Source organism: Gimesia aquarii, assembly GCF_007748195.1.
Taxonomy (GTDB): domain Bacteria; phylum Planctomycetota; class Planctomycetia; order Planctomycetales; family Planctomycetaceae; genus Gimesia; species Gimesia aquarii.
Map to the genome: position 1 here is coordinate 4035143 of NZ_CP037920.1, position 461373 is coordinate 4496515.

At 44.8% G+C, this 461373-nt stretch carries 339 protein-coding genes, 2 tRNA genes, 2 pseudogenes and 1 riboswitch (1 of these 344 running past the window's edge); of the genes and pseudogenes, 196 read left to right on the forward strand and 147 right to left on the reverse strand.

Annotated elements, in window-relative coordinates; translation table 11 throughout:
* The first annotated feature begins 178 nt into the window (after positions 1-178).
* A complete protein-coding gene (locus V144x_RS15660; protein WP_144986064.1) occupies positions 179-724 on the forward strand; it encodes a hypothetical protein in 546 nt (181 codons plus the stop codon).
* Between the two features lie 299 nt (positions 725-1023).
* On the opposite strand, the gene V144x_RS28915 is transcribed toward V144x_RS15660, so the two are convergent.
* Both V144x_RS28915 and V144x_RS15665 read right to left on the reverse strand, forming a co-directional pair.
* Positions 1024-1320 (reverse strand): H-X9-DG-CTERM domain-containing protein, encoded by a 297-nt coding sequence (locus tag V144x_RS28915; RefSeq protein ID WP_197998972.1) that lies wholly within the window; start codon positions 1318-1320, stop codon positions 1024-1026.
* A complete protein-coding gene (locus V144x_RS15665; protein WP_197998454.1) occupies positions 1266-2024 on the reverse strand; it encodes a DUF1559 domain-containing protein in 759 nt (252 codons plus the stop codon). The genes V144x_RS28915 and V144x_RS15665 overlap by 55 nt, the downstream gene beginning before the upstream one ends.
* A gap of 105 nt (positions 2025-2129) precedes the next feature.
* Positions 2130-2318: riboswitch (cobalamin riboswitch) on the reverse strand.
* 212 nt (positions 2319-2530) lie between these two features.
* On the opposite strand from V144x_RS15665, the gene V144x_RS15670 reads away from it, so the two are divergent.
* Positions 2531-2881 (forward strand): hypothetical protein, encoded by a 351-nt coding sequence (locus tag V144x_RS15670; RefSeq protein ID WP_144986065.1) that lies wholly within the window; start codon positions 2531-2533, stop codon positions 2879-2881.
* A 77-nt stretch (positions 2882-2958) separates the two neighbouring features.
* On the opposite strand, the gene V144x_RS28415 is transcribed toward V144x_RS15670, so the two are convergent.
* Positions 2959-3114: a hypothetical protein gene (locus tag V144x_RS28415; protein ID WP_197998455.1), complete on the reverse strand. Its 156-nt coding sequence runs from the start codon at positions 3112-3114 to the stop codon at positions 2959-2961.
* A 276-nt stretch (positions 3115-3390) separates the two neighbouring features.
* Here V144x_RS28415 and V144x_RS15675 point away from each other — a divergent pair, with 276 nt between their 5' ends.
* From V144x_RS15675 to V144x_RS15705, 7 genes are all read left to right on the forward strand, one after another.
* Positions 3391-4431, forward strand: coding sequence for a DUF1559 domain-containing protein (locus V144x_RS15675; RefSeq protein WP_144986066.1), 1041 nt, complete (start codon positions 3391-3393; stop codon positions 4429-4431).
* 66 nt (positions 4432-4497) lie between these two features.
* Entirely contained in the window at positions 4498-5832 is a 1335-nt protein-coding gene (locus V144x_RS15680; RefSeq protein ID WP_144990943.1) for an outer membrane protein assembly factor BamB family protein, read from the forward strand.
* A gap of 743 nt (positions 5833-6575) precedes the next feature.
* Entirely contained in the window at positions 6576-8123 is a 1548-nt protein-coding gene (locus V144x_RS15685; protein ID WP_144986067.1) for a permease, read from the forward strand.
* A complete protein-coding gene (hflK, locus tag V144x_RS15690; RefSeq protein WP_144986068.1) occupies positions 8120-9982 on the forward strand; it encodes a protease modulator HflK in 1863 nt (620 codons plus the stop codon). The genes V144x_RS15685 and hflK (V144x_RS15690) overlap by 4 nt, the downstream gene beginning before the upstream one ends.
* Positions 9979-11010, forward strand: coding sequence for a protease modulator HflC (hflC, locus tag V144x_RS15695; RefSeq protein WP_144986069.1), 1032 nt, complete (start codon positions 9979-9981; stop codon positions 11008-11010). The genes hflK (V144x_RS15690) and hflC overlap by 4 nt, the downstream gene beginning before the upstream one ends.
* A complete protein-coding gene (gene hflK / locus V144x_RS15700; protein ID WP_144986070.1) occupies positions 11003-12139 on the forward strand; it encodes a protease modulator HflK in 1137 nt (378 codons plus the stop codon). Before hflC ends, hflK (V144x_RS15700) begins: the two co-directional genes overlap by 8 nt.
* On the forward strand, positions 12136-14091 hold the full coding sequence (locus V144x_RS15705; protein ID WP_144986071.1) for a heavy metal translocating P-type ATPase: 1956 nt from the start codon (positions 12136-12138) through the stop codon (positions 14089-14091). The genes hflK (V144x_RS15700) and V144x_RS15705 overlap by 4 nt, the downstream gene beginning before the upstream one ends.
* Here V144x_RS15705 and V144x_RS15710 read toward each other — a convergent pair.
* Together V144x_RS15710 and V144x_RS15715 are read right to left on the reverse strand one after the other, a co-directional pair.
* Positions 14088-14333, reverse strand: coding sequence for a hypothetical protein (locus V144x_RS15710; RefSeq protein ID WP_144986072.1), 246 nt, complete (start codon positions 14331-14333; stop codon positions 14088-14090). The two genes, V144x_RS15705 and V144x_RS15710, sit on opposite strands and share 4 nt — an antisense overlap.
* 87 nt (positions 14334-14420) lie before the next feature.
* On the reverse strand, positions 14421-14672 hold the full coding sequence (locus tag V144x_RS15715; protein WP_144986073.1) for a hypothetical protein: 252 nt from the start codon (positions 14670-14672) through the stop codon (positions 14421-14423).
* Positions 14673-14853: 181 nt separating this feature from the next.
* Here V144x_RS15715 and V144x_RS15720 point away from each other — a divergent pair, with 181 nt between their 5' ends.
* Positions 14854-15561 (forward strand): DUF1559 family PulG-like putative transporter, encoded by a 708-nt coding sequence (locus V144x_RS15720; protein ID WP_197998456.1) that lies wholly within the window; start codon positions 14854-14856, stop codon positions 15559-15561.
* A 47-nt stretch (positions 15562-15608) separates the two neighbouring features.
* Here the strand turns inward: V144x_RS15720 and V144x_RS15725 are convergent, their stop codons facing one another.
* Both V144x_RS15725 and V144x_RS15730 read right to left on the reverse strand, forming a co-directional pair.
* Positions 15609-16544, reverse strand: a complete 936-nt coding sequence (locus V144x_RS15725) for a PepSY-like domain-containing protein (RefSeq protein ID WP_144986075.1) — start codon at positions 16542-16544, stop codon at positions 15609-15611.
* A gap of 43 nt (positions 16545-16587) precedes the next feature.
* Entirely contained in the window at positions 16588-17436 is an 849-nt protein-coding gene (locus V144x_RS15730; protein ID WP_144986076.1) for a nucleoside deaminase, read from the reverse strand.
* 547 nt (positions 17437-17983) lie between these two features.
* On the opposite strand from V144x_RS15730, the gene V144x_RS15735 reads away from it, so the two are divergent.
* Positions 17984-19180 (forward strand): hypothetical protein, encoded by a 1197-nt coding sequence (locus V144x_RS15735; RefSeq protein WP_144986077.1) that lies wholly within the window; start codon positions 17984-17986, stop codon positions 19178-19180.
* A gap of 59 nt (positions 19181-19239) precedes the next feature.
* Here V144x_RS15735 and V144x_RS15740 read toward each other — a convergent pair whose 3' ends face one another.
* Positions 19240-19806, reverse strand: coding sequence for an HdeD family acid-resistance protein (locus tag V144x_RS15740; RefSeq protein ID WP_144986078.1), 567 nt, complete (start codon positions 19804-19806; stop codon positions 19240-19242).
* A 526-nt stretch (positions 19807-20332) separates the two neighbouring features.
* Here V144x_RS15740 and V144x_RS15745 point away from each other — a divergent pair.
* Positions 20333-21304 (forward strand): DUF1559 domain-containing protein, encoded by a 972-nt coding sequence (locus V144x_RS15745; RefSeq protein ID WP_144986079.1) that lies wholly within the window; start codon positions 20333-20335, stop codon positions 21302-21304.
* Positions 21305-21409: 105 nt separating this feature from the next.
* A complete protein-coding gene (locus V144x_RS15750) occupies positions 21410-21847 on the forward strand; it encodes a hypothetical protein (protein WP_144986080.1) in 438 nt (145 codons plus the stop codon).
* Positions 21848-21919: 72 nt separating this feature from the next.
* On the opposite strand, the gene V144x_RS15755 is transcribed toward V144x_RS15750, so the two are convergent.
* The 3 genes from V144x_RS15755 to V144x_RS15765 all read right to left on the reverse strand — a co-directional run bounded on the left by V144x_RS15755 (position 21920) and on the right by V144x_RS15765 (position 24904).
* Positions 21920-22420, reverse strand: a complete 501-nt coding sequence (locus V144x_RS15755; RefSeq protein WP_144986081.1) for a carboxypeptidase regulatory-like domain-containing protein — start codon at positions 22418-22420, stop codon at positions 21920-21922.
* Between the two features lie 4 nt (positions 22421-22424).
* Positions 22425-23384 (reverse strand): DUF1559 domain-containing protein, encoded by a 960-nt coding sequence (locus V144x_RS15760; RefSeq protein WP_144986082.1) that lies wholly within the window; start codon positions 23382-23384, stop codon positions 22425-22427.
* 377 nt (positions 23385-23761) lie between these two features.
* Positions 23762-24904 carry a prolyl oligopeptidase family serine peptidase gene (locus tag V144x_RS15765; protein WP_144986083.1) on the reverse strand — a complete coding sequence of 381 codons (1143 nt, stop codon included), beginning with the start codon at positions 24902-24904 and terminating at the stop codon, positions 23762-23764.
* 225 nt (positions 24905-25129) lie between these two features.
* Between V144x_RS15765 and V144x_RS15770 the strand changes: the two genes are divergently transcribed.
* On the forward strand, positions 25130-26047 hold the full coding sequence (locus V144x_RS15770; RefSeq protein ID WP_144986084.1) for an alpha/beta hydrolase: 918 nt from the start codon (positions 25130-25132) through the stop codon (positions 26045-26047).
* Positions 26048-26150: 103 nt separating this feature from the next.
* Here V144x_RS15770 and V144x_RS15775 read toward each other — a convergent pair whose 3' ends face one another.
* Positions 26151-27668, reverse strand: a complete 1518-nt coding sequence (locus V144x_RS15775; protein ID WP_144986085.1) for a hypothetical protein — start codon at positions 27666-27668, stop codon at positions 26151-26153.
* Between the two features lie 177 nt (positions 27669-27845).
* Between V144x_RS15775 and V144x_RS15780 the strand changes: the two genes are divergently transcribed.
* Positions 27846-29570 (forward strand): FAD-dependent oxidoreductase, encoded by a 1725-nt coding sequence (locus V144x_RS15780; RefSeq protein WP_144986086.1) that lies wholly within the window; start codon positions 27846-27848, stop codon positions 29568-29570.
* Between the two features lie 154 nt (positions 29571-29724).
* Here V144x_RS15780 and V144x_RS15785 read toward each other — a convergent pair whose 3' ends face one another.
* Positions 29725-30852 carry an NAD(P)/FAD-dependent oxidoreductase gene (locus tag V144x_RS15785; protein ID WP_144986087.1) on the reverse strand — a complete coding sequence of 376 codons (1128 nt, stop codon included), beginning with the start codon at positions 30850-30852 and terminating at the stop codon, positions 29725-29727.
* 7 nt (positions 30853-30859) lie between these two features.
* Positions 30860-32203, reverse strand: a complete 1344-nt coding sequence (locus tag V144x_RS15790) for an SAM-dependent methyltransferase (protein ID WP_232102545.1) — start codon at positions 32201-32203, stop codon at positions 30860-30862.
* Positions 32204-32758: 555 nt separating this feature from the next.
* Between V144x_RS15790 and V144x_RS15795 the strand changes: the two genes are divergently transcribed.
* The 12 genes from V144x_RS15795 (at position 32759) to V144x_RS15850 (ending at position 45037) form a co-directional block, all read left to right on the forward strand.
* A complete protein-coding gene (locus V144x_RS15795; RefSeq protein ID WP_144986088.1) occupies positions 32759-34099 on the forward strand; it encodes a DUF1501 domain-containing protein in 1341 nt (446 codons plus the stop codon).
* Between the two features lie 112 nt (positions 34100-34211).
* Positions 34212-36026: a DNA helicase RecQ gene (gene recQ, locus V144x_RS15800; protein WP_144986089.1), complete on the forward strand. Its 1815-nt coding sequence runs from the start codon at positions 34212-34214 to the stop codon at positions 36024-36026.
* 327 nt (positions 36027-36353) lie between these two features.
* Positions 36354-37235: a DUF1559 domain-containing protein gene (locus V144x_RS15805; protein ID WP_144986090.1), complete on the forward strand. Its 882-nt coding sequence runs from the start codon at positions 36354-36356 to the stop codon at positions 37233-37235.
* A gap of 114 nt (positions 37236-37349) precedes the next feature.
* Positions 37350-37844, forward strand: coding sequence for a hypothetical protein (locus tag V144x_RS15810; RefSeq protein WP_144986091.1), 495 nt, complete (start codon positions 37350-37352; stop codon positions 37842-37844).
* 40 nt (positions 37845-37884) lie between these two features.
* A complete protein-coding gene (locus V144x_RS15815) occupies positions 37885-38661 on the forward strand; it encodes a DUF3386 family protein (RefSeq protein ID WP_144986092.1) in 777 nt (258 codons plus the stop codon).
* A gap of 39 nt (positions 38662-38700) precedes the next feature.
* Positions 38701-40362 (forward strand): Kelch repeat-containing protein, encoded by a 1662-nt coding sequence (locus V144x_RS15820; protein WP_197998457.1) that lies wholly within the window; start codon positions 38701-38703, stop codon positions 40360-40362.
* A gap of 120 nt (positions 40363-40482) precedes the next feature.
* Positions 40483-41274 (forward strand): tetratricopeptide repeat protein, encoded by a 792-nt coding sequence (locus V144x_RS15825; protein WP_144986094.1) that lies wholly within the window; start codon positions 40483-40485, stop codon positions 41272-41274.
* A 103-nt stretch (positions 41275-41377) separates the two neighbouring features.
* Complete coding sequence (locus V144x_RS15830) at positions 41378-42715, forward strand: outer membrane protein assembly factor BamB family protein (RefSeq protein WP_144986095.1); 1338 nt, start codon at positions 41378-41380, stop codon at positions 42713-42715.
* A 186-nt stretch (positions 42716-42901) separates the two neighbouring features.
* Positions 42902-43351 carry a GNAT family N-acetyltransferase gene (locus V144x_RS15835; protein WP_144986096.1) on the forward strand — a complete coding sequence of 150 codons (450 nt, stop codon included), beginning with the start codon at positions 42902-42904 and terminating at the stop codon, positions 43349-43351.
* A gap of 185 nt (positions 43352-43536) precedes the next feature.
* The gene (locus V144x_RS15840; protein ID WP_144986097.1) at positions 43537-44100 is read left to right on the forward strand and encodes a hypothetical protein; all 564 of its coding nucleotides are present in this window, start codon (positions 43537-43539) and stop codon (positions 44098-44100) included.
* 200 nt (positions 44101-44300) lie between these two features.
* A complete protein-coding gene (locus V144x_RS15845; RefSeq protein WP_144986098.1) occupies positions 44301-44597 on the forward strand; it encodes an antibiotic biosynthesis monooxygenase family protein in 297 nt (98 codons plus the stop codon).
* Positions 44598-44773: 176 nt separating this feature from the next.
* Complete coding sequence (locus tag V144x_RS15850) at positions 44774-45037, forward strand: TfoX/Sxy family protein (RefSeq protein WP_144986099.1); 264 nt, start codon at positions 44774-44776, stop codon at positions 45035-45037.
* Positions 45038-45168: 131 nt separating this feature from the next.
* Here V144x_RS15850 and V144x_RS15855 read toward each other — a convergent pair whose 3' ends face one another.
* The 5 genes from V144x_RS15855 to V144x_RS15875 form a co-directional block, all read right to left on the reverse strand.
* Positions 45169-68739: a golvesin C-terminal-like domain-containing protein gene (locus V144x_RS15855; protein WP_144986100.1), complete on the reverse strand. Its 23571-nt coding sequence runs from the start codon at positions 68737-68739 to the stop codon at positions 45169-45171.
* A 413-nt stretch (positions 68740-69152) separates the two neighbouring features.
* On the reverse strand, positions 69153-70475 hold the full coding sequence (locus tag V144x_RS15860; protein ID WP_197998458.1) for a PQQ-binding-like beta-propeller repeat protein: 1323 nt from the start codon (positions 70473-70475) through the stop codon (positions 69153-69155).
* Positions 70476-70591: 116 nt separating this feature from the next.
* Complete coding sequence (locus tag V144x_RS15865) at positions 70592-71344, reverse strand: 3-keto-disaccharide hydrolase (protein ID WP_232102546.1); 753 nt, start codon at positions 71342-71344, stop codon at positions 70592-70594.
* Between the two features lie 227 nt (positions 71345-71571).
* Positions 71572-72048 (reverse strand): GNAT family N-acetyltransferase, encoded by a 477-nt coding sequence (locus tag V144x_RS15870; protein WP_144986101.1) that lies wholly within the window; start codon positions 72046-72048, stop codon positions 71572-71574.
* 28 nt (positions 72049-72076) lie between these two features.
* Positions 72077-75139, reverse strand: a complete 3063-nt coding sequence (locus V144x_RS15875) for an outer membrane protein assembly factor BamB family protein (RefSeq protein ID WP_144986102.1) — start codon at positions 75137-75139, stop codon at positions 72077-72079.
* Between the two features lie 893 nt (positions 75140-76032).
* Here V144x_RS15875 and V144x_RS15880 point away from each other — a divergent pair.
* Positions 76033-77223: a serine/threonine protein kinase gene (locus V144x_RS15880; RefSeq protein WP_144986103.1), complete on the forward strand. Its 1191-nt coding sequence runs from the start codon at positions 76033-76035 to the stop codon at positions 77221-77223.
* 44 nt (positions 77224-77267) lie between these two features.
* Here V144x_RS15880 and V144x_RS15885 read toward each other — a convergent pair whose 3' ends face one another.
* The 7 genes from V144x_RS15885 to V144x_RS15915 form a co-directional block, all read right to left on the reverse strand.
* Positions 77268-80159 (reverse strand): serine/threonine-protein kinase, encoded by a 2892-nt coding sequence (locus tag V144x_RS15885; protein ID WP_144986104.1) that lies wholly within the window; start codon positions 80157-80159, stop codon positions 77268-77270.
* Positions 80160-80213: 54 nt separating this feature from the next.
* Positions 80214-80846: a sigma-70 family RNA polymerase sigma factor gene (locus V144x_RS15890; RefSeq protein WP_144986105.1), complete on the reverse strand. Its 633-nt coding sequence runs from the start codon at positions 80844-80846 to the stop codon at positions 80214-80216.
* 205 nt (positions 80847-81051) lie between these two features.
* Entirely contained in the window at positions 81052-82659 is a 1608-nt protein-coding gene (locus V144x_RS15895) for a hypothetical protein (RefSeq protein ID WP_144986106.1), read from the reverse strand.
* A gap of 54 nt (positions 82660-82713) precedes the next feature.
* The gene (locus V144x_RS15900) at positions 82714-84618 is read right to left on the reverse strand and encodes a multiheme c-type cytochrome (protein ID WP_144986107.1); all 1905 of its coding nucleotides are present in this window, start codon (positions 84616-84618) and stop codon (positions 82714-82716) included.
* A gap of 463 nt (positions 84619-85081) precedes the next feature.
* On the reverse strand, positions 85082-86788 hold the full coding sequence (locus tag V144x_RS15905) for an ArnT family glycosyltransferase (RefSeq protein ID WP_197998459.1): 1707 nt from the start codon (positions 86786-86788) through the stop codon (positions 85082-85084).
* Positions 86789-86884: 96 nt separating this feature from the next.
* A complete protein-coding gene (locus tag V144x_RS15910) occupies positions 86885-89626 on the reverse strand; it encodes a cysteine peptidase family C39 domain-containing protein (RefSeq protein ID WP_144986109.1) in 2742 nt (913 codons plus the stop codon).
* A 92-nt stretch (positions 89627-89718) separates the two neighbouring features.
* Complete coding sequence (locus tag V144x_RS15915; protein ID WP_144986110.1) at positions 89719-90114, reverse strand: hypothetical protein; 396 nt, start codon at positions 90112-90114, stop codon at positions 89719-89721.
* A gap of 949 nt (positions 90115-91063) precedes the next feature.
* Here V144x_RS15915 and opgC point away from each other — a divergent pair.
* Complete coding sequence (gene opgC, locus V144x_RS15920) at positions 91064-92203, forward strand: OpgC domain-containing protein (protein ID WP_144986111.1); 1140 nt, start codon at positions 91064-91066, stop codon at positions 92201-92203.
* A 163-nt stretch (positions 92204-92366) separates the two neighbouring features.
* On the opposite strand, the gene V144x_RS15925 is transcribed toward opgC, so the two are convergent.
* Positions 92367-94109, reverse strand: coding sequence for an adenylate/guanylate cyclase domain-containing protein (locus V144x_RS15925; protein ID WP_197998460.1), 1743 nt, complete (start codon positions 94107-94109; stop codon positions 92367-92369).
* Between the two features lie 360 nt (positions 94110-94469).
* Between V144x_RS15925 and V144x_RS15930 the strand changes: the two genes are divergently transcribed.
* The 6 genes from V144x_RS15930 to V144x_RS15955 are packed head-to-tail and all read left to right on the forward strand — an operon-like array spanning position 94470 to position 101324.
* Entirely contained in the window at positions 94470-95642 is a 1173-nt protein-coding gene (locus V144x_RS15930; RefSeq protein WP_144986113.1) for a cytochrome c family protein, read from the forward strand.
* A gap of 41 nt (positions 95643-95683) precedes the next feature.
* On the forward strand, positions 95684-97423 hold the full coding sequence (locus V144x_RS15935; protein WP_144986114.1) for a cyclic nucleotide-binding domain-containing protein: 1740 nt from the start codon (positions 95684-95686) through the stop codon (positions 97421-97423).
* On the forward strand, positions 97420-98244 hold the full coding sequence (locus V144x_RS15940; RefSeq protein ID WP_144986115.1) for a hypothetical protein: 825 nt from the start codon (positions 97420-97422) through the stop codon (positions 98242-98244). The genes V144x_RS15935 and V144x_RS15940 overlap by 4 nt, the downstream gene beginning before the upstream one ends.
* Positions 98241-100367 carry a hypothetical protein gene (locus V144x_RS15945; RefSeq protein ID WP_144986116.1) on the forward strand — a complete coding sequence of 709 codons (2127 nt, stop codon included), beginning with the start codon at positions 98241-98243 and terminating at the stop codon, positions 100365-100367. Before V144x_RS15940 ends, V144x_RS15945 begins: the two co-directional genes overlap by 4 nt.
* A 46-nt stretch (positions 100368-100413) precedes the next feature.
* Positions 100414-101106: a DUF2293 domain-containing protein gene (locus V144x_RS15950; protein ID WP_144986117.1), complete on the forward strand. Its 693-nt coding sequence runs from the start codon at positions 100414-100416 to the stop codon at positions 101104-101106.
* Positions 101103-101324, forward strand: coding sequence for a DUF1653 domain-containing protein (locus tag V144x_RS15955; protein ID WP_197998461.1), 222 nt, complete (start codon positions 101103-101105; stop codon positions 101322-101324). Before V144x_RS15950 ends, V144x_RS15955 begins: the two co-directional genes overlap by 4 nt.
* Before the next feature lie 16 nt (positions 101325-101340).
* Here the strand turns inward: V144x_RS15955 and V144x_RS15960 are convergent, their stop codons facing one another.
* Positions 101341-101523, reverse strand: coding sequence for a CPXCG motif-containing cysteine-rich protein (locus V144x_RS15960; protein ID WP_144986118.1), 183 nt, complete (start codon positions 101521-101523; stop codon positions 101341-101343).
* Between the two features lie 196 nt (positions 101524-101719).
* Here V144x_RS15960 and V144x_RS15965 point away from each other — a divergent pair, with 196 nt between their 5' ends.
* Positions 101720-101941, forward strand: a complete 222-nt coding sequence (locus tag V144x_RS15965) for a hypothetical protein (RefSeq protein WP_144986119.1) — start codon at positions 101720-101722, stop codon at positions 101939-101941.
* An 18-nt stretch (positions 101942-101959) separates the two neighbouring features.
* Here V144x_RS15965 and V144x_RS15970 read toward each other — a convergent pair whose 3' ends face one another.
* Entirely contained in the window at positions 101960-103135 is a 1176-nt protein-coding gene (locus V144x_RS15970) for an NAD(P)-dependent malic enzyme (RefSeq protein ID WP_144986120.1), read from the reverse strand.
* Between the two features lie 24 nt (positions 103136-103159).
* On the reverse strand, positions 103160-104518 hold the full coding sequence (gene gdhA, locus V144x_RS15975) for an NADP-specific glutamate dehydrogenase (RefSeq protein ID WP_144986121.1): 1359 nt from the start codon (positions 104516-104518) through the stop codon (positions 103160-103162).
* 641 nt (positions 104519-105159) lie between these two features.
* Here gdhA and V144x_RS15980 point away from each other — a divergent pair.
* From V144x_RS15980 to V144x_RS16015, 8 genes are all read left to right on the forward strand, one after another.
* A complete protein-coding gene (locus V144x_RS15980) occupies positions 105160-105927 on the forward strand; it encodes a TVP38/TMEM64 family protein (RefSeq protein ID WP_144986122.1) in 768 nt (255 codons plus the stop codon).
* Positions 105928-105989: 62 nt separating this feature from the next.
* Positions 105990-107543 carry a mercuric reductase gene (locus V144x_RS15985; protein ID WP_144990953.1) on the forward strand — a complete coding sequence of 518 codons (1554 nt, stop codon included), beginning with the start codon at positions 105990-105992 and terminating at the stop codon, positions 107541-107543.
* Between the two features lie 53 nt (positions 107544-107596).
* A complete protein-coding gene (locus V144x_RS15990) occupies positions 107597-108262 on the forward strand; it encodes a DUF6796 family protein (protein ID WP_144986123.1) in 666 nt (221 codons plus the stop codon).
* A 51-nt stretch (positions 108263-108313) separates the two neighbouring features.
* Positions 108314-110005, forward strand: coding sequence for an FG-GAP repeat domain-containing protein (locus tag V144x_RS15995; RefSeq protein WP_144986124.1), 1692 nt, complete (start codon positions 108314-108316; stop codon positions 110003-110005).
* A 35-nt stretch (positions 110006-110040) separates the two neighbouring features.
* The gene (locus V144x_RS16000) at positions 110041-110415 is read left to right on the forward strand and encodes a hypothetical protein (protein WP_144986125.1); all 375 of its coding nucleotides are present in this window, start codon (positions 110041-110043) and stop codon (positions 110413-110415) included.
* Positions 110416-110647: 232 nt separating this feature from the next.
* On the forward strand, positions 110648-112048 hold the full coding sequence (locus V144x_RS16005) for a DUF1501 domain-containing protein (protein WP_144986126.1): 1401 nt from the start codon (positions 110648-110650) through the stop codon (positions 112046-112048).
* A gap of 121 nt (positions 112049-112169) precedes the next feature.
* Complete coding sequence (locus V144x_RS16010) at positions 112170-113087, forward strand: alpha/beta hydrolase (RefSeq protein WP_144986127.1); 918 nt, start codon at positions 112170-112172, stop codon at positions 113085-113087.
* 138 nt (positions 113088-113225) lie between these two features.
* Positions 113226-114458, forward strand: a complete 1233-nt coding sequence (locus tag V144x_RS16015; RefSeq protein WP_144986128.1) for a carbohydrate porin — start codon at positions 113226-113228, stop codon at positions 114456-114458.
* Positions 114459-114605: 147 nt separating this feature from the next.
* Here V144x_RS16015 and V144x_RS16020 read toward each other — a convergent pair whose 3' ends face one another.
* Together V144x_RS16020 and V144x_RS16025 are read right to left on the reverse strand one after the other, a co-directional pair.
* Positions 114606-119726: a PVC-type heme-binding CxxCH protein gene (locus V144x_RS16020; RefSeq protein ID WP_144986129.1), complete on the reverse strand. Its 5121-nt coding sequence runs from the start codon at positions 119724-119726 to the stop codon at positions 114606-114608.
* A gap of 215 nt (positions 119727-119941) precedes the next feature.
* Positions 119942-121264, reverse strand: coding sequence for a DUF1501 domain-containing protein (locus V144x_RS16025; RefSeq protein ID WP_144986130.1), 1323 nt, complete (start codon positions 121262-121264; stop codon positions 119942-119944).
* A gap of 183 nt (positions 121265-121447) precedes the next feature.
* On the opposite strand from V144x_RS16025, the gene V144x_RS28420 reads away from it, so the two are divergent.
* Entirely contained in the window at positions 121448-121624 is a 177-nt protein-coding gene (locus tag V144x_RS28420; protein ID WP_197998462.1) for a hypothetical protein, read from the forward strand.
* Positions 121625-122374: 750 nt separating this feature from the next.
* On the opposite strand, the gene V144x_RS16030 is transcribed toward V144x_RS28420, so the two are convergent.
* The 3 genes from V144x_RS16030 to V144x_RS16040 form a co-directional block, all read right to left on the reverse strand.
* A tRNA-Arg gene (locus V144x_RS16030) sits at positions 122375-122448 on the reverse strand.
* 194 nt (positions 122449-122642) lie between these two features.
* On the reverse strand, positions 122643-125963 hold the full coding sequence (locus tag V144x_RS16035; protein WP_197998463.1) for an outer membrane protein assembly factor BamB family protein: 3321 nt from the start codon (positions 125961-125963) through the stop codon (positions 122643-122645).
* Positions 125964-126029: 66 nt separating this feature from the next.
* Positions 126030-127430, reverse strand: coding sequence for a neutral/alkaline non-lysosomal ceramidase N-terminal domain-containing protein (locus V144x_RS16040; RefSeq protein ID WP_144986132.1), 1401 nt, complete (start codon positions 127428-127430; stop codon positions 126030-126032).
* Between the two features lie 554 nt (positions 127431-127984).
* On the opposite strand from V144x_RS16040, the gene V144x_RS16045 reads away from it, so the two are divergent.
* The gene (locus V144x_RS16045; protein ID WP_144986133.1) at positions 127985-128941 is read left to right on the forward strand and encodes an MJ0042-type zinc finger domain-containing protein; all 957 of its coding nucleotides are present in this window, start codon (positions 127985-127987) and stop codon (positions 128939-128941) included.
* A gap of 25 nt (positions 128942-128966) precedes the next feature.
* Here the strand turns inward: V144x_RS16045 and V144x_RS16050 are convergent, their stop codons facing one another.
* Positions 128967-129983, reverse strand: coding sequence for a hypothetical protein (locus V144x_RS16050; RefSeq protein ID WP_144986134.1), 1017 nt, complete (start codon positions 129981-129983; stop codon positions 128967-128969).
* A 198-nt stretch (positions 129984-130181) separates the two neighbouring features.
* The gene (locus tag V144x_RS16055; RefSeq protein WP_144986135.1) at positions 130182-131324 is read right to left on the reverse strand and encodes a hypothetical protein; all 1143 of its coding nucleotides are present in this window, start codon (positions 131322-131324) and stop codon (positions 130182-130184) included.
* A gap of 536 nt (positions 131325-131860) precedes the next feature.
* Between V144x_RS16055 and V144x_RS16060 the strand changes: the two genes are divergently transcribed.
* Both V144x_RS16060 and V144x_RS16065 read left to right on the forward strand, forming a co-directional pair.
* Positions 131861-132802: a dienelactone hydrolase family protein gene (locus V144x_RS16060; protein ID WP_144986136.1), complete on the forward strand. Its 942-nt coding sequence runs from the start codon at positions 131861-131863 to the stop codon at positions 132800-132802.
* A 24-nt stretch (positions 132803-132826) separates the two neighbouring features.
* Positions 132827-133954: a M20 family metallopeptidase gene (locus tag V144x_RS16065; protein ID WP_144986137.1), complete on the forward strand. Its 1128-nt coding sequence runs from the start codon at positions 132827-132829 to the stop codon at positions 133952-133954.
* 10 nt (positions 133955-133964) lie between these two features.
* Here V144x_RS16065 and V144x_RS16070 read toward each other — a convergent pair whose 3' ends face one another.
* The gene (locus V144x_RS16070) at positions 133965-135128 is read right to left on the reverse strand and encodes a hypothetical protein (RefSeq protein WP_144986138.1); all 1164 of its coding nucleotides are present in this window, start codon (positions 135126-135128) and stop codon (positions 133965-133967) included.
* Positions 135129-135453: 325 nt separating this feature from the next.
* Between V144x_RS16070 and V144x_RS16075 the strand changes: the two genes are divergently transcribed.
* Complete coding sequence (locus V144x_RS16075) at positions 135454-135732, forward strand: hypothetical protein (protein ID WP_144986139.1); 279 nt, start codon at positions 135454-135456, stop codon at positions 135730-135732.
* Between the two features lie 106 nt (positions 135733-135838).
* Here V144x_RS16075 and V144x_RS16080 read toward each other — a convergent pair whose 3' ends face one another.
* Positions 135839-137155 carry a Gfo/Idh/MocA family protein gene (locus V144x_RS16080; protein WP_144986140.1) on the reverse strand — a complete coding sequence of 439 codons (1317 nt, stop codon included), beginning with the start codon at positions 137153-137155 and terminating at the stop codon, positions 135839-135841.
* Positions 137156-137481: 326 nt separating this feature from the next.
* Here V144x_RS16080 and V144x_RS16085 point away from each other — a divergent pair, with 326 nt between their 5' ends.
* The gene (locus V144x_RS16085) at positions 137482-139086 is read left to right on the forward strand and encodes an N-acyl-D-amino-acid deacylase family protein (RefSeq protein WP_144986141.1); all 1605 of its coding nucleotides are present in this window, start codon (positions 137482-137484) and stop codon (positions 139084-139086) included.
* Here the strand turns inward: V144x_RS16085 and V144x_RS16090 are convergent.
* The 23 genes from V144x_RS16090 to V144x_RS16200 all read right to left on the reverse strand — a co-directional run bounded on the left by V144x_RS16090 (position 139074) and on the right by V144x_RS16200 (position 166088).
* A complete protein-coding gene (locus V144x_RS16090; RefSeq protein ID WP_144986142.1) occupies positions 139074-139445 on the reverse strand; it encodes a response regulator transcription factor in 372 nt (123 codons plus the stop codon). The two genes, V144x_RS16085 and V144x_RS16090, sit on opposite strands and share 13 nt — an antisense overlap.
* 66 nt (positions 139446-139511) lie before the next feature.
* A complete protein-coding gene (locus V144x_RS16095) occupies positions 139512-140615 on the reverse strand; it encodes an HD domain-containing protein (RefSeq protein ID WP_144986143.1) in 1104 nt (367 codons plus the stop codon).
* Positions 140616-140755: 140 nt separating this feature from the next.
* On the reverse strand, positions 140756-142966 hold the full coding sequence (locus tag V144x_RS16100; protein WP_144986144.1) for a prenyltransferase/squalene oxidase repeat-containing protein: 2211 nt from the start codon (positions 142964-142966) through the stop codon (positions 140756-140758).
* Positions 142967-143118: 152 nt separating this feature from the next.
* Complete coding sequence (locus tag V144x_RS16105) at positions 143119-144543, reverse strand: neutral/alkaline non-lysosomal ceramidase N-terminal domain-containing protein (RefSeq protein ID WP_144986145.1); 1425 nt, start codon at positions 144541-144543, stop codon at positions 143119-143121.
* A 35-nt stretch (positions 144544-144578) separates the two neighbouring features.
* Positions 144579-145337, reverse strand: coding sequence for a HesA/MoeB/ThiF family protein (locus V144x_RS16110; protein ID WP_144986146.1), 759 nt, complete (start codon positions 145335-145337; stop codon positions 144579-144581).
* 50 nt (positions 145338-145387) lie between these two features.
* Positions 145388-145666 (reverse strand): MoaD/ThiS family protein, encoded by a 279-nt coding sequence (locus V144x_RS16115; protein ID WP_144986147.1) that lies wholly within the window; start codon positions 145664-145666, stop codon positions 145388-145390.
* Positions 145667-145678: 12 nt separating this feature from the next.
* Positions 145679-146401 (reverse strand): ABC transporter ATP-binding protein, encoded by a 723-nt coding sequence (locus V144x_RS16120; protein ID WP_144986148.1) that lies wholly within the window; start codon positions 146399-146401, stop codon positions 145679-145681.
* 65 nt (positions 146402-146466) lie between these two features.
* Entirely contained in the window at positions 146467-147411 is a 945-nt protein-coding gene (locus tag V144x_RS16125) for an ABC transporter permease (protein ID WP_144986149.1), read from the reverse strand.
* Positions 147408-148991 (reverse strand): molybdate ABC transporter substrate-binding protein, encoded by a 1584-nt coding sequence (modA, locus tag V144x_RS16130; protein WP_144986150.1) that lies wholly within the window; start codon positions 148989-148991, stop codon positions 147408-147410. Before modA ends, V144x_RS16125 begins: the two co-directional genes overlap by 4 nt.
* Positions 148992-149024: 33 nt before the next feature.
* The gene (locus V144x_RS16135; RefSeq protein ID WP_144986151.1) at positions 149025-149714 is read right to left on the reverse strand and encodes an ABC transporter ATP-binding protein; all 690 of its coding nucleotides are present in this window, start codon (positions 149712-149714) and stop codon (positions 149025-149027) included.
* 10 nt (positions 149715-149724) lie between these two features.
* The gene (locus tag V144x_RS16140; RefSeq protein ID WP_144986152.1) at positions 149725-151005 is read right to left on the reverse strand and encodes an ABC transporter permease; all 1281 of its coding nucleotides are present in this window, start codon (positions 151003-151005) and stop codon (positions 149725-149727) included.
* 60 nt (positions 151006-151065) lie between these two features.
* The gene (locus tag V144x_RS16145) at positions 151066-152328 is read right to left on the reverse strand and encodes a hypothetical protein (RefSeq protein ID WP_144986153.1); all 1263 of its coding nucleotides are present in this window, start codon (positions 152326-152328) and stop codon (positions 151066-151068) included.
* A 412-nt stretch (positions 152329-152740) separates the two neighbouring features.
* The gene (locus tag V144x_RS16150) at positions 152741-153202 is read right to left on the reverse strand and encodes a peptidase associated/transthyretin-like domain-containing protein (protein ID WP_144986154.1); all 462 of its coding nucleotides are present in this window, start codon (positions 153200-153202) and stop codon (positions 152741-152743) included.
* 45 nt (positions 153203-153247) lie between these two features.
* On the reverse strand, positions 153248-154228 hold the full coding sequence (locus V144x_RS16155; RefSeq protein WP_144986155.1) for a DUF1559 domain-containing protein: 981 nt from the start codon (positions 154226-154228) through the stop codon (positions 153248-153250).
* A 537-nt stretch (positions 154229-154765) separates the two neighbouring features.
* A complete protein-coding gene (locus tag V144x_RS16160; RefSeq protein WP_144986156.1) occupies positions 154766-155035 on the reverse strand; it encodes a ribosomal protein L7/L12 in 270 nt (89 codons plus the stop codon).
* 130 nt (positions 155036-155165) lie between these two features.
* A complete protein-coding gene (locus V144x_RS16165; RefSeq protein WP_144986157.1) occupies positions 155166-155393 on the reverse strand; it encodes a hypothetical protein in 228 nt (75 codons plus the stop codon).
* Positions 155394-155884: 491 nt separating this feature from the next.
* Positions 155885-157183 carry a putative sugar nucleotidyl transferase gene (locus tag V144x_RS16170; RefSeq protein WP_144986158.1) on the reverse strand — a complete coding sequence of 433 codons (1299 nt, stop codon included), beginning with the start codon at positions 157181-157183 and terminating at the stop codon, positions 155885-155887.
* A gap of 232 nt (positions 157184-157415) precedes the next feature.
* Positions 157416-158246: a CheR family methyltransferase gene (locus tag V144x_RS16175; RefSeq protein ID WP_232102548.1), complete on the reverse strand. Its 831-nt coding sequence runs from the start codon at positions 158244-158246 to the stop codon at positions 157416-157418.
* Between the two features lie 17 nt (positions 158247-158263).
* On the reverse strand, positions 158264-159307 hold the full coding sequence (locus V144x_RS16180; protein WP_144986160.1) for a protein-glutamate methylesterase/protein-glutamine glutaminase: 1044 nt from the start codon (positions 159305-159307) through the stop codon (positions 158264-158266).
* Positions 159304-159672 (reverse strand): response regulator, encoded by a 369-nt coding sequence (locus V144x_RS16185; protein ID WP_144986161.1) that lies wholly within the window; start codon positions 159670-159672, stop codon positions 159304-159306. Before V144x_RS16185 ends, V144x_RS16180 begins: the two co-directional genes overlap by 4 nt.
* Before the next feature lie 276 nt (positions 159673-159948).
* Positions 159949-162843: a methyl-accepting chemotaxis protein gene (locus tag V144x_RS16190; protein ID WP_144986162.1), complete on the reverse strand. Its 2895-nt coding sequence runs from the start codon at positions 162841-162843 to the stop codon at positions 159949-159951.
* Positions 162844-162888: 45 nt separating this feature from the next.
* Entirely contained in the window at positions 162889-163365 is a 477-nt protein-coding gene (locus tag V144x_RS16195; protein WP_232102549.1) for a chemotaxis protein CheW, read from the reverse strand.
* Positions 163362-166088: a chemotaxis protein CheW gene (locus tag V144x_RS16200; RefSeq protein ID WP_144986163.1), complete on the reverse strand. Its 2727-nt coding sequence runs from the start codon at positions 166086-166088 to the stop codon at positions 163362-163364. The genes V144x_RS16195 and V144x_RS16200 overlap by 4 nt, the downstream gene beginning before the upstream one ends.
* 469 nt (positions 166089-166557) lie before the next feature.
* On the opposite strand from V144x_RS16200, the gene gap reads away from it, so the two are divergent.
* From gap to V144x_RS16230, 6 genes are all read left to right on the forward strand, one after another.
* The gene (gene gap / locus V144x_RS16205; RefSeq protein WP_144986164.1) at positions 166558-167580 is read left to right on the forward strand and encodes a type I glyceraldehyde-3-phosphate dehydrogenase; all 1023 of its coding nucleotides are present in this window, start codon (positions 166558-166560) and stop codon (positions 167578-167580) included.
* Between the two features lie 278 nt (positions 167581-167858).
* Positions 167859-168536: a ribulose-phosphate 3-epimerase gene (rpe, locus tag V144x_RS16210; protein WP_232102550.1), complete on the forward strand. Its 678-nt coding sequence runs from the start codon at positions 167859-167861 to the stop codon at positions 168534-168536.
* 17 nt (positions 168537-168553) lie between these two features.
* Entirely contained in the window at positions 168554-169234 is a 681-nt protein-coding gene (locus tag V144x_RS16215) for a histidine phosphatase family protein (protein WP_144986166.1), read from the forward strand.
* Complete coding sequence (accD, locus tag V144x_RS16220) at positions 169231-170085, forward strand: acetyl-CoA carboxylase, carboxyltransferase subunit beta (RefSeq protein ID WP_144986167.1); 855 nt, start codon at positions 169231-169233, stop codon at positions 170083-170085. Before V144x_RS16215 ends, accD begins: the two co-directional genes overlap by 4 nt.
* Positions 170086-170296: 211 nt before the next feature.
* On the forward strand, positions 170297-171487 hold the full coding sequence (locus tag V144x_RS16225; protein WP_144986168.1) for a serine/threonine protein kinase: 1191 nt from the start codon (positions 170297-170299) through the stop codon (positions 171485-171487).
* A gap of 80 nt (positions 171488-171567) precedes the next feature.
* Positions 171568-173538: an ATP-dependent helicase gene (locus V144x_RS16230; protein ID WP_144986169.1), complete on the forward strand. Its 1971-nt coding sequence runs from the start codon at positions 171568-171570 to the stop codon at positions 173536-173538.
* Positions 173539-173558: 20 nt separating this feature from the next.
* Here V144x_RS16230 and V144x_RS16235 read toward each other — a convergent pair whose 3' ends face one another.
* On the reverse strand, positions 173559-175418 hold the full coding sequence (locus tag V144x_RS16235) for a chloride channel protein (RefSeq protein WP_144990957.1): 1860 nt from the start codon (positions 175416-175418) through the stop codon (positions 173559-173561).
* Between the two features lie 247 nt (positions 175419-175665).
* On the opposite strand from V144x_RS16235, the gene tsaB reads away from it, so the two are divergent.
* The 3 genes from tsaB (at position 175666) to V144x_RS16250 (ending at position 178268) form a co-directional block, all read left to right on the forward strand.
* Positions 175666-176403 carry a tRNA (adenosine(37)-N6)-threonylcarbamoyltransferase complex dimerization subunit type 1 TsaB gene (tsaB, locus tag V144x_RS16240; protein WP_144986170.1) on the forward strand — a complete coding sequence of 246 codons (738 nt, stop codon included), beginning with the start codon at positions 175666-175668 and terminating at the stop codon, positions 176401-176403.
* Between the two features lie 254 nt (positions 176404-176657).
* Entirely contained in the window at positions 176658-176981 is a 324-nt protein-coding gene (locus V144x_RS16245; protein ID WP_144986171.1) for a DUF6793 family protein, read from the forward strand.
* A gap of 60 nt (positions 176982-177041) precedes the next feature.
* The gene (locus tag V144x_RS16250) at positions 177042-178268 is read left to right on the forward strand and encodes an amidohydrolase family protein (RefSeq protein ID WP_144986172.1); all 1227 of its coding nucleotides are present in this window, start codon (positions 177042-177044) and stop codon (positions 178266-178268) included.
* A gap of 96 nt (positions 178269-178364) precedes the next feature.
* Here the strand turns inward: V144x_RS16250 and secD are convergent, their stop codons facing one another.
* From secD to V144x_RS16270, 4 genes are all read right to left on the reverse strand, one after another.
* Entirely contained in the window at positions 178365-181343 is a 2979-nt protein-coding gene (gene secD / locus V144x_RS16255) for a protein translocase subunit SecD (RefSeq protein WP_144986173.1), read from the reverse strand.
* A gap of 120 nt (positions 181344-181463) precedes the next feature.
* Positions 181464-181814 (reverse strand): preprotein translocase subunit YajC, encoded by a 351-nt coding sequence (yajC, locus tag V144x_RS16260; RefSeq protein ID WP_144986174.1) that lies wholly within the window; start codon positions 181812-181814, stop codon positions 181464-181466.
* Between the two features lie 190 nt (positions 181815-182004).
* Positions 182005-183123: a tRNA guanosine(34) transglycosylase Tgt gene (tgt, locus tag V144x_RS16265; protein ID WP_144986175.1), complete on the reverse strand. Its 1119-nt coding sequence runs from the start codon at positions 183121-183123 to the stop codon at positions 182005-182007.
* Between the two features lie 65 nt (positions 183124-183188).
* Positions 183189-184232 (reverse strand): type II secretion system F family protein, encoded by a 1044-nt coding sequence (locus V144x_RS16270; RefSeq protein WP_144986176.1) that lies wholly within the window; start codon positions 184230-184232, stop codon positions 183189-183191.
* A gap of 215 nt (positions 184233-184447) precedes the next feature.
* Here V144x_RS16270 and V144x_RS16275 point away from each other — a divergent pair, with 215 nt between their 5' ends.
* Positions 184448-185245, forward strand: a complete 798-nt coding sequence (locus V144x_RS16275; protein WP_144986177.1) for an enoyl-ACP reductase FabI — start codon at positions 184448-184450, stop codon at positions 185243-185245.
* Positions 185246-185350: 105 nt separating this feature from the next.
* Here V144x_RS16275 and V144x_RS16280 read toward each other — a convergent pair whose 3' ends face one another.
* Positions 185351-185983, reverse strand: a complete 633-nt coding sequence (locus tag V144x_RS16280) for an EF-hand domain-containing protein (RefSeq protein WP_197998465.1) — start codon at positions 185981-185983, stop codon at positions 185351-185353.
* Between the two features lie 340 nt (positions 185984-186323).
* Here V144x_RS16280 and V144x_RS16285 point away from each other — a divergent pair, with 340 nt between their 5' ends.
* Entirely contained in the window at positions 186324-187424 is a 1101-nt protein-coding gene (locus V144x_RS16285) for a glycosyltransferase family 9 protein (protein WP_144986179.1), read from the forward strand.
* A gap of 10 nt (positions 187425-187434) precedes the next feature.
* Here V144x_RS16285 and V144x_RS16290 read toward each other — a convergent pair whose 3' ends face one another.
* The 4 genes from V144x_RS16290 to V144x_RS16305 form a co-directional block, all read right to left on the reverse strand.
* Positions 187435-189135, reverse strand: coding sequence for a serine/threonine protein kinase (locus V144x_RS16290; RefSeq protein ID WP_144986180.1), 1701 nt, complete (start codon positions 189133-189135; stop codon positions 187435-187437).
* A 48-nt stretch (positions 189136-189183) separates the two neighbouring features.
* On the reverse strand, positions 189184-189795 hold the full coding sequence (locus tag V144x_RS16295; protein WP_144986181.1) for a sigma-70 family RNA polymerase sigma factor: 612 nt from the start codon (positions 189793-189795) through the stop codon (positions 189184-189186).
* A 73-nt stretch (positions 189796-189868) separates the two neighbouring features.
* Positions 189869-190720 carry a rhomboid family protein gene (locus V144x_RS16300; RefSeq protein WP_144986182.1) on the reverse strand — a complete coding sequence of 284 codons (852 nt, stop codon included), beginning with the start codon at positions 190718-190720 and terminating at the stop codon, positions 189869-189871.
* Positions 190721-190830: 110 nt separating this feature from the next.
* Complete coding sequence (locus V144x_RS16305) at positions 190831-191700, reverse strand: hypothetical protein (RefSeq protein ID WP_144986183.1); 870 nt, start codon at positions 191698-191700, stop codon at positions 190831-190833.
* A 564-nt stretch (positions 191701-192264) separates the two neighbouring features.
* Here V144x_RS16305 and V144x_RS16310 point away from each other — a divergent pair.
* The 5 genes from V144x_RS16310 (at position 192265) to V144x_RS16330 (ending at position 196478) form a co-directional block, all read left to right on the forward strand.
* Complete coding sequence (locus tag V144x_RS16310) at positions 192265-192711, forward strand: YkgJ family cysteine cluster protein (protein WP_144986184.1); 447 nt, start codon at positions 192265-192267, stop codon at positions 192709-192711.
* A 61-nt stretch (positions 192712-192772) separates the two neighbouring features.
* Complete coding sequence (gene hisS / locus V144x_RS16315; RefSeq protein WP_144986185.1) at positions 192773-194095, forward strand: histidine--tRNA ligase; 1323 nt, start codon at positions 192773-192775, stop codon at positions 194093-194095.
* Between the two features lie 128 nt (positions 194096-194223).
* Positions 194224-194739 carry an HYExAFE family protein gene (locus V144x_RS16320; protein WP_144986186.1) on the forward strand — a complete coding sequence of 172 codons (516 nt, stop codon included), beginning with the start codon at positions 194224-194226 and terminating at the stop codon, positions 194737-194739.
* A gap of 220 nt (positions 194740-194959) precedes the next feature.
* Positions 194960-195151 (forward strand): hypothetical protein, encoded by a 192-nt coding sequence (locus tag V144x_RS16325; RefSeq protein WP_144986187.1) that lies wholly within the window; start codon positions 194960-194962, stop codon positions 195149-195151.
* A 43-nt stretch (positions 195152-195194) separates the two neighbouring features.
* Entirely contained in the window at positions 195195-196478 is a 1284-nt protein-coding gene (locus V144x_RS16330) for a beta-ketoacyl-[acyl-carrier-protein] synthase family protein (RefSeq protein WP_144986188.1), read from the forward strand.
* Positions 196479-196487: 9 nt separating this feature from the next.
* On the opposite strand, the gene V144x_RS16335 is transcribed toward V144x_RS16330, so the two are convergent.
* The 4 genes from V144x_RS16335 to V144x_RS16350 all read right to left on the reverse strand — a co-directional run bounded on the left by V144x_RS16335 (position 196488) and on the right by V144x_RS16350 (position 201057).
* The gene (locus tag V144x_RS16335; RefSeq protein ID WP_144986189.1) at positions 196488-197111 is read right to left on the reverse strand and encodes a hypothetical protein; all 624 of its coding nucleotides are present in this window, start codon (positions 197109-197111) and stop codon (positions 196488-196490) included.
* A gap of 70 nt (positions 197112-197181) precedes the next feature.
* Entirely contained in the window at positions 197182-198840 is a 1659-nt protein-coding gene (locus tag V144x_RS16340) for an HD-GYP domain-containing protein (RefSeq protein ID WP_144986190.1), read from the reverse strand.
* Positions 198841-199395: 555 nt separating this feature from the next.
* Positions 199396-200391 (reverse strand): M50 family metallopeptidase, encoded by a 996-nt coding sequence (locus tag V144x_RS16345; protein ID WP_144986191.1) that lies wholly within the window; start codon positions 200389-200391, stop codon positions 199396-199398.
* 165 nt (positions 200392-200556) lie between these two features.
* Complete coding sequence (locus tag V144x_RS16350) at positions 200557-201057, reverse strand: GAF domain-containing protein (protein WP_144986192.1); 501 nt, start codon at positions 201055-201057, stop codon at positions 200557-200559.
* Between the two features lie 284 nt (positions 201058-201341).
* On the opposite strand from V144x_RS16350, the gene V144x_RS16355 reads away from it, so the two are divergent.
* Together V144x_RS16355 and V144x_RS16360 are read left to right on the forward strand one after the other, a co-directional pair.
* Positions 201342-203828: a hypothetical protein gene (locus tag V144x_RS16355; protein WP_144986193.1), complete on the forward strand. Its 2487-nt coding sequence runs from the start codon at positions 201342-201344 to the stop codon at positions 203826-203828.
* Between the two features lie 375 nt (positions 203829-204203).
* On the forward strand, positions 204204-205856 hold the full coding sequence (locus tag V144x_RS16360) for a hypothetical protein (RefSeq protein ID WP_144986194.1): 1653 nt from the start codon (positions 204204-204206) through the stop codon (positions 205854-205856).
* Between the two features lie 149 nt (positions 205857-206005).
* Here the strand turns inward: V144x_RS16360 and V144x_RS16365 are convergent, their stop codons facing one another.
* The 4 genes from V144x_RS16365 to V144x_RS16375 all read right to left on the reverse strand — a co-directional run bounded on the left by V144x_RS16365 (position 206006) and on the right by V144x_RS16375 (position 211073).
* A complete protein-coding gene (locus V144x_RS16365; RefSeq protein ID WP_144986195.1) occupies positions 206006-206602 on the reverse strand; it encodes a response regulator in 597 nt (198 codons plus the stop codon).
* Positions 206603-206636: 34 nt separating this feature from the next.
* Positions 206637-206798: a hypothetical protein gene (locus V144x_RS28425; protein ID WP_197998467.1), complete on the reverse strand. Its 162-nt coding sequence runs from the start codon at positions 206796-206798 to the stop codon at positions 206637-206639.
* 231 nt (positions 206799-207029) lie between these two features.
* A complete protein-coding gene (locus tag V144x_RS16370; protein WP_144990959.1) occupies positions 207030-208802 on the reverse strand; it encodes an adenylate/guanylate cyclase domain-containing protein in 1773 nt (590 codons plus the stop codon).
* A 48-nt stretch (positions 208803-208850) separates the two neighbouring features.
* Positions 208851-211073 carry a serine/threonine protein kinase gene (locus V144x_RS16375; protein WP_144986196.1) on the reverse strand — a complete coding sequence of 741 codons (2223 nt, stop codon included), beginning with the start codon at positions 211071-211073 and terminating at the stop codon, positions 208851-208853.
* Between the two features lie 493 nt (positions 211074-211566).
* Between V144x_RS16375 and gyrA the strand changes: the two genes are divergently transcribed.
* The 5 genes from gyrA to V144x_RS16400 all read left to right on the forward strand — a co-directional run bounded on the left by gyrA (position 211567) and on the right by V144x_RS16400 (position 219484).
* Positions 211567-214347 carry a DNA gyrase subunit A gene (gene gyrA / locus V144x_RS16380; protein WP_144986197.1) on the forward strand — a complete coding sequence of 927 codons (2781 nt, stop codon included), beginning with the start codon at positions 211567-211569 and terminating at the stop codon, positions 214345-214347.
* Positions 214348-214398: 51 nt separating this feature from the next.
* Positions 214399-215421, forward strand: coding sequence for a dTDP-glucose 4,6-dehydratase (rfbB, locus tag V144x_RS16385; RefSeq protein ID WP_144986198.1), 1023 nt, complete (start codon positions 214399-214401; stop codon positions 215419-215421).
* A 149-nt stretch (positions 215422-215570) separates the two neighbouring features.
* Positions 215571-216881 carry a UDP-glucose dehydrogenase family protein gene (locus V144x_RS16390; protein ID WP_144986199.1) on the forward strand — a complete coding sequence of 437 codons (1311 nt, stop codon included), beginning with the start codon at positions 215571-215573 and terminating at the stop codon, positions 216879-216881.
* Between the two features lie 135 nt (positions 216882-217016).
* Positions 217017-218127 (forward strand): peptide chain release factor 2 gene (gene prfB, locus V144x_RS16395; protein WP_197998468.1). Its coding sequence is split into 2 segments (ribosomal slippage): positions 217017-217085 and positions 217087-218127, totalling 1110 coding nucleotides; the frame shifts between segments, so codons are not numbered across the junction.
* Between the two features lie 52 nt (positions 218128-218179).
* Positions 218180-219484, forward strand: a complete 1305-nt coding sequence (locus V144x_RS16400) for a 3-keto-disaccharide hydrolase (RefSeq protein ID WP_144986201.1) — start codon at positions 218180-218182, stop codon at positions 219482-219484.
* Here V144x_RS16400 and V144x_RS16405 read toward each other — a convergent pair.
* Positions 219456-220265, reverse strand: coding sequence for a hypothetical protein (locus V144x_RS16405; protein ID WP_144986202.1), 810 nt, complete (start codon positions 220263-220265; stop codon positions 219456-219458). The two genes, V144x_RS16400 and V144x_RS16405, sit on opposite strands and share 29 nt — an antisense overlap.
* 242 nt (positions 220266-220507) lie before the next feature.
* On the opposite strand from V144x_RS16405, the gene V144x_RS16410 reads away from it, so the two are divergent.
* The 7 genes from V144x_RS16410 (at position 220508) to V144x_RS16440 (ending at position 234979) form a co-directional block, all read left to right on the forward strand.
* Complete coding sequence (locus V144x_RS16410) at positions 220508-222838, forward strand: serine/threonine protein kinase (protein WP_144986203.1); 2331 nt, start codon at positions 220508-220510, stop codon at positions 222836-222838.
* Between the two features lie 158 nt (positions 222839-222996).
* On the forward strand, positions 222997-223977 hold the full coding sequence (locus V144x_RS16415; protein WP_144986204.1) for an aspartate carbamoyltransferase catalytic subunit: 981 nt from the start codon (positions 222997-222999) through the stop codon (positions 223975-223977).
* Positions 223974-225254, forward strand: a complete 1281-nt coding sequence (locus V144x_RS16420; protein ID WP_144986205.1) for a dihydroorotase — start codon at positions 223974-223976, stop codon at positions 225252-225254. Before V144x_RS16415 ends, V144x_RS16420 begins: the two co-directional genes overlap by 4 nt.
* A gap of 288 nt (positions 225255-225542) precedes the next feature.
* A complete protein-coding gene (locus tag V144x_RS16425; protein ID WP_144986206.1) occupies positions 225543-226382 on the forward strand; it encodes a hypothetical protein in 840 nt (279 codons plus the stop codon).
* Between the two features lie 75 nt (positions 226383-226457).
* Positions 226458-228947, forward strand: a complete 2490-nt coding sequence (locus V144x_RS16430) for a BatA domain-containing protein (RefSeq protein ID WP_144986207.1) — start codon at positions 226458-226460, stop codon at positions 228945-228947.
* Positions 228948-228997: 50 nt separating this feature from the next.
* Positions 228998-231277 carry a hypothetical protein gene (locus V144x_RS16435; RefSeq protein WP_144986208.1) on the forward strand — a complete coding sequence of 760 codons (2280 nt, stop codon included), beginning with the start codon at positions 228998-229000 and terminating at the stop codon, positions 231275-231277.
* Between the two features lie 156 nt (positions 231278-231433).
* The gene (locus V144x_RS16440) at positions 231434-234979 is read left to right on the forward strand and encodes a hypothetical protein (protein ID WP_144986209.1); all 3546 of its coding nucleotides are present in this window, start codon (positions 231434-231436) and stop codon (positions 234977-234979) included.
* A gap of 8 nt (positions 234980-234987) precedes the next feature.
* On the opposite strand, the gene V144x_RS16445 is transcribed toward V144x_RS16440, so the two are convergent.
* Positions 234988-238314 carry a DEAD/DEAH box helicase gene (locus V144x_RS16445; protein WP_144986210.1) on the reverse strand — a complete coding sequence of 1109 codons (3327 nt, stop codon included), beginning with the start codon at positions 238312-238314 and terminating at the stop codon, positions 234988-234990.
* Positions 238315-238818: 504 nt separating this feature from the next.
* Between V144x_RS16445 and V144x_RS16450 the strand changes: the two genes are divergently transcribed.
* The 5 genes from V144x_RS16450 to V144x_RS16470 all read left to right on the forward strand — a co-directional run bounded on the left by V144x_RS16450 (position 238819) and on the right by V144x_RS16470 (position 245483).
* Complete coding sequence (locus V144x_RS16450; RefSeq protein WP_144986211.1) at positions 238819-240063, forward strand: lactate racemase domain-containing protein; 1245 nt, start codon at positions 238819-238821, stop codon at positions 240061-240063.
* An 86-nt stretch (positions 240064-240149) separates the two neighbouring features.
* Entirely contained in the window at positions 240150-240953 is an 804-nt protein-coding gene (locus V144x_RS16455) for an inositol monophosphatase family protein (protein ID WP_144986212.1), read from the forward strand.
* Positions 240954-241089: 136 nt separating this feature from the next.
* The gene (locus V144x_RS16460) at positions 241090-241803 is read left to right on the forward strand and encodes a metal-dependent hydrolase (protein WP_144986213.1); all 714 of its coding nucleotides are present in this window, start codon (positions 241090-241092) and stop codon (positions 241801-241803) included.
* 126 nt (positions 241804-241929) lie between these two features.
* Positions 241930-242784 (forward strand): carbon-nitrogen hydrolase family protein, encoded by an 855-nt coding sequence (locus V144x_RS16465; protein WP_144986214.1) that lies wholly within the window; start codon positions 241930-241932, stop codon positions 242782-242784.
* Positions 242785-243053: 269 nt separating this feature from the next.
* Entirely contained in the window at positions 243054-245483 is a 2430-nt protein-coding gene (locus V144x_RS16470) for a YfhO family protein (RefSeq protein ID WP_144986215.1), read from the forward strand.
* A 73-nt stretch (positions 245484-245556) separates the two neighbouring features.
* Here V144x_RS16470 and V144x_RS16475 read toward each other — a convergent pair whose 3' ends face one another.
* The gene (locus tag V144x_RS16475; RefSeq protein ID WP_144986216.1) at positions 245557-247311 is read right to left on the reverse strand and encodes a hypothetical protein; all 1755 of its coding nucleotides are present in this window, start codon (positions 247309-247311) and stop codon (positions 245557-245559) included.
* Positions 247312-247559: 248 nt separating this feature from the next.
* On the opposite strand from V144x_RS16475, the gene V144x_RS16480 reads away from it, so the two are divergent.
* Both V144x_RS16480 and V144x_RS16485 read left to right on the forward strand, forming a co-directional pair.
* Positions 247560-248291 carry a class I SAM-dependent methyltransferase gene (locus V144x_RS16480; RefSeq protein WP_197998470.1) on the forward strand — a complete coding sequence of 244 codons (732 nt, stop codon included), beginning with the start codon at positions 247560-247562 and terminating at the stop codon, positions 248289-248291.
* A complete protein-coding gene (locus V144x_RS16485) occupies positions 248288-249358 on the forward strand; it encodes a glycosyltransferase family 2 protein (RefSeq protein WP_144986218.1) in 1071 nt (356 codons plus the stop codon). Before V144x_RS16480 ends, V144x_RS16485 begins: the two co-directional genes overlap by 4 nt.
* Positions 249359-249385: 27 nt before the next feature.
* On the opposite strand, the gene V144x_RS16490 is transcribed toward V144x_RS16485, so the two are convergent.
* Complete coding sequence (locus V144x_RS16490) at positions 249386-250705, reverse strand: hypothetical protein (RefSeq protein WP_144986219.1); 1320 nt, start codon at positions 250703-250705, stop codon at positions 249386-249388.
* Positions 250706-251211: 506 nt separating this feature from the next.
* Here V144x_RS16490 and V144x_RS16495 point away from each other — a divergent pair.
* The 4 genes from V144x_RS16495 to V144x_RS16510 all read left to right on the forward strand — a co-directional run bounded on the left by V144x_RS16495 (position 251212) and on the right by V144x_RS16510 (position 256511).
* Positions 251212-254235, forward strand: coding sequence for an outer membrane protein assembly factor BamB family protein (locus tag V144x_RS16495; protein ID WP_144986220.1), 3024 nt, complete (start codon positions 251212-251214; stop codon positions 254233-254235).
* A gap of 124 nt (positions 254236-254359) precedes the next feature.
* Entirely contained in the window at positions 254360-255412 is a 1053-nt protein-coding gene (locus V144x_RS16500) for a hypothetical protein (protein ID WP_144986221.1), read from the forward strand.
* A gap of 435 nt (positions 255413-255847) precedes the next feature.
* Positions 255848-256054 carry a Sec-independent protein translocase subunit TatA/TatB gene (locus V144x_RS16505; protein ID WP_144986222.1) on the forward strand — a complete coding sequence of 69 codons (207 nt, stop codon included), beginning with the start codon at positions 255848-255850 and terminating at the stop codon, positions 256052-256054.
* Between the two features lie 127 nt (positions 256055-256181).
* The gene (locus V144x_RS16510) at positions 256182-256511 is read left to right on the forward strand and encodes a Sec-independent protein translocase subunit TatA/TatB (RefSeq protein ID WP_197998471.1); all 330 of its coding nucleotides are present in this window, start codon (positions 256182-256184) and stop codon (positions 256509-256511) included.
* A gap of 39 nt (positions 256512-256550) precedes the next feature.
* Here V144x_RS16510 and V144x_RS16515 read toward each other — a convergent pair whose 3' ends face one another.
* From V144x_RS16515 to V144x_RS16525, 3 genes are all read right to left on the reverse strand, one after another.
* Positions 256551-258179, reverse strand: a complete 1629-nt coding sequence (locus V144x_RS16515; protein WP_144986223.1) for a hypothetical protein — start codon at positions 258177-258179, stop codon at positions 256551-256553.
* A gap of 419 nt (positions 258180-258598) precedes the next feature.
* Complete coding sequence (locus tag V144x_RS16520) at positions 258599-259246, reverse strand: bifunctional 4-hydroxy-2-oxoglutarate aldolase/2-dehydro-3-deoxy-phosphogluconate aldolase (protein ID WP_144986224.1); 648 nt, start codon at positions 259244-259246, stop codon at positions 258599-258601.
* 46 nt (positions 259247-259292) lie between these two features.
* Positions 259293-259778 (reverse strand): hypothetical protein, encoded by a 486-nt coding sequence (locus tag V144x_RS16525; RefSeq protein ID WP_144986225.1) that lies wholly within the window; start codon positions 259776-259778, stop codon positions 259293-259295.
* Positions 259779-260441: 663 nt separating this feature from the next.
* Here V144x_RS16525 and V144x_RS16530 point away from each other — a divergent pair.
* The 5 genes from V144x_RS16530 to V144x_RS16550 all read left to right on the forward strand — a co-directional run bounded on the left by V144x_RS16530 (position 260442) and on the right by V144x_RS16550 (position 263755).
* Positions 260442-260762 (forward strand): hypothetical protein, encoded by a 321-nt coding sequence (locus tag V144x_RS16530; RefSeq protein WP_144986226.1) that lies wholly within the window; start codon positions 260442-260444, stop codon positions 260760-260762.
* Positions 260763-260981: 219 nt separating this feature from the next.
* Positions 260982-262265, forward strand: coding sequence for an ATP-dependent Clp protease ATP-binding subunit ClpX (gene clpX, locus V144x_RS16535; protein ID WP_144986227.1), 1284 nt, complete (start codon positions 260982-260984; stop codon positions 262263-262265).
* Positions 262266-262364: 99 nt separating this feature from the next.
* Positions 262365-262934 carry an FHA domain-containing protein gene (locus V144x_RS16540; protein WP_144986228.1) on the forward strand — a complete coding sequence of 190 codons (570 nt, stop codon included), beginning with the start codon at positions 262365-262367 and terminating at the stop codon, positions 262932-262934.
* 33 nt (positions 262935-262967) lie between these two features.
* Positions 262968-263354, forward strand: coding sequence for a DUF4440 domain-containing protein (locus tag V144x_RS16545; protein ID WP_144986229.1), 387 nt, complete (start codon positions 262968-262970; stop codon positions 263352-263354).
* Between the two features lie 17 nt (positions 263355-263371).
* Positions 263372-263755 (forward strand): response regulator, encoded by a 384-nt coding sequence (locus V144x_RS16550; protein ID WP_144986230.1) that lies wholly within the window; start codon positions 263372-263374, stop codon positions 263753-263755.
* Between the two features lie 24 nt (positions 263756-263779).
* Here the strand turns inward: V144x_RS16550 and V144x_RS16555 are convergent, their stop codons facing one another.
* From V144x_RS16555 to V144x_RS16580, 6 genes are all read right to left on the reverse strand, one after another.
* The gene (locus tag V144x_RS16555; RefSeq protein WP_144986231.1) at positions 263780-265576 is read right to left on the reverse strand and encodes an aspartate kinase; all 1797 of its coding nucleotides are present in this window, start codon (positions 265574-265576) and stop codon (positions 263780-263782) included.
* A 268-nt stretch (positions 265577-265844) separates the two neighbouring features.
* Positions 265845-266996: an undecaprenyldiphospho-muramoylpentapeptide beta-N-acetylglucosaminyltransferase gene (gene murG, locus V144x_RS16560; protein WP_144986232.1), complete on the reverse strand. Its 1152-nt coding sequence runs from the start codon at positions 266994-266996 to the stop codon at positions 265845-265847.
* Between the two features lie 89 nt (positions 266997-267085).
* Positions 267086-268687, reverse strand: a complete 1602-nt coding sequence (locus V144x_RS16565; protein WP_144986233.1) for an FtsW/RodA/SpoVE family cell cycle protein — start codon at positions 268685-268687, stop codon at positions 267086-267088.
* A 213-nt stretch (positions 268688-268900) separates the two neighbouring features.
* Positions 268901-270007 carry a phospho-N-acetylmuramoyl-pentapeptide-transferase gene (mraY, locus tag V144x_RS16570; RefSeq protein WP_144986234.1) on the reverse strand — a complete coding sequence of 369 codons (1107 nt, stop codon included), beginning with the start codon at positions 270005-270007 and terminating at the stop codon, positions 268901-268903.
* Positions 270008-270302: 295 nt separating this feature from the next.
* A complete protein-coding gene (locus V144x_RS16575) occupies positions 270303-271703 on the reverse strand; it encodes a UDP-N-acetylmuramoyl-tripeptide--D-alanyl-D-alanine ligase (protein WP_144986235.1) in 1401 nt (466 codons plus the stop codon).
* 54 nt (positions 271704-271757) lie between these two features.
* Positions 271758-273176 (reverse strand): UDP-N-acetylmuramoyl-L-alanyl-D-glutamate--2,6-diaminopimelate ligase, encoded by a 1419-nt coding sequence (locus tag V144x_RS16580; RefSeq protein WP_197998472.1) that lies wholly within the window; start codon positions 273174-273176, stop codon positions 271758-271760.
* A gap of 838 nt (positions 273177-274014) precedes the next feature.
* Here V144x_RS16580 and V144x_RS16585 point away from each other — a divergent pair.
* From V144x_RS16585 to V144x_RS16610, 6 genes are all read left to right on the forward strand, one after another.
* Positions 274015-275022 (forward strand): DUF1559 domain-containing protein, encoded by a 1008-nt coding sequence (locus tag V144x_RS16585; RefSeq protein WP_144986237.1) that lies wholly within the window; start codon positions 274015-274017, stop codon positions 275020-275022.
* Between the two features lie 111 nt (positions 275023-275133).
* On the forward strand, positions 275134-275571 hold the full coding sequence (locus V144x_RS16590) for a hypothetical protein (RefSeq protein WP_144986238.1): 438 nt from the start codon (positions 275134-275136) through the stop codon (positions 275569-275571).
* A 110-nt stretch (positions 275572-275681) separates the two neighbouring features.
* The gene (locus V144x_RS16595) at positions 275682-277010 is read left to right on the forward strand and encodes a PhoPQ-activated pathogenicity-related family protein (protein WP_197998473.1); all 1329 of its coding nucleotides are present in this window, start codon (positions 275682-275684) and stop codon (positions 277008-277010) included.
* A gap of 181 nt (positions 277011-277191) precedes the next feature.
* A complete protein-coding gene (locus tag V144x_RS16600; protein WP_144986240.1) occupies positions 277192-277509 on the forward strand; it encodes a BON domain-containing protein in 318 nt (105 codons plus the stop codon).
* Positions 277510-277844: 335 nt separating this feature from the next.
* The gene (gene rimI, locus V144x_RS16605) at positions 277845-278396 is read left to right on the forward strand and encodes a ribosomal protein S18-alanine N-acetyltransferase (RefSeq protein ID WP_144986241.1); all 552 of its coding nucleotides are present in this window, start codon (positions 277845-277847) and stop codon (positions 278394-278396) included.
* A 99-nt stretch (positions 278397-278495) separates the two neighbouring features.
* Positions 278496-281114: an excinuclease ABC subunit UvrA gene (locus V144x_RS16610; protein WP_144986242.1), complete on the forward strand. Its 2619-nt coding sequence runs from the start codon at positions 278496-278498 to the stop codon at positions 281112-281114.
* Between the two features lie 14 nt (positions 281115-281128).
* Here V144x_RS16610 and uvrB read toward each other — a convergent pair whose 3' ends face one another.
* The 4 genes from uvrB to V144x_RS16630 all read right to left on the reverse strand — a co-directional run bounded on the left by uvrB (position 281129) and on the right by V144x_RS16630 (position 287427).
* Positions 281129-283174: an excinuclease ABC subunit UvrB gene (uvrB, locus tag V144x_RS16615; protein ID WP_144986243.1), complete on the reverse strand. Its 2046-nt coding sequence runs from the start codon at positions 283172-283174 to the stop codon at positions 281129-281131.
* 214 nt (positions 283175-283388) lie between these two features.
* Entirely contained in the window at positions 283389-284246 is an 858-nt protein-coding gene (locus V144x_RS16620) for a segregation and condensation protein A (RefSeq protein WP_144986244.1), read from the reverse strand.
* A 257-nt stretch (positions 284247-284503) separates the two neighbouring features.
* Entirely contained in the window at positions 284504-285268 is a 765-nt protein-coding gene (locus tag V144x_RS16625; RefSeq protein ID WP_232098959.1) for a gamma-glutamyl-gamma-aminobutyrate hydrolase family protein, read from the reverse strand.
* 962 nt (positions 285269-286230) lie between these two features.
* Complete coding sequence (locus V144x_RS16630; protein WP_144986246.1) at positions 286231-287427, reverse strand: MFS transporter; 1197 nt, start codon at positions 287425-287427, stop codon at positions 286231-286233.
* 211 nt (positions 287428-287638) lie between these two features.
* Between V144x_RS16630 and tsaE the strand changes: the two genes are divergently transcribed.
* The 16 genes from tsaE to V144x_RS16710 all read left to right on the forward strand — a co-directional run bounded on the left by tsaE (position 287639) and on the right by V144x_RS16710 (position 314032).
* Positions 287639-288133 (forward strand): tRNA (adenosine(37)-N6)-threonylcarbamoyltransferase complex ATPase subunit type 1 TsaE, encoded by a 495-nt coding sequence (tsaE, locus tag V144x_RS16635; protein WP_144986247.1) that lies wholly within the window; start codon positions 287639-287641, stop codon positions 288131-288133.
* Positions 288134-288162: 29 nt separating this feature from the next.
* Complete coding sequence (locus V144x_RS16640) at positions 288163-289167, forward strand: NAD-dependent epimerase/dehydratase family protein (RefSeq protein WP_144986248.1); 1005 nt, start codon at positions 288163-288165, stop codon at positions 289165-289167.
* 113 nt (positions 289168-289280) lie between these two features.
* Positions 289281-289571 (forward strand): hypothetical protein, encoded by a 291-nt coding sequence (locus tag V144x_RS16645; RefSeq protein WP_144986249.1) that lies wholly within the window; start codon positions 289281-289283, stop codon positions 289569-289571.
* Between the two features lie 276 nt (positions 289572-289847).
* Positions 289848-293363 carry a DNA polymerase III subunit alpha gene (gene dnaE / locus V144x_RS16650; protein WP_144986250.1) on the forward strand — a complete coding sequence of 1172 codons (3516 nt, stop codon included), beginning with the start codon at positions 289848-289850 and terminating at the stop codon, positions 293361-293363.
* Positions 293364-293496: 133 nt separating this feature from the next.
* Complete coding sequence (locus V144x_RS16655) at positions 293497-294093, forward strand: hypothetical protein (RefSeq protein WP_144986251.1); 597 nt, start codon at positions 293497-293499, stop codon at positions 294091-294093.
* A gap of 226 nt (positions 294094-294319) precedes the next feature.
* On the forward strand, positions 294320-295378 hold the full coding sequence (gene bioB, locus V144x_RS16660; RefSeq protein ID WP_144986252.1) for a biotin synthase BioB: 1059 nt from the start codon (positions 294320-294322) through the stop codon (positions 295376-295378).
* A gap of 196 nt (positions 295379-295574) precedes the next feature.
* On the forward strand, positions 295575-297728 hold the full coding sequence (locus tag V144x_RS16665) for a terpene cyclase/mutase family protein (RefSeq protein ID WP_144986253.1): 2154 nt from the start codon (positions 295575-295577) through the stop codon (positions 297726-297728).
* Between the two features lie 321 nt (positions 297729-298049).
* Positions 298050-299021 (forward strand): DUF1559 domain-containing protein, encoded by a 972-nt coding sequence (locus tag V144x_RS16670; RefSeq protein ID WP_144986255.1) that lies wholly within the window; start codon positions 298050-298052, stop codon positions 299019-299021.
* A 374-nt stretch (positions 299022-299395) separates the two neighbouring features.
* Positions 299396-302005, forward strand: coding sequence for a peptidase MA family metallohydrolase (locus V144x_RS16675; RefSeq protein ID WP_144986257.1), 2610 nt, complete (start codon positions 299396-299398; stop codon positions 302003-302005).
* Between the two features lie 54 nt (positions 302006-302059).
* Positions 302060-302866 carry a DUF4159 domain-containing protein gene (locus V144x_RS16680; protein WP_144986259.1) on the forward strand — a complete coding sequence of 269 codons (807 nt, stop codon included), beginning with the start codon at positions 302060-302062 and terminating at the stop codon, positions 302864-302866.
* Positions 302867-302908: 42 nt separating this feature from the next.
* Positions 302909-303934: an AAA family ATPase gene (locus tag V144x_RS16685; protein WP_197998474.1), complete on the forward strand. Its 1026-nt coding sequence runs from the start codon at positions 302909-302911 to the stop codon at positions 303932-303934.
* Positions 303935-303945: 11 nt separating this feature from the next.
* Complete coding sequence (locus V144x_RS16690; protein WP_232102551.1) at positions 303946-304869, forward strand: DUF58 domain-containing protein; 924 nt, start codon at positions 303946-303948, stop codon at positions 304867-304869.
* A gap of 28 nt (positions 304870-304897) precedes the next feature.
* Entirely contained in the window at positions 304898-307000 is a 2103-nt protein-coding gene (locus V144x_RS16695; protein WP_144986263.1) for a BatA domain-containing protein, read from the forward strand.
* On the forward strand, positions 306907-310629 hold the full coding sequence (locus V144x_RS16700; protein WP_144986265.1) for a DUF4175 family protein: 3723 nt from the start codon (positions 306907-306909) through the stop codon (positions 310627-310629). The genes V144x_RS16695 and V144x_RS16700 overlap by 94 nt, the downstream gene beginning before the upstream one ends.
* Positions 310626-312965, forward strand: coding sequence for a glutamine amidotransferase (locus V144x_RS16705; RefSeq protein WP_144986267.1), 2340 nt, complete (start codon positions 310626-310628; stop codon positions 312963-312965). Before V144x_RS16700 ends, V144x_RS16705 begins: the two co-directional genes overlap by 4 nt.
* Positions 312965-314032 carry a hypothetical protein gene (locus V144x_RS16710; RefSeq protein WP_144986269.1) on the forward strand — a complete coding sequence of 356 codons (1068 nt, stop codon included), beginning with the start codon at positions 312965-312967 and terminating at the stop codon, positions 314030-314032. Before V144x_RS16705 ends, V144x_RS16710 begins: the two co-directional genes overlap by 1 nt.
* 44 nt (positions 314033-314076) lie before the next feature.
* On the opposite strand, the gene V144x_RS16715 is transcribed toward V144x_RS16710, so the two are convergent.
* The 3 genes from V144x_RS16715 to V144x_RS16725 all read right to left on the reverse strand — a co-directional run bounded on the left by V144x_RS16715 (position 314077) and on the right by V144x_RS16725 (position 318900).
* Complete coding sequence (locus tag V144x_RS16715) at positions 314077-314916, reverse strand: sigma-70 family RNA polymerase sigma factor (protein WP_144986271.1); 840 nt, start codon at positions 314914-314916, stop codon at positions 314077-314079.
* A 482-nt stretch (positions 314917-315398) separates the two neighbouring features.
* A complete protein-coding gene (gene rpsA / locus V144x_RS16720; RefSeq protein ID WP_144986273.1) occupies positions 315399-317243 on the reverse strand; it encodes a 30S ribosomal protein S1 in 1845 nt (614 codons plus the stop codon).
* Positions 317244-317721: 478 nt separating this feature from the next.
* The gene (locus V144x_RS16725) at positions 317722-318900 is read right to left on the reverse strand and encodes an aldose 1-epimerase family protein (RefSeq protein ID WP_144986275.1); all 1179 of its coding nucleotides are present in this window, start codon (positions 318898-318900) and stop codon (positions 317722-317724) included.
* A 335-nt stretch (positions 318901-319235) separates the two neighbouring features.
* Here V144x_RS16725 and V144x_RS16730 point away from each other — a divergent pair, with 335 nt between their 5' ends.
* From V144x_RS16730 to V144x_RS16740, 3 genes are all read left to right on the forward strand, one after another.
* The gene (locus V144x_RS16730) at positions 319236-320078 is read left to right on the forward strand and encodes a glycosyltransferase family 2 protein (RefSeq protein ID WP_144986277.1); all 843 of its coding nucleotides are present in this window, start codon (positions 319236-319238) and stop codon (positions 320076-320078) included.
* A gap of 289 nt (positions 320079-320367) precedes the next feature.
* Positions 320368-322359: an ATP-dependent zinc metalloprotease FtsH gene (ftsH, locus tag V144x_RS16735; protein WP_144986279.1), complete on the forward strand. Its 1992-nt coding sequence runs from the start codon at positions 320368-320370 to the stop codon at positions 322357-322359.
* Positions 322360-322427: 68 nt separating this feature from the next.
* On the forward strand, positions 322428-323666 hold the full coding sequence (locus V144x_RS16740) for a DEAD/DEAH box helicase (protein ID WP_144986281.1): 1239 nt from the start codon (positions 322428-322430) through the stop codon (positions 323664-323666).
* 31 nt (positions 323667-323697) lie between these two features.
* Here V144x_RS16740 and V144x_RS16745 read toward each other — a convergent pair whose 3' ends face one another.
* From V144x_RS16745 to V144x_RS16760, 4 genes are all read right to left on the reverse strand, one after another.
* Entirely contained in the window at positions 323698-324567 is an 870-nt protein-coding gene (locus V144x_RS16745) for an alpha/beta fold hydrolase (RefSeq protein WP_144986283.1), read from the reverse strand.
* Between the two features lie 60 nt (positions 324568-324627).
* Positions 324628-325818 carry an 8-amino-7-oxononanoate synthase gene (bioF, locus tag V144x_RS16750; RefSeq protein ID WP_144986284.1) on the reverse strand — a complete coding sequence of 397 codons (1191 nt, stop codon included), beginning with the start codon at positions 325816-325818 and terminating at the stop codon, positions 324628-324630.
* Between the two features lie 87 nt (positions 325819-325905).
* Positions 325906-327045 carry a M24 family metallopeptidase gene (locus V144x_RS16755; RefSeq protein WP_144986286.1) on the reverse strand — a complete coding sequence of 380 codons (1140 nt, stop codon included), beginning with the start codon at positions 327043-327045 and terminating at the stop codon, positions 325906-325908.
* Positions 327046-327097: 52 nt separating this feature from the next.
* Complete coding sequence (locus tag V144x_RS16760) at positions 327098-328150, reverse strand: thioredoxin-disulfide reductase (RefSeq protein ID WP_144986288.1); 1053 nt, start codon at positions 328148-328150, stop codon at positions 327098-327100.
* 642 nt (positions 328151-328792) lie between these two features.
* Here V144x_RS16760 and panB point away from each other — a divergent pair.
* Positions 328793-329608 (forward strand): 3-methyl-2-oxobutanoate hydroxymethyltransferase, encoded by an 816-nt coding sequence (panB, locus tag V144x_RS16765; RefSeq protein ID WP_144986290.1) that lies wholly within the window; start codon positions 328793-328795, stop codon positions 329606-329608.
* A 44-nt stretch (positions 329609-329652) separates the two neighbouring features.
* On the opposite strand, the gene V144x_RS16770 is transcribed toward panB, so the two are convergent.
* From V144x_RS16770 to V144x_RS16780, 3 genes are all read right to left on the reverse strand, one after another.
* Entirely contained in the window at positions 329653-330408 is a 756-nt protein-coding gene (locus V144x_RS16770; RefSeq protein WP_144986292.1) for a polyprenol monophosphomannose synthase, read from the reverse strand.
* A gap of 33 nt (positions 330409-330441) precedes the next feature.
* A complete protein-coding gene (locus V144x_RS16775; RefSeq protein ID WP_144986294.1) occupies positions 330442-331815 on the reverse strand; it encodes a tetratricopeptide repeat protein in 1374 nt (457 codons plus the stop codon).
* A 1093-nt stretch (positions 331816-332908) separates the two neighbouring features.
* Positions 332909-333421 (reverse strand): hypothetical protein, encoded by a 513-nt coding sequence (locus V144x_RS16780; RefSeq protein WP_144986296.1) that lies wholly within the window; start codon positions 333419-333421, stop codon positions 332909-332911.
* A 25-nt stretch (positions 333422-333446) separates the two neighbouring features.
* Between V144x_RS16780 and V144x_RS16785 the strand changes: the two genes are divergently transcribed.
* From V144x_RS16785 to V144x_RS16800, 4 genes are all read left to right on the forward strand, one after another.
* Positions 333447-333944 carry a HEAT repeat domain-containing protein gene (locus V144x_RS16785; protein ID WP_232098961.1) on the forward strand — a complete coding sequence of 166 codons (498 nt, stop codon included), beginning with the start codon at positions 333447-333449 and terminating at the stop codon, positions 333942-333944.
* 478 nt (positions 333945-334422) lie between these two features.
* Complete coding sequence (locus V144x_RS16790) at positions 334423-334941, forward strand: QcrA and Rieske domain-containing protein (RefSeq protein WP_144986298.1); 519 nt, start codon at positions 334423-334425, stop codon at positions 334939-334941.
* Between the two features lie 72 nt (positions 334942-335013).
* The gene (locus V144x_RS16795; protein WP_144986300.1) at positions 335014-337011 is read left to right on the forward strand and encodes a cytochrome b N-terminal domain-containing protein; all 1998 of its coding nucleotides are present in this window, start codon (positions 335014-335016) and stop codon (positions 337009-337011) included.
* Positions 337012-337403: 392 nt separating this feature from the next.
* Positions 337404-338402, forward strand: coding sequence for a hypothetical protein (locus V144x_RS16800; protein ID WP_144986302.1), 999 nt, complete (start codon positions 337404-337406; stop codon positions 338400-338402).
* A 110-nt stretch (positions 338403-338512) separates the two neighbouring features.
* On the opposite strand, the gene V144x_RS16805 is transcribed toward V144x_RS16800, so the two are convergent.
* The 4 genes from V144x_RS16805 to V144x_RS16820 form a co-directional block, all read right to left on the reverse strand.
* Positions 338513-340141, reverse strand: a complete 1629-nt coding sequence (locus V144x_RS16805) for a S41 family peptidase (RefSeq protein WP_144986304.1) — start codon at positions 340139-340141, stop codon at positions 338513-338515.
* 133 nt (positions 340142-340274) lie between these two features.
* Positions 340275-343331, reverse strand: a complete 3057-nt coding sequence (locus tag V144x_RS16810) for a PVC-type heme-binding CxxCH protein (RefSeq protein WP_144986306.1) — start codon at positions 343329-343331, stop codon at positions 340275-340277.
* A gap of 128 nt (positions 343332-343459) precedes the next feature.
* Entirely contained in the window at positions 343460-344455 is a 996-nt protein-coding gene (locus tag V144x_RS16815; RefSeq protein WP_144986308.1) for a DHH family phosphoesterase, read from the reverse strand.
* Between the two features lie 75 nt (positions 344456-344530).
* The gene (locus V144x_RS16820) at positions 344531-345463 is read right to left on the reverse strand and encodes a bifunctional riboflavin kinase/FAD synthetase (RefSeq protein ID WP_232102552.1); all 933 of its coding nucleotides are present in this window, start codon (positions 345461-345463) and stop codon (positions 344531-344533) included.
* A 275-nt stretch (positions 345464-345738) separates the two neighbouring features.
* Here V144x_RS16820 and V144x_RS16825 point away from each other — a divergent pair, with 275 nt between their 5' ends.
* The 14 genes from V144x_RS16825 (at position 345739) to V144x_RS16890 (ending at position 355568) form a co-directional block, all read left to right on the forward strand.
* Positions 345739-347235 carry a Gfo/Idh/MocA family oxidoreductase gene (locus V144x_RS16825; RefSeq protein ID WP_144986310.1) on the forward strand — a complete coding sequence of 499 codons (1497 nt, stop codon included), beginning with the start codon at positions 345739-345741 and terminating at the stop codon, positions 347233-347235.
* A 114-nt stretch (positions 347236-347349) separates the two neighbouring features.
* Positions 347350-348336, forward strand: coding sequence for a DUF6807 family protein (locus V144x_RS16830; RefSeq protein WP_144986312.1), 987 nt, complete (start codon positions 347350-347352; stop codon positions 348334-348336).
* An 8-nt stretch (positions 348337-348344) separates the two neighbouring features.
* Positions 348345-348728, forward strand: a complete 384-nt coding sequence (locus tag V144x_RS16835; RefSeq protein ID WP_144986314.1) for a CoA-binding protein — start codon at positions 348345-348347, stop codon at positions 348726-348728.
* Between the two features lie 119 nt (positions 348729-348847).
* Entirely contained in the window at positions 348848-349372 is a 525-nt protein-coding gene (locus tag V144x_RS16840) for a UvrB/UvrC motif-containing protein (RefSeq protein ID WP_144986316.1), read from the forward strand.
* A 140-nt stretch (positions 349373-349512) separates the two neighbouring features.
* A tRNA-Leu gene (locus V144x_RS16845) sits at positions 349513-349594 on the forward strand.
* Positions 349595-350478: 884 nt separating this feature from the next.
* The gene (locus tag V144x_RS16850; protein WP_144986318.1) at positions 350479-351501 is read left to right on the forward strand and encodes a tyrosine-type recombinase/integrase; all 1023 of its coding nucleotides are present in this window, start codon (positions 350479-350481) and stop codon (positions 351499-351501) included.
* Position 351502: 1 nt separating this feature from the next.
* Entirely contained in the window at positions 351503-351919 is a 417-nt protein-coding gene (locus V144x_RS16855; RefSeq protein WP_144986320.1) for a hypothetical protein, read from the forward strand.
* Between the two features lie 9 nt (positions 351920-351928).
* Positions 351929-352180 carry a hypothetical protein gene (locus V144x_RS16860; RefSeq protein WP_144986322.1) on the forward strand — a complete coding sequence of 84 codons (252 nt, stop codon included), beginning with the start codon at positions 351929-351931 and terminating at the stop codon, positions 352178-352180.
* 36 nt (positions 352181-352216) lie between these two features.
* Positions 352217-352402 (forward strand): carbon storage regulator, encoded by a 186-nt coding sequence (locus V144x_RS16865; RefSeq protein WP_144986323.1) that lies wholly within the window; start codon positions 352217-352219, stop codon positions 352400-352402.
* 20 nt (positions 352403-352422) lie between these two features.
* Positions 352423-353580 (forward strand): helix-turn-helix domain-containing protein, encoded by a 1158-nt coding sequence (locus V144x_RS16870; RefSeq protein ID WP_144986325.1) that lies wholly within the window; start codon positions 352423-352425, stop codon positions 353578-353580.
* A gap of 80 nt (positions 353581-353660) precedes the next feature.
* Positions 353661-354056 carry a hypothetical protein gene (locus V144x_RS16875; RefSeq protein ID WP_144986327.1) on the forward strand — a complete coding sequence of 132 codons (396 nt, stop codon included), beginning with the start codon at positions 353661-353663 and terminating at the stop codon, positions 354054-354056.
* A gap of 12 nt (positions 354057-354068) precedes the next feature.
* Entirely contained in the window at positions 354069-354743 is a 675-nt protein-coding gene (locus V144x_RS16880) for a DUF4031 domain-containing protein (protein WP_144986329.1), read from the forward strand.
* Positions 354744-354763: 20 nt separating this feature from the next.
* Complete coding sequence (locus V144x_RS16885; protein WP_144986331.1) at positions 354764-355216, forward strand: hypothetical protein; 453 nt, start codon at positions 354764-354766, stop codon at positions 355214-355216.
* A 61-nt stretch (positions 355217-355277) separates the two neighbouring features.
* A complete protein-coding gene (locus V144x_RS16890) occupies positions 355278-355568 on the forward strand; it encodes a hypothetical protein (protein ID WP_144980140.1) in 291 nt (96 codons plus the stop codon).
* Between the two features lie 172 nt (positions 355569-355740).
* Here V144x_RS16890 and V144x_RS16895 read toward each other — a convergent pair whose 3' ends face one another.
* Positions 355741-356109, reverse strand: a complete 369-nt coding sequence (locus V144x_RS16895) for a hypothetical protein (RefSeq protein WP_144986333.1) — start codon at positions 356107-356109, stop codon at positions 355741-355743.
* Between the two features lie 339 nt (positions 356110-356448).
* Here V144x_RS16895 and V144x_RS16900 point away from each other — a divergent pair, with 339 nt between their 5' ends.
* Positions 356449-357240 (forward strand): hypothetical protein, encoded by a 792-nt coding sequence (locus tag V144x_RS16900; RefSeq protein ID WP_144986335.1) that lies wholly within the window; start codon positions 356449-356451, stop codon positions 357238-357240.
* A gap of 355 nt (positions 357241-357595) precedes the next feature.
* On the opposite strand, the gene V144x_RS16905 is transcribed toward V144x_RS16900, so the two are convergent.
* Complete coding sequence (locus V144x_RS16905) at positions 357596-358081, reverse strand: PLAT/LH2 domain-containing protein (protein ID WP_144986337.1); 486 nt, start codon at positions 358079-358081, stop codon at positions 357596-357598.
* Positions 358082-358488: 407 nt separating this feature from the next.
* Positions 358489-358953 carry a hypothetical protein gene (locus V144x_RS16910; protein WP_144986339.1) on the reverse strand — a complete coding sequence of 155 codons (465 nt, stop codon included), beginning with the start codon at positions 358951-358953 and terminating at the stop codon, positions 358489-358491.
* Between the two features lie 410 nt (positions 358954-359363).
* Between V144x_RS16910 and V144x_RS16915 the strand changes: the two genes are divergently transcribed.
* Together V144x_RS16915 and V144x_RS16920 are read left to right on the forward strand one after the other, a co-directional pair.
* Entirely contained in the window at positions 359364-359939 is a 576-nt protein-coding gene (locus tag V144x_RS16915) for a pYEATS domain-containing protein (RefSeq protein ID WP_144986341.1), read from the forward strand.
* Positions 359940-360048: 109 nt separating this feature from the next.
* Positions 360049-360402, forward strand: coding sequence for a DUF2513 domain-containing protein (locus tag V144x_RS16920; protein WP_144986343.1), 354 nt, complete (start codon positions 360049-360051; stop codon positions 360400-360402).
* A 66-nt stretch (positions 360403-360468) separates the two neighbouring features.
* On the opposite strand, the gene V144x_RS16925 is transcribed toward V144x_RS16920, so the two are convergent.
* The 5 genes from V144x_RS16925 to V144x_RS29095 form a co-directional block, all read right to left on the reverse strand.
* Positions 360469-361092: a hypothetical protein gene (locus tag V144x_RS16925; protein ID WP_144986345.1), complete on the reverse strand. Its 624-nt coding sequence runs from the start codon at positions 361090-361092 to the stop codon at positions 360469-360471.
* A gap of 270 nt (positions 361093-361362) precedes the next feature.
* Positions 361363-362529, reverse strand: a complete 1167-nt coding sequence (locus V144x_RS16930; protein ID WP_197998475.1) for a restriction endonuclease — start codon at positions 362527-362529, stop codon at positions 361363-361365.
* 339 nt (positions 362530-362868) lie between these two features.
* Positions 362869-364131: a hypothetical protein gene (locus V144x_RS16935; protein WP_144986349.1), complete on the reverse strand. Its 1263-nt coding sequence runs from the start codon at positions 364129-364131 to the stop codon at positions 362869-362871.
* A gap of 264 nt (positions 364132-364395) precedes the next feature.
* The gene (locus V144x_RS16940) at positions 364396-365670 is read right to left on the reverse strand and encodes a hypothetical protein (RefSeq protein ID WP_144986351.1); all 1275 of its coding nucleotides are present in this window, start codon (positions 365668-365670) and stop codon (positions 364396-364398) included.
* A gap of 913 nt (positions 365671-366583) precedes the next feature.
* Positions 366584-366742, reverse strand: a complete 159-nt coding sequence (locus V144x_RS29095) for a hypothetical protein (RefSeq protein WP_232102553.1) — start codon at positions 366740-366742, stop codon at positions 366584-366586.
* A 229-nt stretch (positions 366743-366971) separates the two neighbouring features.
* Here V144x_RS29095 and V144x_RS16950 point away from each other — a divergent pair, with 229 nt between their 5' ends.
* Positions 366972-367550, forward strand: a complete 579-nt coding sequence (locus tag V144x_RS16950) for an RNA polymerase sigma factor (RefSeq protein ID WP_197998476.1) — start codon at positions 366972-366974, stop codon at positions 367548-367550.
* Between the two features lie 75 nt (positions 367551-367625).
* Positions 367626-371681, forward strand: coding sequence for a WD40 domain-containing protein (locus V144x_RS16955; protein WP_144986355.1), 4056 nt, complete (start codon positions 367626-367628; stop codon positions 371679-371681).
* A 261-nt stretch (positions 371682-371942) separates the two neighbouring features.
* Here V144x_RS16955 and V144x_RS16960 read toward each other — a convergent pair whose 3' ends face one another.
* Positions 371943-372137 carry a hypothetical protein gene (locus tag V144x_RS16960; protein WP_144986356.1) on the reverse strand — a complete coding sequence of 65 codons (195 nt, stop codon included), beginning with the start codon at positions 372135-372137 and terminating at the stop codon, positions 371943-371945.
* A 425-nt stretch (positions 372138-372562) separates the two neighbouring features.
* Here V144x_RS16960 and V144x_RS16965 point away from each other — a divergent pair, with 425 nt between their 5' ends.
* From V144x_RS16965 to V144x_RS16995, 7 genes are all read left to right on the forward strand, one after another.
* Positions 372563-372766: a hypothetical protein gene (locus V144x_RS16965; RefSeq protein ID WP_144986358.1), complete on the forward strand. Its 204-nt coding sequence runs from the start codon at positions 372563-372565 to the stop codon at positions 372764-372766.
* 293 nt (positions 372767-373059) lie between these two features.
* Positions 373060-373431, forward strand: coding sequence for a helix-turn-helix domain-containing protein (locus V144x_RS16970; RefSeq protein ID WP_144986360.1), 372 nt, complete (start codon positions 373060-373062; stop codon positions 373429-373431).
* 263 nt (positions 373432-373694) lie between these two features.
* On the forward strand, positions 373695-374642 hold the full coding sequence (locus tag V144x_RS16975) for a toll/interleukin-1 receptor domain-containing protein (RefSeq protein ID WP_144986362.1): 948 nt from the start codon (positions 373695-373697) through the stop codon (positions 374640-374642).
* A 10-nt stretch (positions 374643-374652) separates the two neighbouring features.
* Positions 374653-375243, forward strand: a complete 591-nt coding sequence (locus V144x_RS16980) for a gamma-glutamylcyclotransferase family protein (RefSeq protein WP_144986364.1) — start codon at positions 374653-374655, stop codon at positions 375241-375243.
* 95 nt (positions 375244-375338) lie between these two features.
* Positions 375339-375821 (forward strand): hypothetical protein, encoded by a 483-nt coding sequence (locus V144x_RS16985; protein ID WP_144986366.1) that lies wholly within the window; start codon positions 375339-375341, stop codon positions 375819-375821.
* A 407-nt stretch (positions 375822-376228) separates the two neighbouring features.
* Positions 376229-378892, forward strand: coding sequence for a tetratricopeptide repeat protein (locus tag V144x_RS16990; protein WP_197998477.1), 2664 nt, complete (start codon positions 376229-376231; stop codon positions 378890-378892).
* A 696-nt stretch (positions 378893-379588) separates the two neighbouring features.
* Positions 379589-379870 carry a DUF7660 family protein gene (locus tag V144x_RS16995; RefSeq protein ID WP_144986370.1) on the forward strand — a complete coding sequence of 94 codons (282 nt, stop codon included), beginning with the start codon at positions 379589-379591 and terminating at the stop codon, positions 379868-379870.
* A 126-nt stretch (positions 379871-379996) separates the two neighbouring features.
* Here V144x_RS16995 and V144x_RS17000 read toward each other — a convergent pair whose 3' ends face one another.
* From V144x_RS17000 to V144x_RS17020, 5 genes are all read right to left on the reverse strand, one after another.
* Entirely contained in the window at positions 379997-380587 is a 591-nt protein-coding gene (locus V144x_RS17000) for a hypothetical protein (RefSeq protein WP_144986372.1), read from the reverse strand.
* Positions 380588-380873: 286 nt separating this feature from the next.
* Complete coding sequence (locus V144x_RS17005; RefSeq protein WP_197998478.1) at positions 380874-382253, reverse strand: tetratricopeptide repeat protein; 1380 nt, start codon at positions 382251-382253, stop codon at positions 380874-380876.
* A 439-nt stretch (positions 382254-382692) separates the two neighbouring features.
* Positions 382693-383445, reverse strand: coding sequence for a hypothetical protein (locus V144x_RS17010; protein WP_197998479.1), 753 nt, complete (start codon positions 383443-383445; stop codon positions 382693-382695).
* Positions 383446-383694: 249 nt separating this feature from the next.
* Positions 383695-383997, reverse strand: a complete 303-nt coding sequence (locus V144x_RS17015) for a hypothetical protein (protein ID WP_144986376.1) — start codon at positions 383995-383997, stop codon at positions 383695-383697.
* Between the two features lie 326 nt (positions 383998-384323).
* On the reverse strand, positions 384324-384521 hold the full coding sequence (locus tag V144x_RS17020; protein WP_144986378.1) for a hypothetical protein: 198 nt from the start codon (positions 384519-384521) through the stop codon (positions 384324-384326).
* A gap of 167 nt (positions 384522-384688) precedes the next feature.
* Here V144x_RS17020 and V144x_RS17025 point away from each other — a divergent pair, with 167 nt between their 5' ends.
* The 11 genes and pseudogenes from V144x_RS17025 to V144x_RS29035 form a co-directional block, all read left to right on the forward strand.
* Complete coding sequence (locus V144x_RS17025) at positions 384689-384949, forward strand: hypothetical protein (protein ID WP_144986380.1); 261 nt, start codon at positions 384689-384691, stop codon at positions 384947-384949.
* Between the two features lie 118 nt (positions 384950-385067).
* The gene (locus V144x_RS17030) at positions 385068-385343 is read left to right on the forward strand and encodes a hypothetical protein (protein ID WP_144986382.1); all 276 of its coding nucleotides are present in this window, start codon (positions 385068-385070) and stop codon (positions 385341-385343) included.
* Entirely contained in the window at positions 385340-385882 is a 543-nt protein-coding gene (locus V144x_RS17035; protein ID WP_144986384.1) for a hypothetical protein, read from the forward strand. Before V144x_RS17030 ends, V144x_RS17035 begins: the two co-directional genes overlap by 4 nt.
* Positions 385860-386522, forward strand: coding sequence for a host-nuclease inhibitor Gam family protein (locus tag V144x_RS17040; protein ID WP_144986386.1), 663 nt, complete (start codon positions 385860-385862; stop codon positions 386520-386522). Before V144x_RS17035 ends, V144x_RS17040 begins: the two co-directional genes overlap by 23 nt.
* 113 nt (positions 386523-386635) lie before the next feature.
* A complete protein-coding gene (locus V144x_RS17045; protein WP_144986388.1) occupies positions 386636-387220 on the forward strand; it encodes a terminase small subunit in 585 nt (194 codons plus the stop codon).
* A 41-nt stretch (positions 387221-387261) separates the two neighbouring features.
* Entirely contained in the window at positions 387262-387471 is a 210-nt protein-coding gene (locus V144x_RS17050; RefSeq protein ID WP_144986390.1) for a hypothetical protein, read from the forward strand.
* Between the two features lie 346 nt (positions 387472-387817).
* Positions 387818-388036 (forward strand): DNA methyltransferase, encoded by a 219-nt coding sequence (locus V144x_RS17060; RefSeq protein ID WP_144986391.1) that lies wholly within the window; start codon positions 387818-387820, stop codon positions 388034-388036.
* A gap of 925 nt (positions 388037-388961) precedes the next feature.
* Positions 388962-389144, forward strand: coding sequence for a hypothetical protein (locus V144x_RS28755; protein ID WP_232102554.1), 183 nt, complete (start codon positions 388962-388964; stop codon positions 389142-389144).
* Positions 389090-389239 (forward strand): annotated as a pseudogene (locus V144x_RS29030) (cadherin repeat domain-containing protein); the annotation flags it as partial. The gene V144x_RS28755 and the pseudogene V144x_RS29030, both read left to right, overlap by 55 nt.
* A 22-nt stretch (positions 389240-389261) precedes the next feature.
* Positions 389262-389747, forward strand: coding sequence for a hypothetical protein (locus tag V144x_RS28760; protein ID WP_232102555.1), 486 nt, complete (start codon positions 389262-389264; stop codon positions 389745-389747).
* 65 nt (positions 389748-389812) lie between these two features.
* A pseudogene (locus V144x_RS29035) lies at positions 389813-390274 on the forward strand (cadherin repeat domain-containing protein); the annotation flags it as partial.
* A gap of 47 nt (positions 390275-390321) precedes the next feature.
* On the opposite strand, the gene V144x_RS28765 reads toward V144x_RS29035, so the two are convergent.
* Positions 390322-390894 (reverse strand): hypothetical protein, encoded by a 573-nt coding sequence (locus tag V144x_RS28765; RefSeq protein WP_232102556.1) that lies wholly within the window; start codon positions 390892-390894, stop codon positions 390322-390324.
* Positions 390895-390938: 44 nt separating this feature from the next.
* On the opposite strand from V144x_RS28765, the gene V144x_RS28770 reads away from it, so the two are divergent.
* The 4 genes from V144x_RS28770 (at position 390939) to V144x_RS28430 (ending at position 396703) form a co-directional block, all read left to right on the forward strand.
* Positions 390939-391124, forward strand: a complete 186-nt coding sequence (locus V144x_RS28770) for a hypothetical protein (protein ID WP_232102557.1) — start codon at positions 390939-390941, stop codon at positions 391122-391124.
* 38 nt (positions 391125-391162) lie between these two features.
* On the forward strand, positions 391163-394420 hold the full coding sequence (locus V144x_RS28775; RefSeq protein WP_232102558.1) for a hypothetical protein: 3258 nt from the start codon (positions 391163-391165) through the stop codon (positions 394418-394420).
* A gap of 59 nt (positions 394421-394479) precedes the next feature.
* The gene (locus V144x_RS17070; protein ID WP_144986395.1) at positions 394480-395238 is read left to right on the forward strand and encodes a DUF1559 family PulG-like putative transporter; all 759 of its coding nucleotides are present in this window, start codon (positions 394480-394482) and stop codon (positions 395236-395238) included.
* A 97-nt stretch (positions 395239-395335) separates the two neighbouring features.
* Positions 395336-396703, forward strand: a complete 1368-nt coding sequence (locus V144x_RS28430; RefSeq protein WP_197998480.1) for a sulfotransferase — start codon at positions 395336-395338, stop codon at positions 396701-396703.
* 235 nt (positions 396704-396938) lie between these two features.
* Here V144x_RS28430 and V144x_RS17080 read toward each other — a convergent pair whose 3' ends face one another.
* On the reverse strand, positions 396939-397667 hold the full coding sequence (locus V144x_RS17080; protein ID WP_144986397.1) for an AraC family transcriptional regulator: 729 nt from the start codon (positions 397665-397667) through the stop codon (positions 396939-396941).
* A gap of 439 nt (positions 397668-398106) precedes the next feature.
* Between V144x_RS17080 and V144x_RS17085 the strand changes: the two genes are divergently transcribed.
* Positions 398107-400155 carry a S9 family peptidase gene (locus V144x_RS17085; RefSeq protein ID WP_144986399.1) on the forward strand — a complete coding sequence of 683 codons (2049 nt, stop codon included), beginning with the start codon at positions 398107-398109 and terminating at the stop codon, positions 400153-400155.
* Between the two features lie 10 nt (positions 400156-400165).
* On the opposite strand, the gene V144x_RS17090 is transcribed toward V144x_RS17085, so the two are convergent.
* The 3 genes from V144x_RS17090 to V144x_RS17100 form a co-directional block, all read right to left on the reverse strand.
* Positions 400166-400561, reverse strand: coding sequence for a VOC family protein (locus V144x_RS17090; RefSeq protein WP_144986401.1), 396 nt, complete (start codon positions 400559-400561; stop codon positions 400166-400168).
* A 247-nt stretch (positions 400562-400808) separates the two neighbouring features.
* Complete coding sequence (locus V144x_RS17095) at positions 400809-401558, reverse strand: DUF6597 domain-containing transcriptional factor (RefSeq protein ID WP_144986403.1); 750 nt, start codon at positions 401556-401558, stop codon at positions 400809-400811.
* Positions 401559-402074: 516 nt separating this feature from the next.
* On the reverse strand, positions 402075-402995 hold the full coding sequence (locus tag V144x_RS17100; protein WP_144986405.1) for a sugar phosphate isomerase/epimerase family protein: 921 nt from the start codon (positions 402993-402995) through the stop codon (positions 402075-402077).
* 380 nt (positions 402996-403375) lie between these two features.
* On the opposite strand from V144x_RS17100, the gene V144x_RS17105 reads away from it, so the two are divergent.
* The 3 genes from V144x_RS17105 to V144x_RS17115 all read left to right on the forward strand — a co-directional run bounded on the left by V144x_RS17105 (position 403376) and on the right by V144x_RS17115 (position 406137).
* Positions 403376-403990 carry a hypothetical protein gene (locus tag V144x_RS17105; protein WP_144986407.1) on the forward strand — a complete coding sequence of 205 codons (615 nt, stop codon included), beginning with the start codon at positions 403376-403378 and terminating at the stop codon, positions 403988-403990.
* A 492-nt stretch (positions 403991-404482) separates the two neighbouring features.
* Positions 404483-405445, forward strand: a complete 963-nt coding sequence (locus V144x_RS17110; RefSeq protein ID WP_144986409.1) for a DUF1559 domain-containing protein — start codon at positions 404483-404485, stop codon at positions 405443-405445.
* A gap of 164 nt (positions 405446-405609) precedes the next feature.
* Positions 405610-406137, forward strand: coding sequence for a carboxypeptidase regulatory-like domain-containing protein (locus tag V144x_RS17115; RefSeq protein WP_144986411.1), 528 nt, complete (start codon positions 405610-405612; stop codon positions 406135-406137).
* Positions 406138-406237: 100 nt separating this feature from the next.
* On the opposite strand, the gene V144x_RS17120 is transcribed toward V144x_RS17115, so the two are convergent.
* Positions 406238-408295, reverse strand: coding sequence for a PEP/pyruvate-binding domain-containing protein (locus tag V144x_RS17120; RefSeq protein ID WP_144986413.1), 2058 nt, complete (start codon positions 408293-408295; stop codon positions 406238-406240).
* Positions 408296-408579: 284 nt separating this feature from the next.
* Here V144x_RS17120 and V144x_RS17125 point away from each other — a divergent pair, with 284 nt between their 5' ends.
* From V144x_RS17125 to V144x_RS17135, 3 genes are all read left to right on the forward strand, one after another.
* A complete protein-coding gene (locus V144x_RS17125) occupies positions 408580-409422 on the forward strand; it encodes a 5'-nucleotidase, lipoprotein e(P4) family (RefSeq protein ID WP_144986415.1) in 843 nt (280 codons plus the stop codon).
* Positions 409423-409709: 287 nt separating this feature from the next.
* Positions 409710-410672, forward strand: a complete 963-nt coding sequence (locus tag V144x_RS17130; RefSeq protein WP_144986418.1) for a DUF1559 domain-containing protein — start codon at positions 409710-409712, stop codon at positions 410670-410672.
* A 152-nt stretch (positions 410673-410824) separates the two neighbouring features.
* Positions 410825-411265: a carboxypeptidase regulatory-like domain-containing protein gene (locus V144x_RS17135; RefSeq protein ID WP_144986420.1), complete on the forward strand. Its 441-nt coding sequence runs from the start codon at positions 410825-410827 to the stop codon at positions 411263-411265.
* 42 nt (positions 411266-411307) lie between these two features.
* Here V144x_RS17135 and V144x_RS17140 read toward each other — a convergent pair whose 3' ends face one another.
* Positions 411308-412399, reverse strand: a complete 1092-nt coding sequence (locus V144x_RS17140; protein ID WP_144986424.1) for an acyltransferase family protein — start codon at positions 412397-412399, stop codon at positions 411308-411310.
* Positions 412400-412853: 454 nt separating this feature from the next.
* Between V144x_RS17140 and V144x_RS17145 the strand changes: the two genes are divergently transcribed.
* Positions 412854-414107, forward strand: coding sequence for a hypothetical protein (locus tag V144x_RS17145; RefSeq protein ID WP_144986425.1), 1254 nt, complete (start codon positions 412854-412856; stop codon positions 414105-414107).
* Between the two features lie 74 nt (positions 414108-414181).
* On the opposite strand, the gene V144x_RS17150 is transcribed toward V144x_RS17145, so the two are convergent.
* The gene (locus V144x_RS17150) at positions 414182-414685 is read right to left on the reverse strand and encodes a hypothetical protein (RefSeq protein ID WP_144986426.1); all 504 of its coding nucleotides are present in this window, start codon (positions 414683-414685) and stop codon (positions 414182-414184) included.
* 321 nt (positions 414686-415006) lie between these two features.
* On the opposite strand from V144x_RS17150, the gene V144x_RS17155 reads away from it, so the two are divergent.
* The 4 genes from V144x_RS17155 (at position 415007) to V144x_RS17170 (ending at position 418939) form a co-directional block, all read left to right on the forward strand.
* Positions 415007-416623, forward strand: a complete 1617-nt coding sequence (locus V144x_RS17155; RefSeq protein ID WP_144986428.1) for a phytoene desaturase family protein — start codon at positions 415007-415009, stop codon at positions 416621-416623.
* 342 nt (positions 416624-416965) lie between these two features.
* Positions 416966-417901, forward strand: coding sequence for a DUF1559 domain-containing protein (locus V144x_RS17160; RefSeq protein ID WP_144986430.1), 936 nt, complete (start codon positions 416966-416968; stop codon positions 417899-417901).
* Between the two features lie 106 nt (positions 417902-418007).
* On the forward strand, positions 418008-418439 hold the full coding sequence (locus V144x_RS17165; protein ID WP_144986431.1) for a DUF4198 domain-containing protein: 432 nt from the start codon (positions 418008-418010) through the stop codon (positions 418437-418439).
* Positions 418440-418555: 116 nt separating this feature from the next.
* Positions 418556-418939 carry a hypothetical protein gene (locus tag V144x_RS17170; protein WP_144986433.1) on the forward strand — a complete coding sequence of 128 codons (384 nt, stop codon included), beginning with the start codon at positions 418556-418558 and terminating at the stop codon, positions 418937-418939.
* 104 nt (positions 418940-419043) lie between these two features.
* Here V144x_RS17170 and V144x_RS17175 read toward each other — a convergent pair whose 3' ends face one another.
* Positions 419044-419772, reverse strand: a complete 729-nt coding sequence (locus V144x_RS17175; RefSeq protein WP_144986435.1) for a hypothetical protein — start codon at positions 419770-419772, stop codon at positions 419044-419046.
* Positions 419773-420070: 298 nt separating this feature from the next.
* Positions 420071-420868 carry a DUF1559 family PulG-like putative transporter gene (locus tag V144x_RS17180; RefSeq protein WP_144986438.1) on the reverse strand — a complete coding sequence of 266 codons (798 nt, stop codon included), beginning with the start codon at positions 420866-420868 and terminating at the stop codon, positions 420071-420073.
* Positions 420869-421769: 901 nt separating this feature from the next.
* Between V144x_RS17180 and V144x_RS17185 the strand changes: the two genes are divergently transcribed.
* On the forward strand, positions 421770-423218 hold the full coding sequence (locus tag V144x_RS17185; RefSeq protein ID WP_144986440.1) for a DUF1598 domain-containing protein: 1449 nt from the start codon (positions 421770-421772) through the stop codon (positions 423216-423218).
* Between the two features lie 177 nt (positions 423219-423395).
* The gene (locus V144x_RS17190) at positions 423396-425198 is read left to right on the forward strand and encodes a sulfatase-like hydrolase/transferase (RefSeq protein WP_144986442.1); all 1803 of its coding nucleotides are present in this window, start codon (positions 423396-423398) and stop codon (positions 425196-425198) included.
* Between the two features lie 33 nt (positions 425199-425231).
* On the opposite strand, the gene hemG is transcribed toward V144x_RS17190, so the two are convergent.
* The 4 genes from hemG to V144x_RS17210 form a co-directional block, all read right to left on the reverse strand.
* Positions 425232-426704: a protoporphyrinogen oxidase gene (hemG, locus tag V144x_RS17195; protein ID WP_144986444.1), complete on the reverse strand. Its 1473-nt coding sequence runs from the start codon at positions 426702-426704 to the stop codon at positions 425232-425234.
* A 48-nt stretch (positions 426705-426752) separates the two neighbouring features.
* Positions 426753-427811, reverse strand: coding sequence for a uroporphyrinogen decarboxylase (gene hemE, locus V144x_RS17200; RefSeq protein ID WP_144986446.1), 1059 nt, complete (start codon positions 427809-427811; stop codon positions 426753-426755).
* Between the two features lie 125 nt (positions 427812-427936).
* The gene (locus tag V144x_RS17205) at positions 427937-428770 is read right to left on the reverse strand and encodes a uroporphyrinogen-III synthase (protein ID WP_144986448.1); all 834 of its coding nucleotides are present in this window, start codon (positions 428768-428770) and stop codon (positions 427937-427939) included.
* Between the two features lie 165 nt (positions 428771-428935).
* Positions 428936-429904: a hypothetical protein gene (locus V144x_RS17210; RefSeq protein ID WP_144986450.1), complete on the reverse strand. Its 969-nt coding sequence runs from the start codon at positions 429902-429904 to the stop codon at positions 428936-428938.
* A 507-nt stretch (positions 429905-430411) separates the two neighbouring features.
* Between V144x_RS17210 and glgB the strand changes: the two genes are divergently transcribed.
* The 3 genes from glgB to V144x_RS17225 all read left to right on the forward strand — a co-directional run bounded on the left by glgB (position 430412) and on the right by V144x_RS17225 (position 435064).
* Complete coding sequence (gene glgB, locus V144x_RS17215) at positions 430412-432316, forward strand: 1,4-alpha-glucan branching protein GlgB (protein WP_390620817.1); 1905 nt, start codon at positions 430412-430414, stop codon at positions 432314-432316.
* Positions 432317-432924: 608 nt separating this feature from the next.
* Complete coding sequence (locus V144x_RS17220; protein WP_197998481.1) at positions 432925-434220, forward strand: DUF1444 family protein; 1296 nt, start codon at positions 432925-432927, stop codon at positions 434218-434220.
* 31 nt (positions 434221-434251) lie between these two features.
* Positions 434252-435064 carry an MBL fold metallo-hydrolase gene (locus V144x_RS17225; protein WP_144986456.1) on the forward strand — a complete coding sequence of 271 codons (813 nt, stop codon included), beginning with the start codon at positions 434252-434254 and terminating at the stop codon, positions 435062-435064.
* A gap of 11 nt (positions 435065-435075) precedes the next feature.
* On the opposite strand, the gene V144x_RS17230 is transcribed toward V144x_RS17225, so the two are convergent.
* A complete protein-coding gene (locus tag V144x_RS17230; protein WP_144986458.1) occupies positions 435076-436440 on the reverse strand; it encodes a LysM peptidoglycan-binding domain-containing protein in 1365 nt (454 codons plus the stop codon).
* Between the two features lie 235 nt (positions 436441-436675).
* Positions 436676-438664, reverse strand: coding sequence for an ExeA family protein (locus tag V144x_RS17235; protein ID WP_144986460.1), 1989 nt, complete (start codon positions 438662-438664; stop codon positions 436676-436678).
* A 626-nt stretch (positions 438665-439290) separates the two neighbouring features.
* On the opposite strand from V144x_RS17235, the gene V144x_RS17240 reads away from it, so the two are divergent.
* The 4 genes from V144x_RS17240 (at position 439291) to V144x_RS17255 (ending at position 444522) form a co-directional block, all read left to right on the forward strand.
* A complete protein-coding gene (locus V144x_RS17240) occupies positions 439291-440256 on the forward strand; it encodes a PhoH family protein (RefSeq protein ID WP_144986462.1) in 966 nt (321 codons plus the stop codon).
* Between the two features lie 52 nt (positions 440257-440308).
* Positions 440309-442630, forward strand: a complete 2322-nt coding sequence (locus V144x_RS17245; protein WP_144986464.1) for an HD family phosphohydrolase — start codon at positions 440309-440311, stop codon at positions 442628-442630.
* 19 nt (positions 442631-442649) lie between these two features.
* Positions 442650-443147, forward strand: coding sequence for an rRNA maturation RNase YbeY (ybeY, locus tag V144x_RS17250; protein WP_144986466.1), 498 nt, complete (start codon positions 442650-442652; stop codon positions 443145-443147).
* A gap of 64 nt (positions 443148-443211) precedes the next feature.
* Positions 443212-444522: a hemolysin family protein gene (locus tag V144x_RS17255; RefSeq protein ID WP_144986468.1), complete on the forward strand. Its 1311-nt coding sequence runs from the start codon at positions 443212-443214 to the stop codon at positions 444520-444522.
* 15 nt (positions 444523-444537) lie between these two features.
* Here V144x_RS17255 and dusB read toward each other — a convergent pair whose 3' ends face one another.
* Positions 444538-445623: a tRNA dihydrouridine synthase DusB gene (gene dusB, locus V144x_RS17260; RefSeq protein WP_232102560.1), complete on the reverse strand. Its 1086-nt coding sequence runs from the start codon at positions 445621-445623 to the stop codon at positions 444538-444540.
* A gap of 301 nt (positions 445624-445924) precedes the next feature.
* On the opposite strand from dusB, the gene V144x_RS17265 reads away from it, so the two are divergent.
* From V144x_RS17265 to xerC, 3 genes are all read left to right on the forward strand, one after another.
* Complete coding sequence (locus tag V144x_RS17265) at positions 445925-447067, forward strand: hypothetical protein (protein ID WP_144986472.1); 1143 nt, start codon at positions 445925-445927, stop codon at positions 447065-447067.
* A gap of 105 nt (positions 447068-447172) precedes the next feature.
* Positions 447173-447403: a hypothetical protein gene (locus V144x_RS17270; protein WP_232098970.1), complete on the forward strand. Its 231-nt coding sequence runs from the start codon at positions 447173-447175 to the stop codon at positions 447401-447403.
* A gap of 81 nt (positions 447404-447484) precedes the next feature.
* Positions 447485-448423: a tyrosine recombinase XerC gene (gene xerC, locus V144x_RS17275; protein WP_197998482.1), complete on the forward strand. Its 939-nt coding sequence runs from the start codon at positions 447485-447487 to the stop codon at positions 448421-448423.
* A gap of 77 nt (positions 448424-448500) precedes the next feature.
* Here the strand turns inward: xerC and V144x_RS17280 are convergent, their stop codons facing one another.
* Together V144x_RS17280 and V144x_RS17285 are read right to left on the reverse strand one after the other, a co-directional pair.
* A complete protein-coding gene (locus tag V144x_RS17280) occupies positions 448501-449433 on the reverse strand; it encodes a Gfo/Idh/MocA family oxidoreductase (protein ID WP_144986474.1) in 933 nt (310 codons plus the stop codon).
* 233 nt (positions 449434-449666) lie between these two features.
* Complete coding sequence (locus V144x_RS17285) at positions 449667-450779, reverse strand: calcium/sodium antiporter (RefSeq protein WP_144986476.1); 1113 nt, start codon at positions 450777-450779, stop codon at positions 449667-449669.
* Between the two features lie 221 nt (positions 450780-451000).
* Here V144x_RS17285 and V144x_RS17290 point away from each other — a divergent pair, with 221 nt between their 5' ends.
* Positions 451001-452275, forward strand: a complete 1275-nt coding sequence (locus tag V144x_RS17290) for an ornithine cyclodeaminase (RefSeq protein WP_144986478.1) — start codon at positions 451001-451003, stop codon at positions 452273-452275.
* A gap of 105 nt (positions 452276-452380) precedes the next feature.
* Positions 452381-452743 (forward strand): cupin domain-containing protein, encoded by a 363-nt coding sequence (locus V144x_RS17295; protein WP_144986480.1) that lies wholly within the window; start codon positions 452381-452383, stop codon positions 452741-452743.
* An 8-nt stretch (positions 452744-452751) separates the two neighbouring features.
* Here the strand turns inward: V144x_RS17295 and V144x_RS17300 are convergent, their stop codons facing one another.
* From V144x_RS17300 to V144x_RS17310, 3 genes are all read right to left on the reverse strand, one after another.
* Positions 452752-453510 (reverse strand): Swt1 family HEPN domain-containing protein, encoded by a 759-nt coding sequence (locus V144x_RS17300; RefSeq protein ID WP_144986482.1) that lies wholly within the window; start codon positions 453508-453510, stop codon positions 452752-452754.
* A 180-nt stretch (positions 453511-453690) separates the two neighbouring features.
* Positions 453691-455148, reverse strand: coding sequence for a DUF1501 domain-containing protein (locus tag V144x_RS17305; RefSeq protein WP_144986484.1), 1458 nt, complete (start codon positions 455146-455148; stop codon positions 453691-453693).
* Between the two features lie 36 nt (positions 455149-455184).
* On the reverse strand, positions 455185-458079 hold the full coding sequence (locus V144x_RS17310) for a PSD1 and planctomycete cytochrome C domain-containing protein (protein WP_144986486.1): 2895 nt from the start codon (positions 458077-458079) through the stop codon (positions 455185-455187).
* A 348-nt stretch (positions 458080-458427) separates the two neighbouring features.
* Here V144x_RS17310 and V144x_RS17315 point away from each other — a divergent pair, with 348 nt between their 5' ends.
* The 3 genes from V144x_RS17315 to pabB form a co-directional block, all read left to right on the forward strand.
* On the forward strand, positions 458428-458772 hold the full coding sequence (locus tag V144x_RS17315; RefSeq protein WP_144986488.1) for a 4a-hydroxytetrahydrobiopterin dehydratase: 345 nt from the start codon (positions 458428-458430) through the stop codon (positions 458770-458772).
* A gap of 37 nt (positions 458773-458809) precedes the next feature.
* Positions 458810-460222 carry a DUF6513 domain-containing protein gene (locus V144x_RS17320; RefSeq protein WP_144986490.1) on the forward strand — a complete coding sequence of 471 codons (1413 nt, stop codon included), beginning with the start codon at positions 458810-458812 and terminating at the stop codon, positions 460220-460222.
* A gap of 101 nt (positions 460223-460323) precedes the next feature.
* Positions 460324-461373, forward strand: partial view of an aminodeoxychorismate synthase component I gene (pabB, locus tag V144x_RS17325; protein WP_144986492.1) — the 5' portion only. It continues 450 nt past the right edge of the window; the window shows 1050 of its 1500 coding nt (coding positions 1-1050); its start codon is at positions 460324-460326; the stop codon falls past the right edge of the window.

Consider the following 461373-nt stretch of genomic DNA (forward strand, 5'->3'; position numbering starts at 1 on the left):
AAACAACGTTTTCTGATTGGGTTGCACAGTGTGAGACTACTTCTTGAATTTTTTTTCTCGGCTGATATCATAATACAGCAACAACGCGTGATATGAAGCATGTGGGTCATCATATCAGAACAAAAATGATCAATTTGCGCGCATTTGTTCCATCGCAGCATGATGTATGAACAAGTCCATGCAATTGAATAACAAGTCATGTATGATTTTCGAAAAGCGAGAATTAACCAAATCTATACAACATTTTATTATACGTGGGTTAGCAATGAGAAGATTTGAGAAGATAACAAAAGCTGAAGTGGTCAACGCACAACGTGCATGGGTAAAAGCCGTAATTGAGCAAGATGTGGAAACACTTCTTGGACTATACGACTTTGGCTCGCCTGATGAGCCGCTACTGTTTAAACCCACCTTAGCTGATGTAATCCGTCTTGATGAGGCAGGAGCGCGCTCCTATTTCGTAGGGGGGAACGCGAACTACCCACACGACGGTGGATTCTTAAACCATGGATGGAAACATGTAGAATTTCAGAGCGCTGCTGGCCCTATCTTGAAGGCTGGCGGCCTGGGCTATAAAGACATGGGGCACTACACTTTTGTTAATGAAGGTGGGGACGCGACCCGCGCTGATTATACCTTCGCATATCATAAGCTAGACGGCAAAGTGTTAATATCTCTTCATCATTCATCACTAACGTGGATACCACCCACTGATTTAGCGTAGAAAGCGTTCAACAAGAAGGTAATCCAATTAGTTAGCGATGTATTTTTTAAAGATACCATTAATAGAATTCAAACTATGCTCAAAAGAGCATTTGAAATACCAAACAAAATTGAGTCAGCTTTTGAAGGCCTGTAATCGCATAACTAGGCGGCTGCACTCGGACAGTTTGTTCCGCGAGTTCAAAGTGGTTTCATTTCTTTATTAACGATATCTATTCAAAATTGCAGAAACAGACTAGGATCACCTCCTTTCAAAGCGTGGACGGTATCTATTGCTGGTTCAATCATTTTTATCACAGCTCAGAATTCGCCAATGACTTCCGCCCCTTTGCGGGATAGCAGAGCGGAGAAAGTCACGATATCGATGTTCTCGGATACAAAACGGACAGAGCCGTCTACCAGCAAGAATTGAGCACCGCCTGTGTGGAAGCTGTGAAACTCTTGTCCGAAATCACAACCGAGCTTTCCAGGTGGATTGGCTGTGCCACCAAAGGTGATGCACGATTGCCATTGCGTATCACCCGGAGACGCGTAGCGACCGTTTACCGGTGCACTCTGGTCAAAAACATTCTTGTGGCCGATCCAGATGGAATGCAGTCCATTAGGCGTTCGCCGACTAAGATCGTGTTCGTGGTTCCATCGGTGACATCTCTCATACGGACACTGGGAGCCCCCAGCAACGGGAACATGCCCCGATAGGCATCTGCCCCCGTACCTCCATAGTTGTTCTGACAGTTGGTTGCTGGGAAGCAGCGAAGTCCTCGTTCTCCCCAGTTTCCTCCGTAGTCAGAGCGTGCGAATCTTTCGGGCGCTGATGTCTGGTCACCGCTAGGCTTGAGCATTTCTGGCGAGGGAACAGATGGGCACAGATAAACCGGCAGAACTGTCTGGCCGATTGGAACGTTGTCGGGGTGAACGTACCATTCATTTTGATTGATCTTCTGGAACAGGTTGGCCTGATCCAGGCCGGGAAGAATGGCCGCTCCCCAACTGAGTGTCAATCCGGTTTGCTTCAGCGCCGGATTGCTGGCATTGGCTGCTGACATAAAGCCCCCGTAGCCTCCCTTGGGAAAGACCCGATGCGTGTCGTGGTAGTTGTGCAGTGCGATTCCGATCTGTTTCAAATTGTTCTTGCACTGCAGGCGGCGTGCTGCTTCACGAGCCTGCTGTACCGCGGGCAACAATAATGCAATCAGTATTGCAATGATGGCAATGACGACTAGCAGTTCGATCAGCGTAAAGCCGGTGGTGAGCGCAGCATGAGCATGACGCCTGAGATGGCGCGGCTTGAGACGAAACATGAAAAAACCTTTCGGCGCAAGGCTTCGGGTCTTCGAGGCTGCCATGGAGACCGACACCGGATCTCAGGAACATAACACCTACTTCCAGATAAGATCGAAGCAGTGCTGGTGCGTTCCTGCCAGGCCGTATTCTGACTCACAAGTCAAACGATCTGACCAGCGCCTTCCCATGAAACGAATTCACAGTGACATCAATGCTGGCGATCTCCTCGCATACAGTGGCGGTCCCGTGCCGGATTCTCACCGGCTTCCTGTTCGATTGGATAATCGAACGCCCGACAGAACATCGCAGCTATGAACTGTATCTCCTGCCAATGGGAAATACAACGATAAAGCCGACTGTGCATCGCGTTTCCCAAACATAACATCACAACGTTCGCCAGGCTACCAAATTACGAAACTCATTAGAATAAGTTTCTTGTATTTGCTGATTCAGAGTGATAGACTTTTTGGCGTAGAGAGTGAGCCCTCATTCGACGGATCAAGTATCGCCGTCAGGTAAATCAATGTTTTCCGGGCTCAATAATACAAAACGGCGTATCGTACGCAGTGTGATCTGCTTGGTTTTGTTATGTGCTTTAGTATTCTCTTTTTTTCCACGTTCCCTGAGCCACCCTGCTGGAATTCAGAAAGACCGGACTGTCCCGTTCCCGTGCCAGAATCGGCCCTGTGGCTGCCAGTCAGCCGGACAGTGCTGGAAGACATGTTGTTGCTTCACCAACCGGGAAAAACTTGTCTGGGCGAGAGCAAATCAGGTAACGCCCCCTGAATGCGTCACGCAGTTGGTACGGGTAGAACCGGTCCAAACGGTTTATGAAACCCGACAGGCTGAAGATTGCTGCGTTAAAAAAACATGAGAGGATTACCGCCAGCAAAGAGTTGCTCCACTCAGAAGAATTCCGCTCATCCTAGCACCTCCAATGCGAAATCATCTTCACAACCAGAGTCCGGTCCTGTGATCGGCCTGTTGATACAAAAGTGCCAAGGGCAAGGGCTCTTTGGGAACAGCATCCCCTGGGCTATTCTTGTCAGGCTCCCGACCAATAATGTCTTTCCCGTTTCCGAATCGAGGATCACTCCAGGCTCGCACAAAACACCTGAATTTTCGTTGGAACCACCAGAGCCTCCTCCTCGGATCAGCTGAGATTTATCTGCCTATTGAAAATAAGATCTATAGTTCTGTGCCCCTCTTGGGCGATAAGTCTGCGCCTCTAGATCCAGGGTTCTACCCACTCTGAATCTACCAGCACAGTCTCATGTGAATAGATCAATTCAACATCCTCCTTCACATTCCAACCCGCTTGTATACGCGAGAGCCTTCCTGCGCCTCGTAACTACAACATTTTACAATAACGAAATCAATCCCATGAAAAAAAACAGTATTCGTACTCAACTGAATTCACTTTCCCAGCAAACCAGTTCGCGGCGTGGATTCACCCTGATTGAACTTCTCGTCGTGATTGCCATCATAGCCATCCTGATTGCCTTACTTTTACCTGCAGTACAACAGGCACGCGAGGCAGCGCGACGTACTCAATGTAAAAATAACCTCAAGCAGTTGGGACTGGCACTACATAACCATCACGATGCGTTTTTGTATTTTCCTTCACAACGTGATCAGGAAGAAGCCCCCGTTGATCCATCAAACCAGTCTTTCTACCGCTGGTCAGCCCTTGCTATGCTGACCCCTTACCTGGATCAGTCCAATATCTACAATCAGCTTGATTTAAAAGCCCCCCTCTACATTTTCAGTGCAGGACCACCACCATCAGTCGTGACGAATCCGGGCCTTTCGGACGTAGTCAAAACCAAAGTGCCTGTTTTTCTTTGCCCTTCTGACACCCATGAAGTCGTCAGCAACGACTGGGGTGCGACAAATTATGTCGCCTGCCAGGGATCAGGACGGGACGGCGGCGCTTACACTGACACAGATGGTGCCTTCTTTATTGACTCACGCACCAAAGCGCGCGATGTAACCGATGGTCTCTCAAATACCGTTTTCTTTTCAGAACACCTGATTGGCAGTGCTGCTCCTGATTCAACACGTGGCGTTGCCAATAATACAACCGACTGGAATCTGGCTTCCGTCTGGAATGCGACGGCCAGTTCAGTAAGCGACTCCTGGTGCCTGGACAACTCTGCCACAGTAACGTTTCAGCGGGGCGAAAAATGGGCCGATGGTTCGGTGAACGATACGGGATACAATCACTTTCGTAATCCCAACTCCCGAATGAACGACTGTTATTCCCGCTTCGCTTCATCCAAGAGTGCCCGCAGTCGTCATATCGGTGGCGTGAACGTATTACTCGGTGATGGCGCGGTGAGGTTCATCAGTGAGAACATCAGCCTTGAAATTTGGCAGGCACTGGCTAGTATTTCGGGAGGGGAAGTCATTGGTGAGTTCTAATCGAACTCATCTTTCCCTCAGATGTTTTCGTTTCAATCACGTTGATCATTAAATCAGGACCTGATGATGAAATATTCTTTTGTTGCACTATTGCTACTCTGTGTTACTTCCTCTCTCCCAGCTGCAGAACAGTGGCGCGGTTTTCTGGGAGCAGACTCCTCGAAGATCACCGCCAATTCCATTCCTACAAACTGGTCTCCGCAGGACAACTTGACCTGGAAATCTGAGATCCCCGGTTATGGACAGTCGAGCCCCGTCATCTGGGGCAACCAGGTATATGTGAGTTCGGTCGAAGGCCCCAACAAGGACAAGCTGCACGTCATCTGTTACAACCTGAAGACAGGGAAACAACTCTGGATTCATACACAGCCTTCGACGTATGCCGAAAAGAACACGGTCTACATCAGCAGGGCTGCTCCGACGCCGGTGCTGGATGAGAAAGGGATTTACGCTTACTTCGAAAGTGGTGATGTCGTCTCTATCTCACATGACGGAAAATTCCAGTGGACCGCCTCTCTGACGGATCGCTATGGGGCGCCGAAAAATAAATTTGGCCTGTCCGCTTCACCAGTGCAGACCAAAGACGCAGTCATCGTCATGATTGACGATGAAGGGCCCTCATATCTGACCGCGCTGAACAAGACCGACGGAAAGGAACTCTGGAAAGCCGACCGTAAGAGCCGCGTCAGTTGGAGTTCGCCAACGCTGGTTCCCGTGGGTGAGACATCGCAGATCGTCTGCAGTTCTGCTGGTAGTCTGGAAGGTTACGATCCTGCGACCGGCAAACTGCTTTGGTCGTTTGACAAAGTAGGGGGCAACAACAAAACCAGCCCTCTATCCACTGGGAATGGCCGCTTTCTGGTGGGTGCTTCTCCAGGTCGCTCCGGGGAGAACGAGCAACTGGCCAAGAAGTCGAACGGCTTATTTCAGGTCGGCCGAGAGGGTGACACATGGAAGCCGGAATTCGTCTGGACCAATTCCAGCCCGGTTCCCTCCTGGGCCACCCCCATCGCACATCAGGGGTATGCCTACTGGGTGAACCGTGCAGGGGTGGTATATTGCCTGGATCTAAAAACCGGCAAGCCCGCCTACACCAACCGCATTCAGGAATCCTGCTGGGCCACTCCGGTTGGATTGGGCGATCACATCTACTTTTTCGGTAAGAACGGCAACACCACAGTGCTTAAAGCCGGAGCCAAATTCGAAGTGGTTGCGGAAAACCGGCTCTGGACCGAAGAGGCACCACCGGTCAATAACATTCCCACCGCGAAAGAGACTGGCCAGCGCCTGCGTTCCGCAGCCATGTTCTCACGACCAACGCTTTACGGCGTCGCACTTGTCAACGACTATCTGCTTGCTCGCACAGGTAGCCAATTGTTCTGTATTCAGAAGAAGAAATAATAGAAACAGTTGTGACTACAGGGCAGTAACCTGTGTTGGTTGCTGCCCTTTTATTTTTTGTCCACTTCATTCTTTGGAATCGCGCCTAAAAAACGCATAAGTAATCGCATGTATGCCTTTGTCTCTGAGATGGACGGCGACAAAGGGTATGTCACGTAAGTTCTTGTCGTGTAATGTCGATAGGGGACTGAGGACACGCATTCAATTCCCGCCGCTTCCATTGTCAATCATGTAAGTCTTTTTTCAGAAACAGTTTATGCATCCTCAGGACTCGGGGTAACATCCCGCATCCTTTTGTTTTGGTGCAAAGAGCGAATTACCAGTCTAAGCTCCTTGGGGTGGTTTCGGCACCAGGTTCGCCGGGCCTCACGTGCCTGCTGCATTACGGCAGCAGCAGTGACATTAGGACTGTGATGGTGGCGATTATGACAGCAGCTTGATGAGCGTAAACCCCGCTAATTGTTGTTGTTTAGTATTTTTTGATCTATGTAAATTTTATTTTTGATTATTCAAAATTAAAAACTTTGAGCACATGAATCAAGCGTGATAATCCCACTTCTGTGAATGTTCTCGAAAAAAACAAACAAAGAGATGGCGTCCTCCGTAGACTGATCGTAGACTGATTGCAATTGTAGATTAATTGCAACCGCGCAAACTGCATTGTCACTGGGTACCTTAACGCCAGCGATTAACCAACTCTTCAGTTAATCACGCTGGCACGCAGTCGATTCGCCGGAAACCTAATGTTTGTCGAAGTACCTACATTCGAAGCTCTAATCGTCACGTTTATCGTTACTGCGATTCGGACGATTCTTGAGGCATCGCCGACTATTCTCGGCGGGGTTGTGGTAGCCGCTTGGTTACGGACTCGCGCGACACCAGAACGAGTCAAAGTCATTTTTCGTGGCGATGGCATCCAGGGTGTGGTTAGGACTGTACTCGTTGCAATGACTGTCCCTGTTTGCTCGATTGGAGTGCTCCCTGTTTTGAGAGAACTGCGTCGTTTGGGGCTCCCGACGAGCAAATTAATCACTCTGGGTCTCGTAGCTCCACTACTTAATCCGATCTCTTTGCTCTACGGATTGACCGTCCTTTCAGTGACACAGTTTCTGATGATTGTTTCCGTGACTTGGGTTCTGGCCATCATTATCAGTGACGTGAGTTCTCGTTTCGCTGTGAGCAGCGAAATCACAGCCGAGGAACCACCCGCGGGCTTGACTGGCGCCACCCGATTGAGAAATCTCCTGATCGCATCAGGCCGCATCGTGACCGGTTGGCCTATGGTCGATTTGTTAATCGTGATTATAGTCTCCTGGTTGATAACGGCTTTCATCCCCTCCGGCTCCTTTGTCGCTATCGCCGACAATTCCAATCGTGGCGGCCCCTTGATCGCTTCTCTACTGGCATTTCCTCAGTATGTCGGTCCGGCTCGCGGGATCATTCAGTGTGCGGCTGTCGAACGGGTTGGTTTGTCCGTCCCAACAGGGTTGGCAATCTATGTCTTTGGAGTTGGTCTTGGTGCTGCGAACATATTTTTGTTAACACGTTGGTATAGTCTTCGTCGCGTGATGGCGGTGGCGATCTCGATGTTTCTCCTCGTTTGCATGGTCGCTTATACCTCAACTGTTGCCCTGCGTTCGTCCACAGCAACTGTTGAAGAGACAACGGGGCTCGATAGTCTAACGCGACCAGAATTTGCGACGATTGACAAAATCGGTGAAGCAGTCAGCGCATCACTTTGGTTTAAAGATCCATTGATGCTGGTGGGAACGTTGGCACTTTGGATTCTCGTCCCAGTCGGTATATTCATTCGAATCGCGAAGATCGGCTATCGCAACGACGATCCGGAGACGGTATCCAGCGCGAATACCGGGCGGATGTCAAAAGCAGTTCCTGCCTCTCAACTCGGAGCAATCGCGATCTGCGGGATGGCGATCTTCTTCTGCCTCTTCACTTATATCTTCGTACCTTCTCCGAGTGAATGCCTTGAAGAGATGCAGACGCTACAGATCGATACGAACATCGCGCTCCGAAGCGGGAATGTCAGTGAAGCACTGGACCGGATCGCTGCCTTGGATTCTCTCGCGGCAAAATTACCCATCAGTTCTGCAGTTTACTTGTCTTTTCCGACCCCATCCCAACGGCAGGCAACGCGCGACTTACGGCTGGTATTATTCAGTACGCGAGCATTCCTTCGAGATGGCGATGTGGACTCAGCGAAAAAGAAAATCCCTGATCTGATGCGACAGCTATCCGCGACAAAAGAGACTTTCGCTGGGAGTTCCTCATGACCAATCAGCATTCGAACAAACCAGAACCCCTGTCAGACGACATCTCGGCTCCAGAATCAGTTCGCTCGTTGAGCGAACCTCCAAGCGTCTCGATACTACGAAACGCATTTTGGTGCGTCGTGATCGCAGCCGGAGCTTCTTTCTTCTATGCATTGAAAATCGAATCAAGCGTGTTTCGCGTCGTCGCATTACAACTCTCCCTTTGTGGTGTGGATCTTTGGGCGGCGATGAACGCCGCTAAGATTCGTAGGCGACTCAGTTCGGCCAACGATGAAGATGTATTGGCTCTGAAGCGTGAATCAACGGCGATTCACTATTTGTTTGTAGCAACACCACTGGTGGCGATTCTCGTGTTGACCGGACTATCAATGGTCGGCCAATTGGTCGAAGTTGCCGTGCCCCGGTCACAAGAACAAGTTATCGGTGGAGCGATTTTGGCGGTGCTGGCGGCAAGTTTATGGACTGTTTTTTCTCGAGTCCTCGAACAGCGATCCCATTCGTCAATATCGCAAGACTCATTGACTCTGCCGGAAGCGCCGGCGGTCCGAGCAGCACTCTCTGAGTCACGTCTCGCTGCGCTTCTGACAGGTGCCACATTGTTGACAGCCACCATTCACCCGCCGATCGAAGGTTGGTTTGCGTGGGGATTAAGTCTTTGGACGATCGCAGTTGCGAGTGAGCACTTGATCCGCCTGTTCGCAGCATGGTTTCAAACCACCACCGTTCAAGGAACGTTCACCGCTCCGATCGACTCGATCCTACGCGAGATTTTTCTGACGACGACCAATCCTGTATCGAAGGCCTTCGATATTGCAGAAGCACGATTTGGCCTTAGTCTCCGTTCGTCATGGACAATCGGGTTCTTTCGACGGTCGGTACTCCCAATTGCGGCAGGATGCCTGCTAATCGTTTGGCTTTCGACTTGTTTCGTCGTTATTCAGCCTCATCAGGCTGGCTTGGAGGAACGCTTCGGTGTCGCGCAGCAGGTACGTTTGAAACCGGGATTACACACGAAGCTGCCTTGGCCGTTCGGAGAAATACGCAGATACCCGGCAGGTATCGTCCAAAGCATGCGGATTGGATTCGAAGAAAAAACTGAGGAGGCCACCGTCTCGGAAGACAAGGACCGAACGTTGTTGTGGACTCAGCCTCATGCACGGGAGTTCTCGCTCGTACTCGGTTCAGAAACTGAGTTGGTTGCGGTCAACGCGATTGTCTACTTCAAGATTGCCGAGGACACCCAGGGATTTCTTGATCATGCCTTTGCCACGTCGAATCCCGAAACAGCTCTTGAATCTCTGGCATATCGTGTACTCATGGAACAAACACGCAGTGCGACACTCGCCGATATGCTCTCTCGTGGGAGGGATCAATTCGCCGAGGACGTTCGCAAGAAGTTAAGCGAATACTCGTCTGCCGAGCGACTGGGATTGGACGTCGTCGATGTTGCGCTCATCAACCTTCATCCTCCGGTGGAAGTGGCGAGCAGTTACCTGGATGTGATCAATGCGGAGCTTGACAGCAACCGCGTGGTTACCGTGGCAAACGGCGAAGCGGCCAAGCAGATCCTGGAGGCGGAACAAGGAAGTAATGGACGACTCGCGGATGCCAAAGTTGACGCTGCCAAACGTGTTTCCGTTGCCGGACAGGAATCCGCTGAATTTATCGCCGTCGGTGAAGCCTTCACTGCAGCACCTGAAACATATCGACTCCGACTCTGGTTCGAAGCATTCGAGCGAGTCCTGTCCGGACGACGCTTGTTTATTGTGGACTCGGAACTTCCCGATGTCATTTTTGATGAACGTTCCGGTTCGGCTGACTCCATGTTGATCGATCCCAAAAAAACAAAAACTCCTTGAGAAGATCTATGAACGACGAACAACAATCCGATACGAGTGACCGGCGTCCAAGAGGTAAAATTACAGTCCTCTTCAATATTAGTGCCGCAGTGATTTTGCTGGCGATTCTGGTCGGCTACGCGTGCTATCTACAAGTTCGTGAAGGGACCGCTGCTGTCGTAACACGCTTTGGCGAGCCGGTCCGGACTATCTTGAAGCCGGGTCCGTACTTTAAGCTTCCCTGGCCGATTGAAGATGTCCGTGTGTTCGACATGCGTAAGCAGATCTTCAACACTCCCTATACTGCCACACTAACTCGTGATCGACGCAATGTGGTCTTGTTGACGTATGTCGTCTGGCGAATTGAGGACCCTCATTTATTCCTGCAGTCGGTCGGCGATGTAACAGCGGCCTCCGCCAAGCTTGACGGGATGGTTACTGCGGCCAAGAACACACTTATGGGTCGCTATGATCTTTCGGCACTCGTCTCCACCGACACGAAACAGATCCAAACGCCCGAGATTGAATCGGCGATTGTGTCAGAAGTGAAACAGACTGCCGCTGAAAAATTTGGAATTGATATTGAGCAGGTCGGCTTTAAGCGGATCGCATATGAACAAGCCAACGTCACTGCTGTGCTGGCGCAGATGCGAGCCGAGCGTGAAGCCGAGGCGAAGCAACTTCGCGCTGAAGGAGATAAGGAATCACGGCGGATCCGTGACAACGCCGCCGTCAAGAGTGAAGAAATTTTGCGCGAAGGTCGGCTTGCCGCCGGTCGAATTCGTGGCGAAGCCGAACGCGAGGCCGCCGAAATTTATGCGAAAGCACATCGCAGCGATCCCGATTTTTATCGCTATTGGCGCTCACTCGAAGCCCTCAAGAAAACGCTTGGTAAGGACGCGACCGTTGTACTCCGTACCAACCAAGGCTTCTTTGACTTATTGTCCGATCCTCCCGAAGCACCCAAGAACAAACCCAAAACAAAACCTAAGACGAATCGGTTGAACCAGTCCAAAGACGTATCAATCAGTGGAGGTGGCAATGAGTGATCAACCACCGGGCTTTAACAGTGATGATTCGGACGTCGATGGTTTTACTCCACCTAGTGTGCCTCCACGTCCTCGACAGACAGACAAATTCTCGATGGCCGAAGGGGTGCGTGCCGGCTCGAAAATGATCGGTTGGCTGGCACTGGGACTGTTCGTTCTGTTCTGGTGTTCGGGCATCACAACGATCGGACCGGGTGAGGTGGGGATGGTGCTGCGATGTGGTCACCTGACGGGAACCTCACCTGCCGATCAAGTACGTCAGCCGGGTTTGCTACTGGCTTTTCCATATCCAATTGACGAAGTGATTCGGGTGCCTGTCAAGCAGGAGCGTGAAATTTCAATCACCGCACTTCGCAATAACATGGAATCGAGTACGAGATCAGGATGGGGCTTGTCTGGTTATGCGCTTTCCGGTAATCAAAACATCATCGAAGCCGACATTACACTGAAGTATCGCATCAGCGATCCGATTGCGTATAAGTTTTCCAATCGAAATCCCGAACGAATTCTACGCGACATCGTTATTGGAACTGCCGCCGAAGTGATCGCGCAATGGCAGGTTGACGATGTATTGCGGCTACAGCGTGAGACAGACATCGGACCTGAAAAGCTTTCGCGTGTCGTACTTATGGACGCGCAGAAGCTCATCGATAAAATGAATCTCGGAGTTGAACTGACGGCGGTTGAGTTTCGTGAAATTCAGCCTCCCGCCGATGTGGCCGACGCATTTCAAGCGGTGCAAAGCGAGCGAATCGCCATTGAAACAAAAAAACGCGAAGCCGAAGGTTACGCGGCTCGCATCGTTCCGGCAGCGGAGGCCGAAAGCAATTCGCTGATCAAAATGGCGACGCGCCGGGCAACGGATCTGCGGACACGAGCAGAAGAAGAGGTCGCGTTATTTAATCGAATTCATGATGAGTATGAGCAGAACCCGGGACTGGTCTGGAATCGATTGCATCTGGAAACAATTGAAGGACTGATGAGAGATGGAAGTCAGTTCCGCTTTGTCGATCCCGGCACTCGACTGGTTCTGACACCCGGCAGTCCTCTGGGAAATCCGTCCAGAGGAGAGACCAAATCAACTGAACCATCCAACAAAACCACTGGCAAGTCGGAGGCTCAACCATGAGTACCGTTGACACTCCGGTCGCAAGACGAATTCAACAAGATCTGGATGCGGGTATGACGCAAGGCGAACGCGTTCGCCTCGGTCTGCGTATCGGAACCGCATTGGCAGCCGGTGTTCTGCTAGCCGCCGCGGCAACCGTTGACTCACTATTTACGGTGGAACAGAGGCCCGTGGCAGAATGCCTGAAGGCAGTCGCCGCGATCCTCGTGTTGCTGCCCATCCTGCGCGAAGCACTCCAGGGACTGCTCACCGGTTCCAGTAATGCTTACAGCGCTCAACTCGTCGCAATCGCTTCGCTGGCCGCACTGTCAGTGGGTGATTTTGTGACCGCAGCCCTGATTCCCATCATCCTCAGCGTAGCTTTCTTTTTAGAAGAACGTAGCGTTCTGGGTGCCCAGGCAGCCATTGAAGGCCTCAAATCGCTGCAGTCCCGGACAGCACGTCGCCTGGATGACCGCGGGATTGAGCACGAAGTCGATACCAACGATCTGCTACACGGTGATCTGGTGGTAGTTCGTCCCGGTGAGACGATTCCCGCTGATGGTGAAGTGACGGAGGGTCATTCGGCCGTCGATCAATCGACCATTACCGGTGAATCCACGCCTCAGGATGTTGGCCCAGGGACCCAGTTGTTCGCTGGAACCATCAATCACAATGGTTTGCTACGGGTCAGGGTGACGAGCGCGGGCAACACGTCAACCCTCGGGAAAATTCTCGACCTTTTGCATGAAGCAGAACAATCCAAAACCGAAGTACTTCGCCTGATTGAGAGTTATGCAAAGTATTTTGTGCTTGGAGTCCTGCTGGTCGCGGGAATCAGCCTGTTCCTCAGCCGCGATCTTTCTCGTGCGATCGCAGTCTTGGTCGTCGGTTGTCCCGGTCCCTTTATCCTCGCGGGCCCGGCTGCAATGGTCGCCGCCTTGGCTGCTGCCACCCGCAAAGGAATCCTGATCAAAAACGCCAAGTTTCTAGAGGCCCTGACGGAAGTCGATTCGGTCATTTTCGATAAGACCGGCACGGTCACCCTGGGTAAACTGCAGGTGCTTTCGCTGGCCGCGCACGAGGTCTCGGAATCGGAACTGCTGGCGGCCGCGGCGCGGTGTGCGAGCGCATCGCAGCACCCCGTTTCGCGCGCAATCACCGCTTATGCTGTGAAAGAACAGCTTCCCGAGACGCATGAGACCTTCGGAGCACAGGAGTTACCAGGTCGCGGTGTGGTTGTAGACACCGAGCAGGGACAGATTCTGCTGGGGCGTCGTGCGTGGCTGGCCGAATCCGGATTTGATCTGCCTGCTGCACCTGAGCATGCGGGACCAATTGTCTGGGTCGCCTCTCGTGATCAGTCGCAGCAGCGGTGTTTGGGAGCCGTTCTCCTCGCCGACTATGCCCGTGAGGATGCCAGGCAGGTCGTTGATGATCTTCGGCAGTTGGGGGTGTTGCGAACCACACTGCTGACGGGAGACCGACAGGAGGTTGCCGGAAAAATTGCCGATGACGTTGGACTTGACAATGTCGTTTCTGAAGTATTGCCGGGACACAAACGTGAAGTCGTGCGTGCCGAGCGTCAGGCAGGTTACCGGGTGATGGTGGTCGGGGATGGTGTCAACGATGCACCGGCTCTGGCAAGCAGTGATATCGGCGTCGCAATGGGGGCGGCTGGTGCCGAAATCGCCCTCCACAGTGCCGACGTTGTATTGATGACCGAGCGACTCGATCGATTGCCATATGCTATCGGTCTGGCGCGACGCACGCGGAAGACGATTCATCGAAATGTGATCGTCGGTGTGGGTCTCACAGTCTTCATGATGGGACTCGCTTCCGCTGGTGCGATCTCCCCGATTGCCGGAGCAGTCGTGCAGAATGTCGGTGAGTTGTTCGTCATTGTGAACAGTGCCGCTCTGCTTCGAGATCCCGCGCGCGCTCCCGATTCCCCGATGCGACAGACTGACTAGCTTCGTGAGGACATACTGATCCGGTAATCTGCCCGAGTTGGCAGGGTCTCTGCCGTTCCTCGATCGGTGAGAACCCACTGGTGAATCGCTGCGGCAAAACGAATGACCTCTCGATGAGCCTTGGGTTCGATCTCCGAAACAAGGTCGCGAAGAATGTTCAACACCTGCAGGATGGCAGCCACCAGTCCATCCGAAAAGTTGGTCCCAACCTGATGCGACGTACTTTCGTCGAAGCGTTTCACCAAAGGCATTCACCTGACAGTCAGGGATGAACTGAATGAATGCCGGGAAGTGCGCGAGTCAATGTTGCTGTTTTGTGTCAGCCGACCTCACGCATAATCTCCACCGCCTACTGTAGATCCCGTTCTGCGAATACCGTCTGCCAGTTTGCCTTTAGTGTTGTACATGATAGCGATCAACGTGTTTCGGCTACCTTCAGGTTTGACTATCGAGTTCTCCGAAATACTATATTTTCTGTTTAATTGTTTTATCCCCCGTGAATCCCCAGCAAAACCAAGAATGTACGTTTTCCCTTGGAAATCCAGCACTAATTCGAATCCCTCCACCGCAACTCTTGTCATTAGATGACGCCTTAGAATAAAAGTCCTGAATCCCGACTTCGTGGATTCAGGATTTTTTTATGAAATGGCTCTGATTCAAACAAGATCTTTCAAATGTTTTCATAGTGATTACAATATAATCAGGACTTAGATGACTCCATATTGCGAACCAAAATCATTTCCTGAACTATATAGTATAGTTATGAAAACCAATTCGAAGAAAAATCGGTACTGGGAGATATTCACGGTCCTGACGATCATTGGAATTCTGTGTCTGCTCTTGATTCCAGAGGTACAACAAGCGACTTCTGGAGGTACTAGAGATCGATTTCGAGATCAAATCAGAAAAATTGGAGCCGCCTTCGCTTATTACCATGCTGAGCATGGCTGTTTCCCACCTGCGGTATTCACGGATCCTGACGGAGCCTCTCAACATAGTTGGCGGGCTTTAATCCTTCCGCAGTTGGAACGATCATTTACACATAAGGAACGAAGATTTGATTATTTGATTGATGAGCCTTGGAACAGTGCGCAAAATGAATCTGTGGCAACCCAGAATCCTGATTTATATCATCGTGAAATTCGATCAGGTCAGGCAGATTCACCAAGCACAACAAAGCTCGTTGCCATCATTGATGATTCTACGTTATGGGGAAAGGGGCATCGTAATCAGCTCCCGCGCTTAGTGAATGATGAAGAGAAGCAAATCTTATTGATTGAAATCCCAAACCCTGATGGGTTATGGAATGAACCGACCGACATCTCTCTAAATGAACTATTCCAGTTGATTGAAAACGGTGTGTTTGCTCACCAAGGCACGCATGCTCTCTTCAACAACGGTGAAGTCACCTGGTTGTCTCCAGATGATATCACCGTGCAGAAGATGCGCATATTGCTCACCGTCAAATAGAAACGTCCGATATGAAGGTCCGTTTGCAGATCAGGCTAGTTACTCGATTATTCGTGATAATCGCGTTTCTTCGAAATCACATGGCCACTTTTTGTGATTACTAAATCATAGGGAAGACCATCGACTAAGACATCAACCTCATAATTGCCATTTCGTGTACCGCTACCGTAAATTACTCCATTAGGAAAGGCTGCTTTGGCAGTGTCGCTGACAACCTGTGGTAGACGTGCCAGACGTTCTGTCTGGTTATCGAGTGTATCTTTAAGAACTTTGCCAGTGGCAGTGAGGCCCACATTATAAACTTCGTTATTCTTGACGATGTTAACATAGTAAGCTGAACGTCCATAACGAGGACCATACAGGTCTTGATAAACATGGACAATCACACCTTGTGGATGTGCTTTTTCGACCGCGGCAAGTACGGCATAAGGCAACTTTCGTACGCTTTCAATGTGCCGCGCCTGTAAGGATGGCGAAATGCTCAGATCTTCATCCTTGTCTGTCGCATCGCGATCATTGCTTAAGATTCTTCCTGATCGCGTTGACTCAACATTGCTTATTCCTTGTGGACTCTTAATTTGAATTTGGTATACACCATCTTCATCGGCCGCCGCGGAGACAACATTACCATTGGGATAAAGCTTCTTGACTGTCGCCCGCACTCTGGCGGGAAGGTTTACAGATTTTGGTGTACTCTTTAGAACCTTTCCCTGACTTTTATTGCTCACCACGCGGCCCGATCGTGTCAATTCCACGAGAAAATGCTTATTGTTGGCATTCACATCAATCTGATAAAGACCATCTTCATCGATGTTTGCAGTCAATACACGTGAGTTCGGGTGTAACGATTCGATGTTCTTCTTAACTGCACTCGGTAACTTATCATAAGTAAGTGCTTCATAAGCAAATGATGCGGAAGCAAGCAGGCCACATACGACAATCGCCAAACCAATATTTCTCATGAATTTTGAATTATTCGTCATTTTTATTCCCTAAAGAGATGTAGGTAGATTCGAAAAACAAAGTCTAATACGTAACTTTGTCTATATTTTTCCAAAGATTAAAAGCGTCTAATGAGTTTGTAGTAGTCGCTTGATAGACACGAAGGCCATTGCTATCACGGTCTTGATAAGGGGTAGCTAGTTCCTCATAAAGATTGAGGTCTGAAAAATCGACCCCTGGTTCAGCCGCATCAAAACGTGTGGCAGAAAAGACAATCGTGTCAATGCGCGCCCAACGAATCGCGGCATAGCACATTGGGCAAGGCTCACAGCTACTATAGATCTCACAATGCGATGTTTCACCAGATTGAGCTAACTTCAAACGAGGATCATCACGTCGAATATCTCCAAGATCAAATACTCCTAACTCGCTGGCAACCGTCCGAATAGCGCTCACTTCAGCATGTGCTGTAGGGTCGATATTTCTGGTCACCTGATTACGACACCGCCAGAAACGAATGACTTGATTTGATGCATCATCGATTTGAACGATGACGGCACCAAACGGACCGCCACCTTCCTTGACTGACTGGTGTGCTTCTTCACAGGCCATCTTGATCCATCGGTTCTCACCGACTTCGATACCGCGGTATTTTTTACCTCGCTTTATATTGTGCTGCTGGCATTGGTATTTGTGACGTAATGAAGAATCGGAATGGGAACATTCGGTACACGGCGGTCTTGTCGATGTGAAAATATAAGACAAGTCAATCGATTGTGGCACTCCCTCATAATCAGTTCCTGAACCGACATACTTAACCGACTTTTGATTAGGAGAAACGACCGTTTGGGATTGAGATTCGTCTACTACCCAATAGATAGATGCAATCGCAATAACCGCCCCGAGTGAGATTGTTGAAATCCATTGCGTCATTATTCTTCTTTTCTTGTTAGCTATAAGGTCTATTCGAAATTAATGATCCAGATAGGTAGCCAGTTCAAAAAAATACCTTGTAATCTGAGAACGAGAGGCTGTTTTCAAGTAGAAGAATAGACATTTTTGACAACTGATATGATTATGTTGATTATCCCAGATGTACTAGCACTGTTTTGAGTGAAGAAAAGACTCTCATCAGATTTTCAATTCAAAGATTTAACTCGTCCGAATCTGAAAGAGAGTGTCGATTATTTCCGGGTGAGCTTGCTGACATAGATTCCGAGATAGAACAGGGAATATCAAAGCCTGAAAGTAGAAATTCCTTTCCTTTGAAGGCGCTTACTCAGAATCACCACGATGCCAGTTGAGATTCGAATTCCACCTTAGTAGCATGAGAGATTAGTAAAAATAAAAAGTTTACAATGCCATAAAGCGTTGATACATTTGAGCAAGCCGATCATCCTCAACTTACTGATACTTTGAACACAAACCCGCTCATTTTCATTCCTTAAATTGATTTTATTCGCCTGGAGTTACCTACACGATGAGATTCTTGACTCGTCTGTCATTTCTGATTCTACTTCTGTCTCATGTCATGCTGATTTCTGGTTGTGGGAAGAGTTCACAAGAGGTTGCCCATACGGAAACCGCACCCGCAAAAAATGAACAGCAGGTCGAATCTGGCGAAGCGCTTTTGAAGAAAGTAGAGCAGGCCATTGAAATTGCCCAGCAACACTATCTTGAATCAGATAAACACTCTCCCTGGGAAATTTACCATGGCATTCTGGCATTTCGACAGGATTATCAAATCAGGCAAAACAATAAAACGGTGAATGCTTTGGATTGGATCTCTTCTGGAGCATACTACGACAACAAACCCTGGTTTCAAAAAACAGAATTTGGTGGTCGCGCACATCGTTATACCAAGGAGAATGCGTTTGAAGGTCACAAAAATCAGTCACTGGCCGTTCTTGCTATGGCGAATGTCCCATTAGACCATCAATTCCAGACACCCGATGGCCCGATTACTGTAGCTGATATTGTGCGTGACGCGCAAAAAGAAATTCAGGAAAATGAAGAAGTAACCTGGTCTCTCTGGGCTCTCGTGCATTACCTGGGGCCCGATGCTACGTGGGTAGATAAAAAAGGAGAAGAGTGGCGCATGGATGATCTGGTCTATATGCAAAACGAAACGCTATCGAATGACTCCGCCTGTGGGGGCACACACGCATTGTTTGCTTTGTCGTATGCCAGAAATACATATAAGAATGCGGGACATCGTCTACGCGGTTACTGGCTGGAAGCCGATCAAACAATTAAACGCTACATTGAAGAAGCCAAAGCGATGCAAAACCTTGATGGTTCTTTTTCGTATGATTACTTCTTTCAAAAAAGTGAAAGCGAGAATTTTCAGGAACGACTGGAAACGACAGGGCATACGCTCGAATTCTTAATGATGGCGTTACCTGATGATCGTCTCAATGAAGAATGGGTTCGCAAAGCCATCTCATTGATGGCAAATGACATCATTGAAAACAAAGACGAACCTGTTGATTATTCTGCTCTCTATCACGCAATTGATGGTTTGGTCATTTATCGAAACCGTATGTCTCCCGATCATACCGCGCAACTGGGAAGTAAAAGTTTCTTGAAAAAAAGCAGTTCGAAAACTGATGTCAAAGTTCTCAAACCCGTAGTACCTGCGACTCCTGAAGCTTCAACACCGCCTCCCGCCCCCTGATTCTCTACCGGGCAAGCCTAAAAAGCAGACTTCAACACGATTAGTGAATTGAAGGCTATTTACTCTTTGGTGGTAGCTGTAGTCTCAATGGTGTCTGATGAACCGGTATTGAGAGGCCCACTCAGATTGATCAGAAAAAATCCGGTCAGTAAAAAGTCAACGCCCATCAGAGTACCAACGGCCCATAAACCTGAGAGTGGCCATTGGCTCCAGATCAGGCCACCAAGCAATAATGAAATGGCTCCACTGAATAGAATCCCGTTGCGTCCATTAGCTGGTGGAACGTTGAAAGCCATTACAATTTTCCAGACACCCTCAAAGATAAAAAACATTGCCATCAGCAATGTCAGAAAAGTCAATCCGAAGACCGGGTGACTAATGATACCGATTCCCCCCAGAACCATAAGAATCCCGAGAATTAAGTGCTGTGTTTTTCCTGGAACATCATCAACTCGCGCACCTTGAATCGCATACAAAATACCTCCGAGCAGCAATAGAAAGCCGATTACAAAGACAACGGCAGTACCCGCAACAAAGGGTGCAATTAAACAAATGACACCAATCACACAAAGTATGATGCCAGTTAATTTGAAGTCTTTTGAGGGAGGGAGTAGGGCATCATTCATTGAATTATCTCGTTTCCTGGACAAGAACTAACTAGTAACATGAACTCAAGCAGCTTTTTGTAGTCGCAAAGAAGAGAAAAGAGGCAGGAAATCAAATCCTATTTCACATTTAGATTTCTCGATAATGAGTACATACATGCTGAGATATACATAACAATCGTTTCAAATTGTTACTAATCACTGCTTCATTTAAAATCACTTCCATCCTGTTCTGCTTAAATAAAAAGCAAAGATGTCTGGTCAATTACCAACCCTCTCTCTTATTCGGAATTCTAAATCTGAGCGCTTCAGAAAAAATGATCAGTTACTTTTTGAACTGAGATTTCACAAAACCCGGGCGTAACGGATTACTCGACTCTCATAATTGGCACACTGCTTGCTTATTTAATCTTGTTATTAAATTTGCCTTCTCTTTACACGGCCTATTCCGGATGACCGTTAAACTTGCGACTTGAACAAATGGTTTCATCCGTCACTGCGAGTATATTTGTTTGTATTTATCTTAATATTATGAAGGAGTATTTCGGTGTTTAATTTGAGTCATCAGAAAAAAGGATTCACACTTATTGAGTTGTTAGTCGTGATCGCAATCATTGCGATTTTAATCGCACTCTTATTACCTGCTGTACAACAAGCAAGAGAAGCAGCTCGGCGTAGTACTTGCAAAAACAACATGAAGCAACTTGGTTTAGCATTGCACAATTATAATGAAACATTCAAAGTGCTACCTTATTCGGTGTCACACTCCGGTTCATGTAGTACCGGTTCTGCTTCTACAGGGAGTACAGTGACGCTCAACCACCGTGGGTTCCTGCTCCTGTTGCCATATTTAGAACAAACAAACTTGTATAACCAATTTAACGCCAGTGTCTCGACAGGTTCCTATAATCCATCAGGTGGAGTCATCGTTGCTCCGGGGGCTGCCGGGAACACCAATGATGAAGTTGTCTCTACGATTGTTCCTTTATTTCACTGTCCGTCAGATTCGACACCTGAAGTCTATACCACGACTTCCAGTACGCATTATTCAATCTCGCCAGGAAATTCGACATTACCAGGTGTTTTTACGAATTACGAATTCAGTACGAACAGCCAGTATACTTCGTGTACGAATTGGGGAGAACTCGGTTTGACTACTCGTCCCATGTTTGGATTTAATGGTTGCGCCAAATTTCGAGATGTGACAGATGGTATGAGCAACACAGTGGCGCTTGTAGAAACAACTCGACTGGTTGCAAACGGCGAAGGAACTGCCTGGGGATTTTCCAAGTGGGTTGGAAACGGAACTAATTTCGCTGGAGCCAACATCAACACCTGGTATTCAACCGGCCCAATTGGAAACCTTGCTTCCTGGTCATATTCCGGGAGTTTACACACCGGTGGTTGTCACGTTCTGATGGGTGACGGAGCAGTCCGGTTTGTGAGTGAAAATATTCATGCTCCCACTCGCGCCCATCTGGCATATATCGCTGATGGAAATGTCGTTGACTTCCCCTGATTCGCGTAGTGTTTTACGAATTTCTCCTGGTCCAACCGGTAACATGTCTGTTTCCGGTTGGATTCCCTCAATCACTTTTTCTCACTTTTATTGGAATCGAAAGAGATGTATTCACGCATCTTATGTATCTTGTTTTTTTCGCTATTAACCGCCTGTGGTACTGAAACCAGACGAGATGACCTGGAAGTCTTCCCCACATGGGGTACAGTAAAAATCAAAGGAAAAACACTACCCGGTGTTTCAGTCGTTTTCTTCCCCGAAGGGGAAACCGGCGGGCAGGGAGGACGAGGAATAACCGATGAATCCGGCCAATTTATTTTGAAATATCAGGATGGGAGAGACGGAGTTCCCGCGGGAAAATACAAAGTGCTGTTTGAATACTTCACGATGCCCGATGGTTCAAATGTTCCTGAAAATGAATTTCCCGCAGATGTCGGAGCGATTAACCAACTACCGCACAAGTTCAGTGATTTTGGAAGCTCTCCGTTTTCGACAACCGTGCCCATTGGTGGAACAGCAGATTTAGAATTTGATCTTAAGTAGATCGAAGGGATGCATTTTATATAAAAACCGCGATCCAATTTAAAACTGGATCGCGGTGACATTGAAGCTCACTTAAGGATTCGTTTTCAAATCGAATGTGAACGAGTTCTCTTCATTTGCTTTCACTTCTGCAGTCAGTCCACTTTTATTTGAATCAGTGTAACGTTTTGGAATCAATGATTTAGGCTCTGGGTTCGTCGGGTTTTTCGGATCAAACTCTGTCGATTCATAACATTCAATCGCTACGAGATGGTGGCCAATTTGAGCGCCATCTCCTGCTTTGATTGTCATGAGCTCAAAAGTTCCATCGGGTTGAATGCCCCCCAGCGCCATTCGTCCCGTTGTACCCCGGTCTTTATTTGGCGTAAATTGAACAGTTCCACTTGTGAGTGGTTTTCCATCAAGGGTAACAGTTCCTTTGACTCTGGCGAGCGGAGGTGTGTCCGTAGGGCCTCCACTACAGCCTGCCAAAATCAGGCATGTAGATAGAAGCAGAAGCGTATTCCACCACTGGATTCGCGCTATTTTGATTCCAAAGCAATCTGCTATTCGTCGGTTTGATGATTTCAGCATGACGTTAATCTCCAATCACTTGGCCATCGGCCATGCTACCGCGATAACGCCAGATATTGATATCAATATTTTCGCTGACAAAAACCACAGTCCCATCGGTATTTAGCATATGCACTCCCCCCACATGAGGTGAGCTAAAAGGGAGTACAGTCCAGTCACTGGTATAAGCCGTTTTAGGAAAGACTTGATTCGGCCCATATCGCATCACTTTGGTCGCTCCGCTGCCTTCAAGCGTAATACCACGCACCCAGGGGCTACAACGATTATCGTAACATGCACCACCAGAACCCCAACCTACATCCGACATGATCGAAGGACGAAATTCTCCATAAATGAAAGTGTTAGAGGAACCATCAGTAATATCCCGCATGCGGGTGCTGCTATTTGGCCAGAATATTCCTCTTTGATTTGCAGGTAGGCTCGTACCAGATGTTAGACGCAGTATTGATCCCGTTGTCGGAGAACCACCGACTCCTAAATAATTTGTAATTGCCTTCCTGGTGTTGGAATTCCAGCCACGATAGCCATGTTCGGAAACAGTGGTATCTCCCGAATAAGAAGGGCAGAGATAAGTGGGAATTATGTTTTCTGATAAAGCAACATTCGCAGGATTGGCGTAGCTGAGACTGAAATCAAACTGATTATAAATCGTAGACATATCCATGTACGGCAAGATCATGACTAACGGTCCCATGCTGTTCAACTGGGGGTTGGCAGAAGAACTTGCCGTAAATGACCATCCGATACTACCTGGAGGAAACCGGGTAAATGTTTCGTGATAATTGTGTAAAGCCAGACCAATTTGCTTAAGGTTATTTTTACACGTCGAACGTCGTGCCGCTTCACGTGCCTGTTGTACAGCAGGTAGTAAAAGCGCGATCAAAATCGCGATAATCGCAATCACAACTAATAATTCAATGAGCGTAAAACCACGTTTACCTCTTGGATGAGGTTTGTTGTCCATCTAGGATTCTCCAGTGATCATGGATGTCAATAAAAGGCAGGATTAACAAGATGCAAGTCTAGTGTCAGCTTACAGCTTTGGACGGATTCATTATGGGGAAGGCTTCAAGGAAGGAATCATTACTTCTAAATAATATTCAGCATAAGGACCAAGAACAATCATTGTTGTGAAGATTTTTTGGCACACTCAATGACAATTCAACGACTTAAAGCCAACTAAGATATTGACGTCGTTCCAGAGATAAAAATGTGTGAAATTCTCTACAATTTTTTACAGAATCGAGAATTTTCCGAATACGCACACATCAAAATAAGTATCAATACCAATTACACTAGTATAAAAACGGCCTCATTTTCCATACTTCAAATCAAATCGCTCTAATTCGCACTCAACTGATTTTGCTTCAGCCAGTATTCGAAGAATTGGTACATTTGCTCATTTGATTCAGGGTTGGGAGCGTGCTTTTCGCGGTTGGTCATCGCGACCCGATTTTTGTAGCCCAAGAATCGATTCACGGCAACAGTATGATTCAACGCCCGCCATTGTTTTGGTTGATCTTCCGAACCACCAGAAACCATAAAGGGTCGAGGAGCCATCAAGGCATGCAACTCATGCAAATCATAGCCTTCCTTAATCAGTTTTTTATAAAGGCCTGTTCTTGGATTTTCTTTGGTCGGCAAACCCCGTTTGCGAAAGTTAGGCCCCGCATATCCCAGATACCAGGGCTCCCAATAATTCACACTGGGTCTGTTTTCATCGAAGACAATCCCGCCATCAGACCAGGCAGCACAAGCGAATTTATCATAGAGGCACGAAGCAAACATCGCCCATTTGCCACCGTAGGAATGACCGACAATTCCAATTCGTTTGGGATCGACTTCTTTACGATTTGCCAGTACATGAAATGCATTCGCAGCCCCATAGGCCAATGCAGACAAAGGCTGAATTTGCGCATTCTCTCTGTCAGGGTAATAGAGAGAGTAATCATGACCGACTGAAAATGTCACGAAGCCGCGTTTTGCCAGTTGATAAGCAAAATCACGATTCTCTCCCTTCAAGCCAACGCCTGTCTCGGGATCATAAAAAACGACGAGAACTGCCGGTGTACTCCGATTCTGTTTTGCACGATCAGGAATTAGCAGATAGCCAGTATTGGGATGTCCTGGTGCAATGTTAAACCTAACTGTGTACTGTGAGAAATTGTCACGGTGTTCCTCTTTCAGATATTCCACTCGAGGGTTCTCATTCACGGGCGGCCACTCACCCATCATCGTGTGCCATGTCTTCAGAATTTCCTGACGGCGCGTTTGCCAGTCTGCAGGTGTTTTGACGAGTCGACCATCATAAAATTTCAATGGAGATTTGTATTTCCCCAGATTCCCTTTAAACTCATCGGGTGGTTCAAAATAGGGAGCAATCTGTTCCCAAAGTGCCTTATTATTCGCTGCTGAAGTTGGGTCCTCTTTTTCACCAGCAAATACGGTTTGTAGCGAGATAATTAAAATCAAGAAACTCGACATTCCGTAAAATCTCAATATGTTCATATATCTAATCTCCGGTGAAAGCTCTCTGCTTACCTGTCTGTTCTGATCTCAATTTGAATTATCATATAATAATCTGTTGATTCGTGAAAAGAAACCACGCAAAATAGATCACTTGAGATAAGTATGTAAATCGATTCTCTCTCAGCAGACCACGGTATTTATTAAACGTTTTTTTTCACCATGTATAAAGGATCTGATGATATGCTGCGCGTTCTGTTTTCCATAATGTTGACATGTAGTTTAGTGACTTCGATAGCCATCGCAGCAGACAAAAAAGGGGCTCCCAAACCGACGTATGCGGATGTTTCATATGGTCCTTATAAGATGAACAAACTGGACTTCTGGGAAGCCAAAGGGAAAGGACCACGTCCATTGTTGGTTTATATTCATGGTGGTGGCTGGATCGGTGGAGACAAAAGTCGTCTTCCTGGTAAGATCCAGACATATCTTGACAAAGGCATTTCTTATGCAGCGGTCAACTATCGCTTGACGGGTGAAGCCCCATTGCCGGCTCCCGTACACGATGCCGCTCGCGCAATTCAATTCTTACGTTCCAAAGCAAAAGAGTGGAATATTAATAAGCAAAAAATTGCGTTGACGGGTGGGAGTGCAGGGGCTTGCACATCAATGTGGTTATTATTGCACGATGATCTGGCTGACCCCAAGGCTAAAGACCCTGTCTTACGTGAATCCACGCGTGTGACTGCGGCTGCCGTTGGAGGTGGGCAGACATCGATTGATCCCAAAGTCATCGAACCCTGGCTGGGTCCCAATGTGTTAAAACATGCTATGATTCATCGCGCCGTTGGCGGTAAGAGCATGGAGGATGTCATGGATAACTATAAAAAACACGAGGCCCTTTACAAAGAGTTTTCCCCTTATAACCATCTTACAGCAGATGATCCGCCCCTCTTAATGACCTATGGCAATAATATGAAACTCCCTTCTGAAAATGCGGGGCATGGAATTCATCATCCCGTGTATGGAGTGAAAATGAAAGAAAAGGCCGATAAGGCCGGCACAGAATGCCATCTTTTGATTCCGGGCGTTTCAACATCAAAACAATACAAAAATGCGAATGAATTTTTGATGGATAAACTCTTAAGCAAAGATTCCTGAGCCAATTCTTTTGGTCATATACCGTTGAGCAATGCGCGAACACAGAGACGAATTAAAATAATTCGTCTCTGTGTTCTTTTTCGCCGGTTCTACCAAAACCATTTCATTGTTGAAACAACTCGGGTGCTAAGCGGGGGTCAGACAAATCCAGTTTGTACATGATTTGATTATAATCGTAACGGGGCGTTTTGACCGGATTTCCTGAAAACAATGTCGTATAAGTCCCTTCGAAGTAGATGAAACGTCCATTGTCCTGTGCAAATATGGAATGTTGTTTTGGATTATAAAAACTGTATTTGTCATGCGTCACAATCTTTCGCGCCCACTTACAAGGACCGAGCGGACTTTCCGCTTCTGAATACCAAATCTCGCCCAGCATAGACGTACCATTCTTTTGAAGCGCGATCATGGTCCACTTGTTTCGATAAGCATTCCAGGCAACAGAACTATTCAAAATTTCGATTTTTTGTTTTGTTTCTATATCAAACAGATTACAAAACCCTTCACTCGCCGAAATTTTGTTCTGTTTGACTAGCTTTTGCTCTAACTCATTGCTCAAAGGAGGCATTTTTTTTCTCCACATGTATTGCAACTGTCCCTGCTTATCACGGTCAACAGCCCATTCCTCTTTCTTTTTCCCTGGTTTCAAATAAGTATAGGTTTCATACACAGACAAATCCTCCAACGCTTCAGGAGTCGCACGCACACGAATTAATGGAAAAGCCAGACCAAATAAGACATAGTCAACCCCTTCCATCCGGTGTAGAACGGGATGCCCGATAGGATAGAGCGGGGCATCAAAATCGAACACCTTCTGTTTCTCAAACTGTTTTAATTCGTCATTAAACTCCACTAATCCACGTTCATATACAGTTAATGGCGGTTTTACTTTAACATATTTGGCAAACAGACGTTCTTCACCTGACTCATCCTTGAGTGTCACTAACGCATCGATCCAGGTTGGCCCTGCGCCAGGCATTTCACAGGTCTTTTTTGCAAAACCGTTTTCATTCAGAAAATAATTCAGATTGACTCCCTGATTGATATCCAGTCCTCCCTGAGTAGGCAATTTTGAAACCGCCCCAGGCACATGAAAATTGCCAAGTGGATAATCGACTCTGTTTGTGTCTCCCCAAAACCAGTAAATCCGATTTTTGAAAACCGAATTCACAACACTGTCTGACCCGAGTACACGACCATTCAATGTCGGTTCTTTCAGAGGGACAGGCTCTCCCACAAGCAGGCTATCACGATAAATCCCCCCACCTGTCACTCGGTAAAGTCGTTGCGCAAGATTAATTCGCTTCATCTGCAAAACCGCTTGGCCACCTGGCTTGACTTCCAGTTTTTTGCCGATCAATCCAAACCCGTCTTTAGGGTATACATAGCCATGACTGCGAATATGGAAATAGACATCCTGATTCATTAACCCAGGCTCATTAATGGCGGCAATACCATTACTATCAGTGACATATTTGATCTGATTCACTGTCTCTAATTCTACCAGTGGAATTCCTCGTTCCGTTTCCACATCAATCACACGAATCTGAAAATACTCCGATGCGATCAGGCGAGAAGAACAACACACCAAACTGAGAAATAAAATAGAATGTCTTAACATCAAAAACCCTTAAAAAAATTCATCATAACCCGACTATGAAAGGAAAGCTTCTCTTCCGCCTGGTGCTGCATTCGGTATACTGAAAGAAGCTTCCCAAGACAATTATTGTATTCGTCTTCAACCATCATAATCTTACCTTGTCCATTAATCTTTTCTTAATCCCCGAAAATGAGTCACATGAAACGACGACAGTTTTTAAGCCAGTGTGGTATCTTTGGTTTTGGAATCTTTAGTCCTATTTTACTTCAAGCTTTACAATCGAGAACCTCTTATGCATCTATCCCCAGGGAACTCAAAGCTGATGTTGTAATCATTGGCAGTGGTCTGGGAGGTTGTGCAGCCGCCCTCGCAGCCTGCCGTAATGGCGCAACGGTAATTTTGACAGAACCCACGGACTGGATTGGAGGTCAGATTTCACAACAGGCTGTGCCTCCCGATGAGCACAAGTGGATTGAATCATTTGGTCGCACAAAATCGTATGCGCAACTGCGAACTCTTATCCGCAGTTATTACAAGCAGCATTATCCATTAACGAGCAAGGCACAACAGATTCCCAATTTGAACCCGGGCAATGGTTCCGTCTCGCGCATCTGTCACGAGCCCAAGGTGGGACTTGCGGCATTGCAATCGATGTTAGCACCTGAAATCAGTCGGGGACGATTGACATTGCTTTTGAATACATCACCCATCAGTGCTAATTACACTGGTGATCAGGTTGAGGCGGTTAAGTGCCACACCTTAGGGTTGAACAAATCAGTTACTTTACACGGAAAATATTTTGTCGACGCCAGCGAAGAAGGGGACTTACTTCCTTTAACGGGAACAGAGTATGCATTAGGGGCAGAGTCACAAAAAGAGACCAATGAACCACACGCACCTGAGCGTGCCAATCCGGCAAACATTCAATCGTTTACACATTGTTTTGCCATAGATCACCTGGAAGGAGAAGACCACACCATCGAGCGGCCCCCAATGTACGGATTCTGGAAGAATCATGTTCCACCATTGACACCGGCCTGGTCAGGCAAAATACTTTCGCTTGATTACTCTTACCCTCGTACCTTAAAACCCAAAACACTGTCATTTGTTCCCAGCGGTAAAGATGCAGTTCTACCAAGAACCAAAACACTGAATCTCTGGCGTTATCGCAGAATGATTGACCGCAACAATTTTATCCCGGGCACTTATGCCAGCGACATTACTGTTGTCAATTGGCCACAGAATGATTACATGCTGGGCAACATCACCGATGTGACTCCCGCCGAGCGAGAGAAGCACTTAAATGCTGCGAAACAACTCAGTCTTTCCTTACTCTATTGGCTTCAAACAGAAGCCCCCAGACCCGATGGTCAGCAAGGCTGGAAAGGGCTACGTCTGCGAAAAGATATTGTGGGTACAGATGACGGACTGGCCAAGTATCCCTACATTCGTGAGTCTCGCCGCATTAAAGCAGAACTGACGATCAAAGAACAAGACCTGACTCTTACAGAACGAACCAAAGTCATGGGTAAAGACCATAAACCGCTCCTGGCAAAACCATTCTCAGACTCGATTGGCATTGGATATTATCACCTGGATCTTCATCCCAGTTCGGGGGGGGACAACTATATCGACATGGCGAGTGTCCCTTTTCAAATTCCACTCGGTGCAATGATTCCTCAACGAATTGAAAACTTAATCCCAGCCTGCAAAAACATTGGCACGACACACATCTCAAATGGCTGCTATCGTCTTCATCCGGTGGAATGGTCGATTGGTGAAGCAGCAGGAGCACTCTGTGCCCAGGCGATCTCCAAAGGTACCACTCCGCGGATGATTCGAAACAACCCGCAACAACTTCAAGATTTTCAGAATCTACTGACAAAGCAGGGAATCGAACTCGAGTGGTCTCAATTAAGCTAGCCTGTATCTAAGTTTATTGCCGCGTCTTCAAGACTGTTTGGACTTCGTATCATTGCTTTGAGACTACTATGACTAAATCAGGCGCAATATAGAGTTGATACTAAATCTCGTACAGGTAAATGATTTTATGAATTTGCAAACTCGCTTTTGGGATTTAGTTGCGAATCAATGGAGGTAAATGTCTTTGCAGGAACCAACGGTCCAGCAGGACTTTCCGAGTGAACCATTGGGAAGCCATTAATTGCCTGCCGAGAAACTGCCGAAGAGCCGCCGGTACGATACTCGTGGCAGGTGTATCAGGCCACTTACCAAATCGATTGATGAGTTTCTCCTGATAGGTAACCAAACAATCTCTGGAATATTGTTGCTGACAATTTTGAATCACATCTGCGGCGATGAGCCCTGATTCCACAGCAGGTCGAATTCCTTCCCCACTTTGCGGGACTGCCAAGCCAGCGGCATCACCGATCAATAACATTCCATCGTCAACGACCTTACGCTTTTGCAAACCATACAGGCGATAGGCATGCCCGCGAAATTTTCCAAGAATCTCTCTGGGAACACGTCTCTGTCGATCCAGAAAATGTGTAAACTTATCTCGAACTGCCGAAAGTTGTTTTTCACCTTCGCGTCCCAGGCCGACATTTAAATAGCCGTCTTTCAGAAAACACCAGCCATAGCCTTTCAAATCGCGACAGAAATAAAGTTCTGGTGTGTCTGGTCTTACCCGACAAAGCTCTTGTTGTTCCAGATTGAGTGGGAATTCCGCTTCTTGCGCTAAGACGACTGATTTTTCAGAGCGGCTTTCTCGATTCAGCCATCGGGCTACCGGACAGAAATGCCCGCCTGCACCAACGACAAATTTTGCGCGCAAACTACCATTGACGATCCATGCATCATTCAGACGCTCAATCGACTTTAACGCTTCTCCTAATCTGGTTCGAGCGCCACAACGTTTGAGCAAATAATCGTCAAACTCACAACGACGAATTCCATAACTGACGATATCCGAGTATTCCGTCTCAACTATCGCACCATCGATAATTCCTGTCCGAAAATGGGTGATAGGCTGGAGAATATGATCTCGGTCATACGATAGTAAATCGATATCGAGCAATTCAGCAACAGCGGGCGTAATCCATCCTGCGCAAATCTTATCGCGCGGAAACGTTGCTTTATCAAGAACAAGTACGTCCAGCCCCGAATCGCGTAAGCCCCATGCACAAGAGGAACCGCCGGGGCCACCCCCGACAATCAGAACATCACAGGATTCCTCAGTCACGGTCGTTTTATCCTCTCATTGTTTCAGATGCGTTATCCTGATACAAACCGGCTCGCGTCCAGGGAATTTCATTATTAATCCCATTCGTAAACACGACCTGAAATAGTTGAAGTGACCCTGCTCGAAAAGCGGCAACAGAAGCTGATAAATAAAGACGCCAGGCACGAATAAAATTATCATCAAACATTTCTGTGACACGGTCTAGGTGCTGCTCATATCTTTGTAACCAATGTTGCAGGGTGAGGGCATAATGCAAACGAATATTTTCGACATCGAGAACGGAAAATTTCTGCGGTTCAAAAATTTGCATCATCTCACTCAGACTGGGAACATGAGCGCCAGGAAAAATGCGTTTGGTGGTCCAGCTGTCCAACACGCGTGGCGAGTTGCAACCAATCGAGTGGATTAAGCCTCGACCATGGACGCTTTGACAACGGGCAATGACTTCACCCAGTTTTTCATAATTTTTCAAACCAACATGCTCCAGCATCCCGACAGAAACAAAAGAGTCATAGCTTCCGGTAATGTTGCGCCAGTCATCTTCAACGAATTCAACCCGATCACTCAAGCCTTCCGCTTTCGCACGCTCACGTGCGTAAACAATTTGTTCGTGAGAAATATTAAACGCTTTCACTTTGGCTCCATAATATTTTGCCATATGCAAAGCCAGGGCTCCCCAGCCACAGCCCGCTTCGACAACAGTATCTCCCGGTTTCAGTCCTACTTTTCGGCATACATGATCCATCTTTGCAATTTGTGCCGATTCCAGAGACATCTCCGGGTCAGAAAAATACGCGCAGGTATAAGCCAATTGCTCGTCAAGCCAGAGTTGATAGAATTCATTTCCGATATCGTAATGGTGATGAATATTCGTTCGAGCAGCATCAATCGTATTGCGTTTGAGCCAGTTAAAACAGCTGCGCATTCTATCTCGATAAAACCGCTTCGTATTAATCGAATTTGTCCCGCGATTCATTTCTTCATTAAACGAAATCAAATCACCTTCAACTTCGATCGTGCCCTGTGAATACCCATCACCAAAATAAAGACTGGGATCGAGCATCAATTTATAGAGGGTACTACGACTATGAATATGTACGCGAACAGAAGGAGTAGAAGTTCTATTAGAGATAATGGATTTATCCCATAAAACCACTTCAATGTCGGGATTTCCTGCCTTCTGCAACATGGTTCGCATGAGCCATTTGTCAAAGGCGGTGGCTTTACTCAAAGTATGTTGAGGATCAGGTGATCCTGGCTGATCGCTCGAAAGAACCGTTTTGCTTTCAGAATTGACAATTTCTCTTGGTTGAGCTTCTTTTGATGCAGAGTCAATTTTTGCTGGATTCACTGCGGGCCTCCCAAGTTAAGATGACCAAATTCTCACTTCTATTAATAACGACTTTCGTTTTTCGCAAATCGTGATTTCATGATGAATTCAATTCTACTCTTCAAACTTGATTGTCTCTTTTATTTTCTCGTTCCTAATTCAAATTTCAAATCATTTTTGACTTTATGATCACTTATCATCAAATTTATAAAAAGTGTTGAATGGAACGAGACTCTGGTACAGGACACTACTTCGCTCAACAAGTTCTGGTTGATGATTAACAAAATGAAGTTTAAGTAGTCGTACTTATCTTTATGATCTGTAAAAGAAGATCTTAGAGATGCGAAAGAAACTCGATATTCACTCTATTTCTCCAGATCTAACTTGATCCCCTAAAATCAATACATTTTGATTTTTTTGAACTTAGGAAGGACTTTGGTAATTTGGGCTTGGATTTACACGAAATGAAGTCTACAATAATACATATCAATGGTTTTTTATCATTGATTTCATACCTGAATGCTCACCTACCGATAACAACACTGTAATCCCGCCATTCCTTGAAAAGGAACATCTATGCTTTCCATATTGGGTCCAGAAACTCAACTTTGTGATCGTGTTTCTCGTCGAGAAATCCTGAAAATCGGCGCACTCGGTTTAGGTGGTCTCACTCTGCCTCAGCTTCTTCAAGCAGAGTCCAATTCAGGACAAAGCAAACGGCAAAAAGCAGTCATCATGATTTACATGTGTGGTGCTCCTTCGCATCAGGACATGTATGATCTGAAAATGGACGCTCCTTCTGAAATCCGTGGTGAATTCCGACCAGTCAACACACAAGTTCCCGGGTTCCAGATTTGTGAGCACCTCCCCAGACTGGGAAAGATCGCTGACAAAATTATTCCACTACGTTCCGTGCACGGATCACCCAACGGGGCACATGATTCGTTCATCTGTTATACAGGTCGAACCACTCGGAATCAGCCAGCCGGTGGCTGGCCCGCCATCGGTTCTGTTGTTTCTAAATTGCAAGGTCCAGCGAATCCTGCGGTGCCACCTTTTGTTGGACTCTCTCCTGATGCCCGCCATCCCCCTTATGGATCTCCCGGACTCCCCGGTTTCCTGGGTGTAAGCCATGCGGCTTTCCGTCCATCCGGTCCCGCGCGAAAGAATATGGTTTTGAATGGCATCGATGCGACACGCTTAGATGACCGTAAACAATTACTGGCTTCCTTTGACCAATTCAAACGCGAAGCGGACTCAAGTGGTTCCATGGTAGGCATGGATGATATGAACGAACAGGTTTTTAATATCCTGACTTCCAATCGCCTGGTCAATGCGCTGGATCTTTCTCAGGAAGACCCAGCTACCAGAGCGCGCTATGGTAAAGGAGATCCCAAGAACTTTGGTGATGGTGCGCCTCGTAATCTTGAGCATTTTCTCATGGCGCGACGTCTGGTCGAAGCGGGGGCAAGGATCGTTACATTGAATTTTGGCCGTTGGGATTTTCACAGCAACAATTTCAGTGGATTAAAAAATACACATCTCCCACTTTTTGACCAGGGATTAGCCACACTGATAGAAGATTTACACGAACGAGGGATGGCAGATGATGTGGCCGTTGTCGCCTGGGGTGAATTTGGGCGGACTCCCAAAATCAATAAAGAAGCAGGCCGCGATCACTGGCCAGCCGTTGGTGGAGGATTACTGGCAGGGGGTGGCTTCAAAACCGGGCAGGTGATTGGCAGTACGGATCGATTGGGAGCGCAAATCGCTGATCGCCCGATCCACTTTGGAGAAGTGTTTGCCACTCTCTATCACCATTTGGGCATCGATTATACTGCCGCCTCAATCCAAGATCTCTCTGGTCGTCCACATTATCTGGTCGATAACTATTCTCCTATGCCAGAAGTCATTTGATTTCTAGTACATCTCTGAAAACCATCCTTTAGCTTTTCATAGTGAACCGCTAGGATATGTGTCAGTTCTTGAAGGTAACTTTACAGACGGCATAGACTCAGCAGGATTAGTGATGGCTAAAACAGGGATGGAAGACGCATTACTGGATATTATACACGAGTATTGGGGTTACACAGAATTTCGTCCTCTCCAGCAAGAAGCGATGACGGCGGTCCTGGAAGGCCGCGATTCTCTGGTCGTACTTCCCACTGGCGGGGGAAAATCACTTTGTTATCAGGCACCTGCACTGTGTATGGACGGGATGGCAGTCGTTGTCAGCCCGCTAATCTCACTTATGAAAGACCAGGTTGACGCACTCCGTGTCTGTGGCATTTCCGCCGCCTACCTTAATAGTTCTCTCGAACAAGAAGAATCCCGACATGCTTTAAGAGAAGTGCGTGCAGGCAACATCAAACTCCTCTATGTTGCTCCCGAACGGCTCATGCTGGAAGGCATGCTCAGCATGCTGGCCGAAATCAAATTGGCATTTATTGTGATCGATGAAGCCCATTGTGTGAGTATGTGGGGGCATGATTTTCGCCCCCACTATCGTGAGCTGCAGGAACTGAAAAGTATCTTTCCAGAATGCGGCATTCATGCCTATACCGCCACGGCAACCGAACAAGTACGATCCGATATCGCAATGCAACTGGGGTTAAATTCGCCGGAGCTGCTCGTCGGTTCGTTTGATCGTCCTAATTTAACTTATTCTGTCGCGCGACGAGCAGACCGATTAGCACAGGTTTGCGAAGTGCTCGACAGACATCCGAATGAGTCCGGAGTCATTTATTGTATCTCCCGCGCCGATGTGGAATCGCTTAGTGAGTCCTTAAATAATGCCGGCTATGAGTCAAGACCGTATCATGCGGGCTTGCCAGATGAAGAACGCGCCGCCAATCAGGAAGCCTTTATTCAAGATCGCGTGGACATTATTGTTGCGACAATCGCATTTGGCATGGGCATTGATAAACCCAATGTACGCTATGTGATTCATGCTGGTTTACCAAAGTCATTGGAAAATTATCAACAGGAAAGTGGCAGGGCAGGGCGGGACGGTCTGGAGGCAGAATGTGTCTTATTCTATTCCGAGCAGGACACTGTGATCTGGAAATTGATTCTGGAAGACCAACCGGACGAATCGAAGGCCACCGCTTTCCAATCACTGCAAGCCATGCAAAATTACTGCCATGCCTTTGACTGTCGTCACCGGTATCTGATGCAGCACTTCGGACAGGATCTCGAGCAGGATTGTGAAACAGGCTGTGATCTCTGTCGGGGTGATTTCCAAAAAGTAGATGATTCAGTAGAAATCGGTCAGAAAATACTCTCTTCTATTTTTCGACAAGATCAAAATTATGGTGCTGCCTACACGGCCGCTGTCCTGAAAGGGTCGAAAGACAAGAAAGTACTCGCCAACAATCACGATCAGCTCAGCACTTATGGTCTACTGAAAAATGAAAGCCTCTCAACCATTCGTAACTGGTTAAGTCAGTTGGTTTCTCAGAAATTTATTACCAAAACGGCCGAATATCAACAGTTACGAATTACTGACTCGGGCTGGCAGTTGTTGCGTGGGGAATCAACTCTGCAATTGATGCGTCCCGCGCAGGCAAGCAAGTCAGAGAAAACAAAACGTTCTAAAAGTCAATTAGCAGATGCGAACTGGGAAGGCGTCGATAAAAGTCTCTTTGAAAAATTGCGGCAACTTCGAAAACAAATCGCCAGTGAAAAAGGTGTGCAACCTTATATGGTCTTTGGCGACACCACATTGCGAGAACTGGCGCGCGACAAACCCAAAACGATCGCGGAATTCCTGGAAATCTGGGGAGTAGGGCAGAAGAAATGTGACGACTTCGGCCAACAGTTCCTGGAATGTATCTCCAAATAACTGGCTTTAATTGCTGATCCGCTTTTTAAGATCAGCAGGATTCCATCCTGCTGTAATGAGTTTTATCCCTGTAGTTTTATGCGATTTCCGCTCGAAATGATTGTTTTCGCTTTTTTTCTCAAAATTTGAACGAGAAATCTTGCAGAGAAGACGATCTATTTATACGATCCTTTTATTGAGATTGAGTTTCAATTTCAATCAGCCAGCCAGCAAAAAGTGGCACTTCTCCATTTGTAGCCAGCCAGCCAGTTTGAATCGGGCACTGAATTGGATCATTTCCAGTTCTAATTTCATTATTCTGGTAATTCCTACAACTCAGGAGAAACTATGTTACCCCGCCATCGCACTAAACGCGCATTCACTCTCATTGAATTACTTGTCGTCATTGCCATCATCGCAATTTTGATCGCTTTATTACTTCCGGCTGTCCAACAGGCCCGTGAAGCAGCCCGCCGCTCTTCCTGCAAGAATAATATGAAGCAAATTGGCCTGGCAATGCATAACTACCATGATGTGCATACCTCACTTCCCATGGGTGGAAATAATCAATTATTTAGCCCTTTTACAGCAATCCTACCCTACCTGGATCAGACCAATTTACAAAACTTGTATGATTTCGATCTCTACTATACGGATCCAGCAAATTTAGATGCACTCAATCGAACCATTACCGTTTACCTCTGCCCTACAATGGTGCTTCCTCGAGCAGTCCCTTTTTTATCCTGTGCAGAACGAGGCGGACCGACCAGTTATGGTGCATCGACAGGAATTCATGATGGACGATCTGGTAACCCAGATGGCATGTTCCCTGGACAAAATCATGCGTCTGTAAAGCCCACGCTTTTTCGAGATGTCACAGATGGATTGTCAAATACGATCATGTGCGGTGAATTTAATTACCGCCTTGAAGACTACTTATGGTCAAGCCATTCTTCATCATGCCCAGGTGACCCTGCAGTTCAAGGCACACCACGTTGGGGAAGTCATCGATGGGGGGGAAGTTATCCTGGAGTTGCCTTAGGACACACAGGTGGTGACTTTAATGTCAATCTTAGTGCGAATCGTTCCACCTGGAGGAGTGACCATATCGGTGGTGCTCACTTCCTGTTAGGAGATGGCGCAGTTCGCTTTGTGAGTGAAAATATTGATGCCGGTACCCTGGATGCGCTTGCTACTAAATCTGGAGGTGAAGTCATCGGTGAATTTTAATGATCTTTCCACAACACTAGTAAACTCTATTATCTAGAATGGTCTGCGGAAGTACTTATATTCTTGCTGAAAGATAAAAAGTACCTCTGCGAAAGCCATGTGAGGATTTTTGAAATGACCCTTATTTTCAAACTATCAATGAAACAAATATTCGCAAACTATATCACCAGACAAATTTTTGTAATCGGATTGCTTTTGTTGAATTGTCTCGGTTGCAGCGGAACAAAAGAAGATCCTCGCGGCGAACGTGTCAGCGTTTCAGGACTTGTCTATTACGATGAAGACCCCTTAACGAGTGCTCGAATTCTCTTTATTTCGGAAACACCTGAAGGAAAAATCAAATCTGCCGGGATCGTAAGTGAAGGCATTTTTCAAATTCCCCAAAAAGGTGGACCTGTAGTCGGTAAAGCTCGAGTGGAAATCTATCCAACCATTCCCGAGATGGAGGAATTTATTGAAATTCAGGAAAAAGCAAAAAAACAAGGCAAGCCATTTAGAGACCCGGCAAGCATAGAAATTCCTGCTACTTATAACAAAAACTCAAAACTGACGGCCATGATCACAAAAGACGGGAAAAACACATTCGAATTTAAGATCGAATCCAAATAGATGCAACATAATTTGTTCATTCACCGCGCGGAGAATTTTCATGAGATTAAAATCATTTTTGCATAGAGAACTGAAACAGTGGAGCTTAGCCGGGCTCATTGTGTTACTGGCATTGTCAGCGACACTACAATGGACACCGGCTGAAGTTGAATCTCAACTGGTTTCAAAACCGAATAAAGCAGAGGCGACAAAGCTCTATCAAAAAGCCAGAGAAGCTCGCGCCGTCTGGCGTGATTTCCCAGGATTCAGTGCCGATGTGACTGTGCTTTATAACGGTAAAAAGACACAGGGAAAACTGACAGCCGATCAAGATTTCCAAGTCAAACTCACTCTGGAGGATGATCAACTACTGGAATGGAGTCTGCCGAAACTGAAATCCGTCATCGGCCATCGCAAGTACCGCCTGCAGAAACCGATCCCCGCCACTTTTGCGGATGATCAAATAGATCATCCACTCGGCCGCTTAGTGAATATCGATGGTAAGCACGTTTCCTTTCGCTTAAATGACGATGTCATGACCGAAGTCCATCGGCGTTCCCCAAAATCATGGTTCACAATTTCCACACTCGATGTCTGGCGCACTAAAGAGGGCTCGGTTCTGCCTCGCGATACTTCAGTGACTTATCGTAACCCTAAGACCGGTGCGATTACGTCCAATCGCAGTAATACCTTTGCTTTTATAAGAATAGGTCATTTTGATTTGCCGGAAACAATGTTGACTGTGGAATGCAGTGAGAACTTTGATAGAAACGTCGGTTCGATCAAGCTGTCAAACCATCGTTTACTCACTCCCACGTCAATCTCGCAAACAAAGTAAATTCAGTTCAACCATAAACCTTAAAACAAGAGTATGATTATGAGACCATTTCAATGGATGACTACAGTCGCCTGTCTGTTGGCGTTATTCGTATCCAATCAGGCCGAGGCACACTTCCTCTGGCTCTTACCGCAAGCGGAAGGCAAAAATAATGCCGCCAAAGTACAGCTCTATTTCGGTGAGGCCGCCGAGCCAGATGATCCCGACTTACTGAAACGGCTCACCAAAATCAAAGTCTGGGAAAAAAGCCCCAATGGCAAACTGCAAACCTATTCCCTGACCGAAGGTGATGATTCCCTATTCATTACTCCTAATCCCAAAGGAGCGGGGAAAGCAGCCTATGGCCTGGATCATATCTATGGCGTCATTTCTCGTGGCGATAGTCAATTCCTCTTGAAGTACTACGCCAAAGCTTTTCCACAAAAAAGCCAGGGAGTCTGGAATAAAATTTCCTGCTCAAAGGAATTACCGTTGGAAATTGTACCGGTCTTAAAAGGAGAAGAAGTCACACTTCAAGTCAACTGGAACGGCAAACCACTGGCAGATGCCGAACTCAAAATCATTGGTCCCAAAACCAGCAGTGAATCTGTTACAGCAGCCACTAACGCTGAGGGCCAATTTCAGACCAAGCTCTCCAACGGTATCTACTCGATCAGAGCAAAACATACTGAACAGAAAAAAGGCGAGCATAACGGTGACAAGTACGATAGTGTCAGGCACTACTCCACACTGACACTACCATATGTTTCGCTGTCAAAGAGCAACAAAACGGCTGCCACAAAATCGACGCCTGCTGAGAAGAGCAAGTTTCCTCAGCTTCCCGATGCCATTTCAAGTTTCGGAGCAGCCGTCAGTGGTGACTATCTTTATGTCTATAGTGGCCACATCGGACGCGCCCATCAACATAGTGCAGAAAATCTTTCACAAAAATTCCAACGTCTGAACCTCAAACACCCCAAAGGATGGGAATCACTGCCTTTGAAAACCCCTCTGCAAGGTTTAGCGATGGCGCCACATGGCGACAGTGTTTATCGCGTCGGAGGCCTCTCTGTCACAAACAAGAAAAAAGAAGAGTCCAAGATGAACTCTCTTCCCACTGTCGAACGCTATTCGCCAGAAAAGAAAACCTGGGAAACAATTCCATCAATGCCTACAGGCCGATCTTCCCATGATTCTGTATTTTTAGGAGATCACTTGTATGTCGTCGGTGGTTGGACTATGCAGAATGGCATCGATTCGATCTGGCAGGAAGATATGGTAGTGCTTGATGCTTCAGCAGAGAATCCACAGTGGAAAGCCATCAAACAACCATTCCAGAGACGTGCCCTGTCTGCAGCCGCACATCAGGGAAAGATTTACGTCATGGGGGGAATCGACTCTGGTGGAGATATCAGTCATGAAGTCGACATTTACTCTCCTGAAACCGGTAATTGGTCCAAAGGACCGGAAATTCCAGGTAGTACGATGAATGGATTCGGGACGACTGCCTGGAGTATCGATGAAAATCTCTATGTCAGTGTTATGGACGGTGGAGTCTATCAGCTCGATCAGAAAAATCAGAAATGGAAAAAAGTAAGTTCTCTTGCCACTCCCCGGTTTTTCCACCGCTTGCTCCCCGATGGCAACGGCGGCTTAATCGCCATCGGTGGTGCTTCCCGTAAAGGACATCTCAAATCGATTGAGCAAGTCAAATTGAATTAAGTGTGAATTTCCGCTTGAAGAGACAAGAGTTCTACTTAGGAGACGCCCCATTTCCAGGAGCTCTTGTCTCTCCTCGTTTTCGGATCAACAATGAAACTCTTTTCTCTGAGTGAATGAGCCATGGACGCACAAAAAACATTGCAAAAAGCAATCTCTCTTTTTAAACAGAGTTTACACTATCAATCACTGGAAGAGCTGACTCAACTGTTGAAAGTCAATCCCGAATATGGCAAAGCCTGGGAATTGAAGGGTTTGATTGAGGACGCAATACACTGGCATAAATCATCAATCAACTCGCTTGAAGCTGCCACAACATTAATTCCGATTTCTGCCTCAGGCCAGTATGTACTGGCTAAAAATTATCGGGAAACGGGAAAGCATTCACTGGCAAGGTCGGTTTTTTCAATCTTATTACAAAGAAAAGATATCCCAGAAACTTTATTATCGGCAATCTCTTCATATCTGGGACAATATCCTGACCTGACTCACTTGGCATTGGAAGCATGCAGAAAAGCTGTTGAGCTCGATCCGGAGTGTGCAGAGTCGTGGTTTGGGGTTGCTTATTTTATGGGGAAAATGGGCTATCCCAGAGAACATGTCGCTAACGTGCTCCGAAAGGTCATCGATATTGATCCTGAGCAGCGACACTATCGGATTGCTCTGGGTAACTTGTTAGAACAAATAGGACAAAGTGAAGAAGCTTATCTTGTAGTCAAAGCAATTCAGAAATCGGTGCTTAACGAAATTCATTGTGCTGATTGTCTGCAAAAACTAATCCGCATATTTTCCTTGGCAGGAGATGACTCTCGTCATGAAATTTGTCTTAAAAAACTCAATTCACTTCAGTCCGTCCAAGAACACTCATCGTCCAAACTAAACGTCGACCGATTTTCGAGCTTCCTGAAAAAATAGGAACGTTTTCTCCGTTTTTTAGATCGTTGTTCTATCAACAATTAGAATTGCATACATTACATATTGGCCATTCGCATTCAACATCGAATGAAGGAATTGAATCGTGTTTAACACTAATCTGAAGCTCGTACTGACTCTTTTTTTTGGTCTGCTCAGTTCACAATTAGAGAGTGCTGAAAACTGGTCTGGTTTCCGTGGTAACGGATCCAATATCTCTAAAGCAAGCAAGCTACCATTAAAATGGTCACCCCAAAAAGGCATACGCTGGAAACAGACAATCCCCGGTTACGGACAATCTTCACCTGTCATTTGGGGAAACCAAGTTTATGTAACTTCGATTGAAGGTCCCCAGCAGGAAACATGCCTGGTGCATGCTTTCGATATTTCTAACGGAAGCCCCATTTGGTCGAAAGAGTTCAACGCCAGCCAAACTAAAAAATCGTCTTCGATGGTTTCTCGTGCTGCCCCGACACCCGTCATAGATGAAAAGAGAGTTTATACCTTCTTTGAAAGTGGAGATGTTGTGGCTTACGCACATTCGGGTTCGGAACTTTGGCGTCGTTCTTTAGTGAAAGACTACGGCAAATTCATCAGTAATCATGGCATTGGCAATTCTCTCGCACAGACAAAGAACCATGTCATCGTACTGACTGCACATGATGGACCTTCTTATTTACTGGCGCTAGACAAGAAGACGGGCGAAACGGTTTGGAAAACAGATCGAGAATCGGGCGTCGCCTGGACTTCACCAGTGATTGCAGATCGTCAAGGAACCCCGGAAGTGATCGTCAGTTCTCGGGGAACTGTAAAAGGCTATCACGGAAACACAGGAAAATTAATGTGGACTCATTCTGGCCTCAGTGGAAACACCATTCCTTCTGCATCAGTCTTTGGCAATTATATTTTAATTGGCGCTGCAATGAGCCGCAGAAATCCGAATGCAGAAAAAGCGAGTGCTTCGAACTGCTGTTTGAAACTTGTCACGGTCGATGGAATACCGGGGTACAAAGTTCTCTGGAAAGCCAAAAAAGCGGTCTCTTATTATTGTACTCCTTTGGCGTATGAAGGCTGTGCTTACTTCGTCAATAAAGTGGGCGTCGTATACTGTCTCGATTTGGAATCTGGCGAGCAACACTATGCACAACGACTCGCTGGTCCCTGCTGGAGTTCACCTCTCGGAGCCGGGGATTACATCTATTTTTTCACGAAAAAAGGACTGACTGATGTAATCCAGAAAGGCCCCGAATTTGACATTCTTGCATCAAACGCGATTTTCTCTAATCCCGATGAAAAATCGTCTCCTGCAAAAGAGAAAACAAATTCAGAAAAACCCCGATCAGGGGGTTATCCTCAATTAGGGCCCACTGTTTATGGAACTGCAGCTGTTGACCAAACTATTCTTATTCGGACTGGAACTGAATTGTATTGCATTGGTCAGTAGTAATTTAAAGTCTAAAAGGGTGTAAATGAACCTGTTCTTTTATGTCAATTCATAAACTGATTGCTCACATTAGATCACAAAACTGGTTAATACATTCTGTCAGTACATAGACAATTGCAAAAACAGAGACTATTTTGCATCTAGAGATGTTACAAAAGACTCTGTTAACTGACTCCGATGTGTGCCATGAACAAGATTACTGTCAGACAGGCCGTTCTAACCGATATTGATGAACTTGTACCTTTATTTGACAGTTACCGCCAGTTTTATGGACGCTCAAGTGATCTTGGAGCTGTAAGTAAATTTCTCTCTGCACGTTTCAATCATGGAGAGTCCGTATTATTCAGCGCCTTTGATGCTGATACACCGGTTGGTTTCACTCAGCTCTACCCAAGTTTTTCCTCGGTTTCACTGGCCAGAATATTTATTCTCAACGATCTCTTCGTCACGACTGAAGGACGTCGAAAAGGAGTTGGTACCCGGCTGCTATCAGCAGCCGTTGATTATGCCAAATCCTTAAATGCAGTTCGTCTCACATTGTCTACAGAGATAACCAACAAGTCTGCTCAAGCTCTATACCAGTCGGCTGGCTGGAAGCAAGACGATCAGTTCTATGTTTACCACTTTGCTTTGTAGAGATTGAACAATCAATCATAATTGGCAATCAAGAAACCAACTTCGTTTTCTTACTGTTTTCGAAGGGCCTGATTAATTGCTCCTATTCTTGAATCATGATTATTTAGTTCCAAGAAATCAGATTCTCGTACGAATATCAAATAGAAATGTGATTGACACATTAATTTGATCGATCAGGAGAAACAATGAAGGGCTACTTTCAATTTCTTTTAACAGGTCTCGTATTAGGTCTCTTCACTGAAGCCGAATTGAAATTGGTCGCTGGAGTCAATCCTCCCGCATTCAAGATAGCACTTTTTGCCTATCCAGTAATTATGACGATATCGTATGCTGGAAGTAAACTGGTTGACCACTTCATTTCTTCAAAGTGGAGAGGGGATATTCTGCACTATATCGCCGCTGGTTTTTTCGGATTGATGGTTGAATGGACTCTATTGGGAAATGGTCCAGGAAGTAATGCACTTCAAATCGGCATGTTCGCGATGTGGACCACATTTTGTTTTGGTCCACGAATCTTGACTCGAAACTCTCCGGTAATCGAAAAGGGCCGTAGAAAATTTGGGAGTGCGTTCCTCATAACAGCCATTCTTTTAACAACGTTTATCTTACTAACCCCTAGTCCCAAGGCAAAAATCGTGATTACTGTATTAGGTTTGAGCGGAACCTATCTTATCTGGTCTCTCTGGTTATTGATTCTTGGCTGGCAAAGCACTCGCTCTAAGCAGTTCCCGAACATTATAATCCAGTAAACTTACTTAGATTTTCTAATCAACAACACCTATTTTGAGATCATTGCAAACAATGCTTGAAGTTGGATTTTCCACCTCGTTATCATTGTTGTTAACTTACCTTACCTATGTGATAAAGCAATCAATTCCGAGCATTACTATATTACATCTGTAAAGTTGAATTTCAGACATATTGAGTACTCATCAGGGGATATTAGGCCATGAGTTTTGTTGCTATTTCAAAAGTAAAATATCCTGATTCACTGAAAGAAGAAATTCACAATATCGGATTACAGATGGTCCCGATTGCCAAACAGCAGCCCGGTTTCATTTCCATTCGATTTCACCAAGCTCATGAATCAAATGTAACAATGATGTATTGGGAATGGGAATCTAAATCGAATCATGATTCATGCATGGCAAGTGACGCCTGGGCAGATATCATGGAACAGTCAAAACCCGTATTTGAAGCTGAAGGCACCAAGTTTTCAATTGAAACCTATGAACGTCTGGCTTAAAAAATCGTCACGAGGTACGTCTTTTCCTTCATTCTTTGCATCTTTAGCCGTCATTAAATGAATGAGAAATACATTTTAACAAGGGCAGGGTAGATCATTACTCTTTATGAATTCCAAATCAAATCTATCCCATGTTGCCACGGTATCAGAACACACAAAGGGATCTCAGCAGAACCATGACACAAAATCGACCGCTCACTGATCTAAAAAATATAGGAAAGAAACTTGCTGAACGTCTTAATGAAATCGGGATTTCTTCTGAGGCGGAGCTACGAAAAGTGGGTGCAATACAAGCACACAAAAAGCTCAAAGCAAAGTATCCTAATGAAACTCTACCTGTCTGTTATTACTTGTACTCATTTGAGGGAGCACTTCATGATCAACACTGGAATGATCTGAGTGTAAAAAGAAAACAGAAACTGAAAGAAAGTATCAGCTGAAAATCATTTTACCAGGTGTCATAGCAGCCACTTCGTTTGCTTTCGAAATTCGCTCGAACTACTTCCATTCCACAAAAAAAGCCCCCTCAAACCGAAGTTCGAGAGGGCTGAAGTTTTTCTCAGTCAGACGACTAGTTCAACAGCGGATTGTCTCCATCGACAATCGAACTGAAGAAGTCATCCACGTCGGACGTGTCTGCCGCTTCTTCGATCACGGGCAGGCGTCTGAGTGACTCACCCAGGGATTCACTCATCAGGTCGTGACCCGCTTCGTCCGCATCCAGGTCGGCATAACCCAGGGTGTGACCGAATTCGTGTAATACCACAGTCAACAGGTCCATGCGACCAAAGGCATCACTCTCTTCGTTCGCAGTCAGACCGCCATTGGCGTCCTCTGTGAACTCACTGTGATCAAAGGGTGTGTCATCCACGAACCAGCCATGACCGGCGGCATTGATGTCGATCATGATGGTCGTACTCGTGGCACCCCCCAGCATCGTGTCCGGCAGATCGGCCAGCACAAAACTGATTGATTGCAGCCGCTCTAACTCAGCTGCGGAAATCCCGGTAGCCGTCCAGTAGCTCAACGCCGCATCACGTACCGAATTCAAATCGGCCTGCGTCAGCACAGGGGCTCCCGAGTTGGCCACACTACTGGTGGCCTGAAGCGGTCCCGTGCGTTCAATGCGAATCGCATCGGCCAGAATCGAACCATCCACGGCCGTATCGTTCAGGGTCACGGTAATCGAACCACCGGCACCGATGGTCACGGTTCCCAGGATCTCCCAGTTTGAACCCTCGGCGTTAAAGTCATTCGGGTCGATACGCTGATTGATGGCAATCGCTCCGCCACCGACTCCCGAACTGGTCACGTCATAGTCCACACCCGTGTCACGCAGTGGATGACCGTCCCAGGTCGCTGAGACCTGATACGTGCCGGCCACCAGACCGGTGAAGTTCCAACTTGCCGTACCGGTCTGCCCGATATTCATTTTCTGAGAATCAAAACCACGGTATGCCACAGCCCCCGATGCGAAGTAGTCGCCCCCGCTCGTGAAGCCGGCATCACCATCGTCAATGATCAGTGAATTGACCGCAGTCGCCGAGACAGTAAAGCTGAAGGGATTCTCATCCGCATCATCGTTGGCAATGGTCAAGGCACCCGATGTCGAAGTCGCTCCATTGAACTCCAGTTCAAACGTCGTCGACTGACCGGCGGCCAGAGCCGTGGTGCCCAGCGCCGTCGAAACCACAAAACCGGCAGGCGGAGTGATGGCTCCTAAATTCAGTGTCGCGGTTCCGGTATTCGTAATCGTAAATGTCTGGAACAACGAACTACCGAAGTTGGAAGTGCCCAGGTCCACACTGCTGGCACCACTGGTCAGATTCGTGGCACCGGCCCGCACTTCAATTTCCGGAGCGGTCAGACCGACGGGAATCAATTCCAGTCGCATGGCGTCCGCGGCCAGATGGCCCGTCGCCCCATCATCGCTCATGGTGACCGTCAGGGTCCCACCGGCGGCAACCTGGAAGTTGCCCAGTTCTTCCCAGTTCGTGCCGTCGGCACTGAAGTCATTCGGAGCAAACCGCTGATCCAGGCTGACCGTAATCGGACCACCGACAATCCCTGAGATCGTGATCTGGGCATTCGGAGCCAGATTACTGTGCTGGAACCAGTGGCTGGCAACCTGATAGGTGCCCGCGCCCAGATTGGTGAACTGCCAGGTCGCTGTATTGACACCCGGCAAATCGCCGCCAATCAGTAAGTCCTGGTCATCCTGGAAGTAGTCGATGTAGGCCACCTGGGCAGTTCTGGTCTCCCAGGGATCACCCGTGTTGGTGTAATCCAAGTCGCCGTTGTCCACAATCATCGAAGCCGAAGCCGATCCGGAAACCATAAAGTTAAACGGATTCGCATCGGTCGAATCCACGCCAAAGGAGACCATACCACTAAAGCTGCCCGACGTGGCGGCGTTCATCTGCAGACTGAAGGTCGTGGAAGCACCCGGAGGCAGATTGGTATTACCCGGAGGGGCCACCATGCTGAAGCCGGCTGGGATATTGATCGGTCCCAGAGCCATGTTGCGTTCACCAAAGTTCGTAATCGTAAAGGTGCGGATGACCGGAGCCCCCACAATCGTTTCTTCAAAATCAACGGCGCCCCCGTCTGCGACTTCCTGTGTGTCCAGACCACTGCCGACTTCCACAACGATCACCGGATCCACGACACGGTAAATTCGGATTTGATCCGCATACACGATGCCGTCCGCATTATCGCTCAGTTGCACACTCAGCGTGTTACTGGTGATCTGCACCGGATCGCCGATGAACTCCCAGAGGATTCCGTCATCCAGGAAGTCATCGCTGCTCGTCCGCTGGTCTACAGCGACCGTGGTCACAGTCGCACCGTTATCAAAGATCGTATAGGGAGCATTCGAAGCAGCCCCCACCCCATTGGTGGTAATGTTGGGATTCACGTACCAGTTCGCTACCACCTGATAACGGCCCGGTTCCACATCGAAGGTCCAGGTCGCCGCATTGGCGCCTGTGCCTCCCTGGAAGAAGTCGCCCGCATACAGAAACTCCGGATCGCCCACAACACCCGGTGTGTGTCCAGTCCAGCTGCCCACCGTCGAGAATTCCGCATCGGTGATCTCGACCGTCATCGGCCTCGCTTCCCCCATTACGGTGAAGTTATAAGGATTTTCGTCTTCATCACCGGTTGTGAAGGAGATCTGACCGAAGGTCGAACCTGTGGTGCCCCCGTCAAACTGGATGGTAAAGGTCACCGAAGACCCGCCATTGAGCGTCACCGGTGTGGTGTCGGTTCCAAAGGGGGAGGTCGGATCAATGCTGAAGCCGGGCGGAAACTCGATCAGGCCGGTAACATCCACGGGATCGGCTGACAGGTTCGTCACGGTAAAGGTCTTGATGATCGGAATGCCCGGCAGGGTGCTGCCGAAGTCGACCACGCCGGTGTCGTCTTCCACGACGTCCCCGTCCACGGTCACCTGAATATCAGGTTCCGGCAGATATTCGATGCGGACCGCATCGGCAATCACACCGTTGGAGAGCGTGAAGTGGTCGCGGGGGAAACTGTTGGCATCGTTGGTCAGTTCCACAGTCAGTGTCCCGCCGATCACGGAGAAGGAGACATCCAGATCGAACCATTGCACACCGTTGGCGTCGACAAAGCTCGACGGGGCAACGGTCTGATCCACGTCGATCGGACCCCCTCCGTTCAGAGTGAAAGGTGCATCATCCACACGGTTGGTGGCCGTTGGTGTGGTCGACCAGGTGGTGGAGACCCGGTAGTTTCCATCGGCCAGACCGGTAAAGGTCCAGGTTGCCGTTTCCGCCCCCGGTTGCGGTGTACTGCCCGGTTGATTGGGGACCGCACCGGAAACATCGCCTTCAAACCCACCGGCCCCGTTATTGACCGCATCCGGGAAGCTCACAAAACCGGCTGTGGCGGAGAAATCGGTATCCCCGTCATCGATGATGATCACATTCGAAACCGAACCCTGTAACAGGATGTTGAAGGTCTCTTCATCCACATCATCGGTGGTAAAGGAGAAGATCCCCGAACGGTCGCCGAAGGTATTCGAATCCATGGTCAGTGTGAACTGAATCGTATTACCGGGAGCAATCGCCTGATTGACCAGGTTGGTTGTGAAGCCGGCTGGCACCACAATGTTGCTGATATTCAGCGGTGCACTACCCTGGTTCGTGATTTCAAAGGTGCGGACCGCATCGGTCAACAGTTCGGTGGCACCGAAGTTGATGCCCCCCTGATGACCGTCCATGATGATCGTCGGCGGGACCGGTGCATCGGTGATATCGCGTAGTTCGATCTCGGGTCCGGCAGAGACACGTTCGATGCGGATTGCATCGGCGGTGATGCGGCCATTGGCCAGATTGGTCAGCATGACGGTCAACGTCCGGCTGTTGATTGTAAATACACCCAGGTTTTCCCAGACCGTGCCATCGGCGGTGAAGTCATCCGGCTCGAGTTGCTGGTTGAGATCGATGGTTCCCAGATCGACGGCGGCGGTGCCGATGTCGGTGCGGGCGCCGTCGAAGATCGTATACGGGGCATCCGTGGCCGCCTGTCCGATGACCGTCGGATTGGTGGAAACAGGCCAGGTGACCGAAATCCGGTAGTCACCCGGTGTCAAACCGTAGAATTCCCAGAAGGCCTGCGCGGGTCCGTTGCCGATCGGAGATTCCTCACGTACCGAATGCACGTCATCTCCAAAACCGATACCATTCGTAATCGCGGCCGTACCCCCCGGATGGAAGGGCCAGTCGCCCCCGAGTGAGAAGCCGAGGTCACCGTCATCGACGATGAAGGCGGGGGTGTCTTCGAAGGGCCGTACGTTTTCAAAGTTCAGGTATTGCACGGTGCCCACCCCGTCGGCGGTCAGGGAGAAACCGGTGTCGATCACTTCCTGGCCTTTGGCGTCGAAGTCGAGTACATCAATGCCCCCGCGGCCGTCAGCCGAACGCAGCACCGGAGGTCCGTCGATCGGGAAGTTGCCGTCCTGGGAGAGCGGATCAATGAAGATGATATCGTTGAACTCACTGCCCACGATGTTTTCCATGAAGCTGGGGTTCGTGTCGGGCTGCTGAGGTTGAATCTGTCTTAGTTCGATGGTGTTGCCACCGAAGACATCCTGTGGGGTGTTGATGATGTCGACATCAAAGATAATGCCCTGGCTGGCGAAGCGGAAGTCGATCGTGTCGTTACCGTGGATGTCGGTAATCACATCCTGGCTACCGCCAGCCCCCGGTTCCATCAGGAAGACATCGTTGCCCCCGTTTTCACTGCCGACGCCGTTACCGCCGCCGTCCAGGTTGTCGTTGCCGAAGCCATCACCGAGGATGTTGTTGTCGTTGTCGCCAGTGATATTGTCGTTGCCATCACCACCGAACACGTTTTCGATGCTGTTGTCGTCATCGCCACCACCGGTGCCGGCCACCAGGCCACCACCAATGTTGGTGGCAGTACCGGCAAACAGGTCGACGGTGACGCCGGTTGTAAAGTCGCGGTAGTCCAGGCTGTCGTTACCGAGGGCCCCGTCGAGCGTACCGGTAAGACCAGCGCCATCACTTACATCGAAGCGATCCTGCTGGTTACCACCGATCAGGTTTTCGAACATAGTGAAGTCAATTCGCTGTTCGGGTGGTGTGGCGATCGCATCTCCGGCTGTGGTCGGACGACCGTTCATCAGATTGGGACGATCGGCAATCAGGAAACCTTCGTCGTTACCGGTAATGCCCCAGTAGTTATTCAGGTCGGGACCCTGCAGTGTATCCACACCCGCGGTACCTTCCACATCGTCGATATTGTCAAAGCCGAGGCTGGCAACACCGGTACCCAGGATGCTGCCGTTGTTTTCGCGGCCCTGGAAGCCGTCAATCGTACCCAGACCGGACAAGGCCACATGCACGACCGGTGTATAACCGCTGTAGTCGAGCAGGTCGAGATCGCCACCTCCGTCGATGAATCCATTGAGTACATTGCTGGCCAGGAAGATAAAGTTGTCTTCCCCGGCATCCCCGTTCAGGCGCGTATCAACGCCGGCAGGCGTGCTGTTCTGGAGAAAGAAATCATCATCGCCGCCAAAGCCGTTGATTGTCACATTGTTCAAGTCTTCCTGTGTGGTCAGATTGACGTTGATTGTATCATTGCCGCCGGTCCCGGTCACGTTCAAGTCATCGATGTTCGCAAACGTGACATCGGTCGAACCTGGTGTACCACTCAGGCCATCGACAGTGGTCGAAGTGACTTCAAACGTGTCCCCTGTGCCATCGCCCGAATCGATGACCGTCAGTGTGTCATTGCCACCTTCCCCGTCGACGGTGATAGCAGCGTGGATGTTGTTGACAGAGTCCAGATTACTAAACATCTGAATCAGGTCATCACCCAGGCCAGCCAGAATGTTGATATCAGTCACCGTTCCTGGTGGAGTCGTCCGCACACGGATCGTGTCGTTGGCCGTATCATCGGCGGCAAACACATCATCGGCATCCAGCTCAATCTGGGTGAGGGTGGTCGCAGAGTCCAATGCGATCAGGTCGATCAGTTCTGCCCCCGTACCGGAGACCACCTGCAGTCCCTGGAAGCCGCTGAAGACCATATTGGTAAAACCGCCGTTAGCCGTGATCTGGGAAACACCGTCTCCCGCGACACCGTCATCATCGATATTCACGGTTGTGGTCAAGGGAGTCGATGAAGCATCGACCCGCAAGCCACCACCGGCGCCGTTGATGCCCACACCTTCCACAGCACCAAAGGAGAGACCCAGATCAATATCGGTTCCCAGTGGGGTCGCTGCGACGATGTTACCACTGCCCAGACTGTCAATGTTGTCCGAGAAGTAGGCCGCATTGTGCGCGGTTGCGAAATTGACGTTGATGGCATCAGTACCATCACCCCCATCGTAGTGAATCGTGATGTCATCGGCATCGTAGGTGGTCGGATTGAACTGATCTTCCAGCAACGTATCGGCAGCATTGTTCAGATGCGAACCGTTTGAGCCGGGAATCGCAGGTGCGGCGGCCTGGAACAGGGGCAGACCACCCGGTGATTCGTTGATGTTGAGTGTTTCATCGTCATTCGATCCGATCACGGTGAACGACAGAATGTCGGCGGCCGCTCCAGAGAAGATATTGCTGGCGTTGACGTCGATCAACAGATTGGTGCCTGCGGCATCCAGTTGTACGTCAATCGTGTCGGCAGCCGCGTCTTCAAAGCCGGAAGCTGCCATGTCCAGGACCAGGTGGAAAGGAACACCACCGCTGTTGACGTTTTCGATGCTGGTGAAATCCACAGTCTGTTCAAGGTCCGGAGCAATAAATCCGAAGGAACCCGAACCGGGGGTCGCCCCCAGTGTGAGGAATGGTGCATTGGCCAGACCGCTGAAGTCGAGGTTGAGTACATCACCGGGTCCCGGTAATATGGGATCGCCACCGTTCACCGTAATCGGTGAACCCGCGGTGGGCAGAATGTTGAAGATATCCGCGTCGTCACCACCGTTGATGGTTGTCTGTGTGGCGTCGACATTGCCCAGCAGGTCGACCGTGGCACCGACGGGATCCGGGTCACCACCACTGGGATCAACGTTGATTTCAATTGTGGTGTTCGCGATCACTTCGCCACCCAGCGAGAGCAGGAAATCATCACCGGCATTCAGAACCACATTGGCTCCCGTTGATTCGACGGTCACGCCAGCGTTAACAGTCAGGTCATCACCGGCTCCTGCGGAATCACCGGCGGTCAGAGTGACTGGTAATGCCCCCGTCACATTGGCGGCGACCGTTAAGGGACTGGCAGCGGAAACATTCACCGATCCCGCACCAGCACTGACACCTACCAGACCATCGACGGTACCAATTTCCAAAGCACCCGTATTGCTGATTTCAATATTGCCATCAGGGGATGCCGCCGCCAGAGTATCGACTGCAGTTTCGATCTCATCGCCGGTGCCGATACCTGTGAAAGCTCGTAAAGCAACCGAACCCGCCGTAATATTGTTGGCCCCAGTGTTGGCATCGCTGATCAATCCTGTGACAGCCGTGACTGTTACATTTCCAGTGGTGGATAGCTGACCCAAAAAGATATTATTGCCTGCTGTTAAATCGATATTACCGCTGCCGGCAGAAATACTACCAAACGTAGCAGACCCAATGCTATTCTCAGCATCAATAATCACATTCCCAGTTGTGGTGACTGGCCCGAGCAGGTTGACGATGTCAGCTTCCACGGTAGTGTTTCCACTCCCCAGATCAAGACCAGTAACCAATCCCACCGAGTCACTATCGGCTTGTCCATCAATAAAAATGTCAGCAGCAAAACCTGTGCCCAGTGAATGGACTTGGATCGAATCATTACCATCACCAGAATTAATCCTAAATGTTGTCGTGGGGTTAATGAAAGTAACACTCTCACCGAAAGTTGAGTCAACATTCGTTTGGCCGCCACCTGCATCGAAGACCTCAATAAAATCGTTGGCACCACTATAGGTCAGAATAACATTGTCGTTTGTGATAGTAGAAGTAATCGGTTCCAAACCAGTATAGGAAATAGTCGCTGTGCCTTCACCATCATAGAGTACACTACCATCGCTATTGTTTACGAAGCGATACTCTACCGTCGTTGCCGTACCATCCAAAATTTCAAGCGTATCACCGGCTCCATCTTCGCCACCGGTCCCCCCATTGAAGATGATGCCGTCGATGGGATCAAACAAACTACCACCGGGATTGATAATACGTAGTGTGTCATCTCCAACCAGACCGTTGAAAGTGAATTGTGTCAGATCAGAAAAATTGAAGACCGGACCTGGCGTTCCATCGGTAACAATTTGAAAGCTGCCGGAATTGGCGCTGGTAGCAGTAATTGTGAGCACGTCGTCATTCCCAGTTCCATTTACCACAACAGGACCATCCAGAGTCAGACTTTCGAATTCATCAAACACAACATCTGCAAATCCACCAGTGGAAGCAATCGTGCCACCATCACTACCCGCTGGAGTAAGTGTTGCTGTTTCTCCTACTGGAGTGACATAAGTCAAACCATCTCCTGGGAGCGCTGTGGGGTCACCACCATTGAGATCGATAATGGTGGTAGAATGCGGGACAACGGTAACGGTGTCGTCTCCTGCATCAAAATCAATATCAAGTGTGCCGATGTTAGCAGTCTCGATAATATCTTGAACTGTCCCTCCGCGGGTGTGTTGCAGATGATCTTCGCCTCCGAGCGCTAGTGTGTTGATCTCAACATGGTCAACCGTATTGCCAGTGGTGGTATCGATATTCAATACCAATGCGCCACCGACAAAGCTGTTTAAAGTATTTCCTGTGAGAGACACATCAGTCAGCGTTACATCTCCGTTAACATCGATCAGGCTAATGCCTTCCTCTTCGTTTCCACTGATAGTGATAGCGTCTGTAGAACCATCGATGACGACCGAACCATCAACACCTTCCACATAAACACCAGCTGTCTGATGTGTGATACCGGGGTTCGTACTGCGGGCAGTGAGGCCATTGATTGTCAGATCACCACCAATGGCAACAGATTCAAAATCTGGGACAGCGGTGAATCCATCTCCAAAGTCCCCATCATCGGCATTGTTATCTTCTAAGATGGTGCGAGTCAGGTCGACGTTACCAAGAATATCAAACAGATGAATTCCAGCATCTTCGTTGGCCTGATAAGTCCCATCGGTATCAGAAAAAGAATCGACAAAAGTGACTTCGATTCCCGCATGCAGGTTGCTGCCTGAAGTCACATTGGTCAAGGTAACATCGAAAGTATCTTCAATTTCGATTCCATTTTCATGATTGCTACTGAAAGAGCCACCATTGATATCAACATTACCGAATATTTCGAATAGCTGTAATCCGTCGCCCCCATTGTTTTCGACAGTCACATTAGTGAAAGTGGCTGAGCCATCAACGAAGTCAATGTGAATACCATCCTCTGCGTTATTGGAATAAGTTCCATTGGTGAATGTGACTACGCTTGCAGGATCTGTAAACGCTTCCACATACACACCGAATTCGTCGTGGCCTTCGATTGTCACAGATTGAACGACACCCGTTGAATCCTGAAACGTGATATTACCTGAGATTCCATTAATAACAACCCCGTCTGTTTGAGATGCAGCCGTTCCTGCTCCATCCGTGTCTCGGATTGTTACACCTTCCGCGATAAAGTTTCCATCGATGTTTCCACCAGAGAAACCGGCCCCTGGCCCGAAGTCATCAGCATTATTGTCTTCTAACGTCGTACGATTGAGCCTCACATCACCGGTTATATCAAAGACTGTAAAACCATCATTCGTGTTTCCGGAATAGTTTCCGTTCGTATCAGTTATTGATCCGGAAAAAGCAATGGCTACCCCAGCACCACCTGGACCACTTAGGCCAAATGGATCAGTTCCATTATTGATAGATGTCACATTTGTCAGATTGGTATCCCCGGCAACACCAAGTAAAATGATGCCGTCAAAGGCATGCCCTTCCACCAGAACAGATTGAACGACGCCCGTTGAGTCCTGGAACGTGGCATTGCCACCGACTCCGCCTACGATAAAAGCCGCTAATTGGTCCGCAGCGCTTCCCGTTCCATCAGAGTCACGTGCTATCACTCCTTCCACAAGCAGGTCACCACCGATCGAATTGAAATTGAGATTGGCAAGTGCCGTAAAGCCTTCTCCTTGTGGATCTCCATCAGCGTTATTGTCTTCCAATAATGTACGAGTTAGTGTGACATTGTTGGTAATGTCTTCTACCAGTATTCCACCGTTGTTGTTGCTTTGATACGTACCATCAATGTCGGTGAAGTTATTGACGTTACTTGCCACCACTCCGATATCGTTGAAAGTCGAGGTTACGTTGGTTAAGAAGACATCCCCTGTCAGGCCTAATAGTAATATTCCAACTCCAGTTGTACCGGTCACCGTGAGGTTTTCAATGGTCGCGGAGGTTGCCGCAGCGGAAACCGTAATCCCATCACCTCCTGGAGGTGTTATGGTGACATCGCCGTCAACTCCAGAAGTACCGCGGAGAGTAATGTCTTTCGTGATTGTCACGTTTTCGGCATACGTTCCTGCATCTCCCGTCTGATCGGTAATATGGACAGTTCCGCCGATAGCGACAGCATCGACACCTTCCTGAATCGTAGCAAAGGCATTGATTCCAATCGTGGCAGCCTGGTTACCAACCGTATTGGGATCAGCGTCGACAATGATGGTCCCGTTCGGGCCAGTAAAGTCGTCATTAACAAAAACTTCAGGTAAAGAGGCAATGGATTGTACAAGTACAACATCGTTTCCATCACCGCCATTGTAATCTATGACGAGCGTCACTCCATTGAACACGAAAGCGGAATCGTCAGGTAAGCCACTAAACTCACCTACAACGGGATCAACGCCATCATTGTTGATGATTGTGAACGAGTCACCAAAAATTGGAATGTGACTACCAGAAAGATTCAATGTCGCGCCGGCACCAATCATAACCGTTCCCGTCACATCAACCTGATCATGTTCGGTTCCAGGAGTCGTTCCATTGATTTCAATATCTAAGCTTCCTGGTGGAATCGTATTCGTGCTGATCGTAATCGGAGCGTAAAATAGATCTTCGTTAGTACCATTGGATACGCTATCCCCATTGATCATCAATACGCCGGTAATCGTGTTGCTAACAATTTGGACAGCACCAATTGTCATCTCATCCAGGCTCGTTAAACCGGCTGAAGTCAAAGCAGCATCTGATACGGAGATGAAGTTATCGATCTGACTGGTAATGACCAAACCAGAAGCATCTACAATCAACGCACCAATGGCTCCCAAAGTTGATTCTGAACCTTCACCATCGACATAAAGATAGAGTGTTTGCCCGGAGGAGAGACCAATGGCATCACCACTGGGAGACTGGTTCTGGAAATCGCCCGTTGAACCATCGATGAGCGCCCCGATGTTCGTAAGCGGTCCACTATTACCCGTTGCTGCTGTCCACAATACAATATCGCCGAAATTGTTTTGAGCATAGATACGGCGTTCGCCATTGATTTCAATAATTCCCCCACCACCGGTCGTTCCAGAATCGGAACCGATTCCTGGAGTCGAGAAGGGGTAGGTGATTAAGGTTTCATTGATCCATGTCTGACCACCGTCATTACTGATGGCATGAAATTGTCCGGTTGCACTTGGGCCTCCCGGGTGGAAATATCCTTCCAAGACGCCGCCACCAAGATTCAGGATGCTGGCGTGGTCACCTGAAGTCAGGCCTGTGGGGCTGGTGATCGCTCCCAAAACTAAATTCGTCCCGTTCCAGGTATAGGTTGCCCGTCGCAGTTCTCCTGCAGAACCTCTCCAGAAGAGAATATTTTCCCCCTGAACCGATTCGACATATCGCAGGTCTTCACCGGGTCCAACATCGAGCTGCGTAAAACTACCGAGATTGATATTATTTAATTCAAAAGTCTCGCCAAGAATATTCAATCCATTCGACAAAATAATACCAGGGCTGAAACCCGGAGCAAGAGTTGCACCATCCGTAACAGTTATCGTTCCCTGAATGTCAGGCGTTCCACTAAGAGTAATTCCACGTCCAACGGTAATATCGCCAATATAAGTCCCTGGTTGAATTTCAATAGTACCGCCATCATCCACTTGATCGATTGCATTTTGAATTCTGTTTCCAGTACTCGGTTCTCCCCCCAGTGCATGCACAATTAAGTCAGACGTATCTGGTTGGAAACCAGGTGCAGTGCCATCGGTGTCAGTACCGCTAGTTAATATTGTCGAGAAGTCAATCTGTCCGTTGGTCTGTCCTAAGCCATCAACCACACCTACAATTCCCGCGGCGATTACGGTATAATCGGCCGTACCCCACCAGTTTCGATTTGCATCGAGATTCGTCTGGGAATCCTGCTGGAAGAAAATCAATGCTTCGTTATTCACAATACTGTTGTCACGTATCACCACGTTTGTGGGAAGATTGGTAACAGCTTTACCAATTCGGATTGCATAGTTAGTTTGGCCAGCTGTGACAGACGCCAGGTTATCGTGGATCGAATTATTTGTAATCTGGACGTTATCTGCAGTTCCACTCACATAGATCACGCCATTCTCACTCGTGCTTCCGCTGATATCGTTTCCACTGATGACAACATTAGATCGATCTACATTAATTCCATCCTGCAATGAATCGATGACCACATTATTAATGATGTAAGTTGTAGTAGTATCTGCACCAATATCGTCGATGACTTTGATCCCGTCATTTAGATTCAGATGATCTAAATCGAGCAGATTTCCTTCGATGGTAATTGCTTCGGAATCGTAGACATAAATGGCTCCGTTTACACTACGAATGTTATTCAATTCGTTAAAACTAATATTACCATTTGATGACTCGGCAAAATTGGCACCATCACCAGCAGTATCAAAGATGTAGTTGTACTGGATCGATGAGTTACTGGTTTGGGCAAGTTGAACTCCTTCATCTCCGGAGGAGTTATGGATGATATTGTATTGAACAACCGCTTGACTCACACCATTGCTGCTGCGAATAAGATCACCGGTTCCGTTTGTAATAACAAGTCCATCCAGAGTGACGTTGTCTGCATCAATCAAAAAGATGCGACTTAGTGCGCCGCCACCATCGATAATGGCTTCAGTTGTCGCATCGGTGTGATCTCGGGTTGAACCACTTCCAGGGCGGGGATCAACGCCCGCTTGAGGTCCTTGAATGGTTACAGATTGGGAAACCGTAATTGTCGACGCCGGACTATAAATTCCCGCAGAAATATTAATCGTAGCTCCATTACCTGCCACATCAATTGCATCTTGAATATCAGCCCCGCCAGTTGCCCCCAAGACACTGACTGTTGTGGCACTACCGGAAACATTCGATGAAATCAGGTCGCCGTCTAATTCAACGGTTGTCGCATTCAAGGCGATTCCAGTCGCGGTGATTGTGACGCCATTGGCGACTTCAATCGTTTCAGCATTAAATTCAATGTTATTACCAGTGTCAAATGAAATCGCAGAGTTAACATTGATTGTATCATTGTCTCCCTCGCCATTGATCGTGAGTGGAGCTGTAAAATTAGCGTCTAATGAATCGATATTGATGATGTCATTGCCGCCACCCGCATTAATGATGAATGATCCAGTTGGATTGAGAAAGCTGACAGACTCGCCAAATGTGGAATCGATTAACGTTCGACCGGCGATACCAGCATCTGAAACAGTAATCGTCTCATTCGCCCCTGAGAAGCTGAAAATACGATCGACGGCAACAACCGTATCAATCACAGGTTCCAAACCGATATAGGTAATCGTCGCAGTGCCTTCACCATCATAGAATACGCTGCCATCACTGTCGTTTACAAAACGATGCTCAACCGTCGTAGCCGTTCCACCCAGAATTTCGAGGGTATCACCAGTTGTTTCACCACCCGTGCCGCCATTAAAGGTGATTCCATTTAAGGGATCAAACAGACCACCAGCGGAATTATTGATCACTAAACGGTCATTACCGTTCAGACCGTTGAAAGTGAAGTCTGTGATACTTGCGAAGTTAACGGTCGGCCCGCCATTTAATTGATAGCTCCCCGAATTCGAATTGGTCGCAGTGATGGTCAACACATCATCACCTGAAGTACCGTTAACAATCAGATTTGCGTTGGCGTCCATTGTCAGGTTTTCGATTTCATCGAAGGACACAGCTTGATATCCGCCTGTTACAGAAATCGTTCCCCCATCTGCACCACTGGGGGTCAGAGTCGTGGTTTGTCCGGCAGGTGTGAGATAGGTCAGGGTATCACCGGGAGATACGGCAGGATCACCACCCACAATATTGAAAGCTGTTGTCAGATTGGGACTGACAGTGATGTCATCTGCTGCACTACTGGTCGCGAGTGAGATACTTTCCATGCCGATAAATCGGAAATCAACTAAGCCCGCACCGTTTACATAGCCTTGTCCAGTTCCTGCATTTGTAATTGCAATGGTATCACCAGTGGTGTCTCCTGAATCATCAAGAATGAGGGTATCGTTCCCTCCCGCAAGATTCACGAAAAGGTCTGTTTCGAAACCATCCAGTGTTCCACCATCGGCGACAGTACCACCGTTGCTGTCGATTTGCAAAACATCATTATCGGCATCGCCAAACACTCTGATATCGAATGTTGGGTCTGAACGAAACGTTCCATTTAATTCAGCGGTAGAACCAACGCCGACATCTGCGTTGTCATTATCCAAGTAAAAGCTGAGTGTGTTGGCAGAATCTACTGTGACTCCGCTTGCCACATTTATGTTATCACCTACATAAAAAGATACAACACCAGATGTACTCGTGATATCCGCATTGACATGAATGTCTTCGCCCGCGGAAGCACTGTCGATCGTATGTAACTGACTGACTAGTGCGCTGATCGCTGAATTCACAGTGATGGCCCCATAGGCTCTGATATTAGCGATACCGCTTGCGGCCGTGGCACCAACCAAACCATCAACGGTTCCAATGGTAAAATCACCGTCATTCCAGATATAAAGATTATCATTTTGCGACGTCACTGCGATGAGATCTACCTGAGTATTTATGTGATCCAATGACTCGCCGATTCTTTGGGCAGCGCGAATCGCGGCGCGATGGGCGGTAATATTGTTATCCGTGCCATTCACATCGGTAATCGCACCCAAAGTTGCGGTTACCGAAACATCACCAGTCGTGACAACCTGTCCCAGAGAAATCACTCGGCCACTCAGATCGATATTGCCGGCACCGGCAGAAATACTCCCATCGGCGGAAAATACGACGGAAATTAAGGTATCAATGTCAACATTACCGGTTGTGGTGACTGCGCCATTCACCCGGACGGACTCTGCATAGATAGTGCTATTACCACTGCCTAAATCAAGACCTCCCGCCAGATCCACCCGGTCATTGTCTGCTTGACCATCGATGGTGATATTGGCATTAAATGTTGCGTCAAATGAATTGACTTCAATGATGTCATTACCACCACCTGAGTTGATGGTGAATGAACCGGTGGGACTGACGAAGCTCACAGACTCACCAAGTGTGGAATCAATGAGTGTTTGACCGGCAGGGCCAGCATCAGATACGGTGATGGTCTCAGCTGCATCTGAGTAGCTGAAAAGACGATCGACGGCGACAACCGTATCAATCACAGGTTCCAAACCGGTATAGGTTATCGTCGCAGTGCCTTCACTATCATAGAATACGCTGCCATCGCTATCGTTTACAAAACGATGCTCAACCGTCGTAGCCGTTCCACCCAGGATTTCGAGCGTATCACCAGTTGTTTCACCACCTGTGCCACCATTAAAGGTGATTCCATTAGCCGGGTCAAATAAACCACTAACCGGGTTATTAATGATGAGCTGATCATCACCTTCCAGACCATTGAATACAAAGTCTGTAACATTAGAGAAATTAACGATTGGGCCGCTATTTAACTGATAGCTCCCCGAATTCGAATTAGTCGCAGTGATGGTCAACACGTCATCTCCGGCAGTGCCATCGACGGCCACACTACCGACCAGTGTCGAGCTTTCAATCTCATCATACACAACATCCTGATAACCGCCGGTAGCAGCGATGGTGCCACCATCCAAGCCAATGGCAGTCAATGTGGAAGTCTGCCCCGCTGGAGTGAGATAGGTCAAGGTGTCACCGGGAGACGTAATTGGATTGCCTCCAGTAATATTGATCGCAGTGGTCATATTTGGTGCGACAGTAATGTCATCTGCACCAGTGCCTGTAAACAATGTTAGATTTTCCAGAAATTCAAATGCGAATTCGGACGCACCTAAACCGGTAACACTTCCACTACCGGACGTGGTGCTGGTGACATGAATCGTATCACCGGTGAGATCGCCAGAGTTATCTATGATTAATGTGTCTTGGTCTGAAAAGCTATGACCTACGAATGAGAATAAGGGCGTTTGAATCCCGTCTGTAGTTCCCCCATCGTTGATGGCGCCACCATTCCCATCAATAATCACCGTATCATTGGTGCCGTTTCCGATCACAGTTATCTTTGTGTCTGCGATCAAAGTTCCGTTTAAATTGGCTACGCTTCCAGATAAATCTACAGCACTTGTGGCAATTACCAAGGTCATAGATGTTGCAGCATTCAATGTTGCACCTGAAGACACAGTCAAGTTATCTCCGGCTTGAATAGTGATATGGCCGAGTACCGAACCTGTACTGGTAATGTTTGCATTGATAGTGGTGTCTCTTCCAGCTGTTAACGTATCTAAGTGACGCAAACTCATATACCTTGCAGAAATATCCTGATTGATAACTGTAGAGCCGTAGTTATATAGAATGATGAAATCATCCGTAGTGATACCACTTAATCCATCCACAATGTCAATGTTTAAATCACCGGTGTTGTAGATAGAAATTTCACCAACAGCCAAAGCTGCTAAAGTATTCACTTGTAACTCAAGATGATCCGCGTGTAAGCCAATGACCCCATTACTACGAAAGGCAACACGATCTGCAGTAATGTTGTTGGTTGCAGCATTGGCGTTAGTAATGGCGCCTGTTGTTGCAGTGACTGTTACTTCACCAGTGGTGGAGACCTGCCCTAATGCTACATCTGTGCCTGCTGTCAAATCAATCCTGCTGGTATCTGCATGAATACTCCCACCAGCAGCAAACAGAATCGACGTTCCCGCATCAATGTTGACGCTACCACTTGTGGTGAAAGCATCATTTACATTGACCGTACCTGTGTCGAAATCGACATCTCCAGAACCGATGTCAACAGTGGTGGTTGTGATCGAATCATCGCTGCCGGCATTCACAGTCAGGTCAGCATCAAAGGTAGTATCCAAGCCATGGATTTCTACGGTATCCCCTCCGATGTTGCTATTGATCGTCAGCGAATTGGTTGGATTTGTAAAAGTAACTGATTCACCTAAAGTTGAATCAATTGTGGACTCGCCATCACCCACATCGCCGTCATCTGAGAGTGTGATAGTTTCATTTCCACCCAGGAAACTGAAAATACGATCTGCGGCGACAACCGTATCAATTACAGGTTCCAAACCGATATAGGTAATCGTCGCAGTGCCTTCACCATCATAGAATACGCTGCCATCACTGTCGTTTACAAAACGATGCTCAACCGTCGTAGCCGTTCCACCCAGAATTTCGAGGGTATCACCAGTTGTTTCACCACCCGTGCCGCCATTAAAGGTGATTCCATTTAAGGGATCAAACAGACCACCAGCGGAATTATTGATCACCAATCGGTCATCACCGTCCAGACCGTTGAAAGCAAAGTCGGTGATGTTCGAGAAGTTAACAATCGGCCCGCTATTTAACTGATAGGTTCCCGAATTTGAATTAGTGGCAGTGATAGTTAACACGTCATTACCAGCGGTGCCGTTAACAATCAGATTTGCGTTGGCGTCCATTGTCAGGTTTTCGATTTCATCGAAGGACACAGCTTGATATCCGCCTGTTACAGAAATCGTTCCCCCATCTGCACCACTGGGGGTCAGAGTCGTGGTTTGTCCTGCAGGTGTGAGATAGGTCAGGGTATCACCGGGTGATACGGCAGGATCACCACCCACAATATTGAAAGCTGTTGTCAGATTGGGACTGACAGTGATATCATCTGCGGCACTACTGGTCGCGAGTGCGATACTTTCCATGCCGATGAATTGGAAATCAACTAAGCCCGCGCCGTTTACATAGCCTTGTCCAGTTCCTGTATTTGTAATTGCAATGGTATCACCAGTGGTGTCTCCTGAATCATCAAGCATGAGGGTATCGTTCCCTCCCGCAAGATTCACGAAAAGGTCTGTTTCGAAACCATCCAGTGTTCCTCCATCGGCGACAGTACCACCGTTGCTGTCGATTTGCAAAACATCATTATCGTCATCGCCAAACACTCTGATATCGAATGTTGGGTCTGAACGAAATGTTCCATTTAATTCAGCAGTAGAACCAACGCCGACATCTGCGTTGTCATTATCCAAGTAAAAATTGAGTGTGTTAGCAGAATCTACCGTGACTCCGCTTGCCACATTTACGTTATCACCAACATAAAAAGATACGACACCGAGTGTGCTTGTCACGTTTGCATTTACATTAAGATCTTCACCAGCAGCAGCACTGTCAATGGTGTGCAACTGAGTGAAACCTGCGAATACTGGGGCATCGACAGTGATTGCACCATAGGCTCGCATATTCAGAAAAGTGCCTGTTGCAGTGGCACCAACCAAACCATCAACGGTTCCAATGGTAAGATCACCGTCATTCCAGATATATAGACCGTTTGCCTGAGTTGAAACGGCAATGGTATCAACTTGTGTATTTAAGTGATCCAATGATTCGCCGATTCTTTGGGCAGCGCGAATCGCGGCGCGATGGGCGGTAATATTGTTATCCGTGCCATTCACATCGGTAATCGCACCCAAAGTCGCGGTTACCGAAACATCACCAGTCGTGACAACCTGTCCCAGAGAGATCACTCGGCCACTCAGATCGATATTGCCGGCACCGGCAGAAATACTCCCATCGGCGGCAAATACGACGGAAATTAAGGTATCAATGTCAACATTACCGGTTGTGGTGACTGCGCCATTCACCCGGACGGACTCTGCATAGATAGTGCTATTACCACTGCCTAAATCAAGACCTCCCGCCAGATCCACCCGGTCATTGTCTGCTTGACCATCGATGGTGATATTGGCATTAAATGTTGCGTCTAATGAATTGACTTCAATGATGTCATTACCACCACCTGAGTTGATGGTGAATGAACCGGTGGGACTGACGAAGCTCACAGACTCACCAAGTGTGGAATCAATGAGTGTTTGACCGGCAGGACCAGCATCAGATACGGTGATGGTCTCAGCTGTATCTGAGTAGCTGAAAATACGATCGACGGCGACAACCGTATCAATTACAGGTTCCAAACCGATATAGGTTATCGTCGCAGTGCCTTCACCATCATAGAATACACTGCCATCGCTATCGTTTACAAAACGATGCTCAACCGTCGTAGCCGTTCCACCCAGGATTTCGAGGGTATCACCAGTTGTTTCACCACCGGTGCCGCCATTAAAGGTGATTCCATTGAAGGGATCAAACAGACCACCAGCGGGATTATTGATCACTAACCGATCATTACCATTCAGACCGTTGAAAGTAAAGTCTGTGATACTTGAGAAGTTAACGGTCGGCCCGCCATTTAACTGATAGCTTCCCGAATTCGAATTGGTCGCAGTGATGGTCAACACATCATCGCCTGAAGTACCGTTAACAATCAGATTTGCGTTGGCGTCCATTGTCAGGTTTTCGATTTCATCGAAGGACACAGCTTGATATCCGCCTGTTACAGAAATCGTTCCTCCATCTGCACCACTGGGGGTCAGAGTCGTGGTTTGTCCTGCAGGTGTGAGATAGGTCAGGGTATCACCGGGAGATACGGCAGGATCACCACCTAACACATTGATTGATGAATTCACACTTGGAGTGATGTTAAATGTGTCAGCATCATCACCGCCGGTGATAGTTGTACCCGTCGCAGAGATCCCCCCCAGTACATCAACCGAGCTGCCTGACAAGTCAGGGTCACCCGTACTGGGATCAACGTTGATATTCACTGTTGTATTCGCTGAGAGAGAAGCAACTGCAGATAGTGTGAAATCGTCGCCGGCATTCAAGGTGATATCGGAGACGGTACTGGTAACATCAGCATTAATAATGAGGTTATCCCCACTGAGTGCGCCGTCTGTCGCCGTCAGAACGACAGATTCGCCTGTCACATTTTGATTCACTGTCAGTGGACTGGCGGTAGTCACTATGACTTCACCATTCACTGCAGAAATACCCGACAGCGAATCGACTGTGCCAATTTCAAGTGCTCCTGTATTGGATATATTAATATCTCCTAAAGCTGAAATTGCAGACAAGGTATTAACGTCAATATCTAAAGTTGCATCAGCAAAGCCAGCGATATTTGTTTCAGCACGCAAAGCGGCACTGTTTGCATTAATGTTACTCGTCTCCGCGGCAGAATTATCAAGAATTGCCCCGGTTAAAGCTGTGATATGAACTTCACCAGTGGTAGTCACATTCGTTAGACCGACGTCAGTTCCCGCAGTGATTTCAATATCAGCTGAACCAGTATTAATGGAACCAGCCACCTGACCGACAAGGCCACCTGCATTCGCGACAAGAGAAGCCACAGTAACATCGTCATAAAAAATGATATTTCCACCTGATGAAACATCGAGCGCGAAATTTCCATCAACCGTAAAGTCAAAAAATACTGCATCACCACCAATATTGTTGATGACTGTATCGGCTCCCAGCGTTACATCGCCATGGAAGGACTGCCAAACAAAACCATTCGTAGTAATACTACCACCATTTAGATTGATTGATTCTGCTGTCAGAAGCAGAAGTTTATCGTTTGCCAAACTCAATGCCGAATTCACGTTTAATGTGTCATCATCGGCTCCACCAACGATACGTAATTCCGCACTATAATTGGCTGCGAGAGAATCGATGTTGATAATGTCATTACCGGCACCAGAATCCAGTAATAAGGCCCCAGTGGGGTTAATAAAAGTCAGCACCTCACCAGCAGTCGAATTGATTGTAGTCTGACCGCTTCCCGCATCGGTAATCGTTACCGTTTCACTGGCACCACTATAGTTTAAAGTGACATTGGTTGCGTTGACTGAAGAGGTAATCGGTTCTAAGCCTGTATAAGTCAGAAAATCAGTCATGGATGCATTCAAGCGAATTCGTCCATCGCTGGCATTATCAAAATGGTAACCCATTGTAGTCAGGCTGCCGCCAGTAAAATTCAAGGCATCATTCCCGCTGGTACCTCCATTGAAAATAACCTGCAGTGGTGTTGTTTGATCGATGCCGGTTAGATCGACTGTTAAGGTATCATCCTGGCCGGGCTCACCATCAATTACCAGCGGTCCCCCCAATGCACTTAACGGCGCGTTGTAAAGTACCTCGCTAGTAGTGTCATCCGATAGGATCACGTTCTCACCAACAAGACGTAACGTGTATTGATCGGCAGTACCATTTGCGGGGAGCGAAATCTGAGGAGTGGAATCTTCGACAACAATTGCCACATCGTTTCCGTCACCACCCTGGTAAGTCAAGAATGCACTCTGTCCGGTAACTCCCAGGAAATCTGTGAATTCATAACCTTCGGAAAGTCTGGTTAGTGTACCATCAAGAAAAAAAGTTCCACTAATCGGATCTGTTCCATCATTTTGAATCAACAGGAACTGATCTCCTTCCAGGGGAGTATAGAAGTCAGAAAGCTTTAAGAACGCATCATTGATCGAAACCACACCATTCACAACCAGCTGATCATAGCTAGTTCCTGCAACGTTTCCCGCAATTTGGAATTCAACACTGTCACCAAAGTCGAGGCTCAAATCGCCGTTGATAATTACCTGAGCAGCGGTATTTCCAGGGACTAACGAGACTTGTTTATTAGCACCAGTCGTTGTTGCATTGACATTTCCGCTATAGGTTCCAGTCGCGATGTGTATCGTACCACCGTCGGCAACATTGTTGATGGCTTCCTGAATTGTTGCAAAGGCATCAAACCCAAATTCAGTAGCTCCTCCAGGGCCATCCGGATCCTGACCAGTAATTGGATTACTGAAATTGTCATCGACATACACTATTGAAGGAAGAGTCGCGCCAAAAGCATAAGCCACACCACTGTCAACAGCGCCAATTGCACCACCGTAGTTGTAAATAGTTTTGGCTGCTCCAACAACGATTGATTCTCCACTAATATCAACACTAGAAGCAAAAAGATTGTTCGCCTGGGCAGCAGGATCAGAAATTTTCTGCTCGGTCGCAGACGCCCATCCACCAGAACCATCATAGATATATACGGCCCCGAGATCATTATCTGCCTGGCGAGCACCTATTACGATATAATCTCCATCAATCGAGGAAGATATTCCAAATTGGTCACCTGACATCGCATCAGAGGCTGTTAAGCGTGTGAGTAGAGTAGGGGTAGCCCAACCAGCCGAACCATCGTAGACATAAGCTGCTCCACCACCTGATTCAAGCCAAGAACCGATGACTGCAATGTTCCCATCAATGGCAACCGACTGACCAAATTGGCCATTATTGGTTGAGGTAAGTTTGACTGTTTCATCCCAGGTATCATCTGAAATATCACCGAGCAAAGTTTGATCATTCCGCTCAAAGATATAAACGGCACCGCTATTACCAGCCAGAGTATCGTCCAGAGGTGTACCCACCAAAATCGTGTTACCATTGATTGTTGCAGATGTCCCAAAATTAGCACCCACAACTGCGTCAGAAGCTGTTAGTGCTGAAACAGTCACAGTACTCCAACTATCATCAGTATCAAAAACGTAAACTGAACCGCTAGCATCCCCACCAATGTCATCAAACCTTGCTGTCACGATGGCCGTGCTGCCACTTATAGAAACATGAGTTCCAAAACCCTCATCATCAGTTCCCGGAGCACCTGTCAGGCTTAATGGTCTGGAAAGACTTTTTGTATGAACCCACACATCATCAGTCAGATTTGCAGGAGTCACACTGGGATCAGTGCGAGTATAGATATAAGCAGAACCATATGTATCCCCGTCGCGTGCAAGTCTAGCACTGATGATGATTGAATCCCCATCGATATCAACTGAGCTACCGAATAGATTGTTATATGGGCCTGAGCGGTTAGTGGGGTCTAAGGGATCTACTGGAACAGGAGAAAGAATCGTTGAATGGAAATCCCAAGTATCGTCTCCTTCGATACCGGGTGTACCAGTATCATTTCGCGAATAAAGATAAACGGCTCCCGCACCAGCGCCATTCGCATTGTTATCAAACACCGCTCCGACCACCATCCAATCACCATCAACGGCGACTGAGTTACCGGTGTTATCAAAACTTCCGGGAGTCACAGCAGGATCAGGAAGCAACTCACTCTGTAAACCAAATGTGGTCAACAGTGTGCGATCTTCCAGAACTTCCGTTGTAGAAATTTGATTGTTGACTGCGGCTTGCCAGCGCCGTCTGATTGTACGTCGTTCACGTGAGCGAAAAGCAGGGCGTTGTTTAATATGAGTGGAGAGCTTCTTGAGCCAGTTTGTAAGTAGCATCCTGTCATTCTTTCATTAGTTAATTGAAGACTCAGAGGAGGTAAATTGCTTCGCCGTTAGGTAGGGTAATTTGATAGTAGGCGCGTTTGCAGTAATATTAGCAAACAAGGGACTGATTCTTCGTTTGCGCAATCTACCTAGTGTTACTTTAACCAGTAAAGCTAACTAAACAGAGACTCTCTTTCCATTGATTTAGACTCATATTCTTCCTTTTTTAACAATTTTACCAAATATTTGATCTTACCCAAAACAGGACTTGACTGCACTAAAACGACTTAATAGACAAAGAAATCAGAAGAAATACGTCCAGATATCGTAGAAGAACATCCAATTTTTTCACCAGATGAAACTGGACTAAGAAAAAATCGATGCATAAAAGAGGGAGGCGTTGGATCAAGCTTTGGACTTTTAAACTACTCGGCCGGTACAGACACCTGGCCGATGCAGACAAGTTCTTCCTGCCGTTTACCGTCTGACTGTTTTCCAATTCTTAGAAACAGCTGACCATCAGAAACTGCAGGGCTGGCGTAGCAATCATCGCCGAGCTTGTTAATGGCGACTTCTTGATAACCATTAGCGTTCGCTTCGAAAACAAACGTGTCCCCTAAAAGATTAGATACATAGATCAATCCGTTGCAGAGAATCGGTGAAGCACTGAAAGAACCACGCATTCGATTTTTCCAGAGCACGTCACCTGTCTCTGTGGACCAGCAGTAGGCAATTCCATCATCTGTAATTCCATAAAGTTGACTGCCATCCACCAACATCGATGGTTCATAGATCTTCGTTTTATCAGACCAGAGCAGTTTACCGTCAGCAGACAAACAGACGGTCTCACGTTTGGGGTAACCGCCACTGGCAAAAATTCGATCCTTCGTCGTGACAATCGTTCCACAAGTCGCTTCAGCCAGACAGGGAGTACTCCAATTAAGTTTTCCCGTCGATGGATCATAGCTGGCGACCTGATCACAACCGCTGATCAGTAATTGATCGCGTCCGCCTACATCTGCAACTACAGGACTTGAATAAGTACTGATTGCAGGGCGAGCGATGCGCCAGGCAATCTTTCCTGATTTCCGATCCAAGGCGGCAATGTAGCCTCCACCACGATTATCCGCGGCAATAATCACGAATGACTTATAAAGCAGTGGTGAAGGGGCGTAGCCAAATTTGGAATTGAAGGCTCCCAATTCTTGCTGCCAAAGTTGCTTGCCCTCTAAATCGAGAGCCGTTGCAATAATCTTACCGGAATTGAAAAAGACGGCATAAATGTGGTCGCCATCACATAAAACGGTTCCATTCGCATTGGTTCCCTTTTTGTGTAATTCCCTCGGTGAAGGAAATCCACCCTCATGAACCACAGACTCCCAACGAACTGTTCCATCGGCACGATTCAAGGCCATGACCATCTGCTGCTGACTTTGGTCATCAGCGGTTGCCAGTAAAACCAGGTCATCAACGACAATAGGAGAACTATGCCCCCGCCCGGGAATGTCTGTTCTCCAGATGATATTCGTTGTTTCATTCCATTGAGTCGGCAATTCTTGATCTGGGGCGATGCCATTCTGCTGAGGTCCACGCCAGCCCGGCCATGCAGTGGAAAGATCAGTCACATCACTTTCATCCAGAGCAATGCCACTTGATTTTACTGAAACTTCTTCCACAGGAGTCGTTTTCGTACACCCGGCAAGGAGCAACATCCCAACTAGAAACAATCGATTACAATATCGCATCATGTAGAGCATCCTCCCTGAACAGCCCCTGTCTGGAATGTTGAACCATCTGTAACACCAGTAAAAATATTCGGCCTCACGCTTAGAACGAGTGCTAATTCTAAGGCGCTGCTTAATTTCTATTTTAATTGTTTCAGAAACACATTGCGAAAACGAATTTCGCCACCATGTGTCTGTAATTGTATGGGGCCAGTCGCATAGATGGGAGTATCTTTTTCGTAATAGTTATCCATTTTCTTATTATCTACGACCAGTTTATCGTTCAAATAAACTGTAACCTTTTCCCCTTTCATGATAATCCGTAGATGGTTCCATTCACCAAATGGCTTGTCAGCATGGACGAGCGGGTATTTACCTTCACCTTTGTTATTGTATAACCCACCTGAACCCAAGTTGGCTTTACGATCCCATTTGCCTCCTTCTTTAGTCGTGTCCCAAATTTGGACCTGTGGAACACCGCGAAGATAGATACCGCTATCCGCTTTCGCAACCGTTTTATAGTCAAGTAATAGTTCAAAATCACCATAATTCTCGGCTGTGGTTAGATAGACGCCATGCCCATCATTTACCAACTCTCCCTTTTCTACAGACCAATGCTTTAGAACGTCTTCCCAGTTCTTTTTCAGCAATGCTTCACGTTCCGCAGCAGGCATCTTCTTGACGGCGAGCGGACTTTTTCCTTTGACTGTGTGAAAATTCATCCCAATCCAGCCGGACAAATCTTTCCCGTTAAATAAAGCCACAAATCCTTCAGGTGGAACATTCTGTTTTTTAGAAGCTTGTTTTTCACCCGCGGTTAAGGTGGATGCACACAGTAACATCAAAACCAAACCTGAGCAGAGGCCTTTTTTCAGATAAAGTGTCGTATTCATAACTCATTCCTGTTGTTGTATGTCAAAAGAAGATTTTACTTGTATTCGGAAACGGTAAACGTGTTATTTACTGTAATTTGAGGATGCCCGAATTACAATGTGTTATTAAGAAAGTGGGGCAAATTTCTCGATTCCGAACTCGAAAGCGAAAATAGAGCAGGGTGATAAGCGGTGTGAATCATTGATCAAGTTCACCTTACTTCAATTCCGTTTCAACAGAAGAGGCACTATCTCTGCACTGCCAATTCCTTGCGGAAGATCACTTTGTCCATACCTTCAGCGTAAAAATCACGAATGCGTGCTTCTTCGTCAAAACCCTTCTTTCGATAGAATTCGCGCACGTATTCAAAATCGGGTGTCCCCGACGTCTCGACCAGCAAAATCCGAGCTGCACGAGCTGACAAAGTTTGTTCCACATAGTGTATCAATTTTTCGCCACGACCTTGCTTCTGGTGACTCGGATGGACGGCTATTAATAAGAGATTCCATGTCCCTTCAGTCATTCGCTCTGGTTCACAGTAGGCAACTCCCACCAGCCCATTGTCGTCGTCGGTAATCCATAACGGCCGTTGATCCCCAGCACTGGTCAACGATTCGACCAACATCTGTCGCAGATCTTCTAACTCATCAGGTGAGAAAAGGCCTACCTCTTCAGCCAAATGAATCAGTGAATCTGTATCTTCAGGTGTGACTGTTCGGATCATTTTTTTAAATGGTTTCGAATTTCAGAAACTAATTAGTCGTTACCGTTTCCAGTGCAAACCATGATTTATTCAAATAGCTGCAACTGCAGGCTGCCGAGGCGTCGGGAACCAGCACAAGACCACCAGCGGGAATAGCGTTGATCCAGCACCCCGGACGGACACCGCCGTAGTTTTCGATTTTTGTATTTTTGTTGAAATCGAAATAGCCAAGCGTGGCGGATCGGAAGAACATCATGTTTTCACAGCTCGCCAGGATGCCGCAACCGTACGAGCGCTTGAAATTAAACGGTTTCGGTTTTCCTGAAAGTAAATCCCAGGCGCCTCCCTGCGCGTATACGGTCTTGCCATTAATGAGCGGACGTGACTTGTAATTGGCTTTGGCCTCCCAGGTTTTTTCTCCGGTGTTGCTGTCAAAGACACTGAGCCTGCCCCCAATTTCTGAAGAGAGCCTGAAGCTTGTTGGTTGATAACTCATCAGCAACGCATTGTTTTCAGGGCTCACAGCGAGCATCGTGCCGTAGATATCCTTACCGTTTTTCCAGAGAACATAACCATCTGTTATACTCAGGCAGATCAATTGACCGGTGGGGTGGTTTCTAGTCTTGGGAAGGGGCTTTCGTTTGGACTCTTTCGTGCGATCAAACTCAGCCAGCGGACGATCGATCAAATAAATCTTATCGTCGGCAATCGCAATCGCATTGTGACGAAACGAGTCTTTGGAATCGTGCTGCCATTTCAGTCGGCCTGTTTTTACATCAAACGCAAACAGTCTGTTTGATTCGGTGAGCTGTTTTTTCATGTCTCCTGTTGTGTGATGATATCGGTAGGCAACAATATGGCTGGGGTCAGCTGCTGAACCGATGATCGCACCATCATGAAAGGCAATGTATCCCCAAGGTTGTTTCACTTCTTCTTTGCTGGAAGCATCCTTGGGTGGGGGAACTTCAAACGTTTTCACCAGTTGCCCTGTAGCAGCATCCACCTGAAAACATTTCTGCTCATGACGTACAAAAACAAAGTTGTCACCCAGGCAATAGTTACTGCCTGTTCCCGACGCCCCCATCAACTCATCGCCATCATAAGCTTTGAGAACCCCTTCGATTTTGAATTGCCATAGCTCGTGGCCGTTAAATGCATCAACGGCGATAATGCCATCGTTACCTTCGTGAAATAGACGTCCGTTTGAGAACAGGGGAGCAGGTCCGCGACCATGCCGGGAAGGAACGACAAAGTCAAAGTCACGATACCAGAGCATGCCTAACTGGCCGTTGACCAGTTTATCGTTACTACAGAGTGAATTTCCTGCATCCGCATATTGGTGTGTCCATTCTCCAGCACCAGGAATTGCTCCACGCAGCTCTGTTTTTAACTCTCCCGGTTTACCGTAACAAATGACACCACCATAAGGTCGTTGTAATCGTCTGGCTTCAGTAAGCGAAAGGGACTTCGTTCCTGCCTTAATTGACCGACTGGATACAATCAGATTGGCAACCTTGTTAGGACAGTTTGTTTGATCGAGCGGACGCTGCAATACAACGACTCGTTTTCCATACAATCCTGCTGCCGTCAAATTTTTACGAGCCATTGCAACCAGCTGCGGATCTGACTCAATAGCAACAACACGCATTTTGGTACGGGTTGCTATTTCATAAGCCAGGGCTCCATCGCCACAACCGATGTCAAAACAGTAGCCGTGATCGACTTTTGATTCACTGAGAATTTCTGCAGCCACGTTTGCTATTTTTGAATTTGAGGGGAAGGGCGTTTTGTGTGCAGTTTTCTCTTGCTGACCTGGAGGTATTGAATTGGGAGAGCCAAACGCATAAATCATACCGCGATCTGTGCTGACGACCAGATTTCCATTGCTCACAGCTAAGCCATAGGCGGTACCTTCCACAGAGGTCGTCCAGAGATTCTTGCCTGAGTTCAAATCTATCAGATCCACAAAACCAGCAGACCCAGAAACAATTTTGTTACCGGCAATAATGATACTGTCACAAGTATGAGCGGCTTTGGCAGACCAGAGTTTCTTAAGGCTTTTCGTTTGAACGAGCTTCCCCTTCCGATCAGGATTTTCGCTATCAATCCATTGATAGCGGGTGATTGTACCTTTATTTGCCAGTACCAGCCCGTCTTTCGTCGCAGCGATTTGACCGCCCCCCGATTTCCCAATGGCCTGACCGTCAGCTGATTTGAAAATCACTCCACTGTTTAAGAAAAGATCGCCGATAACAATCGTATCGCCGCCACCTTCTTTTCTGTTTTTTTGTAGATGAAAATATTCAAATTTCCCTGTGTGGCGATCCATTGACGCAGGGACTGCGCGTCCGGCAGGTACGAGCAGGTGATCTCCAGCAACCGCCAGATATCCCTGTGCGGAGATACCGCTATTGGCATTAGCGCCACCGTGGGGCTGGGGCATATAAATCTGCCCCGAATCTTTGTTAGACCAGATTTGCTCTCCCGTTTTCGCATTTAAAGCATAAAGAAAAATGCCATCACTGGGCCAGATACCGGATGCAAAATAAACAGTATTGCCCCAAACAACAGGTGCCCCGCGCGCTGGCCATTTGGAAATCACACGCTCATTTCCCACAACCATCTTGTCTCCTGGTCCACCTCGGCGTTTCCATAATAACGTTCCATTGTCAACCTGAAGGGCATAAAGATGACCGTCATCACTGGCAACGAACAGTTGATCCTGCCAGACTGCTGGGGCAAATCGAACGGGGCCTTCAGTGTAGAATTCCCAAATCTGTTGACCGGTTTTGAGATCCAGAGCACGTACTTTTCCAGTTACACTGTCACCATGAAAAACGCGTCCCTTGGCTATCACGCAATGATTTGCACGATCATAGGTTAAACGTGTGCTACGTGGCCAGGCAGGTTGAGGTGCATGCTCGGTTTGATGTTTCCAGTGTTGTACAAGTTCCGTCGGCAATTCATCAGCCGTGTATCCACTGCGATTTGCATCTGCTCGATAAGTGGGCCAATCTGCAGCGAACAGGCTCAGACAAGAAGAACTAACTCCTATGACGATCACTGCAATCAAAACCAGATTGAGGGAGATTCGATGATAAACGTATTGCATGATATGTACTTTACTTTTTTCTCACTTATGGTGTAACCACCACAAATCAGCCTCTCATAATTAAGCAGATTTCAGACCAATTATGGAGCTATTTTCAATAGATCACTGTCAAGTAACTAATAATCACTTTTAGTAGTGTTATCTCATGATTGCCTGCATAAAAGTAATCTTAGTCCAACTTAGATTTTCACACAATCTTCAGGAAGAGAGCTATTGGTTCGTTTTGTGTGCCAGAAAACCAACTCTTTTCAACAAACTTATTCAGACGTATTTTCTATCGTTTTATGATGCTGAATGAGAGAAATAAGAAGGGTAATCTATTCCAATCTCCAGGATTCAGTTATTTCTTAATAGAGTGTTAATTGCTAATTCACAAAATGCACGCTTCAGAACGCCTATCGTGTCCTATGTTAGACCGCGCTTCGGCCCCGAATGCGAGCCTTGGACCATTCTGTTTCAAGGCTGATTCCAGCGAACATTGAACAGTGCACAAACAGTCAACTACATCAAAGTAATAATGTCTAGCTACTTATTACCTTTTGAGCCACTTCGGAACAGAAATCAGTTTACAATCATAAAAGCTTAGTGTTTCGGTTTAGGAAACAGCTGTTTTTGGGGTTTTCTACTGATCAATTACTAAAATAAAGCTATTTTGTGTAGCAACAAATGAGCCACTCACGTTATTAAACTTAAGCCTGATTGTAATGTATTAGACACTTTTATCAGTTTATTACGATCTCTATGGCGACGTGAAATGAAATCGACGGTAAAGCATAAAAAGCAGTTTATCCTGACAAGATTTCAAATATTTACTCAATGCTACGCCGTACTAATAGTACAAGCAAGAGTAATGGAATCGTAAACGTTGCCTTGGGATACTTTGAAGGGCCAACATGAATTCTGAACCTCAAAAAACGAAAGGTCACTCTTCTGAGATAGTAACAGAAGGCAATTCACTTGAAACGCTGGCGAGCCAGTTTCTGGATGAATATCGACAGTGGTTGAACCCTTCAATTGAAGATTATGCGATTGCTTATCCTGAATATGCCGAAGCAATCCGTGAAAGCTTTCCCGTGCTGATCACAATGGAGCAATGGAAAGGAAATCGAGAGTCCTCGCGCTTACTATACCCACCACCTGATGAGTTCATTGTTAAACAACTGGGGGATTATCGATTCATTCGTGAAATCAGTCGCAACAAAACATCAATCTCTTACGAAGCAATACAGGGTAGCTCAAATCGTCATGTTGCAGTAAAGATGTTACCCTGGAAGGCAGAAACGATCCCACGTTGGAGGGATCGATTCAAACTTGAGTCCGGTCTGGCATCTCGGCTCAAGCACCCGAATATCATCTCCCTCTATCATGTTGGAGAAGATCAGGGATATTGCTACGCGGTTCTGCAACTAGTGAATGGAGTCAGGTTGGATCAAATCATCCAATATCTGTCAGACGAGAACAAAGAAGTTTCTCATGACAAGCAGACTGAAGCAATTGCGCTCACTTTAACACAAAATAAATGGAATGCATTTGCAGAAATCGGGCTGCAGATAGCCAAAGCCTTACGTTATTCTCATAGCCGAGGAATATTACATTTTAATATCAGCCCGGAAAACATCTTATTAAATCGTGAAAGGCAGAGCTGGCTGGCCAATTTCAGCTTACCACAATTTGCAGATGGATTACTAAAACAACAGTCTGCAAGAGTGTTACTTTACCAGGCCCCTGAACGATTCAAAGATCAGCATAACGAGCAAAGTGACCTCTATTCTCTAGGAATGGTACTCTACGAACTGGCAACACTCTCGCCCGCTTTCAAGATTGATAAGAGAAGTAAACTGATCGATCATATCCTCCACAATGAAGCATTGCGGCCCCGTAAACGAAACGCAAATATTCCAGTAGACTTTGAAACGATCATTTTGAATTGTATCGCAAAATCGCAACAAACACGGTATCGATCAGCAAAAGAACTCAGTGTTGATCTTGTTCGATTTATTAATGGGAGGAATATCAAACTCCGTACAAAGCACCGTCACAATTCCCCCAAAAGTTGGTTTATATTCCGTAAAAATAACCACTAAAACGTTATAAATAGCCTCAGATCATATAACACGGTCACTTAGGGCTAGTATCGCCGAAACGGCGGAGGCTGCTGATCACGCATAGGACGGCGTCTACCACGTGGGGGACGTCTCAGATTTCCGGGACGACGTGGGGCACCTTCTGGTTGTAGTTTCTTGAGAACAGATTTGTATTTTTCAAATTTGTCCCACATCACGATGCTATCTACTTCATTTCCCATTTCTTCATAAATATGAGAGAGTTCCTCTGTTGCATCGCGAAGCTCATAATAAATAAAAGGCGCCTGGGATTGTGTTTTCAATTCTGTTTCCAGAATTTCAACCGCACCCTCCAATAAACTGATTGCTTCTTCTTCGTGTTCTTTTCTATAAAGAATTTTTCCTAACGCAATTTGAAACTTTGCTAACCAGTTTTTATATTCAGCGTATTGAGGAAATTGAACAATGAGTTCTTTTTGTAATCTGATGGCTGCTCTTAACGAAAGCTCAGCTGAATCATGACGTAGACGTACTTCCTCTAAAGTCGCATTCTGTTTTGATAATGCATCTAATACATGAGCCATCTTATTGTGTGCATGGATTAAAGAAATTTTGTACTCAGGAATAGTCGGGTATTCAGAAACCAAACGGCTCGCATGCTGAATTGCTTTTTTTAATTGTGTAAGAAGCGCCTCATTTACTAAGAACGTGGGAACATGTTGAATATCTATTCTTTCATAAGCTTTAACAATGGCCTGACGATAGTCTGCAACATGGGGGTATTCCTGAACCAGATTTTCAAGAATCTGATGCACACGTTCTTGTTTTTTGCTGTCTTCCGACGATTGCGGAAAAGATCGATTTGATATTTGCTCCTGCAGACACAAAGCCAGGAGGTATCGATATTCCGGTTTTGCAGAATTGGAGTGAATCAGCTGTTCAAGAATATCAATCGCTTCTTGTAAACGAGCCTGCTCGTACCCTGACTCATTATCAATCATATGGGGCAGGGGAGTTGCTGATTCTGCTCTGTTTCTCTCAATTTGTTCAGGACGAATTTTCCGAGACATCAAATAGTAAGTACGTGCCAGTTCAAAACGAAGCGAAGCTTGATCCGGTTTTTGAGCCAGCGCGGTTTGCAATATTTGTTCTGCCTTGTGATGAGACTGTTTTGCCTCCTGACGTTGCCCCAGATAGCTATAAACTCGACCAATTTCATTTAAAAGAGTAGCAATCGTAAAGGGATCTGATTTTTCGAGATTCTGCTGATAAAGTGTGAGCGACTTTTGATATGCATCTAACGCAGACTCAAAGTCCCCCAGTCGACGATGAATATCACCGACTTTGTGTTGCGCATTTGCCGCTTTTAGCTCAAACTCATGTTGCTCTCCGGTCGATTCAGCCAACTGCTCATAGAACTGTACCATTCCCGCCAATAAATCAGCCGATTCGCGAGACAAAACTGGTTCTACATAATCGGCAGTTGTATTGTCACTTTTCGAAGAACCAGCGCGACTTGGAACAAATCGGTTAAAGACTCGGTCAAGTGCCTCTGTCGCCAATTGAGAAGACGCTTCAGCACGTTTTCTTTGCTGTCGTTCCTGTTCAAATCCAAAAGCAAAAGAGACTCCCAGCATCATTAACAGGAATAAAGCAAGACTCGATAAGGTTGCAACAGCGGGATTTCTACGACTCCAGCGCCAGAGACGCTCAATGGCAGTCACGCGCCTGGCTCGAATCGGCCGGTTATCAAGAAAACGTTGCAGGTCCTCAGCTAAATCTCTCGCATTCTGATAGCGATGTTTGGGGTTATGTGCAATCGCTTTGAGCACAATCGTTTCCAGATCGCGTGAAATCTCAGGATTAATACGCCTGAGTGGAACAACAGAACCATGTGTAATCCGTTCAATCATTTGGTGCCGACTTGAACGTTCAATGGCGGGATGTTTTGTTAATAATTCATAAAGCGTGATTCCCAGCCCATAAATATCGCTTTGGGAGCAGGTCTCCCCCCGAAACATTTCAGGCGCCATATAGCCCAGAGTACCCACGATATCTGTTGACTGACTGACATCACTCTGTTCGGCTGCACGTGCTAAACCAAAATCTGTGATGCATAATAGGCCATCTCGATCGAGAAGTAGATTTCCCGGTTTAATGTCACGATGCAAGATTCCGCGTTCATGGGCATATTGCAAAGCATTCGCAGCCTGGATTCCCAAAACGGCAATCTTTTGTGGAGTTTTTACATATTCTTCAAAGTCCGCTTCCACGTGATTTTCTGTTTTTGCTTGACCCAGCGTATTTGGATTTGAAAATTTATCTTCCGATTCAGAAGTCTCTATTCCCATCTGCGTTGTCGAATTACCTGCAACATTCAATCTGCTGGATACTTTATCAGCAGCCGTGACAACCATTCTCTGAGCCAGTTCATCGAGCCCGATCCCTTCGATGAGTTGCATTACGTAATAATGAAAGCCATCATTCTCTCCCACACCATAGACGGGCACGATATTTGTGTGATGGAGTGAAGCAGTTAACTCAGCTTCACGACGAAACCGCTTCAACTGTTTTTCTTCGAGTAGTAGATGTCGCGGTAAAAGCTTTAGTGCGACTCGTCGATTGAGCGATTCCTGAACTGCTTCATAAACGACTCCCATACCACCTCGTCCAAGTTCTTGAACGATTCTAAAATCACCGAGTTGCTTTGGTGTGCTTGCCCCTAAAGAAACTTTCCCATTAGAATCACCGACATGTTTTCCACCTTCGAGTGCAATGATAGCGGGAAAATATTCTTGAATTTCATTGGCAAGATCAGGATAACGTTCAACATACTCTGAAATAGATACGCTGGTTCCTTTTCGGAGTTGCGCGATAAACTCCTCAGCAATCTGCTCCAAGTCGGGAAACTCGGACGTAATCTGATCATTGATTGCGTGCTGTGAACGGGATGACATTGCCTGCTGTCCTGTAAATTTTAAATCTCAACCACTCTCATCAAATCAGTCTGACTATTCAATAATACCCGGAATTTGGACGAGAACGGAGCGCAATCTGGTTAATGCACGAAAATATCTCATACTGGCTGCTTTAGGTTCAATTTCCAGTACTTCAGCGGCTTCGAGATTCGACAATTCTTCAAAATGGCGAAGTACTAATATCTCACGATCCATTTCATTCAGACTTTCAAGTGCCTCATGTAACTGAATGGATAACTCTTCCTTGAGTGCTGCCTGACTGGGAGATGACAAATTCCCCAGCAACATATCTGCTATTTGAAATGATGTCGAAGCGGAAAATATTCTGCGTTTTTGCTTCACTTCTCTTCTGACATCGCGTTTTTGTGCTCCCAGGTGACGCCGGTGAACATCGATCAGAGTTTGTCCGACAATTGTACGGAGCCAGATAAAAAATGAAGTTGCCGGATCATTGAGATAATGTTCAATGCGTGTCGCAGCATCGAGGTATGCTTCCTGCAAAATATCATCCGCATCGACTCGACCTAACAGACGTTGATCGATGCGGAAATTCACAATTCCCCAGAGACGATCACGATGCTGGCTGTATTCATCGGCAAGAACTCCTTCCGGATCCTGACGTAACCGTTTGAGAAACTCTTCCGAGTTTTCTTGCTCATCTATCAACAAACAGATCTCCCAGCCGATGTAAGTACCTTCGATATATTATAGTTCCGGCTATTCTAGCTGATTGCCATTAGTAACGACAAGCCGAGACTCTCAGATAAGCTTACTTCGTTTTGTAACGGTTATACCAACGTTGTGAACAGAACACCCTGGGGAGAATCCTTTAACATCATACGTCTGATTGAAGTATGATGCTGGAAGCACTTTAGAACTTCGCAAGAAACTCGATGCGCGCACCGGAACCAACGCCGCGAGATTCCTGTTTGGAGACAAAGCTATCGAGTAGCATAATCCAATGTTGCCCAATCGCTTTCTGATAGCGTATGGCTCCAGCGATAGCACCATCATTGATTCCCTTCGTATTTTTTCGACCACCAATTTCGAAAATGAGTTGCTGGCGGGTCTTATCATAAAACAGTTGGTAGCCGAGACTGGCCCCCGCAGCATCCGTCGCCTGATTACTTAACGGGGCACCATATTGCCCTAAACCAGCTGCGGCATAAAGCAAACCAACTTGCCCTAAAGGTCCCCCTGCCAGTGTTCCTCGTGCGGGAGACGTAAACTCATCGATGGCCAGAAACGCATTGAAATAGACTAGATCAGACGAATGGTGCGGCGTTAGTGAAATCTGACTGAAAAGCAATTCCCCCTGTCCAGACGCCGCAGTTTCTCCTTCATGCGGAAATGACCCTAATACCTGGAATGAAGTATTATAAGTGTTGTGAAATCCATGTAGACGTTGAATGGCACTTAAGCCGAAGGCAGTCATACTGCCAAATTGCTGATTGCTGGAATGAACGGTGGCTACGTCGGCATTCACCGTGCTGACGGCAAGATCTGTCTCAGTGAAAATACCATACATGCGGGAATCCGGATCGCGTACGTTATTATTTCGATTGATCTCCCCCTCAACGTAGACACCCGTAATTCGCATATTCAAAATGCCTCCGCCGTTAACTGTGTTTCGCGTTACGGTAACGGCATCAACCATATCTTCATTAATCAACAATCCCTGCTGAAACGACATCGGCTGTCGACCCACTGAAAACCCAATGTCGTATCTGTGGACATCATAAGGGTCCAGATTGGGAAAAATCTCCCCAAAATCACCTTCAAAAAAGAGTGTTTGGATATCCGCATTCAAACCATCGAGCCATCGACCATCATGGAAGTCATAACCTGTGAACAGCCTGGAAGCCGTTAACTCTTTATCAAGTGAACGCAGCCCTAACAAAATTCGTTCTGTTCCTGAGAGATTCAGTTGTCCGAATAGATCAAGCCGGTTGGCCCATTCTGTAGTATTGGTTCCCGTTCGATTATTAAAATAGTTCAAGCCAGTTCGATAGGTACCGAAGACCCAGATAGAAGGTCGCCAGACCGCACCGGTTGGTATTACGATCCCTTGATTCAAAAATCCAATATCCAGGAATTTTTCGTTTGTCTCGACCAGTAAATTAGGACGATCGGGAATCGGTTGTAACCCGATCGCATACTCATCTAAGGGAGATTCTGATGTGTAGTGTTCTGCACAAATCAATCGCTCACCAAAGTGTGCCAGTGGTTCAGCTGGCGCTGACAAGATTTCTAAAAGCGTCTCACCTAGCTTCCAGTAGAGTGGATCGTGATCATGCACCAGACTCGGATCGTATTCAATACGTTCGGCGAATGGGTTAATATAGGTCTCGCCGTACTTTTCAAGTTCGAGATCTTCTATTTCTTGACTCTCATCTACGGCGGGAGGAAGAAACACTCTGCCTGGTTCTTCGAGATCCTGCGCAACAACGATCCCTGAATACAATAGGATTGTATGCATGAGTAGTAGTCGTAGAGAGCGCTGATGGTTAATTATCATGTCCAGAAATCTGTCTTAGCGAACACAGATTGTTTCTACCTTTTCGTATAAAACCATGTGTCCTTCAACAACGCCATCCGCAATATTTCGGGCGGACATGCCATAATCAAATCCGACATCAGAAATTTCATGAACCAGATTGACCGGCACCATCCCGGCGATCATTTGGATACGAACGGTATAGTTTCCTGGTCCTGTCAACTGCCTGCGTGATAGATGGTATTTTGCCAGTCGGCTACTTCTGGGTGGTATATTCTGCTTTTGCTTTCGTGCTCCCGTGGGACGCCCCAGAACAGTAAAGGGACGCGTCTCTGGCCGAAAATAGGGGAGTGGATCAAGAGAATAGGGAACGTTAAGAACCTGCTCACGTTCTCCTCCACGAATATTGCGTGTGATAAATCTTGATTGCAGCGTAAAGAGCTGTCGATCGAGAGGCACTTTTCCATTATGCACATACAACGAATGTGAATCTCGAATGTCACCATTCGGATCCAGGTCTCCCGATTGAAAGACAAGTCTGCCATTTTGATCCCAGACCATTGTCCTTAAAAAAACAACACGTTCTGCATCGAACCCGGTTGGTACCCCATGTCCCAGCGTGATATTGGAAACAGGAACACAAAACTTCAATCCATAACCGTTTGCTTTTTCAACCTGTATGTCTCCCAGATGATAACCTGCCTGCAAAATTTGCAGCCTCTGTGACGTTGCCTCAGCGAGCAATTCATATTGATCGTTTAAAATGTGCCGTGCCTTGATCCGCATCACCTGATCATCCCAGGGAGGCGGAAAATAAGTTCCCTTGGTTACATGCTTTTCGAAAACAGGTGTTCCCCAACCTCCGGCGTCATCAAAGACGAGCCACTCGCGCATAGTAGCAAGCCCTTCGGCTGTTTTCGGGTCTGAATCTTCCTCACGAACCGCTTTAGGATTATGCGGAAAGAGGCCCCGATGAATGATCGGATAATCAGGACCAATCATCATATGATTTGTATGCTTACGTACTGGTGTCTTCACATTGCCAACGATAGCAGCAGGAGAAAAGCTGTATCCTTTGGGCTCACCTGGTACGGCTCCCATATGACAGTCCTGACAGTTTTCTTTGAACTTCTTAGCGGAAGGAGAATGTTTAAATTCACTGAAGGCGTCTTCTAATCGAAACCCGTTGGGCGCAAAAACATCATGACAACTGCCACAGAAACCAGGCGTAATCAACTGGAAAAACCGATACGCTTTCGCGTGAACTTCACGACCTTTGATATGTGGATTTTCCGTTGTTTTCAAAACACCATACTTATCCGGGTTTGCCAGGACTTCCGCGAGTCCTTCATCACCATTGGGACCATACACGACCTGATTGATGTCTCCACTGACCAGCGCCTGTCGCCCTGCGCCTTTCCCCCAGGCCTGATTAATTCGATGACAGTTGACACAGGTCACTCCTTCACGCGATGAAGGGGGGCGATCAAGGTTACTCATATTAATGGGTTCAGATAACGCCATTCCAATTGGTGTATGGCAACGGATACAAAAATCCCCCAAGGTGCCGTTATTCAGTTTGATGAGTTTATTTGACATCGCATTGAAGACGGGACTTAACTGCGCATACGCGTGAGGTGAGACCGACCATTCTCGATAATGTTGTGGATGACATTTGCCACACTTGGCGGCAGAAGGGAAGGGGTCATCGACAAAGCAGTCAGCATGTGCTTTATCAACGACATAATCAAGCACATCCTGGGGTTTTTTGCTCGTCTCTGTGTTTGTTGAATTCTCAGATCCAAAGAGGCTCACAAAACCTTTGTCTTCTGCCTGAGCATCCTGAAAAGCGAGATTAGGCAGCACGAGTGCGCCAAAGCCCAATACGATCGCTAAATAGCGATAACACCTGGCTTGCTTCTTGCTGGGGAAGGGTTCCATCCCTCTCCTCCTGAAAAACACGGGACGTATTGTCCGCGCATAATGGGACTGAAATTGTGATGTCAGAAGAATCGTTGCAGCAGGCTTAATAGGTATAATCGGAATAAATTAACATTCTGTTAACTAATTAACAGAGTTGATTGGCAAGTATCCAGGAAAAGATGAGCGACAAATTCACCGACTTAATCAGCATTCAACGCAGCCACCCTAATATCTCAACATTGGATCTACCAAGCAGTTGATACCTAAATGAATGCCATTTCATTCGCGCGCAAAGTATTTACTCCATTTCAAGCGCAACTTACTTAGGTAAGTTGGTGGGATAAACCTCGTAAAATAATTATTGATTATTAATTTTTAGACATGAATCTTGTGTCATATTTGTGAAATTTAAATCCTAGTTGAATCTAATGCAGAAAAACCAAAAAAAGACAGAAAATGTCACTAAATGTTACCTGAATCTTTACTCTTTCGCTGGGGGCAGGTAATAGATTTTAATTGCATGACCAATGCTGGTTACCGGTTTGAGGTCTAGAAAGGCGGAACAGTCTATGTCAACAAGATGATGTCTATATCCATGCAAGTGATTCACACTAATGGCATATAGACCACTTGGTAGTTTATCAATGGGTTTAGAAACATACATTTTTTTTATTTGATCATATTCAAGTGGAAGTGGTCTCGCTGATATTCCCATGTCTGACGGGCGCATACAATACATTTCAGCAAATAATGATACATAAACGTCCTCGTGATTGTTCTTATCAATCCAGTTCTTAAGTTCCAGACTAGCCTGCCCCCAGTCAACATTGGCGTCCAGGAGATGCCAATGTCCGTTCTGTGGGCCACCTGAGACTTCATTGAAGTAGGCTAGATAATGTGGATAAATTCGAATACAAGCATAAAGATTTCCAAGGCAGCACAAAATAACACACGCAATCCACCATCTACGTCGAGCTAAATTACTATGAAGTACACAACCAATCCATACATACACAAAGGGAAATGCAGGTAGGAGATATCGGAGATATCTTGAAAATGCGGTTTGACTCATCACAAGTATGGCGATTAAGATTGCAGGAACAAAGACACACCAAGTAGCAGGGATTTTATTTCTATCAACTATCCTATATTGGGTAAAAACAATCGCCATGAAGAAAAGCAGTATTGTTCCGAGTGGTACTTTGACTGCTAGAGCATAATAGTACCACCACCACCAACCTCCCAATTGTTGATGATTATTTACGTAAGACCACCTCGGTTTTTCAAAGTCAGCTTTTTGCAGATCGATGCCATGAATATAATCGGCAGGTAGTGGTATTGGTATAATACCTAGTAATTGATTTTTAAATCTATTACCTGGAGGCAAAACTGATTCATTTGATCCTCTTAATGATTTTGAAACGAAGTCAAAATTTCCTAATTGTTGAAATGAACCGTCAAAGGCATACATTAGATTTAAAACAATAATCGCTACAATAAAAATTGACGCGAGTTGCCAAGCTTCTTTACTACGTTTTCTATTGGCGTTGAAAGAATTTGCTAAAGTCGACACCCAAATAATTAACCACGCTACTGGTAAAATGATACATGTTCCTTTGGCTGAGAGTGCAAACCCAAGGGTCACACCTGCAATCAAAGAAGTATTGAGTACCGGTTTGATGAGCCATTGCCAAAAGGTTAAAGCAGCTAGGATAGACAGTGCAGCAGCTGGAATATCAGGAGTAATAATGGCTGCGTTCCCAATGATATTAGGAGAAAAACACCAAAGGCTCATTGAGAGTAAACCGGCATAGCTATCAAATATTTGGCGCCCAAGAAAAAATATTGCTGTAGCCCCGAGGAGGGTAAATGGCAAGCAGGCGAGTCGTCCAATTCGATAGAGCTGAATTGCTCTTGTCTTATTTGCATCCAAGAATTTGCGACCACATGCAAATTCTCTCCGCTCAGTTTTAGTTGTAGAGTACGGACTCCAGTCTTCCTTTACGTCATCAAGAAACAGTAATGGAAATGCTGCTACTAGATGTACAAGGGGAGGGTTAACTCGATAAAGATCAAATCTGCTAAATCTCCAATGGCTGAGTCCAGCTACCAGATGAGAAACCTCATCAACAGTAGGGCTATAGCTCCAAGCTGCTCCTACAACAAAGAAAGAATGTGCGATAAGCAAAAACGAGAAACAGTATTTAATAAAGTGGCGTCGATCTAATAGAACCAGTTTGATGTATCTTAGCCAAGATAATGAGAGACACATAAATTTTTGAAGTTAACTCTCAATACGTAAAACTGTGGAAGCGGCATCGATAGAGTTTGTTCCTTCAATTTTTACTCTGAGTAACAAAGTTCGTGATGCTCGCATCTGCTCGGGGATATCTAAATTCACTCGTATGACTCCATTTTCAATATGTAACTTTGAATTCAGAGTACTTCCAGAAAATGCAGGTGCGGTAATAGTAATCTTAGGAAGATGCTTTTCGAGACTATTTCTTACACTAAGACTGTGTAATGATAAGCTTGTAGTAGTTTCGCCAGGCTTAATAGACACGACAGTAGGCTTAAAGAAATAGGTAGATTCTCGTGAAATGAAAACAGGCACTTCTGTCTTTTTACTCGTGAATGAATCTTCTATGCTCAGAGTTGATCTTACGCGAGAACTTGAATCCCTCAGCAAACGTTTCAGTTTATCGGTAACCGAGACTTGAGGTGTCATACTTAAAATGTCTGAGGAAATTCGTTTGGGTGTTATGATCATCCAGTCATGACTTGAACTCACACTGATCGTATCAAGAATACGATCATCACCACGAATCGATAATGGTGTTCCAGAAACTAAACTAGCATTACCTGACCACTCGTTATCAGATAATTCAACTTCAATTTTTTCTGGCTTTATCATGAGCCCATTTAAATCAATTTCTTGCACCCCATTGGCACGAATTTCGACGTGTGCTATTGGTTCACCTTGATATCTTGCAGAAAGAAACTTCGAGTGGATACCTCTTCCCCATGCTGATTTTTCAATAATTGCTTCCATGCTTATTGTAGAGTTTGCATCAATGATACATGAAGGGATGCTCGAACTCAGGCAACCACAAGTACCTTTGAACTGATCAAGTAAAACTGGGCGATTTGATCGATTCGAAACACTTAACTCAACATGCAATTTAGGCTTTTCTTGACTTCTTAGAATCGAAAGATCACCTACATTTATAATTGTCTTATCAAATGATACATTTTTTTTTAGCTGGGCAAGATACTCTTCATGAGGCATATCCAACCCTTCACAAATAAGGCAAATTCCATCCATCGATGTCAGAACCTTGTTTGCTTTATCTGCCACTGGAACAACAAATTTAAGAGGATCTACTACGACAAGTTTACCATCTTTCACACGACGCAATAACAGAACATAATGGTTTGCCTTATCATTGATCGCAACAGGAACGATTGCAATTCGTGATTTGTTGAGATACTTCTTATAATCAGCCAAATCAAGGCCTTTTCGGCCAATCACTCGTATACCGTAAGCCGAAAGCACACGTTGAATACGAGAAAGATTGATCCCGCGTTTTCCGACTTTCAGTTCCTGTTGAATTAAATCTGCGTTAGCCTCTATGCCATATAATTGCAATGTAGCAATTGTAACCAGTTGTCCACAACGTTTCTCATGTTGGTGAGAGAGTTCATCATCAGCATAGGAAGATGAACAAAGACAGAGAGAACCAAACAAAAGAATAGATGAAATGATGTTTTTCCGATGTTTCCACCGCAAGAAAATGATAATAATTAAAATAACAAATAAAATTCCGAGATTAATTAAGATTAAATTCTGATTGCGTTTAGGTGGAGATTGTCCCACACGACGCTGGCCAGAATCGTCGAGCAGATTATGATAAGCAAGAAATTTCTGAGTAGCTTCGACGTCATTGGTACTATCATCACCCTCAGTATATATTTTTTTATTTATGTAATCCCGAACCACAGTTCCCTTAGTAAATTTGATGCGAAAATCATTTTCGTTCAAATTCTGATTAAGGGCTTGGTCTGTAAAGTTCATGACAAGTCCGGACTCTTGACGACCTTTAACAAACTTCTCTTTTTTCCCAAATGCTTTAACAAAAATCACTTGGTTCGGTATCAATGACTTTGAATCGGCATAGTAGTACTGAGCAAAATTTGTAAAAGTCATATTTTTAAATTTTGGCCCACCCTCAACTGGACACTCTATACAAGCTCCCCATAAGGATTTGTCGATGCGCCCTGCAACGGGGTCATAGAATATTCGAAATCCATATGGCAGGCCAAAGTGGATGTCCCATAATCCTTCTGTAGTTTGTTGAAAAATGACCTGCTCACCCTCATCCAATCTGAGCTGTAACAGATCGGAAAGCTTCATAATCGGTTCTTCCATCGAGTAGACAAAAGGAGTCACCCAGCCGATTCCACAGTTAACTGCAGTAGACTCCATAAAAGATAGATTATCCTGGATGTACTTGGACTGATTTTGAGGCAAGTCAATGATTCCAGCTGGAGGGCTTGTATAGACACTTTTCCAATTTTTAGGCGGTTGTTGCCAGTCAGGTAATTCTTTAGTTAGATGCTCTAAACGTAACTGCATGAACTGAGATCCGTCATATGCATATTTCATTTCACGATTTGAAAACAGGTTCTTGCCTTCAGGGTCTTTACTTTCAGAAAGAACATCATAAGTTGCGTGAAATTGGCTGTTTGATGATTCAAAGGTGACTTCGGAAGCTGATTGGAACATACCTGGAAAAAGGGATTTTCCAGGATTTGTGTCCTTATCAGAAACATTGACAATCCACTTCGAGCCATCATAGATTACAGTATGGGGCTCTGTTGTCATCTTATACTGAAAGTTTTGAACGTTTTTTTCACTCTGAGCAATAGTATCAATGACTGCATTAATTGACTGCTCTTCTGCAACCACTAAAGTAACTTTCAGAATCGCGATTAGTAAAATAAGAAAGTGGAGATTCCGGATCATACTTTTACCTTCTACTGTTGCTGTATCGCATTCATGCTCAATTTCAAGTAGCTATGACAAAATCAGACCCAGCGCCAGCAGAGTCTGATTTTTCAAATAGCAAACTGACGCAATTTAAAAGTTTTATGTGCATGTTTCTCTACTGTTATGAGGAGTTGGAACAAGTAGATTTTGAAAACATTCACATACTCCTCCTTGACCGAACACTGCTCTAAACCTGCAAGTTTTTTTATTACAACAGAATAACATAGGAGTAGAACCCGTGCACGCAGTACACCAAAAATAACAACCTGACAAAGCACAAGATTCTTGATCTGCCCCTGAACAAGATCCACAAACGAGTCCAGGCTGCCCACCCCTGCCGCTAGTAAGAATACCTGAATCTGTACACGTTCCAGCTCCATCGTCTGGGATACCACAAGATTGACTAGATTCTGGACTTGAACATGCTGGCCCAACAGTGCAATCTGACCAACCACCGGTAGCAAATACGTTTTCCATCTCTGTTGCAGTTAATGGTTCACCCGGGGCAGATGAGCTAAGAACCACTGAATTAAAGATTACGATTGATACAAAAAGAACCGCAGTTAACATAAGAAATCGTGACATGAGCTATCCTCCATAAAATTTTTAATTTGTATCATATATACACATATAATCGGTGCATATCAGATCTGAACAAGCACACATTTATTTTACAATATTTAAAAAACACATCAAGAGTGTATCGTTTCTTTTACATGGATTTCTATATTAATGTATTTAATGCAAATATGACACCTACTGCATTGTCAATAATGTTAATTAATTGATATGGACCAAGCAATTTGACTAGCATCTCCAGGTTGGTCTATATGGCTCTATTAAACTTCCTGTCATGGTGATCTATTTCAAAAAATTCACATAATTAATCTGTTAGGGAACCTGTTAATAGAGGGCCAATTCTCTTTTCGCCATTTTGAATTTCTTTTTTATGATTATTACAACATTAAGTTCGTGAAATACATTAGCAACTAAAATACCGATTTAGAATTCACTCCATAGTGTTTTCAATCTGAGTCCTTCTGGCTATTCAGTTTGAAAAAGAGTAGGCTACTTATTCATAACTCTTCCTAGTTATTTCTCCAACCAATGAGTGTTGAGTAGAATTATTCGAAGTTAACGTTTCGATTATCGCCTCTACCTGCATTTTATCAGGAACGGTATCTCGACAAGTAGGATACAGCATTCACTCCTCTGAGCGATTGGATATTCGATATCCAAGTCGCGAAGACTGTCATATTTCCAGTCTATAATCTATTGCTTACAAATATTGGCTATACCGAGCGTCTGGAAGTGTTGCCGAATTTCGCAGAAGTAAAAATGATTACGCGATACTTTACTGTTGAGAGTTACACAGTCACTAGAAATTTTGAAGGATGATAAAAAGATAATTTTATGGTGCCCTCTGATCTCACTCAGTTGGAAAAATGCTACCATCGCGATCTTAGGATCGATTTTTTTCGGGGACTGGCATTGTTGATGATCTTAATTGATCATGTGGAAAGCATGCTTGGGGAATCGTTTATAAGTCAATTTACTTTACAAGGAGTAGGATCATGTGATGCAGCTGAAGTTTTTGTTTTTTTATCGGGATACCTATATGGGAGAGTCTATAATCGTGTTTATTTAAAAGAAGGTTACAAAGCTTGTGTCAAGAAGTCTTTGTATCGTGGTATCAGGCTCTATTTAGCCACTTTGTTAACTCTCTGCTGTTGTTTGATAGTTAGTATTCCGTTTGCCATATATAATAATCAAATCTCTCAACGGCTGTTTCTATTTCCGCTCATTCAATGGCCTCTTCAGGCTTTCTTGTATTTCTTGGACCTTATCTATGCTCCTTACGGGTTTGAAATCCTACATCTCTATATCATTTTCTTTTTATTTTTGTTCCCGGTACTCTTCTTAATTCTAAAAAAGTCATCCAAGCTGGCATGGTTTTTATCTATTGGACTGTATGTACTGAGTCAATGCTTTAGCTGGTTCACCATTCCAGTACCTTATAGTCAATATAGCCCATTCTATTTTAATCTTTCTTCCTGGCAATTTTTATTTTTTATTGGGATGGTCATTGGTATGAGAACACACTCGCGAAGGCTGACTCTCCTCCAAAATCGGTTTTTAAAAAATATTGCCCTTTTAATTGTTCTATCTATAGTTTATTTCAAATTTACTGAGCAGAAATTTTTATCAGATGAAGTATTGACTTCACCATATTGGTTTATTTTTATGAGAATGGTAAAATCAAAACAAACTCTTGGACCGCTTAGACTGATTAATATTCTGGCACTTGCATATTACATTAACTCTATTACATCAGCACAAGGAAACTTTTGGAAAACGAAGTTAGCATTCCCTTTAGTCTTATGTGGGCAGCATTCATTATTAGTATATTGCTCAGGACTCATTTTTGTGTATGCAACTGTTGTATTATCCAACATGCTGCATCTTGGATCTGAATGGACCTTAGTGCTTCACAGTATAGGAGGTGGATGTTCGATTCTTGTAGCATTAGCTGCTAACCGAAAAACTAAATAAAAACTTGAATTTCTCCAAGAATAGCAGACACTTAGTTTAGCTTGTTCAAACTCTTCTAAACTTAATTTAAAGGCATGTAGCTTACGTTGTAGATTTAAGCATTTAAATAATATCAGCTAAATTACTTCCTTGTTCAAGTGGCATGTCAATCTATTGAAGTCACTTACTTCTCAAGAGAAATAACACCATCCCAATCTGCTGGTGCCTTGTAATTGTTACAAGCAATCTGAAGTAACAAGAAATCTTTGGCACGATCCTTCGGTGGCAAATGCCCTAGCAAATCAAGTGCGCGTTCCCAATCACCATCAATAAATGCCTCGACTGCTGCTTCAAAATCAAGGATATTCTGATTTGAAATTGAGCTTTTCCCTTCAGAAGGCAGTAATTCATAAATGGAAAATGGTGTTTCAAATCCGGCGGGACGAAATATTCCGATATGTCGACAACGTCCTTCCGTTTCAGGAAGCAGGTTGCGCACATCGGAAGCCGTCGGTTCATCGATAAGAATGGGAACGCCAATCTGCTTTGTCATGCCTTCCAGTCGAGATGCCAGATTCACCACAGGACCAAATACACCAACCTTCGCCTGTTCCCTGGTCCCAATTTTTCCAGCAATTGCCTGACCACGGGTGATTCCAATTCCAACTTCAAATCCACTGAGTTCATTTTCCTTAGAACTGTTCGATATTTTAAACATTCTTTGAATGCGCAATGCGGCCAGACAGGCTGGAATCGCACCTTTCGACAAAGGCAGGGGCCAGCCCCAAAATCCGAGTGCACTGTCTCCCTGAAAATCGGCAATCACACCATTCTGACCGCTAATACTCTGAGTCATGACTCCCAAAGCATTTTTTAATCGACCCAGAAAATGATGTAGATTCTTACCAGCCTGCTCTGTCATATGAGAGAATCCTCGCAGATCACAAAATAAAACCGCTGTGTCGGTTTCTGTTGGTTCCAGAGTGTGTTTGGCGTCATCTTTGGAAACCATTTTGATGATGGCGGGTGAAAAGAACTGCTGAATCCCGGAAAACCGGTCTTCCAGCTCATGTACCCGACGAATCGCAGACAGCATTTGGGCCACCAGCTCAACCAGGTTCAAGTCGTCCTGTAAGTCATCCGTCGATAAATATGCCTTAGAAGGTGATTCTTCACCAAAACGACCACAGGTATAAAGACACCACTTCTTATTTGCATCCGTTTTTACCGGCGTACAAAAAGCCCACCGTCCATTTGCCAGTGGTGCTCCCGTTCGGTTCTTCTCCACCTCGATTGCTGTTTCATTTTTCTTCAAGACATCACGTACTAAGGACCTGACAATCGACACACGCCTGAACCCCGGAACCGGCTGCTCCCAATGCACAACACTCCATTTCTTTTCACCGTCGCTCTCGATGATTGCCACGACATCTGCATGGTTCATCACATCTTTGAGTATTTGAGCCGCTTGACTAGCCAGATTATCTTTGTCCTTGCAAAGCCATAATGTTGGCACTAATTTGGAAACGGCCTCGATTCTAAAATCAGTCGTACGCAAGCTGAATTCTGTTAAGATATCGGAATCAGTATCCAGGTCATCCAGGATTTGTAATATCCCTGAGTTCGGCGTTCGATCGACCGATTGGAATTCTGTCGCGCCAATTTGAAATTTCTCTCCGACCGATACACTCAACTCACTGTAATACTGATTGTCGAACCAGATTTGATTCCTGACACTGGGAAAACAGCGAATATTGAGGCGTCTCTGATGCCGTTCGAATTCTGCATGCATCCGTGAAATGGTGGAATCCCAGGGAACTGCGAAGTCGTTCTCCGCACTTCGACCTAACAACAATGTCTTCGAGTCAGGAATATCCCATTCAATCTTTTCACCTGGTCTTGAGCCTGTTGCAATAAGATGCATCATTGTTGAGTTCCGTTTTGTCATTGAATTTCAGATGTGATCCAATATGGGATTGACTTTGATTATCTCTACCTTTTTGATAGAGATATGATCACAAAGCCTAGTATTCAAAACGCATTTTTTGATGAATGGCAACACCCCTTTCTTTAAATAGTCGTGTTTTTTTCTAACAAAAAAGTCAATTTTTCGAGTAGTAAACGGTGATCATCCACCGTTACTTATATGTATGTTGTAAATTTTCCTTTCGATTTACATGTACTCGGCAGGTCGTACAATCCGGCAGTTCTTTGGCGAAAACAGACCACGATAATTGACAAAATTGCTATATCCCTTCTCCTATTTCAGACATAGAAAGTTTCTATAATGAACTGCACTTCATGCAGAATTCGTCGACTCAAACCAATCAATTGTCTGTTTTTGATGATGTTTGTTTGCCTGCTCCTGCAAATTGTTGTATCCACTTTCTCAGAAGAGATGTACGCAACGGAATCAGTGGCCGCAGCAAATGCGGAGAGCAAACAGGCAAAGCCCCAGAAAATCATGGGAGTCACCAATGCAGACTGCAAGAAGTGTCACCCCTCTGAAGTGGCAACCTGGATGAAAACAGTGCATGCGCAATCGCCCGATATGCGGCTCTATAAGTTTGAGGGCAATACAAAGAAGTATGCAACCGCCATGGGAATCACAAGTGCCAGCTTGCTGGCGGATTCCATGTGTGCCGACTGTCACGCCACAAAGGCAGTACGAGACGGTAAGGTGAAAGTCATCTCGGGTGTCTCATGTGAATCATGCCATGGCGCCGCGGGGGGGAATGACGGCTGGCTGAATCGTCATCAGTCTTATCATGCCAGCATGCCGATCCCGCGGGCTGAAGAAACTGCAGAACATCGGGAAGCACGTCTCAAACACTGTGATGAAGCGGGGATGATCCGTTCTTCCAATCTCTATGGTTTATCAAAGGCTTGCATGAAGTGTCATATCATTGGTAATGAGAAGTTAATCGCCGCGGGACACAAATCGGCGAGTGCCTTTGATTTTGCTTCCTGGTCGAGTGGAGAATTGAAACACAACTTTCTGGTTGATAAAACAAAGAACGCAGATGCCCCCACACTCTGGATGGAACGCACCGGCGGAACGGCCGAGAATCGCAAACGGGTCAAATTTGTCGTCGGCACACTGACTCAATTAGAGGCAGCACTGCGTCAACGTGCAGATGCAACGAATCCAGCTGTCATCCCTCAAATTGCTGGTACTGCAGCAGCCGCGAATGCCAAGCTTTCACAAATCAACGCCTTTGCTCCTACACCTGAAGTTCAAAAGGTGACCACGCTGATTACCCCCATTCTGGGAACGCTTTTTGTTCCTCAGCCAAGCGATAAGACAACATATAGCCAGGCAGCAGATCAAGTCGCAGAGCAAGCGAAACTGTTCGCTAAAAATCACAATGGTGCAAAACTGGCTGGACTGGACACAATGATTAACCAATTACCACCACACTTTTCCCAACAATACAAAGAAAAATATCTCAAAAACTAAACCGTCTTTCATTTATCAAGTCACAAACAAGCGCTTACTCTATGTCAGACCCATCCATTTCACGACCACGTCGCTGGGATAAACCCTTCTCACTTGAAGTGGGGAGTGAAGGTGAGATGACTGATGAAATTGTTGATTCGCTTCTGCAATCGCCTCCCTTTTCTCAAATAAATCCTGAAGGTTTTAAAAAATCGTTACCACTTCGTGAAATCATGAAGAATGATTCTCGAATCGTAGGGTATGATGATGGCGATATCATCGTGCGTCGAGGTGACTGGGGAAACTCCGCCTTTTTCGTGCTTTCGGGAACAGTTCGTGTCGATCTGGAACGGAAACAGACATCGTTACCAGATGAAATACTGGGACGTCGCGTCAGCAAGGTAAAAACGTTTTTTGAATCGATTGCTCAACTTTGGAAAAATAACAAACATCCTGAAGTTCGAGAAATTGCTTCAGTTGGTAACAAACCGACGTTCAACACACGTATCTCGCATGGAAAGACTCGAATTTATCTTCAGGAAGTTTCAGCGGTACTCGACAAATACCGGACTGCAAAACTTGAAACAGGCCACTGGTTTGGAGAACTGGCTGCCTTGGGACGAACCAGCCGTGTTGCAACGGTTTTCTCGGAAGGCGTGTCGCAACTTCTCGAAATCCGTTGGCAGGGAATTCGCGATATCCTACGGCATGATCGAAACGGGAGCCTGAAGCAGTATATTGAAGACGTTTTTCGAGAACGCGCTCTCGCTGCATTTTTGCGAACTGATCCTCTGTTTCACGACTGTGAACCTGAATTACTGCAACGGATCGTGGATCAAGTCGAATTTCATTCTTACGGCAACTACGACTCTCACAAGCCATTTAAGGAATTAATAAAAGACGGCGATAACAATACTGATGCGGGAGAACCGGTCATCATTCAAGAAGGGGATTACCCGAACGGCATCGTGATGATTCGCAGTGGCCTGGCAAGAATCAGCAAGCGTCATTACAACGGACGACGTACAGTCGGCTATTTGTCACCCGGCCAGATCTTTGGATTAGACGAAATTCAAGCAGAACTTGAGTCTCTCACTCCGGTAGCCAGTCGCACTCGACTCAGTGCCATCGGCCATTTAAATGCAGTACTCGTTCCCACTCCGCTGGTTGAAGAGATTCTCTTAGATAAGGAGTCTCCTCAAAATATTCAATCAAACAAAATCCCTGACACTGTCCGCACGGCAGACAGTCATACGGTCAAATTAAATGATGACATCCTTCTTAGCCAGCTCGTTGATCACCATTACGTACAAGGGACATCCTTGATGGTGATCAATCTTGATCGTTGTACACGCTGTGATGATTGCGTACGAGCGTGTGCCTCAGCACATGACAATAACCCTCGTTTTGTTCGTCATGGCCCCATACTCAATCAATACATGATTCCCAACGCCTGTCTGCACTGTGTTGACCCCATCTGCATGATTGAATGTCCTACCGCTGCGATTCAACGTGATCTCGATCATGGTGATATCGTCATCAATGAGCAAACCTGTATTGGCTGTGCTCAGTGTGCAAGCAACTGTCCTTTTGATGCCATTCGTATGGTTGATATTCGAGATTCAAAAGGCGAGATCATTGTCGATTCCAAGTCTCACGTCCCACTCACACAGGCTACAAAGTGTGATCTTTGTATTGACCAGAAAAGTGGCCCTGCGTGTGAGCGTGCTTGTCCTCATGATGCTCTGTTCCGTGTTGACATGCATGATGCATCCAAAGTGGAGGAGGTCTTTTCGCCATGAGGAATCTTCTCTTCCAGCAAAGATTTACCGTCGCTGCGTTTGCAATTCTCTCTTTACTCATGATTGCAGGCTATTCTCTCTTTTCTATCACACTCTCAAAAACATCATTTGCCAGCGGAACAATGTTGTTGATCTGTATCTTTATTCTGGCAAGCTATCAGTTACGTAAAACATTCTCGTTTCTATCAATTGGAAGTACCTCTGCCTGGCTTCAGTTTCATATCTTCATCGGACTCTTCTCCTGTTTACTGTTTGCCCTTCATATAAAATTTCGGATTCCCAATGGCTTTTTTGAAACGCTCCTGTTCTTTTCATACCTGACTGTGTTTCTCAGTGGTGTCATCGGATGGTTTTTATCACGTAGCGTACCGTACCGACTCTCATCTCGTGGAGAAGAAGTCATTTTCGAACGCATTCCAATCCATCGACGTAACATACTCGATAAAGTTGAATCATTGGTATTTGACAATCAAGATTCCGCTGCCAGTAAAGCGATTCCTGATTTCTATCAGAAACATTTACAAGCATTTTTTGCAGGTCCCAGTAATCTGATGCGACACATATTGCATTCAGAACGCCATCGACATCACTTATCGCAAAAGATCACGGCGATGAAACCGTTTCTCAATGAGCAGGAACAAATCACAATGCAGCAAATCGTCGAACTGATTCAGCAAAAAGATGATCTCGACTACCAATATGCACTACAAGCGTTACTAAAGCTATGGCTCTTCGTGCATGTGCCATTAACATACTCACTGATTCTCTTTGCATTGTTTCATACCATCGCTGTTTGTGCCTTTGCGAGTACGAGTGGATGACTGAACCGTTACAATCATTCGACTGGAAGAGCAGCAATTATGAACGCCCCAAGGATGGATGGGTTTGTGGGCGTGTCTGTGAGTCAGGCGCGCCTTGCCGGCTCGGTCCCAGTAGTAAAGGTGAATGTCAATTACAAAGCCGTTGCCAACCAGCGGAGAAGGGAGGGCGATATACTTGTACGCGTTCTGTAGTGAATGGCGGTAAGTGTAAAGAAGGCCCCGCTGCTGATGGAACCTGCTGTCAGCCTGAGTCAGACTGCCAGCCGCGACGCAGTCTGCTTGCAAAACGCCGCCTCCTGGGAATTTTCGCAGCGATGATTGCCGGGACATTGTGTCTCATTTCTTTCAACCGCTTCACGGCATCGACTCTACTGACTCCCGGAAAAGTCACCAAATCACATGCCAATCTTGAATCAAATTGTAGTGCCTGCCATACAGCTGCAGAAGGAGGACTCACAACCTGGATTCATACTGCGTTTGACGGAGAAGCAGCACTGAAAGATTCAGCGCTTTGCTTGAAATGCCATACCGAAATGGGTGAGAATGCCCTCTTTGTACATGGAGTCTCGACAGACCGATTAACTGAGATCACAGAACAGATTCAAGCAAAGAGTGAGATTACATCAACACCGTTCGCCTTGAAGTTTGCTGCGTTCACGGGACACCCTGCGACAAACCATCAACTTGCCTGTTCCACCTGTCATCGCGAACATCATGGCAGAGAATCAAGTCTCACACATTTAACGGACCTTCAATGTCAGACATGTCATACCAGGCAATTTGAAAGTTTCGAACACGGTCATCCCTCTTTAGAAGACTATCCTTACGAACGCCGATCACGGATATATTTTGATCATGCGGCACACCTTAATCGTTATTTTGTGAAAGACGAGTTTAAGCGCACGATGCCAAATGGGCAAAAGCCAGCCTCTTGTCGTTCTTGTCATACTCCCGATGCCACAGGTCGCATCATGCTGACGGGGAGCTTTGAAAAGACCTGTGCCAGTTGCCATGAACCTCAAATTGAAGATGTTGAATTTCCAGGCGTTCCATTTTTTGCGATCCCTGTCATCGCTCCCTCCATGATCCAGGGTCAGGGAGAGTGGCCGAACACTCAGGGGACCTTCCAGACCGCCAAGTTACCACAGTTCATGGAATTACTGCTTGCAAATGATCCTCAATATCAAAATGCCATCGAACAACTGGGAGATCTCGATTACCGCAAACTAAATAATACGATACCGGAACATCACGCTGCTGTAGCAGAAATTGCCTGGGCAATTAAAAAATTGCTGTATGACATTACCAATCAAGGTGAAGCGGCATTAAAGCAACGTCTGAAAAACAGAGCGCCAGAATACTTAAACCTCAGCCCTTCGATTATTTCCACGTTATCCCAGGCTCAGCAAATCTGGTTTCCAAATCTGTCTACGGAAATGAAAAACCATCTGGAGAAAAAACCAATCCTGAATGAGCCAAAGGAACAAAATCAAGAACAGCCGTGCACATTACCGGTCAACAAAACGAATGGCTGGCATCTTTCAGAAGCAGATTTTACAATTCGCTATCGCCCCATTGGACATGCTGATCCGCTCATTAAAGGCTGGTTAGATCAAGTCATACAAACGAAAACAGAGTCATTAGATGATTCGAACATGTGGCGTATTTTCTCAAACCCGACTGCTTCCGGAACGGAAGCATCAAATGGCGCGCTGGCGTCAGGTCGCTGCCTTCTCTGCCACTCTGTTGATGAAAATCGGGAAAACGGAACTTCGACAATCAATTGGCTGCCTTTCCGGTCGCATCAATCTGAAGAACAATTCACAAGATTCTCTCATGCACCACATCTTATCACAGATCAAAAAAACAACTGTGTTCGTTGCCATCAGTTTGAGAAGTCTGTAAAAGAGGAACTCCAGACTTTGCAGAGTGATTATTTCACCCGCAATCAAACCAATTTATTCTGGCAGATCAATCGTAATAGCCGGCAAACCTGTACCAGTGGCTTCCAGCCCATCAGTCGACAAACATGTGTTACTTGTCATAATAAAACAACGGCGACACAAAGTTGTTTGAAATGTCATAAATACCATACTCATGATCTCACAGTCACATCAGACTAGAACTTAACACGACAAATCATAATCCGGACAAGGATGTTGAAGGACAATGAGCAACTCTATTTTCTCACCGGGTTCCACACCAGAGACAGTAAAATCTGCTGACGGCAAAGAGGTATCGCCCCCTAAAGGCTGGAATTTACTGCCTCCCGGTGATGCCGCATTGACTCGCCGTGTGAAAGCAGCAGGTGACCACTGGGTCGTTCAGGAGAAGAAGGGCAGAAAAGTCTTCTCTCACGGAGTTTGGGCACCAGCTAGCACTATTAATCAAATTCGCGAAGCATTAGAAGCAGAACGTTCAACAGAACAGTATGCCAAACGTAAAGCCGCAAGCGCCCGCCGACGAGAGAAAATTCAAACGGAATACGTCGATGATTTCTTTCGTGCCGTCTGCACATTTCTTGATTTTCATCCCGATTATAAAGACTTAGCACATCAAATGGCACATGCTATCACCCAACATGCAACGCCCGTCGGAAGTGGTACGGTTGCTCGAACCAAGAGAATCCCGGTTGAGCAGCGAGCTGAAGCAGCCGTCATCGCCTGGATGCGGCACCAGACCACTGCCTACGACATGATGACAATTCCAAGAGTCAATGGGAAACGGCGCGAAATAAGGCGCATGCTGGCGCAACGCTCCAACGAGTTATTGAATCAATATCGTCGAGGTGAATGCGTTTCAGCAGATTGTCCACTTCAACAAGCGATGGCTCAAACATTGGCACAAGAGGAATCGGCATGAAAAACGGACGTTACCAACATTATAAAGGCAACGAATATATTGTGATTGACGTAGCGCGTCACAGTGAGACCGAAGAAGAACTGGTTGTCTATCGACAAGACTATGGCGAGCGAGGACTCTGGGTTCGACCAAAAGAAATGTTTTTGGAAATGGTTGATGTGGAGGGGGAGCAGATCCCTCGTTTTCGGTTTGTTGGACCTGAAGCAGAATCTCATTGACTCTCTTCAGAGGCGATTATTCACCCTCTGCCCAAACCCGAATGGCTCCATCTGGCTCGACTTCGACGTGAACCACATTCGGATGGCAGCAGACCGGACAATCTTCAACATACTCTTGAACGGCTCCCGCCGACATATCGATGGGAATGACGATTTCTTCACCACAGGCATCACAAAGATAAGCTGCTTCTTCCTGCATGGTTTGTCGATCTAATTCTTAACTGAAAGCTGTTTTTTAACGCTACTAGTTACATAAGTGCTGTTTTTTATCACATCTGGCGAACCATTCTATCCCTCAATGTCTCTCTCTGCTAGAATGAAAATAATGACATTTTAACGGACCGACCTAGAGATCGATCAGAGTCGATATATACACCTCACCGGAGAATCGCCAAATGGCTAAGAATAAACAACAAAAAAAAAAGGAGCGCGAACGACGCGTCGCCAAGAAGAAGCTCGCCGCGAGTGCCAAAAAACGCACTCAGGAAAAGTCAACCAGTGAGTCTCAAAAGGGCGTTCTAGACAGATCCAGCCTCATGAAGGCGGCAGTCCCAAAGCCTGACCGTGTTGTGACAAACAAAAAGAGTACGTTCACTCAACGTCGCACTGGCGGTTGAAGCAACGCCACCATTTTTTCAGAACAGACTGGCAGCCTTAGCGACAGCATCAGCCACTTGAGGTGCGACACTCCGATCTAACGGATCGGGTAAGACGCGGTCTGGAGTCGGATCAGTCGTCGCGTCAGCCAGGGCATGCGCCGCAGCAATTTTCATTTCTTCCGTAATCGCAGGAGCGCAAGCATCCAAAGCACCTCGAAAAATTCCCGGAAACGCCAGGACATTATTGATCTGGTTGGGAAAATCACTGCGTCCGGTTCCCACCACGGCTGCACCACCTTGTTTCGCGTCTTCGGGCATAATCTCAGGAATAGGGTTAGCCATCGCCAACACAATCGAATCTTTTGCCATTTTTGAAACGTCATCGACTGAAAGTAAGTTCCCTTTGCTCACGCCGATGAACACATCTGCTCCCACAAGCATTTCCTGTAGTGTCCCCACTCGATCCTTGCGATTCGTATACCGCAACAATTCCTGTTTGTATTCTGCGAGATCAGAACGGTCTTTATGAATTGCCCCCTTTGAATCACACACAACAACATCGTTGACCGACACACAGACTTCTGTACTATGACCAACACATCGCAAGAGACGCGCGATTGCCGTCCCCGCAGCACCAGCTCCATTAATGACGACTTTCAGTTTTGTGAGATCGCGATCTAATACTTTCGCAGCGTTGATCAATGCCGCGAGAAGTACAATCGCCGTTCCGTGCTGATCATCATGAAAAACGGGAATGCCGATCTCCTGTAACCGCCTTTCGATCTCGAAGCACCGGGGAGCCGAGAAATCTTCGAGATTGATTCCACCAAAAACGGGAGCGATTTGTTTGACTGTCGTCACAATTTCGTCAACATGCTGCGTATCTAAACAGATTGGCCAGGCATCGATGTTGGCGAACTCTTTGAATAACAGTGCCTTACCTTCCATAACCGGAATTGCTGCATGCGGACCAATATTTCCCAGCCCGAGTACTGCAGAGCCGTCACTCACTACGGCAACACTATTATGCTTGATCGTCAGCTCGCGCGACTTGCTTTGATCCTTTGCAATGACCTCACATGGTCGTGCGACACCCGGTGTATAAGCCAATGATAAATCATCGCGGTTGCTGATCGGCATCTTTCCCATGACACCAATTTTTCCACGTAACTGTTCATGAACAATAAGACTCCGCTCAAAAAAGTCCGTCATAATTTTAAGAGTTCCTTCAGTTGTTTATACGGCACCGTAAGCGAGCATGGCTTCTGCCACTTTGACAAACCCGGCAATGTTTGCACCATCTACATAGTTGACGATCTCTGACTTCGCTTTGCTGCCATATGTGACACACTGTGCATGAATTTCACGCATAATTGTCTTGAGGCGTTCATCAACTTCTTCACGACTCCAAGAAAGTCTCAAGGCATTCTGACTTTGTTCTAATCCTGATACGGCGACCCCTCCCGCATTCGCAGCTTTAGCTGGAGCATAAAGGATTCCCGCTTTCACAAACGCATGAACCCCCTCTAACTCGGTTGGCATGTTCGCCCCTTCACAAACAGCCTTGACACCATTGGCAAGGAGAGTGCGTGCTTCATCACCACTCACTTCATTCTGCGTGGCACAAGGCATCGCCACATCAACGGGTACACTCCATGGACGTTTTCCTTCGTGAAAACTGGCCGACTTGAATTTCTCTGCATATTCATTTATTCGCCCCCGTCGAACTTCTTTAAGATCTTTAACGAAGGCGATCTTTTCCGCATCAATTCCATCAGGATCGTGAATAAACCCTGACGAATCCGAAAGCGTGAGTACTTTTGCTCCTAACTCAACAGACTTCTCTGCAGCATAAATCGCGACATTACCCGAACCTGAAATCCCCACAGTCTTTCCACGAATGCTCTCGCCGACATGGTTAAACATGTCCTCACAAAAATAGACACAACCATATCCTGTCGCTTCCGTTCGAACCAGACTACCACCAAAGGCAAGTCCTTTACCGGTAAGTGTTCCTACAAATCGATTTTCGAGGCGTTTATACTGACCAAACAAGTAACTAATTTCTCGCGCTCCCACTCCAATATCACCCGCAGGAACGTCTGTGTCTTCGCCAATGTGCCGATGCAATTCCGTCATGAGTGATTGACAGAATCGCATCACTTCGTTGTTACTCTTTCCTTTAGGATTGAAATTCGAGCCTCCCTTGGCACCGCCCATTGGTAACCCGGTGAGACTGTTCTTGAAGGTCTGTTCAAAGCCCAAAAATTTAAGCACACTCTGCGTAACATTTGTGTGAAATCTCATCCCCCCCTTATAGGGGCCGATCGAATTGTTGAATTGCACACGCCACGCTCGGTTGGCCCGGATTCGATTTTGATCGTCTTCCCAGGTGACTCGAAAAATGACAATACGATCTGGTTCCGTCATTCGCTCCAATATTTGCGCTTCCTGGTATTGAGGGTGCTCCAGTACAAAGGGGACAACACTTTCTGCAAATTCACGAACCGCCTGATGAAACTCGGGCTCTCCCGGATTTCGTTTAACTAACCCTGACATAAAATCATCGACACTTTGACAGTTTTCTAATTCCATTTCACTGATCCTTTTGAGTATTTTATGCGGAGTTCGAAATGATTCCGAAAAATGGGACGGCTCAGAGTAGCACAACTTACAAAAGAAATCAAAAACAGATTCTTCTTGATAATAATCACTCTCCTCAGAATTTCTCATGAACGTTGCAGCAAAACTCAGATAGCCATGCTCACTCAATCGAGGAGAAACCTGTGAAACATGCGTCTCGTGTTCAAAAAACGAAATCATACTGAGGGATTCGCTGCAGAATGGACCAGGAGCAGTCTGGTTTTGAACGTGACAAATGGAGATTGGCAGGCCAACCATAGTATTCTGCATTCTCAGAAGAACAATTTCTTTGCAATAGATTTAGTAATTTGAGTTTGAGTTGATTGGTCTTTTTCACTAGAGTTGTCGCAAGAATTGCTGTCCAAGAGACTAGTAGGGGCGAAAATCGAATTTTCAAAGTAGGTCCAGACAGAAGAAAACAAACAAAAACAGGGGATTTTCAATAAATTTGAAGGCGATCAACAGCGAATGAAAAAAACTGACATGTTTTTTGTAAGGAATCTGAGAGTATCCCGACATACTCATAGAACTCACTAAAAGCAGATGTTACATAGGGCCAAGCAGTCCCATTTCAGCAACGAGGAACCAGACCGATGACACAGGAACCAGAGCAACAGGCTTCATCAGGAATCGCAAAGAAACTGGTTGTCTTGCTAGTTGTCGCAGGTCTGATCGTCATCGCCTACACACAATTCGGCAGTGCGCTCACCCTGGAAAGCCTGGCACAGCAGGAATCTCAGCTGATAAGTTTCCAAAAAGAAAACCCCGTTCTGGTCTATGGTGTCGCCTTCTTGATCTATGTTTTGGTGACGGGGCTTTCCTTGCCAGGTGCGGCTGTTTTGACACTTGTGTTTGGCTGGTATTTTGGCCTGTTGCGAGGTTTTCTATTAGTCAGTTTCGCATCCACAGCCGGGGCAACGCTGGCCTTTTTATTAAGTCGGTTCCTGTTTCGCAATGCCATCCAGAAACGATTTGGTGAGCGGCTTGCCAGCTTCAATCAGGCCCTCGAAAAAGAAGGACCTTTTTTTCTCTTCACATTACGACTGATACCCGCAGTTCCTTTTTTTGTGATCAATGCCGTCATGGGTTTGACTCCCATCCGCACCATTACGTTCTGGTGGGTCAGTCAACTGGGCATGTTGGCGGGAACCTTCGTGTATGTGTATGCCGGCTCCAGCGTTCCCAATTTACAAACTCTCGCTGAAAAAGGGATCAACGCCGTCTTTACCCCAAGTCAACTTACCCAAATCATAGTGGCCTTTGTGCTGCTCGGCATTTTTCCTCTCATCGTCAGATTCACTATGAAATTTCTCAATCGATCAAAGGTGCAACCTGAAACTGAAAATGGTGCTGTAACATAAAATCAATCCCGAAGAAGAAATCATTCGATATGAGTACCACAACTTCCCAAAAGAGGAACATGATGAGCGAACACGAATTAGTCCAGCTTTTACCTAAAGATGAGCATAATCAACAACTCGAAGCGAACGTCCATCCGCCAGTCTGGACCAATCCTACACCAGCGGGTAGATACAACCTCGTTGTTATCGGAGCAGGAACAGCTGGTCTTGTCTCTGCCGCGGGTGCGGCAGGCTTGGGCGCACGTGTGGCATTAATCGAACGTGAGTTAATGGGGGGTGATTGTCTGAACGTAGGCTGCGTTCCCTCCAAAGGTGTGATTCGTGCTGCTCGCGTGGCTGCATCCGTTCGCGATGCCAAGCCGTTCGGTGTGAATGTTCCTGAAGGTACCGAGGTCGACTTTGGAAAAGCGATGGAACGCATGCGTCGTCTTCGCGCAAAAATTAGTCCCAATGATTCTGCAGATCGATTCAAGGACTTGGGTATCGATGTATTTTTCGGACAAGGGGCGTTCGTTGATGACAATACGATCACCGTTACACGCGCCGATGGTTCTGTATCACAACTGCAATTTAAGAAAGCAGTCATCGCCGCCGGAGCACGCGCCTCGGCTCCCCCGATTCCCGGTCTCGACTCAGTAGAATATTTAACGAACGAAAATCTCTTCTCACTGACAGAACTTCCCAAACGCTTCGGAATTATAGGCAGTGGTCCGATCGGAAGTGAAATGGCACAGTCGTTTGCCAGATTTGGAAGTGAAGTCTTTCTCTTCGAACGTTCCGAACATATCCTGCCACGTGAAGATTCTGACGCGGCGGCTGTTGTCCAGAAGCAATTCGAGCATGACGGCATCAAGCTGATGTTTAATAGCCAGGATATGCAAATCAGCCGTTCTCAAGATAACAAAATCTGTGTCACGGTGACTCAAAATGGTGAGAAAAGCGACACGATTGTCGATCAATTGCTCGTCGCAGTGGGTCGTGCACCGAATACTGATGGCTTGAATCTGGAAGCGGTGAATGTCAAGTTCGATCGTACCGGTGTTGAAGTGAATGACAATTTGCAGACTTCGAATCCACGTATCTTCGCTGCGGGTGATGTCTGTTCGAAGTATAAATTCACGCACGCCGCAGATTTTCAAGCTCGCATTGTCATCCAGAATGCACTATTCGCTATGGGACCGTTCGGTAAAAAGAAAGCCAGTGATTTGATCATTCCCTGGGCCACGTACACTTCGCCCGAGATAGCACATGTCGGCATGTACGAACATGATGCAAAAGAAGCAGGCGTTGAAATTGACACCTATCTTCAAGAATTCAGCGACGTCGATCGTGCGATCCTGGAAGGCCAGGACGACGGATTCGTCAAAGTCCACACCAAAAAAGGGACAGATCAAATCGTGGGGGCGACCATCGTTGCTGAAAATGCAGGTGATATGATCTCAGAAATCACGGTGGCGATGAATAATGGCCTCGGTCTGTCCAAGATAGGGGGCACGATTCACCCCTATCCCACACAGGCTGAAGCGATTCGCAAGCTAGGCGATCAATATAGCCGAACCCGACTAACCCCTTTTATCAAATCCATGTTTAAGAAATGGCTGTCCTGGACTCGATAATTGACAACTGGGCGAGTCAATCCATTGATTTCAACAGGTTCAAGAACAGTACCATGCAATTAAACCTCAAACTGACAGCCGCATGTGGATTGCTGGCCGCCATCCTGGTAGGGACAGGCGAGTTCTTGATTCACTTTGACCCTCTGGCAAGATTCAGCGAAACCAGCTATGACTTCATGCTGGATACTTCTGAATCGCGGCTGACAGCAGGTCACTTCTTCGCCATGATCGGAATTCCCTTTTATTTCCTTGGTTCGTGGCACATTTATCAGATGCTCCGCCCGGCCAATAACAAACTTGCCTTTGCCGCCTTTCTGATTGCCGCCTATGGTTTCATATTCGGTGCCGTCTGGATGGGTTCTCGTGCCAGTATTGGTTCTCTGGTTCACCACGGTGATCTGATTGAAGGCACAAAGCTGGTCGAGCTGTATCAACTCCGATATGAAACACTGCTGCAAGTCATCCGCATGACCACTTTGGTTTTGTCTGGAATCTACGTCTACCTCGTGTTGACTGGTAAAACGCGCTATCCCAGGTGGATGGCAGCCGTGAACCCGATCGTACTGATTCTTTTGAGTTTTCTGATCTATGCAATCAACAAGAACATTGGTATATACATCATGCCCATTGCATTGAATGTCGCCTTTGCAATCTTCTTCACCTGTTCGCTACTGTTTGGTGATACTCGTCAACGACTGACAAACGAATCACAGAGCTAACTTCCATCAAATGTGTTTCCAAAAGACACAAGACAAATCGGAGCTAACCCAATGAATGAACCTGCAAAAGAAGAGACGGCAAAAGTCGAAGCACCACCAAAGAAAAAGTCGCGTAAAAAATATCTGCTCCTGCTGTTACTCATTCCCTTAGCTGCCGTTTTATTCATCGCAATTCGGTTCAAACTGGATGCAAATATTCCCTATGACGTTTCCACCGCTGGCATCACAATTCCCAAGTTCACGGAATCGGATATCGATTTCACTCACGTTTACAAAAAGGACACCGCAATTCAATCTACCGGGGGCGCGGTGATCAATGTTGACAATCAGGGTGCAGAAGAGCTGTTCCTTGGTGGTGGAGAAGGGCAGTCCGATGTGATCTTTCGATTTGTCGATGGTGCGTTCAAAGACATCACAGCAGAGACGGGATACGAGAAAGAGAGTCAAGAAGCGACCATGAGTGCAATCGCGCTCGACGTCGACGAGAACGGCTTTGATGACTTAATTGTCACAACATCGAGTGACATCTATCTCTATAAGAATGATGGGGGCAAGTTCACGCGGCAGAAGCTCGATGCGAAAATGGCCGAAGACACCACTCCTTTTTCCGTTGCAGTGGCAGACATCAATCGTGACGGCCATTTTGATATGTATGTCTCGGGTTATATTCGCAAGGAATTGATTGAAGGCCTGAATATCTTCAATCAGGAAGGTTATGGCGGCACCAGCGCCTTATTCATTAATAACGGCGATGATACATTCACCGACAAAACCAAAGAATCGGGTTTGTATTACAAGCACAATACATTTCAGGGAGTCTTCATCGATGTGGATCAGGACGGTCTTGAAGACTTAATTGTAGCCCATGATACCGGCCAGGTACGCACCTGGAAGAATCTGGGTAACATGAAGTTTGAGAATATTCCCAACCCGAATTCCGAAGTCTATAGTTATCCTATGGGAATTGCAGTTTCAGACTACGACAACGATGGATTAGTCGACTTCTTTTTCTCGAACACCGGCACCACTGCCCCCGCATTTATGGCAAGCGGTGACCTGCGTGCGGATCAGGTTTACTATCCCAAATGGATCATGTTCCACAATGAAGGCGATTTCAAATTTACTGACTCCGCCGAAAAAGTGAAGCTTGCGGATTATGAATTTTCCTGGGGTGCTGTGTTTGAAGATTTTAATCTCGACGGTCGACCTGATCTGGTTGTCTCAGAAAACTTCGTTGACTTGCCGCCTCACAAAGTCCCCTTCCTGCGGCTGCCGGGACGTTTCATGCTGCAAAATATCACGGGTGAGTTTGCGGCAGTTGGCAAGGAGGCAGGCGTGGTGAATAAACGATATAGCATCTCGCCTGTAACAGCCGACTTCAACCTGGACGGAGTTCCTGATCTCGTACATGTCAATCTGGCAGGAAATTCAAAAGCATTCATCAGTAATCAGGGATCAAAGAACTTGATCAAAGTCCAGCTACCCAATAATGTGCGATCTGTGGGTGCAATGGTCAAGGCTACATTGTCCGATGGTCGCGTTTTACATCGCCCCTTCGTAAAGGGAGAAGGGCTCTGTGCAGACTCCACCCCGATCATCACAATCGGTACCGATGGTGCTGATGTCACCGACGTAGAAGTCAAATTTCTAACGGGTGAAACAGTGAAGGGGGATGTTGGAGAGGCAGGTAGTACGGTTATCATCGCCGCGCCTGCTCCAGTGAAAGAGCCATCAGAAAAATAACAGGTCCAGGTCACAACAAGTATGAGGTGCCGAAGATGATAAGGATCATGTTATTGGGCCTGGTCCTTTTCGGCATGTGGAGTAGTGGAACGCTCTCATGGCGGCAATTCCATTCCGGTGAAGCGTGCCCCATTCTCGATCTGGTTCCTGTTTGTTATCTGGTTTTCACTGGTTATTTGACGATGCTGTGTGCCATCATACTTCGTACCTGGAGACCATTGTTCTATTGGCTCTTTTGGGTAGGACTTTTCATGGTAGGAGTCTTGGCTCTAATCGGTTCTGTTTTCGAATTCATAAAAGGCCCTATCTGTCCTCGCACTTTTGGATGGATACCAATGTGTTACCTGTCATTGGTTTTCAGTCTCTTGATTGCGCTCCTCAATGTACTTGTAACGCGCAGCAAAAAATGATTCTCTCTATCCAATCAAATCCTGACTCCCACTCCTAAAAATGTATCGACCATAAGAATCACAGCACAGCTTGATTCTCTACTTGCGGTGGTGTGAAGACCAGGGTACAATAAAATTTAAGAAAGTTTCGAAATCCAATATGACGGTATTTCAAGACTTTTTCTGATACCGCGTTTGATGAACTCCCACCATGTTTTCTCCTTCCGAAATCCAGTGAGTCAAAGGTATTACCATGAAACCCAGTCAAAGCATCTTTTGTCCCGGTCCCATGTCGCGGCGGAGCTTTTTTGAAGCAGGCTATCTGGCATTAGGCGGGTTAGGTCTGTCGGATCTGCTGCTCAGGCGCGCAATGGCAAAGGCCACAAACACGCAGCCAACCGGCAATGATGATACCGCTGTCATTTTCATTTGGTTACTGGGTGGGCCGAGTCATATGGAAACCTATGATATGAAGCCCGACGCCCCGAGTGATTATCGGGGGCAGTTGAATCCGATTGCAACGAGTGCGCCCGGAATCGATATTTGCGAACTGTTACCCAAACATGCGAAGGTGGCAGATCGGTTTTCGATCATTCGTTCCATTTCACACGAAGATTCGCAACACGCGCGCGGCTCCGTTCGTTTCTTAAGTGGTCGTAAAACACAAAGCGTCAGTCCTATATCAGAATTCCCCACAGTGGGTCCCATCGTTTCCCGGATGCGTGAGCATCGCCGCGTGGGTGTCCCGAATTATGTGGCCAGTTCAGCTCGCGCTTACGGTGGGGGCAGTGCCTATCTAGGTGAATCTGCAATGCCTTTTGTCGTCGGAGGCAACCCGGGTGCATCAGGTTATACTGTGCCAAATCTGTCACTCTCAAACGGCTTAAAAGAGCGACTGGATGATCGCGTGCACTTGTTAAAGTCGTTCGATCACTTTCGCCGAGACGTCGATCTGAAAGGTTCGATGGAATCAATGGATGAAATCAACCAGCAGGCATTGAGCCTGTTGACGAGTGATAAAGCGCGCGAGGCCTTTGACCTGTCACGTGAAAGCGACGCCACTCGTGATCGTTATGGACGCCACAAATGGGGACAACGTGCTTTACTAGCCAGACGCCTGGTGGAAGCCGGCAGCAGTTTTGTGACCATGTATATGAACAATCCGGATGTACCAGGCACACAAAAAAATCGGATTCATGGCAACTGGGATATCCACGCCATCAATGGTGATCTGTATTATGATCTGGGAGTTCGATTGCCTCATTTTGACAGTGCGGTCTCTGCATTGATTGAAGATCTCTATGACCGGGGACTCGACAAAAAAGTGATGCTGATTGTTTCGGGAGAGTTTGGGCGTACTCCACGCATCACCGTCCAACCGGGTACCCGCAGCAAAGTCATGCAACCGGGACGCGATCACTGGCCCGGCGCGATGTCGGTACTGGTTTCAGGCGGTGGGGCTCCCATGGGGCAGGTGATTGGTTCGACTACCTCCAAAGGAGAATACGCCAAAGACAACAAACTCGATCCGAACGATCTCCTCTCGACGATCTATCGATTCCTGGGAATCGACCAACATCACGAGTTCCTCGACCGCAGTGGCCGTCCCATGCCCATTCTTCCCCACGGAACCCCGATCCGGGAACTAAGCTAACCTTTCGAGAAACCACAAACTTGGGTACGCTCTATAGCAGAAAGACTCAACTGCACGCATCATGCAAAAGATGTCGGCACGTTGACAACAAAGATCATGCTTAAACACGGAAAGAGTTTCGATGAAAGCGCGCTACACTCTTAGTCTGCTGTTGTTGATGGTACCGCTCACTGTTCCTGCTCGAAGTTTTGGTGAGGAAGCAATTCAGCGCATCAATGATATTGAATATGCAAAGGTGGGAAACCATGCCTTGTTGTTGGATCTGTATCTACCTCAAGCGAAAACAAAACCGCCGCTCCTGGTCTGGATTCATGGCGGTGCCTGGCGGGCAGGGTCCAAATCCAACATGCCTTTAATGCAGCTCGTTAAAAATGGATTTGCGATTGCCAGCGTCGATTACCGTCTCTCACCTGTGGCAAAATTTCCTGCTCAAATTCATGACATCAAAGCAGCGATCCGTTTCCTGCGAGGCTCGGAATCAAAATATGGTTATAATGCCCGCAAGATCGGAATCCTCGGTTCGTCAGCCGGCGGGCATCTTGTGGCGTTAATGGGTGTGACCAACGGTCACCCACAACTTGAAGGTGATCTCGGTGACTTCGATCAGGAATCTTCGCGTGTCGAAGCGATTGTCGATTATTACGGCCCGACAAATTTCATGACCATTCTCACGCAGTCCACGCCGCACGGACTGAGTGTGCGTGTCCCAGCCTTGCAGCTACTGCTCGGCGATGATCCCCACAATCAACCGAAGTTGGCCCGACTGGCCAGTCCTGTGTTTCATGTCGATGCCAAAGATCCGCCGCTGCTGATCATCCACGGCGATCAGGACCCGCAAGTCCCCATCAATCAATCTCACGAACTGTATGGTGCCTACAAAAAGCACAAAAGAGATGTGACATTCGAAGTCATCCACGGCGGAGCCCATGGCGGTCCGGAATTTTACGACGCCGCTCGAATCAAGCTGGTCGAAGACTTTCTGCGAAAAAATCTTACTGACAAAATAGCCCCTGTAGACAACATCCAGCAGGGCAAATAAAGGAAAACAAGCCGTTTAGCTTAACCCAGTTTCGCTAATCTGCCAGACTGGATCATCCCCATCGAATATGCCGATTAAGGTAGAGAACGCTACATTTTTCTCTGGCATCTCATTTGTAGCGGTAACGGGGAGTGGACAGTGCGGTTTCAAAATATCTTCCAGCAGATTCTCTTGATTCTGGCTTTATCCCTGATTCAGACAGCCGGTCAGGTGTGGGCGCAGGAAGAAACAACAATCGAACCGCCGGAACGAATCGTCACTGAAGATTTCTCGACAGAAGCAACCGACACGCGGCTGCTGAGTCCCTGGCTGAACACCGAAAACGGATTCACCGCAACCCCTGTCTATTTTGGTGAAGTCTTCACCAATGCACATGGCGGAATCGGTACAAAACACGCGACACAATACGAAGGCCTGCTCGATCTTGCGCTCAGCTTTGATTTTCAGAAAATGGAACTCCCGATTCCCGGTCGCGCGACGATCCTGTTTGAAAATACACATGGCCGGGGGCTGAATCCTTATGTCGGTGCCACACAGATCACCAGCAATATTGACTCGCTCGATAATATCACTCAGATCAGCGAACTCTGGTGGGAACTCGATCTGTTTGACGAAGCGGTCACGTTCCGTATCGGCAGGCAGGACTTAAGCACGGAATTTATTAGTATGGAAACAGCCAGTGATTTTATCAACTCCGCATTCGGTCTCTCTCCCTCAGCCGGTCTCCCTTCATTTCCGGCTCCCAGTTCGGCAGCGATGGCAATGATTAATCTTAGTCCCTCTCTCAAATTCAGAACTGGGGTCTGGGATGCATTTCGCACTGATGAAAGGGGGACGTTCTCACAAAATGGTTCGATCCTGTTCATTTCAGAATTCGAATATCGTTATACCATGTCACAAAATCAACTCCCCGGCATCATCTCATTTGGCATGACCTACGAAACTCCGGGTGAGATCCCCGATGGCGTAATCCCCCGCGCGTTCGGTTATTATCTTCAGATCGAACAAATGATATATCGCGAAGCCGACAGCACGGACGACAATCCACAGGGACTTTCCCTCTTCGCTCAACATTATCCTACCAACACCGATGGAAGGTCTCCCTTTCCCGAGATCCCCGAAGATGGTCTCGCCGGCATCGTCTACAGGGGACTGCTCCGCGGCCGTGATGAAGATGTGGCGGGGGCCGGGCTGGGCTGGGTCAAACTCACCGAAGGAGGCACCGACGAGGAGTTCATGGTGGAACTGTTTTACAAAGCAAAAATCAATTCAACGTTGAGCGTTCAACCCGACATCCAATACATCAACACTCCCTCCGGAATCTACCCCAATGCACTCGTAGTCGGCCTCCGTGTTCAACTTGATCTATAAGCCAACACAGCAACAAAAGTTGTGATTGGTTTTTAATCAATGCAAAACAAGGATCTTGATTCGCAGGCTACGGATGAATAATCCATCCGCAGCCTCCTATTCATGATGCCATTTGCAGTAAATCTATTGGTGAAACGCTGATCATGATTAATGATGGTGATGGAATGCTGCGTCTTTTGCGTTTCCACCTGAGAGTACATACGCAAGCAGGTCGAGGATTTGCTCTTTATCCAACGTATTGAGCAGGGCAGCCGGCATAATGGAGACGGGTGAGGAACGTTGAAATTCAATCGAACTCTTCGGAACCTTCTGCTCTTTCACTTGTGGCGGTCCCGTTACAAGCGTCAACGATGATTCATCTTCAGAAACGACGTTCCCGTTGAGACTTCGTCCATCTTCCAAGAGGAGCAGTACTGTTCTGTACTTTTCCTCAATTTTGCGAGAAGGCTCAAGAATTTCCCCCAGGATTGCTTTGGCGTTGTGCTTATGTTTCTTGACGACTTCATCGAGATTGGGGCCAATGGAAAGATTCTTGCCAAGGATGACGCTGTCCTTGTTCAATTTGTGGCACTGTGCACAAGCAAGTTTTGTGAAAAGTTCCTTCCCCCTCGAAAAATTCCGATGTTGTCCCACACGTTTCAAATCTGTTTCCAGGTCAGCCATTTTCCATGGGGTAATTTTAGTAACCTGTTCCGGATTTTTAGCAAGAAACTCCTTAAGATTATTGGTGACATACATGGTGCCACGCATCATCATGTGGTGACCGGGAAACGAGCAGATGTAAGGGTACGCACCTTCTTTCGTCGGAGCGACGAACTCAATGACCTCTTCCTGACCATGGTCAACAAGTTTGCTGGCCCAGAGAATTTCTTTGCTCTCCGGAACAAAACCGACCGAAAATCCGCTGGCTCCCAAAGCAATCGCCTTCAAGCCAACTTCGTCAGCCTTACCCGGATTGACCAGCATGATGTTGTGAGGCATATAATCCGGGTTGGCAAACGTGAGTTTCACCTTCTTACCAGGCTTTACGGTGAGTTTCGGCACGTCATACCTCATGCGTTCACGGACCGTACCAATGCGAATTGTCGTGAGTTCAGGTGTATCACTCAAGATACCTGACTTTTGCGTCGCCGCTTCCTCCGATTCCGCAATCACACCGCCACGCATGGTGCTTTCGACGTTGAACCATAAATGCTTCACCGTGTTCGCGGCAATGCGCGCGTGCGGCTCGGGAGACTTTAAAAGCAACCCCAGTAATTCCAGATTCCGATCGTTGTGTTGCTGATGCAACCAGAGTGCTTCGAGTAAGTGATGCGCATCCTCTTTTTTGTTCGGATCAAACTGTTTGATCCACTCTTTCGTGGCAGCGAGCACTGCATCTGAATCGCGTTCACTCAATTCGACACGGGTGCGATGGCGAATGCCATCGATGGGTGATTTCAGATTGTCGAGTAATGCGGCTATCGGCTCGCCGTCAATGGCGACCGGCTTTTGCAGTGGACGTCCCTTGGCAGTCATTCTGTAAATGCGGCCATGCTTATGATCGCGGTTAGGATCACGCACGTTGTGCTGCATGTGGCCGATGATCACGTTGTGCCAGTCGCAGAAATACAGCGAGCCATCAGGAGCAAAAATCGCATCAGCGGGGCGAAAATTTTTGTCTCCGCTCATCATCAGACCTTTTGATTTGTCTGCCGTTTTGGAGCCATCGGCATTGAGTCGCATGACCGTCAAGTCATCACCGGCAGGCTCTCCCCACACGGTTCCTTCCTTGGCATTTCTTACCAGGTCATAGTGCTTGATGCCCAGAAAGCCAATCACGTTACAGATCAGGAAGTCACCTTGCATTGACTCAGGGAAGTGGGCACTGCTGACTACTTCGCTGGCTGTTACAGGCCGTACTTCTTTCTTCAACAGCTCATGCATTTTGAACCCGGACTTTTCCGGACGAACCTGATACGCGCGGCCGCCGGTACCGTCGGTCGCGTAGTGATAACCCCAGTAGTCAAACGAGATGCCGTGCGGATTCGGTGAATTGACCGCATGCATCGAAATGGTGAACCGCCGCGGATCGAAACGATACATGGCCGACTCAGCGGCCTGCAAAGAAGGTCCCCAGGGGTGTTCGTGGTTATGTACCATGAAAACACCGCTCTGCCAGTAAATCGCACCATCGGGTCCATAGATCAAATTATTCGCAGCGTGATGCGTATCAGAAGAATCGAGGCCTTGCAGCATCACGGTGCGAACATCGGCCACATCGTCGCCATCAGTATCTTTCAGGAACACAAGTTCCGGCGCGGAAGCAACCAGCACACCGCCATTCCAGAACTCAAATCCCAGCGGATTCTGAATTCGGGCAAACTCGGTCACGCGATCCGCTTTGCCATCGTTATTGTCATCATGCACAATCAGCAATGCATCGTCCATCTCTTTCAGAGGTTCCCACTTGGGATAGGTTGGCCAGACAGCGGCCCACAGGCGGCCTTTGGTATCGAACTGCATTTGCACCGGGTTGACTAATTCAGGAAACTGTTTTTCATTGGCGAACAGGCTGACCTCAAACCCATCAGCGACAGCCATATGCTTGATGCCTTCCTCACCACTAATGTAGTTGAGGTTTCCCTCTTTAATCGCACTGGAACTCTTACTGCCTCCACCCACATTCGAAATCACCTTAACCGGCTGTGGTACATTGCTATCATCGACTTTAAATTCCTGACCTTTGGCAACCGCCCAGACACGCGCATCACGATTCATGGTCATCACGTCCAACATCGACAGCTCGTGCTGCAACACCTCGGCGTTGGTTTGATCGTTCGTAAACTTCAGAATGGAACGGCCACCCCAGACATCATTGCCATCACGGGCGCGATAACGGTTATTCCATTTATAATTTTTATCCAATATAGCCGAACGCAGGGGCTCCATCGTGTGCGACGCGGTTACCTGATGACCAGACAGTGCAGAGGAGATGACTTCGGCCAGCTGCTTGTTACCTTCTTCCGTCAGATGAACTCCATTGATTGTCAGAGGCGTGCTCGACTCTTTATACATCTGCAGAGAAGGGTGAAACAGGTCAACATACGCGACTCCCGCTTTTCGGGCTGCGGCTGCGGTGGCTTTGGTGTAGGCCTCAAGTTGTATGTTATGCGCCTTACCGTCAGGCACATTTTTGTTTCCGGTGTCTTCATGGGCAATGGGACTGAATAACACAATCCGCGGAAACGATTTCCCATTTGCTTTTGAACCACGGGTCTTTTTGACAAAATCGATGAGTTTTCTTTGATACTCGCCAGCTTTTTTCACACCTTCAAATGATTCGTTGTAGCCGAAGAATGCGAAGACGACGTCCGCCTTCACATGTCGTAGATATTCGGTAATCGTAGCGGCACCTTTGCTGCGCGGGAACGAATCCACACGATCGCCACTCGCGCTCATGTTACGAAAACGTACCTGTTTACCTTGCAGTTCATTCTGCAACAGCGTTTCCAGCCATCCGTCATGCTGCATCCGATCAGGTAGTCCATTGCCGACAATGGCAACGACGTCACCTTTCTGAAAGGCAAAGGGAATCGGATCACGGTAGTTTGCCGGCACGTCAAAAAGTGTAGGGTCAGCGGCCTGACTGTATGACTTCGAACCGACTGACTTCGAAGTCGACTTATAAGGGACACCCGGTTTTCCATTGAAGGTTAGATAATTCTTCTTTCCACTGTTCTTGACGTCAATCTCCATAGTAAATGGAGCGGCCACTTTCGTCAGCCGGAACACCGGTTTGCGATTCGCATCCAACAGCGTCAGCGTGAAATCTTCCAAGCGGCCTTCAAATCCACTACGGTTCCAGATACCCACCTTTTCCACGTCGACAGCCCGACCGAGATCAACTTCCCACCAAGGGTTCCTGGTCCCCGCATTGGCAGTATGAGTCTGTCCCCCTTTACCCCAATCAGAGCTTTTATTGCCATCCAACGCCTTGGCAGCGACTCCTGGTCCCATTGTGCTTGACTGCGTCGCCTTGCCGTCCTTCGCAATATTTTTTCCACCGCTGATGACTTCGACTTCCGCCAGCGTTAGAATGCGTTTATTGCCCGGCAGTTCGATGCGAACAAATTGTGCCGGCTTACCAGTTACAAGTTTTGCCTTTGAATTTGATTTCTTTTTTGCCTTCGCAGCGTTCTTTTTTCGAGAGGATTTCTTTTTGGAGTCTGTTCTTTTGGTGTTGTGGTTGGCAGGAATCGGGCTCGTATAGCCGGCATACGCTTCCGGTTTGATCCCATGCGCGTAAGTCCCGAAGCCAAATGTATTCGGCTCAAACGGCCCGACAAAAGCAACGTTGGCGTCCGCCTTGATCGCGTCTTCCATTCCCAGCGCCCAGAAACAGGCGTTGACCAGCATTCGACGGTATCCCTCATTCAACAGATCTTCAGGTGTCCCATACAATGTTGTAAATACGCGTCCCTTCTTACCCGATTTTGAGGTATATGTTCGCGTCCACTCCGAAGGCATCGGCGGCTTTGTCTTGTCGGCAGGAGAATCCGGCTTCATACCGTTCAAAGGCTGGGCCATGGTTAATACTTCACCATCGGTAGGCTTGCCGACATAACCGCCCGCCTGCACCCAGATGTCTTTCACACCACGCAAAATCGGATGTGTCTGCTTGCCGTCAATGATTGTGATGCGCGTGCTCTGCTTATGGTTGGTTCCATAGTGCCCCACCCAGGTCTGTCCCAGCACCTGGTGTCCAAAACCCTTCTCGTAGTCCTTGTCTTTACTGTTATAGGAATATTCTGAAAAAGGAGCACTAGCGGGCATATTGAACGCGTGCGTCGCGGTCCGCATGCCAACCACCGGACCACCGCGTTTGAGGTAATCATCGAAATGCTGCATCTGTTCTTTGGGTAGATTCTGAAACCGCAGAAACACAACCGCAAGGTCCGCCGTCTTGAGCGCTTCCATGCCAGGAATATTGGAGTTGCCTGCTACGATTTCGCCTGTTTTCGGATCTATGTTAAACAGCACGGTACACTTGAAACCGTGATGCTTCGCCAAAATTCGCGCGAGTGCGGGCAGCGATTCCTCAGAGCGGTATTCATGATCGCCTGCGAGGAAAACAATGTGCTTTCCTTTCCCGACTCCCTCAGTCCCTTCAAAAACCAGTGGTGCTGCGCTGGCGAAGTTGGCAATAAAGAGTGATAAGCACAGAGAAGCGGTCCAACAGGCGGATTTCATTGAAGAGTCTGCAATGAGGCTGAGATATTGTTTCATTGTTCGAGCATAATCCGTAAAAAAGAGCGAGGTGTATCGGAGTGTAAGTTGTGTAGATACTACCAGTTTAGTTACGCACCAGGGCAGAAGCTAGGGTTTCGCTTCCGATCCGCCAAAAAAAGAAGGGCATTCAGAAAAGCAGAGCAGAAGGAAAGCGATTTAGAACGGAAACAGTTCTAGTCTCAGAAACCGAACCAGTGGGATGACATCACGTTTCAGATCAATTCGGTAATCAAATCCCGGCGTTCCAGAATATACCGGGGCCTGCCGCTATGATCCGGGAACGTTGTGGCTGGGTCGATGCCCAGATGGCGATACAGCATCGCCAGCACATTTTCAGGACGATAGGGGGCGTCCGCCGGTGTGCCACCTTTATCATCGGAAGCGCCAATCACCTGACCGGTTTTGATTCCGCCCCCCGCCAGGGCAACGCTCATTACGCGTCCCCAATGGTCGCGACCGGCATTCTTATTGAATTTCGGAGTCCGGCCAAATTCGCCCATAGCAACCACCATCACTTTTTTGTCGAGACCACGTTCATGCAGGTCTTCCACGAGTGCTGCAAACGCACGGTCATAAGGGACGCCCTTTTCCCGCATGCGTTTGACCAGATCGCGATGATCGTCCCAACTGGGGCCGGTCACGCGCACGGAAGCCACCGTCACACCATGCTCTACCAAACGGCGTGCGAGCAAAATATTCTGGCCAAAAGCGGTCCTGCCATAGCGGTCGCGTGTGTTCTGATCTTCCTGAGACAGATCGAAAGCTTTGCGGGCTGCATCACCTGCCACCATCTCGAAGGCTTCTTTTGTGTATTGATCAATGGCATCGCCGACGCCTTTGTTATCAATAATTTCGCGAGTGGCGTCGAAGCCCTTAAGCAATGACTGGCGATCCCGCATGCGCTCTGCGGTCAGACCGCGTAACAGAGTCAGGTTGGGGACCTCGAAGTTATTGGCATCCGCATCACGGGCCGTGATGAAGGGATTAAACCCCTTACCCAACCAGGCGGCGCGACCAAAACGCATATCGCGTGGCAAAGAGACATACGCCGGAATTCCCTCTGCATTACTGCCACGGACTCGGGAGGTAATACAACCGAGACTCGGCATCTCGTTATCATTGTTTTGCCGATCGCGCAGATAATAACCGGTTTGGGTCAAATGGCTGCTCGTGCGATGACTGCCGGAGTTGTGATGAATCGAACGGATAATCGCCATTTTATCGAGTACCCGCGCTTGCGCTTCCATGAACTCGCTGAACTGCACACCAGGAACCACTGTGTTGATGGGACTGAGCGGCCCCCGATAATCAGAAGGCGCGTTCGGCTTGGGATCATAGGTTTCATGCTGCGTCGGCCCACCCGCCAGTTCCAGAAAGATGATCGCCGTATCCTGCTTTGAATGTCCCCGTTCCACAGCATGTGCCTTGAGACGAAGAATGTCGGGAAGAGAAAGGCCCATCAAGCCGGTCAAACCCGCTTTCACAACAGACCGTCGTGAGATGCCATCGCAAAATTCGGTAGTGCGTCGAGACATTCCTGCTCCTTTCCCTGGTGAGAGCGGCGGGATTGATGCGGGGTCAGCAATCATTGCCTAAAGGTGGGACCATTACATATCTACGTTTATCAATATAACTAAATCGGCACCACACATCAACACTTGTTAATATATCTAGGCAAAATTCCCAAGATTTTGCATCTAGATGTACCATGAAACATAATGCCCCCAAAAGTCACAGACCTCGTAGGTGTCGACCCGCCTCACGACATCCCCACCGATTCACATCCACATCGGCAACACGCAAAACCATCCGCATGCCTCAACGCAAACACGTCAACCCCGCGGGCTGACACATGGATCAGCCTCTACATTGATCACCGATCACCAATGCGTTAGAAATATTCGTAGGGGTCGACCCATGTGTCGACCCGCCGCGCGACATCCCCACTGATTCACACCCACATCGGCACCACGTAATACCATCAGCATGCATCAATACAGACACATCAACCCCGCGGGCTGACACGTGGGTCAGCCCCTACGATATTTTTTATCCGGATACTTAGGTCCTCCTCTGTTTTTGCAGTTCCCGATGTTCATCGGAGGGTGGTTCGTTGCGGTCGTGTATAATGTGAGGGAACGTTTTCTTTAAAGGGATCTTCCCTGGTTGAAAGATCTAGTCCCACTGGAGCGTGTGGTTTAAGTGCTGGGCCAGCGTTGTTTTTCGAATTTAAAATGAGAGCTGTGATTATGGTTTGTTGGATTTTGGTTGACTCGGTATTTCTCTTAATTGCAACACGATCGCTTCAAGCAGATTTGCGCAGTTTTGTCTCGGATATGGTAAAACGACATGTTAAAAAGCTCTATTTTTTGTTGAAAATGATCCGAAACGGGTTCTTCCATACTGCACATCCTGAAGTGGTTTTGGTGGCGGTCTCTGAAATTTGTCTCTTTCCAGGGGTTTTTATGGTGCTGAGAATTTCAGGGGAGCAAAACTTCATCGGCGAAATTTCACTGCCTCGCGCGCGCGACGCAGAAATTAAGAGTTTCGAAAACGGGAGCCCCCCGTCAAGACGAAGATCGACACTTTTTTTGAGGGGAGGAGGGCAGATGAGCCCTGTGATCACTTGCGGATCACTGAAGAAATACGCCCGAGTGGATTCGAACCACTGACCTACGGATTAGAAGTCCGTTGCTCTATCCAGCTGAGCTACGGGCGCAAAAGTAATAGCTTGACACTCATGCGGTCAGGTCAGTTCACTCTGGAACCCGCCTTGACCGGAAAGGGATTTTAACTTGAAAGTGTTTTCATTCTCAAGACTTATGACTCAGAATGCTTGATCTGATTTCAAAAAAAATCGCATCTTGTAGAGAGAGATTACCAATTGATGAAGATCCACGACTTCAAATGAATCTATTTTGCAGGATTGACTTGATTTTCAGGTGTCACTGCCGTCTGAGCATCGCGAAGTTGTTTGACATCGATGGGATCGTCGGTCGTCCATTGGCTCACTTCCGGCATATGCACCATGCCAAAGGAAGTCTGCAGAGGATAATTACAAATGCAGCCGGTTGAAAAGCAGGGGATGCTTAACAGACCGTTCGCGGCCACAAGGCTGTTGCTGCAACCTGAGCGTAGATTACGGAGACTGAATTCTTTCTTCTGATCCATATCGACATAGGCGGCACAATTGTTTCTCAAAAATAACAGGTTTTGATTTCCGACCGTGTAATTACAGCCGCTACGTTTGAAGAGCGGTTTTTTCGAAATCTGCTTGCCTGTGAACAGATCGTACTTGACGCCTGCCTGATTAATAAAAGAATCGTCATACAGCAGTAACGGTTGCAAGCCGATTGGTTTTTCCCAGACTTTTTTACCAGTCGTGGCATTCAGGGCTTGCATCTCTTTTAATTTTCCCGTGTAGAGCAATTGAGATTTTTCAGAAAAGGCAGACCAATCATCATAAGGACGAATCGCCAATGGGCCGCGGCCTGTCATGACCCGATGACCATATTCACGTTTGAATTTCCACTTGAGAGTTCCGTGCTTTGGATCGAGGGCCAACACTTCCGATGTGAACGTCTCGGGGGCGGTGCCGCGACGTTTCATTTGATCGGCTTTTAGGGGGGAGATGGAATCGGTACAGAACACCAAATCATTACCAAGGACCAGAGAATGAATGTTAAATCGTTCTTTCGCCACAATCGACCAGAGCTGTTTTCCCGATTTTCGGTCAAAGGCAACAATCGTTTTGGCATCCCACAATCCGGTTTCAATCGCAGGATGACTGTGCCCTTTGGGAAGATCGAATCCAATGGCAACCAGAATCAGAGGATCGTCTACACGTACATCGACCACACCCGGCACTCCTGTCAATTTCGGATCGAGCTTGCAGGGAAGTGTTTTGATGATCGAACCATCTTCGGGATTGAGGATGACACATTCAGAATTCCTGCCGACAATGATTGCATGAGGCAGCGTTGCAAAACGAACAACTGTTGTTCCGGTATCAAAGTTCCACAACAGTCGACCGGTGTAAGCGTCGATCGCTGTCAGGCGTTTGGCACGATCGTCGAAGGCGACCAGCCGGCCGCCACCAACTTGTGGTTTGACGCCTCGACCATAGTCTTTGAACTTATGGAACCCATAACCGGGTCCATCTCCATACCATAAAATTCCCAGGGGGGCTTTGACGAGTTGATCGCGAGAGAAATAAGACCGAGCGGCATCAGAACATTCGTGAGTCCAGTCAGACGAACCGGGCAGGGCTCCCTTGCGCTGCAGAACGACCAGATCGTTCTGTCGCTGAACTTTCCAATGTGCTTTGTCGAGACTGGATGTCATCTTTTCTATCAACGTCTGGTTGGCATCATTCACCTTCAGGCAGGCGACGCCCCCGTAAGGACGAACCGATTTGAGCTTCTGAGGCAGCGCGACTGCATTCTTCGCAGCAGGTGTCGGATCAATGACCAGATCGGCCAGATAGTGAGGCAATGGAAAGGTGTCGGGGTCGGCGTGAATGATCTGGACTTCCCCGTTATAAACGCCGACGTCGTGGAACTTTTTCCGCAACCTCTTAACAAGCTCGATGTCGTCCTCGATCACAATGGTCCGAACACTGGCGACCTGCCGCAATGCATCTGGCAGCGATTCGGACTCTATACCACGTATTACAATATAACCCGCTATTAGAGGACCCTCAGAACCCACTTTGATAGAACTTGCATCTAGATATTCAAAAGCAAGCTGGATATCTTCAGCTGAAATTCTCGGTAATGGTACATGCGCCTGCTTCAGCCACTTGTGTTTCTGTGGCTCGGTCTGAAAGCAGTGCAGATATCCGTTGAGACAGGAAACAATCAAACGTTGATTGGCAACGATCAGCGAACCAACGGGCTGAGTCAGTTTGTGTTGCCAGATGACTTTGGCCGACTTTTGATCTTTGGCTATTTTTGCTGCAAATAAGGTTTTACCAACATGAGCGTACAATGTGTTTCCGGCTTTAATGATCGAATGGGTCTCATCTTTCCCCAAACCGGTATCCAGTTTCCAAAGCAAAGGGGCTTCCCACTTGGCTGGTTTGACGGTCTGCGCGCCATGTTTTTTCTCATACAAACTTTTCGTAGCTTGAGACAAATCGTACGCGTAGACCACTCCCTTATCGACACCGTAACAAATCCCTTGATCATACACAGAGCGAAAGCTGCAGCCAGGCATACTCTTATAGGCATCAAAGGGACCCTCAAACTGATCTCGTTTGAGCGTGCTCCAGGATTTTGGCGCATCCTTGCCGGCATCGACCCAGCGATTACCGACCTCGCGACCGTCTGCCAAGTTGACAACACCGGAATGACCGACCAGAAGATAATCTCCCGCGGCTATCACCCGAGAGTCACCATTGCGATAACCTTGCACAAAGTAGTGCATCTTGCCGGTCTCGGGATCAATCCGTGCCGGCATGGACCGACCATTGGGAACCACCAGCATCTGATTGGCAATCAGACAGTAACCTTGAGGCGAGAGACCTGCTTCGTGCAGATAATTATGATCGATGCGTACGTTTTTCAAGTATTGAATTCTCTGGTTAATCCATTTTCGTTTTCCCGTTTTGATATCAACGGCACTCAAATACGTTCCCATGGAGGGCCAGATTCCGGCACCGAAGAAAACCACTCCCTCTTTCACTACAGGAGCTCCTCGAATGGGCCAATACGAAATTAATCGATCGTTACCCAGATGCCAGCGTTCCTGATGAGTATCGGGAGCGCCTTTGATTTTCCAACGTAATTTACCATCAGCAAGATTCAGACAATATAGAAAGCCATCATCCGAACCAAATATTACATTTTGATCCGAAACAATGGGAGCAAATCGGGCCGGACCGTTCGTGTAAAACTTCCAGCGTTGATCGCCCGTTTTGGCATCATACGAGGTGAGACTTCCTTCCAAAGGTGATCCCACCAGAATATGGTTACCAACTGCTACCGGTTCATAGGCGAAATCGAACTGCAGACGTTCTTCGTTTGGCCAGGCCACCTGATAAGCAGGCAACCTGCGCGACCAACCGGGGTATAATTTTTCTGGTAGTACTTCTGATGTGACACCGGTCCGCTCAATGTTGCCTCGCCACATCGGCCAATCGGCGGCTTCTGTATTTCCACTACCACCGCTCAACACACATAGGAGCAGACAACAGTAAGTGATATAAATAAATGTTTTTCTTTGACACAACATAATATACTTTCGCAAGCAAATCGCCTGTTTATTGAAACTTAACGTGGGGAGACCGCAGTTCAAAACTTACTGAGCCTCTTTGACAAGTTCGTGTATGCGACGCATCAGAATATCTTCGGTGCCTTTTGACCAGGGACCGGGTTGATTGTAATAGATCATCGAAAAGTCATATTCGTATCCACCTTCGGCCCGCATGCGCTCTGAGGCAACATAACCAAAAATATCATTGGCATAAGCGGTGATCCAAACCAGATCACTTTTGATTTCTTTCTTTAGACGAAGTGCATAATCGACGACGACTTCTCCCCCCAGAAAGATCATGGTTAATTGATTACCAAATTTCCAGACTTGTATCGGAGCAGGGTAGGTTTCAGGAAGATGTCCTTTTTGCTTATAAATCGCCAGCATATTCTCTGCATGTTTTTTGACTTGCTCTCGTTTATTTCCGAGTGCTTTTTTCAATTGTGCTTCTGTGGGACGCTCAATGGGAAGGTTGGCAACACCATAGGATGTCTTGATTGGAGAATTGATTTCCTGCATGGGCTGTTTCAAAAGACGAGAGACTTCCAGAGCAATTGCTCGTCCATGACCAATGGCCAGATCTTTGGCGACATTCTTATTACCTCGTATGGGATTCTGATCCGCACCACAACCGATGGTACAAATTGCGGTGACATCGCCATGCTGTTCTTCAATGTATTTTGCCGCATAGCCAGCCCAGTCACCATTCAACCGATTGTAATCACTACCGAAAGTCGTACAGTGACAGGCATAATTGAAAACGACCCCTCGCAGTTTTCCTGAGTCATCGGTAACTTTAATCAACGGTAGACTATGATCAACGGGTCCTTCTGGATTGAATCCAAACCCGCTCCACTTGCCATTCTTCAACATGCGACGGTTTTGGGCAAAGCTTACTTTACCGGAAATGACCGACATCTTTCCAGGGCGAAGATCCTGAATGGCTCTTCCTACAGATTCTACGATTTGTGTTTCGACCATATCCCAATATTTTTGTGAAGCCTGCTTTTGCTCACTCGTCATCGGAGTTGAAAAGATATTCGATAAGCCTTCGACCGGGTGAGGAGCGGTATGGGAGTGGGTACTACAAACCACCAATTGATCGCGGTTCATTCCATACTCTTTTTTCACCTTTCCGGCAACGCGATCAACAAAACTCCCCGCAAAGCCAATGGAATCAATGGAAACCAGCGAACAGATTTTTCTGTCTGAAGTTTTGATGGCAACTGCACGAATATAAAGAGGCTCATCAATGCCTTCATAAACTACAGCACGGTTTCCATAACCAGAAAGCCTCAATGGGACTTCGGGAGTAATTTCCGTCTTTGCAAAACCAAAAGAAAATGTTGTTTCTGCAGCTGTAAGAGTTCGCTGTGTAGAGAAACTGGATCCCAAGAGGAGAAACAGAACAGGAAATGGTAGGAATCTTTGAATTATCAAAAGCATTACATGAGCCTGGAAAAGTGGTCAATCTTTATAGCCAAGTATTGTTTTCATTATGACATAAACAATCATCGATGTGAACTAGTCCTCACTGTATTGGGTCCTGCATCTTGATTTTTCTTAGTATTTTTTCTGATTCTGCTGCTCTTTATTTGATAGCCTCTCATTACAAGCCCTCCTTTGCCTGAAGTTTGATCTTAAGTTATTGACCAAAAAACAAAGCCCATCAAATTGATACTGTCGCGCCAGAAACAGATACCATTCAACGGGCTTTGTTATGGTATTGATCCTGCAGCGTTCCGATTTTGTTTTCTTTTTTGAAATTTTTTTCATTCATGACAGGTATCGTTTCTTTCGATCCTGATTCTGCTAATGGAAAGTGTGAATTTTATAATTGATTTTCTGGTATGTATTGTGTTTTTATTACCCTATGGATAACAATATAAACTACTGGTTGGTGAATCAGCATCAACAACCCTCATGCAATATCCTTCCTCTGATCCCCTTAAAGATTTAGAATTACTTACATCAAGATTTGATACTGGGAGTTAAAAGTCGTGTCGGGACTAACAGTCACTTGCCCTCACTGCCAGACAAAAGTCAGGCTCAAAAGCTCTAAAATGCTCGGCAAAAAGGTCAATTGTCGAAGTTGTGAAACCCCTTTTGTGCTTAAAGCAGATGGCCAAAAGAAATCCCAATCAGCTCGTAGACCCAAAAGCGAGGATCTCGAAGAGAGCGGTGCGAATTCCTATGATCCCGAACGGATTCGAGCACGTCGTTTAAAAAAACGTAAAAGTACCTCAGGGTCAAAGAGTGTTGCAAAAGACTCCTCTTCAAAAAAATCAAAGTCATCAAAAAAGTCCGACTCTCAGATACCACTTCCTCTCCTTATTGGCGGCTGTGTTCTGGGCCTGTGTGTCACAGCAGGCCTGATCTACTTTGTCTATTCAATGGGAAGTTCGTTGAATTCTGGCGCAACAGCCAAGAAAAAAGCGGCAGCGCCGGTTAAATTTGCCAAATTTGAACCGGAAGTAGGTGATTTTGGTTGTGAATACCCAGAGGGATGGACCGTGAAAAATGGTGGAGGAAAAGGGGGAGTTCAAAGCTGGGCACAATTCCTTTCTCCAGATGAAAGCACCAAAATATCAATTCGAGGAAATATGACAGGAGCAGCTTTGGGAGGCGCTGGCATCTCTATGACACAAGGTGCTGATGCTGATGAGATTGAACCTCCCGTTGTGGATATTCATCGTTTAATGAAAATCAAATTTTCCGATGATTACCCAAACTATGAAGAAATCGGGGCTCATCAATTATTCAAAACCAAAATGGGGGATACTTGCTCATCTATCTTTACCACCAAAACGATGTTTGGAGGGAAACAGAAAGGCTACCGTGTTACCTTGCTTACAGGGAGAGTCCAGTTTAATTTGATTTGCCTTTGTGACGAAGGGCTATTTGAACAAATGCGTCCCACTTTTGATAAGGTCGTTCAAACCATTCATGAAAAATAAGGCTGAGCTAGAAATCGCTCGTTTTTCATCCCCAATGCCAAGCGAAGCGTTTTTTGAAATGATGATAATACAGGCCAATCATACGCAGCGCAACAATTTCCAGATACAGAATGATCCCCATCATAATGATAATTCCCACGACACCTAATTGCATGGCCGTAATTGTGGTAAAAATCTGAAAAACAGCCGTGATAAAAATAGCACCTGCCGTGAAGAAATAAGCAGCCATTGATCGGAAGATTGTTATGATCATTAAATCAATTCGAAAGACGGTTTCAAATCCACCCACGGCGACGCATAACGCAAGAATGGGCCAGAAAAACAGTCCCGCACAATAGAGAAAAACGAACACACCAAGATGAAAAAGCGGTAAAAAATCAGCAAGTTCCTGAGGAATGAGATTGGGTACACCGCCACCAGCCATATCTTCAACATAGAAATAAATCGCGAATCCCAAATAAAGATAAGCTGGTAAATGGACTAGCAACCAAGTCCCCGCCCATTTGAGCATTGGAATGAAATAGCCTTCTTCCGGGCTTAGCTCTGGTAATTCTTTGCGTCCAGATGTCGCTTCGTAGATTACACTAAATCGATAATTACTATACCACCCCAGGATGATGATATAGCCAAATAATCCAAATCGCCCCCCATAAGGTAATACCAGATCTCGTAAACAGAGCAGGATCCAGATAAAAACAAATGTGAACAAATTCGCGGGATCTAACAGAAAGAGGAATGTCTCTTTCAAATCCTGGACATAATTATTCGTCTTTTTTCGGGTGACTGGGCCATCTTCGTCTCCCTGATATTTTTCTGCCTTGACCATCGGCTTTCTGACAACCCGCCGAATGGATTTTGATTTAGCCTCCAGTTCAACAGCATCATCTAACAGTTTGGAAAAATCATCGTCATTGTGATCCGTTTCTGGCTCTGGAATTGTGATCGTTTCACCACACTCTTTGCAACGCATACGCTTACCGGCTGCTTCATCACGAACCTTATACTTCTTTGCACAAATATCACAGCTTACTTTGATGGTCATTCTGGTTGCCTACAATGGAAAATGAAACAGAAATCATGTGCTCCCGATTTCAACGTGTTGTTATTCCAGTCGGATCAATCTTTTACCATTTTTTTATAGAGAATGTGAGTCTACCATCATGTTTTTGTTTAAATATTCGACTCTGTAACGATCAAAAATATTACAGTTCTAGATAAAGAATATTATTGGCTTTCGTTTTCAGCGATGGAGTGTTTGTAGACAGATTGAGAGCTGCCTAATTAGATAACATGCTCGAAGCGATGTTAAGAAAACAACACAAATTACAACAACGGAACACCAAAAGGTTATTGAAGAATTATCAACGAAAGAACGAGATAACAACCAACTTAGTGCTATGACAGGAAATACTGACGTCGAAGCAAAAGTTAAAAACTTGCTCGAGTTGTCAGAAAAGAGTGCGATCCAAGGAAAGTTATCATCAATTTCTCCAACCCTCTCTACCAATTTAACAGCATTTGATAGATGTGAGATAAAACCAAATAAGACACCAAGAATAAGAAGAGGTGCTGCTAGTTTTGCACTATCTTCATTGATAGAAAGCCCGAGCACGGAAATCGATCTGGATTTACCAGAGAGCTTACGATCTATCCATAATAAAGCAGCAGATGGTGTCAACGTTTTTATATCTTCCCAATAGATTTGAGCATTTGATTTCCGGCTAAATATTTTTAGATCGTTACTTTCCAGAATCTTGTCAGGAAAGATTACTTTTCTAGATAGAATATTTATGGTCATTTTGACAGGACGAGGATGATGCTTATTTCTATTAGTAAATTGAATGATTTCTTTTCCAATTGTCATGCTTTCACTTAGCCTAGAAAATTGAATCTCTTCATTCGCTATCTTTTGAATTTTGTCTTGATACTGGGAGAGTTTGATGTTTTCCTCCTGCAATGCAAATAAAAGTTTTTGATTTTTTTTGCTAATGTCAGTACCTGCGAATATTGATTCTTCCGCATCTCCAAAAATGGTATCTGCCTTAGATTCAATTAAAATGTCAGTCATATAACAGGTGCTAAGTTTATACTTTAATACATTTAAGCTTTCTTCCGGAACAAGTTTCGCCATTGCGAATGGTAAGCCAAGTTCACTACGAATTTTGTGGTGGTGATCAATTTGTGCAAGGGCTTTTGCAGTATCCCTACTTGGATCTCTGGACATACTTAGGAAATAAATCAGATCTTTTACATCTGCACGAGCAGCTAAAAGCTCATGCGTATCTGGAACTTGTGGTGCTACTGCAAAAACAAGAGTGGCGGCACAAATCCCCAAGTAAGTCCTATGAATAAATCGTAGTTGTCTCAGATGTTCTTCGGTCATAGCTATCCACTTCTCATTCCGCTCATGTGACCTTTTGGGTATGAGTCACATTATTAAAAGTAGGGTTTGTCTTGTGATAACTACATTTAAATCTTGATCTGTGAATAACCATATATTATGAGTTAATTATTCACCACACTCAATGGTTGTTGATTTATATATCATCCCCAATTCAGCCTGTCTTAGAACTCTATTACCAATTGAGTGTGTCTTGTGACATACGAACTATTTCCGTTATTGCGACTCTTTCTTCACACATGCATTAGCAAAACGATTATTCTACTTCAAACCGGTCTACGATTTTTCTATGTCACATAAATTTAGAAAAGCAGGTTTCCTGCAATGGTTGAGAGCCGAAACAAGCATTTTCAGATGACCAATAAATGTAAATTCATCAAAGACAACAGGAAAAGTGAAGATGAATCAGATCTAATAGTATATTCAGAGTAATTTACTTTAACATAAAGGTTTCAGAGGGTATAAAAGAGATGATTAATCATTCAAAATTGATTGTTTCACTCTACGGAGTATGACTAATGGCAGCCTTGGATTTTCAGGACAAGTTATTGCGGTGTTTAGGTGGTGAATGGCCCAAACCACCTGCACTGAGTGTCATTTCACGAAAAACCATTCAAAAGCAAGGCTATCGTATTGAGTCGCTCACCTATGAGGTGGAGCCTGGCGACGCGATTCCCGCCATGCTTCTGATTCCCGATACGGTATCTCCAGCCCATCCTGCACCGGCTGTTGCTGTCTGGCATCAACATGCAGGTCAGTATCATTTAGGGAAAAGTGAACCTGCTGGTTTAGCAGGGAATCCAATGCATCATACAGGTGCCGCATTGGCTAAAGAGGGATTTGTCGTTTTATGCCCTGATGCCCTTTGCTTTGAAGAGCGCCAGGATCCCAGTAAAAGACTAAAGGCCGGTCACTATGAACGGCATGAATTTCTGCGATATGTTGTCGCTGGCAAATGTATGGCCTGGAAAAATATACTCGACATGAAACGGGCGATTGACTTTCTTCAAAGCCGGCCAGAAGTCATCGACGAAAATATTGGCTGTTATGGACACTCAATGGGTTCAACACATACCTGGCTAGTCGGTCCCTGGGAGAAGAGAATCAAATGCCTGGTCGGAAACTGTTGCCTACCCACTTATCGTGGGATTCATCGAGAGCACATGCTGCATTGCTTTCCAAATTTTATCCCAGGAATTTATGAATTCGGTGATACTCCGGATATTGCCGCTCTCATTGCTCCTCGGCCGCTACATTTGAACTTTGGTGAATTAGATGGGGGTAGTCCCATCGAAGATGTGCGGGACGGTGTAAAAATAATTGCAAACAATTATGCGACCATGCATGCAAAAAAGAATTTCACTTATTATATTGAAGAGGGGGCCGGGCATGTGCTCTCTCCTAAAATGTGGGAAAAGACCCTGTCACACTTTCAACATCATCTGAAGTCTCAATCATAAATATTTCGACTCTGGAAATCATAAATGGATGCTCTCAAATATACGAAAGAACTTGTTGCGTTTGAATCAACGAGTTGTTACTCCAATCTGGAAGTCAGTGATTATGTGGAATCGACTCTCAAAGAACTGGGATTTGACATCGAGCGTCTGGAATTTAACGACCCCAATGGCATTCGCAAAGCGAACATCATCGGACGTAAAGGAACAGGCAAGGGCGGTCTAGCCTATTTCGCTCATACGGATGTGGTTCCCGCTGATCCCTGGTTTACTGATGAGTTCACTCCTTTTACCCCGACTTTAAAGGAAGATAAACTTTACGGTCGGGGAAGTTGTGATATGAAAGGCTCCATCGCTTGCATGTTGTCGGCAGCGAAACAGTATGCCGACCGTCCTTTGAAACAGCCACTCTATATTACATGTACCGCTGATGAAGAAGTTGGATATCATGGTGCACGGAATGTGGCCGAAAAATCATCCATGTACCAGGAAATGATTGAAGGTGAGAGTCATGGAATCATTGGTGAACCCACACGACTGGAAGTTGTTTACGCACACAAGGGAACCTATGGTTTCCAGGTGATTTCACATGGTCGGGCGGCGCACTCAAGCCTGAGTACTGGTATTAATGCCAATCTGGCAATGATCCCGTTTCTCGTAGAGATGAAAGCACTCTACGAGGAATGCATGTCAGACCCTCGCTGGCAGAATCAGGAATTTGATCCTCCCACCAATGGCTGGAACATCGGAATTAATGACAGAACGGCCGCAGTCAATATTACGCCGCCACAAAGTATCTGCACAGTTTACTTCAGACCAATGCCAGGACAGGATCCAGAAGAACTGGTAACACGTGCGCGAAGTGCTGCTGAAAAATGTGGAGTAGAATTCCAGTTCAAATGTGGAGGCCAACCGGTCTATACTGACCCCCATTCCCCATTCGTGAATGAAGTGCTGAAGATCGCGGGTACCGAACGCGCAAAAACAGTTTCTTATGGAACGGATGGCAGCATGTTTCACGAACTGAAAAACATCGTTGTGTTTGGCCCGGGAGATATTGGACAAGCTCACACCCACGATGAATTCATTGAATTAGGTCAGTTGGAACAAGGGACCCATAAATTTGGTGCATTGATTGAGCACTACTGTTTGTAGATTTTGCTTTTTAAGGTTGATCAGCAGGTTTTGGATTATTAAAAAGCTCAGGATCAAATGGATCTTCCGGTTTGGGTTGAACCATTTCTTCGATTTCCGCATCTGTTAATTTCTTTGGCTCAAAACCGGAAATTAAAGAAATGTCTCCTTTTAAAGCAGCAGGAGCAGCTTCCAGCTTTGCCTGTTTCACAGCTGACTTACCCCAATTAGGGTCCAGAAGATTCTTTTTCGCCTGACCGTGTCGACGTGCTGCACGACGTGCTAAACGCTCCGCCCGCAATTCGTCTTGCTGGATGCGATCAGCCACAACTTCTGACACCCATTTTTGGAGAAGCTGCTTCTGTTTCCGTGCAGCATGTCCGGAAAATACGACCATGCCACGTTGGGGGTGTTCTTTCTCTGGCTTCACCAGTAACTGACTACGAGTAGGATCATCTAAATCAATCCACCGCAGCACTTCTGCTAGATTTCTTTCTGCATGAATTCTGTGATTTCCATAGCGTCTACTAATCTGAGTCAGGCGAAATTGTGATTTTGTAGCACTACCATGACAATTCGCATTACCACATTTATTTGAAAGAATGGGTTGGATTTTTCGAACAAATATCGCTGATTGCTCCCGCGAGATTCCTGTTAATGAAGTTGCTTCCTCAGAGCGTTCCGCCTGTTTTTTTAGTATCTTCTCCTGGATTTTTTGGTTTACCGTTAGTCGATTCGTGGATGAATCTCTCATCAATCTCTGTAACATTAATTGTGGCTCGGATCGTTTTGGCTCAAGCCTGATTGCGTCCTTCAACTCAATCTTGGCTTCCTCGTATAACTTGTTTGTAATACACCAGCGAGCCAGATTGAGATGCGTATTTGCTGTTGGAAATTTCATCGATTTCCTCTGCTTCAAATAGATCTCATGCAGGTTCTTCGCTTCAAAGACTATATCTTCATAGGGAACCAGTAGACTTCCAGAGGGGTTTTTCACCAAATATCCACCTGCACCTTCACTGATGTGACCAGAGAGCATCCGACCACTTTTCATCAACAAAAGCGTAACTCCACTGGCTTGTGGTTTCTCTTCTGCAAAAACCAACCAAGCATCACTAAGACTTGCCAAAACCAGGCAAAAAGGGACCAGACTCCAAAAGAACTGGTAAGTGAAATGATATGGTAAATTCTTCATATTAAATTGAATAACAGGTACTTAAGGAGATATTGAGAAACCGAAGCCAAATCAGGCGATTTGACTTAAGTAAATGAGCTAACGTGACTTAAAATAATTGTGGTAGAAATGAGGTTGATTGAGGTGGGAGAGAGTCATTCTTAAGAAATGACATAATAAATTCTTACTTTTAGGTCAAGACAAGTTTTGTTGACTGGCACTATTGAATATCGCAACTGAATACGACAGTGAAAGCTGACAGGTTGATTTCAGTTAGGAAGAAGCCAAAATAGATTTTGATTTCTATCTTGAAAATCAAATTACTTATATCTTTTAGGATGACTTCATGAGCGATGAATGCCAAAGCTTTGAACAATTTCTAGGCCGGGAAATTGTAGTAGATCTTTCCAGCCTGTATGTGATTGCGGGAACTTTGGTCGGGCAGGACCAGCACTATCTCATCCTGGAGAATGCTGATGTGCACGATTTAAGAGACACTGCTACAACCCGTGAATTGTATGTGCATGAGATAGGGCTACATGGACTGGCTGCGAATCGGAGCAGGGCATTGGTTTCCAGAACCGAAGTCGTCTCGCTTTCCGCACTGGACGATATTATTCATTGAATACTGACACTTAAACTTCGAATTAAAAGCTCAAAAACAAAAACCCCGCAGAACAAATTGCCCTGCGGGGATTATAATTTAACGAATTGATTCAACTACTGCCAAACTAAAGCGACCAACCATCTCGGTAGTCACGTGTCAAAAACTTATTGGCTTCTGGAGCATTCGTGAATTCCATTTTTTTAGGATCCCATTCAAGCTTCTTACCAGCACGAATGGCAACATTCCCTAACAACGTCGTTTCGGTTAAACGGCTTGCATAGTTGAAGTTGGACATGGCAGGATCTCCACCTTTGCAAGCAACTACAAATTCTTCAAAGTGACCGGGCGAACGCGGTAGACTTTGCTCAGGTTTTTTGAAGTCCTTGAATTTGTCTTTTGGTAACAGCACATATTCTGCGCCATAGTCATCTGGTGTGTATAGGTTTCCTTCATCACCAACTAAGACAACTCCACTAGATTTCATTTTCTCACCCATTAGAAGTTCTTCAGGTGGCTTGTTACCGCCGTCGTACCATGTCAATTTCAACGGAACAAGATCGCCACGCTGACCGAATTCATAAGTAATCTTTGTCGATTTCGGATAGGTTTCGTTCTCGATCATCCCTTCCTGTTCTGCTTCCACAGTCAGCGGATCATAAAGATCAAGCGCCATCACATGCATGTTCATCGTGTGACAAGCCATATCTCCCAAAGCACCAGTTCCAAAATCGAGCCAGCCGCGCCATTCAAACGGATGATAAAGCGTACTGAATTCACGATAGGGAGCAGGTCCCAGGAAGAGATCCCAGTGGATATGTCTTGGAACGGGTTCTCCTTCTGGTGGACGATCTACACCTTTTCCCCAAACCGGACGGTTCGTCCAAACATGAGCTTCGCGTACATTACCCAACACACCCGAGCGAATCACTTCCACCGCTTCACGAAATCCATTTTTAGCAGTACCCTGATTCCCCATTTGTGTCGCTACCTTATGTTTGTTGGCAACTTCGCGCATCATGCGGGCTTCATGAACTGACCAGGTTAATGGCTTTTGTGTAAAACAGTGCTTGCCTTTTTTCATCGCCATAATGCTTGCAGGAGCATGTGAATGGTCGGGAGTACTAACAGTGACTGCGTCAATCTGATCTCCCATTTCGGTAATCATTTCCCGATAATCATTAAACTTTTTGGCTTTGGGATAACGAGCAGCCGATTTTGCCAGACGCTTATCATCAATATCACAAATGGCAATCAAGTTACCATGCTTCGCAGCACTTGCAGAATCACTTGAACCTTTACCACCGATACCAACTGATGCGAAATTGAGTCGCTCAAGGGGTGATTTTTCTTCTGCAAGCAGGCTCTGACCACCCACCCAAAATGCAGCACCTAGTGCCGATGATTGCTTAATAAACTCGCGGCGAGTTGAACGTTGACTCATGAAGTGCTCCTGTTTGAAAGTTCTAGAGTATTCTTGTTACGCCATTTTACTTTTGTCGGTTAAAACATTTCACAACTTTTACGAATATTACATCAGAAAAGTCTTATTTATTGTAGTTTCTGCAGGAAGGAATGAAAACAGAATAACAGGTGAAATGAGAATCATCGTCAAATCACAAGATCTGGGATGACTTAATAAGGAGCTCTAAATTATTTTGAATTATTACTCCAATGAGGCTTTTCTCCCGGTCATAAAAACGTCAAAGTAAATTAGTCTTCCAGCGCATCCTTCCTGCAATACTCCTCAAACCAAATGCCAGATGACTCATGAACACCAACGATTCCCTTTCTCAAGATCCAGATTTTGATGTACTCATCCAAGGTGGTACTGTAATTGACGGTACTCGGGCCCCACGATACCGTGCAGATATCGGCATCAAAGCAGACAAAATTATAGCAATTGGAAATCTGGAACATGCTTCCGGTTCACATTCAATTGATGCCCGGAATAAAATTGTCGCCCCTGGCTTTGTGGACGTGCATAATCATTCCGATAGCTGGTTACTCAACACCCCCAACTTTATCTCTAAAACATCACAGGGATTCACAACAGAAGTCATTATGGCTGATGGAATTTCTTATGCACCTGTAGATCGATGCACGGCTGAAGACTGGATTTACTATTTGCAATCTCTGGATGGTCTATTCCCCGAAGAATACACTGGGTGGGAATCGCTACATGAATACATGAGCCTGATTGATGGCAAAAATGTTCAGAATGTAATGACACATCTCCCTTATGCAAATTTGCGTTCGATGGCATGTGGCTTTGGTCGCCAAAGAGTTGATGACTTTCAAATGAAACAAATTTGCTGTGAAGTCATTAAAGGGATGGAAGCAGGTGCTGTGGGGATCTCAACAGGTCTCGATTATATCGCTCAATGTTTTTCCACAACTGAAGAAATCATAGAGGCCTGTCAGGCCATGTCGAAATATGATGGTCTCTATGTTTCTCATGTAAGATATAAAAAGACTTTAATTCCAGCGATCAAAGAAGCAGTGGAGATTGGGAAAAGAGCAGGGGTGAAAGTTCATATTTCACACTTAAAAGGACAACATCCAGGGCAAGCGGAAGAAGCATTAGAGTATATCGACAAAATAGCACGACATGAAGTTGATATTTCGTTTGATGTTTACCCTTATCAACCAGGTTCCACAATGCTGCATTTTTTACTGCCTTATGAAGTATGGGAAGCAGGACCGCTCCAGGCAGTAGAAAAACTCAAGCAACCGGAATTGCAACAGCGCTTTCGGTACGGACTGGATAATTATTTATTAGATATCTCGGCCATTCAGATTGCCTGGGTTCGCAGTGAAAAAAACAAACATCATCAAGGAAAGTCACTAAGCCAATATGTGGAAGAGTCGGGACTCTCACAAGAAGAAGCTCTGGTCAACCTTTTGATAGAAGAAGAAATGGCAGTACTTTTAGTATTCAACATGGGCGATGATCGACTGGTCGACCCTGTTCTACAACACGATTTATATATGATGGGAACAGATGGAATCTATATGGAAGGGGGAATTATTCACCCTCGCCAATTTGGTTCTGCCCCACGATTGCTGGGTCCCTGTGTCAGAGACCATCATCTATTCTCACTCGAAGATGCCGTTTATAAACTATCGGGAGCGGCAGCCCACAGGTTTGGTCTCGGTAAGCGAAGCCAATTAAAAGAAGGTTATTTCGCTGACGTCGTTATCTTCGATCCACTCACCGTTCAGGATCACGCCACCTATCAGGATCCACAGCAATTTTCATCGGGAATCAGCCATGTGATATCTAATGGAACTCCCATCGTTCAGGACAATTCTCCGCTCACGATTGAGACAGAAACACTTCCCGGACGTTATTTGAAGTATCAACCTAAATAAGGTTTTAATCGAGAAACCGTTTCAGGGTTCTCATATTCGTTCTTACCAAATCCGTACTCCGCGCCAGCTTCAACTGCTTCATCCTGATACTCGGGGTAATTTGAAACAAGCATAAAATAACTTGATTTGATTTCAGGTAAACTCTTTATTTTCCGGATTAATTCAATTCCATCACTATAATCTGCATCCAATTTTCGGTTCACCGTAACGAGGTCATAGGGATTTTGTTTTAACTTTTCCAATGTATCTGCTTCAACGTCAGATTGATCTATTTCAACATCAAAATGACTTGTCAAAAAATGGACTAATGAATTGGTATCTGGTACACACTGGCCTACACTCAGCACACGTTTCGTCATCGAGTTAATCCTAAATAATTTTTGAGTAATTCCAAAGAATCCATAGACAAAACCGGTTTCTCCGACCTAACCGCAAAGTCGAGAGACTTCACGAATTGAATCTAGCGCATCATCAAGATCCGGTACTTCCACTCCAGGCAGACGCCCGGCTTGATCACATTCTTCCAGCAACAAGAGATCTTCATAGTTTTCATTCGCCATTAATCGTCTTCTGGCACGAGCACCAATTGTTCCTGCTTTTATTGCATGAGCGTCCATATGGTGTTGTATGAGCCAGGCTGTTCGCTCCGAAATAAAGCCATCCAATGCTTCTAATCCCGCTTCAACATGGTTCTGAGCATCAATTGCTTTTCCAACATCATGTAACAAAGCCGCTAATTGAAATTCTTCATCGTAAGGTTGTTCGTCGTAGGCCAGATCATAAACCTGTAAACTGTGATACAGTGCATCTCCTTCCGGATGATATTTACGTGATTGTTTCACACCTGCCAACGGAATCAACAACATACGATAAATTTGAAAGCGGTCTATATTCTGTTCTACCTCTGCTAACCGTTGATCCAGGTCGATGCCGGGATACTCCTTCAATAGAAACTGTTCAAATTCTGGCAACGTTGCTCGTTCGATTTGTTTACCGGTAATCGAACACTTAAAACCGTAACTTGCCCGCTCAGTTGGGTAGAGTGTCAGTTCGACTGCATATTGATCCTGGATATGAATATGAGTAAAAATACGCTCTTCACCATGCTTTTTAACAGTTTTATGTTCTACACGATAGTCTATGCCTTCATCGTCAAGTTGTGCTGTCACAGCCTCGCAACTGTGTGAAAACACATGCAGGTCAATGTCAGATCCCTGACGAATATGCCCCGTCAAAGTACTTCCGATGATTTTGGGACGGTAGGCATTCAATAACCGCATATATCTCAACGCTTGCAGGCGCATCGAAAGTAGATTCTGAGTACGGGTGTCTCCTTCAAACGTGCAGGCGAACCGCTGAATTTCATCTCGTATTTCGCGATTGCTTGGGAGGTCGGCAGGCTTAACCCAACCTTGGCACACTTTCCTGGCGGCTTTCATTTTGGCCCGATAATACTCAGTCTCCTGACGGGAATACATCAGTCGTGCCGCTTCGAATACAATCTGGCGGCGTAATTTGCTGGTGTTCATTAAAAACCGGTGAACTTCCTCACCGTCGAAACGAAAAAAAGGGAGAGCGATGCATGATCCATAGACAATCCCAGATCATCGCTCATCAAGATTTTAGTCTCATTGATTTGAAAAACAACTTCGCTTTACTTCAAAATCAATCACTTTGCTTCAGCAACTTGTTTCTGTTTCCATTCGTTATACAGAATACTACTGCGAAAACGGCTAAAACCAGGACCAGCTCCTACACTCGCTGGTTTCGCCCCCAGATCATATTGTCGTGCTGCGACTTTCGAATCCTCTGAAAGTTCCCAGTCTTCGGGTCGATACCGATGGTTAAAGGAATTATTGGAGCGACGTAATACAAACGAAATCGTCTCTTCTAACGAAGTTTTTTCTTTATTTCCCCAAAAACGATCCCAACTTTTCGCATTAGTAATACTTGTGTCCGCCTTACCATTCATTCCGAGCCATTTATCGACATCATAGACATTTCCGTCACCTTCAAATGACCGACTTTCTTTCGATGATTTCTGTGATAAAAGTGAGAGTCCCAAGTTTTCAACCTTATATGCAGTATGGTCACTCATGATATGAATATCTTTGACAAACCGCTCGAAATTGAAAGCTTCTAAACCCTGAATTGTACAATGCGAAAGGTTAAGATTAATACTGCCTCCGACAGTCTTTCCAGAACTTTTGAGCACAGAGAAAATTTTCCTTGAAAAAAGGACTGAATCATCAACTGTTAATGTCTGTTTTCCGGTGCCTTCTATTTCAAACGCAGCGCGTCCCCCTACAAAAAAACAATTCGTAAACGAAGAATCGGTGGGGGATAAGATCTGAATTGCAGCCATCCCTTTGTTATTCTGTTCGGAGATGGAACAATTCAACATTCTCAGATTTCCACCATTTACAACCACGGCTGCCCAGGGAATTTCTTTCCCAACTTCTGGTGGATCAAACTGAAATGAGATACCTTCGATTGCGAGTGTTCCCTTTGAAACACGAATAATATGTCTCACATTTGGATCACGTTCGGGACGGGCTCGCAATCCTAATTTATTGCGTCCTCTGGAATAGACAAAAACAGGGTCATAACCAAAACCAGCTTCGATTGTCAAATCCTTATCAATTTCGACATGAGGGATGCGAAATGGACCATCGCCATTAACGCGGATTAGATCTCCTGATTTTGAATCTTTAACAGCTTCTGAAAGTGAAGCATATTCAGGCTTCTTATCCTGAGTGAAGATTTGAAATTTCTTTTCAGGCTCCCCATTCAACATACGAGATATATCACTTCCCAGGTTCGCTTTCCGCAAGAAAAGAATGGCAAAAGAAGTGTCGGCAAGTTTGCCACGTGAATTTTCCCAACTCCCATCCTCTTTCTGTGTTTTGATGAGTACATTCGCGCCTTTTGAAAACCAATCCGTGTTTCCCAATTTTTCCAAACCTAACAATACGCCCACACGCTCCGTCGACCAGAGAAAATAGCGGGCTGAAGAAGTACTGATTCCTGCGGCATACTTACCGGCCATTTCCAGTCCTTTGGCAAAAATCGGATCGGAGATCAACGTTTCTCCTTCCTTTTGAGTTTCTGCTCTGGACTCTCCTTCTTCCTCTTCCTGTTTTTGCATAGATTTAATTTTGGAAGCGCGAGCTACTGTCAGACAAAATAACCCTGCGAGCGTCATTGAATTCCTGGAAGGTTCTGCCTTTTCTTCAGTGGGAAGACGATAGGACCACCCACCATCTTCGTTTTGAGTTTCAACAAAACGTCTGGCAACCCCGATCATCGATTCTTCGATATCAATATTGGATCGGGAGGCAGTCCATAAACCTAACACAGCAAACTGAGTACAACTATTATCTCCCGGTGACGTCCCCAGTTTGGGACGTGCTCTCGGATTATTAAGAGTACTTGATGCGACTATCGGACAAGAATAGCTCCAACCTCCCGTCGTTGTCTGACCGGCAATCAGACGCGCTGCATACCTTCGAATCATCGTCTTGTCTTCCCGGTCGCCGATACGGGAAAGTAATAATGTTGCCAGTGCGAGATCGTATGTCGATTTTAGTTTTTCTGACTCTTTAAGAATAAATAGTCTGCCTTTTTGGATAAGTGGATCATTGACTGGTACCCCGTTCTCCAGCAAAGCAAGCGTACAAAGCGCAGTAATTCCGACCGGATGTCCTTCATATTCCCAGCTTCCATCATCTTGCTGCTGTGACTTTAGGAACTCCACACCTTTTAAGCGAGACTCAGTCACTTCTTGGGCTGTTTGTGCCTGCACTCCAGAAGTCAGCACGACCAGTGAGATGACAATCATCAAAAGAGATACGATGTTTTTTAAAGCGCGTCGTAACATTAAAATCTACTCCAGGCGAAAACGAACAGACCTTTTGATCTCGAATTCTTAAATACTAATTTACCTATTGTAAATATGAGGTTTAGTAAAGAAAACGCAAAAAACTGTTAATTTAGATAAAAGTACTACCTAATAGTTGTGGTCGGGCTAATTTATTTGGCTGCTTTGCGGGCTTGCTTTGTCAACTCAACAATTTTGGAGACCACACGTTTTTCCACGGAACCAGTAAAGGGACCAGGATACGAGGTATAAGTCATAGCCCCACCTCCTTCATAGCCTCCCTCTTTCAAAACGCGAAGGCTTGGTAGATACCCAAATACATTATTGGAATAGCCGGCAACCCAAATGATTGGTTCGACATTCTCGACAGCCACCAAATCTGTCTTCAGATCTTTTTGCAGACGAAGTGAGTAATCTACGACTGTTTCACCACAAATCGCGACCAATGTTAAATCTGATCCAAATTGTATGACCTGTAAGGGAAATGCATAGCGTGTTTGAATCCCTCCACGCTCTTCTAGCTGGGCTAATAGACGATCTGCGTGACTCTTTTCATATTTATTTCCCCGTTCCTTCTGTTTCAGCAGTTCTTCACGAGTGGGAGGAGTCGCAAATTCCAGTACCACATCATCCATAGCCACTCCCAACGGGCCATGAATCGTTCGTGGTTGACGCACAGACAAAGCCACCTCAACTGCATTTGCAAGCGCTCGTCCATGTTGTTTGGCCAAATCTAAAGTTCGACGCGGGTAGGGATTTTGATCGCCACCACAACCCATCATAAATAAAGCCACCATCCCCGGATGATCAGCTTCGAGATACTCCTGAGCGAAGCCTGCATAATCACCACAAAACTGATAAAAACTGAGTGTCGTATTATGACACGCATATCCAAAAAGCGCTGCCATAATTGAACCATCAGTCCGTCTGACACTCAATACTGGTACTCGTTGATCGACGGGCCCTTGAGGATGGGGGCTATTTCTCACTCCTTTAGAAGTTGGCAAACGTCGATTCATAGCGAATCCTGCTCGACCATACGAATAATTCAAAGTGACTGGTTCAAGATTTGGTAACGTTTTACCTATGGTTGCGATGATTTTCTTGACTAAAGCTTGAGTATATTCTCGTGCTTCAGCCCCACGATCCCCTCCCAAACCTCGACGTGTTGCTTTTCCTTCACGCAATTCGGGACCGCAGTGTGTATGAGAAGCATTCATCAATAAAGCTGCCGCAGGGACTTTGAATTCGGACTCTAACCGAGCTGCGATAGGATCCCTTAACGCGGGTGTAATTCCAATCAGATCCGTAGTAACAATTACCATTTTTTGCCCGTTCATATCTTCAATAATCAGGACTTTAGCAAAAAGGTCATGAACTTTGCCTTCAGAGGGTTTATTACGGGCGGCATACCCTGACATCCACATCGATTTTTCGGGTGTAATCACAACAGATGTCGCGGCTGCCCGCCACTCGGTTTTCTGTGTTGACTCAGCAGACTGTAACAGGTCCTGAGTACCAAAGAAACAACCAGTGATCAGGACAACAACAGTCAATCGTCTCCAAAACCTTTTCATAAGATCCCCCCCAGGGTCGTTCACTTAAGCGAATTTTATACATCTATTTTTTTACAAACAGAACATTCGGATCGACGCAAAATACGATTACGACGGAATGTCATATCACGTAAATCAAACATTAATAACTGGTTTGTCAGGGGTTGCCCCAAACCAGAAAGCAGCTTAATGGCCTCCATCGCAGCCATACAACCCACTGTTCCTGAAACAGCACCAAAGACTGGAAACTCTCGTTTCCAAGCCGGTGGATCATCTGGATACAAACATGCTAAACATCCTGTTTGGCCAGGCACAAATGTTGTCAGTTGTGCTTCCAAGTCATACATGGCACATTCTATCAATGGCTTATTTTGTATCACTGATTGCTGATTCATCGCATAGCGTTCAGGGAACAGGGGGGCACAATCTACGATCAAGTCTACTTGATCAACGATTTCCTCTGCATTCTTTTCAGAAATATTCTCCGGAATCGCTTCGACTTCTAAACGAGGATTCAGTTCTTTCAGCCGTCGTTCCGCCGATTCGACGCGTGGTTTCCCTAACCAGTCATGCGTCATTAACAATTGGCGATTTAAATCGCTCGGCTTTACATTTCCCGCATGAGCAATAACTAATTTACCCACTCCTGCTGCTGCTAACTCATATGCGACCACACTTCCCAAGCCTCCACAACGTGAGACGAGAACTGATGAGTTCTTTAATTTTTCCTGACCAAGTTCACCAAATCCCGGTACCCAGATTTGCCATTCGTATACTGCTCGCTCTTCATCTGTCAGGGGAGAGAAACCAGACATTGCATCTCCAATCGCGCCTTATGAATTAAGTGATGAAAACAGGTTTATGATTAACCGCCTGAAATTGGTGAAAGGATTGTTACGACCTGATCAGGTTGTAAAGTCAATGATTCACTCCATAATACCTGCTGGTCGGCAACAAATAACAGAATCGATGGATGGAGTTCTCCGGAATCAGGGAACAACATTGATTTCAGATTTGATTCATGTTTTTCTGAAACTTGTTTGACAAGCTCCTGCAAAGTACATCCATCCTTTACTTGAAAGTCTTCGCGACTCTGTCCAACAGCTTTTTTAACTTGTGCCGTGTATTCCACAACAATGTTCATCTTAATCAGCTTTCAATTCGGCAAATTCTCTGGGGCAGGATTCGATTGCTGATGCTGTTTAGTAGTGAGTTCCGATAACTCACCTATGTTTTGAGACGAAAGGTGTTGAATCACACCATCAGCAAGTTGTAACTTAAGATCTCCTAATCGATCAGACTCAGATAAATTGTGAGTAATATGCAGTGTTGTCACACGCGTCATATGTTGAACATCATTGAGTAGCTTACACATTTCCGCACGTGTTGATTCATCTAATGCGCTTAATGGCTCATCGAGACACAATATCGCAGGCTTAGGAGCAAGTGCGCGTCCGAGTGAAACGCGTTGTGTTTCTCCTCCACTTAAACCCACTGGGGTACGATTCAACAATTGAGTAATACCTAATAGACTTGCCAGTTCTTCGACACGATCATCAATCTTTTGTTTGCTCCATTTTCGTAATTCTAATGCAAACGCCAGATTATCTCTCACTGTCATCGTATGAAACAAAACACCATCCTGGGGGACATAACCAATTTCACGTTCAGCCGGTTTTGCGTGAGTGACAAGTTTTCCATTGAGATGGATCGTTCCGGAAATCACTTTTTTTAAACCGCAGATGGTTTCCAAAATTGTAGTTTTTCCACAACCCGTCTTACCCATTAAAACGGCATATTTTCCATGTGGAACCTCAAAGCTAATATCTTTCAGATTGAAATCGCCAACTTGTACACAGAGTTTGTCTACGCGAATCATAACTCTTCTAATCAGATACAAAGTATCCCGACCACCGGCCTCTCATCACTTTATATTTTCAAATGCTAAATGCCCGCACCACGAGTCAAACCAAACATTCTGGCAATAACTAACACGATTAAAGCAGAAACAACCATAATGAGCGAAGCAGCAACGGCTCCTTCAATATTACCAACAGTGAGTTCTAAAAATACGGTCGTCGGCAGAACTTCTGTTTTCATACGTGTGGCACCCGAAAAAATCAGAATCGGTCCGAACTCTCCCAGAGAACGAGCCCAGGCAAGCGTCGCAGCCGCCAACAACCCTCGATATGCCTGGGGAAAGACAACACGCCAAAACGCTTGCCCACGATTACAACCAAGTGTCAGTGCCACCTGTTCATAACGCGGTCCTATTTGATCAAATGTTACTCTCATTGTTCTGACCGCAAAAGCACAGGCGACCATAAATTGAGCCAAAATCACACTGGGTATTTCGTAAGTGACTCCAATGGGTGTCCCAAAAATCAGTTTTGTCATTTTACGAATCGCGTCATCGAGAGAGTCGCCCGGGGTGAGATAGATTTCTTTGCCAAATCTAGCTTCTGAAATCGATTTCATCAAATCATTCACCCATTCAAATCGAGGAACCTCAACTTGAAACAAAATCAATAAACACAAACCGATCACGAGAGGAGGTAACACGATGGGAATATCCAAAACGGCGTCAATAAATGTTTTGCCCCAAAAATTGTGACGCGACATTAAATATCCAATTGGAACAGAAACCCAGAGAGAAAGAATAGTTGTGATGGAACATGAGACCAGACTAAGCCAAATCGCATACCGAATTTCTGGCTCAGCAAATGCGCCCCAGATATGATCAGGAGTGGTGTAGGTCGTCTCAGCCAACAACATTGACACAATCAACAAGATATAAATCCCGCTGATTGCAATAAAAATGAAATAGAAGGGAATATCAGAGCGCAACTTGAACGTCTTTGAATGATCGTCAGATAACTTCTTAGTCATAGCGACTCCGGAGTAATACGCCAACGAAACCCTTTAGATTCAAACATGGCGCGAGAAGATTCCGAAGTTAATTGATCGACTAAACGCTGCATCAAGTTGGGATATTTTGTGGAGTTCAAGATTGCAATCGGCTGCTCTGCCATTGGTCGTCCCTCTTTGATTTCGACGACATCCAGCTTATCAGAGACCTTGGAAATGTTAGCACGGTAAACAATAGCTGCATCTAAAGAACCGGTTCTCAACTGATTGACCAGTAGATCAGCTGTTGGCGTGTTTGTTTTCACATTAGGTTGAATCGCATCATAAAGACTTTTGTCTTTGAGTCGGAGTGGCCCTAATAATTTTTTCGTCAATGCTCCGAGTGCACTTTGCTCATGATGAGCGATGCCCACTTTGAGATTTTCACTGGCCAAATCGTAGACAGACTTAATTTTTTTAGGATTTCCTTTTTCGACGATCAGAATCATATCTGTTTCTGAAACGGTCAATGGCAGGGAAAACTGAGGTTGAACCTGTACCATGTAAGATGTATCACAGGCAAAATAAGCATCGGGGCGCTGACCACTGTTAATTTGCCCTACTAAGATTCCACAACCATTATAAACTACATTGATTGAGACACCTTCACGCTTTTCAAATTCCTTTAAGGTATCCTGTATTGCCAATCGGTTGACACCTCCGCTAAATAAAAGAATTTCAGGGTGTGGCTCCCAAGCATCGCCTTTTACAGTCTGATATCCCATATCGGAGAATTGTTTCTGCCCTTTTTCCTTTGCCTGTAGATATCGAGCGAACATTAATGCCTGCTGAGGTTTTTTAGAGGAAGTTAAAACACCAACAGTTACGTTTTTTACTGCCTGAGAAAGCTCAGGAACTTCAACGATCTCCGCTTGATCACCATGTTGATTCACTGTTGCATCCCAGACAATTCCGGCATCGACAGTTCCTATCAGGATATCGTTCGCCACTTCAGACACGGTTGGCTTAAAAACTCGTGCAGACTTTGAAATGCCATCCCACTTGTTGGATTTTTCTAATATCTTTTTTGTCAGTTTTCCAACCGATGCTGCATCGGGATTTGCCAAGGCGAAAGTCACTCCTTCTTTTGTCAGATCATCGAGTGACTTGATGTTTTGGGGGTTGCCTTTTTTGACCATAATTACCGGATGTAACTTCGCAACAGGAATCGCTTCTTTGACAAGATCTTTTTCACGGGCAATATCGATATAACTGGTATCTGCCGCTAGATACAAGTCTCCCGTTTTTGCAACTCGCAAGTTACTCAACAATGTACCAGAACCACCATATTGCAATTTAACAGGCACACCATATTCTTCTTCCGCAAATTGTGCTGCAGTAGCTGCCACCGGAGGTTTGATTCCTGCAGCACAGTACATAAGCAGTGACTCATCATCAGTATTTTCTGATGACTGTTCTGGAGAAGCATAAAAGAGTAGCCCCAGCATGAATATCAAAAGAATAAAAGACCCGCCCACAAGCACCAACCCATTATTGAGTTTTCCGCCTGGAAATGTGTATCGATCTATAGAATTCGAGTTCTGACTGCGTAATTGCTTCATTACGTCTTCCAACAAATATAAACTGGTTTTCTCTTAAGAAGTCATCAATGTTTCGGTTTCTTCACTGGGAATCAGTCGGCCTTCTTTGATCCCCAGTACTTTTTGAGCAGACTTTACAGCCTGATCATCATGTGTGACCATCAACACACATCCGCCATCTTTTGTAAACTGATTTAAGGCATCGAGTACAATTTCGGAATTTTCCGAGTCCAGGTTTCCTGTGGGCTCATCAGCCAGCAAGACTTTAGGTTGATGGAACAAGGCTCTTGCCAACGCAACACGTTGTTTTTCCCCCGTACTCAATTCAGCAGGTGTATGGTGTAAACGATGTTCCAGACCAAAATGTGAGATCAATTCAGTAGCATGTTCTTTTGCCTGCGGGAAGCGGGTCGCTAATGCAGGAGTCAGAACGTTATCGAGCACATTAAAATAGGGAACCAGGTGAAACTGCTGAAAAACAAACCCGATATGAGTTGAGCGAAACCGGGCTCTTTCATCATTGGATAATTCATAGGGATTGGTGCCTTCGATTAATACACGACCTGAATCAGGACTCAATAATCCTCCCACCATTAAAAGCAAAGTTGACTTTCCACAACCACTGGGCCCTTTTATCGCAAGAAACTCACCGGCATCAACTGTCAGACTGATCCCATCAACGGCTCGTACTTGTTCCGCACTGGATTTGAATGACTTTGATAACTCTATTAATTCTAATAGCATACTGCTTCGATTACCCTTCTTGCAGAATTGTGGCAGGGTCCACTCTTGTTGCCAACAATGCGGGTACCCAACTGGAAAGACTCGCCAGAATTGGCGCAAAGACCAAGCTGAGTAGTAACCACCGCCCTGAAAACAGCACCTCTTCGGGATTGACTGATGCTGGCAAATTTCCCCAAGTTACGCCAATACCATATCCAACAAAGTATCCAATTAATGCGCCAACGAGACCAATCACAAATGCTTTGATGATAAAAATCCCAAAGACTTGGACAGACCGCAAACCAAGTGCACGCAGTACGCCAATCTCGGTTGAGCGTCGTCTCACATTTTCTAATGACAGAAACCCAATCCAGGCGCCGCACCCCAGCACCACTAAGGGAACAAGCACTGCCGCAAAATCGGCATGACGCTTAATCATCTGTAAACGATTCGTTTCTTCCTGTTTAAACGCTGCCACCGCACTCGCATGTGCCTGATTCCGAGCTTCTGCCCTCGCAAGAGCAGGAGGGCCTCTTTCAATGATCTGCGTTCCAGGAAGGATTTTCCCAATTTCATCACGAATCTGGGCAACTCGATCCTTCGCTTTACAATTGCATTCTAACGCTAGAATAGCATTTACCAGGTTTTGCATACCCAGCAGTTCTTGCGCCTCTTCAAGATTGATCCAAACAGTACTATCATCCGCCGTGCCACGCTCCGGATAACATTGAGTCACTTTGAAGTTCTTTCCCATAAGTTGAGTCTGATCACCAGGCTTCAGGCCTAACTTCTTCTGTATCTGATAGCCCATCACCATCGTACCTTTAGGAACTAGTTGCTGAAGCGGTTTTTTGAGAGCACGATGCAAAAGTGGCACTTCACCCCGCGTTCCGGTTAAAATGACGTCACACTTTTTTTCAGGCCAGGTTATTTTTTTAGCGACCATTGGTAGCAGGTGATTAACGGTTACTATCTTTGACTCAGCCAGCACTTTCACGTTTTCTTCTGGCATTGATCCCGAGACAATCCCCGTGAGATAAAACTCATTTAAATCCTGATTCGCCGGCAGAATCAGAATATTAAATCCTAATCCTTTAGTAATTTTCCGCATCGCATCTTCGAGTTCAGCACCAGCCTGTTTGACATCCTTCGCTTTCTGTTCCAGGATAAACGTTGTCTGAATTTCATCTGCTTGCAATAGTGTTAAAGATGCTATTAAACAAGCAACAGCAACTACAACCGAAGCTAATCCCAACAAAAAATTGATCTTGCGATGCTGCATTTCTTGAATGATGAGTCGGAATAAAGACATAACCGAGATTCTTTTCACTTATCAGGAATTGGAGATACCAAAACAGCTAAATAGAAAAAATTATTTTCGAGCCATCATGAAATAGCTTGCTCCTAAAACGAGCAAGATCATCAATGAAACTATGATTAACAAATTCTGCATGAGTGAGTTGCTCTGAGTCTTTTCAACAGAATCAGATTGGATTGTACTCATTTTTTCCGTGTGATCAGAAGGTAGAGGTGAGGTTGTATTGCCAGTCGCTTCGCCCGTTAATGAACTTTGAGGGTCTTTTATTTGGGTATTTTCAGACTGAGCATTTTCCTCATTCGAACCATTTTTGAGCATATTAGATGATTTCACGGATTCGGCCTTTTTATTTGTCTCACCAGAAAATCCAATCAGTCCTGTTAAAGGAGGTAGCTCTTTTTCATCTTGTGTCGTTGGAGATACCAGTTTTTCCCAATTCACGGCCATCAGTAAATCTGTTCCCGGGTTTTGATCTTTCACTTGGCATGTGCAAGGTCCCGTTAAATCTCGACACGCCTGTTCAATGGTCCCAGCATTGATTCCCTTACCAATCAAAGCATATAAAACTCGTCCTCGTCCAAACACAGGAAAGGCCATCGGCTCCTCTTTGAAATCTTTCAAATCATTTTCGGTGGCCAGCAACATTTTAGTGAAATAGGCTTCCGCAGAATCTTCACGTGAGCATTTTTCGACACTAAATTTCAACTTCAAACTATCTGGAGAAACGCTGACTAAACCTTGCTCGATATCAGCCTCTTCAATTTCAGGCAGTTTCAGAGTTTTTTCCATTCGCTTGAGTTCTTTGCTCAATAGCTCAAAAGCCGCTTTATCTTTTTCAGAATTGCCACTTTCCAGGAATACCCAAACAGCAGTTTGACCATCGATCAGTTGTTTTGCGACATTTTGTCGCAGAGGAGAATTAATTAATCGAACAAGATTTTCTTCAGTCAATTCTCCGGAAAGGAAACCCTCTGGAACAGGAGCGGGCAGGGGAGTGCGTACTACCATTAACGGCAAAGTTTCTGACTTTTGCTTTTTCCAGAGTTCAACATCTTTCGGATCCGGTTTCGAGTCTAAATTAACCAATTGAAGCTCAGCGTTGGCTGACTTTTGAGTGATTGCACCTTCTTTATTAAATAGTGAAACTATTTTTTGATGCTCTGGGCTGAGAGAACCGCGATAGAAAACAACAACGCTATATTTATCAGCGGGCCAACGTTCCAATGCATAACGAAAAACGGGAACTGAACAAGCCCAGATCACTGTTGCTGTCAAGAGAACACTAAGGACAGCCAGGGTTGCTATGAACCATCGCATGAATAAACCTTTCGAGGAGGGAAAGTATCGTCGGGCGGGTTGATGAACTTATCGAGTTTCTGTGATCAGCTAACCACAAATCCCGAAACACAATTCAGTTAATACTATGATGACATAATGTTATCTAATTGTGAAGAAAGGATGATTTCAATAGCAAAGTTTTATTTGAAGTGATTGAGAGTCAAAAAAAGACACTTTTGTCACTTTACCCACCCTCACTCAAATACACATGTTTACACCATCTCTCAAAACAAAGATAGTCATTGTTTAGAGCTACTTTCGAGAAGGCAATCAATAACCTAAATAGAGATGCCCTCTCGAAACGTCGCTGGCTAGAAGTCGGTTGAATGCAAATCAAAGAAAGCAAAGTGTCAAATTTCGCTCTGCAATTTTTTTAATCATTTCTTGCTGGTCAATTCTTGCTGGTCAATTTAAGGTCAACAGGTTTGCCAGGAGCAATAGTCGCCTTTAATTGGGAGTGGTCATAATCAGAATATTTACGAGGAAGCTGTTCCGTCGCCGGTGATTCAATCGGTGGTGTGGTATCTCCCTCAGGTACAGGAGACCCATCTGGCATCAATCGGTAGCTCACGGTGACTCGATAATTTCCAGCCGGAAGTCCTTCTCCACCTCGACTATAAATCACATTAAACTCTCCTCCCTCTTTTGTCCTAGCTTCTCCTCCCACTCCTGGTGTACTTTCCACAGGGATAAAGTGGAGATCGGCATTCGCCAATGGCTTTTCATTCAACGAAACCGTCCCCATCACAGCAGTTAACTCTGGCCCCGGATCCTGAGTCCCACAGCCAATCAGGAAACATAAAAAAATGATCAACACAACAGGCAAGAACGGGGCACACTTATTCGTCTCCATAAAGCACCTCTTACTTATTTTGAAAACTTAACTGAAATCAGAAATTTAAGGTACTTCTACAACGAAACCATCTGACATTGTTCCCAATCGTCTCAACAAAGTAAGATCTGTATTTTCAGAGATAAACCGGACGGCTCCATCACCGAATCCAAAATGTGCGCCGCCAGTATGCAAGCTTCCTACCTGTCCCCAGCTATTCAAATTTCCCACAGATGGTTTCGTCGCCCCTGTAGGAACATCCCAAACATTGATTCCCGGATCTACATCTCCACCAGTCGTTACCCACCCTCGCATCCCCCAGGCAGGTGGCTCTCCATTCGCAACAGTGCGGGTTGTTTCGCAAACCATAATCGTATTAGAACTGCCGTCTTTAATATCACTTATTTTTGCCCTGCTGTTTTCGCCGAAGATTTTCCTCGCAGTAACAGCCTGACCTGCCCAGATATTACAAGAAATTGTCTGATCCGCACTTAATTCATAATTGGTTTTTGCGGGACCTGGCGCTACTGAAGTTCCATAAGGCGCTCCCGTTCCCAAATGAGTGGTTCCATCATCGGAAGGACAGAGAAAGACATCTAAGAGAATAATCATTTCGTCTGCATTATCAGCAGGATTTCCTGCTAATGGAACTCCACTTCCCCCATAACTGCAACAGTAACCTGTATTCTGGGCACTATTAGCCGTAGCCTGATTAATTTGATTGTAGAGTGGAGCCTGATCCAGGAACGGAAGCAATAAAGACAAACCATTTTTATTATGCGTCGTTCGTCCTACTCTTTGTGCCGCTGTAGTAGTACACCATCCGTAATTGATCCCCGCCGGTGGAAACACGCGATGCGTTTCATGATAGTTGTGCAGCGCCAATGAAATCTGTTTCACCTTATTCTTACAACTGGCGCGCCGGGCAGCTTCGCGGGCTTGTTGCACTGCAGGAAGCAAAAGCGCAATTAAGATTGCGATAATAGCAATCACCACAAGTAACTCAATTAATGTAAAACCGAGTCGTCGAGAGGGGCCTGGTCTCATGAATCTCTCCTCGTACTAAATTTAATAGATAAGATAAATCTTGATAATATGACACTTGGCGCTGGTCTTAGTAAAACACCTCATCAAATTTATACAAAAGTAAAAATGTCGAATTTAAATTAAGATTAAATCTATAAATATCAATTAATTCATCTAACTCATAAACAAGATAATTAATATACATAAGTATTAATTATAAAGTATATAAAGTTATACAGTACAATCAACTTTTTTCACCCCGAATTAATTTTAATTACTAATAAATGCGGATAATTGAACGCCAATCATATTATGAACCAGAAGCCTCTTGCCTCTAAAGCATGCACATTCACAAATGAGGAATTGGAATGTGCGCGAGAACCAAATCAGGGCATGACGTAAGAATGCTCAAGATTATGCTGAGTTCACATTGATGAAATCGGCTCAACATGGGAAAGAAAAAGCAAAGTAAAAAAGAACGAGCAGTGCTCTGCAACTTTGCTTTAATTGAGTACCGAGGGCTGAGAGTAAGATAGTGATCACGAAAAAGTAAGCAGATCACACTAAAGAAATGAAAATCAGTGCTGTAGCGGTAAGAACAAATAAGAGCATCGAGGCACAACCGGACTTCATCGTGATGTTATATTTCAAAATCAATTCTTCGATAGCCTCTTTGGACTCCTTCAAACCAGCGCCGGTAGACTCCCGATAGACTTTGATCGCCTCAATTTTCTTTCCTTCCCTGAGCGACTGTACAATCCGCTCAACGACTTCAGAATGATTGCTCATTTCTTCTGAATTGGACTGGTCGTGACTTGAATCTTCCATTTTAAAGATCTCTCAGAAAAGAACGATGATCACAGTAAACCATTAACCGTTTTACCATTTAACGTGATTGCAGTTCAAGAAATCATTAACAGATTTATCAACTTCACTCTTTTATAGAAACTTCGTTCCTTTAAGAAGCAATAGCACAGCCTGAACTGCGATGGCCCCTTTTTTGCAAATCCCCTTCTAGTCTCTGACTGCAAACACTCGACATCAGAGTTTTCATCTCATCAAGAGATACTTCCTGTAAATTGATATTCAATTCCAGTAACCGATCAACAACGGCATTGATGAGTTCAATGCTATTAGAAGCTGGTGATAAACCATCGCTCAATTCATCCATGACCTGATCTGTCATAACTTTACTTCCTTCTAAATTTCTTGACTTTTTCATGTTGCGATTCACAGCATCGAGCCTCAAAGTTCGTGTATGGCTGTGGCTTCCCTTCAGCGGAAAAGCTTTATTCATTAAAAGCTATTGAATCGCAATGACTGTTCCAAACTGACAGAAAAAAATCGATTCACAATTTTCATTACCATAAACGCTTTTATAATCAGCGTCTGGGAGCACGACTTACATTGGTAAAACTCACAATAGCTCTCTAGCCATTCAGCGAGTGTCCTAAAATCGCGACATTTTTACATCAAGATGATAACTATTACGAAACCATGAGTTTCATCGTTTTTTAGCTAAAGTCTTGACTTATTGCTTGTTTGTTTTCCCATAATAACAGACAACTCAAGTCTACATTGAGTTCGCAGCCGATACTGGTCTAAGCATCAATTGCCCTCCAAGAATCCAAACAAATCTATGCCCGAATGACTCCAAAGCAATATCGTCTAAAGAATTCAACGGTTGAGGGCAGGGCGTGAAGAGCGTTTCTGATCCCACCACTCTATTGCCTGCTCACGTTCCTCTATTGTTTCCTCGAGAAGAGAAGCCAAAAGTTTTCGCTGAGCAGCACTCAGAGCTAATCCTCTCCGTTTCATTGTGTGGTCTGCGAGTTCGAAGAGCATCAAAATGTCAATTTGACTATCGATTCGCCCAAACCAAAATCGCGAAAACGAAGGAATATGTTTAGGTAGTAATTCTCCAACAGGGAGCACCATCGACATCACACCAACTGACGTCCCTGTATTAAACAAGCTGTTCAATCCTGTCTTAGCATGATCACCAATATAACAGCCTACCTTAACCGCATTTGTTTCTACAGGAATGCCTGCTAAAGGCACCTTGACTTCCGAGTAATCGTTTTTGAGATCACTATTACTGGTTTGTGCTCCCAAATTGACCCAAGGACAAATATATGAATGCCCTAAAAAGCCATCATGGTATTTGTTTACGTATCCATGCACGATTGTCTGTTCAATTTCTCCGCCAAGTCGACAGTGCGGACCGGCTGTTGTTCCTGCTTTGATATTTGCCCGAAAGAGTTGAGTTCCTTCCCCTATAAAAGCAGGTCCTTCAATACGGGTAAATGCCTGAATTTTGGCATCGTGATCAATCACAATTGGTCCCGTACGTGTGTCAAGAACTACGAAAGGATCAATCTCTGCAGACGAAGACAACCTCACTAAGTCAGGTTGCCCCACAATGGTTAAATTCTTCGCATCCCCATGATATTGGTCAGTTGATAAGTTCAATGAATAATCGGCTTGTATCTGGCGATGATTTTGGTTCACTAGATCCCAAGGATAATTAAGTTCTACCCCCGTTACCTCAACCTTCTTTCTTGTTGATGCGATCTTTTTGATGGCATCGTCCCAGGCAGTCGTTGTCAGCAGAGCAGACTCTTCTGGTTCCAATAGTAAATACGCAACAGATTCTCCCATTATCCCAACAGTCTCAGAAGAAACGTGAGAAAGCTGGTTGATTTCCTCGTTTGTGGGAAGCCAACGACCATTAATCAACAGGGTTGAACCTTCACTTAACCAAATCGCATCATTGATTTGGGCATCAGGAAACTGCTCTCTGTAGACTTCAACGAGAGCAGGACGAATTAAGACACCCCACTCGTCGACCTGAGTCGATTTTAATAATCGCTCTCGAGAAGTGTACTGTCCACACAACAATTCAAACACCGGTCTCATTAAAGAAATCGGAGAGAATTGGAGAGCGGAATTATCCTCAAATATGGCAAGCCGCATTACCTTGCACTTCCCTGTGCCAAATCAGCATTAAAATAGTGATTTAAGTTCCCAAACAAACAACGGGTTAAAATGTCGTTTTTGCTCGCGCAGAAGTCATATCATAAATATCTAAATGAGAAAAGGGGGGTTCAAATTTGAAAGACATTAATAAAAAACGCCCTGAAATTCAGGGCGTTTTAGAACGTAAGTTAAGAAATCTATTATTTTTTGTATTTTGGACATGAACTGCTTAGTTTGTCACAGTCCGTCCTGCCAATGAATAGATCGCCGACTGGCACTCAGACATCTTGGCATACCTATCCGAAATTCCTAATACGGTTTCTGCGGCTCCTAGTAACAAAGTACCTGAAGAATTCATCTGGTTACTAATGCGATCTAATATATCCTTCTTCACATCAGGCTCAAAATAGATTAAAACGTTTCGGCAAAATACAATGTCAAACATTCCCAAATGCTGGAAATCTTCCAGGAGATTTAAATGCTTCCATTGCATACTAATCCCAGGATCTGCTTTGATCTTCCAGCCTTGTTCATTTTGTTCAAAATATTTCATCAAAAGCTGAACTGGTAAACCCCGCTGAACTTCGAATTGGGAATACACTCCCGTTTCGGCTCGATCCAACGCTTTTGAACACAAATCTGTTCCCACGATTTGAATATTCCAATCAGCTAGTTCCGGAAAGTGCTCCCGCAAGGTCATAACTATGCTGTATGATTCCTGACCATTAGAACAAGCAGAACTCCAGATTCTTAATTTCTGTGTCGCTCTTCGCTCAGCGATTAGATTTGGCAATATCTCGTTTTTGAGTTCATCAAAAGGACGTCTATCACGAAAGAAAGATGACTCGTTCGTTGTCATCGCTTCCATCACGTCTTTTTCCAGAGTTTTGTCTAACCGACTTCTCAAACTGAGTACAAGATCTTCAATGCCGTTCATTCCATGGGATTGTGCCAGAGGAATCAGGCGTGCTTCCAACAAGTACTCTTTATTCTCACCAAGAGAAAGTCCTGTTGTTTCCAATAAAAAATTTGTAATATATTTATAATCTTCGGGAGACACGAGATCACCACTTTCTATTAAGAACAAAGTCGGACGAGTTCAGGAGCAATATTCCTGAGAGGTAAAACCTGATTGGCAATTCCTGCATTTGCAATTGCACCGGGCATTCCCCAAACAACACTACTCTGTTCATCTTGTACGATAATATAACCTTGACGCTCACTAATTGATTGCGCTCCTTCAATGCCATCGTCTCCCATTCCTGTCAACATCACTGCCAGTACGGAACTGCCATACCATTTTGCTGCCGAAGCATACAAAGGGTTAACAGAAGGCCGGCAGAAATGTTCGGGAGCATCTTGATTCAAACGAATCACCATTCGATCATCTTGTTTATCAACCACCATATGAAAATCGCCAGGAGCGATATAAATACGGCCTCTTTCTATCAGTTCTCCATCTACGGCTTCTGCTGTAGGTCGCTTTGTTTCACGTTCAATATGCTCAGCCAACGTCTTTGTAAACAAAGGTGGCATATGCTGCGCAATTAATATCGGTAATGAAAAATTTGCTGGTATTGCAGATAACACCGATTTGAGTGCATTGGGACCACCTGTACTTGACCCAATGACCAACACCATCGGAGTCTTTATAGGCTGCTTTACAACTTTTGTTGAATGGCTGATCTCACGTGACTGAGAAGTTTGATTACTTCCAGCCAAAGCCTTTATCAAAGGAATCAAAGTTCGTGCAACTTGCTCAATCGCCTCTGACGCATTTGTCGCAACTGGTTTCTGAACACAACCTGCTGCTCCCAAATCAAGTGCCTGCAAAGTCACTTCGGCTCCTTCACGTGTCAGAGCACTAGCCATAATGACCGGAATATCAGGATAATCCTGTTTGAGTTGTTTCAAACAGGCAATCCCATCCATGACAGGCATTTCCACGTCGAGAACAATCACATCAGCCTGGTTTTTACCAAGCCAGGTGAGTGCCGTCTGCCCATGCATCGCAGTACCAACAACCTCAATGTCACGATCAGAATTGACCGCTTGAGTCATTAATCCTCGAATCACAGCAGAGTCGTCGACCAAAAGAACTTTGATGATCGACTGGCTCACAGAACACCCGTTTCTTCCAATTTGTCACGAACAATGTCTTCTGTAAACGGTTTCATAATATACTCGTTCGCACCTGCCTGCATGGCCTGCACGATTTGAGGCATATCATTTTCCGTTGTACACATCACAACAATTGGTTGTTTGGCGCGATCATCGGCCCTGAGAGCTGTTAAAAATTCCATGCCATCCATAATTGGCATATTCCAATCCAGCAATACTGCATCCAGATCAGGATTCGCTCTGGCTACTTCCAGAGCCTGCTTGCCATCTTCTGCTTCCAGCACTTCGAGTCCAAGAGTCCCCATCATGCGGCGTCCTACAAGCCGGACTGCCCTGGAATCATCAACAAGTAATATCGTTTTCATTTTCACCGGTCTCCCAGTTGTAAAATAATTATTATTAATCTCCATCACCTCAGAGTTCACTGAAGCAAATGGTTTTTCAATCTATCTTCAGAAGTCTAGAACACGATTGAGAGGGAAAAGCGATCAAACCCTGATTTCCTTCAATTTCATCTGTTTTGAGTTCTATCCCTCAATAAATCGACAAATTTCCCAGAAAAAACCGCCATGCCAAACAGGGAAATGTAAACTTATGTTCAACACGGCGGTAATTAGTTATCGAAATACGAGCTAGCCAGCTTAGATTGCTCTCATACGTTTCAGGAATGCGGCTGCGGCTTCGTCGAGCTTCACAGATTCCTGTGTTAACCCTTGTGCGGCAGTCTGCATATCATTGGCAGCGGTTCCGCTATCGGTTGCTGCCTGAGATACGCCTGAAATGTTATTTGTTACTTCAGCTGTACCACGAGCGGCTTCAGCAACATTGCGTGAGATCTCATTGGTCGCTGCCGTCTGTTCTTCAACAGCACTCGCGATGGTTGTTGAGATTTCATTGATCTTGCCAATGCTATCGCCAATGGAACCAATAGCTGTGACAGCGACATTTGTCGAGCCTTGAATCGCATTGATTTTTTCGCTGATCTCTTCCGTAGCACGAGCTGTCTGACGAGCCAGTTCTTTGACTTCATTCGCAACCACCGCAAACCCTTTTCCGGCTTCTCCGGCACGAGCGGCCTCGATAGTTGCATTCAAAGCGAGTAAGTTCGTCTGTTGAGCAATCGAAGTAATTACTTTGACTACCTGTCCAATCTCGCTACTGGCATCACCAAGTTCTTTAATCGTGTTATTCGTGCTTTCCGCTTCGTTCACAGCCTGAGACGTCATATGCGACTGCTCTTGTACGTGACGAGCAATTTCGCTGATCGAGGCACTTAATTCTTCTGCCGCCGAAGAAACCGTTTCCACATTCCGAGTTGCTTCTTCACTGGCTGCGGCGACAACCTGCGACTGGCGTGCGGTATTGTCAGCCATATCGGACAGACTCTTCGAGCTGACTTCCATTTCAGTAGCAGAGGAAGTCACCACTCCCACAATGCCCTGAATTTCAGATTCAAAATCATCTGCCAATTTCACTTGATCTGTAATGACAGACCAGGAAATCATAGGGCCAATATAATTATTGTCTTTATCCAAGATCGCAGTCGCTAAAAGATCAAGCGTATGTTCTCCCAGCTTGATTTTCGCACGATGCGGCATATTCGAAGGATCTGCCAGCAAACGCCTTTGCATTTCCGGATTCTTATGGAAGATATCAATGCTCTGTCCCACCAGCTGATCCACCGGTTTTGGTAACAGGTGCTCGATCTCTTTTAATTGCTTATAGGAAGCAGGATTCATATAAACAAGCTCAAAGTCCTTATTTGCTAACAGAACATTGATCGGGATGGTATCCATCATATTCTGAACGCGAGCCATCTCATTTTCGAGTCTAAGTTTTTCTGTGATCACTTCCCAGGTCACCATCGGACCAATGTAATTCCCATCCTTATCGGTTACAGCGCTGACCAACAGATCCAGTTTTTCGGGACCGACTTCAATCACAGCTCGTGAGGGAAGATTGGACGGATCCCCCAAAATCCCCCTTTGATAGGCAGGGTTTTTGTGGAAGATATCAATATTCTGGCCCACGAGATTTTCTGCTTTGACAGGTAAGAACTGCTGCAGAGCACTCAATTGTTTAACTGAAGCCGGGTTGACGTAGGTAATTTCCAAATCTGTATTCGCCAGCATCACATTGACGGGAATATTTTCCATCATGTTCTGAACACGAACCATTTCACTTTCGAGTCTAAGTTTTTCTGTGATCACTTCCCAGGTCACCATCGGACCAATGTATTTTCCTTCTCCATCAGTTACCGGACTGACCAGTAAGTCCAGTTTTTCGGGACCAACTTGTATCGTTGCCCGCGAAGGAAGATTAGATGGATCATTCAGAATCCCTCTCTGGTAGGCAGGATCCTTATGGAAAATATCAATATTTTGACCAACAAGATTTTCTACTTTAACAGGTAAAAACTGTTCAAGGCTCTTTAATTTTTCAACCGAGGCTGGGTTGACATAGGTAATTTCCAAATCTGTATTCGCCAGCATGACATTGACGGGAATATTATCCATCATGCTCTGAACGCGTTCCGCCGCTTCTTCGGTCGATTTTCTGGTAGTCACATTTTCCCAAACGATGATTGTTCCTGCAGCGGTACCATTTGAAGAATTGGCTTGAGTCAGATTAAGCTCAATATGTTGCTCACCTAATTGGGCAGTGATCGACTTTCCACTAGTAGCGCCTTGAATTGCGGATTGCAGTTCGGGAATTTTCTGAAACAGTTGATTAATTGTTCCACCCACAAGTTGTTGAGGTCCAACTCCCAATTCAGTACTGAGCCCCTCAATCAACTCTTGTCCTTTTTGGTTCAGGTAAGTAACCGTCCCCTCCGTGTTCAAAAACAGAGTGGCTTGGGGACTGTGTTCCACAATCCCATAAAACTGCTCAAGATTTTGCGACTGTTCAGTAGCCGCGCTCTGATCTGTATTTTGTACTGAATCAATCGACATATCACTATTCTCCTTGGGATTTTTGATCTGCTCTTCAGACCTTGATGGTAGTTCGGTTTGTAGTTGGGTTTGAATCTCTGAGGACTCGGGAGTTTCTTGAACAGACTCCTCATCTTCAAAGTTGGCTCTCTCTGAGCCTGATACAACCGCCGATTGAAGCTGTTTTGCGCGACTAGAGTCTTTGGCACCTTCAATCATGATTGTTGCAACTGCTTCGAGTGCCTGACGCCAGCACTCTTCCAGCTCTTCGTTCCATGCCTCTTCAGCAAACTCGGCCAATACACTAAGTAAAGTACTCGTAACTGGTGGATAATCATCATCCTGGACTCCCATGTCTCCATGTTGTTTCCCAAGATTTTTCAAGACCTTGGTTAACGCTTCAGGAGTCTCGAGAGATTTCAATACAAGCACAAGTGCCTGTATCAACTTACCACGCTGCTCTGAAAAATCAGTATGGGTAAAGTATCGCAACAAATCTGGATAATCTTCGAACAGCTTTTCATAAAATCGCTCTGCCAACTGATCAGCACGAGGTGCCACCAGTTCAAACGATTCTCGGAGTGCAGTAACATTTAAATCCACGGGAATGGCCCTTAAAAATCAGCCGAATAAAAAATTGAGTATGACTCATTCAAAATTCAAAATTGTTTCCACATCTAGAATGACAAACAGGCCTTCTTCCAATTGAAAAACACCAATCGTGACAGACCGCCAATGCGGATCCAGTGTTCTGGGAACCGGTTCCATCGAGCGTCCTGAAACATTGATTACATCCCCCACTTCATCTACCAGCAGGCTGAATGACTCTTCTCCCATCCGAGTCACGACATTCATGGAATTATCGTCTTCCAGATCAGGCAAACCCAATCGTTTTCTCAAACTGACTGCTGTAACAATCTGCCCTCGAAGATTTAAAAGTCCTTTAATCTCAGCTCTTGAAAGAGGTGTGGGAGAAATGACTTGTTCGGTAAGTACTTCCTGGACCATGTTGACTGGCACGCCGAGTAACTGGCCATCAACCCGGAACGAAACGTACTGGTTTGAATAATCGAGTTGCGATTCCATTCCGTGACTTGAATCGGTTTCCATTTCCGCTGTGCTCATGCATTTACTCCTGCGTCTACTGCCATTTGGGCAAAGCAACCATCCAAACAAGAAATCAGTTCATGCGAATTGAATTTAACCAGAAACTGATCAAATCCAACATCTGCCGCTCTTGACTGGTTAGCAGAACTATTTGAAGACGTTAAAGCGAGGGTGCTAATATTTTTGGTAGTCTCCTGACCTTTGAGCCATTCACAAAATTCAAAGCCATCCATCATGGGTAAATCGATATCTGTGATTACTGCGTGAAACTGTGAATCTCTTTCCAAAAGCTCCATCGCACTAATACAGCTATCACTGGTTACAACTGAATAGCCTTCGGTCTCGAGAGCTGTTGCCACTAACTGGCGGAAGAACATGGAATCATCAACCACTAACACTCGAAACGTTTTTTTGTCTTCCACACTCTCAAACCAGTTTGGTGTAGAACGTGTAACATAATACTGTGTATCAATGACATCGATCGCATTTTTAGCAATGATTGCTGTTCCCAGGACTCCTGGTCGATCTGACTGCATACGAATTACAAATTGTTCATCAATAATGTCTTTAATTTCATTGACCATGAGCCCCATTGATCGATTGTTATCTGAGAACACAATTACCGGCTGTGGATCAATTGGCTCGCCACCTCCGTATCCAGTTCCTTCCACAGAGAGCAGTGGAAGTAGGTCCTCACGATATTGAACAACCTTTTGGCCACCATTGTGTTCGATACTAGCCTGTGGAAATTCTTCCAGACGTGCAACCAGCGAGAGTGGAACCGCCATTGTCTCATCTTCCCCAACACTGAAGAGCAGCATGCTGATTGTATCACTATCAGCACCTGTATTTGCCTCTTCCGCGGTCGATTGAGAATGGGCAGCACTACCACCACATTTATTAAAGATCCCACCTACATCCAGAATCATCACAACACTGCCATCTCCTAGAATTGTGGTGCCTTGGTAAAGCCCAATGTTTTTTAAGAGTCGACCTACAGGCTTGACTACAATTTCTTCGGTGTCAAAAATCCGGGACACAATAAGTCCAAACTGATCTTCGCCCACCTGAACTACAACGATGTTTGTATCATCCAAATCATCGTCGTCTAATTTCGTCTCTTCGAGACCAAGTACTTCGTTTAAATGGACCAGAGGCAGCAATCGATCACGTAAACGGAAGACCTCTTTATTGTGAATAGTTTCGATTTTCTCACGATCTTCAGCAGACAAACGAACCAGTTCAACGACCCCCAACTGAGGTATCGCGAACGGCTGTCCGCCACTCTCTAATACCAGGGCAGAGACAATCGCCAACGTCAGAGGAATTTTGATTCGGACCACAGTCCCTTTTCCAATTTTGGAAGAGAGATCAACGGTTCCCCCAATTTTTTCGATCTGGGTGCGAACAACGTCCATTCCAACACCACGACCAGAAACAGAACTGATTTTTTCAGCTGTTGAAAAACCAGCATGAAAAATCATTGAATAGATATGACTATCCGAAACACTATTAGCATCTGCTTCATTAATTAATCCCTGAGCGATAGCTTTTGCCAAAACCTTATCTCGGCTGATGCCTGCACCATCGTCCTGGATTTCAATAATAACGTGACCACCTTCGTGATACGCATTTAAATGAATCGTTCCAGATTCTGACTTTCCATTTGCTTTACGTTCTTCCGGTGATTCAATTCCATGATCGGCTGAATTCCTGACCATGTGAGTCAGAGGGTCCTTGATGGCATCCAAAACCGTTCGGTCCAACTCGGTTTCGGCCCCAGTCATGACCAATTCGATATGCTTATTTGTAACTTGCGATAAGTCGCGAACTAAACGGGGTAACTTGTTCCATGCATTCCCAATCGGCTGCATGCGTGTTTTCATGACCCCTTCCTGCAAATCTGTCGTTACTCGATTTAAGAGTGTGATCGGAGCCGCATATTTGGACTCTTCATCACCGCGTGCCAATTGCAACAATTGATTCCTTGTTAAAACTAATTCACCAACCAAGTTCATCAAGCTATCAACAACGTTGACGTTCACACGAATCGATAGATCTGCGACACTGACCTTTGATGATTTTGCAGCTGCATCTCCTTCAGAAGTTGATGATGGGGTTGCAGCAGGCGTTGGAGGCGGAGTCGGAGGAGGTACAGGAGTTTCTGATTCAGTCTCAGCTTCTATTTCAGAACTGGGGGAGACAGATTCGGTAACCTGTTCTTCTGATGAAACACCTTCAGTTCCTGCTGCTTCTGCCTGTGAGGTTTCGGAAGATTCTGTTGAATTCGATTCTGTATCGGCAGACGATGATGGCTCAGGCTCAGATTGTTCTTGACCAGAAGAACTGTCTGAAGATCCAGAAGCACATTTTGCTAATTGATCCAACATATCAATTAACGCGGAATTGTCTGTTGTTGGTTCTTCACCAGTGGCTTCAAGACCTTCCAGCAGTGATTTGATCTGATCTATACCCTCGAGTACTAATGAGATTGCACCAGGGGAAATATCCAGTAACCCTTCTCGCATCTTACCAAGGACATTCTCGGCGGAATGGGCCACAGACCCCAAATTGGTAAGACCTAGAAACCCACATGTCCCTTTAATCGTGTGGATCGTACGAAAGATACTGGCAATCAGATCAGCATTTTGAGGATCTTTTTCCAGTTCAACGATTTCTGAGTCTAATTGCCCTAAATTTTCCCAGCTTTCTGCCAAGAATTCCTGCAGAATATCGTCCATCAGCCCGTCCTGGTGATAAGGGAACGAAAAGTGAATTATGAAAATTTGGAGAAGAGATTTAAGTCACTAATTTATAAGATCTTATCAACAAGATTTTATATACAGACAACCAATACATTCCCCGTAATTGGGAGCATTCTCCTCAGATACACTATCGTCACTTCTGTTGAACCCCCTTGAGGTTGGATTACTGTTAGACTTAGAGGGAGGGGAATCCTCTTGAAAAAAAGTTGTCACAAAACACATGCGAACACTGACTTTCTCTCAAAATGTCAAATCGTTAAGAAAATTCAGTTATTAAGAAGCTGAAGCGACTCATTGCGTTCGGTTGTGTGAGTCTGTCTCGCCTATTACAATCCACCCCGGTTGAAAGACATCCGGTAACCGCAATCAGACCACTCGGAATTGTTTTCCTTCGTGGTTACCGTCAACAATAAATATATATTATTTGAAGTAAGGAGTTTGTACTGTGGCTGCAGTAAAGGTTGGTATCAATGGTTTTGGACGCATTGGTCGTATTACATTTAGAGCACTTGCGGCTCGTCCCGAGGAATTTGAAGTCGTTGCCATTAACGACTTGGGAGACCCCAAAAAACTGGCGCTACTTTTAAAATACGATAGTGTTCAAGGACGCTTCCCGGGGACAGTCGACGTTGAAGGAAACACACTGATTGTTAACGGCAAAAAAGTCCAGGTCTGTGCAGAACGCGACCCTCGTAAGCTCCCCTGGAAAGAGCTAGGAGTTGAAGTCGCGCTAGAGTCAACAGGTTTCTTCACCAATCGGGAATCAGATGATAAACCAGGCTATGACAGCCACCTCACTGCAGGTGCTCGAAAAGTAGTCATTTCTGCTCCTGCTAAAGATGCTCCTGACCTGACAGTAGTATTCGGCGTTAACGATGATCAATTAAATGCTGATCATATATGTGTTTCCAATGCCAGTTGTACGACAAACTGCCTCGCTCCCATGGCAAAAGTCATTCATGAGAACTTTGGAATTGAGCATGGACTTATGACGACAGTCCATGCTTACACAAACGACCAAAGGGTTTCAGATCAACTTCATGCCGACCCGCTAAGAGCTCGAGCTGCTGGAATCAATATTATTCCAACAACGACAGGTGCTGCTAAAGCGGTTGGGCTTGTACTGCCAGAATTGAATGGAAAACTAACGGGTCTCAGCCTTCGAGTCCCTGTCCCTGTTGGTAGTATTACTGATTTAGTCGTAACTTTAAGTAAAGATGCGACTGCAGAAGATGTGAACGCAGCTATGAAAGCTGCAGCAGAGGGCCCACTTAAAGGAATCCTCGAATATAATACTGACCCGATTGTCTCCAGCGATATTGTTGGTAATCCTCACAGCTCAATCTTTGATGCTACCTGGACCACTCAAATTGGTGGAAATATGATCAAGGTATTAAGCTGGTACGACAATGAATATGGTTATTCAAATCGAACTGCCGATATGATTGCTCGTCTAGCACAACTATAGCCATGCGATGTTAATATTGCCTGACATTTATGGTATGTAATCAAAATTCAGCCGAGGTGGTACGCATCTCGGCTGTTTTTCCACACTAGAAAAAGTGTACATTCAACCATACTTTAAAACTTTCGACTAGACGTTGCCTTAAAAGATCGTCAAAATACCTCGCTTATATTATGATGTCGCTTATCCAGATACGAAGTATCAAGCCCAACAAAGATTCAACGACTTAGAATTGAAGACCATTCCCAGATTCTATGACTTATTTCGACATAAATAATAAATTGAAATCTCAGTTGCCAGTGATTGCCCCTTCAATGCTAAAGTGTGATTTCGGGAATCTACAAAGAGAAATTACGCTTTTAGAAACGGCTGAAGCACAGGTACTCCATTGGGATGTAATGGATGGGCATTTTGTCCCCAATCTTTCCTACGGGGCTCTATTGATCGAACGTGTCAGACCTTTGACTAAAATGTTCTTCGATGCTCATTTGATGATCAGCAACCCCGAAAAGTATATTGATGATTACATCGCTGCCGGTTGCAATTCCATTACGATACACATTGAGGCAGTTCCGAACCCTAATGATTTATTGCAACATCTCGACAAATCTGGCGTACTACCAGGACTGGCAATCAATCCAAAGACTCCAGTGAATGTAATAGAACCTTTTCTCGAATTATGTGGGTTAGTCCTTGTGATGAGCGTCGAGCCTGGGTTTGGTGGCCAGTCATTCATAAACTCAAGCCTGCAAAAAATAAAACAGCTCAAAAAAATGATCTCCGAAGACACCATACTTTCCGTCGATGGAGGAATCGGAATGGATACGATTGCAAAAACAGCCCATGCTGGCGCAAATTATTTTGTTGTCGGAAGCGCGATATTTAACCAGAGCGATTATTCGATTGCCGTTAGTGAACTGGTGCAAAAGGCCAGGAACGAAACGGCTTCCTTTACATAACATAGAGACTAAAAACAATGCCAACAGTGGTACTTATCCGTCCTGGTTGTACTGACTTTGATCGAGATGAGCGGATTCAAGGAACCTTGGACCTTCCCCTGAACGAAAAAGGGGAAGAACAAGTTAAAAATCTCGTGTCGAAAATTGAAGATTTTGGTATTGAGACCATCATTACCTCTTCTTCTGAACCCGCACTTTCAACATCTGCACAATTAGGTGAGAATCTCGGCGTCCCTGTAAAAGAGAAAGCAGGATTGAAGAACCTAAATCAAGGGCTCTGGCAAGGTCTCGAGTATGAAGAAGTTCGCCGAAAATACCCCAAACTATTCAAACAGTGGGCTGAATCTCCAGAAACGGTATGTCCTCCTGAAGGTGAATTGGCATCAGAGGCTGTTAAGCGGGTCCAAAAAACACTTCAGAAGTACTTAAAAAAGAAACAAAACTTTGCGATTGTCGCTTCAGAGCCTCTGGCTTCAATTATTTCCAACGTCTTACGAAATAATAAAGAAGAACAGATCTCATTTGAGCATAATGGGCGATCTTGTCAGGATGAATTATTTGAAATTCTTGAATCACCCCCGAAAAAAAGTGATTTAACACAAGTAAGCTCTGACGATCAATCACTACAGAAGGGGGCGCATGAAGATAACGAACCTCCATTACAAAAAGTGGCAGTTCGAGGAGGCCAAATAAAATGAGTTCTACGCCCAAATCTAACATCGATTCATGGTTAAGCCATTCTTCTCGCCCAAAGCGAGGCGTTCCAGAAGGTTTATGGTTACGCTGTACTTCTTGTAACGCAACGGTCTTCAGAAAGCAGGTTGAACAAGGATTGGGACTTTGCCCTGAATGCGACCATCATTTTTATATTTCTGCCTATACCCGTATCCAACAACTACTTGATCCAGATAGTTTTGAAGAATGGTTTACAAATTTAACTGCAGGTGACCCATTAGAATTTGCAGATAAGAATAAAACATACAAAGATCGACTCGTTATTGAACAGAAGAAAACGGGAATGAAAGATGCCTGTGTCGTAGGGCGCGGATATATGCGAGGCCGCCCCCTTGTCGTTGGTATCACAGACTCCTCTTTCATCATGGGTAGTATGGGTTCTGTTGTAGGAGAAAAACTGACTCGAGCAATCGAAAACGCGACTGAATTGAAACTTCCACTGATTATTATTAGTGGCTCTGGAGGAGGCGCACGAATGCACGAGGGAATTTTCTCTTTAATGCAAATGGGTAAAGTCTCGGCAGCATTAGGACGTTATCAGGAAAAGGGCGGGTTATTCATCTCGGTATTAACAAACCCGACAATGGGCGGCGTTGCTGCCAGCTTCGCTTCTCTGGGAGATATTGTCGTTGCTGAGCCAAAGGCTCTAGTAGGCTTTGCCGGCCCGCGTGTTGTACAAGCGACGGTAAAAATGACGCTTCCCGACGGTTTTCAAACTAGTGAATTTCTGCTTGAACATGGATTTGTTGATCGGATTATCTCCAGACCCCGACTTCGATCTGAATTGGCACGCCTCATCGATTACTGCGTCTGATTTGAAGTGGAAACTCGCTTTATTTTGAAATAATGCTCTAGGCTATCACCAATCTGGTGAAACTTCAGGTTTAGAATCCAGCGCTTTTGGTAGCGCCCGCTTTGCGTCTGCTTACGAAGCCAATTATACTATCTGTGTTGGGCTGATTAATTTCTTATGAGCTTAGGATTCAGAATGATCCTGAATCCACTCCTTGCTTTCTGGTGGATGCATGAATTTTCTTAATCGATTCTTTTCAAAAGAGCCCAAAATACCACGCGTCAATATTAAAAAACGCTTTGAGTTGATTGGACGCGTAGGGCAGGGAAGCATGTCCAAAGTATGGCGGGCCAGAGACTCACAATCCGGAAGAGTTGTGGCTCTTAAAGTATTGCATAAACAAAAAACATTAGAGCTCGAATCCCGTTTTGTCGGACTTAATAAACCAAAAGAAGGAGAAATTGCTGTTCAGCTGAATCATCCTCATATTGTTAAAACTTTTGAGCATGGTCTTACAACCGAAGGTGAACAATTCCTGGTTATGGAATTCGTTGAAGGCTATAGCCTTAGTTTTTTGGTAGAAGCACAAAATGAGGATATGCGTACGAATTGCCTGAAATATATGATTCAGCTCGGAGAGGCCATTAAGCATTTCCATGAAGAAAACTGGATTCATAGGGATATCTGTCCGCGAAATATTCTGGTAAGTAATGACCACGAATTAAAGCTGATTGACTTTGGATTAGTTGTTCCGAATACAGGTCCCTTTCTCCAACCAGGAAACCGCACGGGAACTGCAGCCTACATGGCTCCAGAACTCATCAAACGCCAAAAAACAAGCCAGAAAATAGATATCTTCTCATACTCAGTAACATGTTACGAGATGCTCACTAAAAGATTACCTTGGGAAGCAGCAGAAACACTGGACGCAGTTCTACAACACATCAACACTCCACCAGAAAGTATTCAACAACTTCTGCCGAATCTCAATCCACAGGTGGCAGATGCGATCATGAAAGGACTGGAGCTCTATCCGCAAGATCGCTGGCAAACCATTGAAGATATGTTAAAACCTCTGAGAGCCGCATTAAAGGTAAATCAAAAACTTGTTGAGTCAAAGACAACTCCATCACTTCAGGCCGATCACTCAACTCCAAAAACTTCTTCAAAACCCAAAAGAAAAAGAAGCGTTTCTGACAAACCAACTCATAGAGCAAATCGGCGCCGTAAATCTAAGAAGAAAAATAAAACTTCTGATTCTTTTGATTTGCGTCAGGATCAAACACCCCCAGAAGTAGAATCACCGGTACTCTCAGATCGACAAGAACAACAAGCTCAGGATCCCGCTGTAAAATCCAATCGTCCACCAAAGAAAAAAACTTCTTCCAAACCTATTCCTAAAAATCCTGACGAGACTATCTGAAATCATCTCATCTAAAATTGATAATTACACGATGATATAGATTTAGTATTTGTTTCATATTTTACCAATTGATCAAGTTCATGCCCCTTTCTCCCAGTTCGAACCAATCTCAGCATTTGTTATCACTTAATGCAGCCCAACGTGAAGCAGCCACAACACTCTTAGGACCGCTTCTCGTTTTAGCAGGAGCAGGTACTGGAAAAACCAGAGTGATTACTTATCGCATGGTAGAGCTCATTCGAAATGGTGTTTCGCCGGACAAAATACTCTCTGTTACATTCACGAATAAAGCGGCGCGCGAAATGCAGGAGCGGACAGCAGATCTATTGGGAAAAAGACCGTCCGCCAAGCCCTTTATTTCTACATTCCATTCGCTCTGTGTTCGTATTCTGAGAGAAGAAATTTCCCTGCTGGGCTACCCTCAAAAGTTTGTAATTTATGACCGGGGAGATCAAGAATCTGCGGCACGTTCTGCATTAAGAGATATACGGGTCACTGACAAAAGCCTACGTCCTGGTGATCTTCTTACGCGTATCAGCGGCTGGAAAATGTCTAATGTTACACCAGAAGAAGCAACGAACTATACCGAAAATGACTTTGACTTTCTGGCCGCAATGGCATATCGAAAATATCAGACCAAACTGCGATCAAGCGGCGCTGTAGACTTTGATGATTTGTTAATGTTGACGAATGAACTTTTTTCGAAGTTTCCCGAAGTGCTGGAAAGAAGCCAGGGTAAGTTCGAGTATGTTCAAATTGATGAGTATCAAGATACAAATCTCTCCCAATTCAATCTGATTCGTGCACTTGTAAAGCCGCATCAAAACTTATGCGTTGTCGGCGATGACGACCAATCTATTTATGGTTGGCGTGGAGCTGAAGTACGGCATATTCTTGGTTTTCAACAACAGTTCCCTGGTGCAAGTGTAGTACGACTTGAAAACAACTATCGTTGTACAGACAAAATTATAGATCTTGCCAATCGTCTTGTTTCCCATAATCGTGATCGACACAAAAAACAATTAATCGCACATAAAAAACAGGGTTCACCCGTTCGATTTCTCGAACTATCTGATGAACTAACCGAAGCAGAAAAAGTGGTTGGTGAAATTCGATATCTGCACGAATCTCAAGATATTCCCTTACGTGATTTTGCGATTCTCTTTCGTACGAATGAACAACCGAGAGTTTTTGAAACAGAATTTCGTCGTACCAATGTACGTTATCAACTTATTGGTAGTCAGTCATTTTTTGATCGTCGTGAGATTCGCGATTTATTAGCATACCTGAAAACACTAGCATTCCCGCATGATGAACTATCCATGCTAAGAATTATTAATACTCCTGCACGTGGAATTGGAAATAGTACAATCGAAAAACTCGTGAACCAATCTGTGAAAGGAGGAAGTCACTTTTGGGACACAGTCGCCTCAGCACAAAAAACGAATGAACTCAGCAGTCGTGCTAGTACGGCTTTGGATGGATTTCATAATCTGCTAAAACAATTTCGTTCACGCTTAAATCGAAAACCCGATGATCTTGCAGTAATCATGCAAGACTTAATTAAAGAGATTGATTATGAATCAGAAATAAAAAAACAATACAAAACATCAGAGCAGCAACAGGCAAGAATCGTCGTTCTGGAACAATTTATTGAATCAATCAAAGAATACTGTCAGCGAACCAGTGATCCAACCCCAATCGGTTTTCTAGAAGAAACGGCATTGGGAGACCGAGACAATTTGAACGAAAAAGAAGATCAGCTGGCACAAGATGCGGTCAAGTTGATGACTTTGCATAGTGCCAAGGGACTTGAATTTCCGCGGGTTTATTTGGTCGGTATGGAAGAAGGCCTGTTGCCGCATAAACGCTCAGTAGAGGGAACTGATTCTGAGATTGCAGAAGAAAGACGGGTCGCCTATGTCGGCATCACTCGTGCCCAAGACTACTTGACCTTAAGTCGCGCTGCCACACGAACCAAGTGGGGAAAAAAGCAACCCACACTTCCATCTCGATTTCTATTTGAAATGCAAAGCACCGAGGAAGATTGAAGGACTTTCAGACGTGCTCTCTAATTAGAATTCTCTACATGGGCCCGTTTATGTTTTATTAATTGCTGGTTGTAATAACCAATCATTTCTTTACGAGTGAGCATTCCCAGCAGAATTCCGGGGTCATTCTGATCTACAACAGGTAATGCCTCGACATTGATCGCAGTAAATCGTTGTAAAGCTGTATTCAAATCATCATCAGGGCTGATCTTCGCAAAATCGGGTTTCATGATATCACGTGCCAGAGCCAACTTCCAAATCGTCTCATCATACAAGTAAGCCCGTACATCATCCTCAGAAAAAATTCCGACCATTTTCCCGTCCTTGTCAATCACAGGAAAATAATGTTGCTGTGTTCCAGCTAGGGAATGTACGATTTCATCCAATGATTTGGATTCAGGAATTAACTGTATCTTTCTTCCTGGATCAAATACGTCCGAAATGCGACTACCTTCAAGAACATCAACTAGAAAGTCCCCACGATGCGCGGGTGAGTCAAGTCGACTGGGATACTGCTTTTGATACAGATGCACTTTCTGGCAGAGTACAAAACACAATGTTGACGCGAGCATGGTCGGTAATAGCAGGGCATAATTCCCAGTAATTTCAGAAACCATAATAATCGTCGATATCGGTGCATGCGCAGCCCCGGCAAAGAATCCAGCCATTCCAACAAGACCAAATGCTTCTGGTTGTGTGATTAAATCAGGCCAAAGCTGCTGAAAAAAGAGGCCCGTTGCCGTACCTACACAACCACCAATAATCATCGATGGGCCAAAAACGCCTCCAGAGCCTCCTGATCCAATCGTCAACGATGTCGTAAATATTTTCACAAAGGCAATAGAGAGCAAGAGGGGAATCCCCAAACTTTTTGCTGAAGTCAATGCATCTTGGAGAAAACCATATCCCGTTGATAGAACTGCTAATGCACGCACATCCTTGCCGTAAAGATAATACATCCCAATACCAACCAACCCAGTTAAAAAGGCCCCGATCGCTGGTCTAAACATAGGCTTAATTGGTAATTTTTTGAATAACCCGGCCGTGCCATAAAATGTCTTAACGTAAAATGCCGCAGAGAGGCTAAGGATAATTGACAAAATCGTGTAGGGAATTAATTCTCCGTGAGAATCAACACTATGATGTAAGCCATTACCAAAAAGAGGTAAAAATTGGAGGTCCGCCGGTAATGAAAGGCAATAGACGGAGTAAGCAATAATAGAAGACATCGCTGCAGGAACGATGACATCAGACTCGAAATCAGCGTCACTATAGAGAATCTCTGCGGCGAATAACGCTCCCGCCAGAGGAGCACGAAAAATCGCTCCAATACCTGCACCGACTCCCGCCGCCAGTAAAATCCTACGATCGCGTTCTGAAAGCTTTAAAGCGGATGCTACCCATGAACCAAAACCAGCACCGATTTGCGCAATTGGTCCTTCGCGTCCGCCAGACCCTCCTGTTCCCAAAGTCAGCGCGGAAGCAATCGTTTTGACAATCGGAACACGGAGAGGAATCATTCCACGTTTCGTATGAAAGGCGTCAATCGCAGCGTCTGTTCCATGGCCTTCTGCTTCCGGAGCAAAATTGTAGACGATAACCCCTGAAGCCAATCCTCCTAAGGTAATGATCAGTAACACTAACCAAGGCGAAAAGATTGCCTCGTTTCCTTCGGTTTCAAATATAGTATGTTCGCCGATTGTTTGTGGATCATCAAAGCCGGCAATAGAAACAAGAGAATAATGTTCGACAAACTGAATCAGGGCATCGAAGGTGATTGCCCCAAGACCTGCCACAATTCCAATCAGACAGGAAAGAACAAACCATTTGCCACTGGTTCTCAGATCAAAGAATTTGAGTAGTGAACTCAATTTTTTAATAGGTATCATTTTTAATTTACAATAAAACCAGACGTTATTGTCGTGAGGAAATTCCTAAGAATACTGAAGAAAATTGTATTGTTTCACCTTTAGAAGTGCAGGCTTGATCAAGTCTTCGTGATTTTTTATTTTTCAGACTCAGCTATACAGTCTATTAGCGACTTGGCGACTTCAAAGGAGTTTGTCATACTTTACAGGGTTTTAACGGAGTTGCATCTCCATTTCGATATATTTTATTTGAGTCAACGTGGAAATTTCCCAGTTTTATTTAGGTATCGAAACATCAGAACGAAGCGGATCAATTGCGATCCTCAGTTCTGCCCAGCAAATTGTGCAAAATAAATTACAGCAACAGGGACGAAAACACGCGCAAACTCTGGTCGCTGAAGTAAAAAAACTATTAAATCAACTGGAATTAAGTCCTGACCAAATTACCGGCATTGGTGTGAGCATAGGACCTGGCAGCTTTACGGGATTGAGAATTGGCGCCACTTTCGCAAAAACATTCGGATACGTAACCGGTTGTCCCGTAATCGGAATTGATACATTTGAGGCAATTGCCCTGAATTGCCCGCCTGAAATTAGTGAAACCTATGTGATATCCAATGCACAACGAGGCGATCTTTTTGTTGGCAAGTATGTAAAAATCTCAGAATATCAGTGGCAAAGAAGTTCTGAGATTGCATTATGGGAGATTGACAGGTTTTGCCATAGTCTAAAACCAAGAGATACCATCAACGGTCCTGGAATCGAGTTACTCCAGACATCATTGCTACCAGAGTGTCGGATACTACAGCCAGAATATAGAAATCCGACTGCATCAAAAATCTCGCTGATTACAGCTCAAATCCTACAGAAATCTCAGCCTGCAGAATATGCTTCCCTCAATGAGGTATGGGATCTAACCCCTTTTTATCTGAGGAAAAGTGCGGCCGAAGAAAAATGGGACGCCCGGCAAAAAAATGACAACGAAAATTATAAATAAACCCTGTCTCTCCAATATGATCTGTGATAAATAGCACGAAAAACAGTTAATAAATTGAGATTTCTCATTTTCTCGAAACAATTTCAAGAACACACTCTCACACCGAATCTTCGTTGGCTATAATATGAGATAAGAAAATGTTCGATTTCAGACTTACGAGTTTATATACTACCATGACAAACTTGCGAGAGTCTTCTTTTGCTCGTCACTCGTTACCTTTTCACTTTTTCCATTCTTCAGACTGGAGTTGAATTATGGCTCTTTATGAGATTGAAACAAACGCTCATATCATGGTGGGTTGGGCAAATACTCAAGAGGAAGCGGAAAATGCTGCTCAAGAGAATTATCCCGAAGATGAGATTCTGAGGGTCACTCGCCGTCCTCGTGATATGTGGGTCATTTCAAAGCGTCTGCTAGGTATTGAAGGGCACACTGAACCTTGTGATATGGCTCGTGAATGTCTTTTCCGTGCCTCAGGTGATAAAGTACATGCCATTAGACTTTATATGCGAGACACAGGGTCTGATCTGCATGAGGCACAACTGGCAATCGAAACCAATATGTCAGTTGGTTGGTAGCCTCCCAGACTAATTCTCAACTTAATACTACACTAGCAAAAGTGGATTGACTTCAATTCAATGATCATACAAGGAACTCTTGTCAGTTCTTCAGGCACAGGGAACAACCAAATTCGAATCGAAGACGATCGGATTGTTGAGGTAGGCTCAAACCTGGGTATAGCAGATTTCTCTTTTTCAGAGCATTGCCTCATTTTTGCTGGCATGGGTGACATCCATATCCATGCCCGAGATGATATTGGCGAATCTCAAACCTATAAAGAAGATTTTTGTACCGCAAGTGCTGCAGCAATTAATGGTGGTGTTGTACATGTTGCTGACATGCCCAATAATCCTGTTCCTCCTATCACAGATGAAAGCTACCGAGAAAAGGTACTACATCTGGAAAAACGAAATCCTACAATTCATTTCACGCTTTATGCAGGCATCGGACCGGGAACGAAACCACTCTCGTTTGCAGTTCCTTATAAAGCGTATATGGGCCCCAGCGTTGGAGATCTTTATTTCAAGACTCTGGAGCAACTTGATGAAACCCTTTCTCATTATCGTGGCGCTAACGTAAGCTTTCATTGTGAAGATCCTGTTTTACTAGAAGAACATGCTGCTGCAGCCACACATGAAGAGAGAAGACCTCCGGAATGTGAAGTTTCCGCGACACGATTCGCTCTCCAAATGATTGAAAAGTATGATCTCAAAGGAAAATTATGCCATTATTCTGTAGGTGAAGGGTTACCATTAATTCGGGAAGCGAGAAGCCGTGGCGTAAATGTCACCTGTGAAGTAACCCCCCATCATTTGTATTTTGATCAATCTGATCTAACTGATCAAAACCGTGGGAAAATGCAAATGAATCCACCATTGCGTACCATTTCAGATCGTCAGGCGATGCTGGATGCACTTCGTGATGGGACTCTAGATTATCTCGCTACCGACCATGCTCCCCACACTCTGGACGAAAACGAGCAGGGGGTTTCAGGACAACCTCACCTGGATACTTACGGTGCGTTTGTGACCTGGCTGATACTCGATCAAAAATTCTCCCCACAGCAAGCGGCTAGCTTTTGTTCTGAAAACCCCGGAAACTTTGTAAATCCTTACGTTGCTCCCAAGAAGTTCGGAAAAATCGAAGCTGGATATACAGCAAGCCTGACTGTGCTCAACATGAAAGAGCCGATTACAATCCAGCGCGAGGACATGAAAACCAAATGCGGTTGGTCTCCTTTTGAAGGAATCACATTCCCCGGTTCCGTCGAATCAGTCTTTGTAGAAGGCCAAAAAGTACGCTGAGACCACCTATTTAAAGAGGCGTAAAAAAAGCGACCCTGACTATAATCTCAGGCTCGCCTTTTTGATGTTTCCTGGTGAATTATTTCTTTCTCGCAATCAGCTCTTACTAACGCTTGTTTGCCGTTCACTTTGCTGAGTTGCACGTGCAGTTGCACTTCCAGGACGATTCATCAGCCAGACTAATACAGGGCTAGCGATGAAAATAGAGCTGTAAGTACCAACAATCACACCCAAGACAAGACAGTAAGCAAAGCCATGAATTCCTTCACCACCTATGGCGTATAGAATCAAGACTACGATTAAGGTTGTGATTGAAGTAAGCAAGGTTCGTGACATTGTTTGATTTAAACTGGTATTTACCATCGTAGTTGTCAGAGCAGGGTTCTTGCCGCGTACTTCTCGAATACGGTCGAAAACCACAATGGTGTCATTTAATGAATAACCAACAATTGTCAGAAACGCTGCAATCATAGGCAGGTTAATTTTAAAATCATTCAAACCCATTAGAAGTCCTAATTGAGTATGGCTCAAATAAGCTCCCAACGCCACCAATCCTAAAACGACAAGCACATCATGAATTAAAGCAACAACTGCCGCGAGACCAAATGTAATTCGTTGGAATCGAAACCAGATATAGGCTACAATCGCGACCAAACTGATCAACATAGCCAGGATTGCAGACTCCTGCATCTCACTCGCCACAGAACTGTCAAAGCTATTAACTTCGTCTAGAATCGCTGTGGTTGCCATTACCTCTTGCATTGCGACTAAGGCCGTTTTTAAATCATTAACCAATAAATCCGGACCGGCTTGAGCCATCATCTTTTTAAAACGATTTGATTCGGCTGTTGTATCACCTTCTTTTGAATCGGAAGAGACTCCACTCAACTGAATCTCAGGAATTCGCTCATACTTTTCAGAACCATCGGCATTCTCGATGGATGCAATGGCTTCTTTCAGATACGTTTCGACAGTTGATGTTTTCAGATCACCACTAAAAGTAAGTTCAACTTCTGAACCCGCTGGAGAATTCTCACTACCTTCCAGCTTCTTGATTTCTCCGAAATCCATCGTCACTTTTCGTAACTTTTGAGCAGAAGCTTCAAATGCTTTATCTAGCTTTGTTCTAATTGAGTCCGTTGCTTTGGTACCCTCATTTTCGGTATCAGCATCATTTAAGGTAGTTCGTAAACGGAAATATCGTCCTTCAGAGCCAGGGTCATTTGATAGTTGCAATTGTTCGAGTGTGAGACTATTCCCAAACTCTTTTTGTAGTAATCCTCGAATGGTGTCAATTTCCTGTTTATCTTCAAACTCAAATGTCACCATTGTCCCGCCGGTAAAATCAATATCAAAATTTTCTTTACCTCGCGAGGAGACAACGACCATTCCAATCAAGATCAGCAGCACTGAGAAAAAAGCTGCAATCTTTCTTTTGTTGATAAAATCAATATTTGTATTTCCGACTATACTCATCATCTTCAGATCGCTAATCCATCGCTTTCGCTCAAAAACATCAAAAATGAGACGACCGACATAGAGAGCAGTAAACATACTCATCACAATCCCGATAAAGAGCGTGACGGCGAATCCCCGTACCTGATCTGTACCGATAATATATAACACGACTGCCACAATCAGCGTGGTCAGGTTGGCATCGATAATCGTAGTGAAAGCTCGCGCGAAACCATTATTAATTGCCATTCTTAAACTTGATCCTCGAGATTTCTCTTCTCGGATTCGTTCAAAAATCAATACGTTGGCATCGACGGCCATACCAATGGTTAATACAAGGCCTGCCAGACCAGGTAGTGTAAATGTCGCGTCGATGAACGACATGCAGCCCATCACCAGTAACAAGTTCAAAGTCAGGCAGATATTGGCTACGACACCAGCAAACCGATAGTAAATCAGCATGAATACAATAACGGCAATTGCAGCAATAATAATTGCCTGTTTTCCCTTCTCCTGAACATCACTTCCGAGGAGAGGACTAATGGAAAATTCGGAGACAGGTTCTGGTTTTAAAGGAACCTCCAATGCCCCCGCATTTAAAACATTTAAGAGAGAAGAGATTTCTTTCTGAGTAAAGCGACCGGTAATTTGACCTTCAGAACCAATCGTAGTGATTAAACGTGGTGCAGACTGGACTTTACCATCCAATAGCACAGCTAAATGCCGGTGGAATCCATCCTTACTGGGACGATTTTTGGATGTTAGCTGACTAAAAAGAGTGCCTCCTCGCGCGTTAAATGTAAATGCGACTGCAGGGGCACCATTCTGATCAGTTGACTGTCGCGCACGCACCAAATATTTTCCTGTGACACGTCGGTCTTCATTTGGTTCAATAATGACCAGTACTTCTTCACCTTGAGTACCGTCTTCTCGCGTTATCGGACGAGAAACCATCTGGTCTTCGGTATATGAGTCATCGCCATTAACTTCACGCCAGCTGGCAATCACACGTCCCTGGCCATCGCGAATATCTTTTCTGGGACTCTCTAATGCACGCGCGACAATAGAAGCATGATCACGTCGATTCGCCACGATATCAAATTCGAGACTTCCCAAACGTGTAATGAGTGATTTAATCCGTTGAACATCTTCCGTGTCTGCTCCTGGAACAATCACTTCGATCCGGTTTTGTCCCACTTTGCGGACTGTCACTTCTTCCGTACCAGAAGGATTAATACGACGTCCAATGGCTCCCACCATTTGATCCATTACATCATTCGAAAGTTCTTTTTCACTTCCGGCTTCGTCGACTTCGAAAACCATGTTTGAACCACCGGCAAGGTCGATTCCCAGCCGAATCGCATTGCGCCAATCATTACCATTGGCAATCTGCCAAATGAAGGGAGTAGCAGCAATGACAGCCGTAAATAGTACCAGGCCAATTTTCCGGGAGAATTCCTTCAGTTTGAGAGCACGTGCGATAATGACTCCCAAGATGAAAGGTAAAACAAACACGACAAAAATAACGAGCAAGATATACCATCCTGATACTTTTGATGTCGCATTATCGGCTACTTCCGCAGCAATTAGTCCTGCTGAGTGGAAATCAATCCCTGTCATTCAATTAGTCCCAAAACTATGCTTTTTTATATGGGCCGATTCACTCGGCAATGAAGGTTTAAACTGGCGTTTACTGCGCCAGATACTGAATCTCTAAAAGTTTTATTAGATACTGTAAAGCTATTTTGAATCTTTTTTATCTTCTTCATAAAGTCCTTGAATTGCACTTCGACGGACTTTCAGACGCGAATTATCATCTATTTTTATCACCACTTCCTGTTCATTGTCTGAAATACTGGCAATCGTACCAATAATTCCCCCAATGGTCACGACACGGTCATTTTTCTTCAATTCACCTAACGCCTTCTCGCGACGAGCTCGTTCTTTTTGCTGAGGACGAAACATAATCAGGTAAAAGAAGATCACAATGGCAATGATGGGTAAAAATTGGATGATCTGAGGAGGAGCGGGGGCATCTTTCGCAGGTGCTTCTTCGGCCAATAAATATAACGTAGTAAGTAATAAATTCATTTCGTTCTCGTCCAAGGCTGCAAATGAATCCCCTTAAAGCAATGTGAATTAAGCACTTAAGGAAACACACATTTAAACATGCAAGTTAATACATATACTATTCTAAATTATGCTCATCCAACAACTGAGCCGAAATCGGCCCAAACCTAAACAAATTCAGGAGTTATCAAACAGTGTTGCAAGCTGTATCTTAGAAAGATGCGTTCCAACGGGCAAGGTGAACCGCCCTAAACTCCTCAACTTGATCATTGAGGATTGCCTGTCGGAAGTCTCGCAGTAATTTTTGATAAAAGGCAATATTGTGGAGGGAGATCAAAATTGGCCCGAGCATCTCTCGTGACATAAATAAATGTCGCAAATAAGCGCGACTATAATTCTGTGATCCTGGTGAATCGCATTCTGGGTCCAAAGGGCTCGGATCTCTCGCATGTATTTGATTGCGCAAATTAACGCGTCCCTGGCTGGTAAATGCCATTCCATTCCGCCCATTTCTAGTAGGCATAACACAATCAAATAAATCAACACCACGTATAATTGCCTCAATCAGGTCAGAAGGGCGTCCTACCCCCATCAGATAACGAGGTTTTTCAATGGGCAACATCGGAGTCGTAAAATCAAGCGTAGAATACATATCCTCAGGTTTCTCTCCTACACTCAAGCCTCCAATAGCGTATCCAGGAAATCCCAGAGGAAGCAATCCAGCAGCAGATCGTTCCCGCATCTTCTGGTCAGTTCCTCCTTGCACGATCCCAAACAGGGCCTGATCATCACGTTTCTGTGCATCTCGGCACCTTGCTGCCCAATTTGTGGTTCGGTCTACGGCCTCCAACATTTTTTCAGAAGGAACATCATGCGGGGGACATTCATCAAGACACATAATACAATCTGCACCGAGTTGTTCTTGTATTTTCACCGCTTTTTCCGGTGATAATTCAAATAGACTACCATCAATATGTGAACGAAACACAACTTGGTTATCATCCATTTTTGTGAGTTGTGCCAGACTGAAGACCTGGAAGCCACCACTGTCAGTCAGAATTGGCCCATCCCAGTTCATAAACTCGTGCAGCCCTCCCATCTCTTCAACGATCTCTGCCCCGGGACGTAATGCCAAATGGTATGTATTTGATAATACCTGCTGGGTTCCCACCTGTTTTAGTTGCTCTGGCAATAGGCCTTTTACCGATGCTAAAGTTCCCACAGGCATAAAAGCTGGAGTATCCACAATTCCGTGGGGCGTATGCCAGCGTCCCACTCGTGCTGAAGTTTTTGAATCGCTATGAATCAGTTCAAAATGAAAATGGGACACTTTTACTTTTCTAATCGGTACTAAATACGGTTGATGACACTAGAGATAAACAAGTAGCTAATAGCTCAGATATTGTTTAAGGCGTCGTTGAGTATTCCCAAATACCAAAAAGCGATCCTGAATACAACAAAGATGATAAAAGCGGCCACAAGAGCCCAGATGAGCCAACCTAAAACTGCCGCTAATGTTGCCAGGCTGCGCTGTGCATCTTCCTGAAAACGGGGACTCAATCGCTCCAGAGTTTCAGGAACAGTTCCCGATGTTTCACCCACATTGACCATATGAATATATTCATCTGTAAATAGTCTCGTTTCTGCTAATGCATCTGTGAGGTGCTCTCCATCATTAACAGCACCATTGACGCGTGGTATTTCCCGAATAAATGCCCCATTTCCGGTTGCTTTCAGGCTGGAATCCAATGAATCAAGAATATTCATACCAGCTTGTTGAGTGAGTGCAAATGCCCAGGAAAATCGTGCAATCGCAAATGATCGCATACATCCCCCCAATACCGGAATTTTAAGAAACAAGCTGTGAAAATATTGTTTGCCTCCGAACAGGCGGTCCATGATTTGATATGCTACAAACAACGCAAAAATTGATCCGAACGTACATGTCAACCAAATCATAGCTCCGCTGGGGCCAGATAACCCCAACCCCAAAACATCAATGGGTGCTCCACCTTGTCCGCTAGCGAGAAGTCCTAAGATAAGAATCATCAAGGCAATCACCAAGATTGCAACGACAAATTGAAAAACAGGCCAGGCGATAAGCCTTGTAAAGTTTTTTCGCATTTGAAGAAGATGATCGTAATGCTCAGCAAGTGCTTTCAACACTTCAGGGAGGCCACCACTTTGCTCGGCAACGCTCACCATATTGACCAGTAATTCGGGATAATAATTCCCCTGTTTTCTCATTGCCGAAGTCACATCCATACCCGATTTCAATTCCGTTGCGATATCACGAATAGACTGCTGCAAACGACGGTCTCCCATCTTTTTCGCTGCTAATTCAAACGATTTTGTGATCGATACTCCAGATTCCAACATCGTACTGAGCGATCGACACAAAAGAGCCAACGATTTCAAGGAAACTCGTGACTGAAACATGAATCCCACCTTCAGAGAACTATTGAGAATTTTCAGGTCGTCAGATATCTTCCGACATAACATTCATTATTGCGAATTGCCACTTCTCTGAGAGTGACAATCTATTCCACATTGCGAAAAAAAATGAAATTTGTCAGAGTAAATGACGTGTATTGAGGCTAACACGCTGGATATACCGGTTTTGTTTATATTTATTTATCTCGGAAGTAAGATTGATGGACTTTTTGGAATTAGCAGGCAAACGAATTCTTATTTTTGGAGTAGCCAACCGAAAAAGCGTTGCATATCAGGCAGGGAAAGTTCTGGAAGAAGCTGGAGCTGAAGTGATCTATATTGTGCGGTCTGAAACACGAAAAGAATCATTAAAGAGCTTATTAAAGCAGGCACCGATTTATGTCTGCGATGTCGAACGTCAGCAGGAAATCGATCAATTACATTCCGAAATCAGCCAAAAATACGACGCCATTCATGGTTTGGTACACTCGATTGCATTTGCCGATTATTCAGCAGGCTGGCTTCCCTTTCATCAGACACCCCGAAGTGCTTTTTTACAGGCGGTAGATATTTCCTGCTTTTCTCTCATCGCACTTTCAAATGCATTTAGTAAGCTCATTGAGCCAGAACAGGGGAGCGTCGTTACGGTCTCAATTTCGACGACTCGTATGGCTGCAGAAAATTATGGTTACATGGCTCCGGTTAAAGCAGCTTTAGATTCCTCTGTTTGTTTTCTTTCAAAATCGTTTTCCAATTTTTCGAAAGTTCGCTTTAATGCCGTCTGTCCAGGATTACTCAAAACATCGGCATCAGCAGGAATCCCTGGATATGTCGACAGCTATTTATTTGCAGAAAAGGCAACACTTCGTAAAGAAGCCGTGCAAACAAAGGAAGTAGCCGATACCATTGCATTCTTAATGAGCCCGCGTTCCTCAGGCATTACATCCCAGGGAATTGTCATTGATGCAGGAATGGGCACAAATTATTTTGATAGAGAAATCGTAGCGGAAGATACCTAGTATTGCAGAAAAAAGCCGACTGAATCAGATTCAGTCGGCTTTTTTGTTCACATCACTGAGCTACCAATGTAACCAAAGTAATGTTTCAGTGACCTGTCATCACTCTCAATTTTTCTTGTTTTTTCTTCCTGCTTTTCCTTTCGCTCTATTACCGGCTGCCCCTTTAGGACGATTCTTCATCATTTCTGCTCTCGCAGCCTGCCGTTCTGATTCGTCTAGTTTTCCATCACCATTTTTATCAAACTTCTTTATGAATTGCTCTCGAGTCATTCCACCACGACGACGGCCTTGCTGATTCCCCAGAGACTTACGAGCAGCAGCCCGCTCGGCTTCACTTAACTTCCCATCACCATCTTTGTCGAATTTTTTAACCATTTCTTCACGACTCATACGTGGCCCCTTTTGGCCCATTTTTCCTCGTGCAGCTTTTGCTGCCGCACGTTCTGATTCGTCTAATTTTCCATCACCGTTCTTATCAAATTTTTTGATCATTTCTTCACGGTTAAAACCTGGTTTGCCTTTCCCCTTGCCACCAGCCCCCTTAGCTGATTTCCCTTTACCACGTGCCTCTCTCGCAGCGGTGCGTTCTTCCTCGTTTAACTTTCCATCGCCATCTTTATCAAATTTTTTGAGTATTTGTTCACGATTGGGGCGTTCTCCCTTTTTACCTTCTTCAGCTTGAGTCGCTGAAGTCCCAGTTAAAACAGCAACTCCCAAGACAAATGTTGATATCTGCATTAGTCTTACTCTCATTAAGATAACTCCTCGTTCACACTTAAGGGTCAAGGGATCATTCCCATTTCTGATTCACTTCACTAAGAGATCAAACTCACATGAAAATCATTGGTTTCGCAGTTTCTCAAAAAAAAGTGAATTTGTTGCTTAACTACATAGCAATTGGAAAGAAATTCAGGCGATTCAACTAGAAAAATGCCTATTTTTAAGCTGAAGAATTTAAAATATGGGAAACGAAATAAAAAGCTGATATTGCCTCAATTCCTATTCTCCCACTATCATGCCGCACTTGATAATAAGGTAGCCTCAAACAAAATCAAAATAGTAGCTCAATTCAAACACGATGAGTTCAAAGTATTCCATCTCGCAACTAAATAAAATTGAAGCCAAACGCATTTGCGTGATTAAGCCTAGTGCGCTGGGTGATGTTGTACAGACCCTTCCTATTTTGTCAGTACTCAGCGAACGATTTCCTGATTCAGAGATTTCATGGGTCATTCGCGACAGTTTTGCTAATCTGATCGAAGGGCATCCAAATATTGACCATGTGATTCCCTTTAGTCGGCACAGCTCCGTTCGCTACTGGTGGCGTTTTTTGAAAGAACTTAAACAACGCCAGTTTGATCTAGTACTTGATCTTCAAGGCTTATTGAGAACCGGAATTATGACAGCTTCTACATGTGCTCCATGGAGAATTGGAATCGAAGCAGCGCGCGAAGGTTCGCACTTAGCCTACAACCTGACCATCCCTGATACAGGGCGACTTGTCCCCGCTTATTTAAAATATTGGCGCGTAGCCGATGCTTTAGGATTCGGTGAAACTCAACGACAAACTGGCCTTATTCTTAGCAATGAAGATACTACCTGGGCAAAAAGTAAACTCGATCGCAAGAACAATCTGGTTCCGATCCTCGCCATTCATGCTGGTGCCCAATGGATCACAAAACGCTGGCCACCAGAGAGCTTTGCAGCCGTAGGTGCAAAAGCGATCCGTCGCTTTCGCTGCAATGTGGTTCTTGTGGGGACAGCTGATGAACGGCCACTGACCAGTCAAATTCAGCAACTTTTGCATAAGTTTGTACCCACAGGTCGTATCATCAACCTGGCAGGAGAAACTACACTTAAGCAGTTGGCCGCCGTACTCACAGAATCTGATTTTCTACTCACAAACGATTCTGGTCCCATGCACCTTGCCGCAGGACTGGGAACTCCAGTAACCGGAATCTTCACTTGCACAAGTTCGCTCCGCTCAGGACCTCCTGGTGATCAACACGAACTAGTCTCAACCAATGTGGAGTGTGCTGGCAGCTATAATAAACGTTGCCCTAAACGAGGCCCTCAAAACTTGTGCTGTATGGAAGAACTGGAAATCAGCCGAGTCTGGCAGGCTTTATTTCGATTGATTTCCAAACACACTTCTCAAAAATCAGGGAAAGCAGCTTAATTGCTTTCATCTATCTTTCTGGACGACGAAGTTCATAGTACCGGCTCAATACTCTGACACGAAAAATCTGATATGCAGTAATCGTTCCTAATATTGCCAAAACAACTGCATAAATCACAGGATATTGCCACAACTCTGTTAATTCTGATCTGAGAAATACAAGTATGGCGAAGGCAAGCATTGAAAGTGTGGTTGTGAAAAAGACTAATCTGACATAGAAAAACAGTCCTGCAGCCACGATCAACATCGGATATCCGATTAATAAGATTCCAATAGGAGAATCAACTAAAATCAATAAACCGGTTAATAAAGAAACATCTGCTGCAGCCCAGCAAAAACGGACTTTTCCCTTATTTTTCAGATGATCTAATCCCCACTGAAAGAATAGAGCTAAAATTCCCCACAGACAAAAAATTGTCATAATTTTGAAATGATAATTGAAATCGGTTCCCTGTGTTGAATATACGGTTTGAATAATTCCAGCTGACAAAACAATAGCAGACAACCGAGAAGCTAAAGCTGGTTGCCTGCGAAACCAGCGCTGAAATTTCTGCTTGAATCCAGCTGGTTGAGCCTGAATTGGTTCCCCAGCCATAAAACGCTCTAATTCATCGGCTAATTCTGAAGCGGCTTGATAACGTAATTCCGGATCTTTCTCTAAACATTTCAGACAGATCAATTCCAATTGATGAGGAATTTTGGCATTTAGAGTGTGGGGTAGAGGGGGTTCACCTTCGATGACATACACTAAAGAATCTAATGGGGTATTTTGTTTGAAAGGAGAGACGTTTGTCAAAAGTTCATAAAGTATAATGCCTAGACAAAAAATATCACTACGAGCAGAAATGTTGGCTAACTGACCCGCAGCCTGTTCTGGTGACATATAACTGGGAGTTCCTACAATCATGCCACTTTGTGTTTGGATTTCACTGGATGAGTTTTCCTGTAGGAGATCAAATACCTTTGCAAGCCCAAAATCGGTTACATATGCCGCACCGTTCTCATCAATTAATATATTTGAAGGCTTTAAATCACGATGAATGATCTCTTTGGAATGTAGATAGTGAACTGCGCTAGAAACCTGCTGCATCAATGATGCAATCTGATAAAATTGATCATGTGACGTTTCTGATTTTGGTTTTAGTTGTATGTTTGCTAATGAGCTTCCTGATATATAGTCCATTGTAAAATAATGTTGTCCCAAATATTGCCCGACTTCGTGGATGGCAACAATATTGGAATGCTGTAGTCTACCCGCTGCTTGCGCTTCCAGATAAAATCGGCGTACTTCCTCTTCCGATGCAAACTGATGACTTAAAATGGTCTTCAAGGCAACGATACGGTTTAAATCTTTCTGACGTGCTTTATAGACTACCCCCATACCACCACGACCAAGTTCTTCCAGGAGTTCATAGTTCCCGAACTCGGTGATCGGTTGAGGGACAGACGGTTTAAGATTCGGACTGGAAAATAAGAGCGTGGGGTCTTCTGGCCGTGAAGTTTGATTTTGTTGACTGGAATTTTCGCTATCGGGAGCTAAACACTCCAGTGAATCCAGGCAGGCCATTAACTTTTTTAATTCCGGATTGACTGCTTGTAGACTATGACAACTTTCCTGATCTTTGGCTTGTAAATACTCGAGATATTGATTCAATAACTCAACTACGTGTTCCGATTGATGTTCTTGCTCATTCGCCACGGGATCTAACATTCTCTCTAATTCAAAACCAGCCTGTAGCAATTCAGGTGAGTAAAAAGTTTAGACGCTTTCTAAATGTTCTTGCAACCGATTTAGTGCACGTAGCCAAAGCATTTGAACCGCTCCCGGGCTACGATTCATTCTTTCAGCGACTTGCTTAAATGAAAGTCTCTGCAAATTTCGTAACATTATTACTTCCTGATAATCTGTGGGAAGCTGTGACACTGCATCAGCCATCAAAAGTTCCTGCTCACGATTTAACAGAATTCGACTTGGAGTTTCTGTTTCGTCTTTCAACTCCCATCCATGTTGGCCTGAGTCATCAGAATTCCCACCAGCCTGATCAATCGAAACTTCTCGACTGACATTGCGTTTGGCGGCTCCCTGGTATTTTCGGGCGAAGTCCAGTGTATTGTGGTTCAAGATGCCTCTTAACCAACCCAGCCATTCGGCCTCTGTTTGCCCTTTAAAACGCGCAAGTCCCTGATGCGCTTCCAATAATGTTTGTTGCACTAAATCGGAAGCATCAAATTTTGTACGCATCCAACCTTCTATTTGAGCACGCGCGATCAAAGAAACATAAGCACGGCATTTTTGCAGCAATTCATTTTCTGCAGAGCAATCCCCTGATCTTGCTCGCTGAATCAAATCTTCTATTTGTGATTGAGCCATGCGTGATCCCTGGAGTCAATTCAATCTGCAACCCACTATCTCTTTGAGGTAGATAGAAATTTGCTGGAACAGGTCATCGTTTCTTGTACTTGCTGCTGGCCTCTTTGAGTAATGCACGCTCTTGATCGGTCAAACTTGCTTCACCTTCGCGGCTGATCTTTTCGAGAATTGCATCCACTTTTTCATCTAATCTGGCTTTTGACAAATTAGTATCAGGCTCGGAGTAGACACGTAACTTACTCTTTTTGACAGAGCGTTTCAATTTTAATTGATTCCATTTGGTATTGAAATTACTCGACAAGTTCCAGCCAAAGTATTTATAAGCAATGCCAAATGCAGCACCACCTAAGTGTGCGACATGAGCAACACCATCTCCCCCTGGATTAAGAACCCCAAAGACATCAACAAGCGCGTAAAGTACAGCTAACCAGCGCAATTCAATGGGTAAAATAAACATCAACAGCACGGTCATGCGAGGAAAATACATGGCTGTCAGAAACACAACAGCCATCACACCACCAGAGGCTCCAATAACGGGTGCGCCGCTGATGGCAATATGACAAATACCACTGATCACAACGCCAATCAAATAAAACACCAAGAACTCACGTGATCCCAAGATGGGTTCAATTGAGCGTCCAAACATCCAGAGCACAAACATATTAAAGAAAATATGCCCCAAACCACTCAGAGAGTGACAGAAGCCATAAGTTACAAATCGCCAGATTTGGAAGGAAGCAAAAATAGACTCTCGGTCTAAAGCCAGAAATTCTATAACACGAGGAGAATTCCATTCTACAAGAAACACAACGACATTAGCGATAATCAAATACTTGATGGCCCAGCCACCAGAAGCCATTCTGAAAGAATTGAAACTTCCCCCACCGCTTTCATGCCGCAGATAATCCCGGCTCTCAATCCCCATTGTCGAATCGATCCTTGCTTGACATCACTTAATTTACAGCGTTCCGAGAGCAAACGCCCACCTTCCATGCTATTGAGGAGCAGCCATTCAGGCAACTCACAGGATGATTATCATTTTTTAGTCGGTAACTGCTTGGTAAGCTCAGTGACTTCTTTTATCAAATCCTGCTGTGTTGTATAGACTCTTAATAGATCGCGTCTCAGCTTATCGGTTTCCTGAAATTCCTGGTTTCGAATTTGTTCTTCTTCTTCTAATCCTGCAACCAATCCTATTCTTAATTCGATTGGAAGAGCCTGCTCCTGAGGTGCGTTCTCAGAACCAATCAGCTCACTAACTCTGGCATCCAGTCGTTCTTTTGCAGCCGCTAATAATCGATTCAAATCCTGAATGCGATCTTGTTTTCTTTTGAGTTGTTGCTCGCGTTCGACTAAATCATCTCGCAAAGTTACCAATGTAGAAATATAATTGGGAGGTACGAGTGCCCGTAATCGCCAACCACCATTCTTCCAAGTCGCTACTTCACCAGACTGAGGAGGAGCGATAGGAATAAGTTGCGCCCTGTTGGCTTCCAGAGCACTCACTCGAAATGCTCCCACATAGGCAACTCCATTGGGCTTACTTTGATCTGGTTGGAACGCAAAAATGATGGGTTGTGCAGCCGGATTATCACCCTGTTGGGCGCCACCTAATCCCTGATTTCCACCAATATTGACCTGAATCGCACCTGACGCATCAACAGTCACGTTGGCATCCCAGTAGCGATCCCAGCCTAGCATCAAACGAGTTAATTCACCTCGAAGTGCTTTGCTTTCTGCTTCTTTAGCTTCAATTTCTGCTTCATTCTTTTGAATTTGCTCTGCGTTTTTTTCAACCGCTTTCAACCAACTGCCGCGGACATCCAGCATCTTTGATGTCAACAACACAGCTCCTACAGCCGCGGCAGCAACGAGCCAAACAAACACTACTCCAGATTTATGCATTTTCTTGAAACCTTGTTGAAAGCACACGAGTGACTAATGCCTCGTAGTACTATCTTGCGAATGGAACTTTTTTAATTTTTTTGTGTCTTCTCTGTTTCAACACAAGACTATCTAAAGAATAGAATACGAAAGCCATCTTATTGTTACATCGACCTGATGTAACAATAAGAACGAAAATAAATCTAATAGAATTAGTGATTCTCTTGATCTAAGTTCAGAAAAAACACAGCAAAAAGAAGTCTAAAAGTCTATCATACTATTATTTAATGATAAGTCCCTCTACAAATCAGGGTCAAGGAGAAACCGGGATTATACACCCTATCCTTACTGGATAATCGGCAAAATCGATAAATATGAATCATAAAACTGGTCCTGATACAGACTCTGAACAGTATCCCATTGATAACATCACCTGAAATCGATTATTGATTCTCATTGAAAAGCCAGATTTTCTGTACTTCGATTGAGTGCAATTTCTGGTGAAATTTCCTATAAAATACCCAGATTCTGCTCAGGTTTGGTTGAGATCAGGCCATTAGTTTTTAATTCATCAAGGATACGAGAATGTCAACGGTCAAAGTAAAACGATCTGACCTCAAACCCGGAGAAGTTTTATGCAGCTATTGTACAGCGCGCTGTTGTCGCTATTTTGCTTTACCGATCGAAACTCCTGAAAACTGGGAAGATTTTGATCACATGCGTTGGTATATCATGCATGGTCACTGTGCAATTTTTGTCGATGAGGATTCCTGGTTCTTAATGGTCTATGGAGATTGTAAATACCTTCTACCCGATCATCGATGTGGGAACTACGAAGACCGACCAAAGATCTGTCGCTCTTACACGACAGATGACTGTGAATATGACAATGACGGAACTTATGATCGTTTATTTGAAACTCCAGAGCAAATTTGGGAATATGCCCACGCAGTGCTGCCTCCGCGTAAGAAGAAACGAAAAAAATCTCAAGAACGTGTGCACTCTCAAAAGCTTCCCGTTGTCAATGTTTAGTAATTGTTCCACAAAGTTTCCTGATGCACGAAGTAACAACGATCAAAGTCTGTAGAAAACTGTGAAAAAAGATCTAATCGAACCACGGACACTCAACGGATTTCGGGATTATCTTCCCGCTGCCATGATTCCGAGAGAGCAACTGATTGAAACGGCAAAGTCAGTATATCGAAGTTATGGCTTTAGCCCGATTGATACACCTGCGCTGGAATATAAAGAAATTCTCGCGGGAAAGGGCGGAGCAGAATCAGACAAACAGATGTTCCAATTTCAACAGGGAAAGCGCGATGTTGCGATGCGTTTTGACCTGACGGTCCCTTTCGCCCGCTTTGCCGCACAAAATATCAATGAATTAGGGATCCCCTTTAAACGCTATCATGTCGGAACAGTCTGGCGGGGCGAGCGACCGCAAAAAGGACGTTATCGTGAATTTGTGCAATGTGACTTCGATACGATCGGGACAACTTCTAACTCTGCTGACATTGAAACCTTATTCATTATCCATGATCTGATGGTTCGAATCGGTTTTTCGGATTTCACGATCCGTATTAACAACCGTATGATTTTAAATGGCCTGCTTGAAACTCTGAAGCTTGAATCACAATCGACAGAAATCCTAAGAGCCCTCGACAAGCTTCCAAAAATCGGTTCTGACGCTGTTATGGTTGAAATGAGAGAGCAGGGTAATCTCACTCAAGAACAAGCTGAAAAAATAATTTCCCTCACCACAGTTCAGGGTTCGACTGCCGAAATCCTGAATACTCTGGAACAGCAACTTTCGGGAAACGCCTGTGGAGAGCAGGGAGTGCAATATCTTCGCGAATTATTTCAATCGGTAGAACGCGCAGGTATTTCTAATGAACGAGTTATCTTAGACCCTTCGATTGCTCGAGGCCTGGATTATTACACAGGCACAATTTATGAGACATTTCTGAATCAATTACCGGAAATCGGAAGTGTTTGCTCCGGCGGACGCTATGATAATCTCGCTGAGCGTTTCACAACGCAAGAGTTACCTGGTGTCGGAGCCAGCTTGGGTCTAGACCGTTTATTGGCTGCAATGCAGGAACTAAAACTGTTAGACGAGATTTCCACTCCCGCTCCGATTTTATTCACGCAAATGGACCAGAAATATACTTCTGAGTACTTGCGGCTGGCACGTGAACTACGACTGAATGGTTTGAATGTTGAAGTCTATCCCGACACGAAAGCAATCAAAAAACAGTTCAAGTATGCGAATCGCCATGGATTCAAAATCGTAATTACCGCGGGAGCGAATGAATTCGATAATCAAGAATGGCAAGTGAAAGAGATGCTGACAGGAACTCAAACCGCTGTGAAAGAAGACGATCTCTTAGAATTCGTCACCCAACTTCTGTCATAAATAAAAGCTCTCATTTTTAAAGAAGCCGAACTCTTAATTCCCAGGCCACTATAGACCTTTACACCATCCCTCTATACAATAATCATACGATCAGATACCTAGCTTCATATAGAGGAGATCTGAGTTACATGGTACTACGCAGAAACCACTATGACGCCGCTTTTGAAGAATACTTACGTGCATCAAAGACTCCTTATGTAGCCGTTGACGAAAAACGCAGAGCATTAGTTCAAGACTCATCGATTAAGTCTCTAGATTTTATTGTTTATGCGAACCAGGGGCCAAATTTATTAATCGACGTCAAAGGGAGAACCGAAATTTTTGCAGATCAGCACAAAAAACGCCGCTGGGAAAACTGGGCCACAATTGAAGACATTCGGGGGCTTCAACAATGGCAGCAACTTTTTGGTGAGGGTTTTCGTTCTGGTTTTGTTTTTGCTTATGAGCTCCCTATTGATTCTTTTTCCAATAATCTGGAAAGACTTTTTGCTTTTAAAGAACGTCTTTATGCCTTCTATCTTGTTATGATAGATGAATATTGCCTAAAAATGAGACCGCGATCACGTAGTTGGCAGACTGTTTTTCTTCATCAACAGGACTTTCACGAAATGCGACAACCTGTAGATGCGCTCATTCGAGTCTGAAAATCTTACCATTTCTCAGGATAATGCTTTAAGATTCATGAAACAGTCTGAATCAGCTTTGCCAGCTTATAAAGATGCATCAGTTTTCACTGCGGATTCTTACAAGAAGGGTCTTTTCCTAATGCAGTTCTCATGAAAGACTGATATAATTACTAAGCTGAAAAGTATTCATCCTAACTTTGACTTGTCGATTTCAACTTTCATGCTGAGATTTCATAACATGATGAAATTATTGCCTGTTGTGTGCTCTGGAACATTCTTATTTTCCGTAACCACAGCCCTTGCGCAAGAAGAAGAGCGAAAAAGTGGTGTCGTTCAACAATCTCAGACATCTATCTTTGAGTATCTTCTCATTGCGGTCTTATTTGGGTTAGCTTTATTTGCCATCTGTCGAACCAGCCATCGTTCCTGATTACATCCTATCCCTTTATCAACAACATGTTGTTTCAGTTCTAATGCGACCAAAGTTATCGGATATTGAGCGTTCTCCCCGCAAGGTCGTGATTACAGGTATCGGTTTGATTACTCCTTATGGAGTTGATCGGGAGTCATCCTGGCAAAAACTCCTCACAGGCCACTCCACAACACGTCTGTTAGACGATTTATCAAAACAGCTTGATCACCCCATCGTCGGTAGTGTCATCCCGGAACATCCACTTTCGTCCACTTCATTTTCAAGTAAGCATCCTTTTCTGAAAGAACCTTCTATTACCTTAGCACTGAGGGCAACAGAAGAAGCAATCCTGGATGCCGGCTTGAATCTGGATCAGATGCCTAAAGAATCAATCGGATGTGTAATCGGCTCCAGCAAAGGGGGGATGGCCAGTTTTGCACAAATTTCTCATTTACCACGTATGGATCCGGAAAATGCACTACAAGTTCCGGATTCATTCTGGTTGCAGTGCTTTCCCAATGCAGCCAGTCAATCTGTGGCAGCACACTTTGATTTAAGAGGGGCTGCCTTATCACCTGTTTCCGCATGTGCTACCGGATTTTCGAGCGTAATGAGAGCAGCAGAATTAATACGTGATGGCGTCTGTGATACAGTATTTGCCGGAAGCACAGATGCTTCCTTGGTACCAACAGTCCTAAGTTCGTTTCAGCGCATGGGAACTTTAGCTAAAGATTTTCAATGCCCCCAAAAAGCCTGTAAGCCCTATGATCGCAGGCGAAATGGATTTGTCGTCGGTGAAGGCGCGGGAATTCTCGTACTAGAATCGCTGGAACATGCGTTAAATCGAAACGCGATGCCCTATGCCGAATGGTTAGCAGGAGCTTGTGGTTCTGACTCGACACATTTGATGCAATTCGATCCTACTGCAGAAAGCCTCGCAAAACTGATTTCTGGACTGCTGCACCGAACCAACATATCTCCATCTGAAATCGATTACGTCAACTTGCATGGTACAGGAACTCAGATCAACGATCTCTATGAAACACGTGCGATTCACACTGCGATGGGTTCTTTCTCTAAGAAGATCAGCTGTTCCAGCTTAAAAGGCGGAATGGGACATTTACTGGGGGCTGCCGGAAGTGTGGAATTAGGATTCACATTGCTGGCAATGCGGGACAGTCTCGTCCCCCCGACAATTAATCTAGAAGAACCTGATCCACAGTGTGACCTGAATTATACGCCATTCACAGCCGAGTCCAAAGAAATTAAGACCGCACTGAAACTCTCCTTCGGTTTCGGTGGGCATCTTGTTGCAGGAATCGTACGAAAGTGGGAGCGTTCCTGATCATGCAGTCTATGGTGTAAATCGAGCTGATTTCACAAAATCTCGAAACTCTTTCTCAACTTTCATTAATTGGTCACGCGGACCTGTTAATTTGAGATAAAAGTCTCTGGGACTTCGAGGAATCGCAACTCCAATCATTCTCATTCCCGATTCACTTGAAGACTCAACACCGATTCCGGAATCATACGTACCTCTTAAATCCAGCCAGATGACGTCCGTATTGTCTACTCGAATCGTTTCCTGTGTCGGAGTTTCTCCTGGAGGCAACTGAAACTGACCTCGCCACCTCTGTAAATTGGCATCAATGCCCCCGCCAACAGACGAAAGAGTTAATTTGACTTTGTCTCCCGCCTTTGGAATTCTAAAACTGGCTGATATTAAGCCTTGTTGCGCAGGAGATAAGGGAACTTCTTCCCATCCTTCAGGTATGTGAAATTGAATTCCGTCATATTCTTTCTTTCCAGCCACTTGAGTCTTAGCCATGCTCGGTTTTGGTTGTTCCAGATGAAGCGGTTCAGCTTCGGGGACTGGCAAATCAGAATTTGATTCAGAAGAATCGGAATGGCAACCGTAAAAAAACAATATCACCGATAGCTGAAAAAAAACAACTAATAGAAACTGTCGAGAACTCATCTTCACTTTAAACTCCCAATGCTGTACGGAGAACACAATTTTTGAATTCCGTTAATTGGAGTTTAGTCTATCAATTGAGGCACAGTTCATCCAGACTTGAAGTATCATCGTTATACTTTTGTGAAAGGTAGATGATTTCATCCCGAATCTCAAAGTAAGCATCAATTACATCTGGGTCCCATTGGAATCCTTTGCCTTCTTTGAATATCGACTCGAGTTTTTCCAGAGGCATTCCGTTTCGGTAAGGACGGTCACTACCCATTGCATCATAAGCATCTGCTACAGCAATGATACGCGCCATCAGCGGAATATCTTTTCCTTTAAGCTTGTCTGGGTATCCAAGTCCATTGATTTGCTCATGATGATTTCGAACACCAGGCAGAATATTCTGCAATTTTTTAATCCCTGATAATATTTTATAACCAATCATGGGATGTTCTTGAATTTGAGCAAACTCTTTGTCTGTCAGTTTCCCTTCCTTGCGAAGAATTCCATCATCAACTCCAATTTTGCCAATATCATGCAATAGACCAGAGAGATAGATATCCTGCAAAAAATCACCAGAGTATCCTAACCGTTTGGCTAATTGCTGAGCAATTAAAGCAACTCGCTCACTATGACCCCTCGTGTAAGGATCTTTGGCATCCAGAGTCGAAATAAAGGATTTGACAAAACTCAATGTCAACTCTTCCTGTTGAGCAAAGAGATCAACGTTTCTCAAGTGAGTTCCTAAAAACGAAGCAATCGAATTTAAAAGGCTGGCCTGGATCGTTCCATATTCTTCACTATTGAGCAAATTACAACTTAAAATCCAACCATATGAGTTAGTACCATCTGAAATGGGAACTAATACCAAGTTTTTGAGTTCCGGAAACTCAAGTGAAAGCAATGAACTTTCTACCTGATTGATCACCAATGGTTGATTCCAATTATGACCGTCAAACTGAGCAACAAGGCGCGCTAAATTTAACTCATCAAAATCGACTTTACTGTCTGCCATAAATTGAGACGTGCACTCTTGCCCTTCAAACCAGATCACGTTGGTCTCTGCTTCGATCAAATTTCCGATTCGATCCAAACATAGTGTTCCCAGTTGTTCTGGACTTTCAGATATTTTTAAATGCTGTGCTACTTCGTGTAATAGGCTGATTTCCTCGAATGTCTCATCCAGACATTCTGACAGATTATCGACTTCCTCATTCAAATCACCAAGCTGTTGTTCCTCTTCAATATGAAGGATCGCAAGGCTTAGCAGAGCATGTAACGATTTAATGTCCAAGACCCTTTGCAATTCGATCCAGGAATCTAATTCTTCGATAGCCCATTCTCTTTCAACAGCCGCTAATACCATTTCAGTTAGCTTGCGTTTTTCTTTAGAAAAGACAAAACCAGCGGCTGTAATTTTATGAAAATCATCTTTAATCAATGGAAATATAAAATGGGAAACTCCATTCGTACTTTCAGTCAGCGTTAACCCATCCACATTTTTGATTTCGTTCAAAACATCTTTAGGAAAGAAAGGGAGAGCCTGGGTGCTTGTTTTGTCCAAAATCATCCCCGTTTTTGAATCAAAACAGAACATCGTCAGACCGGTTAGTTCTGAAATTCGCTTCATATTGCTGATAGCAAGCTCAATCTTTGCGTCGATTTGCAAGTCGAGCTCGCACACACCACTATGTTTGCTGAAGTTAGATAACTTCTTTAATGAATCAGTCGTTCCTAAAACCATGAGGCTACTCTCTACTTTCTAAAGGAATTTTCCCAATAAAAAGTTAGTTCGTAGTCTTGAGTTCGCAAACAAGATTTCTCAATCTGCACTTAAATAACTCATTCTTAACTCAAATTAGCCATTTTTTTGCCCCAAACACATTGAATTTGCCCACAAGTTCATAGAAAAAACATAGTGAACATCGAGCTAAGTATCTGAATTAAAATAAAGATAATAACATAGTCGTGATTAGCTGTTTTATTCATCCCAAGCATAGATATGCACATAAGGCTTTTTTATAAAAATACTTAAAGCATAACGATCAGAAAAATCAAGTATATGAATTGCTTAGTTGGGATCGGTGCTCTGTTCACTACGAATTTAGCACTCAAAATGAGAGGCAGACGTATGAGAGTCAGTCTGTATGGATTATTAGAGATAATCCGAATTAACAGCCAGAAGTGTAATAGATTTCGCAAACCTCAAAATAAGATAGGGTGAGCGTGCTGAACTATCCAATTCGATAACAGGAAATCAATACCCGTCGGCAGATCAGAGATACTGGGGGTTCTGATTTTAAGGATCAGAATCAGTCTTACGATATCGAGCACTCACTTGATTTAACTGTTGTCTCTCTTTTGGAGTCAATGATTCCAATCCAAATTCATGTACTTTATGCAGCAATAAATCAAGTTGTTTTTCAGCATTTAAGTTTTTTTCTCGTTCACGTTGTTCTTTCTGAAGCTTTCTTTTTTTCCGCCACTGCTGAAAAAATCCTACCTTTTTCTCACTCATATGACTGCTTGATCGCTCTAAACTTGTATAACCCTGTGAAAAATCATAACCGAAGGTAGAATCATCATATGCATCCTGACTGGAAGCCGTTGAAAACTCTAACAAGTTAAGCATCAATAATAATGCGCTAAAAAAGACGACCCACACAGCCAAGCTACAAAGGCCTATGACCATTCCAAGCCCGCCAATCCAGAAGCTCACATTAAGCAAAACCATATGTACCACTGTTTCATCAAAGCGGCGTGATAGAATGATCTGTAAAATTTTTCCTCCATCCAGAGGAAGCACGGGGATCAAATTGATCAATAAAAGAAGCCAATTAATACTAAACATCATCAACAATACTGCTTGTCCAAGATTCTTATCCAGATTGATGTTAGGCAATTTAAATGGATTCAAAGATTGTGATAATTCACCAGACCAGATTACTGCTGGAATTGTAATGGCGCAGAGTAGCAAATTAACGATTGGGCCACCCAAAATTGTCATAACCTGGGCAGTAGTGGCATGAGCGGGATTACAGGAAACAAGCCCACCTAATGGCCATAATACAATCTGATCGGCTTCTCCGCCGGTCATTCGACAGGCCACAACATGCCCCATCTCATGTAGAAAGACACTCAAAAAAAGGATGCTAAATAAAGCAAAGCCTAAACCCAACGAATAATGAGCCCAAAAAACCAGTAGTAAAACAGGTAAAAAAATACTGACACGAACCTGGGCTAGAAACCAAGTCCCCATCGGAAATGACCAGTGTAATGGGTTCGAACGACTCATCTTACAAAAACCTGAGGAATGTGAACCATATATCGCACATATTACGGAAAGCAGAGCCCGTGTTACAACTACAGTATTCCCGGCTCATACCAGTATGATACACAGCAAGTCAACTCTTGAGAATTCCACTCTTTTTCTTTAGTAAATCATAAACAATTTAGTAGGTTAAAACATCCCTAAATATTTTTTCTCACCAATTCCTTCAGCAATTTTCTTTAGACTCTCCCACTCGATATCTCCAATCTGATGAGCGCAAGTAGTTGAAATTGCTAAGACTCCAACCACTTGATCGTTTTCAAAAATTGGTACAGCATATGATTGTTGTGCACCAAACTTTTTAAGCCATTCAGAAGACCCTTGGAGTCCGGGGCTCTGTAGTGTCCCAATTGCAGGTTTTCTCTCAACAACGGCTTTTACAATTCCTAAGCCAGTATTTTCCAACGAAACCTGTTTTGTAAAAGAACTAAATTGTTTACGTACTTGTTCATCCATCTCAGCTACTGCTCGAAACCCTATTTGAATTAGCTGCCCCTGATTATCACAGTGCCATAGACCTATGGCCCTACCTTTTAAAAGGTCCATGATTCGATCCAAAACAGGTGCGAACGTTTTTTCTTGAAATGCTTGCTCAATCTGTGTCAGTATCTCATCAATCTGTTCTTGCATCTACATTTTACTCCTTCGAAACATTTGATTTCGCACTGACAACACTCTGTTTTCGTATCGCAATATATCTGCTTTAACCAAAGAAGCTAGCCAGCTCCTGGATAATCCTTGAACAAAAGGCTATATAGCGTATACAATATATCTAGCAGTCTTAATTTAAGTACTTATTAATACATTTCTCGGTGTAATCATATAAAGAAACGTTCAACGTCCCAATCTACTGATTTCTCACTGTTTAACATATTCTATACTCTGAAAATTTCAACATATCGGACTACTTGATTATGGATCTTCCTACTTGTCCCTCTTGTGGTGCATCAGTTCTTGATGAAGACGCGGCAGATTGCCCTTTTTGTGGTGCCGCCATGTCTACGTCTTCTGCTTCAGGAAAGCCGAGTGGAACTAAGCAGCCATCCCAAGAACCTTCCAATAAGAAAGCTCCAGCAAACAAACGGACAAAACGTGAAACAGTCGTCGACGATGATCCTTTCGACTTGGAACGACAACAACAAACAACAAAAGTGATTCCCTTATTGCGAAAGCCTGTTAAAGGTAAAATGTTTCGTGTAGTGTGCCCAATGTGCGACACGCCTGGATTTGCATCTTCCAAAGTCGTTGGAAAAGAAGTCAAGTGTCGTAACTCAGAATGCTTAGCTCCTGTATTCCAGGTTCCTAATCCAGACACGAAAGATCAAAAGTCAACTGAGCAGGAAAAACCCAAGGAAAAGAAAAAGTCTAAACTACCTCTCGTCGCTGTTGTGTTAGTGGCTGTTGTGTTATTGGGCGGTGGATATTACTACTTAACTCGTGTTCCCGATGGTTCAGAATTGAGTAAGCCTTTTGATCACTCAGCTCTTAAAGATGCATCCAGGAAATCATTCAGCACTCCCACCAATAACAAAACGAATTCTCCTGATACCGATTCTAGTCTTAAAATTGGATCGAGCAAAACGTCTCCAAAGCCTCAGAAATCTACACAAGCAGTTCAAAAAGAAGCGTTGGAGATGATTATTGAGCTTTCTCGTGCTAGAAAAAATCGAAGTAAGCCATATAGTAGGCGATTAGCGGCTGAAGCTTATGCACTCTCTGGCGATATTAAATCTTCTCAGGAACAGATCGACTACATTGATCGGGTTAGTCCACCGCTGCCTTTTTATAAAATTTTCCCTCTGATCGAAATTGGCTGGCTTCAGTTAAAAGAAAAAGATAGCTCTGGCTTGAAAACAACGCTGGATCAAACAGAGCAGCTTTCAAAACGAATTCCCGAATATGGAGGGAGAGACACTCTTGACCTTGTTGCACGACTTGCGGCATTCTGGATTGCTGCAGGCAAAGAAGATCTGGCTGAGACCTTAATAAAAAAATATCAAAAAAAGGATAGCCTGGCGCAACTGTCAGCTTATCTGCAGGTCGCTCATGAAACGAACCGATATAATTTTGAGTCTTTGATCGACCTGTACCAAGAATGGAATTCTCCACAATGGGTAGCAGTCACCTTAATTCTCATCACCAAAGGTTATCCACAAGAAGCTTTAAACTGGGCTGCACTTGCACCTGAACCTATCGCTCGAACAGAAGCGGTGACAGAATGGGCTTTATCTCAAGTAACAAGGGCTGTCAGTCAAAAGCAGAAACCAGAGACATCTCTTATTCAACCTGCTGAAACGAAGCTATCTTCAACTGGAAGCGCGTTTATGTACGCGATATGCGCACAAAAATTAATCTCATTGAACTTACCCAAACCAGCTGAGATTTATTTGGAAAAATCAAAATCATTTCTTACGAGTACACCAGTACCTGCCCCCATAGAATTGGGAAATATCAAAGCTGTAAACGATCTAGTTCTCCCTCTGGCAGCCCCTTTAAAAATGTTGGCTGAGACAAATTTGCAAATCGCCAGTGTCGAATCTAAATTAGGACAAAAGGTAGAAGCAACAAAATTCCTTAACAATGCTGTACAATCAATTCGTGCGATTGCACCAAGTGTTGAAGCTGTTCAAAGTAAGATAAATGAAACATCGAACTTTAATTTTAAAGATCAAATCAAAGAAGCTCTTAATCTAAGTAGTAATGATCGGGTCAGAAGAGGGATCAACGAGTACCGTAAACAATTGCGAAATTTAAAATCTGCTGCAGAAAACAGGCTCGCTCTTTTAGTTCAACTTCTTTCGCAAGCATCTCGATCCCAATTAGCATCGGATGCCTGGAAAATTGCTTTGGAAAGCCATGAGGCAACAAACTTAAATCTCAAAGACGCACTTTTGCAGTCCAGCTTGCCTGCTGTCATGATCCAGTCTGTGGATCAGAGTAACAATGAGTTAGTTGCACAGATCAAAAAGACTTTAAATGACAGTGTTCCTGGATTATCCAAAGAGGATTTGCTGATTCAACAGGTTAGCTCTCTGGTAAAAAATGGGAGACCAGAGCAAGCGGCACATGAAATTAATCAGTCAGATTTGAAAAAGGCATGGAAAGCACAGCTATCTCTGCAGTTATTATCGATTTTGATGAATGAAAGCCAATTCGAACAAGCAATTCAGTTTATTACTGCTCTTAAAGATCCGATCTTGCGCGAAGACATGTTGAATACGCTTAGTGCCGTTGCCGTCATTGAGGGGCATATCTCTGTTATTGAAAAACTTCTAGGGAGTAACCTTTATAGCCCAACTGAAAAGATCTCGGGATATCTCGGGCTAATCTGCGGTATTCGAGCTCTTCCAAATGAGCAGACAAGTACATCAACACCAAAGGTACAACCGAAAAACTTGTAAACTTTTATGTAAATCAATTGTCCTGTAAATTATGCCTTAGTTCTGTTTTTTCCTTACTAGTTGGCAAACATCAGTAACTATTCCAAAGAACCCCCGCCGAACTTTATATCTAGGCATTTCAAAGTTCCAAAGCAGATCATGTGAACATAAGAACCCATCCCTGAATTTACCAAACATACTGAATTTTGATTTCAACGATTTCAGACTTTAGCTATTTCTTCAACCAGAGTTCCCTATTCAACATTTTCATTATAAACTAACATCTTCAAATTGTAGTTTTTGAATTATAAACTGGTTTAAATTCAAGTTGATTCAAACCCAAAACACTAATCTCAGATCCCAATGATCCCCAGAAATACATCATGGAGGAAATGTATGAGCCGCATTGCTCATTTTGCTTTTATCCTGTCAATTGGATTCCTGATCCCCAAAGCAGTGATAGCTGAAAACGCTTCTGCCCCTAACATCTCTCTTGTTCAAATCAATGCAGATGGCATGATTGCAGACCTTAAATATCTGGTTCTGGATTTAGCTAAAGACAAGAAAGGGTGGAACAATCTTGATGAAATCCTTCCGACTTTCCTTGATGGAATCGACAAAAAACGCCCTATGAGAATCGACATCTTGCTTGGGGAAAACCAACAGGAACGTTATCGATTAATTCTTCCTATCAGTAATTTAAAACACTTTCGTAATAACCTTGAAGTTTTTGAGATCACGTCAAAAAAACAAAGAAATGGTCCTTACAAATTGGGTAATCTTTTTCAAGGATTTATGAAGTACTTGCAAGATATCAAGTATGTTGTAATTTCTGAAAAACTTTCAGAAGTGCAAGAGATCACGGATCCGCTCAAAAGAGTTCAAGAGCTCTTGAACAAAAAATATGACTTCAGTGCTTTAATCACAAATGAAAAAGAAGGAGTCGATGCGCGTAAAAAAACGATGGATAATACGCGTAAGCAGTTACTTGCTGCCATCAAGAAAAAACGAGACGAAACAGAAAGTGCATATGAACTAAGAAAGTTAGCCTTCACTCACCAGATGGATGAAGTCGAGAGGCTGTTTGCAGAATCAGAGAAAATGGTCATTGGCTGGACGACTGATTCGACAAAGAATGAAGGGCGCCTTGATTTTTCATTAAAGGCCATTGAAGGCACTTCTCTGAACGACAGCATCCAACAGTTTGCCAAAAAGCCCAGCTATTTTGCCAATGTTCCGGTGAAGCAAGACGGAATTCTCAATGGCAGAATCAATCATCCACTGGATGAAATGAGAAAAGAAAACATTACTGCTTTTTATAAATTGCTTCTTCCCACTCTGAAAGAACGTATTACAAAAAACGAAAAGCTGTCAAAAGAACAAAAGACCGCTGCTACTAAAGTTTCTGAACTCGTCATTCAGATGCTTGATGCAGGCAAAGAAACATCACTCATCGATGGATTCATTGATACTAATCCTGTAACAGACGGAAAAAACGAACTTCTGGGAGGAATTCGATCGAAAGATGGAGCTAAACTCAGAGAGATTGTTGAACTTCTTCCTAAAGTACTCACTGATCAAACGGTTGAACTCGATGTTGTCAAGGAAGACTCTCTGAGCGTTCACAAAATCAATATCAAAGAACAATACCAAGATGGATTTGATGAACTGTTTGGGGCAGGGGAGGCTTTATATGTGGGAAGTACTCCCGATGCACTCTGGATGGCCGCCGGACCTAATGCAATCGAACGCATCAAAGCAGCTACCAAGCTAGTGAGTGAAGCTCCTCCAGAATCGATTAATCCCAATGTCATTGAACTGAATGTGAAAACACTTCCCTGGTTAAAAATGATCAACAAACTCCGGGGCAAGAAAGGGAATCAAGAGATGCGTGAGATTGCGTTAAAATCTCTGATGGACACTGATGACACTTTCACCTTTGTCATGAAAAAAGAAGAGGATTCTATTGATGGCAAAGCGAAATTGGATAAAGGAATTCTAAGATTCATCGGCAATCTCATTGCCAAGTTCTCAAAAGAAACCCTGTAATAGCTATTTTTCAGAAACGAACGTAGATTAATTCAAGCTTAATATGCTAATTGGGATATGTGTTAGTGAGTATGCAAATTTAATTTCATACTCACTAACATTTAGATTCAATTCAGAAGTTCTTTTTGTGATCCCCAAGAAACGAAGAACTAGTCCCAATCTTCCATAATTTCTTGCAGTTGTTCTTCTTCGATTTGATCAATAGAAAGATCTGCTAATTGGTCTTCAACCGAATTAGGATTCATGTTTACTGCACGGCGCTCAATTGGTTGTTCTTCAGTTTTTTGCTTAGTCGCAGTTATTGGTGCCAGGCTCGGTCTCTTAGATGAATGAGGAGAATTCGCCCCCTGAAAACCATCAGGTTGAGTGAATTTTCGTACCTTCTCCAGAAACTCTGTCTTGGAAAAACTGGTTTTGATGATGTAATCGTTTGCTCCACCATGAATAGCAGCAATCACTGTTTCCTTACTTGCATCGGATGTCAGCATGATAATTTTTGTCTGACTAAGCGTTGGATGTGAACGAAAAGCCTTCAGCGTTTGAAGTCCATCCCAAACGGCCATTTGCACGTCAACAATCGCAACATCCGGAGGGTATTCTAAAGCTTTATAAAATCCCTCAGAACCATCGCTGGCTACAGAAACAATGTACTCTCTACGTAAAAATGAAACCATCAAATTTCGAAAGAGAGGATCATCATCAATGACCAAAACACGCGGTGTTGATTTTTCAGAAGCCTGTAGCATGAGAGGAGCCTACTTCCAAACAAAACATTTCAATTTAAGACTTAGCAGAAGGAGCAATAGAATCAAAAACTTCGTTTAGAACAACCAGCATCTCTTGAGAACGATGATCCAATTCAACATGATCAGGAATCATATCATGATCATCAGTTTCTGATACTTCCAAATCTGGTTCTACGAGTATTTCTGTATTGCTCATAAATATTCTCTCAGTTATTCTGACCATCCCAAACTAGAAGAGGTCAAATCACAAATGTATCCAAGTGATGTCCGTTGATTAAAAATAGGTCAGCTTTAAACAGATGACCTGTCTTTCTAGCAAAAATTGCCTGGTAAGGGGTTTCTTAATAGAGCCATTCCCCACAAACAATAAAACCGGAACAGCAAGACCAATTAAACAAATCCTGAATTTCTAAATGACTTGACCACCCTATTTGCTGTCAAACCTGATAGTGCCATCCCAATCAGCCGGAGCGATTCTATTATTTCGAGTAATCTGCTGTGCGAGAAAATCCTGTGCACGGTCAGAGGGAGGAATTTCGTGCAGTAATCGAAACGATTCTTCCCAGTTCCCTTGAATAAAAGAATTTACAGCTGTTTCGTAACATGCAATTTGTTCATCACTGAGTGAGTCTAAATTTGCTTCTGATGGAAGAAGCTCACTAACGATGACAGGCTTTTCCATCCCATAAGGTAAAATTTTAGCCAGTTTTCGAACCCGACCTTCCTGCCGATCCAGCTTGGTCCTTACAATTTGTGCCGTTGTCTCATCCATTAAAACCGGAACATGCAAGTGTTTCGTCAAACCTTCCAGACGGCTGGCCAGATTAACTACAGGCCCAAAAACCGTCACCTTCACCTGATCGCTCGTACCAATCTTCCCAGCGACTGCCTTTCCATGGGCGATTCCAATTCCCATACGAAAATCAGCAAGTGGGTGATCGACTTGCAAATTGATCTGCTCAAAGGCAGCTCGAATCGCCAATGCAGCGCGGCAGGCATCAAGCGGCGCCAGTTCTGAAGAGAAGGGCCACCCCCAGAATCCTAATGCAGCATCACCTTGAAAATCGCCAGTTACTCCCCCAAAGTCCAAAATATGTGAGGTCATAATCCCCAAAGCTTGACTGACCCTGTCTAGCAAACCAATTAAATCTCCCGAGGAATCTTCCGCATGTTGGCTGAAACCTCTTAAGTCACAAAACAAAACCGTCACATCACATTCCCTGGGTTCAAGGATGTCAGTATCAAGATTATCTCCGATGGCAGAGAGAATCGGTGGTGCAAAGAATTGTCTTAAACCTGCCTGCTGTCGTTCCAATTGATTAAGCCTGCGTACAGACTTAATGATCGAAGCAACAAGCTCTGTAAATTTCACATCCGCCTGGAGGTCAATTCCACTGGCTCCCTGAGGAACGGCAACTTGATAAGGGTGATTTAATTCTCCGGCAACATAGAGCCCCCAGTTTCCAGACTCACCTTCTTCAATCGGAGTACAAAAAGCCCAGTCAAATTCTGCGACGGCTGTATAATCTTCTTGTTGCTCCACTTCATCTCTGGCTGCCCAGACATGTAAAACAGTCCGTTTACTTCTTTTCACAGCTTCCAGTACTAGTCTCCCGCTCGGCCGAAAACTCCCCTGCGTTTGGCGTCGTCTTTCCCAAAAAGGTACTTCAACTCGATTTTCATCATTTAACCGCACCACGGCTACAGCCTCCGCGTGTTTTACTCCAGATAATAACATGGTCACTAAACGATGAAATAAGTCCGCATCATTTCTCGCGTCCATAATTAACTCGGGTAAATGAGCCAAAACATCGATTCTTTGATCGGCATCACGATACTTGACTTTAAGCAGTTCGTTTGGTTTGAATGTGACCTCTTCCAATGGCGATTCGCGCGGTGATGAAAAGCTGGAAGCAGAATCAACCAATTGAAAAGTTGTGGAACCAATTACGAAAGAGTTGCCAGGCTCAAGAAGAAACTCATCAGATTCTTCTCCAAATGAGTAAATATGATTCTCAGCTGTCGCTATTTTTTTTACGAAAATCTGCTTTTGCTGCACTGTCAAAAGCGCATGTTTACGGGAAATTCGGTCATCCCAGAGCACTTGAATATCGGCATCACCCGATCGGCCCAACACAAGCTCTTGGCCGATCTCGAGACTGAACTTATTAGACTGCAGATAATTCGATCCATATACCATTAATTCCAACAAAAAAGTCTCCCAATGTTAACGACAGCCTACTCTTTCTTATTCACGATGCTGATTAGGCCAACTGGATGACGAAGTGGAACCCTGATCTGTTCGTTTCCCAGACTGTTGACGCGCCCAATCCCAGGCACGCCGTTCAGTTAAAACTCTCATCACAAAATACCAGACAGTAAATACTAAAAGACAACTGGTTGCCAGTACAATCAAACCATATTGGATCAACCAACTTCTCATTTCTGCCACAGGACGCAGCGCCATACTACGACGCTCCTGAACGACTGCGGTCCAACCCGTCATTCCAATTGGTGAGAATGCTGCCAACCAGACGTTATCTTGATCATCAGTTGAAAGCACTGCTTCTACGGGATCATGATAGTCACTGATCATTGCCGATAATGGATCAGTTTGATCCTTTTCCTGTACCGATTTAAATGATTGTAATTTATTAAAATGATTCTCTTTGAGGACTAAACGGTCCACCTGGTCACGACTCATTTTTCGCAAATTATTTGTAGTCATTCTCGGGTGAGCTAACATTTTTCCGTCTCGATTGTCTATCAACGCGATTTTTCGATCCCCACTATTTTCTGAATCCCCCCGTATACTTTCATCATAGCTTGACAATAATTGGTCGAGATGTGTAGTTCTAGCTAAGACTCCCAACACTTTATTTTTTTGCAAATTCCAAATCGGAACGGCTATAGCCACCATCCATTGATTTGTCGCCTCGCTCTTGAAAACTTGACAAATATACGGTTCAGTGATTGGTTGAATTGATTTAGGAGCGTTTCCTTTTTCATACTCTTTACCATGCCCGTGAAAATAATCTCGATAGGAAAAGTTCTTGCCAATGGTAGGTCCCAGCGGATCTCGCCAGATTTGCTTTCCTTCGGCGTTCGTAAGAAACCAACTGGTATCTTTTTCAAGTTCTAGCTCCGACCGTTTCTCATCAACAATTGCTTTAGCATCCTTAAGATAATCTCCCACCACCGAATATGTTTTTTCATTTTCCAAATTAGAACGCAACAATGTTTTACGAGATAGCTCTTCAAGTTCGTCTTGACGGTCCTGAAGATCCCGCGCTACGTTTTGTGACAATAAACTCGCCGCAATGGAATCACTTTTTAAAGCTCGTTCTGTCAGATTTTCTCGAAATCTATTTTCCATTTGACTTACCGCTGCACCTGCAACGGGTATGAGTCCCAGTATTAATAATAAAGGGCCAATTACGCCTAACGCAATGAGTGGCCTTCTCGCGCGATGTTGTTCTCTTTGCAGCATATTTGTCAGCACTGCCTGTGCGTTGGGATACCGCTTTTTGGGATCGGTCTCAAGACACCGGTCGACGATCTCAATTAAACGTCGATCGACACCAGAAACCTTTCGATGCTCAGCAGGACGAGAAGAAGTTCGTATTAATTCTCGATATGCTTCCAGTTTTGCTTCGAGTGAATCCAACTTCCGAATTGACAGTTCATTCTCAGAGGTACGGTAGGGAGCCTTTCCACATAACATATGATATAGCAAAGCCCCCAAAGCATACACATCCCAGCGAGAATCGGGTATTGCCTCTAAGTCGGCTTGTTCGGGTGCCATGTAAAATAGTGTTCCGAGAGAGGGGCTTTGCTCATCTGAAAGACGAGATTGCCCGAAATCACATAATCTTGGTTCAAAATTCGCATCAAGAAGAACATTGGCTGGTTTGAGATCACAATGCAAAATGCCACGACCATGTGCGTGCACCAGCGCAAGCAAAACGGTTTTCGCAATACGAACCGCTTCAGAGACAGGAATCGGACCAGAATCTAAAAAAGATGATAGAGAACCATTTTCAAGGTATTCCATCATGTAATACGGGGGATCACTGTTCCAACCAACTCCCTGAAGGCTGATGATATGTCGGGATGTATATAACTCAGCAAGTTTTTCTACTTCGCGATTCAAGAGCGACCAGTCTAGACCGCGTCGATTGGTATAAAACTTAATTGCAACATACTTACCCGTGTTTTCCTCCTGAGCAAGCCAGACCGACCCATAAGATCCTTCTCCCAAAGAGCGAATGATTATATAGCCTGGTATTTTTGCTGGTAAGGAAAGCCCATCTTTACTTAAATTCGCAGCATGTGATCTTTCTTCAAGAGATTGTTTCAAAGTTTTACTGTTAGAATCTACTTTACTTGGCTCAACCCCCTGTTCATTAACCTCCACAGGTTGTTGATCCTCAGCGAGTGGCATATCCTCTTGAGATTCTGATTGATTCATAGAAAAGTATCTTTATTGCAATGCTGCCAATCAGAGGAATTCCCATCTCTGATGTCACTTGTTAGTACGACTCTGTACTAGCTCTATTCTATGCAAAGCACGAACGAGCCTCAACAATTAAAATCAGAACGTAACTTATTGATTTTCAAGGTATTTCTCCCTGTAAACCTGGTAAAATTCAGCCCCTGAGTTAGTTGTGAATTTATTGAAATTTCGATACAATTTTGTGAAGGTTTTGAGACTTAAATTCTGTCGTAATTTATGAGATTTTCAGTCTCTGTTTTGCCGAAATCAGCTTGCTCTCAAGAGAGTATTATCAATTAAACAGTAAGGAAACCGGAATTCATTTAACAAAAACCGAATCGTTTCCTCATCATCGGAACTGGCTCATTATATATCTTTTCTGACTACCAACCGTATTGGCAGTTCAAGTCACGAGTCAAATTCAAATACACAGATTATCAGTAGTTATATTCCTTAAGGAGAACAAGGATTGGCTAGCGACAACGGCGAAGAATCAAATACTTCAGAGAACATCAAATACCTAGACATTCAAGATGAGATGCGTGACAGCTATCTCACTTACGCTATGAGTGTGATTATCAGTCGCGCGCTGCCTGACGCACGCGACGGTCTGAAACCATCACAGCGTCGTATTCTTGTAGCGATGAACGATTTAAATTTGGGATCCAATTCATCTCGGGTAAAATGCGCAAAGATTTCTGGTGATACCAGTGGTAACTACCACCCACATGGTGATGGTTCTATCTACCCAACCCTTGTCCGTCTAGGACAAGAGTGGGTCATGCGAAACGTCTTGATTGATAAACAAGGAAACTTCGGCTCACTCGCAGGTTTGCCTCCTGCTGCGATGCGTTACACTGAAGCCAGGCTTGCCCCAGTTGCTGCTGAAATGCTGGACGACATTAATCGCAACACGGTCGATTTCGTGCCTACATATGACCAACGAAACAATGAACCCGTCGTGCTGCCTGCTAAATTTCCCAATCTACTGGTCAATGGATCCAGCGGAATCGCCGTCGGAATGGCGACAAGTATTCCCCCACAGAACATGGGAGAAGTCTGTGATGCCGTTACTCTATTGATTGATAATCCTGATGCGACCGTCGACGATATTCTGCAAGTCATGCCAGGTCCCGACTTCCCCACTGGTGGCGTTATTTGTGGACGTTACGGAATTCGGAAAGGTTATGCCACTGGCCGATCTACAATTACGCTTCGTGCTCGAACACATTTCGAAACGGAAAAACAATCTGACGTGATCGTTGTTACTGAAATTCCCTATATGGAAACTCGTGACCGGATCAGGGAAAAACTCGAAACGTTAGTCCGAGATGACCGAGTCAAAGGGATCTCACGGATTGTCGATTTGACAGATCGAAATGTTCCTCCCTGGAAAGTTCATCTTCAGATCATTCTCAAACGGGATGCCGACAAGGAAGTTGTGCTGGCTCAACTCTTTAAGTTTTCTCCTCTTCAAAGCACATTCAGCATTATTTTATTGGCGCTGGTAGGAAACCGTCCTGAAACACTGTCCGTCAAAGAATTACTACAACAATTTATCATACACCGGATAGACGTCATTCGGCGGCGTACCGAATTCCTGCTTGCAGAAGCCCGTAAGCGAAAGCACACCGTCGAGGGGTTAATGATAGCCCAAATTGATATCGACGAAGTGATCAAGACCATTCGAAATTCTCCCAGCAGAGCCGAAGCCAAAATCAGTCTGCAGGGGATGCAGGTTGATGGCAAACTGATTGAACGGGCTCTTGGCGAAGAAGGGTTTAAAGAATATCAAAATGAACAGGGAGTTCATGAATATTATTCTCTTTCCGCCAATCAGGCTGAAGCAATTGTGTCGATGCAACTAGGTTCTTTGGCAAATCTGGAGCGAGAAAAACTAAGTGATGAGCATAAAGAGTTGCTGAAAGCCATTTCAGGATACTTATATCTTCTCTCTGACGAAGATCACATCCGAGCGGTGATTCATGATGACATGCTCCAACTCAAGCAGAAGTACGCCGACAAACGCCGGACTGATATTTCTGATGAAGAGCTGACAGACGTCAATCGTGACGATCTGATTGCAGAAGAACCTATGGTTGTGACGCTCTCACAGCGAGGCTACATCAAACGAACTCAATTGAATACCTACCAGGCGCAAAATCGAGGCGGGAAAGGAGTCAAAGGTGCCAAAACCGATGATGAAGATCCGATTCAGCATCTGTTTGTTGCCAGTACACATTCCTATCTTTTGTTTATCACAAATCGAGGCCGTGTCTATTGGCAAAAAGTATATGATTTACCATTGCAAGGTCGCACAGCCAAGGGAAGAGCATTGGTAAACTTGCTCACTCTCCAGGAAGATGAGACAGTCTCAAATTGTGTTGCGGTACGTGAGTTTGATGAAGAACGCTTCCTGGTTATGGCAACTCGAAATGGAATTATCAAAAAATCACCACTTTCCGCTTATAGCCGTCCCCAACGTGGGGGCATCATTGCAATCAAACTCGATGAAGAAGACGAACTCGTTGAAGCACTAATTGTTTCCCCCGGAGAGGATTTGTTACTCGCCACTTCTGACGGTATGTCGATTCGATTCGCTCAATCTGATGCGCGGAGTATGGGACGCAACACTCGCGGTGTTAAAGGAATCAAGCTCTCCAAAACAGGGCACGTCATTGGAATGGTGATTGCGGACCCGGATGCTTGCCTATTAACAGTTTGTGAAAACGGCTTCGGCAAGCGGACTCCATTTGGCTTCATTCCCGATAATTCAGACTCGGAAGAGGAATCGACAGAACCGATTGAAGATGATATCACTGAAATGGAGGGAGACGTCTCTGAATCCGATATAGAAGAAGGCTCTGAGGATGAAACTGAAACTCGAAGTGGTATGCAATACCGCCGACAAAAGCGAGGAGGTAAAGGTGTCCGAGACATTCGCACCTCTAAGCGAAATGGACAAGCTGTTGACATTATTCCTGTTGCCGAAGACGATGAAGTCCTTATGGTAACCAGTAGTGGAAAAATCCAGCGAGTTCGAGGACGCGAAATAAGCCAGGTGGGTCGAAATACACAAGGGGTACGTGTCATCAAACTTGACGACAATGACAAGCTCGTTTCTTTAGCCCGAATTCCAGCAGAAATCGTCGACGCTCCTGAAAACGGTGCACCAGCCAATTCAGAATCACCAACTGAAATTCCTGAGGCTGACCAGAATCCCGAGAATGATTCTAAATCTAGCCAGTGATCGCTTCGGAGTAGAAACAAATCTGGTTAATCAGATATGAGAGAGTTTTAAATGAACCAAATATTAGTCACTGGCGGGTGTGGATTTATCGGATCAAATTTTATTCGATACCAACTCTCAGAGTATCCTGATATTTCAATTACAAATCTCGATAAGTTAACTTATGCCGGTAATTTAGAGAACTTGAAAGAGTTTGAGTCTGACTCTCGCTACAACTTTACAAGGGGAGATATAGCAGATCGTGATTTTGTGAACTCTCTTTTGAGCTCAACGCATTTTGATGCGGTAGTTAATTTTGCAGCAGAATCACATGTAGACCGTAGCATTCTTGATTCAGGCCCCTTTATTCAAACCAACATTGTAGGAACTCAGGTTCTGCTAGATGCATTTCGCAGACAAGACATCAATCGATTCATCCAGGTTTCTACTGATGAAGTTTATGGCAGCTTGGGAGCAGAGGGATTCTTTACTGAGGAGACTCCCATAGCCCCTAATAGCCCTTATTCTGCTTCCAAAGCTGCAGCAGATTTACTGGTTCGGAGTTATATCAAAACATTTCAAATTCCAGCGATCATCACTCGTTGCTCAAATAATTATGGCCCTTATCAATTTCCAGAAAAGCTGATTCCGCTCTTCATTTCCAACGCGATGGAAGACAAATCAGTGCCTGTATATGGGGAAGGCACAAATGTTCGTGACTGGATTCATGTACTTGACCATTGTCGTGGGATTGATGCTGCCTTAAGAAGAGGATCTGTTGGCGAAGTTTACAATTTCGGCGGAAATTCAGAGATGCAGAATATCAAAATCACGAAATTGTTACTCGGTTTACTGGAAAAGTCTGAAACTTTGATCAAATACGTCACAGACCGTCCAGGCCATGATCTACGTTACGCGATCGATTGTCGTAAAGCGGAATCAGAATTAGGCTGGAAACCAGAGATAGAATTTCAATCTGGCTTAGCAGCCACGATTAAATGGTATCAAAATAATCAGGAATGGGTTAATCGAATTCGTTCTGGTGACTATCTGAAATTTTACGATCAACAATACGGAAATCGTTTAGATACCTAGTCATTTTGTGTCATAAAATATTTGACCTAAGTTATTCAGGTCCCTATCAAACCGACTTACTTTAAACAAACTTGAATGCAACACTCCGAAATTATCAAAGAGTCTAACACACATCGATAGTGAATCTATCTCTAAACCTCGAGAGCATTATGAAAATTGCAGTCATTGGCACAGGATATGTAGGCTTAGTGACGGGAACATGTTTTTCTGAGAGTGGAAACCATGTTACTTGTATTGACATCAACGAAAAAAAAATTCAGCAGCTCAAATCGGGTATAATTCCGATCTATGAACCAGGGCTGGAAGAAATGGTCAAGCGTAATATCAAAGCGCGGCGTTTGTTTTTTACGACAAGTTATGAAGAATCAATCCCTGATGCAAAATGTATATTCATCGCAGTCGGAACTCCTCAAGGTTCAGATGGCTCTGCAAATCTGGAGAGTCTCTGGAAGGTGGCTGAAGCATTAGCTCTTCATTTGTCTGAAGAAGCGATCGTCGTGATTAAAAGCACGGTCCCTGTCGGTACTAATCGTAAATTAGCAGAACTACTCGAATCTTTGACGGGAAGAGTCGTTGATGTAGCTTCCAACCCTGAATTTCTAAAAGAAGGAACTGCCATTGATGATTTTTCCAAGCCTGACCGAGTGGTCGTTGGTGTTTCTCGCCCGGAAGTCTCAGCAACATTACATGAGCTCTATCAACCGTTTTTGCGCACAGAGCACCCATTCCTCTCAATGGAACTAGAAAGTGCAGAAATGACCAAATACGTCGCAAACTGTATGCTGGCGACGAAAATCAGCTTCATTAATGAGATGGCTAATCTGTGTGAGCGTGTTGGCGCAGATATCAATCAGGTACGGAGGGGAATAGGACATGACCAGAGAATTGGGTTTTCGTTTCTGTTTCCAGGTGTCGGTTATGGTGGGTCCTGTTTCCCAAAAGACGTCTCAGCTCTGATTTCGGTCGCTCAAAACCAGAATATGGAGCCAACAATACTAAATGCTGTAGATCAGGTAAATGTCGCACAGAAAAAAGTGTTGTTTAAAAAAATCAGCGATTATTTTAAAGGAGATTTGGAAGGAAAGACCGTTGCACTCTGGGGACTCGCTTTCAAACCCAAAACAGATGACATCAGAGAAGCTCCCTCTTTGGTCCTGATTGACGAATTATTGCAAGCAGGTGTTAAGCTGAAAGTACATGACCCAGTTGCTATGGAGAATGTCAAAGCTCAATATGGAAATAAACTTTCTTATTTTGATCATCATTACGATACTCTGGAGGGAGCCGATGCGTTAGCCATCGTCACTGAATGGAATGAGTTCCGACATGCTGATTTTGATTACGTCCTTCACAGGTTATCAACTCCCGTTATTTTTGATGGTCGAAATCTTTACGATCCGCAAAAAATGAAACAAAAAGGAATTGATTACTTTGGAATTGGGCTCAGTTCTGTAAAGTAAGCGCGTTCCTTGATCTCAGTCAACAGGTTGCTGGCAGATAGAATCATAAAACTTTATAATCTGTCTTGGCTTAACCAATCAAAAAATTAATTTCTTATACCAAATCAAATTGCAATATACTGAAAGTACCAAGTTATGGACCATGAACTCAAAGATAAATGTAATGGAATTATTGATCGCATTGTAAAACTACGAGACTCTCTTTGACTATGAAGCGAAAAAGAAACACGCATCCGAGATTAACGAACTCATGGGGGCAGCCGGTTTTTGGGATAATCAGGAGAAAGCTCAAGCATTAGTAAACGAAATGCAACAACTTCAACTACTGGTCAAGCCATTGACAGAACTGGTTACTGGCGCTGGTGATCTTGAGGTCCTATTGGAATTTATTGAAGAAGAAGGTAGTGAAGAGAGTATCCCAGAACTCTCTGCCACAGCAGACAAATTATCTAATTTACTAGATCAACTTGAACTTCAAGCAATGATGTCGGCACCGGAAGATGGTTCTGCCACTTATCTCAGTATCCAAGCAGGAGAAGGGGGAACCGATTCTTCGGACTGGGCAGAGATGTTATTGCGGATGTACTTGCGTTGGTGTGAACGAAGGGGGTTCAAGGTAGAGCTACTCGATCGATCTGATGCAGAAGAAGCAGGCATTCGAAGTGCAACGATCCGTATCGAAGGGGATTACGCATATGGCTACCTGAAAGGAGAAACAGGAAACCACCGTTTAATTCGAATCAGCCCTTTTGATTCAGCAGGAAGGCGTCATACTTCTTTTGCAGCCGTTGATGTCTCTCCTGATATGGGTGAAATCGCGGAAGTTGAAATCAACTGGGACCAAGATGTCAGAGAAGACACGTATCGTGCCAGCGGAGCAGGGGGACAACATATTAATAAAACAGATTCAGCTATCCGCTTAACCCATCTGGCAACAGGCGTTGTTGTGCAATGCCAGAACAATCGGAGCCAACATAAAAATCGAGCTGAAGCACGTAAAATGTTAAAAGCGAAATTATTCAAGATCGAAGAAGAAAAGCGGGATGCTGAACTTGCTGCTAAACGGGGAGGAAAATCCAAAATCGGATTTGGAGGCCAAACTGTTCGCAATTATGTTTTACATCCGGAACAATATGTAAAGGACGCTCGAACCGGATACAAAGCTGGCAACCCTGGGCCCATTCTGGATGGTGATCTGGACGGATTTCTGGAATCATTCCTTCGGTGGGGAATGTCAGGGGACTAAAATCAAAATCAGAAGTATCCCCATTTTCATTGTCAAATACTGGGAGCACATCATGCCACGGCATACGATCAAATTCGTAGTTTTCATTGCCTTAGTTCCATTTATATTGGCAGGTTGCCTGAAATTAGAATCGCCTTCTCCTCCTGCAAAATCAAACGCAGAACCACAGGCTGGCGAAGTTCCTATTTCTCAGAAATCAGAAAAAACGACTGAACCTGCCAGTGATGAGATCCCTGAAACAGGACTCACAGCTGAAGAAATTGAAGCGGGCTGGATTGCACTATTTGATGGACACAGTTTATTTGGCTGGAAAGCGAATAATGATGTTAACTGGCGAGTTGAAAAAGGGATCATTAAGGCAGATACAGGAAAACCAGGATTATTACTGACAACCACGCCTTTCGCCGACTATGAATTGAGATTCGATTTTCGATTAACCCCCGAAACAAATAGCGGTGTCTTCCTTAGAACGATATTTGATCCTAAAGATCCTGGCAAAGATTGCTACGAACTCAATCTTTGTGATCAATTAACAGAATATCCTACCGGTAGTCTGGTCGGACGTAGTAAGATTAAGAAGCCAGTACTTCCTAGTGTGGAATGGCAATCTTTTGTCGTACGTTTGGAAGGTCCAAAAATTCAAGCTTCACTTAATGGGAAAGAAATTCTTAATTTTAAAGATACTTCAGAGCAGCAGCGTAAGATCGGTTTCATCGGTCTACAAAAAAATGAAGGCCCCATTGAGTTTCGAAATATCTATTTAAAGCCACTTCGCATGTCAACAATCTTTAATGGTGTCGATCTCGCAGGCTGGCGTGTTGTTCCGGGATCGAAAAGTAAGTTTGAAGTCGTCGATAGTACCATTCACGTTACTGCCGAAAAACAAGGATATTTAGAAACAGAGGAAACCTGGGATAACTTTCTCTTTCAAGCAACCGCCAAGTCAAATGGTACATCGTTGAATAGTGGCTACTTTTTTCGAGCAATCAAAGGCTCTGAAAGTGGCATGGCAAATGGATACGAGGTTCAGATCCATAATGGAATTAAAGATAAAGACCGAACCAAACCAGAAAATGCTGGGACGGGAGCAATTTTTAGAAGAACAGAGGCCCGGCGCGTTGTCTCAAATGATCATGAGTGGTTTACCACAACTCTTGCCGCTTATGGCTCTCATATCGCCGTTTGGGTAGATGGATATCAAGTAACGGATTGGGAAGATACGAGAAAGCCAGACGAAAATCCCCGAAAGGGACTTCGCTTAAAAGCGGGACATATCAGCCTGCAAGGCCATGATCCTACCACAGACTTAAACTTTAAAAATCTTAAAGTCAGTTCACTGCCTGCGGAGTCGTCTTAATCTTCAATACGCGCGTGATTGCCTGAAACAGTGACTGCTCAGGTCCTACTTTACATACAACCATTTTAATACCGTGTTGATTGGCAGCCATAACGGTCTCAGGATGGGCCAGCCCCATTACGCCTATCATTTTGGGTAGGGAGTCTTGCACAATCAACTCATCCATGACTAATTCCCATGGATCTAAATCAATAATCAACAATTCCACATTGTCATTCTGATCCTCTTTCGCAATTTTTCCTCCCCAGGAAACGATTAACTCCTCCAACATCGCTTTATAGTAACAGTCACCCGAATTCAATTTGATCAATGGAGAAACTCCATCGATATCTAATCTGAACTGTTCAAAAAAAGTCTCCGATTGAAAAACTTCATCACGTCCTGCTGTTAGAGGTAGTACGATTGCCTTTCCATGGACAATATCCCACTCTTGCCGAATCCGTACGTGAGCGCTGCGCGCGGGAACACGAACACTGAGAGGCCATTCTGTTCTAGTTCTTCCATCTGATTCACACCAGACTCCATAACAACAAATAAAACGACTGATTGGAAAACGGCTGATGAGCCCTCCCAATTCATCCGAATCGAACTCATCTGGCCAGTTTTGACAGATAATGATTAATGCAGGAGCTTCTAATTCCTCAGAGATGGTGTTTATCTTCTTACTATGAAAAAGTCGTGCTTCAGAACAAATTTCATTAAGAGAATCTAAAACAGCCCTCATTTCGAGAGTCTGATAGTCACCAACGATCAGCACACTCTCCTGTTCAGAATAATTCATGAGTCAAAACTTCTTGTTTAATTCACTAGAGAGAGGATAATTGCAGCTTACCTTATACCCCAGATTACCAGTTTTAGAAAAGATCTCTCTGTTATTTTCACGTTGCTAGCCACAGATAGATCGCTCTTGCGAAATTTACTATTTTTTGTCATAAATAGGCCCGATTTCACCTTAATAATGTGTAATCAGATCGACGACAGAAAATAATGAATTGCCTGTCATTGCTTCTTTAGAATTTTTATGTGAAAAAGGACTCATTCACATTGTTGGAACCTCCTTCCAAAGAGTTAATACAGCGATTAACAAAGCTAAAGCTCTGCACGCCCACTGATTTGAAGCGTTGTCGACGTAGAGTAAAAAAACTAGCAAGAGGTATTCCTGCTTTTGATTCTGTCTGGATTGATGCACTTGTCCAGGCACAGAAAATCACTCCTTTCCAGGCACGCACTTTAGAGTCTGGGAATCCGGAACAACTGGCAATTGGGCCTTATCTGCTCATCTCTGAATTAGGTCATAGCCACAAATCCAGTACTTATATTGCTAATGTTCCAGAGAGTACAGAGCGCTGCGTCTTAAAAATCACCAGACCACAGTCAGATAATCTTGATCTCCTCCAACAAAATGCTCAGAAATTATTACAAAGCTTGAAAGGCTTAGATCATCCTTCTCTGGTATATCCTCGCATCATAAAACAGCTCCAAGACAAAATTGTCATTGTGAGCCGATATGTCCCATCCGCAACTGTATCTGAACTACTCATTCGAAGAGGGCGGTTTCCTGTACCTGTCGTGCTCGCGATCGGAGCCCAGCTACTGGATGCTTTAGTATCATTAGAAAAACGAAAAGTTGTTCACAGTGACATTCGCCCTTGGAATGTGCGATTGAGCTCAAATGGAATTGCCACCTTAGTTGATACAGGTATTGAATCAATTCTTTCTCCTGAACTCACTATCCATGCCTCATTACCCCCTCGTTGTTACGATGGTATCGCCCCTGAATTAATTGGCACCGGCCACTTCCCGAATTACCAAAGTGATATTTATGCGCTTGGATGTCTGCTCTGGGAACTATTGGCTGGCCGCCCCCCATTTACCACCGGTGATCCACTAGCGAAACTTGCCTGTCATCAAACGAAAACGATACCAGATATTCGCTCCTGGGCTCCCGAGACTCCAGATTCACTAGCTGAAGCCTTACTGAAATTGACTGCTTCCAACCCAGAACAACGACCTTCGAGCATACAGGAAGCACAAAAAAACTGGCCTACTCAATCAACAGCGAGTCATAAAATATTAACGAGTTTTCACTCTTCATTTGATGCTCAAGCGGTCCCATCATCAGCGAATTCCAAACTACATAAAACAGCACCTCTGTCAATCGTAGCTGCTTTAATTTTCGTGCTCTCAGGACTGTCATTGACACTTTTGAATGAAGGGGCACGTAACCAGTTCCTCAAAATCACTTCACACGTTTCGCTCAAGAAACAAGACACGATTGAACCTCAAAAATCAATGGCTACAAAGAATCAAAATCAGCTAACAAGATCTGTAGCTTCCCAACTCCGATTGATCCCTCCTCCTAACGAACAGGGAATCATTCTACTTGATTCTTCCACTCCCTATGAACCGACAAAAATTACAACTGTAGGATCTCTGATAATTAGAGGCCCCGCAAAAAAACCTGCCATCATAAACATCAGTGAAGAAGCATTGACTATTGTTGCAGAACAATTGATGCTGGAAAATGTAATTCTCATTGATCTATCAGAAAATTCCTCTTCAAAAAAGCAAGTGACAAAAGATGCCCCTCATCCTTCACTTTTAAACGTCACAGTTCAAAGCCTGACTCTGAAATCTTGTTTTTTTACACAATTGAATCATGAACAGATAAAAGGTCGCAAAATTGAACGTGATGCCCTTTATTGGAAGCTCATAGATCCTCAGCAACAAAATGGAAGTCAGTTGGAAATTCAAAATTCTATGTTTGCTGTTCCGGGACATGCCATTCATTTGACACAGACACCACAAAACCTTTCTCTGATAAATTGTCTGAATATCACGTCGAGATCAACTTTTTACTTGGAACACCCACCAGAAATCGATCATCAGCTCAATTTAAACTTACGACAGCTTACTCTGAGAGATACCGGGCCACTCATTCTCTTTAATTGGAATGATGCCAAGATCATTCCGGGAGCAATACAGATAGAAGCTAAAGATTGTGTCTTTGATTTAGCACAGGCTGCATTATTTCAGGTAGTCGGATTTAAGCCACCTGAAAACTGGCTTTCTTCAATAAGCTTAATTGGGGAAGGTTCTGTTGCTTCCTCAGAAATTCGGATTGCGGGCTGGAAGAAAGCAAAAGATCTGGCTTTAGAGGAATTTGATGCTTCAAAAATGCAAATTGATGGGCTCTCTACAGGGAAATTTCAATATCTTGCCCCTCTCAGCCTTAACCCTGAAAACTCGATGATTACCGAAGCACAAGTCCCACGGAAATCTGCATTGCCTCCAGGTATTCAGGTGGAAAAGTTTCCAGATTTCATTTCTCCATTACAAACTCTTAAAAACTAAGAGTCTGTCTGAAATATCTCTGAGTGAACTCCTTGAAGGGAGCAGGGGGGATTGGTAATATTTGTTCCAACCCTGAGTAAACGACACGATCGGAGTGCGTCAATTTTATTTGTCTACGGCCCGATTTGGAAACGCACACACTCAAACCTGATGTGACTATGAATATCGATCATGAGTACCGAACAGACATTTCAAACGGCTGGACCCGTAAGCATATTTTAGGATTGCAGGACCTTTCTAAAGACGAACTCAATATTATCCTTAATCAGGCATCAGAGTTTAAACGTTTAGCCGCGATTGGTGAAACCAAACTCACTCCCTTATCAGGTACTGTTGTAGCTAACTTATTCTTTGAACCCTCAACGAGAACTCGGGTGAGTTTTGGGCTCGCGGCTAAACGACTGAGCGCAGATACTGTCGACTTTTCCTCTTCAGGAAGCAGTCTGTCTAAAGGGGAAAGCTTCGTCGACACTGCCAAAACAATCGAAGCAATGGGCGTCTCTTATGTTGTCGTCAGACATAAAACCCCCGGTGCCCCGCAACTGCTGGCTCAACACCTCGATGCAAATATTCTAAATGCAGGAGATGGTACTCACGAACATCCGACTCAAGCATTGCTTGATATTTTCACAATTCGGGAGCATTTCGGCAAAATTGAAGGACTTACAGTGACTCTGGTCGGCGATATTCTTCACAGTAGAGTCGCACGTTCAAACATTTGGGGACTTAAAAAACTAGGCGCGCATGTCATTGTTTGCGGACCAACAACTCTCATTCCCAGTGACATCTCTAATCTGGGTGTTGAAGTTTCAAATAATCTTGATGATGTCATCAGTAGAACTGACTGCCTGAATTTACTAAGGATCCAGTTTGAGCGACAGCGAGGACATTATTTCCCATCCATACGTGAATATGCACATCTATTCGGCATGAATAAACAAAGAATCAACAAAGCAAAAGAGGATGTCCTCATCCTGGCACCAGGCCCTATTAACCGAGGTGTTGAAATCACTCCTGATGTAGCCGATGGCCCCCATTCAGTCATTTTGGGACAAGTCAGTAATGGCTTAATCATCCGCATGGCTTGTCTTTATCTTCTTCATTTACAGCGGACTGCTTCCATGGGAATACCAGGATGAAATCAATTCTCATCAAAAATGGCCATATCATCGATCCATCGCAAAAGCTTGATCAACAGGGAAATTTGCTGATTGAAGACGGCAAAATCAAAGGTCTTTGTGATGAAACAACAACTGCCGATGAAGTCATCGATGCTTCTGGTCTTATTGTAAGTCCAGGTTTCATTGATATTCATGTTTCATTGTGTGAACCTGGTTTTGAAGAAGATGAGACAATCGAAAGCGGCACTGCAGCCGCTTTAGTTGGAGGCGTCACTTCACTGGGTTGTATGCCCAATACCTCTCCCGTTGTGGATGATCGTTCTTCTGCCGAATTCATTCTCCTTCAAGCTGCCCGCGCTGCCAATTGTCATGTCTTTCCCCTGGGTGCTGTCACCAAAAATCACGAAGGGAAAGAACTCGCCGAAATCGGTCAACTTGTAGCCGGCAAAGCGGTTGGATTCACAGATGCAGATAGACCAATTGAAAATGCAGAGATCATGCGATGTGCTTTGCAATATACACGCATGTTTGATCGCCCGATTCTCAATCGTGCCCAGGTCCCTGAATTGGCCGAGAAAGGACAAATGCATGAAGGGTTCCATTCAACTGTGCTGGGATTGAAAGGAATTCCCGCGGCTGCAGAAGAAATTATGGTGAATCGCGATATTGCCCTCGCTGAACTGACTCGCGGGCGTATTCATCTGATGTGCATTTCCACAGAAAACAGCGTGTCACAAATTCGACGAGCCAAACAAAAAGGTATTCATGTAACCTCAGATGTAACCCCTCATCATTTGGCCCTAACAGATCAGATGCTGGAGACATATGACCCCAATTATAAAGTTCTGCCTCCACTTCGTTCACAGGAACACATTGATGCCCTGATTGAAGGATTAAAAGATGGTACCATCGATGCCATCTGTTCAGACCACACTCCCCATGCTTCTGAGAAAAAGACCGATGAAATTATAGGAGCAGACTTTGGAATCATCGGCTTGGAAACCTTACTTCCAGTTTGTTTACAGAGTCTCATTACACCGGGACATTTAACGTGGTCAGAATTGATCAGTAAATTGACTTGCGGCCCAGCAAAAATCTTAGGACTCTCAAAGGGTACACTCGCAGAGAGCGCTGATGCGGATATCACGTTGATCAACCCTAATATCAAATATCAGTTAGACGCTGCAAGACTCAGATCATCCAGTCAGAATTCCCCATTTCTGGGGAAAGAGCTACAAGGCAGGGCAGAAATGGTCCTTGTTGCCGGTGAAATCCGGTACTGTGCTGAAAAATAATAATCTTCGCCACACAAAATGATCGAAGTTGACGTTCCTCTCTATATGTCCGACAATATAAATAGATTAATCTAAACCATTCTGACAGCTCTCTTTACTTTCTTTGGCCTAAATAAGTCAGCATTTAACTATTTATTAAAAGATTCCATTTTTGCGTCGAGTGAGAGATACAATAGTGAAAGATGCAATACACAAATTTGCTTATGATTTGAATTGATAAAGCTTGAACTAAAACCAGATAATAAAGGATCCCATACCTTTTTTCATGACGGGACGAAAAAATTGACTATGCCAAACAGATCATTGAATTATTATATTCAACTCAAAAACAGTAGTGCCCCCATCATATTGTTATCAATCACAATCTTGTTACTAAATGGCTGTGGATCTGAAACATATGAGCAAAGACTAAAGGAAACAGCCAAGTATTTTGAATATGTTGACATGCGGAATCAGGCATTATCTGGAAACTGGTCTTCGCCAACGGTTAAAATGAGGACACCAATTGAGTTCATTCAGCTTGAAGCACCTATGAACGCACCTGCGACTGCTTCTGAAGAAACTACTCCAGAAGAAAGTCAACCAGACCCAATAGAAATTGTCGACACCAGACAACCGGATTATATTGATCTTGAATTACCTGGTCTGGAAGGTGCGTGGCATGTCGAAGTTCCTGTTGATTTGGATAGTGAAAGTGTTGACAGTCCCGCCTATCTTTATGTTCTTAGCAATCATTATCTGATAAGTGAAAAGCTCATGGATGAAGCATCTAACTTTCACAATGATGTATTAGGGGCAGTCGCCGGTACATTTAACCAATTCATAAATCCAGAGGAATTTACCTCTGAACGATTTCCTCAAGGAAAGGGTTATACCGAAGCCAAAAGCTTTCTAGTGAGTACGTTCGAACCAGAAACACAAATTGAAGGCGTCGATTACCAGATTCGGATTTATTTGGCCGAATCTGGAAAAAATCAAGTTGTGATCCTGCTTGTCATACCTAAAAATATATCGCGTGGATCAAAATTGAATGAGCATATGGACTACAGCCTTGAAACCGTCGATATCACATCACTTCAAAACCGAAGGGGTGGACAGAATTCATCATCAGGGCGGTCTAGTTTTTAACCTGAGTCACGAATTTCGCTCACTGTAACCGGAATAAAGTATATTTCTGATCTGAAGATTGAATTAACTGGATAGATGTCATTAATTCACCCTGGTTTATTATTTGGAATCGCTCTCGCAATCATCCCGGTCATTTTGCATTTCCTGCTTCGCTCTAAACCTAAGAAAATCATTTTTCCTGCTTTAGCTTTACTCCAACGCCGTAAAATCCAAAACTCGCGTAGACTGAAATTACGGCACTTGTGGTTATTGTTACTAAGAATACTGATCATTATCGCAATTGTGATTGCACTGGCCAGACCTTCACTTCCACCTGCCAACTATAGTTTTTCAACATACGAATTGGTGATGCTGATAACCATCATCGTTATCGCACTACTGTCATATGCTGGCCTAATCCGATATTTTCAACAACACTCTGTCTCTCAACAAACTATGAATACTCATCGGACTTATTTGCGAGGTGGAGTCGGATTAGCGACCTTTTTGTTGTTGTTATTATTTGTTTTATGGCCATATCAGCGTCGAATTTTTGCAGAAATATCAGAGCCGTTACCTGCTGTTTCAGAGAACATTCCTGTCACAGCCATCTTTCTGTTTGATACCAGTCTCAGTATGGATTACCGACAGGAAAATCAATCTCGCCTGGATCAAGCAAAAGAAATTGCTGGCCAACACCTAAGCAATTTGCCAGCACAAAGTAGAGTTTCAGTGCTAAGCAGCAGCAGCGAAGATATCTCACCCTACCAATCAGACTTATCAGCAGTTCAATCCAGAATCAAAGCCCTCAAAACATCTGCCTATTCATTATTCCTGGACAATCGTTTGCGCACAGCAATCAACCGCCAGGAAGATGATTTAAAACGTAGCCAAAATGAGCAGACAGGGTCACAAACAGAATCGTCTGGGTCAAGTCAATATGTACGAGAAATTTATCTATATACAGATCTAGCACGATCTGCTTGGAGCAGTCAGCCTTCTCAATTAATGAAACAGCAACTGGAAAAACTGAAGTGGCTGGGTATTTATATCATTGATGTCGGTGTCACCAACCCACAGAACATTGGCATTTCACAAATTCGGCTCTCCCGCGAGTCAATTACACTCGGAAATTCTGTAACTTTAAAAACAGAAATTGTTTCTTCCGGAATCACCTCAGAGAATACGATCCTCGAATTATTCACTCAAAATGAAAAAGGACAATTGATCAAACGCGATCAACGACCACTCTCAACAATCTCTTCTTCTGCAGAGAATAGAGAAAATGCTAATAACCCTGGCTTAAATCGAGGATCTCAACTGGAAATGAGCCTTTCGAACATTGATCAGCCAGTGACTCAGGGGGAATTACGCATCACATCGTCAGACCCATATCTGCCAGATGACGTTCGTTTTTTTACGATCGTAGCAGAACCACCACCTCATATTTTGATTGTCAGTCCAGATCAAAACTCTGCACGTTTATGGAGTGACGTACTGGCACCTGAAAAACTCGTTGCTTTGAAAAAAAATCGATACCTCTGCAAAGTTGCTTCTCTTAATGAAGTCGAATCTATTCCACTTGAGGATTTTGCAGCTGTCTATTTAATCAATGTATCGAGTTTATCAGCAACAAGCTGGCAACAGTTGACAAAATATGCTCAAAAAGGAGGTGGCGTTTGCTTTATCTTAGGAAGTGACGGAAATTCGCCAGAGTCTATGATCGTCTCCTTCAATTCAGAAGCAGCTCAGAAATTACTTCCCATGGAATTACTGGGATCTCTGAAATTCATTCCACCTGAATTTTTAGATCTGGAAAACAATCAACATTCACTATTCTCTTATTTCCAAAATCTGGGTGGGACGGGAGAACTTGCTTCCATGGAAGTCTCTCGGTTCTGGCGTGTCAATCCGACTAAGCGAGGACAGGTAATTGCACACTATACTGACTCCCGACATTCCCCAGCACTTGTTGAACAGTCTCTGGGAAGAGGAAAAGTAGTCGTATTAACAACCGGCATTGACGCAAAAGGCTGGAGTCAGTTTTTGTTTGCACGCTGGTCTTATCTGGCTTTCGCCGATCAACTGACCCGATATCTGTTACACACAAGATCCAATCGCACAAACTACCTTGCCGGTGAAGTAGCCAGTTATCAATGGCCTGTATCTGCGAATCCCCCGGTTTCATTTTTACTAAGAACTCCCGATTTAAAGCAACTTCCAATTACAGTCGAACAAGGAAAGTCATCAGTGTTAATTCCTAACACAACGGCTGTGGGTCATTATCAACTTATTAACAACTCCAATAATCAAACTCGTCTAGCAACCGGATTCAGTGTCAATGTGTCTGCCAGAGAAAGTAATTTTCAACCGATCTCCGTTGAAGAACTCAACCAGTTTTTGGGAGTCGAACGTTATAGCCTCTCACGTGATATGGAAGGGCTTAAACGAACCATTCGTAGTGAACGTCTAGGTGTGGAAATTTTTCCTATGTTGGCGGCGTTACTTCTGATCATTTTCTGTCTGGAACATTTTACTGCAAACTATTTTTATGCTATTGACCAATCTACAGAAGCTTCTTCCTGAAATATAAAAAGTATAATTTCTATAAATTTATCATTCACTTCAAAAATGCTATGAAACCAATCTTTGAACCAATCTGGTCCTGGCCGACGATGATTCTGATCATCATCGCGTTGATCTTACTGGTTCTCCAAACATATCCCAAACGAGTCAAACACTTATCTCCCGTACTTCGTCGATCATTGATAGCGATGCGGTTACTTACAGTATTGATGCTCGTATTTATGTTGTTGCGTCCCGCAATCGAGTTGACAGATAAATCAAAAAAACAGTCATGGCTTTATATCCTGGCAGATGCCAGCCGTAGCATGCAGACTGCCGATGGTCCAGGCAGCACAACACGACGAAACGAATTAGTAAAAACTCTGAATTCTGTAAATAAACTATTTGAAAACATGGACCCCAATATTGGCATCAAGAGATTTAACTTTTCCAAAGAGCTTATGCCAGTTGAAGAATTTACTGAAGAGTCTAACGGAGAACAAACCGCCATTGGTTATTCACTGGAAACCATTGCGACTCAGTTACAACAGGAACATCTTGTCGGACTCCTGTTGCTTTCAGATGGAGCAGAGCGGGCACTCCCTCCATACGACATTGATGTGAGATCGCGAGCCAGTTTTTTTGGTGATTCAGGGATTCCGATTTATACAATTGGCTTTGGATCATCAAGCCTGCAAGATACGACATTGGATTTGGTTTTGGAAAGTCTGGTTATCGATCCACTCGTTTTCGAAAAAAAAACTACACCAATCAGCGTGAAAGTTCGTAGTCTGGGCGCTGCCAATCGTGATCTGACAGTTCGGCTTTTGGTGGAAGATCGCACTGGCAAGAAAATTGGTGAAGCTGGCAAAATGATACCTGCTCCCGCCTACAGCAATTCCCGTGTCGCAACACAAATTCACCCTACCCAGAATAATGAACTCAGTACAGTTGAACTTTTTTGGACGCCTGAAATTCCAGGAGAATATAAAATTGCTGTTGAAGTCGTCCCTTTGGAAGGAGAAATCAAGCAAACAAATAACCGCCTGGAAACCATTGTTACCGTTCAAAAGGGCGGCATACAAGTTGTCTACTTTGATTCACTCCGCCCGGAACAAAAATTCATTCGCTCCTTAAACGACCCCAAAATTCAACTCGATTATATTCCTCTCGGAAGCGGCTTTTCTGATAATCAAAAAAAATTGCGTTCAGAGCTAGTAGATTTGTCAAAGTACGATGTCTTTATCATCGGAGATGTTCCAGCCGATCTGTTAGGGGCTGATGTCATCAAACAGATTGCTGACCGACTCGATAAAGGAGCGGGGCTGCTGACAACCGGTGGTTACCATAGTTTCGGACCAGGTGGTTATGCGAATACACCGTTAGACAATTTTATTCCTGTGGAAATGCGCCCCAGTGAAAAGCAAGCTGGCAACGATATTGCAAAAGATCTACATTATTTCCAGGATCTAAAAATGGTACCGACAGCTCTTGGGCTCAGACGTTATGTGATGCAACTGGATAGTTCTGATGCCAATAATCAGCAAAAATGGAATTCATTGGCTCCATTGAAAGGAGCCAATCGACTAAGGAAAAAGCATGATCTGGTTGAAGTTCTGGCACAATCGGCAGGAAACGAAGCGGTACCACTTCTATTTGCTTATGAAGTCGGACAGACGCGAATCATGGCTTTTGCCGGCGATACTACATTTCAATGGTTTCTCTCAGGCAATCGGACTGAGCATGAACGATTCTGGCGTCAGATGATACTTTGGTTAGCACATAAAGAAAATGATTCTGGTCAGACCGTTTGGGCACGTGTCTCTCCCAGAAACTTCTCACCGGGAGCCAACGTCCCCATCCAATTTGGAGCGCGAGATACCGAAGGGAATCCCATTTCTGATGTCAACTTCACAGTTCAAGTGAAGAATCCCTCAGACAAATTCAGCAAAGTAGAATCAACTAGTACGGGAGACTCGACAGTTACCACTTTTTCTCTCACTGAAGAGCCAGGCGACTATTGGGTCACGGTGCATGCAGAAAAAAATGGGGTCTCACTCGGATTTGATGCGACAACACGATTCATCGTTGATCCACGTGATCTCGAAATGGATAATCCAGCAGCCGATTATTCATTATTGGAAACAATCTCTTCGCTTTCCGGAGGGAGTTCGCTTCCCCCCGAAGAACTGGCAAGTTTCTTGACCCGAATGAATAAAGAGAAATCATGGAATAACAGTCTGGTAAGATACAGGCGGATATCACTTTGGGACAATTGGTTCTTCTTGGCTTTATTTGTGGTACTTCTTACCACAGAGTGGTTTTTAAGAAAAAATAAAGGTTTGGTTTAAGCTATTTTTGTAGATTTGTCTATAAATCACCCCGAAAAATCAGGAAAAGCGATTCCAGATAAAAAAACAGGAACATTAATTCCATTGCCCGCGTCGATCATCCTATAATAGTTATGGGAGAACACAAAGCAGTATTTACAAATCAGCAGGCTTTCCATGTCAACGGCATCCAAATCACCTCAATCGACGGAACATCGTACAGAGCACTATGCAAAGTTCGATGAGTATGTGGATTACCAGATTTCAAAAACCAGTTCCAATATCAAAGCCAATGACCTGCTCACAACTGCTGTTGGAATTTCCACAATCCTACTGGGCTATTTGCTGGTGTTTGTTGTATTCGACCATTGGTTTATTAAAGGAGGGTTTGGATATCTCCCTCGATTATTAATGCTTTCAGGTGTTGTACTGGCCTGTCTCGGCTGGGCAGTTTGGAAACTCGTCCTTCCGTATTTCAAAAAAGTCACCCAGCTCTATTCTGCACATTCTCTGGAACAGACTTCTGATGAAATGGAAGGCTCACTGCTGAGTTTGGTTGATCTAAAAAAATCGGAACGCCCTGTTAATCCAGCAATTATCAATTCTTTAGAGAAAAAAGCGGCACTGACACTTTCCAAAACTGATACTGACCAAGCTATCGACCGTCGTCCCTTAATGAGACTCTCTTATGCTCTCTTAGGCGTTGTAACACTATTATGCTTCTACGCCTTGTTTTCACCCAAAGAAATCTGGCCCTCACTTTCAGCGGCAATGTCGTTTTCTACTCAACGAGAATTTGCCACTCAAACTCAAATCAATTCTGTAACGCCAGGTAATACAGAGGTCCTCTCTGGTAGCCAGTTAGAAGTAATTGTTGATCTACGTGGCGAAGTTCCTGAAAAGGTGACGCTCTTCTACACATCAAACGATCAAGGCAGTGTCGATGAGCCGGTTACATTGCGTTCGATGGATGATACCTTAAAACGTTATCAAGGAGTAATTGTTGGTGTAAACGGGCGAGGTATCAGACAGGAATTAACCTATCACATCGAAGCTGGTGATGCCGTTTCTGAAGATTTTCAGGTAAAAGTCATTCAGCCTCCTTCTGCTACCGTTCATTCTGTTCGCTATGAATATCCTAAATACATGGAGCTTTCCTCAGTTGAACAACCGGGAGGCGCCATTGATGCCTGGGAAGGCACAAAAGTTACAGTTGATGCAACAACGAATATGCCAATCAGTTCCTTTGAAGTTCTTTTCTCAGATGAAGAAAACTCGAAGTCTCTACTGGAAGAATTCAAAATAGAAAAAACAATCAAGGACAATAGAATTACGGCGTCCTGGAAACTAAAATTACGTGCTGACGGTAGCTTTCCTAACTTTTACCAGATTAAATGTCGCAATGAGGCAGGCCAAACCACGCTTTCACCTACTGTTTATCCACTGGTAATACGTCCTGATTTACCCCCCGAAATCTCGTTGCTATCTCCAAAACGGGATTTAAAGATGCCAGCAAACGGCACGATTCCAATCTCAGTCATCGCCGAGGATCCCGATTTTAAAATCAGGTATCTCAATCTACGTGTAGATAAGGAACAAATTCGTGTACTCGATAAAACATTATTTGAAGGAGCCGAAAAGCGCGTCGACCTGGCTCATGACTTTGCGTTAAAACCTTTGAGACTTACTCCTGGAAAAACAGTCTTTTTATGGGTTGAAGCCCGCGATAATAAACAACCTTCAGGCAATCGTAAAAATACGCCGAAAATAAAAGTTGAAATCCTGGAACCTGTTTCAAAAGAAGAAGCGCAAAAGCAGCTGCAGGAACAAAAACAAGAGGCATCTCAAGAAAATAAAAAACAGAGTCCGAATCAAAAAAATCAAACGGAAAAGGGAAAAGGTGGAGACCCTCAATCGGGCAAAGGTTCTTCCTCTAAGATGAAGTCAGGGCAATCCGAAGGAAGCAAATCGAAAAAGGGCACTGAAGAAGGAAACAAATCCAAACAAGGAACTGACCAGGACAACCAAGATAAAAAAGAAAAGCAACAGTCAGATTCTGAAAATCCACAAAAATCAAATGAGCCATCAACAAAACAAAACAATCAAAAATCGGAAGATAAAAAAGGATTAGACAGTACTGGTAAAGACGATCAGGAAGCGATCAAAAAGATTCTGGAACAATTGAAGAAAGAAGGAAAACAACCTGATTCAGATTCAAAACCAGAACAACCTGATTCAGAAAAAAAAGATTCAAAGAATCCATCTTCTGACCCAAATACACAGGATCAAAATTCGTCAAAACAAACTCAAACACCAAATCAATCGCCTTCAAAGTCTTCTGATCACTCTAAAGGAACGCCCGACGCCAAAGGTTCCGAAAATAAGAACTCCAGTGCACAACCTTCATCAAAAGGTAATGAGCCTGATAATGACCCCAAAACTAAACCGAATCAAAAGCAATCTGACCAGCCTCTGAAAGGGAAAAAAGAACCGGCTCCCCCCTCTGACAATGCAATGAAAAGTAAATCGGATGGCAACACGAAAGGGAAAGCCACTCCGAACCATGACCCCGATGCCAAACCGGAAAAAAGCAGCAACGATATTCAACGTGACCCGAAAGAGAAGCCTGCTCTTCGTCCTGGTAAAAAAGATAATCCTGATTCCCCAAAAAACAAACGGGATTCGCAGACTCCCAAAGATAATACATCACCAGGAAAAGCGTCTCCCTCTTCTGAAAATAAACCTCAGAAGGGAATGAGGAAGCCTGAGAATTCGAATCAAAATCCATCTCCTTCCAAGGAGCAAAAACAATCGAACGGGACTGATAATAAGAAAAAACAAGATCAAGTCGATGGTGCTAATACCCCACCCAAAGGCAAGAACAAACCCACGGAACAAAAATCAAAACGTCCTCAGGACGGAGAAAATGGAAATAGCTCTCAAAATGATCAGGGACAAAAAGGGAGCAAACAACCAGGTAAAGGCGACTCTACAGGACAAAAGGGGAATCAAGAACAAGGAGCTCAAAAAAATTCATCTGATTCTAAACAGTCAATGAACAATCAAAAAAATTCTCAAGGAAAGGGCTCATCCCAGAAAAACAATAAATCAGGTTCTGGTAAGAAAGGCGCAGACTCGAAAGGCAAGGGAGGGGCATCACAGGGAAAAGGCCAATCGAAGCCAGGTGCAAAACCAGGGCAAGGATCCAGTGTAGGTTCTAAAACAGATAATCCTCAAGGTAGCAGTGCCACCAGTGGAGGACAAGCATCTGGCGATGGCAATGAAAAAACAGGGTCAGGTAACGATTCCAGTCTCCCTGAGGCTGAAGATGCCAATTTGGAGTATGGTAAAGAAGCAGCCAACTTAGTCTTAAAACGTATTAAAGATGAACTAAAGCGGAAAGAAGTCAACCAGGAATTACTAGACGAATTAGGTTGGTCGAAAGAAGAAATGAAGCGTTTTTCTGAACGCTTACAAAAACAACTTCAAAGTCCGGACACAAAACAACAGACTCCAGAATCTCTCGCTCGAAAACGCCAATTTGAAGAGATGTTAAAATCACTGAAACCAGCATCACGTGCCGCACAGCGAAATCGCACAAGTACTCGAAAGCAAACCAACGATAGTCTTGGCCCCCGCAGACTACCAGTGCCTGAGGAATACCGCGAAGCGTACGAAGCATTTACACGAGGGCTGTCCGAAAAACAATCGTCTGGTAAGTAACGTTAGCATTAAGACAAGAGCAGCTCGAGATCATCACTCGACAGATTCTTAAGTACACTCTGATTTTCTTCGAGTATCGCATCTGCCAATTCACGTTTCTGTTGCTGCAATTCCGTAATTTTTTCTTCAACCGTATTACGGCAAATCAGCTTATAAGCAAAGACACGTTTCGTTTGCCCCACACGATGTGCACGGTCTATGGCCTGTGTTTCTACAGCTGGGTTCCACCAGGGGTCTAGAATGAAAACATAATCCGCGGCAGTCAAATTCAATCCAAGGCCACCCGCCTTCAGACTGATCAGAAATATGCCACATTCTTTATCAGTCTGGAATCGCTCAACTCGTTCTTTACGATCACGGGTTTGACCGTCTAAATACTCATAAACGATCTCTTTCTGATCTAAATGTTCCTGCACAATGGAAAGCATGCTGGTAAATTGAGAAAACACAAGGGCCTTATGTCCCTCTTCAATCAATTCTTCCAGATGTGGTATTAAAACATCCATTTTTGCTGAAGCATCCATGGCTTCACCACGTTCAAGCAGGGCTGGGTGACAAGCCGCTTGTCTCAAACGCAATAATGCTTCGAGAACGTGTATTTTGGTCTTGCCAAGCCCCTTTGATTCGACCATCCCTAAAATTGAGTCACGATAGTGTTGTCTCAACTCGTCATAAAGTCGAGATTGCTCTTCGCCCATATCACAATACAGGGTTTGTTCAACCTTCTCAGGTAGTTCGTTGGCAACTTGTTCCTTCGTCCGCCGTAATATGAAGGGGCGTAATGCATTCCCCAACATGACTCGCGAATTCTTGTCCTCAATATCACTCGTGTAGGTTTTGAAGACGGAACTACGTCCTAACATCCCCGGATTGAGAAACTCAAAGATCGACCAAAGATCACCTAAATGATTTTCAACAGGAGTACCACTTAATGCAAGCCTATGTTTTGCTTTCAGCAGGCGCGATGCTTTCGCGACTTGTGATCCTGAGTTTTTAATCATTTGAGCTTCATCAAGGACAGCATAATCAAATTGAATATCCTTGATGAGTGTTACATCTCGACGCATCGTACCATAAGTCGTTAATACTAAATCATAATCAGGTAATTGCTCGATGATTTTACTACGATCACCGCCCGAATATTCAATGACTTTAAGAGAAGGTGTAAATTTACCCGCTTCCTGTAGCCAGTTGAACATCAGAGATTTTGGTACAACAGCCAAAGATGGTAAATGTTCTTCGCGAGTCTCTTTACGTCTCAGCAGCAATGCAAGTAATTGAACCGTTTTCCCCAGGCCCATATCATCAGCCAAGCAGCCACCAAAATGAAAATCCTGTAAAAACTGTAACCATCCTAAACCTTCAAGTTGATATTTTCTTAAATCACCTTTAAATCCATCAGGCTCGTCTTCGATCAAAATTCCTGAAAATGAGCGAATCTTTTCCCGGAACTCATCGAAAACTTCATCTGTTTCTACAAACTCTTGTGCATTCAGAAGGGCATCCAGTAAAGCGACCTGATTAGGTGCAAAACGGAGGTGATCTTCATCGGTAACAGCGAGTCCAGCCAGAATTCCATATTGCTCAATCCACTCTTCAGGAAGAATTCCAAGTGATCCATCATCAAGTCGAATAGAAGTATCGCCGCGGGCCAATGCAGAAAGTAATTCAGGAAAGAGAACGGTCTGGCCTTCAAAATCAATGTCAGCATGTAATTCAAACCAATCTATTCCAGACTGTACTTTGAATTGCATGGCTGAGGGTTGATGAACCTGCTTACCATCAGCACGAACCGCCCAACCTTCTTTAATTAATTCACGAACCGCATTCCCCAAGTCCCGCGCCGCAATTTCGACATCACGGCCTTGAATACGACGATCCAAGAGCCTGCGAAAACCACTGTCTTGCAATAAAGTCCAGGCCTTCGATTCCAATTCTCGATTACGTAGTATGCATCGTTTTTCTTCCCTATCAACGATGGCCCATTGTGTACTGGCTCCTGAAACCAAATGTTCCAGATAATTAAAGTGAATTTCGCCATAAAGGCGGTCCTGTTGCCAACGTTTTTTTTGCGGAGAATGAATTAATAACTCTGGTAATGGTTCACAGGTAATCTCTTCAAGATGTAATTCTTCAGGTAACTGCAACCGAGGTAAAACGGGCATATCTAATAAGCGATCTACCAGTTCCTGCTGTTCTCCATCCTCCACTTCAATAGTCTCGTTTAACTGGATCATTTTGATCCATGGAAACGCATCGTAATCTTCCAACGGAGTAATTCGATCGTGTGTTAATACCAAACCACCTGGAACAATCAATCTTGCTGCAGAAATCTTTAAAATTTCCTCTTCACGTTTTAAGTGGCCTTGCAGCCTCCAGGTTGACTCTTTTCGGTTCCGTTCGACCCCCATACAAAATTCCCAGGAATTTTCTGCGTCCCAGATCAGAGAATCAACATCATCAGGCTGACGGTCCAGATATCGAACGTGACCAGTTCCACACATGAGAGGTAAAATCAATTCACATAATTCATAGGGAACCCGATATCGAAATGCTGCAATCTGGGTTTCTGTTTGCTGAGCCCGCCAATTTGTCCTTTCGGGGGTTCCTCCAGATAGGTAAGCAAGAATCCGACGGTCGTCTTCATGTTCGACTTCCTGCAACTGACCAGCCTTCAGCTTGAGTGGCTTCAGCTTACCCCATTGACCATTTGCACGCCGCTGTCGCTGTGAAGTTTGGACTACAAGTTGCCCTGACTCCAGACTTTCTTCCACATCAATCTCATAAAAGATTTCGCGTTCCTGTTGAGTTGTTTTCGAAAGTACGGGTGCCAGCGCAAATTCGTTTTTGAGATCGACGAGGCGGGTTTCCCATTCGCGCAGCCGGGGCTTAGCAGAAACTGCTGTTGATTGACTGTCGCCTGATTTGGTCTTTCTGGAACGAGGGCTCCCCAATTCAAACTCAGCAGGCATGGAGAAATCGAAATCTTCGTCTCCCTCATCAAATGAGAGTGGAGCATTTTCGATAATGAAAGGAGGTATGTATCCAGGTTTGACAGTACCTGTCAAATATCCCGCATCATCCACAGCAAGAATCGATGCCCAAAGATGTTTGCAGACATTAAACTTTTGAAACTGGTCGCAAGTACAATACGTTTTCAAATTACCATCGTCACGTGATAATTGCGTCTGATATTCGACACCATCACGAACAACAGCAAATATATGATCGGCAGTAATTCGAGTTAACTCAACTCGTTCTGCTTCGATATATGCTGCTCCTCGAAAACGTATATCTGCGCGAAATTGATTTTCCAGCAGTTCTGCTAACGTCATGGACGGCCTCCTGCCTGATCCCAAAACGCAACTCGCATAATGGAAACACTCCCATTTATTTGCATAAGTCAGTCCTGAGTATATTCTGGACCAACGAATTTATCGGTCTGAACACAATGATTTTGATCTCTCGACTTCAACAAAAAAGCCAAAATGGCTCAGTTTAGAAATGAGAGCGTAAGCTCTCAAATCATATCTACAGCGCATCCTACGAGGTTACTAGATCGACGCTACTTTTGACCAGTCTATCTGGTAAGTTTTCTTATGAATTTTTGACTTCCATCAAAAAAGTGATGTGAACATTCTATTTCAATCAAGAGTCTCGCAAGTTCATTCCCATGAGACTGGTTTAACCACAGTCAGTGTGATATTACGACTTTCCTGGAACGAGGGGGAGCACGATTCACTTTTTACAAAAAATATTTATATAATAGTTTTCGTTGTCCCACCAGAATATGAAGAACAAATGACCTTAAATAGACTCGTCTGAAAGTAATTTTCTTAATGAAAAACGTCCATAATACTCTTACACAACAGGAAGTGATTCAATGGTTCGAGTCCCATATTCCTGTTGAAGATTATAGAAATAAAAGCATTCTGCTTATTGTTCCCGATGCGACCCGAACCGCGCCGTTGCCTCTTTTGTTTTCTACCTTCCATCGAATTCTCAGCCCGGTTGCAAAACAGATCGACGTTTTGGTTGCACTCGGTACTCACCCTCCGATGCCAGAGGAAGACATTTGCCAGTTATTGGGAATTTCTGAAAACGAGCGGGAATCAAAATACAAGAATGTAGGGCTTTTCAATCATGAGTGGGACCAACCTGATAAACTCACCCAGATCGGAACGCTCACAAAAGAACAAACGTCTGCTATTTCTGAGGGACTTCTGGAAATGGATGTCCCTGTCACCATTAATTCTCGTATTAAGGATTATGATATCCTACAAATTATGGGGCCAGTATTCCCTCATGAAGTAGTCGGATTCTCTGGGGGAAGCAAATATTTCTTCCCGGGCATTTCCGGTCCCGATCTGCTGAATTTCTTCCATTGGTTGGGAGCCTTGATCACGAATGTGGGAATTATTGGAGTCAAGCAGACTCCTGTTCGACAGGTCGTAAACCTCTCTGCTGCAATGATTCCAAATGACAAGCGTTGTATTACATTTGTAGTAGCACCGGATAGCTCCCTTTATGGTCTGTTTTATGGTACCCCTGAATCTGCCTGGGAATCTGCTGCAGATTTATCTGGTCAGATTCATATCAAACGCAAGCCCCAGCCTTTCAAACAAGTTCTTTCCTGTGCGCCACTGATGTATGATGAATTATGGGTTGCCGGAAAGTGTATGTACAAGTTGGAACCCGTTGTTGCAGATCAAGGAGAATTGATTATATACGCTCCTCATATGAAAGAGATCTCAATTACACATGGGACATTGATCGAAAAAGTTGGTTATCATGTTCGTGACTACTTTACGAAACAATGGAATCAGTTTAAGGATATTCCCTGGGGGATATTAGCTCATTCCACTCACGTGAGAGGAACTGGATCATTTGAGGGCGGTATAGAACACCCTCGAGTACAAGTTACATTGGCATCACAAATTCCACCCGAAATTTGCGAAAAAATTAACCTTGGTTACCGAGATCCGAAAAGTATTGATGTGGAATCGTTTGCAAACCGTGAAAAAGAAGGTATTCTGCTGGTTCGAAAAGCAGGGGAGCACCTTTATCGCCTGGAGAACGAGTAGGGAATTTCTAGACCTTCAGCTTACGTTCATTGGTTTCCAACTGATGATCAGCCTCATATTTAAAAAATTAATACGAAAACAATATCATGAATACACACTCTGAAAGCTTTGAATTAAAAGCACGACTCGAATTAGCTTTATCCGCCTCTGAAAAAGCCAGAAGCTTAATTCTCAAATACTATCAATCTCCCGATCTCAGAGTAGACCGCAAAAGCGATGATTCACCTGTCACAATCGCTGATCGCGGTGCAGAGGAATTACTAAGGGAAGAAATCACTCGAGCTTTCCCAGAAGACAGCATTTTGGGAGAAGAACTCCCTCCAGTAGAAGGCACGAACGAGTTCAAATGGATTCTTGACCCCATTGACGGCACAAAACCATTCACTCAGGGTGTCCCTCTATTTGGAACGCTCATGGGCTTAGAGGAAAACGGGAAACTCGTTCTCGGCGTGTGTCGTTTCCCTGCACTCGATGAAGTTGTGTATGCAATTAAAGGATCTGGGGCGTGGTGGAAAATTAGAGACTTAGAACCACGACAGGCAAAAGTTTCTGAAAAATCGCAACTCTCTGAATCTGTGTTTTGCACAACAACCATGACCCGTTGGAAAAAAATCGGTAAACAAAATGCATATGAGGATCTTTGCCGAAATTCTTACTTGGCTCGTGGGTGGGGAGACTGTTATGGTCATATGCTGGTCGCGACCGGGAGAGCTGAGGTCATGGTCGACCCTGTTTTAAGCCCATGGGATGCTGCTGCTTTGGTTCCGATTCTAGAAGAAGCGGGGGGACACTGGATCGACTTTGATGGAAATCCTTCCATCTACACAGGGAATGGAATGGCTGTGAATGCTGCTTTAAAAAACGAAGTTTTGCGGATCATTTCGCAATAAGCTAGCATTTTTGGTCTATTAACACCTGAAATTGAAGTTCCATTGATCCGATTTAGCATTCTTTGCTACCATCCTCTTCATAAAGATCTTGCTTCACAGAAACCAGAATTGTACCGCAGCTTCAGGGAAGATAAGTATGGCCGGTTACAAGGAACATATCAGTGTTAGTGGAATGCTAGGCATTGGATATGGAACAATCGCCTCTCTACTATTAGGCTTCACACCCGCTCAGGGAATATTAGCAGGCGTCCTCACCTGGATTGGCGGGATGCTACCAGATCTGGATTCTGAAACAGGACGACCTGTAAGAGAACTTTTTGGTTTGACTGCAGCCATTGCCTCATTTGTGGCAATGCGCAGTATGGTTCGAATCGGAGCCGACCCTGATGCTGCTCTGTTGGCAGCAGCGATTACTTATGCGGCGGTACGATATGGTGCTTCTGCCTTAATGGCGAAATTTGCCGTTCATCGAGGAATGTTTCATAGTCTTCCCGCTCTAATTATTGCAGGCGAAGCAGTTTTCCTGGCATACACTAGTGAATCTTATGCAGTAAAATTTTTAATGGCCGGGGGTGTCTGCCTGGGCTTCTTTTCTCATCTTGTGCTGGACGAAGTCTATAGTGTTGAGCGCAAGGGGGCGAAAATCCGTCTGAAAAAATCTGCAGGAACCGCGATAAAATGGTTTGGAAAAGGACTCTTTGGGAATGCTGTCGCTTATGCGATTCTATTTACTCTCACATATATTACCTTAGTTGAATCAGGTATACTCATCCCGCCACAACAAGTCGCGCCTACAGAAAACTCAAAACCTATCCAACAAGCATCCCCCTTTGAGTTCATGCGTCGATAACGAATTTTCTTGTAATTGAGTGAAGACAATAGCGACTCAGAATTCGACTCTCTATAATCAATACATTGACATGTTGGATATTTAGTCCCTGCAATCGCTTGTTGGATCTTTCAGGAATTGGTGTCTATGAAAATTGCTGGCATTCAAATGAATGTTTCTTTGATGGAAAAGGAACAAAATCTAAATCGTGTGATTGAAAAAATGAACGAAACCGCGTCCCAGGGAGCCAACCTTACCGTGTTCCCGGAATGCGCATTAACCGGTTACTGTTTCGCCAGTTTAGAAGAAGCCATCCCTTATGCGGAACCAATACCTGGTCCATCTACACAAAAATTACAACAGGTTTGCCGTGAATTAGATCATTCTATCGTGATTGGTATGATTGAACTGACAGAAAAAAAACAGGGGGTTTATAACGCTGCTGTTCTCATCACACCAGAGGGAGTCTTAGGGAATTATCGGAAAATTCATCTGCCATTTCTCGGAGTTGATCGATTTGCTACTCCCGGAGATCGTGAATTCGATGTCTACAAGCACCCTCAAGCAATCATCGGCCTCAATATCTGCTACGATAGTGCCTTTCCAGAATCATCCAGAGTCATGTCTCTTTTGGGAGCCGATTTGATCACCCTTCCGACAAACTGGCCTTCCGGAGCTGAATGTATGGCAGAACATGGAATCAATATGCGCGCAATGGAGAATGGAATTTATTATTGTGCCATCAATCGGGTCGGTTTGGAGCGCGGGTTTCAATTTATCGGCAAGAGCAGCATTTGCGCTCCTTCCGGCGAGAGTTTAGTTCGCGCTTCCGGTACAGATGAAGAAATCCTGTATGCTACCATTGATCCTGCGATTGCTCGTAATAAAAGAGTCGATCGTGTACCGGATTTGCATGTGATTGACCGTCTCGCAGACAGACGGCCTGAAATGTATGAGAAGATTATCGAACCGCATGGCTTACACCCTCCCGGTCGTAATTGAAAATCACTCAAATTTAGGTTAAGTGATTGTATTTGATCCCAAACCAATATCAGTTGTAATCATTTTTTGGCACAATCTATGCTGTTGATAACGTGACTTGAGTAAAAATCAACCGCATCATGTTTATCTCTTTACTGTTCTAAAGAAGAAGAAACCAGCTTCAATGTTTCTGATTCAAAGCGGTTTCGTGCTTGATTGTATCAGTTACTTAACACCTGATCGCATTTCTTTGCTGACAACGGTTTTAATTAATTTTGAGAGTAATCCACATGAATTCCAAACTGTTTCAAAATGCAATAGCAGCTTTGGTACTTGCTCTCATTTCCGGACTTTGCTTTCAAACATTGTTCATTAACCCAAGTGATGTTCTCGTAGGATCGCAAGATAACGGCCATAACGATACGACAAACACCTTCATTGCATTAAAAAACTATCAAAAAGACTCGATTGAACGACAACAACATATTCCGTATTGGAATCCTTACTCCTTACTGGGAGTTCCTGTTCTAGGAAATCCTCAAACATCGCTATTTTATCCAGGCAACTGGATATTCTTTTTTACAAATGCGCTATCCACAATGAGTTGGGTTCTCATATTTCATCACTGGTGGGCCGGGTGGGGTACCTATCTACTCACTCGAAAATATCAGTTGAACTTTTTCAGTTCTTTATTATCAGGAATCATCTTTCTGGCAGCGCCCTACTTTGTCGCCAAAACGGGAGAGGGCCATTTCACATCGATCACTCAAATTGCCTGGTTCCCTTGGATTTTTTATGGCTATGAACTTTTGATCGAAGGTCGCAAAAAAGCACCTGCTGTCATGGCTATTTTTATCGCTCTTGCTTTTTTCTGCGGACATGTTCAAGAAGTTTACTACCTGCTTCTCTTTTTGACAGCTTCCATCGTGATCGAATCTGTAATCGCTTTCTTTCAGAAAAATAGGAAAGTCGATTCTGATCAACTCGTTCATGATCAAATCAAACCTGAGAAGAGTAGTATTTCCTATTCAGCCGGTAGCTTACTCAAGAGTTGGCTAATCACCGGAATTTTAACAGTCGGGCTGGTCGCCATTGATCTGGTACCAGTTTATATTTACACCCAGCAAGCGGTCAGAGCCAGTGGTATTGATGCCATAGCGTTGAAAAGCGGGAGTCTTTCCCTTCCAAGCTTGTTACAGTTACTGGATCCCTTTGTATGGGGAGGACCAGATCACTACAGGGGGCCAGGTGGATATTATTGGGAAGCGGTTTGTTATTTTGGTTGTCTGCCTTTGTTACTCGCGTGCGTAGGAATATTGACTTCGATCCGAAACCGAACTGTTCTTCGATTGTTTTTGATTGGTTTGACTTCGTTCTTGTTGGCATTCGGCCCTCATTTGCCATTCTATACATTGCTATATGACATCGTTCCCGGATTTTCCATGTTCCGAATGCCTGCGCGGTTACTGTGGATCTGCTCGCTAATCATTGCCTTGCTGGCAGGTTTTGGCTGTGAATCAATTATGTCGTTATCCCTTAATACTGTTAAAAAGAGATACAGAATTCTCTCTTTAATTGGCTTGGTCACCACCTCACTTCTCTTATTCTATCTGAATTATTCATCGCAAGGTGTCATTTCTTTTGAAGTTGCCCCTCAACAAGTATTTAAGATACAACTCATCTCATTTTTCGTTGCTGTTCTAACGCTTTCAATCGCAGTTTTTTCAGGATCTTTCTCACATAAATCAGCCATCTGTGGATCTCTATTGCTTTGTGTTGTTGCTACAGGTGAACTTACTCTCCATAGCAATCATATTTTAAGAACAATTCCACAATCATCGTTTCGAGCAGAAACAAAAATCACGAAGTTCTTGAAAGCAAATCTGGGACAACACAGAGTCCTCGTCGGCCAAAAGCTATTGAGTGATCGAGAAGCATGGGATAACCAGATACTCAAAGTTCAAGGATATGAACCAGTACCTCTTGTACGTCTTGGGTTGTTGGCGGCGGCGGCCTTTTCTCAACCGGATGCTGCACTGATGATGGCGGGATATAGTAAGCCACAACTTTCTACAGCTCGCAAACCAATCTTAGATCTCATGAGCGTGAAATACGCTGTTTTGGAAACTGAGAAATCTATTGAAATCGATGGCTGGAAAGTCGTGGATCAAGGATCCATCCCTGAGGAGTTTGCTTTGCGAGATTCCGAACCAGCCACATTACCGTACCTCATTCTCGAAAACGTGAATCCATTACCAAGAGCATATTTAATTGGAAATACCGAAACCTTAAATCCCAATGAACCAAGTAAACAAATCGTCGAAACCATCACAAAACTACAGCCGAAGAATGAAGTATTCCTGCAAGCTGATATCCTGCCCCAAGTCAAACGACAATCCTATAAAGCAGCTACGATTAAGAGTGCAAGCCCTGATCACCTGGAAATACAGGCTGAATTAGGTGCACCAGGCTATCTGATTCTCTCCGACATTTATTACCCGGGCTGGTCTGCACATGTCAAAGAAAAAACAATTCCGGTTTTGCCTGCAAATTTTTCATTGCGAGCGATTCCTCTTCCAGCCGGTATTCATGTGGTTCAGCTCTCATTCACTCCGCCAGGATTCAAGATTGGTCGCGTCATTTCGCTGACCACTCTCGCTGTGATACTCATCTTATTGCTGATGTCTTCACGTTCGTCCAAAGAGGTTAAGCCGAACTAATGCTGTTAGTCTTTGAGAAATCATCAGAACAAATATGATAAAAGTTGTGTTACTGCAAACATGGTTTCTTTGACTAGTTGGACTGATTTGCCTGCTTCTTTTTTTTCTGTTGTCGATAGTACTCTTTAACTTGTGCCTCGGTAGGAAGATTTCCAACTCCTGCAAATCTCCCGATAGGGCGCTCAATTTTATGAACCAGATATCTCCCTGAACGAAAAACAACGGGATGCGACCAGGGATAAGCACCTTTCAGACTGACGGGATAATCTGTAGGTGTCGTTTGTTTTGGGTCAGGTGATACAGCTAAAGCCATTTGTCGATTAAAACCGCTATCGATCAGATCAGTGACAACATATTTCTGTTGGCTTTCATTCACGGCCTTATAAAGTTCGTTGCGATGATTAGGGCAAAAAATCAAAACGGAATCAAAAAAGACAAATCGGGTAGCTGGTCTGACAGCAAGCTCAGGGTATAAATAAACCAGCGTACTGTTGTAACAGTGCAATTGCCCATCCTTTAAATTTTGTGATTGCAGAAATTGTTTTACAGCATCCAGATCTTTCCAGTCCACTTGCACTAACAGAGCTAGCTGTGACTTTAATTCCGCATTGCTGGAGTTCAATAAACAAGTTTTCCACAACATCATGCGATTTGGTTTGAATCCAGGGAATGATAAGACAACCATCATCAGAAAGAATGCCAATCCACTTTTCCATCCCCAGTTAAGCGCCTCATTCTGATATCGATTGTCTAAATATCCTCCAATAAGGGTGATTGCTAATAAGAGAGAAGGAGGATGCACATAATCAAACAAATGTTGAAAAGCAAAAGATTGCACGACCCAGCCTAAATACAATAAAGCCAACAATACTGAATCTCGCTTCCCAGATTCAACGAGAGTATCACGTTCGGAGTTACCTCTATATTTCCAATAGTCCCTGATAGCTATCAAAGCGAGAGGCACAGCAATTAGATGCAGAAAAACCCAGGGGTAAAATCGGTATAAAAATTGAGCAAATCGTAAAGGTTCCCATCCTGCTTTACGCGCTGCGACATACTCCGGATTCCATTCAGTAAAGGTCTCATAAAACGCAGGCCAGGCGCCATTCTGCCACATCCAGTAACTTCCTGCTGCTCCCAAAGCTAAGCCGCCCAACAGTAAACCAGAAAAATCGATCAGCATTTTTTTAGGTTGTCGTATTATGAACAGTGATCCAATCCAAACACATAAGGCTGGTACTGCTACAAAGGGCTTGATCCAAAAAGCGGTTGCCCACAAGAGACCTTCCAGGAAAGCCCATCCCCATACAGATGCGAACGAACGCTTACCTGCTGTCTGTCTATTCTCAATGAGTTGATCGCTTTGTCTACGTCTTAACCGCACCGCAGCCAAAGCGGGAAAGAGAATCAATGTATCTCGCTGAAAGTGAGACCATTCTGAGATCGAAAAGTAAAATGAAAATAAAGCAATACCGATCCAAATCATGCCGGTCGTAGAGAGTTGGTTTCGACGATTCCACAACATCAAAAGCAAGGCACTACCGCTGAAAATGATCAAATCTACAATCCGAATCGCGTCAGAACTCATCCCAACTAAAGAACGAACCAGCATGTGTAACCATACGATTCCCGGCAGATTCGTCTCAAACATATCTTTGTATAACACCCCATCATTAAGAGCCATTTGCGCTTGAAGGTCATATAAGACGACATCTGTTGCTAAAGGCATCCTGATAAATAATGGAACATTCAAGATCAGAATCAGAAAAAAAATAATAAGAGCAACCCAGGTTAAGCCTGTGATTTGCCGGGCAGGCTGGCTTTCCACAATCAATACTCCACATATTTACACATATTACTGCTGTCATGAGAACCAGATGGAGCCAATACTATAGACGGCATAAACACTATAGGTAAAATAAATCCTTGTAGATTGGATGAAAAACTGCCATTTTTGTAGAGAAACAGGAAGAGTTGTCCTATTTGCACTGTTATGCTGGGCTTAGTAGGCCATTTTTGTAGTCAGAGATCTTATTACGATTTTATTTTAAAACCCATAACGAAAACAGAAGAATTGTGGATCCCGGACATCTCACTGAACTTATTGAATTAGAAGAGAATTATTGGTGGCACGTTGCTAAACGTAAGTTGGTAACTGAAATTCTAACCTCCGAATTTCCCGCTCCCGGCTTAATTATCGAAGGGGGAATTGGTTCTGCACGTAACTTACTGGAATTCAGCCAACTAGGATACGAAGTGACTGGATTTGACCTCATGGAAGATGCAGTAGAACATGGGCGTTCGCGTGGATTAAACAATCTCTTCGTACACGAACTCAGTCAACCTTGGCCCGTTCCTCCGGCCACTGCAAAAGCGGTGCTTCTGTTAGATGTCATGGAGCATATGGAGAACCCGGTTCAGTTATTAAAAAATGCCAAGGAAACATTAGCCTACAATGGTGGGATCATAATTACAGTCCCCGCTTACCCCATGCTCTATTCGGACTGGGACCGAAAATTGGGACATTTCCGACGCTACACAAAATCAAAATTTCGTGAACATACTGAGCAAGCAGGTTTGAAAGTAAAATGGTTGACATACTGGAATTCGTTTACTTTACCCGCTGCCATAGCGATTAGAGGAAAAGATAAGATTCTGAAACGTACTGATGATTCTCCTCCACGCTTTGCCAGAGTTTCACGATTTACAAACGCCTGTCTGAAATCGTGTGCCAATATTGAACGTAAACTAATTCATTCGACAGGAGTTCCATTTGGCCTTTCACTGGTAGGAGTATTGGTCAAATGAAAGAATGTAATCATGAACATTCTCATTCTGTGAGGAGACCGATTGCAGATGCTCTGATTTCGGTTGTTCTACCTGTGTTTAATGAGCAGGATGTGCTACCGCAATTACTACAAGCTGTTGAAGATTCATTACAAACAGCAGGATGTCAATATGAAATTATCTTTGTTAACGATGGATCGTCCGACAAAAGTGGAATCATTCTTGATGATCTTGCAGAATTAAATTCCCGTGTCAGAGTCGTCCATTTCGCTAAAAATTTTGGACATCAGGCAGCAGTTCAGGCGGGTTTGTTGCACACAACCGGTGATGCCATTGTGATTATGGACTCTGATATGCAAGATTGTCCCAAGGCCATCGTTGACTTTATCATGCATTGGCAAGCGGGCTATGATGTTGTTTATGCGGTGCGTACAGAACGAAAAGAGAATATTGTAAAACGTTGGGCGTTCCAAACTTTCCATAAAATTCTGAATCTGATTTCCAGTACTCCCATTCCACGCGATGCTGGCAATTTTGGTTTAATTGACTGTAAAGTAGCCATTCAAATCGCACAACTACACGATCGAGATCGCTACTTTCCCGGACTCCGATCCTGGGTTGGTTATCGTCAAATAGGTGTTACGGTAGAACGCCTGGCCCGTTATGACGAAAATCCTCGCGTGTCTTTTATTCAACTGTGCCGCTTAGCAAAAACCGCTATTTTTTCTTTTTCTTTTTTACCACTTACGATTTTTTATGTGATCGCTGCCTTATCAGCTGTTGTCTGTATCGGACTGATTTCCTTTGTGCTTTATCATAAGCTATTCACTGAGTTAGCAATTCCTGGCTGGGCTTCGACTACAATTACCGCATCATTTTTCGGTGCACTGAATGCATTAGGAATTGGAATTCTCGGTGAATATGTCACCCGAATTTATGACCAGGTAAGAGCCCGGCCGATGTTCATTGTTGGGTCTAAAACCAATTTTGACTCACCTGAAATCGAAGCGCCACTACTAGCCAAACTAGAAAAAAATCAAATCACTAAAGAAGATGACGCTCTTGATGCTGCCGAGAATTTTTCTTAGCAAACTTATTCAAGATCAACCGAAGATTTATTGAGTCGTCGGTTTCACAATGCTGACTGAATCTTGAAAACGTGAAGTGGGCTTTTCGCTACTATGTTGATGCCGATCCACGTCTTTGTTCTGGGTAGTATGTAAGAGCCGTGGACGAAAGACAACCATGAGCAGCATCGGTAAGTACCACAGCAAATAAACGCTTCCTTGTTGAGGATACCACAACAGCGTCGCAATAATGATAGCCGTCGAATGTGACATGAGATGGGCTAAATTCTTTCGACGCGGCCAAATCGTCAGACAGGCAATTAAGAGTACAAAACCAATAAAGACGGGAATACGATAAGCCGATTCATAATCCCCCCAGAATCCGGGAATTTTTTGTCCTCCCTCAAATTTGAGAACTGACCAGTCGATCGAACCAATTGTTTGTTTAGTAAATGAAAAGCGATCAACAGATGTCAGGATAAGACTACCTAATAAGATAATACCAACAACACTCCCGGACAAAGCAAAGCGTTTGAATCCATTTTTCCAATAAAAGCTGGCCCACAAAGGTAAAAGAAATACGGGAAAAAACATGGCGCCACATGCCAGCCCCATAAAAATGCCCGATAGAATGGGTTTCTGGTAGGTCACAAACGCCCAAACCAGTAACGCAGCGGGCAGCACATGATTAGCTTTACTTACATCATATGCAGTACATGGCAACAAAAGATAAAGTAATGCCATCGCCAGTCCCAATTGAGTATCGGAAAAATGAACCTTTCCCATAATAATCAATCCCACCACGACAAAGGCATGCGCCAGAAACGCCATAATGCGTGCTGCCAAAGTGGATGCATCCAGTCCGTTAACCATGGCAGTTGAAAGTGGAACAACAGGCGTCGCTAATAAACGAGCAGTTGGCCCGGCTTCAGGAGTTTTTTGTATTTGAGTTTTTGTGACATCTTGCATACTCAATAAATTATCTGCCTGCTTTACGGTTTGAATGGTTTCCGGTGCAGGGATTTCCGTAAAGACGCGAATCATCAAAAAGGTGAATATTGAAATACACAGAAAAGCCATTCCGAAACTATTCAGATTCTGTTCACCACGCGGCCTGCGTTGAAAAAAACAATCAACACTCATCCGAACCACAAATAACCCGGTTCCCACAAACAACCAGACATTCCCCAATATAGGATTGGTACCGACAAACAACAGACCTGGAGAAATCGAAAGCAACAACAATAAGTCTAAATTGCGCAAGGACAGGATACGATCAAATCGGAAAAAGACCGCGATCGACAGCAACAAGGATAAATAGAACCATGTTGCTTCACTGACAAAATAATCGGGTAAGATGTGATCCATACGTGAATACCGCCAGTGATTAGAATTGATCACCAGTCGAAACGATTCGTTGTTTGAGCGTCAAACAGGTCCCCTTGTTTTTACCCAAACTTTTACACCTATTCCAAGATTGATCTTTGAAATCAATGTTTAATCTTGATTAGAGGATTATTCTGCACTCATTGTTCAAAGATTTGAAAATTATAACCAGTCGATTAATCGCATTTTTCTCAAGTTGGTAAAGATTCTGAACGCAATACGAACCATTCGTACACATCAACAACACACTCCTCCGATTTCAATCATTAGCCTATCAATTCAATATAGAAAAGCTCGCATGATTTGCTTCATAAATTACATTTGATAAACTCACATAAGAATACTGGTTTTTAAATAATTCTGTTTGATGTTTGAATTCAATACTGAGATGATAAAAAACATATCAACGTCATTGGATCTGAGATTCCAACTCTAAATAGAAATGATTCTCACAGCTTATTACTCCACAAGACCTGCAGAGGAATCAAATGATGAATCGAAACAAAACATACACACTGTTTCTCATCTACTGTTTGTGTTTAGTGATTCATACTCCACTCCTGGCACAAACCCCGAAAAATAAGCATACCGTTTCCTCCGATACTGATGCCTCTCTCAAAAAATTGAAATCGAATAAAGGACTGTGTGTCGTTCTGGGACTACCTCAGGCAGATAAAGCGTCCTTCGTTGTCGAATTAGTTCAGAATACCAATTTACAAGTTTATTTTCAGTCAGAGTCACAAGCAGAAGTGGCGCAAGTCCGCCGCTTGTCAGATGAAGTGGGACTATTAGGTCAACGTATTTTTGCTGATCGGGGAACGAAGAATGCCATTGCTCTGGCCAGTAATCTGGCTGATGTGATTTTCGTACAAAAAACCGCGGGAAATTGGGACTCTAAGACTGAACTCTTACGTGTCTTACGACCTCAGGGGATCGCTTTTTTATCGGACTCCAAAATAACAAAGCCAGTTCCCAAAGGAAATGATTATTGGGATCACCCCTATCATCGTCCCGATAACAACCCTCAATCGACTGATCAAAATGCGCGATCTCCTTACCGCACCCAATTTCTGGCAAATCCCAAATTTTCGCCAATGCCTGAAATATCCGTTGCAGCCGGAGGAAAAGTTTATAAAGCATTCGGACACATTGCGCATAAACAAAATCAAAACGCCATCTTAAACACTTTAATGTGCATCAATGCCTACAATGGAACCATTCTCTGGAAACGTAAGCTGCCAGAAGGTTTCATGATTCACCGTAATACTATGATCGGAACCGAAGATGCCTTGTATATGGCTGATAATGAATCCTGTAAAATCATTGATAGTGAAACGGGAAAGATCCGAGATGAAATCGTCATTGATGAGAAGATGGCCGATGGTCCTGTCTGGAAATGGATGGGTATGCAGGATGGTACACTGTATGCATTGATTGGCAATAAAGAGGTTCAGGTAGACACTAAAAAATCTGCTAGACGTGGATTAGGACACTGGCCTTGGGGGATGTGGAAAGGGCATGATTATTCAAACCCTAAAAACGCGTTTGGTTTTGGTCGCACTTTTGTTGCCATCAATCCAGCCAACAAAAAAGTTCTTTGGCATATTCGTGAAAAAGACTATATCGACAGCCGCGGCGTCTGTATGAAAAATGACAATATTTATTACTACTGTCCAGACAAATTTCTAGCCTGTCTCAACATCAAAAATGGAAAACAAGTCTGGAAAAATGATGATAAAAAGCTGTTGGCTTCAATTGGCTCAAATCAAAAAGCGCAACATTATGTCACAGGCTACGCAACGACCACCTACTTGAAATGCAGTGACGACTATCTGTTTTTTGCAGGACCACAGCGATTACATCTCGTAACAGCATCCGCCGCTGATGGTTATTGGTTGTGGGAAAAAGAGCATGGAAATCTCCAATTAGTTTTGCGTGACGACGGCATTTACGCTGCTGGTCCTAAAGAAACAGGTATGAAACTAGACTATGCAACCGGAGAGAAAATCGCTTCATTACCAACCCGCCGGGCTTGTACTCGAGCTACAGGAAGTGTCGACAGCATCTTTTTCCGTACTAGTGGAGGAACTGTTCGCCTGGAAACGGACTCACATACTGCCCAACATATTGCCCCTATGCGGCCTCCCTGTCAGGATGGAGTCATCGTTTCTAATGGCCTGTTATACTGGGGTCCCTGGATGTGCGGTTGCCAGTTGTCTCTTTATGGACACATTTGCTTGGGTCCTGAAAAGAATTCCTCTGCGCCATCCACTCAAACTCCTCCACGAAGAGTGACTTATACAAGTGAACTGTCAGATGTCGAACCGCTATCAGTCCACAATGATGACTGGCCTGTTTTTCGTGGTGACAATCGGCAATCTTCCACGACGAAAGCTCCTATTCCGAAGAAATCAAAACTTGCCTGGACAGCACAAGTAACAAAGTCCTCATTACCTACGGCCCCTACTGTCGCAGGAGAGATGATTTTTGTGGGCGACCGGAATGGCGTTATCAGTGCATTTGATATGCAGGGTAAACTGATCTGGAAACGATATACCGGAGGCGCTATTTATTATCCACCGACCGTCAACAACCACCGCCTTTTTGTTGGTTCAGCTGATGGGCGAGTTTATGCATATGAAGCGAAAACAGGAAAACCTCTCTGGTCTTTTCGAGTGGCACCGCATCAACGGCTGATTCCTGTTTATGGTAAATTGATTTCAACCTGGCCTGTTGCTGGTGGCGTCGTCGTTCAAGACGATACGGTTTACGCTGTAGCAGGAATTGCGCATTTTGATGGCACGCATGTCGTTGCTTTAAATTCAATTACTGGTGAATTGAAACAGGAAAATAATTCCTCAGGTGCATTATCACAAGAAGTAAATAGTGGGATCAGTCTGCAGGGAAGCTTATACATCGAGGAAGATGAACTCAGGTTCCTGGCAGGGGGCGTCTATGAAACAGCCCGTTATGACCTGAAAACATTAACGTGTCTCAATTCTCCCAGTACTGAAGTTCGATCACAGTATCGAACTGCATTTTATCCCTACTACCCTGGTTACGGTAAATACCTGTCGATTGAACACATGTTAAAAGACCGACGGGAACTGGTCCATGACGCCAGTTATGAAGGGAGTGTTTTTACCAATCTTACCTTAAAAGAAGCTCTTCCCCCTGGTGCCCCCAAAGCGAAAAAAGAAGCAGCTCGCTGGTTAAGTATGCGTGCTCGACGAACAGGGCAAGCTTACAAACGTAAAAATCTCTGGGAAGATCAGAAACAACGCCGTTTTACCAGTTTTATTGTCTCTCCTGAAACAATCCTGGTAGCTGGTCATCCGGATTCAAAACCAGACTCACCTTTCCTGACAGCCATCAATATTAATGAAGGTACAGATCTCTGGACCCACAAGCTACCAGCTTTGGCAGTGAAGGGGGGAACTGCGATCGATTCCGAAGGAAGAATGATTGTCTCATTGGAAAATGGGCAACTCTGTTGTTTTCACAAAGAATGACTCCTATTTGGTATCAATGTTTAAAAATGACTTTCTGCTGAAATGAAAATCAGGTACTTTAGAAAAGACGAAATGATCGCGTCCTCATAAAGCCTCAATTTTGATTCACTGAAGTTTGATACCAATGACAGCCCGTACCCAATTTTATCTGCTCGGAAATAACAGCCATCTGTCTGATAGCTTGAATAAACTCTCTGATTACAATTGTAATAAACTCGAAAATCAAACTCTCGAAAGCCTTCAACCGGATGAGACCGTTTCCCTCTTTGAAGAAACCTCTTCAGAATATGTCGGATTTATAGAGCGACCAGAGTTAATTGATCAGACCCAACTCAATCAGATCAAAAACTTTGAGTTAAAAAGAGATCAGACAGGAGCCTGCTTTCTTCCTTTCAGTTCTGCAGAACTTTTTACACAATCATATGAAATTCTCTCTCCAATAGCAGTGCTTCTTGCTATGAATCCTTTTCAGCACGCAATCGTGCTGATACATAAATCGACATTTTTAAGTTTGAAAGAAATACCCAACTCTGAAGACCTTCTTTGGCATTCATTGATTCTCATGGCGGAAGCAGGAATTAAAAATCAGCTGATTGCTGCCCCAGCTCTCAATGTAGGTAGAAAGTTACAAATTCCTTTACCTCAGTTAGCTCCAGATTATCCTGGTCATGATCGCGACTGGTTGCTTCATTTGATACGCGATTATCAACCTGCTCAGGACTTGCCGTCGGTTTCTTCTCAAGCGGACGCAATCGCTCTGAAAGCTGGATTACTCTGCATCCACGACTATCTTGAGGAAAGTCATCAGCTCTCACAATCAGTTGAGCACGAGGGTCCACACCGCTCGGGAGATTATTGGCATCACATAATGCACCGTCGTGAACCCGATTACTCCAATGCTAAGTATTGGAGCAGGGCTGTGGGTCATCACCCCTTACATGTGGTCTTACCTGAAGCTGTAGAGCCTCTGTTTGATCAGTTCCATAGCCCGGCTGTTGCTAACTGGAAAAACCAGTTATTGCAAAGTGAACGCTGGTCTCTCAATTCCTTTGTTGATTGTTGTGCTGAATGTGAATCAAATCAGAATTTGGAACTGAACGACTTGGCTCAAAATATTCAATGGATCGAAATGCAACTCCTGCTGCAGAAAACATCCCTAGATGCCACAACAGGTTAAGTTCAAGCGAGAATTCAGATATTTTGAGAGTCTTAATGCGGAAATACTTCCGTTTTTTTCAATGATTGCTGTTCAGAATGACAAATCACAGGAATTGCATAGCTAAATTCTGTTGACAGCCACGTTTGCGCGGTTATGATTTATGTACTTACCGCTCAATCCTCCTGCGACTCCTGCGGGCAAACCGAGTGGATATCCATCCATGGGATTTCCTTCGAGATATATTTTCGCAGGGACTATCAGACAGGAATGACAACATTCCTTTTGATCTATTCCTCAGCATCGGCAGAGCATACCTTTTCAGGAATATCCCATTTATCTGGTATTCATTTTATCGGTGACGTCTTTGTCAATTACCATTTCACTGAAAAAACCTGGTTGCTCGAGTAGATGTCAATACTCGATGATTTCACCATAGTTAATGGGATAATTAGTATGTTTGGCTTTCCTGGCTGGATTGAAATTACGATCATTTTAGGAATCATCTTGCTCCTGTTTGGTAAGCGTTTACCTGGAGCTATGAATTCTCTCGGAAAAAGCATCGTAGAGTTCAAAAAAGGTGCACGGGAAGTTTCAGAAGAAGATGAAAAACCTTCTAAAATGGAGGCCCCAGACTCTGAACAGGACAATCAGTCAAGCTAAAATATCAAACAGAATGATAATGACACTGAACTCTTATTAATCGCATTGGAAAAGAAACAAGGCTCAAAGGGCTCGATCTTTTTGGTAAAGAAATCCCTGAAACCTTATTATAAAAAGAGGTGAAACAATGTTTCAAACTATCACACACATAACTACCGTTCCTGCGATTTTTGGAATGCCCGGTGGATATGAGATGATCATCGTCGGAATTATTGCGCTTCTCTTATTCGGTAAACGCTTACCGGAAGTGGCACGTAGCCTGGGGAAGGGGATTGTGGAATTTAAGAAAGGCGTCAGCGGAATTGAAGATGAGGTAAATCAAGCCTCTTACTCACAATCACAGACAGAAACACCTCGACCTACGCCTGAGGAACATTCAGAGGAATTTACCGCGCCTAAATTTGAAGTGCCCACATCAGAACCAACTACTGAGAAGAATTCCGAACAGCAGTCATAAGCATTACCAGCTTTTAATGCTAAACCAAATCAGTCTGAATTAATAGGGGGCTTTACTGCTCATCACTTCGACATCAACAATTCGTCCTGAGGGCTTCGTTAAGTCAACAATGATGGGTTGAGGTGTAACTACTTCGGAGAGATTTCCGGCTGCATCGCGTGCAACGACCTGTAGATAAAACTTGGATGGATTACCTTGCTTAACAGACCAGGTAAACCGTCCTAAATCTTCCTGCCATTCTACAATGGGCTCCCATGGTCCCTGTGGTTGAGTAGAAAAATTGATAGAGATCGGTTTTTCGGCCGGATTCAATTCGTTTACTGTCCAGGAAATGGTTACTTTGTTTCCTTCCCCACCCAGTCCCTGTTTTACTGGATTTAATTTGATTGTGGGGGCAGTTCGATCAACGGCAACCACAACATCGGGCTTTTCACCGGACTTGGGTAGGGCATCTGCCAGTCCGACACCACTGCGAACACGCAGCGCAAATCCATAAACTCCGTCATGAGGAACCTCCACAAGAAATGGGCTCTTCTTGTCGGGATCTTCTCCATACTTATACCACTTTAGACCATTATCTTCTGTAATATAAAGTTCCACTGCCCCCACTCCGGAAGGTCCTACTTCATCAATTTGAAAACCGATCTGAAAATTTGTAGCGTTCACTATCTGCTTTCGTTCAGAAGACCATTTCTTCTCTTTTACGGGATATCGATTTTTAGCATACAGCGGTCGTTTCTCCGGATCATCGGCGACATATTGTCCTTTGATCTGGTCAGGAATTGACTGCCCTCCAAGTGATGGTTCAGTCGATCCATCATTTTTAGGAAAGACATTGGGAAGTTGTTGATTTGCAAGTGGCGTTTGATTCTCAAACGAATCCGGCTGGCTCGTCTGTAATGGCTGGGGCACATCAGAATAGGGAGTCAACGCTTCTGGTTTCGAAAATCCTGAACTACCCTGGGCAATTGGTTGATTAAAATCAGGCACATCTTGTTTAGGTTTTGGTACTGTACGGCTCGCAGCAGCTACTACACGGATCTGTTTTTGACTGGTCCCTACATTTGCAGCCCTGTCTTTGATTGATCCCCTCACCGCGACCACACCGCCTTGGGAAATAGACCAGGTTGTTTGACCTTTACTATGCGGAGCCACAATCACACGTTGCCAGTTCTGACTGCCATTTTGAGCATATTCGAGAACCAGTTTTGTTGGATCAAGATATTTATCGGTTGCGTTCCAAACGAGTTGTACTTTTCCGGGAGAAACCTGCCTCAAATCCAAATCTAACTGGGGAGGCGTGGTATCGATTACAACACGTAATCCTGGTTCAAAAACTCTCCCTGAAGGATGAAGCTGATTATTGGAATCCAGAGTTCTGACTGAAAACCAGTATTCTCCATCCTGAGTCGCCTCGAATGGAAACTTTCGAGCGGTAGGCGCTACGGATTTCATATGATTCCAAGTCACCCCCCGATCGGTAGAAACATAGAGCCGGATTTCTCGAGCCCCCAAGCGTTCTATCTCAGCTTGATCATAGTGGTAGGGAATTCGAAACTGAGTCTTACTGGTATAGACGGGCGTGGAAGAAACTGCTGCTGCCTGGGTTATAAAAGGAAAAAATCCATAGACCCAGCAACTGACCGCCAGTAATGTCACTCGTCTCATGCCAAAACACCTCCCTACCTGGACAACATAAATAATAAAATGATCCAGGCTTGGAGCCCCTCCTGAGAAGTTGGAAATCAGTCAATAGCCAATGCGAACGGATACGAGAGCCTGCACTCCCATAAGCCGGAACTCGGGCGAGTAAACGGAATATCGACTATCTAGGCATATCGTCAAATGAGTTCTTATGACTTGAGAGGATCTTTCTGGTTAAATCAGTAGGGTAGTTGGAGGTAATTTTCCCTGTATTGAGTAACAGCAAGGTCAAGATGACACAAACGATTCAGCAGAATACAAGTTCTTTAGCAGTTTCTACTGAATGTCTAATACTTAGAACAATAAACACCATCTATAAATACATTTACGAAGAAATACACAACCTAATAAATGTCAGCATCACACAAGATAGTATTTACCGACTAGATTTTGCGTATCTCTTTGATCTTATTCATGTATTCAGTAGTTAAATTCTGAATTCCCTCCAGGTCTCCTGCTTCAACCATCTGTTTTGTGACAAGGGAACTTCCTAAACCAACTGCACATGCTCCTGCCTGGAGATAGGCCGGTATTGTTTCTAAATCGACTCCTCCAGTAGGCATCAGTGGAATTTGTGGCAGAGGACCATGTAATGCTTTGAGATATTCAGGCCCCCCCACAAACGCCGGAAAGATTTTAATAATGTCAGCACCCGCTTCCCAGGCAGTGAGTGCTTCTGTCGGAGTTAAAGCCCCTGTCATAATCAATTTGTCGTAACGATTACATAACTCAATGACATCAGTGTTAACTGTAGGAGTTACAATAAACTCCGCTCCGGCAAGAATTGCAGCACGAGCTGTCTCTGAATCAAGCACAGTCCCTGCACCTAAGAGAATCCGGTCTCCTAACTCCTGCTTCACCTGAGACAGAATATCGAGAACTCCGGGCACCGTAAAAGTTACTTCGATCACATCCAAACCACCAGCATAGACTGCTTTTGAGACATCAACCAGTAACTCACCTGATTTTGCACGAATAATGGCAACGGCACCACGATCAATAACCTGAGAGAAAGCCGTGTGTCGACTCATAAAATGCTTACCTTTTTTTATTAACGAAAACGTCGATATTAATCAGTTATGTTTGAAAGGAAAATTGCTCAGCAAACTCTAAGATCCATAAGTCCACCAAGTCCTGAAATGACTGCATATCAACTTCAGCGATGAATTGATAATGAGAACGATTATAAGTCTCTTTATTTCGGATTGTTGCCTTAGCAACCAATTCAATGATATGAGTATCCGTAAATGGTCTGACTACCATTTCCAAACGGCTATAAAGACTTTGCGCCCTTTGCTTCGATCCGATGCTGACATCATCACGAGTGATTCTTGATCCCCAGCCATCTTCTTCCATTAGTGTTTTAAATTGGAATCCGGGAAAATGATCGGTTAGTTTCTTCAGACAATCATCAATGTGGTCTGTTAGTTCCAGTCGGTATTTCAAATGCAGATTCCGAAATTCTTCTTCCGTCATCTTCTTGCCGACTTCTTGTTGTAATTCTTCATCTTTGGCTGCACGCCCTTTATTGATGGCATGCTGAAGACGTTTATTAAAGTCCATCCAAAATCCTCAGTAAAATTGAGCGTATGCTGCTGGTTCGATTGTCACAAACTCTACTCAGAAGGCATGAATCATGGTAGTTCAAGAATCGATCATAAAAATGAGCAGTCGGGGATGCAAGGTATGCTACTACTTGCATGTCAATTCTGTCAGTCTGTTATGAATCAGCTAATTAAATTAATAGTCCGATTTTGTGCTTCGGTAACATCAACAATGTAAGCTTTACTTTTTTCAGGGTCCGAAAGTACATTTCTCGCTAATATGAAACCAATTCACATTTTTTCTATTTTCTGTGAGATGATCACTCATCAACGAACTTGATTTAAGTGATTTTCAACGGAATCCAGTTGTTTTTACCGTATCCCATGCAAAAATAATTTATTATGTCAACACCAAATCAGATGCTGGCAATCTTTGTATTACATCATATTTTACGAATTTTTGGCGCGAGATATGCTAAATATTCCCGTATACTAATACAAGTCTTTAATATTCAGGAGGACTTGCCTCAAACTTGACTGTACCCAATAATTAACGATATGCCAGAAATGAGATTGGGATCAACAGTGGGGTAAGTTCAAAAGAGGATTGTTTTCGTAGCGAAACAATTTAGGGATTCGTATTAGGAAAGGCAGGGAGAAAATACTTTCTGCTCACTTTAAAGTGATTCAGCTTAATTTAACTCTAGGAAATTTATCAGGAAAACAAAAGCTATTCAAGGAACTCTTTGAAGGTCAGGTTCTTGGGTGGATTTTAGCGGCTTTCATTATCAGTTTTTTGATTTGGTTGACCGTAAGGATCGTAGGGCGTTTTCGGGAAAATGAGGATCGTCATGTTGATACATCTGAATTACTTCTACAATTCTCAGAAATGCGCCGAGAAGGTGACCTCACCGACGACGAATTCCGATCCATCAAAAAACGGCTTACTGACCTGCCCGATAAAGGTCTCAAAGAAAATGAAGCTACTGATCAAACTGATTAGTCCGATTAGAAAATTTGGACTGTTAGAATCTTATTATTCTTAATTGATTATCAAATGATCGTAAATTTACTCAATTGCCTCTTGTTAAATTAAAGTAGATTCAACCTTTAGATTCATGTCGCAAGTTTTTTTACATATCAAGTGATTTGCACGGAGGCAGAATCAAAACTCACTGGACGTTGAACGCCATTATTTAGATGACACCGTTGAAGGGAAGCTATGCCCACCGGACGAGATATCACCTCTGGAAAACGTAATTCTTCTGGGAAGAAAAATGCAAATTGTTCTTTTTGTAGAAAAAGTTATCGCGAAGTTGGCCCCTTAGTAGAGGGTCCTGACAACGCGTACATCTGCGGAGAATGTATTGAAGTATGTCAATCAATACTGGAACAAGAGCATCGACGTAGAGGAACTACAAAGAAACTCTTTAAGAATGTTCCTACACCTCGCGAAATTGTAACTCACCTGAATGATTACGTCATTGGTCAGGAACGAGCCAAAAAAATCATGGCTGTTGCTGTGCACAATCATTATAAAAGACTCATGCATGCCGAAGATGATAGTTCGGAAGTCGAACTTGATAAATCCAATATCCTCCTGATTGGACCAACAGGATCCGGGAAGACATTGCTGGCAAAAAGCTTGGCGCGTTATCTCCAAGTTCCCTTTGCGATCGGAGATGCAACAACCCTTACGGAAGCTGGCTATGTTGGTGAAGATGTCGAAAACCTTTTATTGAAATTATTACATGCTGCTGACTTTGATGTTGAAGCGGCACAAAGAGGAATTCTGTTCATCGACGAGATCGATAAGATCGGAAAAACGAGTCAGAACGTCTCGATTACACGCGATGTTTCAGGTGAAGGGGTCCAGCAGGCTTTACTTAAGATGCTGGAAGGAACAGTTGCCAACGTTCCTCCACAAGGAGGACGTAAACACCCAGAGCAGCAATATATTCAATTAGACACGACCAATATTCTCTTTATCTGTGGCGGGACGTTTGTAGGCCTGGAAGATATTGTAGGTAAACGTCTTGGTCGAAAAACGATCGGCTTTGGTCAGTCTGGCCAACAGAAAGAGCAAGAAAAAACGAAAAACGAATTACTTGCTCACGCATCAGTCGATGATGTCTTAGAGTTCGGGCTGATACCAGAACTTCTTGGACGTCTTCCCGTACTATCATCATTGGCCCAACTTGGCGAGGATGATCTGGTTAAGGTATTAACTGAGCCTAAAAACTCACTCGTGAAGCAGTTCCATAAATTCTTTGAGATGGAAAATGCAAAACTCGAATTCACTGATGCGGCTCTTCATGAAATCGCATGTATTGCTCAAAAGAAGAATACAGGGGCTCGTGGTTTACGTAGTGTTATCGAACAGGCAATGTTCGATATTATGTTTGAGCTTCCCGAACAGGAACCAGGTAAAAAATATGTTGTCACACCTGAAGTTATCCAGGGAACAGAACAGTTATTCCCCACGGATGATTCAGCAGCCGCATAGACTTCCAGCCACCCAGTCCCTATAATTCAATACGAGAAATGATCACATTTCCCGCCGAAGTCTTTATCTTCGGCGGGTTTTCTTACTTGTGGCTGAGTCATGAAAATTCGACTGAACGTCCAAAATCCCTCAAAAAAAACCAAACCAATCACACTCACAAAAAACACGCTTATTGGGAGAGCATCTGATTGTGATTTGAAGCTAAATTCCGATCTAGTCAGTCGTTATCACTGTAAAATTTTTCTGACTGATTCAGTTGCTTTACTGCATGACCTGGGCAGTTCAAATGGTACCTTTATAGACGGAAAAAAACTCACCCCCAAACGTGACACTAAATTGTCTTCGGGCAGTCTACTGTCCATCGCCGATGTAAGTTTTCGGATTGAGTATGATTCACAGGAATTCCTTGAAGTAGGATCAACAATTCATTTAAATAGTCTTGATGAACTTACTTCAGATAATCCACTCGTTTCAGTTTCTGATGACGTTGTTCCCATCGATTCACCTGCGGAAATTTCACTCCCCGAAAATCACACGCATCCAGATCAGAAGAAACCGAAGGACACTGTTACGATTGAAGATTATTCTCCCGATGATCAGACAGAGGAAAACAAAAAGACAATTCAATTTCCCGAAATTGACCTGACCGACAATATGGAACAAGATTGACACAACTTAATCTTTTTTTAACGGGATTCATTCATGTCAGATAATGATGTTCAACAGCTCTTGAAATTAAATAAACAATTACTTGATGCCATTGATCACAAAGACTGGAATACTTATACCGCCCTTTGTGATGAAGAATTGACATCGTTTGAACCAGAATCGGAAGGGCATTTAATTTCCGGAATGGATTTTCACCGTTTTTACTTTGAGATGAACCCTACGGGGAGACCGAGGCAATCCACAATCAGTTCCCCCATGGTTTCCATTATGGGTGACGTTGCACTCGTAACCTTCGTTCGAATCGTCCAGGCCATCGATGAGCATGGCCTTGATTCAAGTTCTGCTTTTGAAGAAACACGTATTTGGCAAAAACAGAATGATGAATGGCAGCATGTTCATTTTCACCGATCAATCGTATAAAGATTTCACGTTAAAAAATGAATGAACCCACGCAAACACCTCAAATTGTCATTCTTTGCTCAGACATGCTTTTTCTAAGCAAGATCACAGGAGTTGCAAAACATCTGGATCTCTCGTTTTGTACTGTCCTCAGTGCTAAAAGGGCTTCAGAATCGATTATTGAAGGAACAAGACAACTACTACTGGTAGATCTCAACCAGCCTGACCTGAACTGGCAACAACTTGCATCAATTCATGATCGTTATTCAAATGTGGTCAGCATTGCGTTCGGACCACATGTGGATACAGAGGGTCTTGAAAAAGCTAAAGCAGCAGGGTGTACTCAAGTATTGCCACGCAGTCAATTTTCTGCACAGCTTCCTCAGCTCTTGCAAACAGCACTTTCAGTAGAAACAGACTAGCATCACTGTTGACGCATCAGGGAGTTATGTCAATTTGAATTTTTTTAACAGTCCCTCATAAGCCTTTTCACCATGCTTAAGATCGACAACTGCGCTAATGCGGGTTTCGCTGGTGTTAATCATCTGAATATTGATATTAGATTCTGCCAGTGCATAAAACATGGATTGTCCCACGCCCGTATGACTGCGAAGTCCAATCCCAACAACAGAAAGCTTCGCAATTTCCGCTTCATGGCTGACTTCTGCCTCACCCCATTCAGAAAGTAGAGGCTCTACCAATTCCAGGCTTTTTTCCAAAGAGGTTCTAGGAACTGTAAATGACAAGTGTGCCTGCTCTTCCTCACCCATATTCTGCACGATCATATCGACAGACACGCCTCCCTCGGCCACAACAGAAAACAGTCTTGAGCAGATCCCTGGACTATCTGGTAAATTTCTGACCGTCACGCGAGACTGACTTTGATCAAGTAATACCTCGCTGACGACGATATCTTCCATATTGGCTAACTGATCGATGATTTCCTGCTCTAACTGCGACATTTTTTGTACTTGTATTTCAGTATCAGAATCATCTGATTGCTTCTCGTTAGTAGCAAATTCATAACTTGGGAGGCGATTAAGCTCAAAGCCGTTATGAATGACTTGTACTGCTTCTTCACACTGGTTTCGATCTACGAGAACGGTCACTTTAATTTCGCTGGTGGTAATCATGCCAACATTAATGTCGGCATCGGCCAGGATTGAGAACATACGACTAGCTACACCATAATTATTCCGCATTCCGCTACCAACAATCGAAACCTTAGAAAGGTTTGTCCCATGTTGAATCTTTCCTGCACCGATTACATCAATCGCTTCACTGGCAGCAGTCAGGGTTTCAGCCAGATCGGACTGAGGAACGGTAAAAGATACACGAGCCACTCCACCTGTTCCCACATCCTGAACGATCATGTCCAGACTGATCTTCCGTTCTGCCATGCGGGTAAAAATACTGCTCATGATACCAGGCTCATCAGGAATGTCGGTCAAACTGACTCTGACTTCATCTCGAACAAAAGCAATTCCTGTGACTACTGGTGCCTCTGCAAGTGGTTGGATAGCGATCAAAGTTCCCTCACAGTCTGAGAATGAGGGGCGTACCTTCAATGGGACTTTATATTTTTTAGCAAATTCGATAGACCGTGAATGCATCACCCCAGCTCCCAAACTTGCCAGTTCGAGCATTTCGTCGTACGAAATGCTGTCCACTTTGTGAGCTTCTGGGACAATGCGCGGGTCTGTTGTGAAAACTCCTTCAACATCAGTATAGATCTCACACATATCAGCATCCAGCACAGCGGCTAACGCTGTTGCCGTTGTATCACTTCCACCTCGCCCGAGCGTGGTAATGTTCCAATCTTTATCTCTTCCCTGAAAACCGGCGGCAATGACAATCTTACCTTCGTTGAGTGCTGTTCGCATTCTATCTGTCGAAATCGAGATAATTCGCGCCTTCGTATGTGAGGAATCAGTCACGACACCAATTTGTGAGCCAGTCAGACTAATTGCTTCTCCTCCGAGCTTGTGAATCGCCATAGCCATTAATGCGACAGATTCCTGTTCGCCAGTCGAAAGTAGCATGTCCATTTCACGCGGAGTAGGGTCATCTGTAATTTCAGCGGCTAGCCTGACAAGCTCGTCGGTCTTCTTTCCGCGCGCACTCACGACCATGACCACCTGATGTCCTGCCTGATGCATGTCAGTGGCACGCTGAGCCGCAGCTTGAATCTTGCTAGTATCGGCTACACTTGTTCCACCAAATTTCTGGACAATCAGTGACACGTTTCTTCTCCGTTTCTTTTTTTTAAAAAAACTCGTTTTAACAGCGGGACAACCAGAGTGTCCCTGATAACAATTAACATACAGCTCATTCGACTAAGTTAACGAACCTAGAAAAGGTAACAAATGGCCTCGTCTTCGTGAATCATTAGCGTTTTCGGATTCCATAAAACATTGAAAACCGCATCGAAAGTTCGGTTTTCTCTGTTAGGAGACACGTTGATTTAGTCTTAGTTCTTTCTCAGAACAAAAAAATGAACAAATAAACACATTACCTGGCAATCAATTTTATCACCTCGTCCGCAACATGCCGTGCAGCACCTGGAATTGAGATTTCCTGCATCGACTGCCTCATTTGTCTTCTACGTTCATCCTCCTCCAGTAAAGCAGTTATCGTCTCTCCCAGCAATCTGACAGTGCTATCAGATTCCTTAGACTGCAATGCGATAGTCGCTGCACCCCGGTCTGCATAAAATCGAGCGTTTTTGAGCTGATGATCCCCAATGGAACCCGGAAAGGGAATAAGGACCGTAGGACACCCCACACTTGCCAATTCTGCAAGTGTGGTTGCTCCTGCTCGGGAGATTACCAGGTCAGCTTGCAGATACCAGTTTTTCAGGTCATTAAAGAAGGGCTGAACCGTGACTTTGAGATTTGGATGCCTCTCTCGCAACAGCTCATATTTTTGCTCAATATTTGAAAAATCAAGTATGCCTGTTTGATGAACCATATGAAGTGGACCGCTTATCTTGTCCAAATACTCTTCCAACATTGAGATTACTGCAGCATTGACCGCAGTGGCTCCCTGACTGCCTCCTAAGACCAGAATCGAAGTTTTATCAGATGGTGTTGTACTTTTTTCTTTCTGGGAAACTGCTTGAACAATTTCCTTTCTGATTGGATTTCCAGTAAATACAATCTCAGGAATCACAGTTTTTCGAGTCATTTTGATTTCAAATGGCGTCTCTGCAAAAGAGGTACAAACCAGGTTTGAAAGTGGAAATAAAAATCGATTGGCTCTTCCTGGTACGGTATTCTGCTCCAGTAAGACAATGGGAATCTTGAGACGCGATGCTGCCAATACAACTGGTACACTGGCAAAACCTCCCAAGCCAATCACGACTGCCGGCTTTTCTCGTATTAAGAAACGACGCGTCCGAAAGAACGCACGGCTATTATTCCACAGAAAACGAAAGGGAGCTCGTTTTAAATCACTCGTTGAGGAAGAAGGTAGGGGAAGATGCTGGTATCCAGAACTTTTAATGATTTGTTGCTCGACTGATCGATTGGAACCAACAAACGTAATTCGACATTGGCCGAGAGCAACCAACTGCTCAGCGACAGCAATTCCCGGAAGCAAATGACCGCCTGTTCCGCCACCTGCAAAAACGATCGATTTCGTATCTGAAATGGTTTCGGCCATGGTACTGAGGAATCACTGCTGAAGATACTTTTAAAGTTCAAAGACTGATTGAAAGTGACAGCATAGAGGAATTCCACTTAGTTTCCCAGTCAAGCCTCCTCTTCATCTTCGTACTCTTCATCTTCGTACTCTTCGTCTTCGTACTCTTCGTCTTCGTACTCTTCGTCTTCGTACTCTTCGTCTTCGGACTCTTCATCTTCGGACTCTTCATCTTCGTACTCTTCATCTTCGTACTCTTCATCTTCGTACTCTTCATCTTCGGACTCTTCATCTTCGGACTCTTCATCTTCGGACTCTTCATCTTCGGACTCTTCATCTTCGGACTCTTCATCTTCGGACTCTTCATCTTCGGACTCTTCATCTTCGGACTCTTCGTCTTCGGACTCTTCGTCTTCGTACTCTTCGTCTTCGTACTCTTCGTCTTCGTACTCTTCATCTTCGGACTCTTCGTCTTCGGACTCTTCATCTTCGGACTCTTCAGCCTCATAGATTGGCGATATCATGGCGAGTTCTGAGATCGCTGCCTCTGCTGACAATGAGCTGTCTTCATCTTCACTGATGGTATCGATGAGTAACTCATCTTCCCCAGTTGATCGCGTCAAGCTGACAATAATACCCAAAGAGAGCAGGCTCACCATCAAATTCGTTCCGCCATAACTAATCAAAGGATGCGATATTCCTTTTGGAGGTACCATGGCTGTCACAACCGAAACATTGATAATCGCCTGCAAAACTAACTGTAGTAACAGTGTGAATCCCACAACATAAGCAAATGATTTCTGATTTTGTGACCTTAAAATATTGTAACCAGCAAGAAACAATCCTAACCAAAGTCCGACAATCCCAAGTGTTCCAATCAAACCAAGCTCTTCACCTGCTACCGAAAACACAAAATCAGTGTTGGCTTCTGGTAGGAAGCTCAATTTTTGAGCACCTTTCCCTAAACCAGATCCAGTCACTCCACCGGTTCCTAAAGCCATGAGAGACTGTTTGACTTGATAGGGAGCCGATTGCCAATTGGTCCAGGTATCAAGAAATCCACTGATACGTTTTAACTGATAGGGACGCAATGCGACTAAGACTCCCAATACGGGAATAGCACACAGCCCTCCCACAACAAAGTTGCGCAGAGGCCACCCTCCCAAAAATAACGCGATTGTGACGCCACCAACCAGGAAAAGTGAAGTTCCCAAATCGGGTTGTTTCAACACAAGCGGTATAACAATTGCGAGAGGAACCAGTAAAAAGACCGTGCCTTTAATCCAATGCTTTAGAACTCTCCTGCGCTGAACCATAAGGCGTACAGTCAGAAGGGGCAGCGCAATTTTAGCAAGTTCAGAAGGTTGCAGTGAGATCGGTCCAAATCTCAGCCAGCGTTGTGCACCATTCACGCGCGTCCCAATTCCCGGCACAAGCACGAGTGCTAACAACGCAACTGTGACCCAAAAGAGAAGGGGGGCCCGATCATACCAGAAACGAGCGGGCAGATAAGAAGCAATCGAAGCAACAATGGCGGCAATCGTCAGAAACGTTAAATGCTTTGATAAGTAAACCTGCTCAAATTCAGTCGGCCAGGACGTAATACTGGCGCTGTGCACCATGAGCACACCCAACCCCAACAGCGCACATGCCATTGAGATAAAAAGACTGCGATCATGTTCTGGATTTGATAAAAGCGAAGCCGACTTCATGTTGAATATCTCATTGCTCTTTGCGGATGGATATCAATAAAATCGACTTTCAATCTGATTTAGCCGCAGCCGTAAGCCCTTTGGTAATTCACGATTGAGAAACATTCAGTGACCAGATGAATTAGCTGACAGAATCGTGATAACAGGCCTTTTCCCAATCATGTCGAATTTCCTGACTGGTAGAAACCGTATTATCAACAAACTACTTCAGGTTTACGTTGCAATCTTCAGGCTAGCAATCGCGATAATGGCCAGTAATGCTGAACAAATCCAAAAACGAACCACGATTTTCATTTCATGATGTCCTTTGAATAAAAAATGATTGTGCAAAGGACTACAGGCAAGTATGCGGTTTCCTGTTCTCCGAAACCAGAACACCTGCAAGATGACGCTTAATGTTTCAGCAACAAATACCCCACCAGCAATCACTAACAATGCCTCCTGGCGAATGACGAGCGCCGCGAATCCCAACAACGCTCCCAGAGGCAGCGAACCGGTATCTCCCATGAAAACCTGAGCCGGATAGCAATTGAACCATAGGAAACCAAGAACCGCACCGACGGCGGCTCCCAAAATAATGCTCATTTCTCCAGCACCAGGAATGTAAGGTACTTGTACATATTCAGCCATCACTTTATGACCGGCCAGGTAGGTTAGTCCGGCAAATGCGGAACCAGCAAAAACCATACAACCACTGGCCAGCCCGTCCAAGCCATCAGTGAGATTCACAGCATTGGAACTTCCCACCAGCACTAACACTGCCCAGGGGACAAAGAATATACCCAGGTAAAAAGTGAGCCGAGTCACAGGCATAATCAAGTCTAAACCAGAAGTTAAACTGGAATTGCTAAACCAGATTCCTGTCCCTATCAAGCAGGCAAGCACAATTTGAACAACCAACTTCTGCCGTGGTGTTAATCCATTCCGGTTAGTACTGAGTTTGATCCAATCATCATAAGCCCCCAATAATGCGAAACCAGTAGCTGTAAAGATCCCCAACTGTACGTATCGATTTGAAAGATCCGCCCAAAGCAATGCCGAGATCAGGATGGATCCAATAATAAAAATTCCCCCCATTGTCGGAGTCGCATTTTTAGAGGCATGGATTTCATTAAGCCTGGCAGAAGCACTATCGACCCGTTCGCGAAAGCGTTTTTCCAGCCATCGAATTGCGATAGGGCCTAGCAGTATGGCAATTAAAAAAGAAGAGATGCTGGCTAATGCAATCCGCGCAGTAAGAAAGACGCGCGAATCACCCGTTGAAACCACTTCAAGTTGTTCTAACAAAGGAGAAAATGTCTTCAACAACCAGATTATCATGAAGTAATTTTCTCGTCGCCTACTAGTTCACAGGAAAAGATCTAAGGGTCGATTTCAAACTTAGCAGTCTAATTAATCCGGCACGGACTCACTACCCCTTATTGTCGTAACTTCTCAAAAAAAAGAGAGACCGGACGCCGAGACCCCATATCTCGACGCCCGGAAATGATTTCATCATGCTACAGCAGTGGAGTGATCGACCCAATGAATCACATATTTCCTTTGCTGATTTGTCCGCCGAAACGAACGCACTTAGGATTCCCGCAAACCCAAAGTACATGATGAAATCACAATGTTAGACACATGATATTTTTTCTTCCCTCAATGTAGCCTGCTGTTTGAGACTTTCAATGAGTCGTTCCATTCGCATGCTACGAGAGCCTTTTATTAAAACAACATCTCCCGGCTCTAACCGAGAGTAAAATTCCTTTTGTATTTCACTGACATCTGCCGCTTGTAACACTTGATCTTGAGAGAGAGTTCCAGAAATTGCCCCTTTTGCTACTGCTTCTGCCTGTTTTCCACAAACGAAAAGTAAATCAATTCCTGATGAAGCGATCAACTCACCTATTTCCTGATGATACCTGTTTGATTCAGCCCCCAATTCAAGCATGTCGCCCATTACAACAATTCGCTTACCCGTACCAGTCCAATCCTGAATCACCTGACAAGCTGCTTTCATCGATACCGGGCTCGAGTTATAAGAATCATCAATGATCGTCCAGGGGCCGATTTGTTCGATATGACAACGGCCCTGAACTGTAGTAAATTGACGAATTCCTTCAACTAGATCTTGGTTTGATAATCCAAACTCTTTCGCGACAGCAATGGCAAACAGAGCAGGGTAGACAAAATGTTTGCCAAGTACTGGCATGAAGAACTCAGTTCCTTCTACCTTAAACGAAACTCCCTCGCTTGTTTGCCGGAGGGATGCCACACGGATATCATTCAACTCACTGAGCCCAATCTTCAATGTACGCGCTGAAGACTTAGAAATTAAACAGGAAGCAAAAGGATCGTCCCCATTTAATATCGCCAAGCCATTTTCAGGTAACTGTTCGAAGAGCTCTCCTTTAGCTTCTGCCGTTCGATCCAGACTGCCAAAGTGCTCCAGATGGGAAGGGCCAATCCCAGTGATCACCCCTATTTCTGGTCTGGAAAGTTCGGCTAAAGCTCGGATTTCCCCCTGATGCGAAGCCCCCAACTCCAGAACCGCATATGCGTGATCAGAATTAATTTGTGCAATACTCAAGGGTACGCCAAATTCATTATTATAATTCGCAGGACTTTGAATGCCTTTCAAGAAAGGTGACAAAGCCGTATGAATCATAGTACGTGTTGTCGTTTTCCCAACGCTTCCCGTCACTCCGATTACGATTAATTGTTGTTGACTACGATACCAACTCGCGAACTGCTCAAAAGCCCGGTTAACATCATCAACATAAATGAATGGCTGTTGTAGTTTTTCTGGTTCACATCCCTGTTTTACGACGCAAGCTCGAGCACCTTGCTCTAATGCGTTTGAAACAAATTGATGACCATCCTGACGTTTGCCTTGGATCGCAAAGAATAAATCTCCTCTCTTAATTCTTCGCGAGTCGATCGAAAGCCCCTCAACATCGGACATCATCAGATCGGGACATATAAACTTCCCCTGTATAACCTGACTAATTTTGCTGAGTGACACACGATCCATGCTATTTTTTCTCGGTTTTAAAACAATTAATAAATGGTAGTTCTTAAGAAGGCTTTAAGCGGGAATCTTATCTGATTTCCTGGAGTGTAAATTTCCAAAATAATTCTCTACAACTAAACGGTCACTGAATGGTATCTTGCAATCTCCGATAATCTGTTCACATTCATGCCCTTTACCGGCAATCAATACCAAATCTCTCTCGCAGGCAATTTCCAAAGCCCGATATATGGCCTCTTTTCGGTCCACAATCAATTCTGGTGTTACTCCTGTCTCGCTAAAGCCTGTAGCAATCGCCTGCATAATTTGTTCTGGATCTTCACTTCGCGGATTATCACTCGTAATGATTGCCAAATCTGCTTCGCTTCCAGCCAAACCCAATAAGCCACGTTTTGAGCTGTCACGATCTCCGCCAGCTCCAAATACACAGATAACGCGTCGATCACAAACTTGCTTTGCCGAACGAATGGCGTGCCTTAAAGCATCATCGGTATGTGCATAATCAATCAGAACTGAAAACGTCTGGCCACAATTGACCTGTTCCATCCTTCCAGGAACAGATCCAAGGTTGCTAATACCCTCTGCAATTTCGGTTAAAGATAAACCTAATACCAGACAGACAGCTGCCGCTGCCAAACAATTAGAAATATTATGAGTTCCTATCAAATTCGTAATGACAGGAGCTCGAGACCCATTATACAAAATTTCAAACTTGGACTGCTTATCTGATTCCTGAAGTTGAGATGCGGTTACATCCGCGACATTTTCAATGGCATAGGTCAACAATGTTTTTGATTCATTCACGTTCGATAAGAATGAATGGCAGACAGGATCATCTAAATTTAAGACAACCGTTCCATCCCGTTTGACATGCTGAATAATTTTTGACTTACATGCAGCATAATTATCCATGTTTTGATGATAATCAAAGTGATCCTGCGTCACGTTGGTTATCACACCAACCGAAAGCTCTGTGCCTGCTAGCCGGCTTTGATCTAAAGCATGGCTGGAAACTTCCATCACTGCATGTGTTGCATTGTTCTTAACCATCTCTGAGAAAAGATGAGATAGCTCTTGCGCATCCGGAGTCGTTAAAGGTGCAGGGCGTGATGAAACACTATCATGATACTCTACCGTTCCCAGCAAACCGGTCTTTCGTTGCGTACTTTGCAAAATTGCTCTGACCAACCAGGAGACGGTTGTTTTGCCGTTTGTTCCAGTCACTCCCACAGTCTGCAATTGCTGCGAAGGTGAACCTGCTAATTCAGAACAGACAAGTGCATAAGCTTTGCGTACATCATTAACAATACACTGTGGGACCTGAAGTCCAGTCAACGGACGCCCTGTGAGTACAGCCTTAGCACCATTCTTCAGTGCTTCGGGAATAAATTTCTCTGCATGTTGCCTTGTTCCTGAAATGACAGCAAAGATATCACCTGGTTTACAGAGACGACTATCAGATTGAATTGAAGTCACACAAATATCTGCACAATCTACAAAACTAGCTGAAGGAAGCAGGGCTCTTAAACTAACAACCACTGATCCTGAGGATAAGCTGAGCGATGAAGACGGCATGGAAGTGAGGTAAGAACCATGCATTTCAGGGAAACCAATTAATTAAAAGGCGAGATGGCTGAAAGAAACTTCGTTGACTAAATTGATTGTTAAAAAATAAAAGCCGGAATCGGCATTGGAGAGAACAAACTTAGATGTGATCAGAATGCTGCTTTCTGAAAACGAAGGGCATTCTCTTAATTCCTTGAATATCGTCAACCCTGGATATCCAAAAAATGTGGTTTTCAAATCTTCCTTGTAATTATTACAGAGACTAACAGGAGTCACTCAACCGGGAAAATTGCGAACACTACTAGATTCAATGTCCCTGCAAAATCAAGTAAAACCTTACGGTTCTATACAGTAAATATCCTCATTTTCAAAGCCGAACTAAGAACACTACAGGTATGAATAATCAAGGCGTCCTCATTGAATCTTTACTATTTCACGCGATTATACTTAAGAATTAATATTAGTATTTTTACCTATTTAGTAAATAATACTATAGATAACGAAGTAGTACCTCGATATGCTATTTCTTATCAGATGTTTAAAGTCCCATCTCCAAAAAGTATCTGATTCTCAGGCCATTTAGGCTGATTGTTTCAAAATGCGAGTTCTCGTTAGCAAATCCTGCCAAGTCCGGCATTGGGTTTGCGATACATTTAGATAGATAGGAAAACTGTGTGGAGAAAGTCTTCGTACACCAACTTTCCCCTTTCTCAATGATCTCATTTCAATCTGTTAAAGGATAGAGAAGATGCAAAGGCACTCACGATTGAAAAAAGGCTTCACTCTGATTGAACTACTTGTTGTCATCGCAATTATCGCTATTTTAATTGCCCTTTTGTTACCGGCAGTCCAACAGGCCAGAGAAGCAGCCAGAAGGTCTACCTGTAAAAACAATTTGAAACAGCTTGGCCTGGCGTTTCACAACTACCATGACACTCACCGCTGTTTCCCTTTCGCCTGGTTTTTAGACCCTACGAACCCGGCCAATATTAAGGCAGGTGGTTACGGTGTCATGCTACTTCCGCTCATAGATCAGGCCCCTCTCTATAATCAGTGGAACTCCTCGTATCCTGCAATTAACGAATTCGCAGCCATTCCAGAAGTCCAACAAAATTTATCAGTAATTGCTACACCACTCCCCGTATTCATGTGTCCGTCCACACCAGAAGCGTCAGTGCATGACTACACCCTGGCCCCAGCTTTTCCTTTCAGCTGGACTGCCGCTCGTACTGACTATTGCCCTGCATCTGGTGTCCGTGGTACTTATTCTTCTCTTGCCTACACTGGGCATCCTGCAGCTGCGAGCCGTAGCGGAATGCTGAATTTTGTAGGACTAGATACATCCGGCTCACCCGGAGACTCTGTCACTAGAATTCGCGATATCGTTGACGGCTCCTCTAATACTATTTTGCTCGGAGAGAGAGTAGGAGGAACGAATATCTACAGCGGCCAAACAATTAGCCCCACTTTATCAGTAGCCTTGGGCCCAAGTAACGGTGGTGCCTGGGGAGACTTCCTGAACGGCGAACATTGGTATCAAGGATCCCTGCGAGATGGGACTGACGGAGGCAGTGGAGGACCTTGTGCCATCAATTGCAGTAATGCAAGAAGCACTGGTTTCTTGAGCTTCCATGTAGGCGGTGCACATTTTCTGCTAGGAGATGGTGCAGTCCGTTTCATTAGCCAAAATGTGGATGCTTACACATTTGCATCACTTACCACCCGGGCAGGTGGCGAAGTGGTTGGAGAATTTTAATTCTCGAAACCTTTCTTAAGTTAATCGTTTGCCGGCAGTACATCACAGAGATACTGCCGGCTTTTAATCCCCTCTTTCAAACACTCTATACGATTCTGAGAGTGCGTGACGATGATACGACTGATTTTATCTCTGGTTTTGACTACATTCTTACTTCTTTCCTGCAAAAGTCCTGAAGAACCTTTCACAAAAAAGACCTATCCTGTTAAAGGGAAAATCATGGTCGATGGAAAGGAACCTGACTTCCCCCTTCAGATCACCTGCCACAATACTGGCGAAATCGACACGGAACATCCCACTGCCTCTGGAAGTATCTCCAAGCGAGGTGGTACATTCGAACTTTCAACTTATACTACCGGTGATGGAATCCCTCCAGGTGACTATGTTTTAACATTCGTCTGGAAGAAATTTGATGTAATGTCGCGTAGTTATACCGGCCCCGATAAACTCAATAAGCGCTACGACGAACCTGAAAAATCGGATATTAAGTTTTCTGTCGTCGAAGGAAAGCCAACCGATCTCGGGATCATTGAATTAACGACAAAATAGCTAGGCTCCTTCTCTACTAGTTAACCAGATAAGAAAAACGACCAGTCATTAGGATTTAAACGGTCCTAAAATAATATCATTAACACAACTTCTAGATTGAGATGATTACTATGTTCTTACGAGTCGTTACAAGCCTGTTGGTAATCACACTCTGCACATCATTCATTTCGGCAGAGAGTTCCAATATTCCCGCGTCATTGAGAGATGCCAAGGAGATTCCTGAAGCATTTTTCAAATATATCGAACGAGAAGAACCAGAGTATAAGTGGGAAATTCACGATTCATTTTCTCATGAGGGCGTTACCGCTTATCCCGTCGAATTGACATCTCAAACCTGGCAGGGAATCACCTGGAAGCACTGGTTGTATATCTTTGAACCGGATGACGTTCGCATCAACAGCAAGGTTTTATTGTTCGTAACAGGTGGCAGTAATGGATCTCGTCCGAATGAAAAACGACTCAAGCCCGCATTTTTGCTGGCAAAAGCAACTGGTGCCCGAATCGCTTTACTCACACAGGTTCCCAATCAGCCTCTATTCGATGGCAAGAAGGAAGATGATCTGATTACAGAAACCTGGTTGCGTTATCTGAAAACCGGCGACGAAAACTGGCCACTGCTGTTCCCTATGGCTAAGAGCGCAGTGAAAGCCATGGATGCGATTCAGGAAATCGCCTTAGAGAAACGAAACCTTGCAATCGACGGTTTTGTCATTACAGGGGCGTCCAAACGCGGATGGACAAGTTGGCTAACCCCGGTTGTAGACAAGCGAATCATCGCTACTGCGCCAATCGTCATTGACACACTCAATTTCCGCAAGCAGATGAAGCATCAAATTGCGACCTGGGGCAAATACAGCGAACAAATCATCGATTACACAAGTAAAGGACTGATCGTAGAAGGCAAAGAAAATGCCCGAGAAAAACACCTCCGCCTGATGATGGACCCTTACACCTATCGACAACAGATCAAAATCCCCAAATTGCTCGTGAATGGCACCAATGACCCATACTGGGTGGTTGATGCCATGCGTTTTTACTGGTCAGATCTGGTCGGACCCAAATATATCCTCCAGGTTCCCAACGCCGGTCATGGCCTAGGGGATGGAGTCGAGTATGCCCTGCAGACAATCGGCGCGTTTTTCATTCATGCTGCCACAGGAAAAGAACTTCCTGCTATCAAATGGGATAACACCAACGAATATGAATTAAAACTGACATGTATCAATAAACCAGCGCAGGTCCGAGTCTGGAGCGCCTACTCAGAAGACAAAGATTTCCGCGACGCAGAATGGACCTCCAAAGAAGTGAGCCCAGAAGACAATGTATATCTAGCTAAAATAAGCAAACCTGAAAAAGGTCATGTCGCCTATTACATGGAAGCAGTCTACTCAATAGGTCAAATCCCTTTTTCATTATGTACTATCACAACATCTAAATAACCCACTCTTCCCCAATTCTTTATTTCCATTAACGGAGGCTCTTTTTAAAAATAATCAGAGAAGATTTCTTTTTCGATCTATTAGTTTTGTTTTTGAATGTTAAGATAATGTGTAGAGGTTGTTAGCCTCTCGGAAGAAACTGATAGAAGGAACGTATTTTAGTGGTGAAAGGAACAGCCACATGAAGAAGAAATCCCTCGCCCCCTCTTCAAAAGTCATGCCCCCCAAAACCGCTGCAGATCGGACCTCCGCACTACAGCTAAGTGATCCTCATTCTCTGGAATGCGAGATCCAACATGCATTGGCACTGGATTCCGATGTTTGTCTGAATTCCCTAGTAGTCCGTCGCACTAAAAACGGAGTCTGCCTCGAAGGAGTTCTGGAATTTGATGATGAATGTCCAGATATCTGCAAGAGAGTTCGAGCTCTCACCGGAGTTGAAGAGGTTATTAATCATTTACTGGTTAAAAAGCGTATGCCTCTCCCTCCCAAAGGGTAAAACTCATCGTTGAATTCTCAACTGTGGTTCTGTAATCAGGTTGAATCTTACGTGAGTCTCTTCAGCACCTTGAGAGCTGTTAATCAATTGTTATTTTGACAAAAATTGAAAATTCCTCTGTGCGCCGATTGTCACATCTGATAAGTTTCGCGAATCTACTTCGCTGTTTTAGGTGTCCTCAATACATTGAAACACATCCTCAACCGTAACATCCTTTTCGGACGCCCAAATTAAATTTTTTACTTCTATACCTGACCATTGCAATAATTCATGAAGAATTCAGCAACTGTTAAAGGTACAAATTGAAGCACTTATCAGTAGCAAGGAAGGCCACTATGAGTCTCAATAAACATTCTAATCAGGATCTCATGGTTCAAATTCGCTGGCTGATCCGGAGGGATATGCCAGAGGTTCTTCAAATCGAGCAGGAAAGTTTTGAGTATACCTGGACCGAAGAGTATTTTCTCAGCTGCTTGAGACAAAGAAACTGTATTGGGATGGTGGCAGAATATAATCACCAGATTGTAGGATTCATGATTTATGAACTTCATAAGTCGATGATTCAGGTATTGAATTTTGCTGTTGCACCTGAATATAGGCAACAGGGCATCGGTCGCCAAATGGTCCAACGGGTGATTGATAAACTTTCTCAACAACGTCGCCGAGAAATTACACTCGAAGTCCGAGAAACCAACCTTGAAGCGCAACTGTTTTTCCGTAAGATGGATTTTCGTGCTGTCTCTGTATTACGAAATTACTTTGAAGATGCGGAAGAAGACGCCTACGTTTTGCAATACCGCTTAGAACGTTCAGAACAGGATTTCGCCCCAGGGCTCTCACCCAAAAATCGAATCAGTAATTATCTCGACGCTTCAGATGCCGCTTGAATTGATTAACAAAAGCGCGTTCAACAAATCCATAGCGATATTTGATCCATTCATTGGCATTAAACTCTAAAAAAAGACGTTTTCCCCGAATTCGGGCTAATGGCAAAACAGTCACCACGCGAATCTTCTTCCATTCAACCAACATCAATGATTCAATTGCGTGGCATTCGGGTCCATAACCTGAAAAGTATCGACCTGGATCTTCCCTTAAATCAGCTGACTGTCATCTGTGGAGTCAGTGGCTCAGGCAAAACCAGCCTTGCGTTTGATACGCTTTACGCTGAAGGCCAAAGGCGTTACATCGAAACGCTCTCCACATCTGCCCGGCAGCACCTCAATCAGCTCCCTAAACCCGATGCTGATCACATCGACCACATCCCACCTGCCATCGCACTCAAACAAAACACTCGGAAGTATTCTACGGCTAAAGCTATCGAACCGACTGTCGCAACCGAGTCAGGCATTCATCACTATCTGCGTTTACTTTATACATCGCTCGGCAAGATCTGTTGTCCCGATTGTCAACTGCCCGTGAATCCTCAATCTCCTGAATCTGTCTTTGCATTCATAAAAACTCTTCCAGCTGGTACCCGATATCAAATTGGGTTCCCTATTACCAAGACAGCGGAACGGTCGACAGCTGAGGTTGTTGAAGATTTAACTCGCGAGGGGCTTACACGTGTTATTATCAATCACGAAACTGTGAACTTGTCAGACAGCTTCACTCATGTCGATGAGGAATGGGATGATTTTTTGGTCGTTCTTGACCGCCTGAATACCAAAAGCCTCGACGAGCAACGTGTCTTGGACAGCCTGGAAATCGCGTTTCAGGAATCTTCTGGACTCGCGACGATACTAGTTGAACAAACGGAACTAGTGCAGTCCGATATTGGGTTCCCCTTTATTATCGATCAGAAAACATGGTTTCGATTTGACTTCTCAACGGAATTAATCTGCCCTCAATGCAGTAAACAGTTTATTTTTCCCGAGCCACAGCTTTTCAATTTTTACAGCCCGACAGGAGCCTGTCCGCTTTGTCAAGGATCGGGGGTTGTTTCAGATCCCCAAGCTCATCCCAAAACAACTAAGATCTGTTCAGCCTGCAATGGGAGTCGGTTGAATGAATCAGCACTTGCAGTACACGTACAAAATTCCCATCTCGATCAACTTTGCCAACACTCGATTCTGGAACTTGTTGACTGGTTTCAAAACCTGATTCAGAGCTTAAGTGCTCCCATTCAACAGAGCCTGTCACCCATATTCCGTGAGATCAAGGACCGTTTAGCCCTGTTAAACGAATTGGGAGTCAGCTATCTCACCTTAAACAGATCGGTCCGAACCCTCTCTGGCGGAGAGAGTCAACGAATCACATTGGCATCTGTTTTATCCTCGAGCCTTGTAAATACGCTTTATGTACTAGACGAACCTTCGTCAGGACTCCATCCTGCCGATAATGATCGCGTGATTTCTGTGCTTCACAAACTACGTGACTTAAAAAATACCCTCGTTGTAGTGGAGCATGATGCAGAATTCATAAGAACTGCCGATCACATCGTGGAATTGGGTCCTGCTGCGGGCAAAGCAGGGGGGGAAGTTGTTTTTGAAGGTGGATATAAGAAGTTAATCGCAACTACAGCTACACCTACAAGTAATTTCCTGAATACTCCCTCAATCAAAACTTTGAAATCGGCTCCCAGAAATGAAGCGTCCCAATGCCTCACACTCTATGATGTCACTCAAAATAATCTCAAAAACCTGACCGTTTCATTCCCTTTGGGGCAATTATCCGTAGTCACAGGTATCAGCGGTAGTGGAAAAAGTAGTCTGATTGAGCAAACATTGTTTCCTGTGCTCTCTGACATGATGACCGAATCCACAACTGCTGAGACATTTTCATTCTGCCAATCAATTAAGGGCGTTGAACAAATTGATGAAGTGATTTTACTTGATCAAGCTCACGTCGGTCAAACATCACGTAGCATACCGGCGACGTATCTCAATCTGTTCGATGATATCAGGGCTGTTTTTGCCCAAACAGCCGACGCGAAATTACGTAACCTCTCCCCAAAACACTTCAGTTTTAATAGCAAAAACGGTGGCCGCTGCCCCGAATGCAAAGGAACTGGATTGATAGACATCGATTTACAATTTCTGGGTGACCTCACGATGGTCTGCCAGGAATGTCATGGTAAGCGTTATCAACGAGAATTGCTGGAAATCAAATACCGTAAACTTAATATCGCCGAAGTGTTAGCCTTAACCGTTGATGAAGCCTTCCCTTTTTTCAGAGGCCAAGTGGCTTTACAGAAGAAGCTAAAACAACTGAAAGATGTGGGTCTGGGCTATCTCCCGTTAGGGCAACCGGTATCTTCGCTCTCTGGTGGTGAATGCCAACGCTTGAAACTGGCGGCCTATTTAACCACAACGAGCCGCAACAAAACGCTGTTTCTGATGAATGAACCCACGTGTGGCTTGCACCCCCTTGATGTGAAACATGTATTGAACTGCTTTGAACATTTACTGTCGGCAGGACACTCCTTCATTGTCATTGAACATAATCTGCAGGTCGTCTCAAATGCTGACCATATCATTGACCTTGGACCAGGAGCCGGAGAGCAGGGAGGGAGTATTGTCGTTACAGGAACGCCTAGTGAAGTTGCTTTACACCCGACATCTTATACTGGAATGGCGCTCAAACAACTGACGACTACGAATTGAAAACACGATTCATGTTATTTTCTACGTCGCTGCCGTTTTCTTTTTTTTCCGCCGCGCGATGCTTTCCCTTTTTTAGGTCTACCCGATGATCCACCTTGATTCTTAAGATCGTCTATCCGATCGCGTAACAACGCAGCCCGCTCAAACTCCAGTTGATCTGCGGCTTCCAACATTTCTTTTTCCAATTCACCCAAAAATTCTTGCGTGATGTACTCTGACTCATCTGAAAAACCCACAGACTCACGAACGAACTGCCGCGCTTCTACTTCTTCTTCAATTCCCCGTTTGATCGCCTTTTTAATGGTCTCTGGTGTAATCCCGTGCTCTAGATTATACTCTTGCTGAATTTTGCGACGTCGTTCTGTTTCGTCAATGGCATTCTGCATGCTGTTTGTGACTCGATCAGCATACAAAATCACTTCTGCATTAACATGCCTGGCAGAGCGACCAATGGTTTGGACCAGACTGGTTTCACTTCGTAAAAATCCTTCCTTATCTGCATCTAATATAGCAACCAGAGAAACTTCGGGAATATCTAATCCTTCCCGTAAGAGATTGATACCTACAACGACATCATATTGTTTTTCTCGTAGCCCTCTCAAAATTTCGACACGTTCGAATGCATCCAATTCGGAATGCAACCAGGCACAACGAATTCCTTCTTCCTGAAAATATGAAGAAAGATCTTCAGCAAGCCGCTTTGTGAGTGTGGTTACCAAGACACGTTCCTGTACTGCGACGCGTTTGAGAATTTCTTCTTTCAAATGAGGTACCTGACCACGTGCAGGAACGATTCTTATTGCAGGATCAATCAATCCTGTGGGACGAATCACCTGTTGGATCACTTCACCTTCAACACGTTCTAACTCCCAATCACCGGGTGTTGCTGAAACAAAGATTGTCTGCTTGCGGCGTGAATTCCACTCATCGAACGTCAGGGGACGGTTATCCAGTGCCATCGGTAGACGAAAACCATGCTCCACAAGATTGGTCTTTCGCGAACGGTCGCCCGCAAACATGGCGCGAACTTGAGAAACGGTCACATGCGATTCATCTACAAACAAAAGGAAGTCTTCAGGAAAAAAGTCCAGTAATGTATCTGGCGGTGACCCTGGTTTCCTGCCTGCTAATGCACGACTGTAATTTTCAATCCCGGGACAAAAGCCAACTTCCTCCAACAACTCCATATCGTAGCGCGTTCGTGCACTGAGCCGTTGTGATTCCAGCAATTTGCCTTCATTCTGCAATACCTTGAGGCGTTCATCCAATTCGTTCTGAATCTCATTGAGCGCCGACTCAATTCGCTCTTGTGGCAAAACAAAATGCTTGGCTGGATAAATATATGCTTCATTGACTGTTCTGAGCACTTCCCCCGTCAAGGGGTCAATGACAGCTAAATTTTCGATTTCGTCTCCCCAGAACTCGACCCGATATGCAAATTCTTCATAAGCGGGCCAACATTCGACTACATCTCCACGAACACGAAACTTTGCCCGTGATAGTTCAACATTGTTTCGGTCGTACTGAATATCAATCAGCTTACGCAGCATTTCATCACGGTCGATCTCAACACCGACTCGGAGGGGGATCATCATTTCCAGATAGTCTTTGGGGGACCCCAAGCCATATATGCAACTCACACTGGCAACGACAATGACATCCCGTCGACTCACCAGTGCACTGGTCGCTAATAAGCGCAGGCGGTCTATTTCGTCATTGATCGATGCATCTTTCTCGATATAAATATCCCGCTGAGGAATATACGCTTCCGGTTGATAGTAATCATAGTAACTCACAAAATACGTGACAGCGTTATTCGGAAAGAACTCCTTGAACTCTGAATATAACTGAGCCGCTAGAGTTTTGTTATGAGAGAGAATCAAAGCGGGCCGCCCCAACTCTGCGATCACATTCGCCATTGTGAATGTTTTCCCCGATCCAGTGACGCCCAGTAGAACTTGTTCTGCTTTTCCCTGCTGAATACCTTTAACCAGACCTTCAATGGCACGGGGCTGATCGCCAGAAGGTTGAAAGTCACTTTGAAGCTGAAACACAGACATGGTCACTAAATCCTTTGGCCCTGCAAATAGCAGAAGGCGCTCTCTGGCGCGGAGGTAGTACAGGGATGTAAGCAGCTATTGTAAAGAATAGACGCCCCTCAAGGAAAGGGACCAAAGGAGCAGGGAAAACAGCTAACGATCTTCAGAGATGAAAAAATCGGAATCGCTTGATGCAACACGTGTCCTGTTTTGGCACCTGATCACTCAATATGATTCAGTCTTCCGCGGCAGGTTCATCCAATGAATTTTCCTCTTTGGACGTAACCTCGCCTGGCTGATCTGCTTCTTCAGTGAGTGTTTCTGACTCTGAAGGATTCAAGCCTTCTTCCGTATCATCCTCTTCAGGCAGAGGAGGCATAATCCAGATTTCGCCATATTCTATCGGCTGTTCAGCTCGAAACTGATGATGCCGCAGCAACTCCAGAATGGCCAGAAAGATACCAATGATGCGACTGCGAAGTTTCTCACCTTCAAAGAAATCACTAAACGCAAGGCGACCTTGTTCACGCACTTTTTCACCGATCCGTTCAACATACGTTGAAATCGGTGTATCATCATAGGTGATACTGGATTCTTCTTCGACTTCCTTACGCTTCACAACCCGAGCTAAGGCACTTACCAGATCCCATAGTTCAACTTCTTTAATCAAATCTTCTGAAGGATCTTTACCCGTTTTGGGGCGTTCATCGGATAACCGCGGATAATGCTCCTGCCATTCAGCGGCATGCTCTTCCAAAGCCGTAGCGGCATCTTTGAATTTTTTATACTCAAGTAACTGCTGGATCAAATCACTGCGTGGATCATCGATGACTTCTGCGATTTCTTCTTCTTCCGCGCGGGGCAGAATCATCCGACTTTTAATCTCAGTTAACGTGCTGGCCATTACGATAAAATCGCCGACCAAATCCAAATCAATTAATTCCAAGACATCAAGAAACTCATTAAATGATGCCGTGATGGAAGCAATCGGGAAATCAAGAATGTCGAGTTCATTGCGGCGAATCAAATATAACAGCAGATCCAATGGACCACTGTATATATTGAGATCGACCCGGTATTGAGCAGTCGTCATAGCGAAATTTCAGGCTCTGTTAGCTGTCGCATTTTCTACGGCTTATCGATAAACCGTTTTCAATCATTAAGTTACAACGAATTGAAAACGTAACATAGTGAATCGTCGGGAGTCACTATCTTCAATCCAACATTATCGTTATCGTCAGATTAACTGTCACAAATTCAAAGATTCCCCCTGTGAGACTCAGAAATAAAAAATCGGCAAGTCGTTATGACTTGCCGATTTTAAACGCAACAACTCCAGATCACACAAAGCTAAGCAGCTCTGCGGACAGGCATCTGGAGAATCTGTGGTTCCGGCTCTTCACAGGCAGCCAGGAAGTTCTCGAAGACCTGCATATCCAATGCAGAAGAAGAATGATTTTGTGGATGCCATTGCACACCCACGCAGAACCAATCTTCATCTGGAATTTCAATTGCTTCAATAACTCCGTCCGGGGCCGTCGCTGAAACAATAAACATCTTTGAAATGTAATTGACAGCCATATGATGCTGACTGTTTACTCGAATTTCACCAGGTCCATACATTTTATCAACACGTGTGCCTGGGACAATATCAATAATATGTCTTAAGTTTGCTTCAACACCATCTCGGTGATACATAGCACCAGGAACATCCTCTGTCACATGTTGATGCAATGTCCCCCCACAGAGCACGTTCATCAATTGCATTCCAGAACCGATTGCCAATAGAGGTAATTTCATTTCCATAGCGATGGTACAAATTCTGCGATCGAAATCTTCACGACGAAGTGGCATAGCACGTGAAGCAGGGTGCTTTTCAAACCCCAGTCGAATCGGGTCCAGATCTAAAGCACAGCCAGAAAGAACCAGACCATCAAGCTGGTTCAAGAATTGTTTTAAATCATCATCGTCAGACAAAGGCGGAATCATCATGGGAATTCCGCCAGCATTTGTGATCGAATCATAATAGCCGGTGTAAAACCAGCTGATTGCCTGGGCTTCTTTTTGTTCGGGGCGAAAGTCTCCAGTGATTCCGATTAAAGGTTTTTTAGACATTGGTTCCATCCTTCACTTCTATGCACATCCTGTGCGGTAAATATTTCCATGGAGACAACGGAAAGTCCCCATTCAAAAAAACCGGAGGAAGCGAATGACGTAGAATCGCAAAGAAGTGCGTTCGAGCGGATGAAAATCCCCCCATCGAACGAATAGAAAAATAGAATCCATTCTCTCTTCTAGCGGTCCGTTCCTTCGGTCCGATTGTCACTGAATCATACCAGTAACCTCAAATGTTTGTTGATTCAATCATTTCAAATCATTTGAGTGAGCGAATCTTAGTAACCTCAAATCAGGCTGTCCAGCGAATCGATTATTTTGAGCGAATATTTTCCCATTGTCGATTTCGACCACCATATCTTGTGTCAGGTTGACCTGGATGAATTTCATTTTGATGGTTCATCAAAAAAATTCTAGATAATGGTTTCGATGAGTAGTCGGAAATCGCAGAAAATAATATGGAATTGACCATATATTGACTTCATGGGAAATATCGTTTTGTGTGAATTAATCCTAAAAAATGAGGCATTTATGTTTAGCTTGACCCTATGGCGACGCAACTTAAACTGCGCAATCTGCGTCGCGCGCGTGGAAAAGATTTCTGGGTAGTGCATAAATCTATCCGTGTGATTCTTATCACTACAAAATCAGTCAGACAATTGAAAATTTGGAAGGAATCATACGATTTAGTAGTCATAGATTCTCAATATTCAGCTGCTATCAAACGTTATCATTCCTGTCTGATAAGTATTTGACAACAGATGAACTGGTTTTCGAATCACATTCACAACATATTACCCTTGAAGTTACTATCCACACATAAATGTCTTCCGTAATTAAAAGAAAATGAATCAATCAAGAACAAAATCGAATTCTAGTAGATATCACCTCAATAAGAGAGATGAAAAATTGACCCTACAAAAATAATTCTGATCGTGGAATCATATTGAGACATAAATCAATCAAGCCGTCTCGATGGCTTCGGTTTTTGATTCCGTTTTTGAGGTCAGAGAAGGTAATAGCACCGCACCGATCGTCGCCAGGATAAGACAAGGGATAATGGCATGAAACGCTTTATGGGGAATCCCCAACGCCACAAAATGACTCGTAATCTTTGCTTGAATCATACCGCCTCCCCCCCAGGCCATTCCCATTGTAATTGCTGATGCCACACCGCCTCCCTTAGGAAACAGTTGATGGGAATAGGAAACCATCGCCGGACTGGTCCCCCATAAAATCAGACCACTGGGAATTAAGAGCAGGGTCATCAACCAGGTAGGACAACCTTCCCAGCCAAGTACAAACATCAAGGGAATCCCCAACAGCGGACATCCTATCATGAAGGCTTTTTCATGCCCCGACTTGAAACGAAACGCCATTAACAGCATTCCTGCGCTGGCAGAAAACAGGAACACTGATTGGACCATGCCGATCTCAAATGCCGACGCATCATGATTTTTGAGTATGAATGAAATCAACTTATCCATCGCCATGTTCGGCACCAGGCGTAAAGAACAAACCATGAACAAAAACAGTGCTAACAAGACTCTCCCCTCCAGCATCTGGGAGAGAGACTGTGCGGGTGCTTTGCGATCTCGCTCGAAAAGTTCCGCTGGCGGCTTTCCCAATTGATACAGGAATAGTATCAGACCAGAATATAGTGGCGCGAGTATCCAGACACTGGCTAGACCCCATATCGAAACAATAGAACCACAGATAATGGGCCCTAGAGCCAGTCCCATCGCTCCCCCAAACATAAACAGTGAGAGACTGCGGGTGCGACGTTCTGGAATTAATGAACCTGCTACAACCGCTGCTTCAGGATGAAAGGAACCGATTCCAATTCCTCCCAGCAAAAGTGCGACACATAACACAAACACACTGTTTGCTGGCCCCACCATAGGCATCATAACAGCACCCAAAACAGGCCCGATCCACAAGATGGATTTAATGGGATAACGATCACGAATGTATCCAAATACAGGTTGCGCTAAAGAGGAGGCTAATGCATGAATTGTTAAGACAATGAACAGTGAATTTTCTGTTAAGGAATGCACCCGTTCCAGCTCACCCCACAAAGGTCCCACGACGATTGCTGATGCGTCAACAATGATATGCGTGAGTGTGAGACAAATCAGACAACGATAGGCGTGAGACATTTTCAGTGATATTTTCAAGGCGGGAATTCAGAAACAGATGAGGCTTCATTCTACAGGACGAGACAGTAAAATGGGAATCAGGTTCATGGAACTCTCTGATTCTTTTTGAGACATTTTCAGATTTTGACTTGTATTGTGATTTCTCCCTGAAAAAGCTATATCTGCACTCTCATATGATTTGAACGTCAATAAATTCACGAAAGACTTTTTGTTGAACACAACTGCAGAGTGGATCTTTAAATCAGCAAGCGAATCTGAGACCCAACGTCTGGGAGTCATGCTCGCAAAGCAACTGGAACCGGGTGCGGTGATCGCCTTAAATGGCAACCTGGGCGCAGGCAAAACACGCCTGGTACAAGCGATTGCTACAGCTCTGGGAGTCAATCCCAATGAAGTAAACAGCCCCACATTTGTTCTGATTCAGGAATATCAAGGGGAGCTGCCGCTCTACCACTTCGATACGTATCGTTTGAAAGATACTGATGAATTTTTAGAATTGGGAGCAGATGATCTCCTGTATGCAGATGGGGTTTGTCTGATCGAATGGGCCGATAAAGTTGCTGAGGTCTTGCCCCGTGATCTTATTCAAATCAAAATTGAACATACATCGGAAACAGCACGAACGTTTTATTTCCAGGGGCAGGGGCCGCGTTCAGTCAAAATTGTAACCGCATTGCAACAAGCGAACGATTCCCCAACCGAGTAAATATTCTAATCTGAGGCAAGATGCCAGTTATGATTGTAGAATCTCAAGAAAAGCTGTTAGTCACTGGCGGCACAGGGCTTGTTGGCAGTAGTGTCATTCAACGCGCTCGTACTGCAGGTATTACAACTGTCGCACTCGTTCGTTCCGCATCAAAAGCTTCATATCTTAAAGAGGTGGGTGCAGAAGTGATTGAAGCGGATCTCACAGACAAAAAATCGCTGGACGATATACTTCGTGGTGTGACGATTGTCGTCCATACTGCTGCTAAAGTTGGTGACTGGGGCAGTATTGATGAATACCGCAAAACAAATGTTGTCGGATTCGGGCATTTATTGTCTGCACTTCAAGAACAAAGTCTCATCAAACATTTGATTCATATCAGTTCGCTGGGAGTTTACGAGGCGCGCGATCATTACGGCACAGATGAGACAGAACCTCCGCATGCATCTGGCATCGATGCCTACACTCTCAGCAAGATCGAATCAGAAGAACTTCTAAAACAACAATCCATCCCGTTCACGATATTACGACCCGGCTTTATCTATGGCCCGCGTGACCGTACTGTATTACCTCGCATCTTAGAGCGTTTGAAATCAGGGCAGTTTGCTTATCTCGGTTCACCCGAGCAATTAATGAACAATACATACGTAGAACATCTGGTAGATGCTATTTTTCTGGCATTCTCAAACGAAGATGCGATAGGTCAAACATATAACATCACAGATGTAACACTGGCCAGCAAACGAGAATTTATCTCCACCATTGCAAGACTGGCTGAATATAAAGAGCCGAACAAAGTCGTTCCACTCCCGGTTGCACGCAATCTGGCTCGGATTCTGGAACGTCTCTGGAGATTCTTAGGCAAAAAACAGGCACCGATTCTCTCTCAAGCTCGGATTAAATTCCTGGGTCTGAACCTCGATTTCAGCACACAAAAAGCACAATCCGAACTGAACTACCATCCCAGTAAAACCTTTCAGGAAGCAATAAAAGAGACGATTGACTGGTTTCACCAAAATCAAAAAATCCCCTAATCGACTTGAATCTGATGAAGTCTGATGAAGTCTATATGAATTAACGATCCCATCAAAACGGAAGCCTAAAAGGCATTTGACCCCGATCACTTGTGGTGGATACAATACCAGATATGGAAAGTGAAACTACTCCACAACAAGCGCGAACTCAATTTGAACAGCAGGCAGCGCCCCCAAAGCGGTCATGGCGACGTTATCTGATCAGTTCACTGATTCAAGTAACGATCTTGTTAACACTGTATGTGCTTTCCATCGGGCCTTTCTTCTGGCAATGGTTCGCTTCATATAACTCAATGGGTTCTCCTTTCTTCGCTGCATTCTACATGCCCCTTTTGTTTGTCTGTGAATATGTGCCCCCGATTTCTGATGGGGTAAACTGGTATATCAATCTCTGGATTGGTTGATTCCAGACTCTTCGACCCCACCGTAACCAAAACGGCTTTTTTGGATTCAAGCTCGCGTTGAAAGAGTTTCATCTCTGATCCGACATCAATCATCACACATATCAAAAACAAAAATCTCAAAGTGACTGGGTTGATTGACAAATGAGATAATCCAAATACACTCATTAGTAGGGAAGCTGATGAAGAATTCTCTCCAGCTTCCAATATCAAAATCTCTCACAGCTCAAGCTGATTACTGCCTGGATGGCATCCAAATAGACGGGAGCACGGAATACTATGAGCGACCCACGCCCTTTTGCTCATTTGCATTGTCATACGCACTTTAGCATGCTGGATGGCGCCAGCCGCATACCGGAAATGGTAAGCAAAGTCAAAGAAGCCGGTATGAATTCGCTTGCGATCACAGATCATGGCAATTTATACGGAGCCATGGACTTTTATCAGCAATGCCGCAGTCAGGAAATCAACCCCATCTTAGGGTTGGAAGCTTACATTGCACCGCGCAGCCGCTTTGAAAAAGGGGCCTCGCGAATGAAGGAAGCCAGCTTTCATCTGACATTGCTGGCACAAAACCGTAAGGGATTCGAAAATCTGATCAAGCTCTCTTCCACCTCCTATCTCGAAGGCTTTTATTATAAACCTCGCATCGATAAGGAAATCCTGGAAGCACATAGCGAAGGTCTGATTCTGCTTACGGGGTGTGCAGCCGGTGAACTATCGCACCATATTCTTGGTGAAGATTGGGAAGAGGCGGAAAAGCTATGCGCCTGGTATGAGAAAGTATTTGGTGACCGCGTTTATATGGAAATTCAGAATGCGGGTCTGGAAATTCAAAGACAGTGCCTGGAAGGAACCGTCGATCTGGCCAATAAAATGGGCCTGCCCTTAGTCGCTTCTAATGATGCCCATTACGTAGATCAAAAGGATGCTTTCGCGCAAGATGTGCTTTTGTGTGTCAGCACGCGTTCTGTCGTCAGCGATGAAAAACGAATGAAAATGACTGGCGATCAATTTTTCGTCCGTACTCAGGATGAAATGTATGACGCATTTCCAGGTTTGGAACACGCGGTCGCACGCACTCAGGAACTGGCTGATCGAGTCGACATTCAGATGTCTGACAAAAAGTACTATCCGGTCTTTCAACCACCTGACGAAATGACTGACACACAATACTTGCGAAAACTGTGTGAAGAACGCTTACCATTAAAATATGGTGATGAGCTGACGCAGGAACATTGGGATCGCCTCGACCTCGAATTAGGCGTGATCGAACAAATGGGCTACGACAGTTACTTTCTAATTGTATGGGATTTCGTGCAATTTGCAGAAAGTGAAAAAATCCCTTGTACTGCGCGTGGTTCAGCCTGTGGTGCGATTGTGGCATACCTGCTGGGTATGTCACAAGTCTGCCCTCTGAAATATGACTTGCTGTTTGAACGATTCCTTGATCCCAGTCGAAGCGAGCCACCAGATATCGACATCGATTTCTGCCGTGACCGACGCCAGTTGGTCATCGATTATACGAAGCAGAAATACGGCGAGCACAGTGTAGCGCAAATTGGAACATTTGGTACGCTCAAAGCAAAAGCCGCCATTCGAGATGTAGGCCGCGCGCTGGGAGTTCCACTGGCGCGTGTCAATGAAATTGCAAAAATGATTCCGGAAACACTGGGAATCAAACTCAAAGATGCACTGAAGGAAAGTCCTGATCTGCAAGCCGCCTATGATCAGGACCCAGATATTAAACAGCTGCTGGATCTGGCTATGCAACTTGAGGGGTTGAGCCGTAGTGCCGGTACGCATGCCGCGGGAGTCGTAGTCGCCGATTTACCACTGTCCGAAGTAGTTCCACTCCAAATGATCACCGGGAAGACTGATATCATTACTCAGTGGGATGGCCCCACCGTGGAATCAGTGGGCCTGCTCAAAATGGACTTCCTGGGGTTACGCAACCTGACGATCCTCGACAAAGCCGTTCAAAACGTCAAAAAACATTGCAACATCGACATTGATCCACACAAACTTCCGCTGGATGATAAAAAAACATTCGCGTTATTACAGCGGGGAGAAACCAAAGGTATCTTCCAGTTGGAAAGTGGCGGCATGCGCGACTTGCTGACAAAAATGAAGCCGGACAAGTTCGAAGACATTATTGCTACTTCTGCCTTGTATCGCCCCGGTCCGCTGGAAGGGGGCATGGTGATGCAATATGTTGATGTCAAGAATGACCGCATTCCGATTCCGAAAGTACATCCTGTTGTAGATGAAATTCTCAATGAAACCTACGGTGTGATGGTTTACCAGGAACAGGTCATGCGGATCCTGAACCGAGTCGGGGGAATCGAACTTTCTGCTGCGTATCGTTGTATTAAAGCGATTAGCAAGAAAAAACTAAAAACCATCGCCGAATTCAAAGACCAGTACATTAGCGGCGCCAAAGAACGAGGAGTCGATGAACAACTGGCGGTCGATCTGTTTGACATGATCGAAAAATTTGCCGGCTATGGATTTAACAAATCACATTCGACCGCTTATGGAGGCGTGGCCTATGCAACCGCTTACCTCAAAGCACATTATCCGAAGGAGTTCATGGCTGCATTGCTTTCATGTGGTATGGAGAGCCATGAACGGATCAACGAACATGTCGATGATTGCCGTCGCATGAAACTTGAAGTATTGCCGCCTGATATTAATCGATCTGATGTCGAATTTAGTGTGGATGGTGAAAAAATTCGCTTTGGCATGGGTGCGATCAAAGGCGTTGGCGAACAAGCTCTGGAAGAGGTTGTTAAAGAAAGAGAAGAAAACGGACCTTTCACAAGTATTTTTAATCTCTGTGAACGCGTTGATCCTAAAACACTAAATAAAAGTATGCTTGAAATTCTGATCAAAGCGGGCGCACTCGACAGTCTGGGAGGCCATCAGGCTCAGTTGATGCTTACAGTCGAACGCGCTGTGCAATCAGCGATCAATATTCACCGTGATCGGGCCCGCGGACAAAAGAGTCTGTTTGATGATGATCCTGTCGATGATGAAGTTGAATCCAGTGATAACGCATTACTACCAGAAGCGGAAGAGTGGCCGCGAGCCCAGAAACTGGCCGCAGAAAAAGAAGTTTTCGGTTTTTACCTTACATCACATCCATTGGCTGAGGTGGGAGATACCCTTACCAAATATGCACAACATAAGACCAATGAACTGTCTGAAATGGAAGATCGCGAAGAAGTCATCTTAGCAGGTATGATTTCTTCGATTAAAAATGCGGCCACCAAAAAAGCCAGCAAGAACGGTCATACACGTTATGTTAACTTTGACTTGGAAGACCCCCATGGTTTAGTACGTTGCATCATGTGGCCAGAACAATTTGCCCGCGTGGGCGAAAAGGTCAAACTGGAAGAGATGGTAATCATCAAAGGGAAAATTGATAAACGAGGCAGAGAGCCCAATGTGGTTGTCGATCAGCTCTTTACTTTGAATGATGCCCGAAAACAGTTTACAGACCGCTTGGCGATTAACTTCAAACGAGGCGTCCATACCCGCCAGGATATGGTCAATGTGCACGATATTTTATCTCAATTTCCTGGCCAGACTGAAGTCATTCTGGTAGTCGACTCCGTCGATCAGGAAAAATCAGACACACAGTTACGCTACGTCTTGAATCCTCCCGGAAATCTACGTGTTTCCTGTAGTCAGGAGTTTGAATCGCAGCTCTCAGCCGTGATTGGAGAGAGCCACATTCACTTCCATACAACAAACAAGAAAAAAAGCATGAATGGAAGTATTGGCCGGTAGCTCTTTTGCAGCGACATTCCTAAATAAACTGCCAGATCCCTGATTTTTTGCGGAATCCAACTGTTCTTACAAGCCGAATATAAGATATAGTTATATTGTTGTTTGGTGAACAGAACCTAACAGGACGTTTGGAATGAGAAAAACTGGTATCATATTCGTAATTTTGATGGGAATCTCCATGTTGATCCTGTCAAAAACGCGGAATTCTGATCAGAACCGGTCTAAGAAAAGCTTGCGTGCTGCTCAGCTCACATTGCAACAGATTCCCGCGCGCATCAAATCCCGTCCATCAGTGGCTCGCACAGTCACATCAACCAAAACTGATACATCACCTGCTTTAGATGAGACAGTTCCATCTGCTTCTTTTCAAGGTTTATCAACAGACGAAATCCTTGCCAAACTCGTAGGTCAATGGGAACAAACGAAGAGCAATAGCAAACGGATTCTCACAATCAAAGAAAATGGGGCTGCGACAATGGTGATTCAACCTCAGGGAATCTGGAAAACGATCCTGGGGAATCAAATTACTATTGATATCGAATGGAGCCTCAACGAGGGCACTCTGACGTTACGCACTGTCGGTGGAAAACCGGAAAATAAGCTGGAATATATCAATCAAGTCTGGGGAGATAAATTTACCCGGAAAATTCATTCGATTGAAGATAAAATGTTCACTCTTCGAGATGACGAAGGTGATGTCAGCCAGAAATGGGTCAGAACTTCATACTGAGCCAATATAGACAATTCCCGTACACCGCTCCAATTCCAGCCGCCCGACTCACTTGTACTCTCCCCCATTTCGCCTATCATAGTGGCAATACGTGTCCTAAACACGGTATGCATTCTGATGTACCCACTGGATATGTTAATATGGATTCAACTTCGTATCACTAAAAATCGTGTGGAACCACACGGCTGATAATAAATTGCTTCTCCTACTTCGAAAGATGGCTTCGATGAATGTTCAGGTTAATTCGTCTCTTTCCCGCTGGCAGACTCTGGCTGACCAGGTTTTGTCCGGTTACCAGATAACCCGCTCCGAAGGTTTGGAAATATTAAATGCGTCTGATGACGAATTATTGGAAATGCTGGCAGCAACTTTTCGGATTCGAAAGCAATATTTCGGGAAACAGGTACAGCTCTATTACCTTAAAAACGCCAAAAGTGGTCTCTGTCCCGAAGATTGTGGTTATTGTTCACAGGCGCGTGGCTCACAAGCAGAGATCCCCAAGTACCGAATGCTGAACGAAGAAAAGTTGATGGATGGAGCCAAAGCCGCTGATGAAGCCAAAGCGGGAACTTACTGCATTGTTGCCAGTGGACGCGGCCCGACTGACAAAGAAGTAGAACACGTGGCTTCCGTCGTTGAGAAAATCAAGTCCACTTATGACTTGCGTATTTGCTGCTGTCTGGGGCTGTTAAACGAAGATCAGGCTCAACGTCTTCAGCAGGCAGGCGTGAATCGCATCAATCATAATCTCAACACCAGCCGCGACTATTATGACAAAATCTGTTCGACACATACCTATGAAGACCGTATACAAACACTAAAAGTCGCCCGTGATGCAGGTATGGAACTCTGTAGTGGACTCATTGTGGGAATGGGCGAAACTCCCGAAGATATCGTCGACACGACATTCGAACTGCGTAATTTGGAGCCTAAGTCAATTCCGGTGAATTTCCTGAACTCGATTGAAGGTACTTCACTCGAAGCAGTCGATGAACTTGATCCTCGCTATTGCCTGAAGGCGCTCTGTCTCTTCAGAATGGCCAACCCGGCCTCAGAAATTCGAATCGCCGGTGGTAGAGAAGTTAATCTGCGTTCTATGCAGGCCATGGGCTTATATGCAGCAAACTCGATATTTGTGAGCGATTATCTTACCACGAAAGGCCAGTCTGCAGATGCGGACTACGAAATGATTGCCGACCTCGGTTTCGAAGTCATCATTTCTGGCCACGAGGTGGAAGCCGGTAGCGAACCTCCCAAACTCGCTGCCCAAAGCGAATCCTGTTAACTTAACAGGTCCAGGTAAAGTTCCCGTTTCTTTCTAATCTCAAACCCCTTATGAGGATTGAGGTTGTACGAAAACCAATACATCTCTAAGATCCTGGTTTCGAAATGGGGTGCGCATAGACTCTCAGCTCTTGCTGAAAAATACCCCAAATTCAAGGAATGGAATCCTTTGTAAATCAAGTCAGGGAGCACCTGAAATGAATTCAGGCAGACTAAGAGCCAGCGACCTTACCGGTAGCACGGCGGACGGCCACCAAACGCCCACCTTCAAAATTTTTCCCAGTACGGAAGCCGCTCCTTTTGATCACCCAGAAAATCTGCTGAAAGGTATTGCGCGATCTCGAGACTATCTCCTTTCACTACAACATGATGATGGATATTGGGTCGGAGAATTGGAAGGTGACTCGATCCTGGAATCGGAATACATTCTACTCTTGGCGTTTCTGGGAAAACAAAACTCTGAGGATGCAATACAAGCTGCAAACCATTTGATGGATACACAAATGCCTGAAGGCGGTTGGAACATGTATCCGGAAGGTCCCATCGAAATCAGTGCTTCGGTCAAAGCCTATTTTGCACTCAAGCTGACAGGACATTCGCCAGAAGCAGATTATATGCAACGTGCCTGCAGCGCGATCCTTGCAGCGGGAGGAGTCGAAGCCGTCAATAGTTTTACCCGCTATTATCTCGCTTTGCTGGGAGTGATTCCCTATGCAGCATGCCCGGCAGTCCCACCAGAACTGATGCTGATTCCACGTTGGATGCCTTTTAATATTTTTGAGATGTCGGCCTGGTCACGCACGATTCTGGTCCCGCTTAGTATTCTATGGGCTTATCGTCCTTCGATTTCACTCGCACCAGAGCAGGGGATTACCGAGTTGTTTACAGGTAATCCTGGAGAATATCCAAAGTTCATGCCAAAGTCGGAAGCCCTCGATTCGCTCAAACAAAAAACCTGGATCAACTGGCATCGGGTATTCCAGTTCGTAGATCAGGGAATCAAAGTTATAGAAAATTGGGGAATCAAACCACTTCGCAACAAAGCCGTCAACAAAGCCCATCAATGGATGAAGGCCCGTTTCGAATTGAGCGATGGACTGGGCGCGATTTTTCCGCCTATTATCTGGACTGTGATTGCGTTGAAATGCCTGGGAGAAGAAGAGACCAGTCCTGATATCCAGCGTGCATTACGCGAGTTGAAAAAACTACAGATTCGCGAGGGAGATCGCATCCGCCTGCAACCCTGCAAATCCCCTGTCTGGGATACTGCTCTCAGTACCATCGCCTTGCGGGAAGCGGGAGTTTCTAATCGACATCCAGCAATTCGAAAATGTGTTACATGGTTGCTTTCTCAGGAAGCCAAACAACCGGGAGACTGGATTAACTCCAGCCAATCAAAAACTCCCGGTGGTTGGTATTTTGAATTTAATAATGAGTTTTACCCCGATGTGGATGATACAGCCATGGTCATCATGGCACTCCGCCGCTGTATGCCTAAAACATTAAAGAATGATCGTTGGCTGACCGACTTTCTGGTAACACCGGAATGGAATCCCTATGACGAAAATACAAACACCGAAGCCATTATTACCGGGCGAAGTGAGTCCCGGGAGCAAGCCTACGCTGATCTGGATCTCTTACAGCCAATGATTAGTGCCATCCAACGTGGGGTCCACTGGATTTTGGGTATGCAAAATAAAGATGGAGGCTGGGGGGCTTTTGATCGCGATAATAACCGGGAATTGTTCACACAGGTTCCTTTCGCTGACCATAATGCAATGGTCGATCCCAGTACCGCCGATCTAACGGCGCGTGTTCTGGAAGCCTTTGCTGATGTTCAACTCCCCATCGGACACCCTGCCTCTCAAAGCGCGATCGAATATGTATGGAGCGAACAGGAAGAGGACCATTGCTGGTATGGCCGCTGGGGTGTCAATTATTTATATGGAACCTGGCAAGCCATTACAGGACTGACTCAAATAGGAATTCCTGAAGATGACCCTCGGATCGTCCGTGCTGTGGGATGGATCAAGTCAAAACAGCAACCATCGGGTGGCTGGGGTGAAACAGCAGACAGCTATGCAGACCCTTCCTTACGCGGGCAGGGAACTGTCACGCCTTCACAGACTGCCTGGGCTTTAATGGGATTAATGGCAGCCGGTGAAATTGATTCCGCGGCGGTAAGACGTGGCATCCACTTTTTAATCGATGCGCAAAATGAAGATGGAAACTGGGACGAAGAACCATTTACAGGAACCGGATTTCCCAAAGTGTTCTATCTCAAATATCACCTCTATCGCACTTACTTTCCTTTGATGGCACTGGCTCGATTCGAGCGTTTACGACGCTGATTTCTCTCTACAGTCTCTGCCTTTTTTTAGTAGTGTTTTTTCTTATGCACAGAACGTCACGTTCGTGCAAAAAACGAAACATTCACAAATTTTTAATAAAAAAACACCCTATAAAAAAGGGTTAAAAGGCAACTTACTACACACAACAGCACTACGAAAAAAATATTTTTAGTTTTTTTTAAACTAAGTTTATTCCGTTCTTGTTTCCTCTTCATGACAGGTGTAATTTCTGGCCTGCTCGAACTCACTCTTGATTCTAAAGAGTAGCTGTAAGCTTTTTCGCAGGCACCCTCTAAACCCATAGTTTCACTGGAGTCTTAAATGAAGAGATGTACTGGAACCTCTAAGCGCGGGTTCACGCTAATCGAACTACTTGTCGTCATTGCAATCATCGCGATTCTGATTGCATTACTTCTCCCGGCAGTGCAGCAGGCTAGAGAAGCAGCCCGCCGTTCAAACTGCAAAAACAATTTGAAGCAAATTGGATTGGCTCTCCACAACTACCACGAAACATTTAGTATCTTCCCTCCGGGATATGTAGGTACTGGTGCTGCTGCTCAGAATCCAAATCTGATTGCCTGGTCAGCCATGATTTTGCCATTCATTGATCAAGCCCCTTTGTATAACCAAATTAGTTCTACCATGTTCCACAATCCTGGTACAGGTGGGTGGTTGACTGTAGCGAATGTAACTCCTGATAACGCAGCAACGACACAGGCAAAGACAATTATCCCATTTTATAACTGTCCATCAGACCCTATGGGCGGACGAAACACGGATCGTCCTAGTCCAGCTCCCGGAAACCACTCTTGGGGTAAATCAAATTATCCAGCAGTGAGAAATTCAGTTTACTGGAATACAACCCCATCAACACCTGTGGCTGCGACTGTTCAAGCGTCTTTTGGAAACAGTGACAGGACAGTACGTTTTCGCGATATGACAGATGGTACAAGTAACATTATCATGGTTGGTGAGAGAGCAACACTCGACTCTACCAATCCAGTCATTAATCGAACTGGAGCAATTTGGGTTGGTTTTCATGTTGATGGAGATGTTAATACGAATGACCTGAATTCGATTTCTGGTACAGCATCCAGCGCTAACAGCTCTGGTCCTTTAACAGCTGAACTTATCAATCAAGCAGGTGAAAATGCAATGAGTAGTCCACATGTGGGTGGATGCCACTTCTTGATGGGTGACGGAAAAGTTCGATTCATCAGTGAAAACATCAACGGTGACACCTACACTTGGCTTGCCGGTATTAACGATGGTCGTGTCATTGGTGAATTCTAATGCAAAACTGACACTTTAAACTTTGTTCCAGCTAAATTTTAGCATCTGAACAAAAATCACAAACAGGCAGAATCTCAACACGCAACCCGTTGAGATTTCTGCCTGTTTTGTTTTGATCTTAGCGTGAAATGCAATCTGTAAGTGTAATCCAAATCCCTCCCAATAAAACTCTTCTTGCACACATCAAGGATATCAGATATGGTTCCCTGTTGGCTCACACTCATGATCTACAGCAAGCGTCCTTAAAATTGAGTCAAAACAAATTCTTCAGTGCCATTGGATTGGAGTTGTTTTCCACCCTCTCTCTGTAGAATACTGATTTCAATGTACGCGAATGAATTTCGCCGATTGAACGTTCCCATGGAAGGGCGCATATGCAAAGAGTGCAGAGTTTACGATTCTGGATTGATTACACCATTCCACTTCTGCACCAGCTTTCTACTTATAAACTCCGTCCCCTCTGTCAACTTCTGTTATCACTTTGTTTGATCGTTGCCTACTCTGCAATCCCTGGATTTTCTTACGCCTCAGAGATTGAGAGTTGCGAACGATTATTAATTACTGGCCAATATGAAAAATGCATTGCAACCGCTAAAACTGCCATCACCCAAAAAGCATATGGCTCAGAATGGCCTGCACTCAAAGCACAAGCTGAGCTAGCCGTTGGACAATACGTTGAAGCCAGACAAACAATTGATGCCGGCCTCAAACGCTATTCCTGGAGCCTGCCACTTAGACTGTTAGCTTATGAAATCTATCGATTGAATAATCAACACGATGAGGCCTTCGTGTTCTTAAACAGCATGCATGAACTCGCCAATCGCTCTGCCTGGCGTTATACCGACGCCGATAGCCTGGTCGCATTGGGACAAGCTTCATTATTGAAAAATGTTGATCCGGGAGAAGTGCTTGAGTCATTTTACGATCGTGCGATCAAAGAATATCCTACTCATCGAAATGCGTATCTGGCCAGTGGGAGCCTGGCATTAGCTAAGAACGACTTTGTTTTGGCACAAGAAACATTTCAAACGGCATTGAAACACATTCCTAATGACGCCGACCTTCTATTTGGTCTGGCGATGTCAATACAACGTTCAAATCCGGAACGTTCACAAAAACTACTCATTCAGGTACTCAACTCAAATCCTAACCATATCCCCACACAGCTACATCAAGTTTCCCAGTTGATTCACTCTGAACAATACGATGACGCTAAAAAGCAACTGGATCAAATTTTGTTAATCAACCGACATCTGGCAGAGGCTTGGTCCTATCTGACAATTATCGCCCATCTGGAAAATCAATCTGATGCTGAAACCGCTTATTACTGGCAGGCATTAAGTCACCACGATCAAAATCCCGAAGTCGACTATCTCATTGGAAAAAAGCTATCTGAACACTATCGGTTTCAAGAAGGAGCCGCATATCAACGTCAGGCTCTTGAGAAAGACTCGAATTTCCTTCCAGCGCGGATCCAATTGGCACAAGACGAACTTCGTCTGGGAAAAGAAGTCAGTGGTTGGGAGCATGCACTGCAAGCCCATCAACAAGATGGGTACGATACAACGACGTTCAACCTGCTGGAACTGAAAGACCAATTGGCAAAATTCAAAACACTGGAAGATGATTATTTTGTCATCCGTATGGAATCGAAAGAAGCTGACGTCTACGGCCAGGAGGTCATCAAGCTCTTACACGAAGCGCGAGAAGTACTTTGCCAAAAATATGATTTCAAACTCAAAGATAAAATCACCGTCGAAATCTTTCCCGATCCCGACGATTTTGCCGTACGTACATTTGGAATGCCTGCCGTCTCCGGCTATCTGGGGGTCTGCTTCGGAAAAGTGATCACCGCGAACAGCCCTGCGTCTCAGTCAGAGAACCCCACTAACTGGCAGTCTGTCTTATGGCATGAATTCTGTCATGTTGTTACTTTAGAACTTACAAAAAACAAAATGCCGCGCTGGATCAGTGAAGGCATTTCTGTTTATGAAGAACGGCAAAAAAATCCCCGTTGGGGTGAGACCATGATTCCTGAATACCGGGAGATGATTCTCAAAGGGGAAGCTACACCAATAAGTGAATTAAGCAGTGCGTTTCTAAGCCCCAAAAGCGGCATGCACATTCAGTTCGCATACTATCAATCCTCGATTGTTGTTGAATACCTGATCGAACAATTCGGATTTGAAGCCTTAAAACAAATTTTAAATGATCTACGTGTTGGAATTCCCATTAATGTCTCCATTGAACGACGTACAAAGACTCTGGGAGAGCTGGAACAGGAATTCGCGATCTACATAAAAGAGAAGGCCCGGAATTTTGGGCCTTCTATCGATTGGTCAGAACAGAATTTGACTGCTCTGATGAGTGATGATACACAGCGATTTGAGGAATGGATTCGCCAACACCCCCATCACTTCAAAGGTCTCATGGCATATGCTCAGGTACTTGAAGAAGAGAATCGACTGAAAGAACTTGAAGTGGTATTGAGGAAACTGATTCAACTCTATCCTCACTATACGGGATCAGATAATGCCAGTGAGAAATTGGCGAAACTCTTTAGACAACAAAAACGTTTTGATCAGGAACAGAAATTTCTTGAGCAATACGCGAAAATTGATCCCAATGCCCTGAATGTCTTTCATCGACTCAGTGAACTGTATCAGAGGTCGAAAAACTGGCCCGCAGTTTACAAAACAGCCCAACAGGCGCACGCAATCAATCCACTCTACCAAGAATCTCAACAGGCGCTTGCTAAAGCCTGTATCGAACTGAAACGACAGCAGGAAGCCATCAACGCTTATCGCGCCATTTTGGTGCTCAATCCGCACAATAAGGCAGAAGCTCATTATCAACTTGCCCGTTTACTGAAACAAAATGATTTCCAACTGGCAAAACGACACACACTCATTGCACTCGAAGAGGCTCCTCGTTTCCGAAAGGCGCATCAACTATTACTCGAACTGACAACGAACAAACCTTAAAACCATGAATACAGGTTTTGATATGGACTAATCAGACTCAAGGAGGAGCCGACCATGAGAACAAGTTTGATTTCATCAGCAGTGATCTGCGTGTCATTGATCGTGGTTACGATCTGCATTGGACAATACAGTCCGTCAATTCCCTCGGAACGAGGTGGAGTTCCGGACTGGAAAAATGACTCGGAATTCAAACATGATGTCTTCACATTTGTCCGAATCAGATATAACTCACATCAAGGCTGGCGACGCTGGGCTACCGATTACCCCGATAGTGATCTCAATTTCTCTTATCGTTTGCAGCAACTCACTTCCATGAAAGTCGACCCACAAGGACGCATTCTGGAATTGAGCGATGAAGAACTATTCGATTACCCCTTCATCTATATGATTGAACCCGGCTCTCTGGAATTCACAGAAGAAGAAGTGACCGCCCTCAGACGTTATTTAACCAACGGAGGGTTCATGATGGTCGACGACTTCTGGGGTGAAGCGGAATGGGATAACTTCGCATTGGAAATGAAACGCGTTTTCCCAGAACGAGACCTGGTAGATATTCCGCTGGAGCATCCGATTTTTCACTGCGTCTATGATCTTAAAGAAAAACCACAGGTTCCCAGTATTGGTGTAGCACAGTGGGGACGTTCTGAGGGAATCACCTGGGAACGGGAAGATGCGAAAGAAGTTCATTATCGCGGCTTATTCGACGACCAAGGTCGTCTGATGACCGTTGTTTGCCACAATACTGATCTGGGTGATGGCTGGGAAAGAGAAGGGGAGGACAAATGGTATTTCCAAGAATTTTCGGAAAAGAAAGCCTACCCCCTGGGAATTAATATCGTCTTTTATGCAATGACACATTGAATGCAGCGCACGTCATTTTATCGTTTTTTCAGGAGCTGAATCGTGAACTTGAAACTTGTCACCCCTGAGGGCCGCAGTGAAGAAGAGCGCATTTTCGAAATGCTGCAGAATAGTCGTCAACAGATCGACTCAGAAATTTCCAAAGCGGTCATCGGACAAAAAGAAATCATTGATCAACTTCTGATTGCTTTATTTGCAGGAGGACACTGTCTCATTACAGGAGCCCCCGGACTTGCCAAAACATTACTGGTGAATTCACTGGCTCAGGTATTCAAATTGAAATCACAACGCATTCAGTTCACACCAGACCTGATGCCTGCAGACATCACGGGCACAGAAATTTTAGCTGCAGATTCTCAAGACGAACAAGGATTGAAATTCGTCAAAGGACCTGTCTTTACCAATATCCTTTTAGCCGATGAAATCAACCGGACACCTCCTAAAACTCAAGCAGCTTTATTAGAAGCAATGCAGGAAAAACAAGTCACGGTCACCGGCGTCAAGTACGAACTGGATAAACCCTTTTTTGTACTGGCAACACAAAACCCAATCGAAATGGAGGGCACCTACCCGCTACCCGAAGCGCAGCTGGACCGTTTTATGTTTAATCTGGTCATCGACTATCTTTCGGAGGATGACGAAGTCGCCGTGGTCACTCAAACCACGGCCCGCGATTCTGAACCGATTGTCCCTCTCTTCACGGGCCATGACATTCAACAGTTTCATCAATTTGTCCGCGACGTTCCGGTTGCTGAAGAGATTGTGCGTTATGCAGTTCAACTCTGTGCCGCTTCTCGTCCTCATCAGCCGGGCACTCCTGACTTTGTGAATGAATGGGTCAACTGGGGTGCTGGACTGCGAGCTGCGCAAAGCTTGATTCTCGGAGCCAAAGCACGCGCGGTCTTACGGGGTCGAGTGCACGTCACAATGGAAGACATTCAGGCGTTATTGGCGCCCGTCCTCAGACACCGCATCCTGATCAATTATCGTGCTGAAGCGGAAGGAATTACCGTCGAACAGATCGTTCAGCAATTGATTGAATCTACGAAAAGGCCTGTTGAAGCATGAGTCCATATTCAATGAAACAAGGATCCCCTCACAAAAAGAATCAGAATCAGCGATTCGCATCCCAGCGCATTGACCCAGCCTGTTTAATGCGCATCAAATCTTTAGAACTAAGAGCCAAATCGGTTGTGGAAGGATCCTGGAATGGTTTACATCGCAGTCCTTACCACGGGTTTTCGGTAGAATTCACTGAATACCGAGAGTACTCACCCGGTGATGATCCCCGCCACATCGACTGGAAACTGGCAGCCCGATCGAATCAGCACTTTATCAAACGCTACGAAGAAGAAACGAATCTATGCTGTCATATGCTGCTCGATTTAAGTTCGTCCATGCAATTCCACAGTCTGGGTTATTCCAAAGCGGATTATGCCAAAACCCTGGTCGCGACGTTTGCTTATTTTCTTTCAACTCAACGTGATGCGAGTGGTCTGATTATCTTTGATGAACAGGTCGAATCGGTTGTGCCTGCGCGTTTTACCCGCGGACAGCTGAGAAGAATCCTGATTGAACTGGAACGACCTCCACAGGGATCGCATACCAATTTTATCTCTCCGTTAAAACATGCAGTGGAAACCATCAAGAAACGGGGGTTGGTCGTGTTAGTCTCCGACCTGCTTTCTCCCACTGAGGAGTTAAGTACACACCTGGGATATCTGCGTGCCAAAGGCCATGAGGTTGCTTTGTTTCAAATCCTTGATCCGGCTGAGCTTCATTTTGACTTCAGTGAAACCGCGATTTTTGAAGATCTGGAATCAGGAGACCATATGGCCCTGAATCCGAAAGCAGCTCAGGCAAATTATCAGCAGCAAATGGACCAACATTTGGAAGAAATTCAAACGATTTGTCGACAGCAAGGAGTGCATTACCACAAGTTGACGACGGACACGCCGCTGGAGTCGGGTTTATCCAGTTTTCTAACCGATCGCGTCGCATGAAAGTAATTTAATAATAGAGGAAGTACCGTTGAGTTTTTTGACCCCACTCTATTTATTTGGAATCATAGCCGTCGGCTTACCGATCTTATTGCATCTGGTCAGACATCAACCTAAAAATGTCTTTCAATTCAGCACGCTCCGCTTCCTGGAACACAAGCCCCCTCAGACGAACCGCAAAAACAAAATTGAACACTGGCTACTATTACTGCTTCGGGCTGTCGCCGTAATGTTATTGGTCGCCGCTTTTGCACGTCCCTTTTTCAAAAGCAAGGATCTCGAGCTGACTGCGAATTCCACAACTCAGCAAACTATTTTGTTGATCGATACGAGTTCCAGCATGCGGCGGGAAACACTTTGGAACGCAGCTTTAGAAAAAGCCAAAAACATCATTCAACAAGCGGGGAAGAATCAAATCGCAATCTACACCTTTGATTCGAAGCTGACTCCTGTTAAAGGTCTTAATGAAACAAAACAGCTAAAAACTCATCAGTCTCGTAAATTCGATCAGGAGCGGCTCACAAAGTTAACCCCTGGATGGAATTCAACAAATCTTGGTAAGGCTTTGACTGAAATTGCTGCGATCTTACAGCAGCAGGCCGCTTCCGATCCAGCAAAAACCTCTCTGCAAAACAGCACGATTGAACTGATCACTGATTTCCAGGCAGGTTCTCAAATTAATTCACTTAATAGTTTCTCATGGCCAGAGGAACTCAAAGTTCGTTTACATCGACTGTCAGTCAAAGAAACAAGTAATGCCGGTTTACAATTGCTCGCATTGAATGAGTCATCCGAGGCGACTGTGCGCATCGTCAATGCCGCCGATTCCAAAGCGGAGCAATTTACACTCACCTGCCAGGGGAAAGAGAGTACATCGAAACAAGTTTATGTTCCCCGAGGTCAATCACGCGTGGTCGAGATACCGACACAAGAAGAAATGGAGCATGTCAAAGAAATTGTTCTCAGTGGCGATGAGCACGATTTCGATAATACGCTTTATCTTCAACCAGGTACAAAAACAAAATTGAATGTCGTGCATTACGCCACACCCGAAACCAGCGACACTCAATCTCCTGATTTTTTTGCCAAACGGGCGTTTCCTTCCACCAAATCGCGAGAAGTTCATTATCTCACAGTCGGCCCTGATTCACCCAAAATTCTGATTTCTTCGACCAAGATTCATCTGATGATACTCAGCCGCCAACTATCACAGTCTGAAACCAGTCTGGTGAAACAGTATCTGCAACAAGGTGGAATCGTGCTCTGTTCTTTACATGATGAGAGCGCCAGCCAAACGTTAAAATCATTACTTCCGTTCCCACAAAAAATAACCAGAAAAGTGACAGTTGCTCCCGCCGAAGTAAATGGCTACGCACTACTCACGAACATTCACTTTGATCATCCCACTTTTCAAATGTTTCAGGCTCCTGAATTCTCAGACTTTACAAAACTGAAGTTCTGGAAGTATCAACGACTGAGCTTGCCAGACAGTATACCACATCAGGTTCTCGCGCGCTTCGATCATGACAATCCTGCGATTCTGAATATTCCAAGTGGAGAAGGGCAGTTGATCGTCATGACATTTGGTTGGACTCCCCAGGAAAGTCAGTTCGCACTCTCTACCAAATTTGTGCCGATGATGAATGCGATTCTGGCTCAGAATGCAAAGCTAGTCGAAGTTCCTTCACAATTCACAGTCGACGATAATTTCAAATTGCCGAACATCAAACAACTCACAAAAATCACTAACCTCAACTCATCCCCCATTAAGTTAGCTATCGGCAAAACCGACCTTGAAGAAAACATTCAACCGGGTCTCTATGAGGTCATGGTCGAACACGAAAACATGCCAGCACAAAAGTTTGCGGTCAATCTGGCAATTGACGAAAGCAAAACCGCCCCACTAGCAATGGAAAAGCTGGAAGCATTGGGAGTCAAGTTCCTTAAACCTGGTGAAACCACCGAAGCAGAGTCAAAGTCTTTCGATATTCGACGTCAGGCACTCATACGAGAACTGGAACAAAAACAAAAAATCTGGCGTTGGCTGATCATTGTCGCTCTCGCAATGCTTTGTCTGGAAACCTTGCTGGCGAAATGGATCGCCAGTCCTACTTCAGCGACACGAAAGGCGTAAATATGGGCCTTCCCGATCTCATACAACAACTTAATCAAGTCGTGTTTCGTTATGAGGCCAGTCGAAAATTGAAACGGCTGACACTGATTTGGCTGGCTGCCAGCGGCCTGACGATACTCGCATGTCTCTTTCTCAAACCGATTTCCTCGCAGCAAGACCAACTCTTTTTATTGGCTGTACTGCTTGGGATTCCATTTTTAGCTGCGATAGGAACACTTTTTTCTCGGGTTCACAAACTCCTTTCGCCCGCCAACAGACATAAAGTTGCAACATTAATAGAACGAACTTATCCAGACCTCGATACCAGTCTGCTGGCTACATTGGAATTGGAAAACGCGATGAATGAAGTTCGCCCGACATTTCTACAACATCGCCTGGTTCAACAAGTCATCGAACACGGGACTCACCACGATTGGCGACAAACCATCTCCAACCGCAAGTTATTTCTGCAAAGTACCGCTCATGTACTCTGTTTCATAGCCTGGTTTATTGGTTGCCTCAGTTGCTGGTCCTACCTGAAAGCAGCGCCTCTGCCAAAAGAAACCCCACTCGCGACTGCCTTAGTTAACAAACAGTATCTGGTCGAAATCAAACCGGGAACAACAGAGCTTGAAAAAGATCATCCTTTGTTGATCACTGCCCGTTTTACAGGAGAAACTCCCGAAACGGCAACCTTGCGAATCGTCTCAACTTCAGATGAACCCCAAACCATCCCATTGGACAAGCATCTGGACGATCCTGTATTTGCGGTCCGACTGCCTATGATTACTCATGATCTTTCCTATGTCGTCCAGGCAGATTCCTGGGAATCAGAAACCTATCAGGTCAAAGTCTTTGTTCTGCCTGAACTGGTTCAACTGGATACGGTGATTAACGCTCCTGACTATACAGGACGACCCACGCAAAAAATGGAAGACGCGTTACAAATGAGTGCGATCGTCGGTTCGTCAATTGAGTTACAGGCTCGTTTTAACAAACCAGTGCAAACCGCGTTACTCGAATCAGAAAATCAGCAACCGCTTCCGCTGAAAGTCAGCTCAGATGGCATGTCAGCCCGAATCAGAATCATCGCAGAGAATAACCAGTCCTGGAATCTGCGTTTGATCGATTCTCAATCACGCGAAAATCGAACACCACCTTATATTGATCTGGTGGTCGTTCCCAACCTGCCTCCCGAAATCAAGGTCACATTTCCAGCCCGGGATACGCGTGTCTCTCCACTGGAAGAAGCGTTAATTCAAGGTAGTGTCAGTGATGATTTTGGTCTGCAACAAGTGAGTCTCGTCTATACAATTCCCGGACAAACAGCGCAGACTCTCTCGCTACGTGAAACAACAAAGCCTGTTTTAGAATTTGTCGCAGAACATCTGCTCTCTATGGAACGCCTCCAGGTCCAGCCAGACACTTTAATTTCGTATTACCTCTTTGCAGAAGATATTGCCCCTGATGGTAACACGCGCAAGGTACTCAGTGATATGTACTTCATGGAAGTTCGCCACTTTGAGGAAATCTTCAGAGAAGGCCGATCTGCGAGTAGCTCATCACAATCAAAAAAGTCTGGAGGGAATGCAAAGCAGGTAGAAAAACTGGCGGAACAACAAAAACAAATCATCAATGCGACCTGGAAAATTATTCGAAGGGAAATCAAATCCACAGTCTCTGATCAATTCAACAAAGATGTATCGACGGTTCAGGAAGCTCAACAGGCATTAGTTGCCAGTGTTTTAAAACTGGGTTCAAAGATTAAATCGCATAAGTCCAAAGTAATCATCGATTCTGTCGTCCAAAAAATGCAGGAAACCGTCTCGATTCTCGATTCAGTCAATCAATCTCGCAATGTTGAACAACTCACGGCTGCCCTCAATACAGAACAGTCAAGTTACCAATTATTGTTGAAACTGAGAGCAAGAGAACATCGTGTTTCACAAAACAAAAATGGTGGAGGCAGTAAAGGAGGAGGTAGCAGTCGCTCTCAACAGCAAATGCAACAACTTGAGTTGACCAACAAGAAACAACGTTACGAAACAGAAAACCAGGCGTCTCAAGCTCAAGCAGCACAACCTGATCGCGAAGCATTACAAATTCTCAATCGACTCAGAGAACTTGCACAACGTCAAAAAGATCTGAATGAACAATTGAAAGCGTTATCTGATAAAAAGCGGCTCGCAAAAAATGACCAGGAACGAGAAGAAATCGAACGGCAACTCAAGCGACTTAGAGAGCGTCAACGGGAATTGCTCCGTAATACCGACGAAGTGGCCCAAAAAATGGATCAGTCGAAAAAAGCCTCTTCCGCAAAATCGAGACGCGAACTTGAACAAACGCGTTCTCACTTACAACAAAGCTCAGAAGCACTGAAAAAAGGACAGGTCTCCCGCGCACTCAATTCAGGCACCAGAGCACAACAACAATTGGATCAACTCAAAAATGAATTCCGCAAAAAAACAGCCAACCAATTTGCAGATGCAATGCGTTCCCTGAATAAGCAGGCAGAACAGCTTAATGAGAAGCAAAAAGAAATCAGCCAGGCACTCAACAAACAACAGCAGTTAACGCAGCCAGAAAAAAAACGTTCATTACGTAAAAATAAAGGGCAGCAGGCACTGGCCGACAAATTACACGAACAGGAATCCGATCTGAAAAATCTTGTCGAGCAAATGAAGAAAATCGTTCAGGAATCAGAAAAATCAGAGCCTTTACTTTCGAAACATCTTTATGATGCGATTCGGAAAACCAGACCTTATCGTCCTGCAGATTCCTTAAAAAATGCAGCCAACTTTCTGAAAGAGGGTGCCTCTGAACGTGCACAGCAGGCGGAACAACGTGCCGCAGAGGGAATTGAGGCAATGAAACAGGGAATCGAAGTTGCTGCTGAAAGCGTTTTAGGAAATGACCTGGAATCTCTTAAACGGGCGAGAGAGGCAATCAAAGCACTCTCATCAGAAATGAAGAACGAACAAAAGCTGGCTGGCAACCCGAATTCACAAAACCAGCGCACCGCTTCTTCACCAAAAGCCACACCCTCTGGTAGCCCAAAAACTCCTACAGATAAACAATCGAATTCCTCAAAGCCGGGACAGCAAAAGCAGGCTGGTTCGCCTTCCGGTCAGGGTAAATCTCCTGTGCAACTCGCTTCTGCACAAAAGGGAAAAGGGCAGAGTTCTGGATCAAAACCGGGAGTTTCACAATCATCAACATCAAAGGCAGGTCCGAAATCACTGAAAAGCGCTAAGGGAAAACCCAAAGGTGGCTCGGGTGGCAGTCAGGGAGGTCCTGGAGGTCAAACAACCGGGCCAATTACAGGTAATCAATTTCGAAAGTGGTCTGACCGTATGCGGGATGTGGAGGAAATGGTAGGCGATCCCGATCTCCGCAGTAAAGTGGCTCAGATTCGAGAACGTGCACAAAGTATGCGTGAGGAATTTAAACGACACTCTAAAGTACCGAAGGGAGACCTGGTTAATGCGCAAATCCTGGAACCGCTGGCTGAACTTCAAAAAATATTGTCCAACGAAATCATTAAACGAGGCGCGCAAACAACGTTGGCACCAATCGACGGTGACCCGGTACCGGAAAAATACTCCGATCTGGTCCGTCGCTATTATGAAGAATTAGGGAGTGGAAAATGAATTGTTTGGCCCAAATACAATTCGCTGCACCTCATTGGACCACAATTGCAGTCGTCACAATCATCGCTGGTCTGGCTCTCGTGTTTTTTGCGTATCGATCTCTCACGTTAAAACGCTCTCTGGCGAGTGCTGCGATATGCTTGAAAATCTTCGGTATCGCAATTCTTTCAATTGCCTTGACCGAACCACTCTGGAGTGGCACACATGTCCAACCCGGTACCAATTTGTTTGCCGTAGTAGTCGACAATAGTCAAAGTCTGCAAATCAAAGATCCGAAAACGAGGCAGCCACGCCTGGAGCAAGTCAAACAATTACTCACTTCATCACACCCGGCTCAAAAGAACAATCTCCCAGAATGGCTCATCAATCTGGAACAGAATTTTTCCGTTCGGAAATATTCAGTCAATGCATATACAAAAGCGATACCAGAACTGCAACACCTTCAATTTGATGGTTCAATAACAAATCTTGTTTCAGGACTCAACGAATTAAATCAACGTTATACCAAGTTACCGTTAGCGGGTATCCTGTTGATGACCGATGGAATTTCCGCTGAGGAAATCAGTCGTCTGGAAACATCCGTCCCCATCTATCCGATTGTGATTGGAAGCACTTTACCAGCCATTGATCTTGCCATCACAAACACAGCAATCAGTTATTCACCTTTTGAAGATGCGCCGATTCGAATTCTCGCAGACCTCTCTGCGAGTCAGTGTCAGAATCAACAAATAAAAGTAGAACTACAGGACGAATCTGGTAAAACTGTCGAAACCGTGACGCGCGAGGTTAATCAGCAGGAACAACAGTTTCAAATTCGATTTCAGATCCGTCCTGAAGAAACCGGTATTGCCTTTTATCAACTCAAAGCCACTCTTAGCGCACCACAAAGTGCAGAAGTGACGCTTGCCAATAATCATCGCATGTTGAAAATTGATCGCGGTCGTAAAGCACATCGGGTGCTCTATGTCTCTGGTCGTCCTAACTGGGAATTCAAATTCCTCCGACGCGCGATTGAAGAAGATGAACTTATTAATCTCGTGGGCCTGATTCGTATCGCAAAAAAAGAAACCAAATTTGACTTTCGCAGTCGAGACGGAGAAGAAGGCAATGCTTTATTTCGAGGCTTTGATCAAGACAATGAATCCGATCTCGAACGCTATGATCAGCCTGTTTTCGTACGAATCAACACGAAATCGCCTCACGAATTGCAAGATGGTTTCCCCAAAACAGAAGAAGAACTCTTTCAGTATGAATCGATCATCATTGATGATTTGGAAGCGGCTTTCTTTTCGCACGATCAAATAGAGCTGATTACTCGATTTGTTTCAGAGCGAGGAGGTGGACTGTTGATGCTGGGCGGACAAGAGTCGTTTCAAAAGGGTGGTTATCATAAAACTGATCTCGCTCGCCTCTTACCCATTTATTTCCCACAAAGAAAAACTGCTGCCATCGAAACGGAATATCAATTTTCACTGACCCGCGACGGTTGGCTTCAACCCTGGACGCGGCATCATAAGAATGAGCAAGAGGAACACAAACGTCTGGCCGAGATGCCACCATTCAAAACGATCAATCGTGTCGATACCACAAAACCCGCTGCAACTCTGGTTGCAGAATTGAAAAGCTCACAAACCGATGCACAGCCGGCTATAGCCACTCAACGCTATGGCCGGGGGCGTGTCGCAGCGGTAATGGTTGGTGACCTCTGGCGGTGGCGACTGAAAGAAGATTCCCAGTCTCCCCAACTCAACAAATCCTGGCGACAGCTATTACGCTGGATGACAACCGATGTGCTGGAGCCCATTGATTTACAGGTTGAGAACAATCCGAGTGGAAATAAAGGTACAAAAATCAGAGTCTTCGTCCGCGATCCTCAGTTTCAGAAGCGTAGTGACTATCAAGTGCAACTGGAAATCACAACGCCTCAAAAAGAACGGATCAAGCTGATTGCCGACCCCGTCAACGACAAACCTGGAGAATACCAGTCGGTTTATCTCCCCTCTCAATCAGGCGGGTATCATATTTCAGCTACTGTGACCGCCCCCGACTCGAAAACCAAAACGATTCAAGGTGGTTGGGTGCATGATCCGCAAAGTATTGAATTTCGTACGATTCAACCGAATCTTGAACTACTACAACAACTCGCCACACAATCAAAGGGTGAAGTGATCCCGGCTGACAAGTTATCACAGTTTGTCAGTACACTCGATCAACGTCATATTCCTGTTACAGCAGAGGTAGTAACTCCCCTCTGGCATCATCCCTGGGTCCTGTTGCTTGTACTTGGCTGCCTGTTTGGTGAATGGTCTTTACGACGATGGAAAGGATTACCCTGATGCAATATCGATGTCTGTACAGATTACTATCGGGAATCATCAGCACATTGTTACTCTGTAACTTTGAACTTGCCCGTTCTGAAGCGGCCGTTCCCAGCGAGAACAAAGAACGTATTCTGATCGTCGTCGGTGCAACCGGTCAGGAAAAATATGAGCAGCAGTTCGCGAGTTGGGTTGCGCGTTGGAAAGAAATCGCATCCCATAAAAGAGCAGAAGTATCAGTCATAGGTGAAAGCATCGATGCGCGATGTTCCGACCTGAAATTGTTGCAGAAGGAACTACAGCGTGAAACAGACAACACAACAGCTACCTGGTTGATCTTAATCGGGCATGGTACATTCGATGGAAAAACGGCGCGATTTAACTTAAGAGGACCTGATGTCACTGCCGAGCAGTTAAGCGAATTCTGTGAACCCGTTAAACATCCCCTGGCAGTGATTAACTGCTTTTCTGCCAGTGGCCCCTTTATAGAAGCACTTTCGGCAGACAAACGTGTGATCATTACTGCAACCAAGAACGGACATGAATTCTACTTTTCTCGCTTTGGTGGCTTTCTTGCTGAGACAAGTACTCAAGAGCAAACCGACCTGGATCACGATGGCCAGGTCTCTCTGCTGGAAGCTTATTTGTCGGCTTGTCGTGCTACAAACGCGTATTATCTGCAGAAAGGAGAGTTAGCCACCGAACACGCATTGCTGGATGATAATGCCGATCGAAGTGGAACACGCGGCGATCAATATCAGGGGCTGGTTAAGATCCCCGATCTGAATTCGAATACAGCGACTTTAGCAGATGGCCACAGAGCTCATCAATTCATCCTGTTCTCTACTCAGAAAGTAGAACTGCTTTCCGGAGAACAAAAACGAAAACGAGATGAACTGGAAATTCAAATTCTGGAATTGAAACAACGCAAAGCGTCATTTTCCAGTCTGAATGAATACTACCTGACTCTGGAACCGTTAATGGTTCAGCTGTCACAGATCTACCGTCAGCTTGACCAACAGAAAAGACCTGTGATTTATGATCCTCTGGTCATTCCCGCCAATGCAAAAAAGACCGGAAAATAACCGGTCTTTTTGCTGATTGATGTATCTATTGGATTATCAGAGAATTATTCCCCGGTAATTTCCTTAGCTAATTTTTTGAGTGCTTCGCTTTCAATCTGACGCACACGTTCTCGGGTCAGCCCCAATGTCTGGCCGATCTCCTTAAGTGTTTTTGGTTCGTCGCCATCCAACCCAAAACGCATGCGTAGAATATTGGCTTCGCGATCGGGAATTTCTTTCAACAAACGAAAAACGTGCTTAAGGTTGTCATTCTCAACCAACTCATCATCGGGACCTTTCAATCGCTCATCGGGAATCATCTCTCCGAGCGACCAGCCAGCGTCCTGTTGTTCTGATTGTGGTGAAGAGTTATAAAGCTGAATCGCTTTCTTAACAATCTTCAACTTTTTCGGAGGCAGATCTAATTCTTTTGCGACTTCTTCCGTAGTGGGAGTTCGATCAAGCGAATCTTGAAGCTGCGCCGTCGCGCGTCGCCATTTGGTGAGCAACTCAACCATGTAAGCGGGAATACGAATTGTTTTCGCAGAATTCACAAGTGCCCGCTTGATTGATTGTTTAATCCAGTAGCTGGCATACGTACTGAACCGGGTCCCCATATCGGGGTCGAAACCTTCTACGGCTCGTAACAATCCAAGATTACCTTCTTCAATCAGATCTTGAAGCGGTAACCCTTTACCGGCATAAGCACGGGCAATATTAACGACCAACCGCAAATTCGCACGCACCATCCGGTCGCGGGCCTCTTTATCGCCACTTTCAATACGACGAGAAAGATCTCTTTCTTCATCTGCTGAGAGCAGGGCGGTTTCGTTAATTTCTTTGAGGTATGTTTCTAACGGATTCTGTACGGCTGAAGAGGAGCGCCGTCGAGCAGTTTTCTGCATGGAAAACCTGTTATCTATTTGTTGTTAGCAAATGGAAAAGCCGAAAGATTTCCGTGGCTTCCCATTAAATTGCAGATGTTCGCGGGAACTCGTTTCCTCTCGATACGATGTCTCTCACAGAATGCAGGCAGGTATATATACCTTGCACTCTGTAGAACTCTTATCGGCAAAGAATGACTAGTTCCTGAACTTCGTATGGAAAAGCAGGGCAGTGAAAGAGGAATCTGCGGAAAGTGTGTCGGTTGTAACGAATGAATAGATTTCGAATGCTAAAATCCAGCTGTTATTATAGTTTCGGAGATTTCTCACTCCCAGGCATTGCATCAATGGCAGTTGATATGCGTCTCAAAAACGAACAGGGGAACATATCTATAGAAAACGTCTGTCACAATCGATTTGGAGTTTTAAAAAAAGCGGTGGCCACTGATGACCACCGCTTTCGTATTTCTCAAACTGTAAATCGAGATTCAATTTACAGGGAACTATTCCGTCTGTTCTTCAGCCTCAGCTTCTTCAGCCGGGGCCTCGTCAGCAGGAGCTTCCGTTGGCATTGAGAACAAAGGAGCATCGCCTCCAGTTCCCCCCATCAATTCCTTACGAGGTGCAACAGCTGCTGCCTCTCCACCTTCTGCTGAATCGGCCTCTTCTTCAATTGGTTCTTCGAGTTTGCGGCTCAAGCCGATCTTTCGATCATCCGTATCGACACGCAGGATTTTGACGTCCAGTGTTTCACCCACTTTGACGATATCCTCCGGATTTTCCACTTTCTGATCTGAGAGTTCTGAAATATGTAACAGACCTTCCAGTTCTTCTTCCAATTCTACGAAGACACCAAAGTTGGTGATCTTGGTAACCACACCCTGAACAATCGCACCTGGCTGGTACTTTTCCGGGATGTCTGTTTCCCAAGGGTCGGAGGCAAGTTGTTTTAGCCCCAAGGCAATTCGTTTACGCTCTTCATCAACGGAAATGACCAGACACTCGATCTCGTCGCCTTTTTTCATCACTTCACTGGCATGGGAAATCTTTCGCGTCCAGGACATATCACTGACATGTAACAATCCGTCGACACCTTCTTCGAGCTCGATGAAAGCACCATAGTTGGTCAGGTTCCGAACCGTTCCTTTGACCTTGGCACCCTCTGGGTACTTCTTAGTGACTTCGTCCCATGGGTTGGACTGAGTCTGCTTCATTCCAAGCGAGATTTCCTGTTTGTCTTTGTTGACTCCCAGGACAACCACTTCGACTTCATCGCCAATATTGACCAGTTCACTGGGGTGATTGATGCGTTTCGTCCAGGACATTTCACTAATATGAACCAGACCTTCAATCCCATCTTCCAGTTTCACGAACGCACCGTATGACATGACGTTGACGACATGACCGATGACTTTCGTTCCAACGGGATATTTAGACTCAACCAACTCCCAGGGGCTTGGTGTTTTTTGCTTCAGTCCCAGAGCAATTTTTTCTTTTTCGCGATCAACGCTCAAGATCATGACTTCGACTTCGTCATCAATCTTGACAATTTCAGTGGGATGATTAATACGTCCCCAACTCATGTCGGTAATGTGTAATAAACCGTCAATACCACCCAAGTCAACGAAGGCACCAAAGTCGGCGATATTTTTAACGACACCTTTAACGACTTGGGCTTCTTCAATTTTGCTGAGTAAATCCTGTTTGAGTTTTTCGCGTTTTTCTTCGATGAGTTTACGACGGGAAACAACGATATTGCGTCTTGCTTCATCAATCTTAAGAATGACGCACTCAATGGTACGACCAATGTAGTTGGCAATATCAGAGGGACGGCGAATATCAACCTGGCTGGCTGGCAGGAAGACGTTTACGCCGATGTTAATGAGCAAACCACCTTTAATTTTACGAACAACTGTTCCGGAAACGACATCGCCTTCAGCATGTGTCGCGATGACTTTTTCCCACTCACGAATACGATCCGCTTTCCGCTTGGAAAGCATCGTCAATCCGAATTCGTCTTCTACTTCTTCAAGCAGAACTTGTACCTTATCACCGGCCTTGGGAACTTCCTCTTCCTCAGACCATTCATCGATATGGACAACGCCTTCACTTTTAAATCCGATATCGACAAGAACTTCTTCACCTTCGACACTTAAAATCACACCGTCAATGATTTGATTTACGTCATAAGCACAGGAGACGGAGGCATAGATATCGTCCAGAACCCAGTCCGCTTCATCGCCTTCTACATCACCCTCAGTCTCAACATCAGACATGATCCCTGCAAATGCAGCATCAAGGTCGTCATCAGAAACATTAAACTCTCGAATTAAATTACGATCAACCATACTAAAATAAATCCAAACACGCTTAAAAATTTCGAAGATGAATTCTTACGAGAATATCAACAGTATTTCGTGAGTTAGCGAAACTGGGGTTCGGCGTTCCCGCTCCAACACCATTATGGCGTCTCTTTAACGACGGCTCAGAGGAGCCACGCTCACAGAATCAGACTTGTGAGAATTTGGCCGAATTTGCGATCTAACAATCCAAAACAATGCAAAGAGAATGAGAATATCTCTTGCAACATTCCAGTGAATATCAACTTCTCCAAAACCAATTGCCTCACTTCGCGGATAACGCCCAACGCGTTATTCTATGCACCAAGGAGGTCAGTCCAGCAAATATATCAGAATGATTTGATTTAATTCCAGCCATATACATGGCTTAAAGTCATGAAATCAGTGAATTCTTCTATATTTCATCTATTTGGGCCCTGATCATTGATCTGGCCGGAAAAAGAACTCGCAAGGTGTCAATCAATCATTAAGAAAACTGCGCATGAGGCTCATCATGGATTATCGACGCGCTTTTTTCACTTAACTTCGTGATTTTTTGCCGTATCTCATCAACCGAATCTGAATTATTTAAAATGGAAATCTGGATTTCTGTTTGATAGCTACTTCCAGGACCGAGATTTCTCAACCGACCTTGCTCTCGTTCAATCGCCCTGAAGTTAGGAAAGTTGATGCCTGGTTCCAATCCGGTCACATAACCGGCCGACTCCGTTTGAGTATTTTTCCAGAGCGTAAAATAGGGTAAATCGACCTGCTTAAAATTCACCAAAAAACCCAAGCCACCCTTTTTATCGCAAAGCATGGCAGGAGTGTACCCGTTATCATCACAGATTGGCTTAAAATAGTATGCCTGCTCAGCATAATCGGGAGTTGGCCCTAAATAGGTATTAAAGTCGGTAATTCCTTCTGCGGCACGGGAATCACGGGGCGCCATCTCAGCAAAAGGGATTTCAAATTGCGCCCCCGCTTCCAGAAAAGGTGAACCAATATTAATGTGATACAACAACTCTGATTCTGCTGTGACGGGTCCCAGATTCGTCACCCTGTCATGAATTGCAAATTCAGCCGATCCTAATTGTGTTTCCAATGTCGATTCCAGCAAAAAGTGACTGCCGAATAACATTCCTTCCTCCATCTTGCCTGTAATTCTGATCCAACCACCATCCCTGGGGTCAAGTTCCACGCTCACATAATGAGCGGGGGTATTGGCAATACGTCCATGTAAGGTTAAGTCAGATTCAATGGGATTCCCGGCAGTATCCTGTCCAGGAGGACCATTGGAAATCAGGCCACACCGACAAACCAACTCATTGAATCCACTGAGCCACCCCAGTCCCCCCCGTTCTGAAAGGTTGATAAAAGCGGGATTCACGGGAGCTTTCACAGGAGAGTCCCATCCCAGGGGAATCTCCTGATAGCTGCCTTTCCAGACTCCCATACCCCGTGTTGGTAACAGGGAAAGTCTCAGCGCTCCGTTATCAATTTCGATAAGATCAACGCCGTCTGACTGTCCACCGTGCATTTGTTTTTTGTGAATCGACCAGTTTGGATCTTCTGAAAATTCGGAGTGACTCTCTGCATTTAGCAGAACTTCTTCGATCCAGGTTTGAGTATTAATATCAGTGAACAGGACTTGCTTTGCTTCCATGATCTTACCTTCGTTCTAGCCTGGCCTCTATCCAGGTTGATTGTAGCGTCTCCAGGACTGTTTGGACCTCGTATCATCGCTTTGGAGCCGCTATGGTTAAATTGGACGCGATATAGAATATCAGTATATTTAAAATATCCGGTATGACCGAATTATATTGAAATATCAATCTGACAGTCTGGATAATGTAAACCGGTTTGTTCCTCTTGGCCAGCGATGAAAGCCAAAACGAATCAGAAACTCCTCTTGCAGTTGGGATTTACGACATATAATACAGAAAGTATTACTCAAATCCAAAACCATGTCCTTATAGTTTCATCACGGATTTCCACTCAATGACACCAGTTCCTCAACCGGACGAACACGGTTATCCTTACACGACTGAATGGTATGATTCCTTGAAAGCTTCACTGGGAGAAGCCGGTTGTCGTCAACTTGGCTTTTATCCCATTCCGGAAGGCTTTCTGCTTTCCGTTGTGATTCCCATTTTCAATGAGAGCAAAACCGTAGAAAATCTGATTGATCAGGTGAGAGCAGTTCCCATTCGCAAAGAATTGGTACTCGTCGACGATGGTAGCACCGATGGAACTCGTGAGATTTTGAAACGGCTGGAAGAACAAAACAAGTCTCAAGAAGATTCACAAAATCAAATCCGTGTGATTTTTCACGAAGTGAACCAGGGAAAAGGAGCCGCTGTTCGGACTGGGTTTCTGGAAGCGCAAGGTGATGTCATGATCATTCAGGATGCCGATCTTGAATACGATCCTTCAGAATACCCGCGTTTATTACAACCGATCATCGAAGGCAAAGCAGACGTTGTCTATGGCAGCCGCTTTCTGGGGGATCAGCCCCACCGTGTGCTCTATTACTGGCATTTCCTGGGAAACAAGTTTCTGACGACGCTCTCGAATTGTTTTACAAATCTCAATCTCACCGATATGGAAACTTGCTACAAGCTTTTCAAAAAAGAAGTCATTAAGGAGATCGCTCCCGGTCTTTGCCAGAATCGATTCGGAATTGAACCGGAAATCACAGCAAAAGTGGCACGGCGCCAGTGCCGCATATTTGAAATGTCGATCAGTTATGATGGTCGCACATACGATCAGGGGAAAAAAATTGGCTGGCGAGACGGAGTGAAGGCACTGTGGTGCATTGTGCGATATGGATTGAAAGATTAGTTAGATATCCAAATACCATGCAATAACATCCCATCTGCGAAGTACTTATTTTGCCGATTGCTTATCTGATCCTTTCTAAAAACAGGCTTCCAAGCATTGCCTGAAGGGCTGATTTTCTCATAGAATCAGCAACATGTTATCGAAACAAAGAAATAAACATACGTATCCTTCAAGTCTGCGATGTCGAATTCCCAACGACAGGCAGATTCAAAGTGAACACCACATCATGCTTAATGCATTAATCAGCAATCAGAATCATTAAGATCTCAGTCAACGAACGGAAATACATATGGACTCTCCTTCGGAGAACCCACAAAACGAACCTCCCAAAGGCAAAGCCCCCCAAAAGCAATCAGGCAAAGAAAACCAGGGCACTCCCTCGACGGGCCCCTGGTTAATCATCCTGCTGATTCTGGTGATTGGCAGCCTGATCATGATGAAAACCTCGCCGGGAAATATCGGCTCGAAGGTGGACTACAGTTTTTTCATTTCAGAACTCAAACGTGGAAATGTCGATTCTGTAGATTTTCATGGCGACATTCTGACCGGCAAATGGAAGATTCGTCCTGATAATCCTGATGAGAAAAAGAAGGGCGAAAAACTGGAAGCGGAATTCAATACTGTTTTGCCTTCACTCCCCGTCGAAGATCGCGATCTCGTTCCGGAATTACTCAAACAGAAAGTCACCTTCAAAGCTGAAAGTACCAACGTCGGGATAGGTACGTATATCCTGCCCTGGTTAATTGGCCCGCTGTTGATTATTGGTTTCTTCTGGTTCATGCTCAGGCGCTCTGCAGATCCAATGGGCTCAGGCATGCTCGGCAATTTTACTAAGAGCCCCGCGAAGCGCTTCAGACCGTCGGAAGAACAGACGACCTTCGACGATGTCGCCGCAATGGAACAGGCAAAAGGAGAGTTAGAGGAAGTCGTCGAATTCCTGAAAACACCAGCCAAATTCCAGCGATTGGGTGCACAGATCCCAAAGGGTGTGTTACTGATGGGCTCGCCAGGAACTGGTAAGACCTTATTAGCCCGTGCCACTGCCGGTGAAGCAGGAGTCCCCTTTTATTCGATTAACGGTTCCGAATTCATCCAGATGTTTGTAGGAGTTGGTGCAAGCCGCGTGCGGGACTTATTCCGAACCGCCAAGGAAAATGCCCCCTGCATTATTTTCGTTGATGAAATCGACGCTGTGGGACGGATTCGAGGAGCTGGACTGGGAGGTGGTCATGATGAACGTGAACAGACTTTAAATCAAATGCTAAGTGAGATGGATGGGTTTCAGCAAAATGAAGCCGTCATCGTCATCGCAGCTACCAACCGACCTGATGTTCTGGATCCTGCATTACTACGTCCCGGGCGCTTTGATCGACATATTACCGTGGACCGCCCTACGAAAGATGGTCGCGAAGCGATCTTGAAAGTTCATTCACGAAAAATCCCTCTGTCTGACGATGTCGATCTGAATAAAATTGCCTCCGGGACAATTGGTTTTTCGGGTGCTGATTTGAAAAACCTCGTCAATGAGGCAGCGCTTTCAGCGACGCGTTTGAATAAAGATCAAGTCGACATGGAAGATTTTGACAATGCCCAGGATCGTGTTTTGATGGGGCCAAGACGAGAAGAAATTCTCAGTGAAAAAGAGCGGGAAATGACTGCGTACCACGAGGCTGGCCATGCCTTACTAGCGTGGTTACTCCCAGAAATTGATCCTGTTCACAAAGTAACCGTCATCCCCAGGGGCAGGGCGCTTGGGGTTACTCAATTACTCCCCGATGAAGAACGTTATAATATCGGAGAGAAGCAAATTCACTCACAGTTGGCATTCATGTTGGGAGGTCGGGCAGCAGAAAGAATTGTGTTCGGTGAGCATACAGCTGGTGCATCGGATGATATCAAACGGGCAACCCAGATCACACGTAAAATGGTAGGGCAATGGGGCATGAGTGACGTCATTGGTCCTGTCGCGTTTCGCCATTCGGATGAAAACCCGTTCCTTGGAAAAGAGATGAAATCTCAAGGGGAATGCAGTGAAGAAACAGCCCATGTAATCGACCAGGAAATGCAGCGATTTTTAAATGCTGCCGATGATCTGGCTGAAAAAATGTTAACGGAAAATCGGGAGAAACTTGATCTGCTGGCAAAAGCACTCGTAGAAAAAGAGGCCATTGACAGCAATGACATCAAGGAATTGATTGGAACTTCGGTTCGTGAGCAAGCTAGCATTGACAATGCAAATCAAATAAGCAGTCTCAATGCTGATGAAGATCAATCAGAGTAACCAGCTCGTCCTTAATGCCTCTTATATGAGATCGATACTTCTCCTGCTACAGCAGGAATGAATTGGAAATGCCGAAAGAAAAGAAAAAGAAGACTCGATTTGATCAACTGGGATTGAATCACGAATTATTACAAAACCTCACCCAGGCAGGGTATGAAACACCGAGCCCGATTCAGGCTGAATTGATTCCGGTTGCGGTCACAGGTCAGGATTGTATTGGACAGGCCAGAACGGGAACGGGGAAAACAGCCGCCTTTTCGTTGCCCGTGCTGCAGCAAATTGATCTGAGACGTCCGGGAGCACAAGCATTAGTCCTGGCTCCCACGCGAGAGTTGAGTGAACAGGTTGCCGCTGAGATACGTAAGCTCTGCCCCGACAAATCGTTGAACCTTGCGGTGCTTGTGGGAGGTAAGCCACTCCGTCCTCAGGAAAATCAATTGAAGAAGGGCGCCCAAATCGTAGTCGGTACACCGGGACGTGTGATTGACCATATTAACCGTGGCAATCTGAAATTGAATACGCTCAATTTTGTTATTCTCGATGAAGCAGATCGCATGCTGGATATCGGCTTTCGTCCTGATATCGAAAAGATCCTCCGGAAATGCCCTGAAAAACGACAAACACTGTTGCTTTCCGCAACTTTGCCTCCACCTGTAGAACGTCTGGCGAAACGTTATATGCAAGAGCCGGTTATGATTGACCTCTCGGAAGATCGTGTCAGCGTGGAGTCGATCGACCAGTATTACATCACCGTCGATCCGAATCGTAAAGTCAAACTGCTCACTCGGCTTCTATTTCAAGAACGCCCCAAACAAACGATTGTCTTTACTCGTACCAAACGGGGTGCTGATAAACTAGATCGTATCTTTTCCAAAAAACTCAAAGCGGTTGCCGCCATTCATGGTGATCTCCCACAGTCCAAACGAGATCGCGTCCTCAAGAAGTTCCGCGAAGGAAAAATTCGTTTGTTAATTGCTACCGATGTGATGGGGCGCGGTATCGATGTCAGTGGCATCTCGCATATCATCAACTACGATATACCGGAATTTAATGATGATTATGTGCATCGCATTGGACGCGTCGGACGATTGTCATCCGATGAAAAGGGTGCCGCGTTTACTTTTGTCGCACCAGACGAAGGCGACCAGTTGACCAATATCGAAAATCGAATCAATCATATGATTTCTGAGTTTCGGGTTGATGATTTTGAAGCTTATAAACCAAAACAACCCCGCAAAACTGTCGAAAAAGTAGCACACCTCGGCAACACGGGACACTTAATCAACCCCGACTTCGGCGAATTCTGAGCATCGCACGATCAAGAAAAGATTGCTTCAGTTATTTTAGAAACTGTTCAATGCGTGGTAACATGATTTCGTGCGCGTCTTCGAACACATAATGCCCGGCGTCGGAAATTCGTAACGTTTCTGCATTAGGAAATCGTCGTTCAAATTCGTCCAGGAAGTTGGTGGTAAAACACCAATCCCGCTCCCCCCAGATTAAGAGCATCGGATGGTTTTGAAATTGCTGCAAACCTTCTTCCACATGCAACAGTGTCTGATAACTGGGATGCGATGGCTTTAATGGGATGTCTTTGACAAATTGATCGACTGCGATGCGATTCTGCCAGGAATCATAGGGCCCTAAGAAACCGGTTTTGACTTCGTCCGTCATCCGTTCCCGCTTTTCGACCGCCATTGAGACTGCAGCTCCTGAAAACAGATTCAATCCTCGCACTCCACAACTTCCCAAGATTGGTATCCGACAAACGGCAATACGCAAAGGGATTTCCTGAGAGCGGAAGGCAGCTGTATTCATTAACACAAAACGTTGAAACCGTTCGGGCAGATCAACGGCAGCCCCCATGCCGATTGCGCCTCCCCAGTCGTGGGCAAACAAGGTAATGTCCTGGAGATCCAGTTCCTGAATCAGCGTTTTCAAATTATTGATGTGTGATTCCAGTTTGTAGGCATAGTCCTGCGGTTTATCAGACAATCCACAACCGATATGATCGACGGCTATCACGCGATAGTGCGCAGAGAGCTGCTTCACCAAACGTCGCCAGGCAAAACTCCAGGTCGGGTTCCCATGCACCATCAACAGCGGTTGACCTTGCCCCTCGTCCAGATAATGGTATTGATGCCCGTCTATCTCCAACCAATGCGAAGCGAAAGGATATTCATTTTTGATCTGATCACGAAAATTCATGCGGAGTTCTTTTGTACGTCTTTGATGCCACCAGGTTCATGAGATTCTAATTTGCATACCTTATCGAGATTCCACATTCCTGGCGAGTGAACGATCCAGGGCTTTTAAAAAGCCTTTGAGATCATCTCGTTGATGGGCACAGGTGATCGAAACTCTCAGTCGTGATGTCCCTTGCGGAACCGTGGGCGGCCTGATCGCCCCTACCAGGAAACCGGATTCTTGTAGTTCTGCCGCAATTTTCATAGTCAGGTCGGGATCCTTCAGGATGATTGGAATGATCGGGCCGGATGAAGGAGGGACAGAAACTGACGGACGTTGCTGCAACTCTCTGCGTAGAAACGTCGACTGTTCATGGAGTAAACGCCGTCGATCTGGTTCTGACTGAATAATCTCAAGTGCCTTACAGGCTGCTGCACAAATCGAAGGGGGCAGGGCGGTCGAATAGATTTGCGTTCGTACTCGATTCCAAAGCCAGTCGATCAGAGAACAAGGCCCCGCTACAAACCCGCCCATCGTCCCGACCGCTTTACTGAGCGTACCAATCCGAACCGTCACGCGTTCTTCCACCCCCAGTTCCTCAGCCAGACCTCTGCCGGATCCCCCCCAGACTCCCGTCGCATGAGCTTCATCCAGCATTAATGTAGCGTTGAATTCTTCAGCTAAATCGCAGAGTGAAACTAAAGGTGCCAGACTTCCATCCATGCTGAAGACAGAATCAGTAATAATAATTTTTTTTCCGTCACCAGATGTCTTTTCCAGTTCCCGTTTCAGTTTCTCTAATTGATCATGACGATACACACGCAGCCTGGCACCAGATAACCGACAGCCGTCAATTAAACTCGCATGGTTCAGCCGATCGCAAAAGATCGTATCTTCCTGATTGGCAAACGCTGAGATGATCCCCAAATTGGCTGCATAGCCACTGGGAAACAGAATCGCCTCGTCCGTCCCTTCAAAACGAGCCAACTGGTTTTCAAGCTGTGCATGCCATTCGGTACGACCACTCACGAGCGCACTGGCACGTGTGCCCACTCCCATTTCTGGTAAGACTGCGGCAGCGGCGGCGATCACACGTTCGTCATGTGAAAGATTAAGATAGTCATTGCTGGAGAAATTAATCAGCTCACGACCTTCCAACAGGCAACGCCCGTCAGCCAGCGGGTGGAATGTTCTGCGGGAGCGAAACAGACCAGCAGCACGGATCTCCCGTAACTCATTATCAATCCATTCGGGAACTTCTGGAGAAGACATGATTACGAAAGCCTGACTATCACAAACATAGCGATAAAAAACGCGGCCGATTTCCCTAACTGAATCTGGAAACTTAGAGTTCGCACGTTATGTCAGGGAAATCACATGATTACTTAAACGCTCAAATCCGTCTTCTGTGATCAGATAATTGTGCTCAATTCTCATTCCCCCAATCCCTTCGACATAGACACCAGGTTCCAGTGTCACCACATCACCGGCCAAAAGAGTGTCGGTGCTCTCAGGAACCTGAATCGGTGCTTCCGGATGTCCCAGTCCCAGTCCATGACCGGCGTGATGTTGAAAGTTGTCGCGATATCCGGCATCCCAGAGGGGCGCTGCTGTTGCAGCATGCACGTCGGCACATTTTGTGCCTGCTTTGAGTGCTGACTCGCCTGCCTGCATCGCTGCCTGACAAAGCGAGAATAGTTTTTGCTGGTCTGCACTTGGCTCACCGACGCTGATGGTATTCGTGAAGTCACTGCGGTAACCGTGAACCACAACTGAGTAGTCCAGCACAAACAAATCGCCATGCTCTAATACGTGCGGTGACGGTAGTCCCCCCGCTTTGGGAACTGCGGCATTACAGGCGCGGAAGTCTCCGTAAATGGCTACTGGCATACCCGCTGCCTGGACTACCGCTGCCTGGACTTTACGGAACACGTCGAATTCACTTTTACCTGCTTCCACAATCTCTCGTGCACAAGCATGACCGGCATCACAGGCCTGCATAGCCAATTTTAATAAGGCGATCTCATCGGCGTGTTTCTGCCGCCGTAATTGACGTAAGATGCTACCGAGTTCAAGAGTGGCATCGGTTTGTGTAATTTCGAGTTCGTGTAACGCGCCTACGGGTAACCACTCGGCTTCAACAGCACCTGCACGACCTTTTAACTGTGGTACGACCGACTTCAACGCCTTAAATAAAGCATGATCACGATTCTCAACTGAGTGTTTATGATCGTACCATTGCTCAATCGCTTCGTGATCGACATAGAATTCCGCGGCAGCAGAACGCAGGGTGAAATTATCGCCAATTAAAGTGACACCCTTGTCTCGATCCAGCAATAATAAGGCCCGTTCTCCGCGTGAGAAACTAAAAGGTTGTACCAAAAAATTTGACAAGTACAGTACGTGACGGGGATCAGCGATTAAGATCCACTGCAGGTGATCGGGAACCGCTTCCCATAATCGCTTCTGGCGTGCCAAACAGCCTTCTTTAGACAGCATTTCTTTTATGTCCTTTAACGGAAATCAATGATATGAGAGGCCAACGACGACTTTAATCGAACCCTTTGTCAACAAGCCAACGTTCTGCATCCAGCGCCGCCATACAACCACTGCCAGCAGCTGTGATCGCTTGCTTGTAATGATCATCGGCCACATCGCCAGCGGCAAACACACCATCCACGTTTGTATTGGTACGGAAAGGAACCTTCCACTGGATATACCCTTTGTCGTTCGTCTCAATCTGACCTTTCAGAAAGTTGATATTAGGAGTATGACCAATGGCAGCAAAATAACCGGTGGCATCCAACTCTTCTGTCTGGTTTTCATCCAACGTACTTCTGATCCGTACGCCGGTCACACCCTTTTCATCATCTCCTAACACTTCATCAATGACCGAATTCCATTTCACTTCGATCTTCTCATTGGCTAAGGCACGGTCTGCCATAATTTTGCTGGCACGAAATTCATCGCGACGATGGACGAGATATACCTTGGAAGCAAACTTCGTTAGGAACGTACCTTCTTCCATGGCGCTGTCGCCACCACCGACGACAACTAATGGCTGATTCCGAAAACGAGGCATCGCTCCATCACAGACCGCACAAGCCGAAACGCCCATATTCTTGAAACGTTCTTCTGAATCGAGCCCCAGATAATTGGCCCGTGCTCCTGTGGCGATGATCACCGTCAAAGCTTCCACTGTTTCGCCATTCGCGGGAGTTATTTTGAAAGGATGCGAGGAAAAATCAACATCGACGATATCATCGGTGACCACCTTTGTTCCGAAATTGATCGCTTGCTGACGCATCAATTCCATCAGCTCTGGTCCACTGACCCCTTCACCCAAATGGGGTGCCATGTATTTTCGTTTGGATTCGTCTATGGAGTCATCCAGATAGGCGTTTAGATTTCCATTAGGGAATCCCGGGTAATTTTCAACTTCCGTCGTTAGAGCCAACTGACCTAAAGGCAGTGTTCCTTGTAAACGATTTTCTTCTGTTACAGCCCCTTCAAAGCAAAGGGGTTCCAGATTGGCTCTGGATGTGTAAATACAAGCGGCCCAACCAGCGGGCCCAGATCCGATCACGACGACTTTTTCCGGCACGTTCACTCACCTCCTGATATCGAGATTCTCTGACTGAAATGATTTGAAACAAATTTTCAGTAACGGGAGAATTGCCAGTAGCATGGATTATTGAAACACGAGCAACAAACACATTGGTGTGCTCGACAATCCTACTGAAGTAGCGTGAGGAATTCCAGAAGGTGGGATGACTCGTTTCTGAGCAGAACTGGAAATTAGGGAAATAAAAAAGGTGCTTCGAATCACGTGAATGACTGAAGCACCTTTTCTGTGCTGAATGGAGCAAGTGCGGGCCAACGCTTGCCACCATCGCTGTTAATACCTAAAAGCATAAGCCGTACCAATCGAAAATAATTGTGCAAAAAATACTCTAAGCCATTCATTATTAAACACTTAGTATATAATTAAGATTATGTGAAGAAGATCATCGCTAAAGAACATGTATTACTATGCAACATATGTTGCATTATCATACGATGCAAAATACTACACATTCTCCCCTCCACATGATTTTAAAGAAAAGCAGACACCAGTCTTGCGAATTCAGACTTAGTTTTCATATGGTGGAACCCTAAACGATGCAGAGATGTCTACAATAGTAATCTATTATTGATCTGGTCTGGCTAGATGCCCAAACCTGCTGAGAGTTTTAAGGAGAGTTCCGTGTCGAATGCTTCCCCAGCACGGCCCAAAAAGTTTACCGTTCCCCAGTTTCTAGCAACCAAGGAAAAAAAGCAGAAGATTTCCATGCTGACTGCCTATGATTTTCTGTCAGCTAAAATTCTGGATGAAGCCGGATTAGACTGCCTTTTAGTAGGCGACACTTTGGGAATGGTCGTCCAGGGAAAAAGCACAACACTGCCCGTGACAGTCGATGAAATGATCTATCATGGTGAAATCGTTTCGCGTGCTGTTCAACGGGCGCTGATCATTGTGGACATGCCTTTTATGTCATTTCATGTCTCACCTTCACAGGCGTTGGAAAATGCGGGGCGGATTTTGAAAGAGACAGGTGCCGACGCCGTGAAGCTGGAAGGAGGCGTCAATCAGGTCAAAACGATCGAAACCATCGTTTCTGCGGACATCCCTGTCATGGCTCATCTGGGTCTGAAACCCCAGTCAGTTCGTGCCCTGGGTGGTATGGGAAAAATTCAACGCGATGAAGACGACCTGATCGCTGACGCTCTGGCAGTCGAAAGAGCAGGGGCCTTTGGGATTATTCTTGAAATGATTACCGCCCCCATCGCCAAAAAGATTACAGATACCGTCACGATTCCCACGATTGGCATTGGTTCCGGGCCAGGCTGTGACGGACAAGTATTGGTGACGCCTGATATGTTAGGTATGAATGCTGATTTTCATCCACGATTTTTGAAAAAATATGCGGATCTCACAACAGTTATGACGAATGCTGCTCAAGCCTACGCAAAGGAAGTACGCGAAGGTCAATTTCCCGATGAGTCACACAGCCATACCTGAGCAAGCCTTAAGAAATGCTCTACTGTGATGAACCAGAGCGAAAGTCAGTCAGAAGACTGAAGTGTACGAACCCGTTTCCCGAAACAGTTTTCGATTCCAAGCACAAACATCACCCATAAAGCTGAAAATGCCTCACCCAGGTTAATCTTAGAGCTTCCGAACCGACGTTCTTCGAACGTGAAGGGGACTTCCTCAAAAGTACAGCCGACACGACGGCAGCGATAAAGGATCTCTTCCTGAAATGCATAGCCCTTGGCCCTCAAGAGAGAAAAATCGATCTCGGCCAGTTTTGAGACCCGATAACAACGAAAACTCCCACTGCAGTCCCGAGATTTCAAACGGAGTAACAAACGGGCGTACCAATTGATGGCACCACTCATGAAATAGCGTTTCGGCCCCCAGCCTTCAATTTCCCCACCGGGGACATATCGAGAGCCAATTGCGACATCAGCATTTTTGGTCGCTTCTACCAGCGCGGGCATGTAACGGGGAGGATGACTAAAGTCAGCATCCAGATTCAAAACCAGATCATATTGATTTTCGATCGCATATTGAAAACCAGCGACGGTCGCCGTACCTAAGCCCAGTTTTCCACTGCGGTGGATGGAATGGATCCGTTGATCGCTTTTTTTCAGTTCTTTGGCAAACTCTCCCGTCCCATCGGGGGAATTGTCGTCAATCACTAAGATCGCAGCATAAGGCAGATGTTCGTGAATCTCCGGAATGAGCAATTCCAGGTTTTCTCGTTCATTATACGTACAGAGTGTCACTAATAATCTGGGAGAATCAGAGTCTGTCATCAGTTATTTCAGGCCCAAAGAAAAACGTCTCAATTATTGAGGAGGAATCAACGCAGGCGGTTGTTGACTTTTAGCAGGCTCTGGCAAAGGAATCAATGGTGCGCCAGGAGTCTTTGCATCTTCAGGTAGAGGAGGTAGAGACTGGTTATTAATCTGGGGTAACTTCGATGAAGGAGGGGGTGGCAGTGATAGTTTTTGCTGTGGCAGCGTTTTTGTAATTGGCGCAGACCGAGATGATCCAGGCGGATTCTGTTTCTTAGAGGACTGATTCGACTCAAATGCAGGCGGACGAGTTTGCGTTGGATTGACAACAAACCCCGATTGACTCCCTTTTTTCTGAATCGTTTTTTGATTTCCTGCACCGAAATTGGGATCCAGAAATGCCAGAAAATGATTGCCACGACCAGCCAGACGAACACCGGTCTTTAAAACATCTCTTGCCTGTTCCGCCTGACCGTCAAAATATAACACGACTCCAAAGATGAAGAGTCTTTCAGGATCACGAATGTCTTCTTTGACCCATTCTGCAACCTGATGTAGCATCGAATCTTTGGCGATCACATTATCTGGACCAAAAAGATTGCTCAAACTTTCTCCTGTGAGCGGCCATTTCGGATCCAGGGCCAATCCTTGTTTAAATTCATAAGCGGCCCGGTCATACTGTTTTAATGCAACCAGCGCGAATCCTTTTTTAAAGTGGGGAGTCGGTAGATCCTTCGTCAATGAAGCTGCCAGCTTATATCGATCGTAGGCTCTTCGATAATCCTGTTTTTTGAAATACTCATCGCCTTTCACCAAATTACGCAGACTTAACTCGCGTGCATGAGGAGTGGAAGGAATGATGTATTTCTTGATTGTCTTGGTAGGTTTGGGAAGATAATTGGGATCTTCCCAACGTGCTAAATCATCGTTGAGTGCATTATTTAAAGGCAAATTACTCGCTGCACCCGGATTCGTCAGCTGTGGGTGTGCTGGCAATGTGGGCAACGTGCCTGGCACATTACTATAAGGATAAACGGCCGGTGGCGAGAAACCCTGTCCAGGAAGTATCGGATAAAAACCATTCAATGAATAGTTACCGGAGAATAAGACCGGGTTGCCTGCAATGAACGCATCCGTGCTGTAGTATCCAAAACGGTTATAAAAGTAGGGTCCCCATGGATTACCATAATAGGCATTGCCGGAAAACGAAAAATTGAAATCGACGTTTCCTGAACTTCCCCCAAACGAAAACCCAGGGCTGGGCCAAGTGCGACCGTAATAGCGTGGATAAGAATGCCTGTGATGGTGGCGCGAATGATGGTAATGACCATGTCGCCCTTGTGAAGCATTCGGCCTTTGCGCAGAAGCCTGATCGGATAGACCCGAGAAAAGACAAGCTGTGCACAATGTGAGGATATACCGCATTTGTTTTCTCCTGAAGGCCCAGCTATTACTTACAATTGCATTATGCACGCTGAATTCCCTAAAAGCAAGGACTTGTTGAATTGATACAGCGATAAACGGCCTTGCATTAAAGATGAGAGTGCCACTTCACAAAGGCCTTGTGATTCTCAAAAACAGCACAGATTCGTTCCCACACTCAAATCTGATTTTCAGGTCAGAGAAACTCGCAGGAAAAGGATAAAAAATAGTTACGATTGATCCAGATTATGATTACCAGCAAAGTTGAAATGGGAATCAGGTAGCTTAGAGAAGCTTTTTTGCCCTTATATTCGACCTTGGCACTGAGGTTTATGCCGTAAGTCATCTAACAAAAACAGCTGTCAGGAACGGGTTGCTCATTACATTAGGCACAGCCAAAACTATCAAGTCCAGTTCTCCTCTTCAAACTCAAACCACCCATTTTCACAGGTTTCGAAGGGCATTTCTATTCTGAAACCATCGTAAATCCTGCTCAGCTTAACTAACCGTTACGACACACATAATCCGATGCAAAAATGACGTAACCTTTTTATCTGATAATGACTTGAGACATTCAAGCGATTATTCCAGCACGCCGATAGATTGTAGCAGTCGCAATGAGAATTCGCGTCTGAATGATCACAAGGAAAACAATTCAGCTGTGAATTAGGTCGATGTTCGCGAGAGTATCAACCGCAAACGGAATAACTATTGTAAAGGGATTGTTAACGAACAATCTTTTAGACTCAAGCCAGCGCGAGTTGAGGTATTCAACTTGGACCGAAAGTAGTCTCAAAGGGAACAAAACAAGATTCGCGCAATAATCACAATGGTGTGACATAAGAGGCACATCAATCTGTCTATGATGGTCAGAAAACGACCCAAGAAGGAGACGCTGTTCTATGAAATGGATTAGTCTGTTAAGTGCATTTGTTGTGGCATTAGGGATGAATGCCGTTGCACAAGCAGATCTTTTTGACCTTTCGCTTAATCGCGGGGCTGCAAAGAGCTGTGAATGTGCCTCGACATGTCAACCCGAGTGTTGTAAACCCACTATTACAAAACCATGCGAGCCTAACGTTTATACTTACCAACGTCAGTGCTCATCAATTAAACCACCTTGCTGTGGCGAAACTGGTCCCGCCTGCTGTAAGCCTGCACGTAGGCTCCGCGGTTGGTTCAAAAAACGCTGCTGTAATTCAGGATCAAGCTGCAACTCAGGAAACTGCAACAACGGTTGTGCTCCCAAAGCATGTGCCGCACCAGCTCCAAAAGCTTGCTGTGCTCCTGCTCCTAAAGCATGTGCCGCACCAGCTCCAAAAGCCTGCTGTGCTCCTGCTCCTAAAGCATGTGCCGCACCAGCTCCAAAAGCCTGCTGTGCTCCTGCTCCTAAAGCATGTGCCGCACCAGCTCCAAAAGCTTGCTGTGCTCCTGCTCCTAAAGCATGTGCCGCACCAGCTCCAAAGGCTTGCTGTGCTCCTGCTCCAAAAGCATGCACACCAGCTCCAAAGGCCTGCTGTGCTCCTGCTCCCAAGAGCTGCTGCCCAGCTCCCAAGACTTGTGCTGCACCAGCTGCAAACAACTGCTGCAACGACAAGCCTTGCTGCAACGCAGATCCTTGCGAAATCGCAGAATTGATCTACCAGTCTCAAACAGCTTGCTATGCTAAGCACCGTCGCAAAGCAATCCACAAGCTGGGTGACAAGTTCAACTGTGAGTGCAATCCTGAAATCATGTGTGCTTTCATCTACGCTTTGAACGACGCTGACGAACGTGTTCGTGCTAAAGCTGCTGATGAAATCGGCGACCAGCTTCGTAAGAACAACTGCTGCTGCTCACCACAATTAACAGCTGCACTGACTTGTGCTCTGGGTGACTGCGACAAGAAAGTTGTTCGTGAAGCAACTCAGGCTCTGGAACTCTGCGGATACGAAGTTGTTGAAGGTTGCTGTGACAAACCTTGCTGCCACACTGGATGTGCTCCTAGCGGATGCTCTCCTTCAGCAGCACCAGCTCCTGCTCCAACCTCAGATCCTAAGGCTTACTTCCCCAGCCGTTTTCAAGACCAAAAACAGTCTCGTCGACGTCTGAGTGGAAACAGCCTGTCTAACTTGTTCGGTCTGATTGACTAATTATCAATCAAATCCAGTTAGATAACCATGAACTCTTAAACGGCTCTCCTTTACAAAAAGGGGAGCCGTTTTTTTTGTTGTCCTTGAGAAATCAAGAAACCAGCATTGAATTCCTTTTATTTTGGACAGTATAATCCGATTACTTGATACCAAAGTCTTAAAGATATGAAAACATTAGACTTAAAATAATATACTCGTAATCTCTGTTATGATCTGTTACCATAAAGACATCCCTCCAACCGACACTCATTGTGTCAAAGCGTGCAGTTTAGAAACATATATTGTAAGTTCCCTCCTGATTCACAAGTCGACACCCCAAAAAATCCTGCCTGGCCAATTACTGCTAAGTATAACTGTGAAAAATGAAGCAAATATAAACGTAACCCTATGAAGACACTTGTTGTTTGATTTAGAAATCGAAATGCTACACTCCGAAAACTAGTCAACAATCGCCTTTTCAGATTTGAAGGTTCTCACAATGCGACGTCGAAAATTCCTCAAATACTGCACTAGTGTTTTAAGTTCTATCTATGCCATTATCCTGGCTGTGCCGGCGCTAGGCTTTTTGTTTTCGACGCTTAAACGAGGACAGCAGGAAAAGGCGACCTATGAGCTGGCCAAGCTGAATGATCTGGAGCCTGGAGTTCCCCAACGCTTTACAATCATCGATCGGCGAGTCGATGCCTGGACGAAATATCCTTCGGGTCCGATTGGATCGGTTTGGATCAGTAAAAATGAAGATGAATCAATCACCGCCTTTTCGTCAACCTGTCCTCATTTAGGATGTGTGGTTGATTACGTACCCGGAGATAAAGTCTTTTTCTGTCCCTGCCATGCGGCCACGTTTGAATCGAACGGCAGCATCGTCAGTGGTCCTCAGCCTCGTGGAATGGATGAATTAAACGCGTCGATCAAGACGATACGCGGCGAAAAATGGATTGTTGTGGAATACGAAAAATTCGAAACGGGAATTGCAGAAAAAGTTTCGATAAGTTAGCGCAGTGTCATTTACCTCAAACCATGACAACGTAGATGTAATCATTTAAATTTCCCATAGGGAGATCATACAGTGCTGCCAGAAAAAACCAAAAAGTGGATCGATGAACGAACCGGATACAAGAATTTCTTGCATGCGATCTTCTTATTAAATTTTCCCACCAAAAGGCGCTCTCGCTGGCAATTTATCTGGGGGGGAGCTCTGGTATTGATGATGCTGGTCGAAATTGTCACCGGCACCTTATTAATGACTGTCTATAGCCCTTCTGAAGCAGCAGCCTGGGGCAGTGTGCATTACATTGAAACCCAGGTCAACCTGGGCTGGTTTGTACGAGGACTGCATCATTACACCGCACATATGATGATCGTCGCTATCATTGTGCAGATCTTTCTAGTGATTGTTTCAGCCGGTTATCGCAAGCCGAAAGAATTTATTTACTGGACCAGTCTATTAATTGGCGGGGTCATTGTGGGGTTGACGATTACCGGAAACCCGCTTCCCTGGGATCAGAAAGGTTACTGGTCTTATCAAATTGAAACGGGCATTGCAGGTACCATGCCCGGTATCGGCTCGACGTTGCGCTCTTTGGTTGTTGGTGGGAGCGAATTTGGAAACCTCACGCTAACGCGACTTTATACAATTCATGTAATCGTTCTACCAGTGATCGCAATTTTGCTGTTTACCATTCACATGGCATTGATCCGCCGAGAACGTCTGAGAACCGCAAAGATCAAAGAAGCCGCCGATGACCCCGATGTCGATTTCGAACTGGATGAAGATGATCCCTTAAAAGATGAAATTACGCAGCCCTACTGGCCTTATCAAACAACAAGAACCCTGGTATTAACCTTGTTTCTGATCGGTATCGTCATCATTCAAATGATGACTTATCCCACTCTTAAAAACCAGCATGTCAACACTGAGTTGCTTGAATGGGAGGCCGACCTACACCCAAGTGAGATCAAACTCGAAGCGCCTGCTGACAGCGCGTTGCCGTTTGTAGCACGACCTGAATGGTTTGTAAGATTTCTATTTGAACTCAGACATATGGTCCCCAAGGATCTCGAAGTCTTAGTCACGGCTGTTTTACCGGGCGTGTTACTCGCGATACTGGTTCTGGTTCCCTTTTATGAAAAAGTTTTAGGTGAAAAGTGGGGGCAGCGTCTGGCTATTGCCGTTTATGTGGGTGGCATACTTATCATCTCGGGTATTAGCTGGTATGGGATTCAAACGGAGCGTAGTGCTCCCGATTATGCCTTGAATCGCTCGCAGGAAATTGCCTATGCTGCGCGTGCATCCTGGTTGGCCAGTGAGAACGGCGTTCCTCCTGAGGGGCCGGCTTCTTTACTGCGGAATGACCCGAAATCAATGGGACCGCTCATTTTTGCGCGCCATTGTGGAATCTGTCACACATGGAATGGCCATGATGGAACAGGACACTTTATCATGGAAATGAAAGACGGTAAAAAAGTTAAAGCCACTCCCCGTGCTTCAGATCTTGCGGGATTTGCGACAACCAAATGGATCGCCGAGTTCCTCACCAACCCGAGAGACCCCAAATTCTTCGGTCATGTTGGTTCTCTAAAAGGAGGAGATGCGATTCTGAATGGCGATATGAGCGATTGGGCCGACAGCTATGTCGGACCGGAAGGCATACTCTCAAAAGCAGATATTGAAGCCGTCTCAGCACTCCTGGCGCGCGAAGCAAATCGGAGAGACTATGAACCTGTCAGTGAGGCTGTCATCAAACGGGGTATTTCTGTTTTCAGTGGTCAGAATTTCAAAGGCAAAGATGGCAAAGTCGTCGATTTTGATGGCTATTGTGCGCAATGCCACGCCATGAAAGCCGGAGATCCCGACGATGAAGGAGGAGGTGCCGCACCTGACTTCAATGGTTATGGATCGGCCAAATGGCTCTCTGAGTTCATTCGCAGCCCGGGTGCAGAAAAGTTCTATGGTGATAAAAACGTCATGCCTGCCTTTGAAGAATCCAAACTTTCCAAACACGACTTAAACTTGCTTGTCAACTGGATGCGTGGAGAATGGCAACGACCGACAACGGATAAGTAATCACTTCGATTATTTTAACCTGTAAAAAGCCTGGCGCTTTCAAAATATCGATCGAGCATGAGTGTAGTTGTTTTCTGATTATTTCAGCCTTTCCTGGATCTGAAAGATCTGATTACCATAGATTACGTAATAATTACCTGAATTTCGAAACCCACTCATTCAACTTGAGGTAAGCATTCTGAGTTGAGATGATCTCAATTCTTTTTTAAGAGTTGGTAGCCTCGTGTTCATTTCAGTTAAGTAATATCTGACTTATTTGAAATTCTTCCTTCTCAATTAATCGAGACGGAACAGAAAACAGCTCTCATTCGCACCAGAGAAATTGGTAGATCGAATAGGGTTATGAGGAGTGTGCAATATTGAAACGTTCAGGGTTGATGATGAGTCACGCTATGACTAAATGTTGTAACATACGCCAGATTGGTTTTGCGCTCTTGTTGCTCATATTTTTGACGAGTCAATCGAAGATTGCCTGTTCTCAAGTTAAAGCATCAGAATCTGAGTCAACGAACAATAACTCACACTTGAAGTATTTTGGTTTTACTCTCATTGATGTCGGCTGGGATGATCCGACCGATAAAAATCACAAGACCAACTATATTGATGAAGTAGCACCATTTTGTAATGTCGCAGACATGCTGGTAGTGTCTCCAGATGAGAGTATCATCCCCCGTTTACAACTATTTTCCAAACACCGGGTGAAGGCGATCTTACATCTTCATGAACTGTTTTTTCAAAGAGCGGGAAACAACGCGCCCAGTGGTGCCGCATTCGATTTACGAAAAGACTATCGTCAACGCTGGGACAAATGGATTGCCGTGAATGAATTAAAAAAGAACCACTCTCTGATGCAAGCTCTTTATATCGGCGAAGAGCCTACCTGGAACGGAATTACGTTCGAAGAACTATCGGCTGCCTGCGACTATATTAAATCGTCACTCCCTCAATCGGCTGAGACTGCCATTCTGGTCGTTGAAGCCTATCCGGCAATCAAGGATTTGAAAGTTCCTCAATCAGTGGACTGGCTGGGATTTGATCATTACTTCATCAAATCACCTGCTACCAGTCAGAAGCTAAAAAATGAGTTAGCCTTATTGAAATCAAAGCGAAGCAGCCTTCATCAGCGAATTGTTCTTATCCCGGATGCCCATTTTATTCCTCAGATTCATACTCATTTTGGTGTCAAAGAAACGGATATGAAAGCAATTGCCACTGCCTATTACCAGATGGCCTGTGCAGATACCGACATCGTCGCACTCTTAGCCTACTTTTGGCCTGGTGGATTTGACAGTCCACACGCGAAAGGAACCCGCAACCTGAACTCCCAGGTGATTGATGAGTACAAGAGAATCGGACGAGAAATCACTAACAAAACATCTTCATCAAAATAACCTGTATTTTACCGCGGCAACGGCTCAACAAACAGATGTCTCAATCAAAAGGATCGTTTTTCGATTCCCAAAAACAACTCTCACAAATAAACGGTCTTTTACAGAAGGGTTTACGAACGTGGGATGAGTGTCGCCTCGGATTTTGTTTTCTGTTCTTCGGTATTCTTGCGCAGCTGTTTCAAAGCAGCATTGAGTATGGGGTCCTGGGTTTTTGTAAATTCATCATGCGTTGCCTTCACTTTGACATCAGGCTGAACACCTACAGAATCGATCGGCTTTGCGTTCACATCAAGGGCGATCCAACGCGGTAGATTCACAATGATGCCCGCACCTGCGTTGAGCTGCCGGGGATTTCCACTGGATCCGGCTGTCCGATCCCCCATGGTTGTTACGTTAGGACATTGTGCCAGCATCAGCACAAATGCCTCAGCGGAACTCATCGTTTTCTCACCTTGTAAAACAATAACAGGCCCACGGTAATACCAATTCTGATTCGGTGCGAAGGTGCGTTTCTGTCTGGTTCCTAAGTCGCTTTGCTGATCACCATTTCGATACTGATGCATCGCATAAACTCTGGGACGATCGACAAAGAAGCCTGCCAGCTTCGCGCCTAAAGGCTCTGATCCACCACCATTGGCGCGCAGATCTAAAATCAGGCCTCTCGTTCCCTTCATTTCTTTCAGAACCGTTTCGAAATCCTTGAAGAGTGACTCATTTACCAGATTATCAACTGCGATATAGCCAATACCGTCTTTAGTCTGTCCCCATCTCAGTCCCTTTCTACGATCGAATGAACCTAAGAGATGCGCGGCTGCGGCGGGACTGGCATTAAAGAATCGCTCGCGGTTAAAGCCTTGGGCATAGTTACCATCCACTTTCACATAAACATGCAGATCTTTTAAATGTTTGAGCATTTCATTGAGAATCTGAGCCAGTTCACGATTGCTCTTTGCTTTCGTTGCAAGTGGCCGGTATTTCTTCCGCAGGCTCTTCCAGTCAACATCTGGCTTGATCAGGAACATGGCATACTCGCGATCAAATGCGTTCCATACTGTGTCGAAAATCTCTAATGCCCCACCATCCTTCAATGGGGTCGCGACGGGGAGTGTCCGCTGCCGAAACGCATCAACATATTTCACCTCATTTTTTCCCGTATCGATCACATAGAATCGTCGCGAACCTTCTTTGGTTTCCAGATCGAAAATAATCGATTCTCTGAGTGGGATCACTGGTCTCCCTTTGTTGTGCCAGCTTGATCGCATCTTAAAATTCGCTAGTACTTTTGCCTGTTCAACGAGGGTCACATCACCTTGTTCCCCAACAGTATCAGATGGAAACAGGTTTCCAACAAGTGCCGGATGAAAACGCATCCATATGCTTGTGATATGCTCCCCCTTACCAGCACCAGCCGACAGAACATCGCCTGGCTTATCGGGAAATACAGCAGCCCAAAGTACGTTCGTGCCGTGACATCCAAAAACAACCTGCGAGGTCCCCAGCTTGATTTCAAAATCGTCCGCCAGTTTGTAGTGAAAGGATTTCAGACTCCAAACATCCTGTTGACCTGAAGTCCAGTTATAGGCACGGAATTGCTTCGAATAATCTAGATTCGCGGTGTATTTCTTACCAAGATCTTCGGCTACGGCAGTTACCGTTAAGAAGGTCAGTAATAATCCGAAAATCGAAAGATATTTCAGAGATCGCCAGACCAGTTGCAGGCTGAGAGCGCTTGTCACCATGAAACCACATCCTCGCAACAGAAAATTGAATATTCACTATCAGATCTTCCCGATGGTATCCTCTTCGCTAGAGCATTACCAATCTTGAGAAAAAAGAAGGATCTTTATCAAGCCCGGTTTCCTCACTCCTCTCTCAAGGACTCTGAATTTCTACTCCTGCCGGTAACTTCACCTGCGAATTACCAGCAAGATAGGCAATCAAATCTGCCAGTTGCTGATTGCTCAGCTTTTCCAATTGTCCCTCTGGCATGAGTGAGAGATTTGACTGAGTCATCTCCTCAATCTGTTGCCGATCGAATACGAATTGTTCGTTCTGTGTTTGCAAGGTCAATTGTTGATCTGTCTTTCTGACTACAGTACCGTTCAACACGCGACCATCTTCCAAAGCAAGCACCACCATCTCATAGCCTTTGGGAATCAGGGCAGAAGGATCAACCATGTTTTCTAACAGATAATCCATATTCGTCCGGTTGGCACCCGTCAGATCTGGACCAATTGTGCCCCCGTTTCCGAAGAGACGATGACATTTCGCACACGTTTTTTCGTACAAGGCCCGTCCCTTTGTGCGATCTGCCTGCTGCAATCGCTCTACGGTTAATAGAGTTTTATAATTTTCAATTTGTGCGCGTTTCTTTTCGGGAGTCTCTCGGGTCTGTCCCCAGACCTGATTCAATTTGTCGACAACTTCCTTATTGCGAAAGTTGCGTAGCTGTCGCACATGGAATGCTGAGACATCCTCTTGAGGGATCTGTTTTTTATCGATGGCAGTCAGCAAAAGCAGCACGTATTCTTTTCGGCTGCAAACTGTGTCCAATAGTGCCTCACGGCCTTCCTTTTTAATCCCTCGATAACGTGTCAGCATGCGCTGAATCGTCAGCGGATCATAAAACTTCGACAAACCACGAATTGCCAATGCCTGCAACTCCGTGACATTCACTGACTGCTGGATGACAGGTAATAAATCTTTATCCTGCGAACTGTTTAACAAGGTCTCTAAAGCCTGATATCGACTTTTCATGGAACGATTCGAATCGACGGCAATCTTCTTGAGGACATCCATTGTCTGGCCATCACCGAAAATGACAGACAACTCTGTAACGAGCGCCTGTAAATCCTGGGAGTCTGTTTTTGAGACCTGTTGTTTTAAAGTCTGCCAATTTTCTGGTGCCTGCGCTTTGAGTCGTCCTTGCAGTGCGGCCTGAATTCCAGTCAACAGATCCTGTTGGGCAACGGGATCCTTGCTATTAATGGTCAGTTGAACCAGCTTCCTGACATATTCGGGATGCTGATCGATGTCTTCCGTCAATCGACGCGCTACCAGTTGACGAATCAAAGGGCGGGTGGAATGATTGAGAAACTGTAATGCGGAATCACTTGCACTCATCACCGATGGTTCGATTCCATACCAGAGCATCAGCGTGAAATTACGATCTGCTGTCTCTTGATGATTCTGATCGAGACCCGCGGCGATCTCCCAGCAATCCTGGGGAGAGAGAGACTGTAAAGCTGATGCGAGATAGAGCCTTACTAAACCAGAAGATTCCTGTTTTGCCAACTTCGCAAAACGTTTGACTGCTGCGGGAGATATTTTTTGATCATCTACCAGTAACCGAATTGCCCAGAGCCGTACGTGCTCATCAGGGTCGTTCAACTGTTGTTCCAGCCAGAAATCATTCACTTGATTCATGCAATATAAAGCCCACATTGCTCGCAGCCGCCGGGAAACCTCTTTTGATGTCTTATAAATCTTCAATAACTCTGCCTTAGGCTGGCTCCAACTCGCGACGGTCCCAGCGCGCTCAGTTAAAATTCTTCGCGCATGCCTGACATACCAGTCATTCGGATGCAGTTGCAGTTTGACCAATTCGCTATTCGAGAGTTGATTCAGATCAAGCTGCTTCGGTGGAGTCACATCCCCATAGGAAATCTTATAGATGCGGCCGCTGGTGCGGTGCACACCATCATGATCATGGCACTCTCCCAAGTCGGCCCAGTCAGTCAGATAAACACTGCCATCAGGACCATATTTAAGTTCGATGCCCCGAAACCAGTCTGACCCGGTTAACAGAAAATCGGGACGATGAGTGCCGACGTAACCGGAGCCTTCGCGCTCCAGCGCATCATTGTTAACACGGTGCCCGTGTGTGTTACACATGAAGATGGAGTTACGATATTTCTGTGGCCAGTTATCTCCCAAATAAATCATGCCACCACAGTGGCTATGGCCGCCACCCAGCTTACCGTGAACTCCGGAGGTATCTCGCGAATCGGTCCATTTGCCTGAGGAACTATCCCAATGGTCGTGGTCGGCACACTTCGTCATTAATTCATAAACGTACGTATTAGGATCGCTGCCATGACCCGACATCCGAATATAGTGAGAACCGGGAATCATATGCCATAAATGACCATTCACATTATTCGTGAAAAACATCTGCCCATATTCATCATAATCAAAACCCCAAGGGTTTGTGGTTCCGGAACTGACCTCTTCCACAGTTTTGCGAACCGGATGAAAGCGCCAGATACCCGCATGAATCAGGGTTCTTCGAGAAGGGTCGGTTTCGGGAGTTCCCACCAGCGAGGTATAGGTAATTCCGTGTCGCCCATACAACCAGCCATCAGGCCCCCACGTCAGACCGCTGACAATATTATGCCTGACCTGCTTATAGTTCCAACCATCGAGTAACACTTGAGGCTTCCCATCAGGTACATCATCGTGGTTTTTATCCTCGAAATAGAGGAGTTCACCGCGACATAACGCCCAGACTCCATGGGAACCGACGGTGAGACTCGTAAGAGGTCCTGGTCCTTTCCAGAAAACTTTTCGCCGATCCTGTTTTCCATCGCCGTTGGTATCTTCCAGAATGATAATTCGATCGAAGAACTGGTCCTGATACTTACCGTGTGCTTCGTAACTGAAACATTCTGCAACCCACACGCGTCCACGGTCATCAATATCAAAACCGATGGGTTGATGCACGTCAGGTTCACTGGCAAACAGCGTAACCTTGAAGCCATCGGGAACGGTCATATTCTTAACGGTTTGCTCAGGAGAGGTCGCGATGTCTTTGGGATCTTGCGTATTTTTGATCGGAAATTCATCAGCAGAGAGTGAAAGTTGAATACCGGACAAAAGCAAACATGCAAGAAGAGAGGCATAGCATCGGTGTGGGTCGTTGAAGCGCATCAATCACCTTTTGTGGCAGGAATGAAAAGACGAAAATAACGGACTATGATTAATGCTATAGTAGACCGAGGGCAAGGGCAATCAAATCGCAGCGTAGATAGCCAATAAATTCAGACAAATACGGCCAACTAATTGTCGCTGGCGTCAAACATTTCCCGGAATTTCCCCAACACTTTTGTGACGGCTGAAGTAAGCGGGCCGTTTAACATCGCTCCAGAAGCTTGTCGATGTCCGCCCCCTCCAAATGATTCGGCGATTTTGGAAATATCCCAAGTGGTGCGGCTTCGAAAACTGATTTTCACCTGACGACTGCGTTGCTCAACGGCAATAAAAGCGGCCTGAGTTCCTGCTAACGTGAGGCAATAGTTAACTAATCCCTCTGTATCCACCGGTGTGGTTCCGGTTTCGCTGAAGTCTTCACAACTGACAACCGTATAAGCCAGCAAGCCATCAAAATCGGTTTGCACTTTACCAAGCACTCGCCCCATCAGTTTTAATTGAGGTAAACTATTCTGCTCATAAAGTAGTTCATAAATCTGATGCGGCTCAGCCCCGGCGGAAATCAGATCGCTGACGATTTGCATGGTATAACTGGTAGTCGAAGGAAAACGGAACCAGCCGGTATCTGTCGCAATCGCCGCATAAATCAGGGTCGCAATCTCGGGAGTCAGCGTACACTTCAGAGCTTTGCCCAAATCATAAATCAGACAGCCTGTGGCAGGGGAGTTGATATCCTTAAATTCCTCGGCGCCCATTGTATCGGAACTGACATGATGATCGATCACCACTTTTTTTGATTCAGTTTTGCGATAAAAATTCGCCAGACCCGGTAATTGTGACCAGGCACTGGTGTCGAGAATCATGTGCAATTCAGCCCATTCGAAATCTTCGGCAGTCACACCATCACCGACATAACGTACTTCGTGTTCTCCGATCAGAAATTCCAGACTCTGGGGGTGCACCGAGGGATTGATAATCCGTACTTCTTTCCCCAATTGCTTGAGAAAACCAGCCAATGCTAATTCTGACCCCAGAGCGTCTGCATCAGGTCGGACATGACAGGAAAGGAGAATTTTCTGATGCGTTTCGATTAGTTCACAAAGGGGACTCCAGTTAATGCTCATTCATGATTCCTGCTCAGATTGTTCCTGCGATTTTTTATTTCTGGTTCCGCTTTGTATTGAGTTCATCTTAGAGGATTATTGAGCAGGCTTCCATTGATGGGCTTGTTTTTTTGCTGTTTCAACATCAATCGCCAATTGTGATTTGAGCGTTTCGACGTCAGAAAAGGTTTCCGTTTCCCTCAGCTTCTCCAGAAATTCGACCTTGAGATTTTGATCATAGATCTCTTCTGAAAAACCAATCAAATAGACTTCTACCTTCTTCTCAGACTTCTCGAATGTCGGATTCGTGCCAATATGAATCGCCGCGGGATAGCGATCTTCTCCTACAATTCCAAACCCGCAATAAACTCCCTCTCCAGGAAGCAAGGTTGATACCTCAGACAGGTTAGCGGTCGGAAAACCTAAAAGTCTTCCCCGTTCCTCACCATGAATCACTCTCCCGTTTACCTGATAAAGTCGGCCCAGCATTTCGGTTGCCAGCGTGAGATTCCCCGACTGAATTGCGTTACGAACTTCGGAAGAAGAAATCATCCGTCCATCACATACATCAGGTTCAACCACTTCGAAAGAGAGATCCGCACGCGCACATAATTGCTGTAGCAAGCTCACATCCCCGGATCGATCTTTACCGAAATAAAAGTTGGGACCTTCCACCAAGCCCTTTGCTTTTAATTGATCAATTAAAACCTGTTGAAAGAACTCTTCCGGACTGAGGCTGAGCAAAGCATGATCAGTGGGGTAGGCAATGACAAAATCGACCCCCAGGCTCTGCAAGATTGCAGCACGCTCTTCGATTCCCATTAATTCGGGTGGTGCAAATTCAGGTCTGAGAAGATCGATCGGATGCGGATCAAATGTAAAGACGATTGCAGGCAGATTTTGAGCGCGCGCCTGTTGGATCAGTGTTTGAATGATCAATTGGTGCCCTCGATGCACACCATCAAAATTACCAATTGAGAGTATTCCCCCCAGACAGGCATCGAAACCGTTTAATCCTCGTATTAACACCACTTAACCCAACAATATCTTGTCTTTATTTAGAAATTCATGCTGACTGGAAATCATATCTGGCAGTTTCTATTGAATCGACAACAATTCAGAAAATGTAGAGTCTTAAGTACCATCTGGTCTTCATTATTGCTACTATTATTGACAGAGGAAGTCATTTCCTCCATACCCGCTTCGCATCAGTGAGAATTCACCTGAAACAGTGAAAGCAAACAATATCGTCCTGATGCCCTCCAGTAGCACACCCACTTTATTAAATAACGGGAGATAACGAAATGGACCACAACCCTCTCAATCGCCGAGATTTCCTGAAAACTTCGGGAACCACAGCCGTCGCCGCCAGTACCATCGCCGGATTGGCAACCGCACCTGCATTCGGAGCCGCCAACAGTAACGAAGCTATTCGCATTGGATTTATTGGTCCCGGTGGACGTGGGTTTGGCGCACATGTGAAGAAGCTGGTCCAGTTAAAGAAGGACGGCATGAACATTGACCTGGTCGCTGTTTCTGATGTCTATTCAGAACACCGCGATCGCACAGCCAACTACATCAAAAAGGAGCTGGGCAATGATGTGAATGCCTATGTCGATTATCGCGACATGCTCGAAAAAGAAAAGCTGGATGCGGTGGCGATTGGAACTCCCGACCACTGGCACGCCAAGCAGACCATCGATGCCATGAACGCCGGCCTCAACGTCTATTGTGAAAAACCAATGACGAAGAAAGTCGAAGAAGCACTGGCTGTCGTTGATACCTGGAAAAAGACAGGCAAGATCATGCAGGTTGGTGTGCAGTCCACCAGTCTTCCCGTTTGGGATGATGTCCGGGCACGACTCCAGGACGGGCAGCTCGGTAAAGTATTACAGTTCCAGACCGAATACTTCCGCAACTCATCCATGGGTCAGTGGCGGTACTACGCTCTGAAAAAAGAGATGAATCCGAAAAACATTAATTGGGATCTCTGGCTTGGTACGAAAGACGGATTGGCCGAACATCAACCGTTTGACCGCGCTGTCTATGCTCAATGGCGTCGTTTCTGGCCTTTCGGATCGGGCATGTATACCGACCTTTTCGTTCACAGAACCACGGCGATGTTAAAAGCCACCGGACTGAGATTTCCTGGCCGCGTTGTCGGAGCAGGGGGGCTCTTCCTGGAATATGATGGAAGAGATGTGCCTGATGTCGCTACAGTGGCAGCCGACTTCAACGAAGGTGTCCAGGGGCTGATCAACGCCACCATGTGTAATCAGGAGACCCGCATTCAGCAGGTCATTCGTGGCCATCATGGTTCGTTTGTCTTTGGAAACGGCGAAGGATTCGACGGGTACGATTTCGTTCCTGAACGACCACAAGTCACACGAGACAGTTCGTTGAAAAAACAACGTATCGATGTCGCACAGGTCAAAGACACCACCTATAACCACTTCAAAAACTGGATTGAAGCGATGGAGGCGAATGACCAAAGTAAGTGTAACAATCCCCCCGATCTTGGAGCAGCCGCGATTGCGATTGTTAACCTGGGCTCCAGCAGTTATCGCGACGGGAAAGTGTTCCACTTCGATCCCGATTCACGCAAGATTTCCGATGGCGATGGAAGCTGGGCGAAAAAATGGGAAGCCATGTCAAAAGCACGGCAAAAGCCAAAACACATTCCCGGCTGGAAAGCCGGCGATAAAGGAAGCCTTTTGGAAGAGCCCAAATACATGGCACTTGCAGGTCCGTGGATCGATGGCAAACCACCTAAAGCGGACCCCAACTCCAACGCGGGTTAATTCTCTCGCTTGATTCTTCAATTCCCGCTTTCCTCACTGGAATGCGGGAATTTTTTCACGTATAACTTGTTTCAAGTACAATCAAAATTCACCTTTTGTCCTATGGATCTCATCATGAAGCGTTTTTCTGTCGCTCTTGTAGCGTTGATGGCAATCTTGACTTCCCTTACTTCTGTTAATGCAGGAGAAAAGACTGGTTTTACCTGGAAAGATCACCCCGAGAAAAAAGTGGCCGATCTCTATTACAACGGAAACCCGGTTCTACAATACGTCTATCCTTACGATGATTCATCGGCAGAAAAAATTCATGATACATACAAAGTGTTTCATCACGTCTACGGACCCGGTAGCAAAGCGATTATTACCAAAGGCCCCGGTGGAAAATTCACTCATCACCGCGGGCTCTATGTAGGCTGGAATAAAACATTTTTTGATGGAAAACAACTCGATTTCTGGCACTGCAAGAACGGGGCTCATCTCCGACATGCCGAAATGATTGAAATGGCTGGCGGACCTGACTCGGGAACCATGACTTCTGAAATTCATTGGAACGATGCCAAAGGCAAACCAGTCATTGAAGAAACCCGTAAAGTCACTGTCACCCCCATCAAAGTCTCGACTTCAAAAGATCCTGCCTGGCAGATTGACTGGCAGACCACACTCAAGAGTAAACGTGGTGAAATTAAACTCGATGGCGACCGTCAGCATGCCGGTTTTCAGTTCCGGGCTGCACAAGCAGTTGCCGAAGCCAACAACGCCACTTACGTTCGTCCAGAGGGATTCCCTCAGCAGCCAGCTCCGTTTCAGGTTTCGGACAAAAAAGATCCCAACGGTCATATCAATCTCGGCTGGTTTGCCATGACCTATGAAATTGATGGCAAACGCTACAATGTCGAATATTTTGAAGATCCCAGTGTTCCCAAGCCCTCGCGCTATTCGGAACGCCCTTATGGTCGCTTTGGTGCTTTCTTCAATACAAAGTTCGATGAAAGCAAGCCACTGGAAATGAAGTATCGAGTCATCGTCAGTGAAGGGAAGACGCCGAGTCAGGCTGAAATCCAAAAGCGTTACGATCAGTTTGTTGCTTACCTCAAAAAATAGGACTCAGCATGAGTAAACCCACCGTCGCTATTATTGGAGCCAGCACGGACCGACAAAAATATGGAAACAAGGCGGTCCGTGCTTATCTGAAGCAGGGCTATGACGTTTACCCGGTCCATCCCCGGGAAACAACCATTGAGAGTTTACCAGTTTACCCTACTCTGGAAGAAGTGCCTGTCGAAGATCTGGATCGAATCAGCGTTTATGTTCCCCCCGAAATCGGGATGTCGCTGCTGGAATCAATCCGCGAGAAAGGGGCCAACGAAATCTGGTTCAATCCGGGCAGTGAGAGTCCTGAGCTGCTCGCACGCGCCACTGAACTGGGTGTGAATGTCATTCAGGCTTGCAGTATTATGGATATCGGCGAATCGCCTTCTGCAATGCATGAATAACGCAAAACAGGAATCGCGATTGAGGAAGACTACCGGTTTGTATAGAATGGTAGCAGATGATTTGAGATTTTCTTCATAAAACTTCATCGATTCAACTGATTCTCCATAAAGTTCACACCATGAAAAAATGTAAAGTCTGTAATAAACCAGCCGTGTATCACCTGACCGAAATCCAAAACGGAGAGGCACAGGCGCTGCACTTTTGTGAAGACCATTTTCAGGAATACATCAGTGGTCAGGCTCCCCAGGATGAGTGGGAGCCTCAAGACGAAGCCACACTCATCGAACTGAATTCACAAGATTTGGAACTGGATGAAGAACTCGAATGCCCCAATTGTGGAATTACATTTCAAGAATTCCGCAGTGAAGGGCGGTTAGGCTGTCCACACGATTATATCGCCTTTAGAGAACCACTGATTCAACTCCTCGAAAACATTCACGGCGAACGTGAACATATCGGCAAATTCCCCAAGCGGGCGCCGACTTCGAGTCAGCAGCAATACGACCTGATTAAATTACGCCGCGAATTGACAGCGGCGATTGTGGAAGAAAATTACGAAAAAGCGGCTGCACTAAGAGATCAGATCTCCAAACTCGAAGAAGAAGAGCAAAACGAACTCGAATCTGATAGTTCGGCAGAATAATCACGGTGCGCTTGCAGCAAATCTAAGTCGAAAAACCAAAAACATTTCAGAAACAATCTGAAAATCAGACATTTTTCTCGCGATCGATTTGTATCAGCTCAGAAAAATCGTTAGTATTCCAGCAGAAGCGAAAACCATCCGGGGATGTGGTGGAATTGGCAGACACGCTAGATTTAGGATCTAGTGCCGCGAGGCGTGCAGGTTCAAGTCCTGTCATCCCCAATCACTTTACTGGATTGATTTTACAACGTGGGTCAAAAACTCATGGTATAGAATTAATCTAGTAACACGAAATCTAATCAGTTCTACTCATATTCTGCATGGTTATTGGTATGTATCACGCTCCTTCCAATAGCTCGGCCGTCTTTTAAATCAGTAAAAAACAGTCTTTAATTATGCTGGTTGTTGGGTGTCCGTAAGGCCCCAGATTTTTTGGTGATTCTTGCTAAACAATAGGCCAAGCAGCATAATTGACCTGGCGGGCAACTCCGTTTGCGGGGTTGCCTGTTTTTTATGTGCCGACCTCAATGAAATCTTGGTAGAACAAACAGCCCCGGTCTTCCAAAACTCAGGGCTGTTTGCTTTTAGGAGGTTATCTCCTACAGCGATGATTTATTACTCCTATCGTCTCCTCTTCTGTGCACCTCTGCATAAAAGTGACACATTCACAAAGTGAGACTGATTTTTTTAGTGATCGTGTTGACAAACCTTTTGCAGCCGCTATTATCGTTCTCGCCTATTTTGTTTCAAGAATCACCACGCAAACCTTGTTGGTTTGCTGACCACAATTTAGAAATGTGATTTGACTCGCATTTTTTGTCGTGGGTGGTGATTGTTATATTATTACGATCAACCGCCCAACTCCTGTGATTCTTGAGGAGTTTAGGCCGGCAGAACATGCGAGGTTTTTTATGCGCTGCTTCCCACTGATGCGCGTATATATCTGGCTGCCCTTGGTGAAACCCCACTTCTCACCAAGGGCAGTTCTGCGCAGCCTGCTTGCCGAATCATTTGAGCCCGGTTGGTCACCAGCGATGAGAGTCGATGGAGTGTGATTCATTCACGGGAGAAAATCATCGCTGTCTGATTTGCTAGAGGAGTAAATCATGCAGCTTGAGAAAGACCAGATTTTTTGGTCTGTCTACAAGGATATGTATCTGCAACGTCTGCAGATCCGCGATAATAATCAGGTTTATATTGATAACGTTCGCCGTGTTCTAGAACGGTTTACAAGATACTGTAATCTGGTCACGCGTTTTTTGAGCGAAATCACGGTACAGGACCTGGAACATTATCTCAAAATACGCAAAGGCGAGAAATGCCGTGGAAAATTACTAAGTAATGTCACGTTAAACAACGACCTCCAAGCGCTCAATAGTTGTTTGGGCGCTGCAGGTCCCATCGAACCGCGTGGGCCCGGACGCGGTAATTACGGATTTCTTGATTTTCCGCCTTATATCGAAATGCTGTCGGTCGATGAAACGGAACCGAAAGTCGTCACAGAGCAGCAGATCCAAAAATTCAGCGAGGCAGCCAGCTTTGCACGATCTCCCCAAATCGAGGGATGTACGCCAGCGGAGTTTTGGCGGGCCGCACTTCTGCTGGGAATGATCACAGGGTTGCGTCGACGTGGATTACTGCTGATTGAGCGTCCTTCTGATGAAATGCTGATCGAAAAACGTGAGTTGTTTCTGTCCGCGAAACATCACAAGACGCGGAACTCGCTTCGGATACCGCTAGGATCGGCAGAAGTCGTGAACATGCTGGCAAAACTGCCCTCACAGAAAGGGGAACCGCTTTTGCCCTGGAGGCGTTCGACCGGAGAACCGCTTTCCGCGCAACACTTCAGTAATACGATGGCGAAGATTCAGCGAGAGGCCGGAATTGCAGAAGGGGATCGCGTGAAAACAAAAAACCTGCGTTCCACTACGGCCACGATTATTGCAGAAGAATTCAACGATGACCTCGCACGGAAACGGCTGGGTCATTCCCCCAATTCCAAATCAACGCTCCTGGTCAACTACAAGGCGAAACGAGTTTCCGATTTGGATCGGGTGGCAAGCGAAAAGCTGGGGGAATTGGTCCTCCCTCATGTCACTTCTCCCATTTTAAAAGTATTTGGAACATGAAATGAAAAACCACGACGCGAAAGCCGTTCTGCTTTTTGTCACATGTATTAACCTGGTTAGCTCATCAATTTCCTGCATGTGGCCGCGTCGTGTTTCAACCAACGTAGGCACGTTGTCCCTAACTAACCGCCCGTCGATCGAGGATTCGGTCGGCGGGCGTATTGCGTTTGTATGTTTCTTTTTCAAAGGAGAAGTCATGAAAACATTCAACGTTTTACTGTGCCGGAAAACAGATCTCGAAAACGAAAAAACATTTACGGAACTTGAAGATCTGAAAACTGTCGAAATCAAAGCCATGAATTATGAAGCCGCTGTCATGATCGTTCATCAGGAACACAGTCCTGATGGCTGGGCGATCCTGACTTGTGAAGAACAGCATTTTGTCGAGGGCGCTCAAAAATTTGTGGTTACTGAATGAGGTCATGCGATGGCTGATTTACTTGCAATCGAATTTTACAGAAAAAAACGGGCAAAAGCTCTGAAAGCCGTTCAGGAATTCAACTCGCATCATTCCCCTGGTACGGAAGTCTTTTATTGGTCCGAGGGACGCGATCTCAACGCGGATCCGGACGGACTGAGTAAGACGACATGGAAAGCGATCGCGTTTCTCGAAGTGGCGGCCGTCTTTGTTGAAGGCGAAAAATGGCCGGTCCCGCTCTCACGAATCGAAGTTGTTTGAAAATGATTTTTATCAACCATTTGAAAGGAGTCTCTCATGTTAGTTTTAAGTCGCAAACTGCAAGAAAAAATCAAAATTGGTGACGACATTTACATCCAAATATTAAAAACCGGACCGGGGGCCGTGCGGGTGGGAATCGAAGCGCCGGTAGATGTTCCCATCGTACGCGATGAACTGAATCATGAATCGACGGAAGAGGAACCGAAACCACAAGTCGCGTAATGTGAACAGGACGTTCAAAAATGACGGATCAAAAAGAACAAGGTTGCCTCAATTTTACACGAGGTAACAAGATTCATATTTTGAGAGAGATCGCGCCCTTGTTGCCCCATTATCGCATGACGCGCGTTCTCCGAGCCGTTGATGCATGGCAATGGAAAAACGCTCGCAACGAAAATTACTTCACATTCTCGTATCGCCAGATCGCCGAGTTTGAAGGAATGAGTGTCCCGACGGTCCGACGCGGTATTGCCGATCTGATCAAATACGATCTCTTAATCAAACACGAAGCTGTCACCAGTTATGGCCAGCAGCCCAATGCGTATAAGATCGCCTGGTCAATCCTTGATGCCGTTGTGAACGATGGTGAGCCGTTATTGCTCGATCTGGACGAAATCACTGGCGACGAAACTGAAACTCCAGCTCCTGATCTGGATCAAAAATCGTCGCAAGTCCTTAAAGTAGGGGGTGATCAATTTGATCACCCCCCTGATCACGACGCCCCCCCAGAATCGGCGCAAGTCGTTAATGTAGGGGGTGATCATTCTGATCACCCCCCTGATCAATTTGATCAGGCCTCCTTATACCCATTAATTAATATTAATCCACCACCCTCCCATAAAGCGCTCGTAACAATTACGCCGGAGCGGGTGGTGGTGGAAAAAGAATTGCGTTTGATGGGTGTGGGACTCGCGTCCAAAGCCATTGAAACGGCCCTGGGCCGTGGCTGTTCACTCGATGATGTGCTGCAGCTGATTGAATACGCGCGATCGAAGCCAGACGCGTATGGGCCCGGCGCGCTCAAAAACCGGGTTTGTGAGGCCTTGCCCGGTGAAGATCCCTCACAAGGCTGGCCTCGGGAATCTGATGAATTTCTCAAGCAGCAACGGCAGGCCGTAGCACAGAAGGAAGGCAGCCAGGCTTCGCGGAAAACGGCAGAACGCGAAGCAAAACGAAAAGCGAATCAACGCGCCCAGCAAGAGCTGGAGCGTGAATACGGCCCCCAGCTGGACCGATTGAAACGAGACGAGCTCCTCGACTTCGTGAAAGCTCATTGTGAACCGGTCATTGTCCGGGCTCTGGCCCAAAATCCGGATGTTCATCGTTCACCCGGTTTCTATCGCGTCACATTGCTGGAGGCACTTCGAGACCAGGCAACCGGAATGCCTGGTGAAGTTTAATCCGCGATCGCTGAGGGAATGGCGATCGCGGAATCCTTTTTCAACCGATACGAATTGGATTTTTTAATTTAGGAGAGTTCATGGCCACGTTAAACATCAAAAAGGAATATCCGGGAGAAATCAAAACCATTACATCTTCCGAAGGTGAAGTCTTTATCCAAGTCAAAGATCTCATTGCATTTTCCCGACATCTGGAAATCGAAAGTCAAAAGATGACTGAGGGATTTCAAAACGTTGAGTACAAACGGCAAGCCTACGTCTACCAACAGGTTCATTGCAACTACGCATTAACGTTGGAAAAGATCGAAAGCGTTCAAAAACGTAAGTGGTCACAAAATAAAAAGAAACACGACCTAAATAATAGTTCCGGGTCGGTGTATAGGCCAACGCCATTCAAAGAAATGTTAATTCCAATTCTGGTACTTCTCTTTCTCTTGATCGCACTTGGAACTCTCGCTGATCTCATGTTTTCTTAGGACGCGAATCTCATGTCACAAGTTCAACTCGACTTTTTTAATACCCCCGACGAGCCTGCTTTGAATTCTGTTTATGTGGATCCGATGTTAGGCTGTGCCAGAAATCCTAACTGGCGATACGACGAAGCGTGCCACATGTTTGTGGATCCGGAAACGTCTCTCGATGTACTACATGATTTCGCAACTCGCATCGGATTAATGAGAGACTGGTTTCAAAATCAATCTACAATTCCTCACTACGATTTGACAAATTCAAAACGTCGCCTGGCTATCAAAAAAGGCGCAGTTAGTGTCGATCATCGATTTACGAATGCGAAGCTCAAAGCCTGGCGTTTACCTGGGATTTCGTTTTCGATCACAACCGATCAGACCCGGATGAAACGCAAAGACGTAACCCGTCGCCTCGGTTGGCACGATTTACAGCCAGACACGTTGCTGAAGGCCTGCGTGAAATGCATGGGACTGAAACGTGGGGAAAAACGGGAAGTCATTTGTGTGATCCGTGTCGTTTCCGTCTGCAAGGAACCGTTGAGCAAACTAATTTTTGATCGTGATTATGGAAATCAGGAAGCGACGCGTGAAGGCTTTCCGGAAATGACAGGTGAAGAGTTTGTCGCCATGTTTTGTAAAAAGATGCGTGTCGTTCCATCAACCAAAGTCACACGCATTGAGTTTTCTTACGTTTGAATGAAAGGAGTAGTGATTCAATGTTTTTTAGTTCTAAAAAAATAGATGCTCCGGTTCCGTTTGGGGTTCTAGACATCTCTCCAGTTTCAGAAGTTGATCGTCTGACGTTGGATGAAGGACTCGCCATTCTGGTGACTCCTAAAGCTATGTCTCCCGATTCAATTGAAGATTTCAGTGAGTGGTTATTCGTCTATATGGAACGCAAAGAACGACAGAACCGTCGTGACTGTCGTCTGGTGATGAGGCAACGACGACGTCGAACAGTCAGACACGAAGGACTTGGAGATAAATTCTATTTTCTCAATTATCCCATGTTCGATGGTCAGTCCATCCAGGAAAAGTTGGAAGAAAAACTTCGAATTCTTAAAGAGCAACGAACTTGTTTTGATGAAGCGATTGCGTTGACTGAAAAATTGATTCATGAAAAGGAGATCGCTGACAAAGTGAATTCTTCTCCGTTCATTTACAAATAATGTCTTGGAAAAGACTGTTTACCAGACAACATTTTAAACTCAGTTTAGAAAGGTTAAAGAGATGCAATTACTCCCACCAAAGGAAGGCACCTGCCCTGTATGTGCTGTCGATCATGAACCTGAAATGCCGCACAATCAGCAATCGCTCTACTATCAATATCGGTTCAAATTGGTGAGAGGTCGATGGCCAACATGGGCAGACGCAATTGCACATTGCGATGACGAAATGCGTGTTTACTGGAAAGAACAACTCGTGAAACTTGGGCATTGGAGTGAGCCAGAGGATGGAGATCCGATAGCTGATCCTCCTGAAGAGTCGTTTCGACAAGTCGTTGAGAACAATTCGGAATAATGTCTGGTAAAAGGTTGTTTCCCACCCATCATTTTTAATCATATTAAGAAAGTCAGAGTTATGGCTTTACTGGAAAACGCTCAGGCTGAGCGACCTGAGAACTCAACACGCGGTCGTTAAGTAAGCGCCGCGAACTCTTTACGCGGTTGAAGAATCCCGCTCCAGGATCTAATTAAGTCTTCTCTGGGCGTAGTTTATTAATGATGTACCGTATCGTAAATTGAATCAGGGCATGAATGACACCGATCGTCAAAATTTCAATAACACCTTTGTGTACTTCCCCGCGTGAAATGGCCACCGTTCCTGGATTATGAAGATGCAGCGCAATCATTGGGAGCCAGAAGAAAAATGCGATCAACCCGTTCCAAATAGGAGACGCTACGAAACCAAGGACAGCTAGAAACATTAAGAGAAATATAAACGCCGCCAGCATCGCATATGGCACGCCAGCTAAGCCTACTGGCAAGTGGGTGATTATCGTGTAGATAAGTGCCGTCGTTGCAAGCACCCATAGCAAATGAATTTTGTGAAATGTATTCATTCTTTGAGCCAAACTTTTTACTAATGTAAAAATTCTACATAAAGTAATAGATACAACTCATATGCTCTTAGCAAATAACAATCGTACTGAATTGAAATGACGCGTCAACAGACTGTTCCACTCATTAGTGTCTGGTAAAAGGTAATTTACCGGACAAACTATCCGGACAAACTATAAAGAATAGTGAGATACAATTTGAATCGAGCTCAGCCAGATTGCTTATTCGTCGCTTGACATTTAGTTTCGAGAATATACAGAATCACAAAAAAAGAATATTTGTCTCAATGAGGTGAGGCTGCTTATTAAGATTCCTTACTTTTCCGGCCACAGGAACAGCTTATGATTTCATTTTCGCAAGATACAATCATTAACGCCATTTCTACTCATCTTGATTCAATCCAATCGCTGTTAAATTGGGTCTTGTTGATTGCAATTCCGCTAGCATGGGCTGGTATTCATGGTTCAACAACAATTAAGACGAGTGTAATTGAAGTCCAAAGAAAATATGCATTCTATTTTGCTGGAGCATGCTTTCTCCTTGTGAATATTGCCATTCTCGTAATGTTTCTTCGTCTTGCGGATTTGGTAGAAATGCTGGATAACGCCCACGTTGTTAAAGGAATATCTGAGATGGCATTACATTCATGGGCACTAAATCCTTTTAGCTTTTACGGTACAGATTTTGTATCACGACTACAGAGTTGTGCTGGATTTGGATTACTTATTGCCTGTTGGTGGATATGCTTCACCGCACTCTCGACTCTAAGCGATGACAAAAAGAGTATTCAGTTCAATTTAATTGTATGGGTACTACTTATGCTAGGGCTAGCAGCAATGGGGGCAGTACAAATGGTTTTCAGTTCCATACTGGATCGTGTGAGTAATGTCGACATGAATTTATATGAAATACTTCAATCGACTGTTAGTGAAAGGTCACTTGCAGTTTTTGCAGGTGTTGGGGTCGGAGGCGGCATCTACTCGATTGCAATGAGTCTGAAGAAACAATTGACAGATATAAGTTCAAAGCAATCGTCGGAATCGACTAAAAAGACGCTTATTTCAAACTCTGCTACAGTACCAACGAAACAATCAATCGATGATACGAGTAAATTTCGAGAGGAAAGAAAGTAGTTCTTCAAGAGTCTCCAATCGTAAATCAAAGTGGCAAATTTGGCAAAATATGTTCGTATGATTTATTATTGCCGGTCAAGATGGTTGAATCTCTTTTTTGACTCGAAGACATATATTTCCTGGTCACTTATCTTTTATGGGATCACTGTGATATGACCGGGTAACGCTAATTACCCGGTCACTGTTCATATAGCTTTGCTAGAATACTATCTGTATGGCTCACATTATCTAGTCATCATACAGTAATCGCTTATGCCACAAGCTAACTGAAAATCTCTTAATTGAGTCGATAAACTATGGAGTATAATAAGAATTTTTTTATTCACAATTTTGTTCTATAGCAATCATAGTATTATCAATCATATTCGTATTCAGAATGGTTAGGGTCGAACGCACTGGTTGGTGGTGAATCATCATCACGATCCCGTGATAAAGATTTATTTAATTTGTAGACCGGAACTGCATTACCATTTGCGTCTGATCGATCAGTGCTCAGCCAATGTTGAGGATCCCATTGAAGTCTAGACCATTGGACATCGACATTGCCCTGCATGTTAACAGTCTTGATGGTAATAGCTGAAGGTAACCATGCATCGTTTCCGTAGATCTGGAGATAGAAGTACTCAATATCGTTAGTACGGTATCTGCGGGTCGGAAGAAACGTAAACGTGTCCGTACGCCCTCGTTCACGATCGTCTCTGTTTGGGTTGTCGAGGTTGAAGTTCTCAATACGCTCTCCACCTGAATTATATACCTTCAGTCTAACAGTGTCGTCAGTATTAGCACTTGGTACAGTGGACGTAGCAATAGCAATTTGATATTCAGCGACCCTGGTCGTCATGTCATTATCTCCAACAATCAAAGGGGAAAACTAGGCGACATTGATAGGATGTCCAACGAGAAGAAAGACTATTTGGTTGTGACAAACTCGCAAGACACGTGCTCAAGAGAACATTGTACGCAATTCTACATAGAGCTCAAGCGTATAAACACTTAATCAGTCATTATTTGTAGATTTAAAATCCTAGCTTTTTAGTCGGAGATTTCTCTTTTCCCAGCCAAAGTAGAATCGATTGGTTCAAATTAGAACGTGTTGGATGAACTCAGTTTATATCAGACCCCGCAAAGCAGACGTTGGGAATTTGACCATCAAAATAACTGGTGTTTTATTCCTCTACTAACCGTACCTGTAAACGAGCACCAAATAAATGAGACTAGGTAATAGCAATTACCCGGTTATCCCGAAAATCAATCTCGTACTGGTCCCGAAATTTTTGCACGGTGTTTGTGGTTTTTATACTTATTTTGGAGTTCCTTTAGGTCATTCTGGAGTTGTTCAATATCACTTGCTTGCTTATCAATTTTCTTTTGCATTTCATCTAGTATTTCCTTAAGCTCGCTACGCTCGTAAACACCAAATGACTGTTTTTGTGCCAATTTTATTGCACCGTCGCGAGCATGTGTCACGGTAGGATGTGGTTTTGCATTTTCGTGTGGTGTGAAGTGTGACGGAATTACATCGGCTCTATACTTTTTTGCCCCATCCTTTACAGGGTAATATCCATAAACACGGACAACTGGATATAGCACACGATAACTCGTAATTAATTCTTCTTTCTCACTTCCAGTTGGGGCTTGAGATTGTGCATGAGCCATAGTGACAAGGACTACAATTAGACTGATCGTTGCGAATTGAGAAATCTTTGGGTTCATAATTAACTCGCTCCATTTTGAAAATGTGGTATAGAAAGAAGGTAGTTTGAAATTCGCTATATAAGTGCATACATGGTATTGTACAAAAAGATGATTTCAAGAAGCACTTGCAATATTCATGTTCCCAATCATATGGTTGCGAAATAATCGATGCTTCAACAATTAGTAAGTCGGAATCCGGTGTATCAAACAATTATTGATCGTGTAACGATGTTTTACTGGACACTTTCTTTGGCAAGGTCTCAATACTAAAAAGTGTCCGGTAAATAATGTTTTACCGGACACTTTTATGCTTTAGGTAAATAGAGTTGTTATCTTGACAATTGATCTTCCTATGACATGTATTGAAAAGAAAATCAATATTTCAATACAGTTTCAGAATAATTAAAAAGTTTGTTTCGAGGAAAATCATGAAAGATTGGATACCGTTAATAACGGAACTGATTTGGCCAACTTTAATTGGATTTCTTATTTGGTGGAATAAAAAATGGTTTGTAGAATTTCTCGATATCATAAAGAAACGGGTAGAAGAAGGAGGAGAAATTCAGCTTGGGCCAGCAGGGTTCTCAGTTGGGAATGCCCCTCTTCTTCCAGCCAGCGTAAATCCCGATGATATGATAGACGATGGTTCCGAGCTTGAGAACTCACAAGACACCATCCCTGATGAACCTAGTTCCAATGCTATTGCTGATAAGATTTTACTTTCTCATAGAACTGCTTTCTGGAAAATAAAGAATGGTAGAGCTTATTACAAAATATTCATAACAACACACGCGGATAATCAGGAGACGAAGTCTAAAATACAAAAAGTCGTATATCATCTCCATCCAACATTTAAGAATCCTAGACGAGTGATATCGTCTGAAGAAAATGACTTTCTTCTTAAGACGAATGGCTGGGGAGAGTTTGTGGTAAGAGCTGAGGTTTATTTAGAAGATATAGACGAACCAGTAAAGCTCAATAGATACATTGATTTAAATCCCTAGAGTATGGAATACCGTCTAAAATATCACTGTTTTATACAAAACTATGACTCATGAAAAGTGTCCGGGTAACGGCTGTTACCAGGACAATTGAACTTTGAAAGGAAAAATAGTGAAACGTGACATGGAGCTCATCCGAGAACTTATGCTTCAGCTGGAATCAGAAAAGTTACCTCTTCTTAGTGAACCGATCAAAGACTGGAATGTCGATCAGGTAAAGTACCACAAGCGTCTGATACTAGATTCAAAATATGCGGAAGGAAAAAACCTCAGTACTTTTGAGCTCGAAGAATATCAATTGACTCGATTGACTAGCAAAGGTCATGATTTTGTTGATGCAGCTAGGGACAAAAATGTTTGGAAAACTTCCCTAAATAAAGTAATTGAAATGGGCGGAGGTGTTACGATCGCGATTTTACATGACTATCTTGTCGCAACCATAAAAAAGAATTTGGGGCTTCCCTAACACTATGCGATATAGACGAAGTTCCACGAAAAAACTCAAAGTGTCCGGGTAATGAGCATTACCCGGTCACTCTTGCACTGCTCTAGTTGGATCTGTAGGCTTGAATTTTCCAAAAAATAAAAGAGAGAAGGAATCAGATTCCGCTTTCACAACTATACTATCTAAACTTTGCCTCGAAAAAGTAATTGGTTTTTCTGAAAAAGCAAAATAAGCATAATCAACCGATTCAAATTCACCTGCAAAGGAAACTAGGTACTCATTGTCTTTTGATCGTGGTCCAATTTCTTTAATTCCATATTTTGAACGGATACCCGTTACACCTTTGCTATTTTTTGATCCACCATCATAATTAAACCATGCGGCGGCCGCTCTTCCATCCAAAGGAATCGATTTTAGTATAGAAGTAATCTCTTGCCCCTCTTTCCTAGCATCGTCTACAACTTTTTTCAGTTTAGAATCAACCTTTGCTTCTTCAACTCTTCTACGAATTTCATCATCTATATCGAATAACCCTTTAATACCAAAAAAAGCTCCGAGAAGGAGCATAAAAAAACTTCCGGAGAAGATAATCCACCCTTTACTAGCTAAAAGTTGACCATGCGTGTAGTCAACTTTTGAAATTTTTTCTTCTAGAACTTTCACACGATCAAGGATGGTATCAATATATTGGTTTTCAGTTTCAGAGTTCATATTTATTTTCCTTGTAAGAATTTTTCGTATTATTTATATAAACGTACTCATCAAAATAATATTCAAATGACCGGGTAATAGCCATTACCCGGTAAATATTTTAGAGGGTGTCTTTTAAAGGTCGCTCAAAAACGCATTTGAGAAAATGTTTGAGTTTATCGGATGAGTGCAAGAGTAACACCCAAAATCACCGGGTTGCCGCCAGCGATTCTCAGTTGACAATTCGGCCCGGACTGCAACTCCGGTGCATGGTGTTGTTATACTGCCCCGTTAGTCCATTGAGTTGAAGTATACCGGATTTCCGTCCCACCGTTCGAATAACTTGTGGTCCGCATGGAAGTAGACCGTGTCATTGTATTCCGATTTTGAACGCGTGGCGCGCATTACATTGTCGGCATTGAGATTTTCTATTGACGTCGCAGTAGTGTCCGGAACAACGGTACCGACTTGTCCGTCGCCATCGATGTGTTTGGATGGAAGATACATCAGTAGGGCTGCGTTCTTTGTTTCCTTGAGAATAATCGCAAAGCTGATGAGTGTGCAGTTATAGCCCCAACTGGCATAGACGATTTGCTCGTTATCGTGATCCGTGAGTAGCGATGATACGTGGGATTGCGTGACAAGTTGTGATTTGTCACGAAGGATTCGAGTAGATGCTGTATTGCACCATCTCTGAACATCACCCGAAGTCGCAAGCGTGATTCGCTGTTGCTGGCGATCCGCGAACTTCTTCGCGCTTGGCAGAAACCGTGACGTCGTAACGAACAGGCCGCGATTCGCCCTCTCGTCCTCAACGACAGCACTAAGGGCGGCGACGGCCTCTAGATTGATTGCGCGACTCTCTGCATACCGCTTCGCTTGAACCAACGTTGTCACATCTCCGATTGCGTCTTTGTGATAGAGACGCAAGTCGACGCCACCATCTCCAGATCCCGGTCCGAGTGTGGAGAGGTAGCCGTTATTTCGAAATACAGAATCCAGCAGTCTTTCAAAATCGCGATGGTGTAAATCACGAAGACGTTCAGGCTTGGCTTGAAAGTACTCAAACAGTTCTTCGTAGAGGTCTCCATAGTCTTCCGCGACAAGTTTGCAAATCCATTGCCACTCGAAGAATTGCTGGTAGTGGGGAATGAGTTCATCGTTCGATGGGTAGAAGCACGCGGTAACGTGGTCGTGTAGCTCGAAGTAGAATCCGGTATCATCGAAGAGTTCCGTGAACTCGTCTTCGAGTGCTGAGTCCGCATAGCCATTGATGATTTCAAAAAGAGGCCCTTCATATGTCATCACCAAGACGCACGGAATCTGGGTAGGTTCCATGTCAAAATGGGTCACCCAGTCGGTGAACGACGAGTCGTACCACAGGTCGCGTTCAGTCGCCCAATCAACAATGAGCTTTCGCAGATCTTCGAGTTTCTGTGTGAGTTCTGCGTCTGTCATTACAGCATAACTTGAATTAGACTGAATTATTTCGGTATAAACCATTAAGGGTAGAATTAGTGAAATTCTGTTTAAACAGAGATGAATTGTCAAGATAAAATTGAGGAAGTTGCTATGATCAAAGGAATTAGGTTGAATGACTTGAATTGGGAAAAGCGGAATTCTGAACGGCGATCTAAACTCATTCTCACGCCCTTCTCAATATGATTTAAATTAGTGTCTGGGTAATAAGAGTTACCCAGACATCAGCCTGTGATCTCACAAAGGAATAATGACCGGGTAACAGCTATTACCCGGACAATTTAAATAGTCAACAGGAGAATAAATGGGGCAGCTTCATCAACGAAGTGTGATGCGACGTAGCCTCGGAGTTACCTGCCAGAGTTCCCTGTCGTTTTTGACCATGTATAGTCTGCCATTTGCGAAAGCCAATTTCTTGCGTTCCGGACTAGTGTTGAGCACATCGTGAGGACTATGCTCGTCAAGAGGATTACGTATTCTCCATACGTGACCATTTTCAAGAGCGACATAAGGTTTGTTATTGTCATCTACTGCGATGCTTGTTGCAGAATATGGAAGCGAGTAACGTATTTTTCTCGGTTTGGCTTGCCAAAATTGTGTCCCATTCTTAATTCTGTAAACTTTATTCCGGTAATTGGCAGCCACGTGTGTAGTGCCAGGATTAGCTATTAACTTGAAATCATCTACGTTTTTTTTGCCTCCCCATCGAAATAGTTTTTCATTATCGACAATCATGTAAAGTCGATTAGTGTGAAGAATGGACTTCCTACCATTTGGTGCTGGGATTCGAATTATTTGAGGTTTTACTTGAAAAAATTGGTTTCCACGCTTAACCATGTAGACCTTTCCATTAATTCCCGTTAACTGTTTTTCTTCCTTAGTCCATTTTTTGCCAGAATCGAAGATCGGTGTTGGCACTCCGTTCTTGAACTGCCACATCTGATACTTTTCCTTTACCATCAAGAGTCGATCTCCTCCGTTATAAAGGACCTTCTGTTCTTCAGATGAATCAATCGTTACCATTTCATTACCACCAGTATATCGTAGTACTTCCGAACCGTCTCTTAGCAAGTAAACAGCTTCATTCGTGCCAACAATACTAAGCTTTTCGGCAGTTTTGGGCACTCCACTGGTAGAAAGTCGGTAAACCACAAAGAAAATCCATGAACGGGGTGTTTCGGAATAAACATATTTATTGCCTTCTCGATGCTTCACCCAAATTTGACCGTACGTATAAGGTTTTTCTCTACTGATATCGACTCCCACCTCCTTTGCTTCTTGGTCAATTCGATCTACGTCTTTTTTAAAGTCTTTACTCACACGCTTTATGGTTTCCATCCATAACGGGTTTCCATCTCTATCTGTAGCACCCATTGCCCCTAAACAAATCTCTGCTGTAGCGCGTGCTCCGTCTCTAGCATGAATTGTGCGTGAAAATCCCACATAGTAGTTGGGGTATCGATCCCGAATTCGCTGCTTTCCTTGTTTTTCTTTTTTACGATTGTAATCGCGGACTTCATCGGCGAAACCATTGGGAATAATCGTAAAAACAAAAAGCATCGTAAAAATAAATCGCAACATGGCATGATCCTTATGTTAAGATGATTTCTACTTTTTTAGTAGATAAATTTTGTCCTCAAGAAAAAGTAAAATGAAAAGTGTCTGGGAACGACTGTAACCCGGTCATAATCAAAAGATCGCATAAAAAGTGACCGGATAGAAATAGTTACCCGGACACTTAGAATACTTGAGAGATTTGAGATGGAATCGAATTATTCGTTCTAATCAATAGATAAAGTTCCCATTCTTGTTCGCCATGTATGTAGACAACTTGTCAACATGGTATTACTTCAGCTCTGCGTGATTACCAACAATATGGTGAATGAAATATCCAATCCATTTTTCTTCAATAGTTCGGCCAGGGATTGGTTTCAACTGATTCTCGATTGATCCTTCGGGGAATTGAAGGTCAATGATTGCCTTCGGTCCACATGGCGGCAAATTTTTCCAGACTTGTAAGAGGCGACGATGAAACTCTTTATATCCCTCTTCATTTGGAGGATTTCCTACAACGTGATGGAAGATAAACCCAATCCATTTTGCCTCGTTTGACCTACCAGGAATGTCTTTGAGTTGTTCCGCTAAAGATCCTTCTGGGAATTTGAGTTCTTTAATCGCTGAATTGCCTATGGGCGGTTTTTCTTTCCAAACGTTTTTGAGGCGACGATGAAATTCTTTGTATCCCTTTTCATTTGGAGGATTTCCCACAATATGATGAATCAGATATCCAATCCACTTAGCTTCAATTGACCGTCCCCGAATTGGCTGAAGCTGATTTTTAATACTACCGCGAGGAAACTGTAGTTCAATAATGGCAGGCCTTCCTACAGCAACGGGATTTTGCCACGATTGTACTAATCTTCGGTGGAATTCAACGTACCCATCACTTTTCGTGACGCCTAATGAAACACAGTGAGGTGCTTTTTCATATGCCTCTACTTCAAGTTTATTGTTTCGATAATTCTGATTTGACCGTTTGTATTCTTTGAAGTACTGATATCCAAAATTGGAAAGTGATTTCCTAAATCGCTCATATTGGCGAGAGTGCATTAATTCGTGCGACATTAAGTCACAAACGTCCTCATCACTATGTTCGCCTTTCTGCCAGCGCGTATAAATATCGTAACCATACGTTTGCGCATCAGACTCTGTGTCTGTTAGGCGTACTTTGAATTTCGCCGCTGCCCATTCGTCAAGTGTTGGTGTTCCCCAATGGACGGTTACGCGATCAACTAAGTCATCATAAAAAGGGCGAAGTTTGTGCTTAATATTTGCAGGAAGTGCTTCACCAGTAGACGATCGTTTGGCCATGATCTTTGCGGCAGTCACATAGGCGACTCGCCCAGCTTCACCCCAGAGCTCTTCTGAAGCATTGGGTGGATTGAGATTGCGAATTTTTTCCCAAACGTCTTTTATTTCTCTCCCAGCATTTTCGAGTTCCCTCTGAAAGTCGTTTGCTGTAGGAGGCTTGGTTGGAATTCTCGGTGGCTTAATTCGGATAAGTTGGGCGTTGGTGGTTATAGGTACGGATAGAAAAAGAAAAATCAATACATAGCGCATGGTAGTTCTCCAAAGTATTAGGTGTTACTGTAATCAAACAATTAGACACATAGTTATTGAACTATTTACGATCTAATTTATAGTTGAGTAAATCCAAATAAATCATTGAATTTGATTCCATTTGAAAGAATTCTTTACATAACAAAATGAGAATTTGTTACCTCTGTTTTCCTGAATTATCATTCAAGGTACGTACCAATTCCCCAGTTTTGAAGTTAAGGGGGAAACCTGAAAATCAGAAATTAGATGTAATTGAAAGTAATTCAAAAGTATTAACATCAAAAAAATGATCTTGATATTTATTAAATGCATTTCTGGGGCATCAAGCGGACAGCCATTCCAAATTTTATTGTAGAAAAAATAAAATTAGCATCGATGGGTCATTATTTACCGCTACAAAATATTTTGTTTCGTGAGATACAGTTGTTCGATGAAGAATCTAAGAAGCAAGAGATTCAGTTGTACGATCACCAAGGCAATTTCTGCATCCTAGTGTTGACCTAGTTCCCTTAACCATATCCCTCTGAATTATGGAAACATTTCGACTTTGGATTTTTTTTAGAGAGAGTGATAAATAACGAAAAACAATTTACTATTGAGCAGATCATTCCGATTTTTTTGTGATGCGAAATTCGAACTGGATCGTGGCGAGACGATTGGTCTAGACAATAAAAATTGGAAATGAACGATCAATACGTAACGAATACGTCGGAGTTCGTACCGATCGGCCACACCGATGATCCCAGGGGCATAGACTTTATATCCGTCCGGCTGTTTCATGGGAAACGATTCAGTTCGTTGACGACGTCAATAACTTAATCGTGAGAGTCTGGACTGGTGGACTTTCTTCATCAACTTGACTTTAAAATTATTCTGATTAGTAAATCGATAGACTATGTGAATTTTGAAACATTCAACGAACGAGTTGGAGAGGAATTTCTAAACCAGTAGTAGTTTTCCCGCGTGTTCGAGGTTCGAAATCAAATCGACCAGTGGCGGCTGGATTATAAAGAAAACCGCCCACATAGCTCACTATGAAACCAAACCCCTGTGTAGTCTGCGAAAAATTCATCCCTGGCGCGCCAGGGATGAATTTACCTTGGATTTCTAGCATTCCAACTGGTACAGAGTTGGGTGCAAGTTCAAGTCAAAATAAGATATTTAGGGAAATGATGGACTTATATGATTGAACTACGTAGGAGATTTAATAGAGTAAAAGTATATAAATATACCTCAGGTCTATGTGTTCAAATGAATTTGGTTACATCTTTGATTTTCCCATCTTAAGAAGGCAGCACAAATTGACTGCACAAAGTTCGTTCCAGGACCTTCTAAACCAACTTCAGAGAGGCGATCAAGATGCAGCAACAAAGATATACGAACGCTATGCACAGCAATTGATTGCAAAAGCTCGCATCCATCTCGGTACACGTTTACAAAACAAAGTGGATGCTGAAGATTTAGTGCAATCGGTATACCGCAGCTTTTTTCACCGCTTTGCCCAAGGACAATATGAGTTGGAGAACTGGGAGAGTTTGTGGGGGTTGCTGATATTAATCACACTCCGAAAGTGTGGTAGAAAAATCAATCATTTTTATGCAAACAAACGTGATATCAATCGGGAAATAGAACCAAATATTGGAACAGAGGAATCAGCAAGACACTGGGAAGCGATCGCACGAGAGCCCACACCAGAAGAAGCAGCAGTGTTAACTGAAACTATGGAGCAATTTTTGGAAACATTTAATCCCAGACAGAGAAATATGATTACTCTTTTCCTCCAAGGATATACGCAACAAGAAATTAGCAGTCAAGTGGGTTGCAGCGAAAGAACTGTGCGCCGTGTTCTCGACCTAGCACGAATAGAACTGAATACTTGAGGAGGATTGAATCTCGTTCCATCTAGGATTACTTGGCTTTGGATGAAGATGTCTTATGTTAAAGGTTGATCTCCTATGAATTCGCAATTACGACAGGGACATATTTCTGTGGTAGACCAGAAAACGGTGGAGAAAATTGTTGAACGATTCGAAGTTGCCTGGCAAACGGCTACTCCTCCTGCTATAGAAGATTTTGTTCCTGAAACCGGACATTTACGAACTGTAGTGATCATTGAACTAGTCCATTCTGATCTTGATTTTCGCATTAAAGCGGGTGAACGAGTTCGTATTGAAGAATACTTCAATCGATTTCCCGAACTTCACAAAGACAAAGAAACGTTCTGTGAGTTGGTTGAAGCAGAATATCACATTAGACAACGACAGGAGCCATTGCTGAACCCCTCAGAATACTGGGCACGATTTTCTGAACAGCATCAACTCCTTCGACAGATCTTTCCAGATCAAGTGATAGTTGCAGCAACAGGTCACTCTTTTAATTCTTCACCGTCTCTTAAAGAAGAGACGACGAATCCACCTAAAACAAGGAGAGATCCAGCAGACATTCAAGGCAAACAGTTCGGGGATTATGTCCTGATTGATGAAATTGCACGGGGTGGAATGGGGGTCGTTTTCAAAGCCGAGCAAAAAAGGCTTAATCGTGTTGTAGCCTTGAAGATGATTCTGGCTGGACAATTAGCAACAGAACATGACATCAACCGTTTTCAACAGGAAGCGGAAGCGGCAGCCAAGTTGGAACACCCCAATATTGTACCAATCTATGAAGTGGGTGAACATCATCAACGACATTACTTCTCGATGGGGTTGATTGAAGGGAATAGCCTGGCAGATCAACTCAAAGAAAGCCCATTGCCATCGGAAGAAGCAACTCGTATTTTGATCGCTGTTACTGAAGCGGTTGCGTATGGTCATGATCAAGGGATCGTTCATCGTGATTTGAAGCCTGATAATATTTTAATGGACAAAAACGGGCAACCTCGTGTGACAGATTTTGGGTTAGCTAAATCACTTGGCGAATCTAGTGGGATGTCAGTCACGGGACAAATCATGGGAACTCCTAGCTATATGCCTCCCGAACAGGCGAGAGGAGATCATAGTGCCATTAATCAACTTTCAGATGTTTATTCACTCGGTGCAGTTCTCTATGCTACATTAACAGGTCGGCCTCCCTTCCAGGCTGCGAATGCCATGGACACCCTCAAGCAAGTTCTTGAACAAGAACCAGTTTCACCTCGTCAACTGAACCCGGCAGTCGATGCGGATCTTGAAACCGTTTGTTTGAAATGTCTGTCGAAAGAAAAGGCAGGACGGTATCAGTCAGCAAATGCCTTAGTAAAGGAACTAGGGAGATATCAAAATGGAAGACCCATTAAGGCTAGACCTATTGGAATAGGCACACGTTTCGGGCGGTGGTGTAAACGTAACCCGATAGTGGCTGGATTGAGTACAGCTCTGGCTGTTTCTCTGGTGATTGGTACTATAACATCAGCCCTTTTCGCCGTAAAAATGAACAGAAGCGCGATTGAAGCAAGAAAAGCAAGTCAAGAAGCAGCTGAAATGTCTGAACAGCGACGTATTGCACTTGTTAATGCAGAAGAGGCAATAAAGAAAGAGCGACGAACAGCTGAAACTGAACGTAAAGCACGACAAAAAGCGGACCAGTTATTGTATGCTAGTCAGGTTAGAACGTCCCAACGCCTTTTGAAAGAAACACATATTTCAGCAGCCAGAAACATACTGATGGCAACGAGCCCGACCTTACGGAGCTGGGAGTACTCTTATCTCTACAGTATGTTAGATGTGAGCAAGCAGACACTCCAGGGACATCTCTCTAAAGTCATCAGTGTCGCCTTCAGTCCGGATGGAACGCGCATCGTCAGTGGTAGTTGGGACAACACAGTGAAGATTTGGGATGCCACGCAGGGTCAGGAAATACGCACACTCAAGGGACATAAAGGCAGAGTCAACAGTGCCACATTCAGTCCGGATGGAACACGCATTGTTAGTGGCAGTAATGACAACACGGTGAAAATCTGGGATGCCGCGCAGGGCCAGGAAATACGCACACTCAAGGGGCATACCTCTGGGGTCACCAGAGTCGCCTTCAGCCCGGATGGAGCACGCATCGTCAGTAGCAGTTTTGACCACACTGTCAAAATCTGGGATGCCACGCAGGGCCAGGAATTGATCACAATTCGAGGACATTCTAAATATGTCACCAGTGTTGCTTTCAATCCGGATGGAACACGCATTGTTAGTGGCAGTAATGACAACACGGTGAAAATCTGGGATGCCGCGCAGGGCCAGGAAATACGCACACTCAAGGGGCATACCTCTACGGTCAGCAGTGTCGCCTTCAGCCCGGACGGAACGCGCATCGTCAGTGGTAGTCACGACAACACGGGCATAATTTGGGATACCAAACAAGGTCGGGAGTTGATCACACTCAAGGGACATACAGATAGTGTGACCAGTATCGCCTTCAGCCCAGATGGAACGCGAATAGTCAGTGGCAGCTGGGATTTCACCATGAAAATCTGGAATGCCGCGCAGGGCCAGGAAATACGCACACTCAAGGGGCATACCTCTTCGGTCAGTAGTGTCGCCTTCAGTCCGGATGGAACGCGCATCGTCAGTGGCAGCCGGGACAACACGGTGAAGATTTGGGATGCCACGCAGGGTCAGGAAATACGCACACTCAAGGGACACACAGACAGAGTCACCAGTGTCGCCTTCAGTCCGGATGGAACACGTATTGTCAGTGGTAGTGGAGACAAAACGGTGAAAATCTGGGATGCCGCGCAGGGCCAGGAAATACACACACTCAAGGGGCATACCTCTTCGGTCAGTAGTGTCGCCTTCAGTCCGGATGGAACGCGCATCGTCAGTGGTAGCTGGGACAACACGGTGAAGATTTGGGATGCCATGCAGGACCAGGAGTTGATTACACTCAAGGGACACACAGACAGAGTCACCAGTGTCGCCTTCAGTTCGGATGGAACGCGCATCGTCAGTGGCAGTAATGACAACACGGTGAAAATCTGGGATGCCGCGCAGGGCCAGGAAATACGCACACTCAAGGGGCATACCTCTGGGGTTCGCAGCGTCGCCTTCAGCCCGGACGGAGCACGCATCGTCAGTGGCAGTGGAGACAAAACGGTGAGAATCTGGGATGCCACGCAGGGCCAGGAATTGGTCACACTTCGAGGGCATTCTAAATATGTCACCAGTGTTGCTTTCAATCCGGATGGAACACGCATCATTGTTGGCAGTTACGACAGCACAATGAAAATCTGGGATGCCAGGCATGGTCGGGAGTTACTCACACTCCGGGGGCATTCCTCTGGGGTCAGCAGTGTCGCCTTCAGTTCGGATGGCGCGCGCATCGTCAGTGGCAGTTTAGACAAAACGGTGAAAATCTGGGATGCCACGCAGGGCCAGGAGTTGCTTACATTCCAGTGGTATAGCTCTGGGGTCAGCAGTGTCGCCTTCAGCCCGGATGAAGTACGCATTGTCAGTGGTGGTGGAGACAACACGGTGAAAATCTGGGATGCCGCGCAGGGCCAGGAAATACGCACACTCAAGGGGCATACTTCTGGTTTCAGCAGTGTCAGATTCAATTCGGATAGAGCACGCATCGTCAGTGATAGTAATGACAAAACGTTGAAGGATACACCGTCAGTCGTTCTCGCCCGTGAAAGAGGATTAAATCTCAAGATACCTAGCTACAATGGAATACGAATGGGTATCTCACTGGATAAGATGAAGAATGAATTAACGAAGCAAGGCATCAAATATGGAAACTTTTTCACGTATAAAGATGGCAAAGGTTTTGTTGTATCTAATACTAGTTTTCGGTTCACATCTAGCAACAAACTCTTTCAGATATATGTGTTCGGCCCAAGCATGAAAATCCAAGGTGGACTTAAATTGCAATCTTCGACAATTAAAGAGTTTGAAACATTTCTAGGAGTTCGCAGTACAAAAACAAAAGCACCAAATGGACACGAGTTCCATCACACAATAATTGGTGATACAGCAGAGCTTATTCTGATCTCTCGAAATGATACTCCAGAGATAGTTTCTTATATTATGTTGACGATTCGAAACTGAAAGTCTGATTAATCATTTGAACTGGTGCCATAGCTTTGACGTTACTCTTACCTTTGTTCGATATACACAAACGTTTTGTTTAATGCGTTTTTAAACGACTCTTTTAAAAGAAACTCTATAAAATATTGACCGGGGTAACTGATGTTACCCGGTCACTTTATCATTAATAGGTGGCGCCATTCACGCGATACGATTTCATTTAAACCCTAATTGACGTCTCTCAGGGCAGATTGCGATCGTATTGGCAAAATCAATGTACAATTAATGAACATCCTTGATCGACGGGGATTCATTGACTGGTTGCCGTGGATACCGTCTCTTCAAATCGTCGATCAATGGCATCAACGTTTTTCTTGCGAGCCCTCGAATTGAGATATTCTCTTTTGCCGCGTAACGACATAGCGGCCACCAGTCATCCCGATCAAGCTCAATCGTAATTGTTTTTTTTCTTCTCATAATCCAACTGCCCTTGACTTTTTTAAACGAGTTAATGCGAAATTGTAACTGCGAAAAGAAACTGGTGTAGAATGATGGATCGCATGAAACGCCAGTCATTTTCAGAGAGCGGTAGGGCATGGATGAATTACCGCTCTTTATATCATTTCTTAATCAGGCAAGGAAGCCGAATCAATACTCGAATAAACTCCCTCTCAAGCCACTTGATGGTAAGACAACCTATCCCACTGCATTTCTGACAATTGTATTTTCCCTACGTGGGTTCCGGACATGATCGATGAAGGTGCGCCAGCTCCTGATGACGGATCGCTCTTTTCTTTAATGAGTACGCTCCACATTGGCAAGAGGGGCCTCAACGGAAACAGGTTTCGTCGTCTTATTTGCTCTGATCTATCCCGGATTGAAATTGTTGAAAGGAATCAAATATGAAAAGCCACAGCTCAAATGATCGTCCAGCAGATAAATTACCGGGAGCTGATCCCGTCGTTCAGTCTAATGAAGATCTCGACAAGGCTTTGAATGAGCTGTCATACCTGGACGAGTTTGATCAGTCGACCAATGAAACTTGCACCAGGTACATCGAGCAACTCGAGCAGGAATCTGAGCAACAAAATAATGGTTTTGATTGAGGGAGAGAAGAAAAGCAATTCGTTTCCACTCAGCTCGGTAAGCGTTTAAGATCAGCCAGCCAAGTACAAGCCCGGCTAAAAAATTCGCGGGTCCTCCTGCGGGGGCCCCGGGGTCGCGCGCGGTTCCCTAATCGCAATTTTTTGGTCTCAAAACGCAATTTTAAGTCACTTCTTCTTCTTCCTATTAAATTGATAGGCAAAAAATCAGAAAAGCGATCGTCCAAAAAAGTCGCATCAAAACGCACCACCTCAAAAACGAAATAAACACCTAAAAAACAGGCTCCAGTGAAAAAATGGAGCCGGTCAAATGTATCATTGGATTTACTGTCGCTGCCGAACGGTGGGACGTGAGCGACAAGGCGATTCGGAACTGGATCAAAAAAGGACTTCCGGTTAGCGGATCTCAACGAAGGAGAGTTTTCGATGTTTCTGAGTGTGATGCGTGGGTGGCATCTTATCGCGATGAGATGCTGATCAGTCGGGAAGAATACGAGTTGTTTGCCGCAGAATGTGTGATCGAGGCCCGCGACCAGATGTTGACACTACCAAAGGAAATGCGGCGGCATCTCTGCAAAAAGTGTCAGTCAAAAGTGAAAGAGATGCAAACAATGATTGAGCAGACATTGCAGCGGTTATCTGAAATCGAAGAGGGACCGAAAAAATGATCGCTCATACTTCTCATCCCATACCGAACCACGTGGATGATGACGAGACGCCGTTTCATTTTGAGGGCGTTTACCAAGATTGACCGGGTAACCGTAATTGCTCAGTCATTTTTCTTTGAAAAGCGATAGTTGCAATATACTGGCCAAATATTCATAATTAATTAGTCAGAGAACTCTGGAATCGTTGTTCAAAATATACTGATTGCAATCACATGATTTAGGTGGTCTTTCAATTAGTAAATCGAAATGAGGTGTTATTTCTGATGAAAGTTTTTTTCAGTCACTCAAGTCGAGACAAATCGCTAGTTCGTGAGATAAAGAATCACTTTCCTGACCACTTTTCTGTTTGGATCGATGAAAAAGAACTCTTAATTGGAAGAGATTTATCTCAGAGTATTAAAAATGCGATCAGTTCTGATGAGGTAGATTTTGTAGTTCTTTTTCTGAGCACCTATGCCCTTTCTTCAAATTGGGTGGAGCAAGAACTCAAATGGGCTCTTGAACGTGAAAAAGTGTTAAAACGTACTTTTGTCATACCTGTTTTATTAGAAGACATATTATCGAGCGTTGAACCGCCTGAAATTCAAGATCACCTTTGCCTATCTTGCTTCGATCAGAGTGAAAGCTTTGTCAAGTATTTTGCTAACCATCTTTATGAAAAAATAGTACAGCTCCATTTCAGTGAAATGGCCGACCGAAAAGTTGAATTGAAATCAAAGATTGAACTTAAATGTTTGGATGGTCTATACCATATGCGAAGCTATGATGAGATCTACAATTTAGCAATTAAATTAGTTGATGGCGCTAAAAGTCATATTTACTCTACGGCATTTGGTGGCGGCAAGTATGAAGGCCGAGCTGAATTTATTGAGAGTCTTGCTAAAGCAGGGGCGCGTAACGTTCATCATAAAGTAGTGTATTCAAATCGCCTATCGATAGCTCGTAATCGAAGTATGCTAGATCGTAAACAGGCATTCGAGAAAATGGGGGCAAGTGAATTTATTCAATTCGCTCTTGCAGAACCATGGGGAGCAGATTTCTTAATAGTTGATAATTGTCATGTTCATCTATCGTACCATCAGCCAGCTGGTGATGCTTTACAAGCTGGTTTAGAGATAACCAATACTCCCAATGGTGTCAAAGCGATAAGTGAATGGTTTGAAAAAGTTGTCTGGAATGACAATGGTGTAGATTTCGGTGCACTTCTCTAAGGAAAAATTGATGGCTCAATTTTTGTTTGTGTATGGTAGCTTGATTGGTTCAGATAGCGAATGTCTAATTGGTCCCTCATTAAGCCGCGTGCCAGCACGCGTGATTGGTTTACAGCGAGGATGGTTCTTACCTATTCCAGAAGATTGTGATATGGGACTAGGTGTAGTTTTTCAAAAAGACTCTACGTGCAACGGGGTTGTGTTAGAAATTAATTCTAAGACTATTTCAGAAGCCGATGAACGTGAGATTCAACACGGTTATTCGCGTGTGCAGATTCCATCTGATACGATAATTGCATCTAACCGATCTTACAATAGAGATGACAAGGTCTGGGCATATATCACTAACAATGCTCAAAATCCTTCAAATATGAACCCGATTGCCCAATCTTATATTGACGTTGTGCTTAGTGGCTGTATTGAGATCAGTAAAAAATTCGCGAAAGAGTTTGTCGAAACAACGCATGGATGGGAGTTTCCTTGGATTGATGATCGTCAGATGCCAAGATACCGTCGTGCGATATCGACAAATGCTGAACAGGTAGACGAATTATTGGAGCAAGTTATTCCAACGGAATTCGCTCGTCGACGGGTGATTTAAAAAGAAATTGGTCATAGCTTCCAAATATCAGACTTACTTTGCTGTGACTGATTAAAAAAACCAATCTTCTTATGTACGTTTACGGATTATCAAAAATGAAATGGAAAGAATGGTTAGATAAATGGAGTATGTCCAGCGTAAAGCTCAGTGCTGGATTTGCAGAACTGGAATTTAGTCCCAAAGATCCAGATAGGGATGCTGCGTGGGAGTTATATATCGAATTGTTAACACGCGTCACAACACAGCATGTACTACCAGAACACAACGAGGAAAAAACAGCTCTGACTAGTATTTATAAGTTGTTTGGCTTGACCCGTGAAACACTAAAAAACCAAGGTCGACAATGTAACGAGTTTACAAAAATAGCAATTCCAGTTCTTAATCAGGTTGTTCGACCATTCACATCGAAGTGGTATAGGAAGTCTTTGGATGGAGCCTTTGAAGATGAGGTGATTTCTCAAGAGTTCCATGTGGAGTTGGCAGATATTCAAATACAACTGCGTAAATACACTAAGATGCTCGCAGATATGGCTAATGTCGAGGATCTAACTGAATTGGATGATACACACAATAAGTAAATGACTGGTAAAGTTAAAGCAGTAGCCTTACACAGCTGTAATTCAGTGTGTAGGAAACGAGCATTTTCCGGTCATTGAGTGTTAGTCGGATCGTTGATTTATGGCCGGGTAAATGATGTTACCCGGTCATCATTATAAATGAGGTTAAGAAATCCGGTGCGGAGTGAGTAAAGCAGAATTGAATTTGTTTGTCGCCGATCGTCTTGCCGCTTTGGCCGACCCATTTGCCTAGTTGTAAATTGTTAGACTAAAACAATCGTTCTCTCCTGAAGAACCTCATTTTTGTTTCATAACTTATAACTCAACAATGGATACTTGCCTCCTACTTCTACTGTTTGTATACTAGTGTACTAAACTCTTTCTGTAATTTTATGACTCCCGTTCTATTGCTAGAATCCAGGCGAACAATGAAGCCACGTATTTTCATTTCTGCTGTCTCTTCGGAGTTTCTTGAAATCCGTAAGCAGGTCGCGCTTATTCTGTCGGGCTTGGGGTACGAACCGGTTGTGCAAGAGCTTTTCACGACGGCATCGGGTGATCTGCGCGAGATGCACAAAACAAAAATCGACAGTTGCGGTGGTTTGGTTCAAATTGTGGGTGATGCCTACGGCTATGAGCCGCCGAATCCAGATCCTGAGTTTGGTCGTTGCTCATTCACGCAGTTTGAATATTTTTATGCAAAGCAACAGAAGAAAGAGGTCTGGGTCATTCACGCGCAACAGGGATGCAGTACGAGCGCAAAAGTATCACAACTTGATTTGCCTGCCCCGGAAGAAAACCTTTCAAACGAACAGGCAATCACGTATCAGAAAGAACGGCGAGATTTACAAATTGCCTATCGTAAGCGGTTGGAAGCGGAAGGGCAAATTATGCATGCGGTGAATTCGGATGACGGTCTGGCTTTAAAGCTTAACAGTTTGAAGGATGAACTGGCACGATTAACAATCGCATTCAAATCTTGGCAGAAATGGGTAGCAACCACATTGGGAGCAGTTGTGCTGATGTTGATAGCAGGAGGAATGTATTTCATTAAGTCAATGGACGATGCGAGGAAGCACTGGAGCGACTCAAATAATAAAATTGCAGGGACGATTACCGATGCGATCAAGAAAGAATGGGATATCGAGGATTACCGTACAGGATTAATGGTTGCCGCCGGTCGGACGTATACACAGGCGTTAGAAAAAGTCGAAACGATTGAAGACTGGAAAGAGAAGCGAGACGCAAAAAAGCGGATCGAAGCGGAACACAAAGCACGGCTCGAACAACTCCATTCGACGATTAAGATGATTCAAGCAGATTATCTTGCGGGGCGCGTTTCAGAAATCACACGTGAGTTCGACCGAATTGTTGCCAATAAAGCACAGGGTGGATTAGATGCCGCTCTCGAATACTTCGATTCAGAGCAGGAAGCAAAAGTACTGGCACGAGCGGAGGCGAAAAGCAAAGAACAACAGACGGAATTAATGCCATTATTGCGTGCCGCCGATGGACATTACCTGAAGGGGAATTTATCAGAATCGATTCGTCTTTGTGAGGCAATATTGAAAATTCATCCCGGTTGGAATGACGTGTGGCATCTTGGTTACTTGGCTAATTTAGAACTCACAACAAAATTTCTCTCAAGCCGTGGTCCACAAGCGGCTCGCACGCATGCAGAAAAATCATACCACTACTCTATTTTATTCGTAAAATATGAGCCGAAAAATCAAACGGCACAGCGAGACCTCTCTACTGCGCACAACATTCTGGGGGACATTTTTCTAAAAGAGGGAAATCTTCCCGAAGTACGAACGCAGTATGAGCAAAGCCTCGCGATCCGCGAGAAGTTAGCGAACGAAGACAAAACCAATGCAAATGCACAGCGAGAACTCGCTGTTGCGTACGACAAGCTGGGGACTATTTTTCTGGAAGAAGGGAATCTACCAAAAACACGAAAGCAGAATGAGAAAGCTCTCACGATCTTCGAGAGATTAGCGGTTGCTGACAAAACCAATGCAGATGCACAGCGAGACCTCTCTGTTGCTTACAACAATCTGGGAAACATTTTTCTGAAAGAGGGAAATCTTTCTGAAGCACGAAGACAGTATGAGCAAAGCCTCGCGATCAGCGAGAAATTAGCGTCCGCCGACAAGACCGATGCACAGGCCCAACGCGACCTCGCTGTTTCGTACGACAAGCTGGGGGATATTTTCCTGAAAGAGGGCAACACTCCGGAAGCACGAAGACAGTATGAGCAAAGCCTCATAATAGTCAAGAACTTAGCGTCCGCCGACAAGACCGATGCAGGTGCCCAACGCGACCTCTCTGTGTCGTACAACAAGCTGGGGGATATTTTCCTGCAAGAGGGGAACATTCCGGAAGCACGAAGACAGTATGAGCAAAGCCTCACAATCAGCAAGGAGTTAGCGTCCGCCGACAAGACCGATGCACAGGCCCAACGCGACCTCTCTGTTTCGTACAACAAGCTGGGTGATATTTTCCTGCAAGAGGGGAACCTTCCGGAAGCACGAAGACAGTATGAGCAAAGCCTCACAATACGCAAGGAGTTAGCGTCCGCCGACAAGACCAATGCACAGGCCCAACGCGACCTCTCTGTTTCATACGACAAGCTGGGGGATATTTTCCTGCAAGAGGGGAACCTTTCGGAAGCACGAAGACAGTATGGGCAAAGCCTCACAATTGCCAAGGAGTTAACGTCCGCCGACAAGACCAATGCACAGGCCCAACGCGACCTCTCTGTTTCGTACAACAAGCTGGGGAATATTTTCCTGCAAGAGGGGAACCTTTCGGAAGCACGAAGACAGTATGGGCAAAGCCTCACAATTGCCAAGGAGTTAGCGTCCGCCGACAAGACCAATGCTCAAACGCAGATTGATTTGATGATTTCAAACTACAAGCTAGGAAATCTTCTTACGAAATCGGAAGAAACACGGGAAGCAGGAGTGGTTCATTTCCAGGCCGGACTTGATATTTTACTAAAGCTGGAAAAATCAAATCAGCTAAAGCCGAATAGGAAATCCAATATTAAGATTCTTGAAGAACTAATCAAGAAACACACCAAAGAATAAACAGCATTTAAAATTATGACCGGGTAACACGTATTTCCCAGACAATATAATAAACGAGTTTTAAAAATCCAAAAAAAATAATGGAAACAGAAAGAAAGGATTGACGTTAGGTGCACGATGCATAACTGTTTTTTATCATTTATCCTCGTATTCGCGATCGGCTGTAGTCCAGGTAGTCCAGATTTTCATGGTGCACTCAATTTTAGAAATCATTCTACGCAGCCAATCTATGTCGAGTCAGTCGAAGGTTTCGGCTTTAATTACTCCGTTGGATACATGGTGCCAGATTCAAGAAGATTTAATTGTTGTTACAATATTTCTGAGCTTCCGAGCAGTTGCAAAATTACTTATTGGCCACTGCGAAAAACCCCTGAAGACATATTCATTGAAATCAAAGGCAAAAGAAAAACTGTCGATGTTGATCTTAAAGAATTGAAAAAACATAAAATTGAAAGGTTAAACTTTCATTTTACGAATAAAGAAAAATGGGTTGTTGATTCTTCGGCAGAATCTATGAAATGACACCCGTTCAAATAATGTCCAGGTAAATCACGTTACCCGGTCATTGTGCTTTTCTATGGCCCAGGTAACATTAAAATTGTCTCGGTAATTATTGTTACCCGGTCATTAGATCTGTTTTTTGCTTAATAATTTTCACTTCACTTTAAATCACAGTTTTTCTTGCCAAGGTTAGCTATGAAGGAAGTTCAAGAAATTCTAGAAAATGTAACAGACGAAAAAACCTTTCTTAAATTCGTACATGCTCTTATTGCTGATCGTGAACCTCACGAAGGCAAATCTATAGATGAAGTAGGTTTTACAGAAGATTGGGCAAACAATACAATTTTTCAATTCCTTGAAGGAGCTGTGTCTTGGGCAGAAGATTCAGAATTTGGCGTCACGCAAGATCCATGCCTAGCTCAGAATAATTGGAAGCAATTTGCAGTATTTCTCTATTGCGGCAAAGTCTATGAATGATTGTTTTAGATCACTAATCTTTAAAAGAGCAATGTCCTGGTAACGGCTGTTACTCAGACATCAGAAAACAGCAAGTGTCAGGTAAATGACTATTTACTGGATACTTTTGACATTGTTCGGTTGAAATCAGGTGTTACATTCGACATGACACGAGATACCTAGATCATGCAACGCGCGAACCACATTGAACGCGTCTGAACGGACGACATTCGGAATGACGAATGCGCCAGAGCGGAATAGGCCGAGCAAATCGGACGATGATTTGTCGCAGATCGGTTTGATTTCGGTGATGGCAGCGGTTTTCGATACACCATCAGGGATTTCAGTTACGCGAACAGCGTTGTCGTCAGTATCGGTATCGATAAATGATTCATATTCGTCGGTGAGCCAATCAATGGCGGTATCAAATACACCTTCGATTTCAGTGTGTACCTCGTGATCCCATGTCGTTAAAGCTGGAGCCTGCGAGACATGACAGAGGAAATATGAGAAGTAGTTGTCGGAACCGAAGCAAATCCAATCAGGATACGTTGTTCGATTGCAATCGGCCATCTTGTGGATGTTGGCAAATGGCAGTGTCAATCCATCCGAAAATGAGTACAGTGGTCGAAGAGTATCTGGAACGATGGCGACATCTGTTGACGGCGAGATTGGAATCGACACACCGAACTCACGCTCGATTTGTGCAACAAGCATTGCGAATGGGGAATCTACCATCAGGTTATCTTAGCCACATAACTTGAATTAGACTGAATTATTTCGGTATGACCCATTAAGGGTAGAATTAATGAAATTTTGTTTAAACAGGGATGAATTTTCAAGAGAAAATTGAGGATGATGCTATGATCGAAGGAATTAGGTTGAATGATTCGAATCGGGAAAAGCAGAATTCTGAATGGCGATCTAAACTCATTCTTACACCCTTCTCAATATGATTTAAATTAGTGTCCGGGTAATACACATTACCCGGTAACTATGTACGCCAATTCATCAAAACGAACTTTTATTTCGAGAGCTTTTCTGGTTTCTTTCTATGATATGGTTTTCCTGCAAGATATAGCTCTAACCTCTCTTCAAAATCCCGCTTGTCGGCACTTTCATTTAGCATTTTTAGTAGCATTTTTTGATACTTTACTGCCTGTTCGAAGTCACCAGACTCGGCATAAGCTGCAGCTAAAGTGTCAATAAAATTTGGCTCTTTCCAATCCGAGAATTCACACGCTTTTTTTCCGGCTTCGACAGCCTTTTTACCATCACGATATTTAATATCAGGACAGGTTGCCCACAACCAAGCTAAACCATTGTAACCATCAGGTCGTTGAGGATGGAGTCGAACTGATTTATTATAGTCTAGTAAAGCTTCTTTATACGCTCCTTTTAAGTCCCAGGAGTTGCCACGATGAACAATTATTACTACATCAAAGGGATCAAGACGCATAGCAACTGTTTGATCTTTAATCGATTTGTCGTATTTACCTAATTTTGACCATGTGTTGCCTCGAGCGTTGTATGCGAGCATAAATTTTGGATCGAGTTGAATTGACTTGCTAAAGTCTTTAATGGCTTTATTGTATTTACCAATCTTTGACCAGGCGATACCACGATTGTAATGGGCATAGGCATCTTTCGAATCGAGTTGAATAGACATAGTATAGTCTTTAAGGGCCTTGTCGTAATCACCTTTCGTGAACCAGGTCATACCACGTTGATGGTAGGCTGGTGAATACTTAGGATCAAGTTCAATCGATTTGTTGTAGTCTTTAAGTGCGCGATCATAAGCAGGAGTGTAGCGGGCTCCTTTGGAATAATTGGCGTTGCCTCGATAATAGTATGTCATTGGGTTTTTGGGATAGAGTCGAATGGCATCATTGAAGTGCATGATGGCTGTGTCATATTCTCTTCTTGAAAGCCATAGCAAGCCTTCATAATGATAGGCTAGTGAACTATATGGATTGAGCCGAGTTGCCCAGGCGAAGTCATTAATAGCATTGCTAATAGCTTTGCTGCTTTCTTTTTGTTCGGACCAGACGATTCCCCGATTCATATAAGCCCAAGAACTAAGTAGGTTTTGGGTCTTGAGGTAATCGGTATAATATGAGATGGCATCATCGAGGGGAATTACATGCGATTTCTTGATCCACCCCGCTCCCACTAGCAATAGATCACCATCGATCTTGGAAACTATAAGTGGAAAAAGAATCTCCTCTGCAGGTATCTTAGTATCGTCTTTAACGCCTTTTATAAATTTCGCCTCAATCTTAGGCATAAATTTCTTGCCAATCCATTCTTCGGCTGAGATGGTTGACAAATTGAGAAACAGACATACAACAACGATTAGATAGAGCACTGAGATTAATTTTGTATGTTTAATACGTCTTAGCATGTGAATATTTTCCATTTATAAAATAAATCAATCTTGCACTTTATCTCTTCACTGTATTCGCTTTTAACAAGCTAAATTCAAAATGCTTTGATTGTATTAATCAACACACTTGAGCACAATCGTCTATTATTATGCAATTCTTATTTGAATATTATTGTTCGGGATATTATGCGATTACTAGAAACTTAGCCGTTACTTAAGATTATCTAAAACAACGAAGGTGACCGGGTAACAACTATTACCCGGTTACTTTTTGTTGAGAGATGGTGAGCACCACCGTGTCGAACTGTCTGGGTAACGTGCGTTACCCAGTCATTATTTTAGAGTGTGTCAATTTCGGATTACGTCAAGATTCGCAGGGACGCTACGAATGGATATCGACAACTAATCCAAGTCGATCAGCAATTCCTTTGAGTTTTTTGTTATGACACTATTTGTCTTACCATTCAGTGTCAGGTTGATGCAGATCTAACCCTCCGATATGTGAAGTTTGAATGTAGTCTTTAGGTGGCGTTGGTAAATCAGCAATACAGTTCTCAGAGCAAGCGTGAACCAGTAATGGAACAACATCAGAACCGATCCTCAGGGATATCCAGACTTGCCGAACCGAGTTTTTGTCCAACGGGCTAGAACATACGCTACAACCAGGTGGTAAGTAGCTACTGTGAATCTGGGGTAAACTTGGAAACGGTGGTCGGTATTTGTAGTTTCCGTATAGAGCACGTGTACTGATCGTACTTTTTTTAAGATTTTTACATCGTCGAATCTCATACGGGAACCAGTGTAGGCGATAAGACGTGTATGGTGAGAACTCTTCGAGTGACTCCATCTCACCAATCTCAGGTGGAATTCGCACTAGACTACTTCCATATAGAATGAAATGTTTTACAACTTTGAGTTTCGCGATACTGGCAGGGAGGATGCAAATTTGAGCCCACTCATGAGGTTTCATTTCAGGACCGGGTGAGAACTCGGTTCGCCCGTCTCGCGCGGCGACGTCAATTAGCTCATTGAGGCGATACCAACCATCGCATTCAGTGTCCTGCTCTTCAGTGTGAATGTAGAGTTCTGGCCATACGGAATCGTTATATTGTGTGTCTAAGCAATTGCAAGCAGGTCGCTCGACCGTATTAGCTGATGCTTCTTTCGCCCAGAGATTCTTCAATAACGGAAATTTTTTGAAAGGGAACATTTGGGGTGACTACTCCGGCAAAATAAGCTTCTCTATTTAGTTAGCGACATCTCTTTTTGTTCTCCGACATAGCTTAATGATATGAGGCAGCAACAACATTTCAAGATGTAACATTTTTTATAATAACTAGTTACACCTAGTCATCTGCTGATTCGAATAACCAAAAAGTCATGATTACTCGTTCCTACAAACAAAAATGACCAGATAACGTAAGTTTCCTAGTCAGGTTGAGCACCTTGATATGTTTCATCATTGTGAGATTGGAACGACCAACTCACCATTTATTCCAAAGTCGGGCTTTCCCTGAGATCCTGGCACCCAACCTGCATCCAAAGCGCTCACTATTAATCCTTTGATTGTTTGGGGTGTTACTTTTCTTTTCTGGCCATCTGGCGTGCCATCGTGGTAGTCAAAGGACGAACGTAGTTTTTGGCCTTTCACATCATCTTGTTCAATTATCACGTCAATCACCAAGTCATTGCCTGTTACCATCCAACGGTAAGAGACGCCATTCACCGTGATAGTTCTTGAGTTTTTTTTAGGTAGGGTCATTCACCTGTCTTTCTTCAAGAAACATAACTTTCTTATTCACCTGCATAGACTTGCTCGTATATGAAGCTCCACAGGCTTCATTTCATGCATAGATGCTGTATATGTTACTTGGCCTGAATTACATTTCAAGGCGTATCTTCTTTGGGTTTGAGCAATTACAGCAAGTCATCTGCAGACATTAGAAACAGAAGTGACCGGGTAATAACTGTTACCTGGTCACTATTCATTAATGGATAGTCCCAACCACACGAGCATATTTTGATCTCGTATTAATACTCAATGCTATACAGAGCCATTCTGGACCTAATGTGATCGTATTGGTGAAATTAATGAATATCGTCGATCGACGGGGATGCATTGATTGGTTGTCGCGGAAACTTCCGTTTGGCTTCCTGGATCAACGGCATCAATTGCTCTTTCGCAATTCCGCGAATGGATCGTTTCTCTTTGGCTGCATAACGACTTAACGGCAACCACTCATCAGTATTGAGTTCTACTTGGACAATCTTCCTGTTTCTCTTCATAATCTGCCCTTGACTTTTGCGAGTTGTACAATCCTTAATTTAAAACGCAATCGAAAAGCCGGAGCCGAACCATGGAGCGGAGAAGCGACGGTTAATTTCAGAGCGGTAGCGCAGGGAAGCAATACCGCTTTTATATCATTTCTCAGCATGGCAAGGAAGCCAGATCGATGCTCGACAAACTCCCTTTCAAAGCGCTTGACGGTAAGAAAACGTATCTCACTGCATTTCTTACCATTGTCTTTTCCCTAAGCGGAATGCTACTTGGTGAAATTGAGACAGCCGAAGCGATCAAGCTATTACTGGCCGCCTTCGGCCTCGTGGGGATTGGTCACAAATTAGAAAAGAGTGCTCCGATTCAAATGGTGTTTGGAGAAATCGAACCAACTGAGGAGAGATATCACGATCCTCGTCAGTCTTTAGACGACTGATCAATGGGCGGTCTATTAAGAATCATCGCAACCCTTTTGGAGCTGTTGTTTTTCTGGACTAAGAGAAAGCACAGCGACGAAAACGAGCGGCTGGAAGAAGTGGAAAGGATTCAACGCAATGCGACCAAGCGAGACGAACAAGCGGTTCAATCACAGTTTCACCGTATGCGTTCTCGTGGTCGCATTACTAACGATCGTTAGTGGTTGTAATTTGGTGGATCGTTTCAAACGTAAACCGGAAACCCAAGTGATCGCGGTACCAGACAAAATGGTTCCGGATATGCTCGATCAAGGTGAGCCAGCTCCGTATGACGGTTGGCTCTTTTCGGATTCCCTTTTTAATGAGTACGCTCCCTACTGGCAAAAGGGACCTTACGGGAGCGACCACAAATGATGGCCATTTCCCCGGATCCAAACCGACCGGAATCCAAAGTTTTCGATTCCATTTCGATGCTTTTACTTTGGATCTTCGCTTTCCTGATCCTTTTATTGACACTGCCTGGTTGTCAGTCAGACGATCAAAAACAACAGTATCGCCCCTTTTACAATCCCCCTTCAAAACGAGCCCAGCCGTCGGAAAAGATCCGGAAACCGATCCAGGGAGCTGCGGACCGTGTCGATGAGGTATTGGAGAAAACTCCGGTGCCGGCCGTTGCTGGAATTCTGGCAAACGATGCACTCGACATGATAAAGAAAGTTGAAACGATTACGGTTCAAGAACCCGATCCGGAAGTCGTCGAAATCATCGAACCGAAACCGGATCCATTGTATGAGGTTCCGAAAGATTCAAGCGATTCGGATCAGGTGATTGAGGATGAAACAGAATCAAACAGTGGAACTGTTTTTCTCGTCTTTATTGCTTTGATGGCGTTGATCTATCTTGGTTTCAAATTGTTGAAAGGATTCAAACGTGAAAAGCCTCAACGCCAATGATCGACCCGCTGCGGAATTGCTGGGAGCGGATCCCGTCATTCAGACGGAGGAAGATCTCAACAAGGCTTTAAACGAGCTCTCATTTCTGAACGCCTTTGATCAGTCAGTCAACGCGACTTGCACCCGGTATATCGAGAAACTCAAACAGGAGTCTGAGCAACGCAAATATGTTTTGATTGATGATCAAGATCCTGTCACTATCACAAGTCGTAGAGAGCTGCTTCACGAGCGAGTGAACGAGTATTGCAAAGCAAATCGATCGAGCTTGATGGAGGGTAAGAAGAAAACCAAATCGTTTCCACACGGTTCGGTGAGCTTCAAAGATCAGCCCGCCAAGGTGGAGTATCGATCTGGTCTGAAAGAAGCGGACAGTCTCGGTCTCTTAGATAAGCTGATGCAGTCAACATTGGTTGAACAGATCGTTGCCTGGTTGAATGCGATCTGTATCTTTGGCAAGAACAAAGAGGCGCGCTTGCTATCCGAAGTTGTCGAACTCAAACCGAAGCTCAGTGTTTCGAAGATCAAAAAAGCATTCGAAGAAAAACGTTTGACGGCAGATCATTTGAAACAACTCGGCCTGAAATATTCTAAAGGCAAAGAGCAGCTGACGATCAAGCCAGCTGAGTACGAGCCAGGTTAAAAAAAATCTCGGGTCCTCCTGAGGGGGCCCGGGGCCGCGCGCGGTTCCCTAATCGCACTTTTTTGGTTTCAAAATGAAATTTTAAGTGACTTCTTCTTCTTCCGATTAAATTGATGGGCAAAAAATCAGCAAAGCGATCGTCCAAAAGAGCCACTTCAAAACGCACCACCTCAAAAACGAAAAAAACAGCTAAAAAACAGGCTCCAGTGAAAAAAACGGAGCCGGTCAAATGTGTCATTGGATTCACTGCTGCTGCCGAACGATGGGACGTTAGCGACAAGACGATCCAGAACTGGATCAAAAAGGGACTTCCGGTTAGTGGAACTCAACGAAAGCGAGTTTTCGACGTTTCTGAGTGTGATGCGTGGGTGGCATCTTATCGCGATGAGAAAGCAGACAGAGAATCCCAGAAGCTCAACGAAGAACTCAAAAAAGAGAAGCTGCTCCAGGAGAAATTGAAGCGAAAGGATCTGGAGCGTAAAGATTTAATCGCAGATGAAAAACTGATCAGTCGGGAAGAATACGAGTTGTTTGCTGCGGAATGTGTGATCGAGGCCCGCGACCAGATGTTGACACTACCAAAGGAGATGCGGCGGCATCTCTGCAAAAAGTGTCAGTCAAAAGTGAAAGAGATGCAAACAATGATTGAGCAGGCATTGCAGCGGTTATCTGAAATCGAAGAGGGACCGAAAAAATGATCGCGCAAACTCCCAATCCCTTAAACGAAGGAGATGGACCAATGGCCGAACAGATTAACAAGTCTGACAAAAAGGGTCCGGTAAATCATAAAAAACCGCGTCGTGGAGATGCTTGTCCGAACAAAAAATGTACGGGGAAACTAAGCAGCTACTCACAATCACGTACAGCAAGTGGCAGGATTTATTTTCTTTCCTGCGCTCGTTGTAATTTCAAACCTAAAAACAATAAAGAGTTCAAAAAGTTCGTATAACGTTTTTGCTCAAATCAAGTAAGACGCTATATCGAAATCAAAGCAGCACTACCGCTCAGCTGTCTGCGTGTATTTAATCACGTCCGAGCCAAAAAGAGTAATGGCACACTCAAAACTTATGCCAAGTAGTTGAAACCATTCCTGGAACAGTTTAAGGATCGCAAATTTACCAAGATTGAACCGTCTGAGGTTGAGGAGTACTTTGATGACATCAATCTCAAATCTGGCGGAGGATTCTGTTTCAAAGGTTTGATTAGTTGTGACAAGGGCAGGGGAGCTCGTTCTCCGCATAAAGGATATTTTAACTACCAATGCGAATACATACCGTGGGGAACCAAGGGAGCTGATGCAGCGACTGGTTCAATGTGCGCCGACCGGCGGAATCACCCTGGATCCGTTTTGCGGATCCGGAACGACATTAGTGGCCTCCGCTTTGGAAGGTCACCAGGCAATCGGTTTTGAAGCCTCTGAAGAATATCGTGAAATTTCCGCTCGACAGATCGAAGCTGCTCAACGGGGAAAATTATTAAAATTCGAACGCAAGATCACAGTTGAATTTTCATAGAAGAAATCAAAAGGCAAACTGCAAGACAGTGAACATAAGAAAAGTACCCCAGCCGATATATGTGGTGAAAAATGCCATGTGACTAGATTTAGGATCTAGTGCCGCGAGGCGTGCAGGTTCAAGTCCTGTCATCCCCAATGAACGATTCGAAAAAGACTTAGGGCTTTTTGCCCTGAGTCTTTTTTTGTGTGCAGCTCTTCTGGTGTAACCATAGTGTAACGGGATTGTGTCGACGTTGCTGTGTAATTAATGGACTTTTCGAGGGCAATAATTAATTTGGAAATAGTGCTTGTCGAATTCAAAAGTCTCTTCAAAAACCGTTTGGTTTACAACTTAGACACCTTCATAATAGTCGTTCATTTTTATCAGTAATGCTTTTAACCATACTCTCTCCTTTTTGAAAAAAGTGAAATATCAGCGAACAAATTACTTCCAAATACCTCTCTATATATAATGGATTTTTGATTTTTACTGTTATTATATTTGTGATAAATATGCAGATTATTTACGAAACTCATCTTGAGTTTGAGGGTTTTGCCTTTTATCCTTTTTCTTCACACAAAAACACGCAGGCACACGATAATGTATTGTGTTTATTGAAATGCTTCACTTCTTCTACTCAAGGACGAGCCACTTCAATTTTAGTTGCATTATCACCTTTCTGTCACTTTGACAAACAATGAATTGAAAGATTCAGTAGAAAGGCTGAATTCCTGAAGGTGCGTCTCTTCAATTAAAAAGAGGCACTTCTAAGGAGTAAGGTACGCGCAAAGCTTTTCTACTTTTAGCCTGAATAGCAGCACTGAAGGACTACGTGCCATGGTACTAAAAGACTGGTTATATTCGTTACGTCACTCATTTAGATATGGTTCCCCCGTTCGTTCTCGTCGCTCAAGCCGACGCAGAAAGAAGCACACATTTCAATATGTCGCTTCAATTGAAAAGCTCGAACAACGTCAGCTACTCAGTGGTACCAACGATGCCCCCCAATTCGATGATGCTGGAACAGGCTATGCCTGGAATGCGGATGAAAATACCGCGATTGGAACGGTTGTGGGAACAGTCGCTGCCGTTGATCCGGACGGGGATACCTTTACGTTCGCGCTGACATCCAGCACCGATAAGTTTTCGATAAACGATACAACAGGGGCCATCACGCTGATTGCCGCCCTGGATTATGAAACCAGTCAGTCTGAATCATTTGGAGTTCAGGCAACAGACTCTCATGGGAATAGCGCCTCCACAACAGGTGTTGTTTCTGTTGGAGATATATCTGAATCGTCGGGCAGTGGCTCTGCATCAGGCTCAAGCAGTGGTTCCGCATCAGGTAGTTCTTCCACATCTGGGAGTAGCTCAGCGTCAGGTAGTGGCTCTTCCTCATCAAGTAGTTCGAATTCAGCCAGCGGTTCCAGTTCCACGAGTGGATCCAGCTCCACCAGTGGTTCAACATCAGGCAGCACGTCTAGCTCAGGTGGTAGCTCTAGTTCGACAAGTGGTTCCTCGTCCGGAAGTAGCTCAACGAGTGGCTCCGCCTCTACCTCTGGCAGCAACTCTTCGTCAGGCGGCTCATCCTCTTCGGGAAGCAGTTCTGCATCGGGTAGTTCTACAATGTCAGGCAGTAATTCTTCATCAGGAGGCGGCAGTTCTTCTTCTGGAAGTGGTTCATCAGGTAGTGGAAGCTCCTCGTCCAGTGGTTCTGGCTATGTTGTAGAAGAAACGCCCCAGTTCAGCACGAACTATCAGGGGGAAGGCTACTATTACTGGAAAGTTTCTGAAAATGCCGCGATTGGCACTGTAGTTGGAACTGTGAAAGCCGTTGATCTTCAAGATCAGGCAATTACGTTCTCTCTGACATCAGGCAGTGAAACGTTCTCGATTGATTCCGTCACAGGTGAAGTGACATTAATTGCTCCTCTGGATTATGCCACAGCGATGTACCTCACCTTCACTGTGCAAGCCACTGACACAGATGGAAATACAGCCAACGCACAGGTAGACGTGGTTCTGGAACAGACTCAGCAAGCACCGCAATTTGGACAAACGACAAATTACATCACCGTTGCGGAAGACACTGCTGTGGGCTCAGTCATTGGAACCCTCCAGGCAACAGACGCCCAGGGCGATGCGATTACCTATGAAGTTACGTATGGTGGAGAAACCTTTGCCATTGATGCGATAACGGGAGCGATCACATTGCTGGCAGCGCTCGACTATGAAACTAGCGGTTTTGATCTCTTTTCCGTTCAAGCCACAGACACAAACGGAAACAGCTCCACGATCTGGACTCAGGTAACTATTGATGATGTCGAGAATGAGCCGAACAATAACAGCTCAGGTTCAGGAAGCGGTTCGTCCTCTGCTTCCAGTAGTGGATCATCGTCATCAAGTAATTCGACATCCAGTAGCACTTCTGGTTCTGCATCCACATCTGGAAGCAGCTCAAGCTCAGGCAGCTCTTCCAGTTCAACCAGTGGTTCCACATCGGGTAGTACGTCCGGTTCGTCCTCTGCTTCTGGTAGTGGATCATCGTCATCTAGTAGTTCAACATCCAGTAGCACTTCTGGTTCTGCATCCACATCTGGAAGCAGCTCAAGCTCAGGCAGCTCTTCCAGTTCAACCAGTGGTTCCACATCGGGTAGTACGTCCGGTTCGTCCTCTGCTTCCGGTAGTGGATCATCGTCATCTAGTAGTTCAACATCCAGTAGCACTTCTGGTTCTGCATCCACGTCTGGAAGTAGCTCAAGCTCAGGCAGTTCTTCCAGTTCAACCAGTGGTTCCACATCGGGTAGTACGTCCGGTTCGTCCTCTACTTCCGGTAGTGGATCATCGTCATCTAGTAGTTCAACATCCAGTAGCACCTCTGGTTCTGCATCTACATCTGGCAGTGCCTCAAGTTCAACGAGTGGATCAATATCAGGAAGTTCGTCTGGCTCTGGCGGTGGTTCAGCTTCATCAAGCGGATCTTCGTCAGGGGGGAGTGGTTCTTCAGGCGGTGATACTTCCAGCTCAGGAAGTGGATCTGGCTCCTCCAGCGGATCAAATTCGACGAGTGGTTCGGCGTCGGGAGAAGATCCTTATGCTGATTTAGTAGATGCTTATAATGCAGGAGTAGCAGCCGCAACGGATATGCTAGAACAAGAGGAAACAGCAGCATGGGATGATTATCATAATTCAACTAATGGTAGCATTAACGATTACAAAAATGTTACTGACAATTTACAAAGCACATATGATTCCGCTATAGCATCAGCAGAGTCAGCATACTCAACAAGTATAGATTCAATAGCTACCAACCTGGACGGTTTTATCGATACAGCACTACAGGGGGCAATTTCAGATCTTGAAGATGCTTCTAATACGCTTGATGCTGCATTAGATCAGATTGCAATAGATCATCCAACAATTGCTGCTGAAAAAAACATAGGTAGTGGTTCTACCTCATCGAGTGGATCAACATCGGGGTCATCATCAGGTAGCGGATCAGGATCATCTAGCACAACCACTTCTGGCAGTGCATCAAGTTCTACCAGCAATTCTACGTCAGGCAGTACTTCTAGTTCCGCTTCATCCTCAGGGAGCAGTTCATCCCCGACGAGTGGATCCACTTCCTCTTCGGGGAGTACTTCGGGTTCAAGCAATGGCTCAGCTTCATCAAGTGGGGCCTCATCGGGAAGCAGTAGCACATCCTACTCAGGGAGTGGGTCGGGATCTTCAAGTGGGTCGAATTCTGGCAATAATACCAACCCACTTCCACCTGATTATTTAAGTGAGGCGATCACAGTAAATCAAGATGGATCATATGTATTAGCATCAACTGGTGATACATATAAAGATGGAGCGGCGGCGGCTTGGATCGATTATATTAACGGGAATCATCCTGCACTGAGCAACCAGGCATCTACCATCGATTCAATAAATTCTGATTATGAAAATGAATCCAGTAATAATAATGATTCCTATGTTAATTCAATTTTGAATGCGAATACTACTTATTCGGATGCTGTTAATTCAGCAAATGCATCATATTCTCAAGGGATAATTTCAGTATTTGGCACTTACTTTAGTGACTTAGGGACAGCAGTTAACAATTACAATTCTGCATCAAGTCAAGCTCATGACACGTGGGTGACAACTACTATTGCTGCAGCCAAAGCATACATCAGTACCGTTGGTTCTGCTTGGGGAACTTATCAAACGACAGTCGTTCAAGCAGCTATTGATGCCAAAAGCCAGATGGAGCAGGCAATTTTCGCTTACCAAGACTGGTATCAGAATGAGCCATATCCTCACGGATATAGTGGGACAGATGCCGATGGAGATGGAATTTATGAGATCCCCGGTGGACCAGATTTGGTACCAGGAAAACAACATGATCTAGCTGTCACGATTGCAACTATTGATCTAGATTTACAGACTAAATATGCGAATGCATCTTATACTTACGCAATCGCAAAATGGGATGCCTGGTTAACTTATCTGACAGATACCACTCATGCTAACAAAGAGTACAACATAGGAATTACTAATGCAGAAAAAGACTATAAGCTTGCAGCAGACAGAGCAGCAACGGATTTTAAAAAATCATTAGTCACTTTGGAAGAGTCACGAGATAAGGCGATAACCAACGCCAACACTGCATACATCATTGATTTAGCTACTGCAACCAAGAATTTATTGGCTGCTCAGTCGTTGACAAATGGGACACGTTCTATCGATACAAACAATGCAGCATCAGCTCGACTTCAGGCCGAAATTAGTTTACGCCAGTCTTTCTTAAACGCAGAGAGTTCTGCCTGGTATCAATCTCAGCTTAATAACTCAAGTTTATCAACTGCTGACGCATCAGATAGAGAAGCATGGGAAAATGAAATTACAAACGCAACACTTGGCATGTCTAGTTCCGTATTGGGGATTTCAACTTCGGTAAACAATTCCATGATTAGTGCTGTGACCAATGCTGCATCATCAGTTGCTGGCATCATTCTAACTTATACCCAAAGTACAACAAATGCGGATCGCAATCTTGAGAACGGAACTACTACCGCCGCCGCCAGCCTGATAAACGGTTTGCTTGGTGCAGATAATTCCTATGCTAGTAAAGTCATCTCAGCCAGTGCTGCCTGGGCTAACACATTAGAAGGATTAAAAGCCAACTTCATAATTGGACAAGCAAATATTGTCACTATCAATGAAAAACAAAAAGAAGCTCTGGCACGTGATGAAAAAATAAAAACGGCCCAAGAATATCTCGATCAAGTCACCAACGAAACAAGTTCGCCTGATTATTATCTGGATGGTAATAATTATCAGGATGCATTTAACTTTGTTCCTGAAGCATATTATTATGATGCTGGATTGTATTTAGATTTCGGTGCCCCTTTAGGGTCTCGTGTTGAAGATGCTCAAACTCTAATTTCTCAATTAGAAGGAGGGGCATCGGGAAGTGGCTCGACATCCAGCAGTGGCTCAACTCCCGGTAGTTCTTCTAGCTCGGGTAGCGGCTCTGCTTCTGGAGAAGGTTCTACGTCATCCAGTGGGAGTTCATCTACTAGCTCGTCCTCCCCAGAAGAAGGTGATTCAACTAATTATACTCCTGATGAACAACAATTGTTAGATACTGAAGGCTTATCAGATCGACAGAGAGAGGGAATCAGGAGACTAATAGACGTAATCCGTTCTACGGCTTCCCAGCAGACTCCAGATGACCCCGAATGGGTAGGTTACGAAGTAAACCCAGGTAACGGAGAACATGAAAGTATCTCTGGAACCTGTGGACGTTTCAAAACTTTGTTCGACCAGGAAATAGAAAAATATAAACTGTCAGAGAAAGAAAGATTAGAAGGACTCGAACAAAGCTTGAAACAAAAGGAACAGGAAATACTGAGGGAGCGACGACGTGGTAATACCAGTAATGATCTCCAAGGCGTTAGAGACGAACTAGCTAGGGTTCAGACTTCACTCAACTTAGTGAATGGGAGACCCTTTCATTATTACAGTATTGCCTTACTAGAAATCGACTGGTCAGTGCCTAAGAATGCTCCCGTGGATGCAACGGGGCATGTAGCGATTGTGATTAGAACCGCTGCATTGGGAATTATTGGTTATGTGGATGGTGGAGCTGAAATTGGATCCAGACAAGGCAACATTGGAGGGGAGGGCAATATATTCTTTCCTGAGGATATAGACCCCAATGTACTTTTACCATTGGGAGACGAGAAAGCTCTTTACGATGCTAATAAGTTTTGGCAAGATAAATTCAAAGAGGAGAGACAAAAAAGAATGCAAGATGCTTTAGATGCTGGATGGCAACCCGCAGGGCCTGGAGCCATGCCACCAGGAGTCGAGCCATTCACTGACCTCTGGGACTGGATCTTTGGATATTGAACATTTGAGTGCTCCGCTGATAAAGACTTCGATCTTAACAGGAATTGAAAGTTGCTATAATGAAAATATACTCAAAAGGGATAGCAGTATTCTTAATACTGTTATTGATAGTTTTGGGGGCATACTACCAATTTACAAAAAGACCGGATTACCCGACTAAATGGCGTAGTGAAGGAACGCAGCTTGGTAAACTATCCCAGATCAGTATGGCATTGGACCTCTATAGCCAGAAATATGGAACATTACCTCCTGCTTATACCGTTGATAAGGAGGGGAATAGACTGCACAGCTGGAGAACACTTCTTTTGCCATATTACGGTGAACCATACAAATCTCTCTATGAAAAAATTGACCTCTCAAAGCCATGGAACAGTCCGGAAAATTCAAAAATCAGCACTGATATTTATTATGTGGGGAAAGATCGCTGGAATCCGAAAGGAGCATCTCATCTGGCAATAGTGGGACCAGAATCTGCATGGAATAATTTGAAGTTTAAGAATACAGAAAATGGTGGAGAAAAAAATAATTCTTTTCTATTGATCGTTGAAATTGAGAATAGTGAGATACATTGGTCGGAACCTCAAGATCTTGAGCTCGATCAGATTGAAGAGAGTAAAACGAGGAAACCTTTAATTAAAGGAGTAGGAATCAAATTTAAAAATGGCAGACTGATAATAGAAGAAACGTATCACTTTCTTGATTTGAAAGAATTAAAAAAACAGGCCACCTTTAAAAAAACAATTTTGAAACCTTCTCAAAAAAATAGACTCGACCGAGAAAAAAACGTTCCAGAGCAGCAAAATATTGAAGTCTTATAAATCGTGTGTCAATATGGTCACTGACACACCGCTGGTAAGCCTGGCTGCAAACGTATTTCTAAGTTATTAATCGAGTTCAATTGAAAATAATACACCAATGACGCAAACATCCAAGATCATCCTCGGTATGGGAACAGGCCGGTGCGGAACACTTTCTCTGGCAGAAATTCTAAACGGCCAGCCAAACACGCATGTCACGCATGAAGAGGCTCCTTTGTTACCGTGGGACCATGAACCGAATAGTGGAATCATCGCCAAGAGATTTGCCCGTATGCGACGGAAACGGAATGCGGAGTTTGTAGGGGATATTGCTTCGTTTTACCTGCCGTATGTAGATGAGATTATAGAAACAGAACCAGATGTTCGGATTATCTGTCTGAAACGAGATAAGGATTCTGTTGTTAAAAGTTTCTGTCGCTGGCTTGATCAGGTGCATCCACTTCCCACCAATCATTGGGCGAAAGAACTGCCACCGGGCTGGCATTATGAGCCGAACTGGTCACGCATTTTTCCCAAGTATAACATCCAAAGTCGGGAAGCAGGCATCGCCCGTTACTGGGATGAGTACAACGAGCGAGCAGAAACACTCGCTAAAGAATTTCCTGATCAACTGAGAATTGTGGATGTGGAACAACTGAACGATGAAGCAGGGATTCGCGAATTGCTGACCTTCGTGGGAATCCCAAAAGACCAGCAGGTTAATCATGCGGGATTACATACACACAAATCAAGCAAGACTCTCACTCAAAAAGCAGCCCCCCGTGCCTCGGCTCATCCGATGGACCCCAAAAAGTGTGTTGTATTGGTTCCTTATTCTGGCAGTATCGTTCCACAGTGTGAACAGTCCCTCAAAGAATTGGAACGTCGAGGATATGTAGTACGTCGTATCAGAGGTTACGCAGCCATTGATCAGGGGCGCAATCAACTGGCAACCAATGCGTTAAAAGATGGCTTTGAAGAGACGATGTGGATTGATTCTGACATCGGCTTCTTTCCCGATGCCATTGAAAAACTGAGAAAGCACAATCTGCCGATTTCCTGTGGTATCTATCCCAAAAAAGGCAAGCGGGAATTGGCCTGTCATGTATTGCCAGGCACACCGAAGATGGTGTTCGGTAATGGTGGGGGGCTGATTGAGATCTTATATGCGGGAACCGGCTTTCTGCATATCCGCCGGGAGGTTTACCGAAAGATTCAGGAAGAATTGAAACTTCCCATGTGTAACGAACGCTTCGGCGAGACAATGATTCCTTTTTTTCATCCGATGCTCTATCAGCGTGACGATGGCTATGACTATCTGGCGGAAGATTATTCCTTCTGCCAGCGCGCCCGCGCCTGTGGCTATCAGATCATGGCAGACACCACCGTCCGACTCTGGCACGTTGGTACCTACGCCTACGGCTGGGAAGACGCTGGCAAAGAACCAGAGCGCTTCGGCTCTTTTACACTGAATTTTAATCAGTAGGTCAGTAGTACTCTTAGATCTGTTAATCAGTTCTTTGACGCCGTGTGGTTTGAAATCGATCATCTTAAACTGGGAAATAGTGTTTATGATGGCATGTTAAAAAGCAACACCTACCGAATCTCTTTTCGCATTGGGAGACAGCGGTATAAAAGATACACACGATGTCGTCACTGCCTGTGGGATTTTGGGTCATCAGGCAGAACCTTACCCATATCTTTATCCGATTTGCCTACTGCTATTCCTGATTCCTGAACGCGGAAGGAGTCACACTGGTCGCGTTTCTGAAGGCTCGAGTAAATGCGCTGTGATCGTAGAAGCCGCAAGCGACTGCGATCTCAGCAACGGTTTTGTTTGTGTCACGCAGCATTCGCGAAGCGGCGGCAATTCGAATTCTGGTGATGAGTTGAGTCGGGGTCAGTCCAAAAATTCGCTTTGTAAATCGTGTGAGTTGCTGTGGAGTCAGGTCTGACTTCTCAGCCAGTGTAGAGGGTGTGACTCCATTGGATAGCGATCTTTCAAAATCATCCAATACCCGCGCAAAACCTTCCGGAATTTCTTCAGTTTGCACGGGTACGCGGACATCACGTGAAAACCCTATGATGCCGACAATTTGGCCCTCGCCATTCGGAATCGGTAACTTGGTTGTCACGCACCAAACCGGTTCGTGCCGACTGTTCCACTGCATTTCGAGATGCTCAAGCAACGGTTGACCGGTCCGCAGCACTTCCTCATCCTGTTCAGAAGGAACATTTCCGAAGTTGCCCTGACAGAGATCACGGGGCCTCTTTCCAATGGCGTCAGCCTTGCTATTTAGCCCATGACGATTCACCAACGATTCGTTTACCGTTACATAGCGACCGGCGGCATCTTTTACAAAGAAGGCGACATCGGGGGCAGAATCAAAAAGAGCTGATAGAATGGTCACATCGATGGAGGCAAGATTGTTTCCAGGTGTGTGCGTCATTGGTTTGGTTGCTTCTGTGCGCCGTTTCGTTCTAATGTGACTGTTTGGTCCTAGACTGAAAAGTTTTCCTCTGGTACGCTGAGAACACGTAAACCAAATTATGAGAAAAAACAACCATCCCGAAAGTCATCCAATCATACGCTGAGGATGCTGCATGATGTAAACGGAATCAGGTACTATGAAAATAATTCGCATCGTTGCAGATCGCGTTGAATTCCCACTAAAGAAGGATCTTACAAGTGGTCTGGAGGAAAGTCTATCTCAGTTTTGACAGCACAATCATTGGCGTCGAAACCGACACACGACTGGCCGTGCAACATCACGCTGCAAATCAATACAGCAACTTGAAGTAATGACAACTTAGATTTGACTTGCAAGCATCCAGAAACCACCAAACACTAAACAACAATCCCTACCCCAGCAATCACTGAAAATCAACATGAATTATTTCTTTACTTTTACCATTCTTTCCGTGGCAGTTGTAATCCAGGTTGTCGCTGGAATCGCCGAAGGTCAGACTCAAACTCCAAGGTGGCAGGAGGGAGCCAGTGAGCGACTCCGCGCCATTTATGATCGCGGCGAATTTCGCGCTCCGAAAGTCGAGGCCGAGTGGCTTCCCGATAGTTCCGGATACAAGCTGCGCGAAACAGATCCGGACACGAAAAAACGCGTTGTGGCTCTCTATGATGTTCGCTCCGGAGCACGCAGCATTGTCGACAATGCAAAGCCGGAAAAGTTACGATCCCCGGACGGCCGACGCATCCTGGAAACACACAATCGAAAAATCTTCGTGAGTGACGTCGATCGCAATCAACGAACACTGCTAACAGAGGACGTCGGCGATCGCGACATTTCTTTTCGCGATCTTCGCTGGAGTCCGAGTGGCAAATACGTTTCGTTTGTTGAGATTGACCGAACTGAAGTCAGGCAACGATCTGTTCTGGTGCCCGGTGATCCGACATATCCACGTGTCGCTCAAAATCGATTTGCTAGAGTGGGCGGCAAACTGAATTCACTTCGCGTTGGAATCGCTGACTCAGCCGGCGAAAAAGTCCGTTGGCTGCCAATCGAAGTTCCCGAGGAGGGTTTCTATCTAGGCCAAGTCGATTGGATTGGCAATTCCGACGAATTGTTGATTGAAAAGATGAGTCGTTTCCGTGATAAACGTGAATTCTGGATCGCTTCAGTCGATGGAGAACTCACTCGGATCTACGGCGAAGTCAACGATGCCTGGGCCATCGGCAGCCATAGGATTAATTCCGGGGCGAGATGGATTCGTGATGGCGAAGCGTTCATTTTTATCAGCGAGAAGGACGGCTGGCGACACGCGTGGCTGTGTTCGCGTGATGGAAAGCAGGAAACAAAACTCACACACGGTGAATTTGATCTGATCAATCGGGCTCACGTCGATGAGGCTGGCGGTTGGTATTACTTCTACGCCTCACCCGACAATGCGACACAGAAGTATCTCTACCGAGTCCCACTGGACGGTACTGGAAATTTGGAACGAATTTCACCAAAGGATCAGCCGGGCACGCACGACTATGAAATTTCGCCTGATGCGAAATGGGCCATTCATACCTATTCCCGTTTGAATACGCCGCCCAGTGTCGAGGTGGTCGAATTACCCGAACACAAGGTCATTCGCGTCATCAATGAGAATAGCCAACTGCGGACAAAGATGAAGCAAATGGTGCCACGACCGTCCGAATTTGTTCAGATCGATATCGGCGACGGTGTGGTCATGGACGCAGTGATCACGAAGCCAAGTGATTTTGACGAATCGAAAAAGTACCCCCTCTTCGTCTACGTTTATGGCGAACCTTATTTGCAGACGGTTCTCGATAAGTGGGGTGCTGCGCAGATTGATTTTCACCGCGTCGTCGCGGACACCGGATACATTGTAGTCTCTATCGACAACCGCGGCACGGCAGCACCAAAAGGTGCCGCGTGGCGACGTTCTGTATTTGGTAGTCTGGGCCCGCTGTCCACTGAAGATCAGGCTGCCGCTCTGAAGAAGCTTGCGGAAATGGAACCGTACATCGATTTGAATCGAGTCGGTATCTGGGGTTGGAGCGGGGGCGGCTCCAACACGTTAAACGCCATGTTTCGCAAGCCGGATGTCTACCACGTGGGCATCGCAGTCGTACCCAAGCCACAACCGTGGCTCTACAACGCCTGGTTCCAGGAAATCTATATGCGGACTCGCGAAGTTAACCCGGAAGGCTACAAGCGATCCGCACCTATCAACTTCGCCGAAGGCCTGAAGGGCAAGCTGTTGATCGTCACCGGATCAGGCGAAACGAACACTCACATTCAAATCATCGAAGGGCTCGTTGATCGGCTAATCGAACTTGGCAAGCCATTCGACTATATGGTGTATCCCAACCGCGACCACGGTCTTCGTGAAGGACCAGGGTCTGTCGTGCATGTGCGAATGCTGATCCTCCGACATCTGATCGAAAATTTACCGCGTGGCCCGCGATAAAGATTATGAACTACTTGGTTACTTCGGAGCAGATTTCGACCAAAAAGCCATTGATATCACGGACATAAGATACCGTTTGTCCCCACGGCTTTTCTGCCGGTGGGGCCACAGGCGTGGCTCCGTTCTTGACCGCTTTTTCGTAGGCAGTTGCTACGTCATCTGTGACAAAACCGATTTCAACGGCCTGCGCCGGTCCTTCCGATTGAGGCTCAATAAAGTTGATCCCCGCAGACTTTGCCTGGGAATAAGACACAAATCCCAGCACTGTAGTGCCAGTGTTCAACTCACAGTATCCTTTGTCCCCCTCGACACTTAAGAACTTTCTTTCAAGTCCAAATGCCGTCTCGAAAAATTCCAGTGTTTTCTCGACATCCCTAACGTAGAACAGCATATATCCGAGTTTCATTGTACTCCTTCTTTCAGTTTCTTGGGTTGTGTTGTTCGATGTAGCATGGCTTTCGTAGTCGCGGCATCCGGCAGTTACGCACAGGAAAGCTGCTCCGATTACCGCTGTCAGGCATATGTTGCATCCACAGAATTTCATCCGATTCCCTTATTTTGCAACCGGATTATCTCTGTAGATTCAGCATTCGCTCATTATCGCATCACCCAGCAAACGGGTATTGGAAAAATGGAACATGTCAGAAAAGAATTCAGCGAGCAGCTAATTCAGTTGGTGTTAAGCCGGTTAAACTGCGGCATTCGGTGACCATATGGGCCTGGTCATAGTAGCCAACGTTCAACGCAGCAAATGACCAATTTGCTTGCTTAGCAGTTTCGACATGAGCAAGCAATTGCTGCAAACGAACGATGCGTCCAAAGCATTTCGCTCCCACTCCCACATGCTGTCGAAATAGTCGATTAAGATGCTGTCGACTCGTGCCGACCTCGTTGGCAATCGCTCCGATACGTTTATGCCCTTGCTCAATCATCGAAACAGCAATTTGAACTCGTTTATCTACAGGTAAAGTTTCTGCTAAACGGTCGAGCAAGGCGGATTCAAGTTGATGAATCCTACCCGAGAGCGTAGTCTCATTGCGGAGCCGGTCGGCCAGCCTGGTCATCCGCCACTCTCGGGGGAGTTCGCATTGCAAATCGGTGACCTCATCTGCAGCAAAATTGAGAAATGGAACAGCTCCTCCAGGTCGAAATCGTACTGCGACTAAACAAACAGAGTCTGTAATCTGGAACAGCAGTGGCCTGGTCATCGTCCCAACGACTTTTCCTTCACAACTGCTACTCGGCGATAAGTCGAAGATAAAGTCGATACAACCATCGGGCAGAATGCGACGCGTAACAGGTGCGATATGAGCGGGAGCTAGTGAACTCCAAAAGCAATCGACGTAAGGACGTAAAGCTTTTGCGGGCAATTGTTCTTTATATCTTTCTTGTATGTAGTCCATAACGAATTGATTATAACAAAAAACGTGTCACATCAAACGACCTGAATGTTTTTTCGGTCGCAAGCATTGTGCAGCGGTCAAAGACTACGAAAAACGAAACCTAAGAAACTGCACAGGATTCATCGCCCGAAGGCAGTCTGCCACCTCCGGCTGTCGAATGTTCGCAGAAGATACGGAAGGCAGCTGCGTAGCTATTCGTGTACTCCAACCCCTTTTAGTGCATTATGTTCGTCATGTGTTGCTGCTGTAGAGGCATTAAGATCCCAATGTAGTCTGGCACAGATGTACTAATTCAGGCCTTGTTTAGACCAATCGTAGCAGCGCGAATCGAAACCAGTACCAATTAAAGAATAATGAGCCAGACACTCGAAGTCTTCCGACAGCTCAGGAGCATACATGACGATCAGTCAACACAATGTCGCCAAGTTTGAGCTTCCGTCTCGTGCCGGGTTAAAGCCCGAAGCAAAAAGTGGACGATTTGCGGCACAGAACGGAAGGTACTGCCCATCGTTTGCGTCAGGATTGTGTCTTGAGGCCAAAGACGCGATCCATGTTGGCGGAGATTTCTTTCAGACGCTCAAGATCGCCGCCGGCTACTTCCGCTGCCGCCCAGCCGGAGTATTTGATCTCTGCAAGCGCCTTTCGAACATCGGCCCAGTCCAGATCGCCTGCGCCGATCTTTGTAAACTTGCTCATTTCGCGAGAGAAGCCTTTCAGGTCAAGCTTGACGATCCGTTTATTGAGCTGGCGAATCCAGTCACCCATGCTGCCATACTTCCAGTGATTCCCAATGTCGAACTGCATGCCAACCCAGGGAGAATCGAATTCGTCAATGTACTTCACAAACTTGTCCGCAGTCTGAGTGTGGTCACCGTCGTGGTCATAGCAGAACTGGTTCCAGACATTTTCGACCAGGATATGAATGCCGAGTTCTGCTGCCAGCGGCACTGCCTTTGAGATATTCTCGACTGATCGCTTCCAGATTTCTTCTTCGGGACCATCGCTTCCTCGGCCCACGACAAGCAGAACTGAGTTCCCACCGACGGCATGAGTCTGGCGAAGGGCTTCCTGCAAACTGGCCAGTGCTTTTGCACGCACTGCAGGATCTGGATCTGTGTGGCGAACATTCCAGTGCCCGGCATTGACCGACCCGTCTACTGGAAGTCCCGTCGCTTTGATGGCGGCTCGCACTTCTGCGACGTCGATTCCCGGACAATTTAATTCGATCCCGTCGAACCCGGCTTCCTTTGCAATCGCAAATTTTTCTTCGAGTGTTTTACCAGATCGAACCATCCCAATCTTGAGAGTCTTATACAGGCGACCATTGAGATAGCCATCTTTATGCTCCGCCCCTCGTACAAGCGATGGGCCGGAAACAGCAGCTGTTGCCGCTATCAGTACAAACTGGCGACGAGAAAGTAAATTTGATGTAATCATGATGTACTCCTTGATGAGTTCTCGTGTTTCGTTCATTTTTAGTTTGATGGCGAGATTATTGGAATGCCCGCGCCCATTCCTCATGATATTGTAACAGGCTGAACAAGAACATGACACTGAGAATGGATAATGGTACGAAAAGAGTCGACGAACTCGATTCGGGATTCAGTATCGCGAAGCATGACGATTCAGGTCCAGTCATCTCCAAATCCATTTCAAAAGCACGGATGTCTTACAGGCATCTGTACTTTTTTGTATTTATGATGTCTAAATGAGTTATAATCATCGTCAAAAGCGATTTGCCCAGCATCTGAGATAATAGCGAAATGGTTTCAACAGTACATTGACATGAGATCTTGTAGAAAGAAGAAGTACAAACCATGCAGAGCAGCATTCGAAAAGAAATTGAGCGTCTGACGACCAATTCAGCTACCCGCAGAGCCGATCTTCTACAATCCGCGCATCGTAAGTTACATATGAAGAAGATCTTGTCAATTATCTCAGGCATCCTGGCCCTTGGTTCCGCCGGTGCCATTACCACAGCACTCGTAGCGACATTAGGGGATCGAGGTCTTGAAATTGTGGCCGCGATCATTGCCGCACTGTCAGGCACGATTACCCTCGTCATATCCGCTTACTTTAGTGAGGAAGACGTCGCCAGCATGTTTACCGGTTCGTCAAAGTACTTAGCGCTCCGCGAGAATGTTTACCGTCTTGTGATTCACCCCACAATTACTGAAGAAGAACGATTTACCATTTTAACCGAACTACAAAAAGAGTACGCGGAGCTTGACGAGTCATACTCTCGTTTCTTTTCAAATTATGGCAGTTTCACCGGCAGTGAAGCGATCAGCTTCGGTACGGAGGATTATCAATACTCATCCATGAGACCTATGCCGCAACTGAATATCATTGATCCGAAATTACTTGAAGCAGAACAACGAGAACTTGAACGGGTACGGAACGAACTTGATCAGATGAAGGACGCCACCTGAGAGAAAATGTGCTAAGTAAAAAAACTGATCGTGAGTACTTGCAGCATGATTTCATCACTCCAAAGGCAATTCCCATCGCTGCTGCATTAATCCCTTTCAGCCACTCAGATTACTCCCAATGCTGATGGAGACTTTACTGTACTCCCTTAAGAGAACCCTGTTCATTACACCCATTTGCATAGACCGCTGGTTCTCTTCCTCATTTGTTTCAGCTTCTGTATTCTCATTAGCCTAAACCCCAACAAAACATAGTGTTTACCTCCAAAATGAAGTAGGGGGGTTTTACCTCGTCTCTGCTACCAATTTCTTCGATTCGATCAGGATTGATCTCTATTTTCACCTCTGAACAAAGCACGTAAACAATTGTCGTTATTGACTATATACCAAAACTCATTTATATTAATATAGTTAATTAATAAACAGCGCTATATTTCACCAAAGTTATATTTAATTACGTATGCCATCATTTTTATCTTTTTAAGGAGAATTGGAATGGAACAGGAACGACCTTCAAAAAAACGAAGAGGATTTACCCTCATTGAATTACTTGTGGTGATTGCGATCATTGCCATTTTGATTGCCCTCTTACTTCCCGCGGTTCAGCAGGCACGTGAAGCAGCCAGACGAAGTACCTGTAAAAACCAATTAAAACAGCTGGGATTAGCACTCCATAATTACCACGACACGCACAGTGTCTTCCCTCCAGGCCAAGTAGCAAGTGGGGATTGTGGTTCAAGTCCCAACCCACCACTCACTGCAATGAACATGAATGGGTTAGTTTTACTTCTTCCTTACTTAGATCAGGCAGCACTTTACTCTAATCTGGATTTCAATCTCGCCTTTGATGATTATTCTTCAAGTGGTATCCCGCTTTCGGGAGGCAATGCAACCACAAATGCCAACCAGGTGAATCGAGTCATGACCATCTTTAGTTGTCCTACTGATCCAGGCCCTGGAGGTTCATCCACAAGTACTACTTATAATTTACCTGGTGGAACTCCGGAACATAGAACAAATTATGATTTTATTTCTATCAGACTACATACAGAATGTAATAAATGGGCAACACGATCACTCACAACCAGATTCATGTTTGAAGATGGTAGTAAATGTCGTATTCGAGATATTAAGGATGGAGCAAGTAACACAGCCATGATGACTGAAACCAGAAAATCATGTTGTGGTAATGGAAATAATGCGAGTTGGGCCGGTCGTGGTTGGGTACAAATCGGACTCTCATTGGGACAATCACCACCAAACAATACCATTCGTAGTGGAATTGATTTTAAACCACGTTTGGGTGACTGGGGTTGGACAGGCAGTTGGCACGTCGGTGGATTGCACGTATTAATGGCAGATGGCGCAGTGATTTTTCTCAGTGAAAATAGCGATGTCAGTATTCGAAGGAATCTTGATCGAATTGCTGATGGAAATGTTCTCGGCGAATTCCGCTAACAGAGACTTCGTATAGCCATTCAATCATTCTTGTGAATCTATTCGTCTCAGAACAATTCATCGTAAATTTTTTCAGATCAATCAACTGTTTCAGTTACTGCCCGAAGAACCAATTGTCTTCTTCGGGCATTTTTAGTTTGAATCACTCTCAGGAGCCTCATTATATGAATTTTCCATTATCACTGTTAAAAATGCGAATACAAACCTTCTATCAGTTTCTTCTCATTGCCTTGATCGGCGTAGGTATTTCAGGTTGTAGTGGAGGTTCAGAGACTCCGAAGGTCTTTTCTGAACTCGTCACCGCTAAGGGAAAAATCACATTAGATGATGCGCCATTGTCTGCCGCTACCATCACATTTATCCCTCAAGAGGGAGAAGCAGACATTCGGATGGCATCTGCCATCACAGACAACTCAGGTATTTTTGAATTAATTACGCCCATTGCCAATGTGAGTCCTGAGGAAACAAAGGGAATCGCTCCGGGTAACTACAAAGTCATCATCAGCAAAGTATTGATGCCAGACGGATCTGTTGTACCTCCTGAAACCACAGAAGCAGATGCCATGGCAGAAGGAGCCAAAGAATCATTGCCTGCCAAATATAGTAATTTTGAAAACACGAAGTTAACTGTAGAAGTGGAACAAAGTACCGATCCGAATCTGACTTATGATTTCGAATTAAAATCAAAGTAACGCAAAAATATCTCACAAAATCACAGAACTCCAAGCCTCTGATGTTCCAGAGACATCAGGGGCTTGTGAATTCGTAGAGTGAATCACGATTATGGTGAGTTTAAGATGACTGATCGTGTTCAAGAATGCGAACGACTTGATGATACGTGTCGACTTCGATCAAATCGCCTGTTTTGATTTTCCTGGTTGCCTGTTGTGTCCCGATTAAGGCTGGTTTCCGTAACTCACGAGCCAGAATCGCCGCATGACAGGCAATCCCACCATCATCGGTCACAATGGCCCCACACCGCTCTAACAAAGGCATCAATGCCGGACTGGATTGAATTGAAACTAAAACTTCATCGGGTTCCATTGTCTGTCCCATTGCGTCCAAGCTCAGAACTACGTGGGCACGTCCTCGAAAAACCCCTGGCCAGGCCACCTGACCTGTTAACTCATGGGAATGACTCGCAGGCTGGAGCTGCCTTTGTTTTGCCAGTCGTGTCAGTAAGTAACCTGTTTGTGAGACGAGATGAAATGTCTCCTGATCTTCAATGACTTGAAAAATAGATCGATCGCCCGCCTCGACGGCGGCTAAACGAGACTCTAATAAATCCCGCGTCACTAATCCGTTTTTCAGCTCACTCCAGACGATCAGCTCGCAAGCCCGTTCAGGTTTGGAAAAACCAAGCGTTTTCGCAGTTTTGATCGCCAACGGTTCGAGGATTCTTCGCTCGATCACCGGGTAGAACGTATGCGAGCGAATCTCCTCTGAAAGCGCTTGCACCTCGGGATCTTGAATTTGGTTTGATTCGATGTAGATCAAAACCCAGGCAGGAAAGACCGTCGTGTGCTGAGCGATATCGGCAAAAAAATCTTCAATCTCCTGCAAACTGTCAAATCCTTCAAGCCCTCGATCAATTCGTGCATACCCCTGGTCGTAGAGGCCTAATGCATGCTTTAAAATCTCGATCAGATGAGCCCGCTCATTTTGTAACAGATTGCCGATGTGCTCCATATAGGCATCGAGTGACTTTTTCGCATAAAAGAGATTGAACAGTCCCGTATCATCCTGAATTAACAATGTTTCGTTCAAATGTGTACCTAAGGTTTTGTCAGCATGTTTTGAATCAAGCCAAAAGGGTAGGACTGTCGCCGCCAGCAAAAAAAACGGGCGACGAACAAGAAATTGCCATTCCTGGGACTCATCAATCAGTGTTTGATCATATTCATTCGCCAGAGTGGTAATGGGCCGTGCCTGCAATATCTGAAACGCACCATCTTCAATCGCCCATTCCGTATCGATGGGATGCCCGTAATGATCGTGCAAGCGAGCCAGTATCTTTGAATATTCGATCACTTGCTGGCTGGTGATTTTCGGCTTTGTTCCTCGACCATCCAGGTCCTGCCATTTCGGTTTTGAATGATCGCTCCCCATCCACAAAGCCTCTTTCTGATCACCGACAATGGATTCGAGGATTTCATTTGAATGACGCGCAACCACAAACTGGTCTGGGACAATTCTCCCGGAAACGATGGCTTCTCCCAGCCCCAAACAGGCCTCGATCAATTGAATGTCCGGCTCTTGTGTGACAGGATGCACTGAAAATCCAATACCGGAAATTTCACTGGCGATCATTTTTTGAACGACGACGGCCACAGAAATTTGCCCCGCTGCATATCCATGAGTGGCACCATACGACAAAGCCGATTGACTAAACAGAGAAAGCCAGCAACTTCGGATGTTCTCTACGATCTTGTCAGGCGTGACGTCTAAAAACGTTTCTAATTGTCCAGCCCAGGCACTGGTAGCGCTATCCTCACAGGTGGCGCTGGAACGCACAGAAACTCGACCTGCCTGAAGCGTTTGCTCCGCTTTGTTAATTGCTTCAATTACTTCGTCAGGAATCGCTGCAACTTCAAGGGCGGAGTGAATCTGTTGATTCGCTTGAGCTAAATCAATCTTTCCTGCATTCAGAGTTTGAATGGTATCAACGATAATTTGTTTCAGATCGCCCTGAGAAATGAACTTCTGAAACGCAAAACTGGTTACTACAAAACCGGGAGGGACAGGGGCCTTGGCACACATCAGCTCACCCAACGAAGCACCTTTCCCGCCTGCCTCAAAAACATGAGAGGAATTCAGTTCAGATAACGGACAGGTATATCGACTTGCCATGACTCAACCTTCACTTAGTTCAGGGACTCTGATTTTTGTGTCTGACTTGCTGAAAATGATTCAGAATGGCCCGTCCCATAGAATAACGAAATAGTTCCGCAAAGGCTAACAGTAATAGATAAGATCTATCAGCACCAACACGACCAGCACGGAGCCGGATAGTTCAGACATCAATTGACAATGAGAATTCAAAAGCGTATTTAGTTTTGTTCAAGAATCATAAACACCCCAGTTTCTTAAAAGGTTCAATTATCAGACGCCGCCAGCTCATACGGGAGCCCCTCATGCAGAAATCGGTTTTACTCTTATTATTGTTCGGTTTGCAGACGTTAAGTGTCTATGCGGAAGAGCCAACGGCTTCCTCACCCAAAACTTATCAGGGACTCGACGCGACACTCTGGATGCAAACCTCTGTGGAACATGATGTCGCCTGTGTTCAGGCTTATCGACTCGCAACCATGCAATCAATCAAAGCTCTGAGAGATCCCTGCTGGACTGCGGCAGTGGAGCAAACAGCAGGCTACGCGCAGCTTCCTCCTGCAGTGATTCTCGACCTTGATGAAACGGTACTCAACAACGCAGCTTTTATGGCACGGCTCGTCAAACGAGACAAAGACTGGGATGAAGACCTGTGGAGCCAATGGGTCAGAGAAAAAAAGTCAAAAGCGATTCCCGGGGTTAAAGAGTTCCTCAACCGTTTGATTCAAAACAACGTAGCGATTTTCTTCATTACGAATCGCGACTATCGATTGGAAACTCCGACCGTGGAAAACCTGTCCCGCGTGCTTGGCATGAAGATCAACCAATCGCAGGTACTCTGCCAAAACGAAAAACCAGATTGGACCTGGAATAAAACCTCACGCCGCGCCTTCGTCACACGTGATCATAGAATCCTGCTGCTGCTGGGCGATGACTTCAACGACTTCACCTACCAGGGAAAACTTCCACCCCCAGAACGCATCACACAGGGTGAACGCTTTAAAAGTTATTGGGGCAGAAGATGGATCCTCCTGCCGAACCCGGTCTACGGCGACTGGGAAAAAGCCTTCTATCATTACGACGGTGCGCTGCCTGCTGCAAAAAAGCTCCACTTGAAATTTGAAGCACTCGAATCCAACAACAATTGATTCGTTAGTAATTGCACTGGGGCAGTGCCTCTCTATCAAGTAACATTTTGTTTCTTAATGTTCATAAATATTTAACAATTAATTACATTTATTAATTTATAGTATTGACTACCAATTATCGGTAGTAATAATTATTTGAGATAGTTTATAAATCTATATTAATAGATCTATCTACCTATTTTATTAGTATTTAAATCTCTCAACACGCGCCCTGGTTGAATAAATACAAACACTTCATCTCTTTCAAATTCCAGTTTATCTATTCTCGTTGAAAGGCAGGCACACTCATGCGCACACAAAGACTACGAAAACACGGTTTTACGCTGATTGAGTTATTAGTGGTGATTGCGATCATCGCTATCTTGATCGCTCTACTCTTACCAGCGGTCCAACAAGCGCGAGAAGCGGCTCGCCGCAGTACCTGCAAAAACAATCTGAAACAAATTGGGTTGGCATTACACAATTATCATGATACTCATCGAGTATTTCCTCCGGCGACGATTAATGCGGGACTCTCTTATTGCGATAGAGTTCATGGCGTAGGTAATACACTCTTAAATCATACTTGTTATCAAATGATTCTACCATTCATCGACCAGGCTCCATTGTACAATCAATTTAACTGGGCAATTTCTAGTGGTCAGGCTAATCATGGTACTGAATGCACAGGTGCACCGACAGCGTCTCCCTCGAATCAATATTCAGTTGTCACTTCCAATTTACCTGTCTTTTTATGCCCTTCTGACCCGGGGACACAGCAGAACTCAAGCACATCTGGTCCATATCATGCCACCCCGGGTTGGCGCACCAGCTATGGTGTCGCGAATTATACTACTGGCGGTGCTGCCGGAAGCTGGAAAGCAAACAACAGCACACTCAAAGGCACGATGGGCCCCAATGGTGCAGCTCAATTTCGCGACATAAAAGACGGCTCAAGCAACACAATGATTTTGTGTGAAACACAGTTGAATAAAACTTCAACAAGTTATGGCCCCTATTGGAACACGGCTACCCACACGTTCTTTGTTATGCCAGGGGTGAATAATTATACGCTCAATCACGACTGGGATGGTGCGACGACAAGTAGTGTCAAGCAATACGCATGGGGCGCCGGAAGCTTCCATGTGGGTGGAGGACATATTCTCATGGCCGATGGTGCCGTTCGCTTCCTCAGTGAAAATGCGGATCGTGTTGCCGTTGTTCAAGCATTGGTTTCAATCGGAGGCGGTGAAGTTCTTCCGGAATTTTAACCAATGAGCCTCTAACAATCTTTGGCAGTTTTAGAGTTTACCGTGATGACATTGTGTCATCACGGTGTTTTGAAATGATCAATGTGGATTCTCCTATTGTCTCCACCATCTCTGCGATGTAAGTCGTTTTCGTTTTTAGCGCAGGCAATCTCATGAAAACAAATCCATTCTCACTTCATCTAAGTCAAGTTTATTTATTGATTGTTCTCGTAAGTCTCTCAGGCTGTATGGGAGATGGGTCCGAGCCAATACCCGAGCTTGCTGAAGTCACTGGTGTGATAACCCTGGATGGAAAACCAATCAAAGCAGCCAATGTAACCTTTGAGCCTGAGAGTGCCGGAGAAAATGGTAGACGCCGCGCTTCAAGTGGAACCACGGAAAAAGATGGAACCTACAAACTACAATACAATCCCAACGCATTGGGAGCGACTTTAGGCAAACATAAAGTAACAATCATGAAAATGTCGGATAACCCTGATGAAGCAGGCAAGCACTTGGTTCCACCTAAATACAACGATAGCAGTACTTCTGGATTAACTGCTGAAGTCACTCAGGGCGAAAATAAGTTCGACTTCGATTTAAAGTCAAAATAAAATCTCTAATGACATTGCAAAACCAAGCCACTCAGTTCTTGATCACAGTCTGGCTGTTTCCTTAACGGGAACTTTTGCTTCGGTTGGCTCAACGGCTCCCACATAATGGCTGCTACGCAGTAGAAACCGTTTTTCTACCACGTTCCACATAAATATCGCCCCAATCAATGTGATGCTGACAGCGGAAGAGAGGAAGTACCAGGGTCGCCCTGTAAACCAACCCGAATTCAACAAAAGTTGAATCACCGGGAAGTGCAAGATATACACGCCGTAGGAAAAATCTCCATACTTGCCGAAATTTCCTGCGTACAGAAACAGACCAAAAAAGAGAACTAATATCGCCAGTGCAAAAGGTTGCAGGAGGGGCAGGGCAAATTGAAAGTGGATTAGACACACCGCAACCGCCGCAGTTACAAAGTATCTCACATGGCGTTCAAAAAAAGGTAGGTAATAAAACAAACACGCCCCCGCCATGAAATACGAGAGTTGCCCCGGCAATTGACGTCCCAGCCGTTCGTAAAAATTGACCCCAGTCTGAACTGCTGCGAAAGTCATTAGTTCTGCGTACGCCACCGAGAGACAGTAAATCAAAATGAGTAGAGGAAGTCGGGGAAATTTGCGAAAGCAATACACGAACAGCGGCACAGCCAGATAAAACATGACCTCAATTTTGAGCGTCCACAGTGCTCCATTGACGGCTGACAACTTGTTCGCTTCAAACACCCCAGGTAAATTCGGCTGCAAGAAATTCAGAAACGTGAGGTTCGCAACCACGTACTTGAGCCATACCAGAGAAAAATAGTCTTGAATGGGCTGCCGGCTCACGATAACAAAACTGATCGCACACAACATGATAACCGTGCAATATGCGGGATAAATCCGCCGCACGCGTTTACTGGCATAAGAAGTTAGAGAAGAAGATCGCTCGTAACTCATCACGATCAAAAAGCCACTCACCACAAAAAACGCCTGAACTGCAACTTGTGCAGACAACATCCCTGCCAGTCCTCGTAGTTGCTCAAAACCCGAAAGCTCATAAGCATGTACCAGGCAGACAGCCATCGCCAACAACAATCGCAACAGATCGAAGTTATTCTGTTTCAAGCGAGGGTGATCGAGAGGCAGTAATTCCATTTCCTGTCCCGAGTTTTGAACGTCTTTATTAAACAAATCACGCCCAAACTGTCGCGAACAAAGGGAATCCTGTCAAGATGGGATATGAGACAATGGGGAAAGGGTTGCCTTGTATCAACAAGTTTCAGCAAAGTAAATGCTTACGATAGAGTTGTACTACCCATCGATAACAATATCGAGGTGCATTTGATACTTTCAGCCTTCATCCTTCTTAGGCAAATGCCCTCTAACGGGACTGTCTTTTGCAACCATCGGGAAAGCAACTTAAGGTAATTAAATATTAAAATCAGATGTTTTGCTTCCTTTTTTGTTGATTCGTGTAGAAAATTCATTTTCACAATCGCAATATAAAGTTGAAACGATGATCTGGTAGGAACTCATTAAGCAACACTCGCTGGTTACACTTAATTATGCCTGCTTTGTTCATGTCACTATAGAGAGGAAATACATTCAAATGCATCAACTGAAATTTCTGAATCAAAGCAGCCTCTTCTCACTTCTCTTTCACCGAGTGATTCAGACAGCGTTTCTTGTCACACTGATTGGCACTGGTTGCACGGATCAGCCAGAGAAAACGAACACGAGTACTGAAAAACAAAAGCAAGAAACTCAAGTAGACTCTCAGATAGACGTAGGCTCTCGGATCGCCGAAATAAAGAAACAGTGGCAAAAACTGAAAGGTGAGATACGAACTGCATCAGCACAGTCCAAAGAAGATCTTCAAACAGAGTTGAACCGTCTCAACACAGAATGGAAATCGTTACTGGAAGACCAACAGAAATTATACAAAGAACAATATGATTCAGCGGGAAAGGACCTGTTGGAGCATTGGAAAAAAATGAAAGAGTCAAAAGAGGCTGCCAAAGCGAATCTTTCGAAGGACATCGATCGCCTTCGTAGCGAATGGAACGACTCTTTTTTAAGTTTAAAAGAAAGCTATAGCGAACAAATTCAAAAACTTCGTGATGAGTTGACTGTATTAGAAAAACAAGCGGCAGAAAACAAAGAAAAAATAACCAAAAAATTAATAGAGAAAAGAGCCACCATCCGCCAGCGGTATACAGAAGAAGTCAAACAACTTCGTCAGGGATATGAAAATTTCCTTGACTCTTTAGCTGAAGAAATTTCCCGTTTGAAGTCCCAGGCCAAAACCGCTTCAACAGAAACAAAAGCAAACTTAATGGATCAAATCGATCAACTGAATGCGCAATCCAACAAGCAATATGAAGAATTAAGAACTCACACTCAGGAGATTAACAAGAGGTCGCATGCCTATTTCGATCAGACGGTACAAATGATTCAAAAATCGAATAAAGGCGCCTCCGAGAAATTGAAATCGGAACTGGGCAAAATCGCCCAGTCTACAACTGACTTCAATACCAAAATGATTTCTCAGACAGAAGCATTTATGGCGAAGCTGGATCAACAGATCTCCAATCTGGAAACACGTATCACAGAAGCAAAATCAGAAACGAAAACAGGGCTTCAAAATCGGCAGAGTGAACTACAGACACAACGCAAGCAATTACAAAAAGAACTGACTGCTGAATATGAATCTGCCATGCTCACCATGCAGAAGGAAATGGACCAGCTTAAAGCAGAAGCGGAAACCGCATCTGGAAAAACCAAAAAGCAATTAATCAAAGGCATTGACTACCTGCAGACCCAGCTTGAGATGCTAAAGCAAAAACTGGAAAACAAGCAATAACCTGAATGTCACCAGAATTAATCCTGAAGCAGTTTCAGTAACCAGGAGAAATTAATTTACGTTACACTATTAAATCACTGCTTCGGTTGTGGGACCCGAAATCGTTCCAGCGGATCAAACTCACCCTTATTAAATAACGTTTTTGTGTAAGGTGTAGTGGAAGGCTTCTGGTAAGACACAGTAACCGAAACGATTTTCACATGTGTCGGTATCTCTTCCCGATCAATCAGTGTTTTGATTTCTAGCGGGACAGATTTATCATGTTTGATCATGAATTTTGTAAATAACTCTTGATCGTTCTCACTAATCACACTTTTGTAAGCAGCAGCATTCTTTTGAGAAGGTGAATCCATAGATGCTACAAAGATGGAAATCATACTCATCAACAAATTGACTATGAACATGGTGAAATACGAAGTCGAATTGTCCTTAGTCTCCAACAGGCCATTTTCGACTTGAGCCCGACGGAAATCAAAATCGCAAAAAAGACATTCTTCTGCTTCCCGCTCGATGTCTGCTTTACAACAGGGACATGTCTGGTAGATTAACCTCTGATCTTCGCTATAAATTTCGCTCATCTAAGATCTCCCCTGATTGATGAGGTATTGAGTTTTCCGTCTCGATCAATGGCCCATGGGGTTATTTTATAAAATCAAAATTAGTCAAACAATCGCATTTTCCATGAATGTCACAGGAATTCATTTTTTCATAAAATCGTCAAAAAGTGGACAAAATCAGAGTGACCGGGGTTCGCAGGAAGCTAACCGATTTGCCTGTGATGCCGCATTCCCACGATTCCTTTTGAAATCTTGACCTCACTCACTGGCACTACTTCATCATCTCTTCATAATACTACCAGCAATCAAAACGAATTCACTTCACTTCCGGGAACAGCATCAATGTATGATTGTGTGATCGTAGGGGCAGGGCATAATGGGCTCGTCTGTGCGCATCAATTGGCGCGAAAGGGCTGGAAGGTGCTCATACTCGAACGACGCGATCTGGTCGGCGGCGCGTGTGTCACTGAAGAACTCTGGCCCGGCTTCAAGGTTTCAACGGCTTCCTATCTGGTCAGCCTGCTGCTACCGGAGATTGAACAGGAAATGCAGCTTGCCCGCTATGGCTATCGGGTGCTGCCGCGGAATCCCTCTTCGTTCACACCACGAGCCGATGGAAAATCGCTGCTGCTGGGACCGGGCCTCAAGCAGAACCAGGAACAGATCGCACAATTCAGTCAGCGCGACGCAGAGCAGTATCCCCGTTATGAAGCAATGCTGCAAAAAATTGCGGAATGCCTGGAACCGGCGTTAATGCAGACGCCCCCCGATCTGCTGCCTCTGCCAGCCAGTTGGCGTTCGGTCGGTTTCAGTAAAAAACTTCGCGATACTAAAACCGCATACCATTTGCATCAATCATTAAAACAACTGGGCGAGACCATTCCGGAAGCGATTGAACTCCTCACTGGCGCAGCGCTGCCCATTCTCAATCGCTGGTTTGAATCCGACATTCTCAAAGCAACGCTGGCGACCGATGCGATCATCGGCACCTTTCAACCACCGTCCGCACCAGGAACCGCGTATGTGTTACTACATCATGTCATGGGTTCGGCGGGTGGAGCACGGGGCGTCTGGGGTTATGTCGAAGGGGGCATGGGAGCCTTAAGTCAAGCGATGGCAGCATCGGCACGAGATGCGGGTGTCGAAATCCGAACCGGTGTAACGGTCGAGCAAATTTTAATCGCTGATCAGAATACGACAGGCGTCAGACTTTCGAATGGGGAGACCATCCAAACACGCTGTGTCGCTTCTAACGCAGACGCACATGTGACGTTTGAAAAATTGATCCCAGCCGAAACGCTGCCGGAGTCATTTCAAGATGCAGTCAGCCGCATTGACTATAGCAGTGCCAGCATGAAGATCAACCTCGCAGTGAGTGAGCTCCCCGATTTTACTTGCATGCCCGGAAATCAGGAACCGGGTCCACAACATCGCGGCACCATTCACATCGGTGCGACTTGCGAAGAAATTGAACGGGCTTATGACGATGCAAAGTATGGTCACCCCTCACAAAAACCGATCATCGAAATGACGATCCCTACTTCTGTTGACAACACGTTAGCACCTCCGGGAAATCATATCTTGTCACTGTTTGTGCAATACGCGCCCTACAAACTGGCCAATGGCAACTGGGACGAACTCAAGGAAGACTTCGCCGATCGTTGCATTGAGCGCATCGCGGAGTTCGCACCGAACTTACCGTCATCAATTCTACATCGCCAAGTGATTTCGCCCCTTGATCTGGAGAGAACTTTCAGCCTGACTGGTGGTAATATTTTCCAGGGTGCGATGCCCGCTCATCAATTGTACAACCTGCGTCCCGTCCCCGGTTGGAGCGATTACCGCACACCAATTCGAGGCCTCTACCTCTGCGGCAGTGCCGCACATCCTGGTGGAGGTGTGATGGGCGCCTGCGGCCGCAATGCCGCGCGTGAGATTCTTCGCGAGGGAAAATTCTAAGATCATACCAGTACCGTTCAAACTGAAACTGAGACACATCACCACGTTACATCCTCACACATTCAGGTACCAAAACTCAACATGCGAACATATCAACGCATCTGTATGTAATGGTTTTCCCTAACATATTTTGTTTACATGTCTTAAGTTCAAATAAAAGCACAATTGTTTCTGAGAATTAATCTTGATAGAGATCTCTTCTTCGAAATAATGAATGCCAGTGTAGTGATTTATCAGACTATCTGTATAGAACTATGCTCTCTCAATTTGTGATCAACTTAGTTGATCATTCCATCTCAATAACGCAATTAGCGGAAGTTTTATCTTTCGAAAGGCACACTCATGCGTTTAAAACATTCACGAAAGTACGGGTTCACACTCATTGAACTCTTGGTCGTCATCGCCATCATTGCGATTTTAATTGCGCTGCTCTTACCGGCGGTGCAACAGGCGCGCGAAGCAGCACGCCGCAGTACCTGTAAAAATAACTTGAAGCAAATGGGATTAGCGTTGCACAACTACCACGAGACTCATCGTGTTTTCCCACCGGCAACGATCAATGCGGGCTTTAGAGATTGTGATGACGTGCATGGCTCCGGTGAGATTTTGAATCACACCTGCTATCAAATGCTCTTGCCGTTTATCGACCAGGCGAATCTATATAACCTCTTTGACTGGAGCCTTCCGAGTGGGCAGGGTACGTACTCTACTTGCCCCAGTACCGCCCCCACGTCGGATCAGTATTCAGTGGTGACTTCTCCAGTGCCTCTTTTTCTATGCCCCTCGGATCCAGGGAGCCCCAAAAGAGATACCACACACCCAGTCTACTATGCCAGGTTTGGCTGGCGAACCAGTTATGCGGTTGCCCATTATGCAACAGGCGGTTTTGGTGGTAGTTGGGGAGCCAACTCAGATATACGCAAAGGAACCTTAGGACCTAATGGTGCAGCTCGGATTGGGGATATTATTGATGGCTCAAGTAATACAATGGTGCTGTGTGAATCACAGTTGATTAAAGCCAGGGATGATTATGGACCATTCTGGAATGTGGCGACCCATACATTTTTTAATCGGCCCGGAGTTGTCGGCTATACGTTTAACTTTGATCATACTAATGGAAAGCAAAATGCCTGGGGCGCGGGTAGTTTTCACGTTGGTGGCGCACATATTCTTCTGGCAGATGGATCTGTGCGGTTCATCAGCGAAAATGTCGATCGGGCTGGTGTTGTTGCAGCGCTGATTTCCATCAGAGGCGGAGAAATTTTACCGGAATTTTAATCGGTATTGACATTGTTCATCTGAAAATCATGGCGTCTCAAATGAATTAATGCCATACTCCCGGTGTGTACCTAATTACTTTCAAGTGAAGAAGACAGCTCATTTCATGAAAACAAAAGCAAGTTCATTCAACTCAGTGTATGTCCTATTCTTTTTAATCAGCTTCTCTGGCTGCCTGGGAGATGGAGCTGACCCATTACCCGACCTTTATGAAGTCACAGGCGTCATCACTCTGGATGGACAACCATTGGGTAATGCCAAAGTCGTTTTTGAACCTGAAGCAGTCAGAGAAAAAGCACGCAGACGTGCCTCCAGCGCAACGACGAAAGCAGATGGTTCTTACAGATTATATTACAATCCCAAAGCCGCTGGCGCAACCAGTGGAAAACATCAAGTAACCATCTTCAAGCTGCCGGATGATAATGAGGAACCGAGTGATGAGCAGTCGATCCCTGCAAAATACAATGAGAAAACAGAACTCACTGCCGATGTGACCGAAGGAGACAACACGATCAATTTTGACCTGAAATCGAACTAGTCTGTATCCAGGTTGATTGTCGCGTCTTCAGGAATGTTTGGTCCTATTATTATTTCTTTGAAGCCGCTATGGTTAAATGGGACGCAATTTAGAAATCGTGTACAATCAGGATCAATATGAAGAAGTCATCGTTCAAAGAATATTTGATCTTTTTTACTGCGGTCTTTGTGCTCTCACTGCCCATCTTCCTCGCATACTATTATCAACATCACCCCGATCGGACCGTGACCGAACTGGAATCAACGGTGGCCTCTATTCCATTAGGTATTTCTGCGGCAGAAGCAGACGCCTTCTTCGGGACACAACCTGACAGCGTCTCCCAGATGAAAGGCGTCCTGGCGAACCCCACGATGATGCTCGAAGCTTCAAACCAATCGGCAGCAAAACAAGGTTCCATTCAATCCTACTCGTTAAGAACCTGGAAGCAGAACGATGTGCATGCGACTGTTGCCATTGATGAATCCGGTAAAGTTGCCGGTCGCTGGACATGGGTTGAATAAGAAGCCTCTCAGTTAAATGCTTACTGTTGAGATATCGTTTTTGGGCGGCTGAAAAGAGAGAGAAGAATCACGAAGTATTCTCCGCATGATGCTCTGCGTTAGCTTCAGAAGGCGGGGAGCCCTTCCACCAGCCGCATGCGAATCGGTTCGAATTTGGGATGTCCGAGGAGACCGGGGAAACCGCCACATTCCAGAATTGCAGTCCGCAGATAGCCCATGAAATCGGTTGACATTGAATTGACACTTTCGGGGCGTCGATAGCCAGTCCATTCAAAGTTGCAGACCAGGGGCAGCCACTCTCCGGCATTCAATCCGTAAGGCGGCCCGCCAGAGATATCGTCCTTGTGATAACCGTCGGGCGCAAACGTAAAAATAAATTCCGACTCGGCATCATCCTCCTGATGGGCATCGAAATCATCCATGATGTATTCCAGTAATTTCGGACTGCAGTTTTCGACGCAGACACCATCACAGAATTCCTTTGCGCCGGTGATTTCTAAACCGTCCCAGAAGTCAACATGAGTGTAGTCATCGAGATCGATAAACGAAATCCCACCAATCACATCCCACAACTGTTTCAGCACGGCAGGAATTGTGCGGCGTGTATGCGCTTCAAGCTGTGCCATCCGGTCTGCTTGCCCCTGATCCGGATCTAAAATCAGCGACTTCACTGGATAATCGATGTCAGCAAGCCGGTACTCAAGCGTGACCAACGCAGCGCGACACGTTTGCAAAGCCAGATCAACTTTCCGCGGAAGTAAATCCACAGTATTTTGAGCGGCTGCAAATTCTTGATGACAGCGGATGATTTCGGAAATCGTCGCCATAGACATTCTCAACTTCTGACTGAATATCGAATCGAATATTTCCTGTAAGATATCACAATGGTTTCGAATTCGGCAAAACAGGAAACAGCAGAATCTAAAAAATCCCATCCTTTCGTTTCGGTCTAGTTTGAACTTTCTTATATCAAATCAATTAAGAAAGCAAACGTGATCAAGGCTTTTATTCATAAGCGTAGATTGTGAGCTGATTTGTTGAGCAGTGGTTGTATTGAATTGGGGATGAGCTTTGATTGCGACTAATAGCTGTCGAATACAATAAACCAGGATATTTGTTCAAAAAAGCCCCTTAATAGTCATCTTCTGTAATTCTCTCTCCGCCATCCGGCGTACTAATCGATTTCAGAATTTGGGGGTCGATATCCTTACTTAATGACTTACCACTTCCATCAGCAAAGATGACATTTACTGCTTTGAATGGACTTCCGAATTGATCAGGTCCCCCTTTGAGTCCTTTGGCAGGATCCCGAAAATTAGAGGTTGAACCCCAGGCAGGAAAATTTGAGTTAATTTCGCCTAACATGATTGTCGCTGTCATACCATCAGCGGCCGATATCTCATCCAAGCTGTAAGACTTATTAATCCCCATCAAGCGCGAATTAGCAGTGTAGTGAGTGAGTGCATATTCTTTTGCATCAGTTTTTATGTCTCCCACGACAGGATTAATAAAAACGAGGATGTTGGTTCTAAAAACGTTTTGATTATCAGGATCATTCCATGATTTATCATAATGGATCTGTTTTGATAGTTCGACTTCATCAATAAACGGCAGGATCGTCGTCATCCAACCATGTAAAGGATACCCTGCTTGGTTTGTTGATGCTCCTACTGGTAAATTCGATTGTGCACCAGAACTATAATTAACAACCGCTCTACCAATGTTTTTGAGATTATGAAATGATCTCCATTCCGGAGATGATGCAGACCTTCTACGTATTTTTTCTTTGTCTAAATAAGAAATGTATATAGGGAATCCTTGTATCACAACCACAACTATTAATAGGATCATGACGATGTGGCCAACAAAATAAATTTTTGTTTTGGGGTACTTTTTGGGTTCTGGAGGGAAATCAGCAGAATAATTCATTGCAGACTGACTTTCAAATGAAATTGAACGATTGCACTTTGAAAGACAATCGCAAATAAATTGATAATTCAGCAGCCCGCCAATTCATTTATAGTTTTGTGAATGATTGGAAGATCAATACAGAATTTTGATCGTCATGTTAAATTATACTCATTAAACGTTATGTTGTCCAAAAAATATTTGTGATGCCTCAGCAAACAATCGTCATCAGTAAAAAAAGAGAAATGATTAATCTCAAAATTGTTTAGCTAATTCTATTACAGTTGAGTACATGGAACATGTCTATTCTCGTTCGTCTCCATCCGTATGATTTAGAAAATGCTAAGTGAAGTATTTTCTTTGATTTGCTGTTTGCAAAATGCAGGTAGCATTTCTCAGCGAATATTAAGTTTAGACAAGATGGTCAAATTTACTTTTGCGCAGTTTTGTCTGAGTTATGGTAGTTCTGGTGTCGTTGTTTGTGATTGGAGAGCCTTTCGTGGTCGTGAAAAAGGGGAACAGGTTTGACATGAGCAGTCATACACAAAACGTCAAAATTCTGCCTAACTGTCTGACTTCGCTTGAGATCGGGGTTTGCTGTCGAAAACGGATCAGATTTGTAGGGTTTCAATTCTTCACCTGTATCTGTGAGTGAACTTAATTTCCAACGCGCGCGAGCCACTTGGCAGGGATCTTAGGCATCGATTTGGGCCGATCAAGATATCTATTTCGCAGTAGTACACAGTTTGAATGGGGTTGGATTTGTTCCCTATCATTCCGTGAATCTCTGAGTTATCGCCCTTGAAATGAACAAAAAAACTGACTTTGCTCGTGACAGATTGCTAGAATAACGATAGTCGTGAGCAAACGTTTGCAGACAAAACATTGCGGGCAGCAATCAGCGGGCAGAAAGAAGTGATTGATGAATGAGTCCCCTCAAAAAATAGTGAAAAGCAACACGTCTGTTCTTTGCACTGTTCCCGTGGTGTTATTTCTATTTCTGGTCACCTGTGTCGGTTCGCCGCTCTCAGCGCAGGTGAATGGTGGCGGGAATAATAATGGGAATAACAACAATAATCAGAACAATCAAAATCAAAACGCGGGGGGCATTACCATTGATGCAGCCGGTGTAATTTCTGCGCCGTTCCGTGTGGCCAAAAACAGTAAGCAATTGAATCATCGGCGGCTCGAAGCGCTGGCGGCTGAGAACCTCTCGTCGGATCTGAATCAGAAATCGGACTTTCGAAAAATCTCACTCGTCAAACTCGAACGGACGTGCCGTGAACTCAAGGAGAAAAACCAACCGATTCCACCCGAGGTTCAATACCTGGCGGGTCTGTGGCGGATTGATTATCTGTTTGTGGATCAGGAACACAACGATCTGATCATTGCCGGTCCCGCAGAAGGCTTTGCGCCCAATACGCAGAATCGCATGGTGGGAGTCGAATCGGGCAGGCCTCCTCTGCGGCTCGATGATTTAGTGGTGGCCTTCAAATCACAGGAGCGGGGGTTGATCACAGGTTGTTCGTTTGACGCGAAGCGGGAAAATCTGGCACGGATGAATGAGTATATTCGTCGCACCAATGGCGCTTCCTCAACGGCTACCGCTGTCACACGCTTCAAAACGATGGCGAAGATTCTGGGAATGCAGGATGTCTCTGTCACTGGTGTACCCGCCGGCTCGAATTATGCACGGGTGCTCGTTGAAGCCGACTATATGTTGAAACGAATTTCGATTGGGTTGGAGCCTTCAGGCATTCGTGAGATCAAAAGCCATCTGGCAACGCTCCGCGGGGGCGGCAACAGCACTCAACGCTGGTGGTTTACGCCGTTGTACGATGCGTTTACCACCACAGCCAACCGCGATGCATTTACTTTTTCGGGTCAGCGGTTGCAAATGATGTCGCAGGAAGAATTCGTCAACCAGGCGGGTCAACGCTCCGACGCCGCTCACACTCGACTTTCAACGACCAGGTACGCACAACAGTTTACAAAGTACTTTGCGAAACTGGCCGATCAGCACCCGACCTTCGCGGAACTGCAATCGATTACCGATTTAACGGTTCTGGCTGCGTTGATCAACAAGGAACGACTGCAACAGCAGGTTGGCTGGGATCACCGTTTCTTTTCCAGTGAGATGGATTATCTTGTTCCTCAGGGAAACATTCCCAAACAGGTACCGACTGCAATGAATTATAAAAAAGCCAGTCGACTGATGATCTGTCTGGTAGGGGGAGGAGTGACTGTGAACGCACGGGGTGTTGTCAATCAGACAGAGTTTCTGACATCCCGAGACAACACACTCCATCAGAAAAAAAACGCAGCCATTCAGCGCCGGGGAGAAAACACAACACGCTGGTGGTGGGATTGACGGGTGATTTCTAATACTGTCTACTGGTAAATGTGGTTTGTTTTCGTTGAAGATGGATTTGCACTGTCGGGCCAGCCGACAGTGGCACCCACGATGGTAGTAAAGTTAAATTATCATTGATTGATTACACTTTAGTTCATTTTTTTCTCTGATCTTAAAAGGAAACTGATTTTCATCATGAGACGTTCGCGCTTGCTGAATTTTGTGTGCTGTTTCATTCTGGCTCTCGTTTTTTCATCTGGTCAACTTCTGCAGGCTGCTGACTCGCCGAATGTGTTGCTGATCATGACTGACGATCAAGGCTGGGGAGATATCCGGTCGCATGACAATCCTTTAATCAACACACCGAATCAGGATCTGCTGGCAAAGCAGGGGGCACGCTTTGATCGGTTTTATGTCTCTCCCGTTTGTGCGCCGACGCGTGCTGCGTTAATGACGGGTCGATACAGTCTACGCACCGGCGTGCATGGCGTGACACGCGGTTTTGAAAACATGCGGGCTGAAGAAATCACGATTGCCGAGGTTTTGAAATCCGAAGAGTATGCAACAGGCGCGTTTGGGAAGTGGCACAATGGTCGTCACTACCCCATGCATCCGAACGGGCAAGGCTTCGAGGAGTTCTTCGGTTTTTGTGGCGGTCACTGGAACAGTTATTTTGATACCAACCTCGAACACAATAAACGACCGGTTGAAACCAAAGGCTACATCACCGATGTCTTGACGGACAAAGCGATTGAATTCATCAAACAAAATCAAAAGAAGCCATTCTTCTGTTATGTGCCTTACAATGCCCCACATTCGCCGTGGATTGTGCCAGAAAAATATTGGAAGAAATATGCAAACAAAGGTCTGGATGACAGAGCCCGCTGTGCTTATGCGATGGTGGAAAGTGTCGATGACAACCTGGGACGCTTGATGCAGACTCTGGATGATCTTGATTTGAGCAAGAACACCATTGTACTCTTTCTGACAGACAATGGGCCGAACAGTAATCGGTATAATGGTGGCATGCGGGGCCGCAAAGGTTCGATTCATGAAGGGGGAATTCGCGTTCCACTATTTGTGCGCTATCCGGGCAAAATCAAGCCGGGAACCGTCGTCAAGCAGATCGCCGGACATATTGATATTTTTCCCACTCTACTGGATTTCTGCGATTTTGATGCGGCTCCTGGCATTCCCCTTGACGGAAAAAGTCTGGTGCCGCTACTGACGAATGAGTCGGCAGAAGACTGGCCGGAACGTATGATCTTCACAGATCGACTCTTTCGTAATTCGATTCCCGGAACGGAACTACCCGTAGGATCGGTTCGCACCGATCGTTGGCGGGCCGCTTACGAACGAAACCGCAAATGGAGCCTGTATGACATGCAGGCTGACCCGGGACAGAAAAAAGATGTTGCGAAAGCGCATCCGCAAGTCTTGAAACAATTGAAGGTAGCCTATGCTGACTGGTTTAAGGATGTTTCGAGTGCAGGGTTTGAGCCCATTCCGATTCCCGTGGGACATCCTCAAGAAAACATGACCTCGGTTCCCGCGAACGAATCGTTTCTGAAACCGGAAGGCGGGCAGGGGATTAACTATAGTGGTAAAGGCCATAACGGCTATGCGAACAGTTGGATTGAAGACTGGACCGATCCCAATGCAGCCGCGGTGTGGCATCTGGATGTATTAACCCCCGGAACTTACACGCTGACTTTGAAATACACGTGTGCTGAAAAAGATGCCGGCTGTCAAATCCAAACCAAGATCGGAGACCAAACACTGACGGCTACGATTTCAAAACCACACGCCCCACCCAAAATTGGTAATCAGGACCGTGTGGAACAATCCGATAACTACATGCGAAAAACCTGGGCGACCATTGAACTGGGAACCGTTGCATTACAAAAAGGACGCTATGACCTCACATTAACGGGGCTTAAGAAAACGGGTACAAAAATGATTGATGTGAAGGGAATCGAAATCGCGCGCGGTCAATGAAAAAACATCGATTCATTTTCGTCACAGCAACAATTATGAGTTGAACGAAGAGAACAATCTCTCTGCGGCCTGTTCCGCACTAAGGATACAATCGGGAATGCCAACGCCGCGATAAGCGTTGCCCGCTAATTCCAGAGCCGGGTAGTTTGCCGCCTGTTGTTCGATTTGTTCGACCAGTTCAAGATGCCCCAAATGATATTGTGGCATGGATTGATTATGCCTGAGTAATTTTGAAAAGAGCGGATCGCCGGTGACGCCTAGAATGTCTTCTAATTCGGTTCGGACAATTGTTTTTAACTCCTCGTCGGAATACTCCAGCATCTCTGGCTGCATCGCGCCGCCGACGAATGTGCGAAGTTGCACACAACCTTCAGGAGCACGACCTGGGAACTTTCGACTGGCGAATGCGACGGCAAATATCTTGCGTTGTTCGGCTGCGGGAATCACAAGACCATACGCGTTCAACGGATGTCGAATGTCTTCAAGTCGATGGACGCTTAACATGATTGCTGTCGAAGCGTATTCGATTTTGTTCAATAATTGGGATAGCTCGGGTGCAAAGTGATCTGTCATCTTTGCGGTGTGGGGCGCTGCGGTTGTAAAGATCACGGCATCGAACTGTTGTGTTTGCGGGGGAGCATTTGATTCTTCCACAGTCACCTCGTAGCCCGCTGGCTGTGAAGGGGAGACCTTAGTGACACGATGACCATACAAAACAGAACCACGCTCGGAGAGTCTTTCAGCCAGTTTGTGAGTCAACGTCTGCATGCCTCCACGGAACGCAGCGAATAATCCGTAACGCGCGCCGGTGGCATCGCCCGATTTTGTTTCTCGTTTCTGTTTGCGAATCGCTTTAATCAAACTACGCTGGTCGCGTTCCATATCCAGAAAGCGAGGCAGGGTGGCACGTAAACTTAACTTCTCTGGATCGGAAGTATAAATTCCCGCGACCAGAGGCTGAATCAATCGAGTCAACGCTTCCTGTCCGAAACGACGTTTGACAAAATCGGCCAGGCTTTCATCATCCTGATCTAATCCCGAGGGGCTCTGCCGGCGAGGAATCAAATATTCCAGCCCCATGCGTAACTTTCCTAATGGGCTCAATAGCGGGGTCTTAACCATAGGTCCGATGCGAGAGGGCGTCATCAACTCAAATCCCAATGGAACCGGAACGGGTTTGCCGTCTTTTAGAATCAAAGCGCCTCGATATCGGGGGTTGGTCTTAATCAGCTCCTCTTCCAGTCCCAGCCGTTTACAAAGTTCGATCGCCGCCGGTTTATTGGTGATAAACATGTCGGCGCCGGTGTCGATCAGATAGTCTTTCTGATCAATCGTGCCGATCCAACCTCCGGCGGCTGGTTGGGATTCAAAGACCGTGATCTCAATTGACTGCCCGTGCTCATCAGCAAGTTCCAACAAGCGATGTGCGGCAGACAAACCGGTAATGCCTCCCCCGACGATCGCGACTCGTTTGGATTGTGCTGAATGTGGAGGAGGTTGATTCATAAGTTTAGTCGATTAAAACACACGTTGCGGGGAGAAAATGAAAGCTTCTTACCTGCCCCCTAATTCGTGAACGATTTCTACGAGTGCTTTCACATGGTCGGGGTTCATATCCGGCATCACACCATGGCCGAGGTTAAAGATATGTCCGTTACGACCGGCGGCCGCATCGAGCACAGACTTTGCTTTTTCCTTGAGTACCGGAATATCCGCATACAGGGAAATTGGATCAAGATTTCCTTGAACGGCAACATCCTCGCCCAGGATCTCCCAGGCGTCTTTGAGATTGATCCTCCAATCGACACCAAATACCTGACCGCCCGTTTGACGTTGTAACGGCAGTAACGCTGGATTGCCGGTGAGGAAATTAATCACGGGTGCATCGTCTTGAACGCCGGCGACCAGTTTCGCTGTGTAGGGTAGGACATATTTCTGATAGTCTTCCGGAGAGAGACATCCTGCCCAGCTATCAAATATTTGAACGGCCTGACAACCAGCTTCGATTTGCCGCCGGAGATAGATCACAAGGTTATCAACAAAGCGGGTCATTAACGCATGCCAGGCTCCCGGGTCGTTATACATCATCTGCTTGGTACGGCGGTAGTTCTTGGAACTTCCCCCTTCGATGGCATAGCTGGCTAACGTAAATGGACATCCTGCAAAACCGAGCAGGGGAATATCAGCGGGCAAATCGGCCCGAATCAGTTTGACTGCCTCAAAGACAAAATCGAGGCAGTTCATGTCAGCGATATCCGTCAGTCGATCCACCTGCGAAGCTTCTTCAATGGGATTATGAATGACGGGGCCTTCCCCTTTGAGATACTCCAAATTCAGGCCCATCGGTTCCAGAATCGGAAGTAAGTCGGCAAAGAGAATCGCAGCATCAACGCCCAGAACTCGCTGGGCAGTGAGTGTGACTTCCGCAGCCAGAGCAGGGGTTTTACACAGCTCAATAAAGGTCGTTTTACTGCGAACTGCCATGTATTCAGGCAGGTAGCGCCCCGCCTGTCGCATGATCCAAATTGGAGTGGTATCTACGGGCTCGCGGCGAACCGCCTTCATAAAACGACTATTTTGATAACTGGCAGTCTCAGCCATTTCGGAATTCATTTTTGATTCTTTCAGCTACGATTTTGATGAATGATCGTTGTGAGACTTATTTTAGCAGGAATTGAAGAGGACTGAAATTCTGGAGGGACCGGTTTCCCGGAAACAATACGATGCGGAATCGCAAATCAACGTTTTTTGGCTAAAATTTCAGGAGCCGCTTGAAGTGCGTCTTTTACCAGGGGCCCCATTTTCGGGGGACTGGCTTCAAAATCGACCGATAGGCCTGCCTGTTGTAATGCTTCCGAACAGGCGGGACCGACTGAGGCAATCATTGTGTGTGAAGCGGCTTGCAGCCATTTTTCAGCGGACTGTTCCACTTCCGCGATCTGTAAAACATGCGAGATCTGTTGCGCGCTGGTAAACATCAACACGTCGAATTCTGCTTGAATCGTGGCATGAACTGCGTTGCGTAAACCGCTTAAATCCTGTGGTAGAGCCCAGCGATAGACTGGCACTGGCAGCACTCGTGCCCCACGTGTGTGCAACTCATCGTAAAAATCCTGGACCGGTTTCCCATATTCTTGAATGGCAATCCGCTTGTCCGTCACTGAAAACCCCTGCTGATCCCAAATCGAGAGAATGTCATGCCAGGTATTCGGTTCGGGAGCTGTATAATGAATGGGGACTTCCCATTTTCGCAAAACGACTGTCGGTTTTGGCCCGCGGACAGTAACTGTTATATTTCGTAATGCTTCCAGAAACTGTTCACGTGGATAATCTACTTCCACTGCGTTCAGCAAGGCAGAGGCTCCGACACCCGTTAAAAAAACAATGACATCGATCTCATTTCGAAATAATTTTTCGCAGAATGCCTTTACATGCTCATTATTTTCCAATGGAATTTCATCCATCGAATGTACGAGCGTTGGGACTGCCTGATTTCGTTCAATTAAGGCCCGCATCGCTTCGCTCTTCCGACTTTCGAAACTGCAAACGCGTATTCCTGAAGTATTCATCATTAATAAATCACCGTAGATAAAATGACCAACTGCTATAAAACTCAATTATAGATCGTTCAGAATTAACGGTGAATGGTGACAAGTAGGATTTATATCAGAGAACTCTGATTCCGTGGTTTTGAACAGAAATGTGTTCCAGCAAGGCAGGGCAATGAGCGGTCTCGTTTATTTATCGGATTCTATACGAAAACCGATTAACCACTTTTGAAAATCAGGATCAATCTCGGAGAGGTCAGAGACATTTAATACTTGCTGCAATGTCTGCAAACCGGATTGGTCTAATTCTGAGTTTGTGCGTAGCTTCCTGTAGAAAGGAGACAGGAGCCGCTTTTCCTGAAGGTAAAGACTGAAATAACGAGCATGTGCATAGGTCAGCGCTTCCCGTTCTTTTCCAATTCTGATTTGTTGAACTAACGTCTTTAAAGTTGGTAATTGCCCACGGTCTAAAGCCGATAAGAGAATTTGAACGCGCCAATTTGAACTACCCAGCAGTTGATTTTCCGATTCTGAAAATTCACATTGTTCGTGCAATGATGCCAATCCTTCATCAAACCACTCTGGCATGTTGGGAAAATCGATCTCGGCTAACGCATGAGTCAGTTCATGAGCTAACGTTCCGCTTCCCGTTGTCAGATTGAGAATGATGCGCATTTCTTCCGAATGGAAATAACCATAGTATGAACCGACTTTTCTCCGATCCAAATCAAAAGCCACCTGCTGGTAACGGTCCTGGCTGGAAAGTGCAATGATGGTGATGGGACGATCGGGCTTACGATCAAAATACCAAACATTCAACGCATATTGCGTTGGCAGGATTGTTTTTCGATAGAGTGCATCCAGAGTTTGAGTGTCATAATCTCCCATCAGGACGTAAGGAGCCCTGACTAAGGTATTAATGGGAATCGAAATCTTTTCCTGTACCTGCTTTGCTCGCGTTTCACATTCTGCCTGAAACAGCTTCTCCGGATCTGCTGTTTTGATCTGTGGTGCTGAAGAATACGTTTCTGGCGCACCGAGGTGGACCGCATTCGAGGAGGCCCTTCCTTCCTGAACTCCAGAAAAAGTCAGGAAATAAAAGCCTGTCACCAGAACGAACGGTCCCGCGATCAACAGAGCACTACGATAAATAGACAAAACAGAATCCTTAACTGAACCTCAATTACAATGTTTGCAATATGATCAGGAACATAGGTTTACAAAAATTAGGTCAGTGAATTATAGTTCGCGATCACTCGTATCACTTGAGTAAAGCTTAACGGATTTTCGATATTCACCCATGTTGCAGTAGACTGAGGCGATTAATTCAATCTGATCACCCTTATTTATGTAGCCGTAATAATAGCTACAACTAGAATAGTTTGACACGCTTTCCCGCAATCAAGCAGATGTGAGACTAGTCTGCGGGATCTTTTCATGGCCGGAAAACCGCATTAAGGAAGAGTAACAATCTGGCCGAAATCTTGTTATAACAAGCTTACTATATCTATTTGCGCTACATAGTTTGCTTGTCAATTCACATAAACGGATGGTGAAATATAAACTTCAATGGGTCATTCTTCACATTTTGAAACAAGTCGCGATCGGCCTAAGACCCCTTGGCGATTAGAGGGTCAACAAAACCAGGCCCAGGCCAGACGACCACTGTTTACATCCGCGGAACTTCATGCACTTAAGACTGGAATGCACTGCACTATGTATAATTCAATGGGAGCACACCTTGACGAGGTCGATGGTGTTAAGGGAACTCGGTTTGCTGTCTGGGCTCCCAATGCGAGAGAAGTGTGTGTGATTAGTGATAAAAATCACTGGAAACATGGCGAGCACTATTTAAATTCCAGTGATGCTGGTGTGTGGTCCGGATTCGTTCCCAACATGAGTGAAGGGGAAGCTTACAAATATAGCTTGCGTGGCCAGAATGGAGAGTTCTTCGAAAAAAGTGATCCTTACGCGTTTTACTCTGAACTCCGTCCCAAGACGGCATCGATCGTTTACAATCTTGAGAATTTTCCCTGGCAGGACCAACAGTGGTTAGAGAAGCGAGAAAAGACCAACTGGCACGATCAACCCATTACGATTTATGAAATTCATCCGGGTTCCTGGAAACGCCCCAAGGACGGCCGTCAGTTTTATACTTATCGCGAACTAGCCAAAGAACTCGTCGAGTATGTGCATCAAATGGGATACACCCATATTCAACTGATGCCGATTACTGAGCATCCCTTTGATGGTTCCTGGGGTTATCAAACCACGGGCTATTATTCACCGACGAGTCGTTTTGGAACTCCCCATGATCTGATGTACTTTATTGATTACTGTCATCAATCAGATATTGGTGTGCTCTTTGACTGGGTTCCCGGCCATTTCCCTACAGATGGACATTCTCTAGGCCGTTTCGATGGTACCTGCCTCTACGAGCATGCAGATCCCAGAAAGGGCTTTCACCCGGATTGGGGGACCTACATCTTTAACTATGGGCGCAATGAAGTATGCGACTTTCTATTGTCGAGCGCTCACTTCTGGATCGATAAGTATCACTTCGACGGTCTTCGCGTTGACGCAGTTGCTTCCATGCTCTACCTGGACTATTCACGCGAAGAAGGGGAATGGCTGCCAAACTCCAGTGGGGGACGTGAAAACCTGGAAGCAATTGAATTCCTGAAAAATGCAAACACCAGCTTGCATGGAGCGTATCCCGGAATCCTGACGATCGCGGAAGAATCGACTTCCTGGGGCGGCGTTTCTCACCCCGTTTATAACGGAGGCTTAGGATTCAATATGAAATGGGATATGGGGTGGATGAACGATACCCTTCGTTATATGCACTTCGATCCCATCTACCGCTCACACCATCAGGGAGAGCTCTCCTTTAGAATGATTTATGCGTTTACTGAGAATTTTGTTTTACCTCTCTCTCATGATGAAGTTGTGCATGGAAAACGTTCGTTGCTGTCACAAATGCCAGGTGACATGTGGCAGCAGTTTGCAAATTTACGTCTGCTCTATGGCTATCAATATACCATGCCTGGTAAAAAACTACTGTTTATGGGAGGCGAACTCGCTCAGTGGCATGAATGGAATCACGATAGCGAACTAGACTGGAATTTAATTGGAAACGAAAATCACGATGGAATACGTCGGCTGGTTGGTGACTTAAATCAACTTTATCGAACAGAAAAATCCCTGTATGAAACCGATTTCACTCCGGAAGGTTTTTCCTGGATTCAGTGTGATGATTCCATTAACAGTGTGTTTGCGTTTCAAAGAAAATCGACCGATGATCATGAACATGTGATCGTCATCGGTAATTTTACTCCTGTCCCACGAGAAGGGTATCGTATTGGAGTCCCCATAGCCGGGTTCTATAATGAAATCATCAACAGTGATGCCAAAATCTACGGTGGTTCGAATATCGGAAACGCGGGGGGAGTCTATAGCGAAAAGATTAATAGCCATGGCTTGGACTACAGTATCACGCTCAATCTACCACCACTTGGCCTCTTGATCATGAAGCCGGTTTCAGCAAAAAAAGAACCGCCCCAGGAATAAAGCCTGCTCTCTAAACCGTACTAGATTGAGAGCAAAGTAGAATTTACTGAAAAGTAAAAAATAGACTGGAAAACGCCTACAGTCGGTTTTATGATGGCTCTAGCAAAACTTTTCTGCAGCCTTTAGAACTGTAAAAAAGGACGCCGCTGAGTGTATAGGCGCTCGCCCAAACAATCCCAACAAGGGAAAGTTCGGCTATACTCCCCAGCAGCGTATCCTTTGGTGAAGTTCAAGTCAGATAAGTAACGATACTCTTTGTTCTTATCTGTATTTATCTCTTAAGCAAACTTCGTACCAGCAAACAATTCATCCTGAACAAAAAATCGTAAACTGCTGAAGTCAAATCTTTTACGATAATAAATTTAACATTCTAAAACACAGTTCAGTCGAGTTATTTGATGGATTGCCCTACCGACAGGCATTTCTCTGCCTAGATGGAAGGCAGCCTTTTTGAATATACCTGTCTAGTTTTTCAGATAGAGTTGTTTGGGTATATCGTCTATTATTGTGTCGTTGGGAGGCACAACTCGAAGTATCAAAAGTTGAATACTGTCTCCGCTACATCCGCCTATTCCCTAATCAGAGTTATTCTCGAACTGGTGGTGGCTTTGTCTGAATTGCATTTAAATCAATGGGCCAGCTATACAGGGCCCGCTAACTGGTATTCGCTCTCTTATCCTTCAGATTGGATCAGGGAAGAGAAGGAGGGAATTCTTCAACTTAGTCCCGCTGATGGAAACGCTACATTAACAATCAGCTGTCATTGGAAATCTGTACTTCCACGACCACAATATGATGCTGAATTGCAAATTGATTTCGATCAATTATTTGTAAAACATCGAAACATAGAGAATCGAGGCCCTCTTGCGATAGAACATGATTCTGTAAGCTATTCGGGTGAAGCAATCATCCAAAAGAGTGATTCCTGGTGGAAAGAATTACTGAGATGGGCTCCCTTTTCGCAAAATAACTGGCACCATTGGAAATTGTGGCTGATTAGAGAACATTCAATTCAGATGGTAGTCACCTTTTTTCACGATCCTGAATTACAAGAAGATCTCTATGAGACCATACAACTCATTTTACACTCGATACAACTCTCTTTAGATCCAGCGAACCCACCAGAGTTATTTGCCAATGAAGTTTTACATTTCGCCCAGAAAAAATTTCCTCTAATGTCATCTCAGCTCATACCCGGATTTCGATTAAAATTTGGCGAATCTGAAATCAATTTGACAAATTTCTATCGCTCTTATCTGACAACCCCCGAATATTTTGAAAAGAATATTACGACGGCTCTAGCAACGATTCTGCAAATCAACGAATGGGGAGAGGCACAGACAGACCCCGAACTATCGCAGATTCAAGACCGGATCATGCCAATTTTATTACCAAAAGAGTCTTGGGAATGTCATTTTCCGAACTTTGTTGGTGAACCTTGGGTTGCCAATCTCACTATCATGTATGTCGTCGACGAATCGAATGCATATTGGTATATTCACGATAAGCTCCTCAGAAAATGGAATATCAGTCGCGATGAGCTACACCAAATTGCATTGAATAATCTGGATCGGTATTTTGATCATAATCAGATTGAATTGATCTGTATGTCAAAAGAAGATGGTCCTAATATGATAATTCAAAGTAAACCTGACGCCTATAATGCATCGCAGGTGTTGAGTAAAACATTTTACCAGCAGGCTCGAAAATTTCTGGGTAGTGAATTTTTAGCGGGAGTCCCCAATCGTGACTTTTTGCTTGCGCTCAGCTTGAGTCAGTCACATATTATTGAACAAATTCAGCACAATATCGCAAATGATTATTTAACTATGGACCACCCCCTCACAGATCAATTACTGGTTGTCACTGCGGATGGAGTTAGCGAATATTGTGGCATAAGCTGACCTTCTCCGTTTCAAAAGTGATCAAAGAGTAATGCAACAGGAATCAAATTTATTTTCACAGAGACTTGGTGAATTCATCACATTAGGTACTGGGACCAGTGTTGGAATTCCTATAGTGGGCTGCGACTGTGAAGTGTGTACTTCTTCAAATCCCAAAAACCAACGAGGACGCACCTCGGTTTATGTCGGAGCACCTGAAGGGGGGTTTTTGATCGATACGCCCCCCGAGTTGCGTTTGCAACTTCTTAGAGAGAAGATTCCCTGGGTACATGCGGTCCTTTACACCCATAGCCATGCAGATCACATCTTTGGCTTAGACGATGTCAGGATCAGCGGATATCGGTTGGAAAAATCGATCATGCTTCACTGCGAAGAGACTGTGGAACAACAGATCCGCCGTTCGTTTAATTATGCTTTTGAAATGCCAACGCATAACCTGCATCATATGTCACGTCCCCAGCTTGAGTTTCAAAGGGTAGAAACAAAAGCATTTGATTTGCTTGGTCTCAGAATCCAACCATTTCGCCTGATGCATGGAACATTACCGATCTTGGGGTATCGAATCAACGACATTGCATTTTGCACCGATGTCAGTGAGATTCCTGAAGAAAGCTGGCAGTATCTGGAAGGGCTCGACGTTCTGATCATTGATGCTCTAAGAATTAAACCACACCCGACACATTTTAACCTTGAACAAAGCATGGAAGTGGTAGAGCAGGTAAAACCCAAACGGGCTTACTTTACGCACATCTCGCATTCTCTGGAACATGAAGAAACCAATCACAACTTACCAGACCATGTAGAGCTGGCTTTTGATGGACTTTCACTGCCTCTCAATGGTTGAGATGTCTGTTCTTAAGGTAACTGAAGCTTCATGCCTGGCCGAATATAGTCCGCATTTTTCAGCTTCTCTTTATTCTTCAGATAGATTTGAAACGCCGCAGATCGTTTGCCATATAATCGAAGAGCAATCGACTCCAGAGTATCACCTTTTTTGATAGTATAAGTATAGGAATTTACCCTGTTTCCAGTTTGCTTCTTTTTCTCTGGAGATTCGTCAAACACCCCGTCTATAATTTGTTTCACGTTCTCAGGTTGAACTTGTGATAAGGACTGCCCCAGCTTCGTTTCCTGTTTTGAGTTTCGAGAACTTGTCCGCGGTGTTAAAGGAGAACGTGGAACCGGAATAAACTTTCGATAGTTATCTGGAATCGTTTTCGTTCTTTGCAGGTTACCACCAAATTTGTCGGATTTCAGTGTATCCTCAAGTCGTTTTAAATTTTTCTTATGATCTAAATCTTTGAGTGTATTTTTGTTCTGCGAATTTGAGAGTGACTCAATTAATCCTTCAAACTGTACCGATGAAGAACCTTGTTTCAAAGTGGGTTGAGAGACCATCTGTCCTATAGTCCGCTTACCAGCTTTAGCAGATGTACCATTGAATGTTTGACTGTTGGCTGACTGTGGCTTTGACTCAGATGATCCATAGACAGGGATCCGCAACTTCATTCCTTCTCGAATATCATTGGGACTTCGCAGACGGTCGCGATTCAAATTGAATATTTCTCGATATTTTTTGCTGCTTCCCAAATAGCGAATCGCAATCTCTGAGAGTGTTTCTCCCGACTTGACTGTATGAATTCGAATGCTTGGTCGATTAGGTTCCTGTGGTCTTGATTCAGGTTTTTGCTGTGAAGGATTGACTTCCCAGGCATTGTTATGTTGAGGTTTGAAATTCTCAGAACCTGAATGAATCGAATCAGAAATCGAACCCTGGGAAGTCGGTTGCATTCTCTCTTGCTGAGGGTTTGGTTCAAAGACGGAATCTTCGGAGCTTGAATTTGAAAATTGCTCCTTGGGAAGATCGATCTCTTTTAGAAAATCAGGCATTTCTGCCCAACGTTCCGCATTTGAAATCTTTTTAGATGTCATATGGGAAACGGTTGGAGTAGAAACACTAGAATCAGAATGTGAGCGCTGATTATCATCAATCCCAGATAAAGTTTGTTCACTTCCTAATAATGTATTTTGGTTTTCCTTACTTTGGCTATCGAAATAAGGAGTGCGGTCTTTGTCGGCAATTTGCTCATCCAGATAATGCGGATCATTGAGTTCTGGAATCTGCACAGTCTTGTCATTATCCTGTCGCAAACAGAATGCACCCACGAAACCAAGTACTAATAGTGCTAATGCCAAACCTACTTTTTTATCTTGATGCATTTGAACCTCGCCTCGAATGTAACGCTTTGTAATTATGCGTATCGGGCGAAGATCTTCAAAAGAAAATCAGAAAATCAGAAGAAATGCTTAGCGCGCGTAGATACTCTCTTTAGTATCATACTTGAGTCGATCATGATGAAAATACGGCGAACGATCAGAACAAAGTCGCGAATTGATCGTTTTGTATGAGTTTTAAGGCTTATAGAACTAACGCCTGTTTTCTTACGGCTTGGAGCTAATCGTGGTTTTGCTTGCGCCGTAGTCGACTGAACAAATTCTTGTATTGCCCGAATGCAGGACCTTTCAGATGAGAAGTTCCCGATTTCTGGCGGCTGGAACTTGGTCCAGAATCCAAACGAAAAGTCGGACCAGAAGTCTGGTCAACTTTTTCTTCATTGATAGCAAACTCGTCTTGTGATGCTGTTATTTCCGTTTCACTCGAATCATCTCCATCAGGGCTAACAACATCATAATCAAGCTGGTCCACTTCAGATTTTTCTGACTCCACTGTCGTTTTATAGTTGCGGAATTCATTTAGGGCATCCAGTAAGCCTTTTCGTGTTTCGGAGCAAACCTCATAAACCTGTGCAGCTAATATCTCTTCAAATGAATTATCTCCTGCAGATAGTTCTTCTGCTAAGGCTTCATAAACGTTTTGATCTACTGATTTTGGCTGGTCGTCATAGAATACAATGGAACCTTTTTCAGATTCTTTTTCCGCTTCCTCAAGATGAGGAATCATTTCATCAATCAAACCAACAGGGTTTGAAGATTCCACTACTTCATTTTGATTAGATTCTATGGGAGAAGCTTCATTCGGCTCCTCTCTTGAATCATGATTTTTTGAAGCAATTGACTGAGCAGAATCATGAAATTGAGGGGGTTTTAATTGTAAGGGTTTACGTGAAGCTGGTAGTTTGTTTTGTTGCGTCTCAAGGGGAAGTGTCGCAGGATCGATTCCAGCATCGATGGCAGCATAGCGATCAATGATCTCTACAAACTCGCCTGTCGCTTCTACTGGAGTGTTTTCATTTTTATCAATCAGTGCCTCGTGATTATTATCGGTCCGTTCTTTAAAATCATCACATACTAACTCAACCTCAGATTGAGGCATTTTAAGATTAGTATTGCATGGCATCGCTGCCTCTGAATCACCCCCAATTTCGATTGCTTCCATTTCATTACCTAATGAAAACAGATCTGCTGAATCCCAGTCAGAGTCATCTGAGGTTAATTCTGTTTCTGTCGGTGTAGATTCAACGAGTTGATTCAACCGATCTTCCATCAAAGTATCAATTTCATGTTCATCAGAGAGGGCATCAGGTATTTTATCACCTGAATTCTCAGAACATTCCTCTTTCCGCAACTCTTCTAAGGGAGTTGAGGATGGTAGAGGGTCATTCCAATGTAATGGTAGTTGCTGAAGATCTGAAAATGCTTCACGTGCGATGCTTTCGTTAACAATTGATGAATCATGAACATAAGCCAGCATTAAACAATGATCGCAGATTTGATTCAGACAGCGTGGCAACCCATCACTAACATGAGTAATAAATTTAATCGCATCCTCTGTGAAAAATGAACGCGTTTCAGTTGTCACACGTTTAATTCGATACTCGATATACTCTTCTGATTCCTGTCGGGTCATCCGATCCAGAAACACCTGACATCCGATTCTTTGATTTAACGAAGAAAGGGCAGGTTGAATCAGTGTTTCTTCCAGGTCAGTCTGTCCACTGAGAATCAACTGCAACGCCGGCTTACCATCAATGGAAATGTCTGATAGTACACGTAGCTCTTCCAAAAATGGAGCATGTAAGAGATGTGCTTCATCGACAATCAACAATAAAGGCTGAAGATGAGCTAAATAGGAAGATCGAACTTCTGCTGTCAAAGCAAGCCGTAACTCTTGCTCACTGACTTTTTCATAACAGTCTGTCAAACTATAAAGTAATGTCTGCAGTAGTGCACGCACTGTAGGAAAATTACAATGCTCGATAAATTGAATTTGAAACTGGTTTTCCAGGCGAGAACTTAATTGTCTGCAAATGGCAGTTTTTCCCGTTCCTGCATCTCCAGTTAGAATTGTAATTCCATTCAAACTGGAAACTGTAACCAACAATTCATCAATCACATGTTTATGTTCTGCTGCTTCAAAAAAACAATCTGCGGAGGGTGAAACGGTAAAGGGTCGATCCGTGAACCCAAAATTTGTTTCGTACATTTCCAATGGCCTTAAAGCGTTTATTTCATCAGTCTCATTAGGAGACTGGATAATTCTAACCAGAAAAGATAGACAGAACCTTCAGCGTGTCACTTATTTAAGATTGATGCTGTATCCTATGAACAATTCATCGAACAGGTTACAGCCACATCTTGAGAATTACCAATACAATCGACAGTATCCAAGCAGGGTCCCTCAGGTGCATTACCCAAACGCTAGATCTTGACATTAACAAACGACAATAAATCAGAGAATTCCGTTTAAAGAAGATAGGTAGTCTTGCTGTCAATACACTGCATCTTGAACCCCGGGAAATCACAGTTCCAGTTATGACTTGTCAAAACGGTTAAGATCTTTGACATTAAATTGATTCTATAAGCCTATATTTATTATAAACTTACAACAAAACATAACTTAATGGCAAACTCTCTCCTTTCTCTTACTGTTTTGCTGGAGTAGACTTATTAAAATGTGTGAGAAACTAAATTCCTACCCTGGATTTCAGTCTGACATTAATTAAAGTTTACACTGATTTCAGCATAGCGAAATTCAAAATTTCATGTCATTATTTTCATCTTTGTTATTTTTTTGTTTCTTTATTTTAAGAGGTACATATAGTATTTCTGATGTCAGAAGCCACACTTTCTTTTTCAGATCCTGACCATATTCCAATCCTCCTGGGGACTCATGATTGTCACATCAGGCAAATTCAGGATGCACTAGACGTAAATGTCGTTCATCGGGGAGATGAGCTTCGAATTATCGGCGATGATTCTGACCTGCAAAGATCACTCCGAATCTTCTCGGAACTCAAAGCGATCATCGAAAACACGGGGCAACTCAAAACTGAGCAAGTTGAGACCGCACTTACTAACGGTAGCCCTGTAAGCAAACAAATCAAACAAAGTCCGATTGCCACTCCTTCTTCCATAGATCTTTTCGAAAAAACGAAAAAAGTACATCCAAGAACACCGGGGCAATCTGAGTATATTAAATCCATTGGAGAACACGATCTTGTATTCTGTACAGGTCCTGCTGGCTGTGGAAAAACATTCCTGGCAGTCGCGATGGCCATTCACGCCTTAAGAACCGAACAAGTTCGTAAAATTGTACTGGTTCGACCTGCCGTTGAAGCGGGAGAAAAATTAGGGTTCCTGCCTGGCGATATGTTGGCAAAAGTCAATCCTTTCTTACGCCCCCTCCTGGATGCATTAGGAAGCTTGCTCGATTATGAGCAAGTCAATCGTTATATGGATAATGATATTGTCGAAGTTGTGCCCTTAGCTTTTATGCGCGGACGAACCCTCGATAATACCTTTATCATTATGGATGAAGCACAAAACACAACAATCACCCAGATGAAGATGTTCTTAACAAGGATGGGGATGGGATCGAAAATCGTGGTAACTGGAGATACTTCACAAATTGACTTACCTCCCGATGTTTCCTGTGGCATGACCGACGCTATGAATCGCTTGCGAAACATTAAAGGTGTAGGAACAGTGCAATTAAAAAATGAAGATATTGTCAGACACAGATTAGTTGGTGAAATTGTAAAAGCTTACCAAAACGAAGATTCGTTGGGGCACTAATCTTCATTCAAATTCCTTTTTTCTAAAACCATTCTCATTTCAGGTCGTATCAATGGCTTTTTTTGGTTCTAAAAAATCCCGAACTGCACTTGCTGCCAGTTTGCGCGATTCTTCCAAATTAAGTTCGAGGCTGCGCGACTTACTGAGTGATCGAGGCACGTTCTCGCGATTAGCTGCTTGCCTGTTAGCGATTGCAATCTTAATGATTGCCGTAGAAAGCTGGAAAGCTCCTTTTCCTTACCGTCTCGGAATGTTCTCTGAACACGGAATTCTAGCCAATACATCATTCAAAATCGCGAATCCCATTGAAACTGATCGGGAACGAACGCAAAAAGAATCTGCTGTACCCTATTCGTTCAATCAGCAGCCAGAAATGATCGAAAAGCTACCATTGCTGCTCAGAGAAGACCTGATCGCGATTGCGAAAGCAAAATCTTTAGAAGATTTGGATATTGATACAAGAGCTGAACTAGGGTTAGCTTCATCCAGGCGCTTGGAACAATTTATCGATCAGTTTCCTGAAGAGTCAGAACAGACATTCGCAGAGCTAAAATCAGTTGTCAGTAGCCTTGATTCCAATGATACAAAAAAAATTGATGAAATTGTCGATGATTTTAAAAAGTTAATCTCACCACTTCTGACTTACGGTATAGTAAATGAAAACGATCTCACGAAAAATGAGATTCGTGCTGACGATGCCATTGCGATCATTAATGAAAGTAATGATTCACGACGCATAGTAACCACATTTGACATTCGCCTCACGAATCAACTTTCTGAAAATGGTGTCATTGGTAGAGAGTGGAAAAAGTATCCCAAACTAGCTCCTATTTCTGCAATCCTTTCGCACTGGCTCCTCTTTCAAGCACCAACAACGCTCGTCTATGACGCAACAAAAACATTAGACCAGCGAAAACAGGCTCGTATGCAGGTAGCTGAAATTTTCGATACATTTCAACGGGGAACGATTCTAGTTGAACCGGGTCAAATGATTGAAGATACACAGCTCGCTTTACTGCGTGCAGAATATGAAGCCAAAGAACTGACCGTTCCAACATATGAACGCGTTATTCGAATCACTGTTATTTTTCTCATGCTTGTCGTTCTCGCTGTCTTAAATGGATACCACCTGTTACACAACAAAAAAGATGTGGCAACAACCGTTAGCCGTTTAAGTATTTATTTGAGCGTGATTATATTAACGGTCTTTCTGGGACGTTTGCTTTCTTATGATCCCTGGCGTGCTGAAGTCCTGCCTCTGATCGTCACAGTGATGGTTTTTGCTATCGTTTATGACCAAACGATGGCAATCTTGACCGCCTTGTCTCTTTCACTCATCCTCTGTCTCTCAACAGGGGCATCTTTGGGACATTTCGTAGTCTTAATGAGTGTTTCAGCAATCGCTGTCACTTCACTGACGACAGTCTCTTCTCGATCTACATTGATCAAAATCGGTTTTGGAATGGGGTTTACCTATTTCCTGGTTTACTGGGGAATTAATCTGATTTACAAGCAGAACCTCTCCAACGGATTTTTTGATCAACGCGTTCTGTGGGAAAGTCTACAAGGAGCAGGGTGGTGTCTGGCAGCAGGATATCTTGTAGCCGGCAGTCTGCCATTCATTGAATCATTGTTTGGAGTTGTGACAGACATCAGTTTGCTGGAAATGAGCGATGTTTCACATCCTTTGCTGCAGGAATTAGTTCGTCGAGCCCCGGGAACTTACAACCACTCCATCTCCGTCGCTACGATTGGAGAAGCTGCTGCAGATAAAATCGGTGCAAATGGGCTTTTAGTACGTGTCGCCGCGTACTATCACGACATAGGAAAAATGTTGAAGCCACAATATTTCATCGAAAATATGGTTGTCGGCAGTGAAAGTCTGCACGACAATCTGGCACCAGCGATGAGTACGTTGATCATTATCGGACACGTTAAAGATGGTGTCGACCTGGCACGTCAACACAATCTGCCTCAACCTTTAATCGACTTTATTGAGCAACACCACGGCACAACTCTTGTTGAATACTTTTTCCGGGAGGCAGAAAAGCAGGCCGATCTAAGCCCGGACCATAAGACAGACGCCGAAGAATCTTCATTTCGTTACCCCGGTCCACAACCACAGACTCGAGAAGCAGGTGTGATGATGCTGGCAGACGCCGTCGAAAGTGCCAGCCGTACGCTAAGCGACCCTACACCCAAGCGAATCAAATCTTTGGTACATTCCCTGGTAATGAAGCGTCTCTTGGATGGACAGTTCAATGAATGCTCATTAACGTTAAGTGAAATCAATATTGTTGAAGATTCCCTGGTGAAATCCCTCATCGGCATTTATCATGGTCGTATTAAATATCCGGAAGAGCGTTCTGCATAACCACCGGTAGATTCCCTGCATGAATACACCAGACTTATTTCAAATCAGAATCAAAAATTCACAAACTCAATTAGCAGTTGATGAAGCACTTATCCAGGAAGTTTCCAGTTATCTTCTCAAATCGGAAAAAGTAACTTTTGCTGATATCAGTCTGGCAATTGTCGATAATCCTATGATCCGAGAATTGAATCAACAATACCTCGAACACGATTATGATACAGATGTTTTGAGCTTTTTATTAGAATGCCAAATCGATCCCAGCAAACAAGAAGCTGACTTACGAGGCGCTGGAAAGACGATAGAAGGAGAGATTATTGTCTCAGCGGAAATGGCTGTTTCGATGTCAGAAGTATATCATTGGTCTGCCGATCATGAATTATTACTTTATATTATTCATGGCTTACTACATTTATGTGGCTATGATGACTTATCAGACGAAGAAATCCTGCTAATGCGAACGAAAGAACAACAGATTTTAAATCACTGGGGGCTTACAATACCTCGACGGGAAGAGTGAGAAATGCTAATTTTTTCATTATCACTCATTTTTGCTCCTTAAATTTTGACTATTTGCTCAATTTATGATCTCCCTGATTTTTACGGCTTTAATTTTATTCACACTGTTCTCGGGTTTGTTAGTTTTCTCACTTAGAGACTTTTCGCGAAGCCGATTAGAGGCGCTCTGTGAAGAAGCAAATGTGCCGAGTCGATTCAGCGAAATTCTGAGATCCCATCCGACTATCCTGCTAGCCGCTGATTTCTCTTATCTCGCCGGCATTATATTCATCTCAGTTATTCTCACCAGATACTATATTGAAATACCGAATGAATTCAGTTCCATTCCAGCAGGAATTCTATTTGTCATTCAAATGATCCTGGAATTAGTAATAGGGGCATTACTATTAATGACCATTCCCTGGACACTTGCACGAATTACGGGAGAACGATTCCTGCAAATATTTTGGCCGATCATTCGCTGGTTACCTTTTTTCCTTACGCCTCTGATTTGGGCATCCTGGAAGATTGATGAACTTTCACATCGATTGGCTGGTAAAGAAGAGGCAAAAAATGGTCGAGAAGCCAATATTAGTGAAGAAATCCTGACTGTTGTCGAAGAAGGAGAGCGTGGAGGAATTCTGGAAACGGGTGCCGGTAAAATGATTCAACGCGTCATGGAATTACAAGACGAAGATGTGGCAGCCATTATGACGCAGCGAATGGATATGGAGTATATCTCCGTCAATGCTACTCTTGATGAAGCCTTGTTAAAGTTTATAGATGCAGGCCATTCACGAATACCGGTCATTGGCGAGTCAACCGACGACATTGTAGGTATTCTGTATGCAAGAGAATTACTAAAACAATACTCAAACAATAACCAACAATCTAATTCACCTGAGCAACTTACCATTCAGAATCTCATGTTCCAGCCATTCTATATTCCAGAAACAACGGGTATAGATTCCCTGTTACAAACAATGCAGAAAGAGCATGTGCATATGGCAATCGTCATTGACGAATATGGGGGTGTTGCAGGCTTGGTCACAATGGAAGACGTTCTTGAAGAAATTGTCGGCGATATTGTTGATGAGTTTGATGAAGAAGAAGAGCAGATGATTTTCGATCTTGGAAATGACGTCATTGAAGTTGATGCTCGGGTTCATATCGATGATTTAAATGAGCAATTTAGCTATAATCTGCCTGAGGAAAAAGACTTTGACACAATTGGAGGTTTTGTGATTACTCATGTTGGCAAAGTTCCTCATGCTGGCGAGTCTCTTACCTGGCAACAATTACGAATCGATGTACTCGAGTCTGATGAGCGAAAAATCAGCAAACTTCGTATCGAAGTAGACCATTCTCTTGTAGAAGAAATCGACGCAGACACATAAAGACAAAGTCACATCTCACCAACGTTCAACAGGCCCCCCGGGAACAGGGATATGCATCTCTGGTAGAGTTCCATCTCGGGAACCAGACACCGGACCTTTTGCAGCAATTTTTTTGATCGCAGCATTAAAAGCATGCAAATTCTGCGCACACTGAAATTCATGACGCAATGCTGGTTTCACTCGCATCGACTTCAAATACCAGTGTCCCATTTTGCGAAACATCGGAAGAGCCCGTTCCTCTGTCGTCATCTCCAGCAAATAATGAAACTGTCGTAATAACAGTTCCAATCGTTCATTAAAATTACCTGGAGGAGCACACTCTCCTGTGTTCTCCCATTGGACCAGTTGACGAAAAATCCATGGATTCGCGAGTGCACCTCGACCAATTGAAACGCCTGCACAACCAGTCGTTTTCAGCATATTATCTGCATCTGCAATGCTCGTAACGTCTCCATTACCAATCACGGGAATCGATTCAACAGCTTCCACAACTTGTCGAATCCCTTCGTGATTCACTGAACCACGAAAACCTTGCTCGCGCGTTCGACCATGGATGGCAACTGCAACAACCCCTACTTGTTCAAACTCTCTGGCAAAGAAGGGGGCAGTCAAATTTCTGTCGTCCCAGCCCAGGCGCATCTTGACAGTCACAGGAATTTTCACCGCTTCAACCACCGACTTCACTAACGATACCGTCTCATCTGGACGACACATCATGCTGGCACCAGCTCCTCCTTTGACAATTCGATTGACAGGGCACCCCATATTAATATCAATCGAATCCACGCCTCGTTCTTCCAGTAATTGCGCCGCGTCGCGCATCTGTATTGGTTCATTGCCAAAGATCTGCACAGCAAACGGAGTGTCTTCAGGGCATGTTTGAATGAGCTGAAGTGTCTTGGCACTTCCTTCCAGTAACCCGCGGGCATTGACAAGATCTGTTGTTGCTAAACCAACGCCTCCCAATTCGCGAACAATGCGCCGGAAAGGTAAATTTGTATATCCTGCCAGAGGGGAGAGCAAATAACGCGATTCCAATTGCAGTGAACCATAGCAGACAGGTGGTCGCGGATCAGGTTGTGGAGGCAAAGACGGTTTCATTAGTACTTTGAACATAAAAAACGTAATTTAAGTTTTCAACTACATATTATCAGGCAATTTCTGGGAGGAAAATAGTGTCAGTTATCAAATCAACGATCTCTGTGTTGCTAAATATACTTGATTTACCTCAAAAGTGAAAATAGGCGGAATACCTAAACATTTCTCATTGAAGTTTCTCTATCGATTATGCCGATAAGGACGATATCGATTCTTTCTGGCTTCATCCAATGGGAACCGTCTGGTGCTGACTCGTATTTTTATATTGTTAATTTGTTTATCCAATATGACGGGGTGTGTCATCATGCAGACCTCTGTCACCAATCCCAATCCTAAGCTAAAAACAGTCGCGATCGTCCCATTTTTTAATCTAAGCCAGGAACCAGACGTAGATGGTAGACGTTTTGCACTCGCTTATTATTCCGAATTACAAAAAGTACCCGGATTTCAAGTGTTACCTTTGGGCGTCTCCGAAGTAGCGATGGTGGAACACCAACTACAAATGAACAATCCGGACGATGTTCTCAAACTGGCTCAAGTTCTTAATGTTGATGCAGTTGTGATCGGTGCCGTCACCGATTATTCCCCCTACTATCCACCACGAATTGGTATGCAGGTTTCATGGTACTCACCTCATGCTCAGGAATTTATACCTGGATTTCCTTTACTCGTTGAAGAGCGTCATGCCAAGAAATCAACCTTAAATGAACTGTTTTATTTAGATCGACTTATGGCGAAAGAGACTAGAAAAGCTAAACATGCAATGAAACGAGAGGAAAGACAAGCCTCTCACATGGAACGTAAAGCAGTCAAACAGGATAAAAAAATACAGCGAAAAATGCAGAAGCTACCTTGCCCCGATGGCTGCCCTCCAGAAGAGAACCTGGCTCCGCCCACATTAGAAACCGTCTTTAGAGGCCAGTCTTCTGAAACCGTTCATCCATGGGCTTATAATAACTCAAATACGAGAGTGATTCAGGCTTACGCACAGGCCAATCAGGGAGCACAAGCGACCAATGCCATCATTCAAGTTCCCATGAACACGACACCTCAATTGAAAACAAAACAGGAACAGAGACCGGTTATTGCTCCTAAACCACCAATTCCTCCACCAGCGCATGTAACACAGAAAGATTCTTCGGATGTGAATCAATTAGAAGAATACTGTCCGCCAGAAGCATCTTCTGAACAAGCTGGCTTCGACCCACGTCAACCTTTTATGTCTTACACGAGGCTCTTTGATGGGTCTGACGCTGCCTTAGTCGCTCATTTACGAGATTACCTGGAAGTCAGCGGAGATCGCCGTAGTGGTGGTTGGGAAGCGTATTTACACCGAAGTGAGGACTTTATTCGGTTTACATCACATTTAATGATTTTAGAGATGTTAACGTTACATGGTGGTCAAGCTAAGCATCAGATCATCTTCAAAGTTAGAAAATACCGATAATCCGATAGCTCGATAGCCGATATTAACTATTGCGGTTAAACGAGCGCTCCCACTCAACCCAGTCTATGACTCAAGTGCTCTGATGAAAAACAAAGGACTGCTATCGTGAAACAACAAATGAATGTCGTCGCATTAGTCAAAGATTCAGAACGCTATGTGTTTCTATATGACGATGCCAGCTCTTCCCAAATGTTACAAACATTGGGACAATATGCTGCTGATAAGGAATTGAGTTTCACCTGGTATGATGCAGCGGTGATGAGTCAAAAAGTAAGAAAATTAAGACGGGAAGCAGAGCTGGAAGAGCAATCAGGACGTTTACGAAAAACAGCCTGAAACTCTATCATCGCATTCTAACGCAAAGAGACCTGTCGCCCTAAACGAAGCTCATCAATCAAGAATCGATTTTTAACTCTTATGATCTCTTCGCAATCTATCAGGTCAATTGAACTGCATGATGCAATTGACAGCTTCCTGCGATATCTACAAATTGAGCGTAATGCATCTGACTTGACACTCAAATCATATGCGGAAGATCTGGACAGTCTCATCGAATACCTTACTGAATATGAAGGCGCACTTTTATCGCCCGATCGTATTGGGATCAGTGAACTGCGTCGCTTTGTCGCTTACTTGCATGAATGTCAATATGAGCGAACCACGATTGCCAGACGCTTAGCCTGCCTCAGAAGTTTTTTCAAGTATTGCTGCCGCGAGGGTTATACAAAAACAAATCCGGCCAAACCATTGCGAACACCACGTACCGGAAGAAAATTACCCCATTTCTTGACAACAGACCAGATTGCATCTTTATTGGAAGCTCCTCCGGCTAATAACAAAATGGGTCTCCGAGACCGCGCCATTTTTGAAACTCTCTATTCTGCAGGCTTGCGTGTTTCCGAATTGGTAAGCCTCAATATCAGTGACTGGGACCAACAATCCAATGTGATTCGTGTTCTGGGTAAAGGGCGAAAAGAGCGTATTGCTCCAATTGGAAGTTTTGCCGACAAAGCGTTAAAACGTTGGTTAGAAGAAAGGGAATCGAAACCGGAGGCACACCCGGATGCTGACGCACTTTTTCTGAATCGTCTTAAAACTCGTATTACGACTCGTAGTGTAGGACGCATGCTGGAAAAATATCTGCTCCAAACCGGACTGGACAAAAAAACGAGCCCACATACGTTAAGACACAGTTTTGCAACTCATCTACTGGATGGTGGTGCAGACCTAAGAAGCGTACAAGAATTGTTAGGGCATAAAAGCTTAACGACCACACAAATCTATACACACGTAAGTACGAAACGATTACGCGAAACTTACGAAAAATCTCACCCACATGCACAACGCTCAAAATAGAAGCTCTTCTTTTGAATCTGACAAATAAAAGTTTTAGTTTGCCATATTCTTGTCGATGAATGAAATGGATCTGCCATTTAGTCTCGCTCACTAGCAGTTTCAAATTTAAGCGGTACTCCCTCTTTTAAGCTGTTACGTGAAAGCTTAACAAGTTGAATTGCCTGGCAAACATCATTGATATTGGCTACCGGTATAATACCTCCAATAACACGGCGGCAAAAATGATCCAACATCACTTCTAATTCTCGACGATCACTTTTCAGTGACTCGGTAATTGAGGATGATTCATCTTCCCAATGAATCTCATCAGGAGAATGAAACTCAGCCTTTCCATTTCGACATGCAATCTGATGCCTGGGAAAGTAAGATTCTGATTCTCGCTGTTCCGATTTTATTTTTATCACTGCGAAACGTTCGGAAGTTGATACGGGATCCGGCAAAAAATCAACCTTAATTTGTCGATAATCCTCTGACAGATCACTCGAATCGGAATGAAAAGTAGTATGAACTTGAACTGGTTTCGTACGCATGACATAACAACACCAGTCAAATAATCCGACCAGAAAATCGGTCTCATTTTTCTGCCCAGGAATTTCGACTTCCTGGTCTACACCAGGGCAACAGGTCTCGATTTGAATTGAATTCGGATTTCCTAAACGAGTCACTGCTAATTCAAAAAAACGACTCGTTGCCTGTGAATAGCGCCGGCTGAATTCAGGCATCAAAGTCACCAGTTGCTCTGTTGCCCTGGCGTGAATCAATTCCAATAATTCAAGTTCTTCTCCTAGACTGCCCGCAATATAAACGGGTCGATTCTGCTGACTAAGTATTTTGAGAGGATAATGGTCCATCCAATCTGAGTGTAACAAAAGAAATGCATCCAATGGATATCGCGAGACGAGAGAACCGATTCCTGAAGCAACAGCTGCGTCCCAATGCTCAGCAGCCTGTTCTGCGCGACTACGAACCGGATCGAATACCGCCTTGATTTGGATTCTCTGATCCATCATCCGCAGTACAGGTTCATAGCGCTGTTCCCAATATGGGCCAAGTCCTATTATTCCAATTCTGACCATATTAGGAGCATTACTGAAATTGGGAACAATGTAAAAGAAAATGACATTCAGTGAGAGAAATAACTTAACCCGACAACTAAGTCATTGATCCCACAGAAACGGTTGGGACCTTGCTATCATATTCTTAAATTGGTCTTCGAATCAAGTCTTTACTTTGAATAGAAAGACTAATGGCCAAACCAAAACGTGGCAATGAGTAGATAACTCACATACATTGTCAATAAGATCAAGCCACTCAGAGGAGAGATCTGTTTTCGTCTCCAGGAGAGTCCCAACATTGCTAGAATTAATAAAATGACGACAGGCCCATCCAGCAAGACGGTCTGTTTTGGGATCGGCAAAGGCTGAATTAACGCACATGTGGCGATCACCATCGTTATATTCAGGACATTGGCCCCAATAATATTTCCTGTACCTAGTGCACCATGCCCTTTAATAATGGAAAGAACTGAGATCGTGTATTCTGGTAAAGAAGTTCCCACAGCAAGGATTGTCAATCCAATGAGTAGCTCAGAGACTTCGAAATACCGCGCCACTTGTACTGCATTAGTTACCAATAGTTTGCTCCCCAAAATGACCAAACAGGCACCACAGAAAAATGCAGATACTAACTTGAAATAATAAATTATCACGTTTTCGACTTGTGGTGGTTTTTCCTGATCTTCACCAAAATCATGACGTGAACTTAATGCAACTCTCAGAGTAAACAGAATATATGCGGCCAGGACACAGAGTAGAAGTGCTGCTTGCCAGCGCGCTATGGCAAATTCTGCAGGTACTCCGTTTTGAGTTATAGCGTCTCCGGTTGAAAAGAGACTAAACAGCCAGACCATTACTCCTGAGAACAGCATGAAGGATCCCGGCCCGACAATCGTGAAGCGGGAAACCGGAATCCCACTCTCCGTTTTTCGTTTCCTCGCCAGAAATCCATTCAGGAGTGCACAAGAACCAATTATCAAACCGATATTACATAAACAAGATCCCAAAGCATTACCAACTGCCAGATCTCCTTTTCCGGAAAAAGTACTGGTAACTGAGACCATTAATTCGGGAAACGTGGTTGACATGCTGACAATGGTCGCACCAATAATGACGGGAGGTACGCGAGTCAATCTGGCAATCTCAACTGCACTATCAGTAAAGAGATCACCTCCCTTTGTAATGCTGAGCATGCCCAATGCGATAAATAACAGGCTGATCAGAATGGAAGCAGGTGCGTCTAAGCCGATTATTAATCTTAAAAACTCAATTGGTTCAACAGCCATTGACAATAATTGCAAACTCCTGCTCCTGTTTCATTTCAAAGTTGTCGTTTCTTATGCGTCTGCAAAATATAAAAAGTAAGTAAATAATATGATAGGGATGGCAGCAAACATTATTTTCAGAGTACTATTTTGATCAATAAATTGTAAAATATTAAGGCAAGAAACCATGTCTCGTTTTCAAGACCTGACTTAACTCTTTCATTTCAATTGGTCACCCCAGCAAGGATGGACAACCTATGAACCATTCACCTGATCATAAGCCAGATAATCAATCTGCAGCTGCAGACGCGATCAGCGAAGAAATCGAAATACAAGGGCATATTATTGATAGCTTATTACTGCCGAAGATTCTTGATGAAATTACAGTTTTGGGAGGCGATTTTTCCATCAATGACATTTCAATCGGTCAGTTACGAACGGATAGTAGCCACGCCCAGGTAAAGGTTTCTGCAAAAGACGAAGAGACTTTGCAGAAGATATTAACCCAAATCGCACAACATGGAGCAGTTCCTGTACAGAAACATGACTGTATTTTAGAATCCGCCGATATGGATGGTGCCTTCCCGGAAGGATTCTATTGCACAACAAATCAGAAAACAGAAATTCGCATTGACGGAAACTGGACCTCTGTTGATTTACAGGAAATGGACTGTGGCATTATTGTCAGTCCCGATCGACAAACGGCGCATTGCCTGCCTATGTCTGATGTGCAAAAAGGCCAACTGGTTGTCACTGGCTATCAGGGAATCAGAATTCTACCCACAGCACGAAGTTCACCACAAAACTCTGGCTTTTCTTTCATGCATAGTACAGTCTCAAGTGAAAAACCTAAAGGAGTTACTGTCAGGGAAATCGCATCGGAAATGCGGCGTGCCAGAGAAGGGGAGGGAAAGATCCTGATTGTTGCAGGTCCCGCAGTCGTTCATACCGGCAGCAGAGACTACTTCAGTCAACTGATCAGTGAGGGCTACGTCAATTTACTGTTTGCTGGAAATGCACTTGCCACGCATGATATCGAAGAGTCCTTTTACGGAACCAGTCTCGGTATTTCAATTGAACATGGAAGTTCAACCGAAGAAGGGCATGAGCATCACTTACGGTCCATTAACCGTATACGCCGTTTGGGTAGCATTAAAAATGCAGTTGACAAAGGCGTATTGAATTCCGGAATTATGTATGAGTGTGTCAAAAAAGATGTGACCTTCCTGTTGGCAGGTAGTATTCGCGATGATGGACCTTTACCGGATGTAATTACTGACTCCGTAGAGGCGCAACGCAAAATGCGCGAGTTGGTGCAGGGGGTATCATTCTGCTTGATGATTGCCACAACACTCCATTCCATTGCTGTTGGTAATCTATTACCCGCCAGCGTGAAAGTAGTTTGTGTTGATATTAATCCGGCAACTGTCACAAAACTGGCCGATCGTGGAACTTTTCAGACCATTGGTCTGGTGACGGATGTCGAGCCTTTTTTAAGAGTCTTACTGGATGAAATCAATAAATCCGAGTGAATGTTTTCTTTGATGAATCAGTCGCTATAATAGTAATTATAGAATATCTGAAAAATATTCTCCCTTTAAAAGAATCACACAATACACCACATCGGGAATAATTCGATGACGGAATCGACAAAGAAAAAATATCATCTCGCTGATTTTTCTCAAATAGAAGGCACGTCATGCCCCTGTGGTACCGCACGACGCGCTTTTGCTGATGTACCTGAGTTTCCTGGTACCTTACATGTGACAGAAATATCAGAGACTGCGGAACTGCATTATCATCGAAAGCTAACAGAAACCTATTACTTCCTTGAATGTGGCGAAGATGCCCAGATGCAATTGGACGATGAACTGATTCCAGTCAAAGCCGGTATGTCAATCGTCATACCGCCGGGAGTGCGTCATCGGGCCATTGGAACGATGAAAATCATCAATATCGTCTTCCCCAAATTTGATCCGGAAGATGAATGGCTCGACTAATATTTGAGTCAGGCAAGATTGTTCTCGTTACAATAAGGGCATGACTCACCGTAGATGACTTTCCCACAGTTGGTACATTCATGCGCACCATGTGTGGGACGATCAGGAGTCACCCACCGTTGATATGCCAAAAAGGCGAAGACAATCCCGACAAAACCAGCAAAAAATATTGCAGGCGCTTCAGTACCATAAGAATTGATAATGACAAAAATGGTGGCAAGAGCACAAATCAAAAATATGATCGCATCCCGTACTCGATCACGTTGATGGTCACTGGAGTCATAGATATTTTTGCCTTGCTGCTGCAATATTTGACCCAACAATTTATCGCGTTCGCTTTTTAGCTGTTTTGCTTCATCAGTGGCTCCTACGGCCGATAATAACCGGGAAGCAGTATCAAGAATCCGCAGAGTATCTTGCGTTTTTATCTGGCTTTGATGCGCCCAGCGATTTCGATATTCTCTAAGTTCACCAACATAACTTCTCTCCAGTGGAGTCAAGCGATTGCGAAAGACACTATTCCAATGGTCCCACAAGATTAAGAGAGTTGAATGGGCATCCCATCGAATGGCATCACCCGATGGTTGAGATGTAATTGGAGAATTCCGAAAACTCTCTTTAGCGCGATCAATCCAATCATCTTGATAAACGGCTTTCATTTCCTGCTCAATGATGGGAAAAAGTCCGCTACCAAGTAAATCAAGAGTCAATTTAATACGTTCGTTATCACCGGCCACAAATTCCCCCTTAAATCGCCTTGAACGCACAATCAATCTTTAAAATGAAAATAGCATCTGCAAGATACCAATGTGCATTAACAATGCTTCCTTATTTTTTAGATAAGGTCAAGCTCTGCTATGTGATAAATCACTCAAAGCTGCGGATTTCTATGTGTATAAGCACAAAGAAACGGCTTAGTTGGAAAATAATATGATTCAGCCGTTCAATTAGGCGATAAGCTCATCAACGACTTTTCCATGAACATCAGTCAAGCGAAAGTCTCTCCCTGCAAAACGGTAAGTCAAACGTTCGTGATCAAAACCGAGTAACTTGAGTACTGTGGCCTGCAAGTCATGGACGTGAACTTTGTTTTCAACGGCTGCAAAACCAAACTCATCAGTGGCACCATAAGCCTGACCACCTTTAACACCTCCCCCAGCCAGCCATACAGTAAAACCATGATTATTGTGGTCGCGTCCATTCATCTTGCCAGCATTCGCGCCAGGAGTCGGTAACTCCACTACAGGGGTTCTTCCAAACTCTCCACCACACATGACGATCGTATCTTGTAAAAGCCCTCTCTGCTTCAGGTCTTTCAATAAAGCCGCAATCGGCCGGGCACATTGATTGGCTAAATTCCGATGGCCTTTTTCAATTTCATCATGATTGTCCCAGGGTTGACCTGCTCCATGCCAGAGTTGGACATAGCGCACACCTCGTTCTACTAACCTGCGTGCAATCATCAATTGTCGCGCGTGAACTCCAGTGCCATACATTTCATGGATGTGTTTTGGCTCTTGTTTAATATCAAAAACATCAGAGGCCTGCATCTGCATTCGATAAGCTAATTCGAATGATTGAATTCGGGATTCCAATGCGGATTCCTGAGATCGTACCGACTGATGCTTCCGGTTTAAGGCCTGCAGCAAGTCAAGCTGCAGGCGCTGTTCTGGCAATGAAAGTTTTTTGTTTTTAATATTCGCAATCAGTTTTTCGATATCAGAATGTTTTGTGTCGATATGAGTGCCCTGATAGGCGCCGGGCAAAAATGCGGATCGCCAGTTAGCAGACTCCGTAATTGGATAACCTCCAGGACACATCACCACAAACCCGGGAAGATTCTGGTTTTCTGTTCCCAAACCATAAGTAACCCAGGCCCCCATACTTGGACGTGGCTGAATGAGATCTCCACAATTCATCATCATCAACGAAGGTTCGTGATTAGGCACATTTGTGTACATCGATCGCACAAATGCAATATCATCCACGCATTCTCCCAACTCCGAAAAAAGCTCGCTCACCTCCAGGCCACTCTCTCCATACTTTTTAAACTTAAAAGGAGAAGGCAGGGCGGCACCAGTTTTTCGCTCGGTACGGAGATTTTTACTCGGCAGCATCTTACCAGCATATTTTGCTAACGCTGGTTTCGGATCGAACGTATCAACTTGCGAGGCACCACCATTCAAAAAAATGTGAATAATATGTTTTGCTTTTGCAGGAAAATGCGATTTTTTGGGAGCCATCGGTGACTGGTGGTCTGGTGCCGCATTCGCTTCCTCCAACAAACCCTGTGAAGCCATTAACGAGGCCAGTCCCATTGATCCAAATCCAGTACCACAGCGCTGCAACATTTGCCGCCGCGTGATAATTGGATCGCAATTAAAATGTCGAATCGCCTCAGCCATCAGAACAGGCTCCTACTATCATTGATATTTTTCACATTAGTCTACAAACATGAATTCATTGGACGTACAAAGCACTTGAGTATACTTTTCCCATCCACTCATTCGAGCGGGTGTCTTAATCTGATCTCGATGATGTTTTAAGAATGCCTTACCGAGATCATTTTCCTCACCTGATGGTTTCCGTTGGAAGACACGTTGATAGAGTTTTTCGATCGCAGAATCAACCCCTTTATCAGCGGCCATTTTTTCCAGACTTAAATCTTTGACTAACAATCCAGACTGCTCAATTACCAGGGGACTATTCAATGCAAACAAAGCTTGTTGTGGAACTGTTGTAAATGGTCGTTGTGCGGTACTTGATTCCACATTAGCAAAATCAAATGTACGAAATATATTCGGCAGGTTATTACGATCCACAAAACCGTAAACGGTACGTCGTGGGTGCGTGGGAATCCGGTCAATCAGGTAACTTTTACCTCCCTGTTCCTCAGAGAGTTGTCCTGAGACTAATAAAAGTGAATCTCGCATCGCTTCAAAGTCGAGTCGCTGTGGAGATCGTTTCCAAAGTAAACGATTATCGGCATCAATCAAGTTTGCCTGTCGGTTTTCCTGGTAACCCTGTTGATATGTTGCTGACATCATAATTGTCTTGTGAAGCGACTTGATAGACCAGCCTTCTTCCATAAATCGATATGCTAGATAATCTAATAATTCTGGATGAGTGGGTGGATCACTTCTGACACCGAAATTGCTGGGAGTTCTCACGATTCCCTGTCCAAAATGATGCATCCAAACCCGATTAACAAAAACTCGGGCCGTTAATGGATTATCCCGAGAAGCAATCGCCTCTGATAATTCCAGACGACCACTTCCTTTCTGAAATGGTTTTCGATCTTCTCCAGCCAAAATCCTGAAAAATTGACGCGGCGTTTTTTCACCACGTCGACCGGGATTCCCTCGTAAATGGACATGTGAAGTGATCGGCTTGTCCTTGTCATAAACCACCATCGCTCGTGGAGGTGCGCCCGGGGATGTTACATCCAATGTCTGAATATTCTTCTGAAATTGCCGAACTTTATTTCTTTGAGCCCGATTAAATCCTGCCTGAACAAGATTGTCACTCACTGCAGTCGGTGATTCTGGGTGATATAAAATTTGACGAATTTCTTCTGCATCTTTGTCAGCAAGTTTATCAGGTAATTTCGCTTTCGCCTTTTTGGCTGTCTCAAGCGTATTGAGCCACTGCTGTTCCACTTCTTTAAAAACGTTACCATAAATTCGACATACATCATAAATTGATTGTGGTGGGTTGTTTTTCAATGCATGTACAATCAAACGGTTGAATCTTTTTTCTGGCAGCGTTTCCCCTTCTTGACTAGCTAATTTTTGGATGACTTCAGAGGCACCGACTGGATAATTTTCTTTTTTGACTGAAACGAATGCCATCCAAGGTGAAAAGACAGCGCGGTATGATTTTGCTTTGCGTTTCAGAAAAGCTTGCCAGAGAGCCACGTATCCTCGGTGAGGTGCCTCTTTCTCATATTGAGGCTTTTCATTCGCCAGTTTTTCTTTTTCTACAATTGCTTGTAACACATCTGCTACTGTCAAACGTGCCTTCGCTCTGAATTTTTCCGATTCTTCATGTATGAAATCATCTAATTTTTTCTGGCGTTTTGCTCGTTCCGCCTGATATTTTTTGTGTGCTTTTTCCGACTTCGGTTTTCCGATTAATGGTAAATCTTTTTCTTCCGGCTCATAGCTACTAAAGAAAACTCCATACAATGAATAATAATCCTTGATCGGAACAGGATCAAATTTGTGATCGTGACAGCGAGCACAGGAGGCAGTCAAACCCAATAAACCTCGGGAGACAAGATCAATGCGGTCATCGATGATATCGTGTATGTTCCCTCGATAACGACGACCCACGGTCAGGAAACCAAGTGCAGCCAGTGAACGATCATCTCCTTTGCGATCCAGCTGATCTGCCGCTAATTGTTCTTGAATGAAACGATCATAAGGGAGATCTTCATTGAAAGCGCGAATGACATAATCTCGATAAGTATAGGAATACGGGTAGCGACGCTCTGATGTAAAAACATAGCCCTTGGTATCTGCATAACGAGCAACATCCAGCCAATGTCTCCCCCAACGTTCTCCATAGCGTGGTGAGGCCAACAGGCGATCAACCAGCCTTTCATAAGCATCTGGAGATTGATCATTCACAAAAGCTTCTACTTCTTGAAAGGTAGGAGGTAAGCCTGTTAAATCAACCGATGCTCTTCGAATCAATTTCCTTCGATCAAGGCGCGGGGAAAGCGATAGACCTTTTTCTTCCAAACGTGAAATCACAAAAAGGTCTACCGGAGAAGAAACCCTTTCTTGGTTCTTCACTTTGGGTAATTCAGGGTTTCTCACAGGACGAAACGCCCAATGACTTTTGGACAATGTCGCAAAATCATAAGTCCCATTCGCAGGAACCGCTTTGGGATCTTTATCAGAAAATGGCCAAGGTGTTCCCATTTTGACCCAACGAGTCAAAGCGGCTATTTCACGAGAAGGCATTTTCCCATCAGGAGGCATCTGGCTGTCGTCATCATGATATTGGATCACCTGGATAATTCTACTTTTGAGTGGGTCTCCTGGAATCACGGCTTTACCGCTGTCACTGCCTTTCATCATCCAGGCATGGGAATCCAGTCGTAAGCTGGCTTCCTGCTTTTTAGGGCCATGACAAGCATAACAGCGTTTTACTAAAACAGGGCGAATTTCCTTTTCGAAAAACTCAATTTGATCAGCAGGAATTTTATTGGCTGCTTCGAGTAAAGACATCGCTGGAAATGCCAATAGCACAAAGATGATCAAGTGACAAACAGTTTTGACCACGTGAGATGACAACAAAGGATGAAACAGGATCAAAGGCCGCTTCATTTTCCAGTTCTTTCTCGGTTAGATGAAATTTGTGGAGGGACCAAGGGGTGGGAGAAGGTCTAACACTTCAATCAATTTTAAAATGACAAAACCTACATTGTTGTTATTTTACTCTACTATCGGCTCAAAAGGTAGTCAGTTTTTGCATTTAAGTCTTGTGGAGCATCGCTTTAGGACTTTTCAGACTCACATCGATACTTAAGAATGTTATGAAATTGAAACCCGCTCTACCCATAGAATTTACTCCTGGGAGTGCATTAAAGTTTCGCTATAGTTACTATCGGACTAAAAGTGACATGGTGCTTCGATATTGTCCCCATCAATTCAAGCAGAATCATTGAGGTAAGCATGACAGAAGATCAGATTTTATCAGAAGAACAGATACAAGAGTTTTTGAACACTCATTCCGAATGGGAACTCCGAGATGGTTGGATTAGACGAAAGTATTCAACTCCCGGTTGGGCTCATACGCTCATGCTGGTGAATACCATAGGTTATCTGGCAGAAGCAGGGTGGCATCATCCAGATTTAAGTGTTGGCTATGCTGCCGTAACCGTCAAACTACAAACACACCGAGTGAAAGCAATCACAACCAAAGACACGGAATTGGCGAAAAAAATTGAGGAAACAGTGACCTGGTTACCAGACGATGCAGCAGCCCTTGATGGTTTCCCCAAAAACTGGGTTCGCTAGTAGATAAACAGTTATAAGACTTCAAGAGAGACCAACTATGAAACAGGAACGCATCCTGTTTGTGACGGGCAAGCTGGCTGAATATTCATTGCGCGAAGTATTGGAAAAACTTGCCCCTCAGGTTGGTTTTGAATTTGAGGTCATTGTGTTGAATGTCCAGGTTGCTGCTTTGATGCACGTTCCTCTGGTCAAACGCAGACTAACAGTTCCTGACGGCATCAACTGGGTCATGCTGCCTGGTATGTGTAAAGGTGATCTTCAAGTTCTCATTGACCACTTTGGAATTCCGTTCAAAAGGGGCCCCAAGGACCACTTCGACCTGCCCGAATATTTTGGACAAGAGGGGAAGGCACCAAAAGATCTGTCTCAATACGATATCGAAATCTTAGCCGAAATCAATCATGCCCCACTGATGTCGAATGAAGAAATCCTGCAACAGGCAGAACATTACCGACAAAATGGAGCCGATCTGATCGATGTAGGTTGTATCCCCGGAGAAAGCACAAAACGCGCTGGAGAGATCGTACGGATGCTGGTTGATTCAGGATACCGCGTCTCCATCGACAGTTTTGATCGAGCAGAAGTAGAAGCGGCTGTTGGTAATGGAGCCGAACTCATCCTCAGTTGTAATCAAACTAATCTCGACTGGGTTTCAAAACTGGGAACTGAAGTCGTTGCCATCCCGAATCTTCCCAGTGATTTCGATTCTCTGTGTACCATCGTTGATCAATTGGTTCGATCTGACACTCCCTTTCGAATAGATCCAATTCTGGAACCAATTGGCTTTGGGTTCACAACATCCCTGGAACGTTACTACAGGGCAAGAAAAGAATTTCCTGATTTTGAAATCATGATGGGTATCGGAAATTTAACTGAACTGACAGAAGTAGACACGGCGGGAATCAATGTTCTACTTGCCGCTCTCTGTCAGGAACTTCAAATTCATAGCGTGCTTGCTACCGAAGTGATCAACTGGGCCTGCAGCGCCATCCGAGAATTTGACTACGCGAGACGACTCATCAAATATGCCATCGAAAACAAAAGCTTGCCGAAACACATTCATTACCAGCTTGTTATGTTGCGAGATGCCAAGCTTAACGAAAGAGGATCTGATGCATTAAGTAATCTTGCCCAAAATATCCGTGACCCGAATTACCGGATCTTTGCTGAGGAGAACCAACTACACGTCATGAATCGTGACGGATACTGGAAAGGAACTGACCCTTATGAACTATTTGATCAGTTTTTAGAGGCCAATCCTAAAGGGTTAGATGCTTCGCATGCGTTTTACCTGGGTTACGAAATGTGTAAAGCAGTAACTGCTTTAACATTGGGAAAGCAATATCAACAAGATCAGCCATTAAACTGGGGTTTTCTATCACAAGAGGAAGTCAGTGCCAATGAACGCAGACGAAAACAGGGCGAAGAGCCACAATGTGGACCTCGCTGATGATTCCTTAACCACCTGGCTCATGTTATACTGAGGCCTTCCATTGCGTCTCGCTCTAACGCGCACGCATCACGTTTTTCACTGTGAATCATGATAAAGTAATGTCGGGAAACATATCTCAGGATTTCTCTCATCAATCCCTGGAGCAGGGAGGGCAAGTCGCAAGCCAGCTTCCTCTCGTGGAAGAACTGACTCCGTATCCAGATGTAGAACAGATCTTTCTTGAATTTGCAGGTGATGACAGCCTCTTACTTTTGGAAAGTGCACGTCAAACCTCATCACAAGGACAGTTCTCCTATTTGATGTGTAACCCACTCACACGCATTCAAATCCAAAATACTCACTATTCCGCTGATCCTTTTGAATCGTTTCGAGACGTTTATACTCAAAATCTTGTGGAATCGATTCCTGGACTTCCACCGTTCCAAGGAGGCTTTGCAGGCTTACTTTCCTACGAGTTGGGACAAAGCTGGGAGAACTTCGCCCGTGCCTCCCACGATGAGTTTCAACTCCCGGACTTGGCTGTCGGTTTTTACGACTGGGTGATCGCCTGGGATCATAATCAGCATCGGGCATGGCTCATCGTCCAAGGTTTCGATCAAAGTCTGCAAACACAAGATCTTAATCTTGCTGCAGAACGGCTGAAGTCACTTAAAACAAGAATTGATACTTCCAACTTTAATCAACACGACCGATTGGCCGCACTCTCACAAAGTGCTTTTTTGCATGCAAATAAACTGCCTCTTAATCAACTTTCTCCTGTTTATCCTGTTGAACGGAACGAAGAGATACTGAGTAACTTCAGTAAAACACAATTCCTGAAACAGATCGAACAGATCATTGAATACATCTATGCTGGCGATATTTTTCAGGCAAATTTTTCGCAACGCCTGCTGAGCCGCAGCACAGGACATCCTGCTGAACTTTATCTGAATTTACGCTCAAAAAATGCGGCTCCGTTTGCAGGTTATTTTGGTTGGGATGACTGGGCCGTTGTCAGTGCTTCACCTGAAAGATTCCTGAATGTCTCACACCAAGAAGTGGAAACGCGCCCCATTAAAGGCACTCGTCGTAGAAAATTCATGCCGGAAGCAGATTTATTGACACGTGATGAACTACGTGAAAGCGAAAAAGATCATGCTGAGAATGTA

Excerpts from the sequence above, each read along its gene's own strand:
- V144x_RS15660 (WP_144986064.1), top strand. The coding sequence starts at position 179 with ATGCAATTGAATAACAAGTCATGTATGATTTTCGAAAAGCGAGAATTA.
- V144x_RS15665 (WP_197998454.1), bottom strand. The coding sequence starts at position 2,024 with ATGTTTCGTCTCAAGCCGCGCCATCTCAGGCGTCATGCTCATGCTGCG.
- V144x_RS15670 (WP_144986065.1), top strand. The coding sequence starts at position 2,531 with ATGTTTTCCGGGCTCAATAATACAAAACGGCGTATCGTACGCAGTGTG.
- V144x_RS15675 (WP_144986066.1), top strand. The coding sequence starts at position 3,391 with ATGAAAAAAAACAGTATTCGTACTCAACTGAATTCACTTTCCCAGCAA.
- V144x_RS15680 (WP_144990943.1), top strand. The coding sequence starts at position 4,498 with ATGAAATATTCTTTTGTTGCACTATTGCTACTCTGTGTTACTTCCTCT.
- V144x_RS15685 (WP_144986067.1), top strand. The coding sequence starts at position 6,576 with ATGTTTGTCGAAGTACCTACATTCGAAGCTCTAATCGTCACGTTTATC.
- hflK (WP_144986068.1), top strand. The coding sequence starts at position 8,120 with ATGACCAATCAGCATTCGAACAAACCAGAACCCCTGTCAGACGACATC.
- hflK (WP_144986070.1), top strand. The coding sequence starts at position 11,003 with ATGAGTGATCAACCACCGGGCTTTAACAGTGATGATTCGGACGTCGAT.
- V144x_RS15705 (WP_144986071.1), top strand. The coding sequence starts at position 12,136 with ATGAGTACCGTTGACACTCCGGTCGCAAGACGAATTCAACAAGATCTG.
- V144x_RS15715 (WP_144986073.1), bottom strand. The coding sequence starts at position 14,672 with ATGACAAGAGTTGCGGTGGAGGGATTCGAATTAGTGCTGGATTTCCAA.
- V144x_RS15720 (WP_197998456.1), top strand. The coding sequence starts at position 14,854 with ATGAAAACCAATTCGAAGAAAAATCGGTACTGGGAGATATTCACGGTC.
- V144x_RS15725 (WP_144986075.1), bottom strand. The coding sequence starts at position 16,544 with ATGACGAATAATTCAAAATTCATGAGAAATATTGGTTTGGCGATTGTC.
- V144x_RS15730 (WP_144986076.1), bottom strand. The coding sequence starts at position 17,436 with ATGACGCAATGGATTTCAACAATCTCACTCGGGGCGGTTATTGCGATT.
- V144x_RS15735 (WP_144986077.1), top strand. The coding sequence starts at position 17,984 with ATGAGATTCTTGACTCGTCTGTCATTTCTGATTCTACTTCTGTCTCAT.
- V144x_RS15740 (WP_144986078.1), bottom strand. The coding sequence starts at position 19,806 with ATGAATGATGCCCTACTCCCTCCCTCAAAAGACTTCAAATTAACTGGC.
- V144x_RS15750 (WP_144986080.1), top strand. The coding sequence starts at position 21,410 with ATGTATTCACGCATCTTATGTATCTTGTTTTTTTCGCTATTAACCGCC.
- V144x_RS15755 (WP_144986081.1), bottom strand. The coding sequence starts at position 22,420 with ATGCTGAAATCATCAAACCGACGAATAGCAGATTGCTTTGGAATCAAA.
- V144x_RS15760 (WP_144986082.1), bottom strand. The coding sequence starts at position 23,384 with ATGGACAACAAACCTCATCCAAGAGGTAAACGTGGTTTTACGCTCATT.
- V144x_RS15765 (WP_144986083.1), bottom strand. The coding sequence starts at position 24,904 with ATGTCGAGTTTCTTGATTTTAATTATCTCGCTACAAACCGTATTTGCT.
- V144x_RS15770 (WP_144986084.1), top strand. The coding sequence starts at position 25,130 with ATGCTGCGCGTTCTGTTTTCCATAATGTTGACATGTAGTTTAGTGACT.
- V144x_RS15775 (WP_144986085.1), bottom strand. The coding sequence starts at position 27,668 with ATGTTAAGACATTCTATTTTATTTCTCAGTTTGGTGTGTTGTTCTTCT.
- V144x_RS15780 (WP_144986086.1), top strand. The coding sequence starts at position 27,846 with ATGAAACGACGACAGTTTTTAAGCCAGTGTGGTATCTTTGGTTTTGGA.
- V144x_RS15795 (WP_144986088.1), top strand. The coding sequence starts at position 32,759 with ATGCTTTCCATATTGGGTCCAGAAACTCAACTTTGTGATCGTGTTTCT.
- recQ (WP_144986089.1), top strand. The coding sequence starts at position 34,212 with ATGGCTAAAACAGGGATGGAAGACGCATTACTGGATATTATACACGAG.
- V144x_RS15805 (WP_144986090.1), top strand. The coding sequence starts at position 36,354 with ATGTTACCCCGCCATCGCACTAAACGCGCATTCACTCTCATTGAATTA.
- V144x_RS15810 (WP_144986091.1), top strand. The coding sequence starts at position 37,350 with ATGACCCTTATTTTCAAACTATCAATGAAACAAATATTCGCAAACTAT.
- V144x_RS15815 (WP_144986092.1), top strand. The coding sequence starts at position 37,885 with ATGAGATTAAAATCATTTTTGCATAGAGAACTGAAACAGTGGAGCTTA.
- V144x_RS15820 (WP_197998457.1), top strand. The coding sequence starts at position 38,701 with ATGAGACCATTTCAATGGATGACTACAGTCGCCTGTCTGTTGGCGTTA.
- V144x_RS15825 (WP_144986094.1), top strand. The coding sequence starts at position 40,483 with ATGGACGCACAAAAAACATTGCAAAAAGCAATCTCTCTTTTTAAACAG.
- V144x_RS15835 (WP_144986096.1), top strand. The coding sequence starts at position 42,902 with ATGAACAAGATTACTGTCAGACAGGCCGTTCTAACCGATATTGATGAA.
- V144x_RS15840 (WP_144986097.1), top strand. The coding sequence starts at position 43,537 with ATGAAGGGCTACTTTCAATTTCTTTTAACAGGTCTCGTATTAGGTCTC.
- V144x_RS15845 (WP_144986098.1), top strand. The coding sequence starts at position 44,301 with ATGAGTTTTGTTGCTATTTCAAAAGTAAAATATCCTGATTCACTGAAA.
- V144x_RS15850 (WP_144986099.1), top strand. The coding sequence starts at position 44,774 with ATGACACAAAATCGACCGCTCACTGATCTAAAAAATATAGGAAAGAAA.
- V144x_RS15855 (WP_144986100.1), bottom strand. The coding sequence starts at position 68,739 with ATGCTACTTACAAACTGGCTCAAGAAGCTCTCCACTCATATTAAACAA.
- V144x_RS15860 (WP_197998458.1), bottom strand. The coding sequence starts at position 70,475 with ATGATGCGATATTGTAATCGATTGTTTCTAGTTGGGATGTTGCTCCTT.
- V144x_RS15865 (WP_232102546.1), bottom strand. The coding sequence starts at position 71,344 with ATGAATACGACACTTTATCTGAAAAAAGGCCTCTGCTCAGGTTTGGTT.
- V144x_RS15870 (WP_144986101.1), bottom strand. The coding sequence starts at position 72,048 with ATGATCCGAACAGTCACACCTGAAGATACAGATTCACTGATTCATTTG.
- V144x_RS15875 (WP_144986102.1), bottom strand. The coding sequence starts at position 75,139 with ATGCAATACGTTTATCATCGAATCTCCCTCAATCTGGTTTTGATTGCA.
- V144x_RS15880 (WP_144986103.1), top strand. The coding sequence starts at position 76,033 with ATGAATTCTGAACCTCAAAAAACGAAAGGTCACTCTTCTGAGATAGTA.
- V144x_RS15885 (WP_144986104.1), bottom strand. The coding sequence starts at position 80,159 with ATGTCATCCCGTTCACAGCACGCAATCAATGATCAGATTACGTCCGAG.
- V144x_RS15895 (WP_144986106.1), bottom strand. The coding sequence starts at position 82,659 with ATGCATACAATCCTATTGTATTCAGGGATCGTTGTTGCGCAGGATCTC.
- V144x_RS15900 (WP_144986107.1), bottom strand. The coding sequence starts at position 84,618 with ATGGAACCCTTCCCCAGCAAGAAGCAAGCCAGGTGTTATCGCTATTTA.
- V144x_RS15910 (WP_144986109.1), bottom strand. The coding sequence starts at position 89,626 with ATGATCCGGAATCTCCACTTTCTTATTTTACTAATCGCGATTCTGAAA.
- opgC (WP_144986111.1), top strand. The coding sequence starts at position 91,064 with ATGGTGCCCTCTGATCTCACTCAGTTGGAAAAATGCTACCATCGCGAT.
- V144x_RS15925 (WP_197998460.1), bottom strand. The coding sequence starts at position 94,109 with ATGATGCATCTTATTGCAACAGGCTCAAGACCAGGTGAAAAGATTGAA.
- V144x_RS15930 (WP_144986113.1), top strand. The coding sequence starts at position 94,470 with ATGAACTGCACTTCATGCAGAATTCGTCGACTCAAACCAATCAATTGT.
- V144x_RS15935 (WP_144986114.1), top strand. The coding sequence starts at position 95,684 with ATGTCAGACCCATCCATTTCACGACCACGTCGCTGGGATAAACCCTTC.
- V144x_RS15940 (WP_144986115.1), top strand. The coding sequence starts at position 97,420 with ATGAGGAATCTTCTCTTCCAGCAAAGATTTACCGTCGCTGCGTTTGCA.
- V144x_RS15945 (WP_144986116.1), top strand. The coding sequence starts at position 98,241 with ATGACTGAACCGTTACAATCATTCGACTGGAAGAGCAGCAATTATGAA.
- V144x_RS15950 (WP_144986117.1), top strand. The coding sequence starts at position 100,414 with ATGAGCAACTCTATTTTCTCACCGGGTTCCACACCAGAGACAGTAAAA.
- V144x_RS15955 (WP_197998461.1), top strand. The coding sequence starts at position 101,103 with ATGAAAAACGGACGTTACCAACATTATAAAGGCAACGAATATATTGTG.
- V144x_RS15960 (WP_144986118.1), bottom strand. The coding sequence starts at position 101,523 with ATGCAGGAAGAAGCAGCTTATCTTTGTGATGCCTGTGGTGAAGAAATC.
- V144x_RS15965 (WP_144986119.1), top strand. The coding sequence starts at position 101,720 with ATGGCTAAGAATAAACAACAAAAAAAAAAGGAGCGCGAACGACGCGTC.
- V144x_RS15970 (WP_144986120.1), bottom strand. The coding sequence starts at position 103,135 with ATGACGGACTTTTTTGAGCGGAGTCTTATTGTTCATGAACAGTTACGT.
- gdhA (WP_144986121.1), bottom strand. The coding sequence starts at position 104,518 with ATGGAATTAGAAAACTGTCAAAGTGTCGATGATTTTATGTCAGGGTTA.
- V144x_RS15980 (WP_144986122.1), top strand. The coding sequence starts at position 105,160 with ATGACACAGGAACCAGAGCAACAGGCTTCATCAGGAATCGCAAAGAAA.
- V144x_RS15985 (WP_144990953.1), top strand. The coding sequence starts at position 105,990 with ATGAGCGAACACGAATTAGTCCAGCTTTTACCTAAAGATGAGCATAAT.
- V144x_RS15990 (WP_144986123.1), top strand. The coding sequence starts at position 107,597 with ATGCAATTAAACCTCAAACTGACAGCCGCATGTGGATTGCTGGCCGCC.
- V144x_RS15995 (WP_144986124.1), top strand. The coding sequence starts at position 108,314 with ATGAATGAACCTGCAAAAGAAGAGACGGCAAAAGTCGAAGCACCACCA.
- V144x_RS16000 (WP_144986125.1), top strand. The coding sequence starts at position 110,041 with ATGATAAGGATCATGTTATTGGGCCTGGTCCTTTTCGGCATGTGGAGT.
- V144x_RS16005 (WP_144986126.1), top strand. The coding sequence starts at position 110,648 with ATGAAACCCAGTCAAAGCATCTTTTGTCCCGGTCCCATGTCGCGGCGG.
- V144x_RS16010 (WP_144986127.1), top strand. The coding sequence starts at position 112,170 with ATGAAAGCGCGCTACACTCTTAGTCTGCTGTTGTTGATGGTACCGCTC.
- V144x_RS16020 (WP_144986129.1), bottom strand. The coding sequence starts at position 119,726 with ATGAAACAATATCTCAGCCTCATTGCAGACTCTTCAATGAAATCCGCC.
- V144x_RS16025 (WP_144986130.1), bottom strand. The coding sequence starts at position 121,264 with ATGTCTCGACGCACTACCGAATTTTGCGATGGCATCTCACGACGGTCT.
- V144x_RS28420 (WP_197998462.1), top strand. The coding sequence starts at position 121,448 with ATGCCCCCAAAAGTCACAGACCTCGTAGGTGTCGACCCGCCTCACGAC.
- V144x_RS16035 (WP_197998463.1), bottom strand. The coding sequence starts at position 125,963 with ATGTTGTGTCAAAGAAAAACATTTATTTATATCACTTACTGTTGTCTG.
- V144x_RS16040 (WP_144986132.1), bottom strand. The coding sequence starts at position 127,430 with ATGCTTTTGATAATTCAAAGATTCCTACCATTTCCTGTTCTGTTTCTC.
- V144x_RS16050 (WP_144986134.1), bottom strand. The coding sequence starts at position 129,983 with ATGACCATCAAAGTAAGCTGTGATATTTGTGCAAAGAAGTATAAGGTT.
- V144x_RS16055 (WP_144986135.1), bottom strand. The coding sequence starts at position 131,324 with ATGACCGAAGAACATCTGAGACAACTACGATTTATTCATAGGACTTAC.
- V144x_RS16060 (WP_144986136.1), top strand. The coding sequence starts at position 131,861 with ATGGCAGCCTTGGATTTTCAGGACAAGTTATTGCGGTGTTTAGGTGGT.
- V144x_RS16065 (WP_144986137.1), top strand. The coding sequence starts at position 132,827 with ATGGATGCTCTCAAATATACGAAAGAACTTGTTGCGTTTGAATCAACG.
- V144x_RS16070 (WP_144986138.1), bottom strand. The coding sequence starts at position 135,128 with ATGAAGAATTTACCATATCATTTCACTTACCAGTTCTTTTGGAGTCTG.
- V144x_RS16075 (WP_144986139.1), top strand. The coding sequence starts at position 135,454 with ATGAGCGATGAATGCCAAAGCTTTGAACAATTTCTAGGCCGGGAAATT.
- V144x_RS16080 (WP_144986140.1), bottom strand. The coding sequence starts at position 137,155 with ATGAGTCAACGTTCAACTCGCCGCGAGTTTATTAAGCAATCATCGGCA.
- V144x_RS16085 (WP_144986141.1), top strand. The coding sequence starts at position 137,482 with ATGAACACCAACGATTCCCTTTCTCAAGATCCAGATTTTGATGTACTC.
- V144x_RS16090 (WP_144986142.1), bottom strand. The coding sequence starts at position 139,445 with ATGACGAAACGTGTGCTGAGTGTAGGCCAGTGTGTACCAGATACCAAT.
- V144x_RS16095 (WP_144986143.1), bottom strand. The coding sequence starts at position 140,615 with ATGAACACCAGCAAATTACGCCGCCAGATTGTATTCGAAGCGGCACGA.
- V144x_RS16100 (WP_144986144.1), bottom strand. The coding sequence starts at position 142,966 with ATGTTACGACGCGCTTTAAAAAACATCGTATCTCTTTTGATGATTGTC.
- V144x_RS16105 (WP_144986145.1), bottom strand. The coding sequence starts at position 144,543 with ATGAAAAGGTTTTGGAGACGATTGACTGTTGTTGTCCTGATCACTGGT.
- V144x_RS16110 (WP_144986146.1), bottom strand. The coding sequence starts at position 145,337 with ATGTCTGGTTTCTCTCCCCTGACAGATGAAGAGCGAGCAGTATACGAA.
- V144x_RS16115 (WP_144986147.1), bottom strand. The coding sequence starts at position 145,666 with ATGAACATTGTTGTGGAATACACGGCACAAGTTAAAAAAGCTGTTGGA.
- V144x_RS16120 (WP_144986148.1), bottom strand. The coding sequence starts at position 146,401 with ATGATTCGCGTAGACAAACTCTGTGTACAAGTTGGCGATTTCAATCTG.
- V144x_RS16125 (WP_144986149.1), bottom strand. The coding sequence starts at position 147,411 with ATGACTAAGAAGTTATCTGACGATCATTCAAAGACGTTCAAGTTGCGC.
- modA (WP_144986150.1), bottom strand. The coding sequence starts at position 148,991 with ATGAAGCAATTACGCAGTCAGAACTCGAATTCTATAGATCGATACACA.
- V144x_RS16135 (WP_144986151.1), bottom strand. The coding sequence starts at position 149,714 with ATGCTATTAGAATTAATAGAGTTATCAAAGTCATTCAAATCCAGTGCG.
- V144x_RS16140 (WP_144986152.1), bottom strand. The coding sequence starts at position 151,005 with ATGTCTTTATTCCGACTCATCATTCAAGAAATGCAGCATCGCAAGATC.
- V144x_RS16145 (WP_144986153.1), bottom strand. The coding sequence starts at position 152,328 with ATGCGATGGTTCATAGCAACCCTGGCTGTCCTTAGTGTTCTCTTGACA.
- V144x_RS16150 (WP_144986154.1), bottom strand. The coding sequence starts at position 153,202 with ATGGAGACGAATAAGTGTGCCCCGTTCTTGCCTGTTGTGTTGATCATT.
- V144x_RS16155 (WP_144986155.1), bottom strand. The coding sequence starts at position 154,228 with ATGAGACCAGGCCCCTCTCGACGACTCGGTTTTACATTAATTGAGTTA.
- V144x_RS16160 (WP_144986156.1), bottom strand. The coding sequence starts at position 155,035 with ATGGAAGATTCAAGTCACGACCAGTCCAATTCAGAAGAAATGAGCAAT.
- V144x_RS16165 (WP_144986157.1), bottom strand. The coding sequence starts at position 155,393 with ATGACAGATCAGGTCATGGATGAATTGAGCGATGGTTTATCACCAGCT.
- V144x_RS16170 (WP_144986158.1), bottom strand. The coding sequence starts at position 157,183 with ATGCGGCTTGCCATATTTGAGGATAATTCCGCTCTCCAATTCTCTCCG.
- V144x_RS16185 (WP_144986161.1), bottom strand. The coding sequence starts at position 159,672 with ATGAAAACGATATTACTTGTTGATGATTCCAGGGCAGTCCGGCTTGTA.
- V144x_RS16195 (WP_232102549.1), bottom strand. The coding sequence starts at position 163,365 with ATGAGCACAGCGGAAATGGAAACCGATTCAAGTCACGGAATGGAATCG.
- V144x_RS16200 (WP_144986163.1), bottom strand. The coding sequence starts at position 166,088 with ATGGACGATATTCTGCAGGAATTCTTGGCAGAAAGCTGGGAAAATTTA.
- V144x_RS16215 (WP_144986166.1), top strand. The coding sequence starts at position 168,554 with ATGCCAACAGTGGTACTTATCCGTCCTGGTTGTACTGACTTTGATCGA.
- accD (WP_144986167.1), top strand. The coding sequence starts at position 169,231 with ATGAGTTCTACGCCCAAATCTAACATCGATTCATGGTTAAGCCATTCT.
- V144x_RS16225 (WP_144986168.1), top strand. The coding sequence starts at position 170,297 with ATGAATTTTCTTAATCGATTCTTTTCAAAAGAGCCCAAAATACCACGC.
- V144x_RS16230 (WP_144986169.1), top strand. The coding sequence starts at position 171,568 with ATGCCCCTTTCTCCCAGTTCGAACCAATCTCAGCATTTGTTATCACTT.
- V144x_RS16245 (WP_144986171.1), top strand. The coding sequence starts at position 176,658 with ATGGCTCTTTATGAGATTGAAACAAACGCTCATATCATGGTGGGTTGG.
- V144x_RS16250 (WP_144986172.1), top strand. The coding sequence starts at position 177,042 with ATGATCATACAAGGAACTCTTGTCAGTTCTTCAGGCACAGGGAACAAC.
- secD (WP_144986173.1), bottom strand. The coding sequence starts at position 181,343 with ATGACAGGGATTGATTTCCACTCAGCAGGACTAATTGCTGCGGAAGTA.
- yajC (WP_144986174.1), bottom strand. The coding sequence starts at position 181,814 with ATGAATTTATTACTTACTACGTTATATTTATTGGCCGAAGAAGCACCT.
- V144x_RS16270 (WP_144986176.1), bottom strand. The coding sequence starts at position 184,232 with ATGTTTCAGTCACGAGTTTCCTTGAAATCGTTGGCTCTTTTGTGTCGA.
- V144x_RS16275 (WP_144986177.1), top strand. The coding sequence starts at position 184,448 with ATGGACTTTTTGGAATTAGCAGGCAAACGAATTCTTATTTTTGGAGTA.
- V144x_RS16280 (WP_197998465.1), bottom strand. The coding sequence starts at position 185,983 with ATGCAGATATCAACATTTGTCTTGGGAGTTGCTGTTTTAACTGGGACT.
- V144x_RS16285 (WP_144986179.1), top strand. The coding sequence starts at position 186,324 with ATGAGTTCAAAGTATTCCATCTCGCAACTAAATAAAATTGAAGCCAAA.
- V144x_RS16290 (WP_144986180.1), bottom strand. The coding sequence starts at position 189,135 with ATGTTAGATCCCGTGGCGAATGAGCAAGAACATCAATCGGAACACGTA.
- V144x_RS16295 (WP_144986181.1), bottom strand. The coding sequence starts at position 189,795 with ATGGCTCAATCACAAATAGAAGATTTGATTCAGCGAGCAAGATCAGGG.
- V144x_RS16300 (WP_144986182.1), bottom strand. The coding sequence starts at position 190,720 with ATGGGGATTGAGAGCCGGGATTATCTGCGGCATGAAAGCGGTGGGGGA.
- V144x_RS16305 (WP_144986183.1), bottom strand. The coding sequence starts at position 191,700 with ATGCATAAATCTGGAGTAGTGTTTGTTTGGCTCGTTGCTGCCGCGGCT.
- V144x_RS16310 (WP_144986184.1), top strand. The coding sequence starts at position 192,265 with ATGTCAACGGTCAAAGTAAAACGATCTGACCTCAAACCCGGAGAAGTT.
- V144x_RS16320 (WP_144986186.1), top strand. The coding sequence starts at position 194,224 with ATGGTACTACGCAGAAACCACTATGACGCCGCTTTTGAAGAATACTTA.
- V144x_RS16325 (WP_144986187.1), top strand. The coding sequence starts at position 194,960 with ATGATGAAATTATTGCCTGTTGTGTGCTCTGGAACATTCTTATTTTCC.
- V144x_RS16330 (WP_144986188.1), top strand. The coding sequence starts at position 195,195 with ATGCGACCAAAGTTATCGGATATTGAGCGTTCTCCCCGCAAGGTCGTG.
- V144x_RS16335 (WP_144986189.1), bottom strand. The coding sequence starts at position 197,111 with ATGAGTTCTCGACAGTTTCTATTAGTTGTTTTTTTTCAGCTATCGGTG.
- V144x_RS16340 (WP_144986190.1), bottom strand. The coding sequence starts at position 198,840 with ATGGTTTTAGGAACGACTGATTCATTAAAGAAGTTATCTAACTTCAGC.
- V144x_RS16345 (WP_144986191.1), bottom strand. The coding sequence starts at position 200,391 with ATGAGTCGTTCGAACCCATTACACTGGTCATTTCCGATGGGGACTTGG.
- V144x_RS16350 (WP_144986192.1), bottom strand. The coding sequence starts at position 201,057 with ATGCAAGAACAGATTGATGAGATACTGACACAGATTGAGCAAGCATTT.
- V144x_RS16355 (WP_144986193.1), top strand. The coding sequence starts at position 201,342 with ATGGATCTTCCTACTTGTCCCTCTTGTGGTGCATCAGTTCTTGATGAA.
- V144x_RS16360 (WP_144986194.1), top strand. The coding sequence starts at position 204,204 with ATGAGCCGCATTGCTCATTTTGCTTTTATCCTGTCAATTGGATTCCTG.
- V144x_RS16365 (WP_144986195.1), bottom strand. The coding sequence starts at position 206,602 with ATGCTACAGGCTTCTGAAAAATCAACACCGCGTGTTTTGGTCATTGAT.
- V144x_RS28425 (WP_197998467.1), bottom strand. The coding sequence starts at position 206,798 with ATGAGCAATACAGAAATACTCGTAGAACCAGATTTGGAAGTATCAGAA.
- V144x_RS16370 (WP_144990959.1), bottom strand. The coding sequence starts at position 208,802 with ATGGTATATGGATCGAATTATCTGCAGTCTAATAAGTTCAGTCTCGAG.
- V144x_RS16375 (WP_144986196.1), bottom strand. The coding sequence starts at position 211,073 with ATGAATCAATCAGAATCTCAAGAGGATATGCCACTCGCTGAGGATCAA.
- rfbB (WP_144986198.1), top strand. The coding sequence starts at position 214,399 with ATGAACCAAATATTAGTCACTGGCGGGTGTGGATTTATCGGATCAAAT.
- V144x_RS16390 (WP_144986199.1), top strand. The coding sequence starts at position 215,571 with ATGAAAATTGCAGTCATTGGCACAGGATATGTAGGCTTAGTGACGGGA.
- V144x_RS16400 (WP_144986201.1), top strand. The coding sequence starts at position 218,180 with ATGCCACGGCATACGATCAAATTCGTAGTTTTCATTGCCTTAGTTCCA.
- V144x_RS16405 (WP_144986202.1), bottom strand. The coding sequence starts at position 220,265 with ATGAATTATTCTGAACAGGAGAGTGTGCTGATCGTTGGTGACTATCAG.
- V144x_RS16415 (WP_144986204.1), top strand. The coding sequence starts at position 222,997 with ATGAATATCGATCATGAGTACCGAACAGACATTTCAAACGGCTGGACC.
- V144x_RS16420 (WP_144986205.1), top strand. The coding sequence starts at position 223,974 with ATGAAATCAATTCTCATCAAAAATGGCCATATCATCGATCCATCGCAA.
- V144x_RS16425 (WP_144986206.1), top strand. The coding sequence starts at position 225,543 with ATGCCAAACAGATCATTGAATTATTATATTCAACTCAAAAACAGTAGT.
- V144x_RS16430 (WP_144986207.1), top strand. The coding sequence starts at position 226,458 with ATGTCATTAATTCACCCTGGTTTATTATTTGGAATCGCTCTCGCAATC.
- V144x_RS16435 (WP_144986208.1), top strand. The coding sequence starts at position 228,998 with ATGAAACCAATCTTTGAACCAATCTGGTCCTGGCCGACGATGATTCTG.
- V144x_RS16440 (WP_144986209.1), top strand. The coding sequence starts at position 231,434 with ATGTCAACGGCATCCAAATCACCTCAATCGACGGAACATCGTACAGAG.
- V144x_RS16445 (WP_144986210.1), bottom strand. The coding sequence starts at position 238,314 with ATGACGTTAGCAGAACTGCTGGAAAATCAATTTCGCGCAGATATACGT.
- V144x_RS16450 (WP_144986211.1), top strand. The coding sequence starts at position 238,819 with ATGAAAAACGTCCATAATACTCTTACACAACAGGAAGTGATTCAATGG.
- V144x_RS16455 (WP_144986212.1), top strand. The coding sequence starts at position 240,150 with ATGAATACACACTCTGAAAGCTTTGAATTAAAAGCACGACTCGAATTA.
- V144x_RS16460 (WP_144986213.1), top strand. The coding sequence starts at position 241,090 with ATGGCCGGTTACAAGGAACATATCAGTGTTAGTGGAATGCTAGGCATT.
- V144x_RS16465 (WP_144986214.1), top strand. The coding sequence starts at position 241,930 with ATGAAAATTGCTGGCATTCAAATGAATGTTTCTTTGATGGAAAAGGAA.
- V144x_RS16470 (WP_144986215.1), top strand. The coding sequence starts at position 243,054 with ATGAATTCCAAACTGTTTCAAAATGCAATAGCAGCTTTGGTACTTGCT.
- V144x_RS16485 (WP_144986218.1), top strand. The coding sequence starts at position 248,288 with ATGAAAGAATGTAATCATGAACATTCTCATTCTGTGAGGAGACCGATT.
- V144x_RS16490 (WP_144986219.1), bottom strand. The coding sequence starts at position 250,705 with ATGGATCACATCTTACCCGATTATTTTGTCAGTGAAGCAACATGGTTC.
- V144x_RS16495 (WP_144986220.1), top strand. The coding sequence starts at position 251,212 with ATGATGAATCGAAACAAAACATACACACTGTTTCTCATCTACTGTTTG.
- V144x_RS16500 (WP_144986221.1), top strand. The coding sequence starts at position 254,360 with ATGACAGCCCGTACCCAATTTTATCTGCTCGGAAATAACAGCCATCTG.
- V144x_RS16505 (WP_144986222.1), top strand. The coding sequence starts at position 255,848 with ATGTTTGGCTTTCCTGGCTGGATTGAAATTACGATCATTTTAGGAATC.
- V144x_RS16510 (WP_197998471.1), top strand. The coding sequence starts at position 256,182 with ATGTTTCAAACTATCACACACATAACTACCGTTCCTGCGATTTTTGGA.
- V144x_RS16515 (WP_144986223.1), bottom strand. The coding sequence starts at position 258,179 with ATGAGACGAGTGACATTACTGGCGGTCAGTTGCTGGGTCTATGGATTT.
- V144x_RS16520 (WP_144986224.1), bottom strand. The coding sequence starts at position 259,246 with ATGAGTCGACACACGGCTTTCTCTCAGGTTATTGATCGTGGTGCCGTT.
- V144x_RS16525 (WP_144986225.1), bottom strand. The coding sequence starts at position 259,778 with ATGGACTTTAATAAACGTCTTCAGCATGCCATCAATAAAGGGCGTGCA.
- clpX (WP_144986227.1), top strand. The coding sequence starts at position 260,982 with ATGCCCACCGGACGAGATATCACCTCTGGAAAACGTAATTCTTCTGGG.
- V144x_RS16540 (WP_144986228.1), top strand. The coding sequence starts at position 262,365 with ATGAAAATTCGACTGAACGTCCAAAATCCCTCAAAAAAAACCAAACCA.
- V144x_RS16545 (WP_144986229.1), top strand. The coding sequence starts at position 262,968 with ATGTCAGATAATGATGTTCAACAGCTCTTGAAATTAAATAAACAATTA.
- V144x_RS16550 (WP_144986230.1), top strand. The coding sequence starts at position 263,372 with ATGAATGAACCCACGCAAACACCTCAAATTGTCATTCTTTGCTCAGAC.
- murG (WP_144986232.1), bottom strand. The coding sequence starts at position 266,996 with ATGGCCGAAACCATTTCAGATACGAAATCGATCGTTTTTGCAGGTGGC.
- V144x_RS16565 (WP_144986233.1), bottom strand. The coding sequence starts at position 268,687 with ATGAAGTCGGCTTCGCTTTTATCAAATCCAGAACATGATCGCAGTCTT.
- mraY (WP_144986234.1), bottom strand. The coding sequence starts at position 270,007 with ATGATAATCTGGTTGTTGAAGACATTTTCTCCTTTGTTAGAACAACTT.
- V144x_RS16575 (WP_144986235.1), bottom strand. The coding sequence starts at position 271,703 with ATGGATCGTGTGTCACTCAGCAAAATTAGTCAGGTTATACAGGGGAAG.
- V144x_RS16585 (WP_144986237.1), top strand. The coding sequence starts at position 274,015 with ATGCAAAGGCACTCACGATTGAAAAAAGGCTTCACTCTGATTGAACTA.
- V144x_RS16590 (WP_144986238.1), top strand. The coding sequence starts at position 275,134 with ATGATACGACTGATTTTATCTCTGGTTTTGACTACATTCTTACTTCTT.
- V144x_RS16595 (WP_197998473.1), top strand. The coding sequence starts at position 275,682 with ATGTTCTTACGAGTCGTTACAAGCCTGTTGGTAATCACACTCTGCACA.
- V144x_RS16600 (WP_144986240.1), top strand. The coding sequence starts at position 277,192 with ATGAAGAAGAAATCCCTCGCCCCCTCTTCAAAAGTCATGCCCCCCAAA.
- rimI (WP_144986241.1), top strand. The coding sequence starts at position 277,845 with ATGAGTCTCAATAAACATTCTAATCAGGATCTCATGGTTCAAATTCGC.
- V144x_RS16610 (WP_144986242.1), top strand. The coding sequence starts at position 278,496 with ATGGCAAAACAGTCACCACGCGAATCTTCTTCCATTCAACCAACATCA.
- uvrB (WP_144986243.1), bottom strand. The coding sequence starts at position 283,174 with ATGTCTGTGTTTCAGCTTCAAAGTGACTTTCAACCTTCTGGCGATCAG.
- V144x_RS16620 (WP_144986244.1), bottom strand. The coding sequence starts at position 284,246 with ATGACGACTGCTCAATACCGGGTCGATCTCAATATATACAGTGGTCCA.
- V144x_RS16625 (WP_232098959.1), bottom strand. The coding sequence starts at position 285,268 with ATGTCTAAAAAACCTTTAATCGGAATCACTGGAGACTTTCGCCCCGAA.
- V144x_RS16630 (WP_144986246.1), bottom strand. The coding sequence starts at position 287,427 with ATGTCTCACGCCTATCGTTGTCTGATTTGTCTCACACTCACGCATATC.
- V144x_RS16640 (WP_144986248.1), top strand. The coding sequence starts at position 288,163 with ATGATTGTAGAATCTCAAGAAAAGCTGTTAGTCACTGGCGGCACAGGG.
- V144x_RS16645 (WP_144986249.1), top strand. The coding sequence starts at position 289,281 with ATGGAAAGTGAAACTACTCCACAACAAGCGCGAACTCAATTTGAACAG.
- dnaE (WP_144986250.1), top strand. The coding sequence starts at position 289,848 with ATGAGCGACCCACGCCCTTTTGCTCATTTGCATTGTCATACGCACTTT.
- V144x_RS16655 (WP_144986251.1), top strand. The coding sequence starts at position 293,497 with ATGAGAAAAACTGGTATCATATTCGTAATTTTGATGGGAATCTCCATG.
- bioB (WP_144986252.1), top strand. The coding sequence starts at position 294,320 with ATGAATGTTCAGGTTAATTCGTCTCTTTCCCGCTGGCAGACTCTGGCT.
- V144x_RS16665 (WP_144986253.1), top strand. The coding sequence starts at position 295,575 with ATGAATTCAGGCAGACTAAGAGCCAGCGACCTTACCGGTAGCACGGCG.
- V144x_RS16670 (WP_144986255.1), top strand. The coding sequence starts at position 298,050 with ATGAAGAGATGTACTGGAACCTCTAAGCGCGGGTTCACGCTAATCGAA.
- V144x_RS16675 (WP_144986257.1), top strand. The coding sequence starts at position 299,396 with ATGCAAAGAGTGCAGAGTTTACGATTCTGGATTGATTACACCATTCCA.
- V144x_RS16680 (WP_144986259.1), top strand. The coding sequence starts at position 302,060 with ATGAGAACAAGTTTGATTTCATCAGCAGTGATCTGCGTGTCATTGATC.
- V144x_RS16690 (WP_232102551.1), top strand. The coding sequence starts at position 303,946 with ATGAAACAAGGATCCCCTCACAAAAAGAATCAGAATCAGCGATTCGCA.
- V144x_RS16705 (WP_144986267.1), top strand. The coding sequence starts at position 310,626 with ATGAATTGTTTGGCCCAAATACAATTCGCTGCACCTCATTGGACCACA.
- V144x_RS16710 (WP_144986269.1), top strand. The coding sequence starts at position 312,965 with ATGCAATATCGATGTCTGTACAGATTACTATCGGGAATCATCAGCACA.
- V144x_RS16715 (WP_144986271.1), bottom strand. The coding sequence starts at position 314,916 with ATGCAGAAAACTGCTCGACGGCGCTCCTCTTCAGCCGTACAGAATCCG.
- rpsA (WP_144986273.1), bottom strand. The coding sequence starts at position 317,243 with ATGGTTGATCGTAATTTAATTCGAGAGTTTAATGTTTCTGATGACGAC.
- V144x_RS16725 (WP_144986275.1), bottom strand. The coding sequence starts at position 318,900 with ATGGAAGCAAAGCAAGTCCTGTTCACTGATATTAATACTCAAACCTGG.
- V144x_RS16730 (WP_144986277.1), top strand. The coding sequence starts at position 319,236 with ATGACACCAGTTCCTCAACCGGACGAACACGGTTATCCTTACACGACT.
- ftsH (WP_144986279.1), top strand. The coding sequence starts at position 320,368 with ATGGACTCTCCTTCGGAGAACCCACAAAACGAACCTCCCAAAGGCAAA.
- V144x_RS16740 (WP_144986281.1), top strand. The coding sequence starts at position 322,428 with ATGCCGAAAGAAAAGAAAAAGAAGACTCGATTTGATCAACTGGGATTG.
- V144x_RS16745 (WP_144986283.1), bottom strand. The coding sequence starts at position 324,567 with ATGAATTTTCGTGATCAGATCAAAAATGAATATCCTTTCGCTTCGCAT.
- bioF (WP_144986284.1), bottom strand. The coding sequence starts at position 325,818 with ATGTCTTCTCCAGAAGTTCCCGAATGGATTGATAATGAGTTACGGGAG.
- V144x_RS16755 (WP_144986286.1), bottom strand. The coding sequence starts at position 327,045 with ATGCTGTCTAAAGAAGGCTGTTTGGCACGCCAGAAGCGATTATGGGAA.
- V144x_RS16770 (WP_144986292.1), bottom strand. The coding sequence starts at position 330,408 with ATGACAGACTCTGATTCTCCCAGATTATTAGTGACACTCTGTACGTAT.
- V144x_RS16775 (WP_144986294.1), bottom strand. The coding sequence starts at position 331,815 with ATGCGGTATATCCTCACATTGTGCACAGCTTGTCTTTTCTCGGGTCTA.
- V144x_RS16790 (WP_144986298.1), top strand. The coding sequence starts at position 334,423 with ATGCGACGTCGAAAATTCCTCAAATACTGCACTAGTGTTTTAAGTTCT.
- V144x_RS16800 (WP_144986302.1), top strand. The coding sequence starts at position 337,404 with ATGACTAAATGTTGTAACATACGCCAGATTGGTTTTGCGCTCTTGTTG.
- V144x_RS16805 (WP_144986304.1), bottom strand. The coding sequence starts at position 340,141 with ATGGTGACAAGCGCTCTCAGCCTGCAACTGGTCTGGCGATCTCTGAAA.
- V144x_RS16810 (WP_144986306.1), bottom strand. The coding sequence starts at position 343,331 with ATGCGCTTCAACGACCCACACCGATGCTATGCCTCTCTTCTTGCATGT.
- V144x_RS16815 (WP_144986308.1), bottom strand. The coding sequence starts at position 344,455 with ATGAGCATTAACTGGAGTCCCCTTTGTGAACTAATCGAAACGCATCAG.
- V144x_RS16825 (WP_144986310.1), top strand. The coding sequence starts at position 345,739 with ATGGACCACAACCCTCTCAATCGCCGAGATTTCCTGAAAACTTCGGGA.
- V144x_RS16830 (WP_144986312.1), top strand. The coding sequence starts at position 347,350 with ATGAAGCGTTTTTCTGTCGCTCTTGTAGCGTTGATGGCAATCTTGACT.
- V144x_RS16835 (WP_144986314.1), top strand. The coding sequence starts at position 348,345 with ATGAGTAAACCCACCGTCGCTATTATTGGAGCCAGCACGGACCGACAA.
- V144x_RS16840 (WP_144986316.1), top strand. The coding sequence starts at position 348,848 with ATGAAAAAATGTAAAGTCTGTAATAAACCAGCCGTGTATCACCTGACC.
- V144x_RS16850 (WP_144986318.1), top strand. The coding sequence starts at position 350,479 with ATGCAGCTTGAGAAAGACCAGATTTTTTGGTCTGTCTACAAGGATATG.
- V144x_RS16855 (WP_144986320.1), top strand. The coding sequence starts at position 351,503 with ATGAAAAACCACGACGCGAAAGCCGTTCTGCTTTTTGTCACATGTATT.
- V144x_RS16860 (WP_144986322.1), top strand. The coding sequence starts at position 351,929 with ATGGCTGATTTACTTGCAATCGAATTTTACAGAAAAAAACGGGCAAAA.
- V144x_RS16865 (WP_144986323.1), top strand. The coding sequence starts at position 352,217 with ATGTTAGTTTTAAGTCGCAAACTGCAAGAAAAAATCAAAATTGGTGAC.
- V144x_RS16870 (WP_144986325.1), top strand. The coding sequence starts at position 352,423 with ATGACGGATCAAAAAGAACAAGGTTGCCTCAATTTTACACGAGGTAAC.
- V144x_RS16875 (WP_144986327.1), top strand. The coding sequence starts at position 353,661 with ATGGCCACGTTAAACATCAAAAAGGAATATCCGGGAGAAATCAAAACC.
- V144x_RS16880 (WP_144986329.1), top strand. The coding sequence starts at position 354,069 with ATGTCACAAGTTCAACTCGACTTTTTTAATACCCCCGACGAGCCTGCT.
- V144x_RS16885 (WP_144986331.1), top strand. The coding sequence starts at position 354,764 with ATGTTTTTTAGTTCTAAAAAAATAGATGCTCCGGTTCCGTTTGGGGTT.
- V144x_RS16890 (WP_144980140.1), top strand. The coding sequence starts at position 355,278 with ATGCAATTACTCCCACCAAAGGAAGGCACCTGCCCTGTATGTGCTGTC.
- V144x_RS16895 (WP_144986333.1), bottom strand. The coding sequence starts at position 356,109 with ATGAATACATTTCACAAAATTCATTTGCTATGGGTGCTTGCAACGACG.
- V144x_RS16900 (WP_144986335.1), top strand. The coding sequence starts at position 356,449 with ATGATTTCATTTTCGCAAGATACAATCATTAACGCCATTTCTACTCAT.
- V144x_RS16905 (WP_144986337.1), bottom strand. The coding sequence starts at position 358,081 with ATGACGACCAGGGTCGCTGAATATCAAATTGCTATTGCTACGTCCACT.
- V144x_RS16910 (WP_144986339.1), bottom strand. The coding sequence starts at position 358,953 with ATGAACCCAAAGATTTCTCAATTCGCAACGATCAGTCTAATTGTAGTC.
- V144x_RS16915 (WP_144986341.1), top strand. The coding sequence starts at position 359,364 with ATGAAAGATTGGATACCGTTAATAACGGAACTGATTTGGCCAACTTTA.
- V144x_RS16925 (WP_144986345.1), bottom strand. The coding sequence starts at position 361,092 with ATGAACTCTGAAACTGAAAACCAATATATTGATACCATCCTTGATCGT.
- V144x_RS16930 (WP_197998475.1), bottom strand. The coding sequence starts at position 362,529 with ATGACAGACGCAGAACTCACACAGAAACTCGAAGATCTGCGAAAGCTC.
- V144x_RS16935 (WP_144986349.1), bottom strand. The coding sequence starts at position 364,131 with ATGTTGCGATTTATTTTTACGATGCTTTTTGTTTTTACGATTATTCCC.
- V144x_RS16940 (WP_144986351.1), bottom strand. The coding sequence starts at position 365,670 with ATGCGCTATGTATTGATTTTTCTTTTTCTATCCGTACCTATAACCACC.
- V144x_RS29095 (WP_232102553.1), bottom strand. The coding sequence starts at position 366,742 with ATGAATTTTTCGCAGACTACACAGGGGTTTGGTTTCATAGTGAGCTAT.
- V144x_RS16955 (WP_144986355.1), top strand. The coding sequence starts at position 367,626 with ATGAATTCGCAATTACGACAGGGACATATTTCTGTGGTAGACCAGAAA.
- V144x_RS16960 (WP_144986356.1), bottom strand. The coding sequence starts at position 372,137 with ATGAGAAGAAAAAAAACAATTACGATTGAGCTTGATCGGGATGACTGG.
- V144x_RS16965 (WP_144986358.1), top strand. The coding sequence starts at position 372,563 with ATGAAAAGCCACAGCTCAAATGATCGTCCAGCAGATAAATTACCGGGA.
- V144x_RS16970 (WP_144986360.1), top strand. The coding sequence starts at position 373,060 with ATGGAGCCGGTCAAATGTATCATTGGATTTACTGTCGCTGCCGAACGG.
- V144x_RS16975 (WP_144986362.1), top strand. The coding sequence starts at position 373,695 with ATGAAAGTTTTTTTCAGTCACTCAAGTCGAGACAAATCGCTAGTTCGT.
- V144x_RS16980 (WP_144986364.1), top strand. The coding sequence starts at position 374,653 with ATGGCTCAATTTTTGTTTGTGTATGGTAGCTTGATTGGTTCAGATAGC.
- V144x_RS16985 (WP_144986366.1), top strand. The coding sequence starts at position 375,339 with ATGAAATGGAAAGAATGGTTAGATAAATGGAGTATGTCCAGCGTAAAG.
- V144x_RS16990 (WP_197998477.1), top strand. The coding sequence starts at position 376,229 with ATGAAGCCACGTATTTTCATTTCTGCTGTCTCTTCGGAGTTTCTTGAA.
- V144x_RS16995 (WP_144986370.1), top strand. The coding sequence starts at position 379,589 with ATGAAGGAAGTTCAAGAAATTCTAGAAAATGTAACAGACGAAAAAACC.
- V144x_RS17000 (WP_144986372.1), bottom strand. The coding sequence starts at position 380,587 with ATGGTAGATTCCCCATTCGCAATGCTTGTTGCACAAATCGAGCGTGAG.
- V144x_RS17005 (WP_197998478.1), bottom strand. The coding sequence starts at position 382,253 with ATGCTAAGACGTATTAAACATACAAAATTAATCTCAGTGCTCTATCTA.
- V144x_RS17010 (WP_197998479.1), bottom strand. The coding sequence starts at position 383,445 with ATGTTCCCTTTCAAAAAATTTCCGTTATTGAAGAATCTCTGGGCGAAA.
- V144x_RS17015 (WP_144986376.1), bottom strand. The coding sequence starts at position 383,997 with ATGACCCTACCTAAAAAAAACTCAAGAACTATCACGGTGAATGGCGTC.
- V144x_RS17020 (WP_144986378.1), bottom strand. The coding sequence starts at position 384,521 with ATGAAGAGAAACAGGAAGATTGTCCAAGTAGAACTCAATACTGATGAG.
- V144x_RS17025 (WP_144986380.1), top strand. The coding sequence starts at position 384,689 with ATGCTCGACAAACTCCCTTTCAAAGCGCTTGACGGTAAGAAAACGTAT.
- V144x_RS17030 (WP_144986382.1), top strand. The coding sequence starts at position 385,068 with ATGCGACCAAGCGAGACGAACAAGCGGTTCAATCACAGTTTCACCGTA.
- V144x_RS17035 (WP_144986384.1), top strand. The coding sequence starts at position 385,340 with ATGATGGCCATTTCCCCGGATCCAAACCGACCGGAATCCAAAGTTTTC.
- V144x_RS17045 (WP_144986388.1), top strand. The coding sequence starts at position 386,636 with ATGGGCAAAAAATCAGCAAAGCGATCGTCCAAAAGAGCCACTTCAAAA.
- V144x_RS17050 (WP_144986390.1), top strand. The coding sequence starts at position 387,262 with ATGGCCGAACAGATTAACAAGTCTGACAAAAAGGGTCCGGTAAATCAT.
- V144x_RS17060 (WP_144986391.1), top strand. The coding sequence starts at position 387,818 with ATGCAGCGACTGGTTCAATGTGCGCCGACCGGCGGAATCACCCTGGAT.
- V144x_RS28755 (WP_232102554.1), top strand. The coding sequence starts at position 388,962 with ATGTCGCTTCAATTGAAAAGCTCGAACAACGTCAGCTACTCAGTGGTA.
- V144x_RS28760 (WP_232102555.1), top strand. The coding sequence starts at position 389,262 with ATGGGAATAGCGCCTCCACAACAGGTGTTGTTTCTGTTGGAGATATAT.
- V144x_RS28775 (WP_232102558.1), top strand. The coding sequence starts at position 391,163 with ATGCTAGAACAAGAGGAAACAGCAGCATGGGATGATTATCATAATTCA.
- V144x_RS17070 (WP_144986395.1), top strand. The coding sequence starts at position 394,480 with ATGAAAATATACTCAAAAGGGATAGCAGTATTCTTAATACTGTTATTG.
- V144x_RS28430 (WP_197998480.1), top strand. The coding sequence starts at position 395,336 with ATGACGCAAACATCCAAGATCATCCTCGGTATGGGAACAGGCCGGTGC.
- V144x_RS17080 (WP_144986397.1), bottom strand. The coding sequence starts at position 397,667 with ATGACGCACACACCTGGAAACAATCTTGCCTCCATCGATGTGACCATT.
- V144x_RS17085 (WP_144986399.1), top strand. The coding sequence starts at position 398,107 with ATGAATTATTTCTTTACTTTTACCATTCTTTCCGTGGCAGTTGTAATC.
- V144x_RS17090 (WP_144986401.1), bottom strand. The coding sequence starts at position 400,561 with ATGAAACTCGGATATATGCTGTTCTACGTTAGGGATGTCGAGAAAACA.
- V144x_RS17095 (WP_144986403.1), bottom strand. The coding sequence starts at position 401,558 with ATGGACTACATACAAGAAAGATATAAAGAACAATTGCCCGCAAAAGCT.
- V144x_RS17100 (WP_144986405.1), bottom strand. The coding sequence starts at position 402,995 with ATGATTACATCAAATTTACTTTCTCGTCGCCAGTTTGTACTGATAGCG.
- V144x_RS17105 (WP_144986407.1), top strand. The coding sequence starts at position 403,376 with ATGCAGAGCAGCATTCGAAAAGAAATTGAGCGTCTGACGACCAATTCA.
- V144x_RS17110 (WP_144986409.1), top strand. The coding sequence starts at position 404,483 with ATGGAACAGGAACGACCTTCAAAAAAACGAAGAGGATTTACCCTCATT.
- V144x_RS17115 (WP_144986411.1), top strand. The coding sequence starts at position 405,610 with ATGAATTTTCCATTATCACTGTTAAAAATGCGAATACAAACCTTCTAT.
- V144x_RS17120 (WP_144986413.1), bottom strand. The coding sequence starts at position 408,295 with ATGGCAAGTCGATATACCTGTCCGTTATCTGAACTGAATTCCTCTCAT.
- V144x_RS17125 (WP_144986415.1), top strand. The coding sequence starts at position 408,580 with ATGCAGAAATCGGTTTTACTCTTATTATTGTTCGGTTTGCAGACGTTA.
- V144x_RS17130 (WP_144986418.1), top strand. The coding sequence starts at position 409,710 with ATGCGCACACAAAGACTACGAAAACACGGTTTTACGCTGATTGAGTTA.
- V144x_RS17135 (WP_144986420.1), top strand. The coding sequence starts at position 410,825 with ATGAAAACAAATCCATTCTCACTTCATCTAAGTCAAGTTTATTTATTG.
- V144x_RS17140 (WP_144986424.1), bottom strand. The coding sequence starts at position 412,399 with ATGGAATTACTGCCTCTCGATCACCCTCGCTTGAAACAGAATAACTTC.
- V144x_RS17145 (WP_144986425.1), top strand. The coding sequence starts at position 412,854 with ATGCATCAACTGAAATTTCTGAATCAAAGCAGCCTCTTCTCACTTCTC.
- V144x_RS17150 (WP_144986426.1), bottom strand. The coding sequence starts at position 414,685 with ATGAGCGAAATTTATAGCGAAGATCAGAGGTTAATCTACCAGACATGT.
- V144x_RS17155 (WP_144986428.1), top strand. The coding sequence starts at position 415,007 with ATGTATGATTGTGTGATCGTAGGGGCAGGGCATAATGGGCTCGTCTGT.
- V144x_RS17160 (WP_144986430.1), top strand. The coding sequence starts at position 416,966 with ATGCGTTTAAAACATTCACGAAAGTACGGGTTCACACTCATTGAACTC.
- V144x_RS17165 (WP_144986431.1), top strand. The coding sequence starts at position 418,008 with ATGAAAACAAAAGCAAGTTCATTCAACTCAGTGTATGTCCTATTCTTT.
- V144x_RS17170 (WP_144986433.1), top strand. The coding sequence starts at position 418,556 with ATGAAGAAGTCATCGTTCAAAGAATATTTGATCTTTTTTACTGCGGTC.
- V144x_RS17175 (WP_144986435.1), bottom strand. The coding sequence starts at position 419,772 with ATGTCTATGGCGACGATTTCCGAAATCATCCGCTGTCATCAAGAATTT.
- V144x_RS17180 (WP_144986438.1), bottom strand. The coding sequence starts at position 420,868 with ATGAATTATTCTGCTGATTTCCCTCCAGAACCCAAAAAGTACCCCAAA.
- V144x_RS17185 (WP_144986440.1), top strand. The coding sequence starts at position 421,770 with ATGAATGAGTCCCCTCAAAAAATAGTGAAAAGCAACACGTCTGTTCTT.
- V144x_RS17190 (WP_144986442.1), top strand. The coding sequence starts at position 423,396 with ATGAGACGTTCGCGCTTGCTGAATTTTGTGTGCTGTTTCATTCTGGCT.
- hemG (WP_144986444.1), bottom strand. The coding sequence starts at position 426,704 with ATGAATCAACCTCCTCCACATTCAGCACAATCCAAACGAGTCGCGATC.
- hemE (WP_144986446.1), bottom strand. The coding sequence starts at position 427,811 with ATGAATTCCGAAATGGCTGAGACTGCCAGTTATCAAAATAGTCGTTTT.
- V144x_RS17205 (WP_144986448.1), bottom strand. The coding sequence starts at position 428,770 with ATGATGAATACTTCAGGAATACGCGTTTGCAGTTTCGAAAGTCGGAAG.
- V144x_RS17225 (WP_144986456.1), top strand. The coding sequence starts at position 434,252 with ATGCAACAGGAATCAAATTTATTTTCACAGAGACTTGGTGAATTCATC.
- V144x_RS17230 (WP_144986458.1), bottom strand. The coding sequence starts at position 436,440 with ATGCATCAAGATAAAAAAGTAGGTTTGGCATTAGCACTATTAGTACTT.
- V144x_RS17235 (WP_144986460.1), bottom strand. The coding sequence starts at position 438,664 with ATGTACGAAACAAATTTTGGGTTCACGGATCGACCCTTTACCGTTTCA.
- V144x_RS17240 (WP_144986462.1), top strand. The coding sequence starts at position 439,291 with ATGTCAGAAGCCACACTTTCTTTTTCAGATCCTGACCATATTCCAATC.
- V144x_RS17245 (WP_144986464.1), top strand. The coding sequence starts at position 440,309 with ATGGCTTTTTTTGGTTCTAAAAAATCCCGAACTGCACTTGCTGCCAGT.
- ybeY (WP_144986466.1), top strand. The coding sequence starts at position 442,650 with ATGAATACACCAGACTTATTTCAAATCAGAATCAAAAATTCACAAACT.
- V144x_RS17255 (WP_144986468.1), top strand. The coding sequence starts at position 443,212 with ATGATCTCCCTGATTTTTACGGCTTTAATTTTATTCACACTGTTCTCG.
- dusB (WP_232102560.1), bottom strand. The coding sequence starts at position 445,623 with ATGAAACCGTCTTTGCCTCCACAACCTGATCCGCGACCACCTGTCTGC.
- V144x_RS17265 (WP_144986472.1), top strand. The coding sequence starts at position 445,925 with ATGCAGACCTCTGTCACCAATCCCAATCCTAAGCTAAAAACAGTCGCG.
- xerC (WP_197998482.1), top strand. The coding sequence starts at position 447,485 with ATGATCTCTTCGCAATCTATCAGGTCAATTGAACTGCATGATGCAATT.
- V144x_RS17280 (WP_144986474.1), bottom strand. The coding sequence starts at position 449,433 with ATGATGGATCAGAGAATCCAAATCAAGGCGGTATTCGATCCGGTTCGT.
- V144x_RS17290 (WP_144986478.1), top strand. The coding sequence starts at position 451,001 with ATGAACCATTCACCTGATCATAAGCCAGATAATCAATCTGCAGCTGCA.
- V144x_RS17295 (WP_144986480.1), top strand. The coding sequence starts at position 452,381 with ATGACGGAATCGACAAAGAAAAAATATCATCTCGCTGATTTTTCTCAA.
- V144x_RS17305 (WP_144986484.1), bottom strand. The coding sequence starts at position 455,148 with ATGGCTGAGGCGATTCGACATTTTAATTGCGATCCAATTATCACGCGG.
- V144x_RS17310 (WP_144986486.1), bottom strand. The coding sequence starts at position 458,079 with ATGAAGCGGCCTTTGATCCTGTTTCATCCTTTGTTGTCATCTCACGTG.
- V144x_RS17315 (WP_144986488.1), top strand. The coding sequence starts at position 458,428 with ATGACAGAAGATCAGATTTTATCAGAAGAACAGATACAAGAGTTTTTG.
- V144x_RS17320 (WP_144986490.1), top strand. The coding sequence starts at position 458,810 with ATGAAACAGGAACGCATCCTGTTTGTGACGGGCAAGCTGGCTGAATAT.